Source organism: Paenibacillus sp. ALE3 (genome assembly GCF_054113405.1).
On the sequence record NZ_CM134214.1, the window covers coordinates 3,253,874 to 3,715,246 of the forward strand.

Sequence of the window (461,373 nt, forward strand, 5' to 3'; positions counted from 1 at the left end):
TTTCTCGTCCCACATCACTTGCTGAGCGGGGGAGTAGCCGGACTTTCCATGCTAATTGGCTATTTCACAAAATTCGATATCAGCACCATGTATTTTATCATCAATATCCCGATGCTGATTGCAGGCTGGTTTATTTTAGGCAAACGTTTTATTAGTCTGAGCATTCTGTCAGTTATCGTTACCACGTGGATTTTGGCCTGGGTACCCGTACATTCTGTTGTGTCTGATCCCCTGTTGGCCTCTGTCTTTGGAGGGGTCATGGTAGGCATTGGAGCGGGAATTTCCTTTCGGGTAGGAGGGTCTACAGGCGGTTTTGACATTATCGGTTCCATCGTTACCACTTATCGGGACTTCCCTGTCGGAACTGTACTTGTAGGCTTGAATGGAATGGTCATTCTCGCAGCAGGATATTTGAACGATGATTGGAATATTGCACTGGCTTCCATGTTATCCATTTTTGTGACTGGTAAAGTGTTGGATCAAATCTACGTGAGTCATACGAAGATCACCGTTTACATCATTACAGAGCACACTGACAAGCTACTTAGCCGGATGTTGACCACGCCACGAGGTGTCAGCAAAATAAAAATTGAAGGTGCATTTTCACATACTGAAAAGGACATGCTGATGACTGTTACGACACGCTACGAGCTTGTTGAATTAAAACGTATCATTAAGGAAGTAGACCCTTCTGCTTTTGTCAATATTGTGGAAACGGTTGGAGTAATGGGTTCATTTCGCCGAAGATAAGCACAAACCCAAGTGTCAAAATGAAGCTTTTGTGGTACACTATATGTGCGCTGTTCCCATAGTATATAAAGACCAGCTTTACCTGCTATTTCACAGGCACTTTGCTTTTCCGAATCGTATTGAATGATTCTTTTGGAATGATTCCGAGCAGGAAAGGGTGATTTTTGTGGAAATGGAAACGGTAAAACTGTCCGACATTGTCTTAAGATGGTACCCGGAAATGCTCCCTTCTCTCAAAAAGAATGAGCTAAACTCGATGATTGTGCTTCGAGACGGGTTGTCCATACTCAAGCCAACGGATGCGCTTGAAATTATTCAGTACAGTATTTGTGAGCACCAAGACAATAACTATCTTCAATAAATCTTTTTTGCCAAATGCCGCTTCTTCCGGTTGTATCCACAACCGTGAAGAGAGCGGCATTATTTATGCATATTTACGGATTCATCGAGCGATAGTTAGGTTAATCATGTAAGACTATGCCTGATGATGCCAGTATTGGTTACAAGCGTGTTGTTTTTTCCATCCATAACTTTACGTATAATCAGGTAAGCGCCATACATAAGGGAGAGAGTTAGGAAATGAATATGATTTGGGCAATTATGCTATTCGCAATGGGAATAGGCGGAAACGGGGACCCGTCAGCCAACGTCCCAAATGTAAAAGATACAGTGGCAACGACAATCAGCAGCGCTATAATCCAGGCACAACATAGTAATATAAAGGTAGATGCCTCCAATCCGCCGGTTAAAATTGACCCACAGCCGACCACGCCAGCGATTAAAGGCATCTATGTCACAGCCTATAGCGCAGGCGGTTCACGTATGACCCAGCTACTCGAATTGCTGGACAAGACAGAGCTCAATTCCATGGTTATCGATATTAAGGACGATGCAGGTTACATCACGTATCCAACGACCAACCCCGAGCTTTTGAAATTGGGCAAGCCACAAAAATTCATCAAGGATATTTCCGGCTTGATGCACCGTTTGAAAAAACATAATGTTTATCCGATTGCTCGTATTGTTGTATTTAAAGATACGGTACTGGCCAACAAAAATCCTGAGATGTCCTTCCGCAATGCTGACGGCTCTGTTTGGAAAAACGGCAAGGGAGATGGATTCGTCAATCCCTATAATAAAGAAGTATGGGATTATAATATCGCCATTGCCAAGGAAGCAGCAAAACTCGGTTTTAAGGAAATCCAATTTGACTATGTACGTTTTCCTGAGGGCTTTGAAAAAAGAGCAGACAAACTTAAATATACCAAATCAGATCAATCCCGCTCGGATACGGTCGCTGAATTCGTACAATATGCCCGCAAAGAGCTTGCTCCACTAGGTGTGAGGGTATCGGTAGATATTTTCGGATATGCCGCATCCGTTCCTGCTGCCGAGGGAATCGGACAGGATTTCACTAAAATCTCTGAAAATGTGGATGTCATTTCACCGATGGTTTATCCAAGTCACTACACAACAGGCTGGTTCGGTGTAAAGGACCCCGATAAAAACCCATACCAGACGATCAAAGGCTCCATGGCCGATACACACAAAAAACTCGATCCTACAGGCAAGCTAAAGCCAATTATTCGCCCTTGGATTCAGGATTTTACCGCAAGTTGGTTAGGAAGCGGACATTATGCCAAATATGGGAAAACACAAGTCGAGGACCAAATTCGCGCGCTTAAGGACATGAAGGTGGACGAATATTTACTCTGGAATGCCACTAACCGTTATACAAGCGGAGTAACTTATAAATAATTATTTCTCTGGACTTCTTTTTGTATAAGAATTTTAGAACTTATATCAAATATATCGAAGACTGCCCCGTTGTTTGACGAACGGATGCAGTCTTTTTTATTGCTGTTCAATTGTTGTAGTATCCCTTACAATAAAATTTACATGTTATGATATATACAAATAATAAACCCAAGTAAATGAGGAAAACAAAAATGCAATTGACTCTAACAATGGGTCAGAAATGGAAGCAGCTTTTTTACATTTTGCTTCCTATTCTGATTACCCAGCTTGCACTATCTGCCATGACTTTTTTTGATACTAATATGTCGGGGCACTTTTCCCCTGCTGATCTGGCTGGAGTAGCTATCGGAGTAAGCCTGTGGGTTCCTGTACAAACAGGCCTTAATGGGATACTGATGGCTATTACCCCTATTGTATCCCAATTGCTAGGAGCACAGCGTAAAGATAAGGTCTCCTACTATGTCATTCAGGCTCTTTGGCTATCTCTCGTCCTATCCATCGTCGTCTTGATAGCCGGGATCATTTTGGTAAAGCCTATATTAAACAGTATGAATCTGGAATTGAGAGTTCATAATGTGGCTCTGTACTACCTTTGTGCGATGGCCTTCGGTGTTGTTCCTCTATTTGCCTATACCGTGCTTCGCAGCTTTATGGATGCATTGGGACAAACCCGTTTTACGATGTTAATCACGCTCATGTCATTGCCCATCAATGTTTTATTGAACTATCTACTTATTTATGGTAACTGGGGTTTTCCGCGTTTGGGGGGTGTAGGCTCCGGGGTAGCAACAGCTACTACCTACTGGATTATTATGCTGGTCGCTGGTATTACTGCTCATCATGGACAAATATTTGCCGAATACCGAATCTTTAGCAAAATATACGGGATTGCGGCCGGTGCTTTAAAAGAGCTTATCAAGATCGGGGTACCTATTGGATTTGCTATATTTTTTGAGACTGCCGTCTTTTCAGCTGTCACGCTCTTCATGAGCAGCTATAACACAGCTACCATAGCCGCTCATCAGGCAGCCATGAACTTTGCATCTACGCTGTATATGATTCCACTCAGTATTTGCATGGCACTTACGATTCTGGTCGGCTTTGAAACAGGAGCTGCCCGTCCACGAGATGCCAAAACTTATAGTGTAATGGGCATTAGCAGCGCAGTAGGTCTATCCTTAATTACAGCTATTGTACTGCTCATCTGGGGTGAACAGGTCGCTCGGCTTTACTCTACCGACCTGCAGGTCATTCAATTAGCCCAGCATTTTTTAATCTATGCGATTTTCTTTCAGATCTCTGATGCTGTCGCTACACCAACACAAGGTGCGCTACGTGGGTATAAAGATGTCAATCCGGCGTTTTTACTCACATTCCTGTCCTATTGGGTTATTGGGCTTCCTGTAGGGTATATACTCGCACGCTGGACCACATGGGGGCCTTACGGCTATTGGATTGGCTTGATAACAGGTCTGGCCGTAGGTGCTATTTTACTTCTCTGGCGTTTGGTAAAAGTGCAGCATCGTTTTGCCCAACAAAAACAACACGCAGAGACTAATTAGTCTTTGCGTGTCTCGATGACATATGCTGTACCAGCAGTTATTCGTTTTTTCTCTACGATAGCCACTTCCTTTAGCTCGGGGGGATATAAAAAGTGCCTCTCCACATGTTGATCCATTTCCTCAAATGCCTGTTCTTCATTCTCAGCAGCAAGAATGACGGTTAGAGCTCCTTCCGAGCTGTCCACTTCCATTTTGAATAAATACATGCATGATTACCTCCTAGCCCTATTCAATGCTAAAAAAATAGCGGATGACTCAGGTCATCCGCATAATTTTAATTTTTCCCCATATCAGAACCGATCTACTAAACGTAAAAGTTCTTATTATTGGGACAAACGCAGAGCCAACTCATAAAGCTCCATGTTGAAATCTTTTTTGGTATTTACAACCTTGTCAATATCTGTAGCTACCAGCTTACCGTCGATCGTTCCGCAAGCTTTGTCAGATACACCCTCAATCAATTGACGAACAGCAAAGTCACCCAAACGGCTTGCGAGGTTACGGTCAAACGCAGTTGGTGTACCTCCACGTTGAATGTGTCCAAGCACTGTAACACGAGGCTCATAATCCGGACAATTTTCTTGGATTACTTTTGCTACTGTTTCGCCTTTACCTACACCCTCAGCAACGATAATGATACTGTGGCGTTTGCCATGTTTGAAGTTTTGTTTCATTCGATCGGATACTTCATTCAGATCAAATTCCACCTCAGGTACCAAGATCGTTTCTGCACCGGAAGCCAGGCCTGCATGGAGAGCAATATCGCCACAATGACGTCCCATAACTTCCACGATGGAAGAACGTTCATGGGAAGACATCGTATCACGCAGCTTGTTGATTGCGTCCACTACAATACTAACCGCAGTATCAAAACCAATAGTATAGTCTGTGAAGGAAATATCATTGTCAATCGTTCCTGGAAGACACATGGTTTTAATGCCTTGCTTGGTCAGCTTGTTAGCTCCTTGGTAAGAACCGTCGCCACCAATTACGACTACGCCGTCAATTCCACGATTACGCAAAATTTCAGCGCCACGTTTCTGGCCTTCTTCAGTCGTAAATTCCAGGCATCTTGCAGATTGAAGTACAGTACCCCCACGTTGGATAATATCTCCGACGCTTCTCAGGTCCATTGGAAAAATATCGTCGTTCAAAAGACCTTGATATCCGCGTTGGATCCCGAATACTTCCAGTCCGAAATACAATCCGCTACGCACAACGGCGCGAACTGCCGCGTTCATCCCTTGTGAATCTCCACCACTTGTTAATACTGCAATTTTCTTAACTGCTGTCATGATTTATGACCTCCTCAAAATAATCATATAAGCCTTCTTATCCATCGACTGTTTAATAAGAAAAACAAACGCATGAGCGGACTATTTTTCATTAAACGTCTCGAAACAGCGCGAACATCCTGCTGCTCACTAACTTTAGGGTCGGATAAATATAAAGCCAGCAATCCCTCGATAATCATCCGGTGAAAGGAGCTGGCAGGGACATCTGCAATATCAGCCCGCGCCCGATTCACAACGTAGGCGATCCGGTCCAGCATCATGTCGGCATCTTCATAATAATTGCAAAAGTTAAGATCTCCGCCCTTCCGGTCTTCGTCTTGATCGATTAGATAATCCAGCAAAATATGAAGACTGCACACATGTGGAAAATACGATGCATGTATTGAGGCAGCCCCCGCATCTGTGAGATGCCGGTCGCTGGCAGCAAGAAACAGCATAAAGACCCCCAGGGTTGAGCCAGTAGCCGCAGCAAACTCGTTCCAGCGCAGCTCGGGTGTACGGTCCTTATGAATCGACCACCAGTCCAAAAGCGCTTGTTCCCGCAGCTCGGGTTTAATATGCTTGTATACTTGCAAATCCGTGTATAATCGCGCCAAATCCTGAACGTAAGGCATTGCCGCCTCATAGCCCGGAAGCCTGCTTACACAAGACTGACAGGTTGTCACCAGCCCGGTCAAATAACCGCCATCCTCCTGCTCACGACGCAACTCATAATAATTCACTGGCCTAGCCGCCGGATTAACCGCATCCAGCATAGACTGATGCAGCAACCTAAAATCATCCGGGTCCATCGACGTACTGCGATCACACAGGTTGTCCAGATAATCGCTAATCGTCTGGTACGCCACAATCAACGGAATTAGCGTCTGCCGGTCAGACATATTGGCTGCAGCATAAACCGCTCCCCCTACGCAGTGAAACGTCTTCTCTGCTATGCTCGCAAGCGCCTGGCTTCTCAGCTCAGGGTCCGGAATCTGTTCGGCCTTGCTCTTCCAGTTACTCAATTCTTGTTTCGTTTCAGGGAGAATGTGCTTGTACATTCGGCTCATTAGACCTATGGGGCCTCTCGGTACTTGATAACGTCCTTGCTCAACATAACTCAAATGACGGTGCCTCCACATTGTTGTCTACGTAATTATACCTATCCAAACCATATTCATTATAATATGATCGACCTTTTAGCACAAATGAACAACCTCACTTTTTTCTTTCATTTTCAAGAAAAATGAGTTCTTCTCACAAAAACGCTTTGTATCTGTGCTATTGAATCAATCAAAAATAGGAGTTTAACAAGATTCACCCTTATAAGACTTTAATCGCAAATAGTAGAAATGTCCTACCTAGCCCTTGTCCTCTGCCAACTTCATGACTTGGTTGCCCTCTCCCATGCTAGCCTGCTTCCATTTCCCGAAAAGGTAGTAGAAAATAACTGCAACGGCGGAGATCGTAAAACCAACAGGAAAGCTCCACCATACAGCATCTAGACCATACTTATCGACAAATGCATAGGCCAAAGGTATACGAATGCCCCATAATGAAATAATGGTAATTAAAAGCGGTACCATTACAGAGCCTGTAGATCGAACAACGCCTGTAATGACATTGGTAATACCGAATATAACAAAAGACCACAACGTGATCAGATTAATCTGCATACCCAGTTCCAATGCCCCTCCCGTAGAAGGGAGAAACATCAGCAAGGCTTGACGGTTAAACACGTAAATGAGTCCCACAGCCCCACCAGTCAATACAAAATTATATACAATCCCAATCCAGGTTGTCCTGCGTACTCGATCCCAGCGTCCGGCTCCGATATTTTGAGCGGCGAAGGAAGATACAGCTGCACCTAATGCCATGGCCGGCATCTGCACATAGCTGGACAAATTGTTAGCTGCTGTATAGGCTGCCGCTGCGACTGTCCCGTAACCGTTGATCAGATTCATTAAAGCAATCGCACTGGTAGAGACAGCAATCATTTGTAGTCCCATCGGAACTCCCTTACGAATAAGAGTCCAAATAATCTTCCAATCAAATCGAAGTAAGTGAAGCTCTGAAGATGTAATGCGCAGAAAATATTTTACACGATATAGGTAAATGAGAATCAACACAAAGCTGATCCCTTGAGCAATCAGGGTAGCTGCGGCAGAGCCTCCGATGCCCATAGCAGGAATCGGTCCCCATCCAAATATGAGTAGTGGGTTAAGTAATACATCCAGTACGACGGAAACGAGCAGAAAATAAAATGGTGTTTTGGAATCTCCAGCCCCTCTCATTACGGTCATGATGTAGTTATAGCCGTACAAAAAGGGCATACCCGCGAAAATAATGCGTGTATAGGTGATCGCCATATCGACTGATTCGGCAGGCGTATTGAGCACATGAAGAATCCAAGGTGAGCCCAAAAAACCAATAATACCTATAGCAAAAGCGAGCACCAGGAAAAAGACAGCGCTTGTACCTACTACACGCTTCGTTTCCGCTATGTCACCCGCTCCGATATTTTGTCCGATCAGAATAGTGGCCGCCATAGTGACCCCAAAAATCGAGCTGATCAGAAAGAACATTATAATATTTCCGTTCGAAGCGGCAGTCAACGCAGCTTCTCCCAGAAACTTTCCAACCCAGATTGAATTAATCGTTCCATTCAAGGATTGCAGAATATTTCCGAACAGCATCGGCAAAGAGAACATAAACAGTGTTTTGGCAATGGGGCCTTCAATCAGGGAAGGATTACGATTAGCCTCTGCTGCACTCATTTTCTCAACTCCTTTCAACTTACAATAACTCATATTTAGTTTTATTACGTATAATACCCTATTCGAGCTCAATCTTTTCATTTCACAAACGTTTTTACGCAAAAAAGCGCAGCTCCTTAAATGTAAGGAACTGCGCTCTCAATTCATCGTTTAACCGTAATATATAAGACATCCGTAAAAACGGAACATTTCTTACAATTCAGTTACACTTACAGTTTGATTACGTTAGCTGCTTGTGGTCCACGGTTGCCTTCAGTAATTTCGAATTCAACCTCTTGACCTTCTTCCAAAGTTTTAAAACCGTCGCCTTGGATTGCGGAGAAGTGTACAAATACATCCTCGCCACCCTCAACTTGAATGAAGCCATAACCTTTTTCTGCGTTAAACCATTTAACTGTACCTTTCAAGTGAACAACCTCCTAAAAATACCGCCATCTATGGCGAATATCCATATTATACTTCATGCTTTTTCACATTGCAATTGGTGTTTTTCCGGGTTTTACGGTCTGGAATGATTTGCTTTTGCGGCGGAAACTGCGGTATCATGAACCAAAACATCTATAAAATCGGAGACATGCATATGATGAAAAAACACGAAATATACAAAAAAGACAAGTGGAATATGATGACTGTCGAGGTGCAGGGCCGTTACATCGTTTTGCGGGAAATATCTGATGATTGGGGCGAGGAAGCCCACACGTTTTTGAGCCGTCCTGCGCTTATGCATTGGGCTGAAAATCGTTTTCCCAAGCAATCCTTTCAAGATAATGAGGAAGAGTGGCAGCGGATCATGAACGCTTTCAAACAGGTGTAGCCTATTCATGGTGTCCAACAGCTATCTCATCTTCATTATTCTGGCCTTCACGCTGGGCGGAGTGCTGATCATGAAGCGTGAAACGATACCGGCTCCTCTCAAAAAGTGGATGGCCCTCACTGCCGTAATCATGATTTGCCTTGCCTTTTATCTTATTGTATACAGCTTATTAAATATAGGTTCCAACCCACAGTAAGGAAAATTATACTTTCAGGGGCAAAAGGTCATACTATGGTATAACAAGCCATGGTATAAGGAGGATATGCCGTTACATGCATCCTGTAAAACCTCTTGCCCTGCTGCTTACAGTAAGTGTGGCGGTTTCCTCGTTTTGGCATCCGCCCCTTACCGCCGCAGCCCTATCCCACATTACGTTCGATCAGAGGAGGCTCTCCATGAGTGAAATTGTAAAACGCGCTGATGCGCCAGTGGAAAATACATGGAAACTGGAAGACCTGTTCCCCAACCGCAAGGCATGGGATCAAGAATACGAAGAAGTCAAACAATTGGCCAAAAAGGCTGCTCAATTTCAAGGCAAGCTCAACTCAGCCGAAGCGATTGGCAACTGCTTCAAACTCGAAGATGAGCTGTCGCTCAAAACTGAGCGTGTATATGTGTATGCCCATCTTCATCATGATGAAGATACGGCTGAACCTACATATCAAGGTCTTTCGCAAAAAGCTAAAAAGCTAGGCGTTGAAGTCAGCGAGTCCCTATCATTCGTCACACCTGAAATTTTGGCGCTGCCAGATTCTCAGCTTGATGCCTTCATTGAAGATCCGAAGCTTTCGGATTATAAGTTCACACTTCAAGAAATGAAGCGGGAAAAAGCACATGTTTTGGGCAAAACAGAAGAAGCGCTGCTCGCTCAGGTTGGCAATCTGGCTCAAGCCCCGCAAACGATTTTTGGGATGCTCAATAACGCGGATCTGAAGTTTCCGAAAATCAAGGATGAGCATGGCAAAGAGGTCGAGCTGACTCATGGCAGCTACATTCAATTTCTCGAAAGTCCACACCGCGAAGTACGTGAACGTGCTTTTAAAGCGGTATATGACACATATGCGAAAAATAAAAATACGATTGCTTCTACATTGAGTGCCAATGTGAACAAAAATATTTTTTATTCTCGTGTTCGCAAATACCCTTCCGTACTGGAAATGTCACTATACGGCGACAATATTCCGAAGGAAGTGTATACGAATCTTATTGATACGATTCATGAAAGCTTGCCCCTGCTTCACCGTTATATCAAGCTGCGTAAAAAGCTGCTAGGTGTGGATGAGCTACATATGTATGATTTATTTGCTCCGCTTGTGGACGAATATAAGATGGATATTACGTATGAGGACGCCAAAAAGCAAACCAAAGAAGGCCTTAAGCCTCTGGGCGAGGACTATCTGGCTTCATTGCAAAAAGGCTATGATGAGCGCTGGATTGATGTATATGAAAATGAAAATAAACGTACAGGCGCCTATAGCTGGGGAGCTTATGGCACCCACCCTTATGTGCTTCTGAACCATAAAGATAACCTGAACAGCATGTTCACGCTTGCACATGAAATGGGGCATGCGCTGCATTCGTACTATTCAGACAACGCATTGAAGTACCGGGATGCACAATATACTATTTTCCTGGCTGAAGTGGCTTCCACTACTAATGAAGCCTTGCTGATGGATTATTTGCTGAACAAATCTACCGATCCAAAAGAGAAAATGTACCTCCTCACCTATTATGCGGACCAATTCCGTACAACGGTATTCCGTCAAACGATGTTTGCGGAATTCGAGAAGATTGTACATGAGCGTGCTGAACAGGGAGAATCCCTTACACCGCAGCTTTTGTCGGAGATTTACTATGATCTGAATGTGAAATATCACGGACCTGGCATGAAGGTAGACAAAGACATAGAAATGGAATGGGCACGAATCCCTCATTTTTATAACAGCTTTTATGTCTACAAATATGCTACCGGCTTCTCGGCAGCAACCAGTTTTTCGAAACAGATTCTGGAAGAAGGCCAGCCAGCCGTTGACCGTTACTTAGGCTTCCTAAAGAGCGGTGGCAGTGATTATTCAATCAATATTTTGAAGAAAGCTGGCGTTGACATGTCCTCACCGCAGCCGATTCGCGAAGCAATGAGCGTATTTGAGGAAGTCATTACGGAAATGGAAAAACTAACTGAAGGAAAGTAAAACCGTGCACACTTAGAATCCCGCATTAAAAAGATGCACGGATAAATCCCTTGTCCATGGCGGACAAGGGATTTTATAATGTAACGGAAGGAGGTGGCATTTTGAAAACACAATGGTCTTTGATCGCAGCACTTGTTATAGCTTTGTTAACAGCTGTTTTTGCTGTTATTAATGTCAATTCGGTTCAAGTGAACCTTCTGTTTAGTAGGGTTAGCATCCCTTTGATTCTACTTATTCTCGGTTGCACTCTTTTAGGTGGACTTATTGTCGGTTCTTTCGGTATCTTCCGCCAATATAGGCTTCAGAGAGAGATTAAACGTCTGACTAATCAGCTTCATACACTACAAGAAGAGCACACATCGGCAGTCGAAGCATATGCGAATGTGTCCAGTGACACGACTGGTTCTTCCAGCACGGTGTCTACATCCGACCCAGGTATAGAGCAATCGTCCTCTAACCCTGATCGGTTGTCCAAATGAGGAGGAGCAACAAATGACAATTCAATTAAATGAAAACTATATCATGAGCCTTTTAAATCAGCTTTTGAACACGCCTAGTCCCAGTGGATATACACATCATGTAATGGAGCTGATTCGTAAGGAAGCCGAAAAGCTAGTAGTACCCCTCGAATGGAATGCAAAAGGCGGTGCTATCCTGACTCTGGAAGGTCAAGCAACGGACCGTACAGTGGCGCTTAGCGCGCATGTGGATACATTGGGCGCAATGGTACGTTCGATTACAGCGCATGGTACCCTACGCCTGACATCTGTGGGTGGCTTCATGATGAACAGCATTGAGAACGAATACTGCCTTATTCATACCAGAAGCGGACAAACCTATACGGGCACTATTCTATCCAGCCACCCATCCGTGCACGTCTATGATGATGCACGAAGCTTTGATCGTAAGGAGAGCCATATGGAGGTACGGATTGACGAGCTTGTCGAGTCGAAAGAAGACGTGCTTCAGCTCGGTATTTCGGTGGGCGATTTTATTTCGTTCGATGCGCGCCCAGTCGTAACGCCCAGTGGCTTTATCAAGTCGCGGCACTTGGATGATAAAGCCAGCGTAGCGGCACTGTTTGGTTTATTAGAATCATCTGTACATGGAGGCTGGAAGCCTCGACATACTGTTAAATTGCTCATTTCCAACTATGAAGAAGTGGGGCATGGAGCGGCTTACATACCCGAAGGAATCAGTGAGATGATTGCTGTCGACATGGGCTGCATAGGTGAAGATCTAAGCTGCAAGGAAACGGACGTTTCCATCTGTGCCAAAGACTCCTCAGGTCCTTACGACTACAACATGACAACCCGTCTGATTGAGCTGGCTAAGGAACTGAATATTCCGTATGCGGTAGATATTTATCCACACTATGGCTCAGACGCTTCGGCTGCGCTTAAAGCAGGCAATAACATTCGTGCTGCACTGATCGGACCTGGCGTACACGCCTCTCACGCAATGGAACGCACGCATAAGCAGGCCGTAGTGAACACTGCCCGTCTGCTCGCGGCTTACGTAACAGCTTAACCATTTTATGCTGCATGGAAAACAGGTGCACATACTTCTATTTCTACAAAAAAGCAAGCCTCCATCTAAATGGAGACTTGCTTTTATTTTTAAGATTTACTTTGTTCAATTTGCTCGGCTAGCTCATTCAAATAGGTCCAGCGTTCCATTTGGTACTCTAGATGCTGTTCGGCCTTCGCTTGCTCAGCCATGAGCTCCTGCAACCGTGCCGAATCGCTGAAAGATTCCTCCATCTGTCGCTGAATATCGGCCAATTTCTGTTCGGCTTGTTCAATCAGCTCATCAATCTGCTCATATTCCCGCTGTTCCTTAAAGGTAAATTTAAGCTTGGGTTTACTTGTCCCCTTGACTGAATCGGAAGAACCAGCAGACTTAGGCGTAGAAGAACGATTCGAGGAAGCTGTACCCGTCGAGTCAGACGTATTCGCAGAAGATTGAGCATTTTTACTGATCCATTCTGCATACTCGCTATAGTCGCCTACATGTACACGTACTTGCCCATTCCCTTCGAAAGCCAGTATTTTGTCCACGGTCCGATCCAGGAAATAACGATCATGAGAAACGATAAAAACTACGCCCGGGAACTCATCCAGATAGTCTTCCAAAACGGAAAGAGTCTGAATATCAAGATCATTTGTCGGTTCATCCAACAATAGTACATTCGGTGCGGACATAAGGACACGCAGCAGATACAAGCGACGTTTTTCGCCCCCCGATAAACGAGAAATAACCGTCCATTGCGCGCTTGGTGCAAACAGAAACCGTTCCAGCATCTGCGCAGCTGTAATCGTCGAACCGTCTGCCGTACGAATCACTTCGGCTTCTTCCTTAATATATTCAATGACACGCAAGGATTCGTCCATTTCCTGATGTTCTTGAGTAAAATAACCAAGCTTCACGGTCGGTCCCAGTACAACACTGCCGGAATCTGGTTCTAGACGCTGGGCAATCATTTGGAGCAGAGTGGATTTTCCACTACCGTTAGGTCCCAGGATGCCCACACGATCACCAGGAACCGCAATGTAACTCAAATCCTGAATCAGCTTACGAGAATCTACCGATTTGGACAGCTCCTCGATCTCCAATATCTTTTTACCCAGCCGTGTGGAGGCAACGGACATATCTACAGATCCAGAACGAGCTTCCGGTTGCTGATCCCTGAGCTGCTCATAACGGTCAATACGAGCTTTCTGCTTGGTCGAACGTGCCTTTGCTCCTCGGCGAATCCAGGCCAGCTCATTACGCAGCAGGTTCTTCCTTTTTTGTTCCGATGACGCTTCCCGCTCCTCGCGTTCTGCCTTCAGCTCCAGAAAACGGGTATAGTTAGCCTCATAACGGAAAAGGCGACCATGATCCAGCTCTAACATGACATTAGCAACTCTATCCAGAAAATAGCGATCATGCGTGATCATTAATAACGCACCGCGTCTTTTTTGCAAATATTGCTCCAACCATGCAACGGAATCATTATCAATATGGTTGGTAGGCTCGTCCAAAATGAGCAGCTCACAGGGTTGGATCAAAGCCGCAGCCAAAGCAACCCGTTTACGCTGACCACCGGAGAGAACGCCCATTCGAGACTCAAACTGGGTGATCCCCAGTCGGGTAAGTATATTTTTGGCCTCGCTCTCCAGCTGCCATGCTTGGAACGTATCCATTTGTTGGCTTGCTCGCAGCAGGCGGTTTTGGAGCTCCTCGCTACCCGGATTCAACTCCAGTAACTCCATGGTTTCCGTATATTCACGCACTGCTTTCATTTCAGGCTGATTACCATGAAAAATATGCTGGAGTACCTTCATTTCAGGATCAAACTCCGGATTTTGTGCCAGATACTGAATTCGCACATCGTTGTTCACTGCAATATTACCCTCATCTGGCGGCTCTAAGCCGGAAATCACACGTAAAAACGTCGATTTTCCAGTGCCATTTACACCAACAACCCCTATTTTGTCACGCTCATCCATACCGAAGGAAACATCTTCGAACAACATTTTCTCGCCGTAGCTTTTTGTTATATGTTCAACGGTCATAATATTCATTACAGATTCCCTACTCTTCCCCAATTTTGTGATGCATCTTGTCTATTTTAACACAGACACAGCCAATGATTAAAAAAAACCGTTAGCTGAACAATGCCAGTACGGTTTTCAAAGACAACATGTCAGGATTTTTGTACTCCGGCTTCACAGCCATGCATAAATAAATTAGCTGCCAATGCAGCCGTCTGATCCACGTCACATTCACGGAAATCTTGATTCAACAAAATATCCATTTTTAGGCGTTCCATCATACCAATGAATGCCTTCGCATGAAATTCGGGCTGCAATACACCCTCTGACGCCAGTTTATTTTTGACCAGATTGGTATAGTCCTGAATAAATCCCCGCATAAACTCTATGAGATCGGGATCACTATTCGGAGTCATAAAAAATAATTTAGTATGCTGCTTGCGTTTGTAATAATAGTGGAGATGCAAACTCGCCATTCGCAGCAATCCCTCTCCCAAAGTACGATTGACTAATGCGTCTTGCATTTCGGCTAGGTATTGTTCGCAATCTCTACGTGTGACTGCTGTAAATAGCTGCTCTTTACTTTTAAAGTACAAGTATACCGTGCCTTTAGCAACACCTGCTTGTTCTGCAATTTCGGAAATTTTGCTTTCATAAAAGCCTTTGGTGCCGAAGACAGTGTAAGCAGCGTTCAAAATAGCTTCATATTTATCTCCGTGCATTTCACCCATCTTTGCACCTCCTGAAACCATGATTGAAGCACGCAGTTATTCCCTAGAGCGATCTCCAGCCCCGTGTTCAGAGTATAAAGAAAATGCCTGCAAGCGCGACCAATCCTCCGAAAATAGAGCTAATACTATTCACCCAATCATTGCTCATCCAATGCCAGCCTCGTATATAAACTGTCGTTTGTCCACAATGTGTGTCTACTTCTACTTCCCGCTTGCAAACTGGGCAGGAGCGCATCAATTGCACCGTAGCACCAAGATAAGAATCAGCAAAAGCTCCGGCACTGCCGGATATTCCCCCAATCAGTGCCCACAGCCATAACGGCAATTCCGGCATTCCTACGGCGTGTCCAAAGCCCCATGCGCCAATACCGATCAGTATGCCACCAGCCAAGGCCGCAGCCGTTCCTAATACAGATACTCCTCCTGAGGTTCCGGGTGCCAGCACCTTCCCGGTAAGCACCGAACGAGGCGGCTTACGACTCAAGCTTCCAAATTCCGTTGCCCACGTATCGGAGGTGACCGTAGCCATAACACCGACAAATGCCAGTTGCCAGGCAACATGAGGCCATATCGCATAACCTAGGCATAGCAGCATGCCTAATCCCCCATTAGCCCATACTTGCCCTGCATCCCGATTGCCTGTTTTGGCATACGATTTTTCGAGCTCAGCCTTGCGTTCCTTTTTGAACCTCGACAATAGGGTGGACGTGATAAAGAATAAGAGCAATGTACCAAACCAAAACAGGTTGCCCGCCCCATAATACACAGTTCCCATCAGTACAGCCGCAGCAAAGCCGGATAAGGTTAAAGATTTTTTATAAAATGCAGCCCCCGCTACCACAGCAGCGGAAAGCAATCCGATGATCCAGTCCATGATATACCCCCGCATTTGAGATGAATCTCTGTTTTTCGCTTGTAGTTCTGTATATCATTGTACAATGCTGTACGCTTATATAAAAGCCGTGCTCCATGCTTTCGCACAGGACACGGCCTTCACAAGACTTTTTTAAGTATCTTTATTATTGCCACTGTAGATTTAGCCGATGGTGAAGTTTCCCTGACGCTCACTCCCCCAGTAAAGCTCAAAGTGGTCCCCGCTCGTTGTAGGCCCTACACCCGCCGGAGTGCCAGTAAAAATAATATCTCCCCTACCTAGTCCATATTGAGTTGCTATATATTCAACGATGTGCTGGATAGAAAAGATCATGTCCTTGACATGCCCACGCTGCACCTCTTGTCCATTTTTGAATAAGGAAAAATCCTGCTGCTCCAATATGTCCAAGCTCTCCAAAGGCAAGAACGGTGTCACAGGTGCAGACGATTTAAAGCCTTTGGCAGCAGTCCACGGATGGCCTTTTTTCTTGAGCGTACTTTGTACATCACGCAGGGTAAAATCAATGCCAAATGCAAAAGCGTTCAGACACGCATCTGCGGTCATGCCTGGTTCGTAGTTACGGCCTACAGCGACAACCAGTTCAGTCTCAAAATGAATATCTCCCTTACCTTGAGGAAGCTCCAGCGCAGCACCATCCAGCGGCACAACCGCATGAGATGGCTTCAAGAAAATCATTGGTTCTGTCGGAACCTCATTCCCCAGTTCCTCCGCATGCAACTTATAATTGCGTCCGACACAATAAACATTACGAATTTCTACGTTCATTATGATCCGTCACCCTTCCGCGTATGTAGTCCAATTGATTAACGAATAAGTTTACGTATATAGTGCCACATCCGGGACTTAGAAAGCAAAAAAACCTGCTCCCAGCGATCCGGCCAATTAGTGCAAATCATCAATTCAGGATGTAATGAGGACAATCTCCGCATGATACGCCGGTCATCCACCGTCCACGCCATGACCGTAATACCCCGTCCAATCAGATCTTTCAAGAGCTTTCGGTCTATCCGTGGATAGCCAATAGATAAAAAAGAACATTGAAGATTTTCTAATTGCTTTGCCAAATCGTCTGGACGGGCATCGATAATCAGTCCAGTACGGATTTCGGGTGCCAGTTCTTTTGCTCGGCGCAATGCCGCACGCTCAAAAGAGGTCAAGACTACCTCAGCCTCCATCCCCCTCATTATAATTTCACGTAGGACGGCTTTCTCTAGTCCGGGATACATATCACCAGCAGTTTTGAGCTCAATATTGAGCGATACACGCCCCTGGCACAAATCAAGCACTTGGGCGAGGGAAGGAATAGGTTCCCCGTGATATTGTGCATTTTTCCAGCTACCTGCATCAAGTCGTTGCAATTGTTTCCAGTCTGCATCCTTTACTCGTCCCGTACCGTTCGTCGTCCGCTCCAGCGTAAAATCATGAAAGACCACCGGAACACCGTCCTTTGACAGCTGTACATCCAGTTCAATCCAGTGCACAAAAGGCTGTTCCAGCGCAAGCCTAAAAGCTGCCATCGTGTTCTCAGGAGCAATTCCCGAGAAACCGCGGTGAGCCACGCACAAATGATCCATCTCGTTATGACCTCCATTCACAAAGGAGTCGTTCATACAATCGTTCCGTCCATGTCTATATTGACAATTTCTTTCTTACTGCTACTGAGCGCTTACCGTACCATCTACACCTATCGAGACATTACTTGGTGACAGTGCCGCTACTTTCTGCAAAATTTTGCTGGCCTCCACATCTTTCAATGGGATCGGTTGACCCAGCTCCGCCCGGTAAGGGGTCAGCTTCATCTTACAGTCCCCGTTTCGGGTACAGGTGGCCTGAAATATCGCTGTATCCCAAGTGGCTGGCACCGTTGATTTAGAAAAAATAAAATTGCCTGTGCTGTATGCAATCCATTTGCCTTTATATTGCTCCATCCCTTGCAGCACATGAGGATGCCCGCCAATGACCAGATCGGCCCCAGCATCAATAAAAGCGTGAGATAACTCCGTTTGATGGGGTTCAAGTGCAGTAGCCCGCTCCTTGCCCCAATGGGCAACTACAATCACCAAATCAGCCTGATTTCGTGCCTCACGAATGGACTTTACGATAGCGGTCGAATCATAAGCCCCTGCTACACCGGGCTGTTTGGCACTCGCATTCCAGTTGGCTTCAGGCATGACACGTGTAGCCCCCAACAACGCAATTTTAATCCCGTTACGCTCAAAATAATGCGGCGCATACGCTTCTTTAGCATTGCGCCCAGCTCCAGCATGGGCTATACCCTTTTCATCCAAATATTTCAGGGTATCCAGTAATCCGCTTGTCCCCTGATCCAAAATATGATTGTTGGCCAAATTTACAGCATCGACCCCTGCCGCTGCCATTGCAGTTAGCGCCTTAGGCGAAGATTTATACACATACGTTTTATTTAACGCACCGACGCCATTAGTGGTCACCGGTGTTTCCAGATTGGCAATCGTCAGATCGTCTTTATGAAACAAACTTCCGAGATATTGGTATGGAAAATCAAATCCGTTCTGCTCCAACCGCTGCTCAACTTTACCAGAGAACTGCACATCCCCTATGAAGTGAAGGGTAACTGCTGAAGAATTCGCATCGACCGTGGTTGATTTTCTGACATCCTCCGTTCCACTCATCTCGGTGGGTGCATCATCGTTGTTTACATCCTTATTTGGCGAATCCTCCTGTGCTTGCCCGTCTTTCTCCGAAGATGATTTTGCTCCTGAAGAGCTGCCTTCGGAGGCATTGGTGTCGGGCGTTGTTACGGGACGACTGCTTGTGTCTGGAACAGTAGCGTCCTTCGTTTCATTAACATCTTCACTTCCTGAGGGAGTAGAATTCTCATCATTAGCAGACCCCGTTTGGATGTTCTTTTCAGTTTGCGAATACTTGGCGTTTTCCGCAAGAGAACCACTACTATCGTGTTCAAATATGTAATAATAACCGAAAAGTCCTACAATCATGAACAGCAAGACCAGATTCGTAATGATCCATGCCTTGCCTATTTTTGGTTTTCTTGCTCTCTTTCGACCTTCATTTCTCTGTGACCTGGGAGGGTACATTCTTCACTCCTTCTATGCTATTCCATATACATGCATTCCTTATTAGCTGGCGACTTTTACACCTTCTCCATTATATATCAAATTTCTATATAAATAGAACCCCTCGCCTGGATCGCGAAGGGTTCATTATCGAACATTTATACTTGGACCTTAATGGCTTCCTGTTGTGCTGTTTGGACAGCATTGGAGGCCCATTCCTTGGCCTGACGGATGCAGTCCGGCAAACCGATCGCATCATAGCCAGCGCCTAAAACGTACACCCCTGGCATCGCACTGCGTAGCTCTTCCCGCAGATTAGCTATAGCTTGTGGGTGCCCTACCGGATATTGCGGCATGGAATTACGAAGACGTGTAATTTCCGTGAACAGCGGAGTTGCTGTAACTCCCATCATCTCTTTCAAATCCTTACGTACCACCGCAATCAGCTCATTATCTGGTAAGTCTACTGTTTCTTCAGCTCCTGCTCGCCCTACATAACAACGCAACAGCACCTTATCATCCGGGCTGGTATGTAGCCACTTGGCGGACGTCCAAGTACAAGCTGTGACACTACGTCCTTCTTTGCGAGGAACCAGAAAACCGGAGCCGTCAAAGACGTTCTCAATATCTGTTTTATCAAAGGCCATGACCACGTTCGCTACGGAGACGTAATTAACAGCTTCCAGTGCAGACACATTTACATGATCTCGCAATAGCGGCGCAGCAGCAAAATTGGGAGTCGTTACAAAAATATCATCTGCCTCCAGTGTCTCTCCATTGTCCAACATAACGCGATAAGGACTTCCTTCAGTTTCCGTCGTCTTTGTGAATTCGGTAACAGCAATTCCGGTGCGTAAATCACAGTCATACAAATCATTCAGCAATGCATGCACCAAACTTTGCAAGCCTTGGCGGAAGGTCAAAAAGGCGCTTTTCTTCGTACCTGTGTGCGTTTCAGCAGGTTTTCGACCTGTCCTCATCCCGTGAATAAGGCTTCCGTATTGCTGCTCCACCTCTGCAAACTGTGGAAAAGTTGCCTGCAAACTTAGCGTCTTCATGTTGGCAGCATAGATTCCCGCCAGCAGTGGCTCGGTTACATTCTCCAGCACTTCTTTGCCCAGTCGGCGTTCAATAAAATCACCCAGCGCCTCATCTCCCGGTTCACGTCGAGGCGGAATGACAAAATCCATCATAGCCCGCATTTTTCCACCTAAAGAGATCAGGCCACTGCGTAAAAATGGTTTTAGCTCTGTTGGAATGCCCAGCACCAGTCCAGGAGGCATCGGATGAAGCTGACCTTCATGCAAAATATATGTCTTTTTAGCTTCAGGGTTCGTGCTTACCAGCTCATGATCCAGCTCCAACTCTTTTGCCAGATCTATCATGGCCGTTTTACGGGCCAGAAAGGAATCTGGCCCCTTTTCTATGACAAAACCATCTTTATGCAATGTTTCAATTTTTCCGCCTAGCGCGGAAGCTTTCTCCACCAGCGTAATTCGAGGTGTGTAGCCAGCTTCTTTGTACATTTTTCGTGTATAAAAAGCAGTGCTAAGCCCGGTCAAGCCTCCACCTACAATTACAATATTACGTAACTTTTGCTCCATTATGTCCTCATCCCTTTTTCCATTGGTCTATGATGACATCACTAAGCGTCTCCATATACAGTGGGTCACTGTTGAGTGAATCAATACGCTGAAAACGCATATCCAATTCTTTCGCCAAAGCCTGTGCTTCAATATCCAGGTCGTATAACACCTCTAAGTGATCAGAAACAAAGCCAACTGGCGCAGCCAGCACATACTCCACTTGCGCTTCCTTAAGACTGTGCATGGTATCCAAAATATCTGGTCCCAGCCACGGTTCAGCTGTACGGCCGGCACTTTGCCACGTAAACTGCCAGTTGGTAATTCCCGCCTTATCCGCAACAGCCTGCGAAGTAGCCATTAACTGCTCCACATATGGATCACCCATAGCCAAAATCCGCTCAGGCAAGCTATGCGCACTGAACAGAACACGAACCTCGTCCCGCTTGGCTCCCGCTTCTTCAAAAAGCGCCAGTTTTGCGTTCACACGCTCAGTCAGCGTCTTAATCAGCTTGGGATGAAGATAATAGCTCTCCACAAACGATATGGCCAGATCCAGTTCCTGTGCCTTAGCCTGTGCACGCTTGATATAAGAGCCTACACTCATAACGGAATAATGCGGAGCCAGCACGACACCCACCGCCGTACGAATGCCATTTTGCACCATCGCTTCGATACCGTCCTCAATAAACGGCTTGGCGTGTTTGAGCCCCTGATAACAGACAAATTCTATGTCCGGGTTGCGATTTTCCTGATTTAAGGTTTCCTGCAAGTTGTGGACCTGTCGATCTGTATTCTGACGCAACGGAAACACGCCACCCACAATGGCTTCGTAGCGATCTTTTAATTCTTTTAACTGCTCCGGCGAGGGAGCATGACCACGGCGAATATGTGTATAATACGCTTCAACCTGGTCCAGACTCTCCGGCGTCCCGTAGGACATGACCAGTACACCCACTTTGGTTTTCATTAGCAGATCCCTCTTATCTTTTCTAGTTGTGTTCACTTTTTGACAAAACAGAGCGAGAATACTCATGTACATAATCGGTAAGCTCTCTTAGCTTATCTAGCGAGGCTTCAGGAAATAAGCCGTGACCGAGATTGAAAATATAGCCCGGCTCCAGAATGCCTTCATCTACAATTTTTTTTGCATACTGCTTAATCACATTCATCGGCGCAGTAAGCACATAAGGGTCCAAATTGCCCTGCACTCCAAAACTGTTACCCAAGCGACGACGGCCTTCAGGTATACTTACCCGCCAGTCCAGTCCAATCACATCGGCTTTTACCCCGCTCAAATGCAGAAGCAATTCACCAGAGCTTACGCCCGGAAAATAAATTTTAGGCACATTCAGATCAGATAACTCATGGAAAATACGTACAATGGTCGGCAACACAAAAGTTTGAAAATCATAAGGCGAGAGTGCACCTACCCAGCTATCAAACAATTGAAAAGCCTTACCACCGTTAGCGATATGGGCCCGCACGTATGTAATAACCATATCCCCTAGCTTATCCATCAAACGATGCCATAGTTCAGGCTCTCCATACATCATCGCTTTGGTGCGAATATATCCCTTGGAGGGTCTTCCTTCTATTAAATAGCTGGCAATAGTAAAAGGCGCCCCAGCAAACGTGATCAATGGCACGTTCAACTCACGGTCTAAAATACGGATAGTTTCCAAAATATGTCCCAAATCGCGTTCTACATCAATCGGACGCAAGTTGTCTACGTCTGCAGCTGTACGGATCGGATTATCAATAACCGGGCCAATATTTTTAACAATATCAAAATCAACCCCTAGCGAGGCTACCGGATTCATAATATCAGAATATAAAATTGCAGCGTCCACCCCAAGCTTGCGCACGGGCATCAACGTTACTTCTGCGGCCAACTCGGGCTGGCGGCAAATTTCAAGCAGCGTGTATTTTTCCTTAATTTTGCGATACTCAGGGTCATACCTTCCGGCCTGCCGCATGTACCATACGGGAATATGATCCACAGCTTGCTTGCGGCAAGCGCGGATAAAAGTATCATTGTAGGTCATGACTTCAGCCTCCAGTTCGAATCATAAATACTATATTTTATTATGCCCTTTTTCAAGAGTCGTAACAACCGCCGCTCTCAAACAAACCATGACAAACCCATGACATTTGGATAAAGTTTCAATGAAGTGTGCTATACTAGAGAAATGGCTTTTTTAAAGCTCCGGGAAAGTTATACATGAATAAGTACCTTTACAACAGGATGAGAATGGCAGAAAGGAAGTGAAAGCACATTGAAAACGTGGGAGACGTGGAAAATCAATCTCATTGTGCTTTGGTTCGGTCAGTTTCTGGTCAATGCGGGAATTACAATGATTACTCCGTTCCTTGCCCTATATTTGGCTCAAGACCTCCATGTGAAGGGCGAGCACGATATAGGACTGTGGGCAGGAGTTATTTTTGCAGCTAACTTTTTGACCTCGTTTATATTTCAGCCATTATGGGGCAAGCTGGCCGACCGATATGGACGTAAAGTCATGCTGCTTCGCTCAGGCTTTGGCATGGCCCTGGTCATCGGATGTATGGGTTTGGTCACCCACCCATGGCAGCTGCTAGCGCTTCGCCTGCTAAACGGTACAATTTCGGGTTTCAACCCGGCTTCTATTTCCCTAGTGTCGGGTACCACTCCCAAAGAGCGAACCGGCTTTGCTATGGGAATTATGCAGTCCGGTCAAATGGCTGGCACAATTCTCGGCCCTTTGCTAGGCGGATTTTTGGCTGACTGGGTCGGATTCAGACCGATCTTTTACATTACAGGAGCTCTTATTTTCCTAGCCTCTCTAATGGCAATGTTTTTGGTTAAAGAAAATTTCAGCAAAGCGGAGGCCGCGCGAATTCCACAAATTTCGGTTCTTGCCGGATTAAAGGAGCTAAGCCATACGCCCCAGCTTCCGGCTTTGTTCACCGTGACGTTCTTACTCCAATTTGCCATGATCAGTACAGTTTCTCTGCTACCTTTGTATGTGCAAAAGCTATATGGCTCGGCAGAAGGAATTGCACTGGTTGCCGGGTTCGTTACCGCTATTACAGGCGTATCCAATATGGTAGCCGCACCGCTCCTTGGACGATTAAGTGACAAAATAGGAGCACACAAGATCTTGACCATTGCACTACTTGGAACGGCGATTATGCTCATTCCGCAAGCTTTTGTCAATGAAGTATGGCAGCTTGTCATTATCCGTTTTTTCATGGGTGTGTTTATGGGCGGTCTGCTACCAAGCGTAAATGCGCTGATTCGCACCTATACACCGGAAGGAATGGAAAGCCGCTCTTTCGGATTCAATACCAGTTCGCTGGCGCTCGGGAATATGCTGGGTGCGGTCATTGGCGGAGTGCTTTCCGGATTTATCGGCATCGAAGGACTGTTCATCATGTCTGGTGCGCTGCTGATTGTCAATATAATCTGGGTACGTATGAAGCTTTTTGATCGTAAGGCTACGCCTCATTTCAGGTAAGACAACCTTCGGGTAGGACAGCCTGCCTTAACAGACAAGAACCTCCGCTCCACGCTGTGGATAAGGAGGTTCTTTTTGGTATAGCTACATTCAAGGGACACCCGTTACTTCACTCGTGCCAACGCCAAACCATCATAAGCCGGCAAAAGCGTACTGACTAGCCGTGGATCCGTTGCTATCGTTTCGTTAAAACGTCTCACGGCCTGTACGGCAGGTCCGTTCTTGTCGGTGTTCAGTGTGCGTCCCCGAAGAAAACAGTTATCTCCGGCAATTATAGCGCCTGGATTGGCCAGTGCAATCGCATACTCCAGATACACTGGGTAATTTTCCTTATCCGCATCAATGAAAAAAAAGTCAAAAGTCTTTCCTTCTTCCTGAAGCTTCTTCAGGCTGTCCGCTGCGGGTCCAATACGATACTCGACACGATCACCGTAGCCATTGTTTTTCATATGTTGATGAGCCAACGCAGCGTACGCTTCTTTCAGCTCCAGGGACACGATGCGACCTTTTTCTCCCAGCCCACGGGCCAGGCATAATCCACTGTATCCTCCTAATGCTCCGATCTCCAGTACCTGCTGTGCACCAGAGACTTCAACGAGAAAGGTCAACAGCTTTCCATAGGGATGAGCAACCGATACCTCCGGCATCCCTTCTTTAACAATAGCCTCCCTAATGCTGCGCAGCGCTTCATCCTCCTGTACCAGCTGGTCTACATATTGTTCAGGTGTCATATTGGGTGTGATTTCCACGTTTCATCTCTCCTTCTTGCTTTATCATAACGCAGGTTGGACGCGGTGTCCTTCGTAAATTATTTGCCTTAACGATTTGTCTCTTCGAGTACAATGACCTATACTATAGGGATTGAACCAAGCTTACATGATTATGAGACGGAGTGAATACGTTTAATGACTCAACTGCAACTAATTGCAACTGCGCCGATGGGACTGGAAGCCGTTGTGGCCCGAGAACTCAGAGAACTGGGGTACACGGATCTGACCGTCGAGAATGGCCGCGTCGTTTTTTCCGGAGATTATAAGGATATATGCCGATGCAACCTGTGGCTTCGCACATCTGACCGCGTTCTTATTAAAATGGGCGAATTTGCTGCAACTACCTTCGACGAGCTGTTTGAGGGTACCAAAGCATTGCCTTGGCAGGATTGGATTCCTGTAGATGGTGAATTTCCCGTAGAGGGACGTTCACACAAATCACAGCTTAGTAGCGTACCAGCCAGTCAAGGAATCGTCAAGAAGGCGATTGTAGAAAAGCTCAAGGAAACCTACCATACAGACTGGTTTGCTGAAGATGGTCCTCGTTACGTCATTGAGGTCATCCTATTGAATGACCGTGCGCTGATAACGCTGGACACAACTGGTCCAGGACTGCACAAACGAGGCTACCGCAAGCTTGTTACAGAGGCGCCTCTCAAAGAAACAATGGCTTCCGCTCTTATTCAGCTTAGTCGGTGGAGCCCGGATCGACCATTCTATGACCCATGTTGCGGTTCCGGTACTTTATTGGTCGAAGCTGCTATGCAAGCCTGGAACATTGCTCCAGGCCTGAGACGTACCTTTAACTCGGAAGACTGGCCTGTCATTGGCAGAGAATTATGGAATCAGGCTCGCGACGAGGCGATGGATCTGACTCGTGATGACATTCCTTTTGAGATTGCAGGTAGCGATATCGACCCTAGCGCTATACAAGTTGCTGAAGCAGCTGTAAAGGCAGCAGGCTTTGCTAAAGACATCTCACTAAAGGTGCTGCCTGCCAGCAAGGTTAGACTTGAGGGCCAGTATGGTGTGATGATTACAAATCCACCTTACGGCGAAAGACTGAGCGAGCAAGCCGAGGTGGAAAAGCTGATCCGTACACTTGCACGCACGGCAGCCGAAATGAAGACTTGGTCCTTCTTTGCCATCAGCTCCACCAAGCAATTTGAGCATTATTGGGGCCGCAAAGCCGACAAGCGCCGTAAACTGTTTAACGGCCGAATTGAATGCCAATACTATCAGTATCTGGGTCCTCTGCCTCCGCGCCGCAAGGATACTTCACCGTTGCAGTCCTAAATGTTCGAGCTATAGGCCAGGAAACGAACCCTTTGTTCGTTGTCCTGGCCTCATTTGTGCTGTATTTTCTTTACTTAATCATTGAAATGCGCAGGATGAGCGCTATAATAATTAAAGGCATTTCGGTTTTAACATTACGTTAATGTGTAGTTTATACTAGCCGAACATTTCTGCCGGAGGGGGTAAAGTGTTGGTTATTCGCACGACCAGTGCAAGACGCACTGGTAACATGTTCAGCAGACTGCTGCTGTCTCAATATTTCGGTTTAGTTCTGTTTTTTTTACTTATGATTGGCAAGCTTGTTCTGATTCACTATAACCTGCATGCCCAAAATATTGACATGAATCCGCTGGATTATGTCATTGCTATTGGTTCCCTGTTGCTTGTAAGCTTTTGGACCTTGTGGCTGCCACGTCGCGGACGTTTGATTGCTCTTGTGGTGCTCGATATATTGCTCACCGCGCTCATTTATTCCGACATGGTTTATTATCGGTATTTCCAGGATTTCATTACGATTCCCGTTTTGCTTCAAGCTGGACAAGTTGATTCTCTGGGTGGAAGTATCGCATCTCTTATGTACTGGTGGGATATTTTCTTTTTTGCAGACTGGATTTTATTCATTCCGTATGTCATATTCGTAGCTTCCTTACGGCGTCGGTTTACAACGAATGATCATTACTTAGAAGCATCACGAAGCTCTTTCACTAAAAGATTTCTGCTTCGCTTCTTCAGGGGGGCATTGGCTTTCCTGATTGGCTATGTTTTGACATTTGGACCGATCAAAATATATACCTCCACTTGGGCAACCGGCATATTTGTCGGCAACTGGTGGTCAATGGCCTTGTACAACGTAACCGGATTGATCGGATTTCATGGATATGATATCTACCGCTATGGTCAGGATCATCTTGGGCCCCAGCCTACATTGGCTCAGGTGGAATCTGATAAGGATAAGGAATGGTTCAATCAACACCAGAAGTTACTTCAGGTAAAAAATGACCTATACGGCAAGTATAAGGGCAAAAATGTGATGGTCATCCAAGCTGAAGCGTTCATGAACTTTTTTATCGGCAAACAGATCAACGGTCAAGCAATTACGCCTAACTTTGACAAACTGACGAAGGAAAGCATGTATTTTAATAATTATTTCCATCAAACTGCGCAGGGTCGTACTTCGGACGCGGACTTCTCTACCCACGCTTCGCTGCATCCGCTCCCTACGGGTTCTGTATTTATCCGTTATGCGGACCATAAATTCGATACGTTGCCTTCCATCTTGAAGGATACAGGTTATAGTCCTAATGCGTTTCATGTGTACGACAGCAGCTTCTGGAACCGTTACACGATGTATAAGGCGATGAACTACGACAAGTTCTACAGTAAAAAGGATTTTAAAATAGATGAGCCTCTGGGCTGGTCCCTGGGAGACAAATCCTTTTTTAGACAAACGCTCAACGATCTCACAACCGAAGTTAAGCAACCGTTCTACGCCTATATGGTCGGTATTTCGAGTCATCATCCGTACAACCTGTCACCTGACGCTGTAGATTTGGATGTTGGCGAGTTTGAAGGTACGATGTTCGGAGACTACCTAAAATCCGTCCATTATGTGGATAAGGCTTTGGGTGAATTGGTAGATCAGATGAAGAAAGACGGATTGTGGGATAATACGATCCTGATGTTCTACGGGGATCACGACAATTCCATTAAAGACAAAGCACTGTATGAAAAGTTTTTAGGCAAGCCTCTTACAGATCTGGACATGCAGAAAATCATGAATCAAGTGCCATTACTTGTGCATCTTCCTGACGGAAGCCAGGCAGGCACGTATACAGAACCGGCAGGACAGCTGGATCTAACGCCTTCCGTAATGCATCTACTTGGGATTTCTACAAAACCATATCATTTTATGGGTAACGATCTGTTTAGTGGAAAACCTCGTATGGTTGTGCTGCGTACTGGCGCTTTCACGGATGGACGAGTGTACTACATTCCATCTGAGGACGGTACATTCTCCAAGGGAACCTGTTACAATCTGAGTACAGGTCAACCTACAGATGTGAATGGCTGCGGACCAAGCTATACTGAGGCTCTCAATCGATTAAAGATATCCGATCAGGTCATCACATACGATCTTATTCGCGAATGGGAGACTGAAGCAAAGAAGTAACAAGGATATCGATTGCATAACTACCTGATATATAACAAAAATCCCGATCCATCGCTTGTTAGGGCTGTGGATCGGGATTTTTGTGTTGACAGTCATTTGACTGCGCTTGTTACCATTAACAAATACTCAGGAACGCAACGTTTTTTTAGCCTGATCAAGACGTTGTACCTCTTCACCAAGCATTTCCTCAGCAACTTCTACTGCATCGTCACCAAGGCTATCCTTTGCCTGCTGTATAGCATGCTCCGCATGAGTGCGAGATTGCTCCGCTTGCTCAATCAGCTGTTCAGCCGGATGTGACAATGCCTGAGACACGGCATTGTGGAGCTTGTCCACCGAGTTTTGTGTTTGAGCTTCGACACTGTGATTGTCGAGATTGGAATCATATTGGGCCATGAGTCACTCCTCCTTCTGGGCATGGTCTACATTCACTAGCATGGATCAGAAGGAGGGGAACTATTCAAAAGGTGCCAACAATGCGCACTCGAACTATTTTATAAAGCGTGCAGCCTTCTCTAATACTTCATCCTCTGTGGCCGCACTCACATAACGTCCGTTCACATACACAAACGCCCGTTTTCCACAAGGACCGCAATACGATTTGCAACCGATTTTGATCTCCGCATCGGGTGCCATCTTTTTCAACTTAGGCAAGATCGTTTTTAAGCGGATATGATTGCACTCATCACATACGCGAATATCATTAGCCATCTGTCATCCCTCCGAGCTCCGGCTTAGTGGTCGCCGTGATTACCTTGGGAAGGGTTAGTAATAACAAATCCTTCTTCGGGGAAGTACAAGTAATCAATTTTTACACCATCCAGCAACGGCTGACCGCTTTCCAAAATTACATCGATGCCTTTATCTGTAGATACAACAGTATCTGTTTCCTTAGGCGTGTCCAAATCTAGCCCGTAATGAGCATGATCTCCATGAGCATGAGTAATAACAACACGCAGGCTCTTCCCTTGGTTCTCTTCCTTATCCAGTTCAAGCTTCAATACTTTAGCTGCATTACGAGTAATTTTGCAGTTCATTAAACTTCATCTCCTTCATATTCATTAAATGAAATGTGGTTCAATGGATACATATCCACACCACACAACCTAGCGGATAAAATCAACAATTCCAATAATTAGCCCTCTCCTTGATGAAAAGAAGTTGTGCAGCATAGCACAAGGCAATATTCCTATTGTAAAGAAAATCGTAAAAAATCGCAATCACGAAAATCATAAGCTTACATCTAACGGACACGTACGTGCTGTTTTTCAAGCATATCGGGATATTTTCGTTCAGCACGGGTGACGAACCAATTCATAAGCAATAACGTCACACCAATATCGTCGATGGGCATAAATGGCATGACATCAGGTAGTATCCAGTAGAGCAATACAGGCACCGCAAAAAGTAATTTTTCACCCAATGGAATCCTCGAAGAGGTAATCAATCGGGGGATACGACGAAATACATGTGACCACTGACGGAGAGATAGTAGTCTTTTCCACTTCATAGGTTGTTCACTCCATTTCCAATGCTCCTAAGTATATATACCCTATTGAAGGGACATGTAAAGAGGAACACTTGTAAAAAACGTGCTCCTCCTAATACGCGCAAATGAATCAATACGTTTCAGCAGCTCCGATCTGTTACCATGACAGCACCGTCGCCATTAACATGCCTACTTCTGCTGCAATATCATCATAATCCCGCATAGGCAGCGGATTTACGCCTAGACCGACTTCAACGGTAAATCCCGGTTTACCAAACCGTTGTATAAACCAATCCTTATACCCTGCATCGCTTCCCCCCAGCTTTACCGCCCGATACCCTGTTGCAGCAGCCAGCTGTAATGCCCAATCTCGGCTCTCCTTAGGCTCCAGATCCCGATAATTCCAATAGATTTCCTGTCCTTGGCTGTGTATGGATAATACCATGTCGAACTGTTCGCGCTCCGTTAAATCCGCAAGGGCCTTGGACTCTGGCTCAGACAAAGGTGCAGGTCCTGCGTAGTCTCGTCGAGATGGACCTGTTTTACCGCGTCTACGCACCTCCTCCTCCCAATACGCCGGAAACTGATCGTTGAGGTCGACACCGCGAATATTGGCCTTCCAGCCGCGGTAATCAGCACGTCCTTCATTCCACTTTCTGAGTTCATGATACAGCGGATGAGTGGGGAGTATACCCTGTTGCACCAGTTCTACTCCATCCGGATTGACCATCGGTACCACCCATAAGGATGTATGTTCCATTAATTTCATCGGAGAGCCCGCATACACCCATTGAGAATTCCCAGCAAGTTCTCCAGACCCATTAATCCCTTGTGCATATTGTTCTATAAAACGCAGCAAACAAGGCGTCGTCAGCCATTCGTTAGCATGTACAGAAGCGTTGGCATGAATTTTCCTCGTTCCCTGCCCAATCCGTATATAAGGGATATCCTTCCCCATGACACTGGTGCCAATGCTGCCAACTTCAATAAACGGATATTTGTGGGCCAATGCCTCCAGGTCTTCCTTTAAATCTTCATAACTGTACTCTCCACGTAACCGTACAATCTGATCCTGATGGTCATCAGGAATAATAATTATCTTTCCTTCCACAAAATCATACTCCGCAAGCCTCGAATTAGCGAGCCGCAGCTCATCAAGCTCTACACCGAACTGTTTGGCAATCTGTCTTGCATTCTCCCCAGGCTGAATAACGTATTTACGATCCGTAGACGGACGAATATATAGCAATTGACCACAAATCAGATAGGGTTGCGTGGCGGCCCACGGATTATCTGCGATCAAAGTATCCGCGGATAGTTTAAAAGCCGAGGCGACCCGGTGCAATGTATCTCCTTTTTGAACGATATATTCCCTCATCTTACTACGCCCCTTCCATCTGCCCTTACTGCATGTTATGCAGACGCTGCGTGTCTTGATGTAGCGAAAAGCAAAACAACCAACTTCTTTTGTCCAATGACAAAAAAGTTGGTTGTCTCGTTAATCCAGATGGGTGACTTGCCAGACAACAGGCGTTTGCCGAATCTGCTCCCCAAGCCACTGTGCGGCAATGCGCTGGAACAACTCTGGATCGCCGGAACAAAAAAGCTGATGCACCGGCGTTTCGTCCCCGGCCTCTAACTTGCCCTTGTTATACAAAATGGTACTCGTCTCTCGTGCAGTTTCATCTGCCGAGCTAATAAGCTTCACCGCAGGACCCATGACTTCCTGAATCGTTTCCCTCAAAAAAGGATAATGCGTACAACCAAGAATCAGACAATCAATCGGATACGTTTGAATAGGTCTCAATGATTCCTCCACAACCTGCGATGTTGTCTTGGAGCGGAACAACCCTTGTTCCACCAAAGGCACAAGTGCAGGGCAAGCGTGGCTCACCACGTCTACATAGGGAGACAACTGCTTGAGCGCAGTTGTATATGCTCCGCTTCGAATCGTACCGACAGTTCCGATTACCCCGACATACCCGGTAGCGGTCGCACTGATCGCAGCACGAGCCCCAGGATGGATAACTCCGATCACCGGAATGGATACCTTTTGGCTTATATACTCCAATGCCGCAGCCGTTGCTGTGTTACAAGCAATAATAATGACTTTCGGATTAAATTGAATCAGAAAATCAACCATCTGCTCTGTAAATTTTTTAACCTCTTCCGATGGTCGGGGACCATACGGGGTGCGCGCAGTGTCTCCAAAATAAATGATTTTTTCCCGCGGAAGCTGACGCATGACTTCTTTAACAACCGTCAAACCTCCTACACCGGAATCCAATATTGCAATCGCTTGCTGCACGTACACACCGCTTCCTTTTTTGTTTAAATATGAGTTGTTTCATCTCGGAAATCTTTCTGCTGCTACATAACTTATGTCGTATTAGCGTAAAAGGTACCCCAAAAGATTACCCTAAAACGAGGAAGCGATCAACAAAAAGGCTTCACCCCAACGGGAGAAGCCACAAACTCAAGCTATAGCCAGTTGTTTCACCTACGATATACAGACAGTTACAGAGCATCTTCTTCCGTATTCTCTTGAACAGGCACGGATGAAATGCCAACCTTTGAAGCAATATCACTCTTTTTACGCCATTGACCTAATTCATGAATGACGGCTGAAGCTGTCTCCTTAATTTTGTCAGTATACTCGATGGAAGTATCTGAAATTTTCCCCGCAAGCTCCTGTCCCTTATCACTCACGTGACGTGCCTGGTCTGTAATATCCTGACGCAGCTCGCGACCTGACTTAGGAGCAAATAACAACGCAGCAACCGAACCAGCAATGCTGCCTACCAACGCGCCACGGATAAAGCTTTTGCAGTTCTCTTTCATATTCATCTCTCCCTTATGCCCGGGCGAATGCCCATCTGTTAATGCATTATAAGCATGGAGAGCCTGTCATGATACAGAGAACAAGCCAGAAAATTTCTACTTATTTTTGGACCGGATACGATACAAGCAGCAACGACCTCCATCCGCCAAACAATCCTCACGGACAACCTCGGCATCAAGCAGCTCCTCAAACATTTGCTGTTCGCATTCACAAGCCTTGCGGTAACGATTGGCGATCTGAGAGATCGGACAATTGTATTCCATAATAGAGTAACTGCCATCCTCTTCCTCACGCCACTCTGCCATATAGCCTGAAGCGTTCTGGATGCCCGAAAGCTTTTCCACACGTGAAGCTAGTGTAGACTCACTCTCTATGTGAGGGGCGTAGCGCTTCATCATTTTACGTTTTCTACCATCAAATAACGAGTGAACAGCTTCCATTCCCTGCTCTTCATCCAGCTCCTCTAACAGTTCCAGTAATAGGTGATCATAATTACGAGGAAATTGCTCGCTTCCCTGATCGCTCAGGCTGTACAAAAACGTTGGGCGTCCCATCGCCTGTCTCAGGATCGTAGCCACAATCAGGCCATCCTGCTCCATTAATTTGAGATGCCTGCGCACCCCCATTTCGGTAATGCCCAATTGAGCTGCCAAGCTTCCGACGCCCACAGGTCCCTGGGTTTTCAACAGTGTCAAGATCATGCGCCTAGTGGGCATTTCGGGTACGATATACTTATCCGTCACTTTTGCCTTTACACTCCCTCGGGCTGAGGACCCAATTCCTTATTTAAATAATCGTGCACGTTAGATACAAAAAGCTCCAGCAACCCAGGCAGCTTAGGTGTAAGTGGGTGAAGGCTTGTCCTGTCCCATTGGAAATACTCCTGTACTAAGGGTTTACGTAAGGCTACCAGCTCTAATAGTGAATGAAATACGGTATCATCCAATACACCTTCCTCATGAATGATACCGATAATGTCCTCATAGCTACTGGCGTCACGCATAATAAAACCGTCGATGATATAGCTTCCTACGTCCGTTACCGTCTCAATGGCCAGATGAAGGCAGCGCTCCTGCACTAGCCCCTGCAACAGATCGCCGTTCCAGGCGGCGGATGTCTGGCGAAGTCCGGCGACAATGTCGGGAACAGCCCCTAGCCGAAGCTCAATTTGTTCCCGGTTGACATAATACAAAGTTCTGCACCTCCAGTAACCGCTTTAGATTTCATAATCAACTGCGATAGATACATCCTTCACTTCATTCATGTGTACAATAATTTCCTGATGCACAGGGTGTACCTGATACGTTTGCAAGTCTTCCAATGTTTCAACCACAGCGGTAAGAGAAATATCATAAGAACGTTCCGAACGAATCACATCCGTACCTACTTCGAGTGACAGCAGCTCTTTGATCTTGCCATTCATGCTGCGCAAAATAGATGCCGTATGTTCAATGCTTTCAGGGGAGCGATCTTTCAATTTGAACAAAACAATATGTTTAATCATGCGTATAGGCTCCTTATCTTAAAAATGTTCTCTTGAAAATTTTATCATAACGCCCCACATACGGAAAGAAACTTTGTGATCTTAGCGATCTTTTCCACCATTTTTACCATCAGACTCCTTGTCCTTTAATAGGGCAAAAAAATTCTTAAGCTTCGGTGGAAGCGGCAGACCCATTCGTGAACAGTTTTCCGTAATTGAGATCAATTCGTTGGATAAATAGAAATACGTTGCCGCCCCTTTCATGATTTCCGTACCCATCAGGAGATCCACATGATGCGCCAAAGAAATCACCATGAGCATTAAAGCCTTTCTCGCCAACCCCCAAAAGCCGGCTTTACTGCTTAAACCTTGCCCAGTCTTCACGGCGGCGGCGACTCCAGTTACATAATCAACAGCCATGGCAACCGTGAATAGCACCATAAGCTGATTCCAGCCGCCAAAGGCAAACGTAATAATCGCTCCTGCGGTGGCACAAATCATACTAAACATACTTGGATTAATATTCATACCTGCTCCTCCTCTCGGGGCGGTTATTGTAATATATGCAGCGACGTGGTTACCCGTAAAGTCATATGACCTGTGCATAGATATCAATTCATAGATTCATATAAAACGAGCTGCAAAATAAAAAACAGGCCACCCTCTCTCAAAAAAATTGAAGTAGGGTAGCCTGCTTTTCTTTTAGGTTTATTCTATTAACGGTGATCATTCCAAAAATTAAGCGGAGTCAGGTTATCATTCAACGGCTCGAACGAATATCCTTCTTTCTGCAAGGCCGCCATGATTTGTGGAAGCACCTTGATCGTAGAAGGCTTATCATGCATAAGAACGACTGGTGTTCTGCCTTGCTTTTTCAGTCTCTTAATATCACTGAGGACCGTCTGTACAAAATGCTGCGGATTTTTAGTATAACGCCAATCATTGGAATCTATATTCCAGTCCCAAATATGATAACCTGCACCCGTCAGTTGATCACGGTATGCTTTCTTCAAATACGGTTTGCTGCCATAAGGTGTACGAATCAAAGAAGTGCGTTTTCCTGTGGCCTTAAATAAAATCTCATTATCCTGATTCATCTCTGCCAGTGCTGCTGCCGGGGATGCATAGATCTTTTTCACCTGATGCGTCATCCCATGTAGGCCCAAACCATGCCCTGCGTCTACCATTCTCTTCATCACTGCGCTATGTTGGCGAATTTCAGGTCCCAGCATGAAAAACGTAGCCTTGGCATTATATTTGTCCAGAATATCCAGCAGCTGCGACGTATGCGCTGTAGGACCATCATCGAAGCTCAAATAAATGGTGCGGCTGGAAGGCTTGGCATTTCCCGTATTGCCTGTATTGCTGGCTTTGTCTGGCTTGACAGCTGCGTACTGTTTAATTTCTGCCGCGAATGTATTCAAGAACTGAGCATCAGACAAACTAGCGTTTGCATTCTGAATTCGATACAAATTACTCGTAGGAATCGTAATAGTGAAGCCGAACGCATCGGTCAAAGTACGAATTGGCACCATCGTACGTCCTCCCCGCTCAAACACATCCCCTTTGTTCAAATCCAGCGTAAAGCTGCGATTATGTCCAGTCAGCACCAATGTATTTCCATTGGCAGAAGTAGAAATGCCCATCTTTTGCCCCAATGTCACGATAGGGACATACAACTTATCATTTTCCATTACAGGCTTAATCGTATTCGAATCTAGCAAAACATCATTGACCCCAAGTAAAGGAGCCTGCGCTTGTGCACTCGCTGTATTCGTATGTATACCTAGCAAACCCAAACAACAGATTGCCATCAAGCATACAGCCATCCATTTTACTTTTAAAAGCTTCATTCATTACACCATCCTGTGCTGTATTTTATAATGTGCGGGAGCTATCTCTAGCTTGTCTATGAAGTTATACAGACATGACGATATAGACATGGCAATATAGACATTCACTCAACATAAAGAACATAAACGCATCTCAACCGACTGAACCGGACGTCTTTTGGCCCCCTATACATATTAATAGATTACCAGACTACAGTAGGTAAATATAGTAAAACAATTTGAAAACAATCTCGCAACCCCCCTGCCAGAGAAAGTTACAAAGTTGTGAATAAATCGACTGTGTTTAGAAGAATTCAAGGGGTAGTAGATTCTTTTGATGGAGCCTAGAGCCTACTGGAAGGAAATGAAGGTAAGGTGCTTGGAGATAGATACAGTGATATCTGTATTTACTTGGTTTGGTATTAGGGGGTGATATAAAAGAAAGCTTAGTGGATTGCCGCTTCCCAAGGTCTTTCCATATTGTCTATTCTATTAATGATACCTCAAACCTCTTTTTAACTTTATCCAGATAATTAGCAAGAAACAAATTCTTATTTGTAAATCCTAAAAAATATTCATAGTCATCCTCATCACTAGACGGATAATATTCCTGATGGAATAAAACATTGAAATGTTGTTTAAGATCTGAATCCTTTTTTAAGACAATACATCTAAATAAATGATCAATTTCAATTGCTTTAATAATATCTTTTTTTTGAATCACTGAAAACCACATTATTTTCGGCGGTGTCTGGTTCGGTTCATTCCAATGAGGTATATATTCCTTCCATGGCAACACCCACTCGGAATTCACAAAAACACACCTCTCTGAGATAAAATTCTGTGTATTCACATCAAATAAATTCATGTTCCTTTCGTAAAAGGAAAATAATATAATTGATTCCTTTTCAATGAATAAGCTTATCAAGTCAGCAATATTCTCCGTTGACATATTATGCTTAATCACACACCATAAGGCCGTTTAAGATTTATTTCCAAATTCATCATCCTATTCATTTGAATTAATAGTGAACCGGTGTAGTTTTACCTGTCCTAGGGTCAATATATTGAAATTGCATTGGAATATTTGGTCAGGATCATAGATTTATTATCAGTCAAGAAGTAATAATAAAAAAGACCATAACACGAAACTATCTGGTATAGTGTACAGGCTACGGGAGTCATGAGAGTTAAATTCGTTTGGACTTAGCCGCCCAATTCATTCGACACTGGGTGGGGGTAAAAGTAAAGACCTTGAAATGGTATACTCTCGGTCTTTCTCTTATCCAAACTTTTTATTGAATCCCATTACTTACCATCCATATTCATTAGCCTTCTCTTCTCATCTAGCCATTCTTCTTCTATTCTCACCCATTCTTCAGGACTTAATTTTTCGTCCGTCCAAAACGTAGAAGAATCCACAGCATTACCATCTTTATCGGTTGCAATAACCGATGTCCTACTTTTACCGAAAACCAAATTGGGACAAATTTGATGACCATCTTGGTTGTAAGTTAAACAGTGAACACCTATATTTCCCTTACAGCATTTTGAACCATGATTCTCTTCATTGTCTTCATAGAAACAACTTGCCTCTAGAACAATATGTTTCCATCCCATAAGACTCCTCCTTACACTCAAAAAGCAGCCTTTAATTCCCTAATGACGGCCTTGTAGTCGTGGTTGTTTATTCCAAGCCACTCACACCGTTTTCTCGAATTATTCCATAAGCCCGATAAGAACCATCAACTCGGGCAGACACATACTTTCTACCACTTGGAGCACCATTTAGGTACTCAAAATTCAGACTTGGATGGTCCGGATACTGCTTGAATTGTTTAAAAGCCGCATCTGCCTTTCCTTGTATATTTTTAGAAAGTTATCGTACGATTTGTTAAATCCTTTACTCTTAATACTGGTGTATCCACACGCACCTATATTATGAACCCAAATATTAAGGTCACTTACAAAGTAGGTATGGTACTCATCAACCGTCATGTTGTAAACCGTGACGTGCTTGTGTTCCACTTTAATGCTGTCTATCTTGAGTGTATTCCCGTCACTCTGAACAAGCAAGTCACCGATTTTAAGATCTTTGACGAACTTCCATCCCTTGCCTTCCACATAGAAAGGATGATTGAAGGTCGATTCAATGACTTGGTTACCCACTTTAATTTGGTAAATCTCATGCGTCTTGTGATAAACGTAGCCGTAACCTCTTTATAAGCTACCTTACCCGTTGCCTCATCTTTGGAAAGAATCCTATCTCCGACCTCAACGTCTTCGATATTCTTCTCCCTTTCGTCTGTTTGAACCTTCGTACCTGCTGTAAAGCAATTACATTTACTTATAACATCTTTTTGCTGTATATAGATTTGCTAACTGTATCTGTATTCTGAAATTCATAACTTTCTCCAGGATCAATTATGATCGACGTATACTCTACCGCTGCCAAGCTCATCATGAGTGCGTTATAAACGCTGTTTGTTGCAGAAGTTGGCGGTTCAAAAGAAACTGTTTCATTCGTGAGCGCCTGTTCCTTCTGTTCCGAATCTGCTTGAGCTTGCTGCACCCCATCACTTAAGTCTTGTTTTTCCGCTCCTGCTACACCAGGCAAGCATAGCAAAGCGTTTGTTGCCAAAAGTGCCGTCAGAAACCATACCATTACCTTTTTACAAATCATCTAGCTGTATAACCTCCCTTTTCTCGTCAAAAAATGCATGCTGGGCTACAAAAACCCACTTTTCTCTCTGACATCCTCACAATCGTAAGAGAAGAACATATTACCTCCATTTCCATAAAAAATGTCACATTTTAATATATCGACACCTTAAACTTCCATTTTTATAGGCCAAATGGACCTTATTTTCCATAAACCGGTTAAGCCCATGGGATTAAAAGAAAATCAGGAGAAGAGTCACTTGCAAAGCCCCCTTCGGGTATAGTAGTATGTGTTTAAAAAAATCGGAGGGTATATGCCTAAACAACAAGACAAACATTCCATTCAGGCGTGGTCTCTGATCAATCGCAAATATTTGGGAAAAGGCGTGCGTGTCAAACGTTTTCGCAAACCAACACGCTGTCAAGTACGCAATCGCGTTCTGCTTGCCGTTTTGATGGCTAATGACATTAAACTGTCCCAACTTGCCGAGGAGCTTTCCATCTCCTCTCGCAGCGTCAGCGCGTGGGTATATGAAGGTCGTATTCCCGGCAACACTAATCTGGAAAAGACGTGTAACACACTTGGTTATCCGCACCATATTCTATTTAATGAAGAGGTTGTCCGGCGTTCACCGCTCATTTGTCAACCATCGCCGTCCCGTTTTATGAAACGGACTGTAACTCGTTCTCCAGTTAAAAACCGGATTTTGGCGGGTTTGTGCATGGTACATGATATTTCGGTGACTGATGTCAGTCATTGGATTGGCGTTCACCCCGGTACATTTCGGAAATGGTTGCATCAGGGTACCGTTCCTTCGCAAACTTTCCAGGATCAGGCGGAACAGTTTTTCCGTATTCCAAAATCCATTTTGTTTGCTGATGCCATGCTGAAAAAGTAAAAATGTCCTTTAAAACAAAACGATTGAATTTTTCATGAAAGTCTTTGAAAGGAACGCATTACCATCTTTCATGCATAAGGCTTTCACATCATGTGATTCACAGAATATAAAAGCAAAAAAGCACAGTCTGCCGATTCCTCGGTGTACTGTGCTTTTTAGATAGCAAAATTTAAATGCTTCTTGCTTATAATTTATATACTTCTTAGGAATGAGCGCTTGCCGCTTCAGTTGAACGTCCAGCTTCTGCCTTGATAGCCTTCAGCTTTTTCATAACCGGGTTGCCCCCACATCCAAAGTAGTCGTGAAGACGGCTATATTCCTCATAGAGCTTATTATAGACGGCAGCGTTCTCAGGAATCGGTCTGAAGCTCTCGTCCCGTACACGTGCCATATGGCGTGCTGCTTCGACGATATTGTCGTACTCTCCAGCTTCAGCTCCTGCAGCCACGGCTGCCAGTCTGTCCTCCCAAATGTCCTGATTTAATGCTCCTAATATATTTAGGTCACTCTTCTTACTTTCATTTCTGTTACCACTCTCATCACACACTTGTACGTACAACTCAACCAGCTTTTTTAAGTATTTTTGATAGGTTTATGTATACATTTTCAAAAATGTATAGAAAAAAAAGCCCATTTTCTGCAATCCAGAAAACAGGCTTTTCGGTATGGCGAGTAGCATGCCATTCAAAATTCAGCGTTGAACCCAAACGATTGATAGCCCCATTTCAAAATCCTCCAGACATTGCCTGAGCTGGTCCCGTGGATTCGCGTACAATCAACTCTGGAGGTATAATCCACTGACGATCTTCTTCACGATACCCCTTCTCTTTAATCATCGATAGCATGGTATCAGCGGCACGTAACCCCAATTCTTCCTTGGGGTGCCGAATGGTTGTAAGTTTGATTTCCGTGGCTGTCGCCAAAAATGAATCATCAAACCCAACCAGCGATAGATCTTGGGGAATGCTCAGGTCCGCCGAACGTACAATATCCAGTAGCCGCACCGCCAGTTCATCATTATAGGTCACCCATCCGGTCGGACGTTCCCCTGCCTCCATCGCCAGCAGCTGCGATGCGCGTTGTAACGGAAGCTCATTTTTTTCTTCAGTCCGGTACGTCGTTACTGCGTTCGGATGTAAGGTCACTCCATATTTACGGTGAGCAGCTACAAATCCCTTCATCCGCAGAATTCCTTGCATATCATCGGTTTTGAAAAAACCAGCCAATCGCCGATGCCCCAACTTGATCAAATGCTCTGCTGCCAAAAAACCACCCTTCTCATCATCCAAACGCAGACAAGGTGCGTCCATCTCCTCATAACGCGCATTGATCATTAAATAAGGGATTTGGCGATTTTCCACGGTTAAATAATAGTTCAAATTGGGATTACGTTCCCCGCTTTTGGTCGGCTCAATAATAATTCCACTCAGTGGTTGACTCAGCAGCATTTCCAAGCACTGACGTTCTTGTTCAGGGTCATTACCTGTACTTGATAGCAGTAGCTTGTAGCCCTGCCGGCTTAGCTTGGATTCAATTCCTTGTACAATGGATGGAAAAATATAATCCGATATATAGGTTGTAACGACTCCAATTGTCCGTGGATCTTCGGGTTCCTTATGATCCCGTGTTGCGACAAAGGTTCCCTTGCCCTGTATGCGAAACAGCCAACCTTCCTGTACCAGCTCACCCAGGGCCTGACGCACCGTTTGCCGACTAACTGCAAATTGTTCAGACATTTCATGTTCAGAAGGAAGCTGGCTTTGCGGCTCCAGTTTGCATGAATGAATCCATGATAAAATTTCCTGTTTAACTTGTATATATTTGGGCGCCATAATTTCCTCCGTACTTGCCATATCATGTACCTATTCGTATTCCGATTATAACATATCGTCCATTTGTACATACAAATGTTACAGGAGCAGGATATCGTTGTATAGCTGCTGGAGGCGTAAAGCCATTCACAAATCCCTTCCCATGCTTAGACTGAGTATCTAAAGGACTCTGGTGTAGGTGTAACACACATTACGAACGGAGCAACTGGTGTTCATTCATATACTTGAGTCCGGTATAGCGATCACGCAAAGTATGTGCCGTACGCAAAGCACGATCAAGCTGTTCCTGCGTAACCCCCAGATCGGCAATGGTAGACGGACCTCCAACCTGAGCTAGCCATGCACGCATCTGTTCCGATGTAGGCAAAGTCCGATATACTTTAAAAGCCTCCACATCCTGATTGGCAGCCAATTCCCTGTACATATCAGACAGTAAAGCAGAGGCAACGCCCACTTTGGCACCATGCAAAACTTGCTTGCGCCCCTCTGCAATAAAATCCATCTCAATTCGGTGAGAAATATGATGCTCTCCACCTGATGCAGGGCGGGAATGATCAATCATCAACATCGAAATACCGGATGCAATCAGCGCATTCATCAACACCTCGACACCTGTCTTGCTGCCTGCCGCAATCTCATCAACATGCTCTACACAGGCACGTAAAGCCTCCTCGGTAATTCGGTTAGCCACAGGTGAATACGGCTCGTTTCCCAAATCTCTGGACACATGCCAGTCTGCTAATGAGGTAAACTTACCGAGCATATCGCCAAAACCCGCAGCAGTCATCGTTTGAGGGGCCCTCGCCAATACGGACAAGTCAGCGAAGATCGCCTCTGGCGGGACGGCTTGAAACGTCTGCTTGCTGCCATCTATAATTAATGGGGCACCAGCGGAGGTAAAACCATCTACGGAGGCAGCTGTTGGGACTGACAAGAACGGACGATTCATTTTATAGCACACAAAGCGAACCAGATCGTGAATTGTACCGGACCCTACAGCAAGCACAGCCTGACTTTGATCCGCCACACCCAGCAGAACCTTCATAATATAAGTTTCATCAGCAATAACATCCCCTACCGCATTCGGAGGCAGCCGAACTACATCAACTGTCAAACCTGCTTCACGGATGAATTCAGCTACTTTTTTCCCTGCTGCCGCTGAAGTATGCTCATCCTCTACCAGAGTGACATGCCGATAATTCTGTTGAATTAAATAAGAAGCAATGGATTCAAGTGCTCCATCCCGTACCTCGATAAACAATTCAACCTTTCGGTGAGGATGATCAGCGTTACTGGCCTGCGCCTCTTCGTTCCACAGTTTGATTTGCTCATTCATATTCATTTCATAAGCCTCCTGAAAAAGGAATAATTTGTACAAGAATGATCCATACTAATAAATAGATTCTGTTTGAAAACGATTACTATTTAATTGTACGCACAAGTGTAGGTACAAGTCCAGAAAAAACGTACAAGTTACTATTCAATTCAACCATTCGAAAGGAACATGATTATGAAATTTGGAACGGACATTGCCTGCGCACTCGGGTTACTGGCAGGTACAACGTTTGGCAGTGGGATTGCTTTTTTGTTCGGCTGGCAAGCTTATCGCGCACTGACTTCTGTCACGGTTTTTGGCATTGCAGGGATTATCATTACTATTGCCGTTTTTCGCTTGCTGCACCGGAAGTCGCTTTCTACGTCTAATTCTCGATGAAATTTGTTGGTGAACCAACCCATTTTTATTTGCCTGCATACATAAAAAACGGGTCTCACAAGCCATCGCAGCTTGAGAGTACCCGTTTTTGACTTGGAACCTATTTTACTTAATTCGTGTGAACTTCTGGATCAATGTCCAATTCATAATCAATTTCATCAAATCCGAATCCAAACAATTGAAGGAAATCCAGACGGTATTGTTCAAGATCACCCAGTTCGGATACGTTTTCGGTAGTGATCTCAGACCAAGCCGCTTTAACAGCTTGCTGCACATCCTCTCTCATTTCCCAGTTGTCCAGACGAATGCGTCCTTCTTCGTCCGTTTCCACAGTGGATCCACTGTATAACGTCTCGAACAGACGTTGCGCCTGCTCAATACAACCCTCGTGCAGTCCCTTTTCTTTCATGACCTTAAACAGTAAGGAAATATACAGAGGCACAACAGGTATAGCCGAACTGGATTGTGTAACCAAAGCTTTATTCACTGAAACGTAGGCCTTCCCACGATAACGCTCCAGTTGCTTTGTTAACGTATGTGCTGTGGCTTCCAAATCATTTTTAGCTTGGCCAATGGTTCCTTTACGATAAATAGCCTCCGTAATCTCAGGACCAATATACGAGTAAGCCAGTGTGGTTACCCCTTCAGCCAGCAGGTCGGCTTCTTCCAACGCTTTTAACCACAGGGACCAATCCTCGCCACCCATGACCGTGATGGTGTTATCAATCTCCTCCTGCGTTGCTGGTTCAAGCGTAATTTCCGACACAACACCTGTGTTCGTATTCACCGTTTTATTCGTAAACGGCTGTCCAATGGGCTTGAGAACGGAATTAAAGGTTTCTCCCGTATCAGGATGTGTCCGTCGCGGTGAGGCGACACTATATACAATCAGGTCTACCTTGCCCAGCTTTTCTTTGACCAGCTTCAACGTCTCCTGCTTAATTTCATGGGAAAAAGCATCTCCATTAATGCTCTCCGCTATGTAGCCAGCCGCTCTGGCTGCTCTTCCAAAGGCCACTGTATTGTACCAGCCTGCCGAAGCCGTGCGCCCCTCTGAAGCAGGACGTTCAAAGGATACTCCTACGGTGTCAGCTCCCATACCGAAGCTCGCAGCAATGCGGGAAGCCAGTCCATAACCTGTGGATGCTCCGATCACAAGTACCTTTTTAGCTCCTTGTAATCCCGTGCTGTCTTTGATGTAGTCGATTTGACGATTAACGTGAGCCGCACATCCTGCAGGATGCGCAGTCGTACATATGAAACCACGAATTTTCGGTTTAATAATCATTGCAAGGGTCCCCCTACTTTGGCATTCATTTAATATTGATGGAATGGTTGTCCAGTCATAACTATATTACAAATCAGCTTGCGGCTCAACATATAACATAGTCTTGAAGGTAAGTGATCAAATACTATGATACAGATATCCCCGAGCTGCGACTCTACGCCAAAAAGAAAATCGCCGTAAACATCATAGTCTACAGCGCTCTTTTACTCCAATATTCATTTGGACTTATTTTCTAGCAATATCACATCTTCTCCTTGCTCTCGTCTTATTTTGATATTAGTCCTTCCCCAGGTACACATTAAATCAATAATTTCATTTGCTGTAATTCCATACTCCGTTATATAATACTCCACTTTTGGAGGCATTTGATTATACACATGTCTGCCTATGATTCCATCCTTCTCAAGTTCACGAAGTTGCTGTATAAGAACCTTTTGAGAAATGCCTGCAATACTACGCTGTAATTCACTGGTCCTCTTTCTACCAGACATTAATAAGCATATGATTAAGGATTTCCACTTACCTCCGATGATCTCCAGTGTTGCTTCTATGCCTAAATTATATTGTTTCATACGACCACCTCTTCGAGACTAAAATAACTAAGTTTATCGAATTCATTTTATAATCACATATCTTCATTCTAAGTACCATGTACACTTTCAAGTAACTATATTACTTTATTGTGTGTATTTACTTTTTTTATAGCTTACAGAATAATAATACGTATCCACAAAAAGCAAATGATGCGATGTAAGAAAGGTGATTTATAATGAAGACTCTCGTGATTTTAGCACATCCGAATATTGAAGATTCCAGAGTAAATCAAAGATGGAAACAAGAATTACTTCAATATACCAATGATTTGACAATTCATGAAATTTATAAAGAGTATCCCAACTGGAACATTGATGTTTTGAAAGAACAAAAGTTACTTGAAGTACACAGCAATATCATATTTCAGTTCCCTTTATACTGGTATAGTTACCCTCCTTTATTAAAAAAGTGGTTTGATGATGTTTTTGCCCATGGATGGGCTTATGGTTCAAAAGGTGATAAGTTAAAAGGAAAGAAGCTAGGGATCGCCATGTCGATTGGCGATAAAAAAGAAAACTACTTATCTACGGGTTCCGTTACATTTACGGTAGATGAAGTTATAGCCCCTTTTAAAGCAAGCGCAGTACATGTGGGCGCCGTAACATTACCCTATTTCGCTGTCTTCGGAGCCTCGTTTCAAGCAAGTGATGAAGACATTAACCAGAGTGCAAAAGATTATATTAAATATATATTCCAGCATAAATAAAATGGCTGTTTAATAGCACGCATCTTAACCATATAAAAACAGGCTCTTGGAGGCATTCAGCCAATCCAAGAACCTGTAATTGTTAGGTATAATGCGGTCGAGAGGACTCGAACCTCCACGGGGGGTTAGCCCACACGGACCTGAACCGTGCGCGTCTGCCAATTCCGCCACGACCGCATACTATGTATTGATGGCAATTTTTTTAATCACCGTAATTAAGATTATATCTTGCATAGAATTTAAAAGCAAGCCATTTTTATATTATATTTTCTATGAATAATACTAGCAAATATAATAAAATCACTGGATACCACCAACCAGATATGGTAAGATGAACGCATCAGGAAAGGAGGTGCGTCAACATCAATAATCACATGTTGAGCGTATCCCTTACCCGGTCCGTTATTCTCTAATTTACAGAGTTGACGGAGGCGCGGGATACGGATCAAGGCTTTAATTAAGCGCCACGGGTAGAAAGACCGTCCACGGACGGTCTTTTTTATTTCAGTATCATACTTAATATAGATAAGATTACATAATGTGAAAAGAGGCGTTACAATGTCGATTAGACCTGTGAAAGTAGAAGAGTTGAAAGAACTGGTAGCCATCTGGCTGGATGCTTCTGTAGAAGCCCATCATTTTATTGCTCCACAGTATTGGAAATCTCAAGCTGCCGAGATGGAGAACAAGTACCTTCCCCTCGCTCAAAACTACGTTATCATACAGGATGATCATACGATTGGCGGCTTCGTTTCCATGTTGGATGGATACTTGGCTGCTCTGTTTATACGTGTTGATTCTCAAAGAAAAGGCTATGGAAAGCTACTATTAGATTGGGTTAAGAAGCATCATGACGAAATTCAATTAAAGGTGTATCAGTCCAACACGAAAGCATTTAACTTTTATACTAAAAATGGATTTACCATTCAAGCGGAATCTGTGGATGCCGAAACTGGGGAGAAGGAATTTGTGATGATATGGACTAAACATTCATACTAATGAAGCACCCTTTAACTTTTTAGAGCAAAGGCTCCGCTCCCGTATCCATACGGCACAAGCAGAGCCTTTTACTTTTATCTACTAACTGTCTAGTCTCTTATTTAAGCCCATAAACCTCGGTATATAAAATCTCTTTAAAAGGAGCAAACGCCGATTCAGCCAACGCATCTGGATAGCTCATAATTTGAAGCCGCAGATCCGCCTGTCCTTCTCTTAGAGGGGGCTGTACATATTCAAAATGGTTCAAATGGAACCCCAATCGTTCGTAAAAACCGATTCTTCTTCGTGACCATTCATCCACTGGCGGCTCAACCTCTAGCACTACCGGCTGATCAGACCGTGAGACAAACCTACTCATAAGCTTTTTGCCTAATCCGCCACCTCGTATACGGGAATCCACCGCAATATGCTCTACAAACCGAAAATGCGCGAATTCCCAACCAGCCAAGAAAGCCACTATGTTTCCCTGCTCATTCTTTTCAGTCATGATGCGATAGCTAGGATGTTTTAGCAAAGCCTTTTGAGCCTCAAACGTCCTGCATTCTGATGCTGGAAAAGAAGACTCCATAATCGCGTATATTTCAGAAAAATCGTGTTCATTTATCATATATCCCTGCTCCTTTACTTCTAAATTCCCCAAATGACAGGCTGTTTTTATTAAGAGGAAGAGGGATGTTTAGATCTTGTTTAATTCCGTAAGTGTCAGCAACATATGTTCCAACAACTCTGGAATATCCTCCATCTGATCTTCGTTAATTTGCCTGGAAAATCGGAGTTCAATCCTATTATGGTATGTAGATGTCTTCTCTCCGTAAATCTGACTTAGCGTCTGTACTGGTCGAAGTTCAGGCTTCCAAATTTCGGCCAGTAAATTTTCAATCCGGCTGCATTGTGTCTCCATCTCTCGAATCTTCATATTAAAATACAGCAACAAACTGCACCCCGGCGTTTGCTCTTCTATTTCCAAAATTTCTGCAGCCAGGTTGTTTAAATCCATCTTTAGTTGAAGCTCTGCCGTCACACCTGGCTGTTCTCTCAGACTGAACTGTACGCCAAATTCACGCGACATTACCGACATCTCCAATCTATCGATTCGCTGCGTAATGTTAATACGTGAATCCAAATTATCCAGATCGTAAACCGCATTTTCCATAGCTACTTTTAAATTATCAAAAACGGTCGGGTCGAACATTTTCTCACCTCCAATTATTGAGTATAACATAGCTTTTGTTACCCCTAAAATAGAATGCCCCTTTTCATGAAAGCATATTAGGATGAAATTTTATATTATACAGTAGGTTGGCCAATTTCTATGTCGAATTAGGTGAATAAATTTGTAAAAACACATAATTGTGACAAAAATATATATATTTTCGTTTATTATTCCATTTTTATTCCAATTTATTGGAATACACTATATAATACTGGATGGGATTAGTAATACATAACATATAAATCCCAAAATAAAATAAGGAAGAGATGATTAAATGAAAAAGGCAGTTTTTTCTACACTAGGTCTTGCACTTCTATTAAGCACATTCACCGCTGTTGCATCTGCTCAAGAAGCTCAAGAAGCAGCACCCGCTACAAACGGCTTAACTCCTTCCTCTGTACTTGAATATCATGAACAGGAACCAAATGATAGTTTTGAACAGGCTAACTACTATTTTATAGGTGACGCTGTTATCGGAAGACTTGGTGCAGAGGGTGTGCCTGGAGTCTGGGAAGCCTACGATGTATATAGAATTAAGGCTTTTGAATCGCAAAAAGTTCATTTTACAATTCAGGGAGACAGATATTCTGATTCCTGGTTGCAAATGACTGTTTACGATAATAATGGCAGAAAAATGAAACGTTCAAGAGATGGTCAATATTCTTTAGATGTAGAACTTGAAAAAGGTAAAGAATACTACCTAGCCGTCGAGGTTTTTCCAGGAATTCAACCTGGAGGACATATATTTGACTATAAAGTCTCATCTGAAGCTGTAAGGTAGACTTACTAAATTTATGTAACTTTTCAAGTTGTGAATCGTTATTTAATGCCTGTTGTCGTATTGATACATGCAATAGGCTCATATAAAAACTAAAATATCCCTAACTACACCAAAAAGCCTCACCCTTTCTTAAAGGGGCGAGGCTTTTGTAGTTGAGTCATATCTTCGTTAAACTCAGTTCATTTAATTCTGCCTACTCCTTACGACAAACGCGAGCTAAAGTCCTCGTAGGAGAACTGACGGATTACCTTGATGCCTTCTTCGTCGTTGTAGCTGGCGATGGCTGGCAGGTTGACTCCGTTGAACATATGGTTTTTGACCATCGTGTAATGGGCCATGTCGCAGAATACAAGCTTGTCTCCCGGCTTCAATGGCTCTTTAAAGGAATAGTCACCAATCACATCTCCAGCCAAGCACGTAAGCCCTCCAAGTCTGTAAGTATGTGCATACTCCCCAGGCTTGCCAGCACCAATGATATTCGGGCGGTAAGGCATAGCCAGCACATCAGGCATATGACATTCAGCCGAAGTATCCAGAATGGCAATGTCCATTCCGTTTTTCATCGTATCCAATACGGTTGCAACCAGATATCCGGTGTTCAGAGCGATAGCTTCGCCTGGCTCAAGATAAACTTGCACACCGTATTTATCCTGAAAATATTGGATACAGCGTACCAGTGTGTCCAGATCATAGTCTTCTCTGGTAATATGGTGACCGCCGCCAAAATTGAGCCATTTCATTTGCTTAATGTATGGCCCGAATTTCTCATCCACGACTTTAATAGTGCGCTCCAGCGTATCTGAATTCTGTTCACACATCGTATGAAAATGAATACCGTCCACGCCATCCAGATCCTCAGGTCTAAAGTTAGCCAGAGTCACACCCATTCTGGAGTTGTTGTAGCAAGGATCATACAGCGGCGTTTCGATTTCCGAATATTCCGGATTCACTCGAATGCCGATATCGATTTTTTTGGAAGTTACGCCTTGCACTCTGCTTTTGAAGCGGTTCAGTTGATCAAAGGAGTTGAAAACAATATGGTCAACATACTCCAATAGCTCATCAAATTCACTGTCAACATAAGCAGGTGCGTATACGTGAACCTCCTTGTCCATTTTTTCGCGACCGAGTCTTGCCTCGAACAACGAACTGGAGGTTACGCCTTTTAAGTATTTGCCAACCAGAGGAAAGGTCGAAAACATCGAAAATCCCTTAAGAGCAAGCAGAATACTGCAACCTGTCCGCTCTTGTACGGAATTCAAAACCTCAAGGTTTTTGACAAGAAGTCTTTCGTCAACAAGATAACAAGGTGATGGGAGTCCGGTAATATCAATATTCATCGCAGACCTCAATCAAGCAACGTTGGCGAAAAGTTCTCTTGCCATGGCAATCCGTGTTTATTTAGTGCTTCCATGAATGGATCTGGATCGAATTCCTCAACGTTGTAAACGCCTGGCTTTTTCCAGAGACCTTTGATGATAAGCATTGCACCGATCATGGCAGGAACACCTGTTGTATAAGAAATGGCTTGGGAGCCAACCTCTGCATAACATTCCTCATGATCACAAACGTTGTAAACATAATAGGTTTTTGGCTTTCCATCTTTCACGCCTTGGATGATGCAGCCAATGTTTGTTTTGCCTTTTGTTCTTGGTCCCAGAGAAGCCGGGTCCGGCAAAATAGCTTTCAGGAATTGCAGTGGAATGATTTGTTGTCCTTCATAATCAATAGGCTCGATCGAAGTCATGCCTACGTTTTGAAGTACGTTCAAATGATTCAGATAATTGTCCGAGAACGTCATCCAGAAGCGGATTTTTTTCACGCCTTTAATATTCACTGCAAGAGATTCCAGTTCCTCATGATACAAAAGATATATATTTTTCGGTCCAATTTCAGGCAAGTCGTATACTTTTTTCTCAGAAAGTGGCTCAGTTTCAATCCATTCTCCGTTTTCAAAGTAACGGCCTTTCGCTGTAATTTCACGAATATTGATTTCCGGATTAAAGTTAGTTGCAAAAGGATATCCGTGGTCCCCTGCATTTGCATCCACAATATCAATCGTATGAATTTCATCAAAATAGTGCTTTTGAGCATATGCCGTAAATACTCCAGTCACGCCTGGATCAAAACCGCTGCCCAACAGAGCTGTAATTCCTGCTTTTTCGAATCTTTCTTTGTAGGCCCATTGCCAGCTGTATTCAAACTTCGGCGTATCCGGCGGTTCATAGTTCGCCGTATCAACGTAATGAACACCTGTCTCAAGGCAAGCATCCATTATCGTCAAATCCTGATAAGGGAGAGCCACATTGATAACTACATCCGGTTGAAAGCTTCGAATCAAGTCAATGACCATGTCGGTGTTGTCAGCATCAAGCTGAGCCGTTTGGATCTTCGTACGACCTCCACCCAGCTTCTCTTTAAGCGCATCGCATTTCTCAACAGTTCTGCTTGCGATACAAATTTCTTCAAATACATCTGGGTTTTGGCAACATTTATGCACCACAACGCTGGCCACGCCACCGGCGCCAATAATCAATGCTTTTCCCAAAATAAATAACCTCCTTATTCCATACGCTAATCGCTATTCATTCTTGCAAACAAAATGATTATAAAGACATCCCACCAAATAATCAAGAAAAACGACAATTTGCTGTGTCAAAATTCACAGGAGCATGTCACAAAAACTTTACAAATCCCAAAATTATGCATAAATTCTTTGTGAAGCGAGCCAAAAGCAAACATTTTCCCATACATTACAAGGAATCCAACACACCTTTAATGGAAGTTTTCTTGAATATAATGCTCATGTCTTAAAGAAATCATATTATCTTATTTTTGAACAAAAGACCACCCCTCCGCTTCCTATGAAGAAGATTCATGGGGTGGTAAAATAATGGGCTGATAGGCTAATGCTTCATCTACAATCTCTGCCGCACTCAAATCACGGTCATCCCAATAAATCAAATTACTAATCCCCGGATGAGGTGTATTTTGCATGACTTCAGTCAGCATGCTGTCAAGTTCCTCCTCCGTTCCCTCGCCTCTGATAATTTTGTCCACCAACTGTATAAGCTCACTTCGGTTTAACTTTTGGAGTTTCAATGGGTTTCGGTCCAGACTCATACAATCGCCCTCCTAGGTATGGATTATAGTCAACATAGTGTTGTAGCCTTACACTTCTAGTGTAAGCACTATACGACCTATTATGGAGCTTTAAGAAGTGTCATAATAAATAAAGCCGCCCCCGGTACGGGAACGGCTCTATATCGTAATAAAGCATATTAAACCATGATTTTGCAAATATCGTTCGTGAATTCAACCGGATCTTGCAGCGGCAAGCCCTCGATCAGCAAAGCTTGATTATACAGTAATGCCGTATAGAGATTTACCTTCTCCTTATCCTCGGCAAAGGCTTCTTTCAAAGAGTTGAACACCGCATGGTTCACGTTGATTTCCAGCACTTTATTCGCTTTGACATCAGCGTTATTCGGCATGGCGTTCAAAATTTTCTCCATCTCAATAGTCACTTCGCCGTCTGCGGACAGACATACCGGATGTGTTTTCAAGCGTTTGGAGGCTTTTACACTGGATACTTTGCCTTCCAGCAAGCCCTTCATGTACTCGAACAACTCCTTGTTGTCGTTTTGTTCCGCTTCAGTTTCTTTCTCATTTTCGTCAGACTCAATGCCCAGATCGCCACTCGATACGGATTTGAATTCTTTCTCTTTATAGCTTAAGAGCATTTTAATAGCGAACTCATCAATATCATCAGTGAAGTACAAAATTTCATAGCCTTTATCGGCCACTAATTCGGTCTGCGGCAGCTTTTCAATACGCTCGTTGGACTCCCCGGAAGCATAATAAATATACTTTTGATCCTCTGGCATACGAGATACATATTCGTCCAAAGTAACCTGTTTTTTCTCTGTAGAAGAGTAGAACATAAGCAGATCTTGAAGGGTTTCTTTATGTCTGCCGTAATCGTTGTAGACACCGAATTTCAATTGTCTGCCAAATGATTTGTAGAATTGATCATATTTCTCCCGATCATTTTTGAGCAGAGTCAACAGCTGGCCTTTAATTTTACTTTCGATATTTTTGGCAATCAGCTTCAACTGACGGTCGTGCTGCAGCATTTCTCTCGAAATGTTGAGTGACAGGCTTTCGGAGTCAACCATACCTTTCACAAAGCTAAAATAATCCGGCAGCAGGTCAGGAGATTTTTCCATGATCAGTACACCGTTGGCATACAACTCCAGCCCTTTTTCATATTCCTTGGAGTAAAAATCAAACGGTATGTTCTCAGGAATAAACAGAATAGCTTGGTACACTACCGCGCCGTCCGCGCTGACATGGATATGCTGGAGCGGCTTGTCGTAGCCATAGCGTTTTTCCGCGTAGAAGTTTTGATAATCCTCGTCGGTTAGCTCGCTTTTATTTTTTCTCCAGATGGGCACCATGCTGTTAATACGCTGTTCTTCTCTGTAATCCTCAAACTCGTTGTCGCTTCCTTCTTTCAGACGCTTGCCTGTAACATCCATTTTAATCGGGTAGCGGATAAAGTCGGAGTATTTTTTAATAAGCGCTTTTAAACGGTACTCGTCCAAATATTCGTCGTAGGACTCATCCTCGGTGTTTTCCTTGATTTTCAGTACAATCTCGGTTCCGACCTCGTCCTTCTCAGCCGCCTCAATGGTATAACCATCAGCACCTGTTGATTCCCATTTATAAGCCGTATCGCTTCCCAAAGCCTTGGTCGTTACTGTAACTACATCTGCTACCATGAAAGCTGAATAGAAGCCGACGCCGAATTGACCGATGATGTCATGACCATCCTTGGACTCATTTTCATTTTTGAATGCCAATGAACCACTTTTAGCAATGACGCCCAGATTATTTTCCAGTTCTTCCTTGGTCATCCCAATCCCGGTATCACGTAGCGTTAGCGTTCTATTATCCTTATCGGCAATTACTTTAATATAATAATTTTCTTTGTCAAAGACCAATTGATCGTCTGTCAGTGCTTTGTAATAAATTTTGTCAATCGCATCACTTGCGTTGGAGATCAGCTCTCTTAGGAAAATTTCCTTTTGAGTGTAAATCGAGTTAATCATCATTTCGAGCAGACGCTTGGACTCAGCCTGAAACTGTTTTTTCTCCATTCGAATATCTCCTTTCAAATATAAACCTATGTAAGGCCAGCGGATAAGAGCTATGCAAACGATTCAACTTTGTTAGCACTCCCACCATTCGAGTGCTAGCCTACCTTTTTTATAACATTCCTCATTTTTTATGTCAATATCTTGCTTAACCTGCACAGTAAAATTACATTTCAGGAAATCGCTAGTGTCTGATCTGCTTAAACATAACGTTAAACAGTTCGACAGAGGATGGAAACAGCCCTTGCACATGAGGAAGCAGATTACTCCTGATCCGTAGCTCATCCTCATCCAAATGCCTTAGATCCTCATGAAAGAACCAGACAATAGGATAATCTCCGTCCTTATGTCTGCTGCCTGCATTTAAACACACAGGACCCTGATCGTCTTCTGCAATTGCAAATGGAATATAGCCTGCTGACAGCAAAGGTGACCATTGATCGATCAAATCATAAAATGCCTTTAAGCCATGACCTATTGGCAGACTTGGAAACTCTACAAACGTACAATCGCTCCAGTATACTCCCGGAATAGATTCATTATCGAATTGTAAAGATACATAATGGTAGGACATGATAAAATTCCTTAGCAGAGGCGGCAGTTCAAAATGGTATTTTTCTTCCATATCCCGAACTTCCTGTTCTGTAATCTGTGAAGGAATAGGTTTCCACTTGATCCATCCCTCCTCATCGACGTTCCCATCACGCATTTCGAACGGTACATTTTCTTCCACATCCATAAAAAAGGCTTCATTCATCTGTGCAAATAACTCCTTCATGGATGTGCGAATATCCGCTTTCTTGTCCATGTTCTCACACCTCTTTCCTTTTTATTCGCATTTTGCACCATAGGCGTATGCCTCACACGTCTCTATATGAAAATAGCATTGCAATCATATACCACTACTCTTTTTATGTTCAGCTTATCAGAACTTGCTTTTTTCACCATTTGCGGAATATTAGTATTACCAGCGCAATGGCTCATAACTACGCCAGAGCAACCAACGCTCTGTCTCGTGAATTGGAGCAGTGCCAATGCTATATTCATCCTTTGAGCCACTCTGCAAATCAATCAAATGAAGCATACCGCCATACGTCCCAACCGCCAGCATGCCTTCATCAGGTGTAACTGCCAGCCCAGATATCGTACTGCCGACAAAATAGCGCCAAAGTTCACGCCCCTCTCTATCAATAAGACGGGGATAGCCGTAGGCATCACCTAGAATAGATCCTTGTGTCAGCGCTACTGCAGCGTATACTCGCATTTCTTCATTTATTATCGGCCATTCTTCCTTATTCTGAGCAATTCCCTGCTCCACTTCGGCAATTGGCACATGAATGGTGGCACCGTTGTAGAAATGACAGGCATTGTACCAGACATCCATATCATCTTTGGAAAATAGGGCATAATGCGGATAGCTGGAGCCTGGCTCCAATGTATGCACCGTCTTATCGGTTAAGTCCATAAGCAAATGCTCACTCATCTGGCTGCCATATGCGAGCCAGCGTCCATCCTTCGACACAGCTCCATGCGCCATATCCACAATCGTGTCTTCCAGTCCCAATTCCCTTCGTTCAGACGCCGTGGGATGAATCAATTCCACCTGATCACCAGCCAGCAAATAAACACCGTAACCGCAAACCAGCAACAGGCGCTGTCCATCGCCAAAAGGAATCACTTCATCTAATATATCCTCAGGATGCTCCTCATCCGCCAAGCATTCCAAGTCAGGAATAGATGCTTTTAAGCGGACTTGTATATCCGTCCATTGAAAATGCGCTGTCTCTTCGCCTTGCAAATTTCGGTCCGGTTGACGAACAATCCGAATCCCATTTCCATCCACCAACGCAAAATAACTCCCGTCCGGCGAACAACCTACTCGGTGCATTCCGGGGATTTGCCTGATTCCATCTTTTCCCGTCACATAGATCTGTCCGCGTTCCCGAGGATTGCCTGCATGTAGAATGACTTCATTGCCTCCATTCATAAAAGCCATCGGCCTAACGGCTTGCAAAGCCTCCTCAAACGCTGCTGTAAGCGGCCAGGATGCAGCCGGAATCTCCTGACGTAACTTCTCTGTTTCCTCTGCCTGATTTGCCTCCTGAATCATACGAAAAATATCTTCGGCCAGTTTGGAGCGTTCGTCTCGCTTTGGCTCTGGCTGCTCCTGCTGCCACTGGCTTTCCATACCGATTCTGACAAATTCATTCACGTCTGCGGCATACCTTTTTCCTTCCTGTCGCCACTGTGCCGCCATTTCATGATCCAACCAACTCATCCTGCTTCCCCCATCCAGTGTATGTATGTCTTATTTGTTCTACAGGCTTTATTCATTCTGTTAGGTGGTTCCTCACCTTCGTCAACACAGACCACAGGTCTGTCACTGCCTTTACCTCGTCATAGTCCAGATAGGCATCGCGCTTGTCGTAATATTTGACCGCCACAATCACCATCTGAAGTGTTACTGGCTTTCCAGCAGCCTTAAGAACTTCTACAACACTTTCAAAGGTGGCCAGCTCAAACCAGGTTTGAACCTGACGATCTGATATCCATAGGGAAATATACTCGTCCTGTTCGTTGGTTGCGGCTGTACCGTCCTCTGCACATTCCTCCAGCCAATGCTCATCCAAATAATAAATCGGTGTATGAACAGGGTCCTGATCCCATTGATCCACATTCACATATAACCAGTTATTATGCAGCTGCCCCACACTGCACACCAATTCCTGCATTCCTTCAAAAACACGATAAGAAGGGCGCTCCCTGCGACGGTAATCCTCAAGTCTTGTCTCATACCTGCTCATCTCCAGCCACCCCGTTTCTGTATCATCCAAACACTCAAAATTCGCGTAACATACACTTATAACTCATAAAACCCGATATAAGTACAAGCACCTCGTCCATAGTTAAGACTACATAAGGAGATTGATCTATTCATGAAAAGAATCACCGCACTTATCATCCTGTCCATGCTCTTACTTGTAACCCCGATCTACGCTGCTGCACCAGCACCTATGCTGGTTTATGTGGATCAGAGTAACCACTCCTTCATCCCGCTTCGCCTCCTGAACAGCTATGAAGGGATCACACTCAACCTGAACCCAGCAGACAAAAAAATAGAAATTGCGCAAGGCAATACCCGGCTTACATTATTTACAGGACAATCTACTGCTAAAGTGAATGATCAAACGATTCGTTTGCAAAATGCACCTTTTACCGATAACGGCGCTACCTATGTACCCTTGCAGTTCATCAGCCAATATCTAAATTTGCAAGTCTTATGGCAAAAAGAAACCTCAGCTGTGCGTATTACGCAAGGTACAACGTCTGTTACGCTTCCGGTACTTACCGGCAAGCTACCCGGAAATACTACCCCGATCACGACAGCTCATAAGAGCTTCAAGGTTGGATCTCGTACCTTTTCCGCTAAGGTGGTCACCATCTCCATGCTCCATCCCAAGGTAAGTTTGGACGTGGCACTGGCAAGCGATACCCTTGGTAAAGTGGAGGACTTAAGCACTCTTGCCAAACGCAATCAAGCGGTTGTAGCCATTAATGGTACATTCTTTGACGCCTATACCAAAAGCTCCTACAAGACGTCTTACGGCTATCTGGTCAGCCATGGCAAGCTGTTGAAAAAAAGCTCCGGTGACCAACGTACCGTCTTTACCTACGATGCTAACCATTTAGCCAAGCTTGTGTCAGGTTCTGTCTTTGAACAACAGTTAAGTCAAGGCAGCGTCGAAGGTGCTCTTCAAGCTGGACCTCGTCTGGTCACGAACGGTCAGGTTTCCCTAAATGTCAAAGCCGAAGGTTTCAAAGACCCTAAAATATTAACAGGCGGCGGCGCCCGCAGCGCACTTGGAATTACTAGGGATCATAAGCTGATCCTCCTGACTACAAGCGGAGCGACCATTCCGCAGCTCGCCCAAATGATGAAGCAGGCTGGCGCTTATCAGGCCATGAATCTGGATGGCGGTGCTTCCAGCGGACTGTACTACAATGGCTCTTACCTCACCACACCCGGCCGCCAGATCAGCAACGCTATTATTGTAAAGTATCAATAGACGAATAAAGGGCTGTCTTCACGGATATGCAAGCCGTGGGGATAGCTTTTTCCTTTTTCTCAGTCACGGTTATTATGGCTCCCCTGTGTTCGAGCGGTTTGTCTGATCCATTACGGGTTGATCCTGCAACCTACAATCGAACCAGACTGGTAAAACTGTTGCTGCCTTCGCTTCCTTTTTTTAAAGAAAGATAAATACGGTTGTTTTCTCCTCTGCTTGCCAAGCATTCATAAAGTCCGGGTTGCACAGACAGGAATAACCCTCCCCATACACAATCAGGTTCTAACTCACCACCTGTGGCTTCCTCTCCTGCACCAATAAATATGTTCCCTGAAGGAACCTTCAAAAACAGCCGCACCGTGGGCTGCTCGATATGATCTGTTATCACAACCTCATACGTCCCATCCGCTCCTAGGTTCAAGAAAGCAGCGTTTCCCGCATTTAACTCCCCCAGCTCGTCTGCTTCGATAGACCACCAATCCGGCTCATCGTTCAAGCGATGCTTCAGAGCTTGCGTATCAAATAGGCAAAGAGTCGCCGTGTCTGTCGTAAATTGAAATGGACTGATTGCCATGTTCATCATACAATCCTCCTGATAATAGTCAGCGAATTTCCGTTTTCCCACGTCTTCCGCTATCCGTATTGCTATAGATTTGAGGGAAATTATCCCTGTATGTAAAGTATAACAATGCTTGTAGAACCAGACAACATACTAGAGCCACCATCCATTCTGCATTAAAAAAGCCCTCCCTCACGATGTCGTGAAAGAGGGTCGCTTTGTAAGTTTGAGCGATGCTAACCTAACGTTAGATCAGAAAAGATTTGGTGATAATCACCAACAAAATGAACAATACCAAAATCGCGCCTGTGGATGTCCATGCTCCACCGTAACCTACTTCACCCATGTCTAAATCCCTCCTTGCGTTAAAGCTTACTCTTATCGTATGTAGAAAAGCGGATAACGACCGGGCGAATCGGTAAGTTTATTTGTGTGAAGGGGCCTCTTAGAAAATGGACTGGTATGTTTCGGATGGGTCGGTAATGACTCGGGATGACAACTGGCAAAGAATGTCGTCTGTTCTGCGCAGCAGCCTGCTCACATCCTTCTGCTTCATCTTCTGAAGGAGCGGGGTTTCTAGCTGGGATGAAAGGAATTGAGTGGTGCCTATAAATACGACAACATCCAATCCCGGGTTGGTTTCGGTATGTAATAAGTGCAACAAATCCGCCATCGACAAGAGTTTCGGAGGGAAAATACTATTAGTTTCTTTCATATATAGAGCTTTTACCATGGAGGTTAACGCCCTGTCGCAGAGGATAATGCAGCATTGGAGTTGGTTATGCTTGTACAGTATTTGGGCTAGTTTCATGTGGTATTGGGATAGCGTGTGGAAATCGGTTATTGAATGATGTAGGTGTTGTACAGGTCTGGATGGTTGAGTGGGACTTGGAATACAGGTAGAAAGAGCTTCTTTCATATCTATTCCTCCAGAGAATTTCAAGAATAGTCTTATTATACCTCAATTAATACTTATAGATATCAAAAATATTTATTGTATCTAATATTCAATGTTTTCATTTAGATTTCTTGTCTACACTTTTAGAATAGTGAGGTGTAGACGATGGAAGACAAAGAAGTCCTCAAATTAGTGGGTACCAGAATACGTGCTTTGCGAAAAGAAAAAGGATTGTCTCAGGAGTCGCTTGGGGAAAAAGGCGGATTCCATTTTTCATACATAGGGCAGATTGAACGTGGAGAAAAAAACGTATCTTTAATAAACATAGCTAAAATCGCTGATGCACTGGATGTTAATTTGATTCAGCTTTTCGCTTATGTAAATGAGGATATTAAGGTTACGAAGCATGAAGATGGTATACAAGAAATCGTAAATATACTTCAAAAGACGAGTCCAGAGAAGGTACGTTTGGCGAGGAATGTGATACGGGAGATTATCAACTAAGAAGATTCTCAAAAATTGTGAGAGTAATCTCTTGGGAAATAAAAAAAGGACCATACTTTTCATTTTCAGAAAATCATAGTCCTTATTTTCCACTTAACACCAAAAAGATACATCAGTTTTTTGTCGTGACCTTGTTAGATGAAATTTAACGCAACAGCCATTCCTTTATTGTCAATGTAGAAGAACCATTTTGAATGAGCGGATCTAAATTCCCAATCTTTGTCGCCTCCTCAAGTGACGCTGCTTTTATTAAATAGGCTCCTCCCGTTCCATCGCTAAATGGACCATACTTTTCAAGAGCTCCCTCTTTCTTTAACTTTTCCAGATGGTCATAGTGCCCTTTGATATCATCTGCATTGAACTTGTTTGTTCGTGTAGTAATCAAAAGTAATTCACTGATTTCCCCTCCATATTTCCCTTGTAATAAAAAATATCTGGCGTTCCTTTAAGAAGATATTACAACGTTAGCTATTGTAATAAAAGTCCTTAAAGATGAAATGCAACTATAAGGGAATTTGGTCAATTTTAGCGGATTCTCAAACTAAAACACGCCCTCAAGTGGTATTATCCCCTTCTAGTAGACAAGAGAGAAAAGACATCTGGTAAGATGGACTTAATCTTGTTGAACGGAGGGGATTTTTCATGGCTAAAAAGGGACAATCATTCCGGCAATACTCCTTAGATGTAAAGATGGAGGCAGTCCGGTTGGTGAACGAAGAACATATGAGTATTCGTGAAGTGACGAAACAATTGGACATTCGTAATAAATCCCAAGTGCAAAGCTGGGTGATGAAACATCGAGCGGGGGAGAACCTCCAGCCAACGACCACAAGGCAGGGACGACCCAAAACGAAATTTTCCAGTATGGAAGAGGAGATGGCGTATCTACGGGCGGAGATTGAATATTTAAAAAAGCAGTATCCAAATCTACACAAGGAGTGACGAGGAAAGAAGCGAGGTTTGAAATTATTGAGGGAATGCGAACACGATATTCGTTGAAATGGTTACTTGAATTAGCCCATGTTTCTCGGGCAGGATATTATAAATGGAGAAAGACTCAGCAAACAACCCAGCAGCGTAAGCAAGAAGAAGAGCTCCTGGAATCGCATATGTTGTCGATCCACCGGATCCATCCCTATTTTGGTTATCTGCGGATGACCGTTGCTTTACGTAGAGAAGGTATCTTGGTCAATCACAAAAAGGTGTACCGCCTAATGAAGAAATTAGGGATCCGTTCCGTCATTCGAAAGAAGCGGCGCTTTTTTGGCAAACAGGCATCTGTGGTAAATACCAACCGATTAGATCGACAATTTCAGGCAGATGCTCCTTTATCCAAGCTGGTTACCGATATTACATACATACGAGCTGGAGAGCGGTTTGTATATCTCTCTGTCATTCAAGATCTGTTTAACAATGAAATCGTGGCTTGGCGTCTTTCGGAACGAAATGACCTTGCTCTAGTTAGCGAGACGCTAGACGTTCTAAGTAAGAACGTGAACATGAAGGGTGTCATTCTCCATTCAGACCAGGGTTTTCAGTATACCTCCAAGCCGTTTAACCGCAAACTTAAGCGGCTTGGAATGCTTGGGAGCCATTCAAGGCGTGGAAATTGCCTAGACAATGCCTGTATAGAATCCTTTTTCTCCCATCTTAAAACAGAGAAGATTTATTTAACGAAACCCGGAACCCTAGCGGAGGTAGAACAACACGTACGGGAGTACATTTCTTTTTATAATGAAAATAGATTTCAGAAAAAATTAAACAACCGTTCCCCGATTGAATACCGAGAAACGGTTGCTGCTTAAAGATGTCTTTTTAGTTCTGTCTACTTGACAGGGGTATGACCACAAGTGGCGTGTTTTAATATTACGAATCTCTCCAATTCAATTCCCCTAAACTCTTACTTCCAGATCTCGTCCGCAATCTCTTTTATGAAAGCAAGCTTTTTCCACTGCTGCTCTTCTGTCAGAATATTGCCTTCTTCTGTGGAGGCAAAGCCGCATTGTGGGCTGAGGCAGATGTGGTTGATGTCTACGAATTGAGTTGCTTCCTTAATACGGTTGATGACCGTCTGCTTGTCTTCCAGTTCACCCGTTTTGGAGGAAACGAGGCCCAGCACGACTTGTTTTTCATCTTTCAGATGCTTAAGCGGTGTAAAATCACCCGCACGGTCGGTATCGAATTCGAGGTAGTAGCCGTCGATGTTATCGATGCCGAACAGGGTTTCGGCTACAGGTTCATATCCGCCAGAAGATGCCCAGGTGGAATGGTAGTTACCACGGCATACGTGGGTTGTAACGACCAAATCGGCTGGAAGATTCTTCACGGTTTCCTGATTCACGCGAGCGAACAGCTTTTTGGTATCCTCCACATTTTCACCCGCATGCTGTCTAGCTTCCCAATAGTTTTTATCACAAAGCATGCCCCATGTGCAATCATCCAGTTGCAGGCTGCGGCAGCCTTCATTATACAGCGCTTGGATCACGGATTCGTAAGCTTTGGCGATATCCGACACCAGTTCATCCAGATTGCTGTAATACGTATCGGTTGATTCTTTATTTTCTCCACGCAACAGCTCAGCCAGGAACTGCGCAGGTGCCGGAATCGTTTGGCGAGCGATAGCATCCTCTCCTGCGACTTGTTTCAGGAATTTAAAATCTTCAATGAAAGGATGACGGGAATGTCCAATTTTACCGGACAAACGTGCGGTTTCCGCTCTTGTTTCCACACCTTGGAATTGGTAGCCGTTTGCAAGCTGTACCTTTTCCACGCCGTCCAGTCCCCACATAAAATCAAGATGCCACCAGGAACGTCTGAATTCCCCATCCGTCACGGCTTGAAGGCCTACGGATTTTTGCTTTTCCACCAGTTTGGTAATTTCTTCATCTTCAATCTTTCTCAGCTCGTCCGCAGAGATTTCATTATTTTGAAATTGAATTCGGGCGTCTTTAATCGCTTGCGGGCGCAAAAAGCTGCCAACCATATCATGTCTAAAAGGGGTCACTTTACGTTGGGATGCATTGTCAAGGATGCTGCTCATTAGGGTTATCTCCTTTTTCGCTTCAGTAGTGAAGTTGTTGTAAGAAAGATAACATACATTTTCAGCTATAAGGTAACTCCAATAAACTATAGCTAGTTATAGCCTAAGGCTATATCAAACTTTTTTATTCCCCTATTGCCTCATGCAACGCTTCTACATAGACTGTGGCCAGCTTGGAGAGCGCGACGTTTTTATGGCAAATCCATCCCACATTAATAGACTCATCACACTCCAGGGGGACGGAAATAATTTCGTTACCGTTCAGATCTGCACTAATCACTCCGGTAGAAATGGTATAGCCGTTCAAGCCAATGAGCAGATTAAAAAGGGTGGCCCGGTCATTGACGCGAATGCTTTTGGGGTGCGACAATGTACTCAGAATCTCCTCGGAAAAGTGAAAGGAATTGTACTCCCCTTGTTCAAAGGACAGATATGGGTAAGGATGAAGTTGGTCAATGGTCACGATAGACTGCCGGGATAGCGGGTTATTGGCACTGATAAATATATGCGGCTTAGCCGTAAACAGGCTGTTGAATTGCAGATTTGCATCTTTTAGCAGCTTGTTGATGACTTTGGCGTTAAATTCGTTCAGATACAGGATTCCGATCTCACTGCGTAGGCTTTTGACATCCTGTATGATTTCATGGGTTTTGGTCTCCCGCAAAGCCAGCTCATATTCATCCTGTCCATATTGATTCACCAGATTTACAAATGCATTCACTGCAAAAGCATAATGCTGCGTAGACACAGCAAAATGCTGTGGTGAAGGCTTGGCATCCAAATAGCGACTTTCCAGCAGCTCCGCCTGCTCAACGACCTGACGCGCATAACCTAGAAATTCCACGCCTTCCTTGGATAAAGAAATGCCTTTATTAGTACGCTCAAAAATGGTGATATGAATTTCTTCCTCCAGATCGCGAATCGCGTTGGACAGACTGGGCTGGGAAATGAACAACCGCTTCGCCGCCTCATTCATGGAGCCACGATTGGCAACCTCGATGACATATTTTAATTGTTGTAAGGTCAATGCATGATGTCCTTTCCGTTTGTGTTTCTTCTATTATATAATACATGATCACCCTCCTGGAAAAGGGAATAGAAACACCCCCTTAAAATGGTAACATCCATTTCAAGGAGGTGCTTTTCACTGCTGTATTAATTAACGAATGTCACCGTTTGTAGCGATCAGCTTTTGATACCAGTAGAAGCTTTGTTTACGAATACGGCGCAGATCTTTGAGATCAAATTCCTCACGATCCACATAGATGAATCCGTAACGCTTACTGGAGCCCTGATGGGTACTAACCAGATCAATCGCAGACCACGGACAGAAGCCGAATACGTCTACGCCGTCTGTAATAGCCAATTGAATCTGCTCGATATGCTTCTTGAAAAAGTCAATACGATAAGGGTCATTCACTACATCCCCTTCTTCGAGCTTGTCAAAAGCGCCCAGGCCGTTCTCTGTCACGATCAAAGGCAAGTGGTAGCGAGAATATATTTGACGTAATGTACTTCTAAAACCAACCGGATCAATCTCCCAACCAAACTCTGTCTTTTGCAGGTTGGGGTTCACAGAACCTCGATATGCTCCAGGTTCACCCACAATTTCGTGCTGATCGCCTGTATGTGAAAAATCATTTCCATCATCCAAACTTTCCCCTACGGTTTGGGAGGTATAGTAGTTAAAGGCGATAAAGTCCGGATTTCCTTTTGCTAATATATCCATATCCCCTTCTTTAATAACAGGATCATAACCCTTCTCGACCAAATAGCTCCAGGCAATGTGGTTGTAGCGGCCAAATACAGCCATATCCAGGTAGAGCCAGTTGCGAATAGCTGCGTAGTTGTCAGCCGCCAGCGTATCTTCCGGCTTGGAACTGGCTGGATAAATGACCCCTATATTCGGTGCTGGTCCAATTTTCGCATTAGGCAGCATGTCATGGCACAACACCATCGCCTTCGCCTGCGCGACTAACATATGATGATTTTGCTGATACAGTACCTTTTGCGGATTTTCCAGGTTAGTATCCAATGTACCAATAGAACCGGGATGGAGAATCAGCATGTTCTGCTCATTAATGGTTAGCCAGTATTTCACCCTGTCCCCAAAGTTTTCAAACAACGTTTTGGCATACTGCTCGAAGGCATCAATCGTTTCCCTTTTGGACCATCCGCCTTGTTGTTCAAGCGCATAGGGCAGATCAAAATGATACATAGTAACAATGGGTTCAATACCATATTTAATTAATTCGTCAATCAATGAGCTGTAAAATGCAATTCCCTTCGGATTGACTTCGCCGGCGCCTTGTGGATAGATGCGTGTCCAAGCGATCGAGAAGCGATACACCTTAAAGCCCATTTCAGCCATCAGAGCTACGTCCTCTTTGAACATATGGTAATGATCACTGGTTACCTTAAAATCAGTAACTCCTTCAACGTGGTTAGCCATGTCAATGACAGAGGGGCCTTTTCCATCTTCGTCCCATGCACCCTCTACTTGATAAGCGGAAGTTGAACCTCCCCAGAAAAAATTTTCAGGGAATGCCTTCAATTGATTATGTTTCATGATCTAGTCCCTCCAGTTATCGTTATATCCTTCTAATTTCGCTTCATGTACGTGATGATGAGCTTTCCTGTATTACACCACCAAAGTTAGCAATACTTCATTTTTCTGAACCTGCTCCTGATTGGTCTCAAATACGTCCACTTTATGTTTCGTCAGGGTGACGATGACAGGGGTGACGATTTCGTACCCTGCTTCTATAATCTGCTCTCTGTCAAATTGGATTAACAAGTCCCCTTGTTTTACGATATCTCCCTCTTGAACGACCGGATTAAAATGCTTTCCTTTCAACGCGACGGTGTTAATTCCAATATGAATTAATATCTCCGTACCCGCCTTGGAAGTCAAGCCGATGGCATGTCCTGTAGGGAACAGCGACGTTACAACTCCATCTATGGGCGCTACGACCTCACCGACAGACGGTTCAATGGCTAAGCCTTTTCCCATTGCCCCTGTAGAAAATGCCGAATCATTCACTTGGCTCAGTGGTGTAGTCTTGCCTGTGATCGGGCTGTAGATCGTTTCTTTCTTGATGTCAACAGCCTTAGTTGCTGTAACAGTTGGTAGAGGTTCTTCCGTCTTAACGGCCTCAACAGTTGCCGCGGTCTCCCCCTTCACCTTGCTTTCATAGCCAAAAATAAGAGTCAGCACCGTGGCTACCGCGAACGAGCATGCAATGGCAATCACATAAACCAAGGTAGGCGTATATACCGGAATCGCAAAAATGTTGTGAAACACATAAGCTGTCATTTTCACTCCAAAATGTCCATTGATGGCACCGCCTATCGCCCCTGCGATAATGACAATCGGAATGACTCGTTTAAAGCGAAGCACCAGACCATACACAATCGGCTCTGTCACACCCGCCAGCAAGCCTGTAATACTCGTGGAACCTGCAAGGGTTCTAAGTGTTTTGTCTTTTTTCGCCTTCAAGAAGATACCGAATGCGACACCAATTTGAGCAAATACAGCCGCAGCCGCCATCGCCTCAATCGGATCACCGCCAACACCGATATTTTGAATCGTGATCGGGGTAAAGCCCCAGTGAAGTCCGAAGACGACCATAAAGGTCATAAAACCGCCAAGCACAATTCCTGATAAAATGCCGCTTACACCGATTAACCATGTCACACCCGAAGAAATCCAATCTCCTACCGTTGTACCGAACGGTCCAAATGCGATGGCAGATAGCGGAACCATAATCATTAAAGCCAGCATCGGAACTAAAAACAGCTGCAAATCCTTAAGAATGATCTTCTTCAAAAACTTGTCGACCAACGCATAGATGCTGATAGATATGAAAATCGGGAAAACACTCGCTGAGTAGTTCATCATGATCACAGGTATTCCTAAAAATGATACATCAGAGCCTTTGTCCATCAGCCCCGTAAAGTTGGGTTCCAGAAGAGCCGCACCGATCACACCAGCTACATAAGGATTCGCTTTCAGCTTTATACCGAGCGTAATCCCCAGTAAAATCGGCAAAAAGTAAAAAACAGCATTCCCTGCAGCAGACAGGATCAGATAGGTATCACTCGTTGCAGACATCCAGCCTAGCAAGGTCAAAACCGTCAAGAGGGCTTTCAGCATCCCCGAGCCTGCCATCGCTGGAATCAACGGGGAGAAACTGCCGGAAATGACTTCGAAGATTGTGGATATGACCGATGTCTTCTTTCCACTGGATTCGTTACTCGCAGAGGTGTCCGATCCAAAATCCCTGTTTTTCATAATCTCCGTATATACATAGGCAACATGGCTGCCAATAACGACTTGGAATTGTCCACCGCTTTCAACAACAGTAATGACTCCCTCGTGCTTCTCAAGCGCTTCTCTTTCGGCTTTTCGTGAATCCTTCAGGTCAAATCGGAGCCGTGTAGCACAATGGACAAGCCCATTGATATTTTCTTCTCCTCCAACGAGACGTACGATATCCTCGCCCATTTTCTTATGGTCCATGTTCATTCTCCTCTTGGGCAGATTGCCTGAAAACAAAAAAATACCTAAACGAAAGGCATGTATGATCATAGAAAATGATCACTGCCATTCATTTAGGTATCGCCTGCTTATCAGTAACAATCCTTAAATTTAAGTTGTGAGCCTACTATAAATCACTCCGAAATCGTTTGCAAGCTTTTTTTTCTAAGAATCAGCCATATCGTTTCTGGAGGTTACACGCTGTATATGAATCGTCAAATACACTTTTTCATCAATCGACATCGCACTTTCATGCTTTAATTCCAAGTACTGATTAATTAATTGGGTACACTGAAAAGCCCTCTCGTATTTATCTTTGACTTGGTCATACAAGAAGTTATCCCCTGAAGCTAATTGCTCTTGTTCATTGCTCAACAAGCGTTGGGCAAAGTACTGCAAATGAGTAATAAACCGCGAATAATTAAATGAGGTTTCATCCAGTGTAATCTGATAGTAATCGGTTACAATATTGAAAATGTCATCAATGACCTCCGTAATCTCAACCGTTTGTTTCATGCCCTGACCGTCTTGTCTTGCATTGACAAAATGCATGGCAATAAAGCTTGCTTCATGCTCATCCATTTGAATGCCAAATTGAGCATGAATGATGTCCAATGCATTCATACCTATCATAAATTCTTTTTTGTAAAATTTTTTGATCTGCCATAACAGTGAATTTTTAAGCCCCACGGATTTTCTGTATCGAGAGATGGCAAATTGAATATGGTCAATCAAGGAAATATAGATATTATCACTAAAAATATCTCCCATTTCTTTTTTGGCGCTCCCTACAATTTCATCCGCCACCTTTAAATACTCTACAGATGTTTCCCCAATGAGATCAATTAATTTTTGCGGAATTTTATCGGACTTTAATACAAAGGTTTTTTCTATTTTTTCTTCATCGACCCTTTGACCATTTTTCTTTTTAAAACCCAGACCGTTCCCTATGACAACAAACTCATGACCTACCTGATTCTCGGCCCGAATGACATTGTTGTTAAATATTTGCCGGATGATCATCTAGCTGCTCACCTCATTGATGTAATGACAAAGTTTGGAATAACAAAAAAAACCAAATAACGACTAAGTCCATTAGTCATTATTTGGGTATCGCCTGCTTACCAGTAACAATCCCGAAGGGCACTTCACCCCTCATTCAATTACTCTTACTATACCGCTTTCAAAGCAGAATAACAATACAATCATACCAAAAAACCGCCAAACACTCGAAATCCTTGTGCTCAGCGGTAATTCAAGTTCATGGTTAACGTTCTTTTTCCTTACAAAATACGTCTTTGGCAACCTGAACTGCTGAGGCCGCCCGCGGCCATCCTACGTAAAAGGCTAGCTGTGTAATGACCTCAATCAATTCTTCCTCCGAAATCCCGTTCTCTTTGGCCAGGTTCAGATGATAAGGAAGTTGATTCACATGCTCACCCGCTACCAAAGCAGCAACTGTAATGAGACTCCGTTCCCTAAGAGATAGCTCACTTCTTCTCCATACATCTCCAAAAAGAACATCCTCCGTATAGCTTACAAAAGCGGGTGCAAAATTACCTATCATTTCCAGAACACTCGATCTGATTAATTTATGCTTCATAAGATCATTTGGGCAAGTCCGTTGCCAAAGGACCAATCCTCTAATTCAGTCTCTACCAGCGTCACAAATACATCCTCTGATCTAATCTTGCATTCAATAGATAGGAGTTCGGCTAACCTTTGGTAAAAACCCTTTTTTTGTTCCGTAGTTCTACCCGATCCCATTGTAATTTGGATGTACAGCAGCTTGTCTGTTCTGGATACATTCAAATAATCTGGACTATAATAAAACTCGCTCTGCTTATGAGCATAAAAAACCTGAAAGTAATCCTTGAGCGGGACCTGAAAATGTTCGATCAAAGCATTCATGATACAGCGGCTAATGCCAGGCAGCTCTTGTTCTGTGTATTTCTGCTCCATGTAGCCTACTCGTACAAATGGCATATTCATTCTCTCCTATCCGTTGGGATAAGATGATTGTACTCTTCTCATCTTCATCTGTATAATTGAAAATAATCATAAATATATTCAATTTTATCGATAGGAATGAGTTCGCATGGATCTGAAAGAGTTAACTACGTTTCGTACTATTATTGAAGAAGGAACCTTCTCAAAAGCTGCCGCCAAATTAAACTACGCGCAGTCTACAGTCACGAACCAAATCCAGAGGCTAGAGAAAGAGCTGGGATTTCAGCTTTTTAAAAGAGGCTGGGATGCAGAATTAACCGCCTCAGGAAAAATATATGCCGAAGAGATTGACGAACTTATTCAGCATTGGAATTTTGTAATGGACCAGGCGAAGTCGCTGAAAAAAGAAGAGATTGGCACGCTCCATATCGGTGTGATTGAAACTGTGGCTACTACCGCACTGCCTTTGATTCTACGACAATTTCGGAAGCATAAACCGAATATTACGTGCCATTTTACAGTGGGAAACACGGATACGCTCTCAAAAGCTTTGGTGGACGGCACACTGGATTTTGCAATTTCCGGGGAACCTCACTCGGTACCATTCTTACATTTTGAACCTTTATATCACGAACAAATTGCTTTTATCGTGTCCCGCAGTCATCCCTTCGCGGCAAAAAATGGGCTTCAGCTCGAAGATCTGTATGAGTACCCGCTTATCGTCGGAGGGAAGAACTGCTTGTACCATATACGGCTGGAGAAAGAGCTTTCCCGCTTCCGGTCGATGCCATTTTTTTATACCGTCAGTCAAATCTCGTCTATCCCCTCATTCGTAAGTACGATCCCTTCGGTTGGAGTGGTTCTGTCGTCAATGCCTTTGCCGGAGGAACTGGTCACCATCCCTTTCCAGTTAACAGACCCGAATATCCCCATTGGACTGTTACAAAACAATCAGCAATCCCAATACCTGACTTCAGCCCGAAAGCTGTTTATGGAGTTGGTTAAGGAGCTTTGTAGGTTACAGCAATGCCATAACTACTAATAAGCTTATATGGGCAGAGGCGGCGCCTTACCATAAAGAAAAAGCCGCTAAACACTCAGAAACCTGTGTTTAGCGGCTTTACTATTGAAAGATCGAGGAGATGTGCCCCTCTTTTTATTTTATACTCTTATGATACTCGTTTATTTCGTTTCAACTGTTTTTTTCCACAGTCCCAGAATGAGCGCGGAAATCACGGAGCCAATCGCCACTGCAAGCAAGAACAGCAAAGCATGGTTGGCAAGAGCTGCTACAAAAATCCCGCCATGTGGAGCTGGAAGATTGATTTGCCAAAATTGCGTCAGACCACCAGCAATCGCTGAACCTACAATACAAGAGGTCAGGACACGCAGAGGATCAGCAGCTGCGAATGGAATGGCTCCTTCCGTAATGAAGGACAATCCAAGTACATAGTTCGTCAAGCCAGACTTGCGCTCTTGCTCGGTAAATTTATTTTTGAAGAACGTCGAAGCCAGTGCAATCGCCAGTGGAGGTACCATACCGCCAGCCATAACAGCTGCCATCATAGCCCCGTTTGTGTTACCGCTGGAAGTAAAGACACCGATCGAAAATGCGTAAGCTGCTTTGTTGAAAGGTCCGCCCATATCGATCGACATCATTCCGCCCAGAATCAGACCTAAAATAACCGCATTACCTGTTCCCAAATTGTTCAAAACATTGACAAGCCACGTATTAATACCACCGAAAATCGGATCGAACAGGTAGAACATAATCGCGCCTGAAATTAGGAGTCCAAATACAGGGTATAACAAGATTGGTTTTAAACCATCCAGAGCTTTCGGCAGACCTGCCAAAGCTTTACGCAGGAAGATAACTACATAACCGGCCATGAAACCAGCTGCCAGACCGCCAAGAAACCCTGCATTGGAGTTTACAGCCATCAGACCACCGACCATACCTGGCATCAGTGCCGGGCGGTCTCCAATGCTCATTGCGATAAATCCGGCCAGTATCGGAATCAGGAAGTGGAACGCACCTGTTCCCCCGCCAATCGTTTGCAGCAGTTGGAAAAGTACATTATCTTCTCCGGCCACTTGTTCGATCAAGAAGGAAATCGCTAACAAGATCCCCCCGCCGACAACGAATGGCAACATATGAGAAATACCGTTCATTAAATCCTTGTAAATTTTACTGCCCACGCTGGTCTTCTCGGCTTTTGACTCTTCAGCGCTGCCTTTACCTTCACTACGGTAAATTGGCGCATCGCCGTTCAGCGCTTTGCGAATCAATTCTTCGGATTTACGGATACCGTCACTTACCGGTCTTTGCAATACAGGCTTACCGTCAAATCTGGCCATTTCGACCTTCTTGTCAGCCGCAACAATGACACCTTTGGCACGACGAATTTCATCCGCTGTCAGTACGTTTTGTGCGCCTTCCGAGCCGTTCGTTTCTACCCGGATATTTACACCCATCTCTTTCGCTTTCTTAATGAGAGCGTCTTCAGCCATAAACGTGTGCGCAATGCCTGTAGGACAAGCGGTCACCGCAACTACAAACTCGTCAGAATCCGGGTTGCCAACGATAACGTCAGGCGTTTGCTGTGCTTTGGCTGCCTCTTTCTTGGCCTCTTTTGCTTTCTTGGCAGCTTCTTCTTCCGCCTGCTTGGTATCAAACAACTCTGTTACTTCATCCGGTGTTTGTGTATTCATCAGCTTGTCGATGAAATCAGTATCAATGAGCAGCCGAGAGAGGGCAGCCAATGTGCGAAGATGTGTATTTGCTGCTCCCTCTGGAGCTGCAATCATAAAGAATACCTTCGCTGGCTCACCGTCCAGCGATTCGAATTCTACGCCTTTACTGCTTTTGGCAAAAACAACGGTCGCTTCATTCACAGCTTTGGTCTTGGCATGCGGCATCGCAATACCGCCACCGATTCCAGTGCTGGATTCAGCTTCGCGTTTGTAAATCATTTCTTTAAACAAGGCACGGTCATTAATACGTCCACTTGCTTCGAGACTGGCGATGAGTTCCTCAATCGCCCCGTCCTTTGTCGTCGCCTGCAGGTCCATGATCATCGTTTCTTTAATCATCAGGTCTGTTATTCTCATTGTTCACACTCTCCTAAGTTCGATCAGCGTGTAGACACACGCATAATAAGCTCATGATGCAGCCGGATTACCGTTTTGAAATCGTGACTTGCGGCCGTAATTGTTCAATTTTCTCTCTTGTAGCCAGATCATCGGAGAACGCAGTTGCGCTTCCGGATGCCACTCCTGCACGGAAGGCTTCGATCGGATCGCCTTGAAGAGCCAGCGTACCCACGAATCCAGCAATCATAGAATCACCTGCGCCTACAGAATTTTTCACCGTTCCTGCTGGTACATTTGCGTGATACACTTCATCTGCCGTAATGAACAAAGCCCCTTCTCCTGCCATGGAAATGAGTACATTTTTTGCACCTGCTTCCAGCAGTTTACGACCGTAAGTGACAATCTCCTCCTCTGAATGAATAGTTACGCCAAACAACTCAGCCAGCTCATGATGATTGGGCTTAATGAGCAGCGGCTTATGAACCAAAGCCTTCATCAGCGCTTCACCTGTGGTGTCGATGACGAATTCAGCCCCGGTGTCCTGACACACGCGAATCAATCGCTCATAGAAGTCTCCTCCAAGAGATGGCGGGATACTTCCCGACAAGACGACAATGTCATTTTTCTGGAGACCCGCCAGCTTTTGTACCAATGCATCGGCCTCTTGCTCACGAATCACAGGTCCCAAACCGTTAATTTCTGTTTCATCACCATGCTTGAGCTTAATATTGATCCGTGTATCATCTTCGATCATTACAAAATCAGTTTTAATGGATTCTTCCCGCAATGTATCGTCGATAAACCTGCCTGTGAACCCTCCGAGAAAACCAATCGCCGTGCTGTCTGCTCCCAGCTGGTTCAAAATACGTGATACATTAATTCCCTTGCCCCCTGGCAGTTTTAGATCACGTTTCATCCGGTTCAAATCACCGAGCTTCAAATCGTCAACTTCCACGATGTAATCAATGGAAGGGTTTAGTGTTACTGTATATATCATTGTTATCCCTCGATTATCTTAGTTTTCTGAGCTATGGATCGGCGTGAACGTTCTGGCACCGATTCAGTAATAAGGATAGCTTCCTTGAGATCGAATAGTTTGGCGAACGTTACTTCTCCAATTTTGCTGGAATCGGCCAACACATATGTTTTGCCGGACAGCTGATGGGCACGCCGCTTGATCAGCGCCTCTTCAGGATCAGGAGTGGTATACCCCATCTCCACATCTACCCCGTTCGTTCCCAGAAAGCACTTGTCGAATCGAAAATTGTCCAGATTCTGTAGGGCAATACTCCCGATTACGGCTTTGGTATGAATTTTCATCATCCCCCCCAGTAGATAGCTTCTAATTCGTTTGCTTACCAGTGCTTCTACGTGGGAGAGACCGTTTGTCACGACCGTCACGTCTTTAGCTTCAATGTAAGGAATCATCGCCATCGTTGTTGTTCCCGCATCCAGATAGATACATTCACCATCCAAAATTTCTTTAGCTGCCATACGGGCGACTGCGTTTTTTTGTTGAACGTTTTTGAACGTTTTTTCTTCCATGCCGGGTTCCTGACTTTTCTGATTCAGCAAGGTTGCCCCTCCATGAATCCGCTTTAACAACTGACGGCCTTCAAGATCTATCAAATCACGCCGAATCGTTGACTCAGAAGCTCCCAAGAGATCAGCCAATTCCTGCAACTTTACAACACCACGTTCTTGTAAGCGCTGTATTATTAACTTGTATCTTTCTTCCGTCAGCATCTTCATTCCCCCAACTGTTCTTATCGTACCACAAACCTAGCAAAAAACAATCATTTTTCTTCAAAAAGATTCAAAAAAATTCATTCCAACTTCATTTTTTTACAAAATGGTGAATTCCTACTCTAATCAGCATGATTGCGTTTACATTTTAAAGAAATTTCATCTGCTTTTATGTAAATTCATTCTTCTTACATGGAAATTCAGCAGTAAACGTTCAAAAACGTTCTGACACTTCAATTAGTACTATTTTACCATTCTACGTACCATTCGTCCCAACCTTATTTAGTCAGAAAAGAGCTAATCACCGGGACTTCGTCCTCAGCTGTAATTCTCGATTCCTCAGCCAGCAAATCATAAAACTTTCTTACGCCCTGCACACGAGGGTCTGTGCTGTAAGCTTGAATGATCTCCCCTTCACGGACAACATTGTCCCCGATAATAACGGTGCCAGAACGTGAAAAACGAAGTGCCCACTCTAGATATAATGGATTATTGGGTTTATCCGCATCAATAAAAATGAGATCAAAAGGTGCAACGCTCTCATCCTTCATTTGTGTCAACTGCTCCAATGCGTCTCCCTCTCGAAGTTCCACCATTCCATCCAACTGAGCCAACGATATATTCGACCGAGCGATTTTAGCATGAACCGGATGGGCTTCCAGCGTAACTATTTTTCCATCTGTCGGCAACGCCCTACCCAGCCAGATTGTACTGTAGCCTCCCAAGGTACCAATCTCCAACACACGTCGTGCACCTTGCATTTGAGCTAAGATATTTAATAGCTTTCCCTGATTAGGCGACACATCATGCGGAGGTAATCCTGCCTGTTGGTTAGTTGCCAATACCTTTTCCAAGACAGCATCATGCGGAATAAGACGCTCCGAGATATAATGATCTACTTGTTCCCACGTATTCGTTGAATGCATTTGCTCCACTCTCCTTTGGCTTTAACTTACAATTTGATTGTAAATGAATTACTATTATAAAAATAATATATGTTTTTACTCTATTCATAATTTAAATGTATGAGTTAATCAGAAAGGAGTCCGGTCTTGAACCTGCATGCATTACGCTTATTTCACGTGGTCGCCTCTACAAGGAGTGTGACACGTGCCTCTGAACTATTAAATATTAGCCAACCTGCGATAACAGCCCAGATTAAAAAATTCGAAAAAGAAATATCCCTCACACTGCTCGTGCCCATGGGAAGAGGGATTACCTTAACCGATGCTGGTGAAAAGCTTGCTGTTCTCGCCAAACGGCTTTTTGCTGTCGAACAGCAAATCGAACAATTTTCACAGGATTATCGTGACGGAGCCCATGGTCATATTCGGCTGGCTGCTACTTATTTACCGGCTCATTTCCTCATTCCGGCCTGGATCGCAAAATTCAAACAGCAATATGAACAAGTTGAAATGACGATTCATACCACGAACTCCAATAATGCCTTGCAGCAGCTATTGAATATCGAAGTAGATTTGGCGATCTATGGAGGACTGCCTGAGCAGTACTCCGATACGATTCAGACCGAAGAATTATTTCGTGATGAGCTATGGTTTGTAGTAGCGCCGGATCATCGGTATGCGAATCAGCAGGTTTCATTATTGCAAATGATGCAGGAGCCCTTTGTTATGCGTGAGAAGGGAAGCTCGACACGAGAGAGATTGTTTTCCCTATGTCGAACCTACAATGCCCCTGCTCCCAAAGTCACACTTAACTTCACAGGGCTGCATGAGGCGATTACCGCAGTGATTGCCGGTTATGGTGCAAACTTTGTGTCCTCACTAGTCGTGCGTGAATATGTAGAACGCGGTGAGCTATGCCGGGTATATGTGGAGGGTATCCAGCTTCTCAATTCAATCGCTATTTGTACTCGCAAAAATGAGCCACTATCAGCGGCTACCCAGAATTTCATCCAGCTTATTCGCAATCATTCTTGATAAGCATAGGATACCTGTGTACACTTGCGTCTTCTTTGAATAACAAGAGCCATGACTGCGTGCATACCGCATTCATGGCTCACCTTGTTATGATAAATATTCACCCTCAATCATCTTCTCCAGGTAATCTCCCGGCTGCGCAAGAAACTCAGCAAAGTTGCATACATCCGCATATTCCTGATGTTCTTCATCGTAATAGCCCAGACACTTGTGCTTGGGATTCCACACCAAAAGGATATCCGAATAGTTATCTACTTCTAGAGACAAACGCAACAGCTTTTGCCGACCTAATTTCATCTCAACCGTATCTACGAAAGAGAAAAACTCAACAAATTGGATACCTAAATCATTTTCTGGCAGGTCTACACGGCGCTGGTCTCCCATTAGAAAGACTGTAAGATCCTTCGGAAGCTTGTAGCTTTTTAAAGCATGTTGTTTATTCTCCAGATTATGAAACGCTGGCGGTTCCACAGACTTTAGATATTCGGCCATTTCCACGTTCTTATTGCTAACAGCAATCGTATATGCCCGATCTCCACCTTTTTCTGCCAGTGTCACGTCAGCCCCATGCTCTACCAGGTACTTAACCATCGCAAAATCATTATTTCGTGCTGCTACAGTTAAAGGAGTCGCTTTATAGGGATACACCATATCAGAGGCATTGTAATTAATATCTGCACCATGCTCCAACAGTAGTGCTACAGTGTTCAGGTCATGGTTACTAACTGCGTTGCGCAGCGTTGCTCCCCCATGCTGCTTTATATCGAGGCCAAGTTCGTGAATCAGCGGGATATTCTTTTTATTGCCATAATAGGCTTGCTCATAGGCACCAGATTTGACTTGATTTTTTCCGTCCAGCTTGGCACCATGGGCCACCACATAGCGGACAATCTCTTCTGAGCAGTAGCGAACAGCTGTTAAAAATGCAGGGCGATCTTTTGCATTGAGTTGAACTCCCTGCTCCACCAACAGCTTTAACACGTCCATTCGCTGAGAAATAAGCGCAAGGTCTAATGGACTTAACGTCGTATGTTTGCTGAGTTTAAATTCTTGTTCTATATCCCAGCCTTCGGTCAGCGCTTGGCGTAATGCCGATATATTGCCTTCTACAATACGCATTGCGATTTCGGGAAGAACGTCAAATTTGCCAATATCTTTTAATTGGATCATTGTATACCCTCACTCTTTATGTATCTATTATCATGTAAATCCATTTTATACCAATCTCCCCTTTACATAAATCCGCCTGACTTCCCAGTTTATTTGCTCACTTTTAATGCAAACAAGTGAGTAGTATAGGTGAAAGTACCTTAGAGAAGCTATAATTGTATAGTATTATGATTCTGTATACTCGATGCAACGAAAAGGAGAACTTATGAATAGCATTCAATACTTATCTCAATTCAATTTGCTACATAGTCTCTCACGAGAAGATTTGATTGAAATGGATCAAATGACCTCTATTACGACTATACAAAAAAACCCATTTATTCAAACCCCGGATACCTTCTTCAAGGGGCTTTATTTTGTGAAAAGGGGAAAGGTACGTCTCTACAAGCTGAATGCCGATGGGAAGCAGTTCACTTTGGATATTCTCAGTGAGGGAAATGTATTCGGTGAAATGGACATGATTTCACTGGGGACACGGGACATGTACATAGAAACGATAGAAGAATGCGATATCTGCTTGATGGACACAGACCGATTTGAACATTTTTTAATCCAGCATCCCCGGCTTATGATGAATGATTCAGGTACTAAGTGACCGGATCTCAGGAATGAGCAGTCTGGCCCAGCATCTGACTTTGGGGAATTTACAAGATAAAATTATGTATGTTCTTTTAAAATTATGTGATCAATTTGCCCTTCAAAGTCATGATGAGTATTATAAAATTGATTTTCCGCTTTCTCACCAGGAAATAGCGAATTTGGTTGGGGCCACCCGTGAAGCTGTAACAACCGCTCTACAGGAGCTTGTCAAAGAAAAGGCCATTAAAACCGGTTTTAAGACAATTTACATCCATCGCCAAAAGCTAGCCAAGTTGTAAGCTACATTACATCTTTCCTCCTGACAAAAGAATTATCGTATACCTACCAGCAAATATACGATATGGAGTGATGAAATGTTACACCGCAAAGGAGCTCGCAAAAGAACAGATATCCCTACTGATGTACTTCAACTGCTACAGCAGGGACAGCTTGAGACCGTGAATCTTACCGAATGGCTGGCTGTGGATCATGTTGTTCTTCTGCGGAACGCTCTGGATGAGTTTGGATTGCAGCGATCATTCAATGTCTTCTTGACTGAATTGGATCATCTGAAGGAAAAAAAGATCATGAAAATGATACCCGCAATAGCACAGGCGTGGCTTCATGTGTTTGAGCAACAAGCGCTAGAAGAACGTACTCGACTCTTTGACGCGATGGCCTCCCATCTTTCAGACAGCATTCGCTGCTGGGCTGCCTACATCATCGGGATTGATTCCCGTTTAAGTCTAGAAGAAAAATTTGCTGGCATTCGACCATTTGCAGCGGATTCCCATTTCGGAGTACGTGAAATAGCCTGGATGGCAATGAGAGAACCTATATTCTTGCAACTGGATGAGGCGCTTGCGCTGTTAAACAGCTGGGTGCGAAATGAGGATGCTAACATACGTCGTTTTGCTATTGAATTAACCCGGCCACAAGGCGTTTGGGCCAAGCACATCCCTGAACTAAAAGAACATCCCGAGCTGGCTCTTCCACTTTTGGAAGCGGTTCAATCCGACCCAGTCAAATATGTTCAAGACTCGGTGGGCAATTGGCTGAATGATGCCAGCAAAACTAACCCGGAATGGGTAACTCAGGTTTGTGATACATGGCTGATGACTTCTGATACAAAGGAAACGAAGCGAATAGTAACTCGGGCCCAAAGAAGCTTGAACAAAATGAAATAAATCGAAGACTCCTCCCCATCCAATCCATATCTAAAATATTCACATAGAACTATGAGATACATCTGGAATATTAGGAGTGGAGGAATTCCTATGTCTATTATCCGAATCTATCTGGAAGCTGACAGTGTTGTATCTGGGAACGTTACAGCGAGACGGGTTAACGACACTTTCTCCTACTAATCTAATCATAAATACTGGCTTATTAGTTGGCGCTACCGTAGTTGTTGAGGTGATCAATTTCAAACACCAGCGCTTCCTCAACTTCTGTCAACAACGTCACAGTGACGACCACAATAAACGACTGAGCTACGTAAAACAGGACAAACGCCTCTTTTTTATGATTTTATAAAAGGGTAAAATTCCCTTTATAAATATGAAACAGAGGGAGTTATTTCCATGCAATTCAGTTTTGCCTATTTTCGATTTTATATTGTTGCACTTATAGCACTATTCATTCTTACCAGTTGCAATTCCAAAAATGCTGTAACTACAGTCCACACGAATTCTAATGTAGACAATATGACTCATAATACAGCCGTTGTGGACAAAGAAAGTCAGCCTGTCCCACACGTTACAGAGTCGTCGGCTCATACCGTTACCTCGGATAAGGATCTTGTGGCTCTCACCATTCCCGCTGGCTGGCGTAAATTTAAACAAGGACAACTGGATTCGGTGCTTAGTGTTTGTGACAAAGAAAAAAAGAACGTAGGGCTGGTTTTCCGTGTCCCCAAGTCAGCTTTTGCAAATAATATGACGCTCGACGAATTCGTACAGCAACGTGAAGAAATCTCCGCACTGGGCCTAGAAAACTTTAAGGCTGTGGATACTACCCCAATCCAGATTGATTCCACAACCGCCAGAACAGCCGATTATAGTGGGAATTTCAAGGGCCAACAGGTCTATTACTTCAGTGCCATGTTTGAGAGCAAACAGCATTATCTTCAAGTATTGATCTATTCAAGGGGAGGCTCATCTATAGAAAAACATCACGAATTTGCGACAATAGCCAGCTCCTTGAAAATATTAAGCGACTCACAAGTTGAGCCTGATCTTCGTTCAACAACTATTTTAAAAACTTTTAAAAGCGAAGATGCTCAGCAACAAATCCGTCTCCCTTATGTATGGAAGTCTGGTTTAATTCTTAATCCAGATGCATTAATTCAAGCCTGGTATGAAAAACACGATGCGTACATGGCGGTCATCAAGGATTGGAAATCTGAACTACCTTATGAGAAATCCTCAATGATCACATTAAAAGAATACGCTGAGTTTTCAGCTCAATTAGTACTTAAAAGGTCTGGAAAAGGGATAATATTGACGGGACCAATAAAGGTCAATATTAACGGGAATCAAGGCTTGCAATACGAAGTATGGACAGAGAGCGATAAAGTGAAAGTTGTATATTTAATCACTTATTTGGAGCATACCGATTCGTTCTCTCAAATTATTTTCTGGACAAGAGCAGATTATTACGATGACCAAAAATCTGAATTTCAAAGATATACTAAAACATATAGAGAAGAAGAAATATAGACATAACAAAATCCGCCAAACACTTAGGAATCTTGTGTGAAGCGGATTTTTCTATATGACTTTCGCAGATTGAAGTCTTAAAGCTTCTCCCAATTAGTATACAAAGATGTTACTTGTATTTCCTTTATTTTTTGTGGGCTAATAAGAGATTAACTATGGTATCCAGTTGAAGCTCCAGCGAATAGGGGTCTTCCATCACAAACTCATCCCCTTTATTGCTGAATGAACCGTACATGTACACCTGTCCTTTTTTTACAGCCGGAAGACCTTTCCATAGCTCACTATGCAGGATCTGATTGGCCCCCTCATCTTTTGAGCCATATACAAAAATACGATCTCCCATATACTCGGGTAAAACCTCAAGTGAAATATTTTCAAATCCCTCTTTCATATTCAATGCTTTCTTTGTGGGTGGCAGCTTTAGCATTTGATATATGGTTGGACTTCCGTAGTTGCCGCCTTTCGCCCCCAAACATATATGGATTTATTGGCGACTTGTACGATCGAAACCGTCTCTCCATCTTTAATGATACCGTCAATTTTGGTTCTGGCCTCTGCAACTCTCTTCTCTTATTCAGCGATCCACTGCTCGGCTTCTTTCTGTTTGCCAAAAATTTCACTGATTCTGCGGAATTTATCCAGTGGTCCCGCTGTAGATTCACCCTCCCAATACGGCAGGAACACAGTCGTTCCTATCTTTTGGTAGCTGTCGATGTTCTTTTCATTGAGCCGATAATTAAATCAGGTTGCAGAACGGTCAGTTCCTCCAAATCCATAGGAAAATCCCCGAGATCTTTGATTCCGGCTAACTTCTCCTTGGGATATCCCGATGGATCAATCCAAGCCTCATTCAGCATATAGCTTCTGACCCCTAACGGAATAATCCCCAGTTTTAAAAGATGACCCATATACTGATCCGATGCCACTCGTTTCGGGTTTGCAGGTACTTCCTCATCGCCTTTTAGTGTCTTAACCGTTCTTGTCTGCGTTTGTACTGCCGCTTGTCCATCGCTGTTAGATGTTGCCACTGTATGATTAGCCTTCGTCTGCGAGCTTCCATGTGTATTCGTCGGAGCTGAGCAAGCCCCCAGCATCAATGATAAGCACAACATGATCATCATAGCCGTCATTTTGCCTCTACCGTGCATGAAAAAATCCCCTTCCGCATGATACCGATATTGATAATCAATATCAGTATAACGTGTGAAGGCTGTCTGCTGAAGGGCATATTTAAGCTTCGTTTGGGGCATATCCTGATCTTGTCCCTGGATTTGCTGCTGCTGTTCTTTTTTGAATCGTATAGGAGATAGTCCCTTATATTTCTTGAAGCTGCGACTTAATGAATGCGCATCTGGATATCCCACACGCTCTGCGATCTCCTGCAAAGTGGCATCCGTCTGCATTAGCAGCTCTGCCGCCCGATTCGCCCGTATCTGACCCAAGTAATGAATTGGACTGGTATGCATTTTACTTTTGAACAGCCTTGATAAATGTCCGGTACTGCACTCTAGGTCCTCCGCAATAGATTCTAGTGTTATAGGCCGACTAAAATGCTCACGAATATAGGTTACAGCTTGCGCTACCAAGTCAGGCTTAAGGGGCTGAATACCTTGTCGATCCAGTTGGTGTAACAACTCGAATACAAAATGATGAAACAAAGCTTTGACATGCAGTTTACCAAGTCCCGATCCCTTATGCCATTCTTGCTCCAACAGCTTCACTTTATCATACAGAGGCAGCGGGTAATGAGGTGCGAAAGCATACTGATTCTGAAAAGGATTTTCCCTTTCCAGCAATTGTGCGACCTCCTTACGACCAGGCAGGGCCAAAGTTGCCTTGTACAGAATAATGTAATATTCAAATACATCCTCCGTCATGACGCTCAGACACATTCCTTCCCCCCCCATGCAGGACATGGAAACGATCCACCCTATGAATACTGTCATCCAGCCATACCCGTGCACTTCCGCGCACCGTATATAAAAACGCACTGACCGGAAGTCTATAGCTCCGCAATTCTTCCCCTTTATCCATTTTCTTGTGGCGAACATCCATCACCTGTATAAATACATGATTCCACAATACAATGTGATCGTTCAACTTCATTACTACCGCTCAGCCCCCATCCAAACCGATGTGTTGCTTATCCCGCCCAATTTATTAGAATAAATTTATTATAATTGATAATCATTCTCACAAGCAATCATTACGTCTAACTTCCTCTAGATCGTCAAAGCCGCTGATTATCCCCCTATGCAAATATAAGAAAAAGCCCTGTAAAAGGGCTCTCTTTCTTGTGATCCATTCTATTGTCGCTTAAAGTTCCACCTCTATGATTAGGTTCCAAATCGTTTGCGATACCCGCACTTTCGGCACAACTCTTCTACTGCTTCTCTTCTGGAGAATCCAAAGTACAGACGGTTTGCACGCTCACCTTCCACGATCTCGGAAAAAGTTTGCTCATGCACATTTCCTAAGTTAATGACACCTTCTCCATCAAGACAGCAAGGGACCACTGTTCCATCCACCAAAACCGCCGCCTGACTGCGAAGCGCATGACAAAAGCCTTTTCCGTCATCTTCCGGAGCACTCAGGCTAGGCCATTCAAATTCGTAGTCCTGATTCAAATATACATTAGGAGCGATTTTGACCCCACTGCCCGGTATTACTTTTTCCTCAATCCGATAATCCAGTTCAAACTCTTGCTCCAATTGCTCCAGTGTCTCCCGGTTGCGCTGACGCTGCACATTAGTCAAATTATCTTGAGTCAGATTCCAGAGACGGAAGGAAATAATGATATTGTGCTTCACAGCTTCTCTGACAAACGTGAAAATATGACCCAAATAACCTTCTCGATCCACAGAACCTTCATGCCCGTCGAAACTATGAAGAGAAAAATTCATCTGCCGTAAGGCTGGCTGACCAAGCAGCTTATGTCCGGTCTTCGGCAGCAAGGTACCATTGGTGGTAATGTTGACCTTTAAGCCTTTCTCATGCGCACTCTCCAGCAAAAGATCAATTTTGGGATGGAGCAAAGGCTCTCCTTTTACATGCAGATAAATGTAATCCGTATGCGGCTTGACCTGATCAAGCACATTCCGAAAAACTTCCGGATCAATAAATTTTTTGACACGTTGTGTCTGAGGGCAAAAACTGCATGCAAGATTGCAAATGCTTGTTATCTCAATGTATACCTTCTTAAAAGTCTTCAACATGATTTCCCCATTCTAACCTTCATCCTGAACATTTGGTTTATGCTCACTAATCTTATGATTATAACGGGTTATGAACGAGAGGTAAACTCTGCGGATATTTTCTATTGACCTTAGGTCTGACCTAAGGTTTATAGTGAAGTTATTCAATTATCAATTATGAGTAAGGAGACCTATCATTGAAAAAACACATAACGATCAGCCAGCTTGCTCAGCTCATGAATGTATCTGTACATCAGCTACGGTATTTTGAGGAAAAGGGGATCCTTTATCCGTTATACACAGATGAAAATCAATATCGAATGTACGGACTTCATGAAATTTATCAACTTTCCCATATTTTAATGCTACGTAAACTAAACATCCCTGTCGGTCAAATTGAAGAATGTATGACTTCCTACACTGCCGATGATTACAACCAGCTTTTAGAACATTCGTTACAGAAGGTACAGGATGAAATGGCTAACTTAAAGTTGCTCGAACAGTTTATTCACAAAGTGCTAAAAGAACATCATACCCTTACCCAGCAAAACAATGAGTATCGACTCAAGCTGCAGGGCACTCGACATTTAAAGCTGTGGTTTGCATTGGAGAGGGATCAAGAGCTCACGGCCAGGAATCTATTTGAACAGCGGCCTGCCCCACCACAATTATTTGAAAATGATCTACATTATCTATCTGACTCTGGACAGGTGAAGCTATACTATGAAACGACATCAGGAACAGCTGACTACATTCTGGAAGAAGGTACCTATCTCTACAAGCATTTCTCCGCCACTGAAGACGCTGAGATAGAACACCAAGTCCAACAACTGGAGCATTATGCGACCCAACACCAATATGAATGCTTGAGCATAATCATTGTGGTGGAAAAATCCTATCTATCCATATTTGACAGCAACGAGCTGCAATATGAGATTCAAGTACAAATTTCTGATAGCAGGAGGACGTTACATGAGTCCACAATCCTATGACATTGTTGCTTATCAAGAGCAAGACCATGAAGCCGTATGTAAGCTCTTAGTGGAATCGTTTAAAGCAAAATTTCAAGCTCTTGTTGCACTGGAGGTTCAAGATATACAGCGTTTATTAATGCAGGTTTGGGTTCAAAATCCTAATTCTACATCTATGAAACAATTTGTCGCCAAAGAGAACGAAGATGTTGTTGGCGTCCTTTCACTCAAATGGAAGGCTCCCTCCTCTTCACTTCCTATAGCCAATCTCATTTCTTTGGCTCCGCTTATAAAACAGTTTGGCTGCTTCAATGTATTTAAATTTTTGACAGGCATGCATGCGCTGGAATATAAGCCTGCCATAGATGAGTGTTACATAGATCATTTGGCGATTCGCTCAAGTCATCGCAATCAGGGGATCGGGCGACGTTTTCTAGCTTTCGCACAGCAGTTTACGGTTGAATCCGGTTTCCATGCGTTGACACTTCATGTAGCACATAAGAACCAGCAGGCTATTCGTTTGTACCACAATCTAGCGTTTGAAATAGAGCAGTCCCAATATAATTATTGGCGGCATTTTTGGTTCAAGGAGCCTGTATGGCATTTAATGAGCTGGAAAGAACGAAACTGCAATCGAGGAGAGAACAGCATTGAAAAAAACATATAGGCTTACCCTTGGTATTGTGGCAGGTCTGGCTTTTGCCTTGATATTGATTGTTTTATATCAAAATTCCTACAAGATGACGGAAGAAAAAATACAAATTGCGACTCCCAAAGGAGTATTAACAGGTACACTGGCTTTGCCTAAGAACTACTCGGGAAAGATTGGACTGGTTGTTTTTGTCCATGGAGATGGTCCAATCAATGACACCTATGATGATGGATACAAACCACTGTGGGAAAGGTTCGCTTCTAAGGGCTACGCTTCCTTATCCCTGAATAAGCCCGGTATTAACGGCGCTCCAGGCAATTGGCTAGAGCAAAGTATGGAGGACCGAGCACAGGAGATTCGATATGCAGTTGCCTGGGCCAAAACCTTACCGATGATTGATAAGCACAAAATCGGCCTATGGGGGGCCAGTCAAGCAGGCTGGGTCATTCCGAAAATCGTTAAAGAGGAGCATGATATTGCATTCAGCATCCTTGTATCGCCGGCCGTGAATTGGATTACACAAGGGCAATTTAACACCAGGAAAGAGTTGGAACAAGAAGGAGCTAGCCCGCAGCAAATTAAAAAGAGACTGGACTACGACCAAAAGACTCTACAACTACTGAAAAAACATGCTTCCTATGAAGAGTACCTAAGCATGGCCGATCCTGAGAATATAATTCCCAAAGAAAGATGGAGCTTTATAGGCAAAAATTTTCGTTCTGATTCTACGAAAGAATTAAGCTACTTTAAATCTCCTGTACTCTTGGTGCTGGCTGGAAAAGATATGAACGTAGATGTAAAAGACACCGAGCGAGTATATCGCCAAAAGATATCTCCAGAGCTGCTGTCTGTCATTCATTTGCCTAAAGTTGACCATTCCATGATGAATGAACAAATCGCGCATTCCAAGTCCCTAACCTTCTTAACAGCCATATTTGCCCCAAGACAATTGGTGGATGATGAGTACCTGAAGATTCTTGCCGATTATGTCAGTCAGCATTAAACAATGATATTCTTTTTTTCCATATTTCTTTGGAATAGGCTAATGAAAAACCCATCGAAAAGATTCTTTCTACACCTTTGTCCTTGACTCTTTTTATGGCTTCATAAATAACGGCTTTTCCAAGCCCCATTTTTCTATATTTCGGTATCGTACCTACAGGCTTCAGTATTCCTATTTTATTTAGCTCGTCGTACCAGACAGTAGTGAAAGAAGCAACTTCATTCGCATCCGAAATTCTAAACCCGTTTGGTAATTCCAGCTTTACATCATGCGGTACATTCATATAGGACGTCGTTTCTTTCCCATCCTGCAAGATGTACCCTCTTTTTTTCAAAAGCTCCTTCAGTTGCTCTCCATCCTCGTTTACGATTATATCTAAAGTAGCTACATTCTCACCATGTAAAGTTAATTTCAATTCAATTCAGCATAATCTATTAATTCATTTAGAAATTCATTTGAAGGAACTCAACTCATTTGTAAAATACGAACTGCGTTGAAACAACGATCAAAGTACACTCACAAACAATGGGTTCTATTTATAATCAAACTCGATAAGCGCTCATTCAACCCCTACCTGTCCTTGGTTAGGCTGGGAACAGATCTATGAATAACAAAAAAAACGGCATTTCTGCCGTTTTTTCTAAAGAATGGACTCTCAGGGACTCGAACCCTGGACCAATTGATTAAGAGTCAACTGCTCTACCAACTGAGCTAAGAGTCCATATAAAATTATGGTGGAGCCTAGGGGGATCGAACCCCTGACCTCATCGCTGCCAGCGATGCGCTCTCCCAGCTGAGCTAAGGCCCCGTCACATGTAAGTGAATTAACGTTTCAAGCGACTTCTATATCATATAAAATATTCGACCCTGTGTCAATACTTTTATAAAAAAAATATAATCCTCTTCCCACCACGGCCCTAAAAAGATACAGTCAGCGATCAGTCGCTGTCTGTATCTTTGGATAACAGTGTTTTCAGTTCCTTCATAAACATATTGATGTCTTTGAACTGCCGATAGACGGACGCAAAGCGTACGTAGGCGACTTCATCCACAGGATAGAGCTGTTCCATGACTAGCTCACCAATCTGCTGGCTATCCACCTCTGTGGCTGCTGTGTTGCGAATAGCGTTCTCCACCTGAGATACGATCAGATCGAGCTGCTCGACTGAAACTGGACGCTTCTCACAGGCTCGAATGAGACCGCGCAGCATTTTATCACGGCTAAACTCTTCACGGCTGCCATCTTTTTTGATGACCATCAGTGGGGTCTCTTCTACCATTTCAAAGGTGGTAAAACGCCTGGCACACTGTTCGCATTCGCGACGGCGGCGGATGGACTTATTATCATTCGCTGGTCGCGAATCCAACACTTTCGTGCCATTGTAGGCACAATACGGGCACTTCATAATCTCATCACTTCCTTTTTCCAATAAATTCCCGAAGCTTTTTAGTAATAATTTTGTCGAAACGGATCATAATATGTTTACCACGTCGCGAGGAGGTGAACAACAATGGCACAAGGAAACAATGGCAACTCCAACAACCTGGTAGTCAGCAGATCCTCCGGTGCTCTGGAGCAAATGAAATATGAAATCGCTCAAGAGCTGGGTATCAGCATTCCTCAAGATGGATACCAAGGTAACATGACTTCCTATGAGAACGGTTCGATCGGGGGCTACATCACAAAACGCCTCGTAACGATCGCCGAACAACAATTGGCAGGTCAATACCAATAATCTCGGTAATAATCAAGAAGTAATACGAAAAAGTGTAGGGATAGGCTGCTAAAAACAGCCTGTCCTGCGCTTTTTTCATTTTAAAGCGAAAAGGCTCATATTGTCATTAACCTGTCACTTAAAACTCATTATAAATTTTTGTATATTGCCTGTAATAGTAGATGACTCGCTGTACATAATGCCGTGTCTCACCAAAAGGGATTTGCTTAATGGACTCTTCTTTGCCATCCCACACCCCTTGATCCAGCCACTCCTTAACTTTACCTGGACCAGCATTATATGCCGCTACGATGACCACAGGATTATCCTGAAACTTCATAGACAGGTTATGCAGATACCAGGTTCCCAGCTCAATGTTGGTGCCAGGCTCGTGCTTTACACTGTCCAGCGGGACCTTCTGAATCTGGGCACTGTCCATAATCCAATTGGCGGTATTCGGCATAATCTGCATAAGCCCCAGTGCACCCTTGTGTGACTGCTTGCTGGTTTTAAAGTTTGTTTCCACACGGATAATAGACGCCACCAAAAATGGGTCCACTTCATACGTCTGTGAATATTGCCGAATTTCATCCTTATATTGAATCGGGTAAAACCATGACATCCAATTGGAATTGAGGAACAGAATCAGGACAAATCCGACAAACAAAATGAGCAGGACTCTTTTCTTACGTAAAATGTTCATGCAAGTCCCTTTCGCTGCCAAAACTGATCAATTTGCCGCTTCGTCTCAGTCTGTGTTCCGCTATTATCAATAACAATATCAGCCAAACTTTTTTTCTGCTCGATATCCATTTGTGCGGACAGGCGAAGCTCGGCTTGCTCTTCTGTCAGACCGTCTCTAAGCATCAGACGTCGGAGCTGAATATCACGTGGTACATATACAACCATAATTTCCTCGTACAGGCTCTCCAGCCCAGACTCATACATTAACGGGATATCTGCCAAAACAAGCTTGTCCGGCTGCTCCCGTTCATAAGCTTCCATGCGCAGACGCATTTCCTCACGAATAGCAGGATGCGTAATATCGTTAAGTGCCTGTCGCTGAACAGGGTCTCCGAATACAATCTCTCCCAGTCTTTTGCGGTGCAGGGTTCCGTCACTGTTCACTATAGCTTGTCCAAAATGCTGTATGACCGCCGCCAGCACCGGATGCCCCGGAAGCATGACTTCCCGGGCAATGGCATCTGCGTCGATCAGCAGCGCACCCTTGGCGACCAAAAGAGCCGACACGGTGCTTTTTCCGGTAGCGATCCCTCCGGTTAATCCGATATTCATGCTCTTCACCTCATAACAGCTTCAATATGCCCATCATAATGAGTAATAATGCCGGCAATACACCGAGCGCCTTCATAAATCGAAATGCTGACAGGAAGAACCCTGCCTTCATACCAGCAATTAAAAATACACCACTGAATAACGTAATAGCCAGCGCAGTAGACAGGGGCTGAAAACCAAGCATGGCTGCACCTAATCCTGCTCCGAACGCATCGACCGATAATGCAATACCTAACCAAACCGCTTCGGTAGCAGATATACTGCCGGAACGGTCCATATCCGCAGCAGATGGGCTTCGAAGAATCCGAATAACAAGCCCCCATTTGCGGAACTCCAGCGAAAATAACGTTCGCTCCTCTTGCTGTAGCTCCAAAGAGGTTTCTGTCGGTAGGCCTTTTCCTGAGCTGCTTAGAGACTCTGTATTGGCATCCTCTGCACTTTTTTTCTCCGCAAGTGCTGATATATTCTCTGAATCAACCTGTTCCGTAAGGCGAAGATTCCCCGGGACTTCCGCTGCTTCCTCCGTCAAATCTTCCTTGCGGTGCAGAGCCTGAATCAAAGAGTAGCAGCCGATACAGATCAGAATGACAGCACCGAAAACCGTCGTATATACAGGAGACAGAACACGAGATAGTAATGCGCCGAGCTGCATGGATATGCCGATCACTAAACCTGAACATACTGAGATGATCGCAATCGACAATAGTGGAATTTTCATTTTGCGCAGACCATATGTAACACCGACTCCGAAACTGTCCAAACTTAGTGCAAATGCCAGTAACAGCAGGGCTCCCCAATGATTTGCCACTCCAAATTCCCTCCCATTGCGAAGGCTGGGCGTTACAGCAACCTACTTCCTTCGCAGTATTGGTACTTGGAACAATATATGAGAGGGATGGGCTTGGGGTGACTGTGCCTGTTTAGCGCAAAGGCTGGCAGACCGGGCAATGATGTGTGCCACGTCCGGCTACGACGGATTTTTCGATCAATGTACCACAGTTCATGCAAGGCTTCGCGTTACGTCCATAAATTTGCAACTGATGCTGGAAATCGCCCGTTTTGCCCTGTCCGTTGACGAATGATTTGATGGACGAGCCACCAACCTGAATCGACGCGCCCAGCGTGGAGACAATAGCTTCATGCAGTATGCGAAATTGACTATCCGTTAAGCTTTTGGCTGGCTGTGCCGGATGAATCCCTGCCTTAAATAACGATTCATCTACATAAATATTCCCGATGCCTACTACATATGACTGGTTTAACAGCGCTGCCTTGATCGAAGTCGAACGAGTTCCAACAGCGGCACGCAGCATTTCAGGTGTAAAAGCCTCGTCCATCGGTTCCAAACCGAGTTTGTTTAGCGGCTTTTCCAGCAAATCCTGTCCTGCCGGGAATAAGTGCATCGTGCCGAACTGGCGCACATCCTGATAACGCAGCTCCGTACCATCTTTAAAATGAAAGATGACATGGGTATGCTTTTCCACAGGATCATCTTGTGAATACAATCCATAGCGTCCTTCCATTCGAAGATGGGAGACAAGCACCAGCCCGTCCAGCAAAATCCGAAGAAACTTACCGCGTCTCTCCACTCCTGTAATCCGGTGGCCGGCCAATTCCATCGCAAATGCGTGGATATCATCGGGACGTTGGATAATACGCGGCAAATTTACGGTTACATGATCTATATGTTTATCAACGATAAGCTCGTTTAGTGTTCGTTTAATGGTTTCTACTTCCGGTAATTCCGGCATGATGTCTTCACCTCACCCTATATTATAACGGAAGCAACGTCAAATTGGGACTATCTGCTCATTGAAATATCTTACTTGGCCTCATACCAATTGCTGCCATAGCTGACTTCCGCTTTAAGCGGCACAGCCAATTTTAATGCAGCTTCCATGGTAGCCGGGACAAGCTCTTTCATCGTCTCCATTTCCTCAGGCGGAACCTCGAATACAAGCTCATCATGTACTTGTAGCAGCATGCGGCTGCGAAGATTGCGTTCACGCAGCGCTGCGTCCATCTGCACCATCGCCAGCTTGATAATATCGGCTGCGGTACCTTGAATCGGCGTATTCATCGCTGTACGCTCAGCGAACGAACGCTGGTTGAAATTGCTGGCGTTAATCTCAGGCAAATATCGTCTGCGTTCCAGCAGCGTTTTTACGTATCCATCCCTCTTCGCATCCTTCACAATATCATCCATGTAACGGCGAACACCTTGGAACACGTCAAAATACTGGTCGATAAAGCGAGCCGCTTCCTTCCGGGTAATATTCAAATTTTGCGACAGACCATAGTCACTAATCCCGTAAACGATCCCAAAGTTGACCGCCTTTGCGGAACGGCGCATATCGGAATCTACAGCTTCTGCTGGTACACCGAACACATCGGATGCGGTCTTGGTATGGATGTCCATATCGTGGACAAAAGCCTCTTTCAAACGCTCATCATCCGAAATATCAGCCAGCACCCGCAGCTCGATTTGTGAATAGTCTGCCGCCAAAATCGACCAGCCCGGCTCCGAGGGAACAAATACTTTGCGGATTTTGCGTCCTTCTTCGAGACGGATGGGGATATTCTGCAAATTCGGAAATTGACTGCTCAAGCGTCCGGTTGCCGCAACCGTCTGCCGGAAATACGTATGCACTTTACCTGTCTTCTCCGAAATTTCTTTAAGCAATCCTTCGACATACGTCGATTGGAGTTTGGCAATGGTGCGATATTGCAAAATATTTTGCACAATATCATGATATGGAGCAAGCTTTTCCAGTACCTCTGCATCGGTCGAGTACCCGGTTTTTGTCTTTTTAATAACTGGCAGACCCAGTTTATCAAACAAAATCTCACCCAACTGCTTGGGCGAATTAAGATTGAACTCTACCCCTGCAGTGCTGTAGATCTCACCCACCAACGTTGCAATCTGGGCTTCAAATTCTTTACCCAAAGCGCGCAGTTCCTCTACATTTACCAAAATCCCCTGCTTCTCCATATCCGCCAGAATGCGTGATAACGGCATCTCCAGCTCATGGAACAGCTTGTGCATTTCCGTCTTTTCCAGTTCCGCCTGCTGCACGGGTACCAATGCTTCGATCACCGCTGCCTTACGTGCCACATGATCGGATAGTACATCCATTTCAGGAACTTTATATTTAGCTCCTTTACCAAACACTTCGTCATCTGGACGAATCGATGACAAGCCATACTTGGCTGCCAGTCCACTCAACGTCTGATTCGCGTCTGTCGGATCTAGCAAGTATCCGGCCAGTTGCACATCAAATTCGGCTCCGGCAAACTCAATTCCATGCCAGTGTAAAGCCAAGTCTGTACGGTGCAAATCATGACCGCGTTTTTTGCGTTCAGGATCGGCAAGCCATTCGCGAATAGGGGTAGCTGCATCACTTTGTAGAACATTCAGTGTCATAAAGAACTGCCGCCCCGTTGCGGCAAATATTAAGCCTACAATTTCAGCATGATGCGGATTATCACCATGCGTCTCCACATGCAGCACATCTATGTTATTCAGCACTTCTACCAATTCGCTGATACGCTCTTCATCCAGCACAGTCACGTCTGCCGTGGCTTCCTCTACGCCAACTCCAGCACTGCCAACCTCGCCCGATAAGGATAAACGCTCCAGCAGGGACTTGAACTCCAGTTTCGCCAGAGCTGGTCCAGCCGTCTCAGCCTGCAGCCCGCTGAAAACTACATCTTCCAGCTGTTTGTCCAACGTTACATCCCGATAAATAGTCGCCAATTCCTTGCTCATTCGTGCATCGTCAGCATGTGTCTCCACGCGTTCTTTCATTTTGCCCTTCAGCTCATCCGTGTGCGCCAGCACCTCTTCGACTGAACCATATTGATGCAGCAGCTTGAGCGCTGTTTTCTCACCCACGCCCGGAATGCCAGGAATGTTATCCGACGTATCGCCCATCAGACCCTTAAGGTCTATGATTTGCAGCGGCTTCAAGCCGTAACGTTCCTGAATCTGCTCAGGTCCGTACGTTTCCACCTCGGTAACCCCCTTACGGGTTAACCCGACCGTAACATGGTCTGAAGCCAATTGAAGCATGTCCTTGTCGCCAGTCACAACCAGCACATTGAAACCCGCTTCGTCCGCTGTTCTGGACAGGGTGCCTATAATATCGTCTGCCTCATAGCCATCCAGTTCAAATTGGGCAATGCCAAAGGCGGTCAATAGCTCTTTCAGCAGCGGAAATTGCTGGGACAGCTCCGGCGGCGTTTTCTCCCGTCCACCTTTGTAATCCTCGTACCCTTTATGGCGAAACGTAATTTTACCAGCATCAAAAGCGACCAAGATATGTGTTGGTTTATGCTCCTCCAAAAGCCGCAATAACATTGTCGTAAATCCATACACCGCGTTCGTCTGCTGTCCGCTTGAATTCGTCAACGGCGGCATAGCAAAAAACGCCCGGTATATGATACTGTTACCATCTATAAGCATGAGTTTATCCATTTCGCACCTCACAAGTTCATCAATGCATTCGTAACGTTCTTACATTTTACGCATTCCTCTTCCTATCTTAACATACAAGACTCTTTTTCAGAAAAAAACGGCTGTTTCCTAGCCAAATTTGCCTTTTGCTCAAAGACAAGTCTGGGTTAGAAACAACCGCTATATACCAATCGCTCTACTGGTTCAAATCTGGTCTCTCCCCTGTCACGAGATATACAGTGCTTTCACCGATATTCGTGGCATGGTCACCAATACGTTCAATGTACCGTCCTACAAGCAATTGCAACATGGCTTGTGAAGCCTCTGCCGGCTTTTCTACCATAAAAGCGTATAGATCGCTGATCATATGGCTGTACAAGGAATCTACCCGATCATCCTCTTTAGCCATTTTGTAGGCTAGATCTGTATTTTCATCCAAATAGGATTTGATCGCATTGTCGATCATTTCTTTAACAATGGAAGCCATGTGTGGGATATCTACCAATGGCTTCATCGCCTGTTGCCCTTCCAAGCGAAGTGTGACCTTAGCAATATCAAGTGCCAAATCGCCCATACGTTCCAAATCACTGGAAATTTTAAATGCAACAATGATCCGGCGTAAATCCTTCGCTACCGGCTGCTGGGTAATTATGAGCTTGGAGCCCATATCCAGAATATTTTCTTCCATTGTATTGAGGGATGCATCATTTTTGACTACCTGCTGGGCCATTTCTGTATTTTTGGTCTGCAAACATTCAATAGCCTGATCGAGCGCCTTCGAAACGTGTGCACCCATTTCGCGCAGTACGGCTCTCAGTTCTTCTAATCCTTCATCAAAACCTTTTCTACGTATCATTTCGAAGTCACCCCTTCTCGCATAATCATTAATTTGGCTTTAGCCAAAACGCCCGGAAATATAATCTTCCGTACGTGAATCCTGTGGCGTGGAAAACATCGTCTCAGTATCCGCTGCCTCCACTACAACCCCATTCAAAAAGAACGCAGTTCGACCAGACACACGCGCTGCCTGATGCATGTTATGCGTCACCATGACGATAGTATACGTGTCTCTTAATTCTTGAACCAGTTCTTCAATTTTCATCGTCGAGATCGGGTCCAACGCAGATGTCGCCTCGTCCATGAGTAAAATATCTGGCTGTACAGCAAGCGCCCGGGCAATGCATAGCCGTTGTTGTTGCCCGCCGGACAAGCTCAGAGCAGAACGCTTCAGAAAATTTTTAACCTCTTCCCAAAGTGCTGCCTGCCGCAGACTTTGCTCCACCAGTTCATCTAACTTGTCCTTTTGCCGAATTCCATGCAAACGCGGGCCATAGGCCACGTTATCATAAATGGACTTGGGAAACGGGTTAGGCTGTTGAAAAACCATTCCCACCTGTTTGCGCAGCATTTCTACTTCCATGGTATCGCCGTATATATCCTGACCTGCGATGCTCACGGTGCCCTCAATACGCGTTCCCGGTATCATGTCATTCATCCGGTTCAAAGTACGCAGCAATGTTGATTTGCCGCAGCCGGATGGGCCGATGAAGGCTGTTACCGTTTTTTCAGGAATATCCAGGTTTATATGTTTCAGCGCGTGGAATTTTTCATAATACAAATTCAGCTTATCAATCCGGATTACGGAATCATTCATGGATTTATGATCTCCTTCGTGTTGCAGTTATGGTCCTCAAGCATTGCACCTGATTTGCACAATATGAAGATTATATAAGCTGTGTGTAAATTCAGTGTGGTGGATTTGTTAACGGTATGTAAAATGATCAAGAACTCAGCATGAGTTCAAGCTCCTGTGCAATTCCGGCTGCATTCAAGGCCGCTTCTTCTGCGGAACGGGACATTTCGCTGTTTTTAGCCTCTATTTCATCGACTGCCTGCAATAATTTGGCAAACATTTGGGTTCCGGCAGATATAAATTTAGACCCTGTATGAATCTGCTGCATACTCGTATCCGTCAGTTCAGCGGTATCACGCAGCATTTGCTCGATATGAGTGAGTAAGCCTGTAATCTGTACAGAAAAAGCTTTGGTCTGGAGTGACATATTTCGAACCTCTTGAGACACAATCTGAAAACCACGCCCGTGTTCACCAGCATGAGCCGCTTCAATGGACGCATTGATCGCCAGCAATCCGCTGTGATCTGCCAGTGCACGAATGGATGAAGCCATGCCCGCAATATCATTGAGCGATTGGGTTAACGCCGTCATCTGCTCATGCTGGCGCTTCATTTGCTCCGTCACTGCATGATAAGAAAGCAGAACATCCTCCAGTTCCACTTTGCCACGGCGGGATAATTCACTCATTGAGCGGGTTAGCTGCACACTGTCATCGGCCTCTTTCGCTGCATCCAGAACAGTCATCCGAATACGCTGGACTCCGTCATAGCTATGTCGAATCACATCGCCCCGATCTTCGTCTGCTTCTCTTTGCATTCGCTGAACGACAGACAGGATATCACGAATTGTGAGTACACCGAGTAATCTTGTCCCTTCCTTTATCAGTAAACAATCGTAAAAACGCTGATCTTCACGCATCATCGCCTGTTCTACAATTTCTGCTGCTGGACTTTTCAGATCCACAATTAATGTATTGGGATCGGCAAATATAGAAGCCGGTTTGTCATAGAACAATGCCGCAGCAAACCTGCCCGTAAAATGACGATTGTACGCATCTCTCATGATGATGCCCAAAGGAAGATCATTTTTATCCACGACGATGACACAGGGAATATCTCCCTGTGTTTTCATGAGTGCTAACAGTTCTTTGCAAGACATATCCGTGCCAATGATCGGAACCTCCCGGCATGGCACATAGGTAGTAATCGGCTTGAACGTTTCACGTTCAATCACGGCAGTGGAACTCGTCTGGGTCTTTGGTTCCGTTATCATCGTTCTGAAGTCCCCTTTTTTTAACTACTTGAAGTGACGGGAACATCATATCGATCATTTGTTGATTTTAACGGCTATTTTTGTTAACGAAATGTAAAATCACAAAATGGATATAAAAGTCGCTGCTGCCTGGAAAGAGAAAAACGCTCCTCATTTATAACAAATGAGAAGCGCTTCTTTTTTTATTTACAACCAGCTTGTACCCCACTCCACGGATTGAATCAATATGAACCGAGTCGGGATCAAGCTCCAGCTTTTTACGTAAGGAACTGACGTGTACATCCACTGTCCGTTGACCGCCGATGTAGTCAAAGCCCCACACGGCATTCATTAGATCATCCCGAGTCAGGACCACACCCGGCTTGCGGGACAAATAGAGGAGCACCTCAAATTCCTTCGGTCTTAAGCTGATGGACTGACCTCCAAGAATGACTTCATATTTCTCAGGGTAGATCTCCAGCTCGCCCAGTTGAATTTTGGAGCCATCCTTCTGTTCAGACAACACTCCTTCATCCCCTCCGGATGTTCTTCGCAGTACAGCCGTTACGCGGGCCAGTAGCTCAGAAACGCCAAAAGGCTTTGTGATGTAGTCATCAGCACCCGACTTCAGTCCTTGGACCACCTCAGCCTCCCCGTTTTTAGCGGTTAGAATAATGATAGGTGTTGTCAGCCCCTGATGGCGAAGTCTGCTGAGAATATCCAGTCCATTCATCCCCGGCAGCATCAAATCCAGCAGGATCAAATCGTAGGATTCTCTGGAGGCTCTTTCAAACCCAGCACTGCCATGATCCTCCGTATCCACTTCGAAACCTTCTTGTATCAAATTGTAGGATAGCAATCTGGCAAGCGTTGGTTCATCCTCAATAACCAGCAAACGTTGTCCCATTAATAACTTCATCTCCTGTTTACCTGTTAAAGGCGCATTGGTCAAAATCCTGAAATCTTTTCCATACTCATGCGACACCCGTTTATTTTATCACGGCATTGTTAACACAATGTAAAAAATGTTATAGTTCATTCTTCCTGTTGCAATAACGGTAATTCAACGGTAAACGTGGTACCCAAACCAAGCTCGCTTTCCACTGAGAGTGTACCATGATGTAGATCGACCAAGTGCTTGACGATGGACAATCCCAGTCCCGTTCCGCCCGAGTTGCGCGAGCGTCCTTTGTCCACCCGGTAAAAGCGCTCAAAGATACGTGGCAGGTCCTTCTTCGGTATCCCAATACCCGTATCACTGACTGTAAATACGACCTTTTCCGTGTCATTGTCCCGTTGTAACGTTATAACCTTGATCTTTACCTTGCCGCCATCAAGGGTATAGTTAATGCCATTAGACAAAAGGTTCAGGAAAATCTGCTGAAGCTTATCTTCATCTGCCTCCATAAACAGTTCATCCGGGATATCCATGTGCAGCGTAATTCTTTTTTTGGCAGCTACATTATTCAGTTTCTCCAGCAATGATTCTATAAAAGACGAGATATGAATTGGAGAGCAATCCAGGGGGGACCGCTTGGACTCGATTTTGGAAAGCTCCAGAATATCACCGATCAGTCGATTCAGTCGTTCGCTTTCGTCATATATAATTTGCAAAAAGGAACGGGCCGTTTCCTCATCCTTAACCCCGCCACCAAGCAATGTCTCGGCAAAACCCTTGACTGCGGCAATCGGTGTTTTTAGCTCATGGGATACGTTTGCCACAAATTCGCTTCGCATATTTTCCAACCGCCGAATAGCTGTAATATCCTGCAACAAGAACAGCATCCCCCGGTATCCCCCTTCATCCTCATACATAGGGACACCATCCAGCAAAACGAGTCGTTCCTCAGGATTGTACAAATGCACCTCACCATGCAGCCTTTCTCGGCTTTGTATACTACCTTCAATAAGCTTTGTGAGCTCATAGTGCTTCTTCAGCTCATGATACGGCTTGTCTGTCACCCGCTTACCCACGACACCGAGCATTCGCTCAGACTCACGGTTGACAAGCGCTATACATTCACGAGCATCAATCATCAGAATCCCGCCTGTCATATTACTCATGACACTCTGGAGGAGATCCTCATTGTCACGTATCGTTTTCATTTGGTTTTGGAGACTGTCGGCCATACGATTAATGGCTTCACCCAGTTGTCCTACCTCATCCCGGCGCTGTACACCGACCCTAGCGTCATAATCTAGTCCTGAAATGCGGTTGGCTACCCCTGTAATATGTTCAATGGGCGAGGTGAGGCTGCGAGCAATACGATAGCTCATCAGTCCAGCAGCAATAAACAGCAACACAAGACCAATCCCGATGGCCGTCCAGCCGCGCTGCATTCCCTCTTCCACCGCTTTCAGACTCATGGACAAACGGATATATCCGTCAAAGCCCTTGTCCGATACAACAGGCTCAGCGACGTATAGCATGTTTCGTTGCAAAGTTTCACTGTAGCGTATCGTCCGTCCGATTCCCTCCGACGTAGCTTGCCGTATTTCTTCACGCGATGCATGGTTTTCCATCTTGCGTGGATCGCTTAACGAATCACCCACCACCGTTCCATCCTTACGAATGAAGGTCACTCGCGAATCGGTCAGATGGGCAATTTCCTTCGCCTTCTGAGAATAATAGGAGACGTAATCTGTGCTGGATAGGGCATCAGCATTAACAAATGGGAAAGTAGCGCGAAGCAGGTCGATCTCGCGACCCATGTTCTCCTCTAGCACCTTCATATTTGAATTTTTGAAAATTTGCCCCATAGTGATCCCAGCAGCAAGGACAGATACGCCAATCAAAATCAGCATGATCAGGGTAAGCCTGAAACGAAACGATTTCATAGAAATTTGCCCATCCTTTTATGTAAGTTAATCTCATTCTACAGGCTACCTGCATTATGTTCCACTGTGAAAAGAAAAAAAGGCCGGAGCAAAAGGGACTGACCCCTTAACGTGAGACAAATCAAAACACCTTCAAGAGAATGCAACCATGTCGTAAGATATGGAGACAACCTTGGAGGTGTTTTTTCGTTGGCAACAAGAGTCAGTTATCCATTAGAGGTTAAAATGAAGGCGATTGAAATGAGAATGGCTGGTATACCAGTCAAAGAAATCATGGAGCAATTAAACATACGAAACAAGACACAAGTGGAAACTTGGATGAGATGGTACCGTAGTGGCGAGCAAAACCGTTTAGAGCAGCCTGTAGGCAAACAATACAGCTACGGCAAAGGACCCGAATACACTTCGGAATTAGAGAAGGTCCAGGCTGAGAACAGGTTTTTGAGACAACAACTAGAGTTGCTAAAAAAGTACAGGGTACTGGAGAGGAGGTATCGTCAAAGATCGTAATGGAGTGGATAGAGTCGATCCGGGGGGAAGTGAGTGTGAAGCAAGCTTGTGCATGGATAGGAATCTCTCGCGCCACGTACTATCGCTGGAAGGCGGAGTATGTGAGCAAACTTGAGGACCACTTGGTAGAGAAAATCCGCGAACTCTGTATCCAGCATAAATATCGTTATGGATACCGGAAAATCACGGCCTTGCTTCGGAGGGAGTATGCGGTAAACCACAAACGCGTGCAACGGATTATGCAGCGTGAAGGGCTGCAATGTCGTGTCAAAGCGAAGAAACGGAAACCTACTGGGCAACCCATTCATATCGCGGGGCATCTGCTAAAGCGACAGTTTGAAGCAGATACGCCTATGCAAAAACTTGTAACAGACATTACGTATTTGCCATTTGGAGGAAAAATGTTGTATCTGTCGAGTATTTTAGACTTGTTTAACGGAGAGATTGTGGCATACAGTATAGCTGACAAGCAGGACACCGCATTTGTGCTTGATACCCTTGGTCAGTTGCCATCTCTACCAGGTGCAATACTTCATAGCGATCAAGGCAGCGTCTACACATCCTTGGCCTACCAGGAAGCGGTAAAAGGAAAAGGCATTACCATGAGTATGTCCCGTAAAGGAACGCCTGCTGATAATGCCCCCATCGAATCGTTTCATTCCACACTAAAGTCTGAAACGTTCTACCTCGAAGGTTTAACCTGTACGACGACGGCAATCGTCGAGCAGACCGTTCGAGAGTACATCCTTTACTATAACTCAATTCGCATTCAAACAAAACTAAACAACCAGTCGCCGGTTCATTTCCGACAACTGGCTGCTTAAACTTGGAAGGTGTTTTGATCCCTGTCTCACAAACGGGGGTCAGTCCCAAAGACTGCCCCAACCTTTTCTTTATCCTCTTATCCGTTTACAACTTCACCGCCATTGATATGAATAACCTGCCCGCTTACATAAGACGAATCGTCTGAGGCAAGGTACACATAAGCTGGCGCTAATTCTTCCGGCTGACCTGGGCGCTTCATAGGCTGTGCTCCTCCAAATTCGCTCACTGTTTTTGCATCAAAGGTAGACGGGATTAACGGTGTCCAGATCGGTCCTGGGGCTACAGCGTTCACCCGAATACCTTGATCCGCCAAATTGAGCGAAAGGGAACGAGTGAATGATGTGATTGCCCCTTTGGTGGAGGAATAATCAATGAGTGTCTTATTCCCAGCATACGCGGTAATCGACGTTGTGTTGACGATCGCGCTCCCTTTCTTCAAATGCGGCAATGCCGCTTGTGTCAGGAAGAACATACCGAAGATATTCGTACGGAACGTGCGCTCCAACTGTTCTTTGGTGATATCCTCCAGCTTTTGCCGTGGATGCTGCTCGGCCGCATTGTTCACGACAATGTCGAGCTTTCCCAGTTCGTTCACCGTCTGTTGCACCGCTTTTTTGGCAAATTGGTCATCTCCGATATCGCCAGGAATCAACACGCATTTGCGTCCTTCCTGTTCGACTTGACGCTTGGTTTCTTCCGCATCCTTATGCTCATTCAAGTAGACGATAGCTACGTCCGCACCTTCTTTGGCATACGTGACAGCTACAGCCCGCCCAATTCCACTGTCTCCACCAGTAATCAGTGCAACTTTGCCTGTGAGCTTGCCAGCCGCTTTGTAAGTTGGTTTTTCAAATTGAGGTGCAGGCGTCATTTTGGATTCAATCCCCGGTTGCTGGTCCTGATGCTGTGGGGGCAAGGTTTGCTGAGGTTGGTTGCTTTTAGCCATTATACATTCTCCCTTCAAAATCAGATATTTTTTAGGATGCAACATTTGCATCCACTCTACTCCTGATTTACCACACAAACTTATCGGTTAAACGAAAAAAGAAAAAACTAGCTATCTGAGCACATAAAAAAAAACGGCCTGTGCTTATTCTGCACAAACCGCTTTATTCAACGTTAGCCTTCGTCATTATTTAATTGGCCGATTAAAATGGTTCATTAAATAATATGGCTGTATACCATTAAAATCGTAATTAGAATCATGAAGACAGCCAGCAACGTGCTGAACATCCGCATTTTACCAGCGTATTGCGTAATCGGCTGTTGGTTGCGAACCGCTTCCAGTGACAAGCGTAATGGCTTACCCATAGCACCAGCCATACCGGAAATGGCAAGAAACAACACCAACACAACAACGATCCATGCTACCGAATAAGAATCCCAAACAAAGATCATATAGATGCCGCTAATAAGCACAAGAATCAGTGCAAATTGAGCCAGACGGTTCAATAGCTGTACAGCCGATATCGTCCCTTCCTGCGCGCTTGGAGCCAATTTGTCGATTTTGCCCACAACGAAGGGAAGCAATAAATAAAAGCCCATTGCCAGTGATCCAATAATGTGAATAAAAAACATTCTTTACAACCTCCCAGTTCTTTGTTTTCTTACAAACTTTTTTTTCCATAGAACGATCATATTCCAACGAATGACTAGCATCTTTACAATGTTTTGGGACATGCTTTTCTATGTAACTATTAGTGCATATGTACTCTATTATACCGGGGAAGTGGATCAAAGCAAAGGAATAGGACGGGGAAAGTTTCAGCTTGGGGGGAGGGTACAAACCCAAACTGAAATTTTCAATATTAAATGAAAAGGAAGAAAACGAATAGACTATTAAAAAATAAAAGAGGTGGCCAGCAGCCATAACGATGGCTAGGGGTCACCTCTTCAAGTAAAAGTATACTGTTTTAGTAGAAAATAGGATCTATACGTTGACTATTTTAGTCACATTGCGAACCGCTTCAGCGGATTCATCGAGCGCTGCTTTTTCTTCGGCTGTCAATTCCAACTCGAACACTTTTTCGATGCCATTACCGCCAAGAAGTGTAGGCACACCGAGGAACAAGTCCTGATAGCCATACTCTCCTTCCAGGTAAGCAATGACTGGAATAATCCGTTTTTTATCTTTTACAATCGCTTCTGTCATTTGCGCAAGCGAAGCTGCCGGAGCATAATATGCGCTGCCATTACCCAATAGGTTAACGATCTCTCCGCCGCCCACTCGTGTACGTTGTACGATCGCCTTGATACGTTCCTGAGAAATCAGGTTTTCGATAGGTATACCTCCCACGCTGGAATAGCGTACGAGCGGCACCATATCATCACCGTGACCACCCATAACGAAGCCGCGCACGTCTTCAACCGAAACGTTCAGTTCCTGTGCAATAAAGGTACAATACCGGGCTGTATCCAGCACACCTGATTGACCAATAACCCGATTTTTCGGGAAATCAAGCGTTTGGTATGCAGTATAGGTCATAGCATCGACCGGATTACTCAGAATAATGACGATAGAATCGGGCGCATACTTCTTCACATTCTCACATACGGATTTTACAATTCCTGCGTTCGTGTTGACCAAATCATCACGGCTCATACCCGGCTTGCGCACGATCCCGGCTGTAATAATGACGATATCCGAGTCGGCTGCATCCTCGTAATTAGAAGTGCCCATGATCTGGGTGTCAAATCCCTGCACTGGACCAGCTTCCAAAATATCAAGCGCTTTGCCTTTAGTCGGATTCTCTAGTTGCGGAATATCGATGAGTACGATATCACCTAACTCCTTTTGAGCCAGCAGCAATGCGGTAGTGGCACCGGTAAAACCAGCGCCAACAATGGATATTTTTTTGCGTTGAATGGTCAAGTAGTATTCCCCTTCCTTACAGGTTACTAATAATGGTATCCGCGAACTCGGAGCATTTCACCTGTGTAGCACCATCCATCAGACGGGCAAAGTCATAAGTTACAATTTTCTTATTAATGGACGTCTCCAGTCCTTTGTAAATCAGGTCAGCTGCTTCTTTCCAACCCAAGTGTTCAAGCAGCATGACGCCGGACAGAATTACGGAACCCGGGTTCACTACGTCTTTGTCAGCATATTTGGGAGCTGTACCATGTGTAGCTTCAAAGATAGCATGCCCGGTTACATAGTTAATGTTTGCACCTGGCGCGATACCAATTCCACCAACTTGAGCAGCAAGAGCATCGGACAGATAGTCCCCGTTCAGGTTCAGCGTAGCAATGACATCAAATTCAGAAGGACGAGTCAGCACCTGCTGAAGTGCAATATCAGCAATCGCATCCTTGATAATGATTTTGCCTGCATCTTCAGCTGCTTTTTGAGCTGCATTTGCCGCATCCTCACCTTCTTTTTCCTTGATGACATCATACTGGGCCCAAGTAAATACTTTATCTGCAAATTCTTGCTCGGCTACTTCATAGCCCCAGTTCTTGAAGGCACCTTCGGTAAATTTCATAATGTTACCTTTGTGTACGAGCGTTACACTCTTGCGTCCGTGGTCAACAGCATACTGAATAGCTGCCCGTACCAGACGCTTTGACCCCTCGGAAGACACTGGCTTGATCCCAATTCCTGAAGTTTCAGGGAAACGGATTTTATTCACGCCCAGCTCTTGCTGAAGGAACTGAATCACCTTTTTCACGTCTTCGGACCCTTCGGCATATTCGATCCCTGCGTAGATATCTTCTGTGTTCTCACGGAAAATGACCATGTCCACCAACTCAGGACGTTTTACTGGAGACGGGACACCGTTAAAGTAACGGACAGGACGCAGGCAAACGTATAAATCCAGTTCTTGGCGCAATGCCACATTCAATGAACGGATACCACCGCCAATAGGTGTCGTAAGTGGACCTTTAATGGCTACAATATACTCACGGATGGCTTCCAACGTATCGTTAGGGAGCCACTCGCCGTATGTATTGAAAGCTTTCTCACCAGCGAATACTTCATACCAGGCAATCTTTTTCGTGCCGTTATATGCTTTTTCTACAGCTGCGTCCAGTACGCGCTTGGAAGCTTTCCAGATGTCGCGACCTGTGCCGTCACCTTCGATAAACGGAATGACCGGATGGTTTGGAACCTGCAGTTGACCGTTATCAATCGTAATTTTTTCGCCTTCAGTTGGGAGCTCAAACTTTTCAAATTTCGCCATAAGTTCCTTTTCCTCCTCAGATATGAATGGGTACAGGACGAAAGACATGATCTTTATCATAGACAAAAACGTACATCTCTCGCCGACCCTTCTATTGTACCTTATTTTTTAAATTCAGGGTATACAACCTCAATCTTCCTCCAAAGGTTAGCGCAACTCTGGTGACACATATTTTTGATCCATTGGGCCTGTGTATTCGGCACGAGGACGAATCAAACGGTTATTTTCATACTGCTCTAAAATATGTGCAGTCCACCCCGATACACGGCTCATAGCAAAGATAGGAGTAAACAAATCCCTCTTAATACCCAGCTGGGTATATACGGAAGCAGAATAAAAATCCACATTCGGTTTCAAGCCTTTTTGCCCTGTTACAATACTTTCAATTCGAACTGACATATCAAACAACGTAGTGTCGCCGTTCATTTCTCCCAGTTCGCGGGACATTTTGTGCAAATGCTTGGCACGCGGATCACCGTTTTTATAGACACGATGTCCGAAGCCCATAATTTTTTCGCGGTTATCCAGTTTGGCCTGAATATAGGAGTCCACCTGATCCAGACCGCCAATCTCCTCCAACGTTTTAGCAACAGCCTCATTGGCTCCACCATGCAACGGTCCTTTTAAGGCCCCGATGGCAGACGTGATCCCGGAATAAATATCTGATAAAGTGGCTACCGTTACACGCGCAGCAAAGGTCGAAGCATTCAATTCATGATCGGCATGCAGCACGAGAGCCTGATTGAACGCTTTAATAGCCGTCTCCTCCGGATCCCTGCCAGTCAGCTGATACAAAAAGTTTTCAGCAATAGAAACACCTTTTTTAGGCGCAATTGGTTCCAAGCCTTCGCGTATACGTGCTATGGCTGCCACAATTGTGGGCAATTGCGCCTGAAGCTTGACGGTTTTAGTCACATTGGACTCTCTTGACATATCATCCGCCTCTGGGTCATACAAAGCAAGAGACGATACAGCTGACCTCAAGGCAGCCATCGTGCTCAATTCTTTCGGGTATAACTTTAATTGAGTAATAATTTCATCCGGAATAGCAGCATAGTCGCTTAACTGGCTGCGAAGCTCTTGCAATTGTTCTTGGTCAGGTAATTTTCCAAACCACAACAAATAAGCTACCTCTTCAAAATCGGCGTTAACAGCCAAATCATCAATGTTATAACCCCGGTACGTGAGAACGCCATCTACGATAGAGCTTATGGAGGAAGTGGTCGCTACGATCCCTTCCAGACCTTTGGTCGCCGTCATCGTTACATCTCTCCTTTGTAAAAACATTGTGAACGGACTTGCAATGTAAACATTTTCAAAAGTAAGATATGTCTTTTAAATAGCTGAGTAATGTTAACGCCATATGTCAATATTTAAACCTTCTTTCACTATACTGGATTTTGTCGTTTATGTGAACATTGAGGGCTATTCCAACACATTCAAATGTTTTATCGCTTCTATAAAGAAATTTTTGAAACCCCTTACAAAAAATATGAGCTCATTTGCACTTTTTTACATAGGTCTTGTCTTACCCTCTCCCCGCATAAGTATAGTAGAGCACTGATTTTAAGGTGAAAGGAGTCGTGAGCGCTTGAGCCGGTTAATCCTGAATCGCATATTACGTGCTCTATGGGTCGTAATCGTGATTGTAGCTCTGTTGCTGGGCATATATGTGCTGTTCCCTCTCGTTTATCCTTTCCTATTCGCCTGGCTTGTGGCCTATGCTATGAACCCATTGGTCGTTTTTTTGCGTAACAAGGCTCGTATGCCACGTTGGGCGGCTGTCACGGTCTCCTTATTTGTATATTTAGGCGGAATCGCAATCATCCTGTCTGCTGCAATCACCCGAATGGTTCGAGAAATGATTAAGCTGGCCATGACTTTTGACGGGCATATCGAGCGTTTTAAAAGCCTGTTTATTGATTGGACGCAAAGCGATTTAATCCAAAATATAATTATTGAAATCAACCATTTTATTCGGGATAATCCCGATTACCAACACACCATTAACAGCAATATTGATAAAACGACTCAAACCGTCAGTTCTGCTGTTACTACGCTAGTCGGTCAATTTTTTAATGGGGTTTTAAATTTGCTAACCTCTCTGCCTAATATGGGAGCTGTGCTAATGGTTATTGTATTAGCGGCCTTTTTTATTAGTAAGGATTGGGATCGACATAGTCGAATACTTTCGAATACGGTTCCTGATACGATCCGCAAACCATTGTCAGATATTTGGCACGATCTGCGTAAAGCATTGTACGGCTATTTGCGTGCACAGTTTATTATCATTTCCATTACGGCATTAACGGTTATCATTGGGCTGTTCATCTTACGTGTAGAATCGGCCTTTACCATCGGTTTGATGATCGGGCTAGTGGATTTGTTACCTTATTTAGGGGTTGGCATTGTGATGATTCCGTGGATACTGTATGCGTATATGTCAGGGAATTTAGCACTAGGGGTTGGATTGTCGATCCTATATGCCATCCTGTTGATTGGACGGCAGATCGTGGAGCCTAAGGTGCTGGCCAGCAGCGTAGGATTGAACCCGCTTCCCACCCTCATCGGTATGTTCATCGGGCTCAAGCTGTTTGGCGTTTTAGGACTCATTATCGGACCTGTATCACTCATCGTCCTTGATGCACTCAATCGCGCAAATGTCATTCAGGACTTGCGCAACTATATTCTTGCTGGAAGAGTCCGTTAGTCATGGATAGGGGATAACGGCAGCTCAGTCAAAAGCGCCGAAATGTAATACTGCCGTTTTTCATTTTTTTCTCCAGCCACTTTAATAAAAAACGTCGGTACAATACTCGTGTTAAAGGAAACACCAAAGTGAAACCAATAATATCCGTTATAAATCCAGGGATGAGCAGCAAGCTCCCACCGAAAAACACACATAATCCATCCAGCATTTTACGGCCGGGCATTTGTCCCCGGTTCATTTCATTTTTGGCATCGGCAATCACCTTTCGGCCTTCAAATTGCATCATGGCAGCGCCAATCAAGGTCGTCAGAATAATGAGCAGAATAGTTTTCCCCGCTCCAATCCAGTGACTTACCCATATAAACCCGTACAGCTCCGCTAAAGGAATGAGCAGCAGCAACAGCCACAGACGTTTACGCATCATCATGACTTCTGTCCCTCCCCGCCTGTAAAAGCAGACCTTAACGCAGTGTACAACTCAGGCAGTGCCTGATCGAGCCGAACGGGCTTCCAGTCGGTATTCAGCCACACATGTCGTGTCGTTCCTGTGACCAGCAGTTCTCCCGGCAGCGTGTCAGCCTCTGTCCATACCTTTCCCACATTCTTTTGGTGCTCCTCCTCTGTTACCCGTCGAACCTCATAAGTATAGTTCAAACGTAGTCTGGAGAAGTCCGTAATAGCGGTATAAATAGTAACTAAATCATCATATCGAGCAGGACTCGCATATTTCGCATTGATCTCAATAACTGGCAGCAAAACTCCCCGATCTTCCATACTCCGGTAGTTAAAGCCTGCCTGCCGGATCATTTCCGTACGCCCGATCTCAAACCAGTTTAAATAATTCGCATGATACACGACCCCCATCTGGTCGCTTTCCTGATAACGGACACGTAGAGGTGCGCCATACCATCGTAGTTGCGTTTGTTTCTCCTCTTGAGTCATACAAGCTCTCCTATCTTTGTGCATCTTTATCTCTATTTTGCCCTCTCTCCATTAAACCATATTTACCGCCTGGGAACAAAAAGAGGGCCGAACCATACGGCCCCCCCTCTCTAAGCATTTACAATGATGACTTTATTATTGTGGCAACGGCTTGGACAGTTTATAATATCCACTTTCCGAAGCCAGTTTCAGTAAGCTTTTCGCCTGACTTCCCGCCCAGGCGTAACCGAGTCGTCTTTCTTCACTAATTTTCATGATGTCCGTATACTTTTTGCCATCTCGGTCTGAGAAGAAATACTTATTGTCCTCCACATTGTAGAAACGATACCACATCACGCTTGATGCATCCTTTTGGAAAAACTCCGGACCTTGACGGTTGTATTTCATACCGTCGATCCGATTCGTATCAAACCATTTCAAGGCACTCTGAGCAGCCTTTTTCACCTCAGCCGTCTGCGGTTGAGACATCAAGAAGGCTGTAATGCCTACCGATTCCGTAGTTGTTTTGGAAGCAAGCTCGAATGCTCGCGCAGGTACAGATTCATAAGTAACCGGGTCATGCTGTGCTCCCCAAATTGTCGGTGTGCCATTGTTTACAATTTGAGCTTTAATTGTGTACTGTACGCCTTTATTCAGAGCCTGCTGAAGTCTAGAGCGATATGTATTGTCAAGAATATCGCTATCAAACGGCTGCCTTTTGTTTACAATGTCATCTGCCAGTACCATCACTCTAACCATTGCATCATCGTTGTAGGTTGCGGCATCAGAATAATTACCACGTTTAGGATATACCTGCGGCCAAGCACCGGAGGAATATTGAGAGGTTAATACAAAATCAATTGCTTTTTGTACACTGTTCTTAATGTCTTTGTTTTTGGTTTTTTTGTATACATCCGCTAAAAAGCGGATCTCGGTTGTCGTGGCCTCGTTATCAAACGTTCCGAGTTCAACACCATCCTTGCTCTTCCATGTAGAGCGAGCTGCCTTGCCATCCCATTTGGATTTATAATTTTTTTCCATCGCTTTGAAGAATCCGCCATGCGGCAATTGCCACGATACAATATTCAAGGCAAGCGTAGTGTCCTTGGATGTATTCCCTGTAGAAAATTTACTAAAATCACGATACTTGTCCAGCAAACTACTCACATTCACACTAGCCAATGGAACAACAGCATTTTTGTAAACGTTTGCATCATTGTACACGGCCTGGGTAACACTCGCACCTGCATCAGTCAAATTCTGCTCAGCTGCTGCCCATGAAGGGCTGACAAGTCCAGTTGTTAGGGTAATAGCCATTCCAGAAAAAGCAATCCATTTGACAGATTTTTTAACGTTAAACCTCATTGCAAACCTCTCCTTTAATTGGATTGTGGTATTACAAGAACTATTAAACACATGTATTATATGAAAATATAACCAAATAATCAATATATTTTATTATATACAAATGTAAGAGTTTACTAAACTAACATAAAAAAACATCTTACCAATACTAGATTAGTAAGATGTTTTTTTATGTTTCATATATATAACAAGTCGCCAAACTGCACGGCTTATCCAAAGCGACCCATGATGTATTCTTGAGTCAACTCGTTTTCAGGATTGGTGAAAATATCATTTGTTTTCCCATGTTCAACCAAACTTCCGACATAAAAATAAGCCGTATAATCGGAAATCCGTGCAGCCTGCTGCATATTGTGCGTCACAATAACGATGCGCAGTTCTTTTTTCAATTCGGTAATAAGCTCTTCCACCTTGCCTGTAGACACAGGGTCCAGCGCGGAAGCTGGCTCGTCAAGCAACAGAATTTTCGGTTGGACAGAAAGTGCACGTGCAATACAAAGCCGCTGCTGTTGCCCGCCAGACAGAGCAAGAGCGGAATCGTGAAGACGATCCTTGACCTCATCCCATAATGCCGCCTTACGCAGGCTGCTTTCGACGATTTCATCAAGCTGCTTCTTTTTACGCACTCCCCGGTATTTAGGACCGAAGGCAATGTTATTATAAATCGATTTGTAAAAAGGGTTAGGCCGCTGCCACACCATGCCAATTTGCTGACGCAGCTTGATCACGTCCGTCTCTGGCGCCGTCAAATCCTGTCCGTCCATCCAAATATGTCCCGTTGTCGATGAAGACGCAATCTCATCATTCATTCGGTTAAGGGAACGCAAAAAAGTCGATTTACCACAGCCGGAAGGCCCAATCAGGGCGGTCACGGTCTGCTCTGGAAAAGCTAAGTTTACTTTTTTCACGGCCTCAAAACTTCCGTAATAAATACTCAAATCCTCAGTACTGAACGGATGTGGCGCTTGCCCCGCAAGTTGTTCTGAACGCGTAGACTGAACGGATGTTGCTGGTGTGGCGGTTTTTGCCGTTCGTGTAATCACATGTTCCATTGTTCTCCATCCCCTTTCTAATCCATTCGTTTGGCAGCTGTCAACCGACGGTAAACGACTCTTCCGAACCATCTTGCACTCAAGTTGAAGACCAGTACCAGCAGCACCAATACCGCAGAAGCGCCTGCGGCGATATCTTTGGAGTCAGGCGCAATGCCTTCACTGTTGACCTTCCAAATATGAACAGCCAATGTTTCAGCAGGTCGCATCGGATTAATAGGCGATCTGGCATGCAATGGATTCCAATCGGTAAAATCAAGCGGCGGCGTACTCATCCCTGCTGTAAACAGCAATGCGGCGGCTTCCCCGAAAATGCGGCCTGCGGCCAAGATGGTACCCGTAATCAAGCTTGGCAGCGCAGCTGGCAACAAAATGGAGGTAATGATTTTCCACTTGGACAATCCAAGCGCAAGTCCGGCTTCCTTTTGCTCCTTCGGTACAGCGCGGAAAGCCTGCTCCGTTGTGCGAACCATCAGCGGCAGATTGAATACGGCTAAAGCCAGGGCCCCTGACAAGAGGGAAAAGCCAAAATCAAACGTATTTACGATGAGTAATAGTCCAAACAATCCAATGACGATCGACGGGAACGAGGACAATACTTCGACGACAAGTCGTATGAAGTCCGTAATTTTCCCCGGCTTTGCATATTGCGCCATGTAAATGCCGGCGCCCCAGCCAATTGGAATGGTAATAATCAAAGTTAAGATTAGCAAAAATACAGAATTAAACAGTTGCGGACCAATGCCGCCACCTGCACGTAACGTTTGTGGAGCACTGGTTAGAAAATCAAAAGAAATATGACTGACTCCGCGGGCCAAAATGAAGCCTAGTAATCCCACCAAAAGAGCAACAATGAACAAGGCGAAGAAACAGATTACAAATGTAGCGATCTTGTCGGTCGTTTTAGCTTTCATCAAACCCGGTTTCTCCTTTCAAGCAGCCTTACCAGCAGCACGAAAATGAATGTCATGAGCAGAAGAACAAGCGCCATACTCCAGAGTGCATTGTTATGAACAGAGCCCATCGCTGTGTTGCCCATGCTAAGTGTAATAACGCTGGTCAAGGTCGAAGCGGATTCCAGCAAGGAATGCGGTATGTGCGGAGCATTCCCGATAACCATCTGTACAGCCAATGCTTCTCCGAAGGCACGAGCCATACCGAGAATAATTCCTGTTAAAAGAGCAGGCAGCAACGTCGGAATAATAACACGGGCAATCGTCTGCCAGCGGGTAGCACCCAACGCATAAGAGGATTCACGCAGCCCTCCCGGCAAAGAAGACAACGCATCCGCCATAATACTCGTAATTGTCGGTAAAATCATAACTGACAACACAAGGCAACCTGCGAGAATACCGATGCCTTGTCCCCCAAACACGTTTCTCAGCAGTGGGACGATTACGGTCAAGCCGACAAAGCCATAGACAACCGACGGAATGCCGGATAATAATTCAATGGCAGGCTGAAGGATACGTTTACCCGATTTTGGCACGATTTCCGTCATAAACAAAGCTGCACACAAGCTGAGCGGACTGGCAATTAAGGCCGCTAATATGGTTACAGCAAAAGAACCCGTAATGAACGGAAGCGCGCCGAAGGACTTGGGCTCGCCATCCGGGCTCCATTTGGTTCCAAAGAAAAATTCCCGCAGACTGACTCCATTCACCGCAAATGTAGCTACACCTTTGGAGGCAACAAAATATACGATGGAGACAATGACTGCAACTAAAAAAACGACACAAACCGACGTATAGATGCGGCCGGTCCATTCTTCCCAGTAATGTCTTTCTTTCATAACTCGGGATCGTTTATTCTGTTCCATGTATGCCTTCCCTTCAATTGGTTCCATACTGTGACTCCTTTAACCGAAGAATAGAGGCCGGACGCTAGTCCGCCTCTTCTTCGTGAATATACTCGCGTTAGCTGCGTTCATCCGAACAGGAGATCGCTCTCCTTATTTCGTGATATTACCGTCAGCATCACGTTTCACTTGCATACCTGATACCGGAATGTATCCCAAGTCTACAACGTCTGTTTTTTGGATTTCATCAGACAGAATGTAGTCCAAGAATGCTTTTACATGTTCTTTTGGTTCACCCTTGGTGTACATATGCTCATATGCCCACACTGGATATTTACCTTGTTCTACATTTTCAACGTTAGCTTCCACACCGTCATACTTCAAAGCAGTAACTGTGTTGTCGATGTAGGACAGAGCCAGGTAGCCAATCGCACCAGGTGTTTCAGCAATCAACTTTTTCACAGTACCAGAGGAATCTTCCTGAATGGAGCCTGGCAGATCTTCCGTTTTTTGTCCCAGTGCATATTTTTCAAAGGTTGCACGAGTACCGGAGCTGCTTGGACGGTTCACGATCACGATTTTTTGATCTGCACCACCAATCTCTTTCCAGTTCGTAATTTTACCTGTGAAGATTTGTACCAGTTGATCTTTCTTCAGGTCTGTTACGCCTACTTTGGGATTCGCTACCGCTGACATGGCTACAACTGCTACTTGGTGATCGACCAACTCTTCTGCGCCGCTCTCCAGTTTTTCCTTTGCAAACACGTCAGAGTTACCGATATCCGCTTGTCCACCGGAAACTTGAGTCAAGCCAGTACCGCTACCGCCACCCTGCACTTGAACTGCAATGCCTTTATATTTATCGACAGCCATAAATTTTTGTCCCGCTTGCTCTACCAATGGTTGAAGTGCAGTGGAGCCAACAGCCAGAATATTACCTGTCAGTTCAGCAGCTGCTTTATTGTCTGTTCCTGCAGCAGCATCTCCTTGTGGTGCAGCATTGTTACCTGATCCGCAAGCTGCAAGTGCAAATACCATGGTGAGAGTCATCAGAATGAACGGCCATTTTTTCAACATTTTTTATTGTCCTCCCCTTAGTTAAGTGACGGTTTTTTATTTATGACCATCAACACTTTTACATTGTAGGCCTGGAATGTTAGACGAACGACTAGGTTTTGTAAAACAAATATAAAATATTGATAGATAAATTGTTTTTCGGTATATAATTAATCTATAGTGTAAATTCACGCATAAATATCAAGTAAGGAGAATTATTCGATTCCATGAATATTTTAAAATTGCGCATCTTAGTGCTGATCGACAAATTCCATAAAGCAACAGAGGTGGCCGAAACTTTGCAAATCAAACAGCCCACCGTCAGCTTCCATATGAAAAGTCTGGAAAAGGAAATGGGTGCGACCCTGTTCTCTCTTCAACAAGGCAGAATTATGCTAACCGAGGCTGGTAAAAAAATGTTGCCTTACGCAAAGCAGATTCTCTCTCTCGAGCAAGAAGCCAGACAAGCTGTAGATGAACTGACAGAACAATCACAGGGCCTCTTACATCTGGGCGCAGAGTCGATTTCAGGCATGTATCTTCTCCCGACTATCATGGCTGATTTTGCTCAACAATATCCAGAATGTCGTATTAAGTTAGAAATTCAATCTCCGGATGTAATCAAGCAGCTACTGAAAGACGGAGAAGTTGATTTTGCTTTTCTCGACGATGGAGAATCTCTTCTGGAGAATACTGTGGCAGAACCAGTGGCTTCAGATCAGGTGGGAATTATCCGCTCTGCATCGGCAGAGACATCCAAGTCACTGGACATCAATGGGGCCGATACGCTGGATAAACACATATGGGTAAAATATAGCGGGGCATCCGTTGTAGATTCCTATTCCTCGCTAGTTAAATCCCAACTGGAAATCAACTCTTGGGAAGCAGTAAAGCAAGTGGTTAGTAGCGGAGAAGCGCTTGCCTTCTTTCCTGCCTGCGGAGTTCGTAGCGAGGATCATACTATCCCCTCGGTGGAATGGCTTCCTTATCCCGAAACTGACAGCACAAAGAGCCATTATCAAATAAACATCGTATATCAACAAGATACACATAAGAACATGATGCAACAGGCATTCCTTGATTTTATACGACGAGAAGGAATAAGAACTAGCTAACAAAAAAAGAGCATTCAGGTCTTATTGACCTGAATGCTCTTTTGCTTCTGTAACGAGTAGATGCCGTCCCAGTATTACTTCGTGGAGACTACAATTACGCTTGTGCTGGAACGCAGCTAATTTTGATCAGGTTCGTGGAACCGGAATCACCAAGAGGTACGCCCGCTGTAATCACAACCAAATCGCCCTCTTTAACGAGGCCAGATTTGCGACCACCTTCCAGCGCATTGTCAAACAGACTATCTGTTGTGTCGACGATTGGTCTGCCTTGTACTGCATGTACGCCCCAGATCAGAGCCAAACGGCGAACTGTTCTTTCCTGTGTTGTCACAGCGATAATCGGAGCTTCTGGACGGTATTTAGAGATCATACGCGCCGTTGTTCCGCTTTGTGTGGACGTCAGGATTGCTTTGGCATGCAGGTCAAGAGCAGAAATAGAAACGGATTGGCTGATTGCTTCTGTAATACTAATTTCTTGCGCCGTTCTTTGTTTTTTGAACAAATCGCGGTAGTTCAGAGAAGACTCAGCTTTTTCGGCAATACGTGACATTGTCAATACAGATTCTACCGGATATTTCCCAGCAGCTGTTTCGCCGGACAGCATAATTGCATCTGTTCCGTCAAAAATAGCATTGGCTACGTCACTTGCTTCCGCACGAGTCGGACGCGGGTTACGTTGCATGGAATCCAGCATTTGTGTTGCTGTAATAACAGGCTTGCCAGCTACATTACATTTGTTAATCATCAATTTTTGCGCCAGAGGCACTTCTTCAGCAGGGATTTCCACACCGAGGTCACCACGGGCAACCATCAGACCATCCGAAGCTTCCAAAATTTCATCCAGGTTGTCAACACCTTGCTGATTTTCTATTTTGGAGATGATTTGAATGTGGCTTGCATTGTGCTTCGCCAGCAATTCACGGATTTCCAGTACATCACTTGCTTTACGAACAAAAGAAGCTGCGATGAAATCAATGTCCTGCTCAATACCAAAAATGATATCATTAGCATCTTTCTCCGTAATACCAGGCAATGAGATAGCAACGCCTGGAACGTTAACGCCCTTCTTGCTTTTGATCGTTCCGCCATTGACAATGCGGCATTTGATTTCAGTGCCTGATACTTCAATAACGGTGAGTCCGATCAGACCATCGTCGATCAGAATGGTGGAGCCGGGCTCCACGTCCGAGGGAAGATCCTTGTACGTAATGGAGATACGATCTTGCGTACCGAGAATTTCTTCCGTTGTCAGCGTAATGAACTCGTCCTGAACAAGCTCAATAGGTTCAACTTCGAGCTTTCCTGTCCGGATTTCCGGCCCCTTCGTATCGAGCAAAATAGCAACATTTTTGTTAAGCTCCTTACAAGCTTGACGGATGTTTTTAATCCGGTTGCCATGCTCCTCGAAATCACCGTGAGAGAAATTCAGGCGGGCTACGTTCATACCAGCCATAATCAGTTTCTTCACATTTTCCAATGATTCACTGGAAGGACCGATGGTACATACAATCTTAGTTTTGCGCATTTGGGTTTTTCCTCCGTTTTCAAAGGTGCTACTCTTTATATCTTTTTCCAACAATTAAATCTACTACACTTTTTCCTATTTGTATAGGAAGTTCGTCATATTTATTGTTACCCGTTTCCAGCGTATTACAACATAGGTTCAGATTCCGAAGGTTTTAAGAAAGTATATTGACCTATTTTCCGGAATTTTTGATACCTGTCTTCTCTCAATTCATCACAGCTCATATTCGTAAGGTCTGCCAAATGACGTTCTAATAACTCCTTGATTGCGGCAGCAGTCACTTCATAGTTACGATGTGCGCCCCCTTTCGGCTCTGGCACAATATCCTCGATAATCTCCATGCGCAGGAGGTCATTAGCGGTGATCTTCATCGCTTCAGCTGCCTGATCTGCCTTAGAAGCATCTTTCCATAGAATCGAGGCTGCACCGTTTGGAGAAATGGCCGAATAAATAGCATGTTCCAGCATCAGCACACGGTTACCCACTGCAAACGCAAGCGCACCGCCGCTTCCACCCTCGCCGATGACCACACAAATAACAGGCACCGAAAGCTTTGCCATCTCCCGCAAATTGCGGGCAATCGCTTCCGATTGACCTCTCTCCTCTGCTGTATTACCCGGATAAGCGCCCTTCGTATCAATAAATGTAATTATAGGACGCTTAAATTTGTCAGCCTGCTGCATCAGCCGCAAGCCTTTACGGAATCCTTCCGGATGGGCACTACCAAAAAAGCGTGCAATGTTATCTTTCGTATCCTTACCACGTTGCTGGCCAATGACGGTCACCGGAATACCATTTAGCTTGGCAATCCCACCCACAACCGCCAGATCGTCTCCGAACAAGCGGTCGCCATGCAATTCAATAAAGTCCGTAAACACCTGCTCGATCAAATCAAGGGACGTTGGCCTTTGATGATGGCGGGCCAGATGCATTTTTTGCGATGCTGTAATGTTAGAATATATTTCTTCTTCCATCTGGAGATAACGTTCTTCCAGGCGGTTAATTTCATCTGTAAAATCAATTTGCTTATCCTGTCCGAATTGCTTAAGTTCTTCGATCTTCTGTCGCATCTCGACCAGGGGCTTTTCATAAGGCAATTCGCCAGCCATTTATTCCTCCCCTTTCACACTGTGCAGATCAAGCAATTGCCCAAGGGTATCACGCAGTTCCTTGCGATGTACAACCATATCCAATTGTCCGTGCTGCAAATTAAATTCGGAAGTTTGGAAATCATCCGGCAGCTTCTGTCTGATCGTTTGCTCAATTACAATACGACCTGCAAAACCGAACACAGCACCTGGCTCTGCAATAATAATATCTCCGAGCATAGCAAAGCTGGCGGAGACTCCACCTGTAGTCGGATCAGTGATCACAGAAATATAAAGCAATCCCTGCTCGTCCAGACGAGCGAGAGCAGCGCTTGTTTTGGCCATCTGCATCAGACTCAGAATACTTTCCTGCATACGTGCCCCACCGGATGTGGAGAAGATGATAAGCGGCAAGCGCTTGTCTATCGCCTGCTCAATGGCGCGCGTAATTTTCTCTCCTACGACTGAGCCCATACTGCCTGTAAAAAAGTCAAAGCTCATCACCGCTACGACAACAGGAAGCCCATGAATAAGGCCGTCGCCCGTAACGACAGCCTCGCGCAGGCCGGCTTTCAGGGTTTGTTGCTCCAACTTACTTGCATATCCCGGAAAGTCCAGCGGATCAACCGAAATCATATCGGCATCATATTCCGTAAACGTGTCTTCATCGAGCACCATGCGAATGCGATCCATCGCATTCAAACGCATATGGTATCCGCACACCGGACACACTTTCAAATTTTTCTCCAACTCTTTGCTGTATTGAATACTTCCGCACTTGCCACATTTGGTCATAAGACCTTCGGGAATTTCCCGTTTGGGACGATCCGGCATGTCCGCTTGATCGCCGCTCAGCGCCCGTTCCGAAGGGATGGTCGCGTATTTACGCTTCTTTTGGAATAAATCTTTAAACACAACTACACCTCTCCAGCCGTTTATTTGTCAGCCGTAACCGATACAAGGTCCTCTGCCGTCGATGCGGCACCTCTTAAGCATTATGTTCATACACACGTCAACGCCAGTTAATACAACATTACCGCCGATCGTGCATCCTTTGTTCCATTCATGCTGCTGTATCACTTCCGCCGTTCCGGACTCAAGGGCGCAAAATCGAATTCAGCACTTCCTGTATTTCTTCGACTTCACCCGAAGGCACAAGTATCTCAAACTGTTGCTTGGATGCACTGATGGCCCGGGTCTGCACCATAAAACCTTCTTCAGACAGTTTGAGCTTAATCATGTCAGCCAGTCTGGCCGTCGGTGCAATATATATCACCGTCCACATGCCTTGTTTCTACCCCCTAAGCCTCAAGTTTTGAGCCCATATAATAGACTCATGATAACATACCTTACTTTTTTCCCGCAACAAAAGCCCTCCTGATCGTTCAAGTTCCGTCGGAGGGCCTAGAAAATCATTAATTCTGTTTATTCAGGCCAATTAAACATCCAATGATGCAGGATAATGCTTGGCATGAAGGCTCCGATGGGCAATACGCGAAGAAGCGGCGGCAGCCAATCCGGCGACAAGATCATCTAAAAACACATGAATACCACTGCCTTTTTGGTTCAGCTTTTCGATAATTCCAATCTTTTCTTTATCCAGATAGCCAAAACTAGTTAAGCCGATCATGCCGTACACGCTCGTAATGCCAAGAGCCATTGTCTCGTCCACTCCATACAGCGGTTCGTCTGCCTCCATAATGGCTTGAAGTGGCTGGGGAAGAAGTTTTTTTTCGGCCAGCTCATCAAGCGCAATGCCTGTCAGCAGTGTATATTGTACCTCTCGCTTTTGCAAAACCGCTTTGACACTTTCTACACATTCTTCCATAGTCAAATGAGGATAATATTTTAGCTGAAGCTGAAAAACAATGTCCGCAATGGACTCGATCTGAATGCCTCTGCGATTTAACAAGGTTTCTGCATATTCATAGGACATAATTTCCCTCCCGCTTTCACCATGCAGTTCTATTCTTCCACCGTGCGGGACTTTATGGTGCAGGATACGTGTTGAACCTCCTGTTCCGCCAGTTTTCCAAGTGTATGCGAAAGGGAAGGAAAATGTTCATTAAACCGTTACAATAAAGACGAGTTGCTGCGTGCCTGTCATTTGACTTTCACTGTGCCTTCACCCAGCATCGATTCCATTCGATCAAAAAGCTGAGGAGAAGGCTTAATGCTGTAAGCATCACTCAACGCCAGCAGACGCTGGTTACTCTCGTAAAAAAGTACGGTAGGTACAGCACCGGGATGCTCCTGTAGTAATGCCTTTAGGCTGACTAGCAAGCTAGCGTCCTCCTCGGCCTGGCGGGTGATTTTGACAAACACCCGCTGACGGGTGGGCGATTCCGAGCCGCGCGGGGAAGGCACCTGCTCACTGTGAGCCGCTTCGCCTCTGCGTTGTGAAGAAGCCGCCACGGGACGAGCCTCCTTCTGCTGGGGCGACGCTGATGGAGCTGCTGCCGAAAGCGAGGTCGACACACGTGGCGCTCTCCCGCCTGTATTGCCAGCAGCTGGCACGGATGTTCCAGCTGCTGCGGACGAACGTGCTCCGGTACGCCGGCGCTGAAGAAGCCGTGACAGCGCGTCTTCCGCCAACGGAACTGCCTCATCCGCTAGGAGCTTGAAGTGTTCGTCCTGCTGCTGCATCTTGGCGCGAAGTGCAAGCAAGGCACCTTTTTCAATCCACTGCTGGCTTCGCTTCCAAACTTCAGGAAACAGCACAACCTCACAGCGCTCAATCTGATCCTCCAGCTCAATGAAGGCCATGGCCTTTCCCTGCTTGGTCGTAATCGTCTTGAGTGACACCACCATGCCTGCGGTCACAATAACCGTTTCATCTGGCACATCGCTCAGCTCCATCAGACGATCCGCTTGGCTGCTTTCCAGCAGCGACTCAAAATCATCTAGCGGATGCCCAGACAAATACAGTCCCAGCAGTTCGCGTTCCAGCTCTAATTGCTGGCTGGTACTAAATGGGGGTACATTGGGATATTCGATATCCCAATTAGGCATTTCCACAAACCCAAACATATCAATTTGCAAATCGTCACGTTCCTTGCGCCATTTGGCAGCTGCATCCACCGTTTCATCAAGCATGGCAAGCAACTGTGCCCGATGGCCTGTCAATGAATCAAATGCCCCTGCCTGAATGAGCGATTCAATCACTCTCTTATTACACACCCTTAAATCAACACGTCGACAAAAATCGAGCAGACTGTCGAAAGGACGTTCCTTACGAACAGCAAGAATGCTTTCCATTGCTTGTGTGCCGACATTTTTAATTGCAGCCAGTCCAAAGCGGATATCACCGTGCTGTAATGGGGTAAACAGCACCCCACTCTCATTCACATCAGGCGGCAACACCGCGATATCCATGCGACGACATTCGACGACATATTCAGCCACTTTTCGATGACTTCCCATTACGGCCGTCAGCATGGAAGCCATGAATTGCACTGGATAATGTGCCTTAAGATATGCCGTCTGGAATGCTAGCACACCATAAGCAGCTGCATGGGCACGCGGAAAGCCGTAGTCAGCAAAACGGACGATCATATCGTAAACCCTTCCAGCTTCCTCCTCCGTGTAGCCCTGTTTAATACTGCCTTCGACAAAATGGCCACGCTCCAAATCCAGCACCTCGCGCTTTTTCTTGGACACCGCGCGGCGCAGCAGATCAGCCTCTCCCAAAGAAAAGCCAGCCATGCGCGAAGCAATCTGCATGATTTGTTCCTGGTACACAATAATACCGTACGTATCCTTTAAGATCGGTTCAAGATCAGAATGCGGATAAGAAATCTCAATCTGTCCGTGCTTAGCCTGTATAAAGTTAGGAATAAAGCCCATCGGACCCGGACGATACAATGCCACGACAGAAATGATATCCTCAAAAACACTCGGTTTCAAATCCTTGAGCACCCGGCGTACACCAGCCGACTCCAGCTGGAACACGCCTCCTGTATCTCCTTTGCCCAGCAAGTCATAGGTATGCGGGTCATCATCGGGAACACGGCTAAAGTCAGGTGTTTCTCCATGCTGCTCGCCAATCCAGCGCATGCAACGTTCAATAATGGAGAGCGTACGTAGTCCGAGGAAATCCATTTTTAGCAAACCAATGCGCTCCAGATTTTCCATCGAGTACTGCGTTAAAGGAACCCCTTCGCTCCCCTCTTGCAGCGGAACCGCATCGGTCAGTGGAGTCCGCGAGATGACAACACCTGCCGCATGTGTCGAAGCATGACGAGGCATTCCTTCTACTTTGATCGCCATATCCAGCAGTTCACGTGTCTTGGGCTTCGTTTCATACAGAGCCTTCAGCTCGGGGGTAATCTCCAGCGCATGTCGGATATTAATACCGAGCTGCGCCGGGATCAACTTGGCCGCCTTGTCCACCTCGCCATACGGCACGTTCAATACACGGCCGACGTCACGGACTGCGGCTCTTGCCGCTAATGTCCCAAAGGTAATAATTTGCGCTACATGCTCATTTCCGTACTTCTGTACTACATAGTCGATAACCTCATCGCGGCGTTCATCGCTAAAATCAATATCTATATCCGGCATACTGATCCGTTCAGGGTTCAGAAATCGTTCAAAGAGCAGATTGTATTTCATTGGATCAACATTCGTGATATTAAGCACATAGGCAACCAAACTACCTGCGGAGGAACCCCGTCCCGGACCGGTTGCAATCTTATGCTTATGAGCAAAAGCGATAAAATCCCATACGATCAGGAAATAATCGCTGAAACCCATACTATCGATCGTATTTAATTCGTAGTTCAGCCGCTGGTCCAGTCTTTCCCGCTCCTCTGGCTGCTCCCACACAGGATCGCCTCCATAGCGACGCTCCAGCCCTTGCACGCACAGACTACGCAAATAGGACGAAGACGTCATGTCCTCCGGCAGCGGGCGATATTCAGGCAAAATAGATTGGCCGAATTCCAGTTCCAGCTCGCACTTCTCAGCAATACGCACTGTATTGGCGATGGCTTCTGCTACATGTGGAAATAAACGAGCCATTTCCTCCTGACTTTTCAGATACAACTGACGTGTTGGTATCCGCAAGCGTTCCTCATCGTCAACTGTCTTCCCTGTCCCGATACAGATCAGGACGTCCTGGACATCAGCATCCGGCTCGGTTAAGTAATGCACGTCATTCGTCGCCACTAGCGGAATATCCAGTTCCTTTGCCAGTGCGATCAATTGAGGATTTACGCGTTTTTGCTCCGACAGACCATGATCCTGAAGCTCCAGATAAAAATCATCGCCAAAAATGCTACGGTATCGTTCCGCTGCACGTCGTGCTTCGGCTTCTCTGCCATGCAGCAAATGCTGCGGCACTTCACCGCCCAAGCAAGCGCTCAGGCATATGATGCCTTCATGATGGGCAGCCAAAGCATCCATATCAATGCGCGGCTTATAGTGAAAACCCTCCAAATGGCCAATGGAGCACAGCTTCATCAAATTTTGATAGCCTGTTTTATTTTTGGCGAGCAAAATTAAATGATATATAGGCTGATCCTTCCGGCTGCCACGCTCCTTGCGCGATCCTGCCGTCATATAAGCCTCACACCCGATAATCGGCTTAATGCCGTTCTCTACACATGCTCTATAAAAAGGAATGGCACCGTACATGACCCCATGATCTGTAAGAGCCAGCGCCTTCATTCCGTAAGCTGATGCCTGTTTGACCAATTCCGCGGTACGAGCCGCGCCGTCCAGCAGGCTGTACTCGCTGTGAACATGCAAATGCACAAATGAACTCATGCGCTTCTCTTCCCTTCACCGCTTGATTTTCTTCAAACTATTTTATCATATCCACGTTAGTAGCGCCCATAGAATAAAAGTACAGACCCCGGCGGACAAGCGCGGTCCTGATTCATATACCCAAGGAGGAAAAGAGCATGAGCACTTTTATATCCAAAGCGATTCTCGACTTCTTCATTGCCTTCGGCATCGTGCTCGGAGGAGCCATGCTCGGCGGAATGGGAGCTGTAGTATCGCTTCAGCCGCCTACCCAGACGATGCTGGAGGTTGCAGGAAGGATTAAAATATGGGCGCTTGCCGCCGCTGTGGGGGGAACGATGGACCCGATCCGGGTCATTGAGAGCAATATGTTGGATGGTAATTTGTCACCTGCCATTAAGCAGATATTGTATTTGATTTTCGCCTTTCTAGGCGCTCATATGGGTGCAGAGCTGGTCAAGTGGGTATGCGGCAACGGACGGCCGTGAGGTGAAACGACTATGAGAGTTCCCCCCTTTGAGCGCCTGCGCCCTTTTATGCAATTATCCTCCGTTTTTGTACTCGGTATGATTACGGGAGGAATGATCTATAATGCCATCTGGCATGCGAGCTTCAATCAGCTGTGGGTGAACAACCAGGACCTTCAATTCCAGCTCCAGCAAGCCGAAGAGGACAACAAAACATTACGTAAATACAGCAAGCGCCAAACCGTCATCAAAGAAATCAAGCTGATCGCGGAGGAAGCTTCGGCTGAAAAAATTGACTCTATTAATCTGAAAGAGCTTCTTCGCCGCGTCAGTCGTGATCTGGAGGTGCTGCGCGGCAGAGATATGTTTGAGATTGACTCTGATAGCAAGCTGGTACGTATGTTGCTGCACCAAAAAAAATACACCGTTCGTGACAAGGAGTATACAATCCAGGTCAAAACGATGCTTGTAATGGAAGGTGTGCTGCAAATTTGGCTGGAGGCCAAAGAAAGACTGCCTCAAAGCCACTAATCGATCTATTTCACCCCACCTTTTGCTCCAATCCAGAGGTAGATCAACCATGTTCAATAGATTGGAGCGTCATCACTGCTTTACACACCAAATGATTTTCCCGTGAAATCGCAATTTCTAGCTTACATGTGCGGCGACTCATCTCGAGCAGCAACGGACGAAGAACGACAGCATCCTCAATCTGTACCGGTCGAATAAAATAAGTCGTCAAATTATCCAGCACATAATCCTTGCCGCTCATATCTCTAGCTGCTCGGTAGCCCGCTTGTGTCATCACGTTGACCAGTACGCCTTCCGAGATCGTCCCTAAATTGGTGGCCATCTGTGGAATGATAAAACCGCGAAAAAATAAGGATCCGTCCTCATTACGCTCCTCAGCAAAACCGTTCCAAATCAGCTGGTCGAACGTCTCGCCCAGTTGTGGCTGCTTTTGGGCGTTACGCAGTGCTTCCAGCACCTCACGCCGTGTAACGGACCCAAGCAGCTTACGGTTGCGATCCACGACCGGCAAGTAATCTACACCTTCCCATGCCATCATTTGAGCAGCAGAAGCCAGCGAGGTCTGGTAGGTGACCGTAATTGGATTACGGATCATACATTTATCCATCGTATGCTCAGGTTGAAGTCCTTCCACATCTTTACGGCTGACGATACCAATTAAACGATTCCATTCATCCACTATGGCAAAATGATGATATCCCGTGGTCGCTGATAGCTCTTCAAATTCGGTAAGCGTGCTGTTGATTTTCAAGGTCAGCGTCTTCGGTTTGCTTGCCGCAATGTCTTCAATCAACATAATTTTCTTTTTGATCAGGCGGTCAAATATTGCTCTATTAATCATAGATGCCACCGTAAATGTATCATGGCGCGAGGAAATAATCGGCAGACTAATCTGGTCTGCAAGCTGCTTAACCTCCCGACTCGTACCGAACCCCCCTGTAATCAGCACACCTGCCCCTTGCTCTAATGCAAGCGAATGCGCATCCTCCCGGTTACCTACGATCAGCAAACTGCCTGCGTCAATATAACGAGCCATCGCTTCCTCACGCATCGCCCCGATCACATACTTGTGCAACGGCTTCTCTAGCCCCTCGCTTCCGCCCAGCACATGTCCCTCTACAATATTCACGACATCCGCAAAGGTCAGCTGCTCAGACAAGCCGCGTGGGCGCTTCTCCACTCGTACTGTTCCGATCCGTTCCTTGGTAATGACAATTCCCAAATTCTCTGCTTCTTTCACGGCCCGATAAGCCGTGCCTTCGCTAACGCTCATTTCTTTAGCCAACCTGCGTACAGAAATTTTGGAGCCTATTTTCAACTGCTCGATATGACGCAATAGCTGCTCATGCTTCGTAACTGTTTCATCTAGCCCGTCCAACCTGTTACACCCCCAACGTTCAATCTGTATCATTCTGTATCTATTATACCACAAAACCCCTTTGTTTTAGACCATTGTTATTAGGATATCTTTCCTTTGGAAATAACAAAAAAGCGGTCCCATGTTACAAGAGACCGCTTCGTACTAGGATTGATTTGTAATTTAGGAGCAAGCTTAGGACAATCCGGAGGAAAACTTACAGCATATTGCCTTTGTCAGCTTTATTATCCCATTTCATCTGCCACTGCTGCATTTTGGCACGTCGCACACGCTCCAGCGTTTTACGTTTTTCCTCATCTACACCCAGCAAAAAATGCAGGTTCGCTCCGATGACAAGCAACGCAAAAAGTACCCATACCATCCCAAAGCCGTTGACCCAGTTCAAACCACCTGCCAGCGAGATGCGTGGTAACGCGACCAATACCATAGCCAATGCGATCAGTGTGTACATACCGTGTTTCCATTTTTTAAAAGAACCCAATCGTATCCCTTCCTCTCCCTGTGACTCTATGTATCTAGTCTATGAGAGGACAGGAAGGAATATGAGACAAACTTACAGAGACGAACCGTACAAATGTTGAAGACTGTCTGCAATAATCTTATTTACGTCCTCAATAATCACTGCCAGGCGACGTTCAGCGTCGAACAGACGACGGATGTTAAGGTTCAAGCTGAGTACCTCGAACATTTTTTCCATCTTTTCCATCTCTTCCTGTGCTGGCATATCGCCGCTCATCATCCGCTGTTGCACTTCCATTTGGCGTTCACGGAAATCGTCGAGCATTTTCTTGGCTTCTGGATCAGTCTCAATCAGCTTCATTGCTGACGTAATTTCCTCTACCTCTTTGCTTTCCTTCAATGCTTTCGCTAAATCATGGGCTTTGTCATAGATATTCATGATTGTTCATTCCTCCATTACAAGTTTTGTGTCAACATTTCACATTGTCCGTCAATCACCAAGGTATATATGTCCTCATATGATGAATCAGTGCTATTACAGCCCATTCACGTTTCCCGTTACTTTCAAGACATCAAGTTGCTGCCCGGAAGGAGATCCACGATGTCCATCAAAAAAACAACGATTCAAATCATCGGATCGGGCATCTTGCAGGATGACGTACTCATGGTCGGCGAGTCCCTGCTTCGCAAATGGAAAATATCCGCAGGCCACCCCGTTCAGCTCGCCTTCGGTTCGTTCCGCCAAGAGGTTACCGTCATATCGGTACCCCGATACAGCGGTCTACGCGTGGGAAGCGTGCTGGCCCGAAAAATGGGGCTTCATGCCAGTCATGACAGTTGTAATCTGCGAGTAACCTACAGCCGAGGCCGCCGGACACTTCGAGTGGGCCCACTTATTAGCGTGCTGGTTAGTCGGGACTATCCCGAACAGCCCGACAAGCCTTTCGGGTCGATCACCCTGTTCTGCCGTGAACTAGTCGGGGAATGCCGCAGACAAGGAGCATATGTGTATTTCTTCACCCCGGAGCATATCGGAAGTCAGCCCGGGCGAGTTCAGGGATGGGTGTATGACGGAGGCTGGAAAAAGACGGTCATGCCTGCCGGCGATGTCGTCAATAACCGGCTTACCTCCCGTAAACTCGAGAACAGAACTAGCGTACAGCATTTCATGAAAGAAGTAAAATCGCAGTACGGCACGGCCTTTTTTAATGAAAAGTTTTTGGATAAGAACGAAGTGTTTGATGCACTCAAATCGAATTCTTCCCTGCGCAAGTATTTACCCGAGTCCCACTTGCTGCAAACCTTTGCCGTTTTCAAAAAAATGTGCAACCAGTATCCCTCTGTTTTTCTCAAACCCGTGCGCGGAAGCCTTGGTAAAGGCATTATGCGCATTAACAAGCAAACCGATGGGACCTTTTCGGTGCTATCCACAACAGCGGGCACACCCCGAAAGCAAACGTACGCTAACGTCGATAAACTGTACAAAAGCTTAGCGGGAAAAATGAAATCAACACGTTTTCAGCTGCAACAGGGTCTTACCTTGATCGATCACGATAAGCGTCCGGTCGATTTTCGCGCGCTTGTACAAAAAAATGCGTCTGGAACCTGGACTGTAACATCCATTGTCGCTCGGATCGCAGGAGGCAGCCACTTTGTATCCAATCTGGCAAGAGGCGGTACGCTCAGTACAGTCAAGGAAGCACTGGCCAAAACCACGTTGCCCGCAACTGTTAAATCGAATGGTCTTACCTCTCTCAAAACAGCAGCACTGGATATCGCAAGCGGAGTAGAAAAGGCAATTCCCGCCCATTTCGCGGAATTTGGTATTGATTTGGCGATTGACAGCACGGGGCGTATCTGGTTGCTGGAGGTCAATTCCAAACCATCAAAAAATGACAATACACCGTTAAACGATCAGAAAACCCGCCCGTCCGTAAAAAAAATGATTGAATACTGCTGTTATTCAGCCGGATTCAAATGAATCTATCTCTTCCAGAGTCCGGCTGCCAAAGGAGCTGTTGTCGGTGTCTCTTGTTATGCCAGGCATGCTGGGCGTGCTTGTTAGCCGAAAGCAGGACGCTACTCCCCCTATTACCGAAGCCGATTTCTGCCGCAGGCTAAGTTTGTTGGGCAGGCGCTCTGGTATTAGCGTAATGGCGTTTACCGCCGAAGGAGTTTCACCTGAAGATCATTCCATACGGGGTTATGTTTATCGTGCTGGAGTATGGACATTCGGCCGCTTTCCCTTGCCAGATATTGTTTATAACCGCTGTCTCCATGTCCATGAGAGCCAGAATGTCAAGCGCACACTGGGAGACATAGCGGAGCAAAAATCGCGCAAGCTCATCTACTGGTCGCGTAACTTGCCTGGCAAATGGCAGGTATATCGCGCTCTGCATACGGTAGATAAAGTGCGGCCCTTTGTACCGCCTACGGCCCCATACCGGGATACGACCCAGCTTGTGGAGTGGCTGCAACGCCATTCGGAGCTATTTATGAAACCACAGTCCGGAACACATGGCAAAGGCACGCTGTATCTCCGGCTGGCGGAAGGAGGTCAGGGACTGTACGTACAAGGCAGGAACTCCCAAAACCGCCCGTTCCGTCGCTTGTTTTCTGAATTGGATGCAGGATTGTCATGGATCGACGGTATTGCACACAAACGCGCCTATATCGTGCAGCCTTATTTGAAATTAACAAGCCAAAGCAATCATCCCTTTGATGTTCGCGCGCTCATGCAAAAGGACGGCAACGGCTGTTGGCGCCTGACGGGCTTTGCCGTGAGAGAAGGCAGAAAAGGAACTCTGACTTCCAATCTGCACGGTGGGGGCGAAGCCCATCCGGCAGAGCCTTACCTTCGTGAACAATTTGGCGTGGACAGCACACGTCTCATCATCGGGCAAATGATGGAGCTGTCCTTGACCATTGCCGGGGCGTTGGAGGAACGCTATGGTCGCCTTGGCGAGTTGGGAATTGATTATGGTATTGACCGGAGCGGGAATATCTGGCTGTTGGAGGTTAATTCCCGCCCTGGTCGGTCTTCCTTTTTTCAGACTCGTCAGCCAGAGTGCGCTTTTCGGTCGGTCAACCGCCCGCTCGAATATGCTCGATATTTAATGACCCATTCCAAAGCGACAGGGCCAAAGGGCGCGGGCGCCTCCCTTGAACATACGGTATAGGAGGATAAACAGATGAGTTTAACGCATTGCAATGTGCATTTCTCACAGCAGCCCGACAAGGTGGCGTATATATCCACTGCCTTGTTGAAAAGCCTTAAGTTATCTGGAGCCAAGTCCATTCGTTTGCGACTTGGCAAGGATCAGATTCCCGCAACAGTAAAACCCATTCAGAAGGCGGGACGTCATCTATACTTGACCTCCGGCTTACGCAATGCAATCCGTGTTCCCAAAAGCGGGTCTATCTATTTGCGGAATCTGGACGGAGATGTTCAGCTTGGACCGTTGATTGGAGTATTGTCTGATGCTACTAACTCCACCACCCGCCCTTTCGGATCACGCACAGGCTTTATTAAGCAACTGTTGAAGGAAGGCAGCAAAAAGTCTTATATTTTTGCCTTCACCCCACGGGATATCAACTGGCAAAATGATACGATTAACGGCTATTTTCTGTCATCCAGCGGGGAGTTTACCCGTAAACTCGTACCTCTACCGGACGTAATTTATAATCGTTTGCCGAGCCGTCGCTCTGATTTTTCCCCAGCGATCAATCAACTACGCGAACGCTTTTCCCGCAAACGAATTCCTTTCTTTAACTGGAGCTTTTTCAATAAATCCGATATCTATCATTTGCTAGAAAATAATCCAGAGGTTAACCGTTATGTCCCTGAATCCTATATGAATCCTAGCTCTGAACGTATTCGAGGTATGCTGGAGCGGCATCAATTTGCTTATTACAAGCCAAGTAGCGGCAGTCTCGGCAAAGGAATCTATCGTCTGTCCTATGTCCCCAAGCAAGGATACTATGTAAGGTACCGGAAAAAAAATAGCAATGTATTGCTGCGGTTTGCCTCTTTTAATTCCATGCTGAGGATGCTTCACTCCAATAAGGGGCAGACGCTAAAAGGCTACGTCATTCAGCAGGGCATTCAGCTGATCGAGATTGATAATTGCCCGATTGATTTTCGGTTTCATATGCACAAAGACGGTAATAACCAATGGGTCGTCGTTGGCATTGGAGCCAAAAAAGCCGGACGTGGCAGTGTCACGACCCATATCAAAAACGGCGGTTCCCTGATGACACCCGAGCAAGCGCTCGGTCGTGTATTCGGAGACCGGGCGGGTGAAGTGCTGCAACGTGCCAAGAATGTAGCAGTTACACTAGCAGAAGCCATTGAATATCACCACCAGCATCTACTGGGTGAAATCGGATTCGACCTGGGCATTGATCAGGATGAAAAGGTATGGATGTTTGAAGCCAATTCTAAGCCAGGTCGATCCATTTTTCAGCATCCATCGTTGCGTGCGGAGGGTAAAGCATCCGTGGAGCATATTTTGGACCACTGTCTTTACCTCAGTAAATTCCGCAGAAAAGAGGAACTATGAATACCCGGGCGGAGCAAAAACCAGTTGTTGCTGTATTGACAGTGCACGACGATGAACAATTTTTCAAGGGAAATCAGCGAAACTTCAGGGATATTCTTGAAACGGGAACGCGCATGGGTTATCAGGTATACATTGTTACTGTCAGGGACTTGAAACTGACGGATGAAACAGTGAAGGGCTACATCTACAACAAAAACTCACAGATATGGGAGGAACAAAATTTCCCATCTCCACAGGTCATTTATAATCGTATCCCCAACCGTAATTATGAACTTAAAACATCTGTGCGCACAAAGCTGGATGAAATTGCACATGCCTCAGGCGTTGAGCTGTACAATCCAGGCTTTTTTAACAAATGGGAACTGTTCAAATGGCTCCGCACCTCGGAATCCACTCGTCAACTTGTTCCGATTACCAAAAGGTTAAGCAACCTGTCATCCTTAGGAAAAATGCTGTCTGCATATCCATACCTGTATCTCAAACCGGAAAACGGTAAAGCCGGAAAGGGAATTATGATTCTCAGATTCAACCCAGAGCATCTGATGGCATACAGGTTGATCATTCAACATGACAAAAAAAGCATAACCTACCGATCTGTATCCTTGTCTCGGTTATGGGGACGTATTCGCCGAGAAGCAGGCAACTCCCCTTATATCATTCAGCAGGGTATCGATCTGGCAACCTATCAGAAAAAGCCCTTCGATTTGCGCATTCTAGTGCAAAAAAATGCCCGTGGCGCATGGAGCATTACCGGAGTAGGTGCCAGACTAGCGGGTAAGGGAAGTATTACAACACATGTTCCGCGCGGGGGAAGTGTGGAGGACCCGTTTATGCTGCTGTCCTCACTCTTTGGACCTGAGGATAGCACAGATTTACTGAATAAGGTTAAAAGTACGGCCATTCAGATTGCACGTCAAATTGAACGCGCATCCGGTCTTTCTCATGGTGAAATGTCCATGGATCTGGGCGTGGACACACTCGGAACCCTCTGGTTTTTTGAAGCCAATGCCAAACCGATGAAATTCGACGAGCCGGACATCCGTCAAAAATCACTTAGACGTATATTTCAGTACAGCTCCTTTTTGGCCGAACGAATGAAATAATCTCAAGGAAGTGGAATCATGCCGCAAATTAGCGATGTTCAACATTTGCCTGGCCGGAGTTGGGTACTGAGACGACGACAGTTGCTGTTTCTGGCTCGTAGCTCGGGCGGCATGCGCATTACTCGCAATGCTCTGCGGCAGTTGGCTGTTTTAACGCCGGAGCAATTGAACACCCCTGGCTCCTCCCTTCTGTGCGCATATGTGCGCACAGAGAAGGGGCTGCGGATTGCGGGATTTTCCCTCGCTCTGAATTATGGGAAGGATGCTTGCATCGTAATTGTTCGTCCGCTTTACCGGGGCCGCAGACTGGGCGCTAGACTGCTGTCCGCCCAGCTCCAACAGCTGCGCCGTCTGACGTGCAGCGTAGCCACCGACAATATGGCCAGTCTCAAAACCTGTTTTCGTGCTGGACTTATTGCACATGAAATGACAACTGGACCGACGGGGAAGCCCACGCTAATATTTTGTGGGGAGTTATCCGAAGATGAGCAGACGGCAGAGGAAGGTGGAATGCTGTGCCAAAACCTGTCCTAGGCATCATGACTTTGTATTTGAACAGTAAGAAGCAACTGGAGGAACGTGACATATATGAACGCATGATTGCAGAAGGAAAAAGGCTGGGACTGGATATGTATGTATTCACTCCTGCGGATGTCCATAAGGATCGCAGACTGCTCCTTGCCCAAATCTATGATCCACACAGCGATAAATGGACTCGAAAATGGCGAGAATTTCCGGATATGATTTTCGACCGCTGCCGAGTGCAGCGCAGTGAGCGGTATCGTCAATTAAAGAAATTCCGATTGCAGTATACAGACCTTGTTTATTTAAACCGACCGCTGAGTAATAAATGGGCCATTCATCAGCAGCTTGCAAGAAAGGCTGCCTTTCGCCCCCATCTGCCTGCAACAGAGCCGTTCGATGGATTTCATAGTGTAAAGCGAATGCTCAAACAGAATTCACTAGTATACCTCAAGCCAATTAACGGCACGGGAGGCCGCGGCATTTTACGCATTGAGCCTGTTAACAAGCAGAGCGGCCTGTATCTGATTGAGGGACGCAATCGCAAACGCCATATTATTCCTCAGCAGCGGGTACGTCTGGATCGTCTGGAGCCGCGTCTGAGCAGCTGGAACATGGATAACTACATTGTTCAGGAAGGCATTCCTGTGCAGTTGCCGAATGGCAGGGTCCATGATTACCGTATGCTGGTACAGAAAAATAGCCAGGGAGTATGGGAGCTAACGGGATGTGCCGGGCGCATCGGGGCACATCGGAGTGTCACTTCCAACCTACATGGCGGAGGCAAGGCAGTGCCGATGAAGCAATTGCTGACGCAATGGATTCGTGATGAAGACCAGAGAGAGAAAATCATCAAGCAAGGGGAAAAGCTCGGCCTGGACATTGCTGCGTATCTGGAAGAAAGCTATGGGGCATTATGTGAACTTGCGCTCGATTTGGCAATCAATAAGGACGGTCATATCTACGTGCTCGAGGTCAACCCGAAGCCGGCTCGCGAGGTATTTTCACGCATTGGCGAAAAAGAAACCTATCGTCGTGCCATCACCAAGCCCATGGAATACGCCCTGTGGGTCTACCACACTCAGATTAATCCGAAGCCGCAGACGGAACAAAAAACAGAAGAACAAACAGAAGATAAGACAGAGAGTAAAGCAAAGGAAGGCTCCGCCTAAGTGGCTGCCTTCCTTTGTTTTGTTATCGCCCAACATCGTTTGCATGTATTATTTATATGGTACGCCACAGCTATTTATAACTCTTATCTGTGCTTTCACAGTTACTCGGCGTTTTTATAAAGTGTAAGCAGCTGGGTAAAGTCCGTAATAATCGCATCGGACCCTTCCAACTCATCATTCACACCAAATCCAGCGTAAGCACAGCCGATCACGGTCTGTCCGTTCTTTTTGCCAGCTTCCACATCGGAGGAACGATCTCCGACCATCCATACATTCGAAATATCGTGCTTGCTCAACAGAATTTCTAGCAAATTCACTTTGGAAAGCGTACTGTATTCCCCAGCGCTATACAGTCCTTCAAAAATAGGAACCATTTCATACGCAGCAGCAATCCCCTTTACGTAATCCTCCAGCCCGTTACTGGCTACGAATAATCGGACACCTTGCTCATGAAGTGCTTGGAGTGTTTCTTTTACATGTGGATACAGAGCATGACTTCCATTCTTCAACCCCTCCAGCTCCAGCTGAAGCAACAACTCGTCCGCTCTTCTGTGAGCTGCTTCACTGGCTTCTGGCATTACTCTTCTCCAGATTTCATCCAGCAGCATACCCAAACTATTCAAAATAAGCTCCTCCGGAGGAGTCTCTCCTTCATAAAGCCCTTCGGCGCGCAGCGTATCAAACAGCTTGTGATACGCAGGAAGCAGCAGCGTCTCCGTCTGAAAAAGTGTACCATCCATATCAAATACCATAGCCTCAGGTTTCTTCAACACAGGTGCATTGTTCATGTAGTTATCAGTCATTCCTTTCCTATGTAAGTTTACACTCCGACCCCTCTCATGATAAGCAATAAGAGAGGTCCATGTAAACCTCATTGCGCATACCGTTAACTCTTATATTTTTTTTAGAACGGTCCTAAAACAATGTAATCCGCCCCACATATCTGTGTGTAGAGCTCCCCGTGGAAGCTTAAGATCCACACCACTCCAATACGAAAATCCCGCTTTTTCTATCCATTGTTCCATCGCTGAAAGATCTACTGTAGGGTAATCAAACGTCAACAGAAGCATTCCGTCATCTCGTAAAGTTCGATGAAATTCACGCAAGGCTGTCAAAGATTCATCGGGCGTTAAATGCTCCAACACTGAAATACATACAATTTTGTCAAAACTGGCATCCTCATAGGGCAGGGCGGTCAGATTGGCATGGGCGGAGTGGAGCCGAACCGGTAAAATCTCCTGAATGCGCTCAGCGGCCTCCTCTCCAATATCCCGCCGCACCTCGGCCAAGATAGCATCTACAGAAACGATTCGTATATCCAGATCGCAGGCATAGACCTGAGAGCAACGGCGGGCCAGCTCAAATTTGAATGGATGAGGGATACCACATGCCGCGTCCAATACTGTATCTTGCCCAGACATAAATTGGAGACACCACTCATACTCATAAGGACGACTCCACCAGCTTTGAGGGAGTCTGTAAATCATGTTGGACGAGTTGGGATCAGAATATACAAAAAAGCGAGACAGATACGGGTCAGCCATATTCATGAATGTAGCCTCCTCCTTTGGAGATGTTTAGATTACTCTTGCTACACAGCATAATTCATGACCCCGTTTCTCGCCTTGAAGCTTAGCCAACAATCCCATTTGTTCTGTAAAGGCAAGCTCATCGTACAATGGATGTGCTTGCAGCAAGGCATCCAAACCAGCAGGAAGCTGGCGGGTGAACAAAGCCACCGGACGCAAGCCGGACTTTTCCAGCAAGAGCGTCAGCGTATGATCTGAATAATGGTACAAATGATCTTCCTCCGTAAATAAAGGTGAATGAACGCCGTAAGCCTCGTTGGTAAACGAGTTTTTATTGGGCACCGTAATATATAACGTTCCGTCAGGTTGAAGCTGTTCGCACAAATCCGTCAAAAATGCGACTGGGTCCGCGATATGCTCCAGCACATGCCAGCATGCGATGGCTTCGTATTGGTGCTCCAAAGATAAGTCCAGTTCTTCCTCTAAACTTTCGGCCTCAATCCCTTCCTGAGCTTCATGAGCTTGGTGAATTTCCCCTTCCACAGATTGTTGTGTTTGAGCATCTAATTCTGTTTCACCGTTCCAATAGCCGGGTAATAAATCTACCTCATATTTGCTTTTGGCGTAGGCACGCGAGTCACTGGACGGCTCAATGCCCACTGCATTCCAGCCAGCTTGAAGGGCAGCATGGATAAATTCTCCGGTGCCTGAGCCAATCTCTAGCAATTTTCCTTTTCTGGGACTGAACATATCGAGCAACATAAGTCCAAAAAGAGCATGATCCCCATAGGTGGACGCCGCTGCACTATCCCGCATAGCAACCCAATTGGCATTATAAATCTCTGCTATCATTTCCTCAGACTGAATATGATCCACATCCTTACGAAAAACCAATCCACAGGAGCCGCATCCCATCAAGGTAAAGCGTTGATAATCATGAAATACTACCGTGTCAGATGAGCCACACAGTTTGCATTTTACACTCTGCTCTGCTCCTTTCCCCTTCTCCGTAGCATAAAAGGTGTCCTTGGTTTCACTTTTTATTTGTGGTTCGGGTTTGTTCATGACCTGTACACTGGCCACCTTGGCGACATCCGAGTCGTCCACCTGATGGGCAGGTTCATATTCTGGTGTAGGTTCTTTTTCTGTATTTTTGTTGTCCTGATCCACCCAGAGCGTGAGTCGTGGGTTCGAGTCCAGAATTGATTCATATTGCTCTTTCCATCCATAACGAGCACTTGGGTCAAGCAGCTGGTACCGCTCAAATTTAGCCATGCGAATAGCAGGTGTATACCAACCCCAATGCTGAATACGGTAGTTGCTGATCTCTGTGGGAAGATCAAGTACATTTTCGGGTAATCTCCCACAGTGCAAGGACTGCTCCTTCCATTTATAAGGGAATCCCTCTTTATATCGAATTAAAAAAGGACGGTAATACCGATGAGCCTGCCAATATTCATCATCACGGTAATGCGTGGAAGACCACATATCAAACAACCTGAAACAAATCGTATCCGCTGTCGTTCCCGCTAACAAAGAATGTACCCCTTGGGCAAAGCGGGATTCGAACATTTCGTCGGCATCCATGCTTAATATCCATTCGGGAGAGGAAGCCAATGTTTCTCTCCACTGCTGCTTTCGCAGTTCGACTTCATTGGTAAAAGAGGGTGTTTCATTACGGATCAGACGCAGTGGGATTCCTTGTAAGATTTCCCGGCACAACTCTCCGCTATCGTCATGACTACCATCATCAATAATGACTGCTTCATCAATGTATTCTCGGTGGCTCAGCAGCACGTCTGTAAGCTTGTGATCTGCCTCATTGTATACCGTCATGGTCAGCGTCAATTTAGGATTAGAGACAGGCGGTGTATAAAGCTCACTTTGTCGTGGACCAGTGAACGTTGGTGGTACAACAAACGAATCCGCTGTGTACTTGGCAAAGACAGCAGTTTCGTGGAGATGATCGGGTATAACTGGAGGTTCAGGGAACTTAGAAGTTCTTGAAGATGCTGAACGATTGAAGGCTGGAGAGCTTGGAGAAGTATCGGAGTGTTCCGCATGTGTTACTTGCTCTGGATGGTTCGATGTGAAATATTTTAGGGTGAATAATAGCTGTTCTGCCTTCATTCGATCGGCTTCCCGATATAGATGCATTGCCGGATAGTGTGTGTCTACAAAAAGTGGAAATCCATATGCAGCCGCCCGAATACAAAAATGTCGATCTTCTCCCCAATAAGAAACGTTTTTGATTTTGCCAAAATGAATTCCTGCTTCCAGCGCCCGTCTGCGGATTAAGGTGCAAGCGCCTAGACCACCCACCTCATACAAACCAGGAACATGCAACTGGTGTATAAAATGCAACTCACGTTGCGCTCGCTCCTCTGCCGACAACACTTCGCCATCTTCACGGTGAAACAAGTTATATTCATCACTGACCCACACTTGAGGCAATAACGGCCCTTCCGGTTGCCAACGTGTCCAGAAAATCTCTGATACGATATCCTTCTCCGTCTCCACCAGCCTGCACAAGGTACGAGAATGGAGAACCAGGTCTGAATCGACCAGAAATAACGCGTCATAATTGTGCTGAAGTGCATATTCAATAAGACGATTTTTAAAGCCAGCCACTTTCCATACGAGAGCAGGCGGCCAATAATGAGTGTGCTCATCACTACGGTTCTCCACTTGCTGCGAGCCTGTTAACAAGGGCAAAACCCGACCCGGTAGCCGATTGGAAAAGTCAACTAGCCACTGGCTTGAAATCGGATTGTCATTATCATCGACAAACAAATAATCCGGTAGCACGTCAGGTGTCTCCAGGCGCTCCAAGGCTTGAAGAAACAAAGACAAAATTTCCGGCTTCTGGTGCACCGGGCTGCCGATTAATATACGCATGTGTCAACGCCTCCATCAGGTGGAAGCCTCATAACCGTTCCCCTCCATGTCCTAACGCATACCATAATTGCGACCAAGCGATTGGGAGTGAGCGTGGTATGAATGGACTTACACCTGGAAATATCATTGAAAACGACAACAATACAAAATACAATCTCCCCATTCAACGATAAAACCCATCCTGTCGCACGTCCTAACCCGGAATGTCACGCACATCGTTCAATCCATTCTCTCCCCCCAAACATCCAACTTGATTTTCTAATTTATTAGAACAGAACTGAATTTATGATCATCATCTCCTCTACACGTTCCATCCGAATTCTACATAATGAGCAAGCTATCCTAATAAAATGGGAATTATACCAAGTTATTTTGGGGGGACAAAGAGCATGGTAACTGTCAGCTTATGTATGATTGTCAAAAACGAAGAAGAAGCCCTTCATACCTGTCTGAAATCAGTCCATGACCTGGTGGATGAAATCATTATCGTTGATACTGGATCTACCGATAGAACCCAAGAGGTCGCTACAGCATTCAACGCTCGGATATACAACTTTGAGTGGTGCGATGATTTCTCCGCTGCTCGCAATTATGCGTTTGATCAGGCCACGCAAGAATATCAATTTTGGCTGGATGCCGATGACATACTGGAAGAAAAAGATCGACTATCCTTTCTTAACTGGAAAAATCAAGCCACCCTCTCTTATGACAGCATTACAATGGATTATGTGCTTTCCGTAGATGAACAAGGACAGCCGTTGTATAAGCTCAAAAGAAACCGAATTGTACGGCGTGATCGCAGATTCAGATGGACCGGATTTGTTCACGAGTTCCTGAATGTAACAGGCAGCATCTTTCACAGTAATATGGCGGTGACTCATAACAAGACACGCGCTTATACTGACCGTAATTTGCACATATATCTCAAACATCGGGAGCAGGGTACCGTATTTTCTGAACGAGATCACTACTACTTCGCCAATGAATTATATGATAACGGGCGCACGCTAGAAGCCATTCAGCAGTACGAACATTATCTAGGGCTAAATCAAGGATGGATAGAAGATCGGATTGCTGCTTGCTTTAAGCTTGCGGATTGTTACAATCGACAAGGACAAAAACAGGAGCAAGGTATGGCTCTGCTCCGCACACTTACCCTCGATGTACCACGCGCCCAGTTCTGCTGTGTTTTCGGCAATTGGTTCATTGAAGATGAACAGTATACTCAAGCCATTTATTGGTTTCGTCAAGCAACGCTGATCGAGCCCCCGCAAGATGTAATGGCCTTAACCAATTCGTCGTACTATACCTGGTTTCCACACTTGCAATTATGCCTGTGTTATGACCGAATCGGTGACATCGAAAAGGCAAGATCGCATCATCGCATAGCCCAGTTGCACCATCCTACTCATCCAAGTGTTTTATATAACGAACAGTATTTTGCACAGCTAGAGCAGCAGAAATAAGGAAGACGAACAATGGCTAAAGGCAGGGACCTGCCAGTTCAAGTTCGGGTTTTCCTGCTCCAGAGTTAATATCCATGCTAGGCGCACTTAAAAAAGTCGATTCCTTCTGGGAATCGACTTTCTTGGTTTGAAAGTCGCTCGTATTTATATCATTCCAGGTGTTTTTCGAACCACGTGAGCGAATCCTTCAGGGCTTTTTCCGGATTCATAACATACCTTCTATCCAATAATTCAAGACCTAGATATCCCTTATAATCTATACTGTTAAGTTCCTTTAACACTTCCACCATTGCTAATTTTCCTTCTCCGGGCACCAGATGTCCTCCAGGATTGCCATCCACAAAATGTACATGCATTAAATTATTTCCCAGTTCCCTTATAAAATCATGAATGGTATCCTTTCCTGTAGTTTCCATCACATCTGTATCCGCTAAACCTTTTAAATAAGGACTCCCAACTTCTTTTATCATCTTGGAGATGTGCTCGACTCTATTAAACACCTGTGTAGTAAAAGAGGTAAAAGCCTCCATAGGAAGGTCAATCCCCTCTTTTTCTGCTGTTTTACATATTTCGCCTAAAGATTCTCTGCACCATTTCCACATTTCTGTCTCATCAACATCCAAGTATGCGATGCCTGTGGTCACCAACACTTTGTCACATTCCAGCAAAGATGCAGCTTCGATATGCCGGCAAAAAAACTCTACACTTCTCTTTCTATACTCCGGATCAGGATGGCTGATGCTTACCGGGTAGACATACTGCTCAGGGGTAAGGCAGATCGTCTTTAACCCTCTTTCTTTTACTTTTTTATTTAATTTTTTTTATATCCTGATACGTAAAATAGTCTAAATGGAAATGTGGACCTGAAGCCCACAATTCAATATTATGGAATCCCAGCCTTGCAACAGAATCTAAAAAATACTCCATAGAATATCTTTTATAATGATAGTTTGCAGCCGCAATTTGTGAGATCTGTATCATAATAATTAGATACCTCCTTTTTACACAACGCTATATTAAAACGCTTCCAAGTAAAGTAGCTAATATTACAGATAAAATAATATTAATCATTCCAGGTATCATAAAACTGTGGTTCAATACATATTTACCAATTTTAGTCGTACCCGCTGTATCAAAAGATATGGCAGCAAGGCACTGAGCAGATACTGGTAAAAAGAAGTTTGCATTTACAGCCATCCAGGCTCCAATTATGATGTAGGTAGGCAAATCAAGTGCAATGGCAATAGGTATCATAATTAATGTCGTGACACCTTGACTTGTAGTTAAAGCAGCAACGATAAACATGATAACGGCAAGCATCCACGGATGGCTATTTACAATCGTAGCAACATGATCTTGAATAAAAGCGCTTTGTCCGTTAATAAAGGTACTGCTCATCCAGGCTAACCCAAAGGCACAGACCATAGCCAGCGCCCCTGCCCTAAATATGGGTCCGTTAAGAATCGTTTCAATCGCCGGACGGCATACGATAATAATCATAGTAGCGCAGACTAGCATAATCATTTCAATGGTATGCGGCATTGATAGACTAGTAACCTCGCCATTCAGCACCCAGGATGGACGCAGCTGAGTAAACATGCCCATAATAACAATGGCTAAAACCCCCATCAAAAAGAGAACAACTGCGGCTTTCGCTCCTTTTGAAGTTTCTTTCTTCTCAGCCTTCTTTTCGGATTTTTCAATTAAGCCTTCTGCCAATCTATGCAAATATTCCGAATCTTCAGATAATTCTTTCCCTTTACGCAACGTGCACACCGCACTTGTAATGACACCTAAGAGTGTAGCAGGTATGGAAATGGCCAAGATAGTTCCCAAACTTACTCCAAGGGGTGACATAAATCCAATCATAGCAGCAGTAGCTGCTGAAACCGGTGAGCAAGTTACTGCCTGCTGGGAAGCAATGATACTATTTGAAATGGGTCTTTCCGGCCTGATATCATTATCAATGGCAAGCTTATTGATAATAGGCAATAAACTATATACGACATGCCCGGTTCCTGATAAGAAGGTAAATAACCAGGATATGATTGGAGCTATTATTGTAATATTCTTAGGTGACTTACTAAGCATTTTCTCTGCAATCTGGACGAGTAAGTTAAGTCCGCCTGAAGACTGCAGCGCAGAGGCAGCCAATACAACCGCTAAAATGATCAGCATCACATCAATGGGAGGAGCCGCTGGTTGGACATGAAAGATAAATACAAAAATCGCTACGCCCACTCCACCGAGCAAGCCCATAAAAACATCGCCAACTCTAGCGCCGAAGAAAATGAGTAAAAAGATGATCAATAGCTCAAACCAAAACATAAGAATTCTCCCTTTTTTTGATTTTACGAACTTTACCGATCTTTCATTATCTACAAGGGCGTAGCCGCCCTTTACTGAATACGCTTACAAAATTCTTATCATGCTTATTCTTCCGAGTCCAAACAACGAATGGGTGTGCCGTAGCCAAAAGCTCCGTTTATCTGGCATATTTTAGCCGCAAAAACCGCTCCTTTTTCCATGCTTGCTTTGATACTCCGAAGCATATCCTCATCTTCACCGTAGAAAATCTTTCCGGCATTAGAACTTCTAATCATCTCTACAATAAAAGCGGTTATATAAGAGTCACCCGCTCCCATCGTATCCACGGTATCCGTCAATACCGCCGGCTGGTGCATCCATTGATCTTTATAGAGAGCAACTGATCCATTTTCTCCCACAGTTCCAATCACTATTTTAGAACCGAATTTCTGTGCTTTTAGCATTTCTCTTTTTCTTTCACTTTCCGTTAAATGACTGCATGAAAGGAATGAAATGTCCGCATATCGGCATATTTGTTCTAAATATTCATCATTCCAGCGTACCGAGAAATCATAGGAGATAGGCACATTCGTTATTTTTAATGTTGCGAGATTCTGCTCTATATAGCTATTTAAACTGGTATGAATTACGGAGAAATTTTTAATGTAGTTCAAGTCATTTTCCGTAAAATCCCATGCCTTTTCCTTTGCAATACCGCCTTTATTGGAGCCCAGAAATACACGATCACCGTCTTCCAATGTAACCCGCGCATACCCATTTTCCCCTTCAAAAATCCGGCAATGGTTACGTTCTATCCCTAAATCGTCTATAACCTTTTGAATATACTGAGCTATATGATCATTACCAAACTTACCTAAATAAGATGCCTCCATACCACACATTCTGGCATACGCACAAAAGTTCAAGGCATTTCCACCAGGGTACATCATACCCTGGTGGACATATTTATCTACTACATTGTCACCAATGCCAATAACCTTATATTGTTCCATAAGAATATCCCCTCTAAAGGTTGCTAAAAGATTAATATTCAACCTTCCACATATATCTACGAGTTGTAAGCGGATGCGCTCTTTCAATGGCCAAAGCTTGGTTATAAACGGGGTAAACATTATTAAATAGAGAATGATTGAAGTAATCAACCACAGAGCTGTCAATGGTAGACAGTCCCAAATCCTTTGCGTCTAAAACCTCTACTCTCTTGGTATAACGGTTAAGGAACTTTAACGCTCTTTCATCTAAAGGTCGGGTACTTCCTTCAGAGACCTGAATGACAAATGGTATTTCAGCATCAGTAATCTCAAATGGTCCATGGAAATATTCACCTGAATGTATGCTGGAAGAGTTAATCCATTGCATCTCCATAAAAATGCAGATGCTTTGCATATAGGCAGCCCCGTAGCCAGCTCCGCTTGCCATGGTGTAGATTACGGAATCATCTTTATGATTTTGCGCAAAAGCCAGAGCACGCTTTTCCACGTGTTTGCATGCATTTTTAACAATTCGATCTATTTTTCCTACTCCGTCCAGGAATTTTTCATAATGCTCATATCCCTCAGTCTGATTTAATACCTCTACCGCCGTCATTAGTGCTTTCATGGTTTTCTCGCGGGCAATATCTTTGCCATCCCCAAATGTGTACTTCACCACATAGTCTGCTTGTTCTGTAATAGGAGAATCTTCAACCCATGTTAATGCAATAACTGGAACTCCTGCTGTTTTACCTAATTCTGCGGCCTTCACAGTCTCTGGTGTATTACCTTTATGTGATGCCACTACCAGTACTGAATTTTCTCCAAATGCTCTAGGTGTGTTATGCACAAACTCATTACTGGTATAAAGACCTACCTTAACTTCCTTTGCTTCTTTTTCAAGAAATGTTTTTGCAGGATAAAAAGCACCATAAGAACCACCGCAAGCTACATAATATACCTGCTTTATACCGCCAGCCTCTTGTTTATTTGCTACAATTTCTTCAATAATTTTTTTGATTTCCATTATCATTTCCTCCTTGTATGATACATTTTCTTGTTTTCTATTCCATACCGGTGTATGTATTGGAATGTTATAAAGAAACAATAACACAAAACAATACATGAAGCAATAACACTTTGCTACTTTTTCTAGAGTACTGTTTCAATTCTCCCGATTTTTAAAGGAAAGACCCCTTATTGCAAGGGCTTACAAGCTATTCATAAATTGTATATACTGTTATAATATAAGCATGCCGATATAAAACAATATAATACATTTATAAAAACTTGATTTGGAGGTTGAACCGCATGATTGATCATTCAGAATCTTCACCGTTATATAGACAGCTGCAAGAAAGAATTTTAGATTCCATCCACAACGGTACTCTAAAACCAGGAGACAAACTCCCTACAGAATTAGAATTAAGTGAAACCAATAATGTGAGTCGTGTAACTGTCCGTGCGGCACTTGATTCACTTACCTCTGAAGGTTACTTGGTACGGATTCCGGGAAAAGGAACATTTATTACAAAAGATAAAATCAAAAAAAATGTCGTAGAGACCATTGGATTTAGCGATACTTGTAAATTACAAAATAAAGTGCCTGGTGCAAAAGTAATAAAATGCGTGATTGAAGATGCTACAGCATCAGATCAGGAACATTTAGGTTTAATGCCAGGGGATAAAGTAATCAATATAGAAAGAATCAGGTATGCTGACAATGTGCCGGTATCTGTAGAGTATTCACGTTTCCCTTCTTCTTTTTCTTTTTTGTTACAAGAGGATTTAAATAATATATCTCTTTATGATATTTTAAAAAATAAACACAAGATTACATTTGGAATATCAAGAAAATATATAGTTATGGAATTTGCCTCTTTTGATGTAGCCACCTATTTAAATATTGAGGAAGGCTATCCTCTGCTGTGTATTAAAAGTACCGTTTGTAATCCAGACGGCCAAAAAATCCATCGTTCCAAGCAGTTGATATTAGGGGATAGGTTCGAGTTGATTGTTTAAGATTATGAACAGATGCTTTTATGTAGATTTAATCCTAAAAAAGAAAGGCCACCTGCATTTGCAGATGGCCCTCCCTACTAAATTCCCTTAAAATACTTTCTTCCGGTCTCTTTCCCCCTTCAAAATTTCTACTGACTCACGGAAACGCAGCGAATGAACCACCTCACGTTCACGCAGAAACTTTAAACTATCCTGCAAATCCACATCATCTGTCAAATCAATCAGCCACTGGTATGTAGCTCGCGCCTTTTCCTCTGCCGCAATATCCTCATATAAATCCGCAATGGGATCACCTTTGGCTTGAATATAGGTCGCGGTAAAAGGAACCCCCGCCGCATTTTCATAAAATAACGCACGATCATGTGCCGCATAATGTTCGCCCAGACCAGCCGCTTTTAATTGCTCCACACTCGCATCCTTCGTCAGCTTGTAAATCATCGTTGCAATCATCTCGAGGTGGGCAAATTCTTCCGTCCCGATGTCATTCAGTACACCAATCACTTTATCCGGAATGGTATACCGCTGATTCAGGTAACGCAAAGCTGCTGCGAGCTCTCCATCCGCTCCCCCGTACTGCTCCATAAGCAACTTGGCCATGTGAGGGTCGCATTTGCTGACACGTACAGGATATTGCAGCTTTTTCTCATATACCCACATTCATGTTCCTCCTTTATTAAAGGTTGTACCTGCTTATACCTGCCACGGCCAAGGCGCTTGACTCCACTCCCAAGGATACTTGGAATAAGCGCGACCAAAATTTTGCAAAGGCCCATATAGGAGCTGGTACTCGTTGGCAATCGCCGTTCTTTCCTGTGTTAGCTTGTTGAACTGTTCGATGGCCTGCAAATCATCCGGGTGTGTATCCAAATACAAATTCAGCTCTACCAAGACAAAATCCACCGCTTGGAGCTTCTCCAATAGCGCATAAAACTGGGCATCAACTGGCTTGGTTTGAGATGTATAGCCCTGAGCCGGGGGGATAGCTTGACTATAACCCTGGGCTTGGTTTTGGTACTGGTTTTGGTACTGGTTCTGAGATGGATATGGACTCTGAGATTGATACGAATTTGAAAAAGGGTTTTGAGACTCATTCGGCGGTTGTTGACCACTCTCATACTGAACTTGCTGTTGAAATTGATTTGGGGACTGACCCTGATTTGGATTCTCCATGTTATTCGCCTCCCCCCTGGTTTCTCCTAGGCTCATAAGGACTGAAAAGCAATGGCCATAGCGTTCCTTTCGTCAGCGCCTCTTCTGGACTGAATTGCGGCAGACCAGGGGGCTGAAATTGTATAAACAAGTTTGGCGGAAGCACATAAGTCTTGCATAGAATGGGCGGACACGGATCGAACGGGCCGACAAACGGGGCATACTGACCTTGCTGTGGAAATTTCACGGGCCGGGACCTCCTTTAATTGATCCATCTGCTTTACTATTCAACATATGCCGCATCGCCCAAGTCTCGAACAGAAAAATTTGTTCAAAGAAATAAAACTCAAAAAGAGCCTATAAAACCACGGTAATGTGGATTTATAGGCTCTTTCTTAGCACTCTGTATAACTTTTTTATCTGAACTGATCATGTTATTCTCTGTGGATCAAGATTCCTCATCGCTAGAAAGCTCATCTTCATTGACCAGATCAGGTTTGCGGTGAATTTTCACTCTCATGATGCGAAGCCTTGTTGCTTCCTCCACTTCAAAGGTCAGATTATAAAACTCTATTTTCTTCCCTTTCACCGGACTGCCTTCTAATTCCTTGAACAGCCAGCCTCCGATGGAGTCCACCTCGTCGTCTTCAATGTTCACTCCAGTCAAATCATTCACATCCTCAATGAGCATACGACCGTCCACAGAGATGAAGTCTTCCTTCATTTCCACGCTTGGACGTTCATCTTCAAACTCATCATAGAGATCCCCGACGATTTCCTCCAGAATTTCCTCCGCTGTCAGCAGACCGGCGGTTCCGCCGTATTCATCCACCACGAGAGTCATTTGGGAGTGCTTTTTCTGCATAAGGCGCAGCACATGACTTACTTCCATAGACTCAGGCACATTCAGAATTGGACGCACCACTGAGGCCAGATCCAGTTGTTCGCCCTGCTCGGCTAACAGAAGATCTGTAATATGAACAAAACCGATAATCTGATCTTTATCCTCAACCGCTACCGGGTAACGGGAATGCTTGGTTTCACTGATAATCTTCAGATTTTCCTTAAACGACAAATTCGTGTACAAACAATCCATATCCGTACGCGGCAACATGATTTCACGAGCAAGCAAGTCGGAAAAATCAAAGATATTATCCATCAGTTTGATTTCATCCTTATCGATTACACCGCTTTTGGCGCTCTGATTCATCAATATACGGATCTCTTCCTCCGAATGTGCCGCTTCGGCTTCACTGGCCGGCTGAATGCCGAATGCCCGTAACAGCATGTTTGCGGCAGCATTCAACACCCAGATTACAGGGAGAAAAACCTTATAAAAAAGCAGCAAGGGCGCCGATAAAAACAACGCTACTCCTTCGGTCTTTTGAATCGCCAAAGACTTGGGAGCCAGTTCGCCCAATACAATATGCAAAAAAGTAATGACGCAAAATCCGACGACAACGGATACCGTTGTAATCAGTGTACCGTCAGTTACACCGAGTTTGTGCATGAGTGGCTCTATCAGGTAGCCGGATATTGCTGGCTCACCAATCCAGCCTAGCCCCAATGAAGCCAGCGTAATGCCCAATTGGGTGGCAGACAGATAAGCATCCAACTTTTGGTTCACCTTTAGCGCATAGCCTGCCAGGCGATGCCCCTCACTTTGGAGCTGCGTCAATCGGGATTGGCGCATTTTGACCAGCGAAAACTCTGCGGCCACAAAGACACCATTTAGAAAGACAAGCAGCAGTACCAAGAAGAGATTCACCCCTAGCAATCCCCAATGAAACTCGGTATGACCATCCAATACGAACTCCCCATTTCTTTAGTTAGCATTTTGCACCATTCGACTTGCAAGCTATTCAATTCAATATTTATGATTGGAAACCTGGAATTGGAATCATGTAAAAATGCTTATAATTGCAATGCTTTTCTTGATTTAAAGTCTACACCCTTGTAATACATATCCGCTACGAGTAGATTCGGCCCGCAACAGGCAGCCGCATCGCAATGACAGTTCACGGTCTGATTCAGCGGATGCTCATTCAGCCATTCACCGAAAATATTGTCCAGACTGTTTTCCTGAATATTTCCGAAAGCTGGAATGTCTGCAAAATCCGTCACATATACGCTACCCGTGAACATATTCACATTTACACGGTTTCTTCCGTCTGGATCATTACGCACCGTAATATTCGGTTCTTGGCGCAAGCGACGAAGCAATTTACGGTCTTCCTCCCGCTCAGAACAAGCAAAGAACGGTAGTGTACCAAATAACATCCACATGTCCTGATTTCGCACATCCAGCAGCTTATCAATAGAGTTCCGCATATCGTCAAGGGACAGTACAGGCAAGGCAGAAGCAAAATTCGATGCGTACATCGGATGAACCTCATGTCGGCGGCATCCCATTTCGTTGATCAACTGATGAATGCCTTCTAGCTTCGTATGTGTCCGATAATTAATCATGGACTCAGCTGAAATGAACATCCCCATTTCGCTCAATCTGCGTGCATTCTCTATCATTTTTTCATACAGGCGCACAGCACCCGCGCGTGGAGTCGGACGTCCGGTATTTGCAAATCCCACTTCATAAAAATCGTCTGCATTTAAATAATTAAACGATATATGCATGACATCCAGATACGGAAGCATCTTCTCATATCTTCTGATATCCAATGTCAGGTTGGAGTTAATTTGCGAACGAATACCGCGCTCTTTAGCATACTTCAACAGCGGAACGATCACATCGTCCACTGTTTTATCAAGCAATGCAGGTTCTCCACCTGTAATACTTATTGTCTCCAGATGCTCAACTTCATCCAGCCGCTTCAGCATCAGATCTAAAGGAAGGAAAGGGGCCTCCTGCATAACCAGCATGTCGCCGACAGCGCAATGCTCACAACGCATATTACATAAATGTGTTACGGTCATTTCCACACTTGTAAGCAAATGACGACCATGTGTACGCAGTGAGACAATCGGGTCCCACGGATCATACGTTGGCGATATTTGGGGTAGCGTGTTATTTTGTAGAACTGTCATTATGTTTTCACCTTATTTCTGTTATTAACCTCAAAAGACGTATAATTATCATATCATGATGTGTAAAGTGCCTGCATGCTTTCTTCCACATCCTCTGCTAATCTACGCGTACTCCTCCAAAAGGGCCGGTAGCAGCGCCTAATGTATTTGTAATCATGATCGAAAGGGATACGGACAAATCCACATCATAAGGCGCCTTCAGTTCCTGCCCATCCCGGTCTCTTACAATACGAATGACAGGCCTTTGCGGGATTTTGGGATGTATACGCACTACGACTCCCTCTTCCCCTGTGTTGAGCATTACAGAAAGCCCCAGAGGGTAAATAGCTACACAGTCACGAAAGGCTTCCAGCATCCGCTGCTCATATAGCGTTCCTGCCCCGGCGTATAGCACCTCCATCGCTTCATAAGGCAACAAAGCCTGCTTGTAGATTCGACTTGCCGTCATCGCGTCATACGAGTCCGCCAGACCGATCCATTTCGCATATTCGTGGATTTGGTCCTTTTTCCAACCGTGTGGGTATCCACTACCGTCAATACGCTCATGATGCTGTAATGCACAATGAGCTGACAACAAGGGAATCCCTGGTTCGTCTTTAAGTAGCTTATAGCCGATCACTGTATGTGTCTTCATATGCTCATATTCCTCGTCCGTCAATTTACCCGGCTTATAGAGCACTTGAGGTGAAATCTTCATTTTACCGATATCGTGCAGTAATGAACCTATCCCTAGCTCCATGAGCTGATTATTATCGTAGCCATTGGATATCCCCAGGACTAGTGAATACAAGCATACATTCAAAGAATGATGATACAAATCCTGATCCGCGGCCCCGATATCCATCAACATAATGATGGCATCCTGGCGGCCTCCAATATCGTCCAGAATGGATTCCATTACCTTATAAAATGACTTGCCAAAATATTTGTGCTTATGATCTACGGAGTAGGATGACAAACCCTGAAACTGCTTTTTGATTTCCTGTAGCGCCGCCGCCCTTGTCTGTTCATGGATCATCTCGGGTATGACGATATCTTCTGTCACAGCATCCTCAATGTATACATATCCAATTCCGACTTGGCCTAGACGTTCAATCAATCGCGAAGTAAGCTCAACACCTTCCGAGAGCAGCACCATTCCATTTTCATTGTATATTTTTTTGCCCAGCTTCATGCCGGCTCTCAATAATGTAACAGGTACCAGTCGCAGCTTAATCCTCTCCCGATTGTTTTGATACCTGAAGCCACCTAGCTGCAAAACATTCTTCCATCGCGCCCGGACGCTTCAACTCCATTTCAATCAAATCCCGTAAAAATTCTGGAAGCATAAATCGGAGATCTGTTCCGTTCGCAAGCACCTTATAGCCTGCTTTGAAAGTGAACATATCCAACGTGCCCACTGTGTATTCCTCATCTTCTTCCAAAGGTTGACCCGCTACACGAATGTCCGTCACTTTTTCATAAGGAGCACGGTCCGGATCATACTGAATGGTCAACCCTTCCACACACATCGTGCCCAGCACTTTGCCTCTGAAGCCAAAGCCCGACATGGGCTTGTCTGTAAATTCAGGCAGCAAAGATTGCTCCAGGGCCAACCGAATGTCTCTTCCCCGCAACTTCATAACACAGGGATTAATCGGCGATGGGCATAAGGAATGCAGTATTCCTTTGCTAATATCTCCTTGAGGCAAGGGACCAAGCAGTTGACCTGCATTGACGAGGGCAATTTCGGTTCCTGTAAAATGGGACACCGATTGTGCCAGCAAATTCCCGAAAGGGGACTCCTCATTATAGGCGATCTCCAATTCCCGATCTGTTACTGCTACCGTGCTCTCCATGGCGCGTTCTGCTTGTCTGCGATGCAACACAATGGCCGATGCCACTTTTTCGTCTAGCAGCGTCTGATCCACAGGAACTACGCCGCCTGAGGTAACTCGAAACGGTTCAAGACTATGGTTACGGGTTAGCGTCACTTCACCGAGCAACGTTCCGAACTTCCCAGCCCCACATAGAACGGTGTTCCCGATCCGAAGCGGTTCCTCCAGCACATGGTGGGTGTGACCACCAAGGATAACGTCAATTTCAGGAAACTGGGATGCTAATTTCTCATCAGAGGGTAAACCTAGGTGAGACATCACGACCACCACATCCACCTGCTTTCTGAGTGCCGCGATCTGCGTCCCCAGCACCTCAAACGGATCGAGCACGTCCCAGCCCAGCAATTGATAAAACTCTGTAAAAGGAGCCGTCACACCTAGTAAACCGATCTTGATTCCTGCTTTGTTCAAAATAACGGATTCCTTCATCCACGAAGGAATCCTCCCCGTAGCACGCTCTGTTAGATTGCCACATACGACTGGACAATGAATGCCCGCATATGCCTGTTCAATCATATCCGAGGTAAAAGTTAGTCCCTCATTGTTACCGATCGTAATTGCATCGTATCCTGTCAGATTAATCACATCCACATTTGCCCCACCGAGCGTTCCTTCCGTTTCGGGGGCCATCCGATCCATGTGGTCTCCTATGTCCAGTACAAGTAGCGCATCCCCTGATGCAGCTCTTCGTTCATTGATCATCGCGGCTATCGAAGGCATACTGCCAAAATGACTATGGATATCATTGGTATGCAAAATGGTCAACGTTTGCCGAGTCGTCATCTCCATAACCGCCCTCCTCTATATTTTATATATCGACTTTGGAGCTTCTAATGTTTAAGCATACCATGTTATTTAGCAATATGGTACATATGAGTGGGCATAGATAGTGAAAATCATTGACATTACCTTCTATATATAACTTAGAGGAGACGGGTCCTTGGGACCTATTTTACAGCTTGGAATAATAGTAAATTAGTCGTTGTCATCCCATATAATTCTTGATATATTAAGTTTGTTTCGTATTTTCGACAAATTTACGACAATAAGGAGGTTAGCGCATGAGAGTTCACGTTACCGATGCCAAGCCGGGAGATCGCCTCAAATCCGATACATACAATGGGCACGGTGTACCTGTCTTGATTCAGGGCACCGAGCTTCAGCATGACGATATTTCCAAGCTCATTTTGCATGGTGTTGATTATATTGACATTGATGCTGGTTCTACGAGCATTCCGGTTGGCTTTGCCCCCGATGTTCCTGCTTCCCCCGAGTCCCTCAAACGCGCCGTTCCCCTCATGGAGCAAACGATCAGTGGCTTTGAAAGCATGTTCCTCGAAGCTTCCTCAACTGGAAAATTTGATGAACATCGAGTTGATGAGCTGTTCGCCCCTCTTGTTTCAGAGCTGGCTCGTCAAAAAGATGTCGTATCTCTGCTGTTAATTATGGAACGGGGAGATCACTATACCTATAACCATTCTCTCCAAGTAGGTATACTGTCATATTACATTGCCACTTGGCTTGGATATACAGAGGAAGAGGCATATGCCGCGGGAAAAGCTGGATATTTACACGATATAGGCAAGTCCATGATACCGGATGAAATTTTAAATAAACCGGATAAACTAACACCTGAAGAATTTCATGAGATGAAGAAACATTCTCTGTATGGCTATGATATTATTCGCAATTCAACCAGCGATGATATTTCAGCAATTGTCGCCTTGCAGCATCACGAACGCGAAGACGGAAGTGGATACCCCCACGGACTGTTCAAGGAAGAGATTCATCCTTTTGCCAGCATCACAGCTGTTGCCGACGTATACAGCGCGATGATTTCCAACCGTGTGTATCAGACAAAACAGGAGTTGCTCACCGTATTACGTGAGCTGCACAGTATGAGTTTTGGACATCTGAATCCAGAAACTACCCAAGTGTTCATCAGACATATGCTTCCGAATTTTATTAATAAGCAGGTTCTATTGACTACAGGCCAGACAGGAACCATTATTCTGAACAATCCTGTGGATTACTTCAGACCCTTAGTAAGAATTAACGATAATGAATATATAGATTTGTCAAAGGAACGCCATGTATACATTGACGAAATTTATCTGGAATCCTGATCTGCCACTGCCACCCGGCGTTACTTTGTTTGTACGGAATGTTTTACCGAAGCACAGGCTACACGAATAAAAAGAGACTGTCCTTTAATCCGTAGGTTTTTCCTACAAAGGACAGCCTCTTTTTGTATTACGAACATTAGCCCAATTACTCTGTATTGCTTGTTTAATCCTAGGAGTTAAGATCTTGTAGGCCTGGGCTATGTTCATTAGGCAATTCAGGCATATACGGAAGAGGAAAGCCTTCTGGAGGGTCAATGACACTCAAATCTCCACCGTTTCTGCTTGGCGTTTGCCCATTGAATATTTCTCCAATACGGGTAGAATCCAATCGAAAATTAAACTGTGCATTGTGAAAGCCCATTTCAACATACTTCCGACATTCTGGATACTTGTTAATATCGTAGTTTGGAACCGGGAACAATTTGCCCCAATCTACTCCAAGTGTCTCTAACGCTTTGGCAAACGCATTTTGATGAGCATTATCTCGTACAATCAAAAAAGCTAATGTTTCCCGGAATGTTTTGTTCGAGCTCATTTCGTAAATTCGGGATTTTTGCAGAACCCCTGTAGATTCGAGTACGAGATTATCAAGCAAATCACTAATCAGATTGCCGTGGGAATAGACATAACTGCCTAACCAAGGGTTACCACTTGCATCAACGGGTAAGGAACTTTGAGCTCCCATAATAAAATGATGAGGATTGGCATGTTTTATCGCTTCATCCAAAGGAGCATGATCAATTCCAGCATCGCCGGCTTGGTCTTCGCATGAGCCAGTCAGAAGTTGATTTATGGTATGTTGGACCAGTTCAACATGACTAAGCTCCTCTAGGAAAACTCCTCGTATCAAATCCCTATACTGCACAGCATTACCACGAAAATTATTACTTTGAAAGAAAAACTGCATCATCGTACGCATTTCTCCAAATCGACCACCCAAAACCTCCTGAATCACTTTTGCAGCAGCTGGGTCGGGTTTATCGGGCACTATTAAGTTAATCAAATCTTCTTTATAAAAATACAATACCAAAACCCCCTCAGAGCTTTTATTTTGAAGTAAAACATATGCTACCCATTTTTATCATTTTTATACAAGACAAAGAAACAGAAAGGGTATTATTATGCAGGCTCCTATCAGTCTAGTATTAGAGTTATTTGTTGTTAAGCAGCTCCTCGTTTTGTTGCGCATTGAATGGGTTAATATAGCTTGGATTCACTAAACTGCTTTTAACCTATAGGAGGACTAATTATGTTTAGACATCAAAAAGAGTTGCAGTTCGAAGTGAAAGTAGAGCGACCTGACCCTCTATTTGCCCGACAGGTACAAGAAGTTTTGGGAGGCCAATTCGGAGAAATGACCGTGATGATGCAATATTTGTTTCAAGGGTTTAACTGTCGCGGTGATGAAAAATATAAAGATATGTTAATGGATATTGGAACAGAAGAAATAGGGCATGTGGAGATGCTGTGTGCTTTAATTAGTCAATTACTTGATGGGGCTAAACCAGAAGATCAGGAGCAAGCTGCCAAAGACCCTGTTACAGCTGCCATTATGGGGGGAATTAACCCGCAGCATTTACTGGTGAGTGGTCTTGGCGGATTACCTACTAATTCAAATGGAGTTCCATGGAACGGTTCTTACATTGTTGCTAGTGGTAATCTTTTGGCAGATATGCGGTCCAACCTGCATGCAGAGAGTCAAGGTCGATTGCAGGTAGCAAGACTATATCATATGACCCAAGATGAAAGCATTAAGGCTACATTGCGGAAAATGCTAGCACGCGACCGCTATCATCAGTATCAATGGCTGGCGGCAATCCAAGAATTAGAAGAAAAAAATGGTGTTGTGGTACCGGCTTCCTTTCCTCCTGAAGCAGAGCAAGAATCTCAGCCTGAGGCATATGAGTTTTGGAACTTGTCTGAAGGCGAAGAATCTAGTGAAGGTCTGTGGGCAACAGGAAGTGCGCCGGATGGAACCGGAAGCTATGTATACATCTCTAACCCCGTTGCCAAAGGCCAGATCTATAATGCCAAAATACCAGCAACTGAGTTACATCATGACTTAGACCATAAAACTTCAGATAAATAAACTTGTAACAGACGAGTCTTCCCAACATTAAAGATTGCTTATTGGTGACACTAACCATAAAATGAAACAAAAATATATACTTACAGTGCACATAAGACGGCTTATCATAAGGCACATCAAATTACAGCTGATCATAAACAAGAAGTATAGAATCAATGTAAGACCAAAAAGCTCTGCCGACCAATTATGGTTAGCAGAGCTTTTTGATTTAGTCAAACTACTGTTCATTAAATAAGAGGTGCCTCAATCAATGTTGCGAAATTAAACTGGTGTACATGACCATCATTTAATGTAGTTTGGCCCGTAACAAAATGTACGTGTTTTCCATTTCCGACTGGAATAGCTGGTCCTGTTCTAATCCTTCTCAGATTGTGAAAATGGTTTACAAAATCAGTTTTCGTAAGATCAATTTCGTGGACATGACTTCTTCCAACTCGAATCGCTTGCCCAGTAACACCTGCAAAACGGTGATTATGTCGGTCTGCACCTTCTTCAGCCAGTTTGGTACTACCTTCAAATTCATGTACATGCCTTTGTGTCTGTTTAGAAGAGATTGTCTTCTTCTTTACTACAGGTTTATTCTTCTGCATCTGTTGGTTGCCTCCTTATGTTTATGTCGCTCACAACATCCTATTAAGCAAACATACATAAGTGCTAGGCAACTATCTGCGGTCCCAGAAAAAATAAAAGAAGACGAACTTAAAAAGTTCGCCTTCTACACTACCGCTCAATTGGGGGGATTAATGTTATACGCACAGCTAAATTAACAATTATTCTTTAGACTTAATAGCTTTCGGTATCATGCGTGGTATCACATTTTACTGAAAGCTTAATTTTTTTCTACTATTATATATAGTGTTTTTTTGACAATTAACATTCATCCTTTCTTTTCCCATCCAGTACCTCCTTTAAAACAAATATTAGACAGGCGCTCCATCCAGAACCAAAGTAGCTCGTTGGCCTTTAGTCATTTCTACTATGTATTTACGCAAATTACTTTCCAAATTCACAGGAGCGGTTAAAACAACCTCCTTTCAATATTGATCACCTGACTCTAGAAATAAGCTGTTTTCATACTCCAGTAGCCATTATTGTTTTACTAAGAATGTCTCTAAGAAATTGCCTGAAAATCATTATCAAGTATTTTGTAACATCATCATTGGTCAGCAATTTCAAACTATGATCTTTCCAGATGATCTTGCACGTCTGTTCTTCCGTTGAAATTCTTACATATACGCCTGTCACGCTGTACACTTTCATATTTTTTATAATTATACTCATAACAAGCGTCTCGTAATTTATCAGTAGAATCAGATGTAATAAATTCAATATGTATCTATGCATCACCTCGCCCTTTATAGCGGTTTTGTCACACAATCCAGATTACACCACAAAAAGGCTCTAGGTAAGTCTGGAGACTTTACTTTTATTTTTCCATTAATTCATTAAATATCTCTCTATCTTTGGGAGTAAAGCCGGAAATCCGTTTCTTTTTCACGTATGTGTTGGTACTTGAATCCAATTTAATAAAGCTATTTTCACCAACCACGTATACGATATTTTTTTTATCTTATATGACACAATATTATCAACAGCTTTTTCCAGTGGATCAGCAAGATGATTATAAAGTATTAAAGGGTCTTGCGGCCCCCCTCTCAAAATTTGAAAAGTCCCGTCACCAAAATATTCTACTGTATCTTTGCCTGATGGGTATTTATACTTCGTAGTATCCCCCCTTATCGGCTACCGTCTGTTCATGTTTATTGAGTTATTGTTCACGTTAGCTCTATATAAATTCATAATAATAGTCCGTTGGATATTGTATAGGGAGTTTTAAACGTATAATACAACCATTAAGCTTCTCAGTCGTAACGAACGTGCTAACTTCTTCTAATAATAAGGCCAATTCTTTTATAACTTCATTTTCTCCAGGTTCAATAACATCATCGGTAAAAACATAAAGGATTGACGCACTAAAAGGAATAGGTATATTTATTGCCTTAAATAAATAAGAATATTATAGACACTATGTGCAATCGTTGGAGCCCATATCGAAGAAGTCTTTTTATATATAAATCCAAGAATGTATCCTACGAGAAATATGGTCACATAGTTAAGAAGTGAATATCCTGAAATAATACCTATTGGAAAGTGTATGCCCATAAAAAGTATGGCTTGTATAAAGTTATATCCTTTTACCCGACGGTCTCTTAGTTTATTCATAACGAATCCCCGGAACACTACTTCCTCAGAAAATGCAGTTAACGGTGTAATAATCCATCTGATTCCTAAGTCCAATCTAAAATCATTAAAGATAGTAACCTCGATTGCTACCAATAATAATCCAATAATTCCGCCAGTAAATACTCCCTTGATGATATTTTGTTTTAATTTTATGTAGTCAATGATTTGTTGCAACTTTACTCGATCGATATATACGAAATAAATGACCACTAGCCCAATCCAAAAAATCATTTTTATCAAGAAGGATATCAAATAAAGCTCCAAATCAGTTATTTTTGGATGGAATGTTAGCTCCTTAATTATCCAGCCTATATAAAAAAACAATATAAAGAGAATAAGTTTACTTTTAGCCATTTTTTTGTTTCCCTCAATAAATTTCAGCTGATAGTTTGATATTACCATAAAATGTTCAGAAACTCTAATATCTGTAGTGGTCTTGGATTGGCGTTTATTGGGGATAAATAGAACAATGTTTCCCTTTAAAATCCGCAGCGTTATAGTAACAAAACCAATTTAAGATATAAGTATGAAAGCCTCTGATAACTCAGGGGCTTATTTTGCGTTCAAAGAAAGGTGAGAACAGGTATGGATATACATGCAATTCACGGAGTACGAGGTTTTATTGATGGAAACGGAACGACACAATTGAGTTTAGAAGATGTTTCCCGTGGTCTTGTTCGTTCAGCAGCCAGTGGCAATAAAGTTGTAAGGTGGGAGCGAGTGAGAGGGTACCTGCAAGATTTTGGCGTACCCACAAGTGGGCACAGTGATGAAGTTGGGAAAGTTGGTCTGCCTGAGTTTATTCCTGAAAACATCTTTTATCGTAGCAATGAAAGCAAAAAATGAAGTAGCAGAAGCCTTTCAGATTAAGGTAGCTGATGAAATACTGCCGTCGATCAGGAAGCATGGAATATATGCTACGGATAATGTGATTGATAATAGCCTATCCTGACTTTGGAATTGAACTACTGACTAAGCTCAAGGAAGAACGTGCTGCCAGAGTACAGGCGGAAAGAACAAATTCAATCCTAATGCATGTTAACAAAACCTATACTGCCGCAGAGATTGCCAAAGAACTCGGATTTAAGTCAGCCATTGCTCTTAACCATGATTTAGGCAATCGAAAGATTGAATTCAGGCAGAATGACACATGGTTGTTGTATAGCAGATATGCGGATTGCGGCTATGTTGAAATCAAATAAGAAGTTCTTGATAACGGTAAAGTGATCTATCACCGTAGATTTAGTAAACTAAAGGTGTCTTTTTTTGTGTAAGAGGGAGGTAATGAAACCCATGGCAAAGATAAATCCACATTGGATATTCAATTGGATCTAACCAGACCTGTTGAGGATTTGACTGAGATCATTTCTGCTGTAATTGCTTCCAGCCAAATAAACGTAAAGAAATACTTCTTGTATGCCGATTTCTGTATTCTTCTTGGTTTCACTTCTGATCCCAAAATATCATCAGACACTGGGGTATTCATATTCGATATCTTCTGAAGGTCAGAAATAGCCTTGTCACGATCTTTTTCGATATCGGATAAATATTTTTCAACTTCCGCCTTCCACCTTTCGCCGATTCAGCTTTTCTTTGGGCCATCCTTCATATTTTCCTGTTGAAACTGTACTTACAGATTTCGTATCGTCAGATCCATTAGTAATCTGAATTGTTTTACCATCCACTTTTAAGTTCACTCCTTGAGAGTCAGACACAGCTCTCAAAGGTACATGTTTTTTTCCATCAACTACAATCGCATTTTCCGACAGAGAGTTTCCGTTAACCTTCACTGTGTACTCACCTGCTACTACTCTGGTATAATCCACCAAAATTATCCGGTAAATTATTTGCCCCTTTCTACAACTCGTGAATAATTTAAAAATATTGTAAAAATGCTAATGTGGAGTATAAGGGAACTCATGGATTTAGACATACTCACGCTGTACTCTTACTGGAATCTGGAGCTACTATTAAATTTGTATCGAAACGATTAGGTCATAAGACCATTAAAACGACAGCAGACACATACTTAGACATCACTGAAAAAATAAAAGAAGACGAACTTAAAAAGTTCGCCTCCTATATTAGCAGAAAATCCGAATCGGCACGAATGAGAATTAACAGCTTTAGATGGTCTAAAAAAACCTTGTCACACCAAGGATTACTGCATTTTAACCGATAGAACCTTCCATTTCGAACTTGATCAAACGGTTCATTTCTACCGCATATTCCATCGGTAGTTCTTTGGTGAACGGCTCGATAAAGCCCATAACAATCATTTGCGTTGCCTCAGCTTCGGTCAGACCGCGACTCATCAGATAGAACAACTGATCTTCCGATACTTTGGACACCGTTGCTTCGTGCTCAAGTGTGATATCGTCATTCATGATCTCATTATAAGGAATAGTATCTGAAGTTGACTGATTATCCAAAATCAACGTATCACACTTAATATTCGATTTTGCACCTTGGGCCTGACGACCAAAGGAAGCTAATCCGCGATACGTTACTTTACCACCGTGCTTACTGATCGATTTGGATACAATGGTGGATGTAGTATCTGGTGCCAAGTGGATCATTTTCGCACCTGCATCCTGATGCTGGCCTTTGCCTGCAACAGCGATGGACAAGACCATCCCTTTCGCTCCACGACCTTTCAACACAACGGCAGGATACTTCATTGTCAGTTTGGAACCGATGTTTCCATCGACCCATTCCATGGTTGCATTTTCTTCAGCAACCGCACGTTTGGTTACCAGGTTGTAAATGTTTGGTGCCCAGTTCTGAATCGTTGTGTAACGAACGCGTGCATTTTTCTTACAAATAATTTCCACCACAGCACTATGCAGCGAGTTCGTGCTGTAAATTGGAGCTGTACAGCCTTCTACATAATGCACAAAGCTGTCTTCGTCAGCAATAATGAGCGTACGCTCAAATTGCCCCATGTTTTCCGAGTTGATACGGAAGTAAGCCTGCAATGGAACTTCACATTTTACACCTTTAGGCACGTAGATAAAGCTACCGCCTGACCATACCGCACTGTTCAGGGCCGCAAACTTATTGTCCGCAGGAGGTACGACTGTGGCAAAATACTCTTTCAGAATCTCAGGATGCTCACGCAACGCCGTATCGGTATCCATGAAAATGACACCCTGCTCTTCCAGGTCCTTTTGCATGCTGTGGTAGACAACCTCGGATTCATACTGCGCGGATACACCAGCCAGAAACTTTTGCTCCGCTTCAGGGATCCCTAATTTATCAAAGGTTTCCTTAATTTCTGTAGGAACCTCTTCCCACGTTTTCCCTTGTTTCTCGGAAGGTCTTACATAGTACTGGATATCATCGAAATCCAGCTCATCCATGTCTCCGCCCCATTTTGGCATTGGCATTTTTTCAAATTGCTTCAATGCTTTCAGACGAAACTCCAACATCCAATCCGGTTCACCCTTAATTTTGGAGATTTCTTTTACAATTTCCGGAGTGAGACCCTTACCTGTTTGGAAAATGGACTTGTGCTCGTCACGAAAGCCATACTTATACTCTTCCATTTCCGGTGCTTTCTTGGCCATGTTTCTCAAACCTCCTCTGTTCTATTTAAATTATTTATCTTCATCTATTCCTTTACGCAGCGCGTTCCAAGCCAAGGTCGCACATTTAATGCGGGCCGGGAACTTATTAACGCCTGACAAAGCTTCCAATTCTTCATAATCATCAAATTCGACGGCTTCGCCCTTCATTAAAGAGGAGAAGCGACTCGCCATATCCAAGGCCTGATCAATCGTTTTTCCTTTGACCGCTTCTGTCATCATCGAAGCCGAGGACATACTAATTGAGCAACCTTCGCCAGTAAAACGAGCATCCTCAACTAAGCCGTCTTTCGTTTTGAGTTGAAGGGATATCCGGTCACCACACGTAGGATTGTTCAAATCCACCGTAACAGCATCGTCCTCAAAACGTCCGCGATTGCGCGGATTTTTATAATGATCCATAATCACGCGTCGGTACAAGTCGTCAAGTTGCATCGCCAAAATACTCCTTTGTTTGGATTAAGGCGCTGACCAGAGCGTCGATATCCTCTTCTGTGTTATAGAGGTAAAAGCTAGCACGTGCAGTTGCACTGGCTTTCAACCAGCGCATCAATGGCTGGCAGCAATGATGGCCCGCACGTATGGCCACCCCTTGGCTATCCAGTACGGTAGCTACATCATGCGGATGCACATCATCCAAGTTGAATGTTACAAGCCCGACATGACGTTCAGCAGGTCCGTAGATCTTCAAACCATCCACTTCACGGAGACGTTTAAGTGCATAATTCGATAGACGGCTCTCATGCTGTGCAATGGCGTCCAGTCCAATGCTTTCCAGAAAATCAATGGCAGCTCCCAAGCCAACAGCCCCAGCGATAATCGGGGTGCCACCTTCGAATTTCCAAGGTAGCTCCTTCCATGTGGATTCATACAATCCCACATCGTCGATCATTTCACCGCCAAACTCAATGGGCTCCATGTTTTCCAGCAGCGCCTTCTTGCCGTAAAGTGCACCAATTCCTGTAGGAGCACACATTTTGTGACCAGAGAAAGCATAAAAATCAGCATCAATGTCTTGCACGTCTACTTTCATATGTGGCGTGCTTTGTGCACCGTCGACAACGATGACTGCACCTTTGCGATGTGCAATAGCAGCAATCTCTTTGACCGGATTCACAACGCCAAGCACATTGGAGACATGCGCAATTGCTACAATTTTTGTGTTTTCTGTGACAGTTTTCTCCACGTCAGCAAGATCGACGCTACCGTCCTCTTGAAGTGGAATATATTTCAAAGTTGCACCAGTGGCTTTGGCTACCTGTTGCCACGGAATTAGGTTACTGTGATGTTCCATCTGAGTGATGACAATTTCATCACCCTCCTTACAGTTAGCTCTACCGTACGAAGAAGCCACCAGATTCAGCGCCGTTGTTGTTCCGCGTGTAAAAATGATTTCCTGACTGCGCTTGGCATTCAGAAAACGGGCTACCTTCTCCCTCGCACCTTCATAAGCATCCGTAGCACGGCTACCCAAGGTATGCACACCACGGTGTACATTCGAATTATCAAATTCATAGTAGTGCTTGATCGCCTCGATGACCGCTAGCGGCTTTTGCGAAGTGGCCGCATTATCCAAATAAACCAGCGGATGACCGTTAATCTCCTGATGTAAAATCGGGAATTGTTCACGGATCAATGCAGTGTTCATTGGCCTAACTTCCTTTCAACAAGGCTTTGCAGCTGATGTTGAAGTCCTTCAAGCGGAATTTCAGATACGACAGGTGCCAGGAAGCCGTAAATAATCAATCGTTCAGCTTCTGCACGGCTAATTCCGCGGGACATCAAGTAATACACTTGCTCACGGTTAACCTGACCAACCGAGGCTGCGTGTCCTGCTGTTACATCGTCTTCATCAATCAGCAGGATCGGGTTAGCGTCACCACGTGCTTGCGGGCTGAGCATCAGAACACGTTCTGTTTGCTGACCGTCTGCTTTGGTAGCACCTTTTTCTATTTTCGTAATTCCGTTAATGATAGAAGATGCTTCTTCACGCATAACGGCGCGCGTAATCATCTGACTAGCGGAATTTTTACCAAAATGCTGTGCTTGTGTCGTATAGTTCAACTTTTGCGAACCAGAACCTACAGCAATAACCTTGGCATCCGAGTTAGAGCCATTGCCTTTGAGCACGGACATGGTATTGCTCGCTGTATTGCCGTTGTTCATTTCGCCTACAATCCATTCGATAGCAGCGTCATTTCCGAGCGTGGCACGACGAATGGAAATATCCGTTACTTGCTCTCCAAACTGATGCACTGTGGCATAACGTACTTTAGCGCCTGCATTCGCAACCACTTCTACCGCACCGTTATGAAGAACAGGTGCCGCCAAATCCGCAGATACATAGTTGTCTACGTACGTCACGGAACTATGGTTTTCAGCTATGAGCAGCACATGCGGCGCAAACGTTGCAGTCGCATCATCCGTGAGGAACACAGCTTGAAGCGGAACGTTCAGCTCTACATTTTTAGGCACATAAGCAAATACTCCACCGTTCCAGAGTGCTGCATGTAGTGCAGATAATGAATTTTCTTCAGCTTTAATAACAGTATTCAGATGAGCTTTGACCAAATCAGCATGCTCTTTAACCGCCGTTTGCAAATCCGTGAAAATGACGCCTTGCGCCGCCAGTTCCTCGCTCAGCTTCACGTATACCGCACCGGAGTTGCGCTGGATGATCAGACCGCCCTCCTGTTGTTCTTTGACCAGATCAGCAATGGCTGCAGGAACCTGACCTACAGATGCAATGACCTCGCTCAGTTTATGTTGACCGTAATCGTTTAAATTCCAACGCTCGATTTTTGTTTTTTCAAATACCGGAAGCTCCAGTTGGCCTGCAAGCTCAAGTGCTTTTTGTCTGTCTTCGGCTAGCCAAGTTGGCTCGCCATTACGTTCGGACAGAACACGCAGTTGCTCGGAATCTACCGGAAGGATTGTTTGTGTTGTCATCAGTTTTCCTCCTCGCTTCCGGCTTACGCCTCTTGTCCTACAGTTTCATCAACGATACCCAGCTCTTCCTTGATCCAGTCGTAACCGTCCGCTTCCAGACGCTCTGCAAGCTCAGGACCACCGGATTTAACGATACGTCCTTGCATCATCACGTGTACATAATCTGGTTTAATGTAGTTCAACAGACGTTGGTAGTGAGTAATCACAAGGAAGCCACGGTCTTCAGAACGCATAGCGTTTACACCGTTAGCTACGATTCTCAAAGCATCGATATCCAGACCGGAGTCAATTTCGTCCAGAACGACAATTTTCGGATCAAGCATCATCATTTGCAGAATTTCATTCCGTTTTTTCTCACCACCGGAAAAACCTTCGTTCAGGTAACGGTGAGCAAACTCAGGATTCATTTCAAGCTCTTTCATTTTGCTTTCCATTTGGCGGATAAACTTAATCAGGGAAATCTCTTGTCCTTCTTCACGGCGTGCGTTGATTGCACTACGCAAAAAGTCGGAGTTTGTTACCCCTGCAATTTCACTTGGATACTGCATCGCCAGGAACAATCCTGCACGTGCACGCTCATCCACTTCCATATCCAGCACGTCTTCTCCATCCAAAGTTACTTTGCCATCTGTGACTTCATATTTAGGATGACCCATCAAAGCAGATGCGAGTGTACTTTTACCCGTTCCGTTAGGACCCATGATAGCGTGGATTTCTCCGCCCTTCATTTCGAGGTTAATACCCTTCAAAATTTCTTTACCTTCAATGGTCGCTTTGAGACCTTCAATCTTAAAGTTTGTAGCCATATTCGCAATACCCTCCAAAAAATGTAGTGTGGTGTCGAAATCAGAAAGTATATTTAAACAGGGGAGCCCCCTGATTTCAAGCAATATTTAAAAATTTATTTATAATCATTCTAAACTGATTCTCAATGATTCTCAAGTTATTTTATAATAAATATCTTTAAGGGTGCAACCAACAGACACACGTTATCCAACTTTCTTCATAAAATGTTCATCCTACCAAGCGCACAAATGACTAAATACATCCTGCGAATGATTATATAGTTATAGTGTAGTACAAAAAACCATGGGATACATCATCTCTTTTTTAGCCATAAAAACGCTACTGACAGCATGCGTCAGTAGCGTTTTACATGTAAAGGGTTATTTTAGAACGAAAGCTTGAGGAGTTAGTCCAAATAAGAGCGCAGCATCCACATATGTTTCTCCAGATCCGCTTTATAACCGATTAGCAAATCTGCAGTAGGCTGATCGGAATTACTTTCCGCCAATTCGATACCTTCCTGAAACTCCTCACATATAGTCGCAAAATCCTCGATCAAAGTTTGTACCATCTTAGGAGCATCTTCATTGCCAGTGGCCTCGTCAATTGAGGACAGCTCTAGGTATTCCTTTAATGTTGCAGAAGGAGAACCTTTCAAGGCGAGCAAACGCTCGGCAATCTCATCCATTTTCAATGTCACTTCATTGTATAATTCTTCGAATTTAACATGGAGTGTATAAAAACTGGAGCCTTTCACGTACCAGTGATAGTTATGAATTTTCACATATAACACATTGAGGTTAGCGACTTGACGGTTTAAAAGTTCCTCCACCGATTTGGTTTGCGTATTTTTCGAGTTACTTGTTGTTTTAGCCATCATAAATCCCTTCCTTTTTCATCAAATTGACTTTCAGAAGCGTTTACGTATCCATCACCGTCACTGCTGACGGTAAGACGCCAGCGGGCATTTGAGTATCACCTGCCGGACGTCTGTTTCATATTTACCCTTTCTATACAGAGACGAAACAAAAAGAAGAGTTCTCTCTTTTCCAATCCATCATAAAAAAAATATACAAAAATTCAGTGATTTTCGTTATACTTTCTCTATCCTATCAAAATACTTGGTTTAATATTGTGATATTTTTTTACCATTTACATGTGCACAATTTACGGAGGTGACCTCATTGTCCAAATATCATCCCTTAACGACCGAAGAAGCAATCGAATTCGTGAAGAACATCCCCGGATTTTTCAGTCAGGGAGCCCAGCTGGAATGCCGAGAAATCGGTGATGGCAACTTAAATCTGGTTTTTCATATTACAGATTCCAAATCTAATAAGAGTATCATTGCCAAGCAGGCACTTCCCTATGTAAAAATTGTGGGTGAATCCTGGCCGTTGTCGCTGGATCGTGCCCGTATTGAACGTGAGGCACTTCAGCAGGAACACCAGCTTTGCCCCGAATTGGTTCCTGCGGTACTTGGCTATGACGATGAGCTTGCGCTAACCGTGATGGAAGATCTTAGCTCACACACAATCATGCGCAAGGGACTAATAGAAGGCAACACATATCCCCTTTTTGCTAATCATATTGGGGAGTTTCTGGCACGCACGCTCTTTTTCACCTCAGATTTAGGCATGAATCAGCAGGATAAAAAAGAGCTGGTTAAACGCTTTATTAACCCTGAACTTTGTAAAATAACTGAGGATCTGATTTTGGATGAACCCTACCGGTTTTCAGATAATAACAACTATGGTGTGTACATTGAAGACGAAGCAGCGGTACTCCGTACAGATCAAGTACTTCACCTGGAAGTGGCTTTGCTGCGAGAAAAGTTTATGACACGAACAGAAGCACTCCTACACGGCGACCTCCATACAGGCAGTATTTTTGTAACGGCTGAATCGACTAAAGTCATTGATCCTGAATTTGCCTTCTACGGACCCATGGGGTTTGATATCGGAGCGGTCATCGCCAATCTCCTGTTGAACTACGCAGCACAGCCCGGATGGACTTCTGGCGAGAAGGCCCTAAAGGAAAAACGTGACTGGCTCCTGGAGACTGCCATTCAAGTATGGGAGCAGTTTGAAAACAGGTTCCGTACCCTGTGGGACAAGCACGTCACCGATCATTTGGCACGAACGCCCGGATATCAGGACTTGTATCTCCAGAAAGTGCTGCAAGATACGATTGGTTTTGCAGGGTGCAAAGTGATCCGCCGGATCATCAGCCTGTCGCATGTAGCGGATATCGATACCATTGCCGATCCTGATATCAAGGAAGCTGCGGAACGTCTCGCGTTAGCGATCGGAAAAGCCTTGGTTCTCTGCAATCGCAAGCTTCATTCGATTCGGGAGCTGGGGGATATTGTTCGGACAGCAACAGCGATCCAAACTAAAGGAGCATCACGAATATGAGTGAAAATAAAGATTGGACGCCCGCATCCTCCCGAGAAGCATCTGCGCCCGGACAGCCTCTATCTTCGCTGATGTGGAAGGGTAACCACTTGTCCATGCTGGATCAGCGTCTTCTGCCCGAAACGATAGTCATGCTGGATTTATTCACGACCGAGGAAGTATGGGAGGGCATCCATGCCATGAAGGTACGGGGCGCCCCCGCCATCGGGATGGCTGCAGCCTACGGTGTTGTGCTGGGCGCTATCTCCTATCGCGGCAACGACGCTGCTGGATGGCTGGAGCATGTACACGCAGTGTGCGGACATTTGGCTACCTCACGGCCGACTGCCGTAAATCTGTTCTGGGCTCTGGACCGCATGAAGAAGCGAGCCGGCGAACTTGTCACAGAGGCTGAGGTAAGTCAGATCGAAGACTGGAATGCAGGGCTGGAGCGTGAAGCTATAGCCATTCAGGCAGAGGATGAAGAAGTTTGTCGCCAAATCGGTATCCATGCATTACCTCTGTTCGAGGACGGGATGGGCGTACTCACTCATTGCAATGCAGGCGGCTTGGCAACAGCCAAATACGGAACAGCGCTCGCGCCTATGTATTTAGCTCAGGAGAACGGTATCCACCTGAAAGTATTTGCTGACGAAACTCGCCCCGTATTACAGGGTGCGCGTCTGACCGCCTTTGAGCTTCAGCAGGCAGGCATAGATGTAACCTTGCTCTGTGACAATATGGCAGGCATGGTGATGTCCAAAGGATGGGTGCAGGCGGTCATTGTCGGCACAGACAGAGTCGCTGCTAATGGGGATGTGGCCAACAAAATCGGCACCTATAGCCTGGCAGTGCTGGCGAAAGCGCATGGTATACCTTTTTACGTTGCTTCGCCACTATCTACCATTGATTTACAGACCGCTACAGGCGCAGATATTCCGATTGAGGAACGTTCTGCAGAAGAAGTTACCGAGAGCTTTGGTAAAAGAACTGCCCCAGAAGGCATCAAAGTTTACAACCCGGCTTTCGACGTTACACCTCATAAGTACATTACCGCCATCATTACCGAAAAAGGAATTGTTCAAGCTCCCTTTAGCGAGAACCTCACCGCTTTGTTTGCCTATTAATTGTTCTTGCAGGTTATATAGTTGGTATATAATTCAAATGGTTTCACTCGTAAAAATGAAACTTTTCACAGAAAAAACCGGAGCCGTAGTGGTATTATCCCCTTCTAGGTAGACAAGAGAGAAAAGACATCTGTTAAGATGGACTTAATCTTGTTGAACGGAGGGGATTTTTCATGGCTAAAAAGGGACAATCATTCCGGCAATACTCCTTAGATGTAAAGATGGAGGCAGTCCGGTTGGTGAACGAAGAACATATGAGTATTCGTGAAGTGACGAAACAATTGGACATTCGTAATAAATCCCAAGTGCAAAGCTGGGTAATGAAACATCGAGCGGGGGAGAACCTCCAGCCAACGACCACAAGGCAGGGACGACCCAAAACGAAATTTTCCAGTATGGAAGAGGAGATGGCGTATCTACGGGCGGAGATTGAATATTTAAAAAAGCAGTATCCAAATCTACACAAGGAGTGACGAGGAAAGAAGCGAGGTTTGAAATTATTGAGGGAATGCGAACACGATATTCGTTGAAATGGTTACTTGAATTAGCCCATGTTTCTCGGGCAGGATATTATAAATGGAGAAAGAATCAGCAAACAACCCAGCAGCGTAAGCAAGAAGAAGAGCTTCTGGAATCGCATATGTTGTCGATCCACCGGATCCATCCCTATTTTGGTTATCTGCGGATGACCGTTGCTTTACGTAGAGAAGGTATCTTGGTCAATCACAAAAAGGTGTACCGCCTAATGAAGAAATTAGGGATCCGTTCCGTCATTCGAAAGAAGCGGCGCTTTTTTGGCAAACAGGCATCTGTGGTAAATGCCAACCGATTAGATCGACAATTTCAGGCAGATTCTCCTTTATCCAAGCTGGTTACCGATATTACATACATACGAGCTGGAGAGCGGTTTGTATATCTCTCTGTCATTCAAGATCTGTTTAACAATGAAATCGTGGCTTGGCGTCTTTCGGAACGAAATGACCTTGCTCTAGTTAGCGAGACGCTAGACGTTCTAAGTAAGAACGTGAACATGGAGGGTGTCATTCTCCATTCAGACCAGGGTTTTCAGTATACCTCCAAGCCGTTTAACCGCAAACTTAAGCGGCTTGGCATGCTTGGGAGCCATTCAAGGCGTGGAAATTGCCTAGACAATGCCTGTATAGAATCCTTCTTCTCCCATCTTAAAACAGAGAAGATTTATTTAACGAAACCCGGAACCCTAGCGGAGGTAGAACAACACGTACGGGAGTACATTTCTTTTTATAATGAACATAGATTTCAGAAAAAATTAAACAACCGTTCCCCGATTGAATACCGAGAAACGGTTGCTGCTTAAAGATGTCTTTTTAGTTCTGTCTACTTGACAGGGGTATGACCATAGCGCCCGGTTTTTTAATTTTTTTGCTTTTATTCAACAACTATTACTAGGCTTTCTACACCAGTTTTAATAGTGCTTCATAGCCTGGCATCCCTGGCTTAATTCCAAGTTGCTCGGCTTCCGTTGTCACAGACTCCATTGGTGCTTCCAACAGTTCCTTTAATGTTTTTACCCCCACAGCTCGTGCGGCAAGAATTTTCCGATCCGTCAACCGTTCATTGAGCAATCCGACATCCAGCGCACCACACATGATGTAACCACGGGAGTTAGAGATCGTCAATAGCGTTGTTTTAGGCAGTTTGACCTCAACTCCGATAAATGTATGCTCACCCACTTGAATGGGTTCCATGTGTATCATGGTTATTACATGCACCTCCTCTTTGTTCATCCGGGATATTTTATGCGGCATTTGCGGGTAAGTGTGGACACCCGTGGATACATTCAAAATATTAGGAGGGGAATGTATGTACAGCAAAATAGGCGATATCAAAAAGACCAGACGAATTTTTTCTCATCTAGTCTCAGTGATCATCGTTAACGGTCTGGGTTACGCTTTATTCAAACTTTTTTAAGTACTGTGGCGGCACAAGGTCGGCAAGCCAAACACCGTGGTTGGCTTTATAAAACTTCACTTGATTAGCCAATGCCTTTGCTGTGTCTACTTCAAGGATCACTAATTCTCCACGTCTTTTGCCTGCTAAAATTGCAAACTCAAGAGATTCAGACAAATGCGCATACTTTCTGCCCATTGGCTTAATTCCTTCGGTGAAAATGTTTTGGATTACCTTTGTGTTTGTACCGTGATAGAGAATCGTTGGTGGAGTAGCTTCCTCATAATTTAATCTGCCTGCACTGTGTCCATAATTAGCTCTTATGTACCCATTTACCATCTCATATCTTTGTTTTGGACAATGGCTTACTACTTGCTTGATATCCGACTCACTGACATCAGACCATCTATCCTCTGATTTTATTCCTCGAAGCAGGTCTTGAATGTCACAATAGCCCTCATGATCCAGTTCAAGACCAAACTGTTCTGGTGTATGCCTAAGAATCTTACTCATAAATTTACTAAGGCTCACTTCTTGTTTTGGTGTTAACATAATATACTCCTTCTAATAAAATATTTGTCTCTTTATATTGAGTTGGAATTTTAGATATAGCTTCTCATTTTTTAAACAGTCCACCATGATTGAAAGTATTGAGCATTTCACCGAATTGAGGGATCATGCGTTAAAAGTTATTGCGTTTAACTAACCGTGTAATTGAATTAAACGTCAACAGGCAAAGATAGTAATTGAACTTCTTAAACTACTTTATGATTCAAATGTCATCTCGTCGGGAAATATACCATCTTCTTTAATGAAGCAACGTGCCATCCGCTGTGCAGCCCTATCAAAATAAAATTTATTTGAATGACTTGGATCTGATAAAGGTTCAATTTCAGAGAACAACTTAGTCTCCGTGTTCAATTGAATTTTCCCCATAATGTGTTCATTTGGGCCATATCTATAAATAACTACTGTCTCATCTTCATGTTCTTTAAAAAGTAAAACAAATGCCCCCATTATAAAATCTCCTCTAGTCTGTTTTAAAATATACTCTCAAATCGGGATTCAAACAATTCATGGTTAAGCAAATCCATATCTCTTTTTGTGTTTGTAATCCTTTTTGTAATCTATCCCATGCTTGAGCTATTTCGTAATCAGAATGAAATCTGCCATAACCGCTTGACCTCATGTGTTCGTTTCTGAGAACGTGTTCTTTGATTCTTTGAACTCTACTTTCTTTCATCACAGAATTTTCAGCTATTGCTCTGACATCACTATCAGAAGCACTGATTTGATCTTATGTCTCATCTGCTTTAGTTTCTCTACGATAATATTCATCAATTGAAAGATCGTTTCTTCCACCTGGTTGTACTTCTGTTTTAGGTTCAGTTTCTATTGAATTACCCACTTTTGAATTTGTATTATTCTTTGGAATCTCATACTTAATGGATGATTTCAATCCAAGCTTGGGTTTGATCACTGAGCTAACTCCTCCAAACAATCCTACTGTACCGATCATATTAGCCCAGTGTTCCTTTGATCAGGCATTGTTTGGGTTAAATGCCTCTTGAATCATACTCCTTACTCCAAATGTACCGAAATTAAGCATGTCATTCCATGAATCATGTTGTTTAGCCGCCCGTTCCATGTACCCTTGATACATTCCTTATGGGATACCAAATGACAAAGTGTTGGAAAAAGACTTGGCTAAATTGAGCATAATAAAAAGGGCAACCGAAGTCGCCCTAGATATTCCAATTATACAACTTAACTTTTCAAATACTTTAGTACACAAATCTATTTACTGTCTTCTTCCTTGATGTAAGTAGCGTCATATTGAATGATTGCTTTAGTTTCATCAGTAGTCTTTGAAACGTCGTAGACTACTTCATCTTGACTGAACTTATCTTCATCATGGAGAGATTGCGGTTTTTTTATAAATAATCCATCTTTAGTATAAATTTTATCAGGATGATTAAGTTCTTCTAATACACTGTCAGGGACTATTGCTTTTGTAACGCCCTTCATTTCTTCAAAAGTATCGTCACTAGCAAAAACATTATTACCAATAACTACAGCAAGCGTAACAGTAAGGATCAAAAATTTTAATATAGCCTTCACTTCTTCCCTAACCTTTCATTAATTAATTTGTATAACCATTCCTAGAAAATTTAATCGGGTAACCAGACCCATCATTTTCGGAATGATTTCTAATTAGCAAATAAACTGGATTGAAAGCGAGAGATGCATCGTTGTCTGTTACACCTAAGTTAGTGTGCGAAAAGTTATCGTGGTGACTATTGGTAATAGTGTGAAAAAATTAACTCGATTTTCCTAACTGTGAAAATGCCATCTTATAAGCCACAAACGTAATAATTGCGTAGATAAAACCATATAAAATCCAAGCATCTATATTAACTGCAGTGGTTTCTAAATTGGTGGCAATAAATATAAGAGGCAGTAACAAGGCTAGAATTAATCCTAAGTAGATGTTTCCTTTGAAATAGGCGAAACATACTCCGATCAAGATTGCAAGAATGGGGCAAAGTAAAAAAGTAGGGAGGAGAGGATTAAGTTTTGGAAATAACCAATAAATCATAATATCACTCCTTAAAGTTATTTAGTCAGAAAAAAACGAATCATTTCCTTGTTTGATTTAAATGCTAGAGGAATGACATGTAATTCTTTACCTGTCAATAAGTCATATTCTCTTATTTCTCTTATTCTATCAACAGGAGAATTTTTGACATAATCATATAGGACAAAAACAGATCCTGCAAGATACTGTACTCCAGATATTATTCCTTTCTCATTTTGTATTTTTTCGGATACAGAATTGCTTTGTTTTAATCTCAGCTTTTTAGGATTTTTGTTGAGGTCATTGAAAATAGTATAATTTAAGTCTTCAGAGAGAATATATAATTTATCGTTGTAAATTTGGCTGTCATAAAACAAAAATGAAGTATCTGACAATGATGTTTCATTTTCTAACTTACCATTTTTAGGGTCAATTATCTGCATTATAGGATGAAATTGTGTATCAGATGTATTGCCATCAAGAAATACAATAAGCTTGCCTTTAAATATTTGTAGTGATGCTCCATTCTGTCCTACCGGAAAGTATTCTTTTAAACCATGTAAACGATTTTCTATAGTGAATTGTTTGATCTTCTTTGATGTTTTTAAATCAATGACATAAATGCCTACAGAATTATCATTATTGTTCACATATAAAGTGTATGCCAAATTATTGTATTCAACGGTTGATAATAAATATCCATTCAAAAGAATATTTCTATATTTCAAATTTTTTTTATCGAAATAAACCAATTCATTCGTGTACTGTGTGGGAGAATAACTCGGATTAATACCCACGTTCATGGAGAAAAATAGATGATTGTCGCTTTCTTTTAAAAATGAAGTTCCGATATTCCTATCTTTTCCATACTTATTAGGTCCAAAAAATGGTTGAAGAATTCCATTTTGATTAAGTATGTAATGTCTATTTTTTCGTTCAGACATTAAATAATAGTCATTCTTTACTTTGGCAAAATAATAAAGTGACTGGGCATTAACTAAGTTTTTTTTGTCTAAAATCTCGCCTTTATTGCTGTATTTCACAATTTCTGCACCGTCATCCATTGCATTAGAATAAACAACAGTAAATGTCTCGGATTTTGTTATATTTTTCAATGAATGATGTGTTGTAGTAAACCAAAACGTTGAAATCGCTAATCCAAGTAAAAATAAAGTTGCAAAAATAATTCTTATTCTTTTTTTAAAGAGCATAATGTCCCCCCTTAGTGAAATCACTCACAGGAAAAAATATATATTCCTGTGAGTGATTAGGTTTGTTAGTTACTATAGTAAATTGAAGTATTACCGGATTTAGCTATTTCCATTGGGGTAACAATAGGATCAATTGTTATATAATCAACATCAATCCCCTGAGTTTTCCAAGCCTTCCATACCAACTGTGAACAATAAAATTTAGCTTCCGTCCATGGATTAACAAAATTCCAGTTATAGGGTTTTCCAATTTGATTAGCTGCATATTGTGCAGCTGCCCTATATTGGGAACCCGAAGCCCCTTTAACGCTCATTCCATAAACATTTGAGCGACCTCTCCAATCATTTGTGTGATATTGAACTCCATCAGCTGGGAATGATTCTACTGTTTTACCACTTAGTAAGGAAACAATAGCAGCATGTCCTGGATATCCGAAATCAATACCCCACGAACTTGCGTTATAGGCAACTAAAATATCACCGACTGTTCCTAAACTTGATGCTGCTAACCTAGGATTCTCCGAGCTATCAGTGAGCGATTGGCTAGTTTTTTGGTCATTCAATGCCTTCTCTTCCAATTCCCCGCTTTTTATGATACGAAGATCATTTTCATTATGTTTACGGAGTAACTCAATATCATTATCACTCATTCCAGCATCTTTCATTTTTTGATAATAATTGTCATTAACACTGAAGGAAGGTGATGTTTCATCGGCGGCATAAATGTTTGCACTGGGAAGAAGAAGGATACTTAGAGCAAGACTAGCGGAAAAAGCTAAACTAAGAACTTTTTTCATGATTATACCTCCAAATGGGATTTAATTGATATAAGAGAATACTTGTTCAAAGTTTGTCTACATATTTATCCATACTTCATTTTTTTGTCCCTCCATATGACAGAGTCTCGTATGTCTATTTTTTGGAGGATGATGTATGTTAAATTTAGTTAGTTAGCTCCATAAGTCAAATAGAAATACGAGCTTACGCAATCACCTTCTAAGTAAGAAGTAGAAATTGCGAATATATTGTTTATGTCCGGCAGAGTAACCGTCCAATAACAATCAATTATTTAAGGCTAAATACAGAGCTTTATGTTAAAAAAGTATGTAATGGTAAATATAGATTTGGGCGATCTATACATGTGCTATAATCTCTAATTTTGATTAAAAATGTATATTCTAAGCTTTTGGATAAGAATAACTATCCAATATATTCAAATTATATACATAGATTCAATAAAAGTCAATTTGATCTATTTTTTTCAAGCTACTTGTAATCATAGTTTGAAAGTAATATTTTGATGTTCACAGTAAAGTGGATAGGAAGTTGACGCTGTTTCAACCATATGAGGGTTTCACCAACTTTGGAGACACTGTAGAGATAGCCTGTAACTACACCCGTATCGAAGTTCAATCGTAAAAATTGCTCATATGTGCATAAATACTATATTCCATATGGCTTTTTGAGCCATTATGGTTCAAAATGATGCCTGAATATATTTACATCGTTGCCGTATCGAGAAAATAGCTAAAACATAGATGGGATAAGGACTTTGGGTAAATATGATCAACATCGTAATGTGTATCGTGAATATCGGAGAAAAATGTTCAAAAAAGCTTGATGAATCAAGGGGTTTTTAAGTTTTTTTGAAATTAAATTGTATAACACTAAAATTCGAAAAATCATTTATATTTATATGTTTTTAAAAACAGCAAACCTCTATCGTGAATCGTAACAAGAAACGCGGAGTGGAAGTGTCATTGGTGTTATTTTCATGTTCTTTCACTTTAATAGGCTAACTCAATTCATATATGTATGCCATCTCTAGGACAAAATGTCCCAAAGACTTTTAAGAAAGTAAACTTTTATTTTGTATCATCATACTTTAAAATTCTACTTGTTAGTTCCTCAACTGTCGTATTCAGTATCGAGGCTACCTGTATTAATTTCTCAATACTAATTCTTATTTCCGCTCCCTCATATCGATGAACAGTTTTCTTGGTTACTCCTATCTTGTCAGCCAGTGATTGTAAGCTATCGTTTTGAAGTTTACGATATTTTCAATATTTCCACCTACGACTACATAAAAACCTTGAGCATTAAAATCATTAGCCATTTAATGTCCAACTTTCATATTTGAATAAAGAAAAGATTTCAGTATATCTTATCCTTAACTACATTGAACTTTTCCAAGCACTACTCATTTTTTCTTGTTGACTTTCATTCATATTCTGTGCTTTTCTTTAATTGCTAGCAACATAACAGCACATACATACAACAGGAGTATTAATATGGCAGTACTTACAAGTATATCATTATATTGCTCAAAAGCAGACCTTTCATTCAATCGAAAAGTTGTGTAAAGATTGAATAGTATATGAGTTAAGATAGCACTCCATACATTTCTAGTTAATAGCATTACCAATCCAAATAGTAAACCTGTAGTACCAGTCACTATAATTACATCGAAATTAAAGTATGAATTGGAATAACCCAGAGTATGTATCCACCCAAAAAGGAATGTAATGATCAAAAATGAAATCATTAAGAATAGATACTTCATCAATGAGCATGAATATAATTTACTTAATTGTTTCTGAAAAAAATACATAGCAGAGAATATTGCTGAGTATCTCCATACCTCTTCGGAGCCTGAACGTATCGCTGAAAATATAGAGTATTTTAAATCTTCTGTTGATGCAGATTTTAATTGTTGTGGATTTGAGTTTATAACAATTCCTGAAGTCATATCATCGCCAATCCAACGAACAAGGTAAGAAGCTACTATCGGAATAAGAACTAAAAAGATTGGATATGTCCACCAAGGAAGCTTATTTCCTCCCTTCAACTTAATAGTACATACAAAAGAATAAATAAACATGATGCTAGGGCCTGTACGCAAACCTATTTGAGCCATAAACGAATTGAAAGCAGCGTCAAAAAAGCCATGAACATGTTCGCTGTTTTTTCATAGCGAGTGGCCAAGCGTCGATAGTTTTTTACTTTGTTGAAAAAGCATTCAATTAAGTGTCGCTCTTTATACGTTTCAGAATCTAACGGGCGCTTTACCCGCCGATTGCGTTTGCTTGGGATAACCGGAGTGATCGCTCGGCTTTGCAAAAGCTCCAGAATGGCATTGGTATCGTAGGCGCGATCAGCCAACACTTCGCCCGGGCAGAAGTCCAGTTCATGAAGAAGGCGATAGCCGGTGACAGAATCGTGGTCTTGTCCTGGCGTCAATTCGAAACGCAGCGGATAGCCGAGCGCATCCACCATCGCATGAATTTTGGTAGTTAATCCTCCGCGCGAACGTCCGATTGCTTGCCGGTCCTGCCCCCTTTTGCGCCCGCTCCATGTTGATGGACGCGGACGATGGTGGCATCGACCATGACCTGCTCCCAATCCGGCTCGATGGCGACATGCTTCAGTATTTCACCCCAAATATTCGCTTTTTGTAGCCGCCAGAAAAAGCTGTAGGCTGAAGACCAAGGGCCATAGTAACTCGGTAAATCCCGCCATGGCGCGCCCGTTCGAGCAACCCAAAGCACGGCATTGAGCATCTGGCGCCGATCCTTGGGCGGACGTCCTCCCTGTTTTTTTCGGGCTGGGGGCAACAGGGGGTCAACTATATTCCATTCTTCATCCGTTAACTCGTATCTTCGTCTCATGTGCCTTATTTTACTAGATTTCTACGAGTTGTACAGTTTGCGTACAGGCCCTAGTAATGATAGTATAAATCAAAGACATATCTATGCCCATTCTACTATTTATAAAAATAATGAAAGGGATGGATAGCGCTATAAATAAGTTCCAATATACAAGTATTTTTGAGTCACTCTCAAAAGAATTGTAAAGTTTACTCCAGTAGTTTGTTTCCAATCCAAGTCCCCTCACAATGAAATGTATGATTTATCCAAAATAAACTTTTACCTTGCCTTCGTTGGTAGCTATGCTTAAAAGTCCATCGAGAAACTTGGCTAATTTGTCTTTCTCATACTCAGGCTCGGTTTGTTCAATGTTAGACCAATCAATTGTTTTGGACTTTAAAATAGCATGTCTAATTTGGTTTTCATCGAAATAAATTTCTTCACCTACACCACTAACCCCACCGTCTAATAATTGAACATCTAGAACTCTATATAAATACCTTGCGCCTTCGTTCCAAGATCCGTATCGAGTATACACAACTTCTTTGTTTTCCTTGTTATACCCACTAATATCGTGTCCCATTTTCATGTACTCCTTGTTATGAAGTATTTGTTTCATCGACTTGAATAAAACATAGTCCTACCACTTCTCCATATCGGTTAAATCTATACCCAACTCACTCAAAACTATATTTAACAAATACGATGCCCCTGTGGTTCCACCAGAATAATCGGGCGAAATGGAAATTGTTATCAAATCCCATGGATACAAAGTCTTTCAAACCTTTAATGTATCCTCTTATTGTTTCTTCCGAAATAAAGTCGGACTCTCCGATTGTGTCGCTATTGTTGAAAGCATCAATATCAAGGTCTAGAATAGCAGACCTATTACCTATGTACTCTGCAAAACTTTTCACCATCATATGAATTCAAAAATTCTTCAGTATTAGGGAATAGCTTTGAACTATACTTGCAATTTTCAGGGAGGCAATGTGCATACTCTTCTCGCACATCTGATAGAACATTAAGTTCTAGTTTGTCGCTTGATACAAAAATTACTTCTTCAATGGTTCCTCTTCCAATCGATGCCCAAATAAAATTGTCTATATGCATCAAATTAGACTCAGGAACTTGCCCCAATGATCTGTCATAGCTTCTACTTACCTTCATGATGTCTTCTTTGGATTTCGCCTCAAATAAACTTCTTACTACTAGTCCATCTGGCACATCATCAAAATGTGAATCAACATGAACAACCAATGAACCCTCTTGAATTCTATTCTCTATTTTAGATACTTCCCAAGCAGCAAATGACCAGTTATGATCTCGCATAATATACACTCGCTTGTCTTTTGACTGTAGCTTCCAGTCAATATCTTTGCTCCAAGGGTAATTCATCTTACAACCTCCTAATCAAAATCTAGTTTTCTTTATATCAGCTTATGAAAGTCATATTTAATTTCTTTAATATCATTTCCATCTCATCTATTAATCTACTTCCTCCACCAAATTCCCAGCCATTAGATTCAACAAACTCTATAAACTTATCAATAAATTCATCGTGATCAATGTTACCTTTAGTAGCAAAAACTGCTCCGCTAATTTTTATGCCTTTTTTCATGGAATCCTCTCCTTTAATTGATACTACCCAAATCAAAGATTCGTTTTACCTTTTCTTTTTTGACTTATAGGCATCCTTCATTTGATAAAAGTCGATTTTGCCAATAACATAGAAAACTATACTACCAAACAAAAGCGTTAAAAATAGCCACTTATGTATGAGTAAAGCAACGATACAAATCAGAGCAAACCCTTTGAGCGCCTGCTTATTCATGAATTCACCTTATCCTGTGTGAGATTAATTTAGTTATAGATTAAATCTCTTATCAAAATATAAGCTGCCCTTAATTCATTAGGGAAGTACTCAGATATTTTCCTTGTTTCTTTTACTTCAAAATATTTATACAATTCATGATTTGTGCTGACTACAATTTCTTCAGTTATTCTAAATAAATCTCTAAATTGGTCCGCCGTAATGTCAATTTTATATCCTTCGTACTCTAACCATACGTGAGTCTTTGATTCGTGACCTTCAATAATACAATTGCCAGTAACATAATCACAATCAATTTCAAATTCATCCAGCAACAACTTCCCTATGATCATGCTTGAATCTCCACAGGCGCCATGGGGAAATCCATGATGGAACTGGCAGTACATAGTGAATTTGTTTGGATCAATGCTCTCAATTGCTCTCCTTACTTTGGTTGCCACCATCTTTAGCCGCTCTTTAATATAAATCACTTCCTTATAAAATCATCGTTTTACTTACAACACATCATCAATATATAAGCAGAAAAGCATACAAATTTTATGTAACTTTCTAAAACCTGTGATACTTTAATTGGTATATTGAAGGTAGTCACAAAACTTCTCTATCTTATTTACACGGCTCTAATATGTTATTTTCAGAGAGTTATTACTACTGTCTAATTCAATTCCTGCACCTAATCCCCTAGCAAAAACCTGAGCAGGAACATATGTAACTCCCTTTATTACTTTAGGTGCTGCGCTCACTGTTTCAGATGATCCATTGTAAAATACTATTTTGCTTCCAACGGTAAGTGTCATTTTACTATTTCCTTTAGTTACACCAATTGTGCCACTATTATTATCATAGTTCAGGGTAGCACCCAAGCCTTCAGCAATCTCGCGAAGTGGAACCAAATTGGTATTCTGATAAATCAATGGCTCACTACTAAAGCTCAATTTATTTCCGTTCACGTAAACTCTTATTCCAGATTCTTTATAAGCTGGCTTTGCTGCTTTAGGCTTTGCAACGCTCTTTTTAGGAGTTGATTTACTTGAACTTGAAGATGAGGAACTACGTGAAGAAGATCCTCCACCATTATGATAGTGATATTCCCCGTCTTGGAGTCCTCACTTAGCACAGTTAGTACGGCAATAATGTCCACCATTTGAATCAGTTCTACCCGGATGAGCATATGCACTAGCACTGGAAAGAATTAATACTAAGGCGAATGAACTAGCTAATACTTTATTTTTCGCTTTTCTACAACTATTTTTTGGTATTATATACCTATTATATTAGCACATTGTTCCAATAATAAGGAAGAATTTTGTTTCATATTTAAATAAATCCAATAAATGCTAAAGAGCTATACCTGTTTACTTCTCCTTTTTTACTTGGGGCTAAATTTAACCCTCCCTGACTCCTATATACACATTCTCTCTTGTTTTAACATATGCCTACCTGTTGGCTTGAGCCAGCACTTTCAGACTGATTAATTGACCATCCCAAGTCTGTAGAAAAAGTTTACCCTTTATGAGTCGTCTACATATATACATTGTTTATCGCTCCTTTATCAACTCAATAGGTAACAGTTAGATAGATAATGCCACTTCCAACGAGGTTGAATACTTTCCACGTTCAACGTAACCGTCATATATACGTTCTGGATCATCTGTTTTAAGCCTATTTACTTTCCAAGTTGGCATTTCCTCTTGAAACAATTTCTCCAGCGCTGCTTTTTTGTTGCGGTAATAGTCGTATACAAAGTCAGCTTTAAAAGTGTATCCATGTGCATCAATATCCTCTTTACGCATAACAGTAAGCAACGACAATTCAGTCATTGTGGGCAACTTACGTTGAAGAAATTCATTCATGCGCTCAACCGTTTTAAGCATAAATTTCATTTTGGTAACTAGGATCTCTGCTTTAGGTGAAACTTCGAGAAACCAGCAAAGCTTTTCAATTGTCAGATCAGAGTGATATGGAGTTTGAGTAGTGGTCAAATTGACTATCCCTTTGTTGTTCAATGTGATTGTCATTATGTATCTTCTCCTTTTGGAAAATAGTTGTGTCACGTGACACCCTAGAAACCTGAAACAATTCCTCTCGATTCATCCTCAGCACGTTCAATAGCTTGTATAAACGGCAACAAAGGTTCCTCACGTTTGTACTGTATAGCCTTCTCAGCAGTACCATTAGCGTTAGCCCATTCCCAATACGTGATGATATCAATGGACTGTAAGAAATACATGGACAGAGCTCCAACGGGATTTCCAGCGTACAATTGCATAAAGTGTTCATCTGTAAGTTGATCGTGTTGCAAATATTCATCCTTCATTTGATGAAGCAGAAGAAATCTACTTTCACGATTAACATTGACGATACGACTTACATATTCATTGCGGCGTTCAACTGTGTTCAATATGATTTGCATGTCATTGCGAATGCCAGTTGCTTCAGGAGTAATATTGAGCATGTTGATTAGCTCATTAATCGACAAGTTAGGATTGTACGGTGCTGGCTCGATAATACGAGTCCAATTATCGTCAGTGCCATGCTCAAATACTTGGATAGCAACTGCTGCTGTTTTATTAAACTAACTTATCCCGTTAATTCAATGACTTCACACTCTTTATGATGCGGTTCACCGTGAGTTATCCTACAATTATCGGATAGATTAGCTAATTTTACATTTTACTAATAGACATACGAAACATTTCAAATCCATTAGGCAGACTTTCTGACACTCCTACACCCTCGAACTTATTGACATTGTATATTTGAGCAGGAGTGGGTCTGTGTGGGCTTATGAACGACTTTGATAGGGTTGTGATAGACCTTAATGTAGGATTGAAACTTGCCTGTGAAGGCTGTTTAGTCGATATCACATATACCGTAGGCACTTCCATAGACCGACTATAAGCAGAATATGAAGCGATAACGGATATAGTATGTCGTTCCAACATATGGTAGTATAAAAGACAGTACACAAAGCATGGATTTCATGTAATTTCTAATAAAAAAGTTCATCATTGAAGGAGCAACTAAATGGAACCTAATTTTAAACTTAAGAATCTAAATGGTGAGGAAGTAACCATTTTTGAATTGCAAGAAGCAATGAGAAAAGGGGAGGTTACTTCTAGGGAACTTGTTATGTACTACATGTATCGTATTGCAACACACGACCAGAGTGGTCAAAATATAAATTCTATAATGGAAATCAACCCAGATGCGATTTTCATTGCAGAAGCCCTAGACAAAGAAAGAAAAACAAGAGGAATTAGAGGGTATTTACATGGTATACCTGTTTTGTTGAAAGAAAATATTGAAACAAAGGACAAAATGCGGACGAGTGCGGGAGCGTTGGCACTGGAAAACAACATTAGCGAAACGGATGCCTTTCTTGTAAAAAAACTTAGAGAAGCTGGAGCCATTATCCTTGGAAAAACAAACATGACTGAATTGGCAAACGGCGTATCCTCAAAAATGTGGGCAGGTTACAGTTCTAAAGGCGGACAAGTATTAAATCCATACGGTGACTTTTTCGTGGGTGGGTCAAGTACTGGTTCTGCTGTAGCTGTGGCGTCAAATTTTACAAGTGTTGCAGTTGGAACGGAAACTTCAGCATCAATTTTAAGTCCAGCTATTCAAAACTCGATTGTTGGTATAAAGCCTACAGTTGGGCTTATAAGTCGTACAGGTATAATACCTTATTCCTATTCTCAAGATACCGCTGGAGCAATGGCAAGGACAGTATCAGATGCGTCAATCTTACTTAGTGTACTTGTAGGTAAAGACGATAATGACCCTGCTACATGGAAAAATGATGATACGATTGACTATTCAACTTACTTAGACAAGAATGGCTTAGAAGGGGCGAAAATTGGGGTTTATAGAGATGTACCATTAGAGCAATTTCGTGACCCTGACGAATATGATAAAATATTATTTAATAATACTGTAGAGGAACTAACAAAAGCGGGAGCAATCGTCATTGAAGACATTGAAATGCCAGCCTTCGATAGGAAATGGAATTGGAACAAGTTGAATAACGAATTTAAGCATGGTCTTGATAACTATCTCCGAAACCTTCCACAAAGTATGCCTGTACATACCTTTAGTGAATTGGTTGAGTGGAACGAAAAAAACTCCGAGAAGGCTTTGAAATATGGACAAGATTTACTGGAGAACCGTCAACATTTAGTGAATCCATTGAAGAATCCGAACTATATATTAGAGTCTTTAACTGATTTATATTATTCCCAGAATGAAGGCATAGATTATGCCATAGAGAAATACGGATTGGATGCAATTATGTTTCCATCATATGTGGGAGCAGAAATTTGTGCAAGGGCAGGGTATCCATCAGTAGCTGTTCCCGCTGGCTTCAAAGACAACGGCAGACCATTTGGAGTTACGTTTGCAGGAAAGGCATTTAGTGAACCTATGCTAATTCGTATAGCATTTGCATATGAACAACGAACAAAACATAGAAAAAAACCGTCACTCAGTTATAAGTAAAAGAGAAGTTCCATGCAAAGAAACCACTCCATTGTAAGGAGTGGCTTTGTCTTTATATAGAGGTATATTTTGTGGTCAAATTGTACTTTGTGTTTAAATACACTACGGTACGGTGAACCGTATCATATATTCAAATATCATGGCTACGCCATACTGCCCGTTAGCTTAATACCAGCAGCCAGTCTACAACTTTGTTTTCTTGGTCTAAAACTTTATTTTCACCGGACATCAAGTTGTAACGACATCGTTACATTGGACAATTCTGACCAGCGACGAATAAAAGAAGACAGCGCAATTTTGCGCTCTCATTCGTGAATGAGTTTTCCGCGTTTTCGCGGAGGAGGAATCGTGTCACTTAGTGACATCTACACAGTAACGACATTACAAAATGATATTTCCTTGGGGGGACACTTGATGACACACATTTTGTTTGATATTCACACACACAGAAATGTAGGAAATCCCACCATTTAAACGTACTAAGCTTAACTTAGTAGTCTAATACTGATATTGTTTAAGTATTAGTAATGGCAACAATGCCCTAAGTTAAGTTTAGGACATCAATAAGGTTCCCAAAAATTTTCGTAGAAGCTTCCAAATATCAAGGTATCTATCAATCTACACAAAAAAAGTGCATATTGATATTGGATAAAAAATCCAGTCACCGTCAATATGGGGGCAACTGGATGGTAAAATTGGTGTTTTATCTAGTGTACTGAAAATAATATAGAATAATTCACCTTTATTTGAAGAAGAAAGAATCCAGCAAAATAAAGATTTGATGATAATGTATGTACACTATATGAATAGTAGGCTCAGGTAAATAGAGAAATATAGAGCCTACTATTCATAAAATTAATTAACTAAACTTATCGATTTACCCATCCTGCATAAGTGACTGTCCAAGTGAAACCTGTTTGTCCATCGACTTAACGCAAAGGTATGGTGCCCGTCCATCCATCCTGATTGTAACCATAATACATAGGTAAACTAGCAAGATCAGGGAAAGATGATTTTGGTAAAACCTCTTGATGGGTGACATATTTTGTTTCAAAAGGTGTTATTGATGAAATTTTACTTGAGTTAGTATTGGAGGGTTGTGTGGTAGCACTAGCCGCAAAAGATGTTGATCCAAGTGTGAAACAAGCAACGACAGTCAACAGACCAACTAATAGTTTCTTTTTCATCTCTATCATCCTTTCATATTTGGGATACACATTTATAATAGTGAAAAATTACCAAAAGTAAACAAAATATTGAAACAATTGTTAATAAGAGTGGATATAATGTGAACAGCTCTTTGAATTTAAAATATATCATGTGTACAATTGATACTTTATATGAAATTGGAATGAATAAACATATGTTGTCCTTTGTACGCTTTCCTTTGAGCTTATCTCATTTACTATGCTCTCTTGATAGTACTCGTAGTCTTTTAAGTTCATTTCACAATTCACAGTTGTAGTTTTTTTCTCCAGAATAAACTTTCCAAAGCCATTGTTACGAAGAATGCTATATCGTACGATCATTTTGTCCATTTACACAAATATCTTCTTTTTAATATATTTTTTATGGCTCAACTCAAACAACCATCTGAGCAAACCTCACAGGAGTATGATGCACAGTCAAATGCTTCTCCCCCTCCAAAAGGTCACAAATACGGTCACAAAATTCAGTCATTTATAAGAATTTAATAGATTAAATCAGTACAGATCAGTAAATTGAAAATTGCTATGGAAGCTTGTCCCGTTTGACTTTAAGTCTTAAACAGCGAAAAAGTTTACTATTCCAAATTCGGTACATCTTAGACGCACCACACATGATGTAACCACGGGAGTTAGAGATCGTCAACAGCGTTGTTTTAGGCAGTTTGACCTCGACTCCGATAAATGTATGCTCACCCACTTGAATGGGTTCCATGTGTATCATGGTTATTACATGCACCTCCTCTTTGTTCATCCGGGATATTTTATGCGGCATTTGCGGGTAAGTGTGGACGCCCGTGGATACATTCAAAATATTAAGAAGCTAATTTATGTACAGCAAAACAGGCGAAATCAAAAAGACTAGACGAATCATTCCATCTAGCCTTTTCCTTAGTTTGTTTCTATCGTATTTTTTAAGAAGGTACGACCGAACCACCATTTGAACGATTGATATGCTCCTGGTTAATAAAATCAATGGATTAGATTTCAAATATCTTTCCTACTTAAATTACCAAAAAAAGACCGCCTAAGCGATCTTGGCCAAATTAATCTTTTATCTGGCTCTTAGGGTTCTTTCATAATCTTCAAATCTAACTTTTCGAATCATGCTTCTATTTTCTGTTCGAACAATAATTCCTTCGGATTTACCGATTACATCAATACCTACCTTAGTAAATTCATACCTCTTCAAATACGCGTATACATCATCAATTGACTCAGGAAAAAGATCTGAACTTAAATAGTCTACGATAGGGCAAGCATCCAATTTAAAGCCATCAACCAATCTACGCTTCTCTGTCCCATTGTAAAATGGCTGTCCTCCATTGTCTCTCCAAGATGCTATAGCAGATACATCCCTATCCATCAATCCATTAAACTGCTCCCATGTGAGGGAAAAAACATCGAATACTTGATAACCTTGTGTTTTATTCTGCGTATAGTTTTTAGATTTAGGAGTTTTTCCTCCATAAGATTCTTGATAGATAACAGTTAACGCAAGATCGTTTCGATTCTTAAAAATAGATCCTTTCAGCTTTTCTGCTAATGGCTTTAAAAATTCTGCAATATTACCGTAAGGGTTTGCTATTCTATCGCCTTTAGAAGTTAAAAGCTCCTCTCTGGAACCTATAAAATAATCTGCTTCTTCACCATCGTTGATGAATATCATTCTTGAGTTCTCACCATCTACTTTCTCATAACAATATAGCATCTCATCAGAAGGAAAGAATTTAGCTTGAGTAAGAGTATCTTTTAGCCGCCCTCTTTCGCCTATTTCATGATATGTAAGAATGCTAGGGTACTTCGTAATCGAATTAATTTTTTGTATATCCATGTTTGTCTCCTTTTATCCAACTAAAAAATCATTGTTATATGTGCGGTTAATTAAAGCTTCAAACGGTCAAATATCTTAACAAAAATCCTTGAGATATTCTTTGCATCATCAATTCCTCTATGATGAGTACCCTCCAATGGCAGATTAAGCATCTTTAAAGCTCTCTCCATACCAACTCCACGATCATTTCCAATCAGTTTTCCATGCTGATGTTTAATACTTATATGATTTCTAATCCATTCAGTTCTGATTTTATGTAACTCACAGTCCTTCTTCAGTTGGCTCTTATCATAAAATCCCCAAGAACAAAGATAATAGGGTTCTTTACCAATCCATTCTTGAAACTTATAGATAGCTTGTGGAAAATATGTTGCCATATCAATATCTTGCTGCGAAATTGAAGTTAGACTCTTACAGAAGTCAGATAATTGTGAGTTCAATTTAGGTTTAATAAAAGTTTGAAATTCGCCTATGATCTCTAAATTTACATTTACTTTGACAGCACCAATTTCAATAATTTCATTCTGCCTTGTTCGATCATTCTCCCAGCAGGTAGCTTCTAAATCAAAGATTATGTAGTTCATTATTTATCCTTTCTCATGTCAAATCTTGTTTTACTCTCACCATATATAGCTAGGTTAGCCATCTTTCAAGCCAATGAGCCATTTGCAAGTATTTTATGCAAGACTTGATAAGCTCTGATTGTTATATTTACTTCGTCAGCGATAATGATGATGGAATCATAGAAATAAGAAGCGATAATTCGAATGGTAAATTCTATGTCGTTTTCATATAGGTATACCTGGTAAATCACTTTTTCTTTACTGTTATGCTCATTAATCACTTGCGCATCCTTGAATTCCTCGCGAATAATATCAGGTATCAGAGTGACAGCCTTTTTCTTGAATTCAAAAAAAATTAATTTGTTCTTATGAAATTCTAGTGTCAACCCTTCTTTCATTACAATCGCCCTCCTCATGGACAGAAAAATTCATTTTGATTCTTCCCAAGCTTTTATATATTTCCAAGATAATTATTAAATACTAATCCCAACGATCAATCTTGATGATTCGTGCGAAGTTGCCTGATGTTACTTTCACAATCAAATTCCACTCACTATCCTTAGAGTAACCCACACCACTAGCTGACGCTGCTTCAATTCCTTCGATTGGAGTGTTAGCGGTGTACGCTTCAAGCGTCTTTCTGATTTCACGAAGTTCTGGTTTCAGTGTTTCAACGAAGAATCCTCTGCCTTTACCTTCCGACAAATCTTTGCATCCATCCAACAAGAAGAAAATATGATGGCCTGTATGAGTAACTTTCTCTTCGCCCCACAAATTTGGAGAATTCGTAATTCCGTTTACCTTGACAAAACTATTAACTGAAACATTCCATGCATCATCAGAAGAATATGAATTTGAGTTAACGATTTCCGGATGCTGGCCCTTAATATGTTTAAATATAAATACGTCTTGTTGATAGCCATCACCGCCAGCAACACCATGATAGGAATATATTTTTCCATTGACTTCAAGTTCTACCTTGAATGGTGTGCTTCCTTTTCCTCGTTCACAGTAATTATGAACATAGAATCTATATGTTCCATTTCTAGCTTCTCCTTCGCTCCATCTGATATTTTCTACTGGCGAGTACTCTCTATGACCTCCACCATTCATATCAATGTCTAGCCAACCATTACACCCGCTTAGCTTGTCTCCGTAGTAAATATGTTCACCGTTAGGGGTCACGCAATGCAAATCAAGATCCGTATATCCTTCCCAAATGAGTGAGCATCGGATTTCATTGTTCTTATATTGACCACCTGCACTCTCAACCCTACGTTTGATCTCTCCATCAATGCCTCCATGATAATACCAGCTAAATGCGTTATCCCATTGCAGAATGTTAGGTGCTGTATCATCAGAAGCCGTAACCAATGCCATAAATCTATTTGGATTATCGATTTTCGCTTCAATGCTTTCTGCTGATGGCATTACCGTTTTTCGGAATTTGTCCCATGTCATAACCGCGCTTGGAAGGTCACCTCTGTTTGAAACAGTATTAGTTTTCTCTTTCGGCGTAATATTACCGAATATACCTCCAGCTTTAACAACACCCTTATTCACAAAAGAACCCTTACTCTTCCAAATGGTCTCAGGGACTTCTTCAATCGTTGCGTATCTTCGTTGTAGCGAATTAGCAATGCCAAGCTTCTGAACAATCTTCTCAGCTTGCTCAATGTTCCCTTGAGATGGAGCAACTTGCGCTCTCATATAATTGGAAGGACTCATTTTTTCAGCAAATCTGCGACTTATAGAGTCAAATGAAAGTCCATTAACAATATCGTCAAGCAAAGTTCCGATCATGCTGCTTTTCACATGGCAGAATCCAGATGGAGCGGTTGCAACAGCCATCCAAGTAATGTTTTCACGAATTTGACTGTTCCGAATGTTTTGATGTTTTGAGTGAAGAACTTGAAGAAATTTAGCTACACCAAGAATTTTGTCAGACCGATACAAAGATTCTGATTCCAAGAGAGTCACAGCTTGGTCGACAGCCTCCGGCGGATATTCCGTAAGTCCAGCAGTCAAAATTCTGAAATCCTCTTTCTTCTCTGCCAGTTCCTGTCCAGCAGTTTTCAGTCTAGATTGATAAACTTTTTCTGCTGGAAGCGTAACTGACATATGATCCCGTCCATTAGAGTGTGGCTGACCAAGATTCCTTTCGCTAGAAACAAACACCCCTGTAACTCTAGATTTAAGAACAATTTGCTTCATTGCATTGACAGAATTAATGAAAAACTCAGGAGTGTTGCTTTCATCCCACATAACAGAATAGATTTCGCCATCTTCAGAAATAGAAACAAGCCCACCAAAACGATTCACGAAATTTCTACAACATTTACAAGTATAATGTTGTCTTGCTTCATGTGGTAAGCCCTCAAGAAATGCGTCAAATACTCCATCGGAATCAGTTGTGAAAAGCGGCTTGCTGCTAAAGGTTGTAAATCTTTCTTTGATTACCTCACTGAAATGTGGGTATTGATCATTGCTGTTGTCGTATTTGTCTTTGATATAATTGATATTGTTGTTCACTTTTTAACCTTCTCCTAATTGTATTATTATTTTTTATGTAACATGATTGTAAAATCATCATTCTACTTCAAAAGTCTTCAGTATCTAGTTACCTGAAGCGATGAGTTTTTCAACCTTACGATCCTTTTAATCACTTACCTTATTCCTAGAATCGTCCCATGAATCCAGACTCAGATAAGACTCTCCTTCAATGATATCTTTTACCTTACTATGCTGCTGTGACTTGAAAAGCTCTATCATTTCAATTAAATTATTGCGATCCAACAACTTTACTCCACTAAAACTGGCTAACTGTTCACACAAGGATCCATAAATACCAAACCCGCTCCAAAATCTCTACTGTCCTGTCTTGTATCTTATACGCATCATTATAGCCCAAGCACAGCTTCCACAAATAAAATTCAAAATCCTTGCCATCTTCCATACGGTTTATTTCCGTTAATACCGAGTTTGTAAGGGTTAATACCCTGCGTTATTTTATATCGCTTTTGAACTTTAGGCTTTTTAAGAAAATGTAACAGGGCCAAAGCAAGCAATATAGCAATGACACCAACAATCACAAATATAGATAACTCTGCTCCCCCTTGGCTATTCCAACTCTTTTCCACACTTGCTTATAATACAACACTCAGGGACAATTTCCCAATTATTTTTAAATAACTATAGTAAATCGACAATAAATAACGCCTATTGCTAGATGCTTAGTTACATATCAAAGGGGTAAAATCACTCCTATCTGACTCCTATATACACAATCCTTCCCTGCCTTTTTATTATATTTGCCTCACATAGACAACATGGCGAAGAGCCTAAATCATTTTATTAGGCTGATTTGTTGTAAATTTTCCTAATACTTTTGACAAACTGTCATAAGCCTTGATATGACGGGATTTCACGTATTGTTAATGTTAGACGCTGTGTACATTCTTAGCGTGACCTAGAGTTTCAAGGATTTTATCCATAGTCCTTTTTATTGATTTAAAACGATATAATTGACATAATATCAATAAACATCCTTTCCAAAGATTTTTAAGATCGCTATATTTATAGACTTTTCCTACATTACTTTGAATGGCTTCATAGTACAAGAATTCTACTTTTCCAAAATCATTATTGGAGGCTAACAAATGAGTAAATTTGAAAAAAATCTAATTAAGTATTTGTCTTACGGTTTTTTTGTAGGAATATACTATTCCTTTATTAAAGGGCCAACAACAACGAGTACTCCGATCAACGGTACGTTTGAATTTTATACGGTACCCACTTCTACTTTTATTTTCAGAACATTATCAACCTCGTTTCTACTAAGCCTCTCTGCTGGAGTGGTGTATACAATTACTTTTTTATGTATAAGAGGAAGTAAGTAGATTTTACCTGAATAATTTCAAGGCAAAAGGAGCCGTCCAAGCAACGGCTCCTTTTCTTAAGTAACGGTTCGAAGCAAATATTACGTCATTGGTAGCGCTACTTTAGCTTGCTCCAACAAAGGGGATAGTTATAGGAAAATACGGAATATCAATCTTTACGGTAATGATATTTGCAAGCGCTTGGATGCTTAGTAGTTATACTAAAAATCATACTCAAAACGATAGGTAAAGCTCCCTTAGTTAGTACACAAGTTATTTTTAAGGACGAAACCAAGGCAAGGTATTTTTAAAGAGCAAGTTAAAATTATTCAGTATAGCCACGCCCCCATTAAAGGAGTAGATGATGGGGCGTATAATTATTCTTCGAAGGATTATAACGGAAATACGTGGATGCATTCAAAATATTAAAAAGCTTATTTATGTACAGCAAAACAGACGAAATCAAAAAGACTAGACGAATCATTCCATCTAGTCTCTTGATCATAAGTTAATGTTCTAGTTCTACGCTTTATTCAAACTTTTTTAAGTACTGTTACTTGTGTTCCCTTTTTTATATCTTCAATGTTTCCTGAATTCTTTACATTAATTCCAATTAGCGGATGGTTAGCAATGGAGAAAGAAATGCTTATATCCAATACGTCCAGTTCGCATTTCGTTCCATCTATCTTATCTACTTGTATTTTTGAACCTATCAAACCTTTCAAATTGGTATGATCCTGCTTATCTAAACCAAGATTTGTTCCAATTAAAATGATTCCTTTATTGGGTGTTTTAATAATATCGTCTAACTTCATAATCTCCAAAAGAAAACCTCTCCATTCTAACGTTCATGTATAAACAGTATATCTTTAACTTCCCTAATTTTGATACCTTCGTTTTTTAATCTAGTAATTCCATCTCTTAATAGCATGATCCTTTCTAATTGGGTCAAATCAGGAGCAAACCGTGCAGCTCGGATACTTGCTTGAGCTTCGTCAAGTGCAAAGTTTCTAGTTATAACGTTAAATTCATCATCCATAACCTGAAAGGATTTTCCTGCCAGTCCTGCTTCATAATGTCCGACAACTTCATGCGCTATTGTTCCATGACCAGTAATCCGGCTATTAGCTGCTAATTTACCTGTTGCATTAGAAGGTAATACATCATTATTTATATTGAGAATCGTATCAAATAATAATCCAGTAGGAGATGTGTCATTTGGCCCCGCTACACGGATATTTTCTTGTGGTATCCCTAATTTTTTTGCGTACTGAGTTAAACCTTCAATTTGTGCTACAGTTAAAGGCACTTCATTACGCAGGCCATTAGTATCAATAATTTTCCTTGCATTGCCCGCCTCTTCTATTATTCGGGTAGTTCCATCTTTTAACGGAGTATATTTTATAGACCCTGATAACCCAATTTTAGGCTTAATTACCGAACTAACTCCTCCAAACAATCCTGCTGTACCGATCATATTAGCCCAGTGTTCCTTTGACCACGCATTGGTAGGATTAAATGCTCCCTGAATCATGCCCGTTATTCCAAATATACCGAAATTGAGCATGTCATTCCACGAATCATTTTGTTTAGCTGCCCGTTCCATTTACCCTTGATACATTCCTTTTGGAATACCATACGACATATAATCTAAGAAGCTCCAAACCGAATCAAACTTTTTCTCATAGCGTACTGAATTAGCATCTACAAAATCCTGACCTAGTTCAGTTAAGCTATCTACCGATTTCTGGAATGCATTTCGTGTATCTGGGGCATGAACAGCACATGAATTCGGTGGAGGCGGTAAACAACTTGCGTCAATATTACCTGCTTCCATCTGGTCCGCTAATCTGAATTTATCTGCATGCTGACGTAACTCCCCTAGCAATAGAATCTATTAGGGTAACAAAGTCATTCATATTCTTCTGAGAGGTCTGGAAGGAATAGTAAAAGTGCTCTTTAGTCAGTCCTTCCCACAATTGTCCCATAGATGAAATTTGTTGTACTAAATTGCTGTTCATTTGAGTTGCCGTTTGCTGTGCTAACTCAAACTGCTTGGAGACAGTCATAATTTGCTCAGGTGTCACTTTAATAGTTGTCATAGTTTACCTCTAGTCATGAGTTCGTTATGACATAGTAACACTATTCCGATTTATGGAAAATAAACTTAATTCCTAATTGTTATATGAAGGATTAACCTTTCTACCTATGTCTAAAGACTTAAATTCATCGTTTTTTAATCTTCATCTTCATTCTTTAATCTTTAACAAAGGAATAATGTGAGAAGCGTTTTTGTAACTTTTGCCTTCTGCAATTTGTTTGACTCTATTTGCACATCCCTTCTTGTTTAGCCCTCCGTCTACAAATGGATCTCTTCCAAAAGTAGTTTTTCTTCGACCATTAGACAGTCTTTTGCATGAAAAAAGTGAAAACCGGACTGTAAGGGGTATCCCTAACCGTTCCGGTCTTGTTTTCTTTCGTTACAACACAGTTTGTTTCTGTTATTTTTCAGTCTTACGATCCTTTTTTATCACTTTACTGTTATTCCTATAATCATCCCATGAATCCAGACTCAAGTAAGGCTCTGCTTCGATGATATCTTTTACTTTGCTGTGCTGTTGTTCTTTGAATAGCTCAATCATTCGAATTAAATCATTACGATCCAGCAGCTTCACTCCATTATAACTGGCTAACTGTTCACACGAGGGAGTATATTTACTTGAAGTAATCACAATAGATTTCTTAGCTCTATAAAATCGCATAGAACTGTACACTTCCTGAACTGCACTCAAACCTACAGGATTGCTTAATGCATACCGTTTTGCCTGAATGACATTGCGATATCCTTCTCTATCCGTAAATACCAAATCTGTTCCAAAATCTCTACTGTCCTGTGTTTTATACGCATCACTATAGCCTAAACACAAGAACAACCTGAACAGATACATTTCAAAATCCTTGCCATCTTCCATACGATCGATCTCATTTATTCCGATTTTGTAAGGGTCAATATCCTGCGTTACTTTATATCGCTCTTGGACTTTAGGCTTTTTAAGAAAACGTAATAGAGCCAAAGCAAGTAATACAGCAATGACACCAACAACTATAAATATGTACAACTCTGCTCCTCCTCAGCTATTCAACTCTTTTCCATACTTGCTTATAATACAACAAATAGGTACAATTTCCCGTAAAATTTAGATGAATATAGTGAATTAGAAACAAAAAAAGAGTCTAAATTAAAAAGGCAACAGGTAATACCTGCTGCCTTACTCCCTATTATTCAGCTTCTGTTAATGTTTTTAAAGCTTCAGTAAATGAATTGCCGATCGACATAATTTCTCCATTAACTTGTTGGCTAAATTGAGATTCCGTAAGTTTGTCTTTTCCTGCCGTGTGATTCTTAATGAATTTTATAAGGTCTGCTTTCTGTTTTGCAATATCCTTTAAAACTTGGTCACTTTCTCGCTTGTAATTTTTAATACTTTTACTTAGTTCAACCTTCGCCACGCTGAGTTGCTTCTTTAATTTATCGCAATCAGCCTTGGCTTGAGCTATTACCGCTTTACTAGACTTATTTTTCACTTCATTTTTATAACGTGCAGAGGCTTGGTTTAATCTCTGAGTTAGCTCACGAACCTCTGCCCCCAGAACAGCATTAAGCTTTTTTTGTGCAGCTTTAATTTCTTTTACACGATCTTTATAATTCTCAAAGTATAATTTTTCGATTTCACTTGTTGACATTGCTTTTGTAGATGTTGCTGCCAATACTTGTGATGGAATTAAAACAACAATCATTAATAATAGTAGAATAGCTTTCTTCATATTTATCCCCTTGTCTGGTAATAGTACAATTATCATAAGGGAAATGAAGGTAAGAGTAAATATAATTAAAAAGCATTAGAAGAAAAACTGAATTATTTCTATTCTTTCAATTAAAAAGGGAGATCGTTATGAAGAAATATGGAATAGCAATCTTTATAGCAACTCTATTTGCGAGCATTTGGATACTTAGTAGTTACACTAAAAGTTATACCCAAAACGAAGTATTCAGCTATCTTATAAAAGATCAAGGATACAAACCATCTGAAATTTATTCAGTTGAAACTCAAATAGCTAAAGCTCCCTTAATTAGTACACAAGTTATATTTAAGGACGAAATCGATGCAAGGTATTTTTATAAAAAGGAGCAAGGTAAAATTATTCAGTATAACCAAGCCCCTATTAAGGGAGTAGATGATGGTGCTTATATTTATAAACATCATGAAAACAAATAAAAACGAAAGATCATCCTCAATTCAGTGAAAAAACTCAATTGAGGATGGCCTAAGCTATTCATTTTTCCAGATAATAGAGCCATCTGAAGATGTAATCATGCTAGGGGGATCGTCATGGAGAGAAATTTCAATAAAGGAGCTTTTTCTTTTTTGCAACCATTTATATATACTTCCTTCATCGTTAATCGGCTTAGATACTATTTTTTCAACTTCAATAACTGCAGCAGCATATTCAAGGAACCCATTATCTTCTTCATCTAAACCATTGTTTGTTTCATAGATGGTGTCCCTAGTGCCAATAATCTTTAATCCATTCCCCCAATGAATAGTTAATTCATCTTTTGGCACAGAAATAATAGCTTTAATTAAAGAATCATATCCCATATACTCCTCCTTGGTTTAAGGCTCTTCTCGTCTTCAAATTCAATGGAGTGTTTCGCTATAAATAAACCATTGTCCCAATTCCTTATTAACCTATCCAGACACAACCATCTTATCATGGATGATATTGTTGTTTGCTGTATTCAAAAACTCGTGTCCTTTATTTGATTGACCAATTATGCAAAAATAAGCCTACTCCCATTTTATTGTTAAAGGAGCAAGCTCATAAATAAATTATTTTGTAATATTCATTATCTTTTCAGCGATTGACTGACAATCTTCAATGCTTTTATCGAATTCCTTTTTAAAAGATTGAGCGAATACAGAATGGATCTGCTTGGCTAATTCTCTAATAGAGTTTGTTTCCTTGCTTTTTTCATGAATTTTATGTATTTCTGAATAATATTCATCTTCTAATAGAGGATATATTTCGATTGGGTTCCATTCATTAATCATTTGTACTATATCATTGTTCATTTTTATAGACTCCTATTCTCCAAATAACGATTTAGATAGTGCTTTATATGCATCACCATACTTACCCTTAGGAATAACTATAACAAGCGTCCCATCGTTAGCAATACAGCAGCATCTTCTTTTGAAAACAAATGTTTAACGATGAAAATAAATTTAATCAATTAAATGAGGAAAAACTGCCGCATAAATAGGATAGTTTAGTTCCAAGAATTATTAATTAGAGGTTGTAATGTTCACATTTAATATTCCACTAATTTTTGGGTATCCACTTTAGCTCCCAACACTTCGGAAACAACTCTTAAAGGAACTTGAACACGAGTTGTAGGAATCTGCGGTGCCGCCAGCATCATTTTCTCTTCATCGTTGACATATGCAATCTTACTACCGATCGCCAATTTAATTACAGTTCCATTCTTTGATTCGATTGTGACTTGTTGTAAAGTTTTGTCCCAGTCTCTTACTCTCCCTCCTAGATTTTCAGAAACGAAGCGAAGAGGAACAAAAGCTGTATTTGTAGCATTTTCAATATAAGGAGGTGAATCTGAATTAGTTCCAAAATTAATAGGAACACCGTTTACCTGTACATTAATTGTGTAACTATAAGGATGTTTTGTTGCACTGGCTTGTACGCTTAATACAAGTGAAAAAATAAGAAATACGGAAACCGGAAAGAATCTTTTCATCATGCATCCATCTCTCCCTTTGTTTAAAATTAACAATTTACTGAAAATATATCTTTCTGACCTCCAAGATGTACTTTTCCTGTGAATCATACATCGTTGCCTAATAATAAGAATAAAGCAAGGAAGTTTTTTATTCCAAACTTTGCTATTGTTACAGAGTTTGATTATACTTTAGCCACTATTAGAATTGCGTGTTTCTACCGAGGAGGGATCAAATTCCAATGAATTTAGCCGTCAAGTTGATGCAAAAATTCAAAGACCGCGATACCCAGAATAAGCTGAAAGGCTATCGGGACAAAGCGGAGCTCATTAGGAAACGGAATTTGGAAGCATGGGACGATCAGCGGCTGAAAGCGGAATCTCTCTGGCTGAAAAAGGAAGCAAAATTGGGTACGCCTTTGGATGAGCTGCTTGTCGATGCTTATGCGTTAGTCTGCGAGGCAGCGAAGAGAAAGCTCGGATTACAGCCTTATGATGTCCAGATCATGGCTGCCATCGCTCTGCACGATAGGTTTGTGATCGAGCAGCATACCGGCGAAGGAAAAACACTCTCTGCTGTTATGCCTGCTTATCTAAATGCGCTGACCGTCGAAGGCGTTCATGTGCTCACTTTTAACGATTATTTGGCAAATCGGGATGCGGAGTGGATGGGTCCGATCTATCGTTTCCTCGGATTAACGGTAAAATCGGTTCAAGCGGGCATGAGCTTGTCCGAGAAACGAGAAGCGTACGCCGCGGATATAACCTATGTTACGGCCAAAGAAGCGGGATTCGATTATTTGCGCGACACGATTACACTAAGCGATGCCGATACCGTGCATCGTCCTTTTCACTATGTCATCGTCGACGAAGCGGATTCACTGCTTCTCGACGAAGCTCGGGTGCCCCTAGTCATCGCTGGCGAGCCGGATTCTTCCGGCAACGACGTAATTCGTTTCGCAGATGTGACTAGGCAGCTTGAGCAAGATAAGTATTACGACTTCGACGAGTTCAAGCGGAACGTTTATTTGAATGAGGCGGGCGCTGCGAAAGCGGAGTCGCTGCTGGGATGCGGTAATTTGTACGAAAGCCATAATAGTCATTTGTTGTCGTCGTTAAATTGCGCGTTGTATGCGGAAACGTTATTGAAAAAAGACGTCGATTACATCGTCCGGGACGGTAAAATCGAGCTGATCGACGAATATACTGGCCGCGTGGCGGAGAACAGGCATTTGCCAGAAGGACTGCAAGCCGCGCTTGCAGCCAAAGAAGGGCTGCACTCGAAAGTCGGCGGGAAAATTCTCGGAACGATCACCCTTCAACACTTCATTAGCCTGTATCCAAAAATTTGCGGAATGACGGCTACCGCGTACGCTTCCGCAATGGAATTCAAAGAGATTTATGCACTTCAGGTCGTGCAAATTCCACCGAACCGGCCAAACATACGGATCGACCAACCGCATCGGATTTATACCCATAAGGAAGCCAAGCTTAAGGCGCTTGTCCAAGAAATCTTGTCCGTCCATGCGATGGGACGGCCGATTCTCATTGGTACGTCAAGCGTGGAGGAGTCGGACATGCTGGCAGAGGCGCTAGCAGTTGCCGGCGTACCCTGCCATGTTCTGAATGCAAAAAACGATGCAGAAGAAGCCGAGGTCATTGCAAGAGCGGGAGAAATCGGCGCCGTGACGGTGTCTACGAATATGGCGGGACGCGGCGTCGACATTCGGCTCGGCGGTGGTAACCCTACGCAAGCAGAAGTTGTCGCCAAGCTGGGAGGGTTATACGTGATTGGTACACATGTGCACGAAAGTGTGCGGATCGACGACCAACTGCGCGGGCGTTCTGGACGCCAAGGCGACCCTGGAGCTTCCGTATTTTTCGTAAGCTTGGAGGACGAGTTGTTACTTCGGTTCGGCATCGATAAAGCGATTCGCGCCCACAGGCAGGATGAGACTCTCGAAGACCCGGTGCTACGCAGCAAAATCGCGCATATTCAGCGCGTTATTATGGGCCAGAACTTCGATATCCACCAGGAACTAAACCGTTATTCGGATATGGTGGAGGAACAGCGACGTATTCTATACGAGGAGCGGCTCGCAATTTTGAAAGGAGAGACGCCGATGAGCCCTTCGGAGCAGCGGGTACGGCTTTATTATATTGACAAGTTCTGGGCTGACCATCTGGCATACATTTCTTACCTTCGCGAAGGCATCCACTTGGAGAGCCTTGCTAGCCGCAATCCGATCGACGAATTTCATGAGCAAATCATCCAAGCATACGAGCAAATTCGAGCTAAAATAAATAGCAAGTCAGCGAATATGCTTGTAAGGCTCGGAGGTTCGAATGATCCGGCGAAGTGGGAAGAGTTCGGTCTGAAGAGCCCTACTTCCACTCGGACTTATATAATCAACGATCAATATATCCAGAATATGCGCAGCTCATGGACCGCAATGACTGTATTTGCTTTTGGGATTCGCAAGATTTTGAGGCCGATATTCAAACTGTCAAAATTTTGATGCTGCGTAGCTTTTTCGAGGATGATCGGGACGAATATGAGCGACGCTCGATTCATCCTGCGCTGAAAAGGTTGAAGCGAAGCATTGACTCCGTGTTGACTTTGGACGTCCGCTTGGATTTCTCAACTTTATAATCGGTATAAACATACCAATCACGGCCGCCAAAGCTATGGCGGCTTTTTTGCACTCATTTTGAGGAGGGATTGATATGCCGATGGCCACAAGCGTAGCCGCTATAAAGCAGACATTCTCATTGAATGTAACCGCCATCGGATGTTGGGCTAATAGTCAAGCCTGATTTTGAGATTGATCCGATATTCTTCTCTTTTTCTCAGCAATAAGTAAACCTAGCAGTACATATCCTCTGTATACTAATCCAATTAAAAGCACTCCACCAGCAATAGAAAGGAGAATAACTAAAATGTTAATTATAAATATAAATAGCTCCAAAAAGACACCTCCCAAAGTAAATTAGTCTTCTTTATCTTATAGTAAAAGTCGTGTCGAAGTATCATAAAGCTTGTCATAAAACGAAATAAGAAAGCAGTTGTATGAAAGAACTAAGTTATTCAAAAATGGTCAGAATAAAAGACTTATATACACGCAACTTTTTTTCGTTTTTCTGGTATATATGATAAAAAAATGAAATCAGGTGTTTATTCAATGAGACGACTTTTTGTTTCTCTACTTGTATCTTCCTGCCTTCTTATTTCTGGTCTGTTTCCAACGGCTCTGAGTTATGCGGAGAATTCAAATTCCAATCTTCCCGTTGTAGTAGAGGATGCGGCTGTGTTCTATCTGGTTCCGCACCAACTGACTGCCGAATTAAACAAATCTTCTTTATCGCTGGATTCCGTCTCCCTAAAGGCCGCTCCACTGCTGAAGAAAAATAATCATTTATATTTCCCGTTCAAATGGCTGGAAACAGTTCACTTGGCAACCATCAAGTGGGATGCAAAGACAGGCAGCACGTGGGCGGAGTTTGACATTGAGAACTCGGTACCTTTTTCCTCATTTCGGTTGATGCCTAACCAATCAAAGATTTTCAGGTACGAAGACGGAACAAAGACAGCGCTGGATGAGCCAATCCCTAAAACCTTTATGAAAAACGATCAATTGTATATTCCAGCGTCACTTCTGCCTAAAATGGGAATAAATTATACATGGAGTAATGGAGTCATGCACTGGGTCTGGAACGACAAAGTAGTTAAAGCGCTTCACCCAACTTATACAACGGATAAGGAAAAAATCACTTTTAGTGCATTAGTACAAAAAGAGTTCGGACATGCTTATCTTATGGTGAATACAGGAGAGGGTGACATGACAACCTCCATTGGAGGTAGCATTAGTACGTTAAAGGGCAAAGAAAAAAATATTGGAAAGCCAATTATAATGAATGGACAAACATTTCAGCGGATTGAATACTCAGTAGAACTTCGTCCCGGTCCAAATCCATTAGAAATTCACACTAATGATAAAGGATCTGTTAAGATAATGGTCCATCGCAAAGTATTAAACCCATCATCCGTTCCTATCAGATACAATCATGCCGGTAACGAGCAAGACATCCGCTTTACCAAACCGAGCCAGGGATATCTCCGTGTAAAGGCTGGAGATTCAATAGCAATTGCTGGAGTCGTGATGGACACGTATATCCAAAGCAATGAAGTTTCTTTTGGTTTAGCAGCATTTCAAAACGGCAATTTTGTTGAAGATAAAAAAAAGACTGTGATCCCCCTCAAACAGGATAAATCCTTTAGCGATTCTGTCGTTATTCAAAAACCTGGTACTTATTTGGTCAATATTCTAAGCCCAGATGTATTCGTGGGAGGTAGTTCACCGTACGGCTCTGTCAAATGGGCTGAGATAGCAGTCGAAGTATTGCCTAAAACCAAGAAAAAACCATAATTCTTCTCTTCCAGATTTAACACCAGCTAAATATGGACCAGTCTATTAAAGGGAACAGCAGCGGACACAAGACTTGATAAATAAAGTCTTGAAACCCCACTGTTGTCATTGAACTAATGTTTCTCGTTAGCTTAACAAGGATTTCTCTTAATTACCAGGCTTTTCCTATACTAATTTGAATGGCTTCATAGTACAAGAATTCTACTTTTCCAAAAACATTATTGGAGGCTAACAAATGAGTAAATTTGAAAAAAATCTAATTAAGTATTTGTCTTACGGTTTTATTGTAGGAATATACTATTCCTTTATTAAAGGGCCAACAACAACGAGTACTCCGATCAACGGTATGTTTGAATTTTATACGGTACCCACTTCTACTTTTATTTTTAGAACATTATCAACCTCGTTTCTACTAAGCCTCTTTGCTGGAGTAGTGTATACAATTACTTTTTTGTGTATAAGAGGAAATAAGTAGATTCTTTGAATAACTCCAAAGCAAAAGAAGCTGTCCAAATCGCAACGGCTCCTTTTCTTAAGTAACGGTTCGAAGCAAATATTACGTCATTGGTAGCGCTACTTTAGCTTGCTCCAACAAAGAAGATAGTTATAAGAAAATATGGAATAGCAATTTTTATAGTAATGATATTCGCAAGCGTTTGGACGCTTAGTAGTTACACTAAAAGTGATACTCAAAACAAGGTATTCGATTATCTTGTAAAAATTCAAGGATACAAACCATCTAAAATTTATTCAGTAAAACTCAAATAGGTAAAGCTACCTTAGTTAGTACACAAGTTATTTTTAAGGACGAAACCAATGCAAGGTATTTTAAAAGAGCAAGATAAAATTATTCAGCGTAGCTAAGCCCCCATTAAAGGAGTAGATGATGGGGCGTATAATTATTCTTTGAAGGATTATAACGGAAATGCAATGCACAGTCACATGCTTGTCCAACTCCAAGAGGTCAAAAATGTGGTCACAAAATTCAGTCATTTATAAGATTTTAATAGAATGAATCAGTACAGATCAGTAAATTGAAAATTGCTATGAAAGCTTGTCCCGCTTGACTTTACGGCTTAACCAGCGAAAAATTTTACTACCCCAAATTCGGTACATCTTAGACGCACCACACATGATGTAACCACGGGAGTTAGAGATCGTTAACAGCGTTGTTTTAGGCAGTTTGACCTCGACTCCGATAAATGTATGCTCACCCACTTGAATGGGTTCCATGTGTATCATGGTTATTACATGCACCTCCTCTTTATTCATCCGGGATATTTTATGCGGCATTTGCGGGTAAGTGTGGACACTCGTGGATACATTCAAAATATTAAAAATCTTATTTATGTACAGTAAAACAGGCGAAATCAAAAAGACTAGACGAATCATTCCATCTAGTCTCTTAATCATAAGTTAATGTTCTAGGTCTATGCTTTATTCAAACTTCTTTAAGTACTGTGACGGCACAAGGTCAGCAAGCCAAACACCATGGTTGGCTTTATAAAACTTTACTTGATTGACTAATGCCTTTTCTGTGTCTACATACTTTCTGCCCATTGGCTTAATTCCTTCAGTAAAAATGTTATGGATTACCTTTGTGTTTGTACCGTGATAGAGAATGGTTGGTGGAGTGACCTCCTTATAATCCAATCTGCCTGCACTGTGCCCATAATTAGCTCTTATGTACCCATTAACAATCTCATATCTTTGTTTTGGACAATGGCTTACTACTTGCTTGATATCCGACTCGCTGACATCAGACCATCTATTCTCTGATCTTATCCCTTGAATCAGGTCTTGAATGTCACAATAACCCTCATGGTCTAGCTCAAGACCAAACTGTTCTGGTGTATGCCTAAGAATCTTACTCATAAACTTACTGAGGCTCTCTTCTTGTTTTGGTGTTAACATTGTATACTCCTTTAATAAAATATTTGTCTATCTATAATAACCTACCGATGATTCATAGCGCCTTGGGAAGTAAAGCCCCAAACCTCCGATAAGGAAAAATGTAGCACCAATTAAAAAACCTCTTAGACTGTATCTGTTATAAGCCTCCAATATTTTTGCAAGTCCCAGCCCACAATGAAATAACCGAAAATACTTCTTATCAAATCCATGATAAAAAATTTCCGATTCTTAAATCCCTCCTCTCTAATCCGATGAAAATAAAGATTTAGACTGGATTTGTTGGTCCTAAGCTGATTCTGAATTGCTAAATCGTCAGATTTGGAATAATAAGTTTTAGACTGACCCAAATATAAAACCAGCGGCAGTCAAGGACCTGAAAATAAAGTCCTAGACTGCCGCTGGTTTATTGAACTAACGTTCTCTGTTAGCGTAACAAGTGGTGCAAAATTATTTCATGCAATATATATACAACCGTTTCGGTGCTGCCGATCGGCTTGCCGTCAGTAAGAAACACCGAGGCGATAAATTCTCCCTGAATCGCTAGGCTTCCAATCGCCTTAAATCGTTCTACCTCTATTGGTTTTGCCGAAATAATCGGCTGGATCAACGTCTTCCATCAGTCCCCATTCGACCATATCTGGCGTACGGGTCAGCACTTTCCGATGCGACTGTCGAGAATCCACTCTATCGCTGGATATTCCTCGAATCTTCGTTCAATGAAATGTTGAATAACCACCCCGTAAAGGGGCGGTTTTCTTATGCTTGCATGAATGCTTCTAACGGCTCCAGAGTCGCGAACGTCTTCTTTGCATCCTTCTTCCGTTGCTCATCATAGAGTTTGGTCAACTCTTCGAATGATTTAGCTTTAATCTTCGTATAACTCGATTTGGTGTATCTGATTATGTACGTCTTTACCCCTTCCTCTTCACTCCACTCGTAAACGACATCATATTTGTCCCTCAAATTCTTTAAATGAAGTGACCGGCGCAACACTGCAAAGTGTTCTTTAATGGCTTCATCACATTCCTCCATAATCTTCTCGTATGTGCAGCCAACTCGCATCAGAATCTCCAATGCCCGTTCATCGCCGTATCTCGCGAGAAATTCCTTCAACGAAACCAGCGCATATAGCATTATTTGTTCCTTGTCATTCGGATTCCTGTATTCATAACAGCCTACAACCAAATTGCGGTCGGTCATTTCCTCCTTACTGAATTGCATATTAAACAAATACTCGAGTGTCTTTTGCTTCATAACGGTTTCCAACATCTGTTCTTTATCAATCTTGATGCCCGTTGTCACCCACGGAAACGGTAGTTGGCCGTTACTTTCACGCGGTATGCTACCCCTAAGATTCAAAATCGGCATACCCGTAGCCATTGCGTACGACCTGTTATATCCGTCGCCCGCGAATATTTCCTGTTCTTCTTGCATGTGTCCTGCCCCTCCTTTTAGTACCAAGTTCCATTCGGCGCGTAGTGCCACCAGTTGTCTGCGAAGTGAATCTCCGCTCGATTCCAGCGAATTGCGATCCAAATTATCCTCCGCACTTTCCAGTAATTTCTTGGTTAAGCTATAGTTCTCCGTTCGTATTATGAGCTGTGACCTACGCTTATGGGCTTTGTCACTTCACTTCCGCTCTTCCAGTCCCGCTATGTCCATTGTCAGGCAACACTTTTATTTCCATCTCTCCAGGCACTTCATGAATCTCCGTTACAATCGGTTAGACGAACCGAGGAATAAGATCCTATAGTAAACTATTGCATATCCATAAAACTACCACTTTTTTGTGTTGGTCTCCTATTAGTTCATCACCGCTGCTTTTCATTAACCCGCGAAGATACTTCTGGGATAAATTGTATCATATGAGAACCATAAGTCCATCTAATGGTTGCGTTATCCTGCCCGTTGGCTAATGCCGGCTTTATTTTTCACGGTCTAATGCTTTGTTTTTCAGTCTAACACTTTATTTTCACAGAACAATAGTCTCATTAGACTATTTTGTTCTTCCCATAATTTTAAGAATGTATCATACTTCATAACATTCACGCACCTTCCGTATACTTTACCCATATCGCTAAGTTAGTAGCCTGACTGAAGACTCTCCTGTTTAAACCCGCCTCTTAATTCTTAGGTGCATGCAAATTATCTTCTTTATCAGATAAATTACTATGAAAAAAGCTTGCTCCCATTTTATTGTTAAAGGAGCAAGCTTATAGATATTCATTAATCGTTGTAAATTATATTGATTTAGGATTTTTATAGCACCAGTTTGGATCATAAGGCAGAGATCTAAACTTCTGCATATCCTCCCAACTGTAAACCCAATCATAATCAGGAATCCAAAAATAGTCAGTAGGATTAAGTTTGAGATATTCATATATAAATCGAAAAATAAGCTCTTCAACACCATAAACATCTTCAATATATCCTACTTGGTACAAGGACAAGCTTGAATCTAATCCACTAACATCCTCATCATGCTCATAATTAATTTCGTGATTTTCAATTCCGTCAATATAGAATATAAACTGCTGGTTATTTTCAGTACCTAGTGGGTTATAAGAAATATTTAGAGTTGTTGAAAAAAACTGCTCGTTCTTATATTTTTTATCATTGTCAAAATATAATCCAGCATCTGCATGAAAGGCAGCTACGATTGCATCTCCTAGTAATTTCTCAGGTGTATATTTTTCTCGTTCTATTAAAATAAAAGCCGAACTCCCCATCACTTAACCACCTTTCTTAATTCCTCCAAGGAATTTACAACAGTTACTCCTAGTTTCTTGATATTATCTAATTTTTCTATATTGCTTTGAGATAGATTGCCCAAAGGCTTATCAATATAAAGTATAACTTTCTTCTGTTCTGGATTAAAATAAAGCTTATCAGTTGTAATTGTCATTTTCTCAAGTTGTCCTTCTTTAACTGCTTTAATTGAAGCCTTAACTTCAATTAATTCATTTTTTGTAACTACATCTAAATCACCTGCAAGTTGACCATCTTTCTTTAATATTTTTTGTCCAAAACCTGTGACTTCCCGTTCTTCTTTTAAAAAGCCAGCTACTTTTGCTTCAGTTGCCTTTCCTACATCTGAGCTATTCATAAAGTTCTCAATATCCCGGTTAATATTTTTGGGATGTTGATCAACCCATGTCAATTCATTGCCAGCAGGGTTTGTATATTTTGTCTTATTTCCTTCCTTAATTATGCTACCCATATTATTATTGTGGGTTCCCTCGATCACATGTGGAGCCTTTTCTGCCTTAGCTCCCGAAGAAGGGGTAGATTTTGATGAGCCTCCGCCTTCTCCTTTCACCATCTGCCACAATTCGGCTGTTTTTTCTCCTACTCCACTTGCACTTTTAACCGCCGTTGTAGCTCCATGCGCCGTCAAAGCTGCCGATCCAATTAATCCGGGTACTCCGATTATACTCCCTACACCTGTAGATGAAACTGCAACTGATAATCCTTCTCCACCTAATCCAGCTACTACCTCACCAGCTCCCTGCAATGTTGTAGCTACATGACCGAGAATTTCACCTACTTTAGCTGCCATGGGATGATCATAATCCCGTTCTTTATCAGGTAACATCCCTAAGGTTAAATCTTCCTGAATAGCACTTTTTGCTCCCTGTGCAGTATCCCAGAGGATTTCTCCTTGAAGTTTGCTAGCTTCCATCTGGGCTTCAGCCTTGGTGATCTCCGCTTTTCCAATCTGTTCAAAGATTTTATGTAACCAACCTTCACCTGTGGATGCCGTTTTAACAGGGGTGCCAAGCCACGGCACATCCAGTACCACTTTCTCTCCATCTACCTGTGTAAAACTTTTTGAAATAAAGATGAGTTCTTGTGCAACCATAGATAGTCGTTCAAGCGTCACGCTCATGGATTGTCGAGAAACCTGAAATTCCTGAAAAAATCTCTCTTGGGTGGCTCCAGACCAGCCTTGTTGCACAAAATCAATTCGTCCACTCAAAAAATTCAGTATACGTTCCATTTCATGCTTTCCGTGTAAGAACTGATCAGCTACTTCCATCAATTTGTCAGGTGGAACTAAAATTCTCCCCATTCTACCACGCCCACTTTAATTTTGATGGAAATAATCTTATCAGAAGGGGTGATTTAGGGAAATCCATCTGCTATCCTGTTATTTCCTTTTAATCCATGTGACGTTTGAACTGAAATAAACAGATTCTATTATGTCTTAAGTATCATACTCCCTTGTTATAAGTTATTTGAATCAATGAGCAGCACTATTAGCTTTCAAATCTCGAACAACCATACCCTGCAACTCAGGAATCAGTGTCAGGCGTAGTTTTGAACTTAACAATTGGAATGGTGGGATCAGCTTACTCTTCCTCTTCGTTAACCGCTTTAATCAGATTTCCATAGACTTCCTTCGTGTGAGCAGATGCATGTTCTTTAAAATGTGTAAACAACCTCATACATCTGATTGCTTGTATTCTATTATTAGATTCAGCAGACTTTTCCAAACAGCTAAACAAAAATGCGAAGCCTTCTGAAAACCTCCCCTTGCGCAAAAGATAGATCGCCAATTCCCTTGCGAAATGAGTGTATCGCTCCGTTGTGAATCGTTGAGTATACAATCCTTCAACTTTTTTCTGCTCCAGAAAGGAGATGATTTCTTCTTCGAATTGCTTTAATATATTATCTACATCAAAATGGTATCGGTTAGCTGCCTCAATCATAATATCAAGTGCGGGAAGAATCTCATCTTTTCTTGAAGAAATATAAGCTACATAATCAGAAAGAACGCTCTTATCGCCAGAAAGAAGCTTATTTAAGTACGTATTTACTACTGCCCAGTCTTCGTACTTTTTTTTCCATTTCAAAGTAGTTTCATCTGTAGCATTAACCCAACTTAAATCGGAATAAGCATAAGTGTGCTGAAGCGCTTGTTCATAGTCTTTCCTTCCTTCACATGCTTCTGCCCGAAGTAAATGCGAGAACGCCCAATACGCAAACAAAGGAAAATTGGGTTTCTTCGAATTGTCTCTATCTACATGATGCCGCTGTTGTTCAAGTTTGTATTGAATTTTTGCCTTGTCTCCCATAGCTTTAGCGAATAGTTCTACTTTATCCCATTTTCGTAACGAACGATATGTATTCGCCAAGTCTTTTAATGCCTCTAACTGATCTATCTCATCTAACCGATCAACGTAAGGCTCAAATTGAATGGCTGCATCATAGTCTTTCTCTTGATCGTCTCCAATACGAATCGTAAACAATCGATACTGGCAAGCCGCCAATCGTTCTGAATACTGATACTTTTCCCCTTCTGACACGTTTTCATAAAGGAACGCCGCTGCTTCAGTATAACCCTTTTTAAAAGAATCCTCGGCTACTTCAAAAAGTGAAGGAAGATAAACAGGATTATCTAGCAACATACCTACAACTCTTCGCAAGCAATCAAGTCGTCCTAGCTCCACGCAGCGGTACAAAAAAGGACTGATTCTTCGCCAGTTGAGCGGTTCTTCCTCAATACATTCATCAATATAACGTTCATAAAAATAATCCGGTGGCAAATTCATTCCCATAGTGATACGATCTAACTGGTGAACAGAAATAGGTCGGTTGCCCGTCACAATGCCACTAACTGTTCCTACATTCAAATCAATCATGTGACCAAACTCGGTCATGGTTAAGCTTTTTCTTATCAGATAGGTTTGAACTTCTGCTCTAATCGTAGGTATGATCTCCATAGATTAACCACCCTTTCAACGTAAACTCGGCATATGATACATAATTAAACCATGTAATGAGAAACAGTTAGTAAAAATTACTTTAGCCCATCATTGTCTTTTGGAACAAAGTCATATACCTTTCAGATATTTTCTTCAGATTCCTTTTTTTCATTTTTTACATACTTTTCTTACAAGGAAGTATCCTCATTTTGCTTATATACAGCAAAACGGACATATAAAGAGGCTAGACGGATCATTCCGTCTAACCTCTTTATCATAGTAATTTTTTAAAATCCTACTGTGCCTTATACTGGAGACCTTTTTATTCTCAGATTCCTCCATGGTGTCCAGTCGGTTCGTAATTAGACCCATCATCTTGATATTGGAAAGGAGGAACCATTATCGACAATAATAGAAAACCAGTCACCAATAAGGTTAGAACAATTTTACGTTTCATCTTCCTCCACCTCTTTAATCAATTTTCTATACACTGCCTTTGTTTCAGATGATGCATACTCTTGATAAGACTCATAGAGCCTTACACATTTGATTATATATGATTTATTATTAATAACTGCAGATTTTTCCAAACAACTCAACAAAAAATGAAATCCTTCTGAATATATTCCTTTATTAAAATAGTATTTTGCTAATTCACTGGAAAAATGAGTAAAACGTTCTTGAATAATTTGTTGAGTATATACTCCTACCCGATTTTGTTCACTCAAAAAGGATTGAATTTCTACTTCAAACAATGCAAGTATATGATCTACATTTATATTGTACCGATTGGCTACCTCAATTATGTTATCTATTGCAGGAAGTATTTCATCCTTCTTCGAAGAAAAATAAGCGACATAGTCAGAGAGTACGCTTACATCGCCAGACATAAGTCTATTCACATAAGTATTAGCGTCGGCCCATTCCTTAAATTGATTTTTCCATTTTAAAGTTGTTTCATCTTTTTCTTCTACCCAGCTTAAATCGGCATACTTTTGAATATGCTGAAGTGCTGTCTCATAATCTTTGTTAGCATCACAAATCTCAGCACGAATTAAATGCGAAAATGCCCAATAAACAAACGGAGGATAAAAAGGCTTCTTTGTTTGTCCACTCTTTGTATGCTGCTGGTCAATTTTGTATTGTATTTCAGCTTTATTACCCAAAGCCGTAGCAAAGTTATTTGCCTTATTCCACTTTCGCAATGAACGACAAGTATTTACTAAATCTCTTAACGCATCTAACTGATCAGCTTCATCCAAACGTTCCACATAAGTCTCAAATTGGACAACGGCATCATAATTTTTTTCCTGATCGTCTCCTTGTCTCGTTTGGAACAAACGGTACTGACACATAGCCAGACGTTCTGAATATTGCTTTTTCTCACTTAGAGCCACATTCTCATATAGAATAGTTGCCGCTTCGTAAAGCCCTTCTCTAAAAAGTTCTTCGGCAAGCTCAAATAAAGATTCTGAATAGCCTAGTTTATCCATCAATAAATTAACCACATCATGAATGCAGTCCAATTTATTTAATTTCGCACAATTATGTATAAAAGGACTCATTCGACGCCAATTCGGATTAGCCTCTGTTAAATACTCAGACACATACCGTTCGTAGTAATAGCCAACGGGAAGCCCCATTGCTTTTGTAATTCGATCTAACTGATCGACTGAAAGTGTGCGGTTCCCATTAATAATACTGCTCATGGTGCCCGGATTCATTTCTGCTTTTCTAGCTAAATCACTTAGGATTAAATCATGATCTTTCATATGTTTTGTTATCTCTGTGAGTATCGTGGTTGTTGTGTTGTACAAAGTAACCACCCCTTGTCAGGAACTTAGTAGGATATCAACTCATTAAAAAAGGACTATTGCAATCCAATGATTGTATAGCCTTTCCGCAATTCATTGTACCATCTTTTGGCACAATATCATATACCTTTCAGAACCTTACTTAAGATACCTTTGAAGGGTTTGTAAAGAAAATTAAGCTCTATAAATCCTGAGACATACGAATCATATCTCTGCACTGTATGCCATTCTCATAAATTTCTTCTACATAGTTATGTCTGATAAAGAAATCTAGATCTACACCCACAATTCTGAAACCACATTTTTGGTAGAGAGCTAATTGTCCAATGCTAGAGTTTCCTGTGCCCATTTCCATCGTTTTATAACCTTGTGCCCTAGCTGTTTCAATGGCATGTGTCACTAATTGTCTGCCTATTCCTTTACCATGCATATCTTCTGATACTGCTATATTCACTAACTCAACTGTTTCAGGTCTTGTAGGTAAAAGCACATAGATTCCCACAATTTGATGGTCAATTTCTGCTACAAAACACTGCCCTCTTTTCAAATATTCCTCAACAAGTTGGCGCGAAGGATCAGCTAGTAGCAAGAGCTCTATTGGATATTTTTCATTTGAATTAAGTAGTCTAATATTCATCTATTCTCTCCTGTATGTATTGTTATCCCCGAATTTTCCCACTTCTTGATTTATTCCAGAAATCCGGGAGTGGTGGCGATGAGATAAAGCCTTAACTTAGGTTGATCTCAATTCATACAACCCCTTGTGAAGCGAAAGACGGGCAGAACATGTACCTTCAAACAAGACACGGATACTGAACATGGCTGGAAGCCTATCATCAGGAAACCAGGGGCGTTGCTTGTCTGTGACAATAAAGGAACCTTCCACATCCCCTAGCGGTGCGAATTTCTGTCCAGCCCCTCCCCATGAATTAAGTTGGAACGTTTCGGTGATTATTTTGGATACCTCTGGAACATCATCAACTGGAAGACCGATCTCGCTTATACGAAGTAGAGAGTTGGGCCCGAAAGCTTCAGTGACTGCATTGTCGAGTGTATGGTGAGCGATGAACTCGACGAGGTTATGATCCGGATCATAGAAGTAAAGCGCGGTTGCATTCCAGTTTTCGAAAAAAAACTCATCTTCTTGGGGTCTTGAAATCAATGAAATTCCACGGTCGATTACCCACTGTTTTGCTTCTGTGAATTTATTTGTTGGAATCGTAAATGCAATATGGTAAAACTCATTTTCCATATGGGAGGATTCCTGAAAAGCAAGAGCCGATTCCCCTACTTGAAACGACAGCCGCGAAGGGCTTTCCTCCGCAACCTGCAAATCCAAGAGAGAGCCGTAAAAAGCTTTTATCGCTTCGAAACTATGGGTGCCTAAGAGCACTTCTTTTAATTTCAATGCACTGGTCCTCCCCACAAATAATTTTGATACCCATTGTCCGTCTAATCCATATCAGCATTTTATCTCAGACTATATGAGGTCATTACAATGTTTGTTTATTATCCTTTAAGTCGCTTAAAAATTTGGCGTTCACATCTAACGCCGCAAATTGAAGTAGTATATCCTGTTCATCTAGAGCTTTACTTTTTGCTATTTCGAGATAAAGCTTGGGCTGGTCCCGAAACGCTCTTGCCCTCCCAATCGAGTATGCCTTCTGGAGATATTCATGAGCTAATACAGGTTTGCTCTGATGAAGAAGTGTTTCCGCCATCTGAATATAAGGTTCAGCATGTATAATGCGGTACCCTGTACCTTCCAAATCTAAAATCTCCTCATTTAAAAGCTCTACTGATCGCTGAGTATGCTCGTTATAATTGAGAATTTGAACGTATTGATGCAAGGTTACACCTGTGATGCCCCATTTATGCTTAGGCTCGGGTATTAGATCCCAAGCCTTCTGGGCTTTTTCCACAGCCAAGTTGCTATCTAATGGGAGTGTATGAGCTGCATCCTCTCCAAGCTCCCAAATCTCTTCTTCCAATTGAGCCTCCAGATCGTGGTACATTCGAATATTCATCTATTCCTCCCAATTGGATAATATAAGTTCAACACATAGAGATGTCTACTCCTCATTGCGTTTAGCGAAAGCGCTTGATTAAGGATATCACTCCCCAGATGAGCAACGCCAAGATCCCGCTAACGATTACGAATGTCATTAAGATCGAAGTCCATACGATATTCAATCAACATCACCCCATGCATCATTTTATGGTCATCTTGTAGAGTACTCTTCTAATGTCTCTCCATATTTTAACGCACGTTGGCTTCCGCTGCATTCGAATTGAATATTTTTATTTTTATAATCATAGATAAGAATGCTAGCAGTGCAAACATCAGTCCGCTCCAGATGAGCTGGTGTATTCCCAAGTGAGAGATAAACCACCCGCCCGTAGCAGCCCCCATCGTAATACCTAGATTAGAAAATGAGACAAACAGGCTATTACCAAACTCTGGGGCTTCTTTCGCTTCCGTGGTTAACCATGTTTGACTAATAATAAGCCCCCCAGAATGCACGGCCCCCCAAATGAGCACAACCACAATCATCGGTAGGAAAGAAGCACCCAGAGCATAAGTGAATGCGTAAATGACCATATATATCAAAGGAAACATGATGACGGTCTTGGTCAGATTTTTATGTAATAATCCTCCAAATAAAAAATTTCCAAAAATCATGACGATTCCAAAGACCATCAGCATCATGCTGATCCATGATCCGTTCATAAGAGTTATTACTCCAAGATATTCAGCAAAATAGCTATACACTGAAAACATAGCCGCAAAGATAAAAATAACAGACACAATATTGAACCATAATTGAGGCTTGCGTAATATACCAAGCTGTTTGCCATAAGACATCTTTTGCTGGACAGGTAGAGAAGGAAGCCATATGAGGATTCCTACAAATGCAATCATGCTTACGACAGCTCCAAACCAGAAAGCAGCTTCTAACGCTATCTTCTCAGCAAGATAAGAAGTCAAGGGCACACCAAAAGCAAATCCTACTGTAATCCCGGCGAAAACCTTGGTGACGGCTTTACTGCTCTTTTCAGGGGGGACAAGATGAGATGCGGTCACGAGGGCAACTGAAAAAAAGAACAGGGTGAAATATAGCAGGGAGAACACGAAAAATGAGCATGACCTCAAAATGAGTAGTATAGGCATAGACAATATTTGAAATAACAAAACTGAATACAGCTATTAATAGAGTAACTTTACGGTTCATGCCAGAAACGAGTAAGGTCAAAAACGGGCCTGAGATGGCCACAACTACAGAAAATATACTGACGAGCCAACCAGCCTGGGAAGCTGACACATTGAATTTTTGAGTGACTTGGGGAAGAACACCTATAATCCCCATTTCCGTTGTAATAATGCCGAACACGCCCAAAGCTAGAATGATAATAAGTAACGGGTTAACCTTTTTCATATTAAGTATAAGCCTCCAATTAATTATATATATAGATTCGTAGATATGTTATGTGAAAAAAAACTCCTTTCTGTTTATAGTTCTTTTTGGATGTACTCGGCAAATTCCTGTATTGTTTTTTCATTCCGACGATAGTACGTCCACTTTCCTACTCGCTCAGACTCTAACAAACCGGATTTTTGCATCGTTAATAAATAACTTGAAATTACAGACTGTGCCAGTCCCGATTTGGCCTGAATATCTCCCACGCATACACCAATTTGAAAATTAAGCCCTTGCTTTAAATAAGCCTGTTCATCAAAATAATCTTCCGGTTTTTTTAACCACTGCATAATTAGACGACGAGTCTCGTTGGACAAAGCTTTATAAATCAATGACGGTTCCATACATCACATTATATCTACTTTATTAGATTTGTAAATATTTAATTCAGATGATTACTCAGATGATTACATAATAAAATATAATAAAGGCTGCTTCCTCACGGAGAATCCGCTTGGAAACAGCCTGTTCGTGTCATCTCAACTACACAGATTTACTCTTATTCGAGCGGTACATCAAGTACAGAAAATACGGTGCACCGATCAATGCAATCAGCAACCCAGAAGGAATTTCGGTCGGTGCAAGCACGGTCCGTCCAATCGTATCCGCCAGCACCAGCATGACCGCTCCCAAGATGCTCGACAGAACAATGGAGCGGCGTACATGGTGCCCGATCAACGTACGCACGATATGCGGAGCAATTAGCCCGATGAAGCCAATTGTACCCACACAGGCTACTGCTCCACCTGCCAGCAGCACACCCACTACCATCGCCAACAGCCGGGTGCGGCGCACCGGAAGTCCCAGACCCATGGCACTGCTATCGTCAAATACCAAAAGATCGAAACGACGAGCCAGCCACCACGCTACTGGCAACAACACGAGCAGAAAGGCCAGAATGGTCGCTACCTGCCCCCAGTTTCGAGCGTAGGTACTACCAGTCAGCCAGATATAGCCTGTGCTACCCCAAAGTGAACCTTGGATGATCAACACCTGAATACCGGCTGATCCGATGGCAGATACGGCAATACCAAGCAGGATGACCACAGACGGATTGAGTTGCTTGTTCCACGATAAAAAGAAGATTACCGCTGCCGACACCGTCGCTCCGGCAATTGCCGCGATGGGCAACATATAAATAGGCAGCCCAGGCCACACGATAATCACTGCAAGCGCGCCGAAACCAGCCCCCGAAGAAACCCCGATGATTGAGGCATCCGCCAAAGGATTACGAACCGCTAGTTGGATCAAGACGCCGCTGACCGCAAGCGCGATACCAGCCCCGGCCGCCACCAATGTGCGTGGTATTCTAAATTGTAGCAAAGCCGAATTCGCGTTCTCCCCGCCAAACAGGCCAGACAGCAGATCCCCCACCGGAATGCGCATGCCTCCAAACATTAGACTGAATACCGTTAATATCACGGCACAGCAAGCAAATATTGTAACCAGTCTGCCAAACGGTAATTTCCGAGAGCGCACACCTATGTTCATTGAAGACTGTCCACCGATACCGGAAGGCAGCTTCATCTTCCACAAAATCAGCCAAATCAACCAAGGTGCCCCGATCAAGGCCATGACCGCTCCGGTTGGCAAATCCATACTTGATTTGTGAACCATTTTCGCCAGCACGTCTGCGCCTATCAACAGCAGTGCCCCCCATAGGAAGGAACCGGGCAGTACCCAACGATGCATTTTCAGCCCGCTTAAGCGAACCAAATGCGGAGCCACCAAACCTACAAATCCGATGGGACCAATAACGCTGACTGTAATGGTCGATAGCAGAACCGCCAGCACAATTCCCACCGCCCGGGTTAAGCTAACCTTTTGTCCAAGGGATGTGGATGTGGACTCATCCAGATCCAGCACATCAAACTGCCTTGACAGCATAACAGCAATAACCGAGAGTCCTACAACCCAAGGCCAAGCGTAAGTCGTCCCACTCCAATCATTTTGCACCAGTGAGCCCGAACCCCAGAGAAACAGCCCCTGTGTTTCAAATGAATAAAAAATATGCAACGCTCCGGTAAATGAACCAAGAACCATGGATACGATCAGACCGGCAAGCGCCAACCGAATCGGAGTTCCTGCTCTTCCTCCACCCATAAAATAAGCTAGCACCGCTGCCAACAGCCCGCCAGCGGCGGCAAATAGAAATGGCGCCTGGTGCAGCAAGCCAGGAAACATCACTGCACCAAGTACGACCACAAAGTAGGCACCAGCGTTTATCCCTAGGGTGTCAGAAGCCGCCAGTGGATTTTTGGTGATGGCCTGAAGCAAAGCACCGGCAATAGCCAGCGCGCCGCCAGCCAGGATTCCAATAACCGTACGCGGCATCCGAAGATCCCACACCATGTTATGCTCAAGCGTATCCTGACGCTGGGTCAACGCCTCGATGACTGTATGCAGCGGGATCGAAGCCTCCCCATAACACAAGCTTACAAAAAAAAGCACGATGAGGACGAGCAAACCGCCCCCAAAGATGCTTCCTATACGCCAAGTTTTCGATAAACCCGTTGTGTCCGTTCGGGTCATTTCGTCAGAGCTCCGACTACTTGATCAACCAGTACTTTGGATGAGATTGGGCCACCGAATGTCCATGTTGTGCCGTCTAGCGGGTAGGTCCGTTTCTCTTTAACAAAGTTCAGTCCGTTCCATACCGTGTTGTTCTTCATCGCGGCGCCAAATATATCGTCCGTCTTTTGCGTAATGTAGATAAAATTACTGTCCTGTACAGCTGGAAGAGCTTCGATTCCAACGGTACTAAATCCGTACTTCTCAGTCTGGTCCGACTTCCAGTCATTCACCATACCGATTTTCGCAAGCGTTCCCACTACAACCGAATTTTCTTTGAACATTCGCAGACTGGCAGCATTTTGAGATGTAAAGGCTTGTGTCAGCGCATAGTGAAAGTCTGCTTTGCCCGCTTTTTCCAATGTAGCCTTTGCCTCTACATAGTGCTGGTCAAGTTCGCTTAAGACTTTATCAGCCTGTTCCGTTTTACCGGTAGCCACAGCAACTTGCTTGAAGATTTCAACCATACGATCGTAATCATAGCCGTTCCCCTTGTAAGGATCGAACTCTATCGTTGGTGCAATTCCCTTAAGCTGTGCATAGATCGCTGCATTGTTATCGGCGTTAGAGATAATAAGATCTGGCTTGAGCGCCGCAATCGCTTCGAGATTGGGTTCGCCCCGTGTGCCGATATCAGTTACGGTATCAGCCAGCTTCGCCTCCGGTGTTACCCACAGCTTGTAGTTTTCATTGTCCGCATTGCCGACCGGCTGTACGCCAAGGGCAATCAGATCTTCGGTAAACGTCCATTCGAGTACAACGACACGTTCCGCTAGCTTGTCCAGCTTGACTTCTCCATGGTCGTCCTTAACCGTAACTGGACCAGCCGCTGTAGATGTCTGCTCAGATCCTGCAGCACCTTCCGTCTTTGAGCTATCCCCAGCCGAACCGCAACCTGCCAATACAATCGCGAAAACTACAAATAACAATAGGCCATTCAACATCTTTTTCATTTCTCTCAATCACCCCTGTATGTATATGCATCGGAAAATGATAATCATTATCAGTAAAAGAGTATAGGGGTTAGTGATTTTTGTCAATAAGGATATATCGAAGTTCAATTGAATCGCACACAGGTTCCGTATATGATAACTTTATCATTGTTTTAAGGGAGGCTACATTGAAGTGGCAGTATTAATCAACGAGCAAATTAAAGCTGATGAGGTGGTGCTCACTGGACTCTCAGGGGAGAACCTCGGCGTTGTTTCCAAGTCAGCAGCCTTGGCTATGGCCCGATCCAAAGGAGTGGATCTGGTCTGCACCTCACTGATGAGTAGTCCACCACCATGCAGTTTGGTTGCAAAAGGCAAAGGAAAAGCACTTGCGCAAAAAAAAGCCGCAGCAAGCAAAACAAACAACGGACGAGCCGCAGGAAACAGCGGCAAAGAAAAGGTCAAGGAGCTCCGCTTCACCGCTCACATTGAGGATCATGATTACGACACGAAGCTGCGTCAGGCGGACAAACATCTGCGTTCCGGCAAGCCGGTACAGTTGGTCGTTAAGGCGTCAGGAGCAAAAGAAGCACCTGTCGCCAAAGCGGTGCTGGAGCGTCTACTGGGTGATCTAAAGGAAGTCGGCGTAAAGGAAACTGGAATCCAGACGGGCGGCAAGGGCTCACAGGTAAAATTAAACCCTCGTTGAATGGCGAATCGGTAGATTGGACAAGTCTCTTCGTCCGTATGAAAATCCCTTGGGAGGAATTAGAATGCATCGAAAAAATGTCCCTCGTTAAGCCCGTTCTCCTCCATCCATGTGTTAGTTTCAACTCACCCCAACAAATCGGAGGGAGAATCACTAATGAACATGAATGGACCTATTCACATTTCTCGAAATGAAAGATTTCAGACTTGCCACGAAATAGCTACTAGGTTGCATGAGGTATATAGAGACAAAATTTTGGCTATAGGGGTCTATGGATCTGTTGCCAAAGGTACGGACGGCCCTTTCTCAGATATTGAAATGTTTTGTGTATTAAGTGAATCCAACGCTCCTGTAGATTTTAGCCATGAATGGTCGGCGGGTCCCTGGAAAGCTGAGGTGAACGTCTGTAGTTCAGACATTCTTCTGAAAACCGCCTCTACTGTTGAGGGCGACTGGCCGTTGACACATGGACCCTTCTTTTCCCCACTTCGTCTGTATGATCCTAAAGACTTTTTTTCTATATTAAAGGAAGCTGCCGAATCCCCAACAAAGGAAGATTTCAGGCATGCCATCAACGAAGTGCTTGTAGGTGAAATGTATGAGTTTATTGGAAAGCTTAGAAATGTCAGTATAAATGGCCCTCGTACTTACTTGCCGTACTTGATCATGCAGTTTGCCCAATATGGGGCTATGTTAGTTGGGTTACACAATCAGAAGCTTTTCTCAACGGGCTCAATGGTTCTACCGGAAGCACTGGAACTGCCGAGTCGTCCACAAGGATTTGATCATCTGGTTAAGATGGTCATGTCCGGTGACTTAGCGGAATCCACAAAGATCATTTCAGCCTGTGAAAATTTCTGGAGTGGTCTTGTGAGCTGGGCAGTCGAACATGACTATCATATGAACTCACAACGAATCCCATTTTAATCGAAAATTAAAGTCCGCTTTAATTTCGCTTACTATAATACCCTATTTTCGCTATGCCAAATCCCCCTTTCGTTAAGGGGGATTTTCATTTTTCTTCTGAGCGGATGAGATCCTTTTTACAGACATGTTACGTTATATTTTTTTGTAAAATATTTTAAATTTAAATTACTTGATTTCATCCCCCACCTCGCTTATTCTCGGTATATGCATACTTTGGCTCTATTAATCTTCTCATATACAGTCCTTGTTCATGTACACATGCCAGAATGTATATTTCCTGTGTTTTCAGAGAAAATGTAATGCATAGGTCTTTATATAGAGCTAATTTTTGTTAATATCCAATAACAGGGCCCTAGGCCCTATGACAGATTACATTTTAATGATATATTGATAGATACTACAAAAGACTAATTACCCAGGGCTTGGGCTGGAGGATGTATGAAAAAGGAATCAAATCAAGACGAAACCAGTTATTTATTTAATGTTGATGTATTAGTTAAAGGTCGTTCGAACGTAGAGGCCCTTCAGTTCCTGCTTAATCTCTTGAGCCAAAACGAACAAATTGCGGATAGTCGGATTCAATCTGGTATCGAACTTGGCAATTTAATTGAAGCTGCATTGTATCTAAAAAAACAGTCGGCCGTTAATACCCCGTCTGATGCAGCCGCTACGCTTGCGGAAAAATTCTCCAAAAAGAAATCAGCCGCAATTACGAACAAGACACCCGTTATTCAAGAGATCAAACAATCCCACGTACAGCCAAAGCCTGCAACACAACAAGACCTTAGTACGTACGAATGGATCAAACGCTATATACATGATAATACGCTTGTACGGTTAGTCGTAAACCGCTATGGCGGACAACGCAGCATTCCATGCCGCATACTCAACCTGGATCATGATAATAACCTGCTGAGTGTGTATCATGTCGATGAGAAGCAAGTGTACTCCTTTAAAATGAATGAAATTGATGAAATTACATCGTAAATGTAATATCTCACCAAAACAACTAGGCATGAAAAAAGAGAATCGGTGGAAAAACTTTGCGTTCTTCCTGCCGATACTCTTTTTTAGTATGGATCGATAAGCTTTCTAAGCCTCTTTCTTTACACCGGTAGCAGCCCATGCCAACAATATCCATCCAGCAATAAAACACACGCCTCCTAATGGGGTGATCGCGCCCAGTACACGGATTCCAGTCAAACTTAGCACATACAGACTGCCAGAAAACAAAATGATACCCGTGAACAACAGCCGTGCGGCCCATCTTAAGCGGGGCGAAGGGCCCCATTGTCCGGCAGCCAACGCAATGATCAGCAAACCCACAGCGTGAATCATATGATATTTCACACCGGTTTCATATATGGCCAATGCATCCGCGTCGATCTGTGCTTTTACAATATGCGCCCCGAACGCTCCGATGGCTACCGCCAACATCATCATTATAGATCCTACCATTATCCATCTTCGCTGCATGTTTCTATACTCCTTTTCACTGATCCTTTTACCCGAATGCTCTTCTTATTTTATCGAAACAGCATGAAGTTTACCAGCCAGTGTGTGGGAACAAACCGCATACCAAATTTGATGATTAAACCCTGTCTATTGGAGGGTAATGTGTAAAGTGGCTTGCTTTTTTGTTTATTTTGTGGAAAATTAGTACCTGTTCGGACTATGTTCAAGGAGTTGAAAAAATGAGTTACCAAGATCCTAATTTGCACAAGCCTGCTGCGTCTGAGGAGCACCCTGTTTTTTCAGAAGCTCCTGTGTTCCAGCCTCCGGTTAAGCTCAAGCATTCCGGTCCCGGAATTGCCTCTTTTATTATGTCGCTCGTCAGTCTGATCGGATATATTATTCTGGCTATTATGGTCATTAATCTAATGGCTCATTTCAGCCAATACCAAACAATGAACCCGGAAGTCGCTTTGCAGCAAACTGGAACGATGCTGATTCCCTTCATCTTTTTAGGCAGCCTGCTGCTCAATTGTAGTGGACTTGTGGTCGGAATCATCGGCATTGCGTTAAAAAACCGTAAGAAAACCTTTGCTATTACTGGATTAATCATTAATGCCCTCATTATTGTAGGCTTTATTGCCCTACTTGCCATCGGTCTTTCGATTCCGAATAGCACAGCGGATATTTATCCTTCCTCCGTGCAATCTTTATGATTTTTCTGCATCTCACAGAGAGGATTTAATGTATGAACAAAATTAAAATTTTTGCAGACAGTACCAGTGATGTTCCTGCCCACTGGCGTCAACAGTACGAGATTAGCATTGTGCCATTGTATACCGTATTTGGTGATGAAGCATTACAAGATGGGGTGAACATCCACCCGGAACAATTATTTCAGCGTGTCAGCCGCGAGGGACGCTTACCTCGTACCGCCGCACCTTCTCCGGCAGATTTTATTCAAGCCTTTACGCCCTACATAGAACAAGGAGATGACATTTTATATATCAGTCTTTCCTCCGAGCTATCATCGACGTACCAGAATGCGCTGCTCGCTGCCTCCGAATTTCCAGAAGGTCGCATTACGGTTTTTGATTCTCTGAATCTCTCGTGCGGCTTTGGCCTGCTTGTAATGAAAGCTGCTCGCGCGGCAGCAAACGGTAGTACGATAGAGCAGATTGTAGACATGTTGACGGCAACCAGACCGCTAATCGACACGGAATTTGTGATTGATACACTCGAATATCTATATAAAGGCGGAAGATGCTCAGGCATGCAAAACCTGATCGGCAGTCTGCTCAAAATTCGTCCGGTAATCAAAGTGATTGATGGAAAAATGACGCCTGCCTACAAGGTCCGCGGCAAACGTGAAAAAGCACTAGAACAAATGCTGCAAAATGCCCTGAACCAGCGGAATTTGATGGATAACGATATGATCATTGTCGTGCACGCTTTGGCTGAGGAAGATGCGCTGATGCTGCAAGCACGTCTGAAAGAGGAAACGAACGCACAAGAGGTACTACTAACAACAGCAGGCTGTGTTATATCCAGTCACTGTGGTCCACAAACGATCGGTATTATGTATGCCAAAAAAGCATAGTTTATCCAATATCAAACCTGTTACCTATTGGTAGCGGGTTTTTTGGTATTTTTCCAGCAATTTAGCAATGAATAACTTTCCTCTTTTTGATAGTATTATTCGTCGAGTAACAATATATACACTTACAATCTATCATAAAAAAGAAGGTTATTGGGGATGAGTTCCAAACGATCGCGTTGGCTAACCAGGTTTACTCTATCGGCAACTACAGCCATTACAATATTCACAACATTCACTTCATACTTAGCTGCCCCGGCAGCAGCATACGGCGTAGCTTTTCGGGATATTGCACACAGCTACGCCTATCAGTCTATTATTTCCCTGCATGCTAAAGGAATTTTGAATGGTATACAACCTGGTTACTTTTCTCCTAAACAGGCAGTTACCAGAGCTGAATGGGTTACCGCATTGGACCGTACACTCGGGCTAGAACCTGTACAAGCAGTTGTTTCCTCCTATCGGGATGTTCCCAAACAGGCGTGGTACTACGGTTGGATTGAGGCGGCTTCGCAGCTTGATATCGTACAGGGAGGTTCTTCCGCTACATTTCAACCCAATAGTCCTATAACCCGGCAAGAAGCAGCCTTAATGATTGCACGTCTCATCCGCTCTTCGGGCGGATCAGGTAACGCCATTTCCTCTTTCATAGATCGTGACGAAATTGCTGATTGGGCTCTTGAAGGGGTAACCACCGTGAATCGTTACGGCTTTATGAAAGGTGAAAACAACTATTTTCGCCCGGCATCTTCTCTCACTCGTGAAGAAACAGCGGTATTATTGGAGCGGCTGCTAACGTATTCAGCACAGCATGCTCGCCAAGCTGCTTCCACTGCTTCTTCCATTCGATTAGGCTGGCAATATGACCAAACCGTTCAGCAGTTTGAAAATACGGTGCTTCAATCCAACATCAACACCCTCTCACCACGCTGGTTTTTTCTGAACGAAACAGGCAGTATCAGCGATTACACCAATTCTTCGCTGCTTACCTGGTCCAAACAGCATCAAAAAAAAATCTGGGCTATGGTAGGCAACCGCTCCAATCTGGCGCTAACGCACCAAATTCTGTCCAGTGAGGTTCTACGGGCTACAACCATAACTCAACTTGCCAATGCTGTGTCTGTACATGGTTTGGACGGGCTTGTCATTGATTTTGAAAATGTAGATGGTCAGGATCGTGCCTACCTTACATTGTTCGTCCAACAATTAAAGGCTAAGTTGAAAAGTCAAAATGCGGTACTGGCGCTTTGTGTATCTCCTGATTACGGAACGGACTGGACTGCCGCTTTTGATTATCAAAAGCTTGGCGCTGCGGCAGACTATCTCATCCTGATGGGATATGACGAGCATTGGGGAGGGAGCTCGATCCCCGGCTCGGTGTCCTCACTGCCATGGCTGCGTGAAAGCGTGCGGCGCTTTGTACAAACCACCGATCCGGAGAAAGCGATTTTGGCATTGCCCTTATTTACACGGAATTGGACACTTAACACTAGCGGACAGTCAATCGCTTCCTCTGATATTTCATTAGACCAGCAAAATCAGCTAGTATCCCGTATCTCTTCCAAACCGATCTGGAACGAGGATATTCAGCAGTATACCGTATCATACAAAGATACTCAGCTTCATAAGCTATGGCTGGAAGAAGGGCGATCCTTTACTCGTAAGTACCGCTTGGGCCAGGATGAAGGATTTGCCGGCTTCGCCTATTGGTATTCAGGCGGCGCAAGCTCTGATCTGTGGTCCAGTGTGAAGAATGCGGACCGCTTTATACAGCGTGGCTTGTAAAAGTCAAAAGCCTTCAACCTCACGTAAAAAGTGAAGTTGAAGGCTTTTGCCATACATACGTATTATCAGCCTACGACCGATATGCAACTTGCCCGTTCACAACGGTCATCCGCACCTTAACATCAAGTAAATCCTGGTGACTTTCCGATACATCGCGGTCAATAACGGTAAAGTCAGCAGCTTTGCCTTCAGCGATTGTCCCTCTTTCATTGGCTTCCCCAGCGGCTACTGCGCTTCCCATAGTAAACAGATGAATGGCTTCGTGAACATCCAACTTCTCAGCGGGAAGATAGCCCTCATGCGTTTCTTCCGGCTTGGCGCGAGTCACTGCCGCATGTATACCCAGAAATGGGTTTAATGGCTCAATCGGCGCATCACTGCCTCCAGCGCACGGAATGCCTGCTTGCAGCAGCTTTTTCCAGGCATACAAATATTCGCTCCGTTCTTTCCCAACTCGATCCAGCACCCAGGGAAAATCACTGGCGACAAAACGAGGCTGGATGTCCGCAATCAGCGGCAGCTTCGCCATTCTTTTGACCAAATCAGCCCTTAGCACCTGCCCATGAATCAGACGATCCGGCAACCCGCTTTCCTCCGTTGGTCCATGGGCCTCCATCGCTGTCAAAATCATATGCGCCGCTTCATCTCCGATGGCATGTACAGCCACTGGAAAGCCTGCGGCTCTGGCTGCTGCCACCATCTGATTTAGCTCTGGCTGTGGTTGGATGGCCATTCCACACGTATGTGGAGCATCATTATAAGGTTCGGATAATAAAGCCGTTCTTCCACCAATAGCGCCATCAGCAAACATTTTAATCGCACCGATTTTGAACCACTCATTTCCGGTACCTGCACGCAGCTCCTGTACTTTCACTTCTTCCATAAATGGATGATAGATGAGCTGGTGTGTGCGAAATGCAAGACCTTCTTCTCTCAGCTCTCTGTAAATTCGCTGCATTGTCTCCACGCTGCCCAAAAAACGTAAATCCTCCGTATGCGCAGCAGTCAGCCCCAGCCGTAGCGCATCCAGACAAGCTCGCCGGATCGTATCCTTCTTTACCGAATAATCCGGCTCTGGCTGCATGCTTGTAAAGGCAAAGGATGCTTCCTCATAAATTAATCCATTTAATCGACCCTCTGCGTCCCGTCCATAGGCTCCTGAAGCCGGATCAGGGGTGTTTTCATTAATACCTGCACGCCGAAATGCCTCTGAATTGGCTAAAAACGTATGAAAACACGTACGAGTCAGATATACCGGGTGCTGATCTGTAATGGCATCTAGCTCAGCTATATTCGGAATTTCAACAGGATTAAACGCATTTTCGTTCCAATTAAGTCCTAAAATCCACTCTCCCGGCGGTGTTACAGCGACCCGCTTGCGCAGCATAGCCAGCATCTCGTCCTTGCAAGTAGCTGATGTTAAATCCAGCATAGCTAGCTTCATACCATGCATAGACAAATGCATATGGGCATCGGTTAAGCCCGGTAATACATTGGCTCCCTCCCAATCCACGGTTTCATACTCCTTACCAGATAACTGCAATTCAAGCTCCCGAGCATTTCCAATGGCCTGTATGCGGCCATGCTGTACAACGATGGAGTCTCCTTTGGTAGCCCAGTCCCCATATAACCTGCCGTGCTTGAACAAAACGAATGTCAACGCCACTCATCTCCTTTTTTCCAATTATACGCTTGATCTGCTGCATATTACGCCAGGGTTGCTACTTCCAAACGTAGTGTATTTATATCTACCTGCTGTACCACCTGTGCAAAGTGATCATCAGCTGCACAGACAGCCATTTTATAATCTGGGTCTAGCTCATACTGCTTAAAATGACAATACTCCGTAGTAAAGCCCTCTGTCGTGAAACCTATAGACGGTCGTGCTTCCAACTCGAATGAAAAAGACTTTAACGGCAGCGTTAGCCCCTGTCCTTCGGCCTTCACAAAACTTTCCTTAAGCGTCCAAAGATCGTAAAAATAGGATAAACGACTCTCTGCATCCTGATGCATTAATGCATCATACTCTGTGTCCGAGAAGCACACCCTGCCTACTTCAAAATCAATAGGACGGAGCTGTTCAATGTCAATACCAAGCGGATGATCATCGATAGCGCATACTACCCATTTTCCCGAATGAGAAACATTAAAATGAAATGCCGGCGCATTCAACAAGGAGGGCTTGCCAAATGCATTGTATGTAAACTGAAGGCTGGCATTCGGTATTTTTAATTGTCGACAAGCCAACCATCTTAACAACACATCAGCGTATAACCCCCTCAAAGCGTCTTCCCGATGTAAAAAACGATCCAACTTGTGCTGTTTTGCCAGCGAAACCCGATTTACCAGTAATTCGTAATGATTCTCAGCCTCTGGCTTGCTCGTATCAATCGCGTATATTTCCATGGTCGCCTCCCGTATATCCTAATGAATATAAATAGGTTTGTAACACTCACTATTCGATTGAAGTCTGTCAAATTTGGATGACGCTTGCCATATACATGGTCAATATACTACTCTAGCACTTTCAATTCAATATGGATACAATTGGGATAAGCAGCTCTTCAAAGCTACTCCATAGAACCCACTAATGAAAGCGCTTTAAAATAACACATACAGAGGAGGACGAAACAATGAAATATGATTTTGCCCGCTTGCTGTGTATTATGCTCACTATTTTGCTTTCGTTAAGCATTTTTCAGATGTTCTCACCTAAGATTGCTTCAGCTGCTTCAGCGAATGTAGTAAATGGAATTCAGTTTAAAGATACAGATGGAAACGTGGTCCATGCCCATGGGGGCGGAATGATTAAAGTGGACGGTTATTATTATTGGTTTGGTGAAAATCGTAATCCGAATGGAACGTTCAAGGCGGTATCCGCTTATCGTTCCTCGGATTTAAAAAACTGGGAGTTTCGTAAAAACGTGCTGACCAGCAGCTCGGCCATAGAGCTGAATGTATCGAATATTGAACGTCCGAAAGTGATTTATAATGAAAAAACGCGTAAATACGTATTATGGATGCACAAGGAAAACGGGATTAATTACAACGAAGCCCGAGTGGCAGTTGCCTCATCTGATACCGTAGACGGCGATTATACGTACCAGGGCAGCTTCCGTCCGCTGGATTATGATTCGCGTGATATGACTGTATACAACGATAACGGTACTGCATACCTGATATCGGCTACCCGTGTAAACGCGGATCTGAACATTTATCGTCTGACACCGGATTTTCTTCAAGTTGAATCGCTGGTGACTACACTCTGGCCAGGACAATATCGTGAAGCTCCGGCGATGTTCAAAAAAGGAGACGTCTACTTCCTGATTACATCCGGGGCAACTGGCTGGAATCCCAATCAGGCCAAGTATGCTACTGCGTCCAGCATTGAAGGAACCTGGAGCAATACGATGAACTTCGGGGACGGGACGACTTACGGTTCACAGGCGGCCTACGTCATTCCTGTTGAAGGTACGCAGACGACCTCATATCTGTATTTGGGCGACCGTTGGGCTGGGGCGTGGAGCGGTCCTGTGCAGGATTCGCAATATGTGTGGTTGCCACTGCGTTTTCCAACTGCAACTTCATTGGCCATGGATTGGTTCGACAGTATTAACGTTGATACCGCCAGTGGTGTGGTTGAGGGCGTAACTACGCCGATGGTCATCGACCCGGATGCTTATTATCAGCTGGTAAGTCGCAAGAGCAACAAGCCGCTAGGCATCATTGGCAATGCGACGATAGACGGAGCAGATCTAGAGCAGCGTGCGAATTCCGGTGCACCAAGCCAGCAATGGCAGCTTAAGGATGCAGGCGGCGGATACTATAAAATTGTGAATCGGAACAGCGGGAAGCTGATTGGTGTTGAAAGCGGTGCTACAGCGGACGGCGCAGTGATCGAACAGTGGAATGATGGAGGCTGGTCCAGCCAGCATTGGCAGCTCGTATCCGTAACCGGGGGCTATTACAAGCTGAAAAATCGGGCAACTGGCAAGCTGATCGACATTTCCGAAGGCGCCACTGGCGATGGAGCCAAAGCCATTCAATGGGTCGATAATGGCGGGACGAATCAGCATTTCCGTGTAGTTAAAGTAGAATAGCTCAAATCCTTACCAAAAGGAGCCGTCATCCGAACAGATCTTAGTGATCATAACGGAAAAACGGCTCCTTTTTACGCAAAAACGATAAGATGGGTGATGTCTAGTACACTACACTTCCCATGGAAAATCTGTCGTCAGAAAACTGGCCAGTTGCTTGCTTTCTTCCCTCCGCTGACGCCGTATGGCTGCGCGGGATGGAGCTGTCTGGTGTAATTGTATTTGCTCCTCTGTTTCCGGAATCACCTGTGGGACGGTCACTTTACGATTGTTCTCGTCCAATGCCACAAAGGTCAGGAAGGCGGTGGCTGCAATTTTGCGGTCGCCAGTCATTAATCCTTCGCGAATCACTTTTACGAATACCTCCATCGAGCTGCGGCCTGTCCAAGTTACGAACGCTTCCAGCGTGACAGAATCGCTCGGGTGGATAGGCAGCAAAAAATCTACCGAATCCGTAGAGGCTGTAACTGTGTTCGTACGGCACAGCTTGGCGGCAGCAATAGATGCGATATCGTCGATATACGACATCAACCGGCCTCCGAAGAGCGTGTTATGATTGTTGATATCATTGGGAAATACTCGGGACGTCTTAAAGCAGTAGGTTTCTCGGATGTACTTGCTTTCCATGGGTTCTTTCCTCTCTTTTCCTCGTTGCTCTCTTTTTATATCTCAGGATTTTGCAGAATCCTGTGTCGAAGTCTGTTGTAGACTATGTTAATCATCCCACTAATCCGCATAATAAATCAATACATAAAAATCGGCATCCTCATCCGAATCATTACGATAGGTATGAAAATCAGACCCTTGAAATTGTACGGCGTCCCCTGCACTCAGTTTGAGCTGTTGCCCCTGCATTTCAAAGTACATTTCCCCACGGATCATGAGAATCGTTTCCTCTCCCAGATGCTCTTCTGCCTTGTGTGTAAAGCCTGGCTTCAGACTTACCGTGAATACCTCGAACTTCTTTTCCGAGTGATACGGGAAGACAGGGTAAACAAAATAGTTACCGTCCTCATCAATAACTGGATGCAAATCTGCTCTCCGAATCTTCGTGATTTGCGGCGGGTCTTCTTTAAGAAAGGTCGAGAAGGATACGTGCAAGCCGTTCGCAATCTTCCAAAGCGTGGTTACCGTAGGATTGGATTTTCCCTTCTCAATTTGAGCCAACATCCCTTTGCTAACCCCTGTCAGTTCAGCCACCTTATCCAAACTAAGTCCTCTAGTCTTCCTGATTTGAGCCAAATTAGAACCAATAATATATTGCATTGAATCCACCGAATTATACCTCCTCATATCCAAAAGTCTATATATGAAGAATACACAAAAGTACCCGCTGTATATAGACTGTATTGTAAAATATCACTTATCTTTTGCAATTTAGAATACACGACTTATTATCCACATTAGATTAAGTGTAGCCGATCAAGGTATATATAAAAGCTTAAACGGGAAGTAGACATGCTACAATTTACTCTATTATGGTCAGGTTCCTCGTTTACTTCAACATGCCAATTAAAACATTGACATTGAATATAAATGTCCTTAAACTTCACTTATTAAAATGTTTTTCAAAACTATTGTAATATCTTGAAAGGGGTTGCTATCCTATGTCTTTTCCGTCCCTGAACACCCAACAGGTGAGAAAATCAACGTTAACTATCTAGGAGGGACTAAATTTGAATCCGCAAACCCGCAAGTCCCGCCACATGTACACGATGCAGCTGGCGACAATTTTTATTGGCTTTATTGTATTTGGTATCTCGGAAAATATTAAAGGCCCTGCCATTCCACGCATTCAATTCGACTTCAATCTGGATGAACAGCAGCTCGGAACATTGTTGTCTCTAAACGCACTTGGGTATTTGATTGCCTGCTCGTTCACCGCCGTCCTTGTCCGTAAGTGGGGAATCAAGGCGGTCAGCATTATTTCCTTTGCTTCCATGATCATCTCGGGAGTGTTCATTTATCTGTCGCACACGTATCCATTCTTCGCCTCGTCCTACTTCTTGATGTATATCGGGAACGGCATGCTGGAGATTGCACTCGCAATTTTGGGGGCGAGGATTTTTGTAAAAAATACCGGCACGATGATGAATTTGTCCCACTTTTTCTATGGGCTTAGCTCAACAGTCGCCCCTTTGCTGGCGACGGGAGTCATGTCATTGACGGTATTTGGACATACGCTGGACTGGCGAGGGATGTATCTGGCTATGTTGTCGCTCTGTCTGCTGCCGATTGTGGCCGCACTGCTCAGCACCTTCCCGGGAGACGATCTGCAGCATGAGGAACGGACCTCACTCAAGACCCTAACCCGCGATCCGGCACTCTGGATGATGGTAATGATCCTATCGTTTGGAGTAGTCTCCGAGCTCGCAGTTGGAGGCTGGCTAGTTAACTTTTTAGAGAAAGCGTATTCATGGAGTACAGTAAAGGCGTCCAGCATGCTCTCCGCGTTCTTTCTTACCTTCTCGTTGGGGCGCCTGTTGCTTGGTCCGCTCACAGACCGAATGGGGTTTGTGCTTTCGACGATTTTATTCTCCGCCTTCTCAGCGATATGTACGTTCGCAGCAATCGCGGGTGGGGAGAGACTGGCGTTTCTCTTTGCCACATCGGGTGCAGGCATTGCAATGATCTATCCGACCGTGATGGCGTTCATTGCACGGAGATATCCTAAGGACAGTGATACAGCTATTACGTTCGTCGTCACGCTGATGGGCATAGGTAGTGTCATTGGCAACTATGTGATCGGCTGGGTAATCGAAGGGGTCAAGATAGTCTACGGCGCAACCACTGAGCTTGGCATATTGCGCGGGCTTCAGGCGGGATATGGAGTTATTGGCCTATGCGCAGCCATCTGCGCGGTCTCGGGAATTATTCTCTACGGATATCTGAAAAAACGGCAGGAGCTTATATAAGCCACCACTTTAGGGTTGTCCCATAAGTCATGAACTGACTGGGGCGCCCTTTTTTTACGAACTCCCCGTTCAGTCAAAACAGTCCTTGTATGAACACATCCGAGCTGCTTTGACTAATCATCAGCTTTTGTCCGTTTGCTATTTTGAAGGGCTCAAGGGCAATTCTCCTGTAGTCTACTTTATTAGACTGTTTCTGATTAGAAGAGTGTAGCCGAGAGTGTACAATAAGACTACATGTTCGCTATAGGAAATATTCAATATAACATACAAACGTATAATATATTGATACTTTACAATTTCCGTTATATACTATTATAAAATTTATACACTGGGGGTAAGGTTGAAATGTCCATAGCTTCGGAGTTGAGTGGAACAAAGCACGATTCACTCAGCTTTTTACAAGGGGTTAAAGATTGTATTCCTACACTGCTTGGTTATGTATGTATTGGATTCGCGGCAGGCATTGTGGGCGCTTCATCAGGGGTTAGCACCATGGAAATTGGTCTGATGTCAGCGCTTGTATACGCAGGCGCCTCCCAGTTTATTATTTGCTCGATGCTGGCTGCAGCCAGTCCTCCATCTGTCATTATTTTAACGACATTTATTGTGAACGCCCGCCACCTGCTGTTAAGTGCATCATTGGCTCCTTACTTTTCTAAATATTCACTGTGGAAAAACATAGGCATCGGTATCCTTTTAACGGATGAATCCTTTGGGGTAGCGTCGGATAAATTGGCTAAAGGCGGGCAGGTCAGTGACCGCTGGATGAACGGACTTAATATTACAGCTTATCTCGCTTGGATTGCTTCCTGTGTGGCTGGTGGAGTGCTCGGGAATTGGATTTCCCAGCCGGAAGCTTTTGGTCTGGACTTTGCCTTACCTGCAATGTTTCTGGCCCTACTCATTTCCCAGCTCCAAAGTGTCCAGACCTCCAAACTCAAGCATCGCCTGCTGCTTGTGCTATGTATGGCCGTTCTAATGTACCTTTTATCCTGGTGGGTGCCATCACATATCGCCGTCATTGTAGCGACCATGATCACCGCAACGATTGGAGTGTTAACCGACAAATGAATATTAATCCCAATGTGCTATATATCATTATCGGTGCGATGATTGTCACAGCCATCCCAAGGATCATTCCCTTTGTCGTGCTGCAAAAACTGACGCTACCCAAGCCCGTGTTGCAGTGGCTGTCCTACATCCCCATTTGCATTTTCACGGCACTGGTCATGGAAAATCTGCTCGTACGAACCGAAACCTCGGTCACTCTTAATGGGCAAGTGCTTATAGCGGTCCTTCCTACGCTGGTGACCGCTTTGTGGAGTAAAAATTTGCTGGCTACTGTGCTTGTCGGTATTGTGAGTATGGCTGTAGTTCGACTTTTGTGGATGGGGTAGATCAAAAAAGGGTGTAGAACTAACTATAGTTAAATCGTGAAATCAAGTATATATAGGTTGTGTCTGATTTATTGAAGAATCATTTACAAATTTATATAAATGATAAAAATAACCTTTATTCTCTATTAAATAATCAAAGGAACCTTCTTCTACTACTCTTCCATCTGACATAACAAATATCCTATCATATTGCTGCAATGCAGCTTTAGACAAACGATGCGTTACTACCAAACATGTAATAGTTTCGAGACCTAATATCACCTCTTCAATGGCATTCGCCGTTTCACTATCCAAAGATGAAGTTGCTTCATCAAGGAGTAATAACGGTGTTTGCCTAATTAAGGTTCTGGCAATCGCAATTCTTTGTTTTTCTCCCCCTGATAGCCTACCTCCTTTTTCACCAATCTGTGTCTCCAAACCATAAGGCAATTTATCGATTAGTTTATTAAGCCCAGAGGCACTTATCACATTGGATAGAATCTCATCTTGGAACGATTGATACATTGTAATATTTTCTTTAATACTGCTATCGAATAAAAAAACGTCTTGCTGCACAACCGATTCTAACCGACACCAATCCTCAGCAGATATGAACTTTAAATCCAAATCATCTACATAAATAATTCCATCATAATCATCATATTGTTTCATTAGGAGCTTAAGCAAAGTAGACTTCCCAGACCCGCTAGGCCCTACAAGGGCATATTTTCCCCCTTTATTCAAAACCATGTTAATATCATGTAAATTTGGGTGATTTCGGGCATAACCAAAGCTCACATTTGTAAAACGAACAGAGTGTTCTATTGATGTTTTTTTTATATATTGGTTACCATCCTCATCTTCGTGTAAAATTTCTAATATTTTAGCCGAAATATCACGCAATGCCCTAATTTGAGTTATGTATTGAATACTCATATATACTGGATTGACAACTTTATTAGTCAACTGTACACAAGCGATCATAGTACCTAGTGTGATAGCTCCTCGAATAGATAAAAAACTGCCAACAAGAAATACAGAGATAAACATTACTCCTCCAAATACATCGCCCAATGAGCTTACATAAGCATTTAATTTAAAAAATAAATACTTATTATTTTCAACGACCGTATTATTCAAACGAAATTGCTGCTCCACATGTTGCTCTACTCCATAGCTTTTAATAACAGCAAATCCAGAAAAAATATCATTTATTTTTATCGTAAATTTTTCTAAAGCATCTGCAATATTTCGTTTTCTGGCTCGGATTTTTTTTTCAAAAATACGTGGAATTAAAATGGATATTAGTGTAAGTAAAAGTAATATAACAACAATACTAGGACTCAAAATAAACATAGCAAAAAGAGCCGCCAAAAACGAAACTCCTGTGCTGGTCAAAGAAAATATATTTTTCAAGTAATCATCCTCAATCATTTTAATATCATTATTCATGATCGAAATGTACTTTGCACTATGGTTTGAAGTAAAATGAGAATGGTCTTTATATAGAATATGTTGGAAAACAATCTCTTTTAAAAACAACACTGTCTTACAGAGATAAGAAGATTGCGATAAATTGGAAAACATTTTTACGAGAGAGTTAATTATAATAAAGCCTATTGCAATTAAGGAAGTTTCAATAAACTGCTTTTCCCCCTGCGATGTGGCGGTGTCTATTAAACTTTTGAATATAAAGGCTAAATAAATATCGAGCAAACTAGCGAGACTGATCATAAAAATGACTACAAAAAACCTATATTTATATTTAAATAGAAATAAAGTCATTTTCCTGCCTCCAGAAAAAGGTATTCACACATGAATTATTCCTTTAGACTTAGCTGCCATTACTGCCTCAGTTCTTGTATGAACGTTGAATTTACTAAATATATGTGTCAAATGATATTCGACTGTCCTCTGGCTAACATATAAAAGGGCTGCTAGCTCTTTGTTGCTTTTCCCTAATGCTAACCCTTCTAGAATTGAGCGTTCCTTAGGGCTGATTAATATATCATCATATTCTGGAATGGTATGTAAGCTTCGAAATAATTCCATTGGTAACGTAGCCAATCCATCTAAAGCATTACGAATGGTCCGAATCAATTGTGCCGATGTAGCTGTCTTATTCACAATGCCGGAGATACCAAGTTTCAATAACTGCTTTATTTTGGGAGACTTATGGTTTGAAATGCTTATTATTATTGGTCTATCTCTTCTGTATATGGGCTCCAGCTCATCCAAACTAATTAATTCTATATCACAAACTAATAGTTGATAATCCTCAAATATACCTTTTTCAATAAAATCAGTATACGATCTAAAAAAAAATGCATACATGTCCTTTTCCGGCTCAATCCATACTTTGAGTTTGTTTTGCCAAGCCAATTGATTTTCTATGATTACAATGGTATTTATATCGATCATCCCCTTGCCTCCTAGAGCTAAAATAAAGGCTCACTGAATGTAAGCCAATTTATTTACCATAAATTTCATACCTTTTTGAATTAAATAATAAAGCTGCAAAACTTCCTGAAATTATTGTAACAATTACATTCATTACGACTGAATCCCAATGAATTGTTTCTTTAATGTCGGGAAAGGTTGGACGATTGGAAAAGGTACTTATTGTAAGCATATTGGCGTACTGTTTAAACGATTCTAGTGATGATGTTCCAATGCTCCAATGCCAAGACCCTTTTATAATTAAAGCAAATTGAAAGCCGATTACTGCAATAAAAATAAAGGCAATCAATAGGTGACCTGTTGCTACCTTTTTACTCACCCATTTTGCTAAAGAGATTGCAAACCCCATCAATGAAAGCCCACTTAACATTCCAAAAAACTTTGAGCAAAATAAATATAAAATACCTTCGGAAGGACTAATTGACTGCACAATGCGCGTTAAGTATAACCCTTGCGGATTAAGAAAAATCTCTATGAGAGTTGCCCCCCATACAACCATAATTCCAATTAAAAATACTATTGATTTAATAAAGAATAGACTTGATGTTTTGAGTGGTAGCATATGATTAAGTGTCATTTTTCCTAAAAAAAACTCATTGTAAAAGTCCATAAATATGTAAATGGGTACCAATATCCCTATAACCATATTGATTAGTAGATAAGAGAATGCTAATTGTTGATGATTATTAATTAAAAAATGAAGACTAAATATACCGCTTAAGATCGTAAGAATTGCAAACACCATAAAATGTCTTTTGATTTCCACTTTAAATATATGAGAAAATAACATATTAAGCCCCTTTTCAATGAAATAGCCGCCTGTTTAGTAAAAAACAGGCGGTAATACAGAAGATTTTGTTTAAACATACAAGACACAAGAATTTTTGTTATCTACAAGACAAAATGCAGGAGTTACAGAGTTCATTACTTTTTGAGGTTTTACAATCCACCGCATTCAACTCACCTCCTTTCAAATATATTAATAGCTATAATTAAATTTTCCAGATTTATTGATGGCGAAAGTTAAACGTAAGCATTTCCTCTAAATTATATTTAAATTCTCTACAAACAGGCTGCTTCTCTTCACTTTCAAATGCTTGCTGAGCGCATCCTCCACCACATAAAGGTAAAACATTACAATCTCTACATTTTTCGAATTTGTAAGGAGAATAATCCATCCATTTGTTAGAATTAAGTTGTTCAATACTAAAATTTTCGCTAATATGTCCAATTAAATAGTTCTTATTTCCAACAGTATTCCAACACTTCTGAATACCTCCATCTGGCTGAATGACCATAGAGTTAGCTGCGATTGCTGCGCAAGCAACCGGTTCATACTGAGGATAGTAAGATATATTCAATCCTTTTTCTAATGCGCTTTCGTATAACTTTATTATTACCTTTGAAAAATCTTTATTCGCATAACAACTGCTGTTGCTGACGCACCCCCCTGCACTATACTCAGTAGTTGCTGAAAAATAAATGCTTACTTTCTCTTTGAAAAGTTGCCTCCCCATATATTCCATATACTCATTCATAAAATGAATATTATCCAAATCCACATTTGTTCTAATCGTAATGTGGATAAATTCACATGATTTATTAATATTTTCTATTATCTTATCAAAAGTGCCTTCTTTATTAGCTAATATCCTTCTTTGATCGTGGCTTTTTTTTGACCCATCTATTGTAATTTGAATTCTTTTAACACCTAATTCTTTCAATTTCTTAGCCCGGTCAGGTGTAAGCAAGTATCCATTACTTACCATAAAATGATCAATGGATATTTTATTTTTATTAGCGATAAAGTTTATACGCTCCATAAGACTGGTTATATTTTTAAATTCAAGTAATGGTTCACCACCTGTCCAATTCACTATGATGCGTTTAAAATGTAATTCTTCAATTGACTTTTCTATATAAGTCAGAATTTCATTCTGTATTTTTTGAGAAAAAGCTCTCTTCCCTGATTTAGACGTCAAATTTTCAAAACAATAAGAACATCTAAAATTACAGCTAAATGTAGGCAAAATAGTTAAGTTCAAGGTCTGATCTTGGTTTCTAAATATCTTAAACTGTTCCTCCATCTGGTCTAGTTCTTTTATGGGCTGAACATATAGGAACTGACCTTGCAGTAATTGTTCTTTCTCTGTACAATGTTCAAGATAGTCCATATCTTTTTGAATAAAGGCATTATACAAATCCTTATGTATTTCACCGAATCCATTCGATAAGCTGTTATAAATTAAATAACTTTCCTCATCCGAATCATTTAATAGCAAATATTCGTTGTAAGATGAAATTTGCAAGATTACTCCTCCTCATCTTAGATCATAGACTTGAATATTTCCTCTATAGACTGTTTATATTCGTCTCTTATATCTCTTACATTTCCTTGTAGCAGTATCTTTCCGTCATTCACAAATGCTACATCAGTAAATAATTTTTCAACATCATTAATTAAGTGAGTACTTATAATAACCGCACTAGTAGGATCAAAGTTATCAAGTATAATTTGTATAATCTTATCCCGTGTAGAAGGATCCACAGCCGCCAAAGGTTCATCCAAAATATACAGCGCTGCTTTCCTTGCAAAAGCCAAGGAAATACTTAATCTTTCCTGCATTCCTTTAGATAAAGATTTAATTTTGTCGTTTATATCCAAACCCAATGATTTCACCATTTTGTATGCTAAACCTCGGTTAAAATCGACAAAAGAATGTTCAAAAAAAGCAATAGCTTGCTCGATGGTCATCCACTGGTAAAGAAATTCTCTGTCAGGCAAATAAGAAACGATCTTCTTCGTTTCAACACTAGGTTTCAAACCTTTAATACGAATTTCACCTCTATAATCCCTCAGCAGAGATACGATGAGTTTCATTAATGTCGTTTTCCCTGCTCCATTAGGGCCAAGAAGTCCTAAGATAGTTCCAGGCTTTATTGAAAGAGTTAACGAGTCAAGAGCTTTTTTACTACCATACTTCTTTGTAACATTATTACAATTCAATATATAATCCACCAATATACCAACCCCTTATAGAGTATCCTATAATATTATTTAAAACTTTTTTATTTTCACATTTTTTCCAAAAGGAGTGCTCTTTCTTCTATATATTACTATCTGATTTGAAAGTAAACAACGCAATTTTTCCGCAAGATTTTGTCGTTATTTTTGTAATCATTGTTTATTTCAATTAACTTGTCGACTGAAAGGATCACTTAAAACGGATACTTATGAATTACAGCCTCATGATATCCTAGCTACAACCAGTCCCTATTCACAAACATTTTTCTTCCACCATATAGATAGGCTAAAAACGTAAAAAGTACAATCAAACCAAGACTATAAGGCTCCACTCTGGGAGCATAGCTCGCTGTTTGCGGCAACATAATATAATAAGGAATCGTAAAGGGAAACCATGCTCCTATAGAAGAGTGAAAGCCTGTCATAACAATATTAGGCACTACACAGCAAATAGCCATTCCTAGTGAAGCTCCGAAATTGCGGATTTTTACCGAAAGCATAAGCTGGAGGGCTGCCAATGGAAGAATTCCGAACCACCCTCCCCATCCGGTAGAAAGGACGAGAGTCCAAGGGATTTCTCCTGGAGCACCTGCTATATACCCACCTGCAAAATATCCTACTATGAATGTAAGCTGATCAAGAAACAGGATGAGAATGAGCAATATATATTTTGCATAATAGATTCGCTGACGGGGATACGGGCTGCTCAATAAAATCTTCCATCCCCCATCTCGATGTTCGTATGCACACAAAAGAGAAGCAATAATTCCACAATAAAACGGATAAAAAAACATCGAGTGAAAATGCGCCGCATAGGTGTATAACATTAACCAGCTAGGCTCATAAAACTGCTTCAAATCGTTCAGTTCCAGGACTCCCATTAAAGAATTGATAACCGCATCCAATATAATGAGAATCCATACCATGACCCATTGAAGCTTCATCGCTTCCACGCGTAAAATGGATCCCATGCAGATTCCCCTCTCTATTTGAATTCATGCTTTGTAAACTGTAGAGTACCGAGTCCTGTGAAGATGATCCCTGCACCTAAAGCAATGACCACCCACATTACGTATTCCTTAATCAGAGGACTTGATAGTGCCGGATACGACCAAGGTAATAATTTAATCCAAAAAATACTTGTTCGTGCCAAAAACAAACTGGCAATAGAACCAAATATGCCAAACGCTAACGGAAATGCCTGATTAGTAAAAAGGGTAGACCACCAAAGTTGAATTGCAAGTACAGGCAGGGTAGCCAAGCTGGCATTAATCGGCTGCAGCAGCATAACTCGCCAAGGAATGGGCTCGTTTGTATACAACACCCAGATGAGACTCATCCCTGCTATCGTGATCAAGGCGGTGCCAAGCTGCAAAATTACGATCCACACTATTTTGGATACATAAATATAGCTTCTAGGAACAGGCATGGCCATCATAGACGCATCTGACGACATACCTCAAATCCATCGTTATCAGGGAGCATAACATCAAGCACAATCACATCAATACGAGATTCCATCACGATTTGCAGCGCTTCGTGGCCCGTGGCTGCATGCTTAACATGAAGAAATCCTTCTTTTTTTAATACTTTTGTCAGCATATCTCGCAGTCCCTGTTCATCGTCTACGATAAGCACTGCAATTTCTTCCATAACCAAGGTTCTCCATTCTTTTTTTACATTTTTTACTTTCATTATAAAAGCAAACGGGCAGAATTAAAATCGAGTTCCATCACATATCGTACATCCCCGTGAATATACTTAATAACCAACAAGGCCAAACTGTGCCGTGTATCCACTTGGGGGGTGCCTAACAATGACGGAACCACGCCAGCCATATTCATTCGTCGTATCCCGCGAAGATTGGTCGCTGCATCGCAAAGGGTACCAGGACCAGCAACGCCATCAGCAGAAGGTCAAAGATGTCATTAAACAAAATCTACCCGATCTGATTACGGAAGAAAATATTATAATGTCGGACGGTCAACAGATTATCAAAGTGCCCATTCGCAGTCTGGATGAATATCGCTTCATTTATAACTACCAAAAGCAAAAGCATGTAGGCCAAGGGGATGGCGACAGTCAGGTGGGAGATGTCATCGGACGTGATCCTGCTTCCCAAAAGCCAGGTAAAGGTGAGAAAGCAGGCGACCAACCGGGACACGATATTATGGAAACAAAAGTCAGCATAGAAGAACTCGAAGATATGCTGTTTGAGGAAATGGAATTGCCGCATTTGCAGCAAAAAGATAAGGATCAAATTGAGGTTGAATCTATCGTATTCAATGATATACGCAAAAAAGGCATGCAAGCGAACATTGACAAGAAACGAACGATTCTCGAAAATCTGCGCCGCAACGCGCGTGAGGGGAATCCGGGCATTCATCATATTAGTCCGGACGATCTTCGCTACAAAACATGGGAAGAGAAGACCATTCCCCAATCCAATGCGGTAATTATCGCTATGATGGACACCTCAGGCAGTATGGGATCTTTTGAAAAATATTGCGCCCGCAGCTTCTTTTTCTGGATGACCCGCTTTTTGCGTCGCCAATATGAAAAGGTGGAAATTGTTTTTCTTGCGCATCATACCGAAGCCAAGGAGGTTACGGAGGAAGAATTTTTTACTCGCGGTGAAAGTGGCGGCACAATCTGCTCTTCTGCCTATTTGAAAGCATTGGAGATTATCGATAAACGCTATCCTCCTTCGACTTATAATATTTATCCCTTCCATTTCTCCGATGGCGATAACCTAAGCTCAGACAATGAACGGTGTGTGAAACTAATCGAGGAGCTTATGAAGCGCAGCAATATGTTCGGCTATGGAGAGGTGAACCAATATAATCGCAGCAGTACGCTGATGTCAGCCTACAAGAATATTAAAACGGATCAGTTTATGTACTATGTCATCAAGGAAAAAGGTGAGGTATACCAAGCCTTACGTACCTTTTTTCGCAAACGGGAAGGGGGAACGGTAGGATGAGCACCGATCAGAAAGAGCTTGAGTACGCGATATCAGAAATTATGGAGATTGCAGATGGATTCGGGCTCGACTACTACCCGATGCGGTATGAGATTTGTCCGGCGGATATTGTATACACATTCGGGGCGTATGGTATGCCCACGCGCTTCAGTCACTGGAGTTTCGGAAAAACATTTCACAAGATGAAAATGCAGTACGATTTTGGATTGAGTAAAATCTATGAGCTGGTCATTAACTCCAATCCCTGCTACGCTTTCCTGCTGGATGGAAATTCTTTGGTGCAAAATAAACTGATTGTCGCCCATGTACTGGCACACTGCGATTTTTTTAAACACAACGCCCGCTTCTCAGCCTCCAACCGCAATATGGTAGAGAGCATGTCTGCCACCGCAGAACGGATCAGCAGCTATGAAATGGAGTACGGCTCAAAGGCCGTGGAATCCTTCATTGACTCTGTACTGGCGATACAGGAACATGTAGACCCACAGCTCATCAAACCAAGGCATCTGGATAAACAACGCTACATGGAACTCAAAATCAAGGAGCAAAAAGAACCTAAAAAACACCAGCGTCCCATCGGACCTTACGATGATCTGTGGTCACTGGACACAGTAAAGCAGCATGATTCAGCCGAGACCGAGGGTATTAAGGTACGCCAGTTCCCACCGGAACCTGAAAAAGATATTGTCTGGTTTATTCAGGAATTCTCCGAGGTATTGGAGGACTGGCAGCGGGACATCATGACGATGCTGCGGGACGAAATGCTGTATTTCTGGCCCCAAATGGAGACCAAAATCATGAATGAAGGCTGGGCCTCCTATTGGCATCAACGGATTGTCAGAGAACTGGATTTGACTGGGGATGAAACCGTTGAATTTGCCATGCTGAACGCCTCCGTTGTGCAGCCTTCCAAGCAAAGCTTGAATCCGTATTATTTGGGATTGAAAATATTTGAAGATATTGAAAAGCGATGGGATAACCCGACCCGCGAGGAGCAAGAGCGCCAAGGACGCAAACCGGGCGAAGGTCGAGCTAAAATGTTCGAGGTGCGAGAGTTTGATTCGGATACCTCCTTTATACGCAATTACATGACCAAGCAACTAACGGAGGATTTGGATCTGTACGTGTTTGAAAAACGGGGACCGGATTGGAAAATTACCGATAAATCCTGGGAAAACATACGGGATCAGCTTGTGTTCTCACGTGTAAATGGAGGCTCCCCTTATATCGTTGTTGAAGACGGAGATTATCTGCATACAGGCGAGTTAAAGCTCAAGCACCAGTATGAAGGCATTGAACTGGATTTAAAATATATGGAGCGTACGCTTCCGTATGTATATCAGCTATGGGGGCGCACCGTTCATTTGGAAACAATGATTGAAGGTAAGCTCGCCTTATTTTCATATGACGGTAAGAAACATCATCGCAAATTTGTATAGTGATACACAATCGAATAACCAGCCTAATTAAAAAAGGTGCATTCCGAAGAAGGAAATGCGCCTTTTTTTACTGCTTTTTCTTAAATTCGACGATGTAGCTCTGATTCAGTTGTTTTCCACCTTCCGAAATGTTCTGGTACATGGATAAAAACCGGGCGGAAGGGCTCCACACTGTTGGACTGTCATAGGACTGGATATCGGTCGTAACGGGAGTGGTTTTACCCGTGGATTGGTCAAACACATACAACCCTCTCATACCTTGCTGATCCTCATCATAAATGGAAAAAGCAAGCTTGGACCCGTCGCTGGACCAGCTTCCACGACTCATTAAAGTCCCTTGACCCACGATTCCTTTCTCTTTGCCTTGTTCATCCAAAATGATCATACGAGCAGGTTCGGATGTATTCCATTTCCGCTTTTCAATGGCAATAGATTTACCATCAAGCGACACTGCAAAAGACATGGCCCCCTCTGCAATGGTCACAGCTTGAGGATGATTGAGAGTGAACCGATTCAGCACCGGATACCCTTGTTTATCATTGCCTGTATAAAATATGGCGTTACCCACTTTTTCGACATGAGCAATCAATTCTGAGCGATTCGGATCTTGAAAACTCAATTCTTCAGCTTTGCCGTCCAGTCCAATCAGATGTATCTTACCGTCTGGTTTACCTGTAATGAGATGATCCTTATCGCCCCAGCTCACTTCGTTAGTCATGTCCAGCTGGCCAACCGATGTAACCTTGCCACTGCTTAGCTCTAAAATATAGCCCTGAATATCATACTTGCTGCTGGTGCTGCCCTCCGTAAAAAAGACATGGCGCTGATCCGGAGAAACCACAGCAAGTAACTGTAGAGCCTTACGACCTGGTGTTAAAACTCGTTCCTTATTGGTCTTTACATTATGAATCCATAACTGATTCTGACGTTCCACAATCAGCTCTTCATCACTCAGCCATGACCTCGCGTAGACATCTCCCAGCTTGTCGATGGACTGTACCACCAGCTCGTCCGATACTTGCTGCCGAGCTGCCTCCATGTCAATCACAGTAAGCTTTTGCCCCGGTTTCATACCGGATGTTGGAATTGTCTCTCCTGCGCTTTTTATGCCGCAGCCGCCAAGCAATCCTCCAGCGATCAAGCCAGTCATGAGCAATCCTGTGACTTTGTGTCTGAAAAAGCGTGCATAGGGATGTTTGAGACGAGGAAAGCCGTTCTTTTTCCCGTGGCTGTCTAGGTTTTTCTTCATCATGTACAACGGCCTCCTTGTTAACGTTACCCCCAGCTTAATGCCTGAACATCTCGTGAATACATCGAATTGTTTCCAAATTGTAAATAAGACAACATTTCCAGTTCTATAGCTATCGAGCGGTCCAACTACTGGAAGCCATCGTGAACCAACAGGGGTAGCCTGAGCGAAAATTCATTGCCACTTGCACCTGAATGACCATTGCCATTTTCCAACCCGGTTTCGTCTGAAGCTGTGAGCTGCAACTCTCCACCCATGCGCTCCGCCAGTCTGCGTGCCAAAGGCAGGCCAAGTCCCGTGCCACTGTCTTGACGAGAACGATCACGACTTAAGGTAGCAAACGGCTCAAAAATCATGTCCCATTTTTCCCGAGGAATCCATGGACCGGAATTGCGTATATACACTATCACGGTGTCCTTTTCCACTCGATTAGATAACGTAATCCAGCCTTCGTCCTGATTGTATTTTACTGCATTATCCAGCAAATTCAGCACAATATGCATCAGATGCTTAGGGTCTCCACACACCTTGGCTGGAATGGTATCCATCGAAAAATTCAGTCCACGCGCCGCAGCTTTCCCCCGGATTCGGCTACCTGCATCTTCGAGCAGCAAATGCAGCTCCACTTCCTCCGTATGTAATTCAAAATCATATTTGTCCAGCACAGATAGTCTCAGTGAATCCTCGACAAGCTCATACAACCGTTTGGTTTCCTTACCGATACTTTCTCTGGCTTCACGCACCAATTCGGGATCATCCCCATACATATCCAGCAAATCAGCGTAAGCCTGAATAGAGGTCAACGGAGTCTTCAGTTCATGGCTGATATTGCCAATAAAGGTCTTTTGCTGCTGCTCTAGCTCTCTCAAACGCCGAACCGCTTCTTCCAGCCGAAGCTTTTCATTTTCGAGCGCGGTAATACTTGCCCGGATCACATGACTCATCTGGAGCATCCCTTCATCCAGCCTTCCCAGCTCGTCCTGCCGTCGCAGCAATCTGGCTTCTGGATAGTGCCCTGCCGAGATCTGCTCAGAAGCGCGAGTCAGTCGTCCGATGTCCCTCGTCTGGCGGCTGACATAGCCTAAGCCAAGAATAAAGCTTAAGACCAGCACCGCACCTCCTGTCCATAAAAACAAGCGGGCAATGTCCTGGTAAAACTGCTGCTGTGCTTCTATTGAGCTATGAAGCTGTATCACTCCCAGCAAGCCGTCTGGACCTTGAAGCGGAGCTAGATAGGTCACTGAGCTACCTTCTGTAATATACGCAATTTTCCCTTGGAGCGCATAAGAAAGCGCCTGACTGATATCTGTTCTATAAGCCAGTGGTAGAGAATTCCCGACCTCATGTCCCCGGCCATCATATAAAATAACGCGCATATTACTGGACACACCGAGTTCCACGGCAAGCTGTGGCGCTTGCTTTTTCATGAATTCTTCGGGTGATTGGCCAGCTCCCAACAGGTAAGACTGTTTGACGCGCATCTCCACGATTTCCGCCTGACGCTTTAAGCCGCGTTCCATTTGGTCTGTCTGATTGGCACGAATACCAGTAAGCACGAGCCAGCTCAGCAAACCGACAGTAAACAGCAGTAAAGCCGCCAGGACCAGCGGAAATTTCCAGCGCAGGCTCAAGCCTGTACGCTTACGTTTGCGCTTCTGCGGGTCAGTGGACTGCAATCTTTCTTGTGAATGGAGTGAATGATGTTCGTTCACGTCATTTTCTCCGCCTTATAGCCGATTCCATATACGGTCTGCAGCATCGACTGATGCGGTTCCAATTTTTTGCGCAAGCGCTGAATATGAATATCCACCGTCCGCGTTCCTCCCACATAATCAATGCCCCATACTTGTTCCAACAGATCGTCCCTTGTATACACCCTCCCAGTATGGGACACCAGCAGAGCCAGTACATCAAACTCCTTGGGGGTCAGATCCAATGCTTTTACTCCGAGTTCGGCCGTTCGGCTAGATGGACGCACTCGTAATGGACCCAGTATTACCTCCGTTCCTTCCGGCGCAGGTGCTCCTTCTCGTTCCAGTCTCCGTACTAATGCCTTAATACGTGCGAGCAGTTCTCTCAGGTCAAACGGCTTGCTCATAAAATCGTCTGCTCCCAGCTCCAGTCCAAGCACCTTATCGACGATATCATTTTTGGCGGTTAGCAGTAGAATACCAACGCCCTTCCGGCTTTCCAAACGGCGACACACCTCATATCCGCCCAGTTTGGGCATCATCACATCCAGTATGAGCACATCCGGGTGGAACAAACGCACTTTTTCCAATGCATCCTCTCCATCCACAGCAGTTTCCACCAAAAAACCTTCCCGCTTTAACGCATAGGCCAGTGCATTCCGGATACTCGCCTCATCGTCCGCTATCAGTACTCTTTTATCCATGTCCTTCCCTCCCTGCCCAAAAAACGTTCATGCACATATCATCGGTCATGCCAAGCATAGTTGCCAGGCGAGCTCCAGCCGCTGCCCCAAGTGCCTTCACCAGCTCGGCCCGTTCTTCCAATGCCCTTTCTACGATAGGGGCTACATCTGACCGAAGGGATTGTCCAATCGTAATCATTCCAAGCTTATACATCTTGAATCTCTACTTTCGCTTCATTTTATTTTACGCTCCTGATGACAAAGGGCAAGCCTGCCGCCTGCCCTTATCAGGTGTTTCCATAAGATAGGAGCTTAAATTGGAATGAGCAGGCTATTGGCCGTTCCGAAAGTAGCTGAAGAAATCGCAGTTTTCACCAATTGATGAGTTTTAGTTTATGTTAATGCAACTTTTCTAGCATAACAATGTTCATTTCGGCCAAAACATGGACCTTTTTCTTGTGCTCACAGGATAAAAAAACAAACTTATAGCGCTATTATCATTTTTTAATGTCGATAAATATAACACACTATGCTAATCTCATTCTCTCCCAGCCCTGTGTTTTGAAGTGTCTTACCTGTCCGTATATGCTAAAATACTTCCGTATCGGCTATTCGCCTACAGGAGGGCATGATTATGAACCAATCCATTTTGATCGTAGAAGACGAAGAGAAGATTGCCCGACTTCTAGAGATCGAACTTGAATTTGAAGGCTATCAAGTAAGTAAAGAAAAGAACGGAATTGATGGGCTGGAGACCTATTGTAAAGGTAGTTGGGATCTAGTTTTGCTGGATATTATGATTCCCGGTATCAATGGCATCGAACTCCTTCGGAGGATTCGTAAACATGATGCGAACGTTCCTGTCATTTTATTGACGGCTAAAAGTTCCATTGCGGATAAGGTCGAGGGACTCGATTTGGGAGCCAATGACTATGTTACCAAACCTTTTGTGATCGAAGAGCTGCTTGCACGTGTAAGGGCCGCGCTCAGGGTAGGTGCAACGAAAGACATGGCTTCACAAGTAGCAGATCAATGGCTTAGTGCCGGAGATTTACGTCTTCATGAGGGTACACGTGAAGTGCTTCGGGGAGAGCACAACATTGAGCTTACGCCGCGAGAGTTTGACTTGCTCGTTCATTTACTCCGACATCAGCGGCAGGTCCTTAGTCGTGAACAATTACTGGAAAATGTATGGGGCATTGATTATATTGGTGATACCAATGTGGTCGATGTGTATATTCGCTACGTACGCAATAAAATTGACCCCACGCGCCAGCTCCCTGAGCTGATTCATACAGTGCGCGGTATTGGTTATGTTCTGAAGGAATCGTTATGAAGCTGCAGAACAAAATCCATACGTACACCTCGTTATTATTCGGGATTTTACTTGTGGCTATTAATTTCTCAGTCTATTTTCTATTCAGCCAACTTTCAATAGACAGTCGAAAAAACCAGGTAGAGGCCGCAGCAGAGAACATGATTCATGGCATTCAACGTGCTCCAGTATCCATAGCCGCTGAGGATCTGCTACGAGCCTATGTGCCTCTGGACGGCATGCTTCGTCTGATGAGACCGGAAGGCGATTTTCTTGCTCCTATCACCTCTTCATCAGAGCAGTCTCTCAGCTTGATGAATGGCGTTTTTAATGAAACACGGCAGGTTCGCATCATTACCCATGAGAGCAACCGTTATATTTTCGTATCGGTCCCCATGATTTGGTCGAATGGAGAGGTTGTCAATCTTCAGGTGACCGAAAGTCTACAATCGACGATGCAGACGCTCCAGGTACTTAGAATCGTACTTATTGCAGTCACAGGAATTGCTCTTATTCCTGTCGTCATATCGGGAAGACTGCTGGGCAGACTGATTACACATCCAATTACATCCATGATTAGCACGATGAAAGAGATTCAACGTAGCGGGAAATTCAAACGTCTTCCGCTCAATTCGTCATCACGTGACGAGCTAGTCGAAATGGGAGAAACGTTTAATGACATGATTGAATTGCTGGAGCGGAATTTCGTTCGCCAAGAACAATTCGTTTCGAATGCGTCCCATGAATTGAAAACCCCTCTAACCATTATTGAAAGTTATGCTAGTTTGCTTAAACGACGGGGATTGCAGAATCCCAATATTTTTGCCGAATCCGTTGAAGCAATCCATTCTGAGGCGATCCGAATGAAAGATATGGCAGAACAACTTCTTCTGTTGGCCAGAAACGAAGAACAATGGAATGTCGTGTTAGAACCTGTACGCTTGACCAAAGTAGGGACAGAACTGAAAGCTACATTTGAAAATGCTTTCGGCCGACAAATTCAACTGGATGTACAGACAGACTGCACTGCCTATACGGACGAGAATAAACTAAAACAACTTCTATTTATATTTTTGGATAATGCACGCAAATACAGTGACGAGCCGATACACCTGATGATTGATATTATGGGCGGTACGACTCAACCTTGCATAAGAATCACAGATCAAGGAATTGGAATTCCTGAAGAAAAGTTATCTAAAGTTTTCGACCGCTTTTATCGTGTGGACGAAGCCAGAAGCCGCGAGGAAGGTGGGGCCGGGCTAGGCTTATCATTAGCTACAGGAATTGCTCAAGCTATTCAAGCACAAATTGGGCTAGAAAGCATAGAGGGAAGCGGAACAACTGCAACGATCATCCTCCCTGCTGTTCCAAAATAATAAGCCAAAGGAGGGAAAACCGATGAAAACGATCTATGCCTGGATGATTGGAGGTACGGTAGTGGCTGTATTGATCACCATTTGCCTTTTACAGTGGCCCTGGGCACGATCGTTAGCAGCTTCGCCTTTGGAAGAAAAAGCCGTGGTCCAATCTGTATTGCATCAGTATCCTGGCGAGGTGCTCGAATCCCAACGTTTGGATAATTTTTATGTGATCAAGCTAGAACGCGCCAAAGGGAAGTACGAAATAAAAGTCAACGCCTATGATGGTGTCATCCAATCCATAAAGCGGACACAGATGTATACAGATGCAAAGCAGGAACCCCAAGATCACACGCCCGGTTCCTCAGAGCCCAGTGACCAATCAAATCCAGTCCATAAAACTGACCCGGTTTCTCTTGTCATTACAGAGAATGAAGCAGCCAAGCTTGCTGCAAAAGCAGTGAATGGAACATCCGATGACATTGAACTGCACCGCAATGACAAAGGCCTCTATTATCTTGTTGAGGTTGAGGTACAAGATGGGCGTGAGGCAGTGGTGCAGATCAATGCAGTATCTGGCTCAATCGACTCTATCACTTGGGAAAAAGAAAAACAGGATCACGACGAATCATGACGTCCTGATGATCTTGCTTATGTCTTCTCATTGTTTTCTCATGATTCTATTATGTTCCTCTCATGTTCAAGGGTTAAGCTGTATTCAAGCATACAGCTCAAGGAGGAATTATGTAATGAAAAAAAACTATACATTAGGAATAATAGCAGCCACGGTTCTGCTTGGAGTTACGGCTACAGGTGTCTCGGCAAATGCCGTATGGGCTGCTAAGCCTATAGGACTAATTGGAGCGACTACTGCTGCCAATATTGCCAAAAAAGCTGTGGGAGATCATGCGCAAGTTGAGGATGTCGAACTGGAGCGCAAGAACGGAAAAGTCTACTATGAAGTGGATCTTCAGCAAGGAGATAAAGATTGGGATATAGAGGTTGATGCTTATACTGGGAAAACCATCCGTTCCCATTCCGAGCTTGATCATGACTCGAATGACGAGTCTTCCCTTTACAAACCCAACCACGTCACTCTAACTGAAAAGCAGGCTGGACAAATTGCACTTAAGCATGTGCCTGGGAGTACCCTTCTGTCTTCTAAATTAGATAAGGAAGATGGACAGTTCATCTATGAGGTCAAGGTACTCACCAACGAAGGAACTGTTGAGCTTGAAATCCATGCATCATCTGGAGCGATCGTGGATACAGACGAAGATGATGACAACAACGATAACTAATCACCCACCATTCATGACCAGACTTGCATAATACAGTGTTAATTAAAACGGAGCAGCGAACTTTCGCTGCTCCGTTTTTTTGACTAACGTGAACAGGAAAAGAACGAGAATAGCCCATAAAACTGCACCTATTATTTCCTCATGAATAGACTGATAACTAACAGAGGATTACCTTTTTTCTTCAATTAAAAATCAAGTGAGGTTCTTATGGCGAAATCCTATACAAAAGCACAGATTCGCGAAATCACCCGTCGTTTCGGCCTGATCCCCTTAAAATCAAGCTTAGTCTCATCACTATACCGAAAGAATGCAGTAATCCAAGTAAAAACGAAAAAGGGAACTTATGCATTAAAACCCTTTAGTCGTTCAAAGATGGCTCGTTCAAATACGATTCAACAGATGGAACGAGCTGCGAGCTATATAAGGCTTTTGAAAAAGAGAAAGTATACCTATATGCCCACATGGCTCCCCACTCATTCCGGCAAGCTATGGACTTTGTATCAAGAGACGCCATTTTATGTAAGTCAGTGGATCAAAGGACGGGGACTGGAGACCGCTGAAGATTTCGAAAAACTGGGGTTGGCTCTTGCCACACTTCACGCTACATCCACCGGCTTGCATCGGATGGAGAAAGGAAAGTCCCCTCCGACCATTCAACAATTGCGGATATGGAAAAACCAAGATCGTCTTTTCCAAAAAAAAATGATAAAAATCAGCCGCCAGAATAAAGAGTACCGCAACTGGTACAACACTCATAGCAAGGACTGTAAACGTTTATCCAGACGTGCATGGAAGGATTTGCAGGACGCATCCATTATAAGACTGCTTCGGACGGAACGTCGGCACCCCTCCTTGATACACAGTGATATCACCACCCCGAATGTCATTATTTCAGATGACGGTCATCTCAAAATCATTGATTGGGATCGGGCCAAAATTGGCTCAGTTTATGCTGATTTGGCAAAGGCTCTTATGAATACGACTCAATTCAATCCTGAATTTGTGCAATCCTTGTTGAGGGGATACCAAAAACGCAAACCACTCAGCCGAACTGAGCGGAAGATTGTTACAGCTTTATATAAACTGCCACGAGAAGCTTGGCATGCTTCCCGACATCCAAATCGTTCAAGAGACCGCGAAATCCTAGACAACTGGGATCAGTCGTGGCCTCTTCGATTACAAATCATCCATATTTTGCAGGAGTGGGCCCGTGTATAAAAGAAAGTGAGGAGCAAAATGTCGATTTTATCGAATGTTGAGCAAATGTACGGAATCAAAATTCAGCGTAGCCGTCAAATGAAGGACATTCACAAGATTGAAACTGCCAATACAACTTACTGCTTAAAACCCTATAAATTCCCGGAAGAAGAGATTCGTTTTATTACACGTGTCTTGTCCTACCTGGATGAACGCGGGTTTACACGTAGCCAAAAGGTCTATCCAACCGTACAGCAAACAGCCTACATGACCTATGAAGGCGTTTCGTATACATTAACCAATTGGGTTCATGGACCCAGGCCGGAATTCACAAAAAGAATAGACTTCAAAAAGGGAATTTCTACTTTAGCCAAATTCCACACCAGTGCCGTAGGGTTTCCTGTCACGGAAGCGCCGCCTTCCAGAATCCGTTATGAAGGCTTGAGCGATGAAATAGCTGAATATAAAAAACGCCTCAGTCCTTACAAAGGCACAGCACATCTCCTAGCTCTTTGTGAAGAAGTGTTATATCGTCTACAGCAACCCAAAGTTCGAGCAGCAATCCAGCAGGAGCAAAAAGCAGCTGCATTAATACACGGTGACTATAACTATCCCAATCTGGTCAAAGACAGGCAGCTCAAAATCCATTTGATCGACTTCGAAAATTGTTCCCTACATGTAAGGATGAAGGATCTCTCCCATCTTCTTCATCGGAATTGTCTATGGAACGCGACAAAGATGCTGCGCGCGATAGAATTTTATCAACGATATCGACCGTTGAGCACTCAGGATTTGCATCTGCTTCATATGCTATTGATCTCTCCCTATCATGTGGTCCGCAACCTTAGAATAGGCGGCTTCCGTTCTGCGAAGCGAGTCATTCCATCGTTTGTGCATCTGAACAAATACCGACGTGAACTTAGATCACTGCTATAATCAGTTGGCATGGAACTAAGCAAAAAAACAGACCCGGTGATAAGGTCTGTTTTTTTGTGTTTTGACAACTAGCTAAGGAAAATCGGCATGTTACTAAACGAATCGATTTTCTGATTGTACCGGTACAACCAAAAATTTATAGCATTGTACACAGCACGCCCCCCTTTTACAATGATGCTAAGACTCAATGCTCATTTGTTTCGAGAAGAGAATTTGGCAAACTAACAATAGAGGTGACTGTACATGTACACCATGACAAAAGAAGAAATAAAAGCTTATTTGAACAGAATCGGAATTCCCGAAGTTCAGCCTCCTACCCTATCCTATTTAGTGGAGTTGCATAAGGCACATGTAAAACATCTTTCATGGCAAACGTTGGACATTTTTGCAAGAAAGCCGGCTGCCATTGGTTTTCAAGAATCTGTTCAACTCATTCTACATGGGAGAAGTGGTTATTGTTTTCATCTGAATGGTGCCTTTAGTGCGCTACTACATTCACTAGGGTACAAAGTTTCTCTGCATCATGCTGGGGTACAACCTTTAGGAGCTGAGCCTCGCATTAATTCATTTCATCTTGGATTAACAGTGAACTTGCTAAATGAGCAGCAAGAAGATGAAGTATGGATTGTAGATGTCGGACTAGGCGATATGCCATATGAGCCTCTTCCACTCCTGATGGGGACTTATGAACAAACCCCACTTCGTTATAAAGTTATGGAATCTGAAGTTGTTACTAATGGTTGGCGTTTAGAACATGACCCGCTTGCTTCATTTGTTGGCGTTGATTTTGCCCCTACGGTTGTTCAGGATTTGGAAGAATTCAGGCCGAAACATCATTTCTATAGCCGCTCCGTGGAATCTCCATGGTTTAACCTGTTTCTAATTCGGCAAAGGCAAGCATTAGAAGCGAATGAACTCAGAGGATGTATTTGGAAAAAACGTGGGCTAAACGGTTTGGAAAAAATAGAGCTGGATAAGAAGTCGCAGTGGCTGGAAGTATTGGCAGATGTATTTGGTGAGCCGCTCGTTAACTACAGTCATCAGGAACGGGACGAGTTATGGAAAAGAGTACTTGCGGCTCATATGGAATGGAAAAAAATCTTTGACTGAAGCGTTACAATAGAGAAGCTTCCTCTAATTCCTTGTTCAAAGATTCATTCATTCTTTCATAGGAATATGCACTACCTCTGTTGCCTCTGTTGCGTTGATTGGACTGCCACACAGGAAGAGCATCGCTTTGCCAGTATCCAGCCAGCTAACGCCCAAAACTTCCAGTTCCCCACGATATACCGCTCAAACTACATCTCACACCTCCAGCATTTCCGGGGAGTGCTGAAGCATTTCCAATTCCTTCACCATGTTTTCAATCAGCTTTGTGAATGAAGCCAATTCTTCCGAGCTGGAGGCCTGTTGCCGGGCACTGGCTGTTGTGGTAGCGGTCTCGGACTGCACACTGTCAAGCATACGGGCAATATCCAGCACCTTGCGCTGAATTTGCTCCTGTGCTTGCTTTGAATTAGATGCCAGCTTTCGCACTTCCTGCGCCACCACTTGAAATCCACGCCCTGCTTCTTGCGCATGGGCTGCCTCAATCGCCGCATTCAGTCCTAGCAGATGAGTCTGATCGGACAATTCTCGAATGGTACTGCTCATCTGTTCAATATGCTTAATCTCGTCACTCAATTGCAATACTAGTTCCTCTGTATTTTCCTGCGAAGAAGCAGTATTGCAGGCACTCTCCGCGATATTATCGGTATTTTCCCTAAGTTCGGCAATCATCCCCGTCAAATTTTGTGCAATTCGGGACACCACAGTCAGCATCTGCGTTTGTTCATCGGCGAGCTCGTTAATCTGCTCCTTTTCCTTTTCCTGATAAGCTTCCAGCACAAGCTGAGAATCCAGATTGAACATTTTGGAAAGAGCGTGCACAATAGAATACCAGTCCTCTATCCCCGAACGCTTTAAAATGTCTACTGCAATATCCAGATAAGCAATGTACGTACCCAAATAATAATCGGAAGACAATCCGATTCGGGAATGTACCTGCCCCACAAAAAGGCGGTGTTCGATAAACTGATCATCTATTTTCCCATCTGCAAGAGAAAGCCAGTATTCACGTTGTGTTTGCTTTAGTCGCTCAATATTCGACCATTTAGAGATAATTGACACGAGATGCGGAACCTTTTCTACATGCTCATAAAAACGGTCCACTACCTCATTTACAATAGATTGGAATAGCCCCTGATAGTGGTGCAATAAAGCCAAATCACCATCAGTAATACCAATATATTGTATCTGTTTTAATCTACTCTCAGCGACATGAATCATAAGTTCCTCCAAATAATAGTTTACATAGATTTTACATTACCATATTTATCGGCAACTTTTTAGAAAATGTTAAAAAAGCAGAAGATTGATTATGATTTTTTTCATATTAATTTCAGAAGAGTGTATAAATTCAACTCCCTAATAATACAAAAAAAGAACCCGCCAGCACCTCAAACGCTCTGTGCCTGCCGGATTCTCTTCACCATCCATTTCATTCCATAGCCTCATTCACACCATTGTTTATTTCCCCTTACCGATTCAGGAGGCTGCCTACATACCTCAATAAATCGTTGGCGCTGGCTCCAGTGTAGCCATGCTCCTCAATCAGTCGCTTAATCACCTCATTCATCCGTTTGAGCTGATTAGCATCAGGCGTTTTGGTCGAAGTTGTGATCTTCACAATATCCTTCAAATCGGCGAACAGCTTCTTTTCAATGGCTTCTCGCAGCCGATCATGATGATGATACTCAAACTTTCGCCCCTTGCGAGAATAGGCGGAAATACGGATTAATATTTCCTCACGGAATGCCTTTTTCGCATTTTCCGACACCCCGATTTGCTCCTCGATGGAGCGCATAAGCCGCTCATCCGGGTCGAGCTCCTCATCTGTGAGCGGATCGCGGATTTTCGCCCAATTGCAAAAAGCTTCGATGTTATCTAAATAGTTATCAAACAGCGTCTTGGCTGATTCTTCGAAAGAGTACACAAAGGCCTTTTGTACTTCTTTTTTCGCCAATTCATCATATTCCTTACGAGCCACCGAAATGAAATTCAGATAACGCTCCCGCTCTTCCTTGGTGATGGAAGCGTGTTGGTCTAAACCATCCTTAATGGCTCGTAAAATATCCAGAGCATTGATGGACTCCACATTTTGCTTAATCAGGGCACTGGAAATACGATTAATGACGTACCTTGGGTCTACGCCGGACATGCCTTCTTCCAGAAACTCATGTTGCATCTCCTTCAGATCGGCCTCCTTATAGCCTTCGACCTCCTCACCGTCATACATGCGCATCTTTTTAACCAGATCCATACCCTGCTTCTTGGTTTCTTTCAACCGGGTGAGCACAGAGAAAATGGCAGCCGTTCGCAGCGCATGAGGAGCGATGTGAATATGACGCATGTCACTTTGCTCAATGAGTTTGGCATAAATCTTTTCTTCCTCGGACACTTTCAGATTATAGGGAATGGGCATTACAATCATCCGCGATTGCAACGCCTCGTTCTTTTTATTCGCAATAAAGCTTTTATACTCCGATTCATTCGTGTGAGCTACGATCAATTCATCTGCACTGATGAGCGCAAACCGTCCGGCCTTGAAATTTCCCTCCTGGGTCAGAGACAATAAATTCCATAAAAATTTCTCATCGCATTTCAGCATTTCCTGAAATTCCATCAGTCCGCGATTCGCTTTATTCAGTTCTCCGTCAAATCGATAGGCGCGCGGATCAGATTCCGAACCATACTCCGTAATGGTGGAAAAGTCGATGCTGCCTGTCAAATCGGCAATATCCTGTGACTTTGGATCAGAAGGACTGAACGTACCTATGCCGATCCGGTTTTCTTCCGATATAAAGACCCGCTCCACACGCACCTTTTCGATGTCGCCATCAAATTCCGTACGCAATCTCATCTGGCAGGATGGGCACAGGTTACCTTCAATGCGTACACCCAGTTCCTTTTCAAATTCGGGACGCAACTCATGAGGAATAAGATGAAGGGGATCTTCATGCATAGGGCAGCCCTCTATAGCATACACAGCTCCCTGATCTGTTCTTGAAAACTTCTCCAGCCCACGCTTTAGCAAGGTGACCAGTGTCGATTTCCCTCCGCTAACAGGTCCCATCAAAAGAAGGATACGCTTGCGGACATCGAGCCGCCTGGCTGAGGAATGGAAGTACTCCTCCACCAGCTTCTCCAGTGCACGATCCAGCCCAAAAATCTCCTGCTCAAAAAATTTATATCGCTTATGTCCCCCAACCTCTTCTACACCAAAAGATTCAATCATTTTGTAAACCCGTGCATGAGCGGTCATCGCCGGTGTCGGGTCTTTCTTGAGTATCTCGATATACTCTCTAAAAGTGCCGTTCCAGGCCAAGCGGTTGTTCTCCGCTCGGTACTCCGCAAGGCGGTCAAAAATATTCATGCTCGGTTCCTCCCATGACTGCGTAATGACTATCCTCCACTCTTGATGATTATGGCTACACTCGTCACGCCTTTCAGGATATGATGCGATCCTCTTAAAAAAAGTGTAATACATACCTATGCAGATTGATTTCAGAATTGACCTATTTTTTGTGACAGGTCTCTACGCTTTTTCCAAAAACAAAGGGATTCACTATGTTAAAATAGACAACAACGACGCGGACCTGACGCATTATGGTACAATATAAGCTCGGAATAATGGGATAAAGGAGCGGGAGAATCCATGGCGGTTCGGCATGAGACGGAGCTGTACGCTCCAGTCAAAGCCTTCTTTGAAAATTTGGGATATGAAGTCAAAGGAGAAGTGCGTAACTGCGATTTGGTGGGAATCAAGCCAGGGCAGCAAACGCCACTGATTGTGGAGATAAAAAAGACGTTTAACCTGGCGTTAGTGTTGCAAGGTATGCAGCGCTTGAAGCTAAGCAGCAATGTATATGTAGCCGTAGAACGGAACCGTGCCAAAAAAGGGGCGGTGAATCAACGCTGGAATGAGCTGATCGGACTGTGCCGCCAGTTGGGGCTTGGCTTGCTCACCGTCACGTATTTTAAAACAAAGCCTCCGCTCGTTGAGGTGCTGTGTAAGCCCGTGGCATCTAGCGATGATGTTTACAAAACGACTGCCATTCGTCGTGGCTCGCGCAAGGAAAAGCTGCTGCGGGAATTCCACGCACGCAGCGGTGACCACAATGTCGGCGGTAGCACCCGGCGCAAGCTGGTCACTGCCTACCGGGAAAAAGCGCTGCGCGTAGCCGCTGCTTTGCAGGGCTTGGGAGAAGCCGCCCCGGCGCAGCTTGCCCGTACAGCAGCCGTCAGCGATGCTGCTGCCGTACTCCAGCGTAACTACTACGGCTGGTTTGAACGTGTAGCCCGCGGTCGCTATCGGCTGACTCCGTTCGGTGAAGCCGCCCTGAGCGAGTATGCGGAAGTGCTGCAGCAGCAGGGCATTGAAGTGGCGGGTGGAATGGCGGCAGAGTTTAACGAGAGTAGCGAGCAATTGCAGATTGCGGACGCATCCGTCGGTTACTCCACCATTGTAGCGGAAGCAGAGGATGACTGACCCTCGGATATTTATTTTGACTAGCTTCGCGCAGTAAATTCTCCGATCGTCTCACCGATTAGATTCATGCCCATAAGCAGCTGTTCTCGGCCTGGGTGGCTAAAGTTAAGGCGAATATGGGACGCACCTTCATCGCCAACCGCACACAACGCACCTGGCATAAAGGCTACACCCTTGGGTAGCGCCGCTTTGAGCAGCAAGGCGCTGTCCAGCCCAGCGGGCAATTTCACCCACACATACATCCCACCAGATGGAATATGATACGTCACATCTTTCCAAAACGGACGCTTCAGCAGCTCTAAGAGTAATTGGAGCCGAGTTGAATATTCCTTGTTCAACATTGCTAAGTGCTCGTGCCATTGAAAACGCGAGTTGGTCAGCAATTGGAACAGCAGCCGTTGGTTCATCGTACTGGATTGCACGTCAGCCAGCTGCTTCAAGGCGTACATCCCTTCAATCAGCGGCGCAGGACCAGCCGCCCAGCCAGTTCGCAGTGCAGGGGCAACTGTTTTATTAAATGAACCGATATATAGCACTTGACCACCCTGACCCGCATGATCCAGCGCGAATAGTGAGGGGTAAGCCTCTGCAAACTTTCGGCTCTGCGCATGCGGACTCTTATCATGAGTTTCGTGCTTTGTCTTAAAATGCAATTCACCGTAAGAATCGTCTTCAACGACTAACACCTCATGACGTCTACACAGATCCAAAATTTCCTGCCGTCTAGCCGCGCTCCATAAGGAGCCTGTCGGATTCGTAAACGTTGGCGTAGCAAAAAAAAGCTTGGGGCGATAACGGATCATTAAAGCTTCAAGCTTATCGGGAATAACGCCCTCCCCATCTGATTCTACAGGAACGACCTGCGCCCCTTGCATAGATAGCACCTGCAAACATCCAGGGGATGTCGGGTTCTCGACCAATACCGGATCACGCTCATCCACCATCAGCCTTACGATCAAGTCAATGGCCTGCTGGCTACCTGTGGTGAGAAGGATTTGACCTGGTGGTACTCTTACTCCTTTACGCTGTTCCCACTCTCCCGCAAGCCATGCCCGCAACGGAAAATAACCCTCCGGTTCACCATACTGGAGGGCGTCAGGGCCGGAGCCAAACACATCATGAGCCGCTTCTTCCAATAGTTTCACCGGAAACAGCTCTTGTGCGGGCAATTCTTCAGCCAAAGATATAAAGGAATGTTTTCTCGCATTTTCCCGGATATGACGCACTGGAGAAGCCAACATCGCAGCCGTTCGTGAAGCAAAGGAATATTGCATGAACATCCTCCTTCTCCTGAAAATAGTCATGATCTCCGGGCTGACGCGTCAAGCATATAACTGCTTCATCTGACGCGCATATAAGGCATAACGTTCAATCGCCTGCGCCCGGCTGGACACACCTAATTTCGCATAAATTTTACGTAAATAATTATCAATGGAGCGCCGACTAACTTCGATCTCGACAGCAATTTTGTCATATGTAATTCCCTGTACAATACGTTCCATAATAAAAACTTCGGTTTGCGTCAATTCGTCAAAAGGCTCGGAAGCCATTAACGGCATAAATGGCCAGTTTCCACAACGAATCCAATCCATCGGTAATGAAGCAAATCCTTCGCGCAAACCGTTGATCAGGTGAATTAACTGGCTCGGTGATGCCTGCTTGGATAGCATTCCATTTGCACCAAGCGAGATTAACTGCTGGAACAACGTAATATTGTCCTCATCCGTCATAATAACAATATGGCTGTCCGGAGACAAGACCCGCATTTGTGTCAAAAACGGTTCCGCCGTTCCCTCAGGCAACCTATAGTCCATTAAAATAATTTCCGGGCGAATGGAGCAAACCAGCTCCAGGCCTTCTGTGCCGGAGGAAGACATCCCTCTAACAAGCAAATCCTGCTGGTCTTCCAAAATAAGCTTTGTTCCCAGCATACTTGTAGGATGAATATCTATGATGACCACCTGCCATATTTTTCTCATATCTAAACCTCCTGATTTACAAAAAAATACATATTTAACGAAAATAATCATAAAACTAAAGAATGCTTATGTAGAAATTGCGTAAATGTGAACGTATAGGAAGCGAAAACGATTTAAGGAAATTGTATCCTAGGACTTCCTTCCGATGCAATCTCTTTTTCCAATATTTTTATATGACTATTTCGCTTTTGCGAAATAAATAGGCCCATGATAGAATTGGTACTGCAAATAAAGACTGGAAATTTGAATTTACACGGGAGTTGAAAATCGCATGCAAGCTTCACCTGAACGTCCTCCTGCCGAAGCCCGGCGGAGCAATTCAAGAAAGGGGTTGCCCGTAAAGACTTTTCTGCTATTTTGGTTCATTCTTATTATACTAGGTGCTCTCGCAACCTATCTGTATAGCAATCACTTGAAGCAGCAAATGCTAAACGAAATGCAAACCCATACAGACCAACAGATTCAGGCACTCAAATCCGACTATGAAAAGCAACTGACTGCACTTTCCAAGGAAGTTAGCGGATTGCAGGGCAAAGTTCAGTCCTTCAACGAACTACTGACCTTTACAAAGGATAATGCCAATAACAAGACCGATAATAGCAATAAACTGTATACTCAATTAAATGAAGTCAAGCAGCAACTCAATACACTTCAGAAAAAAATGGACTTGCTAAAATGAATGTAGATGCAAAGCTAGTAAACCGGTTCTTTATGTTGGCCCTTGCTCCTTTTATCGGTTTGTTAGGGTGTATTTTGTTAGTGCATCCCCCTTTGAGCTTTCCTGAATCTACATCTCCGAGTCTGCAAAAAGCCGAAATCACTCTACAAGCGCAATCAGTAGGCAAGCAGCTTGATGAAGCCAAGCAAACAGCAACGTATACCTTATCTACGATTCGCCGAACGTCTGAGATTTACAAACAAACGACCCAAACGATGAATCAGCTTGTCGTGACTGCCTCTGCGCAGTCCAAGCGACCCGCGGTTATCTATAATCGGCGCATCACTGCCAAACTGGGTGTTCCCTATTACCAGGTAGATAGCAACCGGATTACCATTGAATTGTTTAAAGTAAACCCGGGAATTTATCACGGATACGCTATGAAAGTCAAACTTAAAGATCCTAAGGCAATGAAAATGTCTTTGGGAAATGACAAGTTGGGTGGCTCAGAAACGACCATGCGTGCAGTCTTGAGACACGGAGCTATTGCTGGCATCAACGCAGGCGGCTTTGCCGATGGAGATGGCAAACGCTATCCATTAAGCACTACTGTCTTGAACGGCCGCTACCTTACTGGCTTTCAGTCGAGTTTCAAGGACTTGTCATTCGTTGGATTGAGTAACGACGGCAAGCTTATTGGGGGCAAATTTTACAATCAAGGTGCTCTTGACAGCTTAAAACCTGCCTTTGGAGCTACCTTCGTTCCCGTTCTGTTACAAAGGGGACAAAAAGTGCCTATTCCTGATAAATGGAAAGTCTCTCCCAAGCGGGCTCCACGTACAGTCATTGGCAACTATAAAGATGATCAGTTGCTCATTATTGTCGTAGACGGCTACAATGAAAGTGGGGGTTCAGGTGCAACGCTCGAAGAACTCCAAGGGAAGATGTTCAATCTGGGTGTTCAAGATGCTTATAATTTGGACGGCGGCGGTTCCTCGTCCCTTATACTAAACGGCCGAATCGTAAACAAACCGTCAGATGGTAATTTGCGTCCAGTCCCTACTCATTTTTTGTTCTATAAATAGTTAGGTGTAGTTTACTATCCAATTAAATATATGCTGTTCAGGCATAGCTCTATCCGAAAAAAAGCATCACGAACGAATGTCGTGATGCTTTTGCCTCATTTAGGAGGAGTACTGTGTCATTTCTGTCAGGCATTGAGCACAAATATAACGTTCTTTGAAATCGTTCACTTGTTCTATTGAGCCGCAGAATACACATTTTGGACGATAACGCTCCAAAATAATATGGTCGCCCTGAACCAAAATTTCGACAGGATCTCCCTCATTCATTTGATATCTTTTACGTAGTGACTTAGGCAGAACTATTCTCCCCAACTGATCAACTTTACGTACCACACCGGCAGGTTTCATCGTGATCGTACACCTCTCCTATTGAGTATTAGCTTTCAATTTTCTTTCCAGGCGAAAAACTAGGTACAAAGACACTATTCTTTATGTAGTATTCGCTGTCTTTTTGTCGAATCCTGCTGATCGCAGGAAATTTTATTACATTTTTTCATAAAATCATGAACCATATCAAAGTATGGTACAGAATGTCTATAATATTTTTATCGACCGGAAAGCTAATTAACATTAGCTTTCACAGAGAATTTCCGCAAATTTATGACCATATATCCTTTATTCAAGCTCTACTGTCATGTACTTTCGAGCAATAATAGTGCAACTTTTATCAGCAACTAAGGTCCTGGTTCTTTATTCGCATTTATACTTGATCGATTGATGTTTATTACGATAAACCTGGAAAATCCAATTGCCTCAGCGCTTCATATACAATAATCGCAGCGGAATTCGACAAGTTTAGAGATCTTACTTTATCTGACATTGGCATCTTGATACATGTATCAGGATTAGCAGCTAACAGCTCAGGAGGCAAACCTTTCGTTTCTTTACCAAATATCAAAAAGTCTCCATCCTGAAATTCAATATCACTATACTGCTGTTTTGCCTTTGTCGTCGCATAAAAAAAGCGACCTGCTTGATATTTCTCTTGTACTTCAGCAAAAGACTCGTGATACTCAATGTGGACAGCATACCAATAATCAAGCCCAGCCCGTTTTAACGTAGCATCATCGGTACGAAAACCCAGTGGCTTAACCAGATGCAGATGAGTTCCGGTTGCAGCACATGTTCTGGCAATATTCCCTGTGTTAGCTGGAATTTCCGGCTCGACAAGCACAATATGTAATGGCATCAGTTTTTCATTCCTTTCATCATTAAATTCATCAGACAAATAACCTAAAGTCTAACCAAAATGTGTACGCTGAAAGCATGCACTCTCTTCATTTTAACAAAATCAGAGGGATATAGACATCAAACGACAAAAAAATATCATTTTCCCTACACCACTAAAAGCCTTCCCCTATACACATTCAGGGAAGGCTTTATTTTTACTTTTCGATTTCAAATATCGTGTATCGAAATATATGTCTGTGTAATCAACTGTTACGTTGCTTAAATCCATCCATAAACTCGGCTAATGCTTGACAGTTCTCCAGTGGAACCGCATTGTAGATCGAGGCACGAAGCCCTCCTACACTGCGATGCCCCTTCAATCCGATGAACCCGGCTTGTTCGGATTCTTTAATAAATTGTTTTTCCAGATCCTCATTTGCAAGGCGGAAGGTTACGTTCATAATAGAACGATCAGCGCTGTCCACACAGCCACGATAGAAGCCTTCGCTTCTGTCAATACGGTCGTATAGCAGAGCAGCTTTCTGCTGATTCACACGCTCGATGCCTTCTAAACCGCCTTCCTCCTGGATCCATTTGAGCACTTCATTCACCATGTATATGGCAAAGGATGGGGGAGTATTGTAGAGAGAGTTATTCTTTTGATAAGTACTGTAACGCAGCATTGTAGGAATATTACCTGGTGAGGAAGCCAGTAGCTCTTCACGGGCAACCACGACCGTTACACCAGAAGGTCCCAGATTTTTTTGCGCACCAGCATAAATCAATCCAAATTGAGTAACATCAAAAGGTTTGCAAAAAATATCACTGGACATGTCCACAATCAGCGGTACGGAACCCGTATCCGGGAATTGCTTAAATTGTGTACCTTCAATCGTCTCATTGGATGTCATATGCACATATGCAGTATTCTCAGGCAAGTCCAAGGAATCCACATTTGGAAGACGCATGTATTTCTCATCAGCGGAGGAGGCGGCAATGTGAGCCTTGCCCAATAGCTTAGCTTCTTTATACGCCTTGTCCGACCAGCTACCTGTCATTACATAGCTTCCGATCTGCTCTTCACTCAAGAAATTTAAAGGCAGCATGGCAAACTGCGTACTTGCGCCCCCTTGGAGGAACAACACCTTGTAGCCTTGTGGGTTGCCCAGCAGAGATAACAAACGTTCCTGCGCCTCATTATGAACAGATTCATACACGGCTCCACGGTGAGACATTTCCATGATGGACATCCCTGTTCCCTGGAAATCTACGAATTCAGCTTGTACACGTTCCAATACTTTAAGCGGCAATGCCGCCGGTCCTGCATTAAAATTGTAGGCTCTCTTACTCAACAATTTCCCATCCCTTCTCTACTCTGGTGTGGATATTATCGCTATGATAGCAGTATTCATAAATGCGTTCAAGACTTGTATAAAAATGTTTCCGAATTCCTTTACGATGTGACAAAGCTGTGAATGTTAATATATTTAACATCTTCATTTTGTAATATTCTTCTTAATGGTAAAAGGTCTCCGGCGTGAGACCGGAGACCTATTTTGAACAACATCTATTCCCCGCAGGCTAATGAGCGTTATTCAAAAGCAGCTATGCTATCGATGTATTATTAGCAGTCAAAATACAAGCTGTATTCATGTGGATGAACACGGATATTCACCGATTTAGCTTCAGAACGTTTGAACTCTACATAGTTATCAATAAAGTCCTTCGTAAATACGCCGCCCTCAGTCAGGAATTCGTAATCGGCTTCCAGAGCGTCCAGAGCTTCATCCAGTGTACCAGGTACACTGCGGATTTTGCCTTTTTCAGCATCAGATAGCTCATAGATGTTAGTGTCGAGTGGACCATAGCCCAATTCGATTGGGTTCAGTTTGCGCTTGATGCCATCCAGACCCGCCATCAGCATTGCTGAGAAGGCAAGGTAAGGGTTAGCTGTGGAGTCCGGTGTACGGAACTCGATCCGACAGCCTTTAGGAGTAACAGCCGCTACTGGAATACGTACAGCCGCAGAACGGTTACCTTTGGAGAATACCAGGTTAACCGGCGCTTCGTAACCAGGAACGAGACGTTTGAACGAGTTGGTACTTGGGTTGGTCAAAGCGATCAACGCAGGTGCGTGGTACAGAATACCACCAATGTAATGAAGAGCCATTTCGCTCAGATTAGCATAACCACCTTTTTCGTAGAACAAAGGAGTATCGCCGTCAAAAATAGATTGGTGAACGTGCATACCACTTCCGTTGTCCCCGAAAATTGGTTTCGGCATGAATGTTGCCACTTTACCATATTGACGAGCTGTGTTGTGTACAATGTATTTATAAACGAGCAGGTTATCTGCTGTTTTCTTGAGTGTATCAAAACGGAAGTTGATTTCCGCTTGGCCTGCTGTAGCCACCTCATGGTGATGGCGCTCAATTCTCAGGCCTGCTTCTTCAAGCAAACGGCACATTTCACTACGAATGTCTTGTTGGGTGTCTACTGGTGCTACAGGTACATAGCCGCCCTTCACTCCCACTTTAAAGCCCAGGTTGCCGCCTTCTTCCTTGCGGTTCGTGTTCCAAGCTGCTTCCTCGGAATCTACGAAGAAGGAGGAGCTATTCATGCCGCTTTCGTAGCGAACATCATCAAAGATGAAAAATTCAGATTCAGGTGCAAAGAATGCCGCTGTGCCCACTCCTGCGGATTGCAGAAATTCCTCAGCTTTTTTGGCAATGCCACGAGGATCACGGTCATATTTTTCCCCGTCTGGCGTAGCAATGTCACACAGGATATTCAGTGTAGGATGCTGAGTGAAAGGGTCGATAAAAACCGCTTCTGGATCGGGCAGCATAACCATGTCGGATTCCTCAATGCCACGATAGCCGGGAATGGAAGAACCGTCGAAAGCAACACCGTTAACAAATGTTTCTTCATCTACTTCGGAAGCTGGCAACGAAATATGGTGAGCACGACCAGACAAATCTACAAAACGAAAATCTACCCACTCAATATTATTTTCTTGAATTGTTTTCAATACGTTTTCAACGGACATGTCTTCTTCCTCCCAATTTTTCCGAACATTAAGTCTTATACAACCCTGAAATGTTCATGATCGAATGTTTTTTTCTGTCGTCATTATAAATCTCAAACATGACACGGGTCAATAGCTATGTAAGGTATTTTTTAAACTAATGTTAGATATGCTTACGCCCTTGATAACATTTGAACAATACAAAAAGCCCGAAACATCGGGCTTTTAGGTGATTTTACTCTCATTTACTGCATTGCGGCAAAACTTTTATGCATTAATGTTAATAATTAGTTTTTAGATACGGCACTAGGTGTGTGGAATGTTTTTCCAATTGCAGGGGCTAACAGTTCCAAATCTTTTAGTAAATCTGCAAATTGATCCGGGAATAGGGACTGTACACCATCCCCCGTCATCGAGTTGTCAGGGTCTGTATGCATTTCAATAATTAAACCATCCGCTCCGGCAGCTACCGAAGCCTTCGTCATAGGAACAACCAGTTCACGTCTACCTGTGCCATGGCTAGGATCGGAAATGACCGGCAAATGGCTCAACTGTTGCAAAACAGGGATCGCGGACAAGTCGAGCGTATTTCTCGTGTAAGTTTCGAATGTACGGATACCGCGCTCACACAACATAACATTCGGATTGCCGCCTGCCAAGATGTACTCAGCAGCATTCAAGAACTCGTCATAAGTCGAGCTGAAACCGCGCTTGAGCAATACTGGCTTGCCGCAAGTACCCAGCTTGCGCAGCAGATCAAAGTTTTGCATATTACGTGTACCTACTTGCAGAATATCGGCGTATTCCGCGCAGATGTCTACGTATTCAGGTGTCATGACCTCTGTGATGGTCAAGAGATCGTGCTTCTGACCCGCCTCAGCCATCATGATTAAACCTTCTACACCCGTTCCTTGGAAGCTGTATGGCCCTGTACGCGGCTTAAAAGCACCTCCACGAAGGACTTGCGCTCCTGCAGCTTTGACCAATCCGGCAATTTCATCGATCTGTGCAGCAGACTCAACAGCACATGGTCCCCCCATAACGACAAGCTCGTCCCCGCCGATATTTACACCTTTGATGGAGATCACCGTATTTTCCGGATGAAAATCACGGCTGGCCAATTTGTAGGACTTCGAAATTTTAACCACATTTTCTACACCCTTCATTTGGCGTAGATGTTCTGCCAGCTTCGGCTCTACGCTTCCAATCAGCCCGATAATCGTACGATCCGATCCTCGCGATACATGAGCCTGCAATCCTTCTTTTTCAATAACTTCAACAATAGCTTGAATATGTTCTTCAGGTGTTTGAACACCAGCGATAACGATCATTTTTTTCTTCCTCTCTATAAACCATATTTTACAATCACATAGGATGATATTGTGACACTTAGACGCTTGTTCGCTTTTAAGCTTTTATTCGTTAAAGCAACTATACCTGTTTTAACTTGACTCGTCAAGGCTTAATTATCCCGAATTGTTCTATTTTTTTGAATTAGTGTAGCTGGTCTAATTGGATAATATCGGCACTTAAACAGTTTAAAAAAAGCCGCTACCCGGACGTTTGTATCCGAATAACGGCTGTAATCAATCACATACTATTTCGTCGTTTTTGACTTTTCTCGTACAGGAGGCAACAGTTTTTTCATATCAATGGTTCGCCGAATCTCCCATGTTTCCGGGTTATCCGCATCATACTGTTCCAAATACGTAATGACCTCTTTGGTAATCAGCGTAGGTGTTGAAGCCCCGGAGGTCACAGCTACTTTGGCTACGCCCTCAAGCCACTCCCTCTTCAGCTCGGTTATATCAGAAATACGATAAGCCGTGGTACCAGCTATTTCTTCCGACACCTGAGCCAATCGGTTGGAATTGTTGCTTCGCGGGTCACCGACCACGATTACCAGATCCGCCTGTCCTGCCTGCTCAGCTACCGCTTCCTGACGTACCTGCGTTGCCAAACAGATTTCATTGTGTATCTCGGCACCTGGGTACTTCTCCAGCAGCTTCTTCATAATGTGCTTGATGTCCCATTGACTCATGGTTGTCTGGTTCGTAATCAGGATTTTGTCTGCTGACAGTGTAAGACCGTCAATCTCTTCTTCCTTTTCAATCAGATGAACATGGTCAGGAGCAATACCGATAGCTCCCTCTGGCTCTGGATGATTCTTTTTGCCAATATAAACAATCTGATAGCCTTCGGCTGACTTCTCCCGAATCAGATCATGTGTCTTCGTCACGTCAGGACAGGTTGCGTCAACCGTAGTCAATCCCTTATCCCGTGCCAGCTTGCGAACCTCTGGTGACACGCCATGAGCAGTGAAGATGACAGTACCACTCTCTACCTGGCTTAAAATCTCCATGCGGTTCGGTCCGTCCAATGTAATAATCCCTTCGTCTTCAAAGGAATTGGTAACATGACTGTTATGAACAATCATGCCTAGTATATAAATAGGCCGGGGTAAATCCAAATTTCTGGCTGCCTGACGAGCCAATACCATGGCATCGACTACGCCGTAGCAGTAACCCCGGGGCGAAATTCTGAGTACCTCCAAAAATAGCCCCCACTTTCTTCGACACAGTATACAGCTCCAATAACTGGACAGCTGTGGGCTTTTTATGCCTCTACCGGCCAATTCTATGATGTAGTTCCCCTCCTATTATAGCCTATTCCAATGGCGCGGAAAAGCTGACTGGAAGCCAAATGACAAAGGTCGTTCCTTCTCCTTGGCGCGTAACCACTTCCACAGACCCCTGATGTTCATCAATAATCCACTTGGCAATCGATAATCCCAAGCCAATTCCCTCTGTCACGCCGCGTGACTCATCTGCCCGGTAAAACCGGTCAAAAATAAAGGGAACCTCACTTTTGTCCATACCAATGCCTGTATCACTAATCCGTAGCCCCACCTGTCCCTGATATACAATTGCATCAAATCGGACTGTGCCTTCAGGTGTATATTTAAAAGCATTATCAATGAAAATGAATAGCATTTGCTGTAAATAATCTTTGCTTCCGTCCATATAAATACCATTCAACAACGAAAAGTCGCCTACATTCCATTCGGCCGTTCGCTCCAAAAACTGAGCACGACGAGCAACCTCGTTTACGAGCGGCTCCAGCGCAACAGGCATCTTATCGAACGTTTTCCCTGTGTCCGCTCTTGCGAGTGACAACATATCGCTCACCAAGCGACTCATTCGTTTGCCTTCATCCGCCATGTCATTCAGCGCCTCCATGGAAAGCTCGCGAATCATGGCTTCATCCATATTCGGTCGCTCGCCCGGTTCAGTAGTCCACATTTTGAGCAGAAAATCAACGTTGCCACGAATCGTCGTCAAGGGTGTGCGCAGTTCATGGGAAGCATCGGCTACAAAGCGGCGCTGCGCACCATATGCATCTTCAAGTTCCTTGTAGAACACTTCTGTACGCCCCAGCATGTTGTTAACCGTCCCGATCAATTGTCCTATTTCATCTGGCGGACCGTCATATTCAATCCGAACACTCAAATCATTGCTCGATTGAATCTGATTGGCCCCCTCAATCACCTTAACCAGCGGCTTCATAGATTTACGAGCCAGGAAGAGACCAGAGGTCGCAGCAGCCAGTAAGGCAAATAACGAACCGTACACAAGCACATTTTGTAACCTGTTCATGAGTCGGTCCTGAGAACCCGTGAATTGCCCTACCTGTAGCAGCCCGACCACCAAGCCCAATTCCTCGGATTTGATCGACTGTTGATAAATCATAAAGGAATCACCATTTACGTTCACACGCCGAACTCCCTCATTTTGAACTGCTCCTGCCGCTGTAGACGGAACAGGGAAGGTGATACTGAGGTCTTTCATATTTTGGGTCGTTTTAGTTACACCGGACGTATAATTGTAAATTTGAACATATAGCTGTGAGTCATCTATTCCACGCCCCTGCTCCAATCCCAAATCCAGGTTAGGGACCTCAAACAATCCCCCTTTTATAATAAGGCGTAATTGCTTGTTAATCTGTGGCGCCTGAGTCATAAGCTGACTTTTCACTTCATTATATGTGTAGTAATATACTAGTCCGTAAATAGCCAGACCAAAAATGACAAGCACTATAGCCAAGATGCTCGAATACCAAGCTGTCAGCCGCCACCGAATAGACATATTACACATCACCTCTTAAAATATAGCCAGCTCCCCGAATGGTACGAATAAGCCGTTTGCCACCATCCTGCTCCGTTTTTTGTCGCAACATGGCAATATATACTTCCAGCACATTCGATTCTCCGCTATAGTCATAGCCCCAAATTTTATCCATAATCAGATCACGCGACAAAACACGTTTCGGGTTTTGCATGAACAAATGGAGCAGCTCAAATTCTTTGGCCGTCAGTTCCAAGCGTTTGCCACCACGAACCACTTCACGTGATTCGTTATCCAGTTGTAAATCCTCGAAGGTAAGCCGATTCCCATTATTGTCCTGCTGTTCAGTTTTACGCCGCAAAAGCGCTCGCACTCGTGCCAGCAGCTCCTCCAGAGCAAACGGCTTCACGAGATAATCATCAGCCCCCAGATCCAGACCCTTCACCCGGTTCTCCACCTCATCCTTGGCTGTAAGCATTAGGACAGGTACCGTGCTTCCTCCCTCTCGCATACGCCGGCAAACCTCAAAACCATCGACCTGCGGCATCATTACATCCAGTACGACCAAATCAGGCTCAGCTGTTAGCATTTTATTTAATCCCTCTGCTCCATTGGTGGCTGTCAGCACTTCATATCCTTCAAAAGCCAGCCCTCTGCGCAGCATGGATACGATTTTTTCATCGTCATCAATGATCAGAATAGTAGAACGCATACACGATCAAACTCCTTTATCTCTTCTTCTTTTCCCTCTATTGTAGCAGGAGTAGACGCGTGTAGCATCTTGCCACCGCATACAGTAAGAAACGGAAGGGGCGTCTTCCTTCCGTTTCTTACGTTCATGTTCAATTTTAGAGTTATTCTCTTACTGCTGAAGAGTCGAGCTAAAATCATTTTTGTTGCCTATTTTCAGCTGAATATCTTTTTTCTGCCCGGCTCGTTCGATGTTAAGCGTAAGTGCTGTACCCACTTTTTGTTTTTGGATAAATTGAATTAACTCCTGTGATGTGCTATAAGGCGTGCCATTGGCTCCGATAATTACATCGTAAGGACGCAGATCGGCCTGATAAGCTGGTGATTTGTATATAATATCCCGAACAACCGAACCTTCGGTCAGAGATGTACCCAATTCCTTGGCTACTTCAGGGCTCAAGTTTAGCAGACTTGCACCAATGAAAGGTACAGGTTCTTTCGGAATAGGTTGGTTATTTTTCAGCTTATCGACGACTTCCAAAATCGTATTGGACGGAATCGCAAACCCGATCCCCTGTGCATCTGCACTAACAGCTACGTTCATACCGATAACCTGCCCTTGAAGATTTAACAACGGTCCGCCAGAGTTACCAGGATTAATGGAGGCATCCGTCTGGATGAGATGCTTGTATTGCGTCGGTTTTCCAGTTGATTCACTGTTAATGGTGATAGTACGCTCTTTCGCACTTAGCACACCGGCTGTTACTGAATGTTCAAAGCCTTCTGGGTTACCGATTGCAACCATCCACTCGCCGACTTTAGCGTTATCGGAGTCTCCCAAGGTTACGGTAGGGAAGTTATTTTTTCCTTCAATTTTAAGAACTGCCAAATCTAGATCTGCATTTTTGCCCAAGACCTTGGCTTCGTAAGGCTTGTTGGTTCCTTCTACTGTAACCTGAACCACACTCGCGCCTTCCACAACATGGTTGTTGGTCAGGACGTAACCCGATTTATCAAAAATAAAACCGGAACCAATACCCAGCGGAGTCAGCTGTCCACTGTTGCTACCTTCATTTTCGTTACTATTGCCGCTGCTGCCACTATCGCCATACTGATTACCGAAAAAGTATTGATACAGCGGGTCATTGTAATAAGGGCTGCTTTGTCTGCCGCTGCCAGCACTCGATTGCTTGGCAAGCGTTTCAATTTTGACGACTGCCGGACCAGCCTTGGCCACAACAGATTGAACATCAGCCGTACCTGAAGGCATCACAGCTGGAACTGCGCTTGGAGACGAGTTAGTGGTTCCCGAATTCGTCGTTTCTCCGCTTTCAGCTGCCGCCGAAGTCAACGCTGTCTCCGGTGTGAACATATTGGTTCGGTCAGCTGTATACATCAATACCGTAATGACCAGCATTCCGGCTAAAAAAGATAATAAGATCGTTTTTACCTGCGACTTGGGCTTATTGGGTTTAAATTGCCAGTTTCCACTATTCCGACCAGAACCATCCTGTTGCTCAGGCATAGCACGTTGATAAGAGGAAGGAAGCGGTCTCACTGCCTGCGGTGGCGTAATCTCAACGTCCTCCACCGACTGCCCTTCCCTGCGTTGTCCGTCCGACTGCACTGAGGAAAAAGGGCCATAGGAATAATAATATGAGGAACCGTTTGAATCGTTTTGCCGAGTTGCTTTATCGTTATCAACCTGATCATTGTCGTTCCGGCGCCCGGAATTATTATTTCTAAATTCGTCCATTGTATATCTCCTCCCAAACCCTATGCTTCAAGGTGGTGTTGTTTAACTGACTTTATTTTGCACTTTAAACCTTAATTCCACCTTAAAAAAAATTAAAAAGGAGATAAAACCTCAGACCTATTGTATCTAGCCACTTTTACTCAACGCGAAATGCTCCGGAATTCAATCCGGAGCATTTCGTGTTGAGTATGCTTTTTTATTTTGTGTTAAAGTTCTCGTCGAACTTTTCGTTCGGTGTTTGTGCATTGCTTTGAATTTTGCTGCGACTGGAGTTTTGAACTTTTTGCGCTACTGCACTTGTACCGCCTTGATCTGTCGCAAATTCTTCGTCATACTTCTCATTTGGTGTTTGGAAGTTGTCTTGAATTTTATTTTGTTCAGACTGCTTTACCTTTTGAGAAACAACGCCTACCGTATCGTCTTGTGCAAATTCCGCTTTGAACTGATTTCCTGTGTTTGCCTTGAAGCCTTTGTTCGTGAAAGAACTTCCGCCTTGATTTGGCATATTCCTCAACCTCCCAGTATGGTTTTGCGGGATAAGCTCATCCCGAAACATAGTATGTGAAGTCAGGAAAAACAATATTCAAGGATTATATGGAAGCATCCAGTGTCTCGGGCGGAATGGTCTTATGCGTTTCTATCGCCTTTTGCAGCGATTTTATCATTTTTTCCGTACACTTTCCGTTTCCTTTTTTTATGATTTGAACATCCACATCTTTCTTGCCCCATTCAGAATACACCTGCCGGATTGTTTTAAAATACAAGTCAATTTTATTGCCCTTAATCGCTGAACCTGTATCTGCTACAATCCCGTAGCCGTAACCTGGAATGTACAATATGCTGCCCAAAGGAAACATCTTCGGATCAGCCGCAATCGTGGACAGTGTATTTTTGTCACGACGCACTTTTACACCGGAATACGTAATACCGTAACCGGGATGATTCGGCCGTTTGCCAGTGGATTCATAGCCTGCTGTATATCCTGTTGCCGTGACCGTCATGGTCGTAATAACCTGCTCTTCGCGTGGAGCCAAAACAGGTGCAGACTGCCATTTCTTATGCTGGACCGGTTCTTTGTGACCGTAAACCTCATTGCCGGGCAATACCAGACAAATTGCGATTAACATGGCTCCCAAAACCCGTTTCCATACCAACATGGATCTCATAAAAAACCTCCCCTTGAGGCAAAGGCTTTCCAGAAATCCATGGGTTTATACGAACTATTGATTATTTTTGAACATCCTGCCCCGGATAAAGTCTGCTTAGCTTCACTTTATCTTCAAAAATATGCAGGAGCGTCCGCACAATAGGGGTGTGCTCATCGTCTGTGTGCAATATAATGGAAGCAGGAGATATCGAAATAAGGGTACTGACGATTCGATCTTCAACCTCCATCTCCAGTTCAATACCGGGCATTTCCACAATAATATCATCTGCATCAGGAGTCGGTATGGGCACCATGGCACTATCGAGAATGGTAAAATCATGCCCCCCTTGGTGAAGTACATGCACGAGTGGAACTTTGCTTTCCTGAAAAAACACAAAATATTTAAGCAGCCCCATAAATTCTTCGTATTGCCGATCTGCCCAGAATTCTTCCATGGCATAGTCAACGATTTCTTCAAGCTCTTTTTTATACGCATGCAGTCTGAATTGAATAAGCCCTTCCAAATTGATCACACGAAGCTCCTTGAAATCCTTTTCCAGGAGAGTGGTCAGCTTACTATGACGCTTTAAACGTCCTCGGGGACCATCATCATTTAACAGTGAGCGAATCATACTACGAATTTGTTCAACGTCCTCTTTCTCCAGCAACGAGCAGGCTTTGTTGAGAATATGATTGAGTATCCTCCACTCCCTGACTTCGATAATATAATCCGCTATTGCCGAAGACATGATGCTGTATACACAGGGAAGAAAGCTTTCAAACGCCGAATTGCTTTCAGTGCCCTTGCAGGTCCATGCCACTTTGTTGTCCAGCTGTCTGAAAGTGAATCGAAATCCGCGCCGTGACATATGTAGTCCCTTGGTTCTACTTTTGACCACTTCGTAAAAACGGTCGGTTTCTTGATCTCCGTCTGTATTGGTCCACACTGTAAACAGTTCCATTGGCTCACTCCTTTCGATCACTGCTTTCAGTATATGGCGGCCTCCGAAGGGTTATACGAAGTGAACGACTGGAAACAGAAAGACATATGCAAAAGAGGCTGATCAGGTTTCAAAGAGACGTGAATCGTGTTATAAACAATTACCGTGATTAGGTAAAAAACGAAAGCCGTTTGAATATTTAGGGCGGGGTATGTTAAGGTTATAGTGATATGAATTTTTCACAAGAGGGAGGAGATAAGATGTCAACGATGCTGAACATGCTGCGTACATTCATGATCGTCATATTGAGCCTCGTTCAGATTTTGTCCCTCCCTGTGACGTTTCACGCGGAAGATACCACTCAATCCCTTCAATTTACTTTAGGTTCTTCACTTATGCCTCAGGCTGAGGTTACTTCGTTAGAAACCGATTCTCACGGTCTGGAACATCATTCCAAACCAGCGGTACGCAAATCCTCCCCGTTACTTCATCTGGTGATTGCTGCGGCTAAATCACTTCCCTTTGTCATTTTGATAGCGCTTGTGCTGCTCATGAGCATTCCTAAGCTACGTCTGCCTTTTATTCCTGTCATCTGTAAGCTAAAGAAGCAATTATTCTTATTCCCCATCAAATTCACCTCTAGTTATGTGGCTTAACCTCCTTTTAGCATGCATATCACCACAATTGCATGTCTCTTTGCTAACTTTTCCTATTCATCTAATGCGTAAAATTAATTTTATATTTTTTATTTAAAATTTGATGAATTCTAATTTTATCATGTCATTCCCAAAGTATGTGATTTATTTCCCATATCATTCACTTAAATAAACGTATTATACAGGAGGCTTTATAAATGGATATTCGAGAGTCTATTTTGCCAGGAATCGGAATTAAGTATCGAATAGATGCGGAGAGTGGTGACCGAATTGTCATTATTATTCATGATGATGGCAGACGTGAACTATATCACTTTGATTACGAGGATCTGGAACAAAGCATTTCTATGACAACCCTGAATGATCAGGAAGCACGATTGGTAGCCTCTATCATCGGTGGTATGACTTATAAGCCCAAGCAGCTTGAAAGTGTAGAAATGACTTTTGACGATTTTATTATCGAATGGTATAGAGTGGAATCCCACTATGCAAGTGTTGGCAAATCCATCGGGGAGCTGGATGTAAGGCAAAATTCGGGCGCCACGGTTATTGCCATTGTGGAGAAAAAGGGAAAAAAATATGTAAATCCTGGCCCTGAAGTGATTATTAGCGATGATGCCACTGTAGTTGTTGTTGGAGAACGTGACCAGCAGAAACGCTTTAAACAAATCCTTATGAACGGAAGCGGGTGATTGGATGGATCATCTGGTATTTGAGGTTGGATTGGCTATTGCTCTAATCGCTGCAGCTGGGCTGATATCCTCCAAACTGCGCTTCTCGGTCATCCCTTTTTATATTCTGATCGGAATGGCAGTTGGACCGCATGCGATGGAGCTATGGCATTTTGATTTTCGGTTTATCGAAAGCGCCCCGTTTATTGATTTTATGGGGAGAATCGGAGTGCTGTTTCTTCTCTTCTACTTAGGGCTGGAGTTCTCAGTAGGTCGGTTGATTAAATCAGGTCGTTCCATTGCTGTAGGCGGTACCATTTATATTGGCATCAATTTTACACTGGGGCTGGCTCTGGGCTTTCTGAGCGGCTTTCCTGTAGCAGAGACACTGGTTATTGCCGGAATTACGACAATATCATCCAGTGCTATTGCAGCCAAGGTGCTGGTCGATCTCAAGCGTACCGCTAATGCTGAAACAGAAATGATTTTAGGTATTATTATGTTTGAGGATGTTTTCCTCGCCGTCTACATCTCCATCCTCTCCGGATTGGTTCTTAGCGATTCTTCCTCGCTCGGGGGTGTACTGCTATCGGCACTCATCGCGCTTGGCTTTATGCTTGCAGTTATTATTATCGGTCGAAAGGCCGTCCCTCTGCTAAATCGGATTCTCCGTATCCGCTCCAATGAGGTATTCGGACTTGTTGTTTTTGGCTCACTGTTTCTGGTGGCTGGCTTTTCGGAAACGATTCATGTAGCGGAAGCTATTGGAGCCCTGCTGGTTGGTCTAGTACTGGCCGAAACGGAACACGCCAAACGGATTGAACATTTAATTGTTCCTTTCCGTGATTTCTTCGGTGCCCTGTTCTTCTTCAGCTTCGGACTCTCCATTGATCCGCTGTCCTTAGGAGGTAACGCCATATGGCTTGCGCTGGCAGCAGTCCTTCTCACACTATTTGGTAATATTTGGGCGGGTATGCTGGCTGGGCGTACGGCGTCCTTATCTCCCAAAGCATCCGCAAATATCGGTTTAACTATTGTGGCGCGAGGCGAATTTTCGATCATCATGGCCAACTTGAGTAAAGAAGGCGGTTTGCTTGATATTGTTCAACCTTTTGCAGCCATCTATGTACTCATACTGGCAATTCTTGGACCACTTCTGACAAAGCAGTCAAAGCCTATCTTTAATATGCTAAACAAAATATTCAAATTTAAGGACCCTCGTTTACGAAAGGAAGAAAGCAAATCGGCGTAACTGTAAAAGCTGGATACGACAATCCATAGGAGGGAAGGCTATGCCGCACGCTGTAAAACATGCCGAAACTCTATGAGGCGGCTTGTGAAGCCCGCTTCAGGAGATGCGAGCAGGTTCCCTGTCTTTTATACGGTGATTGGCGGAATTACGGCATCCGTCGGTCTGGAATTGTTTTTACATCCGCACGATATGATCGCTGGAGGCGTTACAGGAATCTCCAGACTCATGTCGCTTTACACACAGGAGCATTTTGGATTGCTGCTATTCGTATTAAACTTGCCACTAATGCTGCTGTATTCTTTGTTTACTCACAAGCCCATGCTGCTTCGCGCACTCCCCGGCTTGTTTGCCTTTTCAGGCTCAGCCATCATTCTCTCGCCTTTTCCGGCAGTGAGCGGCCATCCGGTCGTATGCGCTTTGGGAGGCGGAATCTGTATTGGGCTTGGCGCAGCACTGACAGCTCGTCACGGGGGGCTGCTTGATTCACTAGGACTTAGCGAATCTGACGATGGCCGTCCATCCACTTTGGTACTAACCCATCGGAAAATTCCGTTAATACAGATTGTAATGTTGTGTAATGGCCTGCTGCTCATTACGGCTGGCTTTGTGTTAGGATGGGAGCCAGCCCTCTATTCCGCCTTATCCTGTCTCGCTGCATATGAAACGACCCGGCTGATGTTTACTGGTCTGAGACGCATGGTCTGTGTTGTCAGCAAAAAACAGCAAACTGTCGAAGATGCCATATATCGCAGGTTGCGTTTACACGGCACACCTATTGAAGGCTCTGCCCAGATAAAGGGGAAGATGAAAAGTGAATCAGATAAAAAAGAACAAATGGTCATCGTTTACAGCGTTCATCTTCTAGATTTGCAGCGCTTTAAGGCAGTCATCCAAATGGCAGACCCACAGGCTGAGATCATGTATATGAAACGATGGAAAGCATAGCAAAGTAACACATCAAAAAAACGCTTATCTGCACTAATCTATGTATAACGATTAGTACAGATAAGCGTTTTGTAATGAACACTATATTAACGGATATTAATTTTGCATGATAAAATCATGTTCAATACTGCTGGCACTGTCAAAAGTACGAATAATATCATAACGGGTATTACGCTGTGCCGGAATGTGACCCGTCTCACGGATCAACTGTAAAATGGATTCAATGTTAACCTTATACGTTGCGCCTGCAGCGGAAACTACGTTTTCCTCAATCATGGTGCTACCAAAATCATCGCAACCGTAGTACAACGATTTTTTACCGATTTCAGGTCCCATAGTTACCCATGAGGATTGAATATGCTTGATGTTATCCAATACAAGACGACTGATCGCAACGGTCTTCAGATATTCCTCCGGCGTCTGACGTTCCTTCTTCAGGTTGGTATTGTCTGGCTGGAAGGTCCAAGGAATAAAGGCCAAAAATCCTTCAGAATTATATTTGTTTTCAATGCATTCGTCCTGAGCATCACGAACACGCAACAAATGCAGCGCACGCTCCTCCATCAACTCGCCAAAGCCAATAACCATCGTAGCAGTCGTGTTCATCCCAACCTTGTGAGCCGTTTGCATGACATCCATCCAATCACGCCAAGAGCCTTTGAGACGGCTAATTTTGCGGCGTGTGCGGTCATCCAAAATTTCTCCACCCCCGCCCGGAAGCGAATCCAATCCAGCTTCATGAATGGCGCGGATTGTTTCTTCCATAGAAAGACCAGATTTCTCCTTCATTTTGTGAATTTCAGCTGGCGAGAAGGAGTGCATCGTAATATCGGGAAAACGCTCCTTGATACCTTTCAGCAAATCGGTATAATAACTGAACGGCAGATTCGGGTTCACACCGCCTTGCATTAGAATTTCGGTGCCACCTACTTCCTGCGTTTCCTTGATCTTCTGAAAGATCACCTCATCCGGCAAAACATAACCTTCATCAGAACCTGGTCTACGATAAAAAGCGCAGAAGCGACAGTATACGTCACACACATTTGTATAGTTAATATTTCGTCCGATAACGAAGGTTTTAACGGGATCGGGATGCATGCGATTCATAACTTTATTCGCCGCATGACCGATTTTTTCTACCTCGTCTGATTCGAACAAAGCAACGGTATCCTCTAAATTCAGGCGTTCGCCGCGTAGGGCTTTATCTAAAATATGGTCGATTACACTCATGGTGTATCCTCCTTCGCTGTCACAGGGCGACGAAATGAACGACAGGACTTATGAACGAGAATGCTTTCACAAACCTGCGTTCGAACCCTGCCGTAATGTATGTTCATGACTAGCCTTGTATGTTGTCTGTGCTATTTAGCATAGTAAAACCTAATGATAATACTAACATATCTTTAGGTAAGGAACCATACTTATTCCCGCTTCTTTCTGCTTTTCACCTAGGAAAACAGGCAACTGCCAAGCTTATCTCAACGTTGCATATAGCCAAAAAATAAGAAAACAGAACTGAAAAGTGTCTTTTTTCACACTGTCGTTCATGTTATTTTATAGAAAACAGCAAGCCTCCTGAAATACTGGAAACTTGCTGTTTAGTACTGTACATATTTACTCCGACGAAGATGCTGCGATGTACTATCGCTCTAGCACAGCGCCTCATCCAGATCACTGATCAGGTCATCAATGTCCTCCAGACCTACGGAAAAACGGAGTAGACCGTCCGTAATCCCGCGCTCCAACCGGACACTTTGCGGCATAGCCGCATGTGACATCATTGCTGGGTACGACAAGATACTTTCCACAGCTCCCAGACTCACCGCCACAATGGGAATACGTACACGACTGAGGACCTCTTTTGCACGCTCACCAGAACCCACATCAAACGATATCACTGCACCATAACCGCTCGATTGACTCTCATGAACTGCACGCCCTGGATGGTTCTCCAAACCCGGATAGTATACCGCTTCAATGTCATTGCGCTCGTTTAGCCAGTTTGCAAGCTTAGCTGCACTTTTTTCGCTGTGAGCCATACGCGCCTCTAGTGTCTTCATCCCACGCATAAGCAACCAAGACTCTTGCGGAGCCAGCACGGTACCCAATCCATTCTGCAGCTGCTTGATTTGTCTCCCCAATGATTCAGTACGAGCTACCGCAAGTCCTGCCAGTACATCACTGTGTCCACCTAAAAACTTGGTCGCACTGTGCAATACAATATCGACTCCCTGCTCAATCGGACGTTGATAATAAGGTGTCATAAAAGTATTATCCAATAACGTCAACAGCCCATTATCCCTTGCCCAAGAGGTTATTCCTGCCACATCGGTAATTTTAAGTGTCGGATTAGAGGGGGTTTCCATATACACAGCCCTTGTATTTTCCTGCAACGCCTCTTTCACAAGGTTGAGATCCGTCATATCGACGAAGGTCGTTTCGATATTCATCCGTTTCAAGATGGAGGTCAGCAGTCGATATGTCCCTCCATATACGTCCTCCGAAACAATGACATGATCACCAGCCGATAAGAGCATAAATGTAGTGGAGATAGCAGCCATACCAGAGGCAAAGGCAAAACCGCAAGCTCCGCCTTCTAATAATGCGATATAATCTTCTAAAGCTTGTCGTGTCGGATTACCTGAGCGGCTATAATCATGCTGCGGAGGATTAAAAATATCATGATGGTGAAAGGTCGAAGCTTGATAGATCGGGACACTCGATGCCCCTGTAACACTGTCAATTTCAGAGCCAAAATGCAGCAGCTTGGTTGCGAATTTCCGCCCTTTGCCCTGATCCTCTCCGATCTTCCTCGCATCCTCTATCATTGCTGCTCCCCTCCTTCTACTTCTTGACGTGCCGCTTCCAGTGCCGAACGCAAATCTTCAATCAGGTCATCTGTATGCTCGATACCTACGGAGAAACGAAGCAACCTGTCATCTACCCCGACTGCATCCCGAATTTCTGCCGGTATGTCCGCATGTGTCTGCACAGCAGGATAAGTCATTAGCGATTCCACACCGCCCAGACTTTCGGCAAACGCAATAAGCTTAATATGACGAAGCAAAGGCTCCACATAACGAGCATCCTTTACTTTAAAGGAGAAAATCCCTGTGTTTCCGCTGGATTGTTTATTTTGTATCTCACGACCCGGATGACCTTCAAGCGCCGGGTAAAATACTTCCGCCACTGCCGGATGCGTCAGTAAATAATTAGACAACACCGTTGCATTATGCTCATGTCGATCCATGCGCAGCGCTAACGTCTTCATCCCCTTCATCAACTGATAACAGTCGCTCGGGGAAAGCACGGCTCCTATGGAATTGTGCAGGAAGGAAATTTCAGCTGACAGCTCTTTTCCTTTGGTTACAATCAACCCTGCCAGCACATCGTTGTGCCCGCCCAAATATTTGGTTGCGCTATGTACCACAATATCCGCACCCAGTTCCAATGGCCGCTGGAAATATGGTGTTAGCAGCGTATTATCTACAATAGTAAGCAACTCATGTTGTGATGCCCATGAAGCCACCGCTTGAATATCAGTTATCATCATTAACGGGTTTGTAGGCGTTTCTATGAATACAGCTTTGGTATTCGGTCGACATGACTGTTGGAGTGCTACAAGATCGTTTGTATCCACATAGCTTGCGGTCACACCAAATTTGGATAAAATACGCTCTAGCAAACGATAGGTCCCGCCATAAAGATCCAGCGATACAATGAGGTGGTCTCCCTGTCCAAACAATGCAAATACAGTTTGCAGCGCTGCCATACCTGAGCTGCAAGCAAAGCCTGCATCACCAGATTCAAGTGCAGCAGCAGCCTCTTCCAGTACCTTTCGCGTGGGATTAATCGTCCGAATGTAATCAAACCCAGTGCTTTGGCCCAGACGGGGATGGCGGAACGCCGTAGATTGGTAAATCGGGTAATTAACAGCCCCAGTTACTGGCTCCTCAATTGAACCAATTTGTGCCAATCTGCTTTCGATTTTCCATTGTTTCTCACTCATATGAATCCTCCTGTTCACTTCCATAGTAGGTGCTATAACATATGCTGCAAAAATGGATGTCCTAGACTATACTGCTGCGCTACTGCAAGGCGTTACTGTATAAGGGTAAACGACAAGCCCCTTTTTAAATCTGAGGTCCGATATCATAAGGTGTTTCTTGGTATACATAATAGTTAAGCCAATTTGAAAATAATAAATTGGCATGAGCTCGCCAGATAGAGGGTGGTATGCGTTCAGGATCATCGTTAGGAAAATAATTTTTGGGGACGTCAATATCCAGTCCTTTGGCCACATCGCGGTCGTATTCCCATTTCAGTGAAAGCGGGTCATATTCAGAATGCCCTGTTACAAAAATTTGTTTACCGTCAAGTGTGGCTACTAGGTATACTCCAGCTTCCTCGGATTCGGATAAGACTTCTAATTCGGCAATATGATCAATATCTTCCCGCCGAACTTCTGTATGTCTGGAGTGAGGAGCATAAAACAGTTCATCAAAGCCGCGTAGCAATTTTACTTTAGGTTTAATTACGGTGTGTGGAAATACGCCAAAGCATTTGGTGTCGAGCCCGTATTTAGGGACATCGAAATGATGGTATAAGCCTGCCTGTGAGGCCCAACAGATATGCATGGTCGAAGTTACATTCGTTTTCGTCCATTCAAAGATCTGCCGGATCTCTTCCCAGTAGTTCACATCCTCAAACTCAAGCTGTTCAACCGGAGCTCCTGTAATGACCATGCCGTCAAAACGACTGTTCTTGATCTCATCAAACGTTTTATAGAACATGTTCAAATATTCTTGCGATGTATTTTTGGATATATGAGACTTCATATGCACCAACGTGACATCTACTTGTAGCGGCGTATTACCGACTAAGCGCAACAGTTGGGTTTCCGTCGTTTCCTTGGTAGGCATTAAATTCAAAATGGCGATACGCAACGGACGAATATCCTGATGATAAGCCAAGCTTTCATCCATTACGAAAATATTTTCGCCCTCCAGCACTTCCTTGGCAGGCAGCGTGTCTGGGATTTTAATCGGCATGTAAACTCACTCCTTGATCGGTAAGTTGTGCGAAAATCGTCTGGTAGAGATGCCGGGCATATAATAAAAAGACCTTTCTCAGTTAGAGAAAGGTCATATTTGTATCCATATGCGCCTCTCTCATCTGTCAGGGCTACGCTTTTTTGTACAAAGCGCGAGTCCTGCAAGAATTAGCACCGTGCGATAAAAATCGCCGGTTGCCGGGTATCATCGGGCTAGTCCCTCCACCTGCTCTTGATAAGATTTCGCTATATTCATTTTGGGTTCACAAAGTTCTTGTTGTTCACTTTAATGCATCGGCTGGGCTTCGTCAAGATGGACTTATAAATTTGTGCCCTGCATTCACATTTTGTCTACCTTTTCCATAGGTTAAATCATATCCTCGCTGTCGTAGAAGCTCATATGACTGCTGTTGATTTTGCCCATGATTTTGCGCTTGAAAGGCCGTAGGCCGAGCGTTATACTATACAAGTGCTAATAGGCAAAAATATGGTGCAGCAGTGTAGATTAGAGTGTTTTCTGCGATACTGTGGCAATCTAAAAAAGAACATTTGTGAGGTGAATCCGGAATGGAAGGCGACCCGAGTCCGAATAGGCGGCGATCCCTGAACAACAGCATAGGAATGACTTCAGCTTGCCGAAAGACGGGACGCCAGGCTCTGCACGCTCCAAAAGCCTTCTGCTTTTGATGGTATGCACGCTTACCCGAACCGGCTAACTGGCTAACTGAGTCCATTCCTTATGCTTAAGGTAAACGTATTTCCGTTACGACGGAGCATAAGGAGTGACATATATGAAAATCCGTTTGGTTAACAACGGGGTTTTTACCCCTGTCGAAGAAATTGAAATGGCGCTCACTGCACCGGCAGAAGGCTTTTATTGGATTGATGCCGATGTCGAGGATTTGACAGTGCTCCAGCCCTTATTTTCTATGCATGATCTTGCAGTAGAGGACTGTTTAAGTGAAGAAGAACAGCGTCCAAAGATTGAAATTTATGAAAGCCATTATTTTATCGTTGTAAATAGTATTCGTTTTGATGATGAAGAAATATTTTTGCGTGCTTTGAACATTTTTCTCGGCCGCCATTTTATCATTACGGTGACCAAGCAGAAAATCAATGAGCTTCGTACTCTCAAGCCTATGCTGTGGGAGCAGGAAGTCAGCCAGCCTGACCGTTTTATGTATCTGTTGGTCGACTTGATCGTTGACAACTATTTTCTGGTTGGTGACCGGATTGAGGTTCGTATTGAAAAGCTGGAAGAAGACATTCTAATGCATACGAAAAAGTCGCACTTGAACGAAATCATCGGCTTGCGCAGTGAGATTCTATGGCTAAAAAAAGTGCTCGGTCCGCAAAAGGAAGTCATCAATACCCTGAACAAACGGGATTTGCGACTTATCGACGATCAACTACAAAAATATTTTAGCGACATTTATGAAAATGCTGTGAAAATTTCGGAGACTTTCGAAACTTATCGCGACTTAATGGGGAACCTTAGAGAAGCTTATCAGTCAAGTATCGCCAACCGTGCTAATGAAATCATGCGTGTGTTTACCGCCATTACAACCGTATTTATGCCGTTGACGGTCATTACCGGAATATATGGGATGAACTTTGATAATATGCCTGAGCTTCATACACGTTATGGTTATTTTGTCGTCATTGGGATTATGGTGGCACTAGGTGTCAGTATGTTCTGTATTTTCCGCAAGAAGGACTGGGTTTGAAAAGAAGAGAGTAAACCAAAACTACCAAGCTGGGTGTTTATTCCGATTTTTCAAGCTTGGTCATCAAAAGCAGCAGCTGATTCCTATGAGGAACTCGCTGCTGCTTTTTTTATATTGCACCTTATTTGTACTTTAGGGCACTTCCAATCGTCTCTATATTATCCAACATGTTGGTCAGGTACCTCCTGATGGCGGAACCGTATACGAATCAATCGCAATCGCTCATAAATTTGATCCATTCCTGTTTCCGTCGCTTTTTCTTCTCCATACACTTTTAGCATAATGGGCTTGAGCAGCGTATCTCCCAACTCTGCATAAGCAGACCAGATGGCTGCTTGCTCCTCCTCAGATACATGTGCCAATTCCGTGCAGATCAGCTTCTCCATATCCATTCCATCCCTATCCAAATGTTCCACAGCTTCAATCATTTCTCGACGGTGCAAGCCTGTCTTCATTCCGATATGCTCCAGTGAAAGACCGTCCGAAATACCTTCGATAATCGCTCTAGTCAGGCTAAACTTGTTTAGTTCCTGTCTGTACTGGTTTTCTTTTTGCTTGTACAGCCATGACAAAAAAACTTCTTCTTCAAGTTCCTCTGTTACCCAGTTCAGCGGAAATGGCGTAGTCCGATCATTTTGCTTCGTAATAGCCAATAGCTCCGTCCCATATTGCGACACCTTACCCAGGCCCATACCAGGCAGTTCTAACAATTCTTCTTCGGTATGAGGAAGAAAGACACTGATGAGTCGAAGTAGTCGATTCGTAGCGATAAAATAAGGTGCTTTTCGCTCAGCTGCTGCCTTTTGCCGTCTCCACATTGTCAATTGTTCATACACCTCATCACGCGGAAACAAATCACTATAGCAATACAGCTTTTGTAGCGTTTGTCCACGTCCCGATGATCCTTCTTGTTCATGAAAAACGCCATGAATTAGAGGCCTGTAGCCCTCAGCCATCTTGAGCGCCAGCTCATGACGGTATACATGCAGTAATTCCTGCCACAAACTCCCCTCATACCAAAGATCGTCTATACTTTCATCTGGGACATGGTGTGTGCTCCAGCCTGCACTCCATCCCCCTTCATGTTGTCCAATCCATACCTGCGCAAAGTCCTCACAGCCCTGTTCATTCCGTTTGGACAAGCGATTTAAAAATACAATCTCCATGATTCTTCCTCCCTCATATAATTAGATTACTGACCCGCACAATACAAAAATGCAAAAAAAAAGCACCTATCCCGCGTATTCGCAAGAAAGGTGCTTCCCTTTTTGATCCGTACTATGCTGTTGCCTATATGATAACCGGACCTTGGAGTACCGTCAACCATAAATTCTAAGAATTCAGCTTTTCCTTGGCCAAAGCCAGAGCTCCGCACAATCCAGCATTGTCACCCAATCCTGGAGATACGATATATTGCTCAATTTCTGTAGTCAGACTTGAATGCTGTACATACCCGTTTAAAAGTTGTTGAAGCTTGGTACGAATGAGCGGGAACAGCTGATCCTGCTTCATTACTCCGCCGCCCATAATAATTTTTTGCGGTGAGAGGATTAAAATATAGCTCATTAGAGCCTGTGCCAGATAATGCGCCTCCATTTCCCAGGCAGGGTGATCCACAGAAAGCTCGTGTCCTTTAACCTTCCATCTTTTTTCGAGCGCCGGACCGGCTGCCAGTCCTTCCAGACAATCTCCATGATATGGACATGTGCCCTCATAGTTATCCTCTGGATGACGACGTACCAGAATGTGTCCCATTTCCGGGTGGGACAATCCATGTACCAGCTTTCCGCCAACCAAAGCACCCGCTCCGATGCCTGTACCTATTGTAATATACAGACAGTTGTCCAATCCTTTAGCCGCACCCCAAATGGATTCACCCAGTGCTGCTCCATTTACATCCGTGTCAAACCCCATAGGTACATCGAAATGCTCCTTCAGTTTGCCAATCAGATTATAATTTCCCCAATGCGGCTTTGGCGTTGTTGTAATATAACCATATGTATCACTGCCTTCGATAGGATCAATTGGTCCGAATGAGCCTACACCCAGCGCTTCAATCCCTTTGCCTTCAAAAAATGCGATGACATTCTCCATGGTTTCTGCTGGAGTTGTTGTTGGAAAGCTTGCTCTTTCCAAGACCTCCCCACGTTCATTTCCGATTCCACATACGAATTTGGTGCCGCCTGCCTCAATTGCTCCCAATACTGTCATAGCTGTTGTAATCCCCTCTCCATGATCTCTCTTCACTATATTCACCTGAAACGAGCCTAAGGTCAATCCCCTTATCACAATTGTATAAAATCCTTCACATGGCTATATATCTTCGCTGGCATAATGGCATATAAATAAGGACACTCACGCACCAAGCGTCAGCATCCCTATATAACTTAGTCTATCTGAAATGTACATCCCCAGCCTAACAGCTCTTCATTATGATCCGGTTGCGACACCCATCAACGTACACAAGCTTTTCATTTCAAGTTGCTCAAATTTGTCGACAATTTGCACGTGATCCAGTGTCAACAGACAGCTGTCTAAAGCACATGCAACAGGCACATCACAGTGAATTTTAGCAAGTTTGCGTGAAAGATGCAGCATATCCAAATCACTCTCGATCTTTTTACGGACCGACGGTGTCAATTGATCTAGATTTTCCAGAATGCCTTCAATGGAGTCGTATTCCTGCACCAGCTTGAGGGCCGTTTTTTCACCAATTCCGCGTACTCCCGGGTAATTGTCACTTGCATCACCCATCAGACCTTTGAGGTCCACCACTTGGCGCGGCTTAAGCCCTTTTTCAGACAACAGCGTCTCCGGGGTATATACCATGTAATTGCCATGTCCTTTTTTCATAATAATGACTTGTGTCCGCTCATCTACCAATTGAAGTAAATCATGATCTCCCGATAGAATCATGACATCCATGTCCTCATTTTGCGAATAATGGCGTGCGAGCGTACCGATGCAATCATCCGCTTCAAAGCCTTCCGCCCCAATGTTGGGAATGCCGAGGCTGTCCGTCACTTCACGGATCAAAGTAAATTGAGGAATCAAATCATCTGGCGCGTCGGCTCGGTTTCCCTTATACGCAGCAAAATGTTCCCCACGGAATGTCGTTCCGCCCATATCCCAGCAGCAAATGACGTGTGTAGGATTAAAGGTTTGGACTGCATCCCAAAAATATCGAATAAAACCATATATGGCGTTCGTTGGTACTCCAGCTTTTGTACGACGGATATAACCGTTTGCAGCGGTTGCATAATAAGCACGAAAAAGCAGGGCCATGCCGTCAACCAGCATTACGGATTGTTCATTGCGTTGTGTCACAGATTGTATTGCTCCCATTCATCATATTATTTAACCCACACAGTATAACATATCATGGTGGTAAATTGGGCGTTACTGAGCTCCCCATGTCCCCTCAAATGTTTCCTCTTTGAATCCTACCGTTACTTTACTCCCGTCAGTTACAATTGGACGTTTGATTAATCTTCCATTCGAGGACAAAAGTGAAATTTGCTCTTCACGGCTCATGCTTCCAAGCTTATCTTTCAGCTTTAACTCTTTGTATACTTCACCACTTGTATTGAAAAACTTTTTCAACTCCAGCCCGCTTTTATTAATCAAGTCTTCCAGTTCCTCCGGGCCGGGCGGTTGTTCAAATATAGGAATCAGTTCCGTCTCATGCCCCTTGTTTTGCAGCCATTTCACTGCATTACGACAGGTGCTGCATTTAGAATATTGATATACTTTCAGTTGGCTCATCGCTAGATTAACCTCCATTTAGTTTCAATCTATTATTGAATATTTTATTCTGGATGATATTGAGCTCTTAACAGCTCTTGCATTCCGATCATATCGTCCGGCAGAGGAGCGTAAAACGTCATCCGCTCCCCGGTCACAGGATGTACCAAGGACAATTCCGAAGCATGCAGGGCTTGTCGAGGCATCCTCGCATCAAGCTGATCATATCGCTCACGCTGCACAGCGTCATTAGGTGTAATCCGGTACATTTTATCTCCGATCAACGGGCAACCGATATATGTCATGTGCACCCGAATTTGGTGCGTACGTCCGGATTCCAACTTTAGACCGATGCGGCTTCCTCCGCTCCACACTTCCTCTAGCTTATATAGCGTAAGAGCAGGATAACCATCCGGGGTCACCATGCGCAAATGCGGATTATCCGGGTTGCGGTCAATCGGTCCGTCCACCCTGCCTTCCTGCTGCTCAGGGCGCCCATGCACCAAGGCTGTATAGCGTTTGTCCACCGTTCCCGCAATCATCTGTTCGGAAATATGCTGATGGACATACGGATTTTTAGCTACAACTAGCACGCCCGTCGTCTCCTGATCAAGACGATGAACAGGACGAAACCGAAACAGCTCCCCCTTGGTCTGCCAATAATGCACAACCCCGTTAGCCAGCGTCCCTGTGTAGTGACCATGAGTCGGGTGGACAATCATGCCCGCCGCCTTGTTCACTACTAACAGATGTTCATCCTCAAACAAAATCTCAAAAGGAATGGGTTCGGGTAAAATATCGTCGGAACGCTCGCGTTCCATGCGAATCTCTACTCGATCCCCGGACTTTACCTTTACGCTGATATACACACGTATCCCGTTCAGCATGATCCCCTGTTCGGTCAGCTTGAGTTTGGATATGAGCTTACGAGAAATGTTCATACGTTTTTGGAGAATGGTCTTCAACAACATGCCCTCCTCCTCAGGAGGGATCATATATACGATAGGTTCATAGTACAAGCTCATCACAAATTCCCGATTGCCTCCTTATTTGCGGAACACCTTTTTGCTGCGCACATATTCGACATCGGGCACACCCTGACGCACATTCGCTGTGCGAGCCACAACAAAGAAGTAATCGGACAGGCGGTTCAAATACCGACGTACCGCGGGATTGATATCTGTGTGCTTACCTAGTGTAACCGCACGGCGTTCCGCGCGTCGGCAAACCGTGCGGCAAACATGAAGCGTCGAAGATAATGTGCTTCCTCCCGGGATAATAAAGCGCTCCACCTTTGGATTTTCCTCCTGGCATGCATCAATCCAGCCTTCCAGCCGCTCTGCCAGCTCGTCTTTTACCTTATATTTACTTTCATTAATTTTAACAAACGCCAAATCCGAACCACAATCGAACAGCTCCTGCTGTATTTCTTCCAATTGAGTTCGAATGTCCGCAAACTTCTCCCCTTCGGCAAAGCTGATTGCTTGTCCTACAAAGCTGTTCAGCTCGTCAATGGTACCGTACGCCTCCACACGGTCGTCATCTTTGGACACTCGGCCGCCGATCACAGAAGTTTGTCCTTCATCGCCTGTTCTGGTATAAATACCCATATCATTCCATCCCCTTTATCATTCTGTGAGTGCTTTCAGTACCTTGATGGCTTCTTCCTTATTGCTAGTGCGTGGCGGTACAGTAGCAAATAATGTGTTTGAGTTATATTTTAGGTCCTTAAACATCTTCATCTGCTCCACCGGAATTCCGAATAAATGGGTTTCCTTGATTACATCCGTTCCTTCTTCCTCTTGCTCCTTTTTCTTAAATACGCCGCCCTCGAATACACCCCGCGCATACGTCTTTTTGTCAAAGGCATCATCTAACGGTAGATTCGAACCATTCTGTCCATACAACTTCATATCCTCTTCCGGCAAAAGAAACAAATCATGCTCTCCGGCCGCATATTCTACGACCAGTTTCTGCTGGTTGTACAGTGGGCTGACTGATATCTCGATCGTCGGAGCCTGTTCGCCCAGCTTATCCTTAAGCTTTTGTGCCAGTTCGTCACGAATAACTGAAGCATCCCCTTTATCCATAATAAATATGGAAAAGCTGTCCTTGTCCCGTCCCCCACATCCAGCCAATAGTATAAGTGCTATGATCCCGATAATCCATGGCGATATCCTTTTTAGCCCTGCTCTCATATGTACGCCCCCTCTTCCATGCCACTAATATATCATAAGTTGTGAATGCAAAAAAAGAAGGCCTTGCGGCCTTCTTCGTAGCTACGGTGACTTCACACAGTTACACTCTGCATTCCATACCGTACAGCTTCATGTATTCATTGATTTTCAAATCAAGCTTGCAGCTGATCTCGATGACAAGATCAGAGGTGAAGGACTGCTCTTCCTGAAACGTCCGCATCATCTCATTGCGCAGGAACAAAATTTCATCTTCCAGGGAAATGTCGTATCCTATTGAACTCGGCGACTTATATCCAACATATGACATGAGCACTCCTCCTGTAATTGAAAAATTGAACTTCCTGCTTCCGATTTCAAATTATAGCATAGAAATTTAGAAATAAAAGACTATTTTCTATGAATTACCCATAAAAAAAATAATTTTAACCTTCTTTTTTAACTTTTTCAACAAAATGACCAATCCGATCCAGAGCTTCCGTCAGCTGAGTGACAGAAGTCGCATATGAGCACCGAAGATAGCCTTCGCCTCCCAAACCAAACACATTGCCCGGTACAGCTGCAACTTTGGCCTCTGCCAATAGGCGCTGCGCAAATTCATCCGAGCTGAGTCCTGTGCTTTGAATACTCGGGAAAACGTAAAAAGCCCCTCTTGGCTCGTGGCATTCCAGACCAATGTCGCGGAATCCCTCAACCATCAGACGACGACGCTGATTATAGGCTTCTACCATTCGATCTTTCTCACCCATACCATTTCGCAAGCCTTCCAGTGCTGCAACTTGGCCCATAGAAGGCGCACACATAACAGTGTACTGATGGATTTTGAGCATAGCAGCAATCAAATCAGGATGCCCGCAAGTATATCCAATACGCCAGCCAGTCATGGCGAAGGCTTTGGAAAAACCACTAACGAGAATCGTACGATCCATCATACCCGGTACCGAAGCAAAGCTGACATGCTTGTCGCCATAATTCAATTCGGCATAGATTTCATCAGAGATGACGATCAAATCATGCTTTTCCACGATTTCCGCAATCGGAAGCCAATCTTCATAAGTCATCGTAGCCCCGGTCGGGTTGCTCGGATAGCATAAAATCAACACCTTGGATTTTGGTGTAATTTTTGCCTCCAGCGCCTCAGCCGTCAGCTTAAACTCATCCTTGGCAAACGTTTCAATACCGACCGGAATCCCGCCTCCAATCGAAGTGATTGGAGAATAGGAAATGTAGCACGGCTCAGGCACCAGAATTTCATCACCAGGTACAATTAAGGCGCGCAACGCAAGATCAATTGCCTCGCTACCTCCAACTGTTACGATAATCTCATTTTTAGGATCATAGCGGACGTCAAATTGCTCATTCAGATACTCACTAATCGCTTCACGCAGTTCTGGCGTTCCCGCATTAGACGTATAGCTGGTGAAGCCTCGCTCCAATGAATAGACACAGGCTTCCCGCATATGCCAAGGGGTTGTAAAATCCGGTTCGCCTACCCCCAGGGTAATAATGTCCTTGTTACCACCCACCAGGTCAAAAAACTTACGGATACCCGATGATGGAATCTCGCGTACCAATGGGGATAAATAAGAACTCATGGCCTTGTTACTGTCGGTGAATGCTTCTGTTTTGAAATTCATCATGATCTTCCTTTACGGCGAAATCATCAGACGATTATCTTCCTGATGGTCCTCAAAGATAATTCCGTCCTGCTTGTATTTTTTAAGCGTAAAATTAGTCTTGGTAGACAAAACCGAATCAATAGGGGATAGCTTCTCCGACACAAAATTAGCGACCTCACGGAGATTTCGGCCTTCCACCTCTACCAGCAAGTCATATGCTCCGGACATGAGATAAACAGATTTAACTTGCGGATACAAATAAATCCGTTCTGCAATCCCTTCAAATCCTCTTCCACGCTCAGGTGTAATCTGCACTTCGATCAAAGCGGTAACCTTTTCGTCGTCGACTTTGTCCCAATTGACTACAGCGGCGTATTTGACGATCACATGTTGGTCTTCAAGCTCTTTAATTGAGGTGCGTACGTCTTGCTCGTCTACCCCCAGCATAGTAGCCAATAGAGTCGGTGTTCTTCTTGCATCTTCTTTTAACAATTCCAGCACTTTTAGTTTTAATTCATTCAGCTCTGTCATTCTACATAAGGCCTCCATCGAAAGAGATTACTATACATCATACAATACGCACTTTAAACCTGCAAAGAAAAACCGTCCGCCCCGGTAAACCCGGCAGACGGACGGCTGTTATGGGAAATTGCTTCAAAAACGGAAAATCCCGTTTACATATAATAAGGGTTGCTTTGATGAGTAGATTGGCCTTGCTGATGCATAGGTTGACCATATACTCCCGCGGATGACGACTTCTGCTGAATGAACTGTTGGCATTCCTGTTGGGTCTTGCGAGCTTCTTGAATCTGTTTATCCAAATCGATGCGCAGCGCTTTAGTCGGAGCGGTGTACATATTATTCTGGCTCATTAGATGATACAAATCACCTTGCAGACGCAATGTATCATTCGTAAGGTCGGTGAACATCTGACGCACAGACGGGCAATTGGATTCTGTCGTCGCTGTTGTGTACTCGCGCACTGTACGTTTCATATCAGCAAGAATGGTATAGAGCAAATCCTCTTCGGGCATAAATGACATATTGTTTTGTGAATACATTCTGTCAAACCTCCTTTATTAGTTAGTCCAAATTACTGCTGCGGCTGCATTGGAGCAAGCTGCTGATGCTGTTGAAGAGCATTAGAAAGCAGATTCAAGTGGTGCTCATGAGTTCTTGCCAGTTGCAAACAGGCTTGTTGGATGGCTGGATGCTGAATAGACGCCGCTGTGGCCGCACATTGTTTGAGTAGTAGTTCTTCATTGGAAATGGAGTCCACGATGTACTCCAGCTCTTTGCCTGACAAGGGTTGCATGTTCGTAGATTGCATAATCTCTGTGCCTCCTTAAATGTTTTGTTGCACGCTGGTTATCTTGTCCCTTTGGCGAAATACTATGTACGCATAAGAGATACTACATATTACCTATGAGGAGTGCTATTTTATATGGAGTTGATAATCGGGAAAACATATTGGCCTAATACCTTGGAGCAGACGCTTGATTTTCCGCCTTTGGCAGAGGATTTAAATTGTGATGTATTGATTATCGGGGGAGGGATGAGCGGATCCATTTGCTCCAGGTTATTGGGAGAACAACAGATAGACACCGTGGTTATTGACAAGCGCAAGCTGGTACACGGAAGCTCTTTGGCCAATACAGGACTGCTGCAATATAGCAATGACAAGACCTTAACCTCTTGCATCCACACGTTTGGTGAAACGAACGGCGTACTGTTTTACCGCATGTGCAAAGATGCTCTGGATCAGTTAGAAAAGCTGTCCACCACACTGGATACAGACCCTACCTTTATTCGGCGCAGCAGCCTGTACTATGCAAGTACGTGGGAGGATGTACTGATGCTTCAGGAAGAGTACGAACAGCTAACCCGATTTGGATTTCCAGTGGAGTTCTGGGATGAGCAACAAGTTGCTGCCCGATTTCCTTTTCGAAAACCAGCGGCGTTGTACACACATGAAGATGCTGAAGTGAACCCATTTTGTTTTGCCCAGGGGCTGCTGCAATCTGCCAACCGTCTTGGTGTTCGCTTATATGAGCATACGGAAGCCAAGCATTTTGATTTCAACGATAATGAGGTCGTTTGTCATACCAGCGGTGGAATGATCCGAGCAAAAAAAGTTGTTTTTGCAACAGGTTATGAAACACAAGAGATTAAAGCCGATCGCGGGGCCGTTCTAGAGAGCTCTTATGCTATCGTCACCAATCCAATCGAAGATGCTCCCTTATGGCATGAGCAGTGTCTGATCTGGGAAACTGCTCGTCCTTATCTATATATGCGCTCCACACCGGAGGGACGGATCATTATTGGTGGTTTGGATGAACCTATATTGGATGCCAGCCAGCGTGAAATCAGGCTCTTACATCAACAGCAAAAGCTGCTACAATCGCTAAAGGAATTTTTTCCCGGTGTCCCATTTCAAATCGACTATGCTTGGGCAGCTGTATTTGGTTCCTCTCATGACGGCTTGCCGTATATTGGTCCACATCCGCGTTTTCCAAATTGCTACTTTTTGGAGGGTTACGGAGGGAATGGAGCAGTCACGAGTATGATGGCAGCACAGCTATTGGCTGATGAACTGACGGGCATACACCGACCTGAAATGGAGCTTTATTCTCTGACTCGTTCTACCAAACCCTCGCCCGAAACAACGGAACCGATGATTTAATTGGGATATAACAAAACCTCCTTTTCCTATATAAATGGATTTGGAGGTCATTTGTATGGAATTTTCAATTATTCGGTTTGCTTGTGCAAGCGTCGTGCATGGGAATCGGACTTGCTTTGCTTCGTTTTTTGTTCCATTTTGAGTACACTTCGCATGAAAATCCATCCAATCACTGGCATCAATGCAAGTCCAATCAACAACCAGATCATCGCCTCAGGGGCCTTGCTTATACTTAGGACACCCAAGAAAATCAATGTTCCCGTCAACCGACCTATCATTAAGCATAGTTCGCGCAACACCACCAGTTCCACTCTCTGATTAGCGTCTCCTTCACTCGTACCCATTAGATCAAAGCTCGCAGAGATCATAGGAATTAAATACAAGGGCATGAATAAAGCGGTGCCAATCCCCATAATCAGCAGCGTGCTATACTCCATACGCCACAATAGCGGTAAAAGCGCGATCACCAACAACACGGCACCCAACAACATACCAGCCGAGCGATAGTGTGGCTTGAGCCATTTTCCGACAGCCCAAAAGCTGAAAAATGAAACCCCCGATGTAATAAGTGAAAACTGTGCTAGCTTCCATTCCTGTTGAGTAACTACATACACAAGCAGCGTAATCAGGAAAGCAAACACCCCTTCGCGAATGCCCTGCGTAACAAGCGATAACGACAACGGACGCCACATACTTCCTTTTTGTGACAATCGCTGCTTAGGCTCTTTCCAATTGTAATTTCCTGTCGGTTTACGCTTGCGAAGAAAGAAACTTAGCACCACTCCTACGACATAAAAGGCCAAGGAAATACTGAATATCACGCGATAACCCGCGTCATCCTCCATACGCGCAATAATCCAACCAGAGAGCCAAGGACCCACTATACCGGAAAATGAGCCCAGCAGGCCCACCCATCCGTTAAAATGATCGCGACTTGCCTGATCCGTGACTTCGAAAAAAATGACATTAAACGCCAGCCAAAATAAACCTAACGCTGCACCCAACAACATTCCGAGCGGCCATATGTAGTTTACAGCCTGCGGTCCCGTATACAACACGATTAGATAGAATAGACCGGACAATGCGGTTCCCACGCGCAGGGCATTCATTTTGTTATGTTCCTTGACCCACTTTCCAGCTACCCAGACCATAATTCCCAACGCAATTTGTTGACTGACATTAAACCATCCGATCATCGCGTAATCCTGCCTGCTTTTCCACAAATACACATTAAGAAATGTGCCGGACAATGCTGCTGCAAACACAAACAATCCATTCAAGCTTAATAGCAGAATGGATTGTCCGTTCAGGTTTGATTTCAATGCAGTTCCCCCTAACGGAAAAATCACCAATCAGCTTATTACGAGTCAGCTTGTTCAAAGATTTCTTTGATTTAAGATGCCCGTATTGAGCTTGGACCTATCCGGGGAATCGCTATTTAATTATTGGAAATACCGCTGAGCTTCTCCAGCATTCGCAGTCGGTCATTCTCTGACAAAGTCTGCTGAACATGGAAGCAGCTAGGACACACATAAACATTCAAGACGAACGGCAAATCCAGAACAGGCTTGCCGAGCACTGGAGATATCGATGGTTCGAAGCCTTCTCTGGTTACGGTTTGCGAACCCGCATGCAGCATGTACTCTCCGCATTGGGAACATTCAAGAACCTCATCTTGCCTGTCGAGTAATTGTTCAGCCCCTTGTTCATAAGCCATAAGATCCGCACCGCTTTCTTCGAATTTTTGTAAAGTATGCAGCACAGGCAGCTTATGAAGCTCATTATCCTGCAATAACGGTGCATCAGCTGGCTTTTCAGATACGACTTCATCCTCTGCCTCGTATAAAATATCCTGCTCGTCATCATCGCCAAGCTGAATACTCAATGTACGATAACCCTTTAGGTCTTCTTTTTCATGAGCATGGAGCGCCGGGGTTACAGAAACCGCATGATCATGTGTCGCATCTTCATGCCCATCCGTATGTCTGTGAACAGATGGAGAAACAGACTCAGACTCCTCTTCATCATCTGTTATGTCTGAATATCCTTTCAGATCATTATGGCAATAAGGACACTCTTCTTCAGGCCCTAATTCTTCATCCCAAATAATTTCCATGTTACACCATGGACAAATAGTCATTTCCAAGCTTATCATCCTTCCGTTCCAAAGCGTATACCAAGCTCTAGTATACAGGATGTGTCAAGTTACACTCGCACCAATCACATAAGATAACGATATTGAAATAATCATAGAGAACAAACCGACCGCACGGTTATCCTCTTTAATCTCTTGATCGATAGAAAATACCGGTGTCAGAAATTCAAAAAGGAAGTATGCCGCAAGTAGCAGTAAAAAACCAACGAATGACCAGATCATCGTATCATACACGCTGGATTTTACCTCCATCGCAAAGCGGAGCACGTTGCAAATACCGAACATTTTCCCACCCGTTGCCATGGCTACCGAAACATTGCCTCGCTTGATCTCTTCCCAGCATTTATAACGGGTTACCAGCTCAAAGCAGGACAAAAATACAATTAACTCCAGCACCGCCACGGAGAAATAACCCAGCATCATCCCCAACGGATGTGATAGCAATTCATCAATCGCCATCTTCACCTCGTCCCTCCCGTTCTACCAAGCGTTCTCGGTCAGCAATCCATATCTATTCCAATTCAGCAACCGTTACACCCGTGCCGCCTTCATTGTAGTTACCGATACGGTAGCTTTTCACATGCTTATGCTTGCGCAGGTACTCCTGAATACCGGTTCTCAAGACCCCCGTACCTTTGCCGTGAATAATGTATACCTGACCCAGATTGGCCAAAAACGCTTCATCCATGAAGCGGTCCACTTCCATCAGCGCTTCCTCCACGTTTGCCCCACGAAGGTCAAGTTCACTTCGCACATTATCATCCCGTGTTCGCTTAACGCCAGTCACTGGCTTTTGGACCCTTGAAGCCGTCGTTTGGGCAGGTTGCAGCAGCTCCAGATCATCGAGACTGACCTTCATTTTCATGATGCCCAGTTGAACGATAGCTTCCTTGCTGCCAGTCAGTTCAACCACATGGCCTTTTTTATTCAGACTGTGAACGGATACTTCATCGCCAGCCATGATGGAACGAGTACGCGTAGTGATTGAACGTTTGGCTGTACTTTTCTTGCGTTGCTTCGGTTCAGCTTCATCCAGTTCTTTACGAGCTGCAATCAGCTTGTGCTCCTTAACCGAGGCTCCCTCTTCCTGAGCCAATCTGCGCAAATCAGTAATAATTTTTTCTGCTTCACTACGAGCCTTATCCACGAGAACTCTTGCTTCGTCTTCGGCCTTTTCCAACATACGGTCCCGTTGTGACTCCAGCTTATCCAGCTCGGTCTGATGACGGGTACGCAATGCTTCCATTTCCTTACGCAGCTGCTCTGCTTTTTCCCGTTCTTGCTCAGCGGTCAAACGGTTCTGCTCCAGTGATGCAATCATGTGCTCGACGCGCTGATCTTCTTCCGTTACCTCGCCACGGGCATAATCTAATATCCGCCCTGGTAATCCCAATCGCTCGGCAATGGCAAAAGCGTTACTTCGCCCAGGTACACCAACCAGAAGACGGTAAGTCGGGCTTAATGTAGCGACATCAAACTCCATACTTGCATTAATAATTCCTTTGCGTTCATAGGCATACGCCTTCAATTCACTATAGTGAGTCGTCGCCACCATACGGCAACCCAGAGCATGTATATGCTCCAAAATAGACACAGCCAGAGCCGAACCTTCTGCCGGATCTGTTCCTGCCCCCACCTCGTCAAGCAATACAAGACTTTTGGGTGTCATATTTTTCAAGATGCTAATAATATTGGTCATGTGACTGGAAAATGTACTCAAGTTCTGTTCAATGCTCTGCTCGTCACCAATATCGGCATAGATTGCATCAAATACGCATAGCTGGCTTTCATCCTCAACAGGCACAAACAGTCCAGACATCGCCATCAAACTTAGCAGACCTATCGTTTTCAGGGTAACAGTTTTCCCCCCTGTGTTCGGTCCGGTAACGATAATGGAGGTGTACGAATTACCCAGTTCCACATCTATGGGAACGACCTGTTCCAACGGAATTAGAGGATGTCTACCCTTTTTCAGCTTCAAGTACCCACGATCATTCATTAAGGGCAGCGTTGCCTTCATTTCACGAGCGAGACGCGCTTTCGCAAAAATAAAATCAAGATTGCCCAAAATATCCACATCATACAGCAACATATCCGCTTGTTCTGCGACAAGTGCGGTCAGCTTTTGTAAAATGACTTCAATTTCACGCTCTTCTCTCAGCCTGGTTTCCCTCAGCTTGTTGTTCATGGCCACGATGGATTCAGGCTCGATAAACAATGTTGCGCCAGACCCGGATTGATCATGCACAATTCCGCCAAAATAAGAACGGTATTCGGCCTTGACCGGGATGACAAACCGATCTCCACGAATCGTAATCAACTGATCCTGAAGCATTTTGGACACAGTTGAGGAGCGAATCATGGAATCCAGCTTCTCACGAATACGCACTTCACCGGAGCGCAGCTCCCGACGAATTTGTGAAAGCTCTGTACTGGCCGAATCCAGCACTTCTGCATTTTCGTCAATACAGCCTTTAATGGAGTTTTCCAAACTTCTTTGTTCCGAAAGCTGCTCACTCCAATACAGCAAAGTTTCAACAGGATTTTCCTCATGCAAACTTGTGACATATACCTGTATACGGCGTGCAGCTTGAACCGTTGTCCGAATACCAAGCAACTCCTGCGGACTTAACGTTCCTCCAATACGGGCACGCTTCACCGCCGGAGTGATATCCACTACTCCGTTAAATGAAGGCACTCCTTTTAGTCGATCAGCAGCATAGGCCTCGTCCGTACCTTTCAGCAATTTCTTGATATGCTCCAAATCATCGCTGGGCTGTAATCGAAGGGCTGTCTGTTGTCCCGTTGCCGTTTGGGCATAGTGACTTAGTTTATTTAGAATTTTTTGATATTCAAGGGTTTTGAAAATTTTAGAGTCCAACTTCACTGCTCCTTTCACTTATATCTATATTATACCGAAAGCAGCAAACTTACGCTATTTGCCAACTATGCTTTACACATAAGAAAGCTCTTCATGCCACACACTAACCTTTGTCTAACCCTGTTAATTCAAAAAAACAAAGGAGGTTATTCCGTGAGCATTCTTGGGCACATTGTACGTTTCATCGTTGCCGCTCTGGTTTTGATGGTCGTAAGCTGGATCGTTCCCGGATTTAGTGTAGGCGGCTTTTGGAGCGCGCTGATCCTTGCCATTGTCATTGCCTTGATTGGCTACATCGTTGAGGCAGTGTTTGGTCGACGCGTTTCTCCATTTGGACGCGGTATTGTCGGTTTTCTAGTGAGCGCTCTGGTTATCTGGGTCGCTCAATATGTCGTGGCCAATGTTAGTGTTTCTATTTTGGGCGCATTGCTCGCTGCATTGGTTATCGGGATTATCGATTTGTTCATTCCGGTATCGACACCATTTGAAGCCGGGCGTAAGGAAGGGAAATAATTTCAGCGGACACTTCCAGCATAGCTGTCCCGAAGCAGATTCGTCTGCCAAAGGACAGCTTTTTGTCACTTACACTTCTTAGCGATCCATAAACAAACAATCCCCGGCCATGAGCAGCCGGGGATTGCCTTACAATTATAATCCGTATCTACTGATCCTGTTCGATAAGTTCAATCCATTCATTATACTCGGTTTGAAGCTTGGTGTATTCTTCCTTTAATTGACGTAATTCAGTCGAGATCTTCTCTGCATTTTCTCGGTCTACATCCTGTTGTACTTGTAATAAACGAAGCTGATGAGCTGCCATTTCATATTTTTGACCCACTTCGTCTAATTCAGACTGCAAGGCCATCCGTTCCTGCTCTATGGACTGCTGTTCTGCCTTTGCGGTGTTGGCAGCTTCAACTGCAGAACGAATCTCTTCCTGAAGTTGTTCCTTTTGTTCAATCGTTACCGCTATCTCCCGTTCCCAAGAAGCAAATTCTTCCTTACGGGCAGCATCTTCAGCTTCCAGACGTTCCGCTTCAGCCTTCAACTGATCGTATTTAAGCTGCCATTCCACAGATGCCTTCTCAGCATGTTCCAGTTCACTTTGCCGATCATGATTTTCCTGCTGGAGTTGCTTAATATGTTGCTCCAGCTGTCCAGCTCGGCTCTTCATGCTTCCATATTGCTCCAGAAGCGATTGATATGCCTTTACGCCCTCTTGCTCTCGGACTTTGGCTTTCTCAAGCTCGTCCTGAACGCGAATCAGCTCAGGCGATAGCTCCTTGATCTTCGCTTCAAGTTGAATTAGACGTTGCTGCTGTGAAGCATATTTATCATTAGCAGCTTCAACCTCAGTCACAGTCCGCTGTAGTTGTTGCTCTATTGCTTCCTTCTGTTCACGCGCTTCCAGCAGGGAAAGCTCCAACTCGTCGGCTGCCAATTGACGTTCTTCTGCAAGCTTCTTCCATGACTTCTCACTTTCAGCGAGCGTAGCCAGCTCGCTTTGCAGCTTGCGAGAAGATACATGAGCTTGCTCCAGCAGCTTCTGCATCCGGCGCTGCTCTTCCTCCAGCTTAGCCGCCTGCTGCTGCGTAGCCTTGGCTTCATCCAGCAATTGATCATATCTGTTTTGCAGTTCTTCACGCGCAAGCGTATCTGCCTGCTCCCGCTCTGTTGCCGCCTGTTGTTGTGCTTGCAGCTCAGCTTCCAGTTCGGACTGTTGTTGCTCCAATGCTGCAGCTTGCTCTTGAGCCTCCTTCAAACGAGAAGAAAGCTCTGCACTACCTGCCTGTACTTGTTCTAATTGCTCCTGAAGCTCCTCCATACGAATCTCCTGCTCCAGTGCAGCTTCCTCGGCACGTTTCTGTGCCTCCTCATGCTGGAGCTTTTGCTCATTTAGAGCCAATTCAGCCTGTTTACGTTCCTGCTCCAGCTGTTCATTCAGCCCGGAGCACTTGATCTGCCATTCGCTTATCTTCTGGCTATGCTCTTGCTGCAAAGCAGATCGCAGCTTGTCTAGCTCAGTGCGATTTCGCTCCTGATGAGCCTTTTCCGCAGCGGAAAGCTTAGCTTCAGCTTGTTTAGCCGCTTCGACTATTTCCTTCTTCAACTGCTCTTCTGTCTGCCGGACACGCGCATTCGCAGCCTCTTGCTGCTCTTTCAGCTTACGAGAAGCTTCTTGGCGAGATTCTTCCAATTCACGCTTAGCTTGTTTTTGTGCATTTTCAAGTTCAGCCGCTTTTTTCTCCTGCTGTTCAAGCTTTGCCCTTAGTTCGGCAATTTCCTTGGCTGACACAGATTCAGTCTCCACCAGCTTTTTCTGCGTCGTTTCTTTTTCTTCCCTCAATTGAACAAGGGCTTGATGCATATCTGTATTTTTCTGCTGTTGTTCCCCTAGAGCCGTCTGGAGTTGGGCCAGATCTCCCCGGAGCTCCGCCCGTTCCGCTGCCAAGCGGTTCATATGGCTCTGGATCTCCTGAATTTGTACAGCTTCTTCAGCCATATGAACCGCAGCCAGCACGGCAATTCGGGGCATATCCAGACGCGAATGAGCTTGAGAAATGCTGTGCATACGTTCATCTACGTAATTGGCAACCTGCTTCATATAATCACTATTACTGCCGACAAGTTTATAAGAAGTACCGTAGATCTCTACAGTGACGCGAGTACGATCTGGTGTAGTCACAATTATGCCCTCCTTCAATACTACTGTATGTTGATTCTAAGGTGTGTCCGGTACTAGGGTAACCCGCCTTCCGTGAAGCGTTCAACCTTATTAGTCCGGCTTCCCCGCAGCGGGTGAATATCAGAGTAGAGAGCTTCTATGATGATAGGCCAAAAAGCCGTATCGAACCTCTGTCACTAAGATTCGATACGGCTTCCCGCATTTCCTGCTACTTTCTCAATTCCGCTCCAAAAGTTTGTTCCAGAGACGTAACGACAGGAGAATGCGCCGCATTGATCTCTTCATCCGTCAACGTATGCTCCCAATGACGATAGGTCAGGGAAATAGCCACGCTTTTCTTGTCTTCACCAAGCTTGCTGCCTGTAAATACATCAAACACCCGTGCATCCTGCAACAGTTCTCCGCCTGCAGCGTGAATAACACGAAGCAGTTCACCTGCCTCAACGTCTTTATTTACCACGAGGGCAATGTCACGTTCCACGGATGGGAAGCGAGCCAGCTCTCTGAACTGAATATGAGAGTTTGCATGCTCAACAAGCTGTTGCAACGCAATTTCAGCTACATACGTATCGTTCAGTCCATAGGACTGTTGCAGTTCAGGATGGATCTGTCCAACCGTACCGATCCGTTGGGAGCTTCCGTTCACATCCAGCCATACTGAAGCGGAACGTCCTGGATGGTAGCTTTGCGGCTGGTCAGCCACATAACGAATGCTGGCACTTAGTCCGAAATAGTCAAACACCGTTTCAAGCGCACCTTTAATATCAAAGAAATCGACCTTTTCAGCTCCGATGTTCCATTGTTTCTCACGGCGTACTCCAGTCAACAGCAGACTCATCACTTGAATTTCTTGCGGCTGGCGGGTTAACGTTTGCTCTTCTGTATAGAATACAGTTCCCATCTCAAAAATCGCTAGGTTATCTTGCTTGCGATTCATGTTGTACACCGCTGTATCCAGCATCTGCGGAATGATACTTGTACGCAACACACTACGATCTTCACTCATAGGCATAGCCAAACGTACCGGATGGCTGCCTTCTGTTAGAGCGTTAAACAAACCCGTGCTTTGCGGATGTACAAAAGAGTAACTGATCGTCTCCTGCCAGCCACCATGAGCCAGCAATCTGCGCAAGGAGCGACGCAGAGATTGCGATGCCGTCAAAGCTCCTGGAGTTGTTGGACCTTCAATCGGCGTGGTTGGGATATTATCGTAACCATACAGACGTGCTACTTCTTCGATTAAGTCCACATCAATGGTAATATCTCTACGGCGTGTAGGTACTTCAACTTCCAGCACCCCTGGCTCTGTGTCGCCGCATCCGAAATGAAGTCTACCAAAAATCGTCTTCACCTCAAGCAGTGACAGTTCGGTTCCCAAATATCGATTTATTTTATCTAGCGACAGCTTGATAATATGATTTTCAGCTTTTGCGGAAGCAGACTCTACAATACCCTGGTGTACAGTGCCCCCTGCATAACGCTGGATCAGCGCAGCTGCACGATTCACAGCAGGTATAACAGCACCTGGATCAACCTCTTTTTCAAAACGCAGGCTTGCTTCCGAACGCAGTCCAAGTTGACGGGATGTTTTGCGAACTGTTCCCCCGTCAAACTTCGCAGATTCCAACGCAATGCTAACCGTTGCATCCGTAACCTCAGAGTTGGCTCCGCCCATTACGCCTGCTAATGCAATCGGCTTCACGCCGTCCGTAATCAGCAGCATATGCGGTTCCAGCTTACGTTCCTGATCGTCAAGTGTAATCAAAGTTTCGCCTGTACGAGCAAGCCGAACCTCAATATTTCCATTTTCCAGCTTATCCGCATCAAAAGCATGCAACGGCTGGCCGTATTCCAGCATAACGTAGTTCGTAATATCTACGATATTGTTAATCGGACGAACACCTGCCGCCATCAGACGATTTTGAATCCATAACGGGGAAGGCCCCACCTTTACACCTGTGATATAACGCGCTGCATAGTGCGTACACAGTTCAGGAGTATCTACCTTTACGGACAGATGATCTGCCGCTGCATCGCTAATTTCCACCAGATCCTTAGCGGGGTCAGCCAGCGAAATGTCACGTCCTAGAATGGCACTCACTTCATAAGCGGCTCCATGCATGCTCAGGCAATCCGAACGGTTGGGTGTCAAATCAAAATCCAGCACCTGGTCATCCAGGGCAAGCAGCTTCGTAATTGGCGTACCAATTTCAGCATCTTCTGGCAGCACCAAAATGCCTTCCTGCAATTCTTTTGGCAATAGCTTATCATTCATGCCCAGTTCTTTGGCCGAACAGATCATGCCCATGGACATAACACCACGCAGCTTGGCCTTTTTAATATGAAAATCTCCTGGCAGCTTGGCACCTACAACTGCAACAGGAACCTTTTGACCTGCATCCACGTTCTTGGCACCACACACAATTTGCAAGTCTTCTCCCTGACCCGCATCGACAATACACACATTCAGCTTATCCGCATCTGGGTGCTTTTCTTTGCTTTTGACATAGCCTACAACGACGCCAGTAATTCCTTGGTTACGATGTTCGACTTCATCAATTTCAATGCCCGAACGGGTGATTTTTTCTGCTAGCTCCTCCGCACTCACTTGATCCAGTGATACATACTCGGACAGCCAATCGAATGATACTTTCATATGGGTTCACTTCCCTTGATATAGTTGTTTATTGACGCGCAAACTGCTTCAAGAACGACAGATCGCTGTTATAAAAATGGCGAATATCATCAATGCCGTATTTCAAAATGGCAATCCGTTCTACACCCATACCGAATGCAAAGCCACTGTATACCTCGGGATCAAAACCACCCATTTCCAGCACTTTCGGATGCACCATACCACAGCCTAAAATTTCAATCCACACGCGCTCGCCGTTTTTCTTCACAAAAGTCACGTCTACTTCAGCACTTGGCTCGGTGAACGGAAAGAAGCTTGGACGCAAGCGGATTTCGGTCGATTCCCCGAACATTTCGCGTGCAAATTGCAGCAAAGTTCCTTTCAAATCACTCATACGAATGTCTTTTCCAATCACAAGACCTTCAATTTGGTGGAATTGGAAGGAATGCGTTGCATCGTCATCATCACGTCGGAATACCGTACCCGGACAAATCACCTTAATAGGCGTTTCACCCTTCATCGCCTCCATCGCGCGAATCTGAACTGGTGACGTATGAGTGCGCATCAACAGATCCTCGGTCAGGTAAAATGAATCCTGCATATCGCGTGCCGGGTGATTTTTAGGCAGATTCAATGCTTCGAAGTTATAATAATCGGTCTCTGCCTGCGGACCCTCAGCCACTCGATATCCCATACCTGTAAAAATATCCTCGATTTGCTCGATCACTTTGTTAAGTGGGTGGAGCCCGCCTTGCGGCATTGCGCGTCCAGGCAAGGTAACGTCGATTTTTTCTGCTTGCAAACGCTCATTCGTTTCTGCTTTCGTGAACTCGTCCTGCTTACGGTTAACGACCTCTTCAATCGCCTCACGCACCTCATTGGCTACCTGTCCAACAACTGGACGCTCTTCCGCGCTCAGCTTGCCCATACCGCGCAAAATTTCGGTCAACGCACCCTTTTTACCCGAATATTTAACTCGTAGATCAGCCAGCTCCTTAGGTGTTGCCACCTTCTCCAATACTTCCAGTGCTTCTTCCTTCAAGGCCAGCAAATGTTCCTTCATTTGGATGGTTTCGCTCATCGCCTGTTCAGTCCCCTTTCTTCATATCCAGCTTTTCAGACAACAAAAAAAGGTCTTTTCTCCCGAAAAGGGACGAAAAGACCGTGGTACCACCCTCGTTAGACAATGAAGTTTAGCAACCCGATGCGTTGCCTTATGGCAATCAGTACGGGTGTTCATTCATGCTATGCATCATCATCTCGCTCTACACGTTGTAACGGTCGTGAACCGGTATCCCCTACTTGCACAACCGCCATTTACATGACGCTTGAGGTTCAAGGAACTGCTCCGGAGCGAACTTCAACAGCCCAATATTTGTAGAAACGCTCTCAATCCTACGGCGCTTCCTCCCTGTTCAATCGGACACTGCCTACTCTTCTCCATCAAGACATTTTCAAAATACGAACTATTGCTCATTATTATATGCAAACTACTGCACTTTGGCAAGCAGCGCCTATATTACATTCCTTCAGATATCGGGATCATTCAACTGATCTAGCTTGGCACGAATGCGCCTGATGTCGCTCAAGAGCTCCTCATTTTCTCCACTCGTCCCCGTCATTCCCATCAGTTCGGTAAGACGCAACTGTAATCGAAGACGTTCCTCCCGCTCTTCCTGATCCTTAGGCTCTCGGATACGGCTCCGTTCATCTTCTTGTTTTTCGTCGGCCGTCCCTTCATAGATTTCATATCCGCCGCCCGGCTTCATATCGAGTAACCGAGTTGCCGTACAACGCACCAGCTCCCGGTCATGCGAGACGAGTACCAACGCCCCATCATATCGGCGTAAAGAATCCTCTACAATTTCACGGGTTTCAATGTCAAAGTAATTCGTCGGTTCATCCAGCACCAGCAGATTGGCTCCACTAAAGTACAGACGCAGAAAAGCTACCCTGCATTTTTCTCCCATACTGAGCGTTCCGATCCTTTTGAATACGTCCTCTTTGGCAAATAGAAAACAGCCCAGCACCGTTCTCGCTTCTGTTTGGGTCATTGTAGGGAGCGCAAGCAGACTGTCGAGCAACGTCTGATCCTCTGGAAGCTGCTCCAGCTCCTGTGAAAAATATCCGATGTTCAACTGTGGGTTGGCTGTAATTGTCCCCATCTGCGGTTCGAGCTGACCTGTTAATAACCGAAGCAGCGTGGTTTTGCCAATTCCATTGGGTCCCCGAACAGCCAAACGTTCCCCACGTGCAACGTTCAGATTTAGATTTTTCACAATGACATGGTCGTCGTAGCTAAAGTCAACCTGTTCAGTACGCAGCAAATATTTAGCCTGAAAACCGCTATCACTTAATTTCATGTGCAAAGACGGAGCTTCACGTGGTTGTTCTACCCTGTTAGCCTCCAGTCGCTCCAGTTCCTTCTCTTTCGCATGATAACGGGAGATATTTTTTTTAGCCTTGGCCTTATAGAAGCTCTGTGTAATAGCCACTTCGACTTTGGATGCGCTACGATGTGCCTGGTGAAACCATTCCCTGTAATTTCGAATCGTGTCCTCCAGCGCCTGTTTCGCCAGTTCCTGCTTCCGATAGCTCGCCTCCTGCTCTCGTTGTTCCCGCTCCTTTTGTGCTTTATATTCCTTATAACCGCCTTTATAGCGCCCAATACCTGTGGATGTAAGCTCGACTATACTCGTGGCCACCTGATCCAAAAAGGCTCTGTCATGCGATACAAACAACAGTGTTCCAGGATACGTGGATAGCCACTGCTCCAGCCAGAGCAAGCTTTCGGCATCCAAATGGTTGGTTGGCTCATCCAGCACCAGCAACTTCGGCTGCCTGACCATCAGTCCAGCCAGTCGTACTCTTGTCTTCTGTCCACCACTCAGCTCACCATAAGCAATCGACCACGTCCGTGCAGGCATCCCCATTCGGGTGAGCGCCTTTTCCACCTCAGACTCCCAGGCAAAGCCTTGCAGACGCTCATATTCGTCCATCAGCTCGCCGTAACGCTCCAGTTGCTGCTCCATATCCTTTCCAGCAGCGGCTAGGCTAGCTTCCAGCTGTCCCAACGCTTGCTTGAGATCCCAGTGCTGAGTGCTCGCCTGCTGTGCGACCTCCAGTGCGGTTCGAGACCAATTCACTGTATCCTGCTGCTTCAGCCAGCCGTGCTCTTCCAGCGGCAAATCATACTCTACTTGACCGGAGGTTGGCGCTTCATCTCCCAGCAATATTCGTAATAGCGTCGTTTTGCCTGCTCCATTTCTTCCAAACAACGCGAGCCGTTCTCCTTCCGTCACGTCCAACGACACATTCTCAAATAAAGATGTCCCGTTCCATTCCTTGACTATATTGCGAACCCGTAAAATGGTTTTCATACCACGATCATCCTTTCCCAGTCCGGTTTTTATACCGGAAGCAATAAAAAAAGCCGCAGAAGGCTGCGGCTTGCATACAGGAATATAGAATGACTGTTATGAATGGTTTCAGAACATACACCTATGAAAAATAACACCGCGAACGAAAAAGAAAATCTCGTTACGGATCTTCAACGCATACGTCCCTACTTTCATTTCAGACACACTTCTCCCGTTGCAGCTTGCAGCCGCCTGCCAGTAACGTGCAGTTGAGTGGGAAAATCAGTGTGCTTACTTCATCGGACGTATGGTTACCTTCCTTTTCATGGGATGCTTACTTGCAGTCAGTATAGCAGATCACAGCATATTTTCCAATACCCGCTTTATTTTCCAAAGACCAAAGTTGTATTGGACGAACCTGCATACTTAGTTACGAACTCTTTAGTATATTCAGGAGTTTGAACTTGATAGCTGTAGTTCTTGCTCGGGTTCCATCGGGTCACAGGCGATTTTTGGTTAGTGATGGCTGGAAAACTACCTACATCTTTGAATTCACCATTGGCTTTATCATCCAGAATACCGCCCTTTTCACTACCTTTTCCAAAATAATTATTCTCGGAATAAATTCGTGCATTGGTTGCTATTGTGTAAGCCAACTGAAAATTATTAATATAATTATTTTTCACATGGAAATATCCATATCTCATCAGACCTGGACCGCGTACAAGTAAGTTTTCAAAATAATTATTGGCAATCGTAATATGGGGCATGCCGTCATAATTTTTATTGCTGTCATCTGGATAACCCAGAATAAGGCCATATTTATGATTGGCAAATTTGGAGTTGCTAATGGTTACATAATCAGCCGATTGTCCTATGTACAAAAGTTTGTCCAAATCCGAGCCATTTGCATTATAATTATGACCTGCAAAAGTAACATGATCAATCCAATAATTTGTACCTGCAGTAAGATATAGCTGGATATCATCGTTACCATTAATACTGGCACTGTGCTCAAAAGTTAAATTTTGAAAGATCACATTTCCCGAGTTAGCTGTTGTTTTCAAATGAATATTGACTAGCTTATTTTGCGCATAAGAGCCGATTAGAGATTTGTTAGAACCGATATTGACCACGGTTTTAGAAGAAGCAGAAATATTCTTTTCGATGACCAGAATTTTGGGAGTTGAATCCCCTAGCTGATTTTTCAATTCGTTTAGATTATTGATATAGATGACCCGACCATTTTTGCCCCCTGTTGTAGCAGGCTTTGAAGCTCCTGTTTCGCTTTTAGCCTGTCCAGCAAAACCAATCATGCCATTCGTCGACGTATTTGGGAAATCAGTCGCAGCGAACGTAGCACTTGCTGAAAAGGTAAAAAACACAAAGGCCAAAGCTAAAAGAAAAGAGAATTTTCTCATCGCAGCCACACCATCCTTTTTTTATATTTAATTCCAATTACGAGACTATACTTTTTTTACAAAATGGTAAATAGTTCTTTTTATCTGTTTATTTATAGCATATAAGAGAAATATTTAAATTATATTATTTAACAGCGTGAAAATAGTTCGTAGGAACGCAAAAAAGCCGGGATTCCCCATTGGTAGCCCGGCTAAAATATATTCCTATTAAAAACAAAATAAAAACCCTTGAATTTAAAAGGGTTTCGGAATTTTTAAAGTCGTAAGCGGGTGATGGGAATCGAACCCACGCTATCAGCTTGGAAGGCTGAAGTTCTACCATTGAACTACACCCGCATTATATAACATCTTGATCCATATGTATGACACACTTAAGCTCTCGTCAACTAACTGAATCAGGATGTTATTCAGTATAACTTATCTTTCCACAAAATGCAAGCATACTACATACCATCCTGAACCAGCCAATTGACAGGTTTACGTAAAAACAATTTTTCAAAAACTTCTGCCGGAATGGGGCGGCTAAAATAATACCCCTGCCCTTCATGGCAATCCTGCACCTGCAAAAATTGAAGCTGCTCCTCATTTTCCACCCCTTCAGCCGTAACCTTCAGCTTCAAATGGTGAGCCATAGAGGCAATGGTAGATACAATGGCCGCATTTTTGCTGTCAACCAGCACCTCATTTACAAAGGAACGGTCAATTTTAAGACGATCAATCGGAAGATTCTTCAAATAATGCAATGAGCTATAACCCGTTCCAAAATCATCAATACTGATTGCAACACCAATAGCCTTTATTTTTTTCAACTGTTCAAAAGCCCGGTCCTTATCAAAAGTCATACTCTCAGTAATCTCCAGTTCTAAATAGCGTGGCTCCAGTCCCGTATAGGCCAAAATGCCCCGAATTACATCCACCAGTTTTTTTTGCTGGAATTGGCGCATGGATAAATTGACCGAAATCGGGATCGATGGATACCCTAGCTCCTGCCACTGCTTATTTTGGAGACACGCCTCACGCAACACCCATTCCCCCAGGGGCACGATCAGGCCACTTTCTTCAGCTACTGGAATAAAATCACCCGGCATCACCATCCCGCGATGAGGATGATTCCAACGCACCAGCGCTTCCAAACTCGTTAGCTCGCCACTTTGCAGATGGACGCGTGGCTGATACACCAATGAAAATTCTTCATTTTCAAGCGCTCGCCGCAAATCATTCTCCAGCTGGAGCCTTTCATGCGCTCGCATCTGCATCGCACTAGCATACCGCTGAAAATTCACTCCTTGCTCCTTGGCACTATGAACGGCTGTATCCGCCTGCTGAATAAGTTGTTCGCTCTGATTCGCATCCGACGGGTACAAAGCTATGCCAACGCTCACCATCACATGATAAGACTCCCCATTAATATCAAAAGGCTGATCGAACAGCTTCACCATATCATCAATACGATTTCTCATGGCATCTGAATCTTCGTAGCCCATTAGAAGAAAGGCAAATTCATCTCCACCCATGCTAAAGACAGCTTCCCCCTCACGGCAAAAATGCCCCAAGCGTTCGCCTACCGCATACAGCAAATAATTGCCTGCCGTATGCCCAAGCGAATCATTAATCGCTTTAAAACGATCAATATTTAGCACTAAAAGCGCTACTGTCTCATCAGATTTCAGTGAATTGCGCAATATTTTATCCAGGCGCTGGGAAAGACGACGGCGATTGGGAAGGCCTGTTATATCATCGTTATAAGCAATATGATTAAACTCAGATTCTGCCGCCTGTTTTTCCCGATAAGGAACCAGAACCATAAGCCGGACTAGACCGCTCAACAGATTATAAAATGCAATTACGTTTGTCAAAAGTCCTATAAGATGATTGATATCACTCATTTGCTTAGCAAATAAATAGAATAACTGGCTCACAACACACAGCCCAATCCCACGAACGATAAGCAACATGCCCAACTCCGCAGGGCGGACTTTTCGGTATTTTCGTACTCCAAAAATAAATGTAAGCATCAGCAGTAACATGACAACCAGATTCAACGTCCAGCCCAGGTTACCTAATTCGTACCGTATACGTAGATCTGGTAAGCCTGCATCATATGCCTTAATAACTCCTAGAATCAGCAACGTACAACCTATCCCTGCCCACAAAGCCACTGTTTTGTATTCAGACTTCGTCCTTCTAAATGGGAGAGAACAAACGAATAGGAGCATAACAGAGGTAAAGGCACGATTTACAAATAGTAGCCACAACGAAATGCCCGGAGACAAAGCAAAGTCCGTCAGGCTTACGAAACTAAACGAAACAATATGAACAAGGTAAAGCAGACCAGCCACCAAAAACGTTGGGGCAATAAGAAGTCTCTGCCAGGTCAACTGTTCCAGCAAAACGGACCAGGATTGATAAAAAATAGAAAAACAAATCGCAGCACAGGCAAACCCTATAATCGGATATAACAAGAAAAATACATTATAGGAGTATATTTTATTCAAAGTTACGTGAAATAACTGAACTAAGACAAACAAAACTATGGCGGCAATACCAATGCCTATCGTTTTTTTTACTTCCAGCCGTATATTCATTCAGCCTCTTCAGCCCCCTGCATATCGGAGATTCCGATCATCTAAGACGTTTGACAGCTTTGGAAGCCGTTGTTTAAGTCTATAGTATCAAAAAAAATGTTGTATTCTGGTATATAATAGCATTTAATCTGTGAAAGGTGAATCATTTTTTTGTTCTATATTCATGAATTTATTTTCGCATTTGCGCAAATGCACGAGCTTACAGTACCAAAAAAGCGCATCATCTTTTCAGATCATGCGCTTCAGACGACATTTTTCAATTAGGTGATACCTATACCCCAACGCTGCACACCACAACAGAAATAGTATGTACAGGACCCCTCTGCGAAAATCTCATCATATTAGACTACAGGAAGTGTGATTTTAAATTGTGTACCGCTTCCATGCTTACTGTCTACATGAATGAAGCCTCCATGATTTTTGATAATACGATAGCTCACAGCCAATCCCAAGCCGGTTCCACTTTCTTTTGTTGTAAAAAAAGGATCAAATAAACGCGCCAATGTATTGTGATCCATCCCTAATCCGTTATCTTCAATACAAATGTGGACATAAGAGCCCTCAAGCACGGTATGGATATCAATGCATCCCTCTCGTTCCCCGCCGATGCTTTCAATGGCATCCATCGCATTTTTAATCATATTGAGGATAACCTGCTTAATCTGCTTCACGTCAATGGAAACCTTCATGAGTTCATCATTTTCATCCAGTGCGATCTGGCAGCCCTTCATCAACGCCTCGCTTTCTGTCAGCATCACTACTTCTTTCAACAGTCCCATCACAGATACAGCCGTTTTTTGCGGAGCCGAAGGCTTGGACGAATTTAAAAACTCGTAAATAATGTCGTTCGCACGATCAATTTCGGTTAAAATAATGCGGGCATACTCATCCCTGCCCAACTCCACCAAGTGCGGCCGAAGCAATTGAATAAAACCCCGGATTGCAGTAAGCGGGTTGCGGATTTCATGGGCGATAGATGCCGAAATACGTCCCAGCATTGCCAGCTTGTCATTTTGATACGCTGTCTGCTCAATCTGCTTATAATCCGACACATCCTTTACACTAAACAAAAAATCGCCATCCATCTGATCACCGTAGGTCACTGTTATCAACCAATGCCGACCATACTCATCAATCAACTCATGATAGCGCTTTCTATGAAAGATAGTTTCTTTATAAATCCGCATAATTTTCTTCTTCTTAAACCGACTTAACTCAGGATGATGCAAAATTTGCATCAGGTTGCGACCCGCGAGCGAACTACGTGGTAGCTCCAGTAATCTCGCCATTTGCACGTTAATAAAGGTCAGTACCCCGTCACTGTCAAACAGCATGATACCACTATCCAGGTTCTCCAGTACATTTTCATACTTATTATTGGCGATCTGTGTGGAAGGGCAAGCTCCCACGGTATCAAGCAAGGCTTCTTGGAATTCACTGATCATGCCAGGCTTCCCCCTTGTATCGGAATGATAAACTGGCCGTATCGGACGTGTAATATTCTTGAAGAAGAGAAAGGCATCTATCGATCACCCTTCAAATGGTGTAAAAAACAGTTTCAATCAACTCCGACCATTTTTTTCGATTCGAGTCTTATTTTATGATAGACAAGATTAAGGATCACAGTCAATCGGAAAAAGTGTCGAATCCACATTTTTATCCTATTTTCTTTCGTCATAATATCTGCGCAACATTACAAAATAAAAAAATAAGTTAAAAATAAGCGCCCTACACACCAAAGAAGCTCTCCAGATTTGAGAGCTTCTTTGGTGTGTAGGATGTCAACTGCCGCTCTTATTATGTTGAAGCCGGGATCGTCTTTGACTCATAACAGCCAGTCTTCTCTTAAGCTCTCCCTGCCATTTCTCATCATTCATCTGTTTCGCTACCGTCAATAAATCCAGCGACATGTCAATTTGGCGCTTCACAATTTCAAATGCATCTTCACTCTCACGATTTACACAGTTTTCAAATATCGTATCATCGTCTTCCATGACATAATCCTGAAAATCAATCTCGGATGCCCCATCACCATGTGCATACTCAGCCAAAATTTCATACTCATTTTCAACTTTATAATGAACTTCAATGCGACGACATACCGGGCAAAACAGCAAAGGAACATTATGGACTTGGGTGCGGTAATGCTTCAGCGTTCCCTTGGTTCCTACCATGCTTGCTCCACAGCAATAACTCATCCGGGCTCAGCCTCCTCTGAACAAAACCTGTTCTGCCTTGTTTATCTTCTACAATACCTTATTCGCTTTCATCAGGCAAAATTCCTCCAGAACACAACAACATTTCCATAATTATTTGTTACTTCACTCTGTATTACATGATTAAGACAGGCTATTCCTATATCTCCGCTGTATAGCGCAGGCAAGCAAGCCCCCAACAACGGTAAAGTAACCACTTGTTGGGGGCTTGCTTGTTTAAATTCAACTTGTAAAGCTAATGTTACAGATTTTTATCGCCTGGTTTCCAGTTCATTGGGCACAAGCCACCGGATTGCAAAGCTTGCAGTACACGCAATGTTTCTTCTACACTGCGGCCTACATCGTTGTGGTTAACCACTTGATATTTCAGTTCGCCTTCTGGATCAATGATGAACAAGCCGCGCAATGCAACGCCTTCTTCTTCGATCAGAACACCATAGTCGCTTGCTGTTTTTTTCGTGATGTCAGAAGCCAACGGGAAGTTCAGTTTGCCCAGACCGTTGTTTTCTTTAGCTGTGTTGATCCATGCTTTGTGGCTGTGCACGGAGTCTACACTGATACCCAAAATCTCAGTATCCAGCTCTTTGAATTGGTCAGCTGCATCGCTCAATGCTGTAATTTCTGTTGGGCATACAAAAGTGAAATCCAGTGGATAGAAGAAAAATACGAGCCACTTGCCACGGTAATCGGAAAGTTTCACCGAGCCAAATTCTTGACCGTCTCCAGATACTGTTTCCAATGCAAAATCAGGTGCGGGTCTTCCTACCAATCTTTCTGCCATAATGTGAAATCCTCCTTTAAAATATGTAAGAAAAACACCAATTGTGTTTTCCTCAATCATCTGTATTGTAATAAACCACCTACTTGATAAATGTTATCATTCGCTGAAATCAAAGTCAATATTGTAACCATTACTTTTTTATAATTATTTTAAACTAGCTTAAAAATTCACAATTTATTCACATTCCAAGAGCTTTCTGATATGCAAGTAGCTCCTGATTGCTCAGGAGCTACTTTGTCAAACATTTGCTATAAAATTATACTGTATAACCTCACTATATAATAGGAAGCTTTTTTTTCAGAACAAGTACGTTTCCGGGGACTTTAGCGAATAGCTGCTGCGATCAAATCGCCCATTTCAGTTGTCGAGATCGCTTGTGATTTATCCACCGCGATATCTGCCGTACGGTGTCCTGCATCCAGTACCTCAGCTACCGCCTTCTCGATAGCGTCAGCTGCTTTCTCGTACCCAAAGGTGAGGCGGAACATCAAAGCAACGGACAAAATCGTTGCAATGGGGTTCGCCAGTCCCTGACCAGCAATATCAGGTGCTGAGCCGTGCACCGGCTCGTACAGACCGAAGCTGCCTTCTCCCAGTGATGCAGAGGAGAGCATACCGATGGACCCAGTCAGCATAGCTGCTTCGTCACTAAGAATGTCACCAAACATATTTTCGGTTACAATGACGTCAAAACTGGATGGACGACGCAGCAATTGCATGGCACAGTTATCGACCAATACATGCTCAAGCTCGACATCTGGGTAATCTACAGCGACCCGGTTAACAACTTCACGCCATAAACGGGAAGTTTCCAGTACATTAGCCTTATCCACCGATGCGAGCTTTTTGCGACGCTTTTGTGCAATTTCGAAAGATTGGCGAACAATACGCTCTACTTCTGTTACATTATATGCGCAAGTATCGACCGCTTCTTCCCCCTGAGCACTCTCTCGTCTGTACTTCTCACCGAAATAAATGCCGCCCGTCAGTTCGCGCACCACGATCAAGTCCGTTCCTTCCAATACCTCTGGTTTCAATGTAGACGCGTCCTTGAGACAATCGAAAACGACAGCAGGACGAAGATTTGAAAATAGACCGAGCTCTTTGCGAATACCGAGCAATCCGGTTTCAGGACGAAGCTCCTTAGGATTGTTGTCCCATTGTGGTCCACCTACCGCTCCCAACAGCACGGCATCTGCAGATTGACATACGGCCAGTGTTTCTTGCGGCAATGGAGTCCCCTTCTTATCAATGGCAATCCCGCCGAACAGCGCATGCTCTGTTTCAAATGAGAGGCCAAACACTTCTTCCGTACGTTTCAAAATTTTCTCTGCCTCTGCGACCACTTCAGGTCCGATTCCGTCTCCCGCTATTACTGCAATCTTTTTAACGTCTGCCATCACGTACACTCCTCTTGTTATACAGCCATACAGCCGTATTTCTCATACCTTCTTTGTAACATATTTGGGAGGGCTTTGACCAAGATATAGAATCTATCAATTCAATAGGCTTAGCCTATAAGCTGATTTTTTCATCAGAGAATAAGAAAACAGGACCGATACCGATCCTGTCTATACTCATTCCTTGGGCCTGTATAAAATTAGGATTTATAGTCTACGCGATTGCTGTAATTTTTACGCTTGTCGATCAAACCGTTCAGTGCATCCACATAAGCCCGTGCACTTGCTTCCAAAATATCGGTGCTTACCCCACGTCCCTGTACAGATATTCCGTTCTGAGTCAGCACCACATGTACTTCCCCTAGAGCGTCCTTGCCATGGGTAACAGATTTAATGGAGTAATCAGAAAGTACAACACTCTCGCTGCTGGCTTGATCAATCGCGTTATAGATCGCATCGACTGAACCATTCCCTTCAGCTTCTGTCTCAATCACCTGACCTTCATCGTTAACCAGTCGCACTTGTGCGGAAGGCGTAGCCTTGTTCCCATAAGTTACGAAAATGGTTTCCAGCTTGAAGACTTCAGGTGCATCGGCCAATTTTTCTTCCAGCAATGCCAGGATATCATCGTCCGATACTTCCTTCTTCTTATCAGCCAAATCCTTAAACTGCCCAAAAGCGCGATTCAGATCTTCTTCGTTCAATTCGTAGCCCAACTCAACCAAACGCTCCCGGAAAGCATGACGCCCTGAATGCTTGCCCAGCACCAGCTTGCTTTCTTTCAGACCGATACTTTCCGGTGTCATAATTTCATAGGTCGTCTTTTCCTTCAGCATGCCGTCTTGGTGAATACCTGATTCGTGCGCAAAAGCGTTAGCACCCACGATCGCCTTGTTGCCCGGCACTACCATCCCCGTCAAACGGCTAACCAATCGGCTCGTGCGTGCAATTTCAGACAATTGCAGAGACGTTTTGGCTTGGAAAAATTCCTGTCTCGTCTCCAGTGCCATGGCGATTTCCTCAATGGCCGTGTTTCCAGCACGTTCACCGATACCGTTAATAGTCCCCTCGATCTGATCTGCACCGTTCAGGATCGCAGCAAGCGTATTAGCAGTAGCCATTCCCAAGTCATTGTGGCAATGTGCACTCAACTGAATCTTCTCCACATCAACCACATTTTGCTTGATATGTTTGAATATATTTCCGTATTCGTAGGGTGTTAAGTAACCTACCGTGTCTGGAATATTGACGACAGAAGCCCCTTCCTGTACAGCCATGGTGACCATTTCAACCACAAAATCAAGCTCCGTACGTCCTGCATCCTCCAATGAAAACTCCACTTTTGGCAAATACTTCAATCCATAACGAATGGCTGCACGGGCAGTTTCCAATACCTGTGCCTTCTCCATCCGTAGCTTATGCTGACGATGAATTGGAGAGGTTGCCAAAAAGATATGGATACACGGGTCCTGTGCTCCCTTAAGCGCCTCGCGAACCGCATCAATATCTTGTTCCCTTGCACGCGAAAGGCCAATAACGGTCGAATTTTTTACAGCTTTTGCCACTGCATTAACAGCCGCCAGATCACCCGGAGAAGCAGCCGGGAACCCAGCCTCCATACGATCGATTCCCAGCTTTTCCAACTGATGAGCGATCTCTACTTTCTCACGAGTATTCAAGTTCACGCCAGGTGACTGTTCTCCGTCTCTCAACGTTGTGTCAAATATATATATTTTGCGCAACCTAACGCACCTCCTCAGGATTTGGACCCTTAAATTACAATGCGGCTCACGCAATAAGCAGGGCCGCATTGTAATTAATATTTATAAATAATTCATGTTGTCGAGCTTATAGTACAAAAGGTTGTTACTTTTTGATCCAATGCATCATTTCACGCAATTGTCCGCCCACCACTTCAATCGGATGGTTAGCTTCATTACGACGAGTAGCCGTCAGGAATGCACGTCCAGATTGATTTTCAAGGATGAAGTCACGAGCAAATTTACCTTGTTGAATGTCAGTCAATACATCCTTCATGGCTTTCTTCGTATCTTCTGTTACCACACGTGGTCCAGTTACATAATCGCCATATTCTGCTGTATTACTGATGGAATCACGCATTGTTGCCAATCCACCTTCATACATCAGGTCAACGATCAGCTTAAGCTCATGCAAACATTCGAAGTATGCCATCTCAGGAGCATATCCGGCTTCAGTCAATGTTTCAAAGCCCGCTTTTACGAGTGCGCTCACACCGCCACACAATACCGCCTGCTCACCGAACAGGTCCGTCTCCGTTTCTTCACGGAAGGAGGTTTCAATTACGCCTGCACGTGTACAGCCAATGCCTTTTGCGTAAGCAAGACCGATTTCTTTGGCTTGGCCTGTTGCGTCCTGTTCAATTGCGATCAATCCCGGTACACCAAACCCTTCCACATAGGTACGACGTACCATATGTCCTGGGGATTTTGGAGCAACCAGCAATACATCGCTATCTTTAGGAGCTACGATTTGTCCAAAATGAACATTGAAACCATGGGAGAACAAAAGTGCTGCGCCTTTTTTCAGGTTAGGTTCGATTTCGTTTTTGTAGACAGAAGCTTGAGTTTCATCAGGCAACAAAATTTGAACCACATCTGCACGGCTTGTTGCATCAGCTACGTTTAGAACTTCAAAACCGTCGTTTCTTGCGACATCAGCTGATTTGCCTTCACGCAAACCAATAACAACATTTACACCACTGTCACGCAAGTTTTGTGCTTGAGCATGTCCTTGGCTACCGTAACCAATTACGGCCACTGTTTTTCCTTTCAATACGCTGAGTTCTGCATCTTTTTCGTAGTACGTTGTAACTGCCATGGTTAATTTCCTCCTTTTAATTGGACCCTTCATAATGAGCGGGTACTCCAAGAGACTTCGCCTCATGATTGGTATCTAAAAATCTCTTCGAGCACCCGCTCTTATGCGGGCGGTTCTTTAATGATGTAATGCGCTATAAGCGGTAAATCGTTAAAGCTTTATATTATGCATTTCCACGTATCATAGCTGTAACCCCGGTTCGGGTCAACTCGCGAATACCGTAAGGCTTCAACAACTCGATCATCGCATCGATTTTTTCAGTATCGCCAATGACCTGAACAATCAAGCTTGTCGTTCCAACATCAATTACAGCTGCTCTGAACGTTTCTACCACGCCCATAATTTCTGGTCGCTGAGGCGGTTCAGCCTTTACCTTAATCATTGCCAATTCCCGAGCAACCATCGGCTTGGAACTGAGATCGATGACCTTGATCACATCAACCAGCTTGTAAAGCTGCTTTTCAATCTGCTCCAGGTTGTTCTCATCTCCTACAGTCACAATGACCATACGGGATAATCCAACTTCCTCCGATTGACCCACAGTTATGCTCTCAATGTTGAAGCCACGGCGACCAAACAGTCCGGACACACGTTGCAAAACGCCGGGATGATCATTTACCAGTACAGCAATGGTATTTTTTGTCGTCATTTTACTCGTCCCCCATCAGCATTTGATCAATTGTCGAACCTTGCGTCACCATCGGATATACATTCTCTTCCTTGCTGACTACAAACTCGACAACGACCGGTCCGGGTGTATCAAGCGCCTCCTGCCAAGCCCGACGTGCTTCTTCCTTATTCGTAGCACGCAGTCCTTTGACACCGTATGCTTCGGCCAGTTTCACAAAATCCGGGCTTCCAGCCAGGTCAATGTGACTGTACCGATTGTTATAGATCAATTCCTGCCATTGGCGAACCATTCCAAGTACCTGGTTGTTGATGATTACGATTTTGACCGGAATGTTATTGATTGCACAGATGGCTAATTCCTGCGAACACATCTGCATGCCGCCGTCTCCGTTAATCGATATTACCAATCTATCGGGATTGGCCATCTGAGCGCCGATGGCAGAAGGGAAACCAAATCCCATCGTACCCAGTCCACCGGAGGTGACCCATGAACGTGGCTGATTGAATTTGTAATACTGTGCTGCCCACATTTGATGCTGTCCTACGTCCGTCGTAACGATTGCTCCGCCCTTGGTCGTTTTATCCAACAATTCAATAACCCATTGTGGTTTAAGCACTGTTTCAGAATCCTTATAAGAAAAAGGTTTCGCAGCTTTCCATTGCTGAATTTGCGCTCTCCATGCATCTGCCAGATCCGCGCGTTTCACATCCTGATTCAGCAATTCCAATACTGCCTTCACGTCGCCTACGATTGGAATATCCGCGGCAACATTTTTTCCGATTTCAGCAGGATCGATATCAATGTGTACGATTTTGGCTTGAGGAGCAAATCCATCCAACTTGCCTGTCACCCGATCATCAAAGCGGGCACCGATACAGATCAGCAAATCCGACTGTTGAATCGCCTGATTGGAAGTGTATGTTCCGTGCATTCCCGGCATCCCTGTCCAGAGCTCATGTCCACTTGGGAATCCTCCCAAACCAAGCAATGTTGTTGCAATCGGAATTTCCGTTTTACGAACAAATTCGTAAAGTGCTTCATGTCCACCAGAGTATACAACTCCTCCACCTGCCAGAATGAATGGACGTTCTGCTTCGGCGATAGCTTGAGTCAGCTTGTCTAGTTGAATTTTGTTGGGCAACACGTTCGGGTTGTAACCCCGCATGGTCACAGGTTCCGTCTGTGGAACAAACAACGTCTGGGCTGCGGAGACATCCTTCGGAATATCAATCAGTACTGGTCCTTTTCTACCTGTATTGGCAATATGAAATGCCTCATGGATGATTCGCGGCAGATCCTCTACATCTCTCACCAGATAGCTGTGTTTCGTAATCGGCATTGTAATTCCCGTGATATCAGCTTCCTGGAAAGCATCTGTACCGATCAGGGAAGATACAACATTACCCGTGATGACCACCAACGGCACCGAATCCATATAAGCTGTCGCTATGCCAGTTACCAGGTTTGTCGCTCCAGGTCCGGAAGTCGCGATACAGACACCAACTTTACCGCTTGCCCGTGCATAACCATCTGCTGCATGAATAGCTCCCTGCTCATGACGAGTGAGGACATGCTTGAAATCCTTGAAGCCGTACATGGCATCATAGATATAAAGCACTGCACCACCTGGATATCCAAAGACACACTCTACTCCCTCCAGCAAAAGGCTACGGAGTAAAATTTCCGAACCTGTAATCACCTCAGGCTTCATCCACTTTTGACGTAATTCATCGGTTGACCTAACTTCAGGAATTTGTGCACTCATTGGTCATCCTCCTTTACAAAATTTACATACATCTGACATTTGTAAAAACAAAAAAACCTTTCATCCCTAGAACAGACTTGCTGTTACTGAGGGACGAAAGGCTCTAGCTTCCGTGGTACCACCCGTGTTTGCCCGATATTTCGCAATATCGAACCTTGGCAGGTACAGAAATCACAAAGGATCTCCATATCTGGCGTCTGTAACGTAGACCGTACGATTTTCCCTAATAGGCGATTCGGCGCACCGTTAATATCATGGGGCCCAAATACTTTTCAGGAAAACAGCTCCAAGGTGAGCTCGTTAAAAAGGGATTTTGGTGAAGCTTGCAGCTAATGCCTCACTCTCTGAACAAAAGAGCCCTAATCACTTCGTCCTCTTCATTGCCGTTGTGTTCATGTCATTCTTTCAAATGTTTAGACACATTATATGTCCCCCATCTGGGATAGTCAATACCCATATTTCATAAAAATTTATGTTTCTCCGCTTAAACACCTCTGGGTCGCACGCTTGTAAGAGGTACCCGCATATTATAAAAAAGACCGCACAGTGAGATTTTGTACTCCTCCAAAGACCAAGTCATATCTTGTTAAAAGGGTAAAAAAGGAGGCCCGTTTATGATTCGCAAACGATGCGCCCAAGATGACAAAATAATCTTCCGTCTAATTGAGCAAGAGCTTGTCCCCTTATCGCATTTAAGTGCCCAAGAAATGGATCAAATACGTAAAGAATTACCCCGGCGCTTAAACCGGGGCATCACTTTTGTAGCTTGCAGACCGGATAATGCACAGGTTGTTGGCTTCATTCATGTTATGCTGCATGGAGAACTATTATACATTGATTTGATCGCAATTTCTTCGGCTCATCAAGGTAAAAGATACGGAAAAAAGTTGCTGGAGTATGCCGAGCAATACGGCCGACTGCGACGTTGCAAGCGGGCTAAAGTGATGGTGGACGAAGACAATGTGCGAGGGATCCATTTTTATCTACGCCATCAATACCACATGCTACGATATGTGGCTCTAAGCCGATGTCACGAACTCGAAAAGTCATTGTGAAAAGCATGGTTTTCGGGATTTTGTAAAACTAAAAAAAGTTGGGGTAAAACGGGCCTACTCCGGGGTATCCCCCGTCTGGATATGGTCCATACTGTGGACCATATCCTGGTCCTCCATAGCCTGGTCCTCCATAACCTGGACCGTAGCCACCGTAGGCACCCACGTATGGAGCTGTGCCAATGGCAAGCAAATCAAAAAGCACCAGAGGAATAATCGCCTTCGTGTTTACTTTTTTCTTACGGTTTGGTTGGAGAATCAGTCGGTTACCCGAAATGCGAATCAGCTTGCCACTGACCCGGGAGCCATCCTTACGTGTAGCGAAGATGACTTTGCCGACAAGCTTCTCCACCTGCTTTCTGGTTACTGCCTGTTTCATCGTATTTCCTCCTTCTTTCTCAACGGATGGACAGATTGAACGGCTCCTTGATAGCTTACCACCACCACAAAATAGACTGGAGCTGACAGGGGCCGAGCGTCCGTCCAATCTGCATAGCACAGTCTATTCCATTCAAGCCAGAAGCGTATGTTTAAATGCCTGCACAATGTAAAAAAATCTGGTACCTGCACATGCAGATACCAGATTTTCATATACACTAACGCGTATATTTAAAAACATTCAGCTGTCTATGAGTTATTAACGCTTGCTTGGATCATACAGTTGACCCAAAGCAGCCGGAGCGCGTGAACGTCCAACTGCCGCCACCAGCACAATAATCGTCAGGAGATACGGCAACATAAAAATAATTTCCTGGGGAATACTTTGCGACCATGCAAACAACTGCACATAGTTGCGAATGGCTTGTGAAAAACCGAAAAACACTGCCGCGCCAAAAGCACCGAGCGGATTCCATTTACCGAAAATCATAGCCGCAATAGCAATATAGCCCTGCCCCGAAACGGTATTATGTGAGAACATATTGGTTGTAGTCAAAGTGATTGTTGCTCCACCAATCCCAGCCAACGCACCACTAATCATAACACCGATATAACGAAGGCGATTGACCTTGATCCCCACGGTATCGGCTGCACCTGGATGCTCCCCTACTGAACGCAAACGCAAGCCAAACGGAGTTTTATACAAAGTAAAGTAGCCAATAATAACCAATAGAATAGCTAGATATGTCGTTGGGTAGGCTTGGAAAAATGCTTTTCCTGCAATCGGAATATCCACAAGATAAGGGATGGATATCTCGTTAAAGCCTTGAATTCGACCAGTGTCACCATCACCCTCGAATAACAGCTTAACCATGTACAGGGTACTACCTGCTGCCAAGAAGTTAATGACAATCCCGCTGATTACCTGATCGGCTTTAAACGTAATAGAGGCAACAGCATGAATGAGCGAAACCAGAATACCGAACACCGCAGCTGACAGCACACCTACCCAGGCCGCAGAGGTGCCTCCTAGTCCCGCTTGCTCGGCATAAAATCCGCCCACACCTGCCGCAAACGCCCCAAATACCATAAGTCCTTCCAATCCCAGATTCGTTACACCGGATTTTTCCGAAAAAACTCCGCCAAGAGACGCAAAAATAATCGCCGTCGCAAAAACGAGCGTTGTATGGATTAATTCACCAAGTGTTAACCAACTCATTTTACAACACCTTCTCTTTCTTCCACTTGGAGTAGAGCGGCTTTACAACCCAACGCACAATACCTTGGGCCGCAATGAAGAAAATAATCGAGCCAATGACTACTCGGATAATTTCTGGCGGTACATCCGCGCTAAAGCTCATCCCCGCAGAACCATACGTAAGTGTTCCGAACAAAACAGAACCGAGCAGTACACCGAACGGATTATTCATCCCGATCAAAGACACAGCGATACCGTCAAAGCCCGTTCCCGGTGACCCTGCCATGACAGATTGATAATGGAAAACCCCCAGCACCTCAAAAGCACCAGCCAATCCGGCAAAAACACCACTAATAAACATCGCTTTTATAATATTGCGATTTACATTCATGCCTGCATAACGGGATGCATCCTGATTAAATCCGACAGCCCGAAGCTCATAGCCCTGCTTTGTTTTCCACATAAAAATATAGAAAAACACTGCCGCCAGCACAGCAATAACTGTGCCCCAATGAACCCGAGCATTCCCCATCATCTGGGACAGCCAATCAATGGAAATGGAAGCGGAAGGTTGGATATCCACAGAGCGATTTTCGCCTTCCATAAGTGCAAACTGATTAATCACCAAATTAGCCAAATACAGGCCGATCCAGTTCATCATAATACAGGTAATAACTTCGTTCACGCCTCGCTTGGCCTTCAAATAGCCAGCAATCGCTGCCCACAAGCCTCCGAAAACTGCTCCTGCGATCACAGCCAGCGGTGCATGAATGATAGCAGGCAGCCCATGAAGTTTGATGCCCACAATCGAAGCAGCTGTCATACCGACCAAAAACTGCCCTTCGCCACCGATATTAAACAACCCGGCACGAGCCGCAAAAGCAAATGCCAATCCTGTTAGAATCAAAGGAGTCATCTCACGGATCGCTTCGCCAAAGTTGTAGGAATCTCCATACACACGGCTAAATAAAGCGGAATAAGCCACAATAGGGTCATACCCGCCAATCATCATCACGATAGCACCCAGAATGAGGCCAAAAATAATAGAGACTAGAGCCAGAACAAAGGAGTCTTTTGTGAATATTTTTAATAAGTTAGCCATTCTCTGCTCCTTTCTTCACTGCACTTCCTGCCATCATCAGTCCCAGTTCCTGGTCATTCGTTTCTTCAGGCAGCACTTCCCCGACAATCTTGCCTTCATAGATAACAGCAATTCGATCGGATACATTCATAATCTCGTCCAGCTCAAAAGAAATGAGCAGTACTGCTTTACCTTGATCCCGCTGGGCAATCAATTGTTTCTGGACAAATTCAATAGCCCCGACATCCAGCCCGCGTGTAGGCTGCGCCGCAATGAGAAGGTCTGGGTTTTTATCAATTTCACGCGCTATGATTGCCTTTTGCTGATTCCCACCAGATAGCGATCTTGCCTTGGTATGAATATCTGGTGTTCTAACATCAAACTTCTCGATAAGACTTTTTGCCTGCTTTTCTATAGCGTCCTTGTTCAAGAAGCCATTTTTACTGTAAGGCGCCTGATAATACGTCTCCAGCACCATATTTTCACTCATGGAAAAATCGAGCACCAATCCATGCTTATGGCGGTCCTCCGGTATATGTGAAACGCCTGCCTCTGAAATTTTGCGCGGTGGCTGATTTGCCAGTTCTTTTCCGAGCAAACGGATACTTCCGCTATCCACCTTGCGTAATCCTGTCAAAGCTTCTATCAGCTCACTCTGTCCATTGCCGTCTACTCCAGCAATCCCCAAAATCTCGCCGGCCCTAACCTGCAGGTTCAATTCATTCAGAACATGAATGCCATCCTTGTTTTTAGAAATTACTTTGTTCATTTCCAGTACAGTTTGTCCTGGTTGAGCAAGCTTCTTATCCACTTTAAAGGACACACGACGGCCCACCATTTTCTCCGCCAGCTCATTTGGTGTTGTTTCAGATGTTTTGACCGTGTCAATAACTTTACCTCGGCGAATGATCGTAACCGTATCTGCAATTTGCATAATTTCTTTGAGTTTATGAGTGATAAGAATGATTGATTTGCCTTCAGCTACTAAGCGCTTCATAATTTCCAGCAACTCAGAGATTTCCTGCGGTGTCAGCACCGCGGTTGGCTCATCGAAAATCAGAATATCTGCACCGCGATAGAGCGTTTTGATAATTTCCACACGCTGCTGCATACCAACAGATATATCCTCAATTTTGGCATTCGGATTTACCTGAAGTCCGTATTGTTCAGACAACCGCTGTACTTCTGCGGCAGCCTTTTTATAATTGATTTTCAGACCTTTACGTGGCTCCGACCCAAGGACAATATTTTCGGTTACGGTAAACGGCTGTACGAGCTTAAAATGCTGATGCACCATGCCGATCCCCAGATCAATCGCCCTATTTGGACTATCAATCTGTACGGGGTTCCCTCCCATTTCAATGGTCCCTTCATCCGGCTGATATAGTCCGAAAAGAATATTCATAAGCGTAGATTTACCCGCGCCATTCTCACCCAAAAGGGCATGAATTTCTCCCTTATGCAGCTTGATGCTGATGGAGTCGTTGGCAACGATGCCGGGGAATCGTTTTGTAATTTGCTTTAACTCAACGACGGGGGTCGCTGCATCCATGAGATCACCCTTATACACTTTATAGTATGTGCTCCAATGAGCTGATATTGCCCGTTATAATCTTATAACTCCAGACGTAAGAACAAGGCTAGTCTTATGAACCAGCCTTGTCGCCACCTCTATGTTCTTCAGTCTAACTTATTTCGAAGGGACTGTAATCTCGCCTTTAATGATTTTTTGCTTGTATTGTTCTACAAGATCAAGCACGTCTTTAGGAACGTTTTTCGTAGATGTATCTGCCAAACCAATTCCGTTATCTTTCAGAGCCAGTGTTTCGACACCGCCCTTAAACTTACCGTCAATTACTTCTTGGGATACGCGTTTTACTGCTTCATCTACGCGTTTTACCATGGAAGTTAATGTTACCTCGTCACCAAACTCAAGTGATTGGTCTTTATCTACACCGATAACCCATACTTGCTGACCTTGCTGCTTACGCGCGAGTGCTTCGTTAAATACGCCTGTTCCTGATCCGCCAGCTGCATGGAAAATAATATCTGCACCATCGTTGTAGATCGTTGCTGCTGCAGCCTTACCGAGATCTGGCTTATCAAATGCACCCGTATAGTTCACATTCAGTTGTGCTTTTGGATTAACAGCCTTAATCCCTGCTTCAAATCCTTTTTCAAAACGTTTGATCAGCGGGCTGTCTTGTCCACCCACAAAACCAATTTTGTTTGTTTTAGTAAGTTTACCAGCCACAACCCCCACCAGGAAGGAACCTTCATTTTCAGCAAATACAACCGATTTAACGTTAGGCGCATCCACAACACTATCAATGATCGCCAAATTTTTGTTCGGATTGTCTTTTGCTACTTGTCCAATCGCATTAGCTAGATTAAAACCGATTCCCCAAGTCAGGTTGAAATCACCCTTAACGAATTGGTTGAGGTTAGGAATATAATCTTGGTCGGATTTACTTTGCAGGTATTTAACTTTAACGCCTGATTCTTTCTCAATAGCTTGAAGTGCCTCCCAAGCAGATTGGTTAAACGATTTGTCGTTTACTCCACCCACATCTGTAACCATGCCAAGTTGGACATTTGATGTTTTGGCAGAACCGCCTGCTTCTCCACCATTTGCGTTGGACGCACCTTGATTTTTGTTACCGCAGCCTGCGAGAATGACCGAGATCGCCAGCAGCATAACCAAAGACATACTAAACAATTTCTTCATGCTGATACTGTTCCCCCTTAGTGTTAGATCCCTGGACTGTCTCTTTTCTTTAGAAAATGCACATCATTTTCATGTCATTTACTGACGAGACAGATCGTACAGAAGACTTACTTTAGAGATTATACAATTATGATCGGCTAAAATCTAGACAATTAATAACCTTGGGTCAATTTTTTTTAGAATCCCAAAAATGTAAGCGTTACAAAATCAAAAAATCCATACATTCTATCATCACACGTCATATTTATTCGTATTTTGAAGAAAACGAAATCCTTTTTAGTGTTAAGTATGTACAAAAAAAGGCGTCCCTACACAGCGTACTGCTCGGGACACCTTTGTTACCACTTTCGCGGTTTTTACGCCTTAATTAAGCGTTGATTTTACCTTTAGCAACAGTGGCCAAAGAGTTGAATGCATTAATATCATTGACTGCAAGATCAGCCAAGATTTTACGGTTAATGTCTACACCAGCCAATTTCAGACCGTGCATCAATTTGCTGTAAGACAAACCATTCAAACGAGCTGCTGCGTTGATACGCACGATCCACAGTCTGCGGAAGTTACGTTTCGTCTGACGACGGTCACGGTATGCGTAAACAAGCGATTTCATTACCTGCTCGTTAGCTGTTTTAAAAATGCGGTGTTTGGAACCAAAATAACCTTTAGCAAGCTTCAATACTTTTTTATGACGACGACGAACGACGAATCCGCCCTTTACTCTTGCCATATCAAAAGACCTCCCAAATAATGTTTATACTTTATTTATTTCCGTGCTTAATGCTATTTCAGGTTAGCAAGACCTTGTTTCAGACGTCTAACGTCCCCAGGTGCCATCTCAGGGTTAGTACCCAGAACGCGTTTTGCACGTTTGGATTTGTGGGAAAGCAAGTGGTTTCTGTAAGCTTTGTAACGCGTTACTTTACCAGTACCGGTAATTTTGAAGCGGCCTTTAAGGCTGCTATGTGTTTTCATTTTTGGCATTGAACTTCCTCCTTAATTTGTCATTGACTCTTTGGAGCCAATATCATAATCATGCTGCGTCCTTCGAGCTTGGGTTGGCGCTCCACGGTACAAAGATCAGCAACTTCCGTTTTTACACGTTCGAGAATTTTTTGTCCCACATTAGCATGGGTAATTTCGCGACCACGGAAACGAACAGAGCATTTCACCTTGTCCCCTTCATTCAGGAACTTCACCACATTGCGAAACTTGGTCTGGTAGTCATGTTCCTCGATGTTGGAACGGAACCATACCTCTTTGATGTCAACGATCTTCTGGTTTTTACGGGCTTCCTTTTCTTTCTTCTGTTGCTCATAGCGGAATTTACCGTAATCCATAATCCGACACACGGGCGGCTTCGCTTGAGGCGCCACGTTCACGAGATCCAAGTTTGCATCAATAGCCATTTGCAGAGCTTCACGAGTCGGTTTAATACCGATTTGTTCCCCGTTTGCACCAACTAGACGTACTTCTCTCACTCGAATCTCATCATTGATCATATGTTCCTTACTAATAACCCTCCACCTCCAGAACCTGTTATTGTTGTATTGTGTTTAAGCACAAAAAAGGGATGACGACTATGCAGCCGACATCCCTGTCTGATACTCAATTCATCATGAAAGTTCAATTCACAAATCATTGGATCATGACCAGCCGGCAATACCGGACAGGTGAGAAGTCGGACCTTCTGCTTGTTAATCCATACTTTTCAATTAACATACTCAAGTATCATATCATGCTACTACAGAGGCGTCAACACTTTTATAAAAAATTAGGTGTACACATCCGCTGTAGGTTGCATAGTCTTACTTCATTGTTAATTAGCCTTGCTTGCTCTGAACCTCTTCCAGACGAACGACACGCGTATGCTGGGTGTGGCTCCATTGCTTGTTGTTCTGTGTAAAGAACGCATAGAACGTAATCGGATACCACGAAATCAGATAGACTGGGAACAGCAGCAAGTACAGATATACTTTTTTGAACGTGACCTTTTCCAAGATCATCGCGATTAAAAAGGTGATAATATTCAGACTCACAGCCACAAAACCGGTCCATGCAGGGAATTGTACGTAGATATTTTCAATATTGGGACCACCAAATATTACAATATCTACCCACATCGCTACTGTCATCAAAAAGGTAAACAATACGATGTACACGTTCAGACCATAAAGAGCCATATCGAATTTAATCAGGCTTCTATGCTTGATACTCTGCCACAGCAACGGGAAGAAATAACGACGAGCAACCGTGAAGTGACCTTGCATCCAGCGCAGACGCTGTCTGGAAGAAGCTTTGAACGTCAACGGCTTCTCATCATACACCTTGGCATCGTAATTAAATCTTGGATATACGTTGCGTTGTGTACAACGCATAGTGAATTCCAAATCCTCTACCAGACTTGTTGCACCCCAGCCCATTTCCTTGAGCAGATTTGTTTCAAAGCACATGCCTGTACCACCGAGGAAATTAGCCATATTCAGGTTGTGACGTGACAACTGCCACAGACGGTTGATGTACCAATAAGATACCCCGTATGCTGCTGTGATCCAAGAGTCCTCAGGGTTCTTAGTATCAATGTATCCCTGGATAACACGAGCACCTGAGCACAAATCATTGTTCATTTCGCTCAGGAAATTGGTATGCGCCAAATTGTCGGCATCAAACATGACAATGGCATCATATTGACGCGGCATAGCCCATAGCTCTTTGAGCATCCACTCAATAGCATAGCCTTTACCACGCAAATTCGGATTCGTACGTTCACAAGCATTCATGCCGTGAGCACGAACGATGTCCGCTGTCTTATCTGTGCAGTTATCACAGATTACGAATACATCGTACAGTTCCTTTGGATAGTCAAGCTGCTTTAAATTTTCCATCAGTGCTCCGACAACTTGTTCTTCATTGTGGGCAGCGACTAAAATAGCAAATGATTTTTCTGGAGCCGCCTGCTCTTTCCTTTTCTTACGAACCAATCCGAACAAGGAGAATGCAAACTGATAGACTGCGATCAACGCCAGTATGATCTGGAGCGTCACGAAAATAGCGTCTAACATGATCTCTTGTTACCCCCTTTTTATACCCCTTTAAAAATCTTGCGTTTCTCTGTTTTCTATCTGTGTAGCGCAAGTTGCGGCGCTTTGTGCGCCTTTTCTGTAGTTTTGACCCGACCCTTGCTTTCTTCTTTGGCTCTGCGCAGCCCCCTTTTGGCTGACACAGGAATGCCATTACGATTTTCGTTGGTTTTCAATCTTTTGTCAAAGCCCCTAAACGGGTCTCAGCAGCAAAAAAACACGACAAATTCCCGTTTGAACCGAGAATGCGGCGCTGGACCTCTCATTCATGACGCTTAGGTCTTATTTTCATCCATTTGCTAACTTTTTATTTCTTTGGTCCCTCCTTTTTGTGGGCCAATTAGCAACCACTTCTAATCACTCTATCTTATTAGACGGATGAACGCAAAGAAAGTTATACAAAACGGCTTATATTCCATTAACATTTTTGTGTAGAATTGAACCAGGTAAGTGGTGATTCTTGAAATGAACAGCGTTTAAAAATATGATGAGAGCAAGAGAATAATTACTTAGATCTAATTCTGTCAAATGGATTCAAAATATTTGCCGACAGACCTGAACCGGCAACCGGAGGAAACCAAATGCAACGTCTAGTCGTAAAACTTGTAAATCTGGAGCAGCGATTGTTCAAATGGATCAACGGGCGCTTACACAACCGTTTTTTGAACTTTTGGCTGTATTATCTCACACATTTAGGCGGGGCTACCTTTACAATAGCCTCTACGCTTCTGATTTGGTGGCTCGCTCCGTATCCATGGAAAGATTCCGGCATGAAGGGAGCTATCGCTCTTGCGGTCAGTCACATTCCCGTGGCTATCGTCAAAAAGCTGTATCCGCGGATACGCCCGTACTTGGCGCTACCAGGTACGAATACATTCCGCAATCCCTTGTCGGATCATTCTTTTCCCTCAGGGCATACAACCGCTATTTTTTCGGCTACCGTTCCTTTTATGCTGCAGTCACCCATGCTAGCACTGTTGCTGTTGCCTGTAGCGATAATTGTAGGTTTTTCTCGAATTTACCTGGGGCTTCACTATCCCACGGATGTACTTGCAGGAGCAGTCATCGGAACGTCTGCAGCAATAGGAACGGTTGCATTCTGGCCTTAAAGCCGATATGGTATGATTGAGAACATCCCAGCAGGAACAGGTGAAATGAGAGTGGCTAAAAAACGAGTGTTATTATTATCGGAAGGTTTCGGTGCCGGACATACTCAAGCTGCCTACGCGCTCTCAAGCAGCTTGCGGAAGCTTTCTCCGGATGTGCAGACAAGAGTGCTGGAGCTGGGGAGCTTTTTGAATCCGAGAATGGCCCCGCTTATTATTACAGCATACAAAAAGACTGTTGTATCGCAGCCTCGCCTAGTCGGATTGGTTTACCGTCATCAATACAAAAAATCATTAAACCGTCTTACAACGCTCGCTTTGCACCGTCTGTTCTACACACAGACCCGGAATATTCTTCGGCAGCTTCGTCCCGATTTGGTGGTATGTACTCACCCCATCCCAAGCGCGGTCATTTCACGTTTGAAGCGCTTAGGCTTACATGTCCCGCTGTGTACCGTCATAACAGACTACGATGCACATGGAACATGGATTAGTCCTGAGGTTGACCGGTACTTTGTATCTACGCCTGAAGTCATGCGTAAGCTGCGCGCGCGCGGAGTACCTGTATCAAAAATCCAAGTGACCGGCATTCCGGTTCATCCTAATTTTTGGGAACATCCAGGGCACGATGAAATTAGAGAACAATTTGGACTTAAACCCATCCCGACAGTACTTGTTATGGGCGGCGGCTGGGGCCTGATGAACGACGAAGTCATACATCGTTCGCTTACCGATTGGAGAGAAAAGATTCAATTTATTTTTTGTTTGGGGCATAATGATAAAATTCGTCGTAAAATGGAGCTGGATCCTCGGTTTAATCATCCAAATATTCATATTTTCGGATTTACACGGGAAATCGACAAATTAATGGAAGTGTCGAATCTGCTCATTACCAAACCCGGTGGAATGACATGCACCGAGGGGCTGGCCAAAGGGATTCCGATGCTGTTTCACAAGCCTCTCCCTGGACAGGAAGAGGAAAATTGTCAGTACTTTACGGCTCAAGGCTTCGGAGAACCGATTACTTCGCTGGATGTTGTCGTTAAATGGATGAACCGACTGCTATACGATTTTCCAGAAATCGTTCGCAAGCGACAGGAGCACATCCATAATGTAGCGCGATATTATCCTCTTCAGAGCGCACAGAGTATTTTGGATATACTGGAACCAAACAGGGTGCTTTCCTAAAAGGAAGCACCCTGTTTGGTTTACTTTATTTATTTTGCCCGCTTTTACTTTCCATATTTTTCAAGGCGTATTTTTTCGTACTCTTCCAAAGCGTCTTTGCCAATCAGCACCTCGACACGATGAATATTCATACCTTTACCCATGAACTTTTGTTCATACTCTGTCATGACATGCTCCTCATTGATTCCATCACGATGAAGGTTTAACGAAATATTCGTCATTTGTAGACCACTATCAGCGAATGAATTCAGAGAAAACTCAAACAATGTCTCCGAGTCCGTCTTAAAATGAATTTGTCCTTTGCTGTTCAGAAGCTGACGATACTTGTCCAAAAAACGCGGATGCGTCAAACGACGGCGTGCATGCTTGGCTTTAGGCCAAGGATCGCTAAAATTCAGATAAATGCGCTCTACTTCTCCTGGTTCGAAAACATTCTCGATCTGTTCGATGTTTGCCAGTGCCAATTTGATGTTGGGTGGTGTAACAACTTCTGATTCACTCCAGGCCAGACGAGACTTTTCTGTAGCACGGCGAACCAGCTCGTCATACATATCAAAGCCGATATAGTTAACCTCTGGATTACGGTAGCTCATTTGGCTTATAAATTGCCCTTTACCCATACCAAATTCCACATGAATGGGACGATCATTACCAAATAACTGCTGCCATTTCCCCTTATACTGTGATGGTTCCAAAATGACCAGATCTTGCTGTTCTTCCAGACTTTCACGTATTCCTTTTCTTCCGCGTAAACGCATGTTACTCCTCCATATACTCTGTTATCAAGGAAAAAGGAATTTCACCCCCGCTTGAAGATACGGAAATGAAATTCCTTTTTCAATATATTTGGATTGGGGTCCAACTAATTTAATTGTTCATAGTCTACCCCATCAGCAGGTGAAAAATCAATTGTCTTTTGGCAAGCGGCTCTGATTTTTTGACGTGCGGCCGTTCCAATCTGACGATCCTGCCCAAAACGGACACCAGTCAATGCTAACGCCTCATCAAAGGTTAACTCAACAGTAACTTTATCCATACGCGTCTTATCCTGCGTATTCATAAAAGATCACCTCACGGGTTATTTGTGATGGAACCGACGTGCACTTCCCCTAAAGCAGGCGATAGAAACAGCATAGCTGCCTCCCTGAAGAATAGTCATTAGCAACTGATAACTTTTTATCTTCAGGATCAAAAACAGTCCTTTTATCATATGTCTGGTACCGCTTACAATATAACATATTGTGTAACCTTTTTCAATCCGCAAAGCTATAAAATCAGCACTTTTTAATGACTTTCTCGGGCAAGTGATTCCCATTTAAGATTGAATTTTGTTACAATAGGGTGATCGTAAAAAAAGGAGTCCTCCCATGAAAACAGATTTGTTGCCTGCTCCTCTCCTGTGGGGAGATAAACGGTTCCATACATGGAATTACGAAATGCGCGAGCAATTTCAAAATAAAGTGTTTAAAGTCATGCTGGATGCGGGTTTTACTTGCCCAAACCGCGATGGTTCCATTGCCAAAGGGGGCTGTACCTTTTGTAGTGCACGCGGATCAGGTGATTTTGCCGGACGTCGCCGTGATGATTTGGTCACCCAGTTCAATACGATTCGGGATCGTCAGCATTTAAAATGGCCCAACGCTAAATATATTGGCTATTTTCAAGCCTACACCAATACGTATGCCCCGGTTGAGGAACTGCGAGAATATTTCGAGGTTATTTTGGAGCAGCCCGGTGTTGTCGGTTTGTCCATCGCTACACGTCCCGATTGCCTGCCTGATGATGTAGTCGATTATCTAGCCGAGCTGAACGAACGCACGTATCTGTGGGTCGAAATGGGTCTGCAAACCGTTCATGAATCGACCTCTGAGCTGATTAATCGTGCTCATGATACGCAGTGCTATCTGGATGCAGTGGAAAAACTGCGCAAGCGGAATATCCGTGTGTGCGCCCACATCATTTATGGCCTACCGCAAGAGACGCATGAAATGATGCTCGATACAGGACGTGCAGTAGCCGCTATGGATGTGCAGGGCATCAAAATCCATTTGCTGCATCTCATGCGCAAAACGCCAATGGTCAAGCAGTACGAAGCAGGATTGCTACGCTTTCTGGAAAAGGACGAGTACATTAAGCTTATTGTAGATACGTTGGAGTTTTTACCCCCTGAAATGATCGTTCATCGGTTGACCGGAGATGCACCACGCGATTTACTGATGGGCCCCATGTGGTCGCTTAAAAAATGGGAAGTGCTCAACAGCATTGATAATGAACTGAAATCACGTGAAACGTGGCAGGGAAAATACTGGAGGAAGTCTTAAATGGGATTTCTGTCTGTTCTGAGCTATGCTCATCAATTGGTAGCTGCGCGGGTGCAGCCAGGTGATACTGCTGTAGACGCCACCGTCGGCACAGGAGCAGATACGTTGTTTCTGGCTAAAGCTGCTGGCAAACGGGGCCGCGTCTATGGCTTCGATATCCAGCAGGCAGCTTTGGATTACGCTCGTCGTCGGCTGGAAGAAGACACCTCCCCTTCATTAGCGGAAGTATCACTATTGCTGCAAGGCCATGAGCACATGCGGGAGGCCGTTCCAGACCTGCTGCATGGTAAAGTGGCTGCGGCCATGTTTAACCTTGGCTACTTGCCGTCCGAAGGCGCCGATCCTACGGTCATCACGCATACAGACAGCACGCTCGTCGCACTTGAAGCTGCCTTGCAATTGCTGCGACCGCGTGGGATTTTGACTGCCGTATTATATCCAGGGCATGCTGGAGGCAGGGAAGAAGCGGAAGCTGTTCTTCATTGGGCTTCTTCCCTCCCAGTCTCCAGCGGTCAAAGCATTATTTACCGTCAACTACAACGAGACGCTTCACCTTACGTAGTGGCGGTTGAAAAGAAATAATGTCGAGTTGTTAAACTCGCATATTCTCGCATATTTAGGTAATGAGCGACTTTTTAGCCGCCTTACATATATTTTATAGCGCCATATGGGTCTATTCTTCCGGTTTATTGCCCAGCGGCACGTTTTAATTGCCTGATTCTGTTAGATCGTACTCATTACTCATTATGGAGGAGAGAAATCATGCTAAAGCCATACCCGCTGCAATTCCAACCTGAGTTCAAAGAGAGAGTTTGGGGAGGACGGGCCTTAGAACAATTTGGTCTAACCCCACCAGAAGGACATATTGGTGAAGGATGGATGATTGCCGATCATCCGAACGGAACAACAACGGTCATCAATGGCGAGCTGGCTGGAAAAGGGCTGGATGAAATCCGCCAGACTTACGGACAGGATTGGCTTGGGGCAAAGGGCGTATCGAAAAAAGGCGGACGTTTTCCACTTTTGATCAAGCTGCTGGATTGCAATGATGATTTATCTGTTCAGGTGCATCCGACGGATGATTACGCCGGACTTCCAGCTGGAGAATTAGGAAAAACCGAAATGTGGTACGTGCTTGATGCCAAGCCTGATGCCAAAATCATTTATGGTCTGACCGAAGGTGTAACTCGTGAAAGTCTGCGTACAGCTCTTGAAAGCGGAGATATCATGGGCAGTTTGCGCCAAGTTCCAGTTGAAGCTGGCGATACATTCTTCATCCCCGCTGGAACCGTGCATGCACTGTGTGCGGGTGTAGTGGTTGCTGAAATTCAGCAAAATTCGGATACAACCTATCGTTTATATGACTATAATCGCCCCGGTCTGGACGGCAAACCTCGTGAGTTGCACATCGAGGACTCCCTTAATGTAACTTCCTACGAAGGTGCAGGCGCAACAACGATGAAAACGGACGGCCTGCAGCCTGGAGAATGGCTCCAACTGGCATCCTGTGAGTATTTTGTTGTGGAAAAGGGTATCGTAGATGGAAGTTGGGCACTTTCTACAACGGAAGACAGCTTCACTATTCTTGTAATTTGCGAAGGCAGTGGGACCATAACATGGGACAATAATACGGAGTCTCTTTCCTGTAAAGCTGGAGATTGCTTCCTGCTCCCTGCTAATTTGGGCGGTTACACGCTAAATGACGGAATGACCGTACTTAGATCTTATCTTCCTTAAAGCTTAAAGGATGTGATGTCTAATCATGCGGGAATACACCTTCACCATCGCGGAAGATGACGGAACAGAGCTATTTGCTTATCGATGGCTGCCCGAGCCGAACATTCCCATCAAGGGAATCGTTCAAGTTTCGCATGGCATGTGTGAGACGTCATACCGCTACATTCGGCTGGCCGAAAAGCTTACCGCTTCTGGTTACGGCGTGTATGCCAACGATCATATCGGCCACGGGCGCACAGCTGGTGATCCTGATAAGCTCGGTATGCCGGGAGCCAATGCATTCAACCGAATGGCAAAAGGCATGCTGGAGCTAGGCGAAATTGCGGCCAAGGAATTCCCTGATCAGTCTCGTTTTTTACTGGGTCACAGCATGGGGTCCTTTTTAACCCAGAAAATTATGTATGATGATCAACAGGCCTATCACGGGTTTATTTTATCAGGAACCAACGGACGACGTAGTCTGCTGAAACTCGGAGAACAGGTTGCTCTGCTGCAAGCCAAACTGCAAGGAATGGATCATCGTAGCATGCTGCTCAACGCTATGGTCTTTGGCGGCTTTAACCGTGCTTTTCGTCCTGTGCGCACAGCGTTCGACTGGCTGTCCCGTGATCCTGAGGAAGTAGATCAGTTCGTGCACGACCCACTATGTGGAGCTATTTGCACGACAGGTTTTTTCCTCGATTTTTTCAGGCTTTTGCAAGAAATTCACTGGCCTTCCTCGTTGAAAAACATTAATCCCAAACTGCCCGTTTATATTTTTGCCGGGGATCGTGATCCGGTGGGCTTGTTCGGAAAAGGTGTGTTGTCGCTAGTGGATATGTATCGAAGCCTGGGGCTTCAAGACTTGGAGTATCGCCTTTATCCTGACGGTCGCCATGAGATGTTGCATGAAACAAATCGCGACGAGGTAATGAGTGACATCGTGGACTGGCTCGACCGTCATATTAACACAGGGGCAACCTCTGTTTCCGTTGGGTCTGGAGCCTCCGAAACATCCGCTTTATCAGCTTCGCCCAAGTCATCTTCCTAGTGAGAAATTAGCAAAAGAAGCCTTTAAAGCACGATAAAAGTGGCTTTAAAGGCTTCTTTTGTATTCCTTTATTTTTCATCAGGGCATCATTTTGGAGTTAATTACCATGCATTTCGTTCTTTCAGCGAAGTAATATGAGCTGTGTGATGCTTGCCATGCCAGGCATAGATGCCAATGTTTCGTTCCAGACGGATCGTCTGGCCCGATTCAGGATGAATAAATGTTCGGTGTAGCTGATCTTCCCCCAATGAACGCAACATGGTCACCCACCGTTCATGAAGTCCTTCCAGCAATTGCAACGAAGGTTCCAGTGGAAGCTCTCTAGCGTCTGGTATTTCAGCCCAACGCCCCTCATCATAGGGTTTGATTGTCGGTGTATCTTCTGTCAGCGCTAGCTTAAAACGGATATAGCTGTTCATATGGCTGTCTGCCAAATGATGAACAACCTGCCGAATCGTCCATCCTCCTTCACGATAAGGCGTATTTAACTGTTGCTCATTTAGTCCTTCGACCGCCTGACGCAATTGTCCAGGCAATTCAGCAATGTCGTCGATCCATGTGGTTAACTGTTCTTCTGTAATGGTATCTGGAACCACGAACGGTCCAATCGGGTAGCGCAAGTCTTTGTCCAAAACAGTTCCCGCCCTTCTCTGTATCTGAATGTCTGCAATTGTCTATAGCCTTATGTTATAACTATGCAGGAAAAAAAGCAGACCCGCAAGAGTCTGCTTTTGTCATGCACGTACAAGGGAGATGCACTCGAATGATATATTTTATCCTTCCAGCAACAATGATTCGGGATCTTCCAGCAATTCTTTGACCGTTACCAGGAAACGGACCGCCTCGCTACCATCAATAATACGGTGGTCATAGGACAACGCGATATACATCATCGGACGATTTTCCATACGTTCCTCGTCGATGGCAATCGGGCGAAGTTGGATTTTATGCATTCCCAAAATACCCACTTGCGGCGTATTCAGAATTGGCGTAGACAGCAGGGAACCGAAAATACCTCCATTGGTTATGGTAAAGGTTCCTCCTTGCAAGTCTGCCAGAGAAAGTGAATTGGAACGAGCTTTGCTAGCCAAATCGGCAATGCTCTTCTCAATTTCAGCAAAACCAAGCCGATCAGCATCCCTGACAACGGGAACGACCAAACCTTCCTTGGCAGATACAGCAATCCCGATATCATAGTATTTTTTCAGTACGATATCATCGCCATTGATTTCTGCATTCACAGTAGGGAAGCGCTTGAGCGCGCCAACCACTGCCTTTGTAAAGAAGGACATAAAACCCAGCCCTACATCGTGTTTCTCCTTAAACTTATCTTTACGGCGTTTGCGCACATCAAGAATAGCGGTCATATCCACTTCATTAAAAGTGGTAAGCATGGCGGCTGTTTGCTGTGCTTCAACAAGACGCTTGGCAATCGTCGCTCTCCGACGGGACATCCGCTGCCGTTCCACAGGCTTGCTGTACTCTGTTTGAGCTGGAGGCGGTGACACAGACTTGCCAGCAGCGGGAGACGCAGGTACAGATGCTGTACGTGATACTTCAGCGCTGTTATGCGTTTTTACGTCCTCCTGAAACACACGTCCAAGCGGGTCCTTTCCTTGTACCTGCTCAAGGTCAATCCCGCGCTCACGCGCCAGCTTCCGGGCGGATGGTGATGCCGTCTGACCATTCCCGTCACTATTGGAGGGGATGGGCGGCGCAGACTTTTCTACTGCTTTACCGCCGCTTTCTACGGAAGTCGGTGAAGTTGCTACGGACGGCGCTTCAGGCGCTTGAGTCGCTGCGGCTTCTCCGGCACCAGTTGCTTCCGCACCACTGTCGTTTCCGATCAAGCCAACAGCTTCACCGATAACCACAGTATCCCCCTCTTGACGAAGGATTTTCTGGACTACACCTGCTTCTTCGGCGCTAATTTCCAGATTGACCTTATCCGTTTCCAGCTCCAGTAGAACATCTCCCTGTCCTACGGAATCTCCTTCCTTTACAAGCCATTTGGAGATTGTCCCTTCCGTGATGGATTCTCCCATTGCTGGCACTATAATATCACTCACAGCCGCTACCTCCCCAGTGTAATATTGTTTTTGGAATCCTGCTTCAACGCCGATTGAATAATTCGCTGTTGTTCTAGGCTGTGGACTTGCTGATAACCGCTCGCCGGGCTGGAACGATCCGGTCTGCCTGCGTAGCGAATTTCCGCTCCCTGTGGCACAACCTCCCGCAGACGAGGCTCCATATAACTCCAGGCCCCCATATTTTTAGGTTCTTCCTGAGCCCATACGAACTCCTTAACATGTGGGAAGCGACTAAAAATATTCCGAATTTCCTCTGCCGGGAAAGGATATAGCTGCTCCACACGAATAATGTGCAAACGCTCCTCTGCTTCATTTCCGTTTTTATCCTTCTCCAACGCTTCCTCCAGATCAATGGCAATCTTGCCACTGCACAGTACAATGCGCTCTACCCGATCCGGACGTGATCCCAGACCAGATTGCTCCAACACAGGACGGAATGTTCCCTCACTGAATTCAGAAGCAGGTGAAGCCACACGATTGTTGCGAATCAGGCTCTTCGGCGACATCATCACAAGCGGGCGAGCTTCCTCACTTTCGCTTAATGCAGCCTGACGGCGCAGCAGATGGAAATACTGTGAGGCGCTGCTCAAATTGGCGACAGTCCAGTTATTTTGTGCAGACAACTGGAGGAAACGCTCCAGACGTGCACTCGTATGCTCAGGTCCTTGTCCTTCACTGCCATGCGGTAACAGCATCACCAGACTGGACTTCTGTCTCCATTTGGCACGGCCAGCGGAAATGAATTGGTCGAAAATAACCTGCGCACAGTTGGCAAAATCACCGAATTGCGCTTCCCAAATGACCAACGTCTCGGGAGAAAACACGTTATAGCCATACTCGAAGCCGAGGACTGACGCCTCAGACAATGGACTGTTATGAATACTGAACGAAGCACGCGCTTCCGGCAGTGTATGCAGCGGGCAATGGGTACGCCCGGTTTCAGGCTCATGCAGCACAAGGTTACGGTGAGCAAAAGTAGCTCGCTCCGCATCCTGACCTGTCATACGAATAGGCTTGCCGTCTGCTAGAATGGTAGCTAAAGCGAGTGTCTCCGCCAAGCTCCAATCTACCTTTTCACCCTCGTTCAGAGCGGTTTTTCTACGCTGTAAAATTCGATCCAGCTTCGGATATACATGAAAAGCCTGTGGCCATTTGAGTAAATTTTCATTAATTTGACGCAGTTTTTTCATTTCAACCGCAGTACGGACCGGTGTGCTCTGATTCTTTTTCGCCTTCACAGCAGTAAATTCAGGCTCCTCCTCCGGTTGATTCTTCACATGCTCATGTGCTTCCTTCAGTCGGTTTTGGACCTTCTCAATGAGGCCAGCACTAAATGCTTCATCCACTATGCCCTGCTTCATCAGCTTTTGAGCATATAATTTGCTCACCGTTGGATGATTCTTTACCTTGCGATACACCAGCGGTTGAGTTGTTTCCGGATCATCGGATTCATTGTGACCATAACGACGGTAACCAATCAGATCAATCAGAAAATCCTTCTTGAAGCGATTACGGTACTCACCAGCCATACGAGCCGCTGCAATACAAGCCTCAGGATTATCCGCATTCACGTGTACAATTGGAATTTCGTAGCCCTTGGCCAGATCGCTGGCATAACGGGTCGAACGTGAATCAACACTCTCTGTCGTAAAGCCCAGACGATTGTTCACAATGATGTGCACTGTGCCACCATTACGGAAGCCGCGCAAATTGGTGAAATTGAGTGATTCGGCTACGATACCTTCACCCGGGAACGCCGCATCACCATGCATAATAATGGTAGCTGCCTTGCTAACGTCCAGCTTCGGATAACCAGCCTCACTGCGATCTTCCTGTGCCGCACGCGAAAATCCCTGCACCACCGGATTCACATATTCCAGGTGACTTGGGTTGTTCGCCAATGTCAGACGGGCCTGTACGGCTTCCCCATCTTTTACAAAACGATCCGCACCCAGATGATATTTTACATCCCCAGTCCAGCCGTAGTTAATTCCAGTGGAACCTTCCGACGGAATCAGATCCTTATTCGGGGAATGATGAAATTCAGAGAAAATTTTGCTATAAGGCTTGCCCAGCACATGTGCCAATACATTCAGACGACCACGATGCGCCATCCCCATCAGGACATGACTTGCTCCTGCATTGGTGGTTAGACGAATAACCTCGTCGAGTACCGGGACAAGCACATCATTACCCTCGATGGAAAAACGCTTCTGCCCGACGAATGTTTTATGCAAAAACTCTTCGAACTGTTCTACTTCTACCAATCTGCCCAGCAACGACTTGCGTTCCTGTGTTGTAAGTGGCTTGGAGGACCAGCCGGATTCTGCATAGCTGTTCAGCCAGCGGCGTTCCTCCTCGTTATGAATATGACTAAATTCATAGGCAATCGGTCCTGTGTATGCTACACGTAGCCGTTGAATGGCTTCCCACCCGTTCAGTGTTCCCGCTGGAGCGTTATCCCATATTAAAGAGGCTGGAAAAGCCTTTAGGTCTTGTTCAGTTAAACCGTAAGATGCTGGATCAAGCAGACGTGTATCCTGCTCTGCATCCAGTCCCAATGGATCGATTTGGGCGGCCAAATGTCCGTATTCACGGATATTCCACACCATTTTGCCCGCTGTAACCGCTTTCTGTAATGTGTTCGAATCAAGGTGCCCCAAAGCATTTACGGGGGGGCCTTGTAATTTGTTGTCTATCATGGAAGCAGCCGAATATTCGGATTGTGGCGGCTCGCCCCATTGATCAAACAGCTCGCGGTAAGCCGGATCAACCGTTCCGGGATCCGCTACATACTTTTCATACTGGTCCTGCACATAACCTAGATTAGGTCCGTAATACGTCTGCCAAGGTACCTGTCTGCTGCTCTCTTCCATTGTCATCTCGTTCCCTCCGTCAAATTTTGAAATTCATAGCTGGACGGAAATCATTTTCATTTTGTCGTTTTGTTAAATCTCTAATTTAAGCAATTCACATTATGTTCACATTATATGAAATCCATGATCAAAAGTCGAATTTCACAGTGCTTATTTCTCTTTCATTGTATAAAGTTTTCTAGCTATGAGCATTTCCTTTTTCTCAACATATCCATGCGTAAATGAGATGAATCGGGCTATTCTGTAATTCTGTAGTCTTTATCATTTAAAGATTAGGATGTGATATAAACGGATATCCTAATCACGAACTTAAATCTGTGACTGGTATATAAAAGTAATCGCTATAAATGGCGAGGATTTAGCTTAATTAAGATTGGAGATTGACACCCTTTTGTGATTCAGAAATCAAGCACATGGCAACTTAAATAACCAGCTGTCGGATATCAACCGATGGCTGGTTATTTAAGTTATCGATACGATGCAAATTCAAACTTAAAGTGACATTAAAGTCACTTTTCTGTACAATTTTCCTACTTTTCACTATTATTTTACTTAGGCATCTAAAAACCGCTTTGAAAGCGAAAGGGATGAAACTGTGACTGGACTAAAACAAATACTCAGAAACAAGAACTATGTCAGATTTTTTCTGGCAACCTTCGCCTCACAAATGGGAGGAATTATCGGAGTTACTGCATTCATGTTTTATTTGTTGAAACGGTTTACAAATCAGCCTTACTATGCAACACTTGCCGAGTTAATGTATTCGCTCCCGATGCTGGTAGTATTTCTCGTGGTTGGAGTGCTGGCAGATCGGATGGACAGACAAAAAATTGCTGTTAATTGTGACTGGATTAGCGCCTTTTTATCCTTATGCTTGCTTGTTTTTATTTGGATCGATTCGATTCCTTTGGTATTTGCCCTCCTCTTCATCCGTAGTGCTGCCTCCAAGTTTTTCTTTCCAGCCGAAAGTGCCATTATACAGGGGATATTAAGCGAAGATGATTACACCATTGCCGCAGGCCTCAATCAAATGATGGGGAGTCTTTTCATGTTATTTGGAGGAACTCTGGGGGCCGTCGTTTACTGGCACTTTGGAATTACTGGAGCCATCCTCATTGATGCTATTTCTTTTATTGTGTCTGCACTGCTCATTCGTTCTTGCAAAATTCCCAAGGAAGTACGCCTTCCGAACGGTGCACATCAATTTAAACAATTAAAATTCAAACTTGTCATGATCGATTTTAAACAAGGGTTTCTTTACATATTACGCAACAGACTATTGCTTTGGTTGGTTTCAGGCTTTTTTATGTTCGGTATTTTAAATGGTGGTTTTAGCGTTTTACCGATGTTTATCCTTAAATATAAGCTAGCTCCAGGCAACTATGAGCAGTATATGGTTTGGACAGGTATTATTTTTGGAGCTGGTGTGTTGCTTGGTACACTAATCGCTTCGCTCATCTCCACCAAGCTAAAGCTACACCAAATGATTGCAGCCGGAGTTCTGGTAGCTGGAATAGGCATGTGCATACTTGGATTTGTTAACCACCTCTATGCTTTTATGATTATCAATTTTGTCATTGCACTGATCCTTCCGTTCATTAACATTGGTATAGGAGGATGGCTGCCTCGTATTGTAGATCCTCAAATGATGGGACGTGTGCAAGGTTTGATTAATCCGTTAATGATGTTGTCCCAGTCTCTTACATTAGGTTTCATTGCTGTAAGCTTTCCTTCATTTATTTCAATTGAGCTCTTGTTTTTATTAGTTGGGGTTTGTACCGTTATGGTAGGCATATACTACACTATTGTGCTTCCCCGTTATGCTGATTACAGCACTTCTTCTAAGGCCCTTCAGGAATCTTTATAGACAAATAAAAAAAGCGTACATCCGACCGTTCCGCCAGCGATTGTTGATTTGCCACTTCTGCCTCCCAATCCCGTGCAGAAGTGGCTTCATCCTATCTCCCCTCAATGCTTCACAAGTACATACATTCGTTACATACGGCTAGCTCGTCAAAACCCAGTAGCGACAAAGAGCGATAGGATATATGTAATATACAAAAAAATGCCCGGCAGGCACATTATCTGCACCAGCAGGACATTTGGATTATAATCGGAGTAGCGGGATTCGAACCCACGACCTCACCCACCCCAAGGGTGCGCGCTACCTAGCTGCGCTATACCCCGATAAACCAGTGTATGTAAATCGTTTCTGTTATTTACCATTATAATATGGTCACAAAAACCTGTAAAGGCATAATTTAGTCAGAATAACAAAAAATATAAACCAAAATCTGAGATCACAGGAGCTATCCATGCAGAGCAAAAAAATAATTATCGGAGCAGTAGTATTACTTTTTTTAGTACAGCTAAGCATTCCTATGTGCTTCACCTTTGCACAGAATGACCTTGTCATAGATCAAAAAACGAAAGAGAGACTAGCAGAGCAATATGGCTTGGAAGAACCTCAGCCACCTGCATCAGAGCAGCAGCAAAACATATTATTGGGAGCTGATTGGGGTTTTAGTTCTCCTTAAATCCGCTCATATTTATTAGTCAACAACTGATACATTCGCTAAAATAGTCATATGCAAACTTTAAATATATTCCTCCCTGTATAAGATGGATGCATTAATTTATATTCCATTTCAAAATTCCCTTTTTGCTTTGCTAGCTTAATTCGAAGAAAAATTCACGGTAACACCACCTGATACTAAGATCGTTAAAAGATCCATAAAATATTGCTGTGGTGAAAATCTATAGTATCTCTCTTCTTGATCCCATTCTTCCTCGAATCTTTCCAAGAAATAATGTGCGTTTTGCCAATGGATTGTGAACGGTCCTACTGCCCCAAAACCTCCACAGAGACAGTCCGATATACTGTCCAAGCTAAATCCAAAGTACCCTCCAGGCCCATTAATCGCTTCCCCAAGTGCTATAAAAAATGTTGTAAAATCAAATATGTGTTTCCCGTCTAAGGTGTAGACATCTCCTCGTTTATCCAGTCTGGAAGATTGAAAACAATTAGATGCAGAATGTATTCTAGTCACGTTTAGCCATCCAGACCGTTCTTCTTTAGAAAAGCCTTGCCATATATTATTTTCAAGCGACTGAGCGCACTTTAATAACTCCCATAATCTTAATTCCACAGGGGAGGGCTTCGTTTCAAGTATGCCTGTTAACTCCAGATTGAAGTTTCCTTTACTATAATTTAGTTTATGGATTATATAGGATTCAGGTAGGTGATAATAATAGCTTCCAATCACTTTTTCTTCATCATCTAAAATAGCAATGTACAAGTTGGATACAGATTGTTTTGTCTTTGCTATGTTTTTTATGAATTCTTCGTTAAATTCAAATTGCTCAAAAATGACCTTTTCATTCGTTCCAACCATAATATCACCCGTTAACCCAACCACATCTCGACAATAACCAACTGTGAGCCCACTTTCATCGTCCATAACAGCAAATCTCTGTCTCAATTTATATCATACCTCCAAACAATAATTTTAAGGAATAAGGTTAAAGGTCTTATGTAAAAAGCTCTAAAGATTCTAGCAAAAAGTCACGCTTATATTTATTTTTATGATCGCCCAGCTTTCTTCTTATCATTTGTCTACATAGCTCCTTTTGAGCCTCAGAGATTTTATCTTGCACGGTACTTATCAGTTGATAGGATTGTCTACTCGCTTCAAAGGTATCATCCAGTAAATCTACCAGCACCACAACATGAGTAGATACGTCAAAAAATTCTAGAGCATATAACAGTGTTCCTCTATTCCCTTTCGTCTTAGGACTTCTTAACAAGTCAATAAGTGGCAGCACCGCTTCACTGTCTCCTAGATCAGCTAACGTAATGGCGATTACATTTCTGAGCAATGCACTATCCGTTGTTGCCAAATAACTCAATAATATTGGAGTGAATGTATGATCCAGCTTTTCACCCACATCCTCTATAATCCTTATCGCTACCTTTAAATCTCCACTCTCTATGACTTCTTCTAATCGCATTATGTTCATTGTTTACCAATCCACCTTATTACAATAAATAGAAACTATCCAGTCTTAATACAATTCAATAGTTTACATATAATAACAAGCCTATTTCTCTTTTGTATATAGCGAACATTGTCGAGATCTAAAAAATATCCACCCATTGATTTAAAATAAACAAAATGTTATATTGTCTATAAAATAATCATCATTTGATTGAGGTGTTTGCTAAATGGATCATTCCGAACTATTCTGGAATGCTGATATTGAAGAACTGAAGCGTGGATATATTCGCCAAGGAGAGCAGGTAGTTTGCCTCTTGGACGGACAACGATACGAGCAAGGTATCATATATCAGGATCAAGGGGTATTTTATGACGCGGAGCGGTATATGCGTCTTCATATTGAGCGGATGTACGGTTCCGTCTTTGACTATTTGATCGGTCTGGATAAAAAGCTGACTGGACTGACGGATCATCAAAATCGGTTGCTTCAGTTATTTTATCAAGGGATGGGCGATGCGGATATTCAAAAGGAAACCGGAATCGGCAGTGCATCCACCATACGCAATCATCGCTTTGGTCTCAAGGAAAAAGAACGGCAGGCCAAGGTATTTCTCACATTAATGGAACTGTTAAAGGAGAAAGATCGCCACGCTCCCGCCATGGTAGAAGTACCCGTACAAGCACGGATGGTAGACGAACGTTACAACATTACAGAAGACGAAAGGCTCAAGGTACTCACGAAGTATTTTCCGAATGGGACAGACGGGCGCCTAAAGACCTTTAAAATGCAAGAAAAGCACAAGCTGATTGTGCTGCGTGAAATTGCGGGTCATTTTGTGAAGGGACAAATATATCATGAGAAAGATATCAATGCGATTTTACAGGAAGTATATGACGATTATGTCACGGTGCGAAGATATATGATTGAATATGGTCTACTAGATCGCAAACCGGATGGTAGTGAATATTGGTTGAAGGAATCTTGAAGCTAGGCGCTTATAAAATAGGAGGATTCGACAATGGATCGAAGAAAAGAACTAGTTCAGCAATACATGGAGATGAAGACAGAGGCAGGAATCTATTGCATTCGCAATACACATAATGGAAAAATTTTCATTGCTTCCACGCCGAATTTAAAATCGCTGAATGGACGCCGTTTTGAGTTGCAAATGGGTATGTTTAAGAATAAACCGCTACAACAGGAATGGAATGAGTACGGCGAAGATTCGTTTGAATTTGAAGTGCTGGATGTTTTGAAGAAAAAGGATTCGGAGTTCTTTGATGTCAAAGATGCGCTGGCAAAGCTGGAGCAGACCTGGCTTGATCGACTCCAGCCTTACGGGGGCAAAGGATATTTGTAAACTTACTGCTCCGCAGAAAACTCCTTGCGAAGATAGCCAAAAACAACAGCGTCAACAAACTGACCTTTTTCATAAAAGTAATCTCTCAAGTGCCCCTCTTTAGTAAAGCCACTTTTGAGCAGCAGCCGTCTGGAGCCTTCGTTATCTGGATCAATGAAGGCTTCTATACGGTGAACCTGCGGCAATTGAAAGCCGTAATCCACCACCACCTTCATCGCTTCTGTCATCAGGCCTTGCCGCCAGTATTCCGGTGCCAGCTCATAGCCGATTTCGATACGGGAGTGTTCCTTCTGCCAGTTATGAAATCCAATTGTGCCCACGATCCGCTCAGGAGCTTCTTTTAGCGTAATCCCCCAGCGAAAGCCCTCTTGCTTCTCATATCTGGTTAGCATGGAACGAATAAATTTCTCAGCTTGCTCTACCTTCGTAAAGCTTTCCAAATCATAATATTTTGTGACCTCATCTCTGGAAAAATAGTTGAATATGTCCTCCGCGTCTGCTAATGTAAGCTGCCTTAAATAAAGCCGATCGGTCACCAAAGTCGGAAACGTTTCCATTGTCATTATTCATCTCTCCTTCACATCGAAGAACCTATCTTGTCAACCACCAGCCGATCCCCACCATTACTCCATTGATGAAGAATAATGCGGTGCATGCTCTCCACTTGTTGATTTCACTTGTTTGAAAAAAGCCAGTCACGGTACTACGACACGTAAACAACGTAAAAAATAAATTCCAAATAATACGCATACCATATTTAATGTAGTAAAAAGCAGGACTTAGCTGCACACCGCCTAACGCTGGAGAGATATCGGGAATAGACAGAATTGCACACGCATAACGCATGGTCTCATATGTAAAATAAAATAATGCCAGCCACCAAGCCCACTTCTTACCGAACAACATACCAATACCGGCAGCCGTTCCTGCCAGACCGAGCAACGCGATAAATCCTTGAAACATGCCCCTGCACATGCCTAACAACGTAGAAGCCTCATTTAATGCATTAAGCGTCAATAGCTGTGTCACCAACAGGAGTGCTCCATTAAAAATCAGTAAAATAGCTGAAATGCTTACACCTAAAGGTCGTTCGAAAGCCACGTTCGTTACATAATCTTCTACTTCTTTTTTTGTATACAGATCGGACACTTCTTCTACTCTCCTAACCCAATTATTACATCCATTTTGCGGCGGGCATAATAACAGTGTGTTTTCGCCTCATTTCCATATATCGGCTTTTAGGAAAATATGGTTTAATCTTCCCTGAAAAATTCCGTTATCTATACAATAATTTATTATTCAGGGCAACTATGCTATCAAATCAACGACATGAGAATCCTGATCATTAACAGAATCCCAAATAGAGTAATATCTATCCTTATACTACCATTCAAAGAGTGAATCTGACAAATGGCTGATACTAGCACTTATGAATGTATACGCGTTATCTTCGTAGCTCTATAACCTTCATATGACTGGATATACTCTACTTGATAACCCATTTGGGCATCCAAAAGCTCTTCCATAAACGGGAGGCACGGGCTGTAGATAAAGCTCCCTCCTGGCCGAATGGCTTTAAGCAATTCCATATATTTACGAGCGTACTCATGGATATTACCATCTGCCTTCAGATGATGATGCATAAAATGATTGGAGAATGCCATATGTGAAACGATCGTTCCCCATCTACTTTCTTCATAAGTAGTCGCTAACCAATCTCCTTGGGTGATACAACCGTCTGTTTCAGCCAGCCGATCTGTTCCGTATGCCTCAATTCCGTAGGCACGTAAATAAGTAACCAACCGTGCCTCTGATCCGCAACCAACATCTAGAACAGGCTCTTGCAAACGAGCAATGTCCAATCCTAGCAGATTCGCTTGCAACTCCGGTGTATATTCCTCACAAGGTACCCAAAAAGTATATTCATTCTCTGCATACTTAGCGAACACTTCACGTCCATTGGTACGAGTTAAAAAATCTCTCAAATGCCCATAATGCTGCTGGAGCAGTAAGTCCAGAGTTGCCCCTGCTATAGATTTCTTTTGGAACAGCTTTTCAATCCGGGTGAAGAATCGATCATACAGCTCCGTAAGCTCCCTCGCATGATCTGTGTGAAAATGTAGATACTGATTGGTATTTACAAACTGGGACAGTATTTTGGCCGCTACATCCTTTACAAAAACATGATACGTATGCTGGCGCTTCAAGCTTTGAAGCATGAGGATCAGTTCCGAGCTTCGCTGCGTCAGCCAGTACTTCATTTCCGTTGATGGTCCTAACAGAACAGAACCCTCGCGCATATAAAATAAACTCCGATGCTGATTATGCAGGAGTTGACCGTTAATAAGATTATGAAGTTGAGCGACTGTCATACTACTTCCTCCTTAAAGTCCAGAACATTAAAGCCCCACCCAAGCCTAAATCATGCTGGGTTTGGGTAGGGCCAGCTTATTTTCTGAGTATATCATGGTTATGGAAACTCGGTGCTATTGCAGATTCTCTGCCTTTACATAAGAGGATAGAGGAATATTCAAATCACGAACCCCTTGGGCTACCAAGCCGGCTATTTGCTCCGCACCATACTCCTGAAAATGTGTATCATCCTTCACGCCATCAGGAAATGCAGAATACACACCTGGCTCCAAATGTAAAAATAGTGGAAGTGTTCCTTCCAGTCCTAATGTATCATAGTAGGCTACACTCAATTGACTAAGATCGACCAGTGCAACACCCGTCTCTGATGCTGTTTCCTTCATGGCCTGCACATATTCCGGGAAACTAATCCGAAACGAAGCACTTGCTGCATCATAATCGCGGCGGCCTACAGGAGTAATTAGCACAGGTACCGCACCGCGTTGAGTGGCTCCTTGGATGTACGTTTTCAAGTAAACTTTATAGTCGGCAGGTGAAACATAACGCTCCTGATTATTGATCGCGGCATCATTATGCCCAAACTGTATGAACAGATAATCTCCTGGACGGATATTCCGTAAAATATCATCTAACCGCCCTTGAACCAAAAAAGTCTTCGTGCTACGTCCACCAATAGAACGGTTCACAAAAATAGTCTCATCTGTAAAAAACGGCGCAATCATTTGCCCCCAGCCTGCCTGAGGCTTCATCGAGGATTTATAGGTTTGAACCGTAGAATCTCCCGCAAGGTATACGGAAGGATGTTCTCCAGCCGTTCGAGCTCCCTTGGGAGTGATAACCAAAGCGTTGATCTTCGCTTCATTTCCTGAGAAATACAATTCGAGCTGACCGTCGATGAGTGCAAGCTCAAACGCAGCCTCGACAAATTGTCCTGCTGTTTTGGCAGTAGGCTCTACTTTAACAATGGATTCGGCTTTAACCGTAATGTCCGTGTTTCCGGCAATATCTCCGGCAATCAGAGAAAGCGTGTAATCCGCAGGTGGTAAATTGACGACAAATGATGAGCCTTGAACACGAACAAAATCTGAGCGGATAGCATCACTTCCACCACGGTTCTCTTCATTTACCTTGGAAAGATCGGTAAATCCATAGCCACGCTCAGGCGTGTAAGCATCCTTAGCAGTGACCTGAGTGTAGCCGTCAGCTACATCCCCAGGACCAAAATCAAAACGAAGAGGCGCCGCAAGCTGCTTTTCCGCTAATGCCTGCCCTGGAATAAGTATGGTTGCAAACAACAAGCTGAACCCTACGCATAACCCAATCATCTTACCGAACGACCTGTGATGCTTTCCCTTTTGTTTCAAGCGCAACCCTCGCTTCTCAGATTATTTGAGTGGTTTGTCATCGTCCATACGTCTATTGATCCCCACCAGCCTTTGGCAGCCTTGGTCCAGTACCCAGGATACCACAATACCAACTGTGTACCTGATCAGATCCACGGTCAGAAACCCTTTGCCAAGCACTAGGCCGCCCAGGGTGGTCGCCCGAATGTGGTTAATCCAAGGAGCCTGGTACATCTGACTGAATTCAATAGCGAAGCAAAACAGCACACTGCCCCAAAGGGCTACAGACAACTGACGGTTCACCCACAACATTCTCAGCCCAAAATAAATCATGCATGCCCACAAGGCATCCCCAAAGTGATTGGCAACGAATGCAGGTAACTGGGTGGAGAAAGCCCTGCTTCCCAAGCCCAACAAGATCATGACCAGCACGGCAACCAGATACGCAGCGCGAGCCTTCCAGTGGAACTTTTCCTTTATTTCCTGATTAATTCCCCTACTGCTGCTCTTACTAAATTTTCTCATACTAAATTACCTTTCCTAACACCGGAAAATACCTGCCAAGCTTCTAATAAAACTTCGTAAAGCATCCTCTTGGGATTGCGCTTGCAAGATTGCTGAACCTTAAGCTGATGTCACATTGTATGCACACCAACTTGTCTGTATTTTTCGTCATATTATGAATCATATAAGCTCCCGCAATATCGTACAATCGCTTGCTAAAATTCAATACCACGTACTTTCGCAAAAACCATATGGTGTACCATATTCCCCTCTTCATCACACTCGACATTCCTTAAAATCCCCTCTAATGTAAAACCTGCCCGTTCCGCTACCTTGGCGCTGCGCGTATTTCTGGAATCACAAAGAATCTCCAACCGATTAGCATGTAAATGCTGTATGGCAAAATCCGTAATACCGTGTACGGCCTCTGTTACAATCCCCTTTCCGATCCATGAGGTTCTGAGCCAATATCCAATTTCGAATCTTCGTGCATCCCAATTCATTCGGTGCAGACCGCTACTGGCTACAAATTGTCCCGAAGCCGTATCAAATATATACAGCACCATGTCAGACCGATCCAGAAATTTAAGTCTGGCTTGGCGTGAACGGATTTCAGATTCCTCCTCCGTAGGGAGATTTCTCGCAAAAGGAAGCCAAGGTCGCAGCTCATTTACACTTTCTCGTATCGCTTCATTAACTGCCACTCCATCGCCCCACTGTGGAGCGCGTATGGTCAATCGCTCCGTCTGGAATTGTTCCGGGAACGATAACAGAATGGGATTCGGTTGCTGCTCCCTACTCATGATGCCCCCTCCTCCATATTCGATGGATAGCTGAGACGATCCAGCCAGCCAGTGATTTCACGTAGACTCCCAATCTGATGATCCGGTACAATGTCCATTTCATTCCACGTCATAAAGCCTTCCAGCCAGATGGTATGCAGCCCTGCACTTTGCGCACCACGAATATCATTCGTCGGATGATCGCCTACGTAACAGGCATGACCAGGTTCGGCAATGTCCAGCTCTTTCAGTGCCAACTCGAAAATACGAGGATTAGGCTTCTCGACGTTGACGCCACCCGATACGATAATGGAATCCACATAATCTCTCAGCATAACCCGGTCAATCTTAGCCTGCTGCGTACGAAGTGAGCCGTTGGTAATAATACCAAGCTTCAAGCCCCGAGACCGTAGTTCGGACAACACTTCCTTGGCTCCGTCCATCAGGACCGTAAACTTATGAAATTCACCGTACCAAAAGCCCAGCATCTCCTGTACTGTCGTATCGGGATTTTTCAGTTTCAGGTCTGCATGCAGCTCGGTATACAGCTCCCTCTTATCTCGATACCCGTCTTGATCCGCCAGACGTATTCGCTCAACGACAGCCGCGTGGCTGGCTGGTTCTTCTGCCACAATAAATCGTTCTATAAAACGCTCCGTATATGCAGCAAATGCCTGTTTGCGATGAATCAGTGTATTATCCAGATCAAAAATAATGGCTTCTATATACATAACGAGCTCCTTTCTGTCCGTAAATTTATAACGATCAGCTTGAGACGAATTGAAGAACTCCGATCACAAGAAGCAAGAAAAAAATAGACAAGAAAATGATGACCATATACTTCAGGATTTTGCTAGAAGTCGACTTTTGTTCGAGTTTTGTCTCGATTTGGGTTAGCCTTTCCTTGATTTCTTCCAAATCCTGTTCCACCTTCATTTTATGCTCTCCTTCCTTTGCCTCGACTTATTTAACTTCCTAGCGATTCGACGCTTCAACTACATAAATCACTCCAAAAGCGAACTGTTTTTACGGCCTCAAAATCAATCTGTTCGTAAGTCTTCTCTCCAAATTCCTGCTTGAAATATTCCTGCAAACTTTCTCCATACACGATAATATCCGTTTGATACACTGAAAATACCGGATTTCCTTCTTCACAAGGCTGCTCTGGGATATATCGGTGACCATAGATGGGGATCAGCTTGGGCACGCGCAAAAACTCACGTTTACATATGTCCACGGCTTCCTGCAAATCTGTTGGTCTATTCCCCCATTCAGAATGCCAGAATATATTCTGCTCCACATCAAAAATCATACCTTCGAGCGGCCAATTCAGCCTTTCCCAAATGACACCCATCCGCTGTGGTGACGTATCTCTCCAAGGAATAAAGCTTCTACCGATTGGAAGAACGTTCATCAGCAACTCTCTTAAGTCGGGCGGAAAGTGAATATCATACCTGTCTTCGACCTCAGTAATCTCCCGGGTGGATAAGCCTGGGGTTAAGGTTACATCGTCTTTACGTAATAGATCGATAATATAAGCGACATCCATCTTCGATTGAACACCTCTATTCGCTGTCTGATTGCACCTTCTGATTGAATTCGAGCAGCTTAGTCGAGCGGATTGGTCAAGAGGCCTACCAGACTTGTAACTTCAACTTCACCGACTCGGCGTGGGCCTTCCATAAAATATCCCCTGGTTCCTACATGTATCCGGTGTCGGTGTACCTTTTCCCTCATTTCTCCAAACAAAATCCACATTCTTGCCTGACCTTCCCGGTGAACCGGGTGCCTGGTATCCATGATCAATTGACCCTCTTCATCTTCAAACTCAGGATGTATTGCATAAATTCCCGTTGTTGTAATATCGTCGCCCTCATAGGAAAAATCGCAGCGATAACCCTGAATAGGCAGTTGTTTCCTGCCTCCTTCTTCCGGTGTGTAAAATCGATATTTTACTATAAAATCGTGCGGATGCTGCCTACTATGTTCATAGGGATTCCACATTTCATATCATCCCCTCTGGTCTTTCCCAGAAATATGTACTTCCTTCTAGTGTAATCCAATAGGAAAAGAAATCCAAGACCTATCCGCAAGGCATTGCCGAATAAGCTTGGATGATATGAGAGTCTTTTTTTCAGATATATGACTTTTATACTTGCTGTCCGTTCACCTGAATATCTACGTCTACCTGCTGTCCCAGCCAAGCCCGCATGCGATTCCACGAAAAAACCTGCTCCATGTGAAAAACACCATATGGAAGTTCTGAACGATACAGGGCAAGCGCCGCAAAAACGGCGGCTTTAGCAGTCAAATTAGACTGATGATGTCCCCTTAGCCTGCATTCAACCCTCGTCTCCTTGCCATTGCGAGATCCTTGGGCGTCTACCTTGACCGCTACAGCATTTCCTCCTAGATGCACTTTGCCAAAGCTGCGAACTACTGCATCACGAACAGTTGGCTGTAGGAGCAGACCTGATATTCCTATCGTCCGGAGCCCTGCCAGAAGACGGGTGGTCAAGCGCGAATCGAAGCACAGGCGTGTGCTGACTGTAGGAATATTGAGCGTACGTGGAAGTGTCTGCTGATCCGAAAAGGGAAACCGATACGCCCGATGACGACCCACTCCTACACCAAAGTCTGCTACTATGCCGTCGGTAAAGCTTCTTCGAGTCACTGGACGTCCCTGTTCTATCACCTCCAAGTCGGTATGAATCTGATCTACAGTCCACTCAATCGCGGCCTGACCGTGTCGATCACCCAAGCCCAGCATCAAAGATATGTTCAATTCATCCGTCTGATCCATGAGCTGTGTCGCTTGCAGAGCCAATAGATTGGTTAGCCCTGGAGCTAATCCTACACTTAACAATGCAGTGACTTGATAAGCTCGGGCCTCCTGATGACACTGCTCCACCTGACTCAAAAAAGCCGCATTCGCAGTAATATCCATGTAATGCACGCCATGCTGAAGACAGGTGCGTACCAAGGTTGTATTGTCCTGATCCAGACACATAATAATCATTTTAGCTTGCTCTAATATCGACGGGTTCATCGGTTCATGAATATTAAGCTGCAAAGGTCGTATCTTGCCATTCGATTGTTGGCTGAATGCAGTGGCACGTTCAAGACTACGGCCTGCGGCAAATACCTTGCCAGGGAACATTTCACTTAACTCTGTGCATACAATTTTCCCAACATGGCCATACCCGCCAATGATGATAATATTATCCTTTGTCATAAGCCATCTCTTCCTCCTTAACCGTAAACCATGCATTTACTAAAAAAGCACCATAATACCGGGTAATGCGAGTAAAGCCTGCACCTATCAACAGTTCCTGAATTGCCGCATTGGACACCGGGTTTGACTCACGACCGATAGAAGTAGCGAATCGCTCCCAATCCTCCAGTGAAATGCCCTGACTCAGCATATGGCCTTTCCACGCCTGCATTTGGATGGAAAAAGAAGGATCCTGCGGATTCCCATTAATAGAAGCTAGGCAAAAAGGTGCACCCGTCTTGAGTCGACCGGATATCTGGCGCAGCAATGCCTGTTTATTTTCCAAGCTCTGAAGAAAATGAAGCACCAGCAGGCAGGTAGCAGCGTCATAGACTGGTTCATCGGATAATTCTTCGCAGTACTTTTCGTGCTGTTCTTCAGGCGATTCTCCAGACAACTCTTCCAACGTGCCTGTAACAAATGATATTTGTGAACCGATGTCCGCTTGTGTCACACGTTGACGTGCCAAATCCAGCATGTGCTCAGAGGGATCAACTGCCGTAAAGGACCATGTCTGATGCCGCCCTCCGATCGTAATCAATTCCTGACCGCCCCCAGCTCCGACAATGAGCACATTCGGGTCGATCTTTCGGGTATGAGCCTGTGCTGCAACCTGTGCAGTTATCAAACAATCTGTCATCTCATACAGATGGGCATATCCTGGTATTTTTAAAGCAATCGTATCCGCGTATTTATGCACATTCGGATGATTCCAGCTCATCGGTTGATTTGAGTCGGTATTTCCAATATGAGGTTGTTTCATATATGCTCTCCTCCAAACATTTAGCCTTGATCTTCAGCGACCATTCGTTTATTGTAGATTTAATTAAGAATCATTCTCAATTATAAAGACAATACGAATATCCACCATCCCATAAATGTGGGATTTAAAAAGACGCGCTTTGAAGAGTCTCCAGCTTTCACGATAGGAGTAAAGAATGAACGCACATCGTACACCATTGGCACAGCTAAAGAATGCTCGACAGCCATTTATAGAACTGGAAAAAAAAGCTCTATCCCCACCTTTGTACAAGCACACGCTAATCGACCGCTTGCGTACCCAGGTTACTTTCGATGCGGCGTGCTGCACGTCGGTAGATCCGCGTACGCTGCTTTCCACAGGGGCATTTACGGAATCGGGTGTAGAGGACATTCATAGCAAACTGCTCGAATACGAGTATCTGCACGATGATATCATGAAATACGATCAATTGGTGCGAGAAGGACAGCCTATCGCGACGCTTCATGGATCTACACAAGGCCAGCCGGATCGCAGCACACGTTTTAGAAATGTTTTGCAACCCGCTGGATTCGGCGATGAGCTGCGTATTCCATTTATGTACAAAGGAAGCTGCTGGGGATTTCTTACGTTGTTCCGCCACTATGGAAAGCCTGTATTCAGCATGGAAGAGCAACAACTGCTTGAAGCGTTAGCACCGTCCATAGCCTACCATCTGCGTCAAACCAGTGTCGGTGTATCTCCAGCCCCCGCTATGGCTATGGAACATGAACTTGAGCCAGGTGTTCTGACGCTTTCCGCTCAACTAGAACCCCTCTCGTCCAATATAGTAGCAGAGCAGTGGTTAAAGCTGCTACGTCAGCAAGAAGGAATCCATGATGGCGATCTGCCAGCCTCTGTCCGGGCGGTAAGCTTGCGAGCGCTATCCACTACTACGGCACCAGCCAGACTATGTATCCCTTCCGCAGACGCTGGAACTCCTTGGGTCACCGTCAGAGCTACTCTCCTGCAAGGCGGACGCGAGCATACGGGCGAGAAGCAGCTGGCTGTATGGTTTGAGCCTGCTAAAGCAACCGACATGTTGCCGCTCATGGCTGAGATCTACTCATGGACTGAACGAGAGAGACAGCTTGTCCGGCTCATTGTCCAAGGCTTTTCTACCAAGGAACTGGCAAGTGCACTTCATATTACGGCCTACACGGTGCAGGATCATCTGAAAGCCATTTTCTTGAAAACAGAGGTAAGCAGCCGTCGTGAGCTAGTATGGAAGGTATATTCCAGATTCAATTAATTATGTAAAAAAGACAGATGACCCGGTTAAGGATCATCTGTCTTTGCATCACTGCTCTATTGAGACGCAAGAGTCTTATTTCTGCGAAGAGGATTTCGTATCATCGTATGATACTGGTGAGGGCTTCGCAATCCATTCATCAGCCTCAGGCTCGATATCCACGCCATTGTCCAGCTTCGTTTTCTCCATCAAGGAATCTCCGTCCTCGTTCTTCTTGTTGCGGATTTTCGCTTCGTCTTGAGTGTGGTCGCTCATGTTGATTCCTCCTTTTTTAATTTCATCTGATGGTTGTACCTTACTCATAATTACCCATTGCCGTCCTGTACAAACCTCTACACCACCAGATGCCCTTTTTTCTCCGCCGGTCCAATGGTCGCCTCAATGCCAGCATTAAACTCCAGAAAGTCGCTTTCCACTCCATCACTAAAAATAACTCCATTCTCCGGCATCTGCGAAGCAATGCGCAGCGGTCTTTCAACTGCCACCTGTCCAAACACCAGCTCCGCAGCAGTCGTCCGACTGGGAAACGGTTCTCTCACCGTAAAATAAAGCGATGGCGAGCTCCAGGTTGCACGATGATCCTGTCCCATTCCTTCTACTGTCCCCTCCTGACTAAAAGCAGCACCTGACACCAGGTGATCTGGAGTCAGCGAGACCGGATGCCGTGTAGCACTGCCGACAATCCCGGCCGCTCCAGCCAGCACACTGGTCAGCCAGCCTGTCGCCCCCAGTCCCGTGGAAACGATAATACCGCTGGACGATTGCTGCTCTACCTGATCCTCCAATCTCAACTCATATCTCGCAGAAACATGAGTTTTGCGCCCAATGAACAAATCGTTCACGGCATATAAGGATTGGCCATCATTCAGTTGGGCCTTAGCCAACGTAACCTCTTTAATCGGCCGTCTGTTCACGAACACATCCGGCACCACCCAGCGCAGATCAGATACAGTAAATGGCAGCAATACCCCGTCCCAGCGCAATGGATCTGGATTCACGCCGATTAGCGGCTGCTCGGTCAAATATTTTAACGTGTTGGCTACCAGCCCATCCTGACCCAGTACCACCACCGTATCCTGTTCACCAAAAATAAAGTTCGGCACATGCTCCCGTTCCACAATCTGCACACGGCCCAAGGCCGACAACTCGGACGTTGCCGTTGCCACCGCCCTGCGGTAATTTTCATCCTCCAGCACATAATCACTGAAATCCGCACCCAACCGTTCCATAAAGAAGCGAGCCTGCTGCACCGTATTGTATCGGACAATCAGTTCCTCCAGTCGCGTTTTACGCTTCACCAAAATAATCTTCTGCTCTGTCATTCGGTTGTTCATCGTGCTCTTCCTCCAGATCCTCTCGATCCTGCTGATCCGTTTGTTCCCGTATCTGACATGAGACCTTGTAGCAAATCCGGTGTAATATTCAACTGACCGATTTTCCCTGCATTTTCTGCGAGCTCCTGAAATGCGATCGCGATCAGCTTATCCGGGCTCATATCCATGTTGGCCATAGCTTGAAGTACGTTGGGCTCGACATCCTGCAACGATTTCATCACCGCTGTCAGCTCATAGGCCTTGGCATCGGCTTCCGCCTTTTTATTCGTTACGGTCAGCTCAATCAGTTCGCGTTTTTTCTCTTCCAAGGCCGTGTCAAACCGCAGCTGCTCCTCCTTCATCTCACTTTGCTTTTGCTTTACGGAACGCTCGGCATCCAGTTGGGTTTCGCGGATCTGCCTTTTTTTCGTCTCCACTGCAATTTCCGTATTCAGCTCATTTTCCTTTACACGGCGCTCCTGCTCAATGGATGCGTTACGACGCTCATACAAAGCATGATCCGCACTACGAAGAATTTCCTCTCTCGCCTGCGCTTCCAGTGCTCTCATCGTCTCCTTATTGGGTAAAATCGCCAAAATGGACAGCCCCATGACCTCAATGCCCAGTTTCTCCATTTCTGTATGCTGAGCAATATCCTTCGTCATGTTTTGGGCCAGACGTTCACTGGACTGAACTGCTTCTTTGAGTGGGACACGTTCCAAATACTTTTTGGTAAGCACCTTGGCAATGTTAATCACCCGTTGGGCCAGCTTGCTTGGATCGTCCGAAATGTAGCGCCGTTCCTTCAAATCATACGTGTAGTTTAAAATCTGCGTCGTTCTGCGGTAATCCACAATCCGATAAGTCAGTTGTCCCTGCACTGTCACTGCCTGGAAATCATTCGTCATATCCTCAAACATGAACGGTACATCAATGGAAGAGACCGGCACGACGACGACCGAGGTGGTCGGGGCGTAGTAATAAAAGGATAACCCGACACCCTCTCGAACCACCTTCCCGTTCTTCACCTTCATGACATATTCACTGGGTTGAAATTTAATAAAATTAAATCCAAACATCGTCGCTTCCTCGCTTTCTTTATCGTATCCATCATCTTGTTAATTATTAATTGTTATTATCAATTTGTTATTAACAATAAAATAACACAATTAAATAATAATATCAATATGACATTTACAAAAAAATAAAGGCTGTTTCCCTCTCCGATATGCTCGGTTAGGGAAGCAGCCTCAGATTTCTTGCATTTTTTTAATAAAAACACTTTCAAAAATGTATACCTATCTGCATATTTAAATAGAATCACTAGCAAAACGAACCGCTCTGCTAACCAAGACCGGCAGCACGGATATATGACCTTCGTCTGCAAATTCCCGGTACTCTACGTGTAGTCCTAGATTGTCCCTAGTCGTTAGACGTGCAGCTAAGTCCCTGGCTTTTTCCTGCATGCCACTAAAATGCCCAGCCTCTAACTCCCCTACAGCAATCAACAGCTTTTTAGTCCAATGCTTCTGAGCTATAGAAGCTACAAACTGTTTCTCTTCATCCTTAATAGCTTGTCCACCCCAGTGTATAGACGGACTTCCCGCCACATACACCTGAAAAGAGTCTGGTCTTGTAAACAGGGTATGTAATACGAACAGTCCTCCAAGCGAATGCCCGAAGATCGTCTGTCGGTTGCGGTCGATAGGAAAATCACGCTCAATCATAGGCTTAAGCTCATCTTCAATAAATGACAAGAAATGCTCGGCGCCCCCGCTTTCTATAGCTGCATCTTCGTTTGGCTTTATGGGAAGCTCTACAGCCGCCCCCGGTAATGTAAGATCGTAATATCGTGAAGGATGAAATGGAGCCTCTGTTGGATAGCCTATTCCTACAATGATAGCTGGAACAACCCCCGTTTTGTCGGGCCGTCTACCCTGAACGCGCACTGCTTCAACCATGGTTCCAAAAATAGAATTGGCATCCAGCACATAAATAATAGGATAACCAGATACAGGAGGTTCCTCGGCAGGGATGGCAATATAAATATGATACTCACGGTTTTCAGCCTGCGAGTGCATCACTCGATGCTGACTACGAGGAACGCATACGGCTCCGTGAGCATCGCTGGAATGATTAGCTTGCGTAAATACGTTATTAATGAGAATAACCTCCTGTAGAACCTGAATTCTAATGAAATCAGGCCGTTTTTTTCATAAGCAAGACTACTAAATAAGGGACCCCGATCACCGCAATAATCAGCCCAACGGGAATTTCCGCAGGCGCAACCACCGTTTTGGCAATAAAATCAGATAATAGCACCAGTACCATACCGACCATACCGCATACAGGAATCACAAAACGATGATGAAGGCCAACCAGCCTTCTGGCGATATGAGGAGACAATAATCCTACAAAGCCTATTCCTCCCGAAACAGACACACAGGCACTCACCAGTCCAATGCTGGACAACAGAAGAATAGACTTTTCCTTTTCGGTCGCAACCCCGAGACTTTTAGCTGTATGTTCATGTAATTGAAATAGATCCAGAACATATGACTTCAGCCAAATAACAGGAATTAAAATGACAAGCCACGGAATTACGGCAGCAACCAGCTTCCAATCAGCACTCCAAATACTGCCCGACATCCATACTGTCGCCATCTCGAAATCCGAGGCTTTCATTTTCAGCGACAGATATAAGCTTAAGGAACCGAAGCCAGAGCCAATCGCGATACCTACGAGAAGCAACCGCTGCGGATCCAGACGACCTGCTTTCCAAGCAAATAAATAGATCAGCAGCGCAGCCATCAAACCTCCAATCAAGCCGAAAAAGGGCATAGCCAGCGCTGCAGTCCAGCCGGTTGTTTCCATTTGTCCCTGGTAAAAGAACATAAATATGACGATGGCTGCCCCCGCCCCTGCGTTAATGCCTAAAATGCCGGGATCGGCCAAGCCATTTCGTGTAACTCCCTGTACTGCCGCCCCAGCAATCCCCAGACCTAAGCCGACCAAGGCCGCAATCACAATACGCGGTAGCCGAAAATCAAAAATCACCAAATCCAACTGCGGAGTAGGGTGAATACGGAACAAGGTCTGAATTACTTCCTGTAGGGTCATGTCGAACTCTCCATGGGTCAGACTGACATAGGAGGCTGCTAAAATGAGCGCAGCCCCGCCTGAAAGGACGAACCACAGCCGTTTCGCACTGATTTTACGCATGCTCTCCCCCTCCTTTTCTACGTATTAAGTACAGAAAGAAAGGGATGCCAATGACCGAGGTAACCACACCAATAGGCGTTTCAAACGGATAATTAAGAAAACGGCTCAATACATCAGACATGCCCAAAAAAACACCACCGATCAATCCAGAGCATGGAATGACCCAACGGTAATCTACACCGATTAAATATCGGGTAATGTGCGGAATCAACAAGCCAACGAAGGCAATTTTTCCTGCCAGCGCAACAGAAACACCTGTCAGCAATGCTACACAAAGCATGGCCCCCAGCTTGACCGGTAATGCCCGCTGTCCCAGCCCTGTGGCCACGTCGTCGCCCAGCGACAATAGTGTTATTGGCTTGGCCAGCAGCATCGCTCCCACAATTGCCACAAGAGCAAAGGGAATTGCCAATTGAATCATATCGGGATCCATCTGATGCAGACGAGCGTTAAACCAGAAGCTTACATTTTGCGATACATTAAAATAAATGGAAAGAACGGCCGACAGACTGCTTAAAAACGTGCCGATGATCGTTCCCAAAATGGCCATACGAACCGGAGCAAGACCGCCGGGAATCATCCAGGCTAAACCAAACACAATAGCCACTCCTAAAGCAGACCCCGCAAAAGAACTTCCGATCAGGCCCATCGAAGTGGAGTTTGGCGCGAGAATCATCATTAAGGTGATCACAAATGCCGCCCCATCCGACACGCCCATAATTGAGGGTGAAGCCAAGAAGTTCCGCGTCATTCCTTGCATAATGGCTCCTGAAATCGCAAGAAAAGCACCGATTAATATAGAGCCGACCGCTCTGGGCAGACGCGAGTTTAAAACGACCTGATGATCCACATTCCCAGCATCAAAATGAAAAAAGCTAGCAGTTACCGTCTCCCATTCTATCGTTTTGGCTCCATACATCACAGACAGCAGTAGCGTTAATACGATAAATAAGGGAGAGACGAAGATTACAACATAAGGAGAGATCAACTTTTTTCCCATGTTCCTACCTTTACTGCGAAAGTCGGTTCATAACCGCTTCCAAAAAGGCAAGTTTGCTCCATGAAGTACCACCTTGAGCATTGGAATCTACAATATTGACGAAGGTTTTCCCATTCTTAACGGCATTGATGCTGCTCCAAATCGGATTCTTCTCCAAATCTGCCAACGCCTGCGGTTGATCCTTGTTCTCTCCTTCAGAGAATTGCACGAACAGATAATCCGGGTTCATATCAGCCAATTTCTCCAGAGAAACCGCCTCTTGTGCTTTAACTGTATTTAACTCTTCCGGTACTTTAGCTCCTAGATCAGCATACAGCGAAGGATTGAAATATACATCTGCAGGATATACATACAAATTGCCTGTACGAATCCTTACCATGAGTACCTTTTTATTTTCCCATATTGGCTTTAGCTTCTGTTGGGCCGCTTCCGCATCTTGCTTGTACTTATTCAGGATCTCTTTCGCTTTCGCCTCTTTGCCCGTAAGTTCTCCCAACATTAATAGATTCGCTTCCCAGTTCGTTGAAATATGGGATACTGGAATCATTGGAGCGACCTTACCTAGCTGATCTGCCACCGCAGGCCGAAATTTAGAACTTCCCAGAATTACATCCGCTTTCAGTTTGAGGATCGTTTCAGCGCTAGGCTGCATTCGGTCACCAACGTCTGTAGCTCCTTCCATTGCTTTCTCCATGAACTCAGGGAATTTCCCGCCCGAGGTAACCGCCCCAGTTGGTTTCACTCCAAGGACAGCCGCATCTTCCATCGCTTCCAGACTAGCTATAATAATATGATCCGTTTTGGCCAGCTTATAAGTCTTATCTAGATATGTAATCGTCTTGGCACTTTCTCCGTCAGAAACAGACGTTTGTGTCGATGCATTGGTATTCTTTTGGGCTGAGCTATCCACCTCCTGTACCTTTTCACCACATGCCGTCAACAGCAAACTTGCCGATAACAAGGTACACACCCATACTGCAAACTTCTTCATAATCTGAAAGACTCCCCTCTACCTACTTGAATTTACAGATAATAATTATCATTATCATTGATAACTATTATCAATAGTAGGAGAGAAATCGGTGTATTGCAATATTTTTTCTAATATTTATTAAAAAGAGAGCTGACTTCTCCTGGAATCATTGCAATTAGGAAGCATCAGACTCCCCTGTTCTGTTGGATATCATTCACATTCCATTCTCTATAGAACTGCTCCAAATATATCTCCATCCATTGATGCCGGACCTCCGCTAGCTCTCGGGCACAAGTGGTGTTCATTAAATCCTTGAGCTTGAGCAGCTTTTCGTAAAAATGGTAAATAGCACTTTTACCTGCGGCGCGATATTCATACTGTGAATAGTCCTGACCTGGTTCATGCATGATACTGCCCTTTGAGCCTGCATACATAAAGGTTCTTGCAATCCCAATCGCTCCCAGGGCATCCAACCGATCTGCATCCTGTACAACCTGACCTTCCAGCGTTTCCATAGGCGGGTTTTGTCCACCATTGTAGGACATTGTAGCAATAATGGTCATTACGTGTGTGATCACGTCCGGATCGTTTACATGCAGATGCAGCCACTGCTCAACTTTATCCAGCCCCGCTTGTTTGGAATCATTCAATTTTTCATCCGCTACATCATGCAGCAGTGCTGCCAGTTCACACACGAACGGATCTGCACCTTCTTTTGCAGCGATTTCAATGGACAGCTTCCTCACCCGGTCAATATGCCACCAATCGTGACCACTGTGGTCATGCTCCAACTGTTGCTGTACATACGGCTCTGCCTTTTGAATGATATCTACTCTTATCGCTTCCTGTTGCTCTGTTCGTCTGTTCATAAGTCACCTTTCAATCCCGTCCATATTTGCTATGTGAGAGGTTGGTTTATTTTTTTATATGCTTGTCCATTTGCTTAGCGCGAATCATCGAGAGCGCCTTACGGGCTGCCAGCTTCCCATTTGGGCTTCCATGCTTCACTACTTCTTTTAATATTTCGGTCGCTGGTTCATACCCATGATATCCCAAAAGAATACATGCACGTTCCTGTACATACATATCTTCATCATTCACATAAGAAAGCAATGAATCCATCTCACTGACAGGTGTAATCGCCATTAAGCTGTAAAGAAGCTGACACCTCACGTCATCCACCATAGATGAATCCTTTTCCAGTATAGCCTGTAATTCATGCATACAGCGAATATCTTCTGCTAGTTGTTCGGTGCTTATGTCCTCGTCAGACGGGTAATCCTTATGCAGCTCTTCCCAATCGAGCTCCGGTTTTTGCTCCAACTCTGCAATCAACGAAGCCGCGCTTCGGTATATCGGTGACAAATCTGTTTCCTCGTGATTTATATAACATAATTTATATGCCAACGGTCCTTCTACATATAGGCCTACATAATTAGAATGATCATCCGTCCATAGAGGGACGATATGTTTGAACACCTCGATCTGCGCCATCCACTCAGTAATCGTAGCTGAACCTTCTGCCCTTTCTGCTTCTTACTATGGATCAGTAAAGCTTCCAGCGTATCGTCAGGCAGATAAATCGCTAGACGCTCAAACACCTCTCGTAAGCTCATTTTTTCACACTCCTAATCTTTTCTACTCCAAATCTAATCTACTATTTAAGTCCCGAAAAAGACAGGCTTTCTTCATTTTATTCTATATGTGTGTGGCATCCAACATTAGGTCGAGAAGTCCTTAACTATGCAAAAAAAGAACCTCCTCAACCACATCAGCTGTAGTTAACGGAAGTTCTTTATTAAACACTGATTCCCTTATCTTACTCCACGACACCAAGCTCGCGGTTTTTTTCCTTGAATCGGCTGTTATGAGAAGATACATATGCCGCTTTGTCAGCTGTCGGATCAATGTACAGCTTGGCGCTGTTGAGGGCAAGGGCGGCGTCTGTGAACGTACCTGCAATCAGATACAGCTTGCTTCCGTACTCGACAAAATCGCCTGCAGCAAAAATCCCCGGTAGATTCGTTTCCAGCTTGTCGCTCACGCGGGCATGCCACTCTCCCATATCCAGTCCCCAATCTCGCAGAGGACCGAAATCGGATTTTAGACCATGATTTACGATAACTGCATCAACATTCAGCATCTCTGTTTCGCCCGTATCTACATGATTGATCGTCACCTGCTCAATCGTCTCTCCGTTGTTGCTATGTAACTGACCTACCGCGTAAGGTGTGAGAACACGAACCGAAGAGGATTTCATACGGACTACATTTTTCTCATGTCCGCCAAAATGATCCCGACGATGTACAACTGTCACACTCGCCGCAATAGATTCCAGCTCATTCGCCCAATCTACCGCCGAGTTGCCTCCACCGGAAATCAGGACGTGCTTGTCCCGGAACGGCTCCAGCTCTTGTACGGTATAATGCAGGTTTGTAACCTCGTAACGGTCAGCGCCTTCAATCTCCAATTTAGCCATTTTGAGAATACCATAGCCTACGGCCAGAACGATCGTACGCGTCCAATGCTGTTCCCCTGTGGCAGAAGTCAGCAGGAACGTACCATCTTCTTGCCGATCCAAATCCGTAATCTGTTGCCCCAATACAATGGTAGGCTCGAACGTTTTTGCCTGCTGCTCCAGCTGGTCGATCAGCTTTTCACATAAAATCGGGGTAACGCCTCCAACATCCCATATCATCTTCTCAGGGTATATGCGCATCCGCCCGCCTAGCTCATGCTTGGCTTCGATCAGCTTGGTTTTCATATCTCTCATCCCACTGTAAAACGCGGTATACATACCGGCAGGACCGCCGCCGATGATCGTTACATCATATAATTCCAAGGACTCTGTCACTCTGCAACTCTCCCTATCATAACGTAATATGTCTGCTTCTATTATAAGTGATAATAATTATCAATATCAATTAAGAAATAAAAACATATCTGTGACAGAGGTTTTCGTGATTTTGGAACTACATTTTATACAGTTATCTGGCTATTGCTTTTGTTAACCTTGTGTATTAGGCAGGGATTGATTCACTATTGCATGCAATGCTTTTTCATTCAGTCCGGTTTGCACAAATTGAAAACGGTGGCCTGCCAGTCTCTGAACTCGATCTATGATCTGCCCGAGATGATAAGCCGTATGCTCAACCACATGGTAAACATCATACATATTTATATAGCCTGTATTATCCAATGCTGCACAGAAGGCAGAAAAAGCATCTTCAACTTCATCCATAAGTTGCTCTTTGTTTTGCACTGAAGGTTTGAAGCTATCCTCCATACCTTCATGCCCGCAGCTTAACCAAGTATTGATCGTACATTCTGTGCTTGGATATGATCTTAAATTCATGCATGGAAGAATTCATATGTTCATTTCCTCCTTCATCTTTTCAGCTGTATTTTTTGAAAAAGTCACTTCCGTGGATTATCCAATATCGTTCAGCAGGAGGGACCTCTTCCAAAAAGTTCTGATATTCCCCTTTCCACCCCACCGGGACATAGTGTTCAAAAGAAGCTGGCTCTGGAAATAGTGAGTAGAGAATTTTCTGGTCAAAATCAACATATAAAGCAGGACAGAATTCCAACACTTCATCCTTATGCTGGATTGCATCATCTAGCATCTGGAGCATTGTAGTGAGTTCTCCCGCAGCCACCTTATATTCACAGATGTGTTCCAAAAATGCTCCCGCGGTAGTCTCATCCAAAATAGCGATACCAAACCGTTCCTCCATCTCGGTATTCAAAAACCAATACTCTCTTTCCGTCACATACCAATTCCATTGTCCCTGAAAAATGACACCGACAATAATATTTTGTGCATATTCAGGCCATATTTTCATGAGCTTTTGTGTTCCCCTCCCTCACTTACAGCTCGATCCAAAACCGGTTTACACGGTTTCCATCTTCCTCTATGTAATCCTTGTCTGGTGTTCCGCCGTTTCGCAGAATCGTTCTTTTGGAACTGATATTATCGGAGTCGCATACGACGAGGGCTCTGGAAACACCCAACTCTTTTGCTTTGCCCAATGCCAGACTCAGCATAGTCACAGCGTACCTGTTCCCTCGTGCAGAAGGACGGATACCATAACCAATATGTCCCCCAGCATTTAACAGATGCTCGTTAAGATCATGACGGATATTCACTGCTCCGACGACCTGGTCATCTGCATCCATCAGCCAGTATGTCGAACTTTTAACCCAGCCTTCAGACAAGCCAATTCCATTTTTCTGTTGATTTAAAAACGTCAGCATACCTTCAAAATCATACGGTTCTATAGAAATTACCCAAGGCACCATTTGCTCCTGGCTTTTTTTCCATTCCTCATAAAATGAAAGATAAGTATCCTTCCAGCGCCGATCCGGCTCAACCAATCTTACGGTCTGCATCCCACTCACGACCTCCTCTTTAAGCGCTCCATATATCTACTAATGGTCGTCATCTTTACACCCCATAGTTCTTAGTCGTTGCTTCCAGGGTTTCATCTGTCTCCGCCAGCCACACAGAACTAACCTCAAACGTCCCCGGCTCGAAAAACAATGGGAATCTCCGCTTAAACCAATCCTGCATCGGCAAATTTAGTGCTTCCTTCATATCCACCCACAGCAGATCTCCCTCAGGGGGATTCTTTAATAGTTCACCTTCCGTTGCTGTAGCCAAATAGTTAAAGACCATGTATCTCAGCCCTTGATTTGGATCACAATATTCGTCGATTCCTTTAAATACAATTTCCGTAACCGTTAAGCCCGTTTCCTCCTTTACTTCGCGAATGGCTCCGTTCACAATGCTCTCTGGGAACTCTACTTTTCCTCCTGGAGCAATATAACCTGGAAACCCCTTTCGATTGGGTCTATTCATAAGCAATACCTTGGTTCCGTCTTGAATCATGCACATAGTATATATTTTGTGTGTCACTTCTGTAGCCAATCCAATCATACCTTTCTTTATTCACGATTCTCTATGATCTAGCTTTTAACTTTCTCACCGACATATTGTAATTGGTTAAATATGGTATTCCAATCAGAACAATCACAGTCCCTCTTCAAACAACTGCATACCTATAATTTCAAAGGAGACACCATCGCCTGCTTTAACGTGGATATCACCATTCATTTCTTCCGAATCTAAAACAAACGTAGCATCTCCTACAACAATCTCCAGACATTCTATCCCGCCTGCTTCGCCTTGCATCACTTGTTGTATCATTCCTTGAATCCAATAGTCGCCTAGCTTTGGTTGTGGGCGAACAACGCCTGTCTTTTCAGTAGGCCTCAGTCTTCTGAACCCTTCTATACTGGATTGAGAAATTTCAACCGAAATGACACAGCCAGGAATTAACTTGTCCAAGCTTTGTTTATACGGAACAACATACGCATATCCCGAGGTCAGTTCACACCAAAAAGATGTCCAGTAGCCGTATACCTTTTCCTCGCCAATACTACGAATGATGACCTTTTCATCTTTATTTACTTCCTTGATCTGTACGCGCATATTCGGAGTCCTCAGTAGATATTTTTCTTATAATAATAGTGTTTAAAGCCTCTAGGAGCCTCCTCAATGACACCGACTACTTCATACCCATGTTTCTCATAGAATTCAGGCGCTTGAAAAGAAAAGGTATTTAGTTGTATAAAATTACATCCTTTATCTCTAGCCATTTGTTCGATTTCATCAAGCAATTGCGAACCGTAGCCCTTTCCTCTATGGACCTGATCTACCCACAAAATATCAACCTCCACCCAGTTCCAACATAGTACACTTAGAAGACCGCCGATGACCTGACCTTCTCCATTTTTCAGCGTAAGATTAATCTCTTCATATTGAGTTTGAATATCTGCTGGGACGTGTTTTGCATTAAACTCAATCAACTTGTTTCTGACGAAACGAGCTTCATCCTTACTACTTCGACTCATTTGAGGTTCCAGCGTCATGGCTTAAATCCTCCAATTTAGAATGTATACTAACACTACTGATTCAATCTATAAAATACTAAAGTTAGAAACCTTTCATCTTCCTACTGTTATTTATTGTATATACTTTTCTAAGTTTAGTCACATGATTCATTTTAACCCGACGTAAACGCAAAAAAGCAGGCTCCCTATGAAACAGAGAGCCTGCTGTCTTTTGTATCATCGTCAGGCTTACAGAAGAAGAGATGGGATGATCAGATAGAAATATCCAGTGATTTTCCAACCCCAGTAATATCACTGCCATTCGAGCTGCTGGCGCGAGTCATTTCCATATTGCTTGGAGCGGACTTTTCAGTTTTTGGTGTTGACGTGCTGCTGGATTGAGAACTTTGCTGTGCAATCTGGGCTTCAATTTGTTTAATTTGCTGCTGAAGCTGCTTCATTTTTGTTTCTTTTGTATCTTTATTATCTTTGCTTTGTTGTACCTTGGTGTACTCTGCTTCAAGCTGAGCTTTTTGCTTTTCCAGACTGGCTGTATTGTTGGCACTGGATGAAGATGAAGTACTTGCAATAGATATAGAATTGCTGGAGGTCGCTGAAATATTCATAGAAAAATTCCCCTTTTTTAAAGTTAAGTTTGGGTTACAGGTGTGGGCTAACCGGTTCTAAGGTATGCTATTGCATCCTAAAGATTAGGACGAAGATGATATAGATTGTTCGAACATCTTAGCGATTTTATCGAATAAAGCCGATATTTCTTCATCTGTTGCATTCGATTCATCTGTGTTTCCCCATGCGTTTTTCAATGCAGAAATCAGATCTGTTTGCTCATCTGTTTCTGCAGATACGGAGCCGGATAGAAGCTCGGAACTCAGGACGTTTTGCAAATCACTCAGTAAGGATCTTTTTTCATCTACCGTAAGCTCTTTTTCAGATGTAGTGGTGTCATCCTCTTGATTGGTAGTCGCCTGAATATTCCATGCAAATGGGGGCATAATTCCACCCATCGCCTGCATCATTGGAGGCAGACCACTGCCATCAACTTCAGGTCGGAATGAGTCATCTCCAGGCGGCGCAGGGCGATTATTTTGGATGGATTCTGCTATCTTATCGAATAAATTGGATACTTCCTCATCTGTTGCTGTCGAAAGATCCACCCCGGATAACAAGTCGCTGACTGCAGCCAAAGGATTTTTCGTACTGTTGTTGATTTCATTCATTTCAGATAAAGCACTTGAAGACGTTAAGTAATTTTGTAAATCTGACAACAACGCTTTCTGTTCATCCGTAGTCAGCGCCACAGTATCCTGGTCGTACTTGTAGTCATAACTGTAGTTTTCCGTAGGAAGTGGAGCCTGCATACCCCCGGCATATTCCATAAATTCCGCACTTAATTCGAGTGAATCGTTAGATTTCTTGTGTGTGGTATGCCCCGTGTTATTTAGTCCATTCTCATTTGACTTCAGCGTATTCGAATTATCGTAGGAAGTCGAAGTCTTGATGAGATGCCTGTTAATGGATAGTGACAAAGTAGATCCCCTCTCAATGTACATAGTGTTTTTAGCTGCCCACCTCTCTTTCATCGGTAGCAAAACTGAAGGCAGCCTGAGGGAATGCTGAATGATAACTGAATGAATACGGACTGAGCCATACGTACTCTTTTTCTTTTTTCCTAGACCATAGTCAAGGAAAGCCCCCTCCGCAGGACGGGGAACTGAACCCTACTCCAGACAGGAGCAAGTAAAGGGATAATTTGTTACTCTTAGCAGAGAATAAATGAACGTATATTGAAAATTGAAGGTAGGGGAAAGGTGTATGATCCGTATTAGTCATTTGGTTCATGAGAGACTTATGTTCCTATTCAAATTTTTGTACTCACCTGCATATGTAGGTAGCGTAACACCCAGTTCCAGATTTTTAGCTAAAAATATGATAGAATCCATTCCATGGAGTGAAGTTCATGCCGTGGCGGAGCTCGGGGCTGGAACAGGCGCAATTACCCAATACATTCCGTCTACGACAAAAATTCATCCCAAAGTTCTGCTCTTTGAGAAGGACCCGACCATGCAGCAGAGTTTAAAAAGAAGATTCCCGAATTATCTGTGCTATTCCGACTCGCGTGAGCTTCAGCTTGCTATGAAAAATGCCCAAATTGAACAGCTCGACTGTATAATTAGCGGGCTGCCATTCTTCAACTTTCCACAAGCGATGCGAGATCAAATCGTAGAACAAATTCATCTATCACTCAGGGATGGAGGAATGTTTGTTGCCTTTCAATACTCTAAACAGATGAAGCAGCAGTTAGGTGAATGGTTTGATATTGAAGAAATCAAGTTTGTACCTATGAATGTTCCACCCGCATTCGTCTATGTATGCCGAAAGAAAGCTTAAGAAAGGAGTATGGGGATGGATGTTGAATATTTAATTTCCATTATCGAACAATATGGCTATGCAGCATTATTCTTCTCTCTATGGCTCGGAATTGTGGGACTGCCCATTCCAGACGAAGTTATAGTGATGACTGGCGGGGCCGTAACAAGCATGGGGATACTTCATCCGTTACCTGCTTTTTTAATTGTATATCTTGGGGTTGTATCAGGCCTATCCTTAGGTTATGTATTGGGCAGAAGCTTGGGTACACCCATTTTGGATCGTTTGCGCCGAAAGAAAAAAATGGACAAGTATATTACTTTTTCAGAAAATTTAGTACATAAGTATGGAAACTTCACGATATGCATCAGCTACTTGCTGCCAATCGTTCGCCACATTGTCCCTTATATTGTGGGGATCAATAAAATGAGCTTCAAACGCTATGCCCTCTTCTCTTATTCAACGGGCTTGATTTGGACGCTGATCTTCTTCCTGCTCGGACGTCTCTTTGGTGACCATGTACAAGCAGCAGGAGAATTGATTCATCGTTATGGCTTGCAGGTGGCATTGCTTCTCATCATGCTGACAATTATATTTTTTATAATGAAATTTGTGTGGGGGAAGAAAACAACGGAGGAGTAAAGGTTGAGCCTATTCGGCATGTTCATAAATTTAAAAGTTACCTGTCGTGCCACTACGCAGACGGATGGTGCTTCCCATCGCCACCGCCCCCGGATTTCTGAAATCGACAAAATACATCTCGAACATACCAAATATATTTATAGGGATTCAAAGATGCTGTGCAATTTTTAAATGAGTTACGTAACACCTATACTGGTTAAGAACTCATAATGATTTTCAACTTTTATCTTGATTATTTCCTTCAACAAAAAGAAATAGACCGCCCTCTGGAAAAGGTTAGCGGTCTATTTTACTAATCCAACCCTACAGCCACCGCCCTTATAAGCGGCTGTTGTAAAAGAGTGAGGATGTTAGAGCATCCTTACTCTTTTTTAAGTATATACCTATTGGCTATAGTTTATCACAAGAAAAACCATATTGACAATATGGAAAACCTTTTATGGGCAGCTTTCACCCTGAGCTATTTTTTTAATTGAAGCAGCTTAACCAGCTTGTCATGAATAGCCGTATTCGGGTAATTTCCACTAAATTGGGAGGAACCCGGACCCATTGCAGTTAGCGCTACATCAACGGATGTATGTCCTCCTGTGGTCCAGTCGATATAAAACTTCTCATCAGAACCTTTTACGGTAAAAGGGCCATCCTCTTTGGAGACACCTTCACCGGATTCATCTTCCGCATCTTCGCCTTCAATGGCCAAACCGCCTGTTTCATGGTCTGCCGTCACTAACACCAAAGTATCTGGATGCGCTTTGGCATAGTCCTTAGCTACTTTGACAGCCTTATCCAGCTGCTGCCCAGCTTTAATGGTTAATTCACCTTCATTGTCATGCGCCATCTCATCAGTTCCTTCTTCCTCTACCATCAGGAAAAAGCCTTTTTTGTTTTTGGATAGAACATCAATCGCTTTCGCTGTCATATCCGGTAAAGAAACCGTTGGGTTGTAAGAATTGCCTAGTTTGTTGTGAGCTTGGAACATTTCTTCATTGGCGAATAGACCTAGCAGTTTAGAGCCTTTGGCTGCTTTCATTTCAGCCTGATCTGTCACATAGCTATAGCCCAACTTCTTCGCTTGTTCCACCAAATTTCCTTGAGTTCCCTTACTAGCTTCCTCAGGATCTTCTGCCGGTGCATCTGGATGTTTGCCTGGTGTTCCTGCAGGGTACCAGAAATCCTCACCCCCGCCCAGAATCACATCCAGCTTGCCTTTCTCAAGATACTGCTTGGCAATCTCGCTTTGCGCGGAGCGCTTCTCAACATGCGCACCAAAGGCAGCGCCCGTCGCATCTGTCACTTGGCTTGTCGTCACCACTCCTGTAGACATGCCTGCTTTTTTAGCCAGTTCCATAATTGTTGTCACTGGTTTTTTATTCAAATCCATTCCGATCGCGCCGTTATACGTTTTCACACCTGTTGCAATGGCAGTCGCAGCAGCGGCAGAGTCTGTAACTAGGTTGTCCCCTGAACTCGTGCTAACCAGACCCGTTATAGGCATCTTGTCCATTTCAAGCAATCCCGATTTTCCAACCGTTGCTAAGCGAATCGCGTTGCGACTGGCTTCCCCCATACCATCACCGATAAAAAGAATGACGTTTTTAGGAGTATCCGCTTTAGCTGATACAGCCTTCTGTGCCTTGGACTCTGCAACAGTGGACTTCGTAGAAGTCGCGGCTGCAAAAGCTGTAGGGATATCAGCAGATAATAAGGGTACAGTCAAAACGGTCACAGCACTTAACGCAAGGATACTCTTTTTCATGGAAGGCTTTTTCACAAGGTCACACTCCAATAAATTTAATATTCATATATGATAATTTCATCATATATTGGTTTTGTAAAAAATCGTAAAGCACTAGGTTTCCCGAATGTAAAAAATTGAAGTGGTCAGCTATGTTTTTATAATAAAAAAAGAAGACATCGACTCATGGTATACCAAGAGTTGATGCCTTCTGTTGTTTATACTACATCGCGGCGATGTTTTTGCCGATGGGCATGGTGTAGTACAGCGGTTTTTGCTGTCCGTTTTGCTGATAGACTACAAGCAGCAATGTGCGGCCTTCGGCTGTTAATGGGCTACCACCACTCAGGATATGATCCAGACTGAACGGCAGCACATCCAGCACAGCGTGCTTTTGCAGTTCCTTTTCACCCAGCTTTAAAGAAGCAAAGGCTGGGATCATCTCGCGGTATGGCTGCGGCTGTTGACTAGCCACATCCGTCTCACCCGTATTCTCCTTGCTCACATCTGCCGCCGCAGGGGACAGCAACGCATCCGGGTGCTGAAGAGCCATTTTCATATAGCTGGACCAATCGTCCTTCTCCAAAGTATGCTCCCACCAGATTTTGCGCGGCTTATATTTATGGTTGAGGAAATAATCAAGCTTCATCAGCCCAAGCACCATATCCATTCGCTTGGTTCCCCGCGATTCCAAAAAGGACTGGAGGCGCGTAAACAAGTCTTCGAGTTGATGTCCAATCTTTTGCCAGCCCTGTCCTTCCCAGTAGTCTCCGAATTCCTGAAAGAAATCAAAGGCGGACGAGAATTCACGCTCAATCAGGTAGTTCACCGTATGGTCCATACGATGAGAGTTCCAGTATTTTTCCAATACATCTTCCAAGCGTTTGAGTCGTACGATGTCGGCAAAAGAAAGGACGTCATTGCTCAACATTTCATACGGCGCAACATCCATATACGTATAGTTATACTTATCGGCATCAATGCGCAGACCAGTACCACGCAGCATTTTGAGGAAGCCCAGTTGAAGCTCTTCCGGTCCAAGCGCAAAAACGTCATTAAACGTTTTACGGAATGTGTTGTAGTCCTCCAATGGCAATCCGGCGATCAGATCCAGATGCTGGTCGATTTTCCCGCTTTGCTTGACCTTTGTAACAGTCCGGGAAAGCTTGGTGAAGTTCTGGCGGCGCTTAACCAGTTCATTGGTGGGATCATTCGTTGACTGGACACCGATCTCAAAGCGAAATACCCCCGGTGGCGCGTTCTCCGCCAAATAATCCAATACCTCGGGACGCATAATATCTGCCGTAATCTCAAACTGGAAGACACAGCCACGGTGATTTTCAATCAAAAACTTGAACATTTCCAGCGCATAATCGCGTTTAATATTAAAGGTTCGGTCCACAAATTTAATCAATTTAGCCCCATTGTCAATCAGATACAGAATATCCGACTTGGTGCGCTCGATATCGTAATAACGCACCCCGACCTCAATGCTGGACAGACAAAATTGGCAACTGAACGGACAGCCCCGGCTCGTTTCAAAATACACAACCCGTTTCCCGAGTTCTGGGATATCCTCTGCAAAACGATATGGTGACGGCAGCTCGTTCAAGTCCGCTTTTGGACGACCCGGCATGATAATGACCTCTTCTCCCTTACGGTAAGCCAGTCCATATACAAAATGGAACTTGCGATCCCCTTCCAGCTCTTGCAGCAGTTGATGGAAAGTTTCCTCTCCCTCACCAACAACGATAAAATCCACATTCGCCAAGCGCTTCATCCAGTGCTCTGTATCGTAAGATACCTCCGGGCCACCCAAAACAATCTTGACCTCGGGCATAATCTTTTTCAACACATCAATGACTTTAATCGTCTCTTCAATGTTCCAAATATAACAGGAAAAACCGATGACATCTGCCCCTCGTTGAAATAGATCGGATACGATGTTCATCACCGGGTCCTTAATCGTATACTCCGCCAGCTCGATATCAAAATCCTTTTCACTGTAGGCTTTGAGGCATCGGATGGCCAGCGAGGTATGAATATATTTTGCGTTTAACGTTGATAAAATGACTTTCATAGGTCACAACCTTCTATAAGTTTGCATGGACTCTTACATCCTTAGTATAGCTATTCAAAATCCTCGTACACATCATCTGCAAAGATCTCATCCTCGATCACCATTCCGCCAGTATTCCCCTGATTTTGAAAGAAATCAAGAAACGGCTTGCCATACTTGCGGAACTTCACTTCACCAACACCCTTGATCCGCAGCATGTCTGCCTCGGATTGCGGACTCGCTACGCTCATCTCTCGCAGCGTGGCATCATTGAAGATGATATAAGACGGTACATGCTCCTGAGCGGCCAGATCACGGCGGATCAGGCGCAATTGCTCGAACACAGTTTCGTTGACTGCGGCAGGGTAGGTATCGCGTCCCTTTCGTCCACGTGATCCCGCTCCACCTGCAAAAGCAGTGGCATGCCGGACCACACGCTGCATGACTTCGCGCTGACCTCTCAGTACTTCAGCAGCAAGCTGTTGCAAGCGTACGACCGGATATTGCCCCTCGGATAGCATCAAATAGCCTTCCGAAACAAGAACATTGATAATTTCAGCAATTTCTTTTTCCGTTCGGTTGCCCATCACACCATAGGTTGGCAGGCTGTCAAAACCATACTGCAGCACCTTTTTGTTGCGCGAGCCTTTCAACACCGAGGCTACCATTGAAACCCCATACCGTTCCCGCATACGATGTATGCACGAAAAAATCTTTTGCGCATCTATGGTCATATCCACCAGTTCCCGCTCATCTGTACATGAACTGCATATGCCGCAGGCTTCATGCTCCTGCGCTTCTCCGAAATACTCCAGCTGTGCTGAACGTAGGCAGCGAGTCGTGTAACAATAGTCAACCATCTGTTGGAGCTTACGGTAGTCGTTGCGCTTGCGGTCTTCATCCTGTGGATTTTGCTCAATCAGGAACTTCTGGGTCACAATATCTTGCGGTCCGAACAGCAAAATACATTGACTTGGGTCACCATCACGTCCTGCGCGTCCTGCTTCTTGTACATACGCCTCCATATTTTTAGGCATATTGTAATGAATGACATAACGTACGTTTGATTTATCTATCCCCATACCGAAGGCATTGGTTGCGACAATAACACGGATATCGTCGTAAAGAAACCCTTCCTGGCTGTCTGCACGTTCCTGATCAGTCATTCCTGCATGATAACGTCCTGCTGCCATGCCAGCGTCGCGCAGGCGTTGATATAAATCATCCACGTCCTTACGTGTCGCCGCATAAATAATGCCCGATTCACCCTCATGTTCACGGGCATAATTTAGCAAAAAGCTACGTTTGTCCTCCCCACGCAGCACACTGAATGCCAAATTCGGCCTTCCAAGACCTGTAACGAACGTTTCCGGTGAACGCAGACGAAGCAGGCGTACGATATCATCCATAACCTGCGGTGTAGCCGTTGCCGTAAACGCAGCTACGATTGGACGTTCATACAGCCCGTCCACGAATGGAGCCACCGCCAGATAGCTGGTACGAAAATCATGACCCCACTGGGATACACAGTGAGCCTCATCTACCGCAACGCAGGAAATCGGTAACTGAGCCATCTCATCACGGAACCAATCCAGTTCCAGCCGTTCAGGGGCGACATACAGCAACTTCAAATCTCCGTTCCGTGCGGCGCGGATACGGTCGTTGACTTCTCGACCGCTCAACGTGCTATTAATGTAGGCAGCTGCAATCCCCATCGTGGTCAGCGCATCCACCTGGTCTTTCATTAACGAGATCAGTGGTGACACAACAATGGTCAGCCCCTCATGCAACAACGCGGGAATCTGGTAGCATATCGATTTTCCGCCACCTGTTGGCATGATGCCCAACGTGTCGTTGCCTTCCAGCATACTGGCCACAATTTTCTTTTGTCCCTCCCGGAAATCGGGATAGCCATAAAATTTTTGCAGCAAGTCCTGCGCCCGTTCCAATGTTGGTGCTTGTACACTCATAGTTTCAAAACTCCTCATATTTCTAGCGTCCTCGACGCATATCGGCTTTTCTTTCGTTACCTTTAGTTTACCGGGGTTAAGGGTAATGTTCAACCGCTGGAAGTCTGTCAATCGGGTTTTAGTCTTTTATGGCATTCGCTGTTTTCTCATGATATAGTGGACACGGTGCCGCAAATGGTCCATAACTATGAAGAGATACGGCTCCAAGAAGGAGAAAGAACCCATGAATAATCGGAAACCTCAAAGGAAAAATCATACAAAATCAACTTCAAACTCAAGCCATTCCAGGCGCAACCACAAACCCGCCGGAAAATCTGGCTCCTATAGACCGGAAGCTCAACGGAAAACCCATACTTTGGATAAAGCACCTGCCAAAACATACATCGTTCAGGAGCCTGCCGAGCTATTGAGCTTTTTAGTTGAGCATGTGACTGGTATGGGCCGTAATTCCATTAAATCAGCATTGGCGCGTGGACAAGTTTCCGTCAATGGTATTCCTCGTACTGTGCATAATTTTCCGCTGGAGCAAGGACAGACTGTCGCGCTCTCCAAGGAAAAGGTAGCTCCTGTGGTGCCGCTAACCGGGCTGCGTATTTTGCATGAGGACGAAGCTATTATCGTTATCCATAAAGATGCCGGGTTGCTTTCTGTCGCTTCTGCGCTGGAGCAGGAAGTCACAGCATATCGCCAGCTTACAGCCCACGTACGACGCGAGCATCCGTACAACCGTATTTTTGTACTGCATCGTTTGGATCGTGATACATCAGGAGTGATGATGTTTGCGAAAAGCGAAGCCATACAGCAGGAAATGCAACAAGCGTGGAAGGAAGTTGTGTATGAACGAACATACATTGCTCTCGTAGAAGGACAGGTAAAAAAAGAAGCGGGCACAATCACCTCATGGCTGAAAGAAAGCAAGACGCTAAAAATGTACTCCAGTCCTTATCCGAATGACGGACAGCACGCAGTCACTCATTACAAGCGGCTTCAGGCCAATCGGCATTTTTCTTTGCTGGAAGTACGTTTGGAGACCGGACGCAAAAATCAAATTCGCGTGCATATGGAGGATATCGGTCATCCGATTGTTGGGGATAAAAAATACGGCTCTAAGTCCAAGTCGATTGGCCGCCTTGGTCTGCATGCAAAGGTATTGTCGTTTATACATCCCGTCACCGGAGTATTGCTGCGTTTTGAATCCGACATTCCTAAAACCTTTTTGAATCCGTTTAGAGAGTAGACTGCAGTAAAGCACACGAAGAAGAGTGTAATAATACAAAAGGAAATTAGGGGGTTGTAAAAAACAGCCCCCTTTTTTTGTTGGTTAAGCGGTATACCTCCGAACACCATCAGCCATTTTCATCAATTCATCCCATATATATATGGGTGAATTACACACTGGACATTCTACCCAACCGTTTAAGTAAGGTAGCTGGGCAAGAAGTAATTTCTCATCTATTTTTTGAGCATATTCGTGTAGCCACTGTATATTTGCACCTCTATGGTCCAATGAACGGGGGCGAATCGGATAGGGGATTAGATCGCCTGAACTGACAGGGTCTTTATCATAGACAACCAGAGTGTCACCCTGTTCATCAGGCCAAATATAGAGCGGGGTACCGCAATGGGGACAATCCAGCATATATTCGTCACCTGTATCATAGGTTTGCAGCATATAGGCTACGCAATGATACCCCTCAAAGGCGGCAGCCGCAGCAAGGACATAGCGCTTGCCGACATCTTCTTCATGTTCTTTCGCATAGAGCACCATTTCTTCCGTCAATTCTGCAAGGCGAACGATGGCACTTCGATATTGCGCGTAGATATATTCTGCCAGGCTAGAATCCACTTCTACCTGATCCCTTGCAAATTCCAACGGGATTTTGGTATGTAAGGGATTATTATTCTTCGCTTCAAATATTCCGCAAATGTTATATATATCTGCCCGAATTCCTATATCAGAACTCTTTAGCGCAATGTCTACTAGGTAAGGTACAGCCGCAAATGTACAAGTATACAACGTATTTTGGTGATACAATTCCTCCCAATACAAGGTGTCAGCTATTTCGCCATCATATCCGGCTTGGAGCTGTTTTAACATTTCTGGGACGTATTGAGAAGAACCGTAGGGGCCTTGGAGCAGAGTCCAGACCGGATCGGACAAAGCCAGCATCTTGATACTCCTTTCACCGTTTTCTTACAGTAACATGAGATAGATTTATAAAATGAGTTTGCTATCAAAAATTCATTTAACATCATAATTCTTAGCTTGTTACGTTTATTTCATTATACGCATATCACTAGCTGAAGTTGCTTTTCTCATTTTACGCAATGTACAAAGTCACTATTTTTGAGGGTCTATAATCATATTCGGTTAAGATTTGGGCATTATGAAGATAAGATACATTAAATTCAGGAATTACGAACCTAAAATTTTCTATTACATTACGAATCCACTGTCAATTTCGTTCCTTTCCTGTATACATAGTCCACATTATAAGCCCTGTTACTTAAAAATTGCTGAGTAAGAAATAAAGTATATTAACGTTAAATTCCCATACATGTAAAATCGAGAGGATCTCAAGTGACCCTGCCTGTTTTTAAATATGCCAAACGGGTAAGACATACATATTCAAGTCTTTATTTTGTCCGTTACAGAACGGATTGTATGAATCGGTATATGAAGAGGCGTGTTGGGAATATTACGTATGAATACTTTGACTATAAGGGGAAATAGCCTATGACCATAACACCGGAACAGCGGATTACCCTGCACGGATTTAACAATTTGACCAAATCATTGAGCTTTAATATGTACGATATTTGTTACACCAAAACGAAAGAGGAACGCGAGGCGTATATTGAATATATTGATGAACAATATAACTCGGATCGACTGACAGCTATTTTAAAAAATGTATCCGATATTATCGGCGCCCATGTACTCAATGTTGCTCAGCAGGATTATGTCCCTCAAGGAGCAAGCGTGACAGTGCTTATATCAGAAGGGCCGATTGTGGAGGTACCGAATGAATCGTATGCAGAGTCACCAGGCCCCCTACCTGAGTCTGTCGTGATACAACTGGATAAAAGCCATATTACGGTTCACACCTACCCTGAATATCATCCAGACGAGGGGATTAGCACGTTTCGTGCAGATATTGATGTCTCTACCTGTGGGGAAATCTCTCCGCTCAAGGCACTTCACTATCTGACTCATTCTTTTGACACTGACATTATGACGATTGATTACCGGGTACGCGGCTTCACACGTGATACGAATGGTCATAAGCTTTTTATCGACCATGACATTGCTTCGATTCAAAACTATATTCCCGACGAAGTGCGCAATCAGTATGACATGATCGACGTGAATGTGTATCAGGAAAATATTTTCCATACCAAATGCAAGCTAAAACAATTTGATTTGGACAACTATCTGTTCGGCTACACAAAGGAAAGTTTGAGTGAAAAAGAACAACAGAATATTTCAACACGACTCAAAATCGAAATGGATGAAATTTACTACGGCAAAAATATGACGTAAACAAAAAATGGATCATTTCGTTGTACAAAGGACGATTGCTTGGACTGGAATTCAGCCGGGCTTTCGTCCTTTTTGGATACAAAATCATGGATTTTACTCAGCTTGATCTGTACAAGTGGAAGAATGTTCACTATGATAGGGGAAGAAACCACTAATTTAAACTATCAGCTCAGATGTTAGACTTGCTCCCGATTGTAAGCGCAATCAATTGATCTCACTATTTTGTTATGAAAGACAAAGGAGGAATTTGTATGCAAGGCGGTATTGGCGGTAAAAATATTATTTTACGACTGGAAATTTCCACCGAGCACATCCAGTTTGGTCAATTGATTACGTTGGTAAACGAACATGGCGGAGATGTCATTGCCATTGACGTCATCCGCACTTCTGAGAAGGCCACTGTGAGAGATATTACAGTCACCATTGCTGATCCAGCAGAAATTGACCGAATGATCGCCCGGATTAAAAAAGCACAAGGTGTAAAGGTACTGTCCATCTCTGATCGCACCTTCCTCTTACATCTCGGGGGCAAGATTGAAATGCAGCCCAAGGTCCCAATTCAAAACCGTGACGACTTATCCCGGGTATACACTCCTGATGTGGCGCGCGTATGTATGGCAATTCATGAGGAGCAGGACAAAGCTTTCCGGTTAACGATCAAGCGCAATACTGTCGCTGTCGTCTCTGACGGAAGCGCTGTCCTCGGACTCGGCAACATCGGTCCATATGCAGCCATGCCGGTAATGGAAGGCAAAGCTATGCTGTTCAAGCAGCTTGGGTCCGTCGATGCCTTCCCGATCTGCCTGGATACGCAGGACACGGAAGAAATCATTAAAGCCATTAAGCAACTGGCCCCAGCCTTTGGCGGTATTAATCTAGAGGATATTTCATCGCCACGATGCTTTGAAATTGAACAGCGGTTACGTGACGAGCTGGACATACCTGTTTTTCATGATGATCAGCATGGCACAGCTGTCGTTTTGTACGCAGGGCTGATTAATGCGCTCAAGGTGGTCGGCAAAGCTCTGTCTGACGTCAAAATTGTCGTCTGCGGTATCGGGGCTGCAGGTGTGGCCTGTACCAAAATTTTGCTATCTGCAGGGGCAGTGAACATTATTGGTGTAGACCGGAACGGTGCGCTTACAGCTGATGAAACCTATGAGCATCCGATGTGGGACTGGTATGCGCAGCATACCAACCCCGAACGGCTGTCCGGCACGCTATCTGAAGTTCTGAAGGACGCGGACGTGTTTATCGGTCTGTCGGCAGGCGGAATATTGCAACGAGAAGACGTGAAGCGCATGAAGGAAGCTCCTGTCCTGTTCACCATGGCAAACCCGGTCCCTGAAATTAACCCAGAGGATGTCGAGGACATTGCAGGGGTCATCGCTACCGGACGTTCAGACTATCCTAACCAGATTAACAATGTACTTTGCTTCCCCGGCATATTCCGAGCAGCACTGGACTGTCGCGCCCGTGAAATTAACGAAGAGATGAAGCTGGCAGCCGCAGAAGCTATCGCAAGCACAATCCGTCCCGATGAATTAAACAAACTGTATATTATCCCGGGTGTATTTAACGAGGGCGCCGTACAACAGGTGCGTAAAAAGGTGATTCAAGCCGCGATTGCGAGCGGTACGGCCAGAAGAGTGCCTAGAGATTTCAGATAAAAGAAAAGGATTGCTCCCGTAAAGCGGGTGCAATCCTTTTGTATAGAAGGATAGGGCTGTATTTCGGTATCCTTCACAGCGGTTATGATTTCCATTTAGAAAACAATTGACTGGCACGTTGGGCAAACTCCTCCAGGTTGATGCTGGAGTTGTCCAGCTTGTAATACCATTTTTTGATCGTCTCCAAAATCCATGAAGGAACCTTAACCTCGGAGAAACCGGAATAGAACGTATGATACGCCCACACCAAATGCTCCCAACGCTTGTCATCGCCTTCTTTTACATATTCAGATACATCTAGTACCTTGGCGCGTCCATCTTGCATGAGTACATTTTTGAGATGAATATCACGAGGATTCAGCCCCCTGGACCGAACAAATTCCCTCGCCTTTTCCACGTCCTCAATGACCTGCTCCGGCACCGGAATTCCTTGCAGCAGGCAATCCAGCAGCGTAATACCAGATTCGTAACTAATGACAATATACTTATCGCCTTTTCCGTAATAATGAGGAAAAAAATCAGAACCTTGCAAACGCTCATATACATCGGCCTCTGCATCTTTTTTTTCGATCGCCATGTCTGAATACACCTTAAACGCGTAGCCTGGCAACGTATCGAGCGTAAATACGGCCGCATCTGTCCCAATGCCGATACAGCGGACGCCTTGGGTGGCTGTTTTTATGGTAACTGGGTCATTATCCTCCGTACTATATACGGTCACTTGACTTATGATGTCGTCTGCCTGCCTCCATTGTTCTACCATGCGCGATCCCTCCTTCTCTGTTCTACCCATTTCAAATGAAGTTAGATCTATAACAGATAAATAGTATTACGGACCAGCTTTTGAAATAGCTTCAAAATAGGTTGGATTCTTTTAGATGACACGATATGTACCGCGTCTAACGTGCGTCGGGCAGGAGCAGCCTTCTTAGCTCTGCATAGCTTGCCGCAGTTTCATAGCCTCCCGACACATCAGATTCCGGGATAGCATTCCTGTGATTGAACCAAATTACCCGCCAATTTGCAGCTATAGCTCCCGCCACATCATTACGCCAGGAATCCCCAATGTAGCAGCAATACTCTGCTAAAGTTTCTGTCCGTTCGTTCACTATTTCGAAAATGCGCGGATCAGGCTTGGCATAACCAACGGTCCCAGACACAAAAATATGCTCTGCCGCAACATGATTTTCCAGTGTCATAGCTTTAATTTTGCTCATCTGATGTTCTTCAAGACCGTTCGTAATCAAACCGACCAAATAGCCAGCCGAGCTCAATTCATCGATTAATGAGGTAGCCCCCTCAAAAGACTCAATTCGGTACTGACGATCCAAGTATTCTTGTTGGACATGCACTGCCTGCTCACGGGTAATATCTACCCCGAATTCTCGTAGAGCCAGAATAAAACGACCTTCCCTCATATCATCCAGTTCATCCTGCCCTGCTTTCCCCTCCAATAGTCCTCCTTTAGCCGATAGTAAATCGCTGTAATAGCGAATACGGTGGTAGACTTCCTCATATGGAAAACGCTCACTTAATCCTAATACTGTACGCAATGCATCACGTGTAGGGTGCAAATGATCGTACATCGTATCATCTACATCAAAAAAAACAGCCTTCTTTTGCAAGTTCATATGCCCACTTCTTTCTGTTAAATCTTTGGATGACACTCTCTATACCTTGTCCTGATATTATACCCGTTGACCTATTACGTTGCACCCTTACCTTCCCAGCCCGTATCTCTCATTCACCCTTCTCAGGTGATAACATACACTGAAAAGACTGCATTTTCGCAAACTTACTTTACTTCACTACTGCGCTAACATAGGTATCTTGTCCTGGTTTGAACGAAAGCGTTTTATTTTGACAGCACACGGGTAAAAGGTCACATTTTTGAAAAAATTCGTCATACAGGTTTACATTTCGTGTAAAATCACGTACCTTTTAGGGATGAACGCTTTACAGATGTACTTGGATAAGGGAGGTATACACAATGGATTCCGGTTCTAACTTAGCCTACGGATCAGCCACACCTTTGATTGAGGCACTTATAGAGTTTGAACAGGAGCTTGAAGCGAACCGGCATTCTCTGAGTTTTGATTTGGGATTGATTATGGAACAGGGCCGCGCTCCACGATATATGGCTACACCGCCTGATGTTATTCCTTTTGCCCACGCTGGAGTGGACGGGATACATTATGGCTTTTTAACCGATTTTGGCCTTGAAAAGGACCTTTCACAGGCTCCGATTGTATGCGTTTCTCCCGTCGATTGGACGGGGGTATGGGTGGTTGCCCGCCATTTGCAAGATTTTCTAAGCGTTGTTTATACAGAAAACAGTTCATTAAAACGATACTATGCCAGTGGAGCTGACTATTCTGGACATGCCGGTCAGCGTCCTCTGCAAGCTGTGGATGAACGTACTGCATTTGTACGCGAATGCTTTCGGGAGCGCTTTGGCATTCTGCCGATTCAAGATATGGCCGCCTACATCGACAGCTTGCGAACAGAGCGTAAGCAAAATGAAGTTGCTCCTACACTGAATGGCTTGGGTATTCAGGCATCTTCTTCTATGAAGCGTAGCTCTTCTATTGAGAGCGACTTCTTGAACGTAACGGAGCCGTTCCTCTGGGAACAACAAGGTGAAGCTGTACGTGAGTTGTTCCGCAGCGGTTCGCATGAAGCCAGACTGGCCTTTATTCGAGATGCTCAGACACGGCATCTGTTCACCCATTCAGCCCTTCGTGCTTTTGTAACAGGGCAGCTTAAGTTGATGAGCTTGTCTGAGGCCGCAACATACCTAGAAGAGTCTTACTATACCGTTATTCCTGATACGATGGAATCTCGATAAACTCCATAGATTCCCCCAATTTAACCGCCTCTGAAAAGGCGGCTTTTTGTGCTACAATAAATGAAAACAACAGGGTCGAACGACCTGGGGCGCATGAAAGAGAGCGAGCATGAATAATCATTCCTATCCTACTCCTGAAATCATTGAGGTTTGTCTGCTAGCAGGCAAACTGATGATGCAAAATGGAGCCGAGACCTATCGTGTTGAAGACACGATGTCCCGCATTGCTTCGGCCTATGGCATATCCCAGTCCCATAGCTATGTAACGCCCACTGGAATTTTTTTTGCCATTAATGATACGGAACCTGCCAAGCTAATCCGGATCGTAGAGCGGACTACAGATTTGCACAAGGTGACCGAGGTGAACTCCATTTCACGTAAAATCAGCGCAGGCACCTTGTCTCCCAGTGCAGCCGTAAAAGAGCTTTCGGAAATTGAACGTGGTCCCCTCCGCTATTCCAATCGTGTACAGCTGATCGCTGCAGCGTTGGCCAGCGGTTGCTTTATGATCATGTTTGGTGGAGTGTGGCGAGATTTCCCCGGAGCTGTGTTGTGCGGCGGTATCGGATTTGCAGCCTTACAATATTTTCACAGGCTCGTTAAGGTTAAGTTTTTCTCAGAATTTTCTGCATCTTTTCTAATCGGCTTGCTGGCGGCTCTGTTAGTGATCGTCGGCGGGGGACAGATGATGGATAAAATTATCATTGGCTCCGTCATGCCATTGGTGCCAGGGTTGTTAATTACAAATGCCCTTCGGGATTTAATGTCCGGGCACCTTGTCTCAGGGCTTTCCAAAGGTGCAGATGCTTGCTTGACGTCTTTTGCCATTGGAGCTGGTGTTGCAGTTATCATTTCTTATATGTAATTTGGAGGAGATTCAAGCTTATGCTTGCACAATTATTCACAAGCTTTATTGCCACCGCTGCTTTCGGCATACTGTTCCATGCCCCCCGACGCTCGCTGCTGCAATGTGGTTTTGTCGGTATGCTGGGCTGGCTTGTCTATTATTCAACCACGGATAGCATGGGACCTGTGAGCGCCAGCCTTTTAGCCACGATCCTTATCGGCATCGTCAGTCAAGGTTTTGCTAGACTGTACAAAATGCCTGTGATTATTTTCAGCGTGGCAGGCATGATTCCCCTGGTGCCAGGAGGAATGGCTTATAATGCCATGCGCCAGTTCGTACAACAACATTATCCTCAGGCACTGGAGCTGGCCATGAGCACACTGATGATCGCAGGAGCGATAGCAGTCGGTTTGGTAATCTCTGAGGTGCTTAACCAAATCTTTCACAACATACGTTTTAAACCTCAGCGTTAAAAACGGAGAAATAACAAAGTAAAAAAAGCTGCCTCTAAAATCGCTACACTGACAGTGTATGAGACGATGTTGGAGGCAGCCTTTTTCTGTAGTTCAATATTAATCTACTCGCTTACCCAATATAGCCAGATCGCGCTCTATGCTGTCCAGCACGGCAACACGTGGAAAATACCCCCACTGCTCAAAGCCAAACTTCCGCAGCAGCGCAATACTCGGTTCATTATGACCAAACACAAACCCCAACAATGTTGTAATTCCTAGTCTAGGACATTCATTTAGCAAGTGCTGTACCAGACGGCTTCCAGTGCCGGTTCCACGAGAATCCTCATGGACATAAATGCTAATTTCTGCTGTACCGTTATAAGCTGGTCGGCCATAAAAGGACTGAAGACTGGCCCATCCAGCAATTGTCCCCTTTTGCCTTAGTACCCACAAAGGGCGGTGGTTTTCCTCATGAGCCTCAAACCATGGAATACGGCTCTCTACTGTCACCGGCTCCAGATCTGCTGTGACCATTCGTCCTGCAATCGTAGAATTATATATATCCACAATATCGGGAAGATCCTCCCTGCATGCAATTTCAATGGAAAAAGATTGGTCCTTGTTCATTATCGTAGCTGCCCCCCTATTGTGGTGATTTATTTATTGTACAGGACAAGCGCCCGAACAGCTATATCGAGTTGTTTTGCGGATTAACCCCAAAGGGTCTTATAATAGAGCTTGAACATAAGCCAACGCTACATTAACCGGTTTAACGACATAAGACGGGAGGTATGCTTCGGAGTCAAAGGAATCCGAAGCAGCTTAATATGAATATTGGAACTCAAATTTTGATTTTGGAAGTGTCTATGGGACCTTTTTTTGGTAATTCGATCATTCATCCTGTACTGCTCAAGGACGAGGATGGACTTACATTGATAGACTCGGGCATGCTCGGCCAATTGGAGCCTCTGCGCAAGGCTATTTCAGATGTGGGTGAGGATATAAGCCGTCTGAAAAGAATTATTATAACGCATCAGGATATTGACCATATCGGAAATGTTCAAGCACTGCTGGACTTGCTACCGAACACTGCCCTGCTGGCCCATAAGGATGACATTCCATATATGACAGGAGAACGACCATTTATAAAGCTGACGCCGGAACGCATCAATCTGATGGAGCCTGCACTCAAGCAACAAGCAGAGGATATGATTCGCCACCTGCCAGATTTGCGTTTTGCTCATATTCTTGAGGACGGTGAACATCTGCCTTATGGTGGAGGCATACAGATTATTCATACACCCGGTCACACGCCTGGACATATCAGCTTGTATGTGCCTGCACAGAAGCTGCTGTTTGCAGCAGATGAACTGCGTGTAGTCGAAGGTGAGCTGGTCGGTCCCGCTGAGTCAGCTACGCCGGATATGCCGTTGGCTCTAAAGAGCCTTGATAAGCTGACTGTATTGGATGTGGATAAGGTACTCTGTTACCATGGTGGTTACTATGATCAGAATGTACAGGCACGTCTGCAAGTATTAAGTCAGTCAAGAGAATAAGCTATATAAAGATATAAATTATGATGTAATAAGAGCTATAATGAATAAATGGACAGAAAGGAATGAGACTCAATGAATGATAAAATTACCAGATTGTATGATGAACTGAAGTCACAAGCTTGGGATGGCCTGCTTGTGACCGATCCCAAACATATTTACTACCTGACGGGCTTTGCCAGTGATCCACATGAGCGGTTTCTAGGGCTCGTGCTGCTTCGTGACCAAGAACCTGAACTGATTGTACCAGCCCTGGATGCAGAAGCCGCTCAAGCTGCTTCTTCGGTGACGCGTATATCCACCCACACTGATACGGACAATCCATATGATCTGTTACGCCAACGCACAGGAACCGGAGTGAAAGCATTCGCACTAGAAAAGGAACACGTCTCCGTCCTCCGTTACGAACAACTACATACTGCCATTGGCGCTGCTCAATATGTGGACCTGGGTCCGGTGCTTCAAGAAATGCGTGTGAGAAAAACTCCTGAGGAAGTACAACGTTTGAAACATGCAGCTCGTTTGGTAGAAGATGCTCTTCGTCACGGCCTAACCCATGTTCGCGAAGGGGTGACAGAAGTCGAGCTGGTAGCCGAAATCGAATACCAGATGAAAAAACTTGGTGCAGATGGCCCATCCTTTGACACGACAGTGTTGTCTGGACCCAAAACGGCCTTGCCTCATGGTGTTCCGGGGACCCGCAAGCTGCAACACGGCGATCTACTCATGTTTGATATGGGTGTATATTCCGATGGTTATGCTTCGGATATTACACGCACTTTTGCCTTTGGCAAGCTATCGACTGAGCTGGAAACGATATATAATACGGTTCTTCGCTCAAACGAAGCCGGAATTGCCGCCATTCGCCCGGGAGTTTCCTGCGCATCCGTAGACCAGGCAGCTCGAGCCGTTGTTGAAGCCGCTGGATATGGCCCTGCTTTTAACCATCGGGTTGGACATGGTCTTGGTATGAGTGTTCATGAATATCCATCTGTACACGGAGGCAATAACGATCTGCTTCATGAAGGGTTTGTGTTCACGATCGAACCCGGCATCTACGTTCCAGGTCTTGGGGGCGTGCGGATTGAAGATGACGTTCTGGTCACCTCTGAAGGTGTTGAAGTGCTGACCTCATTTCCGAAGGAACTGACCGTGCTGGGATAAAAAAAGAGGGGCAACCCCAAGCCAAATCATGGCTTGAGGGTTTGCCCCTCCTCTTCTATCAAACGGAAATTGCGTGCGATGTACAAAATCGGTGTGCCCGCCGCAGTCAGTACAAATTTTAAGATGTAAGTGGTGAACAGCAATTCGATCCATATCCCCCACGCATAGCCGTAAAAGGCAATACTACAGAAAATGAGGGTGTCTATAAACGAGCTGATCATCGTGCTGCCATTGCCGCGAATCCAGAGCTGATGACGCTCCGGGAAAAACTTACGAATCCAGGCATATAGACGCACGTCCAGCAATTGACTGACCGCATAGGCTGTCAAGCTGGCAAGCGCAAGCCTTGGCAACAATCCGAAGAGCTGTTGCATCGGTGTCTGGGCAAAATCCGTTGCAGTAGGCTCAAATAACAGCACCATCTGCATCGTGATCGTCGTCATAATCAGAGTGAAAAAGCCGAACCACACAGCTTTTCGCGCCTCTTTAGGCCCATATTTTTCATTTAGTAAGTCGCTGGCCATATACATAGAAACATACATTGTATTTCCCAATGTCGTGGTAATGCCGAGCAGATCAATGGTTTTGGTTACCTGAATGTTGGCTAATACAGTAGCAACGCCAATCCAGGCGTACAGCCCTTTTTTACCAAACAACCGATAACATAACAAAAAGAACATAAAATTGACGAGGACAAATGCTGCCCCCCATAACAGATTAAACATGAAATCCTCCTAGTTTTGATAGCGCGGGATGGTTGCGAACCGCGGTTCATCCGAACAAGCCGGAAAAACATTATTTTAATGTATCATAGATTAGGATTTGTGAACAGCTATAATTTACACGGTCATAAGCCCAATATAAAGAGCCGACCTTAAGGTCGGCTCTTTATATTGGGGTGCTCATTGCACGTATACATATGCTATAAATGCGATATGAGACTGCAGTGTACACCATTCGTCTATCTTTTACTTAAGAGTGTGCCGCTACATCCAGATCCGTGCCATGGTTGTTGAACACGTCTTGATCGTTCTCCTTGAGTACTTTGCCAGAGATAAGGCCTGCGGTAATAGAATCATTAACATTCAACGCGGTACGGCCCATATCAATTAACGGTTCAACCGAAATGAGCAATCCTGCCAAGGCCACGGGAAGGTTCAGGGTAGAGAGCACGATCAGGGAAGCAAAAGTGGCACCCCCGCCTACACCTGCCACACCAAACGAGCTGACCGTAACAACCAGAATAAGCGTGAGGATAAAATCCCAGCTTGTAGGATCTATGCCCACCGTTGGAGCAATCATGACCGCCAGCATGGCAGGATAAATACCCGCACAGCCGTTTTGCCCAATGGTTGCTCCCAGGGTCGCGGACAGATTCGCGATGCCGTCGGAAACACCAAGCTTTTTCGTTTGTGTTTCAACATTTAATGGAATAGTCGCTGCACTGGAACGAGACGTAAAAGCAAAAACCAGTGTAGGCAATACCTTTTTCACATATGTCACTGGATTATAGCCGAACAAGGCCAGCAAAATAAGATGAATAACGAACATGACCAATAAAGCCACATAAGAAGCGAGTACAAACTTGATCAGCTTCAAGATTTCATCCGGATTTGTCGTAGCTACAACTTTCGTGATCAGTGCTAAAATACCGTAAGGCGTCAATCTTAGCACCAGCGTTACAATCCGCATCACTACAGCGTACACTGCGTCGATCACTTTGCGGAAGGTTTGCGCCTGCTCTGGTTTTTTACGATCCAATCCGAGTACTGCCACCCCGATAAAGGCTGAGAAAATAACCACCGCCAACGTCGATGTACGGCGTGCCCCTGTCATATCTTCAAAAGGATTCGAAGGAATAAATTCCAGCACCTGCTGCGGAATAGTCATATCCTGGACTGTTCCCAGTCGTTCTTCCATCTTCAGGCCTTGCGCTTGCTCCTTTTCACCACTTTGAATCTCAATTGCTTTTAGATCAAAAGACAGGCTGGTTACAATACTTACAGAAGCAGCAATCGCCGTTGTAATCAGTAGTACTGCAATAATGGACACGCTTATTTTGCCAAGGTTCTGTCTTCCCTTCAAGTTCATTATAGCCGAAATAATCGACACCATGATCAGTGGAATCACGACCATTTGCAGCAAACGGACATAACCATTACCTGCAAGGTTGAACCAATCGACCGATTTGGTAATGACCTCTGAGCCGGCCCCATAAGCGTACTGAAGAATAGCCCCGTAGATCAGTCCGAAGCCGAGTCCGGTAAATACTCTTTTTGTAAAAGAGATGCGCTTTTTCTGCATCCAGACCAATACGCCGAGCAGTGCAAGCAGCACGATGACATTCAAAATAATAAAGAAGGTATCCATATATCATTTCCTCCAAACTTAAACGTAAGATGTTTTATAAAAAAGCGACCCTTCAATCCGAAGATTACTATATCACAAAGCCAACTATTTTTGTAGGTTTTATTGAAATAAAAATAATAAAGATGCTTCAGCTTTAGACTTTATGTAAACGCCAAACAGCAAGCCTTCTTAAAATGAAGGCTTGCTGTTTGTTATTCTGAACACAACGATTTGTATTCAGCTTATGCATAGATTTTTTCAACGGTTAGACAATCACTGTGTATAGCAGTTCCTGTTCCTTAACCACTTTATGCTGATTCCCGGCAGGCTCCAACTCGCTAAACTGATCCACATTCGTAACAATAACAGGCGTTATCGTTTCGTAACCAGCCTTGCGGATTTCCACCAGGTCAAACTCCAGTATAAGATCGCCTACCTTCACGCGATCTCCTGCTTTAAGATGAGGCGTAAAATGAAGTCCTTTTAGTTTAACAGTGTCCATCCCTACGTGAATGAGCATTTCAAGTCCTGAATCACTCACCAAGCCTACAGCATGTCCGCTTTTGGAAATAGAGAACACTGTGCCGTCAACTGGGGAAACAACCCGACCTTCGGAGGGTTCAATAGCCCATCCTCTACCCATAATTTCTTGAGAAAATGCAGGATCATTAACTTCACTGAGCGGTTTAACTTCACCCATAATTGGGCTGAATACCGGGATTGTCTCACCTTTCGGAAGTGAGCTCACCGCAGATTGTGCTACTCCCTTAGTAGAAATGCCACCGGCAGCATCTGCTACTTGTGGTGCCTCTTCGTTCTTTTCATCTGTAAAACCGATCACATAGGTAACAATCGTAGCAACCACAAATGCAATAATGAGACCAAGAATTGCATACAAGAAAGTCGGTCCAATAAACATAGCCAGACCAGGCAAACCAACGAGTCCCCCAACGACGTACGCTTTTGTGCCAAACAAACTCATGAAGCCCCCGCCGACAGCTCCGCCGATCAACGCTGCCGTAAACGGTTTTTTAAACCGCATATTAACACCATACATTGCAGGCTCGGTTACACCCATAATAGCTGTCAAGCTCGTGGAGAAGGCCACTGTTTTGACTTTGGCATTTTTGGATTTCAAGAATACGCCGAGTGTTGCACCAGCCTGAGCCAAGTTAGCTGCTCCCATAATTGGAATCATGTAATCATAGCCCAACGTTGCAATCGATCCGATCATAATTGGAACCAATGCGTAGTGCATACCTGTCATAATGATCAGGGAGAAGGTACCGCCCAGCAGCAGACCTGCAAGCGCACCTGTATTTTCAAACAACCAAGAGATACCACCTGACAGGCCATTACCAATAATGGAACCGAGTGGCCCTACAGCAATCAACGTCAAAGGTACGATAATCAATAGAGTCAGTGTTGGAACAACAAGCAACTTCAATGATGCATGAGTATACTTATCAATGAATTTTTCAACATAGGATGCCAGCCAGATCGCGATGACAATTGGAATAACGGTCGACGAATACGTGGCCGCTGTCACCGGAAGACCAATAAAGCTAACCTTTACATTCGAAGCCAGTAATGCTGTAATGTCTGGATGTAAAATTGAAGCACCAATCGCCGCACCAATAAACATATTGCTACCGAGTTTTCTAGCCGCACTCACAGCCAAAATAATCGGCAGGAAGTAGAACGCACCGTCACCTATTGCGGCTAAAATCGTATAGGTTTGACTCTTATCAGACATCCAGTGCATAGCTACCAATAGGGCAATAATCCCTTTGATCATACCTGCACCGGTGATCGCCGGCAAAATAGGTGTAAACATACCCGCAATAAAGTCGAACAGTTGGCTGATCGGGTTTTGTTTTTTCTTGGATGCAGTGCTTGCGCCTGTTTCACTTTGCGGTGCCTTGGACATGTTACTCACCAATGATTTATATACATTAGCTACATCATTTCCGATAATCACCTGAAACTGGCCGCCACTCTCCATGACTCCCATGACACCATCCGTTTTTTGCAACTGCTCTTTTTGAGCTTTCTTATCATCATGAAGGTTGAAGCGCAAGCGCGTCATGCAGTGAATGACCTGCTCTACATTTTCTTCTCCACCGACCAATGTAAGTATCTCTTTGGATAATTGATTTCGATCCATGGGGTGTTCCTCTTTTCTTTTTAAGGTATAAAGTGTGAAAATTAGGAATAAAAAAAACCTGAATACAGAAAGCAGACAGCTTTATAAAAGCCAATCTTCTTTCAGCATTCAGGTTTTGCCTTCTGGTTTAGAAGTAGCAATCCTAAATCCCTGATCATCTATAAAATCATTGATTTTTAATGATGCGTTCGATATGAATGGTGAGATACAGCATCTCATCCTGGGACAAGCTTCGACCATAGATCTTAGTCGTATAATCTCTTATTTTTTCCGCACAAGCATAAGCGTCCTTATATTGTACCTTAACCATATCATGAAGGGAATTATCTGTATTTTGTACAGGAGTTCCATTCATAACCCGTTGGGCAAAAAATTTGAGATGTGTAATAAAGCGGTAATAGCTTAATGACTCTTCATCCAGCTCCATTACAAAAAAGCGACTTACAATGTTTATAATATCCTTGACGATATTAGTCAGGGTTATCGTTTCACGCATTTCACTGTTAAGCTGTGCATTCACCAAATGTAAGGCAATAAACGCCCCTTCATCATCTGGAAGTGTAACCCCCAGCTTGTCCTGAATCATGTGTAATGCTTTGGTTCCAATCGCGAATTCCTTACGGTACATTCGTTTGATTTCCCAGTAAAGTGCATTCTTGATGTCCATACCCAAACGATAACGCTCTATGGCAAAATGGATATGATCTGTCAGCGAAATATAGATGCTGTCATGCAACTCTACACCAAGTATCGTTTTGGCATATTGGATGATTTCATCAGAAATTTCAACATACTCAATAGGGATATCAGACATCAGGGTCATCAATTTACGGGAAACCTCGGTACTTTCAAGCTTGAAAATTTTCTCGATTTTCCCCTCTTCAATCTCATCGCCTGTGTTTTTTTTAAAAGCAATTCCTCTTCCCATAATGACTAATTCTTTCTGCTGTTCATCAATGACCGTTACGACGTTATTATTCAGCACCTTTGCTATCTTCATTCCATCACCTTAAGCCGCTTGGAGTAGTAAAAAAAGGCAACACCAAAACTGACACAAAGTGTCTGTTTATGGTTTTGCCCGATATGCTCAGTAACAATCCATGATTGTGCAGTTTTGAATAACTGTCATCATAGTATCATATAAACACTGAGCTGACAAGATTTTTTTGTAAACACTTTCATGATGTAATTATGTGCTGTCGTTGCACCTTAACTGTTAGAGCTCTTTTCCACATTCAAATCCGAGGAAGCACTGATGCGGGATGCGGATGCAATTTTGGATTGCTCCTCTTTTTCGTCCACAAAGCCCATAAAATACGTAATTACGCCAGCCATAAAGAACGAAATCAGCATGCTCAAAATGGCGTAAACAAATGTAGCGTCGGAAAACAGGGGTAAGCTAAACAAGCCAGATAAGGCTGCAAAAGCAGTCAACTTCACTTCAAACAGACACATACACGCCCCACCAATAGCCCCGCCAACCAGTCCCGCGATAAGCGGTTTTTTGAAGCGCACATTAACGCCGTATAATGCCGGTTCAATGATTCCAAACATAGCCAATATGCCTGTGGAAGCAGCTAGTGTTTTGACTTTGGCATTTTTGGATTTAACACATACACCAAAGGCCGCGCCTGCCTGAGCCATAACTGCTGCCGCAACAATAGGAGTAATAGAATCATAGCCATTCGTAGCTATGGATTCTATTATGTTCATCGACATCATATATTGCATGCCCGCAAAATGGAGCACAGGTATCGTCCCGCCAAACAGCAGACCCGCAAATATTTCCGCATCGTCAAACAATGAAGCAAGACCATCTGACAAGTTATGAGCCAGGGTCGTCCACAGCGGACCAAAAACAAACAGTAATAAAGGCACAATAATGATAAGCATCAATGTCGGAACGACCAATAGTTGAATAGAATAGCGGTCGAACCTACTCAATCCCTTTTCAATCTTTGATGCAAGCCAGACAACAATAAGGATCAGTATAAAAGAAGCAACATACTGTGGCTCCACCACGGGTAAATCGTCTGAGTTCATTTTTAGGCTGGATTGCAGCAGTTCTATAATGCCAGGATGAAATGAGCAGGCCGCAATTGCCGCCGCAATAAATAAATTGCTACCAAGCTTTCTTGCCGCATTTACCGCTATCATAACGGGCAAAAAATAATATACGACCCCACTAATGTACCCTAAAACAGTGGAAACTTGAGTATCAGAAAAAAAATCTAAGAACAATAAAACAGGCGCAATCACCTGAATGATTCCTCCACCAATTAGCAATGGCAAGCACGGAGTGAATACACCTGAGATAAAATCAAACAGGCGGCTGAACGGATTCCCTCCTCTATTCGCTTTATCTTTGTCTCTAGTCGGTTCCTGTTTATCTTCTCCTTCTACCTCCGAGTTTATTTTCTTAGAAAGTAATTCACGATCCATAACTGCCTTTACCCCTTTTATATGTATATTGAAGACCACATCGAACGTACTAAAGCTAGCTTAGAAGAAGCTTGTAAAAAGTAGCATTCCTTATACTACTTATATTCCTTCTTTTTTACAATAGTTATAAAAGCACAGGTAAAGCCTTTTAATTTCTTACTCCTGATAATTTACATCAAACTTACATCTAAACACCTAAGACCATAGTTATATATTTTTTGTTTGTTTTTGGGCAAATATGACTATTCAACCGTCTGTTAATTATGTAAAATAGGTCTAACCTACTTTTTAGTAAATCATGGATTACTTCCCTTTCTCATTCTTGTCCCTTGAATACAGCTGAAATATACATAGAATCCGAACATTTTCAGTCTTTTCTTCAAGCAAAGAAAGGAAACAAGTAGATCATGGCTGTCTAGTATCTCATTGGACAAGCGGCCTACATCAAGCAGGGCAATCCGTCTGTTTTATTACCATCATGTGAGAGGAGAATTTTCATGAAGCTTTTTAATCGTTCCCTAGGCGCAAAATTGCGGATTATGTTTTTGCTGATTCAACTCTTTGCGTCCCTTTTGTTCAGCATCAGTTTCTATGCAGTAGCCATGAGTATCATTAATAGCAGTGTCATGCCTCAAGTAGATCAATTGCTAGAAACTGGAGCAAAAAATGTGTACCAGGATCTCAATATCTCCTTAGCTGTTCAGGCTGGGCAAGGAAGTGGTTCTGATTCGGGCTCTGCTATGCAGATGGAAGCTTATCTTCAGGACAAGGTCGACACCCTCAAATTAGAATCGGCATATATTGCGGTGCTGAAGGATGATGGTAAGGCCGAAGTTGTCGCACGAAACGTAAAATCAGCATATAAGGTCAAGGATACTCTCGTTCCTGTCGAGGATATTAAAGAAGCAAAACAAGGCGAGATGAATATTAGTGACATGTACAGTGATCCGCATGGAATTCACAAAACCGCCTTCTTTGCCATATCAGGCAGTAATCTAGTTCTTGGCGTGAACGAGGATGTCGGATTTGTACAGGAAAAATCCCAACAAATACTATGGATTTGCATAGGTATTACCTTGGTAACACTCCTGCTGGGCGGAATTATTTCTACGCTTGTCATACGTAAAGTTGTGCAGCCCATTGCCGAGTTGGTTCGTCATAGTGAAAAAATTGCCCAAGGTGATCTGTCGCAAGAAGCAAAAGTTCATGGAGTTAATGAAATTGCTCAACTTGCCCGCAGCTTCCAATCTATGTCTCATAACTTGAAAGAAATGATTGGCCATGTGCTTACTACATCAGGTGCAGTTGTTAAAGGGTCGGACGAGCTGCTTCGTCGGACTGAGGCTATGAGTGTAAAAGTGCAGGACTCTACAGCTGCCGCTGAAGAAGTAGCCAAGGGCAGCAACAGCATCGCTTCTGCTGCTGCTGAAAATGCGCAGGCTATGGAGGAGATTGCTCAAGGTGTTCAGCATATCGCTTCCTCTGCCAATGATGTATCTGATCAAATCAGTGAAGCGACGAAAGAAACGGTTAACGGTAATACGCTTGCTCAAAAAGCTGTAGCTCAAATGTCACAGGTAGGACATGCCGCTGATGAGTCGCTTCGATACATACATAGTATGAATGAACGCTCAGAAGCTATTGGTAGCATCGTTTCTGCAATTTTCGATATTACAAAGCAGATTCAAATGTTGTCCCTGAATGCCTCCATTGAGGCTGCCCGTGCGGGCGAGCATGGACGGGGCTTCGCTGTAGTTGCCGGGGAAGTTCGCAAGCTCGCAGAGCAATCCAAAGAAGCAACACAGGAAATTTCGGACTACTTGGTTACCATTCAGGAAGTATCGCAGCAATCTGTGGACTCTGTGACCCAGGTTAGCCGTGAGATTCACTCGGGAACAGAAATGGTTCAGCAGGCGAGTTTCGCTTTTAACCAGCTAAGTGAGCTCATGCAAAAGATCAACGCTACGATTCAAACCGTATCCGCAGCAACAGAGCAAGTATCCGCCAGCTCGGAGGAAGTATCTGCTTCCGTGGAAGAAACAGCTCTCATTGCTGCCAATGCACAGCATATGATTCAGGAGATCGGTTTAAATGCCGATGAGCAACTGAATGAAATGGAAAGCCACAGTGAGGTTGTTCGTCAATTAAGCCAACAAGCAACTGAGCTGCAAAAGGCGGTCCAAAAATTTAAAATTAAGTAAGCTGAGCTGCTAAAAAAGGTATCTCTCAGTCACAAAAATGACTGTAGAGATACCTCTTTATTTTTTTAAAGCGATTTAAAGGATCTTCCATGAAGAAGTTTATGAATCCATCCCCAGAATGCGATAAACTTGCTCCATATCTAAATGAGCTCGTACCACCTCTGCGACACGGTCAAACTCTTGTTCCTTGGCTTCACGTACAGTAAAAGTGCTATCTAAAGCTGCCAAGCCCTTGGCTTGTCGCAATCCATCCAACCAGGACCGGCGAAAACGGTCATTATCAAACACACCATGCAAGTAGGTTCCCCATACCTTACCGTCAATCGTGCCGCAACCTTCCTCAAAGGCGGCCCCTTCCCCACGCTGAATCTGGAATAATGTTTTCATATTCGTTGAGTCTGGAGTTCTGTCTATAGATACATGTGGTTCCGTGACATACTCCGTAACACCCATATGTATTTCATAACCTTCAATGATTGGCTTGGCGGCAGAACCTGAATCAGGTGCAGCGCTTAGCAAAAGCGGGCAATGATTAGACAGGGTTCCTTGAACACGCACGGTTTGCTTTTCCTTTAAGAAGGTCGTAGATAGAGCTAGCCATCCTAATCCATCTGCCTGCTGCGGCAACCCAGATTCGACGGCATCGGGGTCAAATAGCGCTGTGCCCAGCATCTGATAGCCCCCACAAATACCAACCAGTTGCGTGCGTCCCGTCTTCATGGCCTCTCGAATGTCTTCCTCCAGCCCTCTTTCACGCAATTCCAGCAGGTCTCCGATGGTGTCTTTGGTTCCCGGTAAGATAATAGCGTCCGGTACGCCCAATTGTCTGGCCTCTGTGACATAACGTACGCTCACGTCAGGCTCTGCAGCCAAAGCATCCGTGTCCGTAAAATTGGAAATACGCGGATAGCGTATCACCGCTATATCTAATTCTTTATCTTTTGCTGACCGCTTAGGCTTCTTGTCCAGTACGACCGAATCCTCTGCTTCAATACGAATGTCCGGTAAATAGGGCAATACACCGAGTACAGGAATACCTGTCCGTTCTTCCAGCCAGTCTAATCCCGGTTGAAGCAGGGACAAATCGCCTCTGAATTTGTTAATGATAAATCCACGGATACGCCGTACTTCATGGGGTTCCAGCAATTCGATAGTCCCTACCAGAGAGGCAAAGACACCGCCCCGGTCGATATCCGAAACCAGCAGTACTGGAGCATCCGCCCAGCCTGCAAGGTTCATATTTACAATATCGCGGTCCTTTAAATTAATCTCTGCCGGGCTGCCCGCCCCTTCCATAAGCACAATATCATAGGTATCACGCAGCCGATTCAGCGCATCCATGACGGTATGCTTGGCTTGTGGCAAAAAATCCTTTCGGTAATCAGAGGCGCTCATATAGGCATAAGGTACACCGTGTACAACAATTTGTGAGTGCATGTCCTTGACCGGCTTAATCAGAATTGGATTCATATCGGTCGTCGCCTCAATACCACAAGCTTCGGCCTGCACACCCTGAGCACGTCCAATTTCCTTGCCGTCCTCAGTAACATAAGAGTTTAACGCCATATTTTGTGACTTAAACGGTGCGGGACGATAGCCGTCCTGCAGAAAGATCCGGCACAGCGCAGTCGTTACTACGCTTTTGCCCACATCCGACGCTGTTCCTTGAAGCATCAATATAGCTGCCGGGTTCGTGCGGGACGGTTCGAAAGTTGACAATTGCCTCTTCCCCTTTAACGAATTCATTTCAAATTTGGTCACAACCCGTACAAAATGACAATAAACAGCATCAAAACCGTCTCCAGCAATTCGTTCAAAGCTCCGTATATATCCCCCGTAAGTCCCCCAAGGCGGCGGTTAATACGGTTTGCAACAAAGGTTCCAGCTCCGTAGGCCAAAAGCGGAAGCAATGCAAATCCTAGCCAGATTGGAAAAGACCCAGAATACGAAAGATGCATCTGTAAGTATGCCCCTGCTAACGATAGGCCCCCTGCTTCCTCTGTTACTGTAGCTAAACCTGCAAAGATATATTGCCCTGAAGCAGCGCATAGCGTCACTAATACTGCCCAGAATACGGCCAGTCCGACACGTTTACCGTTCATATCAGCAAAACGCGCCGCCAGCCCATCATCGTTACGGGCTTTAGGCCAGCGCCTCATCGCATGTACCATAAACCAACGGCTCCAAACCATCGGAAGTATCAGCAAGCCGGACGCATTTCGCTCAACCAGCACGGTATACAACAAAGAAGCCTTGAGCATGAGTAGCAGTACACAAGCAATAACACCCATCGCTCCTACACGGCTATCCTTCATAATTTCCAGCATCCGTTCACGGGACCTGTAGCTAAACAAGGCATCAGCCGCATCCATCCACCCGTCCAGATGCAGTCCGCCCGTCAACCACACCCAGACAGCAAGGGTAAGAATCGCACATGGCACTGGTGGCAGCACCATAGCCGTAAGCGCCGCAAAGCTCCAAACGATAATGGCAATAACCAATCCAACCAGCGGATAATAACTTGTACTGCGTTTCAGCAACTCCGGGGAAAAATCCAGCTCCGCCTTGACCGGTAGACGGGATAAAAATTGAAAAGCCGCAGCAACAGCCTGACGTTCACTGCTCATAGCTTATATTCCAACTGTTTAAGTTCTACGGGGATACCCGCCGTTACTAAAAAAACTTCATCACAAAGACGGGCAATCCGCTGATTCATAATCCCGCTCAAATCCCGGTACAGCCTTCCAAGCGGATATTCTGGTACAATACCGTCACCGACTTCATTGGTTACGATGACGAGCGATCCCGGATACTGCTCCACAGCTGTTGCCAGTTCATCCATGGCGGCTCTGGCGGCAGTTTCACCGTCCTCGCCTGCGGCCAGCAGTACGTTCGACAGCCACAGGGTCAGGCAGTCGACCAGCACCATAGACGCAGGCTGCGACGCTTGAGCGTTGCCAAGTTGTCGCAGCAGCTCCGGCAGCGCCTGCGCTTCCTCCAGCGTCTGCCAGTCATACCCGGCAGAATCGCGCTGGAGCCGATGAAGGGCGATGCGCTCCTTCATCTCCACATCATAGGCTTGCGCCGTTGCAATGTAGCAGGCACGCGGTGCGCGCGCCATGCATAATCGCTCGGCAAAGCCGCTTTTTCCGCTGCGTGCCCCGCCGGTCACGAGCGCCTTCATCGCTGCGCGGCTCCCTGACCGTCCGATACGCCTGCATCGGCAAAGGTCGCCATTTCGCGCATAATGCGGCACGCCGCATCAATCAGGTGCAAGCTCAGCGCACCGCCCGTGCCCTCACCGAGCCGCATGTCCAGATGGAGCATGGGCTCCAGCTTGAGCTGGCGAAGCACCGCTGAATGTCCGCGCTCGTCCGAGGCGTGCGAAGCAAGCATGTACGCCGCGCTTGCAGGCGCAAGCGCGCGTGCAGCAAGGGCAGCCGCGCCGGAAATAAAGCCGTCCAGCACCACTGGACAGCGATGTGCGGCTGCGCCGAGGATGACGCCTGCCAGAGCGGCAATCTCCAGACCGCCAACCTTGGTCAGCACGTCCAGCGCGTCATTGGCATCCGGCTGATTCACATCCAATGCGCGGCAGACAACGGCTATTTTACGGGTAAGTCCCGCCGAATCTACGCCCGTCCCCCGGCCTACGATAACTTCCGGCTCAAGCCCGGTGAGCGCACATACAACAGCAGCACTGGCTGTCGTATTTCCAATGCCCAGCTCTCCAGTAACGAATAGCCGTGTGCCACCTTTAACCGCTTCTGCTACAGCTTCAGCTCCGGCCAAAACTGCTTGTTCCGCTTCCGTACGCAGCATCGCTGGCCCTTTAGCCATATTCGAAGTGCCCATGCGCACCTTACGATTCACCAAACTCGGGTGAGAGACATCCGCATTCACGCCAACATCTACTACCTGGACATCAGCGCCCGCATGACGTGCCAGCACATTAATTGCTGCGCCGCCTGACAGCATGTTATACAGCATTTGCTGCGTAACCTCAGCTGGAAAGGCGCTAACTCCCTCTTCACACACACCATGATCCGCAGCCATGACCATCACCGTTTTGCGATCAAATTCAGGCTTGTCCACGCCAGTAATTCCTGCTAACTGAATGGCCAAACTCTCCAGCTTTCCAAGACTTCCAGGTGGCTTCGTTAATTGGTCCAAATGTGCTGAAGCTGCCGAAGCCGCCACTCCATCCGGCTGGGCAATGCTATCGATCAGATGACGCAGCTTGTCGTTCATATCTTCCACTCCCTGCTCTTTTTTAGTATGTTCCCAATCTCTTATTGGTCTGCTGTAGACGCAGCGCTTCTGCGCAGCAAGAGCTGCGGCACACCGCTATCGGGATGCGGAAGCATCACAGGCTCAACACCATATACACGACGAATCCGGTCCTCTGTTAGCAAATCCGATGAAGTACCCAATCCTTCAACCATTCCATCCTTAAGTACAAGCAAATTATCGCAAAACTGTGCCGCCAAATTAAGATCATGCAGGACAGCAATGATTGTCACGCCCGTTTCTTGGCGCCATTCTGCCAGCAACTCCATAAATTCAAGCTGATAGCGCAAATCCAGATAGGTCGTAGGTTCGTCCAGCAGCAATACCTGTGGCTCCTGTACCATCACCTTTGCTAATGCTACACGCTGTCGCTGTCCCCCACTCAAGCGGTCCAATGTTCTGTCGGCCAGTGAAGTAAGACTCAATCGCGCTAGGACCCGATCCGTAATCGCCTCCACATCAACTCCCTTTTCCCTGCCTAGCCAGTCCTGATGAGGAAACCGTCCCATTTCTATAACTTCCCTGACGGTGTATCCCACTGGGGGAATTCCCTCCTGCTGGAGTACGGCTACAAGTTGGGAAAGCTCTTTTCTGCTGTAGCTACCGACCTTTTTACCATAGATATGAACACTTCCAGAAGTCGGCTGATCTACGCCAGAAAGCAGATGCAGCAACGTCGATTTTCCACTCCCATTCGGACCAATGATCCCCCACCAAGCTCCTTCGTCTACGTTCCAGCTAATATTCTTCAACACATGGAACTCTCCATAAGCACGGGTCAGGCCTGCTACCTCTAGCGCCCGATCATACACCTTCTGTGATTCACTTTGTTTGGTCACAACAGATCCCCCCTGCGTAGCTTCTTGTTCCGGTACAGGAGATACGCGAAGAACGGCGCCCCAACAAAGGCCGTCATAACGCCCAGAGGAATTTCCGTTGGGGCCAACAACGTGCGAGCCGCCGTATCTGCCCAAGCCATAAAAATAGCTCCACCCAGTGCAGATAACGGAACAATCATCCGGTAATCGGGACCTGCCATCAGACGAATGATATGAGGCACAACAAGTCCAACAAAGCCAATGACTCCACATACCGAGACAGCGGCAGCTGTCAGCAAGGTAGATATGATTAGGACAGATAGCTTCGTCGCATCTACATGAACCCCCATATGAGCCGCTTGACGTTCTCCCAAAGCCAGAATATTCAGCACCCGTGCCCGGTTCCATAGAAACACCAGCCCAACGATCACGTAAGGTAAAAGAATTCCCGTATATGACCAACCGCGCAGACTGAGACTTCCCAGCGTCCAGTACAATATTTCATTGACTGTTTCCTTCGACATGGCTGCCAGAAAAGAAACAATGGCTCCCCCAAAAAATTGCATCACCACACCTGATAAAATGAGGCTTTGGGTCGGAATTTTCCCACCTTCACGCGCCAACGTCAACACCATCCACAGCGTCAGCATGCCGGTTATAAATGCAACTAGCGGAAGTGTCCATATACCCACAAATGAAAATTGAAGCCCCCAATAAATCAGTACTGCTGCTCCGACCGAAGCTCCCGAGGATACCCCAAGGGTATACGGATCAGCCAAGGGATTACGCAACACACCCTGAAATCCGGCTCCCGCCAGCGCCAGCGCTGCTCCAACCAACATTCCCAGTAACACCCGTGGCAATCTGACCTTCAAAATGATCTGCTCTGAGGATGTATTCCAATCCGGTGTAAACGTATCACCTAACCACGGTAGGTGGTTGATCAAAATACCTGTGATCTGGCTGACCGGAAGACTGACCGAGCCGATGCCAAGACAGAGTAGCAGCGTCAGCAGCAGCAAGACAAGACCTGGCCCCCCAAAACCGATCAGTCTACGGTTCATTTGAAAATTTCAGGGTACACGCCCTTAGCCACTTCCTTGAGCCCTTCCGTTACGCGTGGCCCCGGACGACTGATCAAATTATCATCCACGGCAAATACACGATGGTTACGAACAGCCGATATTTGATCCCATCCACTGCGAGCTTTTATGATATCGCCGAGGGTCTGGCCTGTTTTATCATCCTTCACACTTTTGCTGTACAAAATCACGTCAGGGTTGGCAGCTATAATATTTTCCTCACTGATTTGGTACCAGCCCTTCTGCGTGGCACCCACGTTTTCGCCGCCCGCCAATGTGATCAGTTCATCCATAAATTCGCCCTTACCCACTGTCCAGCCTGGTGAAAATTCGACGTATACCCGTAGCTTCTGCCCTTTTCCGATATTTTTAACTCCTTCTTTCACTTCCGCTACATCTGCTCTCATCTTGTCAGTCACCGCTCTCGCTTCTTTCTGATGATCGGTGATTTTCCCATACAATTCGATGTTAGCTATGACATCTTCAACTGTTTTCGGTTCTGTTTTAAAAATCATAATCCCCATGTCACGCAGCTTAGTCGTAGCCTGTTCACTAAGTGAAATTCCTGCAAAAACAACTTCCGGGTTCGCAGCAATGATCGCCTCTTCGTTCGGTTTCATAATACCGCCCACTTTAGGCTTTTTCGTAGCTGCCTCTGGGTAATCAGAGTAGTCGGATACACCAACAATTTCCTTATCCAGTCCGATAGCGAACAGCGCTTCAGTTTCTGCCGGGGAGACGGAAACAATCTTGTCCGGTGCTTTTTTGAATGTAAATTCCTGTCCTGTTGCATCCTTAACCGTTAGCGGGTAAACCGTTTTGCCCGGAGGCTCTTGTGCGGTTACAGTCTGTCCCGGCTGCTGTGAAGAAGCTTGGCCCTCTTTATTTTCTACATTTTTTCCATTCGCGCCACATGCACTCAGTACAACTGCCAATATCAGCGCCAATAGACCTGTTGTCCATACCTTTATTTTCTTTCCTGCCATGATTTGCACCCCTTCATACAAAAATCGTTAAGAGCGTTACTTGAACATCATCCGTATTTCCTCATTCCAGCCTTCTTTTCCTATCAAAAACCCCCGCATCCTCATTTCAGGACACAGGGGTCACGTTAGCACAGATTGTGCGCAGGCGGGCAGCTTCCTTCCGCATGGACAGTCACTGCGAACACGTCATCCTTTCCTCGAAGGATTATGGTGACAGGCGGACGGGCAGGTATCCTGACTTATGGAAGAGGCAGCCCTGATATTCTTTCATATGCTTGGCGGCACATGTAACAGGGCTAATAGGCATGTTTCCATTTACAGTGGCGGGACCGTGTCGGACTCACACCGACTTCCCTTTTAACAACGCAATAAAGGAAAGCAAGTTCCTCACATAGCGCCGACCTCGTCTGCTGGATATTTGATGTAGTGGTAGTCAAGCCGTTCTTTTACTTGATGATTATAGGTTAAAAAGAGTTAGCTTACAACCCAAACAGTCGCTTTATTCGCCTTGTTTAACCTAATGAGAAAGCAATCTTGCTATACAATTGTGCGGTCCTGTCAACCTTAACTGAATCATAAACGCTTCTCCCGGCTTCGGATTCAGACTCCAAAAATCATGGCCAGGCATAAGCATACAAGCCAACTGACGAATTACACCACCATGCGTGACAATCAAGACAGAGGGCGGCGTAGCATTCGACTTCATTGGCTGAACCTCCAAAGCAATGCGCCACGCAAACAAAGAGTCGAGGAATTCACGCAGACGATTCACAAAATGAATCCAAGGCTCTCCTCCAGGTGGGGTGAATTGTTGCGGCTCATCAATCCAAGCGCGATACAACGCCACATCCTTAAGCATGTCATACGTTTTTCCATCCCACTCACCAAAGTGAAGTTCTCGCAGACGTGGTTCCATGATAGGAGGCTTAGCAGAGAGGGAACATTCAGACGTCAATGCTGACTCCGGCAAAATGATCTGCAAGGTCTGGCGACATCGCATTAAGTCGCTGCAATAGATTCGAGCAAAGGAATGTCCCTGCAATTTTTTCTGTAAAGTCTTTAACTCCTGCTCTGCTCCCGACAGTAAACCCAAGTCGGCATGTCCCAGATATCGACGTTCCTTATTCCATAAGGTCGTGCCATGACGAACTAGCACGAGCTCCATGTCCCACTGCAGATCTTCTTTAGCATCATTCGGCTTACTAACCTGTTGTGAGTTCGGACTTGGTGCACTTTCTCGCACTCTTTTTCCTTCTGTATCTTGTTTCAAAATCGTGTCACTCCTCACTGCATCCATCCCAAGGCAAAACACCCTGCAGCTCCCATCAAACATAACCCTACAAACATAGTGGATACGGCGAACATCAGCCGGATCGTATGCCGGATATCCTTCGACTCCAGCGGTCGTATCCCTTCGCCCATATATGCCCGAAAGGAGCGTATGCCGTGATACACATTATAGCCACCGAGACGAATCCCTAGGGCACCTGCCACCGCTGATTCGGGAAATCCGCTATTTGGGCTTGGATGCAGACGGGCATCCCGCTTGATTGTCCGCCAGCTTCTTGCAGTATCCAGCCGATACAACCACGACGCTATCACTAGCATAACTGCTGTCATGCGAGCCGGAATGTAGTTAGCTACATCATCTAGCCGTGCCGAGGCCCAGCCTAAATGCAGGTACTTTTCATTTTTGTAGCCAACCATTGAATCGAGCGTGTTTACGGCACGATATGCCAGTGCCAAGGGTGCTCCCCCGATCAGGGCATAAAAAAGCGGGGAAATAATGGCGTCCACGATATTTTCAGCGACCGTTTCGACGGTACCGCGCACAATTTCGGGCTCGTCAAGCTGCTGCGTATCCCTTCCGACAATCATGCCTAGCTCCCGACGTGCCGCAGTCAGGTCATTCGCCTGCAACGCTCGGTATACTGCCATCCCTGCGTCCTTTAGACCTTTGGAAGCAATCGTAGTTGCAATCAGAACAATTTCTACAACGACAGACAACCACGGGTGAATCCAGGCAAGCACACGCAACAGCCCCCAGGCAAGCACAAAGGAACCCCCAGCCACAATAAATGGAAGCAGTATGCCCGCACGTTTCAGTCCTCGGTCACTGAGGACCTTACGGCGAATCGCTTTTTCCAATGCTGAAATGGCATGTCCCATCCCGATGACTGGATGCGGCAACCATCTCGGATCACCGATTAGCCTGTCCAGCAGATAGGCTGCCATGATAACCAAACTAACTATCACGCCGCTCCTCCTCCAGCACTTCACTCAGTGCAGACAGCAGCATATTGTTGGCTTCGGCGTCCTTAACCGCAATTCGAAAATGGCTCGCTGACAGTCCAGGATACATGGCACAGCTACGTATAAGAATCCCGCGTTGTCCAAGCGCCTGCTGAATAGCCGATGCACTCCACGTTCCCGGCGCCCTTGCTAGCACGTAATTGGCTTCGCCGGGAACGACACCACAGCCCCATTCCGCCAAGGCAGTCAGTAAGCGACTGCGCTCCGTAGCAATCAGTTCCTGTGTGCGGCGCTCATAAGCTTGCCCACTTCTCAAACACGCCTCTCCAGCCAGCAACGCCAGTCCATTAACGCTCCAGGTCACCTGTTTGGCCGTCATTTGCCGGATATAGTCCGGATGAGCAATCGCATAGCCCAATCGTAAGCCAGGAATGGCATAAAATTTGGTCATCGATCGGAGCAAAATCACATGAGGATAGCGATCCAGCACAGGCAATAATGAGATTTGCCGTTCGAGTGGGATAAAATCAATAAAGGCTTCATCCACCACCAACACGGTACCCGTTCTGCCAGCCGCCTCTGCTAGTTCATATAGCTCCTGCTCACCATATTGTACACCGTTTGGATTATTCGGCTGCCCAAGGAACAATACATCTACCTGCTCCATGAGCTGAAGGATGTCCTCCACGTCTGCCTTCCATTGAAGCGAAGCCTTCCCGTATACCCGATGGATCTCGGCTCCGAATTTGCCAGCCAGCTCGGCATATTCCGAAAAACACGGCTCCACTGTACCCACACGCTTGGGAGCCAGCCCTAATAGCAAGAGCGCCATGCTTTCAGCCGCGCCGTTACCGATGCTTAGCGACTCGGGTGGAACCTGCAGCCGCCGTGCCAGCATATTTTTAAAATGGCGGTGTCCAGGGTCTGGATAGCGAATCACCGTGTCCAATGAGCTTTGCAGTGCCTCAAGCACCTCCGGTGGCGGACCGAGCGGATTAATATTTGCACTAAAATCCACAAAATCCGCAGCAGCTCCACCAAATGTCGCGGCAGCCGTCTCCCTGTCCCCGCCATGACCGTAAACCTCTATCATTGCCTCTCATCCTTTCCGGCCGTTTCCAATCATTTAGATCCATTATGAGGCTGCTTTTTGCGTCCCGTCAATGCAAATGAGCTTTTGTACATGGCTCACTTGGGTTACAATAGAGGGAGGCACACATAAATTACACAGTTTATATACGGAGGAATGGACATGCTGTTCATCGACAACCAGGGCATACACGATCCAGCTATTAATCTTGCTATTGAGGAATACGCGCTCAAGCATCTACCGCTGGACGACAGCTATCTGCTGTTTTACATTAATCAGCCTTCTATTATTATAGGCAAGCATCAAAACACCGTTGAAGAAATCAATGCTGAGTTTGTGAGAGACAACAATATTCAAGTCGTTCGTCGCCTGTCCGGCGGCGGGGCTGTATATCATGATCTCGGTAATTTAAATTTCAGTTTCATTACCAAGGATAACGGGGAGTCCTTTCATAATTTCCTCAAATTTACGCAACCTGTGATTGACGCCCTCCGCCAAATGGGAGTAAAAGCCGAAATGACTGGACGCAACGATCTGCAAGTCGGAGAACGTAAAATTTCAGGAAACGCTCAATTTGCCACACGTGGACGTATGTTCAGCCATGGTACATTGATGTTCAATTTGAATCTAGACAATGTGGCTGCATCGCTGCACGCCAATCCCGAGAAATTCAAATCCAAAAGCACAAAATCCGTCCGTAGTCGCGTGGCTAACATCAGCGAACTGATGGACCGTGAAATGACCATAGAACAATTTCGCGAGGAACTGCTGCGGTCCATCTTTGGCTCAGAATTGGATCAGGTGCCTCAATATAAGCTCACCGATGCGGATTGGGCTAAAATCCATGAAATTTCCAAAGAACGCTATCAGTCGTGGGATTGGAACTACGGTCTATCCCCTGAGAGCAATATCAAGCACACACGTAAATTCCCGGTCGGTATTATAGATATCCGCATGGATCTGAAGGAAGGCTACATCCGTGATATTAAAATCTACGGGGATTTCTTCGGTGTAGGTGATGTCGCTGATATTGAAAATATCCTGCGCGGCAAGCGTTATGATGAAGGTGAGGTCCGTCAAGCCTTATCCTCTCTCGATTTGAAGCATTACTTTGGTAATATTGAGCTGGACGACTTTGTTGGACTTGTATTTTTGGAAGACTAAGCGTTACTTTTTCCCATGGTTTCAAGCCAATACTTCAGTGGTTATAAGGGGACAGGCTCTTATGGGCGTCGTCCCTTTTTCAATGCAATATTGTCATTTTGAATATTATAAGATACAATTTTAATATTGCCCCATGATAGAGATAAAGGAGAGATACCGATATGTATAAATTAATTGCCATTGATATTGATGATACTCTCATTAATGACCAGAAAGAAGTTACTCCAGCGACACAACAGGCATTGGAAGCTGCTGTAGCTAAAGGTGTGGTGGTTACTCTCGCTACTGGACGAGCTTATGCCTCCGCGCACAAAATTGCACGCCAGACGGGGTTGAATGTACCGATCATTACGTACCAAGGAGCTTTGGTTAAAAATCTGCTCGACGAAAACGTGCTGTATGAGCGTTATGTTCCACTCGTGGCTGCACGTCGTCTGTACGAATTTTGCGTGGAACGCAATCTGCATCTGCAAACATATATAGATGACAAATTGTACACACGTGAAGATAATCAGAAAATTAAAGATTACACCGAGCTGAACAACACGGAATATTTTGTAGAGCCTGTGTTCAGTAAAGTTATAGAGCAACCGGCCCCTAAATTGCTGATCATTGACGAGCCGGAAGTGTTGGATGAATTAATTCCCGAACTGCGCGAACTGCTTGGCAACGAGGTGCATATTACAAAATCCAAACCTCATTTCCTGGAAATTATGCATCATGAAGGCACTAAAGGCCACGCCCTTGCCTTCCTTGCAAACCATTTTGGCTGTGATCTGTCGGAGACCATTGCCATTGGCGACTCTTGGAATGACCATGAAATGCTGGAATGTGCTGGTCTTGGCATAGCGATGGAGAATGCGATTCCTGATTTGAAAAAGCTGGCTGATTACATTACTCGCAGCAATAATGAAGACGGTGTTAAGCACGCTATCGACAAATTCGTACTTAATGTTGAATAAACAAAAAGTGACTATTTCCGTAATACTTATATAAAGTATTTCAACAACAAAGCCTCCAAACGTCGCATGTTCATTAACATACGGCAGTTTGGAGGCTCTTTTTGTCAGATCATATCATAACTGACCGCTTCAAAGTATCAGGCAGCAGAGCGAAATTTACGTCTGTTCACCAGACGGATAATTCCGTTATTCATGCACATCAACCCGGTCACAATGAGCAGCACTCCTGCCAGCATCCACCAGCTTACATGTTCTCCATACAAAAAAGCACCCAGGCCTACAGCAATCGGTGGTGAAATGTAGAGCCATGTGGTCGGAAACAATGGATTCGTACGCGCCATAAGCCAGTAAAATAGTGTCTGCGCAATCATGGAACCAAACACGATCAAATAAAATAGAGAGCCTATGGCAGGCAGCAGATTCCATCCCCCAGAATTCCAAGGCTCTGTAAAAGCCGACAGTACTAGCAGCATCCAACCACCATGAAACATTTGTGCTGCATTCAAGGCAATCGGGTTCGTATCACGAAACTCGTCCATGACTCGCTTGGAATACAGAGCTCCTCCCGAATAGCACAGCTCACCCAGCAAAATGGCCATACAACCAGCCAGCCACAGACCGCTGATTTGAACGGCCAAACCGGGCAATACCACCAGTACGACCCCAAGAAAGCTGATCATGCAGCCCATGAGCGTAATTCTCGTCGTTTTTTGCCGCAGTATTGCAGACTGCATCAGCACAATCATCATCGGTCCGGTGGCCGACAAAATAGCACCGATTCCCGAACTGACATATTGCTCCGCCCAATACAGTGTTGAGAATGTGCCGAAGGTCGTTCCCGTCCCAATTAGCAGCATTTCCTTTCGCCATAATAACGACCATCGAACCTTTCCTGACAGCCTCATCGCAATAAACAAGATTGCCCCTGCTGTCATAAAACGTACGCCTGCCGATAAGAACGGCGGAAGTCCGGCCTCCACTCCCACTTTGATAGCCAAAAATGTAGTACCAAAAATAAGACACATAACTGTAAAGGCGATACCAATCATGACACTTCTCTCTCCCTTCTGTTACTCACAAGCATACAAGGAGACAGACAGAACAGATGGGCAACCACAGAACAGTTGTATACGTTTTGGAAGTGCTGTATAGTACAATACACACAAAGGAGCGTGGACAGCATGGGCAAGGATAACAGCGAATTATTGTTTTCAACAGAACATATCTCGACAGATCCGAGCTTAAAGCTGTATGAGCAGGTCGTCCATTACATAAATGTGCGGATGGAGCGCGGGGACTGGCCAACAGACGCTAAATTGCCATCGGTGCGAAGTCTGGCTCAGGAATTGGGTGTGCACCGGTTAACCGTATTCCGGGCATATCAGGAGTTAAAGCAACAAGGGCGTATCTATGTAAAGGATAAATCGGGATATTACGCTCATGCTTCCCATGCAGCAGGATTGAGAACATATACCGCCTATTCGGAACGTTCATCCACAAAGCGGCTTTTCCAGTCGGAATCCACTTACGCGGCAGACGATCCGTCTGTTTCTGTCTGGAGGGGGATGGATGGACTCACCCAGGTTCATGCCATGAACGCGGACTTCCAATTTTCCAAGGCCCTGATTGATCCCTCTCTTCTACCCAACCGATATTGGAGAGAATTAATGATGCAGGTGTTTGAAAAGCATCCGAAAATCGCGGCTACCTATTCTGCTGTACAAGGAGATGCTGAGCTTCGTGATGCCATGGCACAGCATTTTAGCACAGATAAGCATTTCGCAGTATCAACGGACGAAGTACTGATTACCTCCGGCGCACAGCAAGCCATTGACTTGGTTTCCCGTTCTCTGATTCGTACAGGAGATCGTGTATTAATCGAACGTCCAGCCTATGGCCCGGCCATGGAAATATTCCGCAGACAAGGCGCCCGCCTGACTGTAACTGATATACAGCCGGAAGGTTATGATATGGATCAGATTGAATGGTGCCTGAAAACGGAAAAACCGCGTCTCTTCTATATAAATCCGACATTTCACAATCCGACCGGCTTTACCATCCCCGATGAGCAGCGCAAACGTCTGCCCGAACTGGCCGAGCGCTACGGCTGTCTTATTGTCGAGGATGACAGCACCTATGATATTAGCTTTGGGCAAAAACCGCCTTCTCCGATTTTCTCCTATGATATCTCGGGAAGTGTCGTCTATATTCGCAGCTACAGCAAATATGTCGCACCCGGTCTGCGAATCGCAGCTGTGACTTGTCGACCTCAGCTCATGGACAGTCTGCTGAGCGTCAAAGCGCTAGTGGACAATGGATCGCCGCTGCTGAACCAAAAGCTGTTTTTACAATATTTTCAATCCCCACGTATGCAGCAGCATATTAAAAAGCTATGTATCGCACTCCAGATTCGTAAGGAAACGATGGAAGCCAGTCTCCGCGATTCCGGCTGGACATGGACCAGCCCGGCGGGAGGACTCAACCTGTGGCTCCAGCTACCTTCTACGATAAAACCTAATGAGCTGCTTGCCAAAAGTATACAAGAGTCCGTTTCCTTTGTCCCAGGCAATGTATTTGATCCCATCGGTGCAGAGGGTAAAACGCATATACGGCTGTCCTATTCATACGCCAATGAGCTGCAAATCAAAGAAGGGCTCTCCACACTTTTACGCATTAGTCGAACGATGTAAATCGTTATTCTAACGGCAAACTCATGCCTGTGTGTGCCAAGCTGATCCCTTCCAGCAGCCCGTAGTTGTATGTGATATCCACATCATGGGACATATGTGTAAACACCGTGCTTCCAGGCTTCAGTCTTCCTACAAGCTCCTGAGCCTCCAGCATGTCATATACCGAGCGGGTGGCATACTCCGCTTCCTCATGGTAAAAACTCGTCCCCAGCACGAGTAAATTCAGATTATGTAAAGGCAAAATTTCTGCCTCATTCAGTCCAATTGAATCTGAACAGTAGGCCCATGAGAAGCCGTCTTTTTCCAACCGATAAGCGTAAGCATATCCGTTCTTTCCGTGATTCACGCGCCATCCCCGGATGTTCCATCCGCCAAGTTGGACTCCCTGATCTACTGGAATAAGATCCAGGTTTCCAGGGAGCCAGGAAAATTGACGCAGGATCGTGTCAATCACTTCCTGTGGAGCGTACAAACGCCCTCTGTTCCCCGTCCAGCGACAGGCATCCGCCCATTCTGGCAATCCTCCAATATGATCAAAATGTGCATGTGTCACGAGGATCGTAGGGATAAAACGCAGGCTGCGCAATTCTAACTGTCTACGCCAGTCGGGGCCACAATCAATCATAAAATCCTCTGTCTCGCTTTTGATCAGCACAGATGATCTCAACCTTACATTCGTTCCTGTCGTGCGGGCCTCTGTGCACACGAGACAATCACAATACACACGCGGAACCCCCATTGCATCCCCCGTACCAAGAAAAATAAGCCGATTCATGATTTAACTCCTATCTATCTGGGTGTTTTTACTACTATTATAACGAACATATCAAGTCTGCGTAAATCACCCCAGCGACCAACGACAAAAGGAGCATGTCCAAAGCCGTAAAACAGGCCAGACACCCCCCTTATATGTGATCGTTTTATTTTCAAATGATGATAGGCATCGGGTCTTCCTTCAGGCGATTTTCCACCATCCAGCTGGACTCCTCATTATATAGATAGGCCCGATGCACCAACACTCGCACCTGCTGACCAGGTTCCAGCGTAGACTTCTCCAATGAACGGTATGTCATGAGACGCTGGTCCCCGACCTGTACTTCAACCATCCATTCACTCCCGCGAAAATGTAAATGCTTCACAATGCCTTCCTCGGTCGCCGACAGCAACGCAAATTCCTCACTAGGTCCGACATCAATGTACTCCGGACGAATCAAGGCACGTGTTCCTACTCCGGCAGCTTCCTCGAAGCCTCTGAGACTACCCGCCTGTTCAATCACCGTGGATTCCCCAATAAAAGAAGCCACGAACGGGGTCCCCGGTTTCTTATAGATATCCCAAGGCGTTCCCTTCTGCTCCAGTCGACCTTGATTAATCACCATAATTTCATCGGCTACTTCAATCGCCTCATCCTGATCATGGGTGACGAAAATGGAGGTAATACCCACCCTCTCAATCAACTCTCGCAACCAGGTACGCAACTCCTGACGAATCTTGGCGTCAATAGCCGCAAATGGTTCATCCAGCAGCAGTAGTTGAGGCTCCGGTGCCAAAGCACGCGCGAAAGCAACCCGTTGTCGCTGTCCACCTGACAATTGATGCGGATAACGATGCTCAAAGCCTTTGAGCCCCGTGAGTTCAACCAGCTCAGTGACCCTTTCCTTGATGCGGGCTTTGGAGCTTTTTTTCACTTTCAAACCAAAGGCAATATTGTCGTACACGCTCATATGCTTGAACAAAGCATAGTTTTGAAATACAAATCCGATTCCACGCTCCTGTGGTGCCAGCTCGTTTACCCTTTTTCCATGAAAGTGAATCTCTCCTGCATCCGGTTGCTCCAGCCCTGCCAAAATACGAAGAATGGAGGTTTTTCCCCCGCCGCTTGGACCGAGCAAACCAATAAGATGGCCCGTCTGAATATCAAAAGATACGTCCTTTACCGCATGAAAATTACCGAAATGCTTGTTTAACCCTCTTACTTCCACATGCATATCCGTACACTTCCTTTCCGCTTCTGGACCAGTTCAGGAACAGCAGCAGCCTTGCTTACCGCAAAGCACGCACCTCATTCGAAAGCATTCAATTATTCCAATAAACTTACTTTGTTTTTCTTATGTGATACTTTATCAAAGGAAAGTAATTTTCGTCAACTCTATATATTATCTTGAGAATGAAAAGGGTAAAGTATTACATAGAAGGGAGATGGATTTATGTTGCATACTTTTGAATTATCCACTACACGGCGAGATGAAATGCGTGATATTACACGCGAAGTTGCAGCACTCATTGAAAAAAGCGGGGTGCAGCAAGGAACAGCTCTGATTTATTGTCCACACACGACTGCCGGCATCGCCATTAATGAAAATGCCGACCCAGACGTCAAACATGATGTCATTTTAAGGCTGGATGAGGTTTATCCCTGGGAACATCCCCAATATCGCCATATGGAGGGAAATACGGCGTCCCACCTTAAATCCATTACAACAGGCCCCTCACAAACGGTTATCATTCATGATGGAAAGCTGTTGCTTGGACGATGGCAGGGACTTTATTTTTGTGAATTCGACGGCCCACGCAGACGTCAATACCATGTAAAAATTATGAAGGGCTGACGGAGGCATGCAAAAAAAACAGACGATGATGTTCCCCCGCTGGATACACCATCGTCTGTTAAATTCTTAGTCGCTTTCGCAAAGTACCGTAATGATAAGTCACCGTCATGAAGTGTAAACACCCAAAAAAGCGTCCTACATGTTCATGGCTGAAGCGTGTGAATGCAGGTACGCTCATAGTTGTCTGCACAGCAGCTTTACATGTGCTAAAGCAGCGGGCCTGATCTCTTCAAATGTTAAACCGTCCTGAATATAAAATGACACGAAGCCATGCATGGATAAAAACAGACTTTTCGGTACTCTTGAGCATTCTTCCTCCGAATGTCCCTGACCACTTAATTCCTGGCGAATCATAGACGCAAATAATTCCACACAACGGTTTTGCTCTGTACGACAGTACGCAAATAGTTCTTCATCATGCATCATGAACATAATTTCGTACTGATATGGATTTTCCAAGCCAAAGCGGATATATTCCAACATCAGGTACTCCAATCTGCTCAAGCCATCATCAGGCGTGCCTGTTGCTGCTTGCAGTAGAATCCCACGCAATGTATTGAAATCTTCAATCACAATGGCATAGAACAGTTCAGCCTTCTCTTTAAAATGATAGTATAACGAACCATGACTGTAACCCAGATGCTGGCCAATGCTGCGCATTGAAATCGCACGGTAGCCCTTGGTGATAAACAAGTGCCTGGCCGCTTCCAGAATCCGCCCTCTTGACAACTCCTGTTCTACTGCTCTTCTAGCCATATTATTTATTCCCCTTCAATAAAGTAAAGCTGCTCTCCCTCCGACACAAGCGATTGTCCTTGTGTCAAGTCGGTTATCCAGTTGCAGAAGGATTCCGCATCACCAGCCAGCGGCAGACAGGTTAAGGTAACTTTATCTGTAAACATCGTTTCTCCAGTACGGATACTGCGATTACGTAATTCATTTTCCACTTTGCCCAACCAAGTATAATCCAACTCCACAAAAACTTCACGATGCAGCACACGCGTAATCGCATCCCCTGCTTCAATAGCTGCAACAGCACCATCTGAGTATGCACGAATCAGTCCGCCTGCTCCCAGCAAAATTCCGCCAAAGTATCGAGTAACCACAATAGCGACATTTTTCAGCCTCTGATTACGGATTACCTCCAAAATAGGCTTACCAGCCGTCCCACTCGGTTCTCCGTCATCGGATTGCTTTTGGATTTCATCTCTTTCCCCAATCATATAAGCCGAACAATTATGGGTAGCGTTCCAATGCTCTTTTTTGATGCGTTCTATGAAAGCAACTGCTTCTTCCTCATTTTGAACTGGCTGAATATGGCCGATAAAACGGGATTTTCGGATTACAATTTCCTTGTTGCCGGCACCGCGTACGGTTCGGTATTGTTCCAACATACACGTATAACCTTCCTTACTTCATTTTACAAGAAAGCAGTTCCCCGCTTCTGGCAGCTGGTGAACTGCTTTCCTGTACTTAATTGATGCTATCCACTATAACGCTTCTGACCCAAACCCTGTTTCGAATCAGAGATTACAGTTCCCTTATTCAGACAATCTTGCTTCAAGCTCAGCTTTTTCTTTTTCGAAGCCCGGTTTGCCGAGCAGCGCAAACATGTTCTTTTTGTAAGCTTCTACGCCGGGTTGATCGAACGGATTTACGCCCAACAGGTAGCCGCTGATGCCGCAAGCCTTTTCGAAGAAATAAGCAAGGTAGCCAAAGGAGTAAGGGCTCAAGTCAGGAATATTTACAATCAGGTTCGGTACTTGTCCGTCTGTGTGAGCCAGCAATGTACCTTGGAATGCTTTTTTGTTTACAAAATCCACCGTTTTGCCTGCCAGGAAATTCAGTCCATCCAGATCATCCTCATCTGCTTCGATGGTGATGTGACTAGGTACATTTTCTACTTGGATTACCGTTTCGAAAATGTTACGGCTACCTTCCTGAATGAATTGTCCCATAGAGTGCAGGTCTGTCGAGAAGTCAACAGAAGCAGGATAAATGCCTTTATAATCCTTACCTTCGCTTTCTCCGTACAGCTGTTTCCACCACTCAGATACGAAATGCAAAGACGGCTCATAGTTTACGAGAATTTCAATTGCTTTACCTTTACGGTACAAAGCGTTACGAACGGCTGCATATTGGTATGCCTCGTTCTCAGCTACATTCGGGTTGCTGTATTCTTTGGAAGCGTCCGCCGCACCTTGCATCATTTCTTCGATGTTGATGCCTGCTGTAGCAATCGGCAACAAGCCTACTGCTGTCAGCACGGAGTAACGGCCACCCACATCATCAGGAATAATGAAGGATTCATAACCTTCCTCATTAGCGAGCTTTTTCAAAGCGCCACGTTCTTTGTCCGTTGTCGCGTAAATACGTTTGCGCGCTTCTTCTTTACCGTATTTTTTCTCCAGAGCCGCACGGAATACGCGGAAAGCGATAGCTGGCTCTGTTGTCGTACCTGATTTGGAGATGACATTCACAGAGAAGTCTTTTCCTTCAATCAGTTCCAACAGATGATTCACATATGTAGAGCTGATGTTGTTGCCTGCAAAATAGATAGCTGGACCCTTGCGTTGATCTTTAGGCAGCGCATTGTAGAAAGAATGCGACAGCATTTCGATCGCAGCACGTGCTCCAAGGTAAGAACCACCAATACCGATTACAATCAATACCTCGGAATCGCTTTGAATTTTAGCAGCAGCCTTTTGGATGCGTGCAAATTCTTCTTTATCATAATTGGTAGGCAGGTCAATCCAACCCAAGAAATCGGAACCTACACCTGTTTGGTTGTGCAGTTGCTCATGAGCCAACTTGATGGGCTCTGCAAAATAATCAATTTCGTGCTGACCCACAAAGGAGAGCGCTTTTGTGTAATCAAAAATAACTTTTTTAGACATGTTTGGAACCTCCTGTTTGGTATTACTAAGACCATGAATACGAACATAAGGACTTAGGAATAGGATACTTTAATTTGCTGAGCCTGACAAGCTTGTGTTACCTGTATGTCCTGTGCCTTGACAGACCCTGCTGTAGATAGGGTAGCATGCCCATGCTACAATGAACTGAGATCAATCTGTTTCAATATTCAATTCAAGCCGAACTCGCATCTGCATCGGACGGCAACTTCCAACAAGAAAGGTGATTAGCAATGAAAAACATCGGATTTATCGGACTGGGCACCATGGGCGCCCCGATGGCATCCAATCTGCTAAAGCAGGGATTCGGAGTCACAGTTTATAATCGTACCGCTTCGCGCTGCGAACCCTTGATAGAGCAAGGCGCACGTACAGCTTCAACCCCTCGCGAAGCGGCCGAAGGGCAGCACCTGGTCATTACCATGGTCAGCGATGATCAATCAATACGTGACGTCTATTACGGTCAGGACGGTGTGTTTGCTGGTCTTACGGCTGGCATGACCGTGATGGACAACAGCACGATTTCACCTGAGCTAGTTAAACAACTGGCCGCTGAGGCGGACAAGCTGGGCTGTACCTTCATTGACGCACCTGTAACAGGCAGCAAGCCTGCCGCTGTTGATGGAACACTCGTGTTCATGGTCGGCGGTCACGCAGAAGCGATTGCGGCACAATCAGATGTTTTTGATACCTTGGGCAAAAAAGTGCTCCATATGGGACCAAACGGCAGCGGGGCCGTAGCCAAGCTTGCTCACAATACGATGGTCGGTATAAATAACCTCGCTCTGGCTGAAGGCTTTGCTATTGCGGCTAAATCCGGCATTCCAGCAGACAGCTTCCTAGAATTGGTACAGCTCGGATCGGCAGGTAGCAAGGCCGCTGACTTGAAAGGGCGCAAAATCATCGAGCATGATTTTAGCAACCAGTTCTCACTTGCTCTGATGCTCAAGGATTTGAAGCTCGCTGCCTCACTAACAGACAGCCTGTCCATCCCTACGCCTATGTTGTCCATTGCCAAAAGCTTGTTTCAAGCCGGACAAACACAAGGCTACGGCGATGAGGATCTATCTGCCGTCGTAAAGACATACGAAGCATGGATTGGCCGCACCATTGGTGGTCAGCCTCTTGAGTAAGCTGGACTTTTCTTTGTAACCATGCTACTGTGCATTTGTACTTATAACACAGCTTTAGGGTAAGAACACTTGGCTTGTAGCTTGAGTGCTCTTACCCTTTTCAGCTAATTATTCCGGATAAGAACAGCAATAATCCGTTACACTTCGTACTTCCAGCTTGAAGGAAGACTTTGCAGGCACATGAAAGGTTGATGTACCTTGTATTTCCAGCCATTCCTCAGTACCTGGAAGCAACACTCTCAGGTCCCCTGCCAAAATCTCCATGATCTCACGGGAATCCGTCCCAAACTCGTACGTTCCCGGCAACATAATCCCCAGTGTTACCTTACTGCCGTCACCCAGGATAACTGTACGACTTGTAACCTGACCATCATAATAAACATTTGCTTTTTTAATTACGCTTACTCCATCGAACTGTGTCATTCGTTATCCCCTCATCTGCTCTCAATGGTGAATGAATATGGTGCATCATAACATAATTTAAATTCCAGCTTCAGTATGAAAATACACACTGTATCTGCGTACTCTATACCCCGATAATTCGAAAGCTTTTTTTCGCAAATTACAAATGTATGAAACAAACAGCCGTAAGCCTTACTCAGGTTACGACTGTTTGTGATACATGGATTGCCACGATCAGGTACGTTGTTTGCCAGCAATACACGCTCATTGCTCTATGGACAAACTCTTCCTAATTGCTGATGCTCCAGTGTTTTATTTCAACAAAGCTTTCACACGGCTAACAACATTCTCTACTGTAAAGCCGTATTCCTTAATTACACGGTCGCCAGGTGCGGATGCGCCAAATGTGCTGATACCGAGAATGTCGCCTTGGTCGCCAACATATTTTTCCCATCCCAGTGGATACGCCATTTCTACAGCCAAGCGAGCTTTAACTTCAGGCAGAAGAACGGAATCTTTGTAAGCTTTGTCTTGTTTTTCGAACAGATCCCAGCTTGGGAAGCTGATAACGCGTACTTGAACACCTTGTTCTGCCAGTGCTTCCTGTGCTTTAACAGCCAATTGTACTTCAGAGCCTGTAGCCAGAATTTGAGCAACCGGTTTGCCGTCTGCTGCATCTGCAACCACATAAGCACCGCGTTTGATACCTTCGCGTGCATGCTCAGCAGTAGCAGCCAGGATTGGCAGGTTTTGACGAGTCAATACCAGTGCAACCGGGTTTTTCTTGTTTTCCAGCGTGTAAGCCCAAGCAGCAGAAGTTTCATTACCGTCAGCCGGACGAATGACCGTCAGGTTCGGAATAATACGCAGAGAAGCCAATTGTTCAATCGGCTCATGAGTTGGACCATCTTCCCCAACAGCAATACTGTCGTGAGTCAGAACGTAGGTTACAGGCAATCCCATCAGAGCTGCCAGACGAACGGCCGGACGCAGATAATCTGTAAATACGAAGAATGTACCGCCAAATACTTTTACACCTTGGTGCAACGCCATACCGTTCATCGCAGCAGCCATACCGAACTCGCGAATACCGAAGTAAATATTACGGCCAGCGTAGTCTTCTGGCGTAAAGTTCGTCAGGTTGTTCAAGTGTGTCATTGTGGAGCTTTCCAGGTCAGCAGATCCGCCTGTCAGGAAAGGAACGTTTGGAGCCAATCCGTTCAATGCATTACCAGAAGCTACGCGAGTTGAAACCGCTTTGTCTTCTGTGGAGTATTTCGGAAGATCACGATCCCAACCTTCTGGAAGATCGCCGTTTACAGCTGTTTCGAACTGAGCTGCCAAATCAGGGTGAGCCGCTTTGTATTTCGCAAATTGTTCATCCCATGCTTTATTAGCAGCGATACCGCGCTCTTTTACTTTAGCAAAGTGCTCGCGAACCTCTTGTGGTACATGGAAATCCTCTTCGTATACCCATTTGTAGAATTCTTTAGTCAGTTTAGCTTCTTCTGCTCCCAGCGGGGAACCATGAGTACCGCCGTGTCCGCCTTTACCTTGTTTGTTCGGGCTTCCGTAACCGATGACTGTTTTTACTTCAATCAACGTAGGACGAGTCGAGTCGGCTTGTGCTTCTTCAATTGCTTTTTGGATCGCTGGAAGATCATTACCATCTTCTACGCGCAGCACTTGCCAGTTGTAAGCTTCAAAGCGTTTGGCAACACTCTCGGAAGAGGACAGATTAAGCTTGCCATCCAGTGTAATATCATTGGAATCAAACAATACGATCAGCTTACCCAGTTGAAGGCGACCAGCCAGCGAAGCAGCTTCGTGGGAAATACCTTCCATTAGATCGCCATCGCCACAAATAGCATATGTGAAGTGATCCACAACTTTAAATTCGTCTTTATTATATGTTGCACCCAGTTGTGCTTCTGCCATAGCCATACCTACGGACATTGCTAAACCTTGTCCCAGAGGTCCAGTTGTAGCATCTACACCGGCAGTGTGACCAAACTCAGGGTGACCCGGTGTAAGGCTGCCCCATTGACGGAATTGCTTCAGCTCTTCCATAGGCAGATCATATCCGCTCAGGTGCAGAAGGCTGTATAGCAACATGGAACCGTGTCCTGCAGACAGTACAAAACGGTCACGGTTCACCCATGTTGGGCGATCTGGGTTATGGTTCATTGTTTTAGCAAAAAGTTGGTAGCCCATTGGCGCGGAGCCCATCGGCATACCAGGGTGTCCTGAATTTGCTTTCTCGATGGCATCAATTGCCAACGTACGAATTGTTGTGATGGACAAATTGTCGATAGTGGAGTTTTCATCCTTTTGAATCGCTTGATTCTGGTCAGTCATGGTTTGCCTCCTCATATTGTATGAAGTATGTCAATTGCATTCGGTCATACTCTTCAAAATCACCGTCTCATATAGAAACAGAGACTATTGAAGTGAGTGAATCTGCTTGAATGTTTCAATATGACTTATACACTCATAAGTATTGTACCATTTGCCGTGGAAGTTTGCCAGATCGTTTGTAAAGATGATTGTCGAAATATAGTACAGCCCTCATATCAATATACCCGTTATGTATTAACATCATTTAAAAAATAATGAAATCGCAAAAAAATTTATATAGGGCCCAGATATAATACAATTACCCCACACAAAAAAACAAAGCCCATTATGCACTGGGCTTTGTTTAATCCGAAAGGTATACTCGCAAGTTTTCATCAATTTGAAATTTTTAAGTTCAATTAAAAACGACCGTTTTGTTCTCATGAACCAGTATACGATCCTCAGTATGCCACTTCACGGCTCTTGCCAACACGACCCGTTCAATAGTACGACCGATCCGTTTTAGCTCATTTACATCATCTCCGTGGCTTACCCGCTGTACGTCCTGCTCAATGATCGGACCACCGTCCAATTCCTCGGTTACATAATGCGCAGTAGCACCAATAATTTTCACACCACGATTATAAGCTTGGGCATACGGCTTACCACCCACGAATGCAGGTAGAAAGGAATGATGGATATTGATAATCCGGTTGCGATAATGCTCAATAAACTTAGGCGAAATAATCTGCATATACCTGGCCAAAATGATCACATCAATCTCTTCGCCAATGACCTCTAGCTGACGGCGCTCTGCCTCTGGCTTCGTATCGGCTGTCACCGGGATATGGTGATATGGAATGCCAAAGGATTCCACATACTCCTTCATATCCGGATGATTACTAACCACCAATGCAATATCCGCCTCCAGATCGCCTGCCTGCCATTGCCACAGCAGTTCTACCAGACAGTGATCTTCTTTAGAAACGAAAATAGCCAGTTTTTTCTTGCGGCTGACCGCAGAAATCGTCCACTCCATACGGAATTGCTCGGCAACAGCGACAAAGTCCTGCTCCAGTTGCGACTGAGCTGCACTCAAATTCGGCAAATCAAATTCAATCCGCATAAAAAACATACCGCCGGACGGGTCCATTGTATATTGGTCAGATTGAACGATATTGGCCCCATGCTCGTACAAAAAGCGGGACACAGTCGCTACAATACCTGGCCCATCTGGACAAGATACAAGCATGCGCGCACGGTTTTCATGTGTAGATACAGTGCTGTTTGGCTGATGTTTTACGTGAAGTTCCATGTGGCTATTAGTCCCCCTTATCTTATACCGTCACTGGCAGATGACTACCGGCAAAACAGGCAATCAACCGTTGATTAATGTGTTCTTCGCTCATCTCTGGAAACAGTCCTGCTTCCGTTATCATGTCATACAGACGCTCCAGCGGCTCACGTGGGTCAGCTTTTCTTGCTTTGGCATCATTTTTCAGCAGAGTCCAGGTGTCCAGTACAAATTTACGGACATCCACATCCTGTTTTTTGAAAAACGAATGCAGCTGCTCCACCTGACCCAAAAACTCATCCCCAAAGCGTTCCTTTACATTACCACGAAGCAAAGCAATCTCAACTTCATACATTGGTCGTTGAGTTTTGGCTTCTTTTCCAATCCACGGTGTCTCCAAAATAAACGGACGTCCTTGAAGTGCTTCATGATGTACCACATTATGAATAGTCTGATAACCAATCCAACCTGATCCAATCGGAGTATGGCGGTCTTTATGAGCGCCAACCGGGTTTTTGCTGTCATTTATGTGAACAACTTGGATGCGATTCAAGCCGACAATACGGTCAAACTGCTCCAGTACACCGTCCAAATCATTGACAATGTCATAACCCGCATCATGAATGTGACAGGTGTCCATACAAACCGTCAGACGCTCGTTGCGCTCTACTTTATCTATAATGGAGGCAATTTCCTCAAAGCTACGACCCATTTCTGTGCCTTTGCCAGCCATCGTTTCAAGTGCAATGTTGACATCTGTTTCCTTCACACCATTCAGTACCTCGTTCAAACCATCGGCAATACGCCCAATTCCGTACTCTGCATCTTTATCTGTAAAAGCCCCCGGATGCAGCACGATATTTTTCACACCAATCGCATGTGTGCGCCGAATTTCCTCCTGAAGAAAGCTGACCGCAAGCTCATAGGTATTTTCTTTGTAGGAGCCGAGATTGATGATATACGGAGCATGCACCACGATATCTTCCATTCCCTTTTCCGCCATTAGCTGCTTGCCTTCCTCTAAATACATGGACTCCATCGGCTTACGGCGCGTGTTTTGCGGTGCCCCCGTGTATATCATAAACGAGCTGGACCCGTAAGAAGACGCTTCTTTTGTAGCGCTGAGCAGCCCCTTGTCCGAGAAAGACACATGAGAACCAATTTTCAGCATGATTTTGATTCATCCCCCTATCCTGTTATGCTTGCCTTATTTTAATTTATTCATTTTAACGTGATTATTGAAATCAAACAACATAGCGTTTATGGCAACTTTTTTAGATGACTCCCTAAGGGAACCTACAGACATAGTCCACATCTGAATATGTGTTATTGAAATGTAGGTAGATTAAAGCATGAATGGACCTTCTTTAGCGTACACCAGATACATTCAATATGAAGCTTTTGTATCAAAAAGGGTTATATTTTATAACAGAAACATTTTTTGAATTGGAAGGAGAATAACTCCATGAATATCATCGTATGCGGAGGAACTGGATTGGTGGGGAGTGCACTGGTCAAAAGTCTGCTAGATGACGGATATACCGTGAAAGTCATTACACGCAAGCCGCTGGTTGGACATGAAGCGAGCCCTCGCTTGCAGTATATGAGCTGGAACGAATTAAAACAAAAACCTGAATTACTGGAAAGTACAGATGCGGTCGTTAATTTAGCAGGTGAGACGCTGAATCAGCGCTGGACGGACAAGTCCAAACAAAGAATTCTTCAATCACGACTGCTGTCCGTTGCCCGGTTGGCTCAAGCGTTGAATGCTCTGCAAAAAAAACCGAAAGTTATCATTCAGGCTTCGGCTGTTGCCGCCTATGGTACCTCCCTGACCGAAACATTTGACGAAAAAAGTCCGCGTCGTTCGAATGATTTTCTGTCTCAGGTGGTTGAGCAATGGGAGGAAGCTACCAACGCCTACCCTGCCGATGCCCGTCTAATTAAGTTACGCATCAGCCTAGTGCTGGATAGAAAAAAAGGAGCATTTCCACTCATGAAGATGCCTTACGTCTTCGGATTCGGTGGAAAAATAGGTAGCGGCCATCAATGGATGAGCTGGATTCATATTGCCGATATCGTTCGTCTGATCTCGTACTGCATTCATACACCAGAGATTTCCGGGGCAGTGAACGCTTCATCACCACACCCCATGACGAACGACCAATTTGGGAAAACAGTAGCTAAGGTATATCGTCGTCCGCACTGGTTTCCCGTTCCTGGCTTTCTAGTCCAAAAGCTATTGGGTGAGATGAGCACGCTTGTATTAGACGGTCAAAAGGTAATACCGCGTAAAGCGCTGGAGCACGGATTTAAGTTTAAGTATTCTTCACTGAAGGAAGCGCTAGAGGAACTCCATTCTTCTCACAAGTAGCGTTGAATTAAGAAATGAACTCTATGGATGATAGATAATATCTTTGTATCTCTACCAGCTTAGGGTTCATTTTTGATTTAGACATAATCTATCAATTAAACCTGAGATCTTTGAGTTGTCTTGTTTTAGGCCTATGAATGGTCTTCTAGTTATAAAAAAGAAGCCCAGAATATAACAGGCCTCTTCTTAACATATATCCATTTAACGTTTACTCAAGATGCATTAGAGGATTTAAAAGAGTCCAATCGATAAGTATAAGAGACTCCAGCGATTTTAAAAGTGTCTCCATCCTTCATAGTATACTCCTTATAAGGCACCATAGGCTCTCCATTCAGCACAGTCCCGTTCGTCGAGGATAAATCTTTAATGATATGGCTTTGTCCTCCTGTAACTATACAAAGCTCAATATGAGAACGGGAAACTCCATCGGTATGCTCTACAAACTGGACCAATTGCGGATCTCTTCCAATGATAAAGCTGCCTCCAACGAATTGGTCTGGCTGCAACCGTATGCGCTCGGTTTCTCCACTCCCAGGTAACTTACGATCCAAACAAGCAATTGGCGAGTGCTGAACAGTTGGACTCGGCATCTCTTGATCTGGACGAAGCAGCACGGTTTCCTGCTTGGATATAGTATTGAGTAGCTCCGTTACCCCGGACAAGGACTTATAATAAGCCTCGCTAGTATCGCTGTCGTCCAATTCATTTCCCCGCATGGCACCTTTCCTCGAAGGCTCTTGCAAGTCATAATTTGTACTTATTTTCCCTCTATCCTCCGTCGTTCGGCCTCCCACGCTTTTAGATTCTGAGTCTGGAAAAGTCCAACGCCAGCTTTCCTGTCCTTGATCACTTGAATCGGATGATTGCTTGTCATGATGATGGCGTCCCGCTACAAACCCAGTTAGCTTATCTACCTGATAACGGTCATTTTTTCGCTGTGCTGGAGAAGCAGCTCCTAACCATTCCGAATCCAATACAGGTACTGCCTCGCTATAAAAAGGAGATAAAGCTCGGTTGCGCTCTAATTTCCCCGTCCAGCTTATATAAACAACAGCGACAAGCACTAAAGTTAGCACAATCGAAATAAGCAAGGGCACCGTCTCTGGATGATCCAAATAAATATAACGCCAAACAATGGCCGAGGCGAGCAGACATCCGAGAGCAATGTATGTTTTATATTTTTGTGATTTAGGCTCCACCTCTTCATTTTCCATTTCGTTGTCGGCTCCTACCTCGACATTCTCCTCTGATTTTGCGGACTGCTTGAGTCGATTGACTCGCTTAAGCTCCTGAATTTCCTGCAGAGTCTCCCGATGTTCTTGGCCGTACGTTCTTCCGCCACGATCTGTATCGTTATCCTGTATGGTATGAGAGGAATGAACAGATGATCTACCTTCAGCCTGACCGCTGATGCTCTGTTCACCAGTCGCCATCCCTTGTAATAGTAGTTCCTTCAACGCGCTCAACTCAAATTCATTTCTATCGCATAGATCAAGTATGCGCTGTATAGATTCTCCCTGAAGGTGAGCCACACGAGTCATCAAACGAATAACCATCTGCTTAAAATAGCTACCTGTTTGTTGCGTATACTGTACACTACACAAAGGAACATAGGTTAAACTAACGTTCTTCCTTGTGCCTGAACCGCTTATAAAAATGTAATCTTCGTGCAAAATAAACTGGCGGATATTTAACATATATTGTGGGCTACGATGAAGAGCACCTACCACTTCAAAAAGAATCCGGTAGAAATCAAAAGTCGACACATTCCCACCTTTCCATACTTGGGAAAGCATACGTTGCCCCGAAATATCGTAATGTAACTCGATCTGAAAATCGACTTCTTTTATTCTAAGTTCCAGCAGACCGGGAATCCGATTACCAGTCATCATTCGGGTCTGTACAGAATTTAAATCATCGGTTTTGAGCCCGCCTTCCTTGTTTAGAATCATAAACGTCCCGCCATTGCGAGCAAAATCCCTGCTTAAACCAAACAATTCATGACCTCCTTAACAATTCTTATTCCCTGAGGTAGCATGATCTCCCCAAGCGGACACGTCATGACAAGAAGTAAAGATAAGCGCTGACCGCTCCTGGAATGACTGCCGTCATAAAGGGAAACCTGAGGTGCGCTTCTCTCCCACTAGTCAGCGCTTTGCCGCTGCGAAATAGGAAAAATCCTCCTAAATTAAACGCCACGCGTCGTAATCTCATGATGGTTTCCCTCCTCCATAGCAAAATCCCTATACCAATAATGCCTGCAAAAAAAATCGAATATATAGCCGATTGCCACGCAAAAGCTGCACCTGTCCATGCTCCAATTAAGCCAAACAGCTTTACATCTCCTGCACCAATTGCTCCCATCCAGTACAAAATCAGCATGAATCCAAAGCCGGTGCCAAGACCAGCAATAGCAAATAAAAAACCGTGCCAGCCTCCGAACAGAGTATTGAACAGCAAACCCACCGCTATGCCGGGCAATGTAAGCTTATTAGGGATTTTCATGCTTCGTAAATCTGTCACTAGCGCGATCGCCAGCAGAACTCCACACACAATATACATCCATGTCAATGCGGTCTTCCCCCTTCATAACAATGAAAATTAGCAGGCCTGCCAAATCATTTTTCATTGTAGTTAACTCTATAAGTCTATATCTAGCCTATCCATCAGTTGTCTTCTGCACAGAAAACGGAACCTCAATACGTTGGCCATCCTCCGTTTCAATTACAAAGCTCCATTGACCTGGTGTTGTGTTTGTTCCTACAAACCAGTTCCATTCAACAATCCCATCTGCATTGGCTGAGGTCCAGCCCAAGTGCTGAGCTGTGCTTTCACCTGACTTATAAAGTACAGAAAGGGTAGCATTCGTCCCAGGTTCAACCTTGGCCTTGATCAAATTGTATACACCCTTCACAGCAGGCTCAGGCTTGACAAGCAACTGTATGGAATGCTGCGCATCCTTATCCCCTGTTTCATCACCTGTACCTGCTCCCTCTCCTGTATCACCAATCCAAAGACGTTCCTCAGCCGCCGCTTGGAGCACAATGTTGCGATACAAAAAGGGGACTTTCATCGGTAGTTCATACGATAGCTCTACTCTAAAATAAGGGTCCTTAGTTTCTGTAAGAGAGGGTACATGTACGCTCGTTATATGAATACGGTCATACTCCAGAATACTTTTCTCCATAAAAGGCTTTAGCATCGGCTTCAGAACAGGATCAAGTGCAGCCTCCGTCAAGCGTCCCCGCAGCTCCTCCAGCGGCTTTTGACCGCCTTGAACAGCGTTTTCTACCCAGTCGCCGATTGGAGGTGGCAGTTGGGCAGCGAATTGGCTTGCATATTCACTCACAGATAACTTAGGAAGTTCATCTAGCGGTTTGCGGACTGCATCTATTTTAGCGGACGCCGCCTCCACGGCTAGAGACACCGGGTAGATTTTAGCCGAAACCTGCTTAACCGTTTCTGAAGCGGTAGTCTGCAAGGCTGTGGAGACCAGTGTCATTTGGACCATATAAATGAGAAAAATAATAAAAAACAAAAACAATGGCAATACCAGTGATGCTTCTAAAACAATACTTCCTTGTTCACGCTGCTTCAATCCACAAGCCTGCCGTAGATAATGATTAATAGGAAAAATGCGCTGTTTTCGTGACATAGTACACACTTCCCTTAATACTCTCGCCTTCTTTGGAGGCGGTTCCGAGCATTTTCATTACTCCAGGTAGAAACCACAGCCTCATCCCATTCTTGACCTCACCCTTCGCATACGTCCGTCGCTCAGCTGGATTGACATCTGTATTCAGGCGGATCAGAGCAAGCATACAGGACATTTTTCGTTCATTATTGCTATGGAGCATCAGGAACAATCGCAAATGATCCTTGTAAGTCATTCGAAATTTCAGAAAATCAGACAAAGGAACATCCCCTTTTTGCGCCAGCATGATCATATCTTCAATCGCCTTCTCTACTCCATATAACAAAGCTGCCGCCAAAACGACCAACGGGTTACCCTTTGAACTGTTTTTGACCAGTCCCTCCATCGTTCGAATGGCAAGCCTCATAGCAAAAATCTCCCCATAGGCAGCTGCCAGATTACCCGTCGGATTATGAAACCCATACAAGATGTACTCAACTTCTTGATTATTCACCTCCAGCTGGTCCCCTAAAATCTGTGCAGCATTACCCACATTTCCATCTGATCCGGCCAAACTACCAAATCGGCTGAAATCCACATGATGGAAGTAAGAAAGCGCGTACTCATTCTGGTAAAACTCGTCTCCCAGTTGAATCAGTAAGTTAGATGCCGCCTCATATAGACCATCCATTCTATCCATGGAAGCCCCCGTTGCATCATAGATGTCATAGGACAAATCAGCGGATACAGATGGACTGGATGAAGACTGATTGAACGAAATACTTTCATTGTAATACTGCTCCACTACTCGAAATTGCTCAGCACTTTGTTTACCTTTAGAAAGAACCTCAATGATCCGATAGGCTTGCTTGAGCTTGTTTTTTGCCTCTCTTTCCATTTTTTTGCGCTCTTTGTCAGGGCCGCGTCGCGTATCCATCGTTCTGGCCTCACCGTCGAGTACATTGGCGGGGCCCGCCCAAGCATATGCATTTAAGTATTTATCTATCTCCTTGAGCGTTAAAGCAACTTCTTGCTTGAGCATGTCTGCATTCAAAAATGGATCTGTATAAAAAGACAGTGTACGCATCATGCTCGTTATTCTATTGTTAGCAGTATTTATTGCGATCCTTTGCTTTTCGATTTCTGCTTCCCATTGCTCAAATTCATTGCTCGGAACCAACAAATCCTCTGCCCTTTGCCGGGCACTTCCTACAGACGGATCAGCGTTGGAGCCTGCTCCGCTTGGGGTGGGGGCTGCTGAAACCTCGTCATAGCCTGCATTGGCCGCCCTCTGCTTATATTGAACAATGACTTTGCGCATTTCTTCATTAATCTGCCGGGCTTCATTTAATGGTTCCTTGGCTTGCAGAAGCAGCTTATCATGCTCCTCTCCAGCCTGAACCATGACCTGTCGCAGGCGATCCAGTGCTTTCCTTGCCCTTCTTGCATATTTCTCCATCTGCATGATTTTAACGTCATCCACACTCTTCTTGTTGTCCTCATATACATGTACGTAATGCTTATATTGAGCAGCAATGTCGGCTACAACTTCAAGTGGGTCCCATATATACTGATTGGGCATATATGTCCCCCTCTGTTTAATAATTCGTTTGCGAACCTCTTCCATATAAGCTCCTGCCTTACGCTGTTTCTCCAGCATGTCATCCAGTTTGGCCTCACGTCTGTCATACAGCTTTTGCAGCCGTTTCAGTAAATCTACCGTGTGTGAAGCCTCCTTCATATTTTGAGAGAGTGGCTTTAGCTTTTCTAGCACTTCCATCGTAAAATCGACAGGCGCTTTATACTTCATCTCTTCACGGATCTGCTCGTTAAATATGGCATATTTACCAAGCTCCCTTTCCATTTGCAGTGAACTGGAATCCAGCTTCATATTCATTAGCGGTAGCGTTTCCGCGCGCGCCGTACGCCGTGCACTGTCATTCAGCACTTTGACCATAATTTGTTCGCCGCCCCCTTCACCATAAGCAAACAAACCATACTCCTGTTGTAATGCCGGATCATAAGCAGACATCACTGACCGTACTGCTGCATGGGTCAGCCGTTCAGTCTGCACATGCAGTGCAGCAATTCTAGCATAATCAATAAATACAGCAATAAAACCGAACATGACCGCCAAAATCAGAATGAGGAATACCGTGACAGCACCTGATTCTCCGTCTTTTGTATTTCGTCCCTTACCAAACACCCGCTTCCTCCTTTCCAGTTATATTCCCGTTAACTACTCCTTACTGACCGTTTTGCCCATATTGCATCAATACTTTCCCTACAATTGCCGGATCTACCTTTTCACCTGAGCCTCTACCCATAAACTTCGCACCATAATAACGGACCAACTCGACTGTACGAATCCATTCCACAGGTTCCACCACACCCGAGCTCATTTTTCCTTGTAAATCTGTCTGATCTAAAAACTGATTCAACAAAGGTACCTCCACGATCTTATTTAGCTCTGTGGTCACCTTACGGTGAATCATACTGTTCTCATATGTCATCTGCCCATGCATACCCGCAGGCATTCTATTTTCTGCATTGGACAGCTTCTGAGCAGGTAACGAACCTCCTTCATTGCCGCCCGGTACCTGTACACTTTCCTGATTATTGGCTCCGGCCCAGCCAAACAGGGCGCCTAACATAACGTCATCCTTCAAGCGCCAATAGAGAGAATCCCGTTGCCCTTGCGCAAATGCTCCCGTACGCGGGTCCTTAAAGCTGTTATCCCAACTGTAAGCGGCTCTTTCCGAAGCAGTAGAGGCAACCTGCACCAATATAGATTTTTGATATATATACAGGCAAAAGAATAACATTACAAAAATAACCAGCAGCAAAATGGGAAAGACGAGGGAAGCCTCCAAGGAGAAGCTTCCGTCCTCTTTTTGTACCAATTTGCACAGCATTATGAATCCATAAAATCGTTACTTTTTTTATCCGCCTTTTTCAACAGCCCTTCTACAATTTTCTTGATCTGATCTTTAAAAATAATCGCCACCGCAATCAGAATCGCAATGATTAGGATCATTTCTAACGTCCCCAAACCATCCTCATCCTTGTGCAATTTACGAATACTACCTGCTACAATTGTCATCATCATTTTATTCCTCCTACATATTCATCATCATTAAAGCCGGAGCGCCCACCAGCACAATGACCGTTAGCAAAATTAGTGCCATCGGGAAGACTAACTTTGAAGAAGCCTGTTCCCCTCTTGTGCGGCTAATCGAAGTCCGCTTGCTCCATAACGTCTGAGATAACTCGCGTAAAGCCATTACAAAATCGCTCCCGCCACGCCTCATATTCAATAAAACTGTTGTTGTAAATATCGTCACTTCTTGAATACCACAACGTTTGCTCAGATGTTCAAATGCCTGTTGAAAGGAATAGCCACTTTCCCATTCCCCCACTGTCTGCAGCAATTCCCGATACAATGGGTGTACCGTATCCGCCCCTTTACGCTCCACGCAATGAAGCAAAGCCCGTTGTACTGTCTCTCCCGCACCAATCAAAAGCATCATTTTACTCAATAATTCAGGCAATTCCATTAAGATTTGCTGATCCCGCTTCTGTACTTTTCCATGCAAATCCTTGACCAGCGCTACTGGCACCAGAACACCGAGTCCCAAGCCAAGCACCAGTCCGGTCGCTTCCCCGCCCATCATAATGGATATTAAAGCTCCACCAGCAGCCACCATATATCCGTAACCCAACATTTCTGCCAGAAAAAGCATCGTTTTTTCTCCGCTGTTGCGCATACCATACAGCTTCTGTATGGAACGCTGTAGCTTGAACATCAGCAAAGGCAACCTATGAGTGGCACGTGAAACATGAAGTATGTGTACAAAAGGCACCGAAAGTTTTTGCAGCCGCAGTCCTTCGAGCTTCATATGGCGAAAATGTGCATACTTAGCAGTGTACATTTGGTTCAGCACCACCCAACCTCCCACTTGCAGAACCAGCATAACCAGACAAACCAACGTCACCACACCCATCACTCCTTACACTTCAATCTTCATAATGTGGTTGATCCACACGAGACAGCCACCAAGCACCAGTAGGCAAAAGGTTGACAGAATCATACCTGTACCGCTGTATAAGGGCATCATGTAGTCTCCTGCGGTCACTGTCATAAACAAAACAAACAAAAAAGGGGCTGCAAACATAACCCTCGATTCAAATCGTTTCTGCGCAATCATTACACCGATCTCCTGCTGAATTTCCAGCTTCTCACCAATGACACTTGAAGCCCGTCGTACGACTTCCACCAGATCACCTCCGGTTCGTTTGCAAGCCGCAAATACGTCCGCAAAATTCGTAATATCCTCCATCTGAGCCCGACGAGCCAAATCCTGCAAAGCAGCCTCTACAGGCTGTCCGATTTCGAGGCAGGCTGTAATAATGTTAAATTCAAAAATTAGATCGTGATCTCCATCTGGACTAAGCAACCTCAAATCCTCTACAGCCTCACGAAATCCATTCTCCACCGATCTTCCCGCTGAAAGAGAAGACGAAAGCGAGTATAAAGCCTGCTTAAATTGAATGCTTAAAGCAGATCTACGTCGTTGCAGCAAAAACTTCCTAAAATAACGAGGCATCACCACAGCTCCAGCAGCACACAGCAACGATAATATCCATTGGTGATAAAATAGATATCCGATCGTCGCGAACAACACTCCACTAGAGAGAATGCACATACTTTTTTGTGCAGTCGATAATGTATACACCGTATAATCTGGCAGAGAAGGGACCTCACGTGACACTTGCTTGGTAGTCTCCTTTCCTGTTCTCATGCCGATACTCCTCCCTTATGCCAGTTTTCCGGCTTGATCCCGGCCATTTGTAGCTTCAATGTATGTTGTAGCCCACCACCACAACGTTCCAGTTCCCCTACAATTTGTCCTTTACTTTCTCCGTGTTCCTGGAAGCGATAAAGGGGATTCAGCGTCACCTCACCATTTTCAAAACCAATCACTTCGCTAATTTCCAGCACCCTTCTGGATTTGTCGCGTAGCCGTGACAGATGAACGAATATATCAATGGCCGAGCTGATCTGCTGCCGTACTACTCCAAGCGGAAGCTCTGCCCCACCGAGCACCATCGTTTCCAGCCGGCTGACCATATCGCGGATATTATTCGCATGCCCAGTTGACAACGATCCATCTAATACAATGTGGTATTCATTTATCTGTGGATAAACTAAAAACGCCTGAACATTTGTCCAGACGTCATGTATGTACCTCTTATACAATTTTGATTCTTATAATCTTAACTGGTTGCCCTACAATAGCGGCAGCCTCTTTTTTTGCTTGCTCTTCAATCTCAGCTTTATCATCCAGTTCTGTTTGGAAACCAATAGATTTTCTTTTCTCACGCGGTCCATCAAAATACATATATTCAGCAACAACACTGTTCATCCTCTCACCTCCTCGTTAAGTATAACAAAAAAGAGCCCCGAAGGGCTCATGCAGATTTCTTTGCATTATAATCTTGAACCGCTTTTTCGATCACGGCCCGTATCTCCTGTTCCGTCACATTCAATCCCATTACACGTAGTCTACCAATCACATAGTCAATGGCTTCCTGCAGCTTCTTATCTCCTTCGAAGTCCTTGAACACCGATTCCGCATAGGCCACCGCCTCAACACCAACTTTGTGTAAGAACTCCCGGTCTTTAACAGACGTATTGGATACATAGTATTCAGTAGCCTTCTGCTGCGCCTTTTTAAGAGCACTTGTAGCAATCGTAGCCAATAGGCCAATCAGTGCAGTTACAATGGTTAACACGTAGGGTTGAGCCGCTTCTATTAATTGTTCCTTCATTATATGTCACTCCTTATTATAGTTTAGGGAAAATGTCTACCCGTTTTGGATTTGTCTTGTCCCAGAAAATACGTGCTCCAAGTGCTGTAGTTAGCGCACGAGCTGGTACATGACCGATACCACCGATATTTACTGTTTCTACCGCGTCGCCGTTGATCGTTACCTTGCCGCCTGTATATCCGATCTTACCGCCGAGCATTTCACCGATCGGTCGGGATGGTACAAAGGTTACATTCTTAATGCTGTAGCCTGTGAACTCCTGACTACCTACAATGACCTCCATTGTCGGGTATGTCGCTGTCTCTGCTGGTTTAGGAGTTACTGGCGTTGGTGTAGGCTTTGTATCAGGTCCCGTAAACGGTACGCCTACGTGAGCACACAAGCCTTTTGCGATGGCAAGGGCAACACGGTTTTGAAAGTCGTTGTCAAAGAGCGTTGCTTCTTCTACCGCGTTGCTGATGAAGCCTACTTCAACCAGAACAGCATCCATTGTTGTGCTACGGATAACTTGAAAGTTACCATAAGCTACGCCACGGTCTCTAAGCCCTGTAGCTGTTACCATATGCTTGTGTACAGTGTTAGCAAGGTTTTTACTTGTAGGCCGCATATAGTACGTTTCCGTGCCTGTAGCCTCTGGATTACTGCTGCTGTTTGCGTGAATGGATATAAAGGCATCTGCGCCTGCTTTGTTAGCGATAGATACACGCTCTTTAAGCTCCAAAAATACGTCTGTGCGGCGTGTAAGGATCACTTTTAGTTCTGGATTATCCTTTAAAAAAGCTTCTACCTTAATCGCCATAGTAAGGTTAAAATCCTTTTCCCTCTTACCAGCAGGCCCGAGCGCTCCAGGATCCTTCGCTCCATGTCCTCCATCAATTACTAGTATCTTTTTCGCCATCTCGTTGTCCCTCCAGTTGTTGGATTTGTCGGCATCTTGGGCAAAGGTAGACGTCGCCCAGAATAATAAAAAGGGCCTTCTTGGCCCCTTCAGATAATTTGGCAAATCTTCGTTTTGCGTGTTCGCATCCCATTCAATCCCGGCCTCCTGCATGATTAAATCTATCTTGGATTCCATCCGCATCATTCGTATATCTTGTTCCTCTGTCAGTAGCCAAGGTAGCCACTTCCGAAGTAGTCTTTTCACTTTCTTCTGCTTCAGAATCAAAAATATTATTCCGGCCGCCGTTGACAGCGAAAGCCCGTTCTTGATGATCTGTTCTGCTGCTGAAATTATAAAGTCGTACACTGCTGTCCACCGCCGGGTATAAAAACTTGTCTCGTGCTGTCGGGCCAAGTAACCATAAAACCATATTCAAAAACTCTTGAGAAACCGCACACTCTCGGCTATCATCATCCAGTTCTATATATTCCATGTCGTTTCCCCCATAAAGAAAAGGACCGCCAGATAACCTGGGGTCCTTAATAAGGTGTGTAGTTAGTAATCATTACCACCCGTTTCCAATATAGAAACGGTTATTTAGGAAATCCTTGCATGGTTGTTTTAGCAATTCTATTTCTCTCTGACAATAGAGGTTCAATCTGTCTTCGTTTCTCAGCAGAACTCATGGTCTTGTCAGCTTCAATCTCCCGGATACTTGCATTAAGCTCACTTAGCGATTTAGCCGCTTTCTCCAACGTTTTTAGGTCACGTTTGCGTGAAAAATCACCCTCATTGAGTTTAGCAGAAGCTTTCTCTTTGGAAAGTTTCTCTTTTGTATCATACAGCTTTTCAATTGACTTGGTACTCTGTAACGGGTCAACAGTAAATGCTTTAACTAATGGCAGCTGTTCAAATCTTTTTTCTGGTGGGTTTGGACGATCTACTAGACCAGTTCCTTTAAGGATTGCGTCTGTCGCTGTTGTTGCATAATTACCTAACCCAGCTGTGAGTCCTTGAATTGTGCTGTCCATGATACGTGGAGAAGAAAAGTTTTTAAGACCACCTTCATCATTGGTTACTTTGCTTGCTAACCCTGCAAGAAATCTGGCTGTTTCAGTAGTTCGAACAGGGTCGTATTGATCCTTATATTCTAAACCCTGTTCACGTTGTGGTATGATTGGGCCCTGTCTAAAAAATGAGTAATTGACCATTCCCTCAACAAAAGGAAGCATTCCTGTAATCTGTGTTGGTATAGCGCTATCACCTATCACTCTTTTTGCAAAACCATCAAAAGCCTCCTTATCGTTATTAAAAATAAATCTCATTGCTCGTTCTGGCAGGTTAGCAAATAAGGGAGCCATATCAAATGGTTTTGGTATACGCGCAACGGTTTCGGAATTAGGAACAGCAATAAGCCAAAAAGTGTCTCGCATCCAATCAGGAGCTTCATCAATAGTTTGGCGTTGCGTTTCATTAGCAAATTTTTGGTTCCACACGAAAACACCAACTGTAGGTAATGTTATGGCAGTAATCATTCTTGTCGTTGTTCTCCAAGGGTTTGCTTTTATGGCTCTTACTAGTTTAGATTTACCTTGAATGTTTGCATTTAAAAAAGCAACCACTCTATTTATTTGGCGTATGCTAGATCCAGAACGTGCAAAGTCCATTAAATCACGAGAACGGTAAGCTGCCTCCTGTGGAGTAGCACCACTTCTCAATGCTGCTCTGAATTCCCCAACTTTTGTAGCTGATTCTGTGGTGTCTGAGACAGCACGCAGAAGATTAAGCATCCCTTTGCCGTTGATTATATTTATGAATTTTTTGCTTGGTTTTTCCTTTAGGACAGACTCAAGTGCTCTACGATGAACATTTCTATCCATTGAAATCACATTTCCATAAGCACCTAGTTCATCGATCCATTTCTGATACAACTTTCCTTTTGATATCGACTGAATAAGACCAACTGTAAAATCAGTTATTGGATTGAACCCACTTTCAGAAGTTACATAAGCCTGCAAAACATCACGCATAGGATTTCTTAAAGAAAACTCAGGAGTAAGTGTTGCTCCAGAACGCAAAAGTGACGCAGGTTTTGAAAATATGGATATAATCATACTGCTAGATTCTTTATCCAGGTTCATCAAAGCACGATACACTTCTGGTTCTACTTCATACTTAACACTCTCACCATTTTCTTTGACATTAATCACATTCTTGCGTCCAACTTGTTCATCCGGACCCAAACGCCGAATAAAATTTTCATCTACATCTTTTTTAGCGAGTTTAGCTAGTTCTGTAGCAACCTTGTTTCTTTCAGATGCATTCACCGTTTGAAAGATATTACGAACCATATTTTCAAGTGGATCGACTACTTTCTTTTCAGATCCTTTTAATGCCTTGATTGGACTAGCAACGTTGGCAAGAGATTTTGATAACCCACCAGCAAACGCCTCGGGGGTATCTTCGAAAGCACGGAATAAAGGTATATAATTCTTCCACCGATTATCTAGCACATTAGCTAGCTCTTTACTGATTACACCACTATCAACAAGCTCTTTCATCATATCCTTACCGACTTGTACCAACTCTTTGCGTGCTGCTTCCATCTCTTCTGAACCATACTTTTGAATAACTGCTGCAATCTCTTTATCCGTAAAACCTGATTTGTAGCCAGCGGCATTAACGTCCTTAGCATGCACAGCAAGTGCGTATTTTCCGATATCGTCTGCTGTATATCCGGCCTTCTCTGCTGCTGTTATAACAGGCGCCAGGCGCTGCTTAACGATCTGATGGGCTTTTTCTGGCGCTCCCTTATATAACCGTGCCTTTTTATACAGACTGTTTTCAGCACTCGCTACACGCCCAGTTACACGCTTCTCCAAGCCAGCCAACGAAATGACATCATCCTCAAATTGCGTTCTTATTCTTTCGATCTTCTGAGAAAATGATGTCCTGCGTTTGTTGACATCCTTACTAATTTTTGCGCTGAATGTGTCAACGTCACCGATATCCTGACTATTGAACCTTACAGCATCATCGCCTTCTTTTGTCGCCAGACGTTCCTGTTTTCTCAGTTCTTCTTTTGAGGCACGGTAAACTTTTTCTGCATGTGGGCGGAAATCTTCTCCTACTTCTTTGACCATTTCTTCCGCCCAGTCAGCGAATTTAATGGTGCCTTTACCCATCTTAGCAGCACCAACAATAGACCAGTCTCTCCATTCTGGCAGAGGGTTTGAGTTCAGGTTGTTTTTACGCTTCTGTATTCGCTCTCTGGCTGCTTTTTCTGCTTCGTCAAGGTAATTGTATACCCGATCTCTAATACGCGGTTGTTGGATGTTTCTGACGATTTCATCGACTTCCACTTCTGGCGCCACTCGCTGTGTTTCAGTCGGGATTTTTCTGGCATTCGCCGCTTCTATTCTCGCCTGCCGCACTCTCATGAACTCAGGTACAGCAGGATCGTTGATATTAAAACTACGTTGTCGGTTAATAGAAGATTCACTCACCCGTTGTACTGGCTCTCGACTTGCACCAGGACGAGCACCCACACGTTGTGCAGGCAATGGTGACTCGCCAATAAATGTAGAATTACGACCAGCTGGAAGTCCCAATGGTTCTGGGGTCCAGTCTGTAGGGTTAACAATAGCATCGTCTCCACGCACCAAGTTAGAGCGCTGTCCAGCTTGCGCCATGCGTTGATCACCACGACCAAGAGGTAAGGCCAGTGTATCCGCTACCTGAGTGGCATTATTGCCTCTGCCCGTTACTGCTCGAGCACCAGCCCCTACACCTCTGATCAACAGATCACCACCAGCACCAAACGCCGCGCCTAAAGCAGCATTGTGTAGCATCTCTTGCCCTGTGGTTTGATCCTGATTAATACCAATTGCAGTATTTCCAATAGCACCAGCAGCCGCACCGCTTAAAGCGCCACGGGTTAAACGATCTGCTGTTCCGGCACTTACTCCTGGTATTCTAGCGGCTTGTCTACTGATCGTATTGGTAAGAGCATTCCCAGTACGTGTAGCCAGTCCAGCTTCTGCAGCTGCCAACGGTCCAGTAAGCAAGTTTTGCCCTTTAACACCTGGCGCTGCTGGGTTAAACGCCATACCAGCTATACCACCCACCATACCTGTTATATCTGCTACCTTATCAGCTGTAGCATTGCCAGTGGTGGTGTTGTAATATGGCTGTTCTCCAACAATCATACTCCCACCTGTACCCACGGCCCGGTTAACAAAATTACCTGTGTCTGTATTGGACATAAGCCCTGTTGCCCATTCTGCAATTGGCTGTATAGGTTTAAGGTAAGGATGCTCTTGTGCTGTCCGTTGAATCTCTTCCATACGTTGTTCATATTCGGTCAGAGGCTTAATTGTCTTGCCAGTGGCTGCTTTGTATATACCGATGGCGTCCCTATTGCCTTGAGTAGCTTGGCCAAATGTTGAATTTTCTATAAAGCCCGGTTTGATAATGAGTGAAGGCGGCAACTTAAGGCGGTTCTTTTCCCGATTAGCCGCCTGCCGCTGCATCTCTTGCCCCGCATAATTCAAACCTTTATTTACGAAGTCTTTGACGCCTGGGCTTGTTAGAGTACTCTTTACATTGTCTAATAACGTAGGAGGTGAAATATCAGCAGTACGATTTCGCACAGCCGCGAATTCACTTTCAGCATTAACACCACCTACATTGGGATTACTGGCACGAGCCAATACCCTAGCTTTGGCATCTGCTCCTTGCTTTCTTCGATTTCGCACTGCGTCAAATTCGCTTGCCATATAATCACCTCTTGAACATACTGTAATATTTTGATACTCCACCTACCCAATTGCTATTAAGGTTAGTTGGATCATTACCTGCACCTACAGGTGCATATTTGCGTTGAATTTGAGGAATGGTGGTAAGACCTTGATCAATATAATTACGTTTCAGATTGGATGCCATTTTGTCGATTCCATCCTGCAAACTATTGAATGTCATAAGTCCATTTTTACCCATCATACCGCCAACGTTATTGCGGTTTTTTACAGCTTTACTACTGCCATTGCCTGTTTCGTGTACTGCTATGGCTGCTAATAGAGCAGGATCGATTCCATATTTTTTCCCTGCTTGAACAAACACATCACCAGACCCTTTGAGAGCACCGCCCAAGGTTTTATTTAATGCTGCCCCACTAGCCGTAGCCGTGGGGCTAGTCAGTTTCCCTGGTATAGCTTCTTGTAATCATCAATCTCCTTCTTGTTCATACCGAGAGACGAAAGAATTTGACGCGTCTCAGCATCGGACAGTCCAGCATCAACAACATTCTGGAACATCTGCTGCCGTTTGGATTTATCTGTAGTTATCTTCGTTCCTTCTTTGACGCTATCGCCATCGGCATTTTTTCCATAGACAGGAACAGAGTATAAACCTTGCATGCTTTGCAGAACTTGATTAGCTGTTAGGCCGCCAGAGGCACCACTTGGGTTAGCCTGCTTGTAATCCAAGTCAGCCCATTGCCGTAGGTTGTCGTCCTGTTGAAGTGCCAAAGAAGCCTGTCGATACGCTTGGTTATTTCGTTCTTGTAAGCTCTGTAGAGCGTAGTTCATACCAAACTGACTAACATCCCGGTCAAAGGCGGCTTGCCATTGCTTATCTGTAATCGCATCCCGTGCCACTTGATAAGCAAAGTTTTGATCATACTGGCGAACACCTTGGTTATACTGTGCGGTTTGAAGGTTCTGGTTAAATGCTTGATTCTGTGCCGCTAGATCCTGCTGTTGAGCTTGCAACGTACGAATACCAGGATTAACAGCGCGTGCCGCGGTAGAATTTACATTGGCTGCATAAGCATTAGGGTTAACCCCCATAGAAAGAAGCTGCGCCCGTAATCCGTCAGCCTGTGCACTGTACTGCGCCCGTTGCTGCGCGGTGACTCCCTTAGCCTCTGCTTGCTGCTTGAGAGATAGGATATTATCTACAATCGTTTGCGCTCCCTCAGGCATGTAATTGCCTGTTAATCCAGCTTCCGTTACGCGGTTCCCAAATCCACGTTGATCCTCGCCTTGGTACATCTGTGCCAATGTAGCCATATTAGACAACTGCTGTTGCTGCTGAGCCTGTTCATTTTGATATCGTTGGTAAGCTTGGTTGACCAGAGCTGGTACAACTTCTGTTTCCACACGTCCCATTTGGTCGGCCGCAATTTCGTCTGAACGATCCGAAGTAATGGTGCTGTTCAGTATCCCTCGACGATTCATTTCAGCCATAGTTTGATTGGTGCCTGTTTTAATGTTGGCCTGCGCCCTTTGTAGAGCTGCCTTGTACTCTGGATCAGATTGAACGTCATAGTTAAATGGCGTAGACTGCTTAGTAGCAATCTGTTTCATCAAACTCATTAGTTCAGAACCTTGCTGTGTGTTGGCGCTCTGTGTGTTAACTGGTTTGTATGGCACTGCTGTTAGCTGAGCCTGCGTAGTTGTAGGTGCCTTGTATCCCAAGTTGGTAGTCAGGTACTTTTGCTGCGCCGATGTATCCAACCCTGCCGCCTGTCGTTGCTGTATGACCTGTAAGGCGCGTTGTGTCTCGTTCTGCTTATAGTTGGCATTGTTGGCTATGTTGGATTGATTCTGCGCAATTTGGCGCTTTAGCGTAGCCTCAGCCGTGTTATAGTTGGCACCACCATTACCAATCTTCAATTGTTTCGTGACCGCCATATCTTCACCCCTTTGGGCATAATAAAAGGACCCCCATTTGAGAGTCCTTAGTGATTATTTATTTAACACTTCAAGTCTGCCTTCTATCTCAGATATCTTAGCTTTATATTCAACAATCTTTTTATTATTTTCTTCTATAAGACCTTGTGTTCGAGCAATAGAGTTTTTTCTTGATTCCTGAGTAATAGGATCTTTGCTGGCTGGTAAATTTGTTAGTGTATCAAGTTGTTTGTTAAGTTTTACTTGACTGTCTTCTGTATCATTCACTCTTTGTTCCCAGTACCCTTTAGTTTTTACCCAATATTCCTTAGTCTCTTCTGAACGATCTCCCTGATATGAAGAATTTTTATCTTTACCAGTTTCTATTGTCTGACCAGATTCTTTTTTTGGTTCCACTGAAGATTCTGTATTAGATTGAGTGTCGATTTGAATTGTCTTTCCATCCACTTTTATACCAGCTCCTAGAGAGTCAGATACAGCACGCAAAGGAACATGCGCTTTGCCATCGACTACGATTGCATTTTCTGTTAACGAGCTCCCATTTACCTTAACAGTGTATTCACCTGCTACCTTTTCCCCAATGAGTGATTTCACTTGATCCGCAAATGCATTTCCAGCTGTAGCAACAACTGCACCTATTAATATTCCGCTAAGTAAATAAGACCATTTTTTCACGTTTGTATCCCCCGAATAGTAGATTTGTCCTGATTCTACCATTTGGAACGGGCTGAGTAAACAAAATCAAGTGCTTGATCCACTTGGAATATACACCGTTGCAACTGTTCTCGTTCTACTATAAAGTTTTAAATTCCTCGTATCAGGATCAAAGTCAGCATTAATTACTGCATTTTGTTCAAAGTTACCTCTGATTTCACCCAAAGTGTTCTCCAATAATTCAATGTACTCCATCTTCAATCCGCTAACTTCCGTTGCATTTTCAAAACTAACTGCACCATCCAGATAAGTCTTATCATCGGTTGACTTAATATGAACACTCGCCATATTCCCTACTTGAAGACCATTGGCATCACCATAGATCGAACCGCGTGGGGACCCGTTATCCATAAATAGTAGCGCTCCACCATCATCAGCTTGACCAAGTGACATGGATTCTCCACCTTGTGGACCATATGCTTTAAATCCTGCCGGTGACATTTCCACTTTAGGGAACTCATCACGGCTTGTTGCGATATATGATCCGTATATTTCTACTGAATCAATTACCCCTGCCGTTATTGTTCCGAGATCGGCAGCAATAGCGGATAGCTTTTGAACGTTCATTTTAGCCGCCGTAATCGTGCCAGTAACAAGGATATCCCCATCAATCTCGTTTACGTTACGCGTGTCCAGGTTATTAAGGATGTACAATAATTCCTCTGTCTGCATAACTGACGCATTATGCAACTGTTTAACCAGCGAGCGAAGCTGATCGACTCCGCTTTGACTTATATCCCCTAAGCTAGGGTTTACGGATGGCAATTCGACATTAGCCATTACGTTTGCTCACCTCTCTTATAATACGATGTATCTTAGCCTTGCCTGTACCTGATAGCTTAAGGCGGTACCACGTTTCAGGCGTTCGTACAATCACCGGGATACGGATACTTTGTATTGCCCCCGTACCATTGCTAGTGGTATACACCTGATTCCACGTACCGCCTTCTGTGCCGCCTGCATAGGCGACATTGAGCGTAGACCCTGCTTCTATGTCCGCCACGATAAACAGGCGGTTAATGGTCTTTCTGACCGTCTCGTCGTCCTCTGAAAACGGTTTGGTTTCAATTGACCAGTTGACCGCTGTTCCTGCAAAGTCATTGCCGCCCATTTGCATGATCTTTCCGTCAGCCGTGCCGAAGTAAAGCGTCTGACCATCTAGGTAATAAGAAGTAGCCACAAAACTAACAGGCCACCAGCGACCGCCCTGCATATCGTATTTAAGCGTCACATTAGGCAATGTTGCTGTACCCGTGACCAATGATAGATATATAAAACGCCCATCTGTGCCAGCGCAACAGTTATGGGCGTATAACATATTAATTTGAGCGATGTAATTTTTTATTGGGTCACTAATCTTCGTTGGGGCAGCACCGCCCATATAGTCGTAAAATCCATCCGGCCCAAGCCAGTAAAGTGAATCCCTTGTCGGTACAATAGAACGGTCTGAGACGCATCCTACGCCGTAAGGCTGGGTCATGTTGAAGTTGGTAGAATCCTCGCCAAACAACTTATGCATCGTGTTCTTTTTGAACAGTATGACATGGTTAGAAAAAGCAGTCAGTCCGCTTGGTTTATCACCATCCGACGTTTCTACTGTGATCTTGCCTGTTCCAACATACTTATCTGTGCTTGTCCAGTCTGTAGCGTCTCGTAGCCCTGAGAAGGACAACAGGTTATCACCTTTACCAGCTAAAAAGAAACGGTTAGAGTGCGACGTTATGAACGATTCGCCTATTGGGGCATTATCTATTGTGGTAACAGAAGCGCCATCCCACTGGCGAAGACGAATGTCCCCATCAGTAAAAAATAGTTTACTACCGTCAAAGAACATTGAATAAGGCCATGGACGACTGTTATCTTCTCCTCCAGGTTCGAATACCGCCACCCAAGAACCTCCAGAATACCTATACAGTCCCTTGCCGTTGGTGCAATACAACTTATTGCCAAACTTGAAAAGGCGGCTTATATAGCCAGTATGTTGGCTGTGTAGTGTGTGCCCATCCGTCACTTGCAGCGTAGGATACAAAAACGAATCAAGATTGATTGTTGCAACACATTGGCTATCCTTGATTTCTATGGCTTCCATAGATTGATTGATACCATCAGCTAATGTAACAACAGCTGTTTTACTTTTTTGAGGTGTTGCAATCCAAGGTTTCACGGTTTCACCTCACAACGTATTAATAAATGTCAATATTTTGTCTGCTAATTCTTTGTGCCCATTATCGTTTGGATGCAACCCATCCGGCAGTGCGTAGTTTCTGTAATCAGCGTTCCATGCGTATACATTTGATTCATGATACAAATCTAGAACTGGTACAGAATAGTGTTTTGAGACTTTTATAATGGCATCAGAAACCTGCTCAAGAGTCACCCCATTGTTAACGGCCCAAGGGTTCTCTCTTGGTAAGGGAGTAAACACAACTATGGTTTTAGTTGGGTACTTGTTGATTAATTGTCTTATTGTGTAGTCGACTGCCCCATAAAACGATTTCTTTGGGTCAGTATCACCAAAACTCCCCAGGACAAACTTCGTTCCTACCTCTGCCCAATCATTCGTTCCACCAAACACTGTAATTAGATCAGCCTTTGGATCAAGCGAATCCAATCTTTGATAAAATGCATCAGAGCCACCTGCAACAGATGGAGTGCGCCAACCAGTGCCACTAACTCCATAATTGTTTACAACACACCCTATGTTATCTTGTATATAATCTTGGTAGTTTTTATGAGTTCTTGTGTTGTGTTCAGTAATAGAATCACCGATGACATTCCAAACCTTTCCATTCCACTTACTAGAAACTAGGTATTCACGTTTTGAAGATTCGATTCCATCACTTGGAGTACCAGCAAAAACGGCTCCGCATGTAATCAAAATAGCTCCTATAATAGCGCCAATGATAAGATATTTTGACTTTTTCAAATCTTTTTCCCCTCCAATGAAATATATGGAATATGCCGACAATTATTAGGTTACTATAAACTGTTTAAAAATGCCAATACCTTGTCAGCTAATCTCATATGCCCATTGTCATTGGGGTGTAGACCATCTGGAAGTGCGTAATTTCTATAGACTTCGTTCCATGCATATACGTTGCTTGTACGGTAAAGATCAAGTGCAGGCACACTGTAATGATTAGCTACTTTAATGATTGCATCAGCAACTTGTTCAAGTGTGACACCGTTATTGAGCGCCCAGGCTGGTTCGCGTGGGATTGGTGTAAAGACAGCTATTGTTTTGGTAGGGTACTTATTAATAAGCTGCTTAATCGTATAATCTAGTGCACCATAAAAGCTTACAGCAGGGTCTGTATCTCCGAATGTTCCCATGTTGAATGCAATCCCTACTTCTGCCCAATCATTTGTACCAGCAAAGACGGTTATTAAGTCAGCATCTGTTGCAAATGAGCCCATTCTTTGATAAATAGCATCAGAACCACCTGACACAGAAGGTGTGCGCCATCCTGTTCCACTCAATCCATAATTGTTTACAGTACATCCGATTATGCCCTGGATGTAGTCTTGGTAGTTTTTTGTTGTTCTTGCGTTGTGCTCAGTAATGCTATCGCCTATGGCGTTCCACGTTTTCCCCGTCCATTTCGATCTGTAATTAACGCTGTTATTAATCGCTTCTCGTAGGCCTTCATCCACAATGTCGACTCTGTAATCACCATATGGAAGATAAGTAGATGGCAGTTGTCCCTTTGACACCATTGTTGTATTAAGATTGGACACTGGTATTGTCACTCTCACAAATGCCACGGTACTATTTGGTGGATTTATTGTGGCTGGCGCTAATGGGTTTTCTACTCCAGATACAAAGACTTTACTGGCATTATAGAAAGCGTAGTCGGCAATTGACGTTGTTTTGTAGACATTCCCATATGCCACTGGTATATAGTCACTAGCATAATAACCACTATTCGTAATTATAGTTCCATCCGCTGAGCTAACGATCCCCAAAATGGCCTTCGAAGGATCAAACAGATTTGTTGCGGCTTTTAGAAATGTGGTCTTGTCATAATTTATACTATTATCCGCTGGTACTGCGTTGATTGGCGCTGTTCCGGCTATCATTTGTTTGAGTTCATCTGTCAAATAAGTCTGGTCTATAAGACCACCGTTTTTACTTATTTGCGGCACTATAATGGTACCGTTTTTATCTAACTTTGAATTTTCCAAATCCGTTATCTGTCCCGTGATACTCAACTGTGAGCTAAGACTATTTATCGTTTTGCTGTACCCACCGACAAAGCTGGCTCCGTCCCCAAAGTACACGATATTTTCATCATTCGAAATTGCAGTTACCTTGTACTCGCCGCTAGGCATAACAATGGTAGTCCTGCCTTCCGCATTCGCTTGATTAACCACGGCTTGTAATTTGCTAGTTACATCTGTTCCACCAGGAAAGACGCCAAAAGACGGGGCAACATAAAACACATCTCCGAAGGAGCGTTTTACTAACTCTGCATTACGGTATTGTTCTGCAATCAATTTTGAACCATGGCTCATGACCACACCCCCATGACATCTTCAATAACAGGGTAATCCGGTCTTTCATCGTTCGATTTTTGGAATTCCTCTATCAGGCCGTTATATCTGACTGTGAAGTTATTTACCATAGCCACATCGTTGAAGTTTTCTGCAATTTGCACAAGCGTTCCGTACACCAACAGCATGTGAAAATCACGGTCTAAGTCTGGTGCTGTGTTCATATCTGATACAGTCAGTTGTGCTGGTTCGCGATAGTAAAAAATCATTAATCCTCCTTGGCAGTCATCTTCAGGCGTTGGATAGATGCCAAGGTCATCACCATCAGTGAAGTAATAGAACGGTTCATTCGATCCTTTCTTTACATCCTGATACATGTATTCCTGATCATTTACTAATACATCAATTACGTTTGTCGGTGAACATGGCAAGGGGTAGATAAACACATCACTTAAAATGTCATCCTGCCAGACTGTGTTGATTCGGAAAGTTGTACGAAATAGTTCATTTTGTACGGTATTAATTTTTCGGATTACACTTTCATCGGACAGGTCATGCGGGTATTTCTCTGCAATTTCATCCAGTATTTCTTGCAGTTTCACATTACATCACCCCTCTATAAACGAAAAAGCCCCAAACGGGGCCTTGTTACATACCTTTTATTTCCGTTTTGGTGCTGTTCTCGATGCGTTGGTTAACCTCACGGGTCATTTCATAACTGTATTGGTAGATTTCTGCAATGGCTTCTGGTACTTCTACTGACTTACCGCGTGGTACCGTGTAGATAACGCCGTTAAATCCGACTGGAACCACCTTATCATTCGGGTTAGCTGGATCATCAGGGATCATAATTTTCACTTTCGGCATTGCCTTAAGCTGTTCCAACACACTTTTCTCAGCTTCAGCAGCTTGACGCTCCAAAGCTTTCTCTTCCATCTGCATTTGTTCCGGTGTTTTTTCAGTGTCTTTCGTTGCCATGTTGTTTCCTCCTCAAATTAAAAGGAGCCCGAAGGCTCCGTGTATTAAACTGTTGCGCCAGATTCGTACCGTACGATAGCCAATTCTTGCAGTCGTACAGCAGCAAAAGCACATTTCCATGCTACGGTATTAAATTGGTTCAGTGGGTCAGCTACACCACCGCTACCAGCGGGATGAACGATTATTTCAGGTTTCATAGATCCCTCAATGTCCGGCAGGCCATACGCACCGCGACCAAGGAAGATAGTAGCGTAAGCATCATTAGCAGCAGGAGCACCAGCCGAACCAGAAGCGAATTTAACACCATTGTCTACCTCCATGAAGTAGATGCCGTACATTTTCCCCAGCATACCTTCTTCACGGTTCTTGGTGTCAACGTAGGTATTTTGATCCTTCCATTCTTGCATCTGCATGATGTCCAATGCGACGTCTGGATGTACAAGTGCTACATATCCAGTACCACCATTAGGCAAGCGGATAGGCTTAACCTTATTGCGTTTCATGGTACGACGCACTTTCAGGATATCCAGCGCTGTGATCTTATCCGCTGGCAGCAATGTACTACGTGATGCCTTGCCATTTGCGTAGAATACGTTTGTACCAGCAGCAACCACGTCACGGACGATGATATCAATAGATTCTCCCGCATTCTCGCCCATGAGACCTGATGTTTCTTGCAGTAGTGGGTCAAGTCCTGTCATATCAATGAAATCAGAAATCTTTGTCCACGAGCCGTATTCTTGAATAGTTGCAGTGATCTTCACAATGTCAAGGTTAACGCCATCAGGAGTTACGCCTTCAGTCAAGGCTGTAGTGTTAACAGCCAGAGAGTTAAGGCGGCGGAAGCTTGTAGTCGCACCTTTGCGCTTAGGAATGTTCTTATTTTTATCACCGAATTTTGTCCATTGTAGTTCTGGAATTAAGCGTTCAAGTAGTTCGTCTTGGTAAAACTCCGCTTGCTCTGCTGTTAATGCGTTAACTCCAGTTGTTGCGTTATAACCTTGTACTTGTGTTGCCATGTTTGGTCATCTCCTTAGATTACGCGTCCACGCCTGCTGTCTCTGAATGCTTTACGCTCAGCTTGGGTCATACCGAGGTATCCACCCTTTTGATCTGGAGCATCGGCACCAAGCGAGCCTGTGGAGCTGTCCGCGTTTTGTTGTAATTTTCGTATTGCCTCTTGCTCTGCTTGGGTTTTAGCGTTAGTCACGCGTGCCTCGTACGTAGCGAGTTTGTACGCCACGTCCAACGGGTAGCCATTATTAGCAGCAAGATTGATCACATCGTCCTTGTACTTAGCAAAGTCCGGGTATTGATCCGTATCCTTCTCCATGCTGGTAATCTGAGCTTCTACCTGACGTAATGCGTCGGCTTCCCTCAATTCATTCAATTGTCTTTCGTACTCGTTTACCTTTTGATTAAGAGGTTGCAAGTGATTTCGAATAACCTCTTCATCCACGCCAAGTTTGTCAGCCTCTTGTTGGATGCGTTTGTCCATCTCAGCCTGTTCCAGCGCCGCCATGTAATCATCGTGGTTATCGAAACCGTAATACTTAGCTGTGCGATCAAGCATTTCCTGATAACGCTCGGCTTGCTGGGCTTTTTCGGACACCTTATCGTAATTCAGTCCCTTTTGGACCCAATTCGGCACCTCATCCTCTGGCACAAAGCGTTCTTCCTTGTTGTACTTGACCTTTATTCCTTTGGGCTCTTCCTGTGGTTGGGAATCTTGCCCCTCTGTTTGTGTGTTAACTTGCTCTTCTACTACCTGATCGGCAGCAGTTTCAATTACTTCCTCTTCGCTATGGTTGGCGTTCGGTTCTTCGTACATGTTTGAATCCTCCTTGCTCTATGGTAGGAGCAATATTGTATATAGAAAGGGCCTCCGCAGTCTCAGCAGAAGCCCGATTACATGCCTATTGGCATTGGTTGTTGCATTGGTACCGCTTGTGGCGCTTGCTGCTGTGGAGCAACTACATTAAGCAGCGTCATGACCTGTTGTTCTGGAGTCAACATATCAAATTGCGCCTTCTCTTCTGGAGACATTTGCTCGACGATCTGCTCCATCATGCCGATGATGCCTTTCTTTTCGTCCATTTCCTTCATCAAACGATCTCGATAAGGTACTGTGTTCTTCGGCATGTACTTGAGATACTGCTCATACGTGATGTGACCAGCAGCAAGGGCGTTCTCAAGCCCAGAAACTACTAACGACTCACTGTATGTGGATGATGGACCGACGTCGATTTTAAGGGTAAATCCTACATCTTGATACTGCGATCCATTAAACATAGTGGCGTAATCATCGCCCTCATCGTCTTTCAGAAGAACCTGACGCGGTAGGTTGTACTTCACCTTAAAGAAATCTTCCCAAATACGTCCAATGTCCTCTATAGCCCGGTAAAAACGGCGCTTGATAGACTCAATTGGGATTGCAGCAGCCTTTTGCAGCAGCATAATAGCCGTAGCGTTAAGGTCTGCGCTGGGTGCTGATCCAGTCGCTGCCTCGTCTGCTCCGGTCATTTGTCGTGTAAAGGCCATGATAGATTCTACCAAGTTGGCAGCATTCGCACTTATTGGCCCTGGTTCCAAATAGCTGACTCCCACACTCCCTGGCGGCGAATGATCTTCTACCATTTCCCCAGGCGCGTTGGTGACTAAACTTGGATTAACAGCACCTGACTTGTATATAAGTTTAGGCCATCCTGTAAGCTGCACAGACAGTATCTGCATGGCTACTAATGTGTTGATAGCCTTCTGGTTAGGTATGAGCCCTTCCGTGTCTCCTATGCCGTGTATGGACTTCTTACGTCTATCCCACTGCATGACCACGATGGGATAAAGAGATAATCCGGTTGGTGTAGGCTTCTTGATGGTAATGCCTGATGCGACTTTACAGAACATGACTTGCCCTTTTTCTCGCCAGTAACGAGTTAATACAGTCACTTTACTGCTATCATTAAGCTCCACCTTCGCCATGTCATACCCTTGATCCTGAGTTTCCTTGTCCGGTTTGATCTGCTTTGCCATAAGTTCAGTAACACCATTGGCTTTAGCCATCTCACGGACACTTTCAACCATTTCACGGCTGTTAATAAGGATATATGGCTGCTTCTGTACATTTCTCTGCTGCGGGTTGCCAAAGAATACATTAATCGGATCAAGGACCTCACCTTCCATTTCTCCAATGTATGGGTACTTGTTGCCACCCTTAATGCTGTTGTCCCAGTAGTAATGCCATATGGCGGTGCCTGTGTTGGCTGCTGTGTCCAAAGCCTCCTCGTTCAGCTCGTCCTGCTTGATACGTTCCCATGTTGCCTCACTATTACGACTAAACAGTTCGCCTGGATCGTCTTCTTGTTCCGGCTGCTGATCATCAACCTCTTCAAGGCTGAATATCATCTTAATCTGCTCACTCATGACGTTAGCAACCTTGTGCGTCTCGATCATCTTAATGACGTTGAATACCGGACGCGGTAGATGCTTAGTCCTTTGTGTAGCAGCAGGCCACTGGTCAGACGCTTTGAACCGCTCATACTCAGGCCATTTATCAAGAAAGCCCATCCTACGGAAATAGGACAGGCCATCTTTATATTGCTTCTCCAGTTCTCCAGCCAGCTTATCGACTGTCTGCTGCATGCTTATTCACCTTCTTTCTTCGCAGGGCCATGTAGATACTCTTGCATCAGGCTAATCATGCCCTGTTGCTGTGCTTCTGTGAGCGGTACAGGCGGCTTTACCTCACCTATCAACTCACGTAGTTTGGCGTTAATAAGCTGCTTTGTTTCTTCCTCCAAGTCAGGCAGCCTGAGCAATTCGCCTAGCTTTGTCGCATCATCTACCATCCTAAGTAGTCACCTCCTGCATTATTGTCGTCACTACGGAACGGGAATGGCGTTGGTGGTGCAGATGCCTCTGGTAATGTTCCGCTAAAGTAAATAAACCTGTGCAACGCCTGTGACATGGCATCTACCTGATCATCATGCTTACCATTTGGGAAGCTTGCTGCTTCTTCCACAAAGTCATGTATCCATTCAACTCCGCGTGGGATAAACACGTTTCCACTCTCGATATAAGCAGATACCGCATTAACCCGGGCTACCTTACCACCCTCTGGATTAACTGGTATGATACCGCCTATTTCGCTGTGTAGAGTAGATATGATGGCTGAACCATTGGCCTTGTCCTCAATCAGTTTCCAAGCAGCATCAGGATGCTTTTGATGGACGTTCCTTATCGTCTGGAGCGTAGCCATGAAGTTCATGCGTGCACGTACCTGATCAATCAAGTACATATTAGCCCTACTCTTGCCCCACACCTGAATAACCACATAGTCACTGTCGTCATTGTCCTTAAACGCTGCATCTATACTGATCAGCTTGGAAGCCATCGGCGGCAGCGCATCGTAATATTGCCACCATTGCCGCTTAAGTAAGTTACCCTCTTGGCTGGTTGGCCTGCCTTGATACAACGCATTAAATGACGATGGGTACTTTTTACGCGTTTCGATAAAGTCATAGCTGTATCTTTCAGGCCATAACGGATCTCCAGGATCACGGCCTAATAGATCGCCTTCCTCAGCTTCAAGTGGCAAGTTAATCATAGTCATGGGTAGCGGTTCACCATATTCGGGATTCTGCAATCTCCCAATCAAATCATCTTCATGCCAACGAGTCATGATGAAAATACAAATAGCACCCGGATGTAGACGTGTAGAGAATGAGTCAACCCATTCGTCCCACATCTTATCCCGGTACACTTGTGAATCTGCTTCTTCACGGTTCTTGATCGGATCGTCGATAATCATAAGATCCGCGCCCTCACCAGTTACACCAGCGAGAATACCACGTGAGATCATACCACCTCGCGTTCCGTCTATATCCCAGTCTGATGAAGACTTTGATGTCGGGCTGATCTTAAGCGAGAACATATCTTCACCAAGTAATTTCATCTTCTGTAGATTCTTCTTGCCAAATTTAGACGCGAACGTGGTGTTGTATGATCCCTCGATGATCCGATCATTCGGAAAATGTCCCAAGTAGTAACTAGGCAATGTCTCCGTTATCGTCATAGACTTGCCATGTCGTGGAGGAATAGAGAAGCCAAGGTATTGATTCTCCATAGGTATCTTGCCCTCTACCATAGCTTTCTTACGCTCTATTGCATCCTGAATGATTTCGCAGATGAACTCGCCGTGCCTGCTATCCTTGTATAACCCACCATGTGCATATTTAACGTAGTCATAGTAGTTACTCTTGGCTGATTCCTTTTCCTCAACCTCAAGTAGTTGTAGAAGCTCCATTTCCTCGGCGGCGGTTAAGCTCATCTATTCTCGCCCTCCGTTCTTCCGCGGTCAGGCTACTTAAGTCCTGATTCGTGTTGTTTAAGCCGCCAGATAAGCCGACATCCTGTTTATCCTGCCAGCCATAATTGTTTTTCAGATTGAAGATAACGCCTGCTGGATTCTTTGTGGTAAGCAATGTTTCCTCGGTGAAATTCTCAATACGAGCCTTCGCTCTTTTTACCGTGAGGAAAAACTCTTCCCTATCTTCGTAGTTCAACAGCGTTTTACGGTCTGTTTCCAAGTGAACTGCCAAGCCAGATATTGTGAATGGTTTAACCAAATGCTTCTCCACATTTCCATGGCGGTCCAATGACGGTGTCCATGTTTCCTTTCCTTCTCCATCTATCTCGCGTGTCCACACTTCTTCATAACATGACTCAAAATAGCTATCTATCTTAGCTTGAAGTTCTTCAGCAGACTCAAACTTAAGCGGCCTACCTCCTGGATGCTTATCCTCTGCCATCTGTACCTCCTCTCTCCCGTGTACCTTACTTTACCGTCACCTCTCGGTGTTTCGGGTTTAGATTACGGGAAGCTATTTAAAACTTGGCTTGTGATGGTTGTTTACTCACATAAATACCTGTTGTTGTAGAATCACACGTTATTGCTGGATGCAAAGGATTGGGCATTAGTGGCGACTGTATACCCTCTGCTCGTTTTGGCACCGTGGGCATTTGCAATCTTTTGTACTCCAATATCTCTTGTGGCGAACCTTCTATAGTTCCATCTGGATGTAGTTTCATTGTTATATCCCTCCTTATAGGAAAGCCCTCTATACGGCCTCCGCTTCGCTAAGTATTTCGGTCGACTCGATGGCCTTCGGCAAAAACAAAAAAGACACTCATAAGAGCGCCTTTAGTCTATCTTTAAATTTTGTTCTTGATCCGACGCGCATTCGATATCAACGCCCCGAAACTTACCAATGTTTCTGTGTTCTTCAAGTTCTACAGTTGTATATGGTGCGACTTCTGTCTTTAATTTCATCCATGTGTCGTTATTAAGCGTAATCTTATCAGGCATCTTGTTGTTTTTGTTCTTGTATTCCTTGATTTCTTTACTCAACAATTCTGATACTCCCACCTAATTCACCTCCTGCAATCCATTATAATACAAAAGAGCAACGGTTACCCGTTACCCTCTCTGTACAGATATCATTTTTGATGTGGCCCGGGGCCATTCTCCCCGAGAGTGCATGACTGCTTTGCTTATTCCGACTCAAACGGCTAGTCACTTACCAGGTTGTCAACCCCTACGACCTTTTCAGGTAGACCAGTAAACCTCTTAGCTACGGCTTCTCTTCGCCCACCACATCATTGCTGCATTAATATGTGCGAGTTTTAACGAGTTCCCTTTCTCAGAGCTGGGCTTTGGTATTAAG

450 protein-coding genes, 5 tRNA genes, 12 pseudogenes and 2 riboswitches (1 of these 469 running past the window's edge) are annotated in these 461,373 nt (G+C 44.3%); of the genes and pseudogenes, 112 read left to right on the forward strand and 355 right to left on the reverse strand.

The window, feature by feature from the left end; translation table 11 throughout:
* The 4 genes from ACXHJ2_RS14165 to ACXHJ2_RS14180 all read left to right on the forward strand — a co-directional run.
* Positions 1-750 carry the 3' portion of a YitT family protein gene (locus ACXHJ2_RS14165; protein WP_165084158.1) on the forward strand. 72 nt of this gene lie to the left of the window's left edge, so the window shows 750 of its 822 coding nt (coding positions 73-822); its start codon lies off the left edge, out of view; the stop codon is at positions 748-750.
* Between the two features lie 172 nt (positions 751-922).
* Complete coding sequence (locus tag ACXHJ2_RS14170; protein ID WP_014599634.1) at positions 923-1,111, forward strand: hypothetical protein; 189 nt, start codon at positions 923-925, stop codon at positions 1,109-1,111.
* A 218-nt stretch (positions 1,112-1,329) separates the two neighbouring features.
* On the forward strand, positions 1,330-2,508 hold the full coding sequence (locus ACXHJ2_RS14175; RefSeq protein ID WP_165084159.1) for a putative glycoside hydrolase: 1,179 nt from the start codon (positions 1,330-1,332) through the stop codon (positions 2,506-2,508).
* Positions 2,509-2,699: 191 nt separating this feature from the next.
* Positions 2,700-4,070 carry an MATE family efflux transporter gene (locus tag ACXHJ2_RS14180; protein WP_165084160.1) on the forward strand — a complete coding sequence of 457 codons (1,371 nt, stop codon included), beginning with the start codon at positions 2,700-2,702 and terminating at the stop codon, positions 4,068-4,070.
* Here ACXHJ2_RS14180 and ACXHJ2_RS14185 read toward each other — a convergent pair.
* From ACXHJ2_RS14185 to ACXHJ2_RS14205, 5 genes are all read right to left on the reverse strand, one after another.
* Positions 4,067-4,276: a DUF3906 family protein gene (locus ACXHJ2_RS14185; protein WP_040101660.1), complete on the reverse strand. Its 210-nt coding sequence runs from the start codon at positions 4,274-4,276 to the stop codon at positions 4,067-4,069. The genes ACXHJ2_RS14180 and ACXHJ2_RS14185 overlap by 4 nt on opposite strands.
* A 117-nt stretch (positions 4,277-4,393) precedes the next feature.
* Complete coding sequence (gene pfkA / locus ACXHJ2_RS14190) at positions 4,394-5,365, reverse strand: 6-phosphofructokinase (RefSeq protein ID WP_013370486.1); 972 nt, start codon at positions 5,363-5,365, stop codon at positions 4,394-4,396.
* Between the two features lie 23 nt (positions 5,366-5,388).
* Positions 5,389-6,468 carry a tetraprenyl-beta-curcumene synthase family protein gene (locus ACXHJ2_RS14195; protein WP_014599633.1) on the reverse strand — a complete coding sequence of 360 codons (1,080 nt, stop codon included), beginning with the start codon at positions 6,466-6,468 and terminating at the stop codon, positions 5,389-5,391.
* A gap of 237 nt (positions 6,469-6,705) precedes the next feature.
* Complete coding sequence (locus ACXHJ2_RS14200) at positions 6,706-8,121, reverse strand: MATE family efflux transporter (RefSeq protein WP_165084162.1); 1,416 nt, start codon at positions 8,119-8,121, stop codon at positions 6,706-6,708.
* Positions 8,122-8,330: 209 nt separating this feature from the next.
* Positions 8,331-8,528 (reverse strand): cold shock domain-containing protein, encoded by a 198-nt coding sequence (locus ACXHJ2_RS14205; RefSeq protein ID WP_013370483.1) that lies wholly within the window; start codon positions 8,526-8,528, stop codon positions 8,331-8,333.
* 173 nt (positions 8,529-8,701) lie between these two features.
* On the opposite strand from ACXHJ2_RS14205, the gene ACXHJ2_RS14210 reads away from it, so the two are divergent.
* The 5 genes from ACXHJ2_RS14210 to ACXHJ2_RS14230 all read left to right on the forward strand — a co-directional run bounded on the left by ACXHJ2_RS14210 (position 8,702) and on the right by ACXHJ2_RS14230 (position 12,657).
* Entirely contained in the window at positions 8,702-8,935 is a 234-nt protein-coding gene (locus tag ACXHJ2_RS14210; protein WP_014599632.1) for a hypothetical protein, read from the forward strand.
* Positions 8,936-8,942: 7 nt separating this feature from the next.
* Positions 8,943-9,131 (forward strand): hypothetical protein, encoded by a 189-nt coding sequence (locus tag ACXHJ2_RS14215; RefSeq protein WP_013370481.1) that lies wholly within the window; start codon positions 8,943-8,945, stop codon positions 9,129-9,131.
* 199 nt (positions 9,132-9,330) lie between these two features.
* Positions 9,331-11,127: an oligoendopeptidase F gene (pepF, locus tag ACXHJ2_RS14220; RefSeq protein ID WP_013370480.1), complete on the forward strand. Its 1,797-nt coding sequence runs from the start codon at positions 9,331-9,333 to the stop codon at positions 11,125-11,127.
* A gap of 56 nt (positions 11,128-11,183) precedes the next feature.
* Positions 11,184-11,606, forward strand: a complete 423-nt coding sequence (locus ACXHJ2_RS14225; protein ID WP_013370479.1) for a LapA family protein — start codon at positions 11,184-11,186, stop codon at positions 11,604-11,606.
* Positions 11,607-11,619: 13 nt separating this feature from the next.
* Positions 11,620-12,657 carry a M42 family metallopeptidase gene (locus tag ACXHJ2_RS14230; protein ID WP_165084163.1) on the forward strand — a complete coding sequence of 346 codons (1,038 nt, stop codon included), beginning with the start codon at positions 11,620-11,622 and terminating at the stop codon, positions 12,655-12,657.
* Between the two features lie 89 nt (positions 12,658-12,746).
* Here ACXHJ2_RS14230 and ACXHJ2_RS14235 read toward each other — a convergent pair whose 3' ends face one another.
* The 9 genes from ACXHJ2_RS14235 to hemE all read right to left on the reverse strand — a co-directional run bounded on the left by ACXHJ2_RS14235 (position 12,747) and on the right by hemE (position 22,979).
* On the reverse strand, positions 12,747-14,696 hold the full coding sequence (locus tag ACXHJ2_RS14235) for an ABC-F family ATP-binding cassette domain-containing protein (RefSeq protein ID WP_040101663.1): 1,950 nt from the start codon (positions 14,694-14,696) through the stop codon (positions 12,747-12,749).
* 122 nt (positions 14,697-14,818) lie between these two features.
* The gene (locus tag ACXHJ2_RS14240) at positions 14,819-15,397 is read right to left on the reverse strand and encodes a TetR/AcrR family transcriptional regulator (RefSeq protein ID WP_025676981.1); all 579 of its coding nucleotides are present in this window, start codon (positions 15,395-15,397) and stop codon (positions 14,819-14,821) included.
* Positions 15,398-15,464: 67 nt separating this feature from the next.
* Positions 15,465-16,271, reverse strand: coding sequence for a DUF92 domain-containing protein (locus ACXHJ2_RS14245; RefSeq protein WP_165084165.1), 807 nt, complete (start codon positions 16,269-16,271; stop codon positions 15,465-15,467).
* Positions 16,272-16,433: 162 nt separating this feature from the next.
* Complete coding sequence (locus ACXHJ2_RS14250) at positions 16,434-17,057, reverse strand: fumarylacetoacetate hydrolase family protein (protein WP_165084167.1); 624 nt, start codon at positions 17,055-17,057, stop codon at positions 16,434-16,436.
* Positions 17,058-17,095: 38 nt separating this feature from the next.
* Entirely contained in the window at positions 17,096-17,866 is a 771-nt protein-coding gene (locus ACXHJ2_RS14255) for a glycerophosphodiester phosphodiesterase (RefSeq protein ID WP_165084169.1), read from the reverse strand.
* Between the two features lie 81 nt (positions 17,867-17,947).
* Entirely contained in the window at positions 17,948-19,369 is a 1,422-nt protein-coding gene (locus tag ACXHJ2_RS14260) for a CapA family protein (RefSeq protein ID WP_165084171.1), read from the reverse strand.
* Between the two features lie 137 nt (positions 19,370-19,506).
* Positions 19,507-20,952 (reverse strand): protoporphyrinogen oxidase, encoded by a 1,446-nt coding sequence (hemY, locus tag ACXHJ2_RS14265; RefSeq protein ID WP_165084173.1) that lies wholly within the window; start codon positions 20,950-20,952, stop codon positions 19,507-19,509.
* Positions 20,953-20,959: 7 nt separating this feature from the next.
* A complete protein-coding gene (gene hemH / locus ACXHJ2_RS14270) occupies positions 20,960-21,901 on the reverse strand; it encodes a ferrochelatase (RefSeq protein ID WP_165084175.1) in 942 nt (313 codons plus the stop codon).
* A gap of 22 nt (positions 21,902-21,923) precedes the next feature.
* A complete protein-coding gene (hemE, locus tag ACXHJ2_RS14275; protein ID WP_165084177.1) occupies positions 21,924-22,979 on the reverse strand; it encodes a uroporphyrinogen decarboxylase in 1,056 nt (351 codons plus the stop codon).
* Between the two features lie 231 nt (positions 22,980-23,210).
* Here hemE and ACXHJ2_RS14280 point away from each other — a divergent pair, with 231 nt between their 5' ends.
* Complete coding sequence (locus tag ACXHJ2_RS14280) at positions 23,211-24,431, forward strand: MFS transporter (protein WP_165084179.1); 1,221 nt, start codon at positions 23,211-23,213, stop codon at positions 24,429-24,431.
* Between the two features lie 104 nt (positions 24,432-24,535).
* Here the strand turns inward: ACXHJ2_RS14280 and ACXHJ2_RS14285 are convergent, their stop codons facing one another.
* A complete protein-coding gene (locus ACXHJ2_RS14285) occupies positions 24,536-25,180 on the reverse strand; it encodes an O-methyltransferase (protein WP_013370467.1) in 645 nt (214 codons plus the stop codon).
* A 156-nt stretch (positions 25,181-25,336) separates the two neighbouring features.
* On the opposite strand from ACXHJ2_RS14285, the gene ACXHJ2_RS14290 reads away from it, so the two are divergent.
* The gene (locus ACXHJ2_RS14290; protein ID WP_013370466.1) at positions 25,337-26,497 is read left to right on the forward strand and encodes a THUMP domain-containing class I SAM-dependent RNA methyltransferase; all 1,161 of its coding nucleotides are present in this window, start codon (positions 25,337-25,339) and stop codon (positions 26,495-26,497) included.
* 187 nt (positions 26,498-26,684) lie between these two features.
* Complete coding sequence (locus ACXHJ2_RS14295; RefSeq protein WP_165084181.1) at positions 26,685-28,667, forward strand: LTA synthase family protein; 1,983 nt, start codon at positions 26,685-26,687, stop codon at positions 28,665-28,667.
* 126 nt (positions 28,668-28,793) lie between these two features.
* Here the strand turns inward: ACXHJ2_RS14295 and ACXHJ2_RS14300 are convergent, their stop codons facing one another.
* The 16 genes and pseudogenes from ACXHJ2_RS14300 to ACXHJ2_RS14375 all read right to left on the reverse strand — a co-directional run bounded on the left by ACXHJ2_RS14300 (position 28,794) and on the right by ACXHJ2_RS14375 (position 38,996).
* On the reverse strand, positions 28,794-29,063 hold the full coding sequence (locus ACXHJ2_RS14300) for a hypothetical protein (RefSeq protein WP_013370464.1): 270 nt from the start codon (positions 29,061-29,063) through the stop codon (positions 28,794-28,796).
* Positions 29,064-29,156: 93 nt separating this feature from the next.
* Positions 29,157-29,378 carry a YuzB family protein gene (locus ACXHJ2_RS14305; RefSeq protein ID WP_013370463.1) on the reverse strand — a complete coding sequence of 74 codons (222 nt, stop codon included), beginning with the start codon at positions 29,376-29,378 and terminating at the stop codon, positions 29,157-29,159.
* A gap of 23 nt (positions 29,379-29,401) precedes the next feature.
* Positions 29,402-29,704, reverse strand: coding sequence for an iron-sulfur cluster assembly accessory protein (locus ACXHJ2_RS14310; RefSeq protein ID WP_013370462.1), 303 nt, complete (start codon positions 29,702-29,704; stop codon positions 29,402-29,404).
* A 206-nt stretch (positions 29,705-29,910) separates the two neighbouring features.
* On the reverse strand, positions 29,911-30,177 hold the full coding sequence (locus tag ACXHJ2_RS14315) for a hypothetical protein (protein ID WP_058711182.1): 267 nt from the start codon (positions 30,175-30,177) through the stop codon (positions 29,911-29,913).
* 136 nt (positions 30,178-30,313) lie between these two features.
* The gene (locus ACXHJ2_RS14320) at positions 30,314-31,534 is read right to left on the reverse strand and encodes a M14 family metallopeptidase (protein WP_165084183.1); all 1,221 of its coding nucleotides are present in this window, start codon (positions 31,532-31,534) and stop codon (positions 30,314-30,316) included.
* Positions 31,535-31,654: 120 nt separating this feature from the next.
* Positions 31,655-32,464, reverse strand: coding sequence for a glutamate racemase (gene racE / locus ACXHJ2_RS14325; RefSeq protein ID WP_013370458.1), 810 nt, complete (start codon positions 32,462-32,464; stop codon positions 31,655-31,657).
* 209 nt (positions 32,465-32,673) lie between these two features.
* On the reverse strand, positions 32,674-32,997 hold the full coding sequence (locus ACXHJ2_RS14330; RefSeq protein ID WP_058829383.1) for a YtxH domain-containing protein: 324 nt from the start codon (positions 32,995-32,997) through the stop codon (positions 32,674-32,676).
* A gap of 96 nt (positions 32,998-33,093) precedes the next feature.
* A complete protein-coding gene (locus tag ACXHJ2_RS14335) occupies positions 33,094-33,741 on the reverse strand; it encodes a helix-turn-helix transcriptional regulator (protein WP_016819697.1) in 648 nt (215 codons plus the stop codon).
* 8 nt (positions 33,742-33,749) lie between these two features.
* Positions 33,750-34,190, reverse strand: a complete 441-nt coding sequence (locus tag ACXHJ2_RS14340; protein ID WP_165084185.1) for a DUF86 domain-containing protein — start codon at positions 34,188-34,190, stop codon at positions 33,750-33,752.
* Between the two features lie 24 nt (positions 34,191-34,214).
* Entirely contained in the window at positions 34,215-34,502 is a 288-nt protein-coding gene (locus ACXHJ2_RS14345) for a Dabb family protein (RefSeq protein ID WP_013309679.1), read from the reverse strand.
* A gap of 81 nt (positions 34,503-34,583) precedes the next feature.
* Positions 34,584-35,009, reverse strand: a complete 426-nt coding sequence (locus ACXHJ2_RS14350; RefSeq protein ID WP_013370454.1) for a phage holin family protein — start codon at positions 35,007-35,009, stop codon at positions 34,584-34,586.
* Between the two features lie 188 nt (positions 35,010-35,197).
* A complete protein-coding gene (locus ACXHJ2_RS14355; RefSeq protein WP_165084187.1) occupies positions 35,198-36,334 on the reverse strand; it encodes a polysaccharide deacetylase in 1,137 nt (378 codons plus the stop codon).
* A 463-nt stretch (positions 36,335-36,797) separates the two neighbouring features.
* Positions 36,798-37,127 carry a hypothetical protein gene (locus tag ACXHJ2_RS14360; RefSeq protein WP_238791147.1) on the reverse strand — a complete coding sequence of 110 codons (330 nt, stop codon included), beginning with the start codon at positions 37,125-37,127 and terminating at the stop codon, positions 36,798-36,800.
* A gap of 494 nt (positions 37,128-37,621) precedes the next feature.
* Positions 37,622-37,933 carry a hypothetical protein gene (locus tag ACXHJ2_RS14365; protein ID WP_165084189.1) on the reverse strand — a complete coding sequence of 104 codons (312 nt, stop codon included), beginning with the start codon at positions 37,931-37,933 and terminating at the stop codon, positions 37,622-37,624.
* Positions 37,934-38,116: 183 nt separating this feature from the next.
* Positions 38,117-38,688: pseudogene (locus ACXHJ2_RS14370) on the reverse strand (polymorphic toxin-type HINT domain-containing protein).
* Positions 38,661-38,996 (reverse strand): hypothetical protein, encoded by a 336-nt coding sequence (locus ACXHJ2_RS14375; RefSeq protein WP_165084191.1) that lies wholly within the window; start codon positions 38,994-38,996, stop codon positions 38,661-38,663. Before ACXHJ2_RS14375 ends, ACXHJ2_RS14370 begins: the two are co-directional and overlap by 28 nt.
* A gap of 292 nt (positions 38,997-39,288) precedes the next feature.
* Here ACXHJ2_RS14375 and ACXHJ2_RS14380 point away from each other — a divergent pair, with 292 nt between their 5' ends.
* Positions 39,289-39,873: a helix-turn-helix domain-containing protein gene (locus tag ACXHJ2_RS14380; RefSeq protein WP_013370447.1), complete on the forward strand. Its 585-nt coding sequence runs from the start codon at positions 39,289-39,291 to the stop codon at positions 39,871-39,873.
* A gap of 202 nt (positions 39,874-40,075) precedes the next feature.
* Here the strand turns inward: ACXHJ2_RS14380 and ACXHJ2_RS14385 are convergent.
* From ACXHJ2_RS14385 to ACXHJ2_RS14395, 3 genes and pseudogenes are all read right to left on the reverse strand, one after another.
* Positions 40,076-40,324 (reverse strand): annotated as a pseudogene (locus ACXHJ2_RS14385) (FGGY-family carbohydrate kinase); the annotation flags it as partial.
* A 274-nt stretch (positions 40,325-40,598) separates the two neighbouring features.
* Positions 40,599-41,705, reverse strand: coding sequence for a GntR family transcriptional regulator (locus ACXHJ2_RS14390; RefSeq protein WP_058829378.1), 1,107 nt, complete (start codon positions 41,703-41,705; stop codon positions 40,599-40,601).
* A gap of 190 nt (positions 41,706-41,895) precedes the next feature.
* Positions 41,896-43,047, reverse strand: coding sequence for a sn-glycerol-1-phosphate dehydrogenase (locus ACXHJ2_RS14395; RefSeq protein WP_165084193.1), 1,152 nt, complete (start codon positions 43,045-43,047; stop codon positions 41,896-41,898).
* A 168-nt stretch (positions 43,048-43,215) separates the two neighbouring features.
* Between ACXHJ2_RS14395 and ACXHJ2_RS14400 the strand changes: the two genes are divergently transcribed.
* Positions 43,216-43,419 (forward strand): hypothetical protein, encoded by a 204-nt coding sequence (locus ACXHJ2_RS14400; protein ID WP_013370442.1) that lies wholly within the window; start codon positions 43,216-43,218, stop codon positions 43,417-43,419.
* A gap of 109 nt (positions 43,420-43,528) precedes the next feature.
* On the opposite strand, the gene fabV is transcribed toward ACXHJ2_RS14400, so the two are convergent.
* Both fabV and ACXHJ2_RS14410 read right to left on the reverse strand, forming a co-directional pair.
* Entirely contained in the window at positions 43,529-44,707 is a 1,179-nt protein-coding gene (gene fabV / locus ACXHJ2_RS14405; protein ID WP_165084195.1) for an enoyl-ACP reductase FabV, read from the reverse strand.
* A 215-nt stretch (positions 44,708-44,922) separates the two neighbouring features.
* Positions 44,923-45,279: a winged helix-turn-helix transcriptional regulator gene (locus ACXHJ2_RS14410; RefSeq protein WP_016819684.1), complete on the reverse strand. Its 357-nt coding sequence runs from the start codon at positions 45,277-45,279 to the stop codon at positions 44,923-44,925.
* Between the two features lie 197 nt (positions 45,280-45,476).
* Between ACXHJ2_RS14410 and ACXHJ2_RS14415 the strand changes: the two genes are divergently transcribed.
* A complete protein-coding gene (locus ACXHJ2_RS14415) occupies positions 45,477-46,007 on the forward strand; it encodes an NAD(P)H-dependent oxidoreductase (RefSeq protein ID WP_045243914.1) in 531 nt (176 codons plus the stop codon).
* Between the two features lie 92 nt (positions 46,008-46,099).
* Here the strand turns inward: ACXHJ2_RS14415 and ACXHJ2_RS14420 are convergent.
* Positions 46,100-46,184 (reverse strand) — tRNA-Leu (locus ACXHJ2_RS14420).
* 381 nt (positions 46,185-46,565) lie between these two features.
* Between ACXHJ2_RS14420 and ACXHJ2_RS14425 the strand changes: the two genes are divergently transcribed.
* Positions 46,566-47,006 (forward strand): N-acetyltransferase, encoded by a 441-nt coding sequence (locus ACXHJ2_RS14425; RefSeq protein ID WP_064963202.1) that lies wholly within the window; start codon positions 46,566-46,568, stop codon positions 47,004-47,006.
* A 97-nt stretch (positions 47,007-47,103) separates the two neighbouring features.
* On the opposite strand, the gene ACXHJ2_RS14430 is transcribed toward ACXHJ2_RS14425, so the two are convergent.
* Together ACXHJ2_RS14430 and ACXHJ2_RS14435 are read right to left on the reverse strand one after the other, a co-directional pair.
* A complete protein-coding gene (locus ACXHJ2_RS14430; protein ID WP_049825458.1) occupies positions 47,104-47,613 on the reverse strand; it encodes a GNAT family N-acetyltransferase in 510 nt (169 codons plus the stop codon).
* Positions 47,614-47,682: 69 nt separating this feature from the next.
* Positions 47,683-48,198: a hypothetical protein gene (locus ACXHJ2_RS14435; RefSeq protein ID WP_165084197.1), complete on the reverse strand. Its 516-nt coding sequence runs from the start codon at positions 48,196-48,198 to the stop codon at positions 47,683-47,685.
* A gap of 295 nt (positions 48,199-48,493) precedes the next feature.
* Here ACXHJ2_RS14435 and ACXHJ2_RS14440 point away from each other — a divergent pair, with 295 nt between their 5' ends.
* The gene (locus tag ACXHJ2_RS14440; RefSeq protein ID WP_165084199.1) at positions 48,494-49,000 is read left to right on the forward strand and encodes a hypothetical protein; all 507 of its coding nucleotides are present in this window, start codon (positions 48,494-48,496) and stop codon (positions 48,998-49,000) included.
* 200 nt (positions 49,001-49,200) lie between these two features.
* Here ACXHJ2_RS14440 and nspC read toward each other — a convergent pair whose 3' ends face one another.
* The 7 genes from nspC to ACXHJ2_RS14475 all read right to left on the reverse strand — a co-directional run bounded on the left by nspC (position 49,201) and on the right by ACXHJ2_RS14475 (position 56,963).
* Entirely contained in the window at positions 49,201-50,340 is a 1,140-nt protein-coding gene (gene nspC, locus ACXHJ2_RS14445; protein WP_013370431.1) for a carboxynorspermidine decarboxylase, read from the reverse strand.
* 8 nt (positions 50,341-50,348) lie between these two features.
* Entirely contained in the window at positions 50,349-51,548 is a 1,200-nt protein-coding gene (locus ACXHJ2_RS14450) for a saccharopine dehydrogenase family protein (RefSeq protein WP_013370430.1), read from the reverse strand.
* Positions 51,549-51,862: 314 nt separating this feature from the next.
* A complete protein-coding gene (locus ACXHJ2_RS14455; RefSeq protein ID WP_013370429.1) occupies positions 51,863-52,123 on the reverse strand; it encodes a bacteriocin immunity protein in 261 nt (86 codons plus the stop codon).
* A 158-nt stretch (positions 52,124-52,281) separates the two neighbouring features.
* Entirely contained in the window at positions 52,282-54,162 is a 1,881-nt protein-coding gene (gene htpG / locus ACXHJ2_RS14460) for a molecular chaperone HtpG (RefSeq protein WP_165084201.1), read from the reverse strand.
* Positions 54,163-54,343: 181 nt separating this feature from the next.
* Complete coding sequence (locus ACXHJ2_RS14465) at positions 54,344-54,967, reverse strand: SMI1/KNR4 family protein (RefSeq protein WP_165084203.1); 624 nt, start codon at positions 54,965-54,967, stop codon at positions 54,344-54,346.
* 156 nt (positions 54,968-55,123) lie between these two features.
* The gene (locus ACXHJ2_RS14470) at positions 55,124-56,437 is read right to left on the reverse strand and encodes a WD40 repeat domain-containing protein (protein WP_165084205.1); all 1,314 of its coding nucleotides are present in this window, start codon (positions 56,435-56,437) and stop codon (positions 55,124-55,126) included.
* 52 nt (positions 56,438-56,489) lie between these two features.
* Positions 56,490-56,963, reverse strand: a complete 474-nt coding sequence (locus tag ACXHJ2_RS14475) for a hypothetical protein (protein WP_165084207.1) — start codon at positions 56,961-56,963, stop codon at positions 56,490-56,492.
* 132 nt (positions 56,964-57,095) lie between these two features.
* On the opposite strand from ACXHJ2_RS14475, the gene ACXHJ2_RS14480 reads away from it, so the two are divergent.
* Positions 57,096-58,226, forward strand: a complete 1,131-nt coding sequence (locus tag ACXHJ2_RS14480; RefSeq protein ID WP_165084209.1) for a phosphodiester glycosidase family protein — start codon at positions 57,096-57,098, stop codon at positions 58,224-58,226.
* A 130-nt stretch (positions 58,227-58,356) separates the two neighbouring features.
* Here ACXHJ2_RS14480 and ACXHJ2_RS14485 read toward each other — a convergent pair whose 3' ends face one another.
* The 3 genes from ACXHJ2_RS14485 to ACXHJ2_RS14495 form a co-directional block, all read right to left on the reverse strand.
* Positions 58,357-58,809, reverse strand: coding sequence for a DUF6386 family protein (locus ACXHJ2_RS14485; RefSeq protein WP_165084211.1), 453 nt, complete (start codon positions 58,807-58,809; stop codon positions 58,357-58,359).
* A gap of 223 nt (positions 58,810-59,032) precedes the next feature.
* Entirely contained in the window at positions 59,033-59,131 is a 99-nt protein-coding gene (locus tag ACXHJ2_RS14490) for a hypothetical protein (protein ID WP_014599622.1), read from the reverse strand.
* Positions 59,132-59,230: 99 nt separating this feature from the next.
* Positions 59,231-59,500 carry a hypothetical protein gene (locus ACXHJ2_RS14495; protein ID WP_225683746.1) on the reverse strand — a complete coding sequence of 90 codons (270 nt, stop codon included), beginning with the start codon at positions 59,498-59,500 and terminating at the stop codon, positions 59,231-59,233.
* A 348-nt stretch (positions 59,501-59,848) separates the two neighbouring features.
* Here ACXHJ2_RS14495 and ACXHJ2_RS14500 point away from each other — a divergent pair, with 348 nt between their 5' ends.
* Positions 59,849-60,187 (forward strand): helix-turn-helix domain-containing protein, encoded by a 339-nt coding sequence (locus ACXHJ2_RS14500; protein WP_165084214.1) that lies wholly within the window; start codon positions 59,849-59,851, stop codon positions 60,185-60,187.
* Positions 60,188-60,332: 145 nt separating this feature from the next.
* On the opposite strand, the gene ACXHJ2_RS14505 is transcribed toward ACXHJ2_RS14500, so the two are convergent.
* Positions 60,333-60,587, reverse strand: coding sequence for a YciI family protein (locus tag ACXHJ2_RS14505; protein ID WP_165084216.1), 255 nt, complete (start codon positions 60,585-60,587; stop codon positions 60,333-60,335).
* A gap of 242 nt (positions 60,588-60,829) precedes the next feature.
* On the opposite strand from ACXHJ2_RS14505, the gene ACXHJ2_RS14510 reads away from it, so the two are divergent.
* Positions 60,830-61,992, forward strand: a protein-coding gene (locus tag ACXHJ2_RS14510) for an IS3 family transposase (protein WP_457874161.1) whose coding sequence is annotated in 2 segments (ribosomal slippage) — positions 60,830-61,094 and positions 61,094-61,992 — 1,164 coding nt in all. Because the reading frame shifts where the segments join, the coding sequence is not laid out codon by codon here.
* A gap of 95 nt (positions 61,993-62,087) precedes the next feature.
* Here ACXHJ2_RS14510 and ACXHJ2_RS14515 read toward each other — a convergent pair.
* From ACXHJ2_RS14515 to ACXHJ2_RS14545, 7 genes are all read right to left on the reverse strand, one after another.
* Entirely contained in the window at positions 62,088-63,227 is a 1,140-nt protein-coding gene (locus ACXHJ2_RS14515; protein WP_165084378.1) for a 5-methyltetrahydropteroyltriglutamate--homocysteine S-methyltransferase, read from the reverse strand.
* Between the two features lie 124 nt (positions 63,228-63,351).
* A complete protein-coding gene (locus ACXHJ2_RS14520; protein ID WP_013370387.1) occupies positions 63,352-64,254 on the reverse strand; it encodes a LysR family transcriptional regulator in 903 nt (300 codons plus the stop codon).
* A gap of 132 nt (positions 64,255-64,386) precedes the next feature.
* Positions 64,387-65,796 carry a glycoside hydrolase family 1 protein gene (locus tag ACXHJ2_RS14525; protein ID WP_165084380.1) on the reverse strand — a complete coding sequence of 470 codons (1,410 nt, stop codon included), beginning with the start codon at positions 65,794-65,796 and terminating at the stop codon, positions 64,387-64,389.
* A 72-nt stretch (positions 65,797-65,868) separates the two neighbouring features.
* Positions 65,869-67,749 carry a beta-glucoside-specific PTS transporter subunit IIABC gene (locus ACXHJ2_RS14530; protein ID WP_165084382.1) on the reverse strand — a complete coding sequence of 627 codons (1,881 nt, stop codon included), beginning with the start codon at positions 67,747-67,749 and terminating at the stop codon, positions 65,869-65,871.
* Positions 67,750-67,932: 183 nt separating this feature from the next.
* Positions 67,933-68,790, reverse strand: a complete 858-nt coding sequence (gene licT / locus ACXHJ2_RS14535) for a BglG family transcription antiterminator LicT (protein WP_025676280.1) — start codon at positions 68,788-68,790, stop codon at positions 67,933-67,935.
* A 244-nt stretch (positions 68,791-69,034) separates the two neighbouring features.
* On the reverse strand, positions 69,035-69,370 hold the full coding sequence (locus ACXHJ2_RS14540) for a carboxymuconolactone decarboxylase family protein (protein WP_165084384.1): 336 nt from the start codon (positions 69,368-69,370) through the stop codon (positions 69,035-69,037).
* Positions 69,367-69,753 (reverse strand): tautomerase family protein, encoded by a 387-nt coding sequence (locus ACXHJ2_RS14545; protein WP_165084385.1) that lies wholly within the window; start codon positions 69,751-69,753, stop codon positions 69,367-69,369. The genes ACXHJ2_RS14540 and ACXHJ2_RS14545 overlap by 4 nt, the downstream gene beginning before the upstream one ends.
* A gap of 112 nt (positions 69,754-69,865) precedes the next feature.
* Here ACXHJ2_RS14545 and ACXHJ2_RS14550 point away from each other — a divergent pair, with 112 nt between their 5' ends.
* Positions 69,866-70,759 carry a LysR family transcriptional regulator gene (locus ACXHJ2_RS14550; RefSeq protein WP_064963215.1) on the forward strand — a complete coding sequence of 298 codons (894 nt, stop codon included), beginning with the start codon at positions 69,866-69,868 and terminating at the stop codon, positions 70,757-70,759.
* 140 nt (positions 70,760-70,899) lie between these two features.
* Here ACXHJ2_RS14550 and ACXHJ2_RS14555 read toward each other — a convergent pair whose 3' ends face one another.
* The 4 genes from ACXHJ2_RS14555 to ACXHJ2_RS14570 form a co-directional block, all read right to left on the reverse strand.
* Positions 70,900-72,828 (reverse strand): PTS fructose transporter subunit IIABC, encoded by a 1,929-nt coding sequence (locus ACXHJ2_RS14555; protein ID WP_064963216.1) that lies wholly within the window; start codon positions 72,826-72,828, stop codon positions 70,900-70,902.
* A 67-nt stretch (positions 72,829-72,895) separates the two neighbouring features.
* A complete protein-coding gene (gene pfkB, locus ACXHJ2_RS14560) occupies positions 72,896-73,807 on the reverse strand; it encodes a 1-phosphofructokinase (RefSeq protein ID WP_040101700.1) in 912 nt (303 codons plus the stop codon).
* Positions 73,808-73,809: 2 nt separating this feature from the next.
* Entirely contained in the window at positions 73,810-74,556 is a 747-nt protein-coding gene (locus ACXHJ2_RS14565) for a DeoR/GlpR family DNA-binding transcription regulator (protein WP_013370378.1), read from the reverse strand.
* Between the two features lie 278 nt (positions 74,557-74,834).
* A complete protein-coding gene (locus tag ACXHJ2_RS14570; protein WP_165084387.1) occupies positions 74,835-75,482 on the reverse strand; it encodes an O-methyltransferase in 648 nt (215 codons plus the stop codon).
* Between the two features lie 126 nt (positions 75,483-75,608).
* Between ACXHJ2_RS14570 and ACXHJ2_RS14575 the strand changes: the two genes are divergently transcribed.
* On the forward strand, positions 75,609-76,496 hold the full coding sequence (locus ACXHJ2_RS14575) for a LysR family transcriptional regulator (RefSeq protein ID WP_165084389.1): 888 nt from the start codon (positions 75,609-75,611) through the stop codon (positions 76,494-76,496).
* 87 nt (positions 76,497-76,583) lie between these two features.
* On the opposite strand, the gene ACXHJ2_RS14580 is transcribed toward ACXHJ2_RS14575, so the two are convergent.
* The gene (locus tag ACXHJ2_RS14580; protein WP_165084391.1) at positions 76,584-77,666 is read right to left on the reverse strand and encodes an ankyrin repeat domain-containing protein; all 1,083 of its coding nucleotides are present in this window, start codon (positions 77,664-77,666) and stop codon (positions 76,584-76,586) included.
* 205 nt (positions 77,667-77,871) lie between these two features.
* On the opposite strand from ACXHJ2_RS14580, the pseudogene ACXHJ2_RS14585 reads away from it, so the two are divergent.
* From ACXHJ2_RS14585 to ACXHJ2_RS14595, 3 genes and pseudogenes are all read left to right on the forward strand, one after another.
* Positions 77,872-78,544: pseudogene (locus ACXHJ2_RS14585) on the forward strand (Crp/Fnr family transcriptional regulator).
* 75 nt (positions 78,545-78,619) lie between these two features.
* Entirely contained in the window at positions 78,620-79,432 is an 813-nt protein-coding gene (locus ACXHJ2_RS14590; RefSeq protein WP_165084393.1) for a DNA alkylation repair protein, read from the forward strand.
* A 396-nt stretch (positions 79,433-79,828) separates the two neighbouring features.
* The gene (locus ACXHJ2_RS14595) at positions 79,829-80,965 is read left to right on the forward strand and encodes a DUF1795 domain-containing protein (protein ID WP_165084396.1); all 1,137 of its coding nucleotides are present in this window, start codon (positions 79,829-79,831) and stop codon (positions 80,963-80,965) included.
* A 124-nt stretch (positions 80,966-81,089) separates the two neighbouring features.
* Here ACXHJ2_RS14595 and ACXHJ2_RS14600 read toward each other — a convergent pair whose 3' ends face one another.
* From ACXHJ2_RS14600 to ACXHJ2_RS14615, 4 genes are all read right to left on the reverse strand, one after another.
* On the reverse strand, positions 81,090-81,356 hold the full coding sequence (locus tag ACXHJ2_RS14600; protein WP_342366157.1) for an ABC transporter substrate-binding protein: 267 nt from the start codon (positions 81,354-81,356) through the stop codon (positions 81,090-81,092).
* A gap of 301 nt (positions 81,357-81,657) precedes the next feature.
* The gene (locus ACXHJ2_RS14605) at positions 81,658-82,842 is read right to left on the reverse strand and encodes a helix-turn-helix domain-containing protein (protein WP_457874163.1); all 1,185 of its coding nucleotides are present in this window, start codon (positions 82,840-82,842) and stop codon (positions 81,658-81,660) included.
* A complete protein-coding gene (locus ACXHJ2_RS14610; protein WP_238791153.1) occupies positions 82,823-83,071 on the reverse strand; it encodes a hypothetical protein in 249 nt (82 codons plus the stop codon). The genes ACXHJ2_RS14605 and ACXHJ2_RS14610 overlap by 20 nt, the downstream gene beginning before the upstream one ends.
* A 230-nt stretch (positions 83,072-83,301) precedes the next feature.
* The gene (locus tag ACXHJ2_RS14615) at positions 83,302-84,180 is read right to left on the reverse strand and encodes a radical SAM/SPASM domain-containing protein (protein WP_165084397.1); all 879 of its coding nucleotides are present in this window, start codon (positions 84,178-84,180) and stop codon (positions 83,302-83,304) included.
* 176 nt (positions 84,181-84,356) lie between these two features.
* On the opposite strand from ACXHJ2_RS14615, the gene ACXHJ2_RS14620 reads away from it, so the two are divergent.
* The 3 genes from ACXHJ2_RS14620 to ACXHJ2_RS14630 are packed head-to-tail and all read left to right on the forward strand — an operon-like array spanning position 84,357 to position 86,785.
* Positions 84,357-85,151 carry a helix-turn-helix domain-containing protein gene (locus ACXHJ2_RS14620; protein ID WP_165084398.1) on the forward strand — a complete coding sequence of 265 codons (795 nt, stop codon included), beginning with the start codon at positions 84,357-84,359 and terminating at the stop codon, positions 85,149-85,151.
* Entirely contained in the window at positions 85,132-85,797 is a 666-nt protein-coding gene (locus tag ACXHJ2_RS14625) for a GNAT family N-acetyltransferase (protein WP_165084399.1), read from the forward strand. Before ACXHJ2_RS14620 ends, ACXHJ2_RS14625 begins: the two co-directional genes overlap by 20 nt.
* Complete coding sequence (locus tag ACXHJ2_RS14630; RefSeq protein WP_165084400.1) at positions 85,781-86,785, forward strand: alpha/beta hydrolase family protein; 1,005 nt, start codon at positions 85,781-85,783, stop codon at positions 86,783-86,785. The genes ACXHJ2_RS14625 and ACXHJ2_RS14630 overlap by 17 nt, the downstream gene beginning before the upstream one ends.
* On the opposite strand, the gene ACXHJ2_RS14635 is transcribed toward ACXHJ2_RS14630, so the two are convergent.
* The 4 genes from ACXHJ2_RS14635 to nrdR form a co-directional block, all read right to left on the reverse strand.
* A complete protein-coding gene (locus ACXHJ2_RS14635; protein WP_238791789.1) occupies positions 86,772-87,200 on the reverse strand; it encodes a GNAT family N-acetyltransferase in 429 nt (142 codons plus the stop codon). The two genes, ACXHJ2_RS14630 and ACXHJ2_RS14635, sit on opposite strands and share 14 nt — an antisense overlap.
* A 233-nt stretch (positions 87,201-87,433) precedes the next feature.
* Positions 87,434-87,506, reverse strand: a tRNA-Lys gene (locus ACXHJ2_RS14640).
* Between the two features lie 11 nt (positions 87,507-87,517).
* Positions 87,518-87,593, reverse strand: a tRNA-Ala gene (locus ACXHJ2_RS14645).
* A 130-nt stretch (positions 87,594-87,723) separates the two neighbouring features.
* A complete protein-coding gene (gene nrdR, locus ACXHJ2_RS14650) occupies positions 87,724-88,191 on the reverse strand; it encodes a transcriptional regulator NrdR (RefSeq protein ID WP_013370366.1) in 468 nt (155 codons plus the stop codon).
* Positions 88,192-88,296: 105 nt separating this feature from the next.
* Between nrdR and ACXHJ2_RS14655 the strand changes: the two genes are divergently transcribed.
* Positions 88,297-88,521 (forward strand): alpha/beta-type small acid-soluble spore protein, encoded by a 225-nt coding sequence (locus ACXHJ2_RS14655; RefSeq protein WP_013309613.1) that lies wholly within the window; start codon positions 88,297-88,299, stop codon positions 88,519-88,521.
* A gap of 118 nt (positions 88,522-88,639) precedes the next feature.
* Here ACXHJ2_RS14655 and ACXHJ2_RS14660 read toward each other — a convergent pair whose 3' ends face one another.
* The 10 genes from ACXHJ2_RS14660 to pnpS all read right to left on the reverse strand — a co-directional run bounded on the left by ACXHJ2_RS14660 (position 88,640) and on the right by pnpS (position 99,975).
* A complete protein-coding gene (locus tag ACXHJ2_RS14660) occupies positions 88,640-89,203 on the reverse strand; it encodes a lytic transglycosylase domain-containing protein (RefSeq protein WP_013370365.1) in 564 nt (187 codons plus the stop codon).
* Positions 89,200-89,796, reverse strand: coding sequence for a dephospho-CoA kinase (gene coaE, locus ACXHJ2_RS14665; RefSeq protein ID WP_013370364.1), 597 nt, complete (start codon positions 89,794-89,796; stop codon positions 89,200-89,202). Before coaE ends, ACXHJ2_RS14660 begins: the two co-directional genes overlap by 4 nt.
* Positions 89,797-89,806: 10 nt before the next feature.
* Positions 89,807-90,604: an MntP/YtaF family protein gene (locus ACXHJ2_RS14670; RefSeq protein ID WP_129549006.1), complete on the reverse strand. Its 798-nt coding sequence runs from the start codon at positions 90,602-90,604 to the stop codon at positions 89,807-89,809.
* 112 nt (positions 90,605-90,716) lie between these two features.
* Positions 90,717-91,547 (reverse strand): DNA-formamidopyrimidine glycosylase, encoded by an 831-nt coding sequence (gene mutM, locus ACXHJ2_RS14675; protein ID WP_040101712.1) that lies wholly within the window; start codon positions 91,545-91,547, stop codon positions 90,717-90,719.
* 71 nt (positions 91,548-91,618) lie between these two features.
* Positions 91,619-94,273, reverse strand: a complete 2,655-nt coding sequence (gene polA, locus ACXHJ2_RS14680) for a DNA polymerase I (RefSeq protein WP_165084402.1) — start codon at positions 94,271-94,273, stop codon at positions 91,619-91,621.
* A gap of 175 nt (positions 94,274-94,448) precedes the next feature.
* Positions 94,449-95,108: a phosphate signaling complex protein PhoU gene (gene phoU, locus ACXHJ2_RS14685; RefSeq protein ID WP_016819636.1), complete on the reverse strand. Its 660-nt coding sequence runs from the start codon at positions 95,106-95,108 to the stop codon at positions 94,449-94,451.
* A 39-nt stretch (positions 95,109-95,147) separates the two neighbouring features.
* Positions 95,148-95,906 carry a phosphate ABC transporter ATP-binding protein PstB gene (gene pstB / locus ACXHJ2_RS14690; protein ID WP_013370358.1) on the reverse strand — a complete coding sequence of 253 codons (759 nt, stop codon included), beginning with the start codon at positions 95,904-95,906 and terminating at the stop codon, positions 95,148-95,150.
* Between the two features lie 127 nt (positions 95,907-96,033).
* Positions 96,034-97,158, reverse strand: coding sequence for a methyl-accepting chemotaxis protein (locus ACXHJ2_RS14695; protein ID WP_165084403.1), 1,125 nt, complete (start codon positions 97,156-97,158; stop codon positions 96,034-96,036).
* Positions 97,159-97,312: 154 nt separating this feature from the next.
* Positions 97,313-98,044, reverse strand: coding sequence for a response regulator transcription factor (locus ACXHJ2_RS14700; RefSeq protein ID WP_013370356.1), 732 nt, complete (start codon positions 98,042-98,044; stop codon positions 97,313-97,315).
* A gap of 128 nt (positions 98,045-98,172) precedes the next feature.
* A complete protein-coding gene (gene pnpS, locus ACXHJ2_RS14705; RefSeq protein ID WP_013370355.1) occupies positions 98,173-99,975 on the reverse strand; it encodes a two-component system histidine kinase PnpS in 1,803 nt (600 codons plus the stop codon).
* A 189-nt stretch (positions 99,976-100,164) separates the two neighbouring features.
* Here pnpS and ACXHJ2_RS14710 point away from each other — a divergent pair.
* Positions 100,165-101,309, forward strand: a protein-coding gene (locus ACXHJ2_RS14710; protein ID WP_264218416.1) for an IS3 family transposase whose coding sequence is annotated in 2 segments (ribosomal slippage) — positions 100,165-100,438 and positions 100,438-101,309 — 1,146 coding nt in all. Because the reading frame shifts where the segments join, the coding sequence is not laid out codon by codon here.
* Between the two features lie 77 nt (positions 101,310-101,386).
* Here the strand turns inward: ACXHJ2_RS14710 and ACXHJ2_RS14715 are convergent.
* The 5 genes from ACXHJ2_RS14715 to citZ form a co-directional block, all read right to left on the reverse strand.
* The gene (locus ACXHJ2_RS14715; RefSeq protein ID WP_165084103.1) at positions 101,387-102,256 is read right to left on the reverse strand and encodes an SDR family oxidoreductase; all 870 of its coding nucleotides are present in this window, start codon (positions 102,254-102,256) and stop codon (positions 101,387-101,389) included.
* A gap of 215 nt (positions 102,257-102,471) precedes the next feature.
* Entirely contained in the window at positions 102,472-102,888 is a 417-nt protein-coding gene (locus tag ACXHJ2_RS14720) for a hypothetical protein (RefSeq protein ID WP_165084101.1), read from the reverse strand.
* Positions 102,889-103,240: 352 nt separating this feature from the next.
* On the reverse strand, positions 103,241-104,182 hold the full coding sequence (gene mdh / locus ACXHJ2_RS14725) for a malate dehydrogenase (protein ID WP_165084099.1): 942 nt from the start codon (positions 104,180-104,182) through the stop codon (positions 103,241-103,243).
* A 16-nt stretch (positions 104,183-104,198) separates the two neighbouring features.
* Entirely contained in the window at positions 104,199-105,494 is a 1,296-nt protein-coding gene (gene icd / locus ACXHJ2_RS14730) for an NADP-dependent isocitrate dehydrogenase (protein WP_016819629.1), read from the reverse strand.
* Positions 105,495-105,641: 147 nt separating this feature from the next.
* Positions 105,642-106,754 carry a citrate synthase gene (citZ, locus tag ACXHJ2_RS14735; RefSeq protein ID WP_013370349.1) on the reverse strand — a complete coding sequence of 371 codons (1,113 nt, stop codon included), beginning with the start codon at positions 106,752-106,754 and terminating at the stop codon, positions 105,642-105,644.
* A 331-nt stretch (positions 106,755-107,085) separates the two neighbouring features.
* Between citZ and ytvI the strand changes: the two genes are divergently transcribed.
* Complete coding sequence (ytvI, locus tag ACXHJ2_RS14740; RefSeq protein WP_165084097.1) at positions 107,086-108,204, forward strand: sporulation integral membrane protein YtvI; 1,119 nt, start codon at positions 107,086-107,088, stop codon at positions 108,202-108,204.
* 28 nt (positions 108,205-108,232) lie between these two features.
* Here ytvI and ACXHJ2_RS14745 read toward each other — a convergent pair whose 3' ends face one another.
* The 7 genes from ACXHJ2_RS14745 to ACXHJ2_RS14775 all read right to left on the reverse strand — a co-directional run bounded on the left by ACXHJ2_RS14745 (position 108,233) and on the right by ACXHJ2_RS14775 (position 114,417).
* Positions 108,233-108,631 (reverse strand): FxsA family protein, encoded by a 399-nt coding sequence (locus ACXHJ2_RS14745; protein WP_013370347.1) that lies wholly within the window; start codon positions 108,629-108,631, stop codon positions 108,233-108,235.
* Positions 108,628-109,146 carry an acyl-CoA thioesterase gene (locus tag ACXHJ2_RS14750; protein WP_013370346.1) on the reverse strand — a complete coding sequence of 173 codons (519 nt, stop codon included), beginning with the start codon at positions 109,144-109,146 and terminating at the stop codon, positions 108,628-108,630. Before ACXHJ2_RS14750 ends, ACXHJ2_RS14745 begins: the two co-directional genes overlap by 4 nt.
* A 135-nt stretch (positions 109,147-109,281) precedes the next feature.
* Positions 109,282-110,490, reverse strand: a complete 1,209-nt coding sequence (pelA, locus tag ACXHJ2_RS14755; RefSeq protein ID WP_058829339.1) for a pectate lyase — start codon at positions 110,488-110,490, stop codon at positions 109,282-109,284.
* A 209-nt stretch (positions 110,491-110,699) separates the two neighbouring features.
* Positions 110,700-111,542, reverse strand: a complete 843-nt coding sequence (gene pstB, locus ACXHJ2_RS14760) for a phosphate ABC transporter ATP-binding protein PstB (protein ID WP_016819624.1) — start codon at positions 111,540-111,542, stop codon at positions 110,700-110,702.
* Between the two features lie 17 nt (positions 111,543-111,559).
* Complete coding sequence (gene pstA, locus ACXHJ2_RS14765; protein ID WP_013309592.1) at positions 111,560-112,456, reverse strand: phosphate ABC transporter permease PstA; 897 nt, start codon at positions 112,454-112,456, stop codon at positions 111,560-111,562.
* Positions 112,456-113,388 (reverse strand): phosphate ABC transporter permease subunit PstC, encoded by a 933-nt coding sequence (gene pstC / locus ACXHJ2_RS14770; protein ID WP_013370343.1) that lies wholly within the window; start codon positions 113,386-113,388, stop codon positions 112,456-112,458. The genes pstA and pstC overlap by 1 nt, the downstream gene beginning before the upstream one ends.
* 105 nt (positions 113,389-113,493) lie before the next feature.
* Positions 113,494-114,417, reverse strand: coding sequence for a phosphate ABC transporter substrate-binding protein (locus ACXHJ2_RS14775; RefSeq protein ID WP_165084095.1), 924 nt, complete (start codon positions 114,415-114,417; stop codon positions 113,494-113,496).
* Between the two features lie 206 nt (positions 114,418-114,623).
* Here ACXHJ2_RS14775 and ACXHJ2_RS14780 point away from each other — a divergent pair, with 206 nt between their 5' ends.
* Entirely contained in the window at positions 114,624-115,511 is an 888-nt protein-coding gene (locus ACXHJ2_RS14780; RefSeq protein WP_165084093.1) for a LysR family transcriptional regulator, read from the forward strand.
* A gap of 94 nt (positions 115,512-115,605) precedes the next feature.
* On the opposite strand, the gene pyk is transcribed toward ACXHJ2_RS14780, so the two are convergent.
* The 6 genes from pyk to ACXHJ2_RS14810 form a co-directional block, all read right to left on the reverse strand.
* A complete protein-coding gene (gene pyk / locus ACXHJ2_RS14785) occupies positions 115,606-117,036 on the reverse strand; it encodes a pyruvate kinase (RefSeq protein WP_013370340.1) in 1,431 nt (476 codons plus the stop codon).
* Between the two features lie 125 nt (positions 117,037-117,161).
* Positions 117,162-118,145, reverse strand: coding sequence for an acetyl-CoA carboxylase carboxyltransferase subunit alpha (locus tag ACXHJ2_RS14790; protein ID WP_013370339.1), 984 nt, complete (start codon positions 118,143-118,145; stop codon positions 117,162-117,164).
* Positions 118,146-119,039: an acetyl-CoA carboxylase, carboxyltransferase subunit beta gene (gene accD, locus ACXHJ2_RS14795; RefSeq protein WP_013370338.1), complete on the reverse strand. Its 894-nt coding sequence runs from the start codon at positions 119,037-119,039 to the stop codon at positions 118,146-118,148. It abuts the gene before it with no gap.
* 181 nt (positions 119,040-119,220) lie between these two features.
* Positions 119,221-119,409 carry a hypothetical protein gene (locus tag ACXHJ2_RS14800; RefSeq protein WP_007429680.1) on the reverse strand — a complete coding sequence of 63 codons (189 nt, stop codon included), beginning with the start codon at positions 119,407-119,409 and terminating at the stop codon, positions 119,221-119,223.
* A 153-nt stretch (positions 119,410-119,562) separates the two neighbouring features.
* On the reverse strand, positions 119,563-120,060 hold the full coding sequence (locus tag ACXHJ2_RS14805) for a phosphatidylglycerophosphatase A family protein (RefSeq protein ID WP_013370337.1): 498 nt from the start codon (positions 120,058-120,060) through the stop codon (positions 119,563-119,565).
* A gap of 167 nt (positions 120,061-120,227) precedes the next feature.
* Positions 120,228-123,893 carry a DNA polymerase III subunit alpha gene (locus ACXHJ2_RS14810; RefSeq protein WP_165084091.1) on the reverse strand — a complete coding sequence of 1,222 codons (3,666 nt, stop codon included), beginning with the start codon at positions 123,891-123,893 and terminating at the stop codon, positions 120,228-120,230.
* A 137-nt stretch (positions 123,894-124,030) separates the two neighbouring features.
* On the opposite strand from ACXHJ2_RS14810, the gene ACXHJ2_RS14815 reads away from it, so the two are divergent.
* Both ACXHJ2_RS14815 and ACXHJ2_RS14820 read left to right on the forward strand, forming a co-directional pair.
* Complete coding sequence (locus ACXHJ2_RS14815) at positions 124,031-124,360, forward strand: YtrH family sporulation protein (RefSeq protein WP_013309582.1); 330 nt, start codon at positions 124,031-124,033, stop codon at positions 124,358-124,360.
* A gap of 12 nt (positions 124,361-124,372) precedes the next feature.
* On the forward strand, positions 124,373-124,870 hold the full coding sequence (locus ACXHJ2_RS14820) for a hypothetical protein (RefSeq protein WP_013370335.1): 498 nt from the start codon (positions 124,373-124,375) through the stop codon (positions 124,868-124,870).
* 43 nt (positions 124,871-124,913) lie between these two features.
* Here the strand turns inward: ACXHJ2_RS14820 and ACXHJ2_RS14825 are convergent, their stop codons facing one another.
* The 3 genes from ACXHJ2_RS14825 to ACXHJ2_RS14835 form a co-directional block, all read right to left on the reverse strand.
* Positions 124,914-126,248, reverse strand: coding sequence for a DRTGG domain-containing protein (locus ACXHJ2_RS14825; RefSeq protein WP_013370334.1), 1,335 nt, complete (start codon positions 126,246-126,248; stop codon positions 124,914-124,916).
* Positions 126,249-126,444: 196 nt separating this feature from the next.
* Positions 126,445-126,729: a hypothetical protein gene (locus ACXHJ2_RS14830; RefSeq protein WP_013370333.1), complete on the reverse strand. Its 285-nt coding sequence runs from the start codon at positions 126,727-126,729 to the stop codon at positions 126,445-126,447.
* Between the two features lie 72 nt (positions 126,730-126,801).
* Positions 126,802-127,146 (reverse strand): YlbF family regulator, encoded by a 345-nt coding sequence (locus ACXHJ2_RS14835; protein WP_013370332.1) that lies wholly within the window; start codon positions 127,144-127,146, stop codon positions 126,802-126,804.
* Between the two features lie 162 nt (positions 127,147-127,308).
* Here ACXHJ2_RS14835 and ACXHJ2_RS14840 point away from each other — a divergent pair, with 162 nt between their 5' ends.
* Genes ACXHJ2_RS14840 through ACXHJ2_RS14865 form a run of 6 tightly spaced genes read left to right on the forward strand, consistent with a single transcriptional unit; the run spans position 127,309 to position 134,066 of the window.
* Positions 127,309-128,688 carry a YheC/YheD family endospore coat-associated protein gene (locus ACXHJ2_RS14840; protein ID WP_058829336.1) on the forward strand — a complete coding sequence of 460 codons (1,380 nt, stop codon included), beginning with the start codon at positions 127,309-127,311 and terminating at the stop codon, positions 128,686-128,688.
* A gap of 43 nt (positions 128,689-128,731) precedes the next feature.
* Positions 128,732-129,886: a YheC/YheD family endospore coat-associated protein gene (locus ACXHJ2_RS14845; RefSeq protein ID WP_165084089.1), complete on the forward strand. Its 1,155-nt coding sequence runs from the start codon at positions 128,732-128,734 to the stop codon at positions 129,884-129,886.
* Positions 129,887-129,898: 12 nt separating this feature from the next.
* Positions 129,899-131,269, forward strand: coding sequence for a YheC/YheD family endospore coat-associated protein (locus ACXHJ2_RS14850; RefSeq protein ID WP_064963842.1), 1,371 nt, complete (start codon positions 129,899-129,901; stop codon positions 131,267-131,269).
* A complete protein-coding gene (locus ACXHJ2_RS14855; protein WP_165084087.1) occupies positions 131,266-132,372 on the forward strand; it encodes a YheC/YheD family endospore coat-associated protein in 1,107 nt (368 codons plus the stop codon). The genes ACXHJ2_RS14850 and ACXHJ2_RS14855 overlap by 4 nt, the downstream gene beginning before the upstream one ends.
* 18 nt (positions 132,373-132,390) lie before the next feature.
* Positions 132,391-132,906, forward strand: a complete 516-nt coding sequence (locus tag ACXHJ2_RS14860) for a GNAT family protein (protein WP_058829332.1) — start codon at positions 132,391-132,393, stop codon at positions 132,904-132,906.
* Entirely contained in the window at positions 132,888-134,066 is a 1,179-nt protein-coding gene (locus tag ACXHJ2_RS14865) for a YheC/YheD family endospore coat-associated protein (RefSeq protein ID WP_013370325.1), read from the forward strand. The genes ACXHJ2_RS14860 and ACXHJ2_RS14865 overlap by 19 nt, the downstream gene beginning before the upstream one ends.
* 101 nt (positions 134,067-134,167) lie before the next feature.
* Here ACXHJ2_RS14865 and ACXHJ2_RS14870 read toward each other — a convergent pair whose 3' ends face one another.
* From ACXHJ2_RS14870 to ACXHJ2_RS14880, 3 genes are all read right to left on the reverse strand, one after another.
* Positions 134,168-134,869, reverse strand: a complete 702-nt coding sequence (locus ACXHJ2_RS14870; RefSeq protein ID WP_016819605.1) for an HAD family hydrolase — start codon at positions 134,867-134,869, stop codon at positions 134,168-134,170.
* A 90-nt stretch (positions 134,870-134,959) separates the two neighbouring features.
* Positions 134,960-135,616, reverse strand: a complete 657-nt coding sequence (locus ACXHJ2_RS14875; protein WP_165084085.1) for a class I SAM-dependent methyltransferase — start codon at positions 135,614-135,616, stop codon at positions 134,960-134,962.
* A 27-nt stretch (positions 135,617-135,643) separates the two neighbouring features.
* Positions 135,644-138,493, reverse strand: a complete 2,850-nt coding sequence (locus tag ACXHJ2_RS14880) for a methyltransferase domain-containing protein (protein ID WP_165084083.1) — start codon at positions 138,491-138,493, stop codon at positions 135,644-135,646.
* A 389-nt stretch (positions 138,494-138,882) separates the two neighbouring features.
* Between ACXHJ2_RS14880 and ACXHJ2_RS14885 the strand changes: the two genes are divergently transcribed.
* Positions 138,883-139,959 (forward strand): glycosyltransferase family 2 protein, encoded by a 1,077-nt coding sequence (locus ACXHJ2_RS14885; RefSeq protein WP_165084081.1) that lies wholly within the window; start codon positions 138,883-138,885, stop codon positions 139,957-139,959.
* Positions 139,960-140,108: 149 nt separating this feature from the next.
* Here ACXHJ2_RS14885 and ACXHJ2_RS14890 read toward each other — a convergent pair whose 3' ends face one another.
* From ACXHJ2_RS14890 to ACXHJ2_RS14905, 4 genes are all read right to left on the reverse strand, one after another.
* Positions 140,109-140,738, reverse strand: a complete 630-nt coding sequence (locus tag ACXHJ2_RS14890; RefSeq protein WP_238791144.1) for a sugar phosphate isomerase/epimerase family protein — start codon at positions 140,736-140,738, stop codon at positions 140,109-140,111.
* Between the two features lie 232 nt (positions 140,739-140,970).
* Entirely contained in the window at positions 140,971-142,287 is a 1,317-nt protein-coding gene (locus ACXHJ2_RS14895; protein WP_040101729.1) for an anaerobic C4-dicarboxylate transporter family protein, read from the reverse strand.
* A 104-nt stretch (positions 142,288-142,391) separates the two neighbouring features.
* Positions 142,392-143,321, reverse strand: coding sequence for a fructoselysine 6-kinase (locus ACXHJ2_RS14900; RefSeq protein WP_238791142.1), 930 nt, complete (start codon positions 143,319-143,321; stop codon positions 142,392-142,394).
* Entirely contained in the window at positions 143,311-144,285 is a 975-nt protein-coding gene (locus ACXHJ2_RS14905) for an SIS domain-containing protein (RefSeq protein ID WP_165084079.1), read from the reverse strand. Before ACXHJ2_RS14905 ends, ACXHJ2_RS14900 begins: the two co-directional genes overlap by 11 nt.
* Positions 144,286-144,569: 284 nt before the next feature.
* Here ACXHJ2_RS14905 and ACXHJ2_RS14910 point away from each other — a divergent pair, with 284 nt between their 5' ends.
* Positions 144,570-145,280 (forward strand): GntR family transcriptional regulator, encoded by a 711-nt coding sequence (locus tag ACXHJ2_RS14910; protein ID WP_064963849.1) that lies wholly within the window; start codon positions 144,570-144,572, stop codon positions 145,278-145,280.
* Between the two features lie 87 nt (positions 145,281-145,367).
* Here the strand turns inward: ACXHJ2_RS14910 and ACXHJ2_RS14915 are convergent, their stop codons facing one another.
* The 7 genes from ACXHJ2_RS14915 to ACXHJ2_RS14945 form a co-directional block, all read right to left on the reverse strand.
* Positions 145,368-145,937, reverse strand: a complete 570-nt coding sequence (locus tag ACXHJ2_RS14915; protein ID WP_058829324.1) for a manganese catalase family protein — start codon at positions 145,935-145,937, stop codon at positions 145,368-145,370.
* 33 nt (positions 145,938-145,970) lie between these two features.
* The gene (locus ACXHJ2_RS14920; RefSeq protein ID WP_274597501.1) at positions 145,971-146,450 is read right to left on the reverse strand and encodes a spore coat protein CotJB; all 480 of its coding nucleotides are present in this window, start codon (positions 146,448-146,450) and stop codon (positions 145,971-145,973) included.
* 1 nt (position 146,451) lies between these two features.
* Positions 146,452-146,676 (reverse strand): spore coat associated protein CotJA, encoded by a 225-nt coding sequence (locus ACXHJ2_RS14925; protein WP_013370312.1) that lies wholly within the window; start codon positions 146,674-146,676, stop codon positions 146,452-146,454.
* A 201-nt stretch (positions 146,677-146,877) separates the two neighbouring features.
* Positions 146,878-148,236 (reverse strand): hemolysin family protein, encoded by a 1,359-nt coding sequence (locus ACXHJ2_RS14930; protein ID WP_058829323.1) that lies wholly within the window; start codon positions 148,234-148,236, stop codon positions 146,878-146,880.
* A gap of 107 nt (positions 148,237-148,343) precedes the next feature.
* Entirely contained in the window at positions 148,344-149,474 is a 1,131-nt protein-coding gene (gene yfkAB, locus ACXHJ2_RS14935; protein WP_165084077.1) for a radical SAM/CxCxxxxC motif protein YfkAB, read from the reverse strand.
* 97 nt (positions 149,475-149,571) lie between these two features.
* Positions 149,572-150,732 (reverse strand): HD-GYP domain-containing protein, encoded by a 1,161-nt coding sequence (locus tag ACXHJ2_RS14940; RefSeq protein WP_165084075.1) that lies wholly within the window; start codon positions 150,730-150,732, stop codon positions 149,572-149,574.
* A complete protein-coding gene (locus ACXHJ2_RS14945) occupies positions 150,686-152,140 on the reverse strand; it encodes a bifunctional metallophosphatase/5'-nucleotidase (RefSeq protein ID WP_165084073.1) in 1,455 nt (484 codons plus the stop codon). The genes ACXHJ2_RS14940 and ACXHJ2_RS14945 overlap by 47 nt, the downstream gene beginning before the upstream one ends.
* A 272-nt stretch (positions 152,141-152,412) precedes the next feature.
* Here ACXHJ2_RS14945 and ACXHJ2_RS14950 point away from each other — a divergent pair, with 272 nt between their 5' ends.
* Positions 152,413-153,477 (forward strand): HD-GYP domain-containing protein, encoded by a 1,065-nt coding sequence (locus ACXHJ2_RS14950; protein WP_165084071.1) that lies wholly within the window; start codon positions 152,413-152,415, stop codon positions 153,475-153,477.
* Between the two features lie 169 nt (positions 153,478-153,646).
* Here the strand turns inward: ACXHJ2_RS14950 and ACXHJ2_RS14955 are convergent, their stop codons facing one another.
* Positions 153,647-154,501, reverse strand: a complete 855-nt coding sequence (locus tag ACXHJ2_RS14955) for a manganese catalase family protein (protein WP_165084069.1) — start codon at positions 154,499-154,501, stop codon at positions 153,647-153,649.
* 225 nt (positions 154,502-154,726) lie between these two features.
* Here ACXHJ2_RS14955 and ACXHJ2_RS14960 point away from each other — a divergent pair, with 225 nt between their 5' ends.
* Positions 154,727-155,566: a manganese catalase gene (locus ACXHJ2_RS14960; protein WP_165084067.1), complete on the forward strand. Its 840-nt coding sequence runs from the start codon at positions 154,727-154,729 to the stop codon at positions 155,564-155,566.
* Between the two features lie 227 nt (positions 155,567-155,793).
* Here the strand turns inward: ACXHJ2_RS14960 and ACXHJ2_RS14965 are convergent, their stop codons facing one another.
* Positions 155,794-156,156 (reverse strand): YmaF family protein, encoded by a 363-nt coding sequence (locus tag ACXHJ2_RS14965; protein WP_025676020.1) that lies wholly within the window; start codon positions 156,154-156,156, stop codon positions 155,794-155,796.
* 1,402 nt (positions 156,157-157,558) lie between these two features.
* Complete coding sequence (locus ACXHJ2_RS14970) at positions 157,559-158,164, reverse strand: CPBP family intramembrane glutamic endopeptidase (RefSeq protein WP_165084065.1); 606 nt, start codon at positions 158,162-158,164, stop codon at positions 157,559-157,561.
* A gap of 231 nt (positions 158,165-158,395) precedes the next feature.
* On the opposite strand from ACXHJ2_RS14970, the gene ACXHJ2_RS14975 reads away from it, so the two are divergent.
* Together ACXHJ2_RS14975 and ACXHJ2_RS14980 are read left to right on the forward strand one after the other, a co-directional pair.
* Positions 158,396-158,656: a hypothetical protein gene (locus ACXHJ2_RS14975; protein ID WP_165084064.1), complete on the forward strand. Its 261-nt coding sequence runs from the start codon at positions 158,396-158,398 to the stop codon at positions 158,654-158,656.
* An 86-nt stretch (positions 158,657-158,742) separates the two neighbouring features.
* Complete coding sequence (locus ACXHJ2_RS14980) at positions 158,743-159,012, forward strand: phage antirepressor KilAC domain-containing protein (protein ID WP_238791141.1); 270 nt, start codon at positions 158,743-158,745, stop codon at positions 159,010-159,012.
* 351 nt (positions 159,013-159,363) lie between these two features.
* Here ACXHJ2_RS14980 and ACXHJ2_RS14985 read toward each other — a convergent pair whose 3' ends face one another.
* A complete protein-coding gene (locus ACXHJ2_RS14985; RefSeq protein ID WP_185156554.1) occupies positions 159,364-159,636 on the reverse strand; it encodes a hypothetical protein in 273 nt (90 codons plus the stop codon).
* 74 nt (positions 159,637-159,710) lie between these two features.
* On the opposite strand from ACXHJ2_RS14985, the gene ACXHJ2_RS14990 reads away from it, so the two are divergent.
* A complete protein-coding gene (locus ACXHJ2_RS14990; protein ID WP_165084062.1) occupies positions 159,711-159,992 on the forward strand; it encodes a tyrosine-type recombinase/integrase in 282 nt (93 codons plus the stop codon).
* Here ACXHJ2_RS14990 and sufB read toward each other — a convergent pair.
* The 6 genes from sufB to ACXHJ2_RS15020 all read right to left on the reverse strand — a co-directional run bounded on the left by sufB (position 159,982) and on the right by ACXHJ2_RS15020 (position 166,009).
* Complete coding sequence (gene sufB / locus ACXHJ2_RS14995) at positions 159,982-161,379, reverse strand: Fe-S cluster assembly protein SufB (RefSeq protein ID WP_016819590.1); 1,398 nt, start codon at positions 161,377-161,379, stop codon at positions 159,982-159,984. The two genes, ACXHJ2_RS14990 and sufB, sit on opposite strands and share 11 nt — an antisense overlap.
* Before the next feature lie 30 nt (positions 161,380-161,409).
* The gene (gene sufU / locus ACXHJ2_RS15000) at positions 161,410-161,832 is read right to left on the reverse strand and encodes a Fe-S cluster assembly sulfur transfer protein SufU (RefSeq protein WP_013370293.1); all 423 of its coding nucleotides are present in this window, start codon (positions 161,830-161,832) and stop codon (positions 161,410-161,412) included.
* A complete protein-coding gene (locus tag ACXHJ2_RS15005) occupies positions 161,822-163,045 on the reverse strand; it encodes a cysteine desulfurase (RefSeq protein ID WP_165084060.1) in 1,224 nt (407 codons plus the stop codon). The genes sufU and ACXHJ2_RS15005 overlap by 11 nt, the downstream gene beginning before the upstream one ends.
* Positions 163,042-164,346 carry a Fe-S cluster assembly protein SufD gene (gene sufD, locus ACXHJ2_RS15010; protein WP_064963853.1) on the reverse strand — a complete coding sequence of 435 codons (1,305 nt, stop codon included), beginning with the start codon at positions 164,344-164,346 and terminating at the stop codon, positions 163,042-163,044. The genes ACXHJ2_RS15005 and sufD overlap by 4 nt, the downstream gene beginning before the upstream one ends.
* A gap of 23 nt (positions 164,347-164,369) precedes the next feature.
* On the reverse strand, positions 164,370-165,152 hold the full coding sequence (gene sufC / locus ACXHJ2_RS15015) for a Fe-S cluster assembly ATPase SufC (protein WP_013370290.1): 783 nt from the start codon (positions 165,150-165,152) through the stop codon (positions 164,370-164,372).
* A 386-nt stretch (positions 165,153-165,538) separates the two neighbouring features.
* Positions 165,539-166,009 (reverse strand): Dps family protein, encoded by a 471-nt coding sequence (locus ACXHJ2_RS15020; protein ID WP_165084105.1) that lies wholly within the window; start codon positions 166,007-166,009, stop codon positions 165,539-165,541.
* A gap of 307 nt (positions 166,010-166,316) precedes the next feature.
* On the opposite strand from ACXHJ2_RS15020, the gene mtnK reads away from it, so the two are divergent.
* From mtnK to ACXHJ2_RS15035, 3 genes are all read left to right on the forward strand, one after another.
* Complete coding sequence (mtnK, locus tag ACXHJ2_RS15025) at positions 166,317-167,549, forward strand: S-methyl-5-thioribose kinase (protein WP_165084058.1); 1,233 nt, start codon at positions 166,317-166,319, stop codon at positions 167,547-167,549.
* Positions 167,546-168,655, forward strand: coding sequence for an S-methyl-5-thioribose-1-phosphate isomerase (gene mtnA / locus ACXHJ2_RS15030; RefSeq protein ID WP_165084056.1), 1,110 nt, complete (start codon positions 167,546-167,548; stop codon positions 168,653-168,655). The genes mtnK and mtnA overlap by 4 nt, the downstream gene beginning before the upstream one ends.
* 173 nt (positions 168,656-168,828) lie before the next feature.
* Positions 168,829-169,991 (forward strand): IS3 family transposase gene (locus ACXHJ2_RS15035; RefSeq protein WP_457874169.1). Its coding sequence is split into 2 segments (ribosomal slippage): positions 168,829-169,093 and positions 169,093-169,991, totalling 1,164 coding nucleotides; the frame shifts between segments, so codons are not numbered across the junction.
* A 97-nt stretch (positions 169,992-170,088) separates the two neighbouring features.
* Here the strand turns inward: ACXHJ2_RS15035 and ACXHJ2_RS15040 are convergent.
* The 20 genes and pseudogenes from ACXHJ2_RS15040 to ACXHJ2_RS15135 form a co-directional block, all read right to left on the reverse strand.
* Positions 170,089-170,391 carry a YunC family protein gene (locus tag ACXHJ2_RS15040; RefSeq protein ID WP_457874170.1) on the reverse strand — a complete coding sequence of 101 codons (303 nt, stop codon included), beginning with the start codon at positions 170,389-170,391 and terminating at the stop codon, positions 170,089-170,091.
* Positions 170,392-170,587: 196 nt separating this feature from the next.
* The gene (locus ACXHJ2_RS15045) at positions 170,588-171,136 is read right to left on the reverse strand and encodes an RNA 2'-phosphotransferase (protein WP_165084567.1); all 549 of its coding nucleotides are present in this window, start codon (positions 171,134-171,136) and stop codon (positions 170,588-170,590) included.
* 213 nt (positions 171,137-171,349) lie between these two features.
* On the reverse strand, positions 171,350-171,601 hold the full coding sequence (locus ACXHJ2_RS15050; protein WP_165084565.1) for a hypothetical protein: 252 nt from the start codon (positions 171,599-171,601) through the stop codon (positions 171,350-171,352).
* A 418-nt stretch (positions 171,602-172,019) separates the two neighbouring features.
* A pseudogene (locus ACXHJ2_RS15055) lies at positions 172,020-172,268 on the reverse strand (WXG100 family type VII secretion target); the annotation flags it as partial.
* Between the two features lie 113 nt (positions 172,269-172,381).
* Positions 172,382-172,705 (reverse strand): hypothetical protein, encoded by a 324-nt coding sequence (locus ACXHJ2_RS15060; protein WP_165084563.1) that lies wholly within the window; start codon positions 172,703-172,705, stop codon positions 172,382-172,384.
* A 199-nt stretch (positions 172,706-172,904) separates the two neighbouring features.
* On the reverse strand, positions 172,905-173,183 hold the full coding sequence (locus ACXHJ2_RS15065; RefSeq protein WP_137078189.1) for a hypothetical protein: 279 nt from the start codon (positions 173,181-173,183) through the stop codon (positions 172,905-172,907).
* A 17-nt stretch (positions 173,184-173,200) separates the two neighbouring features.
* Entirely contained in the window at positions 173,201-174,373 is a 1,173-nt protein-coding gene (locus ACXHJ2_RS15070) for a YncE family protein (protein WP_238791158.1), read from the reverse strand.
* Positions 174,374-174,438: 65 nt separating this feature from the next.
* Entirely contained in the window at positions 174,439-175,170 is a 732-nt protein-coding gene (locus tag ACXHJ2_RS15075; protein ID WP_165084561.1) for a YiiX/YebB-like N1pC/P60 family cysteine hydrolase, read from the reverse strand.
* A 1,068-nt stretch (positions 175,171-176,238) separates the two neighbouring features.
* A pseudogene (locus ACXHJ2_RS15080) lies at positions 176,239-176,421 on the reverse strand (helix-turn-helix domain-containing protein); the annotation flags it as partial.
* A 176-nt stretch (positions 176,422-176,597) separates the two neighbouring features.
* Positions 176,598-177,290 (reverse strand): CPBP family intramembrane glutamic endopeptidase, encoded by a 693-nt coding sequence (locus tag ACXHJ2_RS15085; RefSeq protein ID WP_457874173.1) that lies wholly within the window; start codon positions 177,288-177,290, stop codon positions 176,598-176,600.
* Positions 177,278-178,041, reverse strand: a protein-coding gene (locus ACXHJ2_RS15090; RefSeq protein ID WP_102163329.1) for an IS5 family transposase whose coding sequence is annotated in 2 segments (ribosomal slippage) — positions 177,278-177,705 and positions 177,705-178,041 — 765 coding nt in all. Because the reading frame shifts where the segments join, the coding sequence is not laid out codon by codon here. The genes ACXHJ2_RS15085 and ACXHJ2_RS15090 overlap by 13 nt, the downstream gene beginning before the upstream one ends.
* Before the next feature lie 241 nt (positions 178,042-178,282).
* The gene (locus ACXHJ2_RS15095) at positions 178,283-178,639 is read right to left on the reverse strand and encodes a hypothetical protein (RefSeq protein ID WP_238791889.1); all 357 of its coding nucleotides are present in this window, start codon (positions 178,637-178,639) and stop codon (positions 178,283-178,285) included.
* Between the two features lie 269 nt (positions 178,640-178,908).
* Positions 178,909-179,418, reverse strand: coding sequence for a peptide arginase family protein (locus ACXHJ2_RS15100; protein ID WP_238791166.1), 510 nt, complete (start codon positions 179,416-179,418; stop codon positions 178,909-178,911).
* A 37-nt stretch (positions 179,419-179,455) separates the two neighbouring features.
* Positions 179,456-179,641, reverse strand: coding sequence for a hypothetical protein (locus tag ACXHJ2_RS15105; protein ID WP_165084668.1), 186 nt, complete (start codon positions 179,639-179,641; stop codon positions 179,456-179,458).
* A gap of 45 nt (positions 179,642-179,686) precedes the next feature.
* A complete protein-coding gene (locus tag ACXHJ2_RS15110; RefSeq protein WP_165084670.1) occupies positions 179,687-179,854 on the reverse strand; it encodes a hypothetical protein in 168 nt (55 codons plus the stop codon).
* Between the two features lie 29 nt (positions 179,855-179,883).
* Complete coding sequence (locus tag ACXHJ2_RS15115; protein ID WP_238791167.1) at positions 179,884-180,297, reverse strand: hypothetical protein; 414 nt, start codon at positions 180,295-180,297, stop codon at positions 179,884-179,886.
* Between the two features lie 177 nt (positions 180,298-180,474).
* Positions 180,475-180,804 carry a copper amine oxidase N-terminal domain-containing protein gene (locus tag ACXHJ2_RS15120; protein ID WP_025677097.1) on the reverse strand — a complete coding sequence of 110 codons (330 nt, stop codon included), beginning with the start codon at positions 180,802-180,804 and terminating at the stop codon, positions 180,475-180,477.
* A gap of 159 nt (positions 180,805-180,963) precedes the next feature.
* Positions 180,964-181,047: pseudogene (locus ACXHJ2_RS15125) on the reverse strand (YHYH domain-containing protein); the annotation flags it as partial.
* Between the two features lie 378 nt (positions 181,048-181,425).
* The gene (locus tag ACXHJ2_RS15130) at positions 181,426-181,872 is read right to left on the reverse strand and encodes a hypothetical protein (protein WP_025677099.1); all 447 of its coding nucleotides are present in this window, start codon (positions 181,870-181,872) and stop codon (positions 181,426-181,428) included.
* A gap of 44 nt (positions 181,873-181,916) precedes the next feature.
* Positions 181,917-182,309: a hypothetical protein gene (locus ACXHJ2_RS15135; protein ID WP_025677100.1), complete on the reverse strand. Its 393-nt coding sequence runs from the start codon at positions 182,307-182,309 to the stop codon at positions 181,917-181,919.
* Between the two features lie 572 nt (positions 182,310-182,881).
* Here ACXHJ2_RS15135 and ACXHJ2_RS15140 point away from each other — a divergent pair.
* The gene (locus ACXHJ2_RS15140) at positions 182,882-184,354 is read left to right on the forward strand and encodes an amidase family protein (protein ID WP_165084672.1); all 1,473 of its coding nucleotides are present in this window, start codon (positions 182,882-182,884) and stop codon (positions 184,352-184,354) included.
* 929 nt (positions 184,355-185,283) lie between these two features.
* Here ACXHJ2_RS15140 and ACXHJ2_RS15145 read toward each other — a convergent pair.
* The 11 genes and pseudogenes from ACXHJ2_RS15145 to ACXHJ2_RS15195 form a co-directional block, all read right to left on the reverse strand.
* Entirely contained in the window at positions 185,284-185,541 is a 258-nt protein-coding gene (locus tag ACXHJ2_RS15145) for a hypothetical protein (RefSeq protein ID WP_080683422.1), read from the reverse strand.
* A 622-nt stretch (positions 185,542-186,163) separates the two neighbouring features.
* A pseudogene (locus tag ACXHJ2_RS15150) lies at positions 186,164-186,283 on the reverse strand (DUF1805 domain-containing protein); the annotation flags it as partial.
* A 330-nt stretch (positions 186,284-186,613) separates the two neighbouring features.
* Positions 186,614-187,393 carry an RNA ligase family protein gene (locus tag ACXHJ2_RS15155; RefSeq protein WP_165084686.1) on the reverse strand — a complete coding sequence of 260 codons (780 nt, stop codon included), beginning with the start codon at positions 187,391-187,393 and terminating at the stop codon, positions 186,614-186,616.
* 50 nt (positions 187,394-187,443) lie between these two features.
* On the reverse strand, positions 187,444-187,977 hold the full coding sequence (locus ACXHJ2_RS15160) for a 3'-5' exonuclease (RefSeq protein ID WP_025679900.1): 534 nt from the start codon (positions 187,975-187,977) through the stop codon (positions 187,444-187,446).
* Positions 187,978-188,042: 65 nt separating this feature from the next.
* Entirely contained in the window at positions 188,043-188,354 is a 312-nt protein-coding gene (locus ACXHJ2_RS15165; protein WP_013370248.1) for a hypothetical protein, read from the reverse strand.
* An 82-nt stretch (positions 188,355-188,436) separates the two neighbouring features.
* Positions 188,437-190,488 carry a YfaP family protein gene (locus ACXHJ2_RS15170; RefSeq protein WP_064963858.1) on the reverse strand — a complete coding sequence of 684 codons (2,052 nt, stop codon included), beginning with the start codon at positions 190,486-190,488 and terminating at the stop codon, positions 188,437-188,439.
* A gap of 401 nt (positions 190,489-190,889) precedes the next feature.
* Positions 190,890-191,096, reverse strand: a complete 207-nt coding sequence (locus ACXHJ2_RS15175; RefSeq protein WP_238791866.1) for a hypothetical protein — start codon at positions 191,094-191,096, stop codon at positions 190,890-190,892.
* Between the two features lie 1,271 nt (positions 191,097-192,367).
* Positions 192,368-192,649: a hypothetical protein gene (locus tag ACXHJ2_RS15180; RefSeq protein ID WP_238791045.1), complete on the reverse strand. Its 282-nt coding sequence runs from the start codon at positions 192,647-192,649 to the stop codon at positions 192,368-192,370.
* A 26-nt stretch (positions 192,650-192,675) separates the two neighbouring features.
* A pseudogene (locus ACXHJ2_RS15185) lies at positions 192,676-193,936 on the reverse strand (WXG100 family type VII secretion target).
* A 399-nt stretch (positions 193,937-194,335) separates the two neighbouring features.
* Positions 194,336-194,953: a restriction endonuclease gene (locus tag ACXHJ2_RS15190; RefSeq protein ID WP_058829299.1), complete on the reverse strand. Its 618-nt coding sequence runs from the start codon at positions 194,951-194,953 to the stop codon at positions 194,336-194,338.
* 160 nt (positions 194,954-195,113) lie between these two features.
* Entirely contained in the window at positions 195,114-195,659 is a 546-nt protein-coding gene (locus ACXHJ2_RS15195; protein WP_025676436.1) for a hypothetical protein, read from the reverse strand.
* Positions 195,660-195,787: 128 nt separating this feature from the next.
* Here ACXHJ2_RS15195 and ACXHJ2_RS15200 point away from each other — a divergent pair, with 128 nt between their 5' ends.
* On the forward strand, positions 195,788-196,111 hold the full coding sequence (locus ACXHJ2_RS15200; RefSeq protein WP_013370211.1) for a DUF3139 domain-containing protein: 324 nt from the start codon (positions 195,788-195,790) through the stop codon (positions 196,109-196,111).
* 54 nt (positions 196,112-196,165) lie between these two features.
* Here ACXHJ2_RS15200 and ACXHJ2_RS15205 read toward each other — a convergent pair whose 3' ends face one another.
* From ACXHJ2_RS15205 to ACXHJ2_RS15215, 3 genes are all read right to left on the reverse strand, one after another.
* Positions 196,166-196,495, reverse strand: a complete 330-nt coding sequence (locus tag ACXHJ2_RS15205; protein WP_013370210.1) for a hypothetical protein — start codon at positions 196,493-196,495, stop codon at positions 196,166-196,168.
* A gap of 231 nt (positions 196,496-196,726) precedes the next feature.
* The gene (locus tag ACXHJ2_RS15210) at positions 196,727-196,969 is read right to left on the reverse strand and encodes a DUF1871 family protein (RefSeq protein ID WP_013370209.1); all 243 of its coding nucleotides are present in this window, start codon (positions 196,967-196,969) and stop codon (positions 196,727-196,729) included.
* A gap of 239 nt (positions 196,970-197,208) precedes the next feature.
* Positions 197,209-197,655: a copper amine oxidase N-terminal domain-containing protein gene (locus ACXHJ2_RS15215; protein ID WP_457874176.1), complete on the reverse strand. Its 447-nt coding sequence runs from the start codon at positions 197,653-197,655 to the stop codon at positions 197,209-197,211.
* Positions 197,656-197,873: 218 nt separating this feature from the next.
* Here ACXHJ2_RS15215 and ACXHJ2_RS15220 point away from each other — a divergent pair, with 218 nt between their 5' ends.
* Positions 197,874-200,150: a preprotein translocase subunit SecA gene (locus ACXHJ2_RS15220; RefSeq protein ID WP_165081541.1), complete on the forward strand. Its 2,277-nt coding sequence runs from the start codon at positions 197,874-197,876 to the stop codon at positions 200,148-200,150.
* Positions 200,151-200,438: 288 nt separating this feature from the next.
* Here ACXHJ2_RS15220 and ACXHJ2_RS15225 read toward each other — a convergent pair whose 3' ends face one another.
* Positions 200,439-200,600, reverse strand: a complete 162-nt coding sequence (locus ACXHJ2_RS15225) for a hypothetical protein (RefSeq protein ID WP_165081539.1) — start codon at positions 200,598-200,600, stop codon at positions 200,439-200,441.
* A gap of 192 nt (positions 200,601-200,792) precedes the next feature.
* Between ACXHJ2_RS15225 and ACXHJ2_RS15230 the strand changes: the two genes are divergently transcribed.
* Positions 200,793-202,058: a hypothetical protein gene (locus ACXHJ2_RS15230; RefSeq protein WP_238791044.1), complete on the forward strand. Its 1,266-nt coding sequence runs from the start codon at positions 200,793-200,795 to the stop codon at positions 202,056-202,058.
* 1,122 nt (positions 202,059-203,180) lie between these two features.
* Here ACXHJ2_RS15230 and ACXHJ2_RS15235 read toward each other — a convergent pair.
* The 15 genes and pseudogenes from ACXHJ2_RS15235 to ACXHJ2_RS15305 form a co-directional block, all read right to left on the reverse strand.
* Positions 203,181-203,300, reverse strand: a pseudogene (locus tag ACXHJ2_RS15235) (DUF1805 domain-containing protein); the annotation flags it as partial.
* Positions 203,301-203,495: 195 nt separating this feature from the next.
* Complete coding sequence (locus ACXHJ2_RS15240) at positions 203,496-203,972, reverse strand: RNA 2'-phosphotransferase (protein ID WP_165081536.1); 477 nt, start codon at positions 203,970-203,972, stop codon at positions 203,496-203,498.
* Positions 203,973-204,396: 424 nt separating this feature from the next.
* On the reverse strand, positions 204,397-204,579 hold the full coding sequence (locus ACXHJ2_RS15245; RefSeq protein WP_165081534.1) for a hypothetical protein: 183 nt from the start codon (positions 204,577-204,579) through the stop codon (positions 204,397-204,399).
* Between the two features lie 149 nt (positions 204,580-204,728).
* A complete protein-coding gene (locus ACXHJ2_RS15250; protein WP_238791043.1) occupies positions 204,729-205,508 on the reverse strand; it encodes a hypothetical protein in 780 nt (259 codons plus the stop codon).
* Between the two features lie 704 nt (positions 205,509-206,212).
* Positions 206,213-206,701, reverse strand: coding sequence for a hypothetical protein (locus ACXHJ2_RS15255; protein WP_016820446.1), 489 nt, complete (start codon positions 206,699-206,701; stop codon positions 206,213-206,215).
* A complete protein-coding gene (locus ACXHJ2_RS15260) occupies positions 206,701-208,044 on the reverse strand; it encodes a WXG100 family type VII secretion target (RefSeq protein ID WP_165081532.1) in 1,344 nt (447 codons plus the stop codon). The genes ACXHJ2_RS15255 and ACXHJ2_RS15260 overlap by 1 nt, the downstream gene beginning before the upstream one ends.
* Before the next feature lie 280 nt (positions 208,045-208,324).
* On the reverse strand, positions 208,325-209,698 hold the full coding sequence (locus tag ACXHJ2_RS15265) for a helix-turn-helix transcriptional regulator (RefSeq protein WP_165081530.1): 1,374 nt from the start codon (positions 209,696-209,698) through the stop codon (positions 208,325-208,327).
* Positions 209,699-210,126: 428 nt separating this feature from the next.
* The gene (locus ACXHJ2_RS15270) at positions 210,127-211,452 is read right to left on the reverse strand and encodes a helix-turn-helix domain-containing protein (RefSeq protein WP_165081562.1); all 1,326 of its coding nucleotides are present in this window, start codon (positions 211,450-211,452) and stop codon (positions 210,127-210,129) included.
* Between the two features lie 223 nt (positions 211,453-211,675).
* The gene (locus ACXHJ2_RS15275; RefSeq protein WP_165081528.1) at positions 211,676-212,131 is read right to left on the reverse strand and encodes a GNAT family N-acetyltransferase; all 456 of its coding nucleotides are present in this window, start codon (positions 212,129-212,131) and stop codon (positions 211,676-211,678) included.
* Between the two features lie 96 nt (positions 212,132-212,227).
* The gene (locus ACXHJ2_RS15280; RefSeq protein WP_165081526.1) at positions 212,228-212,902 is read right to left on the reverse strand and encodes a VOC family protein; all 675 of its coding nucleotides are present in this window, start codon (positions 212,900-212,902) and stop codon (positions 212,228-212,230) included.
* An 85-nt stretch (positions 212,903-212,987) separates the two neighbouring features.
* Entirely contained in the window at positions 212,988-213,521 is a 534-nt protein-coding gene (locus ACXHJ2_RS15285) for a hypothetical protein (protein WP_165081524.1), read from the reverse strand.
* 233 nt (positions 213,522-213,754) lie between these two features.
* Positions 213,755-214,931 (reverse strand): annotated as a pseudogene (locus tag ACXHJ2_RS15290) (MFS transporter).
* 74 nt (positions 214,932-215,005) lie between these two features.
* On the reverse strand, positions 215,006-215,317 hold the full coding sequence (locus ACXHJ2_RS15295) for an ArsR/SmtB family transcription factor (RefSeq protein ID WP_014599587.1): 312 nt from the start codon (positions 215,315-215,317) through the stop codon (positions 215,006-215,008).
* Between the two features lie 139 nt (positions 215,318-215,456).
* Entirely contained in the window at positions 215,457-217,505 is a 2,049-nt protein-coding gene (locus ACXHJ2_RS15300; RefSeq protein ID WP_025676426.1) for an iron ABC transporter permease, read from the reverse strand.
* Positions 217,502-218,497 (reverse strand): ABC transporter substrate-binding protein, encoded by a 996-nt coding sequence (locus ACXHJ2_RS15305; RefSeq protein WP_165081522.1) that lies wholly within the window; start codon positions 218,495-218,497, stop codon positions 217,502-217,504. The genes ACXHJ2_RS15300 and ACXHJ2_RS15305 overlap by 4 nt, the downstream gene beginning before the upstream one ends.
* Positions 218,498-218,669: 172 nt before the next feature.
* On the opposite strand from ACXHJ2_RS15305, the gene infC (ACXHJ2_RS15310) reads away from it, so the two are divergent.
* The 3 genes from infC (ACXHJ2_RS15310) (at position 218,670) to ACXHJ2_RS15320 (ending at position 221,099) form a co-directional block, all read left to right on the forward strand.
* On the forward strand, positions 218,670-219,185 hold the full coding sequence (gene infC / locus ACXHJ2_RS15310) for a translation initiation factor IF-3 (protein ID WP_165081520.1): 516 nt from the start codon (positions 218,670-218,672) through the stop codon (positions 219,183-219,185).
* 156 nt (positions 219,186-219,341) lie between these two features.
* Positions 219,342-220,112, forward strand: a complete 771-nt coding sequence (locus tag ACXHJ2_RS15315) for an ANT(4')-I family aminoglycoside nucleotidyltransferase (protein WP_165081519.1) — start codon at positions 219,342-219,344, stop codon at positions 220,110-220,112.
* Between the two features lie 438 nt (positions 220,113-220,550).
* A complete protein-coding gene (locus tag ACXHJ2_RS15320) occupies positions 220,551-221,099 on the forward strand; it encodes a hypothetical protein (protein ID WP_165081517.1) in 549 nt (182 codons plus the stop codon).
* 105 nt (positions 221,100-221,204) lie between these two features.
* On the opposite strand, the gene ACXHJ2_RS15325 is transcribed toward ACXHJ2_RS15320, so the two are convergent.
* Complete coding sequence (locus ACXHJ2_RS15325; RefSeq protein WP_165081515.1) at positions 221,205-221,588, reverse strand: DUF423 domain-containing protein; 384 nt, start codon at positions 221,586-221,588, stop codon at positions 221,205-221,207.
* Between the two features lie 218 nt (positions 221,589-221,806).
* On the opposite strand from ACXHJ2_RS15325, the gene ACXHJ2_RS15330 reads away from it, so the two are divergent.
* The 3 genes from ACXHJ2_RS15330 (at position 221,807) to ACXHJ2_RS15340 (ending at position 224,946) form a co-directional block, all read left to right on the forward strand.
* On the forward strand, positions 221,807-222,280 hold the full coding sequence (locus ACXHJ2_RS15330; RefSeq protein ID WP_165081513.1) for a hypothetical protein: 474 nt from the start codon (positions 221,807-221,809) through the stop codon (positions 222,278-222,280).
* 32 nt (positions 222,281-222,312) lie between these two features.
* On the forward strand, positions 222,313-223,164 hold the full coding sequence (locus tag ACXHJ2_RS15335; protein WP_165081511.1) for a DegV family protein: 852 nt from the start codon (positions 222,313-222,315) through the stop codon (positions 223,162-223,164).
* 156 nt (positions 223,165-223,320) lie between these two features.
* Positions 223,321-224,946: an S-layer homology domain-containing protein gene (locus ACXHJ2_RS15340; RefSeq protein ID WP_165081509.1), complete on the forward strand. Its 1,626-nt coding sequence runs from the start codon at positions 223,321-223,323 to the stop codon at positions 224,944-224,946.
* Positions 224,947-225,016: 70 nt separating this feature from the next.
* Here the strand turns inward: ACXHJ2_RS15340 and ACXHJ2_RS15345 are convergent, their stop codons facing one another.
* The gene (locus ACXHJ2_RS15345; RefSeq protein WP_165081507.1) at positions 225,017-226,606 is read right to left on the reverse strand and encodes an amidohydrolase; all 1,590 of its coding nucleotides are present in this window, start codon (positions 226,604-226,606) and stop codon (positions 225,017-225,019) included.
* Between the two features lie 47 nt (positions 226,607-226,653).
* The gene (locus ACXHJ2_RS15350; protein WP_165081505.1) at positions 226,654-227,352 is read right to left on the reverse strand and encodes a 4'-phosphopantetheinyl transferase family protein; all 699 of its coding nucleotides are present in this window, start codon (positions 227,350-227,352) and stop codon (positions 226,654-226,656) included.
* A 227-nt stretch (positions 227,353-227,579) separates the two neighbouring features.
* On the opposite strand from ACXHJ2_RS15350, the gene ACXHJ2_RS15355 reads away from it, so the two are divergent.
* Positions 227,580-229,046, forward strand: a complete 1,467-nt coding sequence (locus ACXHJ2_RS15355; protein ID WP_165081503.1) for an RICIN domain-containing protein — start codon at positions 227,580-227,582, stop codon at positions 229,044-229,046.
* 108 nt (positions 229,047-229,154) lie between these two features.
* Here ACXHJ2_RS15355 and ACXHJ2_RS15360 read toward each other — a convergent pair whose 3' ends face one another.
* On the reverse strand, positions 229,155-229,670 hold the full coding sequence (locus ACXHJ2_RS15360; RefSeq protein WP_014599583.1) for an acyl-CoA thioesterase: 516 nt from the start codon (positions 229,668-229,670) through the stop codon (positions 229,155-229,157).
* Positions 229,671-229,769: 99 nt separating this feature from the next.
* Positions 229,770-230,318, reverse strand: coding sequence for a helix-turn-helix domain-containing protein (locus ACXHJ2_RS15365; protein WP_025676412.1), 549 nt, complete (start codon positions 230,316-230,318; stop codon positions 229,770-229,772).
* A gap of 401 nt (positions 230,319-230,719) precedes the next feature.
* Between ACXHJ2_RS15365 and ACXHJ2_RS15370 the strand changes: the two genes are divergently transcribed.
* The 3 genes from ACXHJ2_RS15370 to ACXHJ2_RS15380 all read left to right on the forward strand — a co-directional run bounded on the left by ACXHJ2_RS15370 (position 230,720) and on the right by ACXHJ2_RS15380 (position 233,355).
* Entirely contained in the window at positions 230,720-231,958 is a 1,239-nt protein-coding gene (locus ACXHJ2_RS15370; protein WP_013370175.1) for an MFS transporter, read from the forward strand.
* A gap of 345 nt (positions 231,959-232,303) precedes the next feature.
* Positions 232,304-233,029 (forward strand): AzlC family ABC transporter permease, encoded by a 726-nt coding sequence (locus ACXHJ2_RS15375; protein WP_165081501.1) that lies wholly within the window; start codon positions 232,304-232,306, stop codon positions 233,027-233,029.
* A complete protein-coding gene (locus tag ACXHJ2_RS15380; protein ID WP_013370173.1) occupies positions 233,026-233,355 on the forward strand; it encodes an AzlD domain-containing protein in 330 nt (109 codons plus the stop codon). The genes ACXHJ2_RS15375 and ACXHJ2_RS15380 overlap by 4 nt, the downstream gene beginning before the upstream one ends.
* A gap of 42 nt (positions 233,356-233,397) precedes the next feature.
* Here ACXHJ2_RS15380 and ACXHJ2_RS15385 read toward each other — a convergent pair whose 3' ends face one another.
* The 8 genes and pseudogenes from ACXHJ2_RS15385 to ACXHJ2_RS15420 form a co-directional block, all read right to left on the reverse strand.
* Positions 233,398-235,119: an ABC transporter ATP-binding protein gene (locus ACXHJ2_RS15385; protein ID WP_165081499.1), complete on the reverse strand. Its 1,722-nt coding sequence runs from the start codon at positions 235,117-235,119 to the stop codon at positions 233,398-233,400.
* A 24-nt stretch (positions 235,120-235,143) separates the two neighbouring features.
* Entirely contained in the window at positions 235,144-235,755 is a 612-nt protein-coding gene (locus ACXHJ2_RS15390; RefSeq protein ID WP_165081497.1) for a response regulator transcription factor, read from the reverse strand.
* Between the two features lie 49 nt (positions 235,756-235,804).
* Complete coding sequence (locus tag ACXHJ2_RS15395; protein WP_238791367.1) at positions 235,805-236,404, reverse strand: hypothetical protein; 600 nt, start codon at positions 236,402-236,404, stop codon at positions 235,805-235,807.
* Between the two features lie 397 nt (positions 236,405-236,801).
* Positions 236,802-238,103 (reverse strand): radical SAM/SPASM domain-containing protein, encoded by a 1,302-nt coding sequence (locus ACXHJ2_RS15400; RefSeq protein ID WP_058829273.1) that lies wholly within the window; start codon positions 238,101-238,103, stop codon positions 236,802-236,804.
* 17 nt (positions 238,104-238,120) lie between these two features.
* Entirely contained in the window at positions 238,121-238,813 is a 693-nt protein-coding gene (locus ACXHJ2_RS15405; RefSeq protein WP_058829609.1) for an ABC transporter ATP-binding protein, read from the reverse strand.
* Positions 238,814-239,055: 242 nt separating this feature from the next.
* Positions 239,056-239,790, reverse strand: a complete 735-nt coding sequence (locus ACXHJ2_RS15410) for an ABC transporter permease (RefSeq protein WP_165081493.1) — start codon at positions 239,788-239,790, stop codon at positions 239,056-239,058.
* 14 nt (positions 239,791-239,804) lie between these two features.
* A complete protein-coding gene (locus ACXHJ2_RS15415; protein WP_238791042.1) occupies positions 239,805-240,275 on the reverse strand; it encodes an ABC transporter permease in 471 nt (156 codons plus the stop codon).
* Positions 240,257-240,472, reverse strand: a pseudogene (locus tag ACXHJ2_RS15420) (response regulator); the annotation flags it as partial. The gene ACXHJ2_RS15415 and the pseudogene ACXHJ2_RS15420, both read right to left, overlap by 19 nt.
* A 163-nt stretch (positions 240,473-240,635) precedes the next feature.
* Here ACXHJ2_RS15420 and yhbH point away from each other — a divergent pair.
* On the forward strand, positions 240,636-241,802 hold the full coding sequence (gene yhbH, locus ACXHJ2_RS15425) for a sporulation protein YhbH (RefSeq protein ID WP_165081491.1): 1,167 nt from the start codon (positions 240,636-240,638) through the stop codon (positions 241,800-241,802).
* The gene (locus ACXHJ2_RS15430) at positions 241,799-243,241 is read left to right on the forward strand and encodes a SpoVR family protein (protein ID WP_064963889.1); all 1,443 of its coding nucleotides are present in this window, start codon (positions 241,799-241,801) and stop codon (positions 243,239-243,241) included. The genes yhbH and ACXHJ2_RS15430 overlap by 4 nt, the downstream gene beginning before the upstream one ends.
* A 67-nt stretch (positions 243,242-243,308) precedes the next feature.
* Here the strand turns inward: ACXHJ2_RS15430 and ACXHJ2_RS15435 are convergent, their stop codons facing one another.
* From ACXHJ2_RS15435 to ACXHJ2_RS15450, 4 genes are all read right to left on the reverse strand, one after another.
* Positions 243,309-244,493: a WD40 repeat domain-containing protein gene (locus ACXHJ2_RS15435; RefSeq protein ID WP_165081489.1), complete on the reverse strand. Its 1,185-nt coding sequence runs from the start codon at positions 244,491-244,493 to the stop codon at positions 243,309-243,311.
* A 125-nt stretch (positions 244,494-244,618) separates the two neighbouring features.
* Positions 244,619-246,202, reverse strand: a complete 1,584-nt coding sequence (locus tag ACXHJ2_RS15440) for a sensor histidine kinase (RefSeq protein WP_165081487.1) — start codon at positions 246,200-246,202, stop codon at positions 244,619-244,621.
* On the reverse strand, positions 246,199-246,885 hold the full coding sequence (locus ACXHJ2_RS15445; RefSeq protein WP_165081485.1) for a response regulator transcription factor: 687 nt from the start codon (positions 246,883-246,885) through the stop codon (positions 246,199-246,201). The genes ACXHJ2_RS15440 and ACXHJ2_RS15445 overlap by 4 nt, the downstream gene beginning before the upstream one ends.
* Entirely contained in the window at positions 246,878-247,078 is a 201-nt protein-coding gene (locus tag ACXHJ2_RS15450) for an AroM family protein (RefSeq protein WP_165081483.1), read from the reverse strand. The genes ACXHJ2_RS15445 and ACXHJ2_RS15450 overlap by 8 nt, the downstream gene beginning before the upstream one ends.
* 420 nt (positions 247,079-247,498) lie before the next feature.
* Between ACXHJ2_RS15450 and ACXHJ2_RS15455 the strand changes: the two genes are divergently transcribed.
* The 7 genes from ACXHJ2_RS15455 to ACXHJ2_RS15485 all read left to right on the forward strand — a co-directional run bounded on the left by ACXHJ2_RS15455 (position 247,499) and on the right by ACXHJ2_RS15485 (position 254,084).
* Positions 247,499-248,200 carry a response regulator transcription factor gene (locus tag ACXHJ2_RS15455; RefSeq protein ID WP_165081481.1) on the forward strand — a complete coding sequence of 234 codons (702 nt, stop codon included), beginning with the start codon at positions 247,499-247,501 and terminating at the stop codon, positions 248,198-248,200.
* The gene (locus ACXHJ2_RS15460; protein ID WP_165081478.1) at positions 248,197-249,558 is read left to right on the forward strand and encodes a sensor histidine kinase; all 1,362 of its coding nucleotides are present in this window, start codon (positions 248,197-248,199) and stop codon (positions 249,556-249,558) included. The genes ACXHJ2_RS15455 and ACXHJ2_RS15460 overlap by 4 nt, the downstream gene beginning before the upstream one ends.
* 22 nt (positions 249,559-249,580) lie before the next feature.
* The gene (locus ACXHJ2_RS15465; RefSeq protein ID WP_165081476.1) at positions 249,581-250,174 is read left to right on the forward strand and encodes a PepSY domain-containing protein; all 594 of its coding nucleotides are present in this window, start codon (positions 249,581-249,583) and stop codon (positions 250,172-250,174) included.
* Between the two features lie 115 nt (positions 250,175-250,289).
* The gene (locus tag ACXHJ2_RS15470) at positions 250,290-250,841 is read left to right on the forward strand and encodes a PepSY domain-containing protein (RefSeq protein WP_165081474.1); all 552 of its coding nucleotides are present in this window, start codon (positions 250,290-250,292) and stop codon (positions 250,839-250,841) included.
* Between the two features lie 207 nt (positions 250,842-251,048).
* Positions 251,049-252,059 carry an aminoglycoside phosphotransferase family protein gene (locus ACXHJ2_RS15475; RefSeq protein ID WP_165081472.1) on the forward strand — a complete coding sequence of 337 codons (1,011 nt, stop codon included), beginning with the start codon at positions 251,049-251,051 and terminating at the stop codon, positions 252,057-252,059.
* 18 nt (positions 252,060-252,077) lie between these two features.
* Positions 252,078-252,974 carry a phosphotransferase gene (locus ACXHJ2_RS15480; RefSeq protein WP_064963896.1) on the forward strand — a complete coding sequence of 299 codons (897 nt, stop codon included), beginning with the start codon at positions 252,078-252,080 and terminating at the stop codon, positions 252,972-252,974.
* Between the two features lie 243 nt (positions 252,975-253,217).
* Entirely contained in the window at positions 253,218-254,084 is an 867-nt protein-coding gene (locus ACXHJ2_RS15485; protein ID WP_025676396.1) for an arylamine N-acetyltransferase family protein, read from the forward strand.
* 195 nt (positions 254,085-254,279) lie between these two features.
* Here the strand turns inward: ACXHJ2_RS15485 and ACXHJ2_RS15490 are convergent, their stop codons facing one another.
* Positions 254,280-255,302 (reverse strand): globin-coupled sensor protein, encoded by a 1,023-nt coding sequence (locus ACXHJ2_RS15490; protein ID WP_165081470.1) that lies wholly within the window; start codon positions 255,300-255,302, stop codon positions 254,280-254,282.
* A 250-nt stretch (positions 255,303-255,552) separates the two neighbouring features.
* Entirely contained in the window at positions 255,553-257,448 is a 1,896-nt protein-coding gene (locus tag ACXHJ2_RS15495; protein ID WP_013370145.1) for a PrkA family serine protein kinase, read from the reverse strand.
* 282 nt (positions 257,449-257,730) lie between these two features.
* Between ACXHJ2_RS15495 and ACXHJ2_RS15500 the strand changes: the two genes are divergently transcribed.
* A complete protein-coding gene (locus ACXHJ2_RS15500; protein ID WP_165081468.1) occupies positions 257,731-258,564 on the forward strand; it encodes a DUF2161 domain-containing phosphodiesterase in 834 nt (277 codons plus the stop codon).
* A 20-nt stretch (positions 258,565-258,584) separates the two neighbouring features.
* On the opposite strand, the gene ACXHJ2_RS15505 is transcribed toward ACXHJ2_RS15500, so the two are convergent.
* Positions 258,585-259,838 (reverse strand): aminotransferase-like domain-containing protein, encoded by a 1,254-nt coding sequence (locus ACXHJ2_RS15505; RefSeq protein WP_013370142.1) that lies wholly within the window; start codon positions 259,836-259,838, stop codon positions 258,585-258,587.
* Between the two features lie 48 nt (positions 259,839-259,886).
* Positions 259,887-260,543, reverse strand: a complete 657-nt coding sequence (locus ACXHJ2_RS15510) for a response regulator transcription factor (RefSeq protein WP_165081466.1) — start codon at positions 260,541-260,543, stop codon at positions 259,887-259,889.
* A gap of 271 nt (positions 260,544-260,814) precedes the next feature.
* On the opposite strand from ACXHJ2_RS15510, the gene ACXHJ2_RS15515 reads away from it, so the two are divergent.
* Both ACXHJ2_RS15515 and ACXHJ2_RS15520 read left to right on the forward strand, forming a co-directional pair.
* Complete coding sequence (locus tag ACXHJ2_RS15515) at positions 260,815-261,222, forward strand: hypothetical protein (RefSeq protein ID WP_013370140.1); 408 nt, start codon at positions 260,815-260,817, stop codon at positions 261,220-261,222.
* The gene (locus ACXHJ2_RS15520) at positions 261,219-262,286 is read left to right on the forward strand and encodes a phosphodiester glycosidase family protein (RefSeq protein WP_165081464.1); all 1,068 of its coding nucleotides are present in this window, start codon (positions 261,219-261,221) and stop codon (positions 262,284-262,286) included. Before ACXHJ2_RS15515 ends, ACXHJ2_RS15520 begins: the two co-directional genes overlap by 4 nt.
* A gap of 99 nt (positions 262,287-262,385) precedes the next feature.
* Here the strand turns inward: ACXHJ2_RS15520 and ACXHJ2_RS15525 are convergent, their stop codons facing one another.
* The 12 genes from ACXHJ2_RS15525 to ACXHJ2_RS15580 all read right to left on the reverse strand — a co-directional run bounded on the left by ACXHJ2_RS15525 (position 262,386) and on the right by ACXHJ2_RS15580 (position 275,163).
* Positions 262,386-262,634 carry an AbrB/MazE/SpoVT family DNA-binding domain-containing protein gene (locus ACXHJ2_RS15525; protein ID WP_014599574.1) on the reverse strand — a complete coding sequence of 83 codons (249 nt, stop codon included), beginning with the start codon at positions 262,632-262,634 and terminating at the stop codon, positions 262,386-262,388.
* A 376-nt stretch (positions 262,635-263,010) separates the two neighbouring features.
* Positions 263,011-263,475, reverse strand: coding sequence for a tRNA (uridine(34)/cytosine(34)/5-carboxymethylaminomethyluridine(34)-2'-O)-methyltransferase TrmL (gene trmL / locus ACXHJ2_RS15530; protein ID WP_165081462.1), 465 nt, complete (start codon positions 263,473-263,475; stop codon positions 263,011-263,013).
* 244 nt (positions 263,476-263,719) lie between these two features.
* Positions 263,720-264,811 (reverse strand): 3-phosphoserine/phosphohydroxythreonine transaminase, encoded by a 1,092-nt coding sequence (gene serC / locus ACXHJ2_RS15535; protein WP_013370136.1) that lies wholly within the window; start codon positions 264,809-264,811, stop codon positions 263,720-263,722.
* Positions 264,812-265,080: 269 nt separating this feature from the next.
* The gene (gene glnA, locus ACXHJ2_RS15540) at positions 265,081-266,505 is read right to left on the reverse strand and encodes a type I glutamate--ammonia ligase (protein WP_013370134.1); all 1,425 of its coding nucleotides are present in this window, start codon (positions 266,503-266,505) and stop codon (positions 265,081-265,083) included.
* Positions 266,506-266,771: 266 nt separating this feature from the next.
* Positions 266,772-267,815 (reverse strand): 3-deoxy-7-phosphoheptulonate synthase, encoded by a 1,044-nt coding sequence (gene aroF, locus ACXHJ2_RS15545; RefSeq protein ID WP_165081460.1) that lies wholly within the window; start codon positions 267,813-267,815, stop codon positions 266,772-266,774.
* Positions 267,816-268,081: 266 nt separating this feature from the next.
* Positions 268,082-269,038, reverse strand: coding sequence for a 4-hydroxy-3-methylbut-2-enyl diphosphate reductase (locus ACXHJ2_RS15550; protein WP_014599573.1), 957 nt, complete (start codon positions 269,036-269,038; stop codon positions 268,082-268,084).
* A gap of 112 nt (positions 269,039-269,150) precedes the next feature.
* Entirely contained in the window at positions 269,151-270,629 is a 1,479-nt protein-coding gene (locus tag ACXHJ2_RS15555) for a sensor histidine kinase (protein ID WP_013370130.1), read from the reverse strand.
* Position 270,630: 1 nt separating this feature from the next.
* Complete coding sequence (locus ACXHJ2_RS15560) at positions 270,631-271,320, reverse strand: response regulator transcription factor (RefSeq protein WP_013370129.1); 690 nt, start codon at positions 271,318-271,320, stop codon at positions 270,631-270,633.
* 150 nt (positions 271,321-271,470) lie between these two features.
* Entirely contained in the window at positions 271,471-273,054 is a 1,584-nt protein-coding gene (locus ACXHJ2_RS15565; protein WP_165081458.1) for a S1C family serine protease, read from the reverse strand.
* 196 nt (positions 273,055-273,250) lie between these two features.
* Positions 273,251-273,559 (reverse strand): hypothetical protein, encoded by a 309-nt coding sequence (locus tag ACXHJ2_RS15570; protein WP_013370127.1) that lies wholly within the window; start codon positions 273,557-273,559, stop codon positions 273,251-273,253.
* A gap of 85 nt (positions 273,560-273,644) precedes the next feature.
* The gene (locus ACXHJ2_RS15575) at positions 273,645-274,220 is read right to left on the reverse strand and encodes a 3D domain-containing protein (protein ID WP_013370126.1); all 576 of its coding nucleotides are present in this window, start codon (positions 274,218-274,220) and stop codon (positions 273,645-273,647) included.
* Positions 274,221-274,281: 61 nt separating this feature from the next.
* Positions 274,282-275,163, reverse strand: a complete 882-nt coding sequence (locus ACXHJ2_RS15580; protein ID WP_165081455.1) for a putative sporulation protein YtxC — start codon at positions 275,161-275,163, stop codon at positions 274,282-274,284.
* Between the two features lie 239 nt (positions 275,164-275,402).
* Here ACXHJ2_RS15580 and ACXHJ2_RS15585 point away from each other — a divergent pair, with 239 nt between their 5' ends.
* The 4 genes from ACXHJ2_RS15585 to ACXHJ2_RS15600 all read left to right on the forward strand — a co-directional run bounded on the left by ACXHJ2_RS15585 (position 275,403) and on the right by ACXHJ2_RS15600 (position 278,666).
* On the forward strand, positions 275,403-275,798 hold the full coding sequence (locus ACXHJ2_RS15585; RefSeq protein ID WP_137078152.1) for a hypothetical protein: 396 nt from the start codon (positions 275,403-275,405) through the stop codon (positions 275,796-275,798).
* Positions 275,799-275,995: 197 nt separating this feature from the next.
* On the forward strand, positions 275,996-276,490 hold the full coding sequence (locus tag ACXHJ2_RS15590; RefSeq protein ID WP_017426654.1) for a cation:proton antiporter regulatory subunit: 495 nt from the start codon (positions 275,996-275,998) through the stop codon (positions 276,488-276,490).
* Positions 276,491-276,494: 4 nt separating this feature from the next.
* Entirely contained in the window at positions 276,495-277,721 is a 1,227-nt protein-coding gene (locus ACXHJ2_RS15595) for a cation:proton antiporter (protein WP_064963906.1), read from the forward strand.
* A gap of 84 nt (positions 277,722-277,805) precedes the next feature.
* On the forward strand, positions 277,806-278,666 hold the full coding sequence (locus tag ACXHJ2_RS15600; protein ID WP_137078151.1) for a YitT family protein: 861 nt from the start codon (positions 277,806-277,808) through the stop codon (positions 278,664-278,666).
* 96 nt (positions 278,667-278,762) lie between these two features.
* Here the strand turns inward: ACXHJ2_RS15600 and mqnC are convergent, their stop codons facing one another.
* The 4 genes from mqnC to metA form a co-directional block, all read right to left on the reverse strand.
* Complete coding sequence (gene mqnC, locus ACXHJ2_RS15605; protein WP_029516502.1) at positions 278,763-279,896, reverse strand: cyclic dehypoxanthinyl futalosine synthase; 1,134 nt, start codon at positions 279,894-279,896, stop codon at positions 278,763-278,765.
* A 419-nt stretch (positions 279,897-280,315) separates the two neighbouring features.
* Positions 280,316-281,494, reverse strand: a complete 1,179-nt coding sequence (locus ACXHJ2_RS15610) for an aminotransferase class I/II-fold pyridoxal phosphate-dependent enzyme (RefSeq protein WP_165081453.1) — start codon at positions 281,492-281,494, stop codon at positions 280,316-280,318.
* Positions 281,491-282,675, reverse strand: coding sequence for a PLP-dependent transferase (locus tag ACXHJ2_RS15615; RefSeq protein ID WP_137078149.1), 1,185 nt, complete (start codon positions 282,673-282,675; stop codon positions 281,491-281,493). Before ACXHJ2_RS15615 ends, ACXHJ2_RS15610 begins: the two co-directional genes overlap by 4 nt.
* A gap of 124 nt (positions 282,676-282,799) precedes the next feature.
* Complete coding sequence (gene metA / locus ACXHJ2_RS15620) at positions 282,800-283,717, reverse strand: homoserine O-acetyltransferase MetA (RefSeq protein WP_040101786.1); 918 nt, start codon at positions 283,715-283,717, stop codon at positions 282,800-282,802.
* Between the two features lie 117 nt (positions 283,718-283,834).
* Positions 283,835-283,961: riboswitch (SAM riboswitch) on the reverse strand.
* Between the two features lie 549 nt (positions 283,962-284,510).
* On the opposite strand from metA, the gene corA reads away from it, so the two are divergent.
* Complete coding sequence (corA, locus tag ACXHJ2_RS15625) at positions 284,511-285,446, forward strand: magnesium/cobalt transporter CorA (protein WP_013370115.1); 936 nt, start codon at positions 284,511-284,513, stop codon at positions 285,444-285,446.
* Between the two features lie 158 nt (positions 285,447-285,604).
* Here corA and ACXHJ2_RS15630 read toward each other — a convergent pair whose 3' ends face one another.
* The 12 genes from ACXHJ2_RS15630 to ACXHJ2_RS15685 all read right to left on the reverse strand — a co-directional run bounded on the left by ACXHJ2_RS15630 (position 285,605) and on the right by ACXHJ2_RS15685 (position 294,334).
* Complete coding sequence (locus tag ACXHJ2_RS15630) at positions 285,605-286,612, reverse strand: HRDC domain-containing protein (protein WP_165081451.1); 1,008 nt, start codon at positions 286,610-286,612, stop codon at positions 285,605-285,607.
* 166 nt (positions 286,613-286,778) lie between these two features.
* Positions 286,779-287,657 (reverse strand): ROK family protein, encoded by an 879-nt coding sequence (locus tag ACXHJ2_RS15635; RefSeq protein ID WP_172800007.1) that lies wholly within the window; start codon positions 287,655-287,657, stop codon positions 286,779-286,781.
* 219 nt (positions 287,658-287,876) lie between these two features.
* Entirely contained in the window at positions 287,877-288,773 is an 897-nt protein-coding gene (locus tag ACXHJ2_RS15640) for a 5'-3' exonuclease (RefSeq protein WP_013370112.1), read from the reverse strand.
* Between the two features lie 72 nt (positions 288,774-288,845).
* Positions 288,846-289,211, reverse strand: a complete 366-nt coding sequence (locus tag ACXHJ2_RS15645; RefSeq protein ID WP_013370111.1) for an arsenate reductase family protein — start codon at positions 289,209-289,211, stop codon at positions 288,846-288,848.
* A gap of 44 nt (positions 289,212-289,255) precedes the next feature.
* Positions 289,256-290,215, reverse strand: a complete 960-nt coding sequence (locus tag ACXHJ2_RS15650) for an RluA family pseudouridine synthase (RefSeq protein WP_165081560.1) — start codon at positions 290,213-290,215, stop codon at positions 289,256-289,258.
* A gap of 21 nt (positions 290,216-290,236) precedes the next feature.
* Positions 290,237-290,800, reverse strand: coding sequence for a cob(I)yrinic acid a,c-diamide adenosyltransferase (locus ACXHJ2_RS15655; protein WP_013370109.1), 564 nt, complete (start codon positions 290,798-290,800; stop codon positions 290,237-290,239).
* 18 nt (positions 290,801-290,818) lie between these two features.
* Positions 290,819-291,388, reverse strand: coding sequence for a hypothetical protein (locus ACXHJ2_RS15660; protein WP_058829253.1), 570 nt, complete (start codon positions 291,386-291,388; stop codon positions 290,819-290,821).
* Positions 291,389-291,488: 100 nt separating this feature from the next.
* On the reverse strand, positions 291,489-291,695 hold the full coding sequence (locus tag ACXHJ2_RS15665; protein ID WP_013370107.1) for an aspartyl-phosphate phosphatase Spo0E family protein: 207 nt from the start codon (positions 291,693-291,695) through the stop codon (positions 291,489-291,491).
* Between the two features lie 115 nt (positions 291,696-291,810).
* Positions 291,811-293,022: an aminotransferase class I/II-fold pyridoxal phosphate-dependent enzyme gene (locus tag ACXHJ2_RS15670; RefSeq protein WP_081317831.1), complete on the reverse strand. Its 1,212-nt coding sequence runs from the start codon at positions 293,020-293,022 to the stop codon at positions 291,811-291,813.
* 12 nt (positions 293,023-293,034) lie between these two features.
* Positions 293,035-293,535, reverse strand: coding sequence for an Lrp/AsnC family transcriptional regulator (locus ACXHJ2_RS15675; RefSeq protein WP_013370105.1), 501 nt, complete (start codon positions 293,533-293,535; stop codon positions 293,035-293,037).
* Positions 293,536-293,678: 143 nt separating this feature from the next.
* On the reverse strand, positions 293,679-294,065 hold the full coding sequence (locus ACXHJ2_RS15680; protein WP_025676375.1) for a spore coat protein: 387 nt from the start codon (positions 294,063-294,065) through the stop codon (positions 293,679-293,681).
* Between the two features lie 32 nt (positions 294,066-294,097).
* Positions 294,098-294,334, reverse strand: coding sequence for a hypothetical protein (locus ACXHJ2_RS15685; protein ID WP_013370103.1), 237 nt, complete (start codon positions 294,332-294,334; stop codon positions 294,098-294,100).
* A 114-nt stretch (positions 294,335-294,448) separates the two neighbouring features.
* Here ACXHJ2_RS15685 and ACXHJ2_RS15690 point away from each other — a divergent pair, with 114 nt between their 5' ends.
* Positions 294,449-295,687 (forward strand): NAD(P)/FAD-dependent oxidoreductase, encoded by a 1,239-nt coding sequence (locus tag ACXHJ2_RS15690; protein WP_165081449.1) that lies wholly within the window; start codon positions 294,449-294,451, stop codon positions 295,685-295,687.
* Between the two features lie 68 nt (positions 295,688-295,755).
* On the opposite strand, the gene ACXHJ2_RS15695 is transcribed toward ACXHJ2_RS15690, so the two are convergent.
* The 4 genes from ACXHJ2_RS15695 to ACXHJ2_RS15710 form a co-directional block, all read right to left on the reverse strand.
* Positions 295,756-297,009 carry an MFS transporter gene (locus tag ACXHJ2_RS15695; protein WP_165081447.1) on the reverse strand — a complete coding sequence of 418 codons (1,254 nt, stop codon included), beginning with the start codon at positions 297,007-297,009 and terminating at the stop codon, positions 295,756-295,758.
* 116 nt (positions 297,010-297,125) lie between these two features.
* On the reverse strand, positions 297,126-297,833 hold the full coding sequence (locus tag ACXHJ2_RS15700) for a hypothetical protein (protein WP_137078144.1): 708 nt from the start codon (positions 297,831-297,833) through the stop codon (positions 297,126-297,128).
* Positions 297,834-297,887: 54 nt separating this feature from the next.
* Complete coding sequence (locus ACXHJ2_RS15705) at positions 297,888-298,301, reverse strand: DUF350 domain-containing protein (protein ID WP_165081558.1); 414 nt, start codon at positions 298,299-298,301, stop codon at positions 297,888-297,890.
* Positions 298,302-298,353: 52 nt separating this feature from the next.
* On the reverse strand, positions 298,354-300,723 hold the full coding sequence (locus ACXHJ2_RS15710) for an endonuclease MutS2 (protein ID WP_165081445.1): 2,370 nt from the start codon (positions 300,721-300,723) through the stop codon (positions 298,354-298,356).
* 153 nt (positions 300,724-300,876) lie between these two features.
* On the opposite strand from ACXHJ2_RS15710, the gene ACXHJ2_RS15715 reads away from it, so the two are divergent.
* The gene (locus ACXHJ2_RS15715) at positions 300,877-301,236 is read left to right on the forward strand and encodes a phage holin family protein (protein WP_013370097.1); all 360 of its coding nucleotides are present in this window, start codon (positions 300,877-300,879) and stop codon (positions 301,234-301,236) included.
* A 148-nt stretch (positions 301,237-301,384) separates the two neighbouring features.
* Here ACXHJ2_RS15715 and ACXHJ2_RS15720 read toward each other — a convergent pair whose 3' ends face one another.
* From ACXHJ2_RS15720 to ilvB, 15 genes are all read right to left on the reverse strand, one after another.
* Complete coding sequence (locus tag ACXHJ2_RS15720) at positions 301,385-303,409, reverse strand: DNA repair protein (RefSeq protein WP_165081443.1); 2,025 nt, start codon at positions 303,407-303,409, stop codon at positions 301,385-301,387.
* 208 nt (positions 303,410-303,617) lie between these two features.
* Positions 303,618-306,065 (reverse strand): phenylalanine--tRNA ligase subunit beta, encoded by a 2,448-nt coding sequence (gene pheT / locus ACXHJ2_RS15725; protein WP_165081441.1) that lies wholly within the window; start codon positions 306,063-306,065, stop codon positions 303,618-303,620.
* Between the two features lie 28 nt (positions 306,066-306,093).
* Positions 306,094-307,125 carry a phenylalanine--tRNA ligase subunit alpha gene (gene pheS / locus ACXHJ2_RS15730; protein ID WP_013370093.1) on the reverse strand — a complete coding sequence of 344 codons (1,032 nt, stop codon included), beginning with the start codon at positions 307,123-307,125 and terminating at the stop codon, positions 306,094-306,096.
* A gap of 448 nt (positions 307,126-307,573) precedes the next feature.
* Positions 307,574-309,424, reverse strand: a complete 1,851-nt coding sequence (abc-f, locus tag ACXHJ2_RS15735; protein WP_165081439.1) for a ribosomal protection-like ABC-F family protein — start codon at positions 309,422-309,424, stop codon at positions 307,574-307,576.
* 362 nt (positions 309,425-309,786) lie between these two features.
* A complete protein-coding gene (locus tag ACXHJ2_RS15740; RefSeq protein WP_090736077.1) occupies positions 309,787-310,824 on the reverse strand; it encodes a pectate lyase family protein in 1,038 nt (345 codons plus the stop codon).
* Positions 310,825-311,089: 265 nt separating this feature from the next.
* A tRNA-Gly gene (locus tag ACXHJ2_RS15745) sits at positions 311,090-311,160 on the reverse strand.
* A gap of 107 nt (positions 311,161-311,267) precedes the next feature.
* Positions 311,268-313,409, reverse strand: coding sequence for a putative bifunctional diguanylate cyclase/phosphodiesterase (locus ACXHJ2_RS15750; RefSeq protein WP_165081437.1), 2,142 nt, complete (start codon positions 313,407-313,409; stop codon positions 311,268-311,270).
* A gap of 341 nt (positions 313,410-313,750) precedes the next feature.
* The gene (locus ACXHJ2_RS15755) at positions 313,751-314,854 is read right to left on the reverse strand and encodes an ATP-binding protein (RefSeq protein WP_013370087.1); all 1,104 of its coding nucleotides are present in this window, start codon (positions 314,852-314,854) and stop codon (positions 313,751-313,753) included.
* A gap of 336 nt (positions 314,855-315,190) precedes the next feature.
* A complete protein-coding gene (locus tag ACXHJ2_RS15760; RefSeq protein ID WP_064963921.1) occupies positions 315,191-315,607 on the reverse strand; it encodes a hypothetical protein in 417 nt (138 codons plus the stop codon).
* Between the two features lie 259 nt (positions 315,608-315,866).
* Positions 315,867-316,406, reverse strand: coding sequence for a peroxiredoxin (locus ACXHJ2_RS15765; protein ID WP_013370083.1), 540 nt, complete (start codon positions 316,404-316,406; stop codon positions 315,867-315,869).
* A gap of 323 nt (positions 316,407-316,729) precedes the next feature.
* Positions 316,730-317,806, reverse strand: a complete 1,077-nt coding sequence (gene leuB, locus ACXHJ2_RS15770) for a 3-isopropylmalate dehydrogenase (RefSeq protein ID WP_013370082.1) — start codon at positions 317,804-317,806, stop codon at positions 316,730-316,732.
* Between the two features lie 200 nt (positions 317,807-318,006).
* Positions 318,007-319,548 carry a 2-isopropylmalate synthase gene (locus ACXHJ2_RS15775; protein WP_013370081.1) on the reverse strand — a complete coding sequence of 514 codons (1,542 nt, stop codon included), beginning with the start codon at positions 319,546-319,548 and terminating at the stop codon, positions 318,007-318,009.
* A 124-nt stretch (positions 319,549-319,672) separates the two neighbouring features.
* Positions 319,673-320,665, reverse strand: coding sequence for a ketol-acid reductoisomerase (gene ilvC, locus ACXHJ2_RS15780; RefSeq protein ID WP_013309387.1), 993 nt, complete (start codon positions 320,663-320,665; stop codon positions 319,673-319,675).
* Between the two features lie 163 nt (positions 320,666-320,828).
* On the reverse strand, positions 320,829-321,314 hold the full coding sequence (gene ilvN / locus ACXHJ2_RS15785) for an acetolactate synthase small subunit (RefSeq protein WP_013370080.1): 486 nt from the start codon (positions 321,312-321,314) through the stop codon (positions 320,829-320,831).
* A gap of 1 nt (position 321,315) precedes the next feature.
* Complete coding sequence (gene ilvB / locus ACXHJ2_RS15790) at positions 321,316-323,061, reverse strand: biosynthetic-type acetolactate synthase large subunit (protein WP_013370079.1); 1,746 nt, start codon at positions 323,059-323,061, stop codon at positions 321,316-321,318.
* A gap of 614 nt (positions 323,062-323,675) precedes the next feature.
* Between ilvB and ACXHJ2_RS15795 the strand changes: the two genes are divergently transcribed.
* On the forward strand, positions 323,676-324,116 hold the full coding sequence (locus tag ACXHJ2_RS15795; protein WP_025676364.1) for a GNAT family N-acetyltransferase: 441 nt from the start codon (positions 323,676-323,678) through the stop codon (positions 324,114-324,116).
* 28 nt (positions 324,117-324,144) lie between these two features.
* Here the strand turns inward: ACXHJ2_RS15795 and ACXHJ2_RS15800 are convergent, their stop codons facing one another.
* The 10 genes from ACXHJ2_RS15800 to ACXHJ2_RS15845 all read right to left on the reverse strand — a co-directional run bounded on the left by ACXHJ2_RS15800 (position 324,145) and on the right by ACXHJ2_RS15845 (position 332,751).
* Positions 324,145-324,492, reverse strand: a complete 348-nt coding sequence (locus tag ACXHJ2_RS15800) for a hypothetical protein (RefSeq protein WP_165081435.1) — start codon at positions 324,490-324,492, stop codon at positions 324,145-324,147.
* Between the two features lie 258 nt (positions 324,493-324,750).
* Positions 324,751-325,710 (reverse strand): ABC transporter permease, encoded by a 960-nt coding sequence (locus ACXHJ2_RS15805; RefSeq protein ID WP_010349245.1) that lies wholly within the window; start codon positions 325,708-325,710, stop codon positions 324,751-324,753.
* Between the two features lies 1 nt (position 325,711).
* Complete coding sequence (locus ACXHJ2_RS15810) at positions 325,712-326,791, reverse strand: ABC transporter permease (RefSeq protein ID WP_165081433.1); 1,080 nt, start codon at positions 326,789-326,791, stop codon at positions 325,712-325,714.
* Positions 326,784-328,322, reverse strand: a complete 1,539-nt coding sequence (locus tag ACXHJ2_RS15815) for an ABC transporter ATP-binding protein (RefSeq protein ID WP_165081431.1) — start codon at positions 328,320-328,322, stop codon at positions 326,784-326,786. The genes ACXHJ2_RS15810 and ACXHJ2_RS15815 overlap by 8 nt, the downstream gene beginning before the upstream one ends.
* A 138-nt stretch (positions 328,323-328,460) precedes the next feature.
* Positions 328,461-329,498 carry a BMP family lipoprotein gene (locus ACXHJ2_RS15820; protein ID WP_013370073.1) on the reverse strand — a complete coding sequence of 346 codons (1,038 nt, stop codon included), beginning with the start codon at positions 329,496-329,498 and terminating at the stop codon, positions 328,461-328,463.
* A 367-nt stretch (positions 329,499-329,865) separates the two neighbouring features.
* Positions 329,866-330,225 (reverse strand): 50S ribosomal protein L20, encoded by a 360-nt coding sequence (rplT, locus tag ACXHJ2_RS15825; protein WP_007429517.1) that lies wholly within the window; start codon positions 330,223-330,225, stop codon positions 329,866-329,868.
* A gap of 53 nt (positions 330,226-330,278) precedes the next feature.
* On the reverse strand, positions 330,279-330,479 hold the full coding sequence (rpmI, locus tag ACXHJ2_RS15830; protein ID WP_007429516.1) for a 50S ribosomal protein L35: 201 nt from the start codon (positions 330,477-330,479) through the stop codon (positions 330,279-330,281).
* Positions 330,480-330,499: 20 nt separating this feature from the next.
* Positions 330,500-330,997, reverse strand: coding sequence for a translation initiation factor IF-3 (infC, locus tag ACXHJ2_RS15835; protein ID WP_007429515.1), 498 nt, complete (start codon positions 330,995-330,997; stop codon positions 330,500-330,502).
* A gap of 321 nt (positions 330,998-331,318) precedes the next feature.
* Entirely contained in the window at positions 331,319-332,557 is a 1,239-nt protein-coding gene (locus ACXHJ2_RS15840; protein ID WP_025676359.1) for a glycosyltransferase family 2 protein, read from the reverse strand.
* Positions 332,558-332,613: 56 nt separating this feature from the next.
* The gene (locus ACXHJ2_RS15845; RefSeq protein WP_013370070.1) at positions 332,614-332,751 is read right to left on the reverse strand and encodes a hypothetical protein; all 138 of its coding nucleotides are present in this window, start codon (positions 332,749-332,751) and stop codon (positions 332,614-332,616) included.
* A gap of 405 nt (positions 332,752-333,156) precedes the next feature.
* On the opposite strand from ACXHJ2_RS15845, the gene ACXHJ2_RS15850 reads away from it, so the two are divergent.
* Positions 333,157-333,684 (forward strand): phosphatase PAP2 family protein, encoded by a 528-nt coding sequence (locus ACXHJ2_RS15850; protein WP_013370069.1) that lies wholly within the window; start codon positions 333,157-333,159, stop codon positions 333,682-333,684.
* A 51-nt stretch (positions 333,685-333,735) separates the two neighbouring features.
* Complete coding sequence (locus ACXHJ2_RS15855; protein ID WP_413985812.1) at positions 333,736-334,869, forward strand: MGDG synthase family glycosyltransferase; 1,134 nt, start codon at positions 333,736-333,738, stop codon at positions 334,867-334,869.
* Between the two features lie 44 nt (positions 334,870-334,913).
* On the opposite strand, the gene trmB is transcribed toward ACXHJ2_RS15855, so the two are convergent.
* Both trmB and ACXHJ2_RS15865 read right to left on the reverse strand, forming a co-directional pair.
* Positions 334,914-335,627, reverse strand: coding sequence for a tRNA (guanosine(46)-N7)-methyltransferase TrmB (trmB, locus tag ACXHJ2_RS15860; RefSeq protein WP_013370067.1), 714 nt, complete (start codon positions 335,625-335,627; stop codon positions 334,914-334,916).
* Positions 335,628-335,731: 104 nt separating this feature from the next.
* Positions 335,732-335,929 carry a hypothetical protein gene (locus tag ACXHJ2_RS15865; protein ID WP_013370066.1) on the reverse strand — a complete coding sequence of 66 codons (198 nt, stop codon included), beginning with the start codon at positions 335,927-335,929 and terminating at the stop codon, positions 335,732-335,734.
* A 307-nt stretch (positions 335,930-336,236) separates the two neighbouring features.
* On the opposite strand from ACXHJ2_RS15865, the gene ACXHJ2_RS15870 reads away from it, so the two are divergent.
* The 4 genes from ACXHJ2_RS15870 to ACXHJ2_RS15885 all read left to right on the forward strand — a co-directional run bounded on the left by ACXHJ2_RS15870 (position 336,237) and on the right by ACXHJ2_RS15885 (position 339,957).
* Positions 336,237-337,190: a TIGR01212 family radical SAM protein gene (locus ACXHJ2_RS15870; RefSeq protein WP_058829239.1), complete on the forward strand. Its 954-nt coding sequence runs from the start codon at positions 336,237-336,239 to the stop codon at positions 337,188-337,190.
* Complete coding sequence (locus ACXHJ2_RS15875) at positions 337,191-337,772, forward strand: class I SAM-dependent methyltransferase (RefSeq protein ID WP_165081429.1); 582 nt, start codon at positions 337,191-337,193, stop codon at positions 337,770-337,772.
* Positions 337,773-337,952: 180 nt separating this feature from the next.
* Positions 337,953-338,927: a type I phosphomannose isomerase catalytic subunit gene (locus ACXHJ2_RS15880; RefSeq protein ID WP_013370063.1), complete on the forward strand. Its 975-nt coding sequence runs from the start codon at positions 337,953-337,955 to the stop codon at positions 338,925-338,927.
* A 25-nt stretch (positions 338,928-338,952) separates the two neighbouring features.
* Positions 338,953-339,957, forward strand: a complete 1,005-nt coding sequence (locus ACXHJ2_RS15885; protein WP_165081427.1) for an alpha/beta fold hydrolase — start codon at positions 338,953-338,955, stop codon at positions 339,955-339,957.
* A gap of 101 nt (positions 339,958-340,058) precedes the next feature.
* Here the strand turns inward: ACXHJ2_RS15885 and ACXHJ2_RS15890 are convergent, their stop codons facing one another.
* From ACXHJ2_RS15890 to ACXHJ2_RS15900, 3 genes are all read right to left on the reverse strand, one after another.
* Positions 340,059-340,589, reverse strand: coding sequence for a YfiT family bacillithiol transferase (locus ACXHJ2_RS15890; RefSeq protein ID WP_013370061.1), 531 nt, complete (start codon positions 340,587-340,589; stop codon positions 340,059-340,061).
* A gap of 141 nt (positions 340,590-340,730) precedes the next feature.
* Positions 340,731-342,026, reverse strand: coding sequence for a 2-oxoglutarate dehydrogenase complex dihydrolipoyllysine-residue succinyltransferase (odhB, locus tag ACXHJ2_RS15895; RefSeq protein ID WP_165081425.1), 1,296 nt, complete (start codon positions 342,024-342,026; stop codon positions 340,731-340,733).
* Positions 342,027-342,031: 5 nt separating this feature from the next.
* Positions 342,032-344,929: a 2-oxoglutarate dehydrogenase E1 component gene (locus ACXHJ2_RS15900; RefSeq protein WP_165081423.1), complete on the reverse strand. Its 2,898-nt coding sequence runs from the start codon at positions 344,927-344,929 to the stop codon at positions 342,032-342,034.
* Between the two features lie 589 nt (positions 344,930-345,518).
* On the opposite strand from ACXHJ2_RS15900, the gene ACXHJ2_RS15905 reads away from it, so the two are divergent.
* Positions 345,519-346,790, forward strand: a complete 1,272-nt coding sequence (locus tag ACXHJ2_RS15905; RefSeq protein ID WP_165081421.1) for an MFS transporter — start codon at positions 345,519-345,521, stop codon at positions 346,788-346,790.
* A 246-nt stretch (positions 346,791-347,036) separates the two neighbouring features.
* Here ACXHJ2_RS15905 and ACXHJ2_RS15910 read toward each other — a convergent pair.
* Positions 347,037-347,110: transfer RNA gene (locus ACXHJ2_RS15910), tRNA-Pro, on the reverse strand.
* A 128-nt stretch (positions 347,111-347,238) separates the two neighbouring features.
* Between ACXHJ2_RS15910 and ACXHJ2_RS15915 the strand changes: the two genes are divergently transcribed.
* Positions 347,239-347,460 (forward strand): hypothetical protein, encoded by a 222-nt coding sequence (locus tag ACXHJ2_RS15915; RefSeq protein WP_230493789.1) that lies wholly within the window; start codon positions 347,239-347,241, stop codon positions 347,458-347,460.
* A gap of 138 nt (positions 347,461-347,598) precedes the next feature.
* Here the strand turns inward: ACXHJ2_RS15915 and ACXHJ2_RS15920 are convergent, their stop codons facing one another.
* Together ACXHJ2_RS15920 and ACXHJ2_RS15925 are read right to left on the reverse strand one after the other, a co-directional pair.
* Positions 347,599-348,405 carry a barstar family protein gene (locus ACXHJ2_RS15920; protein WP_165081419.1) on the reverse strand — a complete coding sequence of 269 codons (807 nt, stop codon included), beginning with the start codon at positions 348,403-348,405 and terminating at the stop codon, positions 347,599-347,601.
* 49 nt (positions 348,406-348,454) lie between these two features.
* The gene (locus ACXHJ2_RS15925; protein WP_013370056.1) at positions 348,455-348,943 is read right to left on the reverse strand and encodes a HEAT repeat domain-containing protein; all 489 of its coding nucleotides are present in this window, start codon (positions 348,941-348,943) and stop codon (positions 348,455-348,457) included.
* Positions 348,944-349,148: 205 nt separating this feature from the next.
* Between ACXHJ2_RS15925 and ACXHJ2_RS15930 the strand changes: the two genes are divergently transcribed.
* Both ACXHJ2_RS15930 and ACXHJ2_RS15935 read left to right on the forward strand, forming a co-directional pair.
* Complete coding sequence (locus ACXHJ2_RS15930) at positions 349,149-349,907, forward strand: DUF2087 domain-containing protein (protein ID WP_165081417.1); 759 nt, start codon at positions 349,149-349,151, stop codon at positions 349,905-349,907.
* A 33-nt stretch (positions 349,908-349,940) separates the two neighbouring features.
* Entirely contained in the window at positions 349,941-350,282 is a 342-nt protein-coding gene (locus ACXHJ2_RS15935; RefSeq protein WP_165081415.1) for a GIY-YIG nuclease family protein, read from the forward strand.
* Between the two features lie 2 nt (positions 350,283-350,284).
* On the opposite strand, the gene ACXHJ2_RS15940 is transcribed toward ACXHJ2_RS15935, so the two are convergent.
* The 12 genes from ACXHJ2_RS15940 to ACXHJ2_RS15995 all read right to left on the reverse strand — a co-directional run bounded on the left by ACXHJ2_RS15940 (position 350,285) and on the right by ACXHJ2_RS15995 (position 359,321).
* Entirely contained in the window at positions 350,285-350,845 is a 561-nt protein-coding gene (locus ACXHJ2_RS15940; protein WP_040101811.1) for a GNAT family N-acetyltransferase, read from the reverse strand.
* A 28-nt stretch (positions 350,846-350,873) separates the two neighbouring features.
* Complete coding sequence (locus tag ACXHJ2_RS15945) at positions 350,874-351,431, reverse strand: hypothetical protein (RefSeq protein WP_040101812.1); 558 nt, start codon at positions 351,429-351,431, stop codon at positions 350,874-350,876.
* Between the two features lie 278 nt (positions 351,432-351,709).
* The gene (locus ACXHJ2_RS15950; RefSeq protein ID WP_165081413.1) at positions 351,710-352,654 is read right to left on the reverse strand and encodes a methyltransferase domain-containing protein; all 945 of its coding nucleotides are present in this window, start codon (positions 352,652-352,654) and stop codon (positions 351,710-351,712) included.
* A gap of 114 nt (positions 352,655-352,768) precedes the next feature.
* Entirely contained in the window at positions 352,769-353,980 is a 1,212-nt protein-coding gene (locus tag ACXHJ2_RS15955) for a rhamnogalacturonan acetylesterase (RefSeq protein ID WP_165081556.1), read from the reverse strand.
* Positions 353,981-354,040: 60 nt separating this feature from the next.
* Positions 354,041-354,523: a ribosomal maturation YjgA family protein gene (locus tag ACXHJ2_RS15960; RefSeq protein ID WP_058829229.1), complete on the reverse strand. Its 483-nt coding sequence runs from the start codon at positions 354,521-354,523 to the stop codon at positions 354,041-354,043.
* Positions 354,524-354,717: 194 nt separating this feature from the next.
* A complete protein-coding gene (locus ACXHJ2_RS15965) occupies positions 354,718-355,305 on the reverse strand; it encodes a GNAT family N-acetyltransferase (RefSeq protein ID WP_165081411.1) in 588 nt (195 codons plus the stop codon).
* Entirely contained in the window at positions 355,302-356,015 is a 714-nt protein-coding gene (locus ACXHJ2_RS15970; protein ID WP_165081409.1) for an HAD family hydrolase, read from the reverse strand. The genes ACXHJ2_RS15965 and ACXHJ2_RS15970 overlap by 4 nt, the downstream gene beginning before the upstream one ends.
* 34 nt (positions 356,016-356,049) lie before the next feature.
* Positions 356,050-356,220, reverse strand: a complete 171-nt coding sequence (locus ACXHJ2_RS15975) for a hypothetical protein (RefSeq protein WP_165081407.1) — start codon at positions 356,218-356,220, stop codon at positions 356,050-356,052.
* A gap of 55 nt (positions 356,221-356,275) precedes the next feature.
* On the reverse strand, positions 356,276-356,833 hold the full coding sequence (locus ACXHJ2_RS15980) for an SMI1/KNR4 family protein (protein WP_165081405.1): 558 nt from the start codon (positions 356,831-356,833) through the stop codon (positions 356,276-356,278).
* 59 nt (positions 356,834-356,892) lie between these two features.
* On the reverse strand, positions 356,893-357,288 hold the full coding sequence (locus ACXHJ2_RS15985) for a hypothetical protein (protein WP_045243994.1): 396 nt from the start codon (positions 357,286-357,288) through the stop codon (positions 356,893-356,895).
* Positions 357,289-357,433: 145 nt separating this feature from the next.
* Positions 357,434-358,519 (reverse strand): saccharopine dehydrogenase family protein, encoded by a 1,086-nt coding sequence (locus tag ACXHJ2_RS15990; RefSeq protein ID WP_165081403.1) that lies wholly within the window; start codon positions 358,517-358,519, stop codon positions 357,434-357,436.
* The gene (locus tag ACXHJ2_RS15995; RefSeq protein ID WP_165081401.1) at positions 358,506-359,321 is read right to left on the reverse strand and encodes a class I SAM-dependent methyltransferase; all 816 of its coding nucleotides are present in this window, start codon (positions 359,319-359,321) and stop codon (positions 358,506-358,508) included. Before ACXHJ2_RS15995 ends, ACXHJ2_RS15990 begins: the two co-directional genes overlap by 14 nt.
* A 175-nt stretch (positions 359,322-359,496) precedes the next feature.
* Between ACXHJ2_RS15995 and ACXHJ2_RS16000 the strand changes: the two genes are divergently transcribed.
* The gene (locus ACXHJ2_RS16000; protein WP_165081399.1) at positions 359,497-360,588 is read left to right on the forward strand and encodes a LuxR C-terminal-related transcriptional regulator; all 1,092 of its coding nucleotides are present in this window, start codon (positions 359,497-359,499) and stop codon (positions 360,586-360,588) included.
* Positions 360,589-360,663: 75 nt separating this feature from the next.
* On the opposite strand, the gene ACXHJ2_RS16005 is transcribed toward ACXHJ2_RS16000, so the two are convergent.
* From ACXHJ2_RS16005 to ACXHJ2_RS16095, 19 genes are all read right to left on the reverse strand, one after another.
* A complete protein-coding gene (locus tag ACXHJ2_RS16005) occupies positions 360,664-360,843 on the reverse strand; it encodes a hypothetical protein (RefSeq protein ID WP_013370039.1) in 180 nt (59 codons plus the stop codon).
* A 77-nt stretch (positions 360,844-360,920) separates the two neighbouring features.
* Entirely contained in the window at positions 360,921-361,922 is a 1,002-nt protein-coding gene (locus ACXHJ2_RS16010) for an NAD(+)/NADH kinase (protein ID WP_013370038.1), read from the reverse strand.
* Positions 361,919-362,980 (reverse strand): SPFH domain-containing protein, encoded by a 1,062-nt coding sequence (locus tag ACXHJ2_RS16015; RefSeq protein ID WP_165081397.1) that lies wholly within the window; start codon positions 362,978-362,980, stop codon positions 361,919-361,921. The genes ACXHJ2_RS16010 and ACXHJ2_RS16015 overlap by 4 nt, the downstream gene beginning before the upstream one ends.
* 231 nt (positions 362,981-363,211) lie before the next feature.
* Positions 363,212-363,982, reverse strand: a complete 771-nt coding sequence (locus ACXHJ2_RS16020; protein ID WP_058711802.1) for an alpha/beta hydrolase — start codon at positions 363,980-363,982, stop codon at positions 363,212-363,214.
* A gap of 118 nt (positions 363,983-364,100) precedes the next feature.
* A complete protein-coding gene (locus ACXHJ2_RS16025; RefSeq protein ID WP_165081395.1) occupies positions 364,101-365,123 on the reverse strand; it encodes a FecCD family ABC transporter permease in 1,023 nt (340 codons plus the stop codon).
* On the reverse strand, positions 365,116-366,123 hold the full coding sequence (locus ACXHJ2_RS16030) for a FecCD family ABC transporter permease (RefSeq protein WP_165081393.1): 1,008 nt from the start codon (positions 366,121-366,123) through the stop codon (positions 365,116-365,118). Before ACXHJ2_RS16030 ends, ACXHJ2_RS16025 begins: the two co-directional genes overlap by 8 nt.
* Before the next feature lie 10 nt (positions 366,124-366,133).
* Positions 366,134-367,114 carry an ABC transporter substrate-binding protein gene (locus tag ACXHJ2_RS16035; RefSeq protein WP_165081391.1) on the reverse strand — a complete coding sequence of 327 codons (981 nt, stop codon included), beginning with the start codon at positions 367,112-367,114 and terminating at the stop codon, positions 366,134-366,136.
* 167 nt (positions 367,115-367,281) lie between these two features.
* Positions 367,282-367,965, reverse strand: a complete 684-nt coding sequence (locus ACXHJ2_RS16040; RefSeq protein WP_165081389.1) for an HD domain-containing protein — start codon at positions 367,963-367,965, stop codon at positions 367,282-367,284.
* A 46-nt stretch (positions 367,966-368,011) separates the two neighbouring features.
* Positions 368,012-368,461: a HEAT repeat domain-containing protein gene (locus ACXHJ2_RS16045; RefSeq protein WP_238791040.1), complete on the reverse strand. Its 450-nt coding sequence runs from the start codon at positions 368,459-368,461 to the stop codon at positions 368,012-368,014.
* 62 nt (positions 368,462-368,523) lie between these two features.
* On the reverse strand, positions 368,524-368,712 hold the full coding sequence (locus ACXHJ2_RS16050; RefSeq protein ID WP_238791039.1) for a hypothetical protein: 189 nt from the start codon (positions 368,710-368,712) through the stop codon (positions 368,524-368,526).
* A 203-nt stretch (positions 368,713-368,915) separates the two neighbouring features.
* Positions 368,916-369,950, reverse strand: coding sequence for an NAD(P)/FAD-dependent oxidoreductase (locus ACXHJ2_RS16055; RefSeq protein WP_165081387.1), 1,035 nt, complete (start codon positions 369,948-369,950; stop codon positions 368,916-368,918).
* 153 nt (positions 369,951-370,103) lie between these two features.
* On the reverse strand, positions 370,104-370,451 hold the full coding sequence (locus ACXHJ2_RS16060) for a hypothetical protein (RefSeq protein ID WP_238791038.1): 348 nt from the start codon (positions 370,449-370,451) through the stop codon (positions 370,104-370,106).
* A gap of 40 nt (positions 370,452-370,491) precedes the next feature.
* Positions 370,492-370,941: a hypothetical protein gene (locus ACXHJ2_RS16065; RefSeq protein ID WP_165081385.1), complete on the reverse strand. Its 450-nt coding sequence runs from the start codon at positions 370,939-370,941 to the stop codon at positions 370,492-370,494.
* A 25-nt stretch (positions 370,942-370,966) separates the two neighbouring features.
* Positions 370,967-371,488, reverse strand: coding sequence for a GNAT family N-acetyltransferase (locus ACXHJ2_RS16070; protein ID WP_013370026.1), 522 nt, complete (start codon positions 371,486-371,488; stop codon positions 370,967-370,969).
* A gap of 55 nt (positions 371,489-371,543) precedes the next feature.
* Positions 371,544-372,035, reverse strand: coding sequence for an 8-oxo-dGTP diphosphatase (locus tag ACXHJ2_RS16075; RefSeq protein ID WP_013370025.1), 492 nt, complete (start codon positions 372,033-372,035; stop codon positions 371,544-371,546).
* Between the two features lie 93 nt (positions 372,036-372,128).
* Positions 372,129-372,590, reverse strand: coding sequence for a hypothetical protein (locus tag ACXHJ2_RS16080; RefSeq protein ID WP_129548916.1), 462 nt, complete (start codon positions 372,588-372,590; stop codon positions 372,129-372,131).
* Positions 372,591-372,601: 11 nt separating this feature from the next.
* Positions 372,602-373,030 (reverse strand): GNAT family N-acetyltransferase, encoded by a 429-nt coding sequence (locus ACXHJ2_RS16085; RefSeq protein ID WP_058829214.1) that lies wholly within the window; start codon positions 373,028-373,030, stop codon positions 372,602-372,604.
* A gap of 233 nt (positions 373,031-373,263) precedes the next feature.
* Entirely contained in the window at positions 373,264-373,617 is a 354-nt protein-coding gene (locus tag ACXHJ2_RS16090) for a FlxA-like family protein (protein ID WP_165081383.1), read from the reverse strand.
* Between the two features lie 84 nt (positions 373,618-373,701).
* Entirely contained in the window at positions 373,702-374,592 is an 891-nt protein-coding gene (locus ACXHJ2_RS16095; RefSeq protein ID WP_238791371.1) for a hypothetical protein, read from the reverse strand.
* Positions 374,593-374,824: 232 nt separating this feature from the next.
* Here ACXHJ2_RS16095 and ACXHJ2_RS16100 point away from each other — a divergent pair, with 232 nt between their 5' ends.
* Together ACXHJ2_RS16100 and ACXHJ2_RS16105 are read left to right on the forward strand one after the other, a co-directional pair.
* A complete protein-coding gene (locus tag ACXHJ2_RS16100) occupies positions 374,825-375,400 on the forward strand; it encodes a class I SAM-dependent methyltransferase (RefSeq protein ID WP_013370020.1) in 576 nt (191 codons plus the stop codon).
* 15 nt (positions 375,401-375,415) lie between these two features.
* Positions 375,416-376,021 carry a DedA family protein gene (locus ACXHJ2_RS16105; RefSeq protein WP_013370019.1) on the forward strand — a complete coding sequence of 202 codons (606 nt, stop codon included), beginning with the start codon at positions 375,416-375,418 and terminating at the stop codon, positions 376,019-376,021.
* A gap of 460 nt (positions 376,022-376,481) precedes the next feature.
* On the opposite strand, the gene ACXHJ2_RS16110 is transcribed toward ACXHJ2_RS16105, so the two are convergent.
* The 3 genes from ACXHJ2_RS16110 to recQ form a co-directional block, all read right to left on the reverse strand.
* Positions 376,482-377,792: an alkaline phosphatase gene (locus ACXHJ2_RS16110; RefSeq protein ID WP_165081379.1), complete on the reverse strand. Its 1,311-nt coding sequence runs from the start codon at positions 377,790-377,792 to the stop codon at positions 376,482-376,484.
* 187 nt (positions 377,793-377,979) lie between these two features.
* Positions 377,980-379,836, reverse strand: a complete 1,857-nt coding sequence (locus ACXHJ2_RS16115) for a B12-binding domain-containing radical SAM protein (RefSeq protein WP_165081378.1) — start codon at positions 379,834-379,836, stop codon at positions 377,980-377,982.
* Positions 379,837-379,886: 50 nt separating this feature from the next.
* Positions 379,887-381,785, reverse strand: coding sequence for a DNA helicase RecQ (recQ, locus tag ACXHJ2_RS16120; protein WP_165081377.1), 1,899 nt, complete (start codon positions 381,783-381,785; stop codon positions 379,887-379,889).
* 223 nt (positions 381,786-382,008) lie between these two features.
* On the opposite strand from recQ, the gene ACXHJ2_RS16125 reads away from it, so the two are divergent.
* The gene (locus ACXHJ2_RS16125) at positions 382,009-383,022 is read left to right on the forward strand and encodes an RluA family pseudouridine synthase (RefSeq protein WP_165081376.1); all 1,014 of its coding nucleotides are present in this window, start codon (positions 382,009-382,011) and stop codon (positions 383,020-383,022) included.
* 84 nt (positions 383,023-383,106) lie between these two features.
* Here ACXHJ2_RS16125 and ACXHJ2_RS16130 read toward each other — a convergent pair whose 3' ends face one another.
* Complete coding sequence (locus ACXHJ2_RS16130) at positions 383,107-383,955, reverse strand: RING finger protein (protein ID WP_040101831.1); 849 nt, start codon at positions 383,953-383,955, stop codon at positions 383,107-383,109.
* A 567-nt stretch (positions 383,956-384,522) separates the two neighbouring features.
* Between ACXHJ2_RS16130 and speD the strand changes: the two genes are divergently transcribed.
* Positions 384,523-385,329, forward strand: coding sequence for an adenosylmethionine decarboxylase (speD, locus tag ACXHJ2_RS16135; RefSeq protein ID WP_058711818.1), 807 nt, complete (start codon positions 384,523-384,525; stop codon positions 385,327-385,329).
* A 251-nt stretch (positions 385,330-385,580) separates the two neighbouring features.
* A complete protein-coding gene (locus ACXHJ2_RS16140) occupies positions 385,581-386,999 on the forward strand; it encodes an NAD-dependent malic enzyme (protein WP_058829207.1) in 1,419 nt (472 codons plus the stop codon).
* Between the two features lie 82 nt (positions 387,000-387,081).
* Here ACXHJ2_RS16140 and ACXHJ2_RS16145 read toward each other — a convergent pair whose 3' ends face one another.
* Both ACXHJ2_RS16145 and ACXHJ2_RS16150 read right to left on the reverse strand, forming a co-directional pair.
* On the reverse strand, positions 387,082-387,762 hold the full coding sequence (locus ACXHJ2_RS16145; protein WP_165081375.1) for a protein kinase family protein: 681 nt from the start codon (positions 387,760-387,762) through the stop codon (positions 387,082-387,084).
* Between the two features lie 136 nt (positions 387,763-387,898).
* Positions 387,899-388,630 carry an HAD family hydrolase gene (locus ACXHJ2_RS16150; protein ID WP_165081374.1) on the reverse strand — a complete coding sequence of 244 codons (732 nt, stop codon included), beginning with the start codon at positions 388,628-388,630 and terminating at the stop codon, positions 387,899-387,901.
* 359 nt (positions 388,631-388,989) lie between these two features.
* Here ACXHJ2_RS16150 and ACXHJ2_RS16155 point away from each other — a divergent pair, with 359 nt between their 5' ends.
* From ACXHJ2_RS16155 to ACXHJ2_RS16165, 3 genes are all read left to right on the forward strand, one after another.
* A complete protein-coding gene (locus ACXHJ2_RS16155; RefSeq protein WP_165081372.1) occupies positions 388,990-389,847 on the forward strand; it encodes a hypothetical protein in 858 nt (285 codons plus the stop codon).
* Between the two features lie 109 nt (positions 389,848-389,956).
* Entirely contained in the window at positions 389,957-390,712 is a 756-nt protein-coding gene (locus ACXHJ2_RS16160) for a threonine/serine exporter family protein (RefSeq protein WP_165081370.1), read from the forward strand.
* Positions 390,713-390,732: 20 nt separating this feature from the next.
* Positions 390,733-391,167 carry a threonine/serine exporter family protein gene (locus ACXHJ2_RS16165; RefSeq protein ID WP_013370005.1) on the forward strand — a complete coding sequence of 145 codons (435 nt, stop codon included), beginning with the start codon at positions 390,733-390,735 and terminating at the stop codon, positions 391,165-391,167.
* A 99-nt stretch (positions 391,168-391,266) separates the two neighbouring features.
* Here the strand turns inward: ACXHJ2_RS16165 and ACXHJ2_RS16170 are convergent, their stop codons facing one another.
* The gene (locus tag ACXHJ2_RS16170; protein WP_165081368.1) at positions 391,267-391,776 is read right to left on the reverse strand and encodes a GNAT family N-acetyltransferase; all 510 of its coding nucleotides are present in this window, start codon (positions 391,774-391,776) and stop codon (positions 391,267-391,269) included.
* Between the two features lie 200 nt (positions 391,777-391,976).
* On the opposite strand from ACXHJ2_RS16170, the gene ACXHJ2_RS16175 reads away from it, so the two are divergent.
* Together ACXHJ2_RS16175 and ACXHJ2_RS16180 are read left to right on the forward strand one after the other, a co-directional pair.
* Positions 391,977-392,705 (forward strand): MBL fold metallo-hydrolase, encoded by a 729-nt coding sequence (locus ACXHJ2_RS16175; protein ID WP_457874198.1) that lies wholly within the window; start codon positions 391,977-391,979, stop codon positions 392,703-392,705.
* 72 nt (positions 392,706-392,777) lie between these two features.
* Positions 392,778-393,866, forward strand: a complete 1,089-nt coding sequence (locus ACXHJ2_RS16180; RefSeq protein ID WP_165081365.1) for a M24 family metallopeptidase — start codon at positions 392,778-392,780, stop codon at positions 393,864-393,866.
* A 26-nt stretch (positions 393,867-393,892) separates the two neighbouring features.
* Here ACXHJ2_RS16180 and ACXHJ2_RS16185 read toward each other — a convergent pair whose 3' ends face one another.
* From ACXHJ2_RS16185 to ACXHJ2_RS16205, 5 genes are all read right to left on the reverse strand, one after another.
* Positions 393,893-394,591, reverse strand: coding sequence for a queuosine precursor transporter (locus ACXHJ2_RS16185; RefSeq protein ID WP_016820648.1), 699 nt, complete (start codon positions 394,589-394,591; stop codon positions 393,893-393,895).
* Between the two features lie 247 nt (positions 394,592-394,838).
* A complete protein-coding gene (locus ACXHJ2_RS16190) occupies positions 394,839-396,236 on the reverse strand; it encodes an L-cystine transporter (protein WP_013370000.1) in 1,398 nt (465 codons plus the stop codon).
* A 244-nt stretch (positions 396,237-396,480) separates the two neighbouring features.
* Positions 396,481-398,382 carry a beta-glucoside-specific PTS transporter subunit IIABC gene (locus ACXHJ2_RS16195; RefSeq protein ID WP_165081363.1) on the reverse strand — a complete coding sequence of 634 codons (1,902 nt, stop codon included), beginning with the start codon at positions 398,380-398,382 and terminating at the stop codon, positions 396,481-396,483.
* Between the two features lie 166 nt (positions 398,383-398,548).
* On the reverse strand, positions 398,549-399,382 hold the full coding sequence (gene licT / locus ACXHJ2_RS16200; RefSeq protein ID WP_013369998.1) for a BglG family transcription antiterminator LicT: 834 nt from the start codon (positions 399,380-399,382) through the stop codon (positions 398,549-398,551).
* Between the two features lie 209 nt (positions 399,383-399,591).
* Complete coding sequence (locus ACXHJ2_RS16205) at positions 399,592-400,824, reverse strand: PTS transporter subunit EIIC (RefSeq protein WP_165081361.1); 1,233 nt, start codon at positions 400,822-400,824, stop codon at positions 399,592-399,594.
* 497 nt (positions 400,825-401,321) lie between these two features.
* Here ACXHJ2_RS16205 and ACXHJ2_RS16210 point away from each other — a divergent pair, with 497 nt between their 5' ends.
* Complete coding sequence (locus ACXHJ2_RS16210; protein ID WP_165081359.1) at positions 401,322-403,025, forward strand: methyl-accepting chemotaxis protein; 1,704 nt, start codon at positions 401,322-401,324, stop codon at positions 403,023-403,025.
* Between the two features lie 99 nt (positions 403,026-403,124).
* Here ACXHJ2_RS16210 and ACXHJ2_RS16215 read toward each other — a convergent pair whose 3' ends face one another.
* From ACXHJ2_RS16215 to cobD, 10 genes are all read right to left on the reverse strand, one after another.
* Positions 403,125-404,744, reverse strand: coding sequence for a cobyric acid synthase (locus ACXHJ2_RS16215; protein ID WP_165081357.1), 1,620 nt, complete (start codon positions 404,742-404,744; stop codon positions 403,125-403,127).
* Between the two features lie 38 nt (positions 404,745-404,782).
* The gene (cobS, locus tag ACXHJ2_RS16220; RefSeq protein WP_165081355.1) at positions 404,783-405,652 is read right to left on the reverse strand and encodes an adenosylcobinamide-GDP ribazoletransferase; all 870 of its coding nucleotides are present in this window, start codon (positions 405,650-405,652) and stop codon (positions 404,783-404,785) included.
* A complete protein-coding gene (gene cobU, locus ACXHJ2_RS16225) occupies positions 405,649-406,209 on the reverse strand; it encodes a bifunctional adenosylcobinamide kinase/adenosylcobinamide-phosphate guanylyltransferase (protein ID WP_090736167.1) in 561 nt (186 codons plus the stop codon). Before cobU ends, cobS begins: the two co-directional genes overlap by 4 nt.
* On the reverse strand, positions 406,206-407,276 hold the full coding sequence (gene cobT / locus ACXHJ2_RS16230) for a nicotinate-nucleotide--dimethylbenzimidazole phosphoribosyltransferase (protein WP_165081353.1): 1,071 nt from the start codon (positions 407,274-407,276) through the stop codon (positions 406,206-406,208). The genes cobU and cobT overlap by 4 nt, the downstream gene beginning before the upstream one ends.
* Before the next feature lie 41 nt (positions 407,277-407,317).
* Positions 407,318-408,154, reverse strand: coding sequence for an ABC transporter ATP-binding protein (locus tag ACXHJ2_RS16235; RefSeq protein WP_058829193.1), 837 nt, complete (start codon positions 408,152-408,154; stop codon positions 407,318-407,320).
* Positions 408,151-409,197 carry a FecCD family ABC transporter permease gene (locus tag ACXHJ2_RS16240; RefSeq protein ID WP_165081351.1) on the reverse strand — a complete coding sequence of 349 codons (1,047 nt, stop codon included), beginning with the start codon at positions 409,195-409,197 and terminating at the stop codon, positions 408,151-408,153. Before ACXHJ2_RS16240 ends, ACXHJ2_RS16235 begins: the two co-directional genes overlap by 4 nt.
* Positions 409,194-410,201 carry an ABC transporter substrate-binding protein gene (locus ACXHJ2_RS16245; RefSeq protein ID WP_165081349.1) on the reverse strand — a complete coding sequence of 336 codons (1,008 nt, stop codon included), beginning with the start codon at positions 410,199-410,201 and terminating at the stop codon, positions 409,194-409,196. Before ACXHJ2_RS16245 ends, ACXHJ2_RS16240 begins: the two co-directional genes overlap by 4 nt.
* A gap of 207 nt (positions 410,202-410,408) precedes the next feature.
* Positions 410,409-410,622, reverse strand: a riboswitch (cobalamin riboswitch).
* A gap of 96 nt (positions 410,623-410,718) precedes the next feature.
* Entirely contained in the window at positions 410,719-411,471 is a 753-nt protein-coding gene (locus tag ACXHJ2_RS16250; RefSeq protein ID WP_165081347.1) for a histidine phosphatase family protein, read from the reverse strand.
* A gap of 14 nt (positions 411,472-411,485) precedes the next feature.
* Complete coding sequence (gene cbiB, locus ACXHJ2_RS16255; protein ID WP_058829190.1) at positions 411,486-412,457, reverse strand: adenosylcobinamide-phosphate synthase CbiB; 972 nt, start codon at positions 412,455-412,457, stop codon at positions 411,486-411,488.
* The gene (cobD, locus tag ACXHJ2_RS16260) at positions 412,447-413,547 is read right to left on the reverse strand and encodes a threonine-phosphate decarboxylase CobD (protein WP_165081345.1); all 1,101 of its coding nucleotides are present in this window, start codon (positions 413,545-413,547) and stop codon (positions 412,447-412,449) included. Before cobD ends, cbiB begins: the two co-directional genes overlap by 11 nt.
* A gap of 159 nt (positions 413,548-413,706) precedes the next feature.
* On the opposite strand from cobD, the gene ACXHJ2_RS16265 reads away from it, so the two are divergent.
* Positions 413,707-414,708: a lipoate--protein ligase gene (locus ACXHJ2_RS16265; RefSeq protein WP_165081343.1), complete on the forward strand. Its 1,002-nt coding sequence runs from the start codon at positions 413,707-413,709 to the stop codon at positions 414,706-414,708.
* Between the two features lie 161 nt (positions 414,709-414,869).
* Positions 414,870-415,670, forward strand: coding sequence for a Cof-type HAD-IIB family hydrolase (locus ACXHJ2_RS16270; protein ID WP_013369983.1), 801 nt, complete (start codon positions 414,870-414,872; stop codon positions 415,668-415,670).
* A 137-nt stretch (positions 415,671-415,807) separates the two neighbouring features.
* Here ACXHJ2_RS16270 and ACXHJ2_RS16275 read toward each other — a convergent pair whose 3' ends face one another.
* Positions 415,808-416,719: a DMT family transporter gene (locus ACXHJ2_RS16275; protein WP_165081341.1), complete on the reverse strand. Its 912-nt coding sequence runs from the start codon at positions 416,717-416,719 to the stop codon at positions 415,808-415,810.
* Between the two features lie 132 nt (positions 416,720-416,851).
* On the opposite strand from ACXHJ2_RS16275, the gene ACXHJ2_RS16280 reads away from it, so the two are divergent.
* Entirely contained in the window at positions 416,852-418,360 is a 1,509-nt protein-coding gene (locus ACXHJ2_RS16280) for an aminotransferase-like domain-containing protein (RefSeq protein WP_165081339.1), read from the forward strand.
* A gap of 4 nt (positions 418,361-418,364) precedes the next feature.
* On the opposite strand, the gene ACXHJ2_RS16285 is transcribed toward ACXHJ2_RS16280, so the two are convergent.
* Positions 418,365-419,135 (reverse strand): MBL fold metallo-hydrolase, encoded by a 771-nt coding sequence (locus ACXHJ2_RS16285; protein ID WP_025677791.1) that lies wholly within the window; start codon positions 419,133-419,135, stop codon positions 418,365-418,367.
* A gap of 151 nt (positions 419,136-419,286) precedes the next feature.
* A complete protein-coding gene (locus tag ACXHJ2_RS16290) occupies positions 419,287-420,348 on the reverse strand; it encodes a sulfate/molybdate ABC transporter ATP-binding protein (RefSeq protein ID WP_013369979.1) in 1,062 nt (353 codons plus the stop codon).
* A gap of 219 nt (positions 420,349-420,567) precedes the next feature.
* Here ACXHJ2_RS16290 and ACXHJ2_RS16295 point away from each other — a divergent pair, with 219 nt between their 5' ends.
* Positions 420,568-420,969: a secondary thiamine-phosphate synthase enzyme YjbQ gene (locus tag ACXHJ2_RS16295; RefSeq protein ID WP_013369978.1), complete on the forward strand. Its 402-nt coding sequence runs from the start codon at positions 420,568-420,570 to the stop codon at positions 420,967-420,969.
* Positions 420,970-421,143: 174 nt separating this feature from the next.
* On the opposite strand, the gene ACXHJ2_RS16300 is transcribed toward ACXHJ2_RS16295, so the two are convergent.
* The 3 genes from ACXHJ2_RS16300 to ACXHJ2_RS16310 all read right to left on the reverse strand — a co-directional run bounded on the left by ACXHJ2_RS16300 (position 421,144) and on the right by ACXHJ2_RS16310 (position 423,866).
* A complete protein-coding gene (locus tag ACXHJ2_RS16300; protein WP_013369977.1) occupies positions 421,144-421,725 on the reverse strand; it encodes a TetR/AcrR family transcriptional regulator in 582 nt (193 codons plus the stop codon).
* Between the two features lie 5 nt (positions 421,726-421,730).
* Positions 421,731-422,363 carry a YigZ family protein gene (locus tag ACXHJ2_RS16305; RefSeq protein ID WP_165081337.1) on the reverse strand — a complete coding sequence of 211 codons (633 nt, stop codon included), beginning with the start codon at positions 422,361-422,363 and terminating at the stop codon, positions 421,731-421,733.
* A 147-nt stretch (positions 422,364-422,510) separates the two neighbouring features.
* A complete protein-coding gene (locus ACXHJ2_RS16310) occupies positions 422,511-423,866 on the reverse strand; it encodes a glucose-6-phosphate isomerase (protein WP_013369975.1) in 1,356 nt (451 codons plus the stop codon).
* Positions 423,867-424,117: 251 nt separating this feature from the next.
* Here ACXHJ2_RS16310 and ACXHJ2_RS16315 point away from each other — a divergent pair, with 251 nt between their 5' ends.
* A complete protein-coding gene (locus ACXHJ2_RS16315) occupies positions 424,118-425,017 on the forward strand; it encodes an NAD(P)-dependent oxidoreductase (RefSeq protein ID WP_165081335.1) in 900 nt (299 codons plus the stop codon).
* A gap of 108 nt (positions 425,018-425,125) precedes the next feature.
* Here ACXHJ2_RS16315 and ppnP read toward each other — a convergent pair whose 3' ends face one another.
* The 4 genes from ppnP to ACXHJ2_RS16335 form a co-directional block, all read right to left on the reverse strand.
* The gene (gene ppnP, locus ACXHJ2_RS16320; protein ID WP_013369973.1) at positions 425,126-425,440 is read right to left on the reverse strand and encodes a pyrimidine/purine nucleoside phosphorylase; all 315 of its coding nucleotides are present in this window, start codon (positions 425,438-425,440) and stop codon (positions 425,126-425,128) included.
* A gap of 291 nt (positions 425,441-425,731) precedes the next feature.
* On the reverse strand, positions 425,732-427,777 hold the full coding sequence (gene tkt / locus ACXHJ2_RS16325) for a transketolase (protein ID WP_165081333.1): 2,046 nt from the start codon (positions 427,775-427,777) through the stop codon (positions 425,732-425,734).
* Between the two features lie 394 nt (positions 427,778-428,171).
* The gene (gene purU, locus ACXHJ2_RS16330) at positions 428,172-429,071 is read right to left on the reverse strand and encodes a formyltetrahydrofolate deformylase (RefSeq protein WP_165081331.1); all 900 of its coding nucleotides are present in this window, start codon (positions 429,069-429,071) and stop codon (positions 428,172-428,174) included.
* A gap of 22 nt (positions 429,072-429,093) precedes the next feature.
* Positions 429,094-430,221 carry a deoxyribonuclease IV gene (locus ACXHJ2_RS16335; protein WP_165081329.1) on the reverse strand — a complete coding sequence of 376 codons (1,128 nt, stop codon included), beginning with the start codon at positions 430,219-430,221 and terminating at the stop codon, positions 429,094-429,096.
* 294 nt (positions 430,222-430,515) lie between these two features.
* Between ACXHJ2_RS16335 and ACXHJ2_RS16340 the strand changes: the two genes are divergently transcribed.
* On the forward strand, positions 430,516-431,424 hold the full coding sequence (locus ACXHJ2_RS16340; RefSeq protein WP_165081327.1) for a TIGR01777 family oxidoreductase: 909 nt from the start codon (positions 430,516-430,518) through the stop codon (positions 431,422-431,424).
* 212 nt (positions 431,425-431,636) lie between these two features.
* Here the strand turns inward: ACXHJ2_RS16340 and ACXHJ2_RS16345 are convergent, their stop codons facing one another.
* The 31 genes and pseudogenes from ACXHJ2_RS16345 to ACXHJ2_RS16495 all read right to left on the reverse strand — a co-directional run bounded on the left by ACXHJ2_RS16345 (position 431,637) and on the right by ACXHJ2_RS16495 (position 461,075).
* Positions 431,637-433,421, reverse strand: a complete 1,785-nt coding sequence (locus ACXHJ2_RS16345; protein ID WP_165081325.1) for a DUF6382 domain-containing protein — start codon at positions 433,419-433,421, stop codon at positions 431,637-431,639.
* 61 nt (positions 433,422-433,482) lie between these two features.
* Entirely contained in the window at positions 433,483-433,995 is a 513-nt protein-coding gene (locus ACXHJ2_RS16350; RefSeq protein WP_165081323.1) for an A24 family peptidase, read from the reverse strand.
* 88 nt (positions 433,996-434,083) lie between these two features.
* Positions 434,084-435,079 carry a pilus assembly protein gene (locus tag ACXHJ2_RS16355; RefSeq protein ID WP_058711839.1) on the reverse strand — a complete coding sequence of 332 codons (996 nt, stop codon included), beginning with the start codon at positions 435,077-435,079 and terminating at the stop codon, positions 434,084-434,086.
* Positions 435,048-437,264, reverse strand: coding sequence for a hypothetical protein (locus tag ACXHJ2_RS16360; protein ID WP_165081321.1), 2,217 nt, complete (start codon positions 437,262-437,264; stop codon positions 435,048-435,050). Before ACXHJ2_RS16360 ends, ACXHJ2_RS16355 begins: the two co-directional genes overlap by 32 nt.
* A gap of 40 nt (positions 437,265-437,304) precedes the next feature.
* Positions 437,305-437,973 (reverse strand): TadE family protein, encoded by a 669-nt coding sequence (locus ACXHJ2_RS16365; RefSeq protein ID WP_165081319.1) that lies wholly within the window; start codon positions 437,971-437,973, stop codon positions 437,305-437,307.
* Positions 437,973-438,167, reverse strand: coding sequence for a Flp1 family type IVb pilin (locus ACXHJ2_RS16370; RefSeq protein WP_013369963.1), 195 nt, complete (start codon positions 438,165-438,167; stop codon positions 437,973-437,975). Before ACXHJ2_RS16370 ends, ACXHJ2_RS16365 begins: the two co-directional genes overlap by 1 nt.
* Positions 438,168-438,177: 10 nt before the next feature.
* Entirely contained in the window at positions 438,178-439,062 is an 885-nt protein-coding gene (locus ACXHJ2_RS16375) for a type II secretion system F family protein (RefSeq protein WP_081275972.1), read from the reverse strand.
* A gap of 6 nt (positions 439,063-439,068) precedes the next feature.
* Complete coding sequence (locus ACXHJ2_RS16380; protein WP_165081317.1) at positions 439,069-439,860, reverse strand: type II secretion system F family protein; 792 nt, start codon at positions 439,858-439,860, stop codon at positions 439,069-439,071.
* A pseudogene (locus tag ACXHJ2_RS16385) lies at positions 439,857-440,231 on the reverse strand (CpaF family protein); the annotation flags it as partial. The pseudogene ACXHJ2_RS16385 and the gene ACXHJ2_RS16380, both read right to left, overlap by 4 nt.
* Before the next feature lie 79 nt (positions 440,232-440,310).
* Positions 440,311-440,484 carry a hypothetical protein gene (locus ACXHJ2_RS16390; protein ID WP_165081316.1) on the reverse strand — a complete coding sequence of 58 codons (174 nt, stop codon included), beginning with the start codon at positions 440,482-440,484 and terminating at the stop codon, positions 440,311-440,313.
* Between the two features lie 46 nt (positions 440,485-440,530).
* On the reverse strand, positions 440,531-440,890 hold the full coding sequence (locus tag ACXHJ2_RS16395; RefSeq protein ID WP_165081315.1) for a phage holin, LLH family: 360 nt from the start codon (positions 440,888-440,890) through the stop codon (positions 440,531-440,533).
* A gap of 16 nt (positions 440,891-440,906) precedes the next feature.
* A complete protein-coding gene (locus ACXHJ2_RS16400; RefSeq protein WP_238791372.1) occupies positions 440,907-441,965 on the reverse strand; it encodes an N-acetylmuramoyl-L-alanine amidase in 1,059 nt (352 codons plus the stop codon).
* Positions 441,922-442,263 carry a hypothetical protein gene (locus tag ACXHJ2_RS16405; protein WP_165081313.1) on the reverse strand — a complete coding sequence of 114 codons (342 nt, stop codon included), beginning with the start codon at positions 442,261-442,263 and terminating at the stop codon, positions 441,922-441,924. The genes ACXHJ2_RS16400 and ACXHJ2_RS16405 overlap by 44 nt, the downstream gene beginning before the upstream one ends.
* A gap of 100 nt (positions 442,264-442,363) precedes the next feature.
* Entirely contained in the window at positions 442,364-446,548 is a 4,185-nt protein-coding gene (locus ACXHJ2_RS16410) for an LPD38 domain-containing protein (protein ID WP_165081312.1), read from the reverse strand.
* Between the two features lie 4 nt (positions 446,549-446,552).
* A complete protein-coding gene (locus tag ACXHJ2_RS16415; protein WP_238791373.1) occupies positions 446,553-446,921 on the reverse strand; it encodes a glucosaminidase domain-containing protein in 369 nt (122 codons plus the stop codon).
* 44 nt (positions 446,922-446,965) lie between these two features.
* Complete coding sequence (locus ACXHJ2_RS16420) at positions 446,966-448,465, reverse strand: hypothetical protein (RefSeq protein ID WP_165081311.1); 1,500 nt, start codon at positions 448,463-448,465, stop codon at positions 446,966-446,968.
* Between the two features lie 54 nt (positions 448,466-448,519).
* Positions 448,520-449,140, reverse strand: a complete 621-nt coding sequence (locus tag ACXHJ2_RS16425; protein ID WP_165081310.1) for a 2,' 3'-cyclic nucleotide 2'-phosphodiesterase — start codon at positions 449,138-449,140, stop codon at positions 448,520-448,522.
* A 66-nt stretch (positions 449,141-449,206) separates the two neighbouring features.
* A complete protein-coding gene (locus ACXHJ2_RS16430; protein WP_165081309.1) occupies positions 449,207-449,959 on the reverse strand; it encodes a hypothetical protein in 753 nt (250 codons plus the stop codon).
* Entirely contained in the window at positions 449,952-451,343 is a 1,392-nt protein-coding gene (locus tag ACXHJ2_RS16435) for a hypothetical protein (protein ID WP_165081308.1), read from the reverse strand. Before ACXHJ2_RS16435 ends, ACXHJ2_RS16430 begins: the two co-directional genes overlap by 8 nt.
* Before the next feature lie 9 nt (positions 451,344-451,352).
* Positions 451,353-452,105, reverse strand: coding sequence for an SGNH/GDSL hydrolase family protein (locus ACXHJ2_RS16440; RefSeq protein WP_238791036.1), 753 nt, complete (start codon positions 452,103-452,105; stop codon positions 451,353-451,355).
* A 53-nt stretch (positions 452,106-452,158) separates the two neighbouring features.
* The gene (locus ACXHJ2_RS16445) at positions 452,159-453,694 is read right to left on the reverse strand and encodes an SGNH/GDSL hydrolase family protein (RefSeq protein WP_165081305.1); all 1,536 of its coding nucleotides are present in this window, start codon (positions 453,692-453,694) and stop codon (positions 452,159-452,161) included.
* Positions 453,691-454,275: a phage adaptor protein gene (locus tag ACXHJ2_RS16450; RefSeq protein ID WP_165081303.1), complete on the reverse strand. Its 585-nt coding sequence runs from the start codon at positions 454,273-454,275 to the stop codon at positions 453,691-453,693. The genes ACXHJ2_RS16445 and ACXHJ2_RS16450 overlap by 4 nt, the downstream gene beginning before the upstream one ends.
* A gap of 46 nt (positions 454,276-454,321) precedes the next feature.
* Entirely contained in the window at positions 454,322-454,651 is a 330-nt protein-coding gene (locus tag ACXHJ2_RS16455; protein ID WP_165081301.1) for a hypothetical protein, read from the reverse strand.
* Positions 454,652-454,695: 44 nt separating this feature from the next.
* Positions 454,696-455,670, reverse strand: coding sequence for a N4-gp56 family major capsid protein (locus tag ACXHJ2_RS16460; protein WP_165081299.1), 975 nt, complete (start codon positions 455,668-455,670; stop codon positions 454,696-454,698).
* Between the two features lie 14 nt (positions 455,671-455,684).
* Positions 455,685-456,482, reverse strand: a complete 798-nt coding sequence (locus ACXHJ2_RS16465; RefSeq protein ID WP_165081297.1) for an AAA family ATPase — start codon at positions 456,480-456,482, stop codon at positions 455,685-455,687.
* 77 nt (positions 456,483-456,559) lie between these two features.
* A complete protein-coding gene (locus tag ACXHJ2_RS16470; protein ID WP_165081295.1) occupies positions 456,560-458,290 on the reverse strand; it encodes a portal protein in 1,731 nt (576 codons plus the stop codon).
* A 2-nt stretch (positions 458,291-458,292) separates the two neighbouring features.
* Positions 458,293-458,496 (reverse strand): hypothetical protein, encoded by a 204-nt coding sequence (locus tag ACXHJ2_RS16475; RefSeq protein WP_165081293.1) that lies wholly within the window; start codon positions 458,494-458,496, stop codon positions 458,293-458,295.
* Positions 458,490-459,977: a phage terminase large subunit gene (gene terL / locus ACXHJ2_RS16480; protein ID WP_238791035.1), complete on the reverse strand. Its 1,488-nt coding sequence runs from the start codon at positions 459,975-459,977 to the stop codon at positions 458,490-458,492. The genes ACXHJ2_RS16475 and terL overlap by 7 nt, the downstream gene beginning before the upstream one ends.
* Positions 459,931-460,458, reverse strand: coding sequence for a terminase small subunit (locus ACXHJ2_RS16485; RefSeq protein WP_165081291.1), 528 nt, complete (start codon positions 460,456-460,458; stop codon positions 459,931-459,933). The genes terL and ACXHJ2_RS16485 overlap by 47 nt, the downstream gene beginning before the upstream one ends.
* 76 nt (positions 460,459-460,534) lie before the next feature.
* A complete protein-coding gene (locus tag ACXHJ2_RS16490) occupies positions 460,535-460,738 on the reverse strand; it encodes a hypothetical protein (protein WP_165081289.1) in 204 nt (67 codons plus the stop codon).
* A 112-nt stretch (positions 460,739-460,850) separates the two neighbouring features.
* A complete protein-coding gene (locus ACXHJ2_RS16495) occupies positions 460,851-461,075 on the reverse strand; it encodes a hypothetical protein (protein WP_165081287.1) in 225 nt (74 codons plus the stop codon).
* Positions 461,076-461,373: the final 298 nt, after the last annotated feature.

Bases quoted from the DNA above. Each gene is read 5' to 3' on its own strand.
- ACXHJ2_RS14170 (WP_014599634.1), top strand. From the start codon at position 923: ATGGAAACGGTAAAACTGTCCGACATTGTCTTAAGATGGTACCCGGAA.
- ACXHJ2_RS14175 (WP_165084159.1), top strand. From the start codon at position 1,330: ATGAATATGATTTGGGCAATTATGCTATTCGCAATGGGAATAGGCGGA.
- ACXHJ2_RS14180 (WP_165084160.1), top strand. From the start codon at position 2,700: ATGCAATTGACTCTAACAATGGGTCAGAAATGGAAGCAGCTTTTTTAC.
- ACXHJ2_RS14185 (WP_040101660.1), bottom strand. From the start codon at position 4,276: ATGTATTTATTCAAAATGGAAGTGGACAGCTCGGAAGGAGCTCTAACC.
- pfkA (WP_013370486.1), bottom strand. From the start codon at position 5,365: ATGACAGCAGTTAAGAAAATTGCAGTATTAACAAGTGGTGGAGATTCA.
- ACXHJ2_RS14200 (WP_165084162.1), bottom strand. From the start codon at position 8,121: ATGAGTGCAGCAGAGGCTAATCGTAATCCTTCCCTGATTGAAGGCCCC.
- ACXHJ2_RS14210 (WP_014599632.1), top strand. From the start codon at position 8,702: ATGATGAAAAAACACGAAATATACAAAAAAGACAAGTGGAATATGATG.
- ACXHJ2_RS14215 (WP_013370481.1), top strand. From the start codon at position 8,943: ATGGTGTCCAACAGCTATCTCATCTTCATTATTCTGGCCTTCACGCTG.
- pepF (WP_013370480.1), top strand. From the start codon at position 9,331: ATGAGTGAAATTGTAAAACGCGCTGATGCGCCAGTGGAAAATACATGG.
- ACXHJ2_RS14225 (WP_013370479.1), top strand. From the start codon at position 11,184: ATGGCGGACAAGGGATTTTATAATGTAACGGAAGGAGGTGGCATTTTG.
- ACXHJ2_RS14230 (WP_165084163.1), top strand. From the start codon at position 11,620: ATGACAATTCAATTAAATGAAAACTATATCATGAGCCTTTTAAATCAG.
- ACXHJ2_RS14235 (WP_040101663.1), bottom strand. From the start codon at position 14,696: ATGAATATTATGACCGTTGAACATATAACAAAAAGCTACGGCGAGAAA.
- ACXHJ2_RS14240 (WP_025676981.1), bottom strand. From the start codon at position 15,397: ATGGGTGAAATGCACGGAGATAAATATGAAGCTATTTTGAACGCTGCT.
- ACXHJ2_RS14245 (WP_165084165.1), bottom strand. From the start codon at position 16,271: ATGGACTGGATCATCGGATTGCTTTCCGCTGCTGTGGTAGCGGGGGCT.
- ACXHJ2_RS14250 (WP_165084167.1), bottom strand. From the start codon at position 17,057: ATGAACGTAGAAATTCGTAATGTTTATTGTGTCGGACGCAATTATAAG.
- ACXHJ2_RS14255 (WP_165084169.1), bottom strand. From the start codon at position 17,866: ATGGATCATTTGTGCGTGGCTCACCGCGGTTTCTCGGGAATTGCTCCT.
- ACXHJ2_RS14260 (WP_165084171.1), bottom strand. From the start codon at position 19,369: ATGTACCCTCCCAGGTCACAGAGAAATGAAGGTCGAAAGAGAGCAAGA.
- hemY (WP_165084173.1), bottom strand. From the start codon at position 20,952: ATGGAGCAAAAGTTACGTAATATTGTAATTGTAGGTGGAGGCTTGACC.
- hemH (WP_165084175.1), bottom strand. From the start codon at position 21,901: ATGAAAACCAAAGTGGGTGTACTGGTCATGTCCTACGGGACGCCGGAG.
- hemE (WP_165084177.1), bottom strand. From the start codon at position 22,979: ATGACCTACAATGATACTTTTATCCGCGCTTGCCGCAAGCAAGCTGTG.
- ACXHJ2_RS14290 (WP_013370466.1), top strand. From the start codon at position 25,337: ATGACTCAACTGCAACTAATTGCAACTGCGCCGATGGGACTGGAAGCC.
- ACXHJ2_RS14300 (WP_013370464.1), bottom strand. From the start codon at position 29,063: ATGGCCCAATATGATTCCAATCTCGACAATCACAGTGTCGAAGCTCAA.
- ACXHJ2_RS14305 (WP_013370463.1), bottom strand. From the start codon at position 29,378: ATGGCTAATGATATTCGCGTATGTGATGAGTGCAATCATATCCGCTTA.
- ACXHJ2_RS14310 (WP_013370462.1), bottom strand. From the start codon at position 29,704: ATGAACTGCAAAATTACTCGTAATGCAGCTAAAGTATTGAAGCTTGAA.
- ACXHJ2_RS14315 (WP_058711182.1), bottom strand. From the start codon at position 30,177: ATGAAGTGGAAAAGACTACTATCTCTCCGTCAGTGGTCACATGTATTT.
- ACXHJ2_RS14320 (WP_165084183.1), bottom strand. From the start codon at position 31,534: ATGAGGGAATATATCGTTCAAAAAGGAGATACATTGCACCGGGTCGCC.
- ACXHJ2_RS14330 (WP_058829383.1), bottom strand. From the start codon at position 32,997: ATGAAAGAGAACTGCAAAAGCTTTATCCGTGGCGCGTTGGTAGGCAGC.
- ACXHJ2_RS14345 (WP_013309679.1), bottom strand. From the start codon at position 34,502: ATGATTAAACATATTGTTTTGTTCAAATTGAAAGATCGCTCCCCTGAA.
- ACXHJ2_RS14350 (WP_013370454.1), bottom strand. From the start codon at position 35,009: ATGAATATTAATCCAAGTATGTTTAGTATGATTTGTGCCACCGCAGGA.
- ACXHJ2_RS14355 (WP_165084187.1), bottom strand. From the start codon at position 36,334: ATGAAGCTTTTAAAAGTAAAATGGATGGCTGTATGCTTGATGGCAATC.
- ACXHJ2_RS14365 (WP_165084189.1), bottom strand. From the start codon at position 37,933: ATGGGATGGAAACATATTGTTCTAGAGGCAAGTTGTTTCTATGAAGAC.
- ACXHJ2_RS14375 (WP_165084191.1), bottom strand. From the start codon at position 38,996: ATGATTTGTAAAAAGGTAATGGTATGGTTTCTGACGGCACTTTTGGCA.
- ACXHJ2_RS14380 (WP_013370447.1), top strand. From the start codon at position 39,289: ATGCCTAAACAACAAGACAAACATTCCATTCAGGCGTGGTCTCTGATC.
- ACXHJ2_RS14390 (WP_058829378.1), bottom strand. From the start codon at position 41,705: ATGGCGCCCAAATATATACAAGTTAAACAGGAAATTTTATCATGGATT.
- ACXHJ2_RS14395 (WP_165084193.1), bottom strand. From the start codon at position 43,047: ATGAATATGAATGAGCAAATCAAACTGTGGAACGAAGAGGCGCAGGCC.
- ACXHJ2_RS14400 (WP_013370442.1), top strand. From the start codon at position 43,216: ATGAAATTTGGAACGGACATTGCCTGCGCACTCGGGTTACTGGCAGGT.
- fabV (WP_165084195.1), bottom strand. From the start codon at position 44,707: ATGATTATTAAACCGAAAATTCGTGGTTTCATATGTACGACTGCGCAT.
- ACXHJ2_RS14410 (WP_016819684.1), bottom strand. From the start codon at position 45,279: ATGAAACAATATAATTTAGGCATAGAAGCAACACTGGAGATCATCGGA.
- ACXHJ2_RS14415 (WP_045243914.1), top strand. From the start codon at position 45,477: ATGAAGACTCTCGTGATTTTAGCACATCCGAATATTGAAGATTCCAGA.
- ACXHJ2_RS14425 (WP_064963202.1), top strand. From the start codon at position 46,566: ATGTCGATTAGACCTGTGAAAGTAGAAGAGTTGAAAGAACTGGTAGCC.
- ACXHJ2_RS14430 (WP_049825458.1), bottom strand. From the start codon at position 47,613: ATGATAAATGAACACGATTTTTCTGAAATATACGCGATTATGGAGTCT.
- ACXHJ2_RS14435 (WP_165084197.1), bottom strand. From the start codon at position 48,198: ATGTTCGACCCGACCGTTTTTGATAATTTAAAAGTAGCTATGGAAAAT.
- ACXHJ2_RS14440 (WP_165084199.1), top strand. From the start codon at position 48,494: ATGAAAAAGGCAGTTTTTTCTACACTAGGTCTTGCACTTCTATTAAGC.
- nspC (WP_013370431.1), bottom strand. From the start codon at position 50,340: ATGAATATTGATATTACCGGACTCCCATCACCTTGTTATCTTGTTGAC.
- ACXHJ2_RS14455 (WP_013370429.1), bottom strand. From the start codon at position 52,123: ATGAGTCTGGACCGAAACCCATTGAAACTCCAAAAGTTAAACCGAAGT.
- htpG (WP_165084201.1), bottom strand. From the start codon at position 54,162: ATGGAGAAAAAACAGTTTCAGGCTGAGTCCAAGCGTCTGCTCGAAATG.
- ACXHJ2_RS14465 (WP_165084203.1), bottom strand. From the start codon at position 54,967: ATGGACAAGAAAGCGGATATTCGCACATCCATGAAGGAGTTATTTGCA.
- ACXHJ2_RS14470 (WP_165084205.1), bottom strand. From the start codon at position 56,437: ATGAGTTGGTTGGATCATGAAATGGCGGCACAGTGGCGACAGGAAGGA.
- ACXHJ2_RS14475 (WP_165084207.1), bottom strand. From the start codon at position 56,963: ATGAGCAGGTATGAGACAAGACTTGAGGATTACCGTCGCAGGGAGCGC.
- ACXHJ2_RS14480 (WP_165084209.1), top strand. From the start codon at position 57,096: ATGAAAAGAATCACCGCACTTATCATCCTGTCCATGCTCTTACTTGTA.
- ACXHJ2_RS14485 (WP_165084211.1), bottom strand. From the start codon at position 58,809: ATGATGAACATGGCAATCAGTCCATTTCAATTTACGACAGACACGGCG.
- ACXHJ2_RS14490 (WP_014599622.1), bottom strand. From the start codon at position 59,131: ATGGGTGAAGTAGGTTACGGTGGAGCATGGACATCCACAGGCGCGATT.
- ACXHJ2_RS14495 (WP_225683746.1), bottom strand. From the start codon at position 59,500: ATGAAAGAAACTAATAGTATTTTCCCTCCGAAACTCTTGTCGATGGCG.
- ACXHJ2_RS14500 (WP_165084214.1), top strand. From the start codon at position 59,849: ATGGAAGACAAAGAAGTCCTCAAATTAGTGGGTACCAGAATACGTGCT.
- ACXHJ2_RS14515 (WP_165084378.1), bottom strand. From the start codon at position 63,227: ATGAGCAGCATCCTTGACAATGCATCCCAACGTAAAGTGACCCCTTTT.
- ACXHJ2_RS14525 (WP_165084380.1), bottom strand. From the start codon at position 65,796: ATGAAACATAATCAATTGAAGGCATTCCCTGAAAATTTTTTCTGGGGA.
- ACXHJ2_RS14530 (WP_165084382.1), bottom strand. From the start codon at position 67,749: ATGGACCATAAGAAAATGGGCGAGGATATCGTACGTCTCGTTGGAGGA.
- licT (WP_025676280.1), bottom strand. From the start codon at position 68,790: ATGATCATCCGGCAAATATTTAACAACAATGTCATTCGGGCCGAGAAT.
- ACXHJ2_RS14540 (WP_165084384.1), bottom strand. From the start codon at position 69,370: ATGAAGCATAAATTAATCAGATCGAGTGTTCTGGAAATGATAGGTAAT.
- ACXHJ2_RS14545 (WP_165084385.1), bottom strand. From the start codon at position 69,753: ATGCCATTTGTACGAGTAGGCTACATGGAGCAGAAATACACAGAACAA.
- ACXHJ2_RS14550 (WP_064963215.1), top strand. From the start codon at position 69,866: ATGGATCTGAAAGAGTTAACTACGTTTCGTACTATTATTGAAGAAGGA.
- ACXHJ2_RS14555 (WP_064963216.1), bottom strand. From the start codon at position 72,828: ATGAGAATAACAGACCTGATGATTAAAGAAACGATGATCATGGACCTG.
- pfkB (WP_040101700.1), bottom strand. From the start codon at position 73,807: ATGATATATACAGTAACACTAAACCCTTCCATTGATTACATCGTGGAA.
- ACXHJ2_RS14565 (WP_013370378.1), bottom strand. From the start codon at position 74,556: ATGCTGACGGAAGAAAGATACAAGTTAATAATACAGCGCTTACAAGAA.
- ACXHJ2_RS14570 (WP_165084387.1), bottom strand. From the start codon at position 75,482: ATGCATTCAACGAATACGTGGGAACAAGTAGATCATTATATCTCGGAG.
- ACXHJ2_RS14580 (WP_165084391.1), bottom strand. From the start codon at position 77,666: ATGATCCAATTAAAAGATATTGGCAAATTTGACGTTCTTCCCGAAATC.
- ACXHJ2_RS14590 (WP_165084393.1), top strand. From the start codon at position 78,620: ATGTTACACCGCAAAGGAGCTCGCAAAAGAACAGATATCCCTACTGAT.
- ACXHJ2_RS14595 (WP_165084396.1), top strand. From the start codon at position 79,829: ATGCAATTCAGTTTTGCCTATTTTCGATTTTATATTGTTGCACTTATA.
- ACXHJ2_RS14600 (WP_342366157.1), bottom strand. From the start codon at position 81,356: ATGAAAGAGGGATTTGAAAATATTTCACTTGAGGTTTTACCCGAGTAT.
- ACXHJ2_RS14605 (WP_457874163.1), bottom strand. From the start codon at position 82,842: ATGACGGAGGATGTATTTGAATATTACATTATTCTGTACAAGGCAACT.
- ACXHJ2_RS14610 (WP_238791153.1), bottom strand. From the start codon at position 83,071: ATGAAGTTGAACGATCACATTGTATTGTGGAATCATGTATTTATACAG.
- ACXHJ2_RS14615 (WP_165084397.1), bottom strand. From the start codon at position 84,180: ATGTTGAAGACTTTTAAGAAGGTATACATTGAGATAACAAGCATTTGC.
- ACXHJ2_RS14625 (WP_165084399.1), top strand. From the start codon at position 85,132: ATGAGTCCACAATCCTATGACATTGTTGCTTATCAAGAGCAAGACCAT.
- nrdR (WP_013370366.1), bottom strand. From the start codon at position 88,191: ATGAAGTGCCCGTATTGTGCCTACAATGGCACGAAAGTGTTGGATTCG.
- ACXHJ2_RS14655 (WP_013309613.1), top strand. From the start codon at position 88,297: ATGGCACAAGGAAACAATGGCAACTCCAACAACCTGGTAGTCAGCAGA.
- ACXHJ2_RS14660 (WP_013370365.1), bottom strand. From the start codon at position 89,203: ATGAACATTTTACGTAAGAAAAGAGTCCTGCTCATTTTGTTTGTCGGA.
- coaE (WP_013370364.1), bottom strand. From the start codon at position 89,796: ATGAATATCGGATTAACCGGAGGGATCGCTACCGGAAAAAGCACCGTG.
- mutM (WP_040101712.1), bottom strand. From the start codon at position 91,547: ATGCCGGAATTACCGGAAGTAGAAACCATTAAACGAACACTAAACGAG.
- polA (WP_165084402.1), bottom strand. From the start codon at position 94,273: ATGGATAAACTCATGCTTATAGATGGTAACAGTATCATATACCGGGCG.
- phoU (WP_016819636.1), bottom strand. From the start codon at position 95,108: ATGATACGTAGAAAAGGTTTTGATGAAGGATTAGAAGAACTGAGAGCC.
- pstB (WP_013370358.1), bottom strand. From the start codon at position 95,906: ATGAATGATTCCGTAATCCGGATTGATAAGCTGAATTTGTATTATGAA.
- ACXHJ2_RS14695 (WP_165084403.1), bottom strand. From the start codon at position 97,158: ATGATAACGGAACCAAAGACCCAGACGAGTTCCACTGCCGTGATTGAA.
- ACXHJ2_RS14700 (WP_013370356.1), bottom strand. From the start codon at position 98,044: ATGGGACAACGTTTGCTGGTTATTGAGGATGAACCAACGCTTGCCAGA.
- pnpS (WP_013370355.1), bottom strand. From the start codon at position 99,975: ATGAAATCGTTTCGTTTCAGGCTTACCCTGATCATGCTGATTTTGATT.
- ACXHJ2_RS14715 (WP_165084103.1), bottom strand. From the start codon at position 102,256: ATGGCTAAAAGCAACCAACCTCAGCAAACCTTGCCCCCACAGCATCAG.
- ACXHJ2_RS14720 (WP_165084101.1), bottom strand. From the start codon at position 102,888: ATGTTTTTTATTCACATTATTGGATCACTGGCAATGGGCTTTTATTTA.
- icd (WP_016819629.1), bottom strand. From the start codon at position 105,494: ATGGCGAAATTTGAAAAGTTTGAGCTCCCAACTGAAGGCGAAAAAATT.
- citZ (WP_013370349.1), bottom strand. From the start codon at position 106,754: ATGACGGCGACCAAAGGTCTGGAAGGGATCGTAGCGACCACTTCCTCC.
- ACXHJ2_RS14745 (WP_013370347.1), bottom strand. From the start codon at position 108,631: ATGATGATGCGTAAACGTCTGTGGCTGTTGCTGCTGCTCATTCCTTTA.
- ACXHJ2_RS14750 (WP_013370346.1), bottom strand. From the start codon at position 109,146: ATGACTCAAGAGGAGAAACAAACGCAACTACGATGGTATGGCGCACCT.
- pelA (WP_058829339.1), bottom strand. From the start codon at position 110,490: ATGAGGTTTAACGTTAAAAAATCTGTCAAATGGATTGCTTTTTCTGGA.
- pstB (WP_016819624.1), bottom strand. From the start codon at position 111,542: ATGGAACATGTGATTACACGAACGGCAAAAACCGCCACACCAGCAACA.
- pstA (WP_013309592.1), bottom strand. From the start codon at position 112,456: ATGAAAGCTAAAACGACCGACAAGATCGCTACATTTGTAATCTGTTTC.
- pstC (WP_013370343.1), bottom strand. From the start codon at position 113,388: ATGGAACCAATTGAAGGGAAGGCATACATGGAACAGAATAAACGATCC.
- ACXHJ2_RS14775 (WP_165084095.1), bottom strand. From the start codon at position 114,417: ATGTTGAAAAAATGGCCGTTCATTCTGATGACTCTCACCATGGTATTT.
- ACXHJ2_RS14780 (WP_165084093.1), top strand. From the start codon at position 114,624: ATGAATATTTTAAAATTGCGCATCTTAGTGCTGATCGACAAATTCCAT.
- pyk (WP_013370340.1), bottom strand. From the start codon at position 117,036: ATGCGCAAAACTAAGATTGTATGTACCATCGGTCCTTCCAGTGAATCA.
- ACXHJ2_RS14790 (WP_013370339.1), bottom strand. From the start codon at position 118,145: ATGGCTGGCGAATTGCCTTATGAAAAGCCCCTGGTCGAGATGCGACAG.
- ACXHJ2_RS14800 (WP_007429680.1), bottom strand. From the start codon at position 119,409: ATGTGGACGGTGATATATATTGCACCGACGGCCAGACTGGCTGACATG.
- ACXHJ2_RS14805 (WP_013370337.1), bottom strand. From the start codon at position 120,060: ATGTCCTATGAATATGCAGAAACCTTGTTAAATCGCAGAGGCATTCAG.
- ACXHJ2_RS14810 (WP_165084091.1), bottom strand. From the start codon at position 123,893: ATGAGTTCATTTGTGCATTTGCATGTTCACAGCGAGTACAGCCTGCTG.
- ACXHJ2_RS14815 (WP_013309582.1), top strand. From the start codon at position 124,031: ATGAGCACTTTTATATCCAAAGCGATTCTCGACTTCTTCATTGCCTTC.
- ACXHJ2_RS14820 (WP_013370335.1), top strand. From the start codon at position 124,373: ATGAGAGTTCCCCCCTTTGAGCGCCTGCGCCCTTTTATGCAATTATCC.
- ACXHJ2_RS14835 (WP_013370332.1), bottom strand. From the start codon at position 127,146: ATGAATATCTATGACAAAGCCCATGATTTAGCGAAAGCATTGAAGGAA.
- ACXHJ2_RS14840 (WP_058829336.1), top strand. From the start codon at position 127,309: ATGTCCATCAAAAAAACAACGATTCAAATCATCGGATCGGGCATCTTG.
- ACXHJ2_RS14850 (WP_064963842.1), top strand. From the start codon at position 129,899: ATGAGTTTAACGCATTGCAATGTGCATTTCTCACAGCAGCCCGACAAG.
- ACXHJ2_RS14855 (WP_165084087.1), top strand. From the start codon at position 131,266: ATGAATACCCGGGCGGAGCAAAAACCAGTTGTTGCTGTATTGACAGTG.
- ACXHJ2_RS14860 (WP_058829332.1), top strand. From the start codon at position 132,391: ATGCCGCAAATTAGCGATGTTCAACATTTGCCTGGCCGGAGTTGGGTA.
- ACXHJ2_RS14870 (WP_016819605.1), bottom strand. From the start codon at position 134,869: ATGACTGATAACTACATGAACAATGCACCTGTGTTGAAGAAACCTGAG.
- ACXHJ2_RS14875 (WP_165084085.1), bottom strand. From the start codon at position 135,616: ATGAATATGGCTGACCCGTATCTGTCTCGCTTTTTTGTATATTCTGAT.
- ACXHJ2_RS14880 (WP_165084083.1), bottom strand. From the start codon at position 138,493: ATGCGTATATTAATCGGCAGCCCGGTGCACCAGAAGCCGGAAATTTTG.
- ACXHJ2_RS14885 (WP_165084081.1), top strand. From the start codon at position 138,883: ATGGTAACTGTCAGCTTATGTATGATTGTCAAAAACGAAGAAGAAGCC.
- ACXHJ2_RS14895 (WP_040101729.1), bottom strand. From the start codon at position 142,287: ATGTTTTGGTTTGAGCTATTGATCATCTTTTTACTCATTTTCTTCGGC.
- ACXHJ2_RS14905 (WP_165084079.1), bottom strand. From the start codon at position 144,285: ATGGAAATCAAAAAAATTATTGAAGAAATTGTAGCAAATAAACAAGAG.
- ACXHJ2_RS14910 (WP_064963849.1), top strand. From the start codon at position 144,570: ATGATTGATCATTCAGAATCTTCACCGTTATATAGACAGCTGCAAGAA.
- ACXHJ2_RS14915 (WP_058829324.1), bottom strand. From the start codon at position 145,937: ATGTGGGTATATGAGAAAAAGCTGCAATATCCTGTACGTGTCAGCAAA.
- ACXHJ2_RS14920 (WP_274597501.1), bottom strand. From the start codon at position 146,450: ATGGAGAATCCAAATCAGGGTCAGTCCCCAAATCAATTTCAACAGCAA.
- yfkAB (WP_165084077.1), bottom strand. From the start codon at position 149,474: ATGACAGTTCTACAAAATAACACGCTACCCCAAATATCGCCAACGTAT.
- ACXHJ2_RS14945 (WP_165084073.1), bottom strand. From the start codon at position 152,140: ATGGAGATGACGACTCGGCAAACGTTGACCATTTTGCATACCAATGAT.
- ACXHJ2_RS14950 (WP_165084071.1), top strand. From the start codon at position 152,413: ATGAGAGTTCACGTTACCGATGCCAAGCCGGGAGATCGCCTCAAATCC.
- ACXHJ2_RS14960 (WP_165084067.1), top strand. From the start codon at position 154,727: ATGTTTAGACATCAAAAAGAGTTGCAGTTCGAAGTGAAAGTAGAGCGA.
- ACXHJ2_RS14965 (WP_025676020.1), bottom strand. From the start codon at position 156,156: ATGCAGAAGAATAAACCTGTAGTAAAGAAGAAGACAATCTCTTCTAAA.
- ACXHJ2_RS14970 (WP_165084065.1), bottom strand. From the start codon at position 158,164: ATGGCTAAAAGTAAACTTATTCTCTTTATATTGTTTTTTTATATAGGC.
- ACXHJ2_RS14975 (WP_165084064.1), top strand. From the start codon at position 158,396: ATGGATATACATGCAATTCACGGAGTACGAGGTTTTATTGATGGAAAC.
- sufB (WP_016819590.1), bottom strand. From the start codon at position 161,379: ATGGCCAAGAAAGCACCGGAAATGGAAGAGTATAAGTATGGCTTTCGT.
- sufU (WP_013370293.1), bottom strand. From the start codon at position 161,832: ATGCAACTTGACGACTTGTACCGACGCGTGATTATGGATCATTATAAA.
- ACXHJ2_RS15005 (WP_165084060.1), bottom strand. From the start codon at position 163,045: ATGAACACTGCATTGATCCGTGAACAATTCCCGATTTTACATCAGGAG.
- sufD (WP_064963853.1), bottom strand. From the start codon at position 164,346: ATGACAACACAAACAATCCTTCCGGTAGATTCCGAGCAACTGCGTGTT.
- sufC (WP_013370290.1), bottom strand. From the start codon at position 165,152: ATGGCTACAAACTTTAAGATTGAAGGTCTCAAAGCGACCATTGAAGGT.
- ACXHJ2_RS15020 (WP_165084105.1), bottom strand. From the start codon at position 166,009: ATGGCTAAAACAACAAGTAACTCGAAAAATACGCAAACCAAATCGGTG.
- mtnA (WP_165084056.1), top strand. From the start codon at position 167,546: ATGAGTGAAAATAAAGATTGGACGCCCGCATCCTCCCGAGAAGCATCT.
- ACXHJ2_RS15040 (WP_457874170.1), bottom strand. From the start codon at position 170,391: ATGATACACATGGAACCCATTCAAGTGGGTGAGCATACATTTATCGGA.
- ACXHJ2_RS15045 (WP_165084567.1), bottom strand. From the start codon at position 171,136: ATGTTAACACCAAAACAAGAAGTGAGCCTTAGTAAATTTATGAGTAAG.
- ACXHJ2_RS15050 (WP_165084565.1), bottom strand. From the start codon at position 171,601: ATGGGGGCATTTGTTTTACTTTTTAAAGAACATGAAGATGAGACAGTA.
- ACXHJ2_RS15065 (WP_137078189.1), bottom strand. From the start codon at position 173,183: ATGATTTATTGGTTATTTCCAAAACTTAATCCTCTCCTCCCTACTTTT.
- ACXHJ2_RS15070 (WP_238791158.1), bottom strand. From the start codon at position 174,373: ATGCTCTTTAAAAAAAGAATAAGAATTATTTTTGCAACTTTATTTTTA.
- ACXHJ2_RS15075 (WP_165084561.1), bottom strand. From the start codon at position 175,170: ATGAAAAAAGTTCTTAGTTTAGCTTTTTCCGCTAGTCTTGCTCTAAGT.
- ACXHJ2_RS15085 (WP_457874173.1), bottom strand. From the start codon at position 177,290: ATGGCTCAAATAGGTTTGCGTACAGGCCCTAGCATCATGTTTATTTAT.
- ACXHJ2_RS15095 (WP_238791889.1), bottom strand. From the start codon at position 178,639: ATGAAACAAATACTTCATAACAAGGAGTACATGAAAATGGGACACGAT.
- ACXHJ2_RS15100 (WP_238791166.1), bottom strand. From the start codon at position 179,418: ATGAATTACCCTTGGAGCAAAGATATTGACTGGAAGCTACAGTCAAAA.
- ACXHJ2_RS15105 (WP_165084668.1), bottom strand. From the start codon at position 179,641: ATGAAAAAAGGCATAAAAATTAGCGGAGCAGTTTTTGCTACTAAAGGT.
- ACXHJ2_RS15110 (WP_165084670.1), bottom strand. From the start codon at position 179,854: ATGAATAAGCAGGCGCTCAAAGGGTTTGCTCTGATTTGTATCGTTGCT.
- ACXHJ2_RS15115 (WP_238791167.1), bottom strand. From the start codon at position 180,297: ATGGTGGCAACCAAAGTAAGGAGAGCAATTGAGAGCATTGATCCAAAC.
- ACXHJ2_RS15130 (WP_025677099.1), bottom strand. From the start codon at position 181,872: ATGACAATCACATTGAACAACAAAGGGATAGTCAATTTGACCACTACT.
- ACXHJ2_RS15135 (WP_025677100.1), bottom strand. From the start codon at position 182,309: ATGCTCAATATTACTCCTGAAGCAACTGGCATTCGCAATGACATGCAA.
- ACXHJ2_RS15140 (WP_165084672.1), top strand. From the start codon at position 182,882: ATGGAACCTAATTTTAAACTTAAGAATCTAAATGGTGAGGAAGTAACC.
- ACXHJ2_RS15145 (WP_080683422.1), bottom strand. From the start codon at position 185,541: ATGAAAAAGAAACTATTAGTTGGTCTGTTGACTGTCGTTGCTTGTTTC.
- ACXHJ2_RS15155 (WP_165084686.1), bottom strand. From the start codon at position 187,393: ATGGATATACAAAAAATTAATTCGATTACGAAGTACCCTAGCATTCTT.
- ACXHJ2_RS15160 (WP_025679900.1), bottom strand. From the start codon at position 187,977: ATGAACTACATAATCTTTGATTTAGAAGCTACCTGCTGGGAGAATGAT.
- ACXHJ2_RS15165 (WP_013370248.1), bottom strand. From the start codon at position 188,354: ATGAAAGAAGGGTTGACACTAGAATTTCATAAGAACAAATTAATTTTT.
- ACXHJ2_RS15180 (WP_238791045.1), bottom strand. From the start codon at position 192,649: ATGAAGTTAGACGATATTATTAAAACACCCAATAAAGGAATCATTTTA.
- ACXHJ2_RS15195 (WP_025676436.1), bottom strand. From the start codon at position 195,659: ATGAAGAAAGCTATTCTACTATTATTAATGATTGTTGTTTTAATTCCA.
- ACXHJ2_RS15200 (WP_013370211.1), top strand. From the start codon at position 195,788: ATGAAGAAATATGGAATAGCAATCTTTATAGCAACTCTATTTGCGAGC.
- ACXHJ2_RS15205 (WP_013370210.1), bottom strand. From the start codon at position 196,495: ATGGGATATGATTCTTTAATTAAAGCTATTATTTCTGTGCCAAAAGAT.
- ACXHJ2_RS15210 (WP_013370209.1), bottom strand. From the start codon at position 196,969: ATGAACAATGATATAGTACAAATGATTAATGAATGGAACCCAATCGAA.
- ACXHJ2_RS15215 (WP_457874176.1), bottom strand. From the start codon at position 197,655: ATGATGAAAAGATTCTTTCCGGTTTCCGTATTTCTTATTTTTTCACTT.
- ACXHJ2_RS15220 (WP_165081541.1), top strand. From the start codon at position 197,874: ATGAATTTAGCCGTCAAGTTGATGCAAAAATTCAAAGACCGCGATACC.
- ACXHJ2_RS15230 (WP_238791044.1), top strand. From the start codon at position 200,793: ATGAAATCAGGTGTTTATTCAATGAGACGACTTTTTGTTTCTCTACTT.
- ACXHJ2_RS15240 (WP_165081536.1), bottom strand. From the start codon at position 203,972: ATGTTAACACCAAAACAAGAAGAGAGCCTCAGTAAGTTTATGAGTAAG.
- ACXHJ2_RS15255 (WP_016820446.1), bottom strand. From the start codon at position 206,701: ATGGGGAGTTCGGCTTTTATTTTAATAGAACGAGAAAAATATACACCT.
- ACXHJ2_RS15260 (WP_165081532.1), bottom strand. From the start codon at position 208,044: ATGGGGAGAATTTTAGTTCCACCTGACAAATTGATGGAAGTAGCTGAT.
- ACXHJ2_RS15265 (WP_165081530.1), bottom strand. From the start codon at position 209,698: ATGGAGATCATACCTACGATTAGAGCAGAAGTTCAAACCTATCTGATA.
- ACXHJ2_RS15270 (WP_165081562.1), bottom strand. From the start codon at position 211,452: ATGAAAGATCATGATTTAATCCTAAGTGATTTAGCTAGAAAAGCAGAA.
- ACXHJ2_RS15275 (WP_165081528.1), bottom strand. From the start codon at position 212,131: ATGAATATTAGACTACTTAATTCAAATGAAAAATATCCAATAGAGCTC.
- ACXHJ2_RS15285 (WP_165081524.1), bottom strand. From the start codon at position 213,521: ATGAATATTCGAATGTACCACGATCTGGAGGCTCAATTGGAAGAAGAG.
- ACXHJ2_RS15295 (WP_014599587.1), bottom strand. From the start codon at position 215,317: ATGGAACCGTCATTGATTTATAAAGCTTTGTCCAACGAGACTCGTCGT.
- ACXHJ2_RS15300 (WP_025676426.1), bottom strand. From the start codon at position 217,505: ATGACCCGAACGGACACAACGGGTTTATCGAAAACTTGGCGTATAGGA.
- ACXHJ2_RS15305 (WP_165081522.1), bottom strand. From the start codon at position 218,497: ATGAAAAAGATGTTGAATGGCCTATTGTTATTTGTAGTTTTCGCGATT.
- ACXHJ2_RS15315 (WP_165081519.1), top strand. From the start codon at position 219,342: ATGAACATGAATGGACCTATTCACATTTCTCGAAATGAAAGATTTCAG.
- ACXHJ2_RS15320 (WP_165081517.1), top strand. From the start codon at position 220,551: ATGAAAAAGGAATCAAATCAAGACGAAACCAGTTATTTATTTAATGTT.
- ACXHJ2_RS15325 (WP_165081515.1), bottom strand. From the start codon at position 221,588: ATGCAGCGAAGATGGATAATGGTAGGATCTATAATGATGATGTTGGCG.
- ACXHJ2_RS15330 (WP_165081513.1), top strand. From the start codon at position 221,807: ATGAGTTACCAAGATCCTAATTTGCACAAGCCTGCTGCGTCTGAGGAG.
- ACXHJ2_RS15335 (WP_165081511.1), top strand. From the start codon at position 222,313: ATGAACAAAATTAAAATTTTTGCAGACAGTACCAGTGATGTTCCTGCC.
- ACXHJ2_RS15340 (WP_165081509.1), top strand. From the start codon at position 223,321: ATGAGTTCCAAACGATCGCGTTGGCTAACCAGGTTTACTCTATCGGCA.
- ACXHJ2_RS15350 (WP_165081505.1), bottom strand. From the start codon at position 227,352: ATGGAAATATACGCGATTGATACGAGCAAGCCAGAGGCTGAGAATCAT.
- ACXHJ2_RS15355 (WP_165081503.1), top strand. From the start codon at position 227,580: ATGAAATATGATTTTGCCCGCTTGCTGTGTATTATGCTCACTATTTTG.
- ACXHJ2_RS15360 (WP_014599583.1), bottom strand. From the start codon at position 229,670: ATGGAAAGCAAGTACATCCGAGAAACCTACTGCTTTAAGACGTCCCGA.
- ACXHJ2_RS15375 (WP_165081501.1), top strand. From the start codon at position 232,304: ATGTCCATAGCTTCGGAGTTGAGTGGAACAAAGCACGATTCACTCAGC.
- ACXHJ2_RS15380 (WP_013370173.1), top strand. From the start codon at position 233,026: ATGAATATTAATCCCAATGTGCTATATATCATTATCGGTGCGATGATT.
- ACXHJ2_RS15385 (WP_165081499.1), bottom strand. From the start codon at position 235,119: ATGACTTTATTTCTATTTAAATATAAATATAGGTTTTTTGTAGTCATT.
- ACXHJ2_RS15390 (WP_165081497.1), bottom strand. From the start codon at position 235,755: ATGATCGATATAAATACCATTGTAATCATAGAAAATCAATTGGCTTGG.
- ACXHJ2_RS15395 (WP_238791367.1), bottom strand. From the start codon at position 236,404: ATGGACTTTTACAATGAGTTTTTTTTAGGAAAAATGACACTTAATCAT.
- ACXHJ2_RS15410 (WP_165081493.1), bottom strand. From the start codon at position 239,790: ATGGGATCCATTTTACGCGTGGAAGCGATGAAGCTTCAATGGGTCATG.
- ACXHJ2_RS15415 (WP_238791042.1), bottom strand. From the start codon at position 240,275: ATGTCGTCAGATGCGTCTATGATGGCCATGCCTGTTCCTAGAAGCTAT.
- yhbH (WP_165081491.1), top strand. From the start codon at position 240,636: ATGACGGAACCACGCCAGCCATATTCATTCGTCGTATCCCGCGAAGAT.
- ACXHJ2_RS15430 (WP_064963889.1), top strand. From the start codon at position 241,799: ATGAGCACCGATCAGAAAGAGCTTGAGTACGCGATATCAGAAATTATG.
- ACXHJ2_RS15435 (WP_165081489.1), bottom strand. From the start codon at position 244,493: ATGATGAAGAAAAACCTAGACAGCCACGGGAAAAAGAACGGCTTTCCT.
- ACXHJ2_RS15445 (WP_165081485.1), bottom strand. From the start codon at position 246,885: ATGGATAAAAGAGTACTGATAGCGGACGATGAGGCGAGTATCCGGAAT.
- ACXHJ2_RS15450 (WP_165081483.1), bottom strand. From the start codon at position 247,078: ATGTATAAGCTTGGAATGATTACGATTGGACAATCCCTTCGGTCAGAT.
- ACXHJ2_RS15455 (WP_165081481.1), top strand. From the start codon at position 247,499: ATGAACCAATCCATTTTGATCGTAGAAGACGAAGAGAAGATTGCCCGA.
- ACXHJ2_RS15460 (WP_165081478.1), top strand. From the start codon at position 248,197: ATGAAGCTGCAGAACAAAATCCATACGTACACCTCGTTATTATTCGGG.
- ACXHJ2_RS15465 (WP_165081476.1), top strand. From the start codon at position 249,581: ATGAAAACGATCTATGCCTGGATGATTGGAGGTACGGTAGTGGCTGTA.
- ACXHJ2_RS15470 (WP_165081474.1), top strand. From the start codon at position 250,290: ATGAAAAAAAACTATACATTAGGAATAATAGCAGCCACGGTTCTGCTT.
- ACXHJ2_RS15475 (WP_165081472.1), top strand. From the start codon at position 251,049: ATGGCGAAATCCTATACAAAAGCACAGATTCGCGAAATCACCCGTCGT.
- ACXHJ2_RS15480 (WP_064963896.1), top strand. From the start codon at position 252,078: ATGTCGATTTTATCGAATGTTGAGCAAATGTACGGAATCAAAATTCAG.
- ACXHJ2_RS15485 (WP_025676396.1), top strand. From the start codon at position 253,218: ATGTACACCATGACAAAAGAAGAAATAAAAGCTTATTTGAACAGAATC.
- ACXHJ2_RS15490 (WP_165081470.1), bottom strand. From the start codon at position 255,302: ATGATTCATGTCGCTGAGAGTAGATTAAAACAGATACAATATATTGGT.
- ACXHJ2_RS15495 (WP_013370145.1), bottom strand. From the start codon at position 257,448: ATGAATATTTTTGACCGCCTTGCGGAGTACCGAGCGGAGAACAACCGC.
- ACXHJ2_RS15500 (WP_165081468.1), top strand. From the start codon at position 257,731: ATGGCGGTTCGGCATGAGACGGAGCTGTACGCTCCAGTCAAAGCCTTC.
- ACXHJ2_RS15505 (WP_013370142.1), bottom strand. From the start codon at position 259,838: ATGCAATATTCCTTTGCTTCACGAACGGCTGCGATGTTGGCTTCTCCA.
- ACXHJ2_RS15510 (WP_165081466.1), bottom strand. From the start codon at position 260,543: ATGAGAAAAATATGGCAGGTGGTCATCATAGATATTCATCCTACAAGT.
- ACXHJ2_RS15515 (WP_013370140.1), top strand. From the start codon at position 260,815: ATGCAAGCTTCACCTGAACGTCCTCCTGCCGAAGCCCGGCGGAGCAAT.
- ACXHJ2_RS15520 (WP_165081464.1), top strand. From the start codon at position 261,219: ATGAATGTAGATGCAAAGCTAGTAAACCGGTTCTTTATGTTGGCCCTT.
- ACXHJ2_RS15525 (WP_014599574.1), bottom strand. From the start codon at position 262,634: ATGAAACCTGCCGGTGTGGTACGTAAAGTTGATCAGTTGGGGAGAATA.
- trmL (WP_165081462.1), bottom strand. From the start codon at position 263,475: ATGCCATTACATATTGTGCTTGTCGAGCCGGAAATTCCAGCTAACACA.
- glnA (WP_013370134.1), bottom strand. From the start codon at position 266,505: ATGTCCGTTGAAAACGTATTGAAAACAATTCAAGAAAATAATATTGAG.
- aroF (WP_165081460.1), bottom strand. From the start codon at position 267,815: ATGATCGTTATCGCTGGTGTTCAAACACCTGAAGAACATATTCAAGCT.
- ACXHJ2_RS15555 (WP_013370130.1), bottom strand. From the start codon at position 270,629: ATGTCTATTCGGTGGCGGCTGACAGCTTGGTATTCGAGCATCTTGGCT.
- ACXHJ2_RS15560 (WP_013370129.1), bottom strand. From the start codon at position 271,320: ATGCGTTCTACTATTCTGATCATTGATGACGATGAAAAAATCGTATCC.
- ACXHJ2_RS15565 (WP_165081458.1), bottom strand. From the start codon at position 273,054: ATGGACGAATTTAGAAATAATAATTCCGGGCGCCGGAACGACAATGAT.
- ACXHJ2_RS15570 (WP_013370127.1), bottom strand. From the start codon at position 273,559: ATGCCAAATCAAGGCGGAAGTTCTTTCACGAACAAAGGCTTCAAGGCA.
- ACXHJ2_RS15575 (WP_013370126.1), bottom strand. From the start codon at position 274,220: ATGAGATCCATGTTGGTATGGAAACGGGTTTTGGGAGCCATGTTAATC.
- ACXHJ2_RS15580 (WP_165081455.1), bottom strand. From the start codon at position 275,163: ATGGAACTGTTTACAGTGTGGACCAATACAGACGGAGATCAAGAAACC.
- ACXHJ2_RS15585 (WP_137078152.1), top strand. From the start codon at position 275,403: ATGTCAACGATGCTGAACATGCTGCGTACATTCATGATCGTCATATTG.
- ACXHJ2_RS15590 (WP_017426654.1), top strand. From the start codon at position 275,996: ATGGATATTCGAGAGTCTATTTTGCCAGGAATCGGAATTAAGTATCGA.
- ACXHJ2_RS15595 (WP_064963906.1), top strand. From the start codon at position 276,495: ATGGATCATCTGGTATTTGAGGTTGGATTGGCTATTGCTCTAATCGCT.
- mqnC (WP_029516502.1), bottom strand. From the start codon at position 279,896: ATGAGTGTAATCGACCATATTTTAGATAAAGCCCTACGCGGCGAACGC.
- ACXHJ2_RS15610 (WP_165081453.1), bottom strand. From the start codon at position 281,494: ATGATAGAGGATGCGAGGAAGATCGGAGAGGATCAGGGCAAAGGGCGG.
- ACXHJ2_RS15615 (WP_137078149.1), bottom strand. From the start codon at position 282,675: ATGAGTGAGAAACAATGGAAAATCGAAAGCAGATTGGCACAAATTGGT.
- metA (WP_040101786.1), bottom strand. From the start codon at position 283,717: ATGCCGATTAAAATCCCAGACACGCTGCCTGCCAAGGAAGTGCTGGAG.
- corA (WP_013370115.1), top strand. From the start codon at position 284,511: ATGAAAATCCGTTTGGTTAACAACGGGGTTTTTACCCCTGTCGAAGAA.
- ACXHJ2_RS15630 (WP_165081451.1), bottom strand. From the start codon at position 286,612: ATGGAGATTGTATTTTTAAATCGCTTGTCCAAACGGAATGAACAGGGC.
- ACXHJ2_RS15635 (WP_172800007.1), bottom strand. From the start codon at position 287,657: ATGACAGTATTGGGAGCAATTGAGGCAGGCGGCACCAAATTCGTATGT.
- ACXHJ2_RS15645 (WP_013370111.1), bottom strand. From the start codon at position 289,211: ATGAGCCAACTGAAAGTATATCAATATTCTAAATGCAGCACCTGTCGT.
- ACXHJ2_RS15650 (WP_165081560.1), bottom strand. From the start codon at position 290,215: ATGAGCTTGTACTATGAACCTATCGTATATATGATCCCTCCTGAGGAG.
- ACXHJ2_RS15655 (WP_013370109.1), bottom strand. From the start codon at position 290,800: ATGGGTATTTATACCAGAACAGGCGATGAAGGACAAACTTCTGTGATC.
- ACXHJ2_RS15660 (WP_058829253.1), bottom strand. From the start codon at position 291,388: ATGAGAGCAGGGCTAAAAAGGATATCGCCATGGATTATCGGGATCATA.
- ACXHJ2_RS15665 (WP_013370107.1), bottom strand. From the start codon at position 291,695: ATGTCATATGTTGGATATAAGTCGCCGAGTTCAATAGGATACGACATT.
- ACXHJ2_RS15670 (WP_081317831.1), bottom strand. From the start codon at position 293,022: ATGAATTTCAAAACAGAAGCATTCACCGACAGTAACAAGGCCATGAGT.
- ACXHJ2_RS15675 (WP_013370105.1), bottom strand. From the start codon at position 293,535: ATGACAGAGCTGAATGAATTAAAACTAAAAGTGCTGGAATTGTTAAAA.
- ACXHJ2_RS15680 (WP_025676375.1), bottom strand. From the start codon at position 294,065: ATGTATTCACAAAACAATATGTCATTTATGCCCGAAGAGGATTTGCTC.
- ACXHJ2_RS15685 (WP_013370103.1), bottom strand. From the start codon at position 294,334: ATGCAATCTACGAACATGCAACCCTTGTCAGGCAAAGAGCTGGAGTAC.
- ACXHJ2_RS15690 (WP_165081449.1), top strand. From the start codon at position 294,449: ATGGAGTTGATAATCGGGAAAACATATTGGCCTAATACCTTGGAGCAG.
- ACXHJ2_RS15705 (WP_165081558.1), bottom strand. From the start codon at position 298,301: ATGGCGATTGATGAATTGCTATCACATCCGTTGGGGATGATGCTGGGT.
- pheT (WP_165081441.1), bottom strand. From the start codon at position 306,065: ATGAAAGTATCATTCGATTGGCTGTCCGAGTATGTATCACTGGATCAA.
- pheS (WP_013370093.1), bottom strand. From the start codon at position 307,125: ATGAGCGAAACCATCCAAATGAAGGAACATTTGCTGGCCTTGAAGGAA.
- abc-f (WP_165081439.1), bottom strand. From the start codon at position 309,424: ATGAAAACCATTTTACGGGTTCGCAATATAGTCAAGGAATGGAACGGG.
- ACXHJ2_RS15740 (WP_090736077.1), bottom strand. From the start codon at position 310,824: ATGAGAAAATTCTCTTTTCTTTTAGCTTTGGCCTTTGTGTTTTTTACC.
- ACXHJ2_RS15750 (WP_165081437.1), bottom strand. From the start codon at position 313,409: ATGAATATACGGCTGGAAGTAAAAAAAACGATAGGCATTGGTATTGCC.
- ACXHJ2_RS15755 (WP_013370087.1), bottom strand. From the start codon at position 314,854: ATGATCAGTGAATTCCAAGAAGCCTTGCTTGATACCGTGGGAGCTTGC.
- ACXHJ2_RS15760 (WP_064963921.1), bottom strand. From the start codon at position 315,607: ATGAGTTATTGCTGTGGAGCAAGCATGGTAGGAACCAAGGGAACGCTG.
- ACXHJ2_RS15765 (WP_013370083.1), bottom strand. From the start codon at position 316,406: ATGGCAGAAAGATTGGTAGGAAGACCCGCACCTGATTTTGCATTGGAA.
- leuB (WP_013370082.1), bottom strand. From the start codon at position 317,806: ATGGCAGACGTTAAAAAGATTGCAGTAATAGCGGGAGACGGAATCGGA.
- ilvC (WP_013309387.1), bottom strand. From the start codon at position 320,665: ATGGCAGTTACAACGTACTACGAAAAAGATGCAGAACTCAGCGTATTG.
- ilvN (WP_013370080.1), bottom strand. From the start codon at position 321,314: ATGACGACAAAAAATACCATTGCTGTACTGGTAAATGATCATCCCGGC.
- ilvB (WP_013370079.1), bottom strand. From the start codon at position 323,061: ATGAGTGCACAAATTCCTGAAGTTAGGTCAACCGATGAATTACGTCAA.
- ACXHJ2_RS15795 (WP_025676364.1), top strand. From the start codon at position 323,676: ATGATTCGCAAACGATGCGCCCAAGATGACAAAATAATCTTCCGTCTA.
- ACXHJ2_RS15800 (WP_165081435.1), bottom strand. From the start codon at position 324,492: ATGAAACAGGCAGTAACCAGAAAGCAGGTGGAGAAGCTTGTCGGCAAA.
- ACXHJ2_RS15805 (WP_010349245.1), bottom strand. From the start codon at position 325,710: ATGAGTTGGTTAACACTTGGTGAATTAATCCATACAACGCTCGTTTTT.
- ACXHJ2_RS15810 (WP_165081433.1), bottom strand. From the start codon at position 326,791: ATGGCTAACTTATTAAAAATATTCACAAAAGACTCCTTTGTTCTGGCT.
- ACXHJ2_RS15815 (WP_165081431.1), bottom strand. From the start codon at position 328,322: ATGGATGCAGCGACCCCCGTCGTTGAGTTAAAGCAAATTACAAAACGA.
- ACXHJ2_RS15820 (WP_013370073.1), bottom strand. From the start codon at position 329,498: ATGAAGAAATTGTTTAGTATGTCTTTGGTTATGCTGCTGGCGATCTCG.
- rplT (WP_007429517.1), bottom strand. From the start codon at position 330,225: ATGGCAAGAGTAAAGGGCGGATTCGTCGTTCGTCGTCGTCATAAAAAA.
- rpmI (WP_007429516.1), bottom strand. From the start codon at position 330,479: ATGCCAAAAATGAAAACACATAGCAGCCTTAAAGGCCGCTTCAAAATT.
- infC (WP_007429515.1), bottom strand. From the start codon at position 330,997: ATGATCAATGATGAGATTCGAGTGAGAGAAGTACGTCTAGTTGGTGCA.
- ACXHJ2_RS15840 (WP_025676359.1), bottom strand. From the start codon at position 332,557: ATGTTAGACGCTATTTTCGTGACGCTCCAGATCATACTGGCGTTGATC.
- ACXHJ2_RS15850 (WP_013370069.1), top strand. From the start codon at position 333,157: ATGCAACGTCTAGTCGTAAAACTTGTAAATCTGGAGCAGCGATTGTTC.
- trmB (WP_013370067.1), bottom strand. From the start codon at position 335,627: ATGCGTTTACGCGGAAGAAAAGGAATACGTGAAAGTCTGGAAGAACAG.
- ACXHJ2_RS15865 (WP_013370066.1), bottom strand. From the start codon at position 335,929: ATGAATACGCAGGATAAGACGCGTATGGATAAAGTTACTGTTGAGTTA.
- ACXHJ2_RS15870 (WP_058829239.1), top strand. From the start codon at position 336,237: ATGAAAACAGATTTGTTGCCTGCTCCTCTCCTGTGGGGAGATAAACGG.
- ACXHJ2_RS15875 (WP_165081429.1), top strand. From the start codon at position 337,191: ATGGGATTTCTGTCTGTTCTGAGCTATGCTCATCAATTGGTAGCTGCG.
- ACXHJ2_RS15880 (WP_013370063.1), top strand. From the start codon at position 337,953: ATGCTAAAGCCATACCCGCTGCAATTCCAACCTGAGTTCAAAGAGAGA.
- ACXHJ2_RS15885 (WP_165081427.1), top strand. From the start codon at position 338,953: ATGCGGGAATACACCTTCACCATCGCGGAAGATGACGGAACAGAGCTA.
- ACXHJ2_RS15900 (WP_165081423.1), bottom strand. From the start codon at position 344,929: ATGACAATGGAAGAGAGCAGCAGACAGGTACCTTGGCAGACGTATTAC.
- ACXHJ2_RS15915 (WP_230493789.1), top strand. From the start codon at position 347,239: ATGCAGAGCAAAAAAATAATTATCGGAGCAGTAGTATTACTTTTTTTA.
- ACXHJ2_RS15925 (WP_013370056.1), bottom strand. From the start codon at position 348,943: ATGAACATAATGCGATTAGAAGAAGTCATAGAGAGTGGAGATTTAAAG.
- ACXHJ2_RS15930 (WP_165081417.1), top strand. From the start codon at position 349,149: ATGGATCATTCCGAACTATTCTGGAATGCTGATATTGAAGAACTGAAG.
- ACXHJ2_RS15935 (WP_165081415.1), top strand. From the start codon at position 349,941: ATGGATCGAAGAAAAGAACTAGTTCAGCAATACATGGAGATGAAGACA.
- ACXHJ2_RS15940 (WP_040101811.1), bottom strand. From the start codon at position 350,845: ATGACAATGGAAACGTTTCCGACTTTGGTGACCGATCGGCTTTATTTA.
- ACXHJ2_RS15950 (WP_165081413.1), bottom strand. From the start codon at position 352,654: ATGACAGTCGCTCAACTTCATAATCTTATTAACGGTCAACTCCTGCAT.
- ACXHJ2_RS15955 (WP_165081556.1), bottom strand. From the start codon at position 353,980: ATGATTGGGTTATGCGTAGGGTTCAGCTTGTTGTTTGCAACCATACTT.
- ACXHJ2_RS15960 (WP_058829229.1), bottom strand. From the start codon at position 354,523: ATGAGAAAATTTAGTAAGAGCAGCAGTAGGGGAATTAATCAGGAAATA.
- ACXHJ2_RS15965 (WP_165081411.1), bottom strand. From the start codon at position 355,305: ATGAGTAGGGAGCAGCAACCGAATCCCATTCTGTTATCGTTCCCGGAA.
- ACXHJ2_RS15970 (WP_165081409.1), bottom strand. From the start codon at position 356,015: ATGTATATAGAAGCCATTATTTTTGATCTGGATAATACACTGATTCAT.
- ACXHJ2_RS15975 (WP_165081407.1), bottom strand. From the start codon at position 356,220: ATGAAGGTGGAACAGGATTTGGAAGAAATCAAGGAAAGGCTAACCCAA.
- ACXHJ2_RS15980 (WP_165081405.1), bottom strand. From the start codon at position 356,833: ATGGATGTCGCTTATATTATCGATCTATTACGTAAAGACGATGTAACC.
- ACXHJ2_RS15985 (WP_045243994.1), bottom strand. From the start codon at position 357,288: ATGTGGAATCCCTATGAACATAGTAGGCAGCATCCGCACGATTTTATA.
- ACXHJ2_RS15990 (WP_165081403.1), bottom strand. From the start codon at position 358,519: ATGACAAAGGATAATATTATCATCATTGGCGGGTATGGCCATGTTGGG.
- ACXHJ2_RS15995 (WP_165081401.1), bottom strand. From the start codon at position 359,321: ATGAAACAACCTCATATTGGAAATACCGACTCAAATCAACCGATGAGC.
- ACXHJ2_RS16000 (WP_165081399.1), top strand. From the start codon at position 359,497: ATGAACGCACATCGTACACCATTGGCACAGCTAAAGAATGCTCGACAG.
- ACXHJ2_RS16005 (WP_013370039.1), bottom strand. From the start codon at position 360,843: ATGAGCGACCACACTCAAGACGAAGCGAAAATCCGCAACAAGAAGAAC.
- ACXHJ2_RS16010 (WP_013370038.1), bottom strand. From the start codon at position 361,922: ATGAACAACCGAATGACAGAGCAGAAGATTATTTTGGTGAAGCGTAAA.
- ACXHJ2_RS16015 (WP_165081397.1), bottom strand. From the start codon at position 362,980: ATGTTTGGATTTAATTTTATTAAATTTCAACCCAGTGAATATGTCATG.
- ACXHJ2_RS16020 (WP_058711802.1), bottom strand. From the start codon at position 363,982: ATGCACTCGCAGGCTGAAAACCGTGAGTATCATATTTATATTGCCATC.
- ACXHJ2_RS16025 (WP_165081395.1), bottom strand. From the start codon at position 365,123: ATGCGTAAAATCAGTGCGAAACGGCTGTGGTTCGTCCTTTCAGGCGGG.
- ACXHJ2_RS16030 (WP_165081393.1), bottom strand. From the start codon at position 366,123: ATGGGAAAAAAGTTGATCTCTCCTTATGTTGTAATCTTCGTCTCTCCC.
- ACXHJ2_RS16035 (WP_165081391.1), bottom strand. From the start codon at position 367,114: ATGAAGAAGTTTGCAGTATGGGTGTGTACCTTGTTATCGGCAAGTTTG.
- ACXHJ2_RS16040 (WP_165081389.1), bottom strand. From the start codon at position 367,965: ATGAACAGACGAACAGAGCAACAGGAAGCGATAAGAGTAGATATCATT.
- ACXHJ2_RS16050 (WP_238791039.1), bottom strand. From the start codon at position 368,712: ATGAGCTTACGAGAGGTGTTTGAGCGTCTAGCGATTTATCTGCCTGAC.
- ACXHJ2_RS16060 (WP_238791038.1), bottom strand. From the start codon at position 370,451: ATGAATTTAAGATCATATCCAAGCACAGAATGTACGATCAATACTTGG.
- ACXHJ2_RS16065 (WP_165081385.1), bottom strand. From the start codon at position 370,941: ATGAAAATATGGCCTGAATATGCACAAAATATTATTGTCGGTGTCATT.
- ACXHJ2_RS16070 (WP_013370026.1), bottom strand. From the start codon at position 371,488: ATGCAGACCGTAAGATTGGTTGAGCCGGATCGGCGCTGGAAGGATACT.
- ACXHJ2_RS16075 (WP_013370025.1), bottom strand. From the start codon at position 372,035: ATGATTGGATTGGCTACAGAAGTGACACACAAAATATATACTATGTGC.
- ACXHJ2_RS16080 (WP_129548916.1), bottom strand. From the start codon at position 372,590: ATGCGCGTACAGATCAAGGAAGTAAATAAAGATGAAAAGGTCATCATT.
- ACXHJ2_RS16085 (WP_058829214.1), bottom strand. From the start codon at position 373,030: ATGACGCTGGAACCTCAAATGAGTCGAAGTAGTAAGGATGAAGCTCGT.
- ACXHJ2_RS16090 (WP_165081383.1), bottom strand. From the start codon at position 373,617: ATGAATATTTCAGCGACCTCCAGCAATTCTATATCTATTGCAAGTACT.
- ACXHJ2_RS16095 (WP_238791371.1), bottom strand. From the start codon at position 374,592: ATGAAAGAGAGGTGGGCAGCTAAAAACACTATGTACATTGAGAGGGGA.
- ACXHJ2_RS16100 (WP_013370020.1), top strand. From the start codon at position 374,825: ATGATCCGTATTAGTCATTTGGTTCATGAGAGACTTATGTTCCTATTC.
- ACXHJ2_RS16105 (WP_013370019.1), top strand. From the start codon at position 375,416: ATGGATGTTGAATATTTAATTTCCATTATCGAACAATATGGCTATGCA.
- ACXHJ2_RS16115 (WP_165081378.1), bottom strand. From the start codon at position 379,836: ATGAAAGTCATTTTATCAACGTTAAACGCAAAATATATTCATACCTCG.
- recQ (WP_165081377.1), bottom strand. From the start codon at position 381,785: ATGAGTGTACAAGCACCAACATTGGAACGGGCGCAGGACTTGCTGCAA.
- ACXHJ2_RS16125 (WP_165081376.1), top strand. From the start codon at position 382,009: ATGAATAATCGGAAACCTCAAAGGAAAAATCATACAAAATCAACTTCA.
- ACXHJ2_RS16130 (WP_040101831.1), bottom strand. From the start codon at position 383,955: ATGCTGGCTTTGTCCGATCCGGTCTGGACTCTGCTCCAAGGCCCCTAC.
- speD (WP_058711818.1), top strand. From the start codon at position 384,523: ATGACCATAACACCGGAACAGCGGATTACCCTGCACGGATTTAACAAT.
- ACXHJ2_RS16140 (WP_058829207.1), top strand. From the start codon at position 385,581: ATGCAAGGCGGTATTGGCGGTAAAAATATTATTTTACGACTGGAAATT.
- ACXHJ2_RS16145 (WP_165081375.1), bottom strand. From the start codon at position 387,762: ATGGTAGAACAATGGAGGCAGGCAGACGACATCATAAGTCAAGTGACC.
- ACXHJ2_RS16150 (WP_165081374.1), bottom strand. From the start codon at position 388,630: ATGAACTTGCAAAAGAAGGCTGTTTTTTTTGATGTAGATGATACGATG.
- ACXHJ2_RS16155 (WP_165081372.1), top strand. From the start codon at position 388,990: ATGGATTCCGGTTCTAACTTAGCCTACGGATCAGCCACACCTTTGATT.
- ACXHJ2_RS16160 (WP_165081370.1), top strand. From the start codon at position 389,957: ATGAATAATCATTCCTATCCTACTCCTGAAATCATTGAGGTTTGTCTG.
- ACXHJ2_RS16165 (WP_013370005.1), top strand. From the start codon at position 390,733: ATGCTTGCACAATTATTCACAAGCTTTATTGCCACCGCTGCTTTCGGC.
- ACXHJ2_RS16170 (WP_165081368.1), bottom strand. From the start codon at position 391,776: ATGAACAAGGACCAATCTTTTTCCATTGAAATTGCATGCAGGGAGGAT.
- ACXHJ2_RS16175 (WP_457874198.1), top strand. From the start codon at position 391,977: ATGAATATTGGAACTCAAATTTTGATTTTGGAAGTGTCTATGGGACCT.
- ACXHJ2_RS16180 (WP_165081365.1), top strand. From the start codon at position 392,778: ATGAATGATAAAATTACCAGATTGTATGATGAACTGAAGTCACAAGCT.
- ACXHJ2_RS16185 (WP_016820648.1), bottom strand. From the start codon at position 394,591: ATGTTTAATCTGTTATGGGGGGCAGCATTTGTCCTCGTCAATTTTATG.
- ACXHJ2_RS16190 (WP_013370000.1), bottom strand. From the start codon at position 396,236: ATGGATACCTTCTTTATTATTTTGAATGTCATCGTGCTGCTTGCACTG.
- ACXHJ2_RS16195 (WP_165081363.1), bottom strand. From the start codon at position 398,382: ATGGATCGAAATCAATTATCCAAAGAGATACTTACATTGGTCGGTGGA.
- licT (WP_013369998.1), bottom strand. From the start codon at position 399,382: ATGAAGATAGCAAAGGTGCTGAATAATAACGTCGTAACGGTCATTGAT.
- ACXHJ2_RS16205 (WP_165081361.1), bottom strand. From the start codon at position 400,824: ATGGATCGTGAATTACTTTCTAAGAAAATAAACTCGGAGGTAGAAGGA.
- ACXHJ2_RS16210 (WP_165081359.1), top strand. From the start codon at position 401,322: ATGAAGCTTTTTAATCGTTCCCTAGGCGCAAAATTGCGGATTATGTTT.
- cobS (WP_165081355.1), bottom strand. From the start codon at position 405,652: ATGAGCAGTGAACGTCAGGCTGTTGCTGCGGCTTTTCAATTTTTATCC.
- cobU (WP_090736167.1), bottom strand. From the start codon at position 406,209: ATGAAGGCGCTCGTGACCGGCGGGGCACGCAGCGGAAAAAGCGGCTTT.
- cobT (WP_165081353.1), bottom strand. From the start codon at position 407,276: ATGAACGACAAGCTGCGTCATCTGATCGATAGCATTGCCCAGCCGGAT.
- ACXHJ2_RS16240 (WP_165081351.1), bottom strand. From the start codon at position 409,197: ATGAACCGTAGACTGATCGGTTTTGGGGGGCCAGGTCTTGTCTTGCTG.
- ACXHJ2_RS16245 (WP_165081349.1), bottom strand. From the start codon at position 410,201: ATGGCAGGAAAGAAAATAAAGGTATGGACAACAGGTCTATTGGCGCTG.
- cobD (WP_165081345.1), bottom strand. From the start codon at position 413,547: ATGATAGAGGTTTACGGTCATGGCGGGGACAGGGAGACGGCTGCCGCG.
- ACXHJ2_RS16265 (WP_165081343.1), top strand. From the start codon at position 413,707: ATGCTGTTCATCGACAACCAGGGCATACACGATCCAGCTATTAATCTT.
- ACXHJ2_RS16270 (WP_013369983.1), top strand. From the start codon at position 414,870: ATGTATAAATTAATTGCCATTGATATTGATGATACTCTCATTAATGAC.
- ACXHJ2_RS16275 (WP_165081341.1), bottom strand. From the start codon at position 416,719: ATGATTGGTATCGCCTTTACAGTTATGTGTCTTATTTTTGGTACTACA.
- ACXHJ2_RS16280 (WP_165081339.1), top strand. From the start codon at position 416,852: ATGGGCAAGGATAACAGCGAATTATTGTTTTCAACAGAACATATCTCG.
- ACXHJ2_RS16285 (WP_025677791.1), bottom strand. From the start codon at position 419,135: ATGAATCGGCTTATTTTTCTTGGTACGGGGGATGCAATGGGGGTTCCG.
- ACXHJ2_RS16290 (WP_013369979.1), bottom strand. From the start codon at position 420,348: ATGCATGTGGAAGTAAGAGGGTTAAACAAGCATTTCGGTAATTTTCAT.
- ACXHJ2_RS16295 (WP_013369978.1), top strand. From the start codon at position 420,568: ATGTTGCATACTTTTGAATTATCCACTACACGGCGAGATGAAATGCGT.
- ACXHJ2_RS16300 (WP_013369977.1), bottom strand. From the start codon at position 421,725: ATGGCTAGAAGAGCAGTAGAACAGGAGTTGTCAAGAGGGCGGATTCTG.
- ACXHJ2_RS16305 (WP_165081337.1), bottom strand. From the start codon at position 422,363: ATGTTGGAACAATACCGAACCGTACGCGGTGCCGGCAACAAGGAAATT.
- ACXHJ2_RS16310 (WP_013369975.1), bottom strand. From the start codon at position 423,866: ATGTCTAAAAAAGTTATTTTTGATTACACAAAAGCGCTCTCCTTTGTG.
- ACXHJ2_RS16315 (WP_165081335.1), top strand. From the start codon at position 424,118: ATGAAAAACATCGGATTTATCGGACTGGGCACCATGGGCGCCCCGATG.
- ppnP (WP_013369973.1), bottom strand. From the start codon at position 425,440: ATGACACAGTTCGATGGAGTAAGCGTAATTAAAAAAGCAAATGTTTAT.
- tkt (WP_165081333.1), bottom strand. From the start codon at position 427,777: ATGACTGACCAGAATCAAGCGATTCAAAAGGATGAAAACTCCACTATC.
- purU (WP_165081331.1), bottom strand. From the start codon at position 429,071: ATGGAACTTCACGTAAAACATCAGCCAAACAGCACTGTATCTACACAT.
- ACXHJ2_RS16335 (WP_165081329.1), bottom strand. From the start codon at position 430,221: ATGCTGAAAATTGGTTCTCATGTGTCTTTCTCGGACAAGGGGCTGCTC.
- ACXHJ2_RS16340 (WP_165081327.1), top strand. From the start codon at position 430,516: ATGAATATCATCGTATGCGGAGGAACTGGATTGGTGGGGAGTGCACTG.
- ACXHJ2_RS16355 (WP_058711839.1), bottom strand. From the start codon at position 435,079: ATGTCACGAAAACAGCGCATTTTTCCTATTAATCATTATCTACGGCAG.
- ACXHJ2_RS16365 (WP_165081319.1), bottom strand. From the start codon at position 437,973: ATGCTGTGCAAATTGGTACAAAAAGAGGACGGAAGCTTCTCCTTGGAG.
- ACXHJ2_RS16370 (WP_013369963.1), bottom strand. From the start codon at position 438,167: ATGATGATGACAATTGTAGCAGGTAGTATTCGTAAATTGCACAAGGAT.
- ACXHJ2_RS16375 (WP_081275972.1), bottom strand. From the start codon at position 439,062: ATGGGTGTGGTGACGTTGGTTTGTCTGGTTATGCTGGTTCTGCAAGTG.
- ACXHJ2_RS16380 (WP_165081317.1), bottom strand. From the start codon at position 439,860: ATGAGAACAGGAAAGGAGACTACCAAGCAAGTGTCACGTGAGGTCCCT.
- ACXHJ2_RS16390 (WP_165081316.1), bottom strand. From the start codon at position 440,484: ATGAACAGTGTTGTTGCTGAATATATGTATTTTGATGGACCGCGTGAG.
- ACXHJ2_RS16395 (WP_165081315.1), bottom strand. From the start codon at position 440,890: ATGAAGGAACAATTAATAGAAGCGGCTCAACCCTACGTGTTAACCATT.
- ACXHJ2_RS16400 (WP_238791372.1), bottom strand. From the start codon at position 441,965: ATGGAATCCAAGATAGATTTAATCATGCAGGAGGCCGGGATTGAATGG.
- ACXHJ2_RS16405 (WP_165081313.1), bottom strand. From the start codon at position 442,263: ATGGAATATATAGAACTGGATGATGATAGCCGAGAGTGTGCGGTTTCT.
- ACXHJ2_RS16410 (WP_165081312.1), bottom strand. From the start codon at position 446,548: ATGGCAAGCGAATTTGACGCAGTGCGAAATCGAAGAAAGCAAGGAGCA.
- ACXHJ2_RS16420 (WP_165081311.1), bottom strand. From the start codon at position 448,465: ATGGCGGTCACGAAACAATTGAAGATTGGTAATGGTGGTGCCAACTAT.
- ACXHJ2_RS16430 (WP_165081309.1), bottom strand. From the start codon at position 449,959: ATGGCTAATGTCGAATTGCCATCCGTAAACCCTAGCTTAGGGGATATA.
- ACXHJ2_RS16445 (WP_165081305.1), bottom strand. From the start codon at position 453,694: ATGAGCCATGGTTCAAAATTGATTGCAGAACAATACCGTAATGCAGAG.
- ACXHJ2_RS16455 (WP_165081301.1), bottom strand. From the start codon at position 454,651: ATGGCAACGAAAGACACTGAAAAAACACCGGAACAAATGCAGATGGAA.
- ACXHJ2_RS16460 (WP_165081299.1), bottom strand. From the start codon at position 455,670: ATGGCAACACAAGTACAAGGTTATAACGCAACAACTGGAGTTAACGCA.
- ACXHJ2_RS16465 (WP_165081297.1), bottom strand. From the start codon at position 456,482: ATGTACGAAGAACCGAACGCCAACCATAGCGAAGAGGAAGTAATTGAA.
- ACXHJ2_RS16470 (WP_165081295.1), bottom strand. From the start codon at position 458,290: ATGCAGCAGACAGTCGATAAGCTGGCTGGAGAACTGGAGAAGCAATAT.
- ACXHJ2_RS16475 (WP_165081293.1), bottom strand. From the start codon at position 458,496: ATGGTAGATGATGCGACAAAGCTAGGCGAATTGCTCAGGCTGCCTGAC.
- terL (WP_238791035.1), bottom strand. From the start codon at position 459,977: ATGAGCTTAACCGCCGCCGAGGAAATGGAGCTTCTACAACTACTTGAG.
- ACXHJ2_RS16485 (WP_165081291.1), bottom strand. From the start codon at position 460,458: ATGGCAGAGGATAAGCATCCAGGAGGTAGGCCGCTTAAGTTTGAGTCT.
- ACXHJ2_RS16490 (WP_165081289.1), bottom strand. From the start codon at position 460,738: ATGAAACTACATCCAGATGGAACTATAGAAGGTTCGCCACAAGAGATA.